We start from the raw sequence: 461373 nt of genomic DNA, 5'->3' as shown, positions 1-461373 counted from the left end.
TATGTTAAAGCCAACCAGTTTTTTAAAGCCGCTGAAAAGAAAGTTGAAACTGTACCGGTAGAAGAGAAACAGGTACAGCGGGCGCTGCTAACAGCCGGAACGACTTACGATATGTACTTCGATAAGGTTCCGTTTGAGGCTATCATGCATCAGTTCGCTTCAAAATTTGATATGGAGTTTGAGGGTTACACCGGCGAATACAAAGCCTGCAATATAACTGCCGATTTAACCGGGCTGCCGATGGAAAAAGCCCTTAAAATTCTTTGTTTATCAATTAATGCAACTTATAAAATAACCGGAAATAAAATCAAATTAACAGGAGGAGGCTGTTTTTAATGAATTGATTTTTCCTCATTAAATAAAAAAAAGCGAAGATGCTCGCAACACCTTCGCCCAATTGGTTTTCAATTTCTTTTTACTCAAAAATTAAACCTATCAAATGTATAAAAAATATTTGACTTGCATGTTTTATGTCCTACTCGGACGTTCACACCAAATTTTAGCAAACGCGTTAAAATCAGCGCCTATGTTCCGGTATCCAGCCTCAACAAGGCTTTTGCAAATTTGTTTTGCCTTGTTTATTTTGCTTGCACAACGTGATGCCCAAGCTCAGTCTGTTGCCGCAAAAGAAATTTCTGTTTCGTTTAACAACATTGGTATTGAAGATGCGATAAAGCTTGTTGAACAACGCGCCAAGCTAAGGTTTGTTTATAACGACAATCTTATCAATAAGAAAACTATCGTTAATCAACGTTACCAAAATCAGCCGCTGTCAGTTGTTTTAAATGGCTTGTGTACACAGGCTAAACTTACGTATCAGATAGTTGACGATCAATACATCATACTCAGACCAAGTAACCTGCCTGATGCCATTGAGACAGAAAACACTAAGGATATGGCTGCCGGGTATGTACAAAGCGGAAAAGTTATTGATGAAACCGGTGCGCCGCTGCCGGGCGTCTCTATCCGTTTAAGTAATGCAAGCAATACCGCGCAAACAGATGTAAACGGTTCTTTTAACATTGGTATACCAAGCGGTAACCAAGTACTGATCTTAACTTACATCGGCTACAAAAAAGCAGAAAAAGCGCCTGCCCGGGACCAGGAGCTTACTATTGCCATGGAGCCCGATCCGGGTAAGCTGGATGAAGTGAAGATTATTGGCTACGGCACCGCAACCCGCAGAACCAGCACCGGCTCTCAGGTAGAAATTGGCGCGAAGGAATTGATGAATACACCCGCTACAAATCCGGCTTCTGCTTTGCAGGGCCGTGTGCCGGGCGTTTATATTACGCAGGGCAATGGCTTGCCCGGCAGCCCCATGACTTTTACTATCAGGGGTACCAACTCTGTTGACGGCCGCAACAACCCACTATTTATTGTTGATGGGGTACCCTACCTGGCCGACGCGATAAACGCGCAGGCAGGCACGCCGCTCGACGCGGCTAACGGCTCAACCAGCCCCCTAAACAGTATTAATCCGGCCGATATAGAGAACATATCGATATTAAAAGATGCCGACGCTACCGCTATTTATGGTTCAAGAGGAGCAAACGGCGTGATATTGATCACCACCAAAAAAGGAAAGGCTGGTAAAACACAGGTTGATGGTTTAGTAAAACACGGCGTATCAGAAGTAACGCATTTTGTTAAAACACTTAGTACGCCTGAATACCTCGCTTTAAGGCGCCGCGGCTATCAAAACACCGGTATTGACCCGGCAGATGACCAGGCTTTTGACCTTACCCAATGGGATCAAAACGCGTATACTGATTTTCAAAAATTATTGATCGGTAATAAAGCACAGATGACAGACGCGACGCTTGCGCTGAGCGGAGGCGATGCTTCAACCAATTTCAGGTTTAGCGGTACGCACCACCGCGAGGGCAACGTATTTATAGGCGACCAGGGTTTTGTAAGAAGCGCTGCTAATTTTAACCTGGGGCACAAAAGCCTGGATGATAAATTTGAATTTACACTATCAACCATCTACAGTACAGATAAAAACAATGTTACGATATTAGATCAAACCAATGCCGCTTACAACCTGCCGCCTAATTATCCGCTGTACAATCCTGATGGATCATTGTATTGGAGCGGTGTGAGTTTTGGTGTACCGGCCAACCCATTAGGGCAGTTAAATGAGTTGCAGGATAACCGTTCAAGCAACCTGATCAGCAACATCACATTAAGCTACCATTTCCCAAAAAACATCACGTTCAAAACATCATTGGGTTACAGCCGCTCAGATATGGATCAGAAAAGGTTAACCCCTATGTCGTCAATGGATCCGGGTATTCCGTGGAATGTTTCCAGAAGCTTAACTGCTTACAATCTCACCAATAATTACATTATTGAGCCACAGTTAACTTATAATACAGCCATCAGTAAGGGTCAGTTGAACGTATTATTAGGTGCTACCTGGCAATTTCAAAATTCAAGGCAGCCATTTTATACACTGGCCAGCGATTTTCCGTCTGACGCTTTCCTCGAAGACCTGAGATCTGCTGCTGATGTAAGTACCAGCAGTGGTTCAAGCCAGTATAAATACGCTTCAATATTCGGCCGCATTAATTATGATTGGGAAAAGAAATACATCATCAACCTGAATTTCAGGCGCGACGGATCTTCACGTTTCGGCCTCAACAACCGTTATGGAAACTTCGGATCAGTAGGCGCGGCATGGGTATTTACTGAAGAGAACTTTGTAAAAAACTTTTCGTTACTGAGCTTCGGTAAATTGCGTGGCAGCTACGGTATTGTGGGTAGTGATCAGATAGGTGATTACCAATACCTGGATTCATATTCTTCTGTTCCGTATATATACAATGGCGTACCCGGACTCACTCCTACCCGTATCGCTAATAACGATTACCGCTGGGAGCAAACACGTAAATTTGAGGCAGCAATTGACTTGGGCTTCCTGAAAGACAGGATATCAGTGAGCGCTGCTTATTACCGCAACGAAACCGGCAATCAATTGGTAGCTTTCCCGCTATCTATACAAGCCGGTTTCCCAAGCTACCAAGCCAATATGCCGGCCAAAGTAGAGAACAAAGGCTGGGAGTTTACGTTATCAACGCAAAATTTTAAAACAAAAGCCTTCCAATGGAACACCGGTTTCAACCTTTCTATCAACCGCAACAAATTATCGTCATTCCCTGATATTGAGAAAACTTCTTATGCTTCACGGTACGTTGTCGGACGGCCGCTCAATAGCTTCTACGTATACCGCTACACGGGCTTTAATGCGCAAACCGGCCTGCCTAGTTTTGAAGACGTTAACGGTAATGGTAGTATAAACTTTGGCCTGGCTACTGGCGATCGATATTACGCAGGTACATCACAACCTAATTATTACGGAGGATTAACCAATACAGTTTCTTATAAAGGTTTAACGCTGGACTTTTTGGTGCAGTTTGTAAAGCAAAAAGGCCGCTCCATACTATCACAATCATTCAACCCTCCTGGTTTTATGAACAACTCGGCAGCAGGGCCTATGTTAGCCTATGTAAATGCCGGACTTCCGACACAACTGCAGGTAACCAGTACTTATGATGATGCTTATGACGCTTACTCTGATTACACAAGCTCAGACGCTATTTTAAAGGATGCTTCCTTTATTCGCTTTAAAAACGTGAGCCTGGCTTATGATTTTAAAGGCGATTGGGTAAAGCGTGCCAAGCTTCAAAACCTGAGGTTACAGGTGCAGGCGCAAAACCTGTTTACCATAACCAATTATGTTGGGTTTGATCCCGAGTCTCAAGGATTAAGCGTACCCCCTTTACGCACTATTGTCGGTGTCATTCAGTTCACATTTTAATCCCGGTAATTATGAAATTTACGAACAACATCAAAATATCAATTATAGTTGCTTTGCTGTCATTAACATCCTGCCAAAAAGTACTGGATATTGACCCGCCTGTAAACGAACGGCCTTCAAACGTAGTATTCGCCAGTGACGAGAATGCGAAAGCGGCACTTTCCGGTGCATACAGCCGTTTAGCCGGATCAGAAACTTATGGTTCAAATTTAACTGTAATTACCGGCCTGGCCGCCGATGAGCTCAGAACTACATCGCCCTCTGTTAGGTATGTACAATTACAGAATAATACCTATGACGCGATTAACAATAGCTTGATCAGAGACATTTGGGAAGATTCGTACTCAAGCTTATATCGTTTTAACGCCATAATTTCAGGCCTCAATGGAGCTAACGGAGTAACTCCTGCTGTAGCTCAACAGATGCTGGGTGAGGCAAAAGCCATGCGTGCCTATATATTGATGTACCTGGTGCAGCTATATGGCGATGTGCCGCTGGTTCTTACAACTACCGTACAGGAAACGGCCCTCTTGTCCAGAACTCCTGCTACAGAGGTTTGGCAACAGATTATCACTGACCTGACCGAAGCCAAAGCGGCATTGGCCGATGATTATGTAAGTAATAACGGCACGGCACAGCGTATTCAAATAAACAAAAGCGGCGCGGCAGCCTTGCTGGCAAAAGCTTACCTGGCTACCGGGCAATATGCACTGGCCGTTAGCAATGCAAGCGAAGTAATTAACAATACTACCCTTTACAGCTTGTTACCGGGTACACAATTGGGCGATATATTCCTTGCCAACTCACATGAGGCTGTCCTGCAATTTGGATCGGCTTTTTCAGAAGATACGGGTTACGCTGGTGAAGGCGGGCTTTTTATACCCAGTGCTTTTACTTTTGCCCTGAATTTTTCAATTACGGATGGCCTGCTAAATGCCTTTGAAACTAATGACAGGCGCAGAACTGAATGGGTAAGATCATATACACTAAATAACGTAACCACCAATCAGCCATTCAAATATCAAAACGTTGACAGAGATGCATCAACTGCCTCGGGCAGGGTTGAATCAGTAATGGCTATCAGGCTGGCTGAGGTTTACCTGGTACGCGCCGAGGCCAATGCCCGCTTATCAAACGCCGGGCAAACGGTAGCTGATCTGAACGCGTTGCGTACCCGCGCGGGGTTAGACGAGTTGCCAACAACTGTTAATTTATTGAATGCTGTTGCACAGGAGCGGCGGGTGGAACTATTTTGCGAGCGTGGCGACCGCTGGTTAACCCTTAAACGCATCGGCAACGTAGGCCAGGTTATTGGCGCGCTAAAACCTACCTGGACTAATACCGCGCAGGTTTATCCGCTCCCGCAAACGGCAATTGACGCGAACCCTAATCTTGTTCAAAACCCGGGTTACAGATAAACCCATATCCAAGTAGAAAAACTACCGAAATAATGACAGAAAATATTGTGAAAATTACCGGGCTCTCGCACCGGTACGGGGCCTCATGGGCTATTCGCGACATCAATTTTGAGATCAGCCAGCATGGCGTTCTGGGATTGCTTGGCTCAAACGGGGCCGGCAAATCAACCACCATGAACATTATGTGCGGCGTGCTGAACCAAACGGAAGGCGTTGTTGAAGTTGGCGGGCACTCCATGCAAACCGACGCTATAGCCGCCAAAAAGCTGATTGGCTTTTTGCCGCAGAATGCCCCGCTGTACCTTGACCTGACCGTTAAAGAATACCTGACGCACTGCGCACACCTGCGCCTGATACCCCCACGCCAGGTAACATCCGCAGTTTACAAAGCAATGAGTAAATGCGGTGTTACCCATTTTGCCAACCGCCTGATAGCTAATCTATCAGGCGGTTATCGGCAGCGGGTGGGTATTGCGCAAGCTATCATCCACGAGCCGCGGCTGGTGGTTTTGGATGAACCAACCAACGGCCTTGACCCTAACCAGATCTTGGAAGTGCGTAAATTGATAAAGGAAATTGGTGAAGAAAAGGCCGTGATCTTTTCATCGCATATACTGCCCGAGATACAAGCCACCTGCAGCCACATTAAAATGATTGAGAACGGCCGTATGGTTTTTGCCGACAGTATGGACGCTTTCAACAATTACATTGTGCCCGACAGCTTGATTGTAAACCTGAAAAACGCGCCCGGTATTGAACTGCTTGAACGTGTTGAAGGAGTTACCAAAGTAGAGGCATTGAGCGATGACCGGTTCCGCATCCATTTTTCAAACGGACAGGAGCTTGCTGAAAGATTGATCGCCATGAGTGTTGCCCACAACTGGCGTATGCAAGAGATCAGCTTTGAAAAAAGCTCGCTCGACCAAATTTTCGCACAATTATCTCAAAAACCTACAAGCGCTACCGCATGAAAAATATTTTAAGAATTGCCCGTATCGAATTAAGCCAGCTATTTCTTTCGCCCGTGGCATGGATCGTTCTGCTGGTATTTATGGTACAATCAGGCTGGCAATATATGTCTATGCTCGAGCGGCTGGAGCAGGGCCAGCAAATGGGCCAGCAAATGGGAGAAATTACCAACCGCATCTTCGCCGGTTTCCGGAGCCTGTATCCAAACATGAAGGATTACCTGTACCTTTACATTCCCTTGCTTACCATGGGCCTCATCAGCCGCGAAACGCATAGCGGCTCCATCAAACTGCTCTACTCCTCGCCCATACGTGTGCTTGATATTGTACTGGGCAAGTATATGGCCATAGCCGTTTACTGCCTGCTGTTAATGAGTGTATTACTTGGCCTGGGTGTAGTATCGTTATTCACCATTCAAAATGTTGATTTTACATTTATCATTTCGGGCATCATTGGCTTATACCTGCTGGTGTGCGCGTATGCCGCAATAGGGCTCTTTATGTCGAGCCTTACTTCTTACCAGGTAGTAGCGGCAATCAGCACGCTGGTAGTATTGGCTATACTTAACTTTATAGGCGGCTTATGGCAGGATGTGAACTTTGTAAGAGATATTACTTACTTCCTGTCGATCTCCGGCCGTACTGAAGAAGCGATAAACGGCTTGCTGGCCTCAAACGATATTCTTTATTTTATCATTGTTATCTCGCTTTTCCTCGGGCTTACCTTGCTGAAACTTCAGTTTGAAAGGCGTACCATAACCTTGTCTACAAAGGTAGTGCGTTATACAGGTTTTATCGCTATAATGCTGCTGCTAGGCTACCTGAGTTCGCTGCCACAGTTTACCCTTTTTAAGGATATGACAGTTAATAAAACGCGTACGTTGACTGCTCCAAGCAAAAAAGTTATCGACGCGTTTAAGGAACCGGTAGAGATTATCACGTACGTGAATCTGCTGGATGAAAACAACTATTTCGGGATGCCGATGTATCAGAATCAAGATAAAAAAGTATTTGAGCTTTATTCGAGGTTTATGCCTTACATGCGCCTGAAATATGTTTTATTTTGGGCTGATGCCGGAAACGAGCGTTTGTATAAAGAAAACCCGGGGCTGAGCCACGAGCAGATTGCCCGCAAGCTGGCCAAGATAAATGAGCTTGATTTTAATACCTTTTTAAGGCCGGAGCAAATAGACAAAATTATTGACCTGAAGCCGGAAAGATACCGTTCGGTGAGAGTGATTAAGTATTTGAACAAAACCTCAACACTCAGGATTTATGAAGATCTGTTTCGCCAACCATCAGAGAAAGAGATCACCGCTGCATTGAAACGCCTTATAGTAAAACCGCCGGTGGTAGGGTTTGTGCAGGCGCATAAAGAACGCAGTATTATTAGATCCGGAGACAGGGATTACAAAGTATCAACCAATGAAATAACTTTCCGCTATTCGCTGATCAATCAGGGCTTTGATGTTAAACCGGTTTCGCTTACCGAGTCTGCCTTGAATACTAAAGCAGATATATTGGTTATTGCCGATCCGGTTTCGGCGTACAGTGCTAACGAACTGTCAAACCTGAAAGCGTTTATTAATGCTGGCGGCAATTTGATGATAGCCGCGGAACCCGGATCAGGCGCGAGCACTAATCCTATTCTGAATTTAGTGAATATTAAGTTAGAGGATGGGTCACTTGTTCAGGAAAGCAGCAATTTTGAACCATCATTTGTGCTAAGCGGGGTAGCCTTAAAAAACTGGACGGGTTTGGTTGGCAGCAGCAGCTTTACAAAGCTGGATAGTCCGTTTGTTACCACACCGGGTGCGGCAGCATTAAGCCTTATTCCCGGAAGCGGCTTTACTACCAAGCCGGTGCTGGTAACCCAGGCATCCAATACCTGGCAAATTACACAGATAACACCGGATAAAACCACCGAAATAAAGGATACCAGAAACGACGACCAGAAAAGGTCGTTCCCGGTGGCTTATGCTTTAAAACGGCAACAAAACGGCCGAGAGCAACGCATCCTGGTAACAGGCGATGCCGACTTTATGAGCAATGCCGAACTCATGCGCCAGTCGCCGCGCTCGGTTAACTTTTCGTTTGTAACTGAGCTTTTCGGCTGGTTTAGCAACGGACTGTTCCCTATAAATACATCGCGTCCGGAATCAACCGATACGTTTATTATGATGGACAGCAAACAGCTTACCATTTTGCGGTGGTGCTGGATAGGGCTTCTGCCTGCCTTGATCATCATATCAGTTTCAAGCTTGCTAATTATCAGAAAAAGGAGATAGTGATGAAAAGATTTTTTAAAGCCTTCTTGGTGGGCATCACTATGCTTTCATCAGCACATTTGTTTGCTCAGGATAAGCTGATCCCTAATGACCCGGGCGTTGTTCAGGGGACGCTAAGCAATGGGTTTCGTTATTACATCAAACGTAATCAGCAGCCTGCAGGCCGCGCTACCTTGTACCTGGTAACCAAAGCCGGCTCCATCCTGGAAAAAGAAAATGAGCGCGGTATTGCTCACTTTATTGAGCACATGAATTTTAACGGAACAAAACACTTCCCCAAAAATGAGCTCATCAGCTACCTGGAACGCGCCGGTGTGCGTTTTGGCGCCGACCTGAATGCGTATACCGCTTATAACGAAACCGTTTATCAGCTACCGATACCTACGGATGATAAACAGCTTTGGAAAAATGGTTTGCTGATTATGCACGATTGGGCCAATGGTGCCACTATTAGTGAGCAGGATTTTAATAGTGAGCGAGGCATTATACTGGAAGAAAAGAGAATGCGGAACAGCATTAACCAAAGGCTTCAGGATAAATATAACAGTCAGCTATTTAATCATTCGCGCTATGCAGACCGCGCCCCTATCGGTACAGAAAATGTGATCCGTAATGCCAACGTAACCATCGCCCGCGCTTTTTACAAACGCTGGTATCGGCCCGATTTGCAAGCGCTGGTTATAGCGGGCGACATTGACCCTAAACAAGTTGAACAGGAGATAAAAGCTTTGTTTGCTGATCTGCGTAACCCCAAGCCAATGGTAACCCGCGGCAACTATGCAATCAAGCTACAGGACTCATCGACATTTATAAAACTTAGCGACCCGGAATACGGGCGTTACACTATTGCGTGGTATTACAAATTTTTGCGCAGGCCTGTAAAAACTGAAATACAGTTCAAGCATAGGCTGATACAAAGCCTTGCAAGCAGGCTTATATCAGCCCGTTTCCGGGAGATTGCCGATCGCGAGAAACCGGCTTACCTGAGTGGTACCGGGGGCATTGGTGGCGTAGTTGAGAATTTGAACGCACTGCAACTACAACTGGTGCTTAACCCTGAGAAAATTGATGCCGGGATAAGATCATTTTTGCTGGAGGTTGAACGCATTCGCCGCTTTGGCTTTACAAATGAAGAACTTGAACGCATAAAAGACCAGGTGATGCTGGCTGCCAATAACCGCTTAACCGAGCAGGACAAAATAAGTTCGACAGAGTTGGCTGAGGATTATCTCGACCATTTTACCAAAGGCGACAATTTTCCATCCCTTAAGTTGCAACATGCCCTAACGGTAAGTACGCTAAAGACTATTACCGAGCGGGATATTAATGAACAGCTCAAAGGTTTGTTCGCTGCCAAAGATCGCTCGGTTGTTGTATTAGGGCCGGCATCAGGCTTAAATAAACTACCCGGCGAGCAGCAGTTGCACGCATGGGAAAAAGAGGCAACGGCGGCAGATATTAAACCTTATCAAGCCACGGCCATTGCAAAAAGCCTGATGACGGAACAGCCATCGCCTGGCAAAATTATGGCGGAAAGCGGGCCGGATAGTGCCGGAGTAACCAAATGGACTCTCGCAAACGGGGCGGTTGTATACTTTAAGCCAACCAATTTTAAAAATGACGAAGTATTGTTCTCGGCATTCCGGAGCGGCGGCTCCGCAACGTTTAGTCTTGAATACAGCTATTCGGTTAAGAACGCTACGGCTTTTATTACAAGCAGCGGTGTTGACCGGTTTAGCGCAAGCCAGTTGGCACAATTGCTTAATGGTAAGGATATGCAGGTAAGGCCTTATATCAATGATCGGTATGAAGGCTTTAGGGGCATAAGCTCCAAAAAAGATCTATCGGTCGCACTATCACTTACCCATCTCTACATGACAAGGCCCAGGTTGGATACGGCCACCTTTTCTCGGATCATGGAGCAATCAAGGGCAGCCTTCCGCAACAGGGTGGCTGATCCTTCGCGCGATTTAACGGACACGATAACGTATGTATTATCCGGCTATCACCCGCGCCGTAAACCTATGGCACTTGCTGATTTTGATAAGATTGATTCAGCCAAGATACTTGCGTCATTTAGGGAGCGCTTTTTAAACCCTGCCGATTTCAAATTTATTTTTACCGGCAATTTAAATGTGGACACGCTCAGGAAAATAGTTACTACCTATATCGGCAGCCTGCCCGCGAATAAACCACCGGCACCAGCATCCGATCTGAATATTAGGGTACCTGAAGGGCATATACGTAAAGACCTGAAAGGCGGAAACGATAAAAAAGCCTCGGTACAATTGGTTATTAGCAACAAGTTTACCTACAATGCCAAAAATGTGCTTTACCTCGATTTGCTGCGTGCGGCTTTGGAGTTCCGCTTGTTAGGTAGGTTACGTGAAAAAGAAGGTGGAATTTATTCGCCATCGGTTACCGTAAGCCCGGTAAAAAACCCGGTAAATTTCTATGCTTTTACCATTGCGTTTGAGTGTGACCCGGAACGTATGGAAAACCTGATACAAGCCACCCGTGAGGAAATCGACAATCTTGCCAAATCGGGCTTAACGGCAGACGAGTTGCAAAAATTCATTGCCGAAGAAACCCGTTCGTACGAGTTAAATATAAAAAACAATGCCTATTGGCAACAGTACATACAGCAGCAGCTAATGGATGGCGAGCCTGTTACTGATATTTTAAATTATAAAAAAGACTTGGGTAAGCTAAATATAAATGATAGCCGGTCTGTCGCGGCTGAACTACTTTCACGTAAAAATGAGATCCTGTTCACCCAAAGCCCTAAATAACTTCATTCGTTCTGGTTAGTTAATAGTAGTAGACCGGCAGTGTGAAGGCTGCCGGTTTTTTATGAAATACAACACCTAACCTCTTAACTGTTCATCTTATAAATTTACTCATTCGGCTTCATTCATCATGCCGTACACCTATCGCAAATGTAATTGTTACTACTCACTAAAGCTTATTTGCCTTAGATGCTTCTGTTTTTAAAAATTAAAAGAAGAGTCCGATTTTGAACCCCTCTTTTAATCAACTTCATCACAGGATGAAATTATATACCATAATGAAGCATCATGTATTCACCTATTATTTCAGCGCATAGTTAAGGTATCCACCATCCGCAACAATTTCCGTTCCTGTTATAAAGCTCGCAGCATCAGAAGCCAGAAACAATACGGTTTTTGCAATTTCGTCAGGATCACCTAACCGTTGAAGCGCTGTAGCACCGGCTAAGAACGCTTGTGCATCAGCAGGCACGACAGTGTCAAGACCAGGTGTAGCTATCGGTCCGGGACTTACGATATTGACGCGAATTTTTCTTCCTGCCAGTTCATTCGCAGCAATTTGGGCTATTTTATTCAACGCACCTTTTGTGGCAGAATAAACAATTGACCCCGCATTGGCAGCGGTGGCTGCAGTTGAAGAGGTAAATAGTACTGATGCCCCGTTTGCCAGGTAAGGAATTAATTTTTGCAACGTAAAGAAATGCCCCTTAACATTAGTATTAAATTGCGCGTCAAAGTTTTCTTCTGTTACCTTTTCCATTGGCTCAAATACCCCGATCCCCGCGTTAAGGAACAACACATCTAATTGTTGCCCACTTTCCGAAACTGCTTTTTCAAGAATTGAGATGCCGTGAAGTTTTGAAGTATCTGAAACCACGGTAAACAATCTCGGATTATTTATTTGTGAAGCTGCTTTTTGTAAATTCTCTTCACTTCTTCCTGTGATCCAAACATTTGCTCCTTCGGAGATAAATGCTTTTGCTGTTGCCAGGCCTATGCCGGTAGTTCCGCCGGTTATAACGACGTTTTTATTTGTAAAGTCCATAATTAAATTTTTTAGTTAATTTTGCAATCTGTTTTTCGAACTACAAATATACCTAAAAGTAGTTTTAAAAATAAACCGCTTTTTATTTTGACAATATGGAAACAATTGAAAGAAGATCATCATGTCCGATCAATTATTCGGTGGAAATCTTTGGTGATAAATGGATGCTATTACTTTTAAGGGATTTGATGTTTAACGGCAAAAATTCCTTCCTGGAGTTTCGGGCATCTGATGAAAAGATATCTTCTGCTGTACTTACGGAAAAGCTGGGTTTGCTTTTAAACGAAGGTATTGTAACCAAAATTACGTCCCCAAAAAATGCGTCCAAGTTTATTTACCTGTTAACTGATAAGGGTATCGAATTGGTACCCTTTATGGTAGAAATTCTTAACTGGGGCTCCAGGTACAATCCACACGGCGGCCCGAAAACGTTATTGGAAGGAATTAAAAAAAATAAAAAGAAGGCAATTATTGAGATACAGGATAGATTGAGGAGTCAACGGGAATATCTTATAGAATAATGAGCCGCTCGTATATTATTGAAGAATTAAAAGATTATGTGACCATTTATTAGCGAATCAAAAAAGCGATCAAGCTAACAATTACTTACAGGTAGCTGAATTGATGCTCTGAAGCATGCATTCAAAAGGAGCGAAAAAGATCAGAATAAAATAAAAAACCCTATAAATCGATGACTTACAGGGTTCATGATTAAAAAAACATTTGGGTGCGCCCACCTGGGTTGGTAGGCTATCTCTATATGCCGTTGATAATTTATATCTTACAAAGTATATAACAACTTCGTTTAGGCGTTTTACTCTTTCCCCCTTTCGCGCACTCAAAAAAATATGTATAAATACTGGTTATCCAACAGGAATTAAAGTGAGTCTCTCACGTTCGAGCCTGACCAAGCGCCTGATCTATGAGTAAATCCTATTGCCGGATCAACCAGGGCGTTACACCTTTGGGTCCATACCATTCGAAGGTACTCAGCGAAGTGGTTATCCTGGCACCCCCAAATTCGTAAGCATCTACGTATAATATTTTGCCATCGCTGGAGAGTACGCCATAATACGGGATATGCGTTATTAGCGGCGCGGCTACATCCGGGTTAACGCCAGAAAATATGATCCGGGAGCCATCCTGTTTGTAATTTTGGGCATAGTTCGTAGGCGGATCAAACGCTCCAAGTATAAATTTTCCGTTCTGAAAGTAATTGGTCGTACCTATCGGCAAAAAACGGATGACATTAACATCCGGGAACCAATCGGGGTGCCCCGGCTGTGCCCAATTACCAACTATGCTGGGCGCATCTTTGGGAAACAATTTCATATCTACCATGGCGATAATGGGCGATGAACCACCGGTGATGGTACGCTTGTCAGCTGAGATTGTGTAGACTTGCGGTGAATTGAATTGTTCATCTCCGGGCAGATCAAAGAGTATGGTGACCGTTGTTTGCCCCTGAGCGTTCTCTTCTACTTTGGTGATCTTTCCATGAACGTCGCCTCTTCTCCAAACACTAAGCGTCAGGTGCGACCAGGCAGTCACATCGTCGCCTTCTCCAAATCTTAGTGAAAGTGGGCGGGTAAAGTAATGGTTACCCACTCTGGCCAGGCCGGTATATTCTGTGTTTGAAAAGCTGTAGGTGCCTTTAGTATCCTTATCAGGGTCTTTTTGAGTATTATCTTTTTTACATCCCGCAGTAATCAGCAACGTACTCAGCAGGATACTTGTAAAAAAAACTTGAATAGCTTTTTTCATGGTAATATGGTTAAGATTTACATTTTTGTGTTAACAGGGAATAAGGCCTCATCTACTTGTGTACCCTGGCCAGCCACGCGGCACCAGTTACCTGAAGTTTTGTGATAAACCTCTAAACGGCGGACCTTGATATTCAGATCGCGGCCATCGACAGCGATATTTACATTGATCAGCAGGTTGACCACAGCAGTGGTGCCGTCATAAATGCGAATGAACTCGTTACCAGGTACCGGTTTGACTGACTTAAATATTAACTTTTCTTTCTTTTGCGCCTCGATCCATTGCTGACGGTTGAAAGAGATGTCTCCTTTTGGCCCAACAGCGATCATGTCCGCGCAATCCAAGTTTGTGCCGGGGCCTTGGCTACGCAAAAGTAATCTGATCTCCTGACGTTCTTTAGCGTAACTGGTGGTATCGATCTGCGCCGAAACGCTCAGCGAAATGATCAATAAAAAAATGAGTGTGAAGAGAGCTTTCATGATGATGTTTTTTCCAAATCTATCGGCATTGACGATACGAAATGAGAAAAGTAGCCCGATGCTGCCATGCCGAACACGGATAAAGGTTTCCCGCCTACCAGATCATTTCGTCGTCGACCAAATGATCTGATAGACAGGATGCCATAGTTAGTCGAATAAGTGTCAGTTCATACTCCTCAGCGCAAATTGATATGTATCTTAGCTGGTCATCAATGACAGCATGAAGGAATTACCATTCATATATTCTAACCAATCAGGGTGGCGACTCTCACGACACCTCACGTTTTGGTTGCTTTGGTTTGTTTTTCAACTGCTGATTTATTCTTTTTCGCCTTCGCCTATTCTGCAAAGACAATCATTTTTGCATCGCCTGATGATCACTTTGCCGGAAACGCTGGTTTACATGATCCCAAGCATATTTTTAGCTTACACGCTCATGTATCTGGTGATTCCAAAACAAGTGATTCCGGGTCATTATATATTAGCGGCATTTTGCTCGGTCTTGCTCATCCTTTTAACGGCTATGCTATCCGCTGCTTTGTCCATGACACTTGTTGATCATTTACGGCATCTCAATGCCGATAAGTTTTCAACAAGGGTTGCAAGTGAGCCGCATCCTGCTTTTTATATCCAGTTCGGCACGGCAATGCTGGCCGGTTTGCGCGGAAGCATCACGGTGGGCGGAGTAGCAGCAGCCATTAAACTGATGAAATGTTTTTATGAGAAGCAGGAAGCTGCACTGCTATTGGAAAAAGAAAAGGCCAATGCAGAATTGCAAATGCTGAAAGCCCAACTGCACCCGCATTTTCTGTTCAATACCCTCAACAACATTTATTCTTTCACCCAGGAGGTTTCAGAAAAAGCTTCAGGGATGATCATGGGCTTATCTCAATTGCTCCGCTATATTTTGTACGATTGCAGCAAGCCCCTGGTACCGCTTGATAAAGAGTTTAAAATGATAAGGGATTATATTGAACTCGAATCAACCCGTTACGACGACAGCTTAGATATATCGTTGCAACTACCAAAATCAGGCGGTCATTTGATCGCTCCGCTGATGCTGTTACCTTTTATTGAAAATGCATTTAAGCATGGGGCGAGCCAAATGACGGAGCATCCCTGGATAAGCCTCAGTGTAACTATAAATTCTAACTCACTATCAATGAAATTGATCAATGGCAAACCGGGAACTGTTAAGGCAAATACCCCGGGTATCGGGATAGAGAACGTTCGCAAACGCCTCCAGTTGCTTTATCCCGATCAGCATACGCTGGCGATCAACAATGAAGAGGAAATGTATATTGTCAACCTGGAACTTGATCTTGTAGAAAATGGAGACTCACAAAACCTATAATTGCCTTATTGTTGATGATGAACCTCCGGCGAGGGAGGTATTGAGGCGATATATTGCCCAGGTACCTATGCTGAACCTGGCGGGTGAGTGCGGTAATGCTTTACAGGCCATTACGGCGCTCAGGCAGCAGCACATTGATATCCTGTTTTTGGATATCCAGATGCCACAGATCAGCGGATTAGATCTGATCGGCACCTTAATTAATCCACCTAAGATAGTTTTGACCACCGCTTTTGAGCAGTATGCCGTCAAAGCATTCGATTTGGATGTCACAGATTACCTGCTAAAGCCAATTCATTTCGACCGGTTTTTAAAAGCCGTAATAAAAGCCTTGCCGGAACACCCCCCCCGGCAGAAAAACCTTCCTGATGCCCGTTCAAACAACATCGCAGATCATGGCTTCCTGTACTTCCGAGCTGACCGCAAAATGGTCAAAGTAATGCTAAACGATATTCTATATATCGAGAGCTTAAAAGACTACGTCAAAATAAATACACACAAAGGTTTGGTCATCACTAAATATGCGATAACTTCCCTGGAGGCGATGCTTCCCAATCACTTTATAAGAGTGCATCGATCTTACCTTGTAGCGCTCGATAAGATCGACTCCTACACTCAGGAAGAGATCAATATAGCCAGTAACCTGATACCCATCGGTAAGCTTTACAGGATGCGGGTTCTGGAAGTCCTGACAGTAGCAAACGGCTGAAATAGCCTGGTCTAAATAACTTATGTTTCGATCACGATCAGAAATATTATCGGCTTACTCTATTTCAACCTCGAAAAAGGCCCCCAGGTTCTCATGGTATCAATAACCAGTCTAAAAGCTTTGCCTTTGGTAATCAGTTCATATTCTACTCTGGGTGGCACGACCGGATGATATTAGTCCATCAGTTTCTAATCCTTTAAGATGCTGATTCAGCATCTTAAAGGATACATAGCGGATCACTTTTTAAGCTCACCAAAACGAAGCAGCTCGAATACCAGTAGCTGGTTGATTATCAATAGTTTTTATTTTCCATTGATTACATTGCTGGCAAGGGCCACGGGGCACGAGAAATCTTTATCACCTAATTTAAATACCTGATCGATAGCTTTTATCAAGCCTCAGGAAAATTAATTCAACGGGCAGAATTCATCTTGTTGATCAATTAAATGTTGCTCTGAATTGGACAGGAGAAAGTTTTGTTTTCAACTTAAAAAGCCTGCTGAAAGATTGTGAATGTTCAAACCCTAATTGATAGGCAACCTCACTGATACTCATGGTCGTGGTGGTCAGCAATCCCTTTGATCGCTCAATGAGTTTTTCATGGATATGCTGCTGAGCATTTAGCCCGGTAAGCGAACGCAGCATATCACTTAAATAATTCGGCGTATAATTCAACTGCTCAGCCAGGTATTGTACGGTAGGGATGCCATTAACGACCGTTTGCTTTTCGTTGAAATAAGTATCGAGCAGATTTTCCAGTTGGTCAAGCAGTGCGCTGCCCGCAACGTGGCGGGTGATAAATTGACGCTTATAGAAGCGTTTGGCGTAGCTTAAAAGCAGCTCTATCTGCGCAATAACCACTTCGTGGCTGTAATCATCAATCCGGCCATTCAATTCTTCCTGGATGATATTAAAGATCGCTGATACGGTTGTCCGTTCCTGCTCTGAAAGATGCAATGCCTCGTTCGAAGTATACGAAAAGAACCCGTATTGCCTGATTTTTGCCGCCAGCGGATACCCCTGAAGAAAATCCTGATGAAAAACGAGAGAGTAACCCTCGTTGCCTCTATAAATAGCCGTACTTCCAACAACCTGATTAGGTGCCGTAAATAACATACTACCTTCATCAAAGTCATAATAACCCTGTCCATATCTGAATTTGCCGCCCAACTTATTTATGAAGGAGATCTTGTATAAAGTGGTCACATAACTTACCGGTAACCTGCTCAGGTTGATCTTATCTTCCCGGGTATCAAGCAAAGTGATCAATGGATGAACCGGGCCCGGAATTTCCAGCATGCGGTGGATCTCGGTAACAGAACTCAGTTTGGCGATCTTTGGCTTTTCTTCTTTCATACTATATAACAATAGCTATGACCGGAAACTGTTCAGTCTCCTGTCATAATAGTTCCAAATATCAGGATATTTTAGTGGTAACCTTAAAGGTTTACCAAGGCAATGGACCTTCAGGGCCAGTAAAACTGCCGGTCGGCCCATCAGTTTCCAGAGCCACCCTTACCGGTTCACGCGAACCTACTTCCAGGCTATCTGTACCCTGAAAATTATTCAGGGCCGTAGCGGTATAGCCCGGGCTGGTCGCATTCACTTTGATGCCCTCTTTTTCCAATTCCAAAGCAAACGCGACCGTTACCGCGTTGAGCGCAGTTTTAGAAGCCGCATATACGATGCCGAAATGTTCTCTTGCCCAGCATTGGGGATCAGAGATCCAGGTCAGTGATCCCAGGCCACTTGAAACATTAACGATGCGTGCGGCTGAGGACTTGCGTAACAATGGCAAAGCGGCCTGCGTCATCGCGATCACACCAAATACATTGGTCTCCCAAACCGTGCGTACTTCCTCCAGTGATACATTGACAGCCCTACCGGATGCCATCAGTTCCTCGGGGTTTTTCGGTACTGCTCCATCGTGTGAAATACCTGCGTTATTAACGAGCAGGTCCAAACGACCATTTTCGTTCATTATGCGTTGGATGGCAGCGTCAATAGAGAGTTGCTTAGTCACGTCCAGTTGGATCGCCTTTGCATTTTCTCCGATCTGTTCGGCCGCTTTTTCACCATTTTCGAGTTTTCGGGAGCCTATGTATACGATATAACCATTTTTAGCTAAAGCTTGCGCGATCTCCTTGCCGACCCCTTGGTTAGCACCGGTCACCAATGCGATCGACCTGTGCGCTGTTGAAGTTTGATCATTCATAAGAATTAAAATTTGATATATAGTACAAAGGTGATCAGCGTGCACCGGGCTGTTATAACCAAACCAAGGAGAGTTGTAACCAAAATAAGAATTGTTACCATATTGGCTACATATTTTACCATATCGGCTACTGGAATATCATCAGGGTCAAGGACCTTTGTATTCAAATAATGATCAATATGGAAAATGGAATAACAGGAAAAGTAATCATCATTACCGGTGCCAGCAGTGGTATCGGCAAATCGACCGCGGAATTGCTTGCGGCGCAGGGTGCGAAAGTTGTTTTAGGTGCGCGCCGCGCGGAGAACTTAAAGATCATTGCAGATGCGATCAAAAAGAATGGAGGGCAGGCCACTTACGCAGAAACAGATGTGACCAAGCGTGAAGACATGAATTCCCTCGTAAAGCTCGCTGTTAAACATTTCGGCCGCCTGGACGTCATTGTCAATAATGCCGGTATCGCTCAATTATACCTTATGGAAGAAAATGATGTGGAAGGTTGGGAACAAATGATCGATGTGAATATCAAAGGTACATTATACGGTATCGCTGCGGCAATGCCCGAATTTTTAAAGAACGGATCGGGACATTTTGTAAATATCATCTCCACGGCCGGTATCGCCATTGTGCCAACCATGGGTGTCTATGCCGGAACCAAGAATGCGGTACGTACGATCAGTGAAGCGCTCCGTCAGGAATCTGGGGGCCGTTGGCGGGTAACAGGTATTTCACCGGGTTATGTAGCGACTGAATTCGTTAGCAATATCAGGAACGAGGCGATCCGCTCGGTCAGCCAGGAAACAGCAGACAGGATATCTATACCTCCTGATGCTATTGCGCAAGCTGTCGCCTATGCAATCAGTCAGCCATCGAATGTGGACATTGGCGACATTGTTGTCCGGCCATCTGTTCAGGGTTAAAGCAGTATCTTTACAAAGTAACAAATGAAAGTCAACGCAGGTGAACACACTAAAATTTCAAACGATAAGCGATCTGACGCACCGACTTCGGCTTAAACCCCCAACTCATCCGCTGATCACTCTGGTCAACTATGATGAAGTAAAGGTCGATCTGCGGGATGCCGGTAGTTGGGTCGTGCTGGATTTTTACAAGGTCACTTTCAAGAGAGATTTTAGCGGCAGCGTCAAGTACGGGCCAGGCACTTATGATTTTAAGGAAGGCGGTATGGCTTTCCTGGCACCGGGTCAGGTTGTGCAGATGACCACCGATCGTGGTGATTACCAGGGATACGCTTTATATTTTCATCCTGATCTGCTAACGCGACATCCCCTGGAACAGGGGATTCATCAGTTAGGCTTTTTTGATTATACCGTAGCGGAGGCATTGTTCCTCTCTATAAAGGAGAAGCAGACGATGGAAGCTATATTTCAGGCAATTGATACTGAATTGAACAACCCGATTGATCAGTTTAGCGATAACGTACTTGTTTCTCAACTGGAATTGCTGCTTAACCATAGCAATCGCTTTTATAACCGGCAATTTCAGAGCAGGAAGAACGTGCATCATGAATTGATCAACAAAATGGAGGTATGGCTGAACGAACGCTTCAACGATACGGCAGTTAAAGGATTGCCTTCACCACAGGAGATCGCTGCCCATCTGAATGTATCTCAACGTTATCTTTCTGACATGCTCAGATCGCTTACCGGGAAAACCACACAACAGCATATCCATTTAACCTTGATCGCGAAAGCGAAAGAACTATTGAACCAAACCGGTCTGACCACTGCTGAGATCGCGTACCGCCTTGGTTTTGAACACCCGCAATCGTTCAACAAACTATTCAAGCAGCGTACCACGGTATCACCGGTTCAATACAGACGCGATCAATTACGTTAAAATTAATATGGTCTGATCTCATAAACATCTACCTCTGTTTCGGGGAAGTTGATCTTTTCCATGCCTTTCAATTAAAAGATGCCCGGAAATCCAGCGGCGATAGTTTGGTTTGCTTTTGAACAATTTGCTGAAAGATTGGGAGTGCTGGAATCCTAAACTATAGGCGATCTCACTGACAGATAGTGACGTGGTCGATAATTTTTCCTTGGCTTTTTCGATCACCTTTCTCGTGTATGATCTGCCCGGTCAGTTGCTCCTGCCTTGGAAGCGCTGTAAACCGGGGCAACATAGAAAGAGCATAAAGTCAATTCCGGAAGAAACGTTGACGATACCTGCTGAACGCTGTTTATCAAATGCGGCAGTAACTGGTGAACCATCTGTATCGTTCTTAAAAATATGAACATTGGGGAACTTTCTTTGTGTCTCTTTAACTTTATTCAGGTCGCGGCCGGTAATAATAATCTTCGCTCCAATTGGATTAAGCTGTCTGACCCGCTCTAATCCTATCCCGCTGGTACCGCCGGTAATTAGTACCGTACTATTTTTTAAATACATGTTGCTTTTTTTTGATAAAGCAAAGTGGCCGGATGACGAGTCTTATCATGTATTCAAAAGTCGCAATTTCGTAGCTAAAAGTCAGTTAGTTTGGTAATAAGCTAATGTTATATGTAGTTTGATCTCAAAACAAATGAGAAAAAAATTATGTTTTAAGTATTACTTAATATATCGTGGTCGAGCATTTATTGTCGTTTAAAGTGGAAATCCATAAATTCCCCTTTTATAGTCTACATTTGTTTTTATCCTTTTTTACAAATGAGATCTAATTTTGAAGCGCTTTTTAATTACGTTGAAGAACTTTCCGGTATGGAGCTTTCTGAAGAAGAAAAGCACGTTTTCAAAACGCATTTCAAACCTAAGAAACTTCGAAAGCGGCAATACTTTTTACAGGAAGGCGATGTATGTAGGTATACCGGCTTTATTGTTAAGGGTGCTGCTAAGACATTTACGGTAGATGAAAAGGGGCATGAAAATATTCTGAAGCTGAGTGTTGAGAACTGGTGGCTGGCTGATTTTGAGAGTTATTACAAGTTAACGCCAAGCCGGTTCAATATCGAAGCGCTTGAATATATGGAGATCTTACAGATTACCTATGCTGTTGTTGAGGAGTTTATCAAACCTATACCAGCATTTTCCGCCATGCAAAATGTGCTTAGTCAAAACAACACCATATCAGCTCAAAAAAGGATGCAATCCGCGATCAGCCTGTCCGGTGAAGAGAGGTTACAGGAATTGGTACAGGATTATCCTCGTTTCTTACAGCGATTCCCGCAGAACCTGATTGCCTCCTACCTCGGCTTAACTCCCGAAAGCCTGAGCCGGATCAGGAAGAACACCTTAAAATAGTCTTGATCTTTGGTAAGTGTATTTAATGATGTATGGTAAGATTCAGGTCACTACAGGGCCGCATCTTTGGGTCAACATTAAATATCATAGATCATGAATAAATTAAAAAACAAAGTGGCCGTGATCACCGGCGGTAATAGCGGTATTGGTTTTGGCATCGCAGAGGCGTTCAGGAACGAAAGCGCTATAGGTTCAATTATCGGCAGAAATCAGCAAACATTAGCAGATGCTATTGCTCAGTTAGGAGACGGCTTTATAGCGATCAAAGCAGACGTAACCAACTTGTCCGATCTGGAAAAAACATTCCAGGAAACAACTGAAAAATTCGGGAAGATCGACATAATTGTAGCTAATGCGGGTGCAGGCACTACAGGTACTGTCACGGATATGAGTGAAGCTAATTACGACAAGACGATGGACCTGAACCTGAAAAGCGTTTATTTCACGGTACAAAAAGCCTTGCCTTATATGAATGACAGAGGTTCCATCATTTTGATCGGTTCAAATGCTGCGCACCGGGCATACCCGTCATTCGGCCTTTATGGCGCAGCCAAAGCTGCAGTGATCTTTTTGGCCAAAAGCTTCTCAAACGATCTGTTAGCAAGAAAGATCAGGGTAAATGTGATCACACCCGGTACTACCGACACACCGGCTTTTGAGAAGTTTGTTCCTGCCGAGCAGATCGAATCAGTAAAAACACACTTTGCAGAGGGCATGCCAATTGGCAGGATCGGACAACCATCAGACATTGGTAAAACCGCTGTATTCCTGGCTTCTGAAGATTCTTCGTTCTTGCTTGGTGCCGAATTGCTGGTTGATGGCGGCATGACGTATTTGGCTAAGTAAAGTTAAGCGACTAATGGCACATATTAGGGCTCGTGCCATTAGTCGTTTTCAATATCCATTTTTAACAGCAGGTCATTTTCCAACTGATAAATGTGTTTTACATTTCCATCAAATAATAATTTACCATTCAGGTCTTTTACTAACTGATGAACCAAAACCTCCACACTACCATCCGGCCGGATCATAATTGTTTGCGGTATCACGATAGTATCTATCTCACTCCATTGTCTTGTCCAATACGTTCTGATCTCTTCACGGCCGATCACATAGCCTCCTTCAAAAGCTTTTGGCCAATGGATTTCATGATGCATTAGTAACAGGACGCTGTCAATGTCCCTGTTATTGAAGCCTTTGTAGGCTGCCTCAATCAAGGGTTCGATCTTTGACAATTGCTCTTGGTTCATATATTATGTTTAAATGATAGACCTGTTTATTATTAAGTGCAATATTTATAGCAAATATCACCATCAATTTAATGATTATTCATGTTTAAAGTCTTTTACAGTTTTTTAAATGAATAAAACGACGTTTGGGTGTCAGGAATGGTGTATTTGTAAGTACCGAGAAGGATTACTAAAAATAAAACCACTTTAAGTCAAATACTTAGAAGGTTTAAGAAGCAGTTAAAATTAATCCGGTGTGCCAACCTGGGCTATATACCTATCCCTGTTGTCTGTTGAATAACAATCACCTACGCGATGTAAAAAACGCCTGGTAGCCGTTTTGGGATCACCTCCCGGACAATACAAAATAGCTAAAAATAAGCTGCGCGGAAACTCCAATCGTATGTTTCTTAAAAGTTCATCTGTTTATAAATTTTAAAAAAGATTGAAATAGCATGTAAGGAAGCAATCTCCTATGCGATTAAGGGAGTAATAGCTATTAATGCTGCCTAATAATAGATTATACATGGCTTTGTTTGTGATGACACGGGCACCTGGATTCTAAAATCCACGATAAAATTTTAAACAATAATTAATTTATTCAGACATGAAACCAATCAAACCGTGGGTGCTGGCCATCCTGACCTTTTTTACATGGCAATATGCAAGTGCCCAGGAACAATTATCACAGGCCGGATATTATCGTGCCGATTTCGGCAAGTTCCAAATTGTGGCACTTTCTGATGGTACAGTTCCGGTTGAGGCTAAGACCCTTTTAGTTCCTAAAGCCCCGGGTGTCTTGGAGCAACAACTAAAAAAAGCTGGTTTGGGCAGTACCGTTGAGATATCTATAAATGCATATCTTATTAAAAATGGACCAAGTCTTGTATTGGTGGATGCAGGATCGGGAGATCTTTTCAAGCCCTTTGGAGGACGACTGATAAAAAGCATAATTGCAGCCGGATACCGGCCGGAAGATATCAGTGATATACTGATCACACATGTCCATGTTGATCATAGCGGTGGCTTAAGTCAATACGGAAAATTAGTTTTTCCAAATGCGACCATACATTTAAATCAAAAAGAACTCGATTTTTGGAAAGTACATGAAACTGTTCAAACTGGCGAACCTCAGGGAATCACGCTCAACAGACCCGCCTACTTAATGCTTAAACCATATCTGGCAGCTAATAAGGTTAAAGCATTTAACAAAGCATCAGAAATCCTTCCTGGAATATCCGCCATTGAGAAACCTGGACATACATTAGGTCATACAGTTTATGCTATAGCGTCCGGTAAACAAAAAATGATTTTCTTCGGAGATCTGGTCCATATAGAGCAGGTGCAGTTTTACGATTCACTGATCCCCGATGAATATGACTTTGATAAGCAAAAGGCGGCGGCGCAGCGAAAAGTGAGCTATGCTGAATTCGCGGGCAAAGGATATATTATCGCTGCGGCTCATATATCTTTTCCAGGAATAGGAAAAATAATCGCTGAGGGTAATCAATATAAATGGCTACCGGTTCCTTACAGCGTCCTGGGAAAACTTGAATAATTTTCGAAGCAGGGATGATATTATAACACTTTTGGTACAAGTACCATAAGCGTTATTAATTAGTGGTTTGCTAAAATTGCATAGCGTCTTAATTTATTTTGCTTGAAAATTCGTTTATCGGTAAACGAACCTTCGGCAAAGGTGTAAAATGATCCTTAGATGGAAATGCCCATCATTGCCTGTTTATGCTATAAACCCATGCATGCGCTATTCTGAATTATTAAAAAAAGTAAAGGTATTTCCGGCAAGGTGCTCAGCCGCATTGAAGTATTTAGAAATCAATGAATTAATTGTTCGTCATGTATTAAACACTGCACTTGTTACGGTCGAATATGGTATAAACAGATTACGGTAAATCTCTTAAGCAATTAACGGGTACTATAGCTAACTGGGGATTAAAGGCTTAATAACGGTTTGCTCTTTAGTGCTTGTATCAGACAGAACAGCGCCAAAGCCCCATAAATAACCCCTAAAACGATAACCGCTCTAATATCTCGAAGTAAATAATAAGCGATTAGCGGTAATACCTGCAAAGCATGCATTCCCACAAAATGCGCGATGCGCAGATCGCCGTATTTCCGACTCCAATTAAGCAACGGTAAACCATTGGCATCTCCTGAACCGCCAACACTATGCGAACCGTTGCCGCCCATGATCGCGCCTTCAAATGCAAAAATGACGAATAAAAATATACCTATACGAATAGCCCAGAGGTAATAGCCGGGCAGCCCGGAAAATTCTCCTTTACAAAATAAAATGCCAATATAGCCGGTATATAAAGTGGCGGCAATAGCCGCAAAAGCCATGGCCGCAGTGAGCGAAGTATAAAGGGTCGAACTGACATTATAATGCGACAACTGCCCACGGGCCGCTTGAAAAGTGATGTAAAATAACTCGAAGCCTAACAGTATGATAGTGGTCCAACTGTAGGTACTGACCTGATCAGGCAATTCAAGATATCCGGTGTACCAGCCCATCGTCCAACTGAATATGCCAATGGACAAAGCGAATTTGAAAGGCTTATACCAGGCACTAACCCCATTTATCTGAGTAGTGTTGAATTTTGCGATTATTAATAGTAAAGTAGTGCTTAAAAGGCAGATCAGTCCAAAGTAGAATAAAGGTTCATTTCTGGATCTTAAAACAGCAAAAAAATCGATCATATAAAATGGATGTGTCTGTTACTTAAATGAAGCCCGAAACTCCAGCGGCGAAAGATTGGTATCATTCTTAAATAATTAGCTAAAGGAGGCGGATGTTCAAAACGTGATGCATAAGCAATATCGCTAATCGACAGCTCTGTGAAAAAGAGTTTCTCTTTCGGCCGGTTATTATTGATACAGTTCCCGCAATACTTTAATTCTTAAGTTATTGCCTATCTCAAACTTACACCATCTTGTCTATATAAAATTTAACCTATGGTAAAAACTAATAAATAATTGAAGAGTGTTCTTGACCTTGACCGAAGATCCGTAATTATGCATCTTTCGTCCGACAGTTTAAGGAAGGACATAGATCAGTTGAATTTGGCCCTAAAGGCTAAAGGTGAAAGGCTGGTTTTTGCTTTAAATAACTTGCTGAAAGATTGTGAATGCTCGAAGCCCAGTTGATAAGCAATTTCGCTGACAGATAAGTTTGTGGCAGAAAGCTGTTGTTTGGCCTTTTCAATAAGCTTCTCATGTATATGCTGCTGCGCAGTCATCCCGGTGAGCGTTTTAAGCAGTCCGCTTAAATAATCAGGCGATACATGAAGATGTTCCGCAAGATAAGCAACAGTGGGCAATCCACTATTCATAGCGTTCGAATCATTGAAATACCCTACCAGTTTTTCATTTACGCGATCCAATAGTTCATGACTGGTTTTCCTCCTGGTCATGAATTGGCGCTGATAAAAGCGGTCCGAATAGTTTAGCAACGATTCCATCTGGGTGATGATAATATCATGGCTGAACTTATCCATATTGTTGTGATACTCCTGCCTGATATTAGCAACGATCTGCATAAGTGTCGCTTCTTCTTTATCTGAAAGAAACAAAGCTTCGTTAACTGCATAATCAAAAAAGCCGTACTGCGCGATCTTTTTAGCTAAAGGCGTATTCCAAAGGAAATCGGGATGAAAAAGCAACAACCAGCCTGATTGCTCGGGACTTGCGTATTTCTGCGGATCGAAAACACTAATCTGGCCGGGTGACATAAAGCTGAGTACACCCTCGTCGAAATCATAGGACTGCTGCCCGTATTTGATCTTCACAGGCGATTGGAACCCTCTTTTAAGAGAAATGTTATAGAACCCATTGATCACACTACCCTGTATACCTGCTGGAATACGCTCAAACGGTTTAATATCAATAACGCTGATCAAGGGATGCTCGGGTGCAGGTGTTCCCAGTATCTTATGAAAATCACTGATCGTTTTGATGTGGTATGGCTGGCTTTTTTCCATGATGCAAGTTGACTATTTATTTTGACTTATTTTCGACCGCGTTAGCTACGGCTTGCTTATAGGATAGCGGTTTGCGCGGTAATAGTTTCCTTATTGCTGATGGATCACCGATCATGTCTGCGCCTAATCCGCCCAAGGCTCCTTTGATAGCTCCTTTCGGTGACTTGGCTATCCGCTCGATCAACGGCGCAGCGAAACGTAACAAGCCTAATGGAATATGCACTTTTCTGGGATGAGCATGCCCCACAACGTCCGCCGCTTCATCGATCAACTGATCGCCCGTTAAAATATCATCACTGCCCACTTCATAGCATTGTCCATTAGCTTTCGGTTCATTTAAAACACCTATCAGGTTGTAAACGAGGTCGTCAATGGCGATGCACCTAAACTTGTTCCGGCCGTTTCCTATTACAAAAGCGGTGCTTTTTTGTGCATTGGCCAGCACCATATTAAATCCCTGCCCGCCGATACCTACGATCATGCCAGGCTGGATCACGGTCACATCTAAACCAGTGTTTAAAAGATACTGCTGTGTTTTCCAGCGTCCATCGGTCCAGGCATCTTTAGCATCAGCAGAAATGCCAAGTGAAGTTACATAGATCAGGCGGCGTACACCATGTATTTTGCAGCCTTCTACAATATTGATAAGAGCGTTCATTTCAATGTCCATAAATTCTTGCTTCGCAGTGTCTTTATGCTGAGGTGCCAAAGTATGGATGGAAACGTATACGGCATCCATAGACGCAAGTGCTTGCTGCACAGATACAGGGTCTGTAAAATCACCTTTAACAATCTCGCAGCCAATATCTGCTAATTCCTTTGCCTTATCCAGGTTACGTACCATACAACGTACTGCAAATCCGTCTGCCTGTAATTGGCGTGTTAAATAACCGCCGATAAACCCTGATGCACCGATAACTAATATCCTTTTCATAATTAATCTATTTAATAATGTAAAGGTCCTTACAAATCCACCACATATTGTGACCGTTTCCGGTCTTTTTGTAGCGGTAACTGGTACGGTAACCAGGAATGTTGCTTTGTATAAGATATAACATAAATTATTAAGCAGCCTCTTAAGGTCACAAATGATAAATTAATTCGGCAGATTTGTAATGCGTCAACTATACTTGAGATCGAGTGCATGCTTTTAAGGGAAAAAAATGCTTTAATACAATTTCTTAAATTAGATGGCCAGTTCATCATTACAACTATGCTGCAACCAAAAACCATAAGAAGTATCAAGCGTGTTATTCCTTTCGGCATATTATGGTTTGTTTTCAGCCTGATCTATGTGATGCTGGAGAAAGGTATTATCGGAAACTTAGATCATTATCCCTCCACCGGCGTTAACTATAATTTTGCAAGAAATATTTTTTTAGTCCCATTGTCGGGACTGATGATGGGACTATTGACTGGAATTCTGGAAATTGGTTATTTCAATAAATGGTTTATAAAAAACAGTTTCACTAAAAAAATCATCTTCAAATCCATTATTTACCTGTTCATCGTCATCTTATTTCTTCTCCTAATTACCTTCATCAATACCCTATATACGCACAACGTACATTCTATTAAGAATTTAACATCGCCGGTTTGGGCATTCTTCACTGACTATGCAGTGGTAGGCATTATGGTATACATCGCTTCTATAATTGTTATTACGCAGTTATTCGCTGAATTCAGCCAAAGCATCGGAGCGGGTACATTAAATAATTTTTTCCTGGGGAAGTACCATCACCCGGTGGAAGAAGAAAGAATTTTCATGTTTCTGGATATGAGATCTTCCACTACCATCGCGGAAAATTTAGGCCATGTCAAATATTTCCAAATGTTAAAAGAGTATTTTTTCGATCTCTCGGTCGCTGTTATTGACTATGCAGGCACCATCTATCAATACGCGGGCGATGAGATGATCATCACCTGGAAATTAAAAGACGGATTAAAAAGTAATAACTGTATCGAGTGTTTTTTTGCTATGAAAGGCGCTCTGAATATACAGGCTGTTAAATATGACAGCCTGTTTGGATTATTACCGGAATTTAAAGCGGGTTTACATTACGGTTTGGTAACCGCCGGAGAGATCGGTTCCCTGAAAAAAGAAATTATTTTTACAGGGGACGTGCTTAATACGTCAGCAAGGATTCAAGGGCTTTGTAATCATTACGCTGCTGATTTACTGGTATCAGACGACCTGGCGCAACTATTACAACTTCCCACCCAATACAAGATAAGGTCAGTTGGAGAAAATCTATTAAAAGGCCGGGTGCGAACAATGGAAATATTTACCGTTTCAAGAGATCGCTCTTAATTTTTTCTGAAAAGCAGTGTAAAAGTAAAAAGCTACAGCATTCTCTCGAATACCATAGCTTTTTTAAAAGCTTTATTTAGATGCCGCGTAGGTACTGTAGTTAGCGGGTACCCAAACGTAGCTATTACCTTCCGCACGAATACGGCCAATGCCCGGATAGGAAAGGTGATCGCCGGCTACTAAATAACCTTTTTGGGCTGCTTCCTGAAAAGCTTTTTTCCGTTGCGCTGCTGCAGCAGATGGATTTACATCGTAAACGATAGTAACGGCCGGGTCAGCAAACTGTACTGCTGCCGCGTGCATAATATCGCCCCAGAATAACAGCTTTGTGCCCTTGCTTTCCAGGGAGAAAAACGTGTGCCCGGGAGTATGACCGGGGCTGGCCAGTGGCAAAATACCTGGCAATACCTCCGCACCATATTTAAATGTTTTCACCTTGCCGGCTTTCAGGTAAGGCCCGACAGTTGCTTCAGCTTGCGCATAATAGTTCTTTAAACTTTCCGGAGCCTTACGCTTACTTTCTGCTGTCAACCAAAAATCTACTTCAGGCTTACTGATGTAAATAGTAGCATTAGGAAAAGCCAATTTCCCTTGATCCATTAATCCACCGGTATGATCGATGTGAATATGGGTGATCAGTACCGCGCTGATCTGCTCAGGCTCATAGCCGGCGCGGCGAAGGCTTTCTGTTAAATGTCCAAGCGTAGGTCCGTACGCTTCCGCTGTTCCCGCATCAACGAGTATAAGGTTGTTGCCTTTTTTGATTAGGTAACCGTTAACAGAAAGTTCTACAGGATCAGACTGGTAGTTCAATTTCAGCAAACGGTCGATCTCCCCAGGTTTAACGTTAGTAAGCAGTTGATGAAAGTTTTGGGGTATAGTACCATCAGAAAGGGCGATCACCTCGAAATCTCCAACCTGCATCCGGTAATAACCAGGTTGAGAAGCCTGTGCCTGATTTGCCGTCTGGGCAAATGCGGTAGAAGTATTCATCAGGATGCCGATCGAAAAGATACCGGCAGCGGTAAGTTTTAATAGTGCTTTAGCAGCAAACAATGTATGTTTCATATTTAATTATTTAATGAAACAAAATTCCGCGATGTTTGCAGCAGCCCACAGGATAAACGTCACTTTGTTTTTGTGACAAATGTCACCTTAACGGCGGTATAAACGGCTTAAGGTTTCACGTGTTACACCAAGGTAGGAAGCAATATAGGTCTTTGGAATACGGCTGTATAGCTGAGGATATTGATGGATGAAATTTTCATAGCGGTCCTTCGCACTTCCCATGATCATCGTCTGCAAGCGTTTCTGTAATGAAATATATCCCAAATTTGCCTTTACCTGCAGAAAATGCTCATACTTCCAAAGATCTGCACCTAACTTGTTCCGGTCCTCCAATGTGATACCAATCACTTCACAGTCTTCCAGGCAATCGATGTTAATAGTGGCTTTGGTTTCCTTAAAAAAAGCTTCACGATCGGTCATCCACCAGTCCTCTGCGCCAAACTGAAAAATAAACTCATTACCGGTTTCAGAATCAGCTATAAAGGCTTTTAAACAGCCTTTTAGAACAAAATACTCCTGCCTAACATATTCGCCTTCCTGCACCAGAAAAGCATGCTTTTTCAGCTTTCTTAACTTGAAATGTGATAAGACATGGGCAAACTCTTCATCACTCAGCGGGCAAACCGCTTCTATATGTGTTCGGAGTAACTGGGACATAGGATGATTTTAGCCGGTAAAATAGATTATAAAATTAACCTTTTATAGATAATACCAAGCTACAATAATATTTCTTATCTGTTCGCCTCCCTGGCCAGATCAAATAATTCCGGCCCTATATGGCAGTACCCGCCGGGATTAACTTCAAGATAGTTTTGGTGATAAGTTTCTGCGGTGTAAAAGTTTAATAGTGGTGCAACCTCTACCGCTAAAGGGTTATCATACTGACCGGCAATGTCTTTTATGACTTCAGCTATAACCGGAACCTGATGCTCGTTTGTATAATAGATTCCAGAACGATACTGGGTTCCGATGTCGTTTCCTTGCCTGTTTACACTGGTAGGGTCGATGGCTTTGAAAAAAAGATCCAGCAACTGGCTTAGCTGCACTTTGTCCGCGTCATACGTTACCTTAACCGTTTCCGCGAAACCGGTATCACCCTTGACAACGTCTTTATAGTTCGGGGCATCAGTCCTGCCGTTAGCATAACCCACTTCTGTGTCGGTTACCCCGTTGATCAATTTAAAAAAATGCTCGGTGCCCCAAAAGCATCCGCCCGCAAAGTAGATCACTTGTTCTAATAAGCCGCTTTCGGCAATTTTACTTTCGATCATCATCTTATTTGTTTTAAATTCAAAATTTCCCTCACTGGCGATGTCACTGTTCACGCTGCTTACATCAGCCGGATCAAGTTGGCTGACCAGTTTTTTGTAAACTGACTTCGTAAAGCGCACAAAAGTCCCTTCAGCTTTATCGTAACCTACCCACTCCTTTACATTTCCATAGGTGCAAGTAGGCGCTCCTTCTGTACTACCATCAACCAGTGTATAACGCTGGGGATCATTCTGATACATTTCTGCTGTTACTTTATCCATGATCTTTAAGCAAGTAATTGTTTTAACTTTAATTCTAGCGCTTTTTTAGCCTGAATCCCTCTTGCCTGATCTATGATTTTTCCATTTTTCAGAAAGAAGATCGCGGGGATTCCCCTTACATTATACTTCTTTGCAATATCCTGATGCTTTTCTACATCGATCTTAGCAAACTCAATTTTTTCTTCATAATTATTAGACAGGTCTTCAAGTAAAGGCTCAACCGCTTTACAATCGCTGCACCAGTCTGCATAAAACTTCAAAAGCAGTGGCTTGTCACCTGCAATGAGCAGTTCTAATTCCGTGTTGTCATTAATATTTTTCATGGTTTCAAAACTTATAATTAATTACTGTAAATATTGATGGGGATACATATTTCCTTCTTTGATGTGTCCTTAATTGGAAGGCATGACGCAGTGGTGATCCGTCTTGGACTGGCAGTCTTGTTCCTTTTGACTTGCATTTTAGGAGAACTGGCACGATGGCGGCTATCGCCCCAAATGCGGAGTGACAAAGCCAGGTTTGGAAGGTCTCTTACAATAAATAATACAGTTTGTGAAAAACCAGCACCAAGCATCCATGCACCTGGATAAGTGATCAGGAAAAAGAGTGAACTTCCAAAAATGACAATTCCACTTATGCCCGCGACTTTTCCCATTGCAGGTATTCTGAGGGAAGCAACCATTAATAAGCCAAGCGCCATTTGTGGGATACCAAGAAGTATCGATACTGTTCTGGCCGTAAGAAATGTGTAGAGTCCTGAAAAGACAAAATGTCCTTCCGTCATAGACTTAATTCCAGCGGCCCCCGATAAAGTAAATTTTTGGATTCCAAAGAGCATGATAAGGGAAGCGGCCCCGATCACGCTAAGGTTAAAGCCTAATTTTTCGATTTTATTCTTCTCCATCATAACCTTATTTAGATCAATAAATAAATTCAAATGAACGTGGCAGGATATGCATCTTGCTACGTGCTATCTTGCCTCTACCACTTAATCGCAAAAAAACCTTTAGCCTTACAGCTTTTACTTCTTCTATTATTTTAAATTCAAAATTTTAACCGGGAGATCCCTAAGATTAAAAGCCAATGGTAAGCCACAACATCGCTACAATGGCTCCCTTAGTGAGTGACATTTAATACTGAGAAACAATCATAATATGCATGCTTGCAAGAGCTTTTTCTTTTCCAGGTGCTCAACTAAACAACGCGTAGGTTTATTTGCTGTACCAATGATTTAATAATATATGGAAAACATATTTATCCAAATCTGTACGCAGGAATGTATTCTAAAGTTGGAAAGGCAAAATGGTAATAAGCTAATTTTCAACAATTCATTCGAACTTGAAAGTATGGTACCGATCAGGATTTTTAATGATTTACATGGCAGAATTTTCCGGCTGTAGAAGATTCTTAAGAAATTGCTCAATCTAAAGAAAAAATAAAATAATTGTAAGGAAGCAAGGATGGTTTCGATTAAGGGTTATTAAGTATAACATTATATATCAACTTAAAACAAGTGAAAATGGAAAAACGCATCATCAATCCCTATAATTACCAGAACAGCTTCGTGTATGGCAAGCGGAAGAAGTTAATAATGAATAGACAGGTAACGTATTTGGCAAACGTAACTTATTAATTACGTTTGTATCTCATGAAAGCTGATACCAAATTTTCTACTGCGATACATATCTGCCTTTACCTTCAATACCGGGGGGAAAAGCTGCTTTCTTCCCATGAGATCGCTATAAGCGTTGCTACAAACCCGGTTGTGATCAGGCGGGTGCTTGCTGAACTTAAGAAAAAGAAGATCGTCGGAAGTGCAGCGGGCAATCAAGGCGGATTTTACCTGATGAGACCTGCGGACGAGATCAGTTTGTGGGATATCTATCAGGCCGTAAACGACAGGGAACTTTTTCAAAGACCCAAGGTAAATGAGGAATGCCCGGTGAGCAGTAATCTGGCACAATTGGTCAAGTCGCCATTTCAGGAGGCAGAAAATGCGATGCAGCCAGGTCTGGAAAAAATAAAGGTTTCTACGCTTTACGGACAGTTAGAAGATATATTAAAAACATCACCAAAATTCTGTTAAAGGAACCGGAGAAGTAAAATGAGTAGTTCTATTTCGCTCAATTGTAACAAATAAAGTTTTATTTAATTAATAAATAGTCAACATCATGAAAGATCAATCAATTACGCTGACTAACAGTAGCCAGTCGCCGTTAAATAATGCTCAACAGCAAACCACCGCATTTGACCTTGACACCACGAAGATCCACAAGTTGAATATACTGGGTATGGGTGTATCCCGCTATGGTTTAGCATTTCTTCTACTCATCTTTGGCGTTCTTAAATTCACAAATTTTGAGGCCAAAGGCATCCAGCCTCTGGTAGAGAATAGCCCATTAATGTCATGGCTTTACCGGTTTGCTGATCTCAGAGGCGTCTCAGCGATCATCGGTATGGTGGAAATAACTTTAGCGGTTATGATCTCCTTAAGGGTGTTGTTTCCAAAAATATCTGCATTAGGAAGTTTTGGATGCATTCTGATGTTCTTAACCAGCCTGAGCTTTTTAATAACTACCCCAGGAATGTGGACCATCATGGAAGGAATACCGGTCCCTACTGATGGTGGTTTTATTATGAAAGACCTGATCTTTCTTGGCGTTTCCATATGGACGGCCGGTGAGGCACTTAACGCCAGCGCGGAACGTAACCGACGGTAAATATTTAAAGAATCAGCTTTTTATTAGATCTAAACATTAAACAATAAGTAATTATGAAAGATTTCATAGATCAATTTCATGAGTTTTCACCGCTTGACGATGCTGCCAGGCGTGATTTGAGTTTGGCTGCAAGGTCGCAACAGTTTAAAAAAGGCGAAGTTGTCTTCCCTGCCGGTAATATCTGCCGCCATCTTTATTTTGTAGAGAAAGGTTTGATGAAAATATTTTCCGTTAAAAGCGGGAAGGAGTTGATTATGTGCTTTTTTGCCGAATCGCGAATCTTCTCGATATTCGATAGCTTGTTAACGAAAACGCCTACAAACTCTACTATCATGGCCCTGGAAGATTCGTCGGTGACCATAATCAGTCTTACCGAAATGGAAGCACTTAGTAAAAAGCACAAGACAGTAGAAGTCTTCTTTAGAAAAATCATCTCACACAATACTGTGCTTAAAGCTAAAAGGATAGATGAAATGCTCGGAGAAAGTTCAAGCTGGCGCTACCAAAACTTCATGGAGGAAAATAAGCATTTTGCTCATCGCATATCTCTTGGTGATATTGCGAAATTCCTGGGCATTACGCAGCAGTCGCTGAGCAGAATAAGATCTCAGAAATGATCGATGTTACTTTTTACCATATGGTAAAAATAATCAGGAGCTGTTACTTTACTTTTGATTGAACAATTATAGTTTTTTAGGACGATCATTTGTTATAAAAAACACTAACGTTTCTTATAACAAAACCATAATAAAGTGTCATTTATCAAGTGATGACAGCTATAAAATATACTGGATACGAAGCAAACTATAAACATAGCGTTTATCAGACTTATGAAATTATAACTTTATGATAAACAAAATTGCTGATATCAAAGAAAATGGATTCGAGTGGCTGGATCTAACTGAACCAACCGAAAGCGAATTTACAGAGGTAGCGAATAAGTATAACCTTCACCCTGCATTGGTCAATGATTGCCTGCAGCCTGACCACTTGCCGAAATTTGAAAGGATGCAACACTATTCCTTTATTATTTTCAGGATACACATAGAAACTGATCTGCCTGAGGCTAATCATGTTCAAGACCTGACCAGTACCATTGCTATATTTTTTTGCGAAGAATTTATCCTGACCATACATCAAAAAAAGCAATCGCTATTTGAACAGGTTATCGAGTCCATGGAAGAAAAGATGTCTTCAAGTAGCAGGGAATTGCTTAATATTTTAATCGTCTCTTGTCTCAATACTTATGATGCACCAATAAAAATGCTATCAAAGTCAGTAGATTATTATGAGGAGATGGTCTTTCTCCGGCAAAAAAATGAGCCTATTTTGAAAGGTATATATTACCTGAGAAGAAAAATTGACTTACTTAAACAAATGCTCCTTCTTTCCTATGACATTATCGACAAATTGGATTCGCAAGATGAAGGGAATGTCGAGTCACGGGATACGAGAGATCTGTTTATCAAACTTCAAAGCATGCTGATTTCGAGATCCGAGAATCTAAATCAATTACTGGATATTTACTTTTCGGCATCGTCCCAAAGAACGAATGATACTATACGGGTATTGACCATATTTTCAGTTTTCTTTATGCCTATGACTTTTATAGTAGGCTTATACGGAATGAATTTTGAATTTATGCCGGAACTAAAATGGAAGCTGGGTTATCCGGGTGTGCTATTGCTGATCACTTTAATTAATGTAATTATCTATATATGGTTTAAGAGAAAAAAGTGGTTAGGTTAAATGAACTTACATTTCTAATATTTAACATAACAAAACAGTGACAGCGCACTATATAAAATCTTCATATTTATCATAAAATCAATGGAATGGACTTTCGTACTAGCTTCAAAATTCTTTTTGTAATACTGTTTTCCTTTGTCCTATTTCTTAATTCCTTCGGACAAAATTATGGTCTGGCAATTGCGACAACTGACGAGGCCAAAGAAAACAATACAGCGCTCAATTTGTCACCCAGCAGTGCTGTATGTTTAAATGGAAATTTTGAAATCTCTTTTGAGGCGTCGTCACTGTACACCGGACTTCTTTATGGATATATTGTTAGAATAATTGAAGATGACGAACGTAATTTTGACTTGCTGTACAATTCAGAAAATCCAGAAAATCTGTTCAGTTTAGTTGTGGGGGATTATCAGACCAAGCTCAAATTAAACATTTCACCGGATCACTTTCTTAAAAATTGGAACAAGATAAGCATCAAGTTCGATGCAGATAGTGACAGGCTAATTGTTTCTGATGGACGCAAAGCATACGTCGAGAGAGGTTTGCACTTAAAAAAAAACGCTTGTTACAAACTACTTTTCGGTGCAAATAGCGACAAAAACTTCAAAACGACTGAAGCGCTCTCCGTGAAATTGCGTAATATCCGTATCCTGGAAAAAAATAATATCAAGTATTACTGGCCTTTAAATGAACACGAGGGCAACTTTGCGCATGAGTTGATCAACGGTAATGACGGCAAGATTAAAAATCCATTCTGGATGGCCTCCACCCACCAAAAATGGAAAAAAGTTGGCGAATTCATTGTAAATGGGGTCGCCAGCACAGCTTTCGACTCTAAGAAAGAGTCCTTATTTATATTAGCAAAAGATTCGGTATATACTTTTTCTCTGCGTGATTTGGTTTATAGCTCCAAGTCAAATGAAGGCAAATTTAGAGTTAACAGCGGGAGTCAATCCATCTATAGCCCCGTCAACAAACATATTTACCACTTTCTTCCTGACCTGAAAACAGCCGCAAGTTATAGTCTGAGCAATCAAACCTGGAGTAAAGAATTACCCGTAGCGCGTCCACCTGATTATTGGCACGCAAATAAAGTAATTTCTCCTGTTGACAGTTCCATGTATGTTTTTGCGGGATATGGTTATTGGAAATATAAAAATGCCGTTCAGCGCCTTTCGTTAAAAACAGGGCAATGGGAAGATATAAAAACCAAAGGGGATTATTTTACTCCCAGATATCTGGCAGGCCTGGGAACCAATCCGCGAGGTGATACGCTTTATGTGCTGGGCGGTTACGGGAGTACAAGCGGTTCACAAATGGTCAACCCCAATAATATTTACAGCATGATGCGTTTTACAATCAAAGATAAGACGTTTAAAAAGCTTTTCGACTTGAAAAAACCGTCTGAAGATTTTGCATTTGCCAGTTCCCTGGTGATCGATAACAGTTCAAAGACCTATTACGGACTGACCTTCCCTCAACGTAAGTATAATTCCAGCCTTCGTCTGATTGTCGGGTCATTAAAGAATAACAATTATAAATATGTGGCAAGTATTATTCCGTACAATTTCCACGATATTCATTCCTACGCTGATCTCTTTTATGCTGAGGAAAGTAAGAGGTTCATCGCTGTGACATTATTCACGTCTAAAAACGACCAAACAAAGGTAGATGTATACACTTTGGAGGGACCGCCGTTGAATTTAGTGAAAAGCAGTCCGTCAACCAAACATTCCATTTTGCCAATATTAATCGGGTTAATCATATTGGTCGCTTTGGCAACCGGTGGTATAGTATTCTATTTACGCCGTAGAAAACGTCACCCGCTGGCAACAGATCAGATTAAGACTTTAGAACCATACCCAAAAACAAAAGTTTGTTCTAAAAACGCTATTTTTCTATTTGGGGACCTTCAAATTTTCGATAGGAATGGTGCAGATATTACCAATCTGTTCACCCCGCTTCTTAAAGAATTGTTCCTGCTCTTGCTTGTAAATTCGATTAAAAACGGAAGAGGCCTGCACGCCGAGAAACTTGATGAGACCCTTTGGTTTGGAAAATCCGACAGGAGTCTTAGGAATAACCGCTCTGTAAATATTGCTAAATTAAAAGCGATACTGGAGAAGATCGAACATTGTAATCTTTCAAAGGATGCCGGGTACTGGAAAATCGAATTTGATTATGCATTTTGGTATATTGATTATCATCATTATCTGAACCTGATCGAAGATAAAAAGAAACTTAATGAGGAACAGATCAGATCGCTATTTGAACTCGTACGGCGAGGCAACTTCCTATCCAATCACCAGTACGAATGGCTTGACAATTTTAAAGCTGATATCTCAAATGAAGTTATCGATGTATTCCTGCTTTATGCAAATTCAAATAAACCCTACAATCCTGAGTTTTTAATTCAAATCGCCTGCTATATTTTCTATTTCGACCCGGTCAGTGAAGAAGCAATGATGATCAAATGTAAAGCCTTAGCAAGTTTAGGTAAACATTCCCTGGCTAAGAACGCTTATGACGTTTTCGTTAAAGAATACCGAGCGATTTACAATCAAGATTTTGAAAAAAAATTCACTCAAATATTGTAATATAAGCTTCTCATTATAAATTGTTTACAAATTATTTTCCTGAATAAAGCGATATCGTAAGCCGATATTAATTGGCCGTTAATCTCTCATTAATAGATTTTTCTTAATTCGTAAATGATGACAGATATGACAGCATAGTGACCTGTTGTGCCCTGTTGCGAACGTAATTAATATCAACCTGATCATGAAAATAAATCTACGAAAAAGATATCCGCTGTTGTTGTTGGCGACCTTACTGACAGTCAACACCGGTGAAAAAACCTATGCACAGGTTGCTAAGTTGCCGACTAAATGGACAAAAATTTCAATGGAGTCCAGTTTACCATTACCAGAGTATCCAAGGCCTCAACTGCAACGTAATGACTGGTTATGCCTGAACGGAAAATGGGATTATGTTAGCGGCCCGTCTGTAGCCAATGCTCTTAACCCATCTAAACCCATCAACTTCGACGGTAGCGTAGAAAAGATCCTCGTTCCCTATTGTCCGGAGTCTGTGCTTTCCGGCATCGAACGAAAGCAAGAGATCAACATGTGGTACAGAAGGAGTTTTGAGATCCCCCATGACTGGAAAGGCAGGCAGGTCATCATCCATTTTGATGCTGTTGATCATGATGCAAGTATTTTTATTAACGGGAAGAACGCGGGAACCCATGCAGGTGGTTATGACGGATTTAGCTTTGACATCACATCGTATCTTAAACCCGGAGCTAATATTCTGATCGTAGCGGCCCATGATTCGAACGACGGACGTACGCCTTCCGGAAAGAACGGCCCACGTGGAGATTATACCTATACATCAGGAATCTGGCAGACCGTATGGCTTGAACCGGTAAATAAAAACCATATCAAAGCTATTAAGCTGTTGCCTGATTTGGCCAACAGCCGCTTAAAGGTATTGGTTAATGCCGAGTCCGGTCAGGTTTCCGCTGTCGCCCTCGATGGTAAAAAGGTTGTTTCTGAAATTACGGCAGAGCCCGGCACCTCATTTTATATTCCGATTCCCAATGTCAAAACATGGTCGCCCGACGCACCGTTCTTGTATGATCTGAAACTCACCTTACGAGACAAAAACGGTAATATCACTGACCAGGCTATGAGTTATTTCGGCATTCGGGACGTCAAACTCGGGAAAGTAGGCGGCGTTGTCAGGCCTTTATTAAACAACCAGTTTGTGATGCAGGTGGGTTTGCTGGATCAGGGATACTGGCCGGATGGAATTTTAACGGCACCATCAGATGAAGCCTTAAAATACGATATCGAGTTTACTAAAAGAGCCGGATTTAACCTGATCAGAAAACATATGAAGACCGAACCCAAGCGGTTTTACTATTGGGCGGACAAATTAGGTCTGCTTATATGGCAGGATATGCCTGCGATTTGGTATCAGAACGAGGACACGGTTGCCACAAGGTCCACCTTTCGCAAAGAGCTTAAGGCAAGTATCGATGACAATTACAATTCCCCTTCTATAATCACCTGGGTACCTTTTAACGAAAACTGGGGCGCATTTGATGTTAAGCAAATTACAAATTGGGTTAAAAAATATGACCCCTCGCGCCTGGTCAATGGCAATTCGGGATTTAATAATAATCCGGATTATCAAAAGGCCGCCGGAGATCCCGGAAACGGGGACTTCGTGGACACGCATATCTACATAGGGCCAAACGATGCTTCCCGTCCGGATGGAAAGCGGGCTGCTTCATTAGGAGAATATGGTGGGATAGGCCTCTTTGTAAGGGGACATATGTGGCCTGTAGAAAACAATGCTTACGGATATGAGCCAACGAGGGCAGCATTAACTGATCGTTATATTCTTTTGATGGATCAGGTGGAGCAACTAATGAAATACAAAGGATTGAGCGTAGCGGTGTATACACAAACTACTGATGTTGAGCATGAAGTTAACGGTTTACTCACGTATGATCGTGCCTATGAAAAAATGGAAGTGGAAAGGATCAGAGAAGTGAATCAGGCGGTGATCAGAGAAAGTAAAAAACTGAAATAACAACTGAAAAAGAGTTATTTACAAAAAAGCAATAACCTGATTTGGCTACAATTTTACCAGTTTAGGTCACATTTCGAAATATCATTATAAAGAAATTTGGTTTAAAAGTGCTTGCAGAAATGCATAATTCTATGCTCGGAAAGCTTCATCGACCGCTAAGCGAGAATTTAATGAAAAGACACTGACCATTTGCAACATGAAACCTGTTTTGCGACACGATTAAATGCTGAATATGAAACATTAACACCTACCATAAATAAAACATCAATGAGGACAAAAGAAAACGTTCAAACGTCGGCAACGAACGATGTGGCGCCGCACCTTTGGGTCGAAAAGTATGCGGATTACCTTTTTGCTTATGCCTGCTTAAGGATAGACGACAAAGAGCTGGCGAAGGATCTGGTACAGGATACTTTCTTAGGGGCGCTGGAACGCGTGGATAAATTTGACGGACAACACCTTGAAAAAACCTGGCTTACTGCTATACTGAAGAACAAGATATTTGACGTTTACCGGAAAAGGTCATCCAAACCAAAGAGCCAATCCCTCTCGAATGCAACAGATCCGGAGAACGAAGAATTCTTTGAAACTGAGAATGGCCACTGGAAAGAACAGCATAATCCTGCCGCGTTTTCGATAGAACAGCCGGACGCGCTACATAATAAAGAGTTCCAAGGAGTTTTGCAGTCATGTGTAAAAAAACTTCCACCGTTATGGGCATCGGTTTTCGTGATGAAGCACATGGATGAGGAATCCAGTGAAACGATCTGTAAAGAACTTAGGCTAACATCTTCCAATTATTGGGTGATCATTCACCGGTCAAAGGTGCAGTTGAGGTCCTGTTTACAAAAGAACTGGATCTGATGCGGATACAAATGATATTATCCTTTGAAAACATGCTACTGACGAAGAACTACCAAATATTATTTATCCTCATTGGTTTGTCAGTCCAAACGTGGGGTCAAACAGCCGCCAAACCAATTGCAGCAGATAGTGTAAAAAGTTCAAAAAAGTCACAAGAAATAATCGTCAATGAACAAACATGGAAATTAAAAAATGACCCCCCATTCTTAACCTTAAAGCTGGGTGAACCTATAGTAAGCACTCCGCAAAACATAAAAAGGAGATCATCCACCAATGCGGGGCAATTAAAAGATAGCGTTGTGGTGAAAGTACATCCATCCTATAACAAGGGCGGCAGCCTGCACCGCTGGTTCTTTGGTAAAAACTACCGCCGGGAATGGGCTATTCCGGTTAAGTTGCCACTGATCAGAATTTCTGAGATCTATGGTGGCCTTATTCCCACGGAAGAAGGTGGCGGGCTGCAAACCAAATCATTACGTTTAAAAGATAAGAGCGGACGCGAATACCAATTGCGCAGCGTTGAAAAAACACCGGATAAGATACTGCCATCCAATTTACAAAATACTTTTGCGGTAGATTGGATCAACGACGCACTGAGCGGACAGCACCCCTTTTCGGCTCTGGTAGTGCCACCTTTGGCCAAAGCGGCCGGTGTCCCCCATGCCAATCCGATCATTGGTGTAGTTTCAGGCGATAATTTGTTAGGCAAATACAAAAAAGATTTTGACGGTGTAGTTTGCCTGCTGGAAGAGCGCGAGCCGCTTGGCGAAAATGATAATACGGTTAAAGCCCTGAGGAATGTGCAGGCAGATCATGATGACCATTTTGATGGTGAAGCTTTTCTTCGTGCCCGGATCCTGGATGTGCTGATCGGCGACTGGGACCGCCACGAAGATCAATGGCGCTGGGCCGAAATGAAAACCAAGGACGGCAAAATGTACACTGCCGTACCCCGGGACCGCGACCAGGTTTTTCACGTAGAGGAAGGTTTACTGCCTGATATTGCAGCACTACCATACATCAACCCCTTGTTGGGCGATTTCAGGACTGATATTAAACATCCTGAATATTGGCTGGCTAAGACCAAGTTCATCAATCCTTACCCGGATGCGCAGATGAGCCATGAGCGCTGGATGCAAATTACAAACGAGTTTGTAGCTGCTGAAACCGATGAGATATTTGAAACTGCGCTTCACCGTTTACCTAAAGAGGTTTATGGTATGCGCCACGACGAGTTGCTTGCTAAATTAAAAGCCCGCCGTGCGGCCTTGCCAGCGGCAATGGACAAATACTACCGCTTTGCCTACAGGATAGTTGATATCCGCAGCCCGGATAATGATGAGCAGATCACGATAACAGATGCACCAAACGGCGGGTTAAAAGTACTGATCCAAAAAATAAAAAAAGGCGAAGCGAAAGATACTATCCTATCGATGGTTTACACGCCGGATATCACTAAAGAGATCAGGCTGTACACTTCTGCCGGGGATGACCGTGTAATCATTAACAACGCCCAATCGCCAATTGATGTGCGGGTTGTGGGCGGTAAGGGCGATAAGCAATATGACATTATCCGGTCCCGCACCCGTGTTCGCATATATGATACACCTGACGCTAAATTTGTAAGCAATACGGATATGGTAAGCAAGCATTTAAGTAAAGATACGCTGAACACCCAATTTGTACCAACCAACCCTTACAACCTGTGGATGCCGCTTGCCACCGCAGCTATTAATGCCGACGACGGTTTTTTACTTGGTCTTGGCGTTAAGTATACCAAGCGTGATGGTTTCAGAAAATTGCCTTACACCAGTTCGCAGCAATTCATGCTTACCCACTCCTTTGGCACGGATGCGTTCAGAATTCGTTACCGGGGTGAATGGATGGATGCCATTGGCAAAGCCGATTTGCTGTTGCAAGCGTTTATACAAGCACCCGATAATGTGCTTAACTTTTTTGGCGTAGGAAACGAAACTGTTTTAAACAAAAACCAGCCTAATTTCCGCAGGTTTTACCGCACGCGTTACAATACGGTAGAAATTAACCCCGCCCTGCGCTGGAACACAGGTGCAACAAGTACTATTACTGCAGGGCCTTCATTCCAGTACTATCATCTTAACCTGGCAGATAACGCCGGCCGCTTTATCAATAACACATCCCTGATAGGCTCTTATGACAGCTTGATTGTAGATAAAGACAAAGCCCATTTAGGTTTTGAAGTGAACTACAACAGCAACCAGCGCAATAAAGGCATTTTGCCAACAAAGGGATATTTTATTAATATAAACCTGCAGGGTTATACAGGGCTAAATAATTATTCCAGATCATTTATCCAGCTACGCCCCGAATTTACTTTTTATCAAAAATTAAATTCATCGGGTACCATTGTATTGTCTGACCGTATTGGTGGTGGCGTAACTATTGGCAAACCGGCATTTTACCAGTCAATGCTGTTAGGTGGCCAGGGCAATTTACTTGGTTATTTGCAAAACCGTTTCGCCGGCCAGCACATGATATTTAACAACTTACAGGCAAGGGTAAAACTGTTTAACATCGGCAGTTATATTTTGCCAGGGCAATTGGGTGTAAGCGGGTTTTATGATACCGGTCGCGTATGGGTGGACGACGACAGATCTGACAAATGGCATCATGGCACGGGCGGCGGATTTTACTTTGCACCTGCCGAGCTTACCATTATACAGGTACTTGCCGGCCACTCCCAGGAAGGATGGTATCCATACTTGTCACTCAACTTCCGCATCTAAAAAAGAATACGTGTGACGGCGGTGTTTAAAAAGAGACGTTTTTCAATGTGCAAAACAGCAAAAAAACAGTTCGTAAGGAATCCATCACATATTATTTGACCATTTACCTTCAAAAAATGAAAAAAATACAATTGGATATAAAGAATAAAAATGGTGAATCGTTAGCCGCCCATTTACTAACACCAATGAATGGCCGGATTGACAGCATCGCCATTTTCGCACATTGTTTTACTTGTTCATCCAGTTTGGCTGTCGTTAGAAACATTTCATCAGAATTAACAAGCCATGGAATAAGTGTGTTAAACTTTGATTTCACGGGACTCGGGTTTAGCGATGGAGATTTTAGCGAAACTACATTCTCTCACAACATTTCTGATATCCAGTCGGTCAATGCATTTCTAACTGAAAATTATATCGCGCCAACTTTATTGATAGGGCATTCCCTGGGTGGAGCAGCAGCGATCATTGCTGCAAACCTGTTATCAAACATTCAGGCAGTGGTATCCATTGCTGCTCCATCAGAAGTAAAACATATAACCAAACATTTTGAAGGTTCAAGAGAAGAAATTAATACAGATGGTGAAGCTGTTTTATCCATTGGAGGACGGCCTTTTAGAATAAAAAAACAGTTCATTGATGACCTGCAAGCCCATCATTTAGAAGATGAGGTTAAGTTGTTGCGCCGGCCGATATTGCTATTGCATTCCCCACAGGATCTGATCGTCAATATTGAAAACGCTGCATCTATATATAATAAGGCAAATCATCCGAAAAGTTTCATCAGTATTGACGGTGCCGACCATTTGATCAGCAATAAAAAAGATGCTTTTTATGTGGCCGAAATTATTGCAAGTTGGGTAAAACGATATGTCGAAATAAACAAAGAGGACATTGCGGTAAAAGACACGGAAGGCGAACAGGTTTTGGTATATCACGAGACGGCCATACCGTTTACCAACCATATTTATACTAAAACGCATCACATTTATGGTGATGAGCCTGTCGATTTTGGTGGACATGGTTTGGGATTATCACCTTATGAATTGCTCAATGCGGCAATCGGCTCCTGCACCGTATTAACTTTAAAATTGTATGCCCAAAGAAAGCAATGGGATCTAAAAGAAGTTTTCGTGTACTTAAGTTATTCTAAAAAACATGCAGCCGAGTTTAATTTAGAAATTGACGAGATGGGACAATTGGATCACATTTCGAAGAAGATCAAACTTGTCGGCAACCTGACGGATGAGCAAAGAGATGCCTTAAAAGAAATTGCTTCAAAATGCCCCGTACATAAAACGGTAACCAAAAAAGTGTATTTTGACACACAATTAATTCAATAATATAGTAAAAGAAATTATCGCCATTTGATATGGCGTCGTAATTTTTACGACAGCGATGGACGCGTTCTAATCGACCCCATGGATGCCGTTTTATTTGGTTGTATAACGCCTCGAAAGTATCGGGCTATTCGTGTCTTCTCAACAGATTTCTTCCATTCGGAATGATCTGAAAGCCTACCAGCCGGGAGAGTTGTTTCTACACCTTTTCCTTTCCAGTCCAATTTATCTGTCAGACAATAGTCAGGTACATTACGTCAGCTAACGGACGAGGTAAGACCGTTAATAAATTATAATAGGCAACGGTAGCTGAGTGTGTACAAATATTGATCGTCCCCCCCCAAAAAAATCCCAATTCTTTTACAGCGAAATAAAAATCATAAAAGTTGTAAGGATATAAAGATGTATCCGATTAAACTATAAATGAATCAATAATTTGAATAATCGATCACAGCATTAATTCGCTACGATCTGTAAAGAATTCTGGTTGACATCGCCAGATTACGGGGTGGTTGATCAGGCCTCAAGGTAGCTGAGGATTTGCCTGCTAAAGAAACGGATCTAATTAAAGATTATGAAGAAGCTAAGCGAGAAAGAGATAACGAAGATAGCATACAACTGTAAAAAAGCCACTTTCCTGATTGAAAAACAGCAATCAGGAACGATCAATCACGTCGAAAGGTTTCAGTTGGAATTACATCTTAAAGGCTGCGAGGTATGCAGGATCTTTCAGAAACAAAGTGCCCTGATCAACCAGTTGGTCAGGGGTCTGATCCAGCCTGAGCACCATGAAATTAAGTTAGAGGACACTTTTAAAAAAGCGCTTCAAAAACAGATCAACCAGAAACTCGAAAAAAAGTAAACCGTCCGGAGCAGGTTTTCCTGGTTGGGACGACAAGGAAAGAACTACATACTACTAAACACAAATATGAAAAATTCGATCTACCTATTAACCATCTCTTCATCCGTGAAGAACGAACAGGGAAGCTTGTACTGTTCCGGCCTGGCTGCATTGAATGCAGAGGGGAAGCCCGGCTCGGCCAATGTCGAGCCAACTGGCCCCGATTTCAGCACCAGTTAGAGAGCAACTTTTAATACACTTTTAACCGAGAAACAATTAAATAACATACATATGAAAAACTCAATCTATCTATTAGCCATTTCTGCGACCATAGCCTTGCAGTCATGCGGAAACAATTCCGGAAGTTCAAAAAGCACATCAGATTCTACCGCAACCATGGCCGGTCCGGCGGACACAACCGCAACCGCTTCCGCTGCAGAGAGTGCTGATGACACTGCCGCTGCAGACAAAGCCGCGCCTATGCAGGCCAGCAGTACTGATATTAAAGGCATTGTTTGGAAAGAACTTCAAAAGTTGCCGCTTGCATCTGAACCCTCGAAGGAGGAAAGCATCGGCGTAGCCATCATACAGCCAAGCGCGCCCGCTGAGCGGCATAGTCATGCAGAAAATGAAATCGGTTACGTTCTCGCAGGTGAGTCGCTACTCGAGGTCGAGGGAGAGCCATCGCGTACGATCAAGACAGGCGACAGTTTTGCGATCCCAGCAGGGAAGATCCACCGTGCCAAGCCAAGCGGGAGCGTACCGTTCAAAGCACTCGTTACCTACATCGTAGTTAAAGGGCAGCCATTGGCGCGGCCTGCCAAATAGTTGAATCAATTTAATACGTGGGTAGTCCAGCGAACCCTTAAACTAACCTGATCTTAAAGTATATGCTATCATTGATCTTTTCATTTACTGCCAGTTTAAGTTATGGTTCAGGTGACTTCATCGCTGGCCGTACCGCACGTACATTGCCCTCTGCACTGATCGTATTACTTACGCAGGGTACACAAGCTATCCTTATACTGACCATTGCACTGGTAAGCGGGCAACCATTACTGCTGGCTGCACTGACCTGGGGGGTAATCGGCGGCGTTGCCAACGGTACTGCCTATATGTTGTACTACCGGGCATTGACCATGGGCAAGGCAGGCGTAGTAGCGCCTTTGGTGGCCTCTGCCTCAGCGATACCGGTAATGATCTCGATCGCGACCGGAACGATTCCTAATCTATTTGTATTGGCGGGACTGATTGTTATACTCCTGGGTATTATTGGTACCACCTATGCTCCGCGATCTGAAAGTGAGGAAACGATCCCCATGTGCCGCGGTGTGGTCATGCTGGTACTTTGGAACCATCCAAAGTTGGTGTTCAAACCAGCGACCTGCCTGCTGCTCGCTACGGGTGCGGCAATATCCTTTGGTGCGGCATTTACCATCGCTGACCACGGAGTAATAGTTGCGGGGAAAAGTATCAATTGGATGATCTGGGGATTTCAGCTCGGTACACTACCGATCACGATACTATCCACACTCACTACCGAAGTTCCCTGGAAAAAGTCTTTGCGCAATATGTCTATCATTAAGGCATTGCTGGTGATCATGTTGCTCAACATGGCCGGAGACATCTTGGTAGCTTATGCCTTTCGCGGGGGTGTGCTTGGTATCGTCAGTGTACTTGGTTCACTCGCACCGGTGGTAACAACCGTGCTCGCGGCGGTATTGCTGTCGGAAAAACTAAATATTCGTCAGAAAATAAGTGCATTTCTGATCGTCTTCGGCGCACTGATCATTACCTATTATCAAGGATAAAACTTTTAAAAAACTATCTATTAACCATTAAAATCACATGAAAGCAATTAAAGTACTATTAGCAATTACACTGGTCGGTGCAGTTATCGTATCCTGCTCGGACGAAAACAAGAAGAAAGAATCCGCCAGTATAGAATCTACGGATGAAAAACAATATGCGGTTTTCGACGACAAGGGCAATCTCATTCGTCCCAAAGACTACAGATCGTGGATCTTTATGGGCACTTCCACCACACCAAAGTCGGAAGATCCTAATGTGATCTTCCCTGACTTTCAAAATGTATATATAGATCCCGTTAGCTTTGCTTATTGGAAAAAACACGGTGAGTGGCGGGAAGGGACCATTATCGTCAAGGAATTGCTTCGTGCGGGTGATACCAATTCATCTGTTGGCCATGGTCATTTCCAGGGTGCACATTTCGAGGTAGCTGCGCAGGTAAAGGACAGTAAGCGTTTCCCTAAAATGCATAACGGCTGGAATTATTTTGGGTATGCGGACTTCAAAAAGAATATTCTTAATGAAACTTGCATGCCTTTGGGAACTAAATGTGCCGGTTGCCATAATAAAACCGCTGTTGACGGTGATGTATTCTATCAATACTATCCGGTAATACAGGCAGCAAAAGGATATGGTGACGGAAACCCGGAAAATGAAAGCACCCGTCCGGGACTGGTAGCAGATTATAAATACCAGGCCGCTGTAGTTGACTTCGTCAAAAAACAGAAGTAACCGGGTCACAAACACTGCTTCAGATCATGGATCACCAATTTTATAAAGCTTTACCCGTTCGTCAGGGAGCAATTGGCACGATCATCAATCAGGACGATCTCTTCAGTACAGTTCCTGAGGGCTGGGAGATCGTCCTTACCGATATACGCAACTCATCTGCTGCGGTCGCTTACGGCATGCACAGGACCGTAAATGTGGTCGCCACAGGCAGTATTGTCTGTGTGTTAAATATCGCGCATGAACATCGGATTATGATCCCTTTCTTTTTTGGTGGTGATGGAGCGACCTTCCTGATCCCCCATATGCTGATTGAAGAGGTTGTAGAAACGTTGGGGATCTACAGTGATCAGATCTCAGATAATTTTGGATTGACCTTAAGGGTAGGCAGCATGTCCGTCGCAGATGTGTATGCAGCCGGCCAAAAACTGAAGATCGCTAAATACAGCAGTTCACCCAAATTCATCATACCGGTCATTCTCGGAAACGGGCTTACTTATGCAGAACAACATATCAAGGGTGCCAACACACCGCCAACTATTAAGAACGCCAGTCGATTTGAAGTAGATCTCAGCGGCTTACAGTGCCGTTGGGACCAGATCGACCCGCCTTGTAATGACCATGAGGTCGTGACGCTGCTTGTTTCCGCTATTCAAATCAATAATCAGGGAAGGGCTTTCAACAAGGTCCTGACCGGACTGGATAATATATATGGAATTCCTCAAAAACGGCAACCTATCTCTGAATCAAAATTGCGAATCAATTCTACCATTCACGACGTAGGACAGGCAATTCTTGTCCGGGCCGGTACCAAAAGATGGTATAAATTATTTAGAGAATGGCTTTCCGTTATATATGGTTATATCTATTTCCGGACGCGAAGCGGGAGAGCTTATCTCAATACGCTGGTCGAAATGGCCGATACGCTTGTGCTGGACGGACGGATAAACACGGTCATCACCGGAACCAGCAAACAACGTGAACAACTAACTGCTGCTTTAACAAATCTGGAGAAAAGTGGCGAAATCCTTTACGGTATCCATGTAAGCCGAACCTCGGTGATGTCCTGTTATGTGCCGGATCAAATGGACGGTCATATCCATTTTGTGGATGGCTCCGGCGGCGGGTATACGCAAGCGTCCAGAATGCTGAAGGAAAAGGTCAATCATAGATCAATGCTACCTGAAGATGAAAAATAAAGAGGAAACGATAGCTACATTATACAGTATATCTACGGCAATGCCCGGATTTTAAAGAACGGATCGGGACACTTTTTAAATATCATCTCCACCGCCGGTATCGCTATCGTGCCTACCATGATTGATTATTCCGGAACTAAAAATGCTGTGCGTACGGTCGGCGAAGCGCTGCGCCATGAATCCTCAAACCTAAAAATTAAAAATGGGGTAGCGTTTTGGTGCCAGAAATGGTGCACCCATAAAGACTGAAAAAGATTCAATAAAATAAAAAACTATATAAATCAAAGATCTATATGGTTTTTTAAATAACAAAAATGCCATTTTGTGCTCGCAAATGGGTGCTTCCCGAACCACTTCGTGACTGATTTGAAAAGAATTACATCTTTGAGATTACAAGCCTAACTGTATATCAAGATGGCTCGAGTCGTGTTTCGCTACCTCTAATTGGTAATGAAATAATGTTGAATATGTTTAATGATTTGATTAATAACCTAACGTCAAATAGATATCAACAGAACGCGATTGTCTACTGTAGATCTATGTTCTTAGATATGACAGTTGCGCGTGTATAATAATATTAGGGTTATTTATTGGCTTTATCGAAAAGAATATCCTCTCTCAAGTTTACAAATTCTTTACCCAACTGCGTTATTAAAACATATTTTGACAACTGTTCGCCAGCGTCGGGAAGGTCAGTTATAGATGGAACTTTAATATACCCTATGTCTCTTAAATAGTATAGCTCTCTAACCAAGCCTTTTGATTTTTGAAATTGGCCAAAATCAGCAGAGCCTATTTTTTTCAAATTTTGATACATATCACTACCCATTGTCGTGATAAACAATCTCGAAATCTTATCATTTGTAATTGACAATTGATCCTTAACAGCATTTACTTCCTGACGAATTTCCCCAAGCTCCAACGCTCCAAATTTGACGGCTGTTCCATCTTTCAGACGTGTCGATATAGCTGTCCGTAATTCGGTAACTTCCTTCCTAAAGAAATACACACAAAATAGTATAAACAGTATCCAGGACAGTGTCTGCATAAGTGGAATTAAATTGCTGAGGAACTCTATAGCAGTTTCGTTAGAGCTTATTTTTTGCGGCGACCGATCCAAGATGTAAACGGTATCGATTAATGAGCTGTTCATTGATTGGATGTGGGTTTAAGTAGTTAAAAGATTACTACAAATAAGATAAGCACATTATATAAAAAACCCACTAAGTTAATGATTTTATGTAGATATAGGCTGTACGCAACAACTTGTTCGAGCTTGCAGGCACTGAACATGAGGCATAGCAAAGTTGCTATGCCAATTTTGGGATTGGTTATTCTTCATACAGCTATTATTGATTGGTTAGTTCGCTGTTACTCGCTTGTAGTGCTGATACCGGAAATTTTTAACTTCTTTATATTGATGAGTTGACCGGCTTCAATAGATACATGGTCAAGTGGCGTGTTCGGGAAAAATATATTGGTTTGAACAGTTGGGCCATTGTCTGCAAATATTTCCAAAGAAGCGGCGTCTACAAATATCTTTAATGAAAGCTGCTTAGAGGAACTTATCCGTGGCGCGAGGGTTTTCCTTGCAAAGCTTTTTTCGAAATCGACCTTTCCCGATTTGCGCCTGTCGACATAAATGGTATTAGTCTTTTTGTCATAACCGGCAATCACTTCATCGCCTCCTTTATTATACAACCTGACAGAAAAACTCGTCGTGTTGGAAGTGCTCAAATCAAGGACATACCTGGAATTGAACCGCTTGATAGTTGACGACAGATCATATTTCCGTTTGCCTTGCAGATTATTGAAGACCACAGGGGTTTGTATAATAGCATTGAGTTCTTTTACCGGTGCAGAAATTAAGGAAAGTTGACTGCCTGTCTGAACCAGTTTAAGTTCACGTGGTAAAGTATTGGCACCACGCCAGCTTTGCGTTGGCACTTGGTTAGCATATTGCCAGTTGTTCATCCAACCCATAAATATTCTACGATCCCCTGTGCCTGCAAAGGTTACACCGGCATAATTATCAGCGCCGTAATCGATCCATCGCGTTGCTGTATTCTCGGGCTTAAAATTTTTGCCATCAAAATCTCCGATAAAATATTGCGTTGCCGAACCACCATTAGGACCGCCCGGGTTAATGCTTACTAACAAAACCCATTTTTTAACGCCCTTATATTCCAGGCTAAACAGATCGGGACATTCCCATACGCCGCCATGTGCACCTATGTTGTTACCAAACTCGCTTAACTGTACCCAGCTTTTTAAATCTTTGGAGCCGTAAAAAGTAACCGATTGCTTGGTGGCCAAGGTCATCACCCATTGTTTGGATTCTTCATTCCAGTTTACTTTCGGATCACGAAAATCCCATATACCAGGATTAGGCAGAACGGGGTTGCCTTCGTACTTTTTCCAGGTTTTGCCTTCGTCATTACTGTAGGCAATACCCTGGTATTGATGCAGGCCGGTTTTAGCGTTCTCGATCTTTTGATTATGATAAGTGTAAATGGCCACCAGGGTGTTTTTACCGAAGCCAGCCGTATTATTCACGTCCACAACCGCGCTACCCGAAAAGATCATCCCTAAGGAGTCGGGGTATAATGCAATCGGCTGCTCTTTCCAGTGAAGCAGGTCGGTACTGATGGCATGGCCCCAGTGCATAGGCCCCCAGGTTGTACCACCGGGGTTATACTGGAAAAACAGGTGGTACTTTCCGTTTAGGAATACCATGCCATTTGGATCGTTCATCCAGTGGGCCCTTGGCGAAAAATGATACTGTGGGCGGTAGGTTTCTGCTACGGAAGAATTTTGAGCAATGGCTGGCCTGTTGGAGAGTATTATTCCTGCGATAACCAGTATTACGCCAAAACACATTGTTTTTATTTTTTTTAATTGAAGCATATTCTTTGATTATAAAGTTAATTATTCGGGGTCCGGATCGTCTTGAGCGGCCAGGCCTTCAGCCTGGGTACGTTGATTAACCCTCCGTCAGAAAACAGTTCAATGCCCATTTGGCCTGTGGATGGAAAATTAGTTGCACTCAGTACGAGGCTGCCGTCGTTGCAAAACACTTCTACTGAGGATTGATCAACAAAGATCCGCAGCTCAAGCAATTCCTTTTCCAGTGTAAGCGGCGCATTATACTTCTTTGCAAACAGCCTGGTAAATGATGTATCGCTTGTATGATCCGTTGCGTTTGATCGGTCAATAACCAGTTGTGATAAAACCGGGTCATAACGAAATATCATATTGCGCCCTTCACCTACAAACAGGTTAAAGCCGAAAGGAAGCTTATCGGTGGGTTTAAATGCGATTTCCAATTCATAACTGTTTTTCTCTGGCTGAAAAGCGATCTTTTTGGTGCCTTTGATCTTTAAATTTTTCCTGCTGAATGGCACCCCGCGGAGTTTGCTCAAAGCAGGAACGGGCTGTTGAATGATTTGATACCCGGCCGGGCCATGTTTAAGCGACATGACCCTTGGCAAAGATTGAAAGCCTTTGCCCCAGCTTGTCGGGACTTTATTTGCATAGTCCCAATTCCCCATCCACCCGATGGCAAATACAGTATCACCAAAGGAACGTTTGCGATCATAGTTTCGCCATGTGCGGGTTGCATAATAATCCGGACCATAATCAAGCCAGTTGGCGTGTTCAAGCTGCGTATCCATCAGTACATCAGAAAAAACAATGTGGTCAACAGCAATATTTCCCATTTTTTTTGCAAGATGACGGTCGAGTATTTCAAGCAAAACGGTTTTTCCTTTCAGGTCATGTACATCCCAGCCATTCCATTTTAGAACGTTGGTATTATCTCCGGTAGTACTCCGGACAACCTTGCCGTTATATAATAAGTTAATACAGGTACTGTCCGGATGCTTTCCACCAGCCAGCAGGAAATTGATGGCATTGCTGCTTACCTTAAACGGGGTTGATGTCAGTCTGCCCATTGTTCCTTGCTTTCCTGAAGAAGCCGCAAGCGCCTTGCCTATGAAATCAACAGATGATACCGTGTCAGAAAACGCTGATCCTTCTTGTTTCCATCTGATCAGCCCATTTTCGAAATCTTCAAAAACGTTTCCGCGTATGCCAACACCATTTTTCAAATAATCACGGCTTTCCTGGTCAGCAGTAAAGGCCTTGCCATCAAAACTACCTACAAAATATTGCACTCTGTTAGGCCCTCTGCCAATGAGCATGACCCACTTTTTCATTCCGGTGCCTGCAACGGGCAGTTCAAATAGGTCTGGGCATTCCCAAAATGAGTTTTTGGCACCCAAGCCCTGAAAACTGCTGCAATATTTCCAAACCTTTAGATCTTTCGACTCATAGATCTGGATTTCCTGCACATTGGGTAAGCTGACGACCATCTTCCAAAGCTGATCCTGTGGGTGCCAAAACACCTGTGGATCACGGAAAAATATCTTTTGCAAATCCAGTACCGGGTTATGTTGATAATAGTTGAAAGTTTGGCCTTCGTTTGTACTTACAGAAAGTGCTTGTGCTTCCGGTAAGGTATCCCCGGGATAATGACGGGTGAAAAAAGCGATCATGCTTTGTTTACCGAATCCACTTGTGTTTGCCGTATCTACCACAACCGAGCCGCTGAAGTAAGAGAAAGACCGGTCACTTCCTTTCATCGGGTAAGGCTGCTCTTTCCAGTAAATTAAATCTTTTGAAGTAGCATGCCCCCACCAGAATAAATGATACGTGTTATTGGTAAATACCAGGCCGTCAGGATCACCGATCCATCCGCTTTGTGGCCGGAAATGGTATTGCGGATAATATTTTTGATTGGCTGCCGGTTTTGTTAAGGTTTGTCCGCTGGCATGCCCGGCCGTCAAGAAGCTGAACGACAACAAGCATGCCTTTATAAAAAATCGGACTTTCATCTTAGTGTTTAATAACTTTTAAATTATTCACACTAACTTCCATTCCCTCCGCTCCCAGGCTCCACATATTGCCGTTCATGCTATAAATCCGGTTAGTTAAAGCGACTTCATCATTTACATACAGAACAGCAACCGAGCCATCTGCAACCACGCTGAATTCATAATTTTTGCCACTTTGAAAATTAAAGGGTACACGGGTAACTTCAACACCGTTATTGTAAGCAGCAATACGTTTGGCGGCAGGCTCAAATTTGATAACATAGCTGCTGGTGTTATCTGTTTTGGTGTTAAATCCAAGCGAAGCTGTACCGGTCAGGTTACTAAAGGTCAATCCTCCCTGTATCCTGGACGTACCATCCATACTGGCGAACTTGTAAAAAGCCAATGCCGCACCACCGCTTAAAGTATATTGGGTTCCGGTTTGCTTCACTGTTCCTGTCTGCCCTTTAATTTCAGGCACAGTTTCCTTTGTGAAATAACCCTTTACTGCGGCAGGGCTTTTCACGCCCAGCTTATCATTGCTCAGTTTCACCAGCTCATGCGAAATGAGGTTACCTCCCCAGACGCGGGTTCCATTGTCATTCTCCGGATTACGGCGGTGCGCCCAACCGAAGCTATAGTTCGTTGTGCCGTTTGAAGCCATGCGCCCTGCATAGAACTGGTGCCCGTCAAACATATCATTACCATCGGCCGGCTTCATCCAGGGGCCGGCAGTTGAACCGGCCACACGGTAATGTGTACCGGGGGCATCGCTCCAGTCTTCAGCAAAAAAGAGGTAATATTTATCACTGATCTTAACGATATCAGCGCACTCGAGCATCAAATAACTCCCGTCAACCGTTAGCGGTCCACGTATCTGCCAGTTATCGGTAGCAGGATCATCTGATCTGTAAACCAGGATCACTCCTTTGCCAGCCTGCTGGGTACTTACCAGCATCCAGTACTCTTTAAATTCGTCATTATAAAAAACGTAGGGATCACGAAAATCGCTGGAACTGTATCCATCTGAAGCACGAAGCAAGAAGTTTGTTTTTTTCGTCCAGTTCTTCATGTCTTTACTCGTGGCATACATCACGGCTTCGCGGGTGTTGCTGCCTGTCCAGGCTGGGTTGTTATTTTGCAGCCAACTGCTTGTATTGTTATAGCCGGTATAGTAAAAGTAATAGGTATCTCCTACTTTGACCATGGATCCAGTACCAACCAACTGGTCCTGGGTGGCGGCTGTTCCATAAGAAATAACTTGTCCGTCATAACTAAAATTCAGCAGATCCTTACTGCTAAACTTATGAATATCATGCTGCCCGGTACTGCTTTGTTTGGCTCTGTCAGTTGCATCATGCAGAAAAAACAGTTCAAACTGGTTATTAACATAATAGGGCATCACATCACCTACCCAGCCTGTACGGTTAGTACTGCCCGGACTGGTAGCCACGGTGGGTTTTGGGTAGATGTTAAATTTCTCGTCGGTATAGGGCAGCGTTGTGGTAGTAGAGCTTTCTTTTTTACAGGCAAACAAGGTCAGTAGCAAGCTGCCCGCCAATATTAACTTTTTATGAACCATAATCATCAGATTTTTTCGGTGAATACTGACCGGCGGGGGGAACCAGCCGGTCAGTATATTATTTTACTTTTAAATAATCAATTGCGTTCTTGGTGATTTTTTTGATGTTGGTTAGGTAACGGTTGGTGGTATTGCCGCCATTCAAAGGCTCAGAATACCAGTCATAGGCTCCAAAAGCGACGATAATCACTTTACCACTGTTACTCACCGAAGGCCATTCTGCAATGCCGGCTCTGCCATTAAGTTCATTATCCCATGCCTCTGATGCAAGGTTAGTACCACCGGTTTGGTCATGCCATACGGCCGCAGTGCCGTAACCGCCCCAATCATTAATATACCACCATGCGGTGTGATTCAATCGGAAAGTACCCTTTTCTAAAAGGTATGCTTTTCCCGGCTCAAAAGTCTCCAAGCCCTGGAATACCGGATGGCTTTCTTTGCCCTTGAACGATATACCCCAATCACTGCCGGTCTCCACAAATCCATTCGGCGGAAAGTCACCGAATACATTATTTGGACCGCGTCCTGCCGGTACGATGCCCAGGGTCTCCACGTATTTGGTGGCAAAGGTTGTCAGCAATAAACTTCCGCCACCTGTACGATACGCTTTAAGGGCATTGACCACAGTAGCCGATGTTGCTGCTGCGGGCAAGTCCTGCGCGGAGTCAAAATGCCACCACATCACTTTGTAGTTCGATAGCTTTTTCCCGGTCTCAATGCTTTGAAACGAAACATAATCGGCAGTAGGATAAGTGGCGAAGAACCAGTCTGCTGCTGCTTTTTCATCCGGGTTAGTGATTGCTGACCTTGAGGCTGAAGTGCCCAGGAAAGCATATTCGCTCACCGAATTACTGATCACATTCACCGAATAAGTCACCGTTGAACTTCCGACAGTTACTGTATAGTTGATTGGTTGCGTAAAGTTTTGCGCTACACCCGATGTTGGCGAAACGGATGCACCTGGTTGTAAAGCAATTTCCGGTGACAAGGCCGACACGTTGGTGCCGTCAGGCAAAATCAGCGTAATATTCTTGTCCTCATGGTTGATCGTTGCATTCACGCCATTGATCTTGAAAGCAGATAGAGGCGGAATGATCTTAACAATAGCCTTATAGTCTTTAAACACATTTCCGTTGGTGATGCGGTATTTTACCGTTCCCGTGAAATTCATTGCTTGATTTGACGCGGGGGTAGATACGGCATCCGATGGCATTTGCATAACGGGGGTTAAAGCCGTTAAGTTGGACCCAAAGGGCATGTTTAACACGATATCTCCGGTATTTTGATTGATCTCGCCTTTGACATTGTTAACTGCAAAAGAGGTCAACTGAACTTCGGAGTTGACATTAAATCCAGAATCCTTATCCTTTTTACATCCGGCCAACGCCGCAACAGTCAGAATAACTAAGCTGACTAACTTCATTTTTTTACTTATATAATTTCTCATGTTACAATTGGTTAGTGGTTAGTACCCTGGGTTTTGAACGTAACGGTTCTCGCTCCAGAAGATCTGATTTTGTGGAATAGGCAAGTATTCATCACGGCCTTTAGTAAACCTGGCATTCTGATAAATACTTCTGGATGGCCTTTCTACGTTAAAAAAGTCATTCATAACCTTATCCGCAATGCCCCATCTCACCAAGTCAAAGAAGCGCTCACCCTCAAGTGCCATTTCGAGTCGGCGTTCAAACCGCAACGCTTTACGTGCATTGTCCAGGCTCCAGTCAATATTCACCCCAGGCGTGTAGGGCTGTACATAATATTTTGAGGTAGGCTGCCCATTGGCTTTAACCAAACGCGAGGTACTGTTAGATGCCCGCGTACGAATCTCGTTAATGATTGGTAAAGCATCCATTGGTCGCCCGAGTTCAATCAGTGCCTCAGCTTTGAAAAGCATTACATCAGCCAGCCTGATCATGATGCGTGCCTTGGTGTTTCCGAAGAAGGGCGCAACGTTGATAAAGCAGTCACAGTCCGGTGAAACGTTTTCTTTCATAGAATTATAAGTGCCATATATAGGAACGTTACGACTCCAGGCCTCGGTTACAACCCGCATAGGATCATATTTCCATGGTGCACCAGGTCGGGATATAGTATGATCCAAACGTGGATCAACCGTATTATTTACAAAATCCACATTTTGCTGACTGTAAGTATCTAACAGAGGCACCCCGTTAGCACCGGTTTTATAGGCATTGGCTAAATTTTGAGAGGGTTTTTGAAAGTCACAGCAACCAATGCCTTGCGGAACGGTAAGCATGTCGCCGTAATTTACACGGCCACGACCGGCACCGTCATTGGTAGAGAACTGTACGGACATGATAGCTTCTGAACCATTTTCAAAGCTTCCGGATACAAAGTTGTTTCCGAAATCCGGTTGAAGTTTATACCCCGATGCCAAAACCGCATTAGCGGCATCTACCACCTGCTGTAATCTTTGAGGATCGATACCGGTAACATTATGCTTCTCATCCTGCTTATAAGCCTGGAATAAACGCGTTTTTGCCAGGAAAGCATAGGCGGCATATTTGTTAGCACGTCCAATCTGGCTTTGTGTTGCCGGAAGGGTATTTGCCGCAAATTCAAAATCAGCGGCAATCTTATCGAGTATCTGGTCCCGTGTATATTTGTTATTAGGCTCCAGCTTATAATCATCAGAGGGCAGATTTTCGTCGATGTAGGGGATGTTCTTAAACAAATTCTCTATCATCAGGTACCAATAGCCTCTTAAGAATCGCAGTTCGGCTTTTCTTGTATTTAACAACGGCATTTGTGCCTCTGTAAATTTGTTTAAAACACGTAATCCTTCGTTTGCCCTACGTATACCTACGTAAATATTAAACCAAATCCCATCATAATTCCACTGGTCTGGGCGCGAAGTTGTAAATATTTCCATGGCATGAAATACATCACCGTCGCTGATGCCGCCCCCGCCTTTATAAGCATCATCGGCACGCACATTCCCATACTGGTACATACTGAAGGCCCGGTTAATTTCATCATTACCCAACTGCGAGTAAGCAGCTATTACAAAGCCTTCGGCTTGCTCGGGAGTTGCTACCTGATCTTCATTCAGGGTGCCTTTCGGGTTTACTTCCAGAGCTTTATTACATGAAGTGAATAGCAGTGTTAATAAAGCCATTCTGTATAAATATTTTTTCATTACGTGTTGATTCTAATGGTTAAAATTTCAGATTAAGACCAGCAGTTACGACCAGTGGATTAGGGTAACCAAAAGCGGGTGTTTCAGGATCTAAACCGGTGAACGACTTAGATTTATACAGTATAGCAAGGTTATCACCACCGGCGTACACCCTTAATGATTTTACTTTGATTTTTGAGAGCAGTGAACTTCCAAAGGTATAGCCAACCTGCAGATTACGCAATTTGAGGTAAGCGCCATTTTCTATAAAGTAAGTTGATGGCCTAGCTTCAAAATTATCGTCGGTAAGTGATACTGCGGGAATGGTAGAGCCGGTATTAGTTGGCGACCATGCATTTAATAAACGGGCTCCTTTATTAGATGAAGATTCTGTCGCACTCCAAAAATCTGTAAACAATTTTGCTTCGTTACGTACATCTACAGAACCCACTCCCTGCAATAGAAAAGACAGATCAAAGTTTTTGTAATTAATTGCGGCATTAAACCCATAAGTAAACTTAGGTAGTGGATTGCCGATCCAGGTACGGTCATAATCGTTGATCACGCCGTCATTATTCAGATCGCGGTAGCGGATCCGGCCCAAACCTTTTCCCGGCTGAGCCGCCGATGTGTTGACTTCTTGTTGTGTTTGATACAATCCATCTGCCACATAACCGAAGAAGGAACCAAACGTACGTCCGAGAATATTTTGTCCTCTGCCATCGCCTCCGTATGCGTTTACCACTTCACTTGGCAGCTTGGTTACTTTGTTACGAACAACATCAAAGTTTCCGTTAAGATCTATGCTCAGATCTTTTCCAATTTTGCTGCGGTGGCCTAAGCTCAATTCAAAGCCGCTATTTTGCATAGATGCTCCATTAACCCAGGTATTGCCGCCCTCGCCTAAAACCCCGATATATGGTGGCAGCAACAAGATATCAGAGGTTTTTTTAATGTAGTACTCTACCGTACCATATATTTTTTGATTCAAGATGGAGAAGTCCAATCCGAAGTTTGACATCGTAGTTGCTTCCCATTTAAGGTTTGGATTAGCATTTTGTGAAAGATAATAACCGGAGGGTAATACACCACTTTTTACGCCATTGATATCATAGGCTGTAATGTTATAGTTGGAGAGATAGATATTATATATGGCATTATTGTTGATTTCTTGGTTTCCGGTCTTACCCCAATCGGCACGCAGCTTTAACTCATCAAAAATATTCGTTTGCTTTTTAAAAAAGGGTTCCTCACTGATCCTCCAACCGGCTGAAACCGCAGGAAAAGTACCAAACTTATTATTTTGTCCGAATCTGGACGAACCGTCAAAACGGATCGTAGCTGATAACAAATACCTGTCCAGGTAAGAATAGTTAGCTTTACTGAAGTAAGAGAACAAGGTGTTTTTCGCGCCATAACCGCTGTTATCTTTAATCCCGGTACCGGCGTCAAGGTACATGTAATCAGGATCTTCTAGCACAAATCCCTCCCTTGATGCCATGAAAGAAGTGGTTTTATCACTATAAAACTCGGTACCCGCCACTGCATTCAGCCGGTGATTATTTTTAACCAGGTCATAGTTTACTGTATTGGTCCAGGTAAGCTTAACATTATGTGTTTGGGTATTAATTACCTTGTTTACATCGTTCACCAGGTAACCGCTTTGATATTTCTTTTGCCAGTTGCGGGCAGTATAATCGCCATAATCGATACCAACATTAGACCGTAAAGTCAGGCCTTTAGCCAGTTTTGCTTCTGCAAAGAAATTACCGAAAATTCGCAGGTAATCATAGTTATTCTGCTGATTGTCATTCAACACCCTTACCGGATTCTGGCGGTCATTCATTCCATCTACCGGCCCTCCCCAGCCTATGCCATCGACCGTATGCACAGGAATAATAGGCAGCGCCTGAATAGCAGAGTTTATGATATCGGCAGCCACTTCACGGGTCTTGGTCAAACTCAGGTTCTGCCCGATAGTGAGTACTCCACCAAACATTTTATAATCTGAGTTCAGCCTTGCTGAAATGCGGTTAAAATTAGTGGTCTTCACGATGCCTTGGTTATCAAAATAACCCAGGGACAACAAATAATTGCCATTCGGGGTTCCGTTGGATACCTGGGCGTCGTAGTTTTGAGTTACACCAACATGCGAAATCTCTTTGAACCAATCCGTATTTGCTGATTTGAGTGTATGGGCATTATCCAGATATTCTGCTACCATAATGTTATTTAACACCGGCTGATTGCTGACAGGGTCTACATTCCAGTTAAACTGGTAACGGAGCCCATTCGTATTTGGATCATAACCACTGTTAATATAGGCTTGCCAAAGTGTACGCCCGTAGCCTTGCGCATCCAGCATATCTATGCGCCTGTTATAGGTGGACAATGCGGTATAGGCATTTACATTAGCCTGCATAACACCGTTTTTACCATGTTTAGTAGTTACGATGATCACTCCATTGGCAGCCCTTGAACCGTAGATGCTGGCGGCGGCGGCACTTTTTAAAACTTGAATAGACTCAATATCAGCCGAATTAAGCTCATGCATACCAGCCTTGGTAGGCACACCGTCAATAATATACAAAGGGTCGTTATTATTCAAAGTTCCGATACCCCTGATCCGTACGGTAGTTGGCGAACTTGGAGCACCGTTACCGGTGATCAGCATACCTGCAACCTGTCCCTGGAGCGCCTTGATGGGATTGGCCACCACCTGCTTCTTCATTTCACCAACATTAGCTATAGCTACTGAACCGGTGAGATCTTTCTTACGCTCTGTCTGGTAGCCGGTCACCACTACTTCATTTAGTGATTTGGCAGAGGCTTCCAGAATCACGTCAAGTTGAGTCCGGCCTCCTATGTTGATCTCCTGGCTGTTAAAACCAATGTAACTGAATACAAGTACCGGGTTAGTTTCAGTTGTTGTTAATGAATACTTGCCGTTTACATCACTCGAGGTACCCGATGTTGTGCCTTTGACCGTGATATTTACACCCACCAAGAGTTCTCCTTTAGCATCGGTAACTTTTCCGGTCACCTTAAACGGATTTTGAGCACTTGCTTTTAGGAAAAAGCAAGGCAATAGTAGGATTAGTAGAAGATTTTTCAATTTCATCTCATGTTAATGGTTAATAATTAGGTTATTAGGGAAGGTGGTTAGCCTTACTTATTGGATAATGATCTTTACGGGCAAGTCTCACGTCATCGTAAAGTATATAATATAATTATTGGTTAGTTATTCAACTTTATAGTCTATGTATAAAAATGATGATCAAGATGCCGAGGCAAATTCCTGGTACTTCTTCCTCCAGATGAATCTTTCCAGATCAAATTTTGAGTAGTCGGGGCATGCACCTGATTGAGATGTAATGAAAGCCCCCATAGCCACCGCATAATCCAAAATCACTTCCAATGGTTCATTAGCTAATTTTATCGCTAAAAACGCAGCTAAAAAAGCATCTCCGGAACCAATAGTATCAGCCACCTCAATGGCATAGGTAGGGTAATCGTACCGTATTTGCCGGGAGTAATAAGTTGCTCCTTTGCCTCCCTTGGTTATTAACACCTCTTGGATTTGGAAACGGCTGAATAAAAGCTCTACTGCCTGTACTTCATTATTAATGGGTGCAGGAGATAACCATCGAACGATTAGCAAAAGTTCTGACAAGTTTAATTTAACCATGTCAGCCCTTTTCAAAAGATCGATGATAACGTCGTCCGAGTAATGTGGCGCACGAAGGTTTACATCGAAAACCCGGTAACGGGCAGACTCAATAAGAGTATATAAGGTGTCTCGGGTTACTGGTTCACGGGCACTTAAACTACCGAATACAATGCCATCGGCTTCCGATACAGCCTGCCCCATTTCGGTAGTGTATATGATCTGATCCCAGGCTACTGGTTTTACAATATCATAGGTTACTTCATGGTTTTCGGTAATTCGTGCTGATACTTCACTCGTTTTGTAAACCGAACTCCGTTGTACGAGATCTGCCGATAATCCGCTCATTTGCAGGAAAGCGATTAAATCATTACCAGCCTGGTCACGCCCAACGCTGCTTAGCAAATCAACCGTTATGCCTAACTTGTTCAGATGATACGCTACATTCATGGGCGCTCCGCCCGGATTGCGCGCTTCAGGTAAAACATCCCAAAGAATTTCCCCGAAACAAACCACCTTAGGTTTATAACTTTTTTTCATCATCTCCATTTTAATGCATAATTAAGTTGTCACCAATTGATTCTAATGAACGGCCCTTGGTTTCCGGCATCATTCGCCAAACAAAAATCAACTGCAATACCATCATAATAGCAAAGAAAAAGAAGGTTGTAGCACCACCTAATTTTTCGGCCAGGTAAGGAAAGCTGAACGCTATTAGTGCAGCCATAATCCAGTGTGTAGAGCTTCCCAGCGTTTGCCCTTTCGCACGTACCTCGTTAGGAAATATTTCTGATATGAACACCCAAATTACTGCGCCCTGCGAAAAGGCGAAAAAAGCGATGAAAACCATCACGTAAACCGGGATGGCGAAACCGCTGAATTGCCCCGAATAGAATGTTAATCCTACTAAAAATAGTGACGCGATCAATCCTACAGACCCAATCAGCATCAGCAAACGCCGCCCCACCTTATCAATCACGTTTATAGCGACCAAGGTAAATATGAAATTGATTAAACCAATGCCTACAGTAGACAACAAGGAGGAATGCGCTCCTAAACCGGCCATTTCGAATATACGGGGTGCGTAGTAAATTATGGCGTTAATACCCGACACCTGGTTAAAGAATGCAAATAAGACAGCTAAAATGACCGGTGCTTTATACTGCCCCGAAAAAAGACTGGTAGTTTTGCTATCAGCCGAAGTGAGGTTTGACTGTTGAATGGCAGCCAATTCCTGATCGCAGTTGAGTGGGTTGATAACACGCAATATTTCCAGAGCGCGTACAATGTTCCCTTTTTTTAAGATAAGCCAACGCGGACTTTCGGGAATAAAACGAATCAGTATAATAAATAACAAAGATGGAAAGGCCTGTACACCGAGCATCCAACGCCACGATGTTTCACCGCCTTGGCCAATAAGATAATTGGAAAGATAAGATATCAAGATGCCCAATACCACATTGAACTGAAACAACCCTACCAAACGGCCACGACGATCTGCAGGCGATACTTCGGATATATAGATAGGTGCGGTTACGGACGAAGTACCTACACCAAGCCCTCCTAAAAACCGGAAGGCTAAAAATACATACCAATTATCTGCCAGCGCTGTACCTATAGAAGATAATAGGTAAGCCAAGGCAACAAAGTATAAAGTATTTTTACGGCCAAATCTGTCAGACGGCTTAGAACCAAGCAATGAACCTATAACTGTTCCTATTAACGCAATAGATATAGTTAAGCCGTGCTCAAATACCGATAAGTTCCAAAACTGCTGGATAGACTTTTCGGCCCCCGAAATAACGGCAGTATCAAAACCAAACAAAAAGCCACCAAGGGCCACGACCATGGACCAGGCCAGAACGGAATGTTTCCTCATAAATTAAATAATAACTGGTTTACATTTCGAATATCGTAAGGAATATATTGGAGATGCTTCGATTTTGTATCAAATTTCTCTGTTACAGGCACACATCAACAACTAATTGACAATCAGTTAAATAAAATAATATCAGAGAATTTTACCCAGTAAAATCTTTGATTAGGTTACATCAATCTATAAATATGTATCATTTAAGGCCAGGTTGTGACAATCTTGGTATAACGGTTAATTTGAATTTGGAATCGCTTTGATTAAATTTGATCTGCTACCCTCGTACATCGATTATAAACTAACAGCAGCAAATATTTTTTTCTATGCTTTTACATACCATAAATTGGGTGAATTACTATCGCACGATGGTATTTCTTATCCTACTGTTTATTGTTGCCGGATGCAACAACGGCAAAAGGAAAGCGAATTTTACTATTGGATTTTCCCAATGTGTCGGGTCAGACTTATGGCGTAAGACTATGTTGCAGGAAATGAAAATGGAGCTGTCTTTACATCCCGGGGCAGACTTTATTTATAAGGATGCCGGTGGAAACAGCGATAAACAAATTCATCAGGTTAGGGAAATGCTTAACCAGGGCATCGATATTTTAATTATCTCACCGAACGAGGCGCAACCGTTAACACCTATTGTGGAAGAGGTTTACAATAAAGGAATACCCGTTGTTGTATTGGATCGAAAAACCACATCTAAACAGTACACGGCCTATGTGGGTGCCGATAATTACCAGGTGGGAAGAATGGCTGGTGAGTATATTGCCACCTTATCAAAGGATTCGGTTAATGTTGTTGAGATCATGGGGCTACCCGGATCATCTCCTGCAATTGAGCGCGAACGTGGCTTTAAAGATGGCATATCACGATACGCTCACGTAAAAATTGAGGCGAAAGTTTATGGGAACTGGTTAAAAAACAACGCAATTAAACAACTGTCCAAAATTAAACCACAGTTAGCCAGAGTTGACTATGTGTTTGCGCACAACGATGTCATGGCATCAGGTGCGCGCCTCTATCTGAATCAGTTTAGCAAAGCTAAAGATATTAAAGTAATAGGTGTTGATGCCTTGCCTGGACAAGGTGGTGGTTTGCAGATGGTAGCGGACGGGGTACTTAATGCCAGCCTGCTTTATCCTACCGGGGGAAAAGAAGCGATTGCTACAGCTTTTCAGATACTTCGCAAATCGCCTTTCAGCAAGGAGAATATCATGCAGTCACTGGTAATTGATTCCTCCAACGTCCAACTCATGAAAATGCAATGGAGCCGTATAAACAGTCAGCAACGCGATATAGATAAGCAACAAAGTCTGCTACAAGAACAGCGGGTTATTTATAATGATCAAAAGATTATCTTAAATATCATAGTGATCACGCTTGTGCTGGCCATCATTTTTGGAGGGCTTGCTTTCTTCTCACTCGTAGAAAACCGTAAGGCGAACAAGAATTTGGAAGCCAAAAACGAGGAAATATTAGCCCAGCGTAACCAATTGGTTGAAATGTCGGCCAAAGCGGAAGTTGCGAATGAGGCTAAATTTAATTTCTTCACTAATATTTCACATGAATTTCGCACTCCTCTTACCTTAATATTATCTCCAATTGATGAGATGCTCAAGGACGAGAAATTGGTTAAGGCAAGTGGTAAATCCCTTAAAATTGTTCATCAAAATGCCTTCAGGTTATTAAGCCTGGTAAATGAGCTTTTGGATTACCGTAAGTTAGAATATGATAAACAACAGATTCGATTGTCAGAAAACGATATTGTTTCTTATGTCATAGAGATAGCCGAATACTTCAGACACCAGGCGCAGCAGCTTAAAATAAATCTCATAATAACCTCTGAAAGCAAGCAGTTAAAGCTATGGTTTGATCCCAGAATGCTCGATAAGGTATTTTTCAATCTGATCGCAAATGCACTGAAGTTCAGTAACGAAAAAGGAACGGTAAGAATCTCAATTAAACAATGTAAAAACGAAGAAGTATCAGTAGAAGTTGAAGATAACGGGATAGGCATGACTAAAGATGAGACCGAGCGGGTTTTTGATCAATTTTATCAGGCTGATCATGCGCCAACATTAGGATCTGGCGTCGGACTGGCATTGTCAAAGGAAATTATAGCACTTCACCATGGCCGAATCGATATAGTAAGTGAAAAGTGGAAGGGCACAACATTTACCGTAGTGCTCCCGACCGGGAATAAGCACTTTGGAGCTGCCGAAACCAGTAGCGTGGAAGTATCAATTCCTAATTTAAATGAACGGTCATTACCTTACACTGTTGATTTAGAAAAAATATCTTCGAAAGCACCTTCAGATGGATTTAGTAAACCTAAAGAACATTCAGTTTTGGTGGTAGAAGACAATCCTGATTTACTAAATTATTTGGAAGAAAAGCTAAGTGAACACTATGATATTTATAAAGCAGTAAATGGGTTAGCAGCGCTCAATGAAGCAATTGAGCGGGTTCCCGATCTGATCATTTCAGATATTGTCCTTCCTGAATTATCAGGCAAGGGACTTTGTGAAAAGCTCAAATCGGATTTTAGAACTTCACATATTCCACTCATTCTACTTACCGCCCAAAATAGTGTTGAACAGCAAATTTCGGGAATTAATGCCATGGCCGACGCTTATATTACGAAGCCTTTCAATCTTGACTACTTAATTGCCAGCATACAGGGCCTGATCAAAAATCGTGTTAAACTAAAGGAGCATTTTACGGCTGAAACAGACCAAGCAGAAAAGTTGCCTTTGCCCAAAACGCTGGATAAGAAGTTTGTGAATGATTTTGTAGGCATTGTAGAGCAAAACTTGTCCAACGAAAAATTTGGCGTGGATGAAATTTGTACTTTATTAGGCATTTCGCGTGTGCAGGTCTATCGCAAAGTAAAAGCGTTATTAGGTTGTAGCGTGGCGGATTATATTGTGAACAGAAGGCTTAAAAAAGCCAAGAACCTGTTGATTAACGGTGATCTTACTATCGCAGAAATTACATATGAGATAGGATTTTCAAACCCAAATTATTTCTCAACTGTTTTTAAAGCAAAGTACGGCTGCTCACCATCAGAATTCAGGAAGCATCAATGCTTGTAATCAGTAAAACCCTCAAGCGGATATGGGCTTTCAGGTTTTCCATTTACGGAGAATATCCGATGTATTAAGACGGGTTTAAAATATCCAGTTAGGGTAAATAAAATGAAGATTTATATCATTTTGTGCTCCCACCGGAGCTAGAGCCTTATCTTGTAGTAAATTGAAATCAATTATTTATTTATCTCAAAACAACCAAGGTTAGGGATAGGTTTCGTAACCAGTAATATCCAAATTTTGGATTATTAAACTGAGTTTAAAAAGCTAATATAAATCTCTTAATAGTTCGAACCGTTATTTGCCATCGTTACTACCTTTCATTATCTAATCCAAGAAATTGGTTGGTAATGAATCCATCCCTTAACAATGGTCACTTTAAATTCAAACTTATTGTTTTAACAGGATTGCCCCGCTCCAAGGTATTATGCTTTTGCCATTGATGTTGCTGTTGAGCTATCAGTTGTTCTGTTTGCCAAACGAGCATTTTAGCCTCCAACCGGGTCAGGCATAATTTCTTATTCTCCAATTGAGACCGGGTATCCATCGCCATAACTTGCAAGCCGGATGGTAAATGGGTTCCCCGAACGGCAGTTTCTACCTTATTTACGTTTTACCCACCCGGGCCGGATGAGCGGCACGTTTCCAGCTTTACATCTTTAGGGTTCCATTGCATCAATTCCTTCACATCAAAAGCAGCTACGCCAACAAACCAGTTTTTACGCTTGTGGTATTTACGATATGGGCTTTGAGCTATCCATTGTACGGTGCCTGTCCATTCCTTTACAAATGTATCCAGGTTATCACCTGTGGCCATCATCGTTGCAGAGAGTAAAGTACCGTTTAATTCACCTACTTTATTTTCCAGCACGTCAATTTGAATGCTTTGTTGTTTGGCCTGCTTCATCAACAGGCTTTGCACGCAGGCTACAACCCGGCAGTATTCTGCCGGGCCTTTGCCTGAAGTGATCTGTTCGACGCCATTATCATTGGACGGTGTCACGCTAAATGAGCCTGAAGATCAGGGCGCTTATTTTTCAAACTATCCGGACATTATGAATTCGGTAAGCAAGATTTAGATTCAACGCGGCATCGGTACCAGCAAAAACGGCGTGGGGAGTTATGGCGGACGTGTACAGTTGTTTTCTCCATAATCTGGATATCTTGACGCGCCGGGGAATCACCATTACCGGCTGTGGCTGGTGGAATCAGGTATCGTCCGAAGCTATTACTTTGACAGCCAGGGCAAAGAAATCACACAGGCCTTTTACCTGGGTACTGATCTGATCTTCTTTTGGGAAGCCGGTACTATCGCTTTCTGAAAAAAAATAAGAAAAGTTGTAAGGTTGAAAGGGCGTGTCCGATTAAACCATAAAACGAAAAAATTATTAACCACTAATCCAAAAAATCATGTCGAACAAACTAAGATTTATTACGCTGACCATCTTGACGTCAGTTATTGCGCTGGGCTCCTATGGACAAAGCGTTAAAAAGGCTCCTAACATCGATCAGATCGTTCGAAAGTTCCATGTTAATTACTCCAACAACAACGTCGTAAAGAACGGTGAGCTTGTTGACGAAAACATCGTGGTACTTGTCAACGGCGGAGCTGAAAATAAGGTCAACGGTGCTACCTACAATGGCCGGGAACAATTTGTGAACTGGCTGAAAGGAGATAAGACCAAATTTCCTGATGGAAAGATCACGGATCAGGAAGTGATCGTTTCGGGCAACAAAGCTGCGATCCGGTTTATACTGGAGGGCACGCAAAAAGGTCCGATCCCTACGCCGAATGGACCAATTCCGGCCAGCGGCAGGCGCGTGGTAATACAGGCGACGGAATTTTTTACTTTCAACAGCCAGGGCAAACTGATCCATCTGGAAACTTTCACCAATGACCTTGGCCTGCTTACGCAGGTGACATCCAAATAAACCGGATCAGCTTTTAATCATTTCATAAAATCAATAAAAAATCATGAAATTACTATAAAAAATCATTGCGCTGGTACTTCTAGTGTCATCGTTTTCCCCAAGCGTCTTTGCGCAGGCCGGTAGCAAGCCGGATATCGACGCCATTGTTCGCCAGTTTCATGTGAACTACTCCAATAACGATGTATAAAAGAATAGAACACTGGTAGCCGACGATCTGGTTGTTCAACTTAACGGAGGCGCAGACAACAAACGTAATTCCTCGAATGTCTGGTCAACAATGAATCTGTCCAATTCGTGTACCCTTTCCAACAGGGTTTGTAAGGCAACTTTTGATGCGACCTACGATCCCAATACGGCCAGCAGCTATAACGATGCCATCAGCCATGCAGTCTCTATCGACGTCAGCAACGGTTTTAGCAATTAAGTTTAAAGGCCATCTTAAATAAAAGATGGCCTTTTTTATATTTAAGAAATGATCTGTTTGCCCGGGCTTGTTACTAACTTATCGCAGGTAGAGAGGCTTGTTGTGGTTCAGCCTTCGTTATTCTTTGGGCACAGGAATCCAGCCTTTCAGAAAATTAGAAATATTCTCCGCGTTAATGGTCATGAATCCTGCGAATTGAACCGCTTTTATACCCTTGGGTTTGCTTCCTTAATAGTGACCTTTGCCGTTACCCAGCACTTGTCATACGGTACTGTTTTTAATGATTTCCGCATGGCTTCCGTAATATGGATTGGGAACCATCTGGAACCAACCGCTGTACAACTCAGGATCGGTTTTTCCCGCGTAAGATATGGTATCTCCAACTTTAACGTTATGCAAGGCAATGGTGTAGTGGTAGTACATCAGTTTACTAAGGGAATAAGTTTCTTCTGTTTCTTCACCGAGGAACATGGCTTTGAGCAAAGCCGGAGTAGCCTCTTTGCCTGCGATCTGTAATTGCTGATAGTAAGTGGTGATCGTGAATTTGACTTGTTCCAGATAGGCATTGGTTTCTTTTGCCTCCGGTACTTTAGCTTTAAGGCCGCTATGACCGGCGTCCCAGTTTTCAACTTTCACATAATGTTTTAAGGCAAATCGTATCCGTTCCTTGTTGATGGTTACAGCTACGTAAACATTAGTTACGCCATCCTTTGCTTTTTCCTTTTTGATGGTGAAATGCACACCAAATGACTGCGATGTTCTCATCTTTTAACAGTTTTTAAATGAATAAATGATTAATTACATCCCGAAATCGTCATTTTCAGGGGGTCAGGAAAGGGGGCAAAATGTTTGTATTTCCAGTCTTTTTGAGTGTTTTATAATCCTTATTTAAAGGTATAACTATTTCTAATACAAATACTTAACCCTTTCTTGACCCCCAAAAGTAATAACTAATTCTGGGGGGCCGGATTGGTGTTCTGAATGCTGTATTCGTAAGGATTGAAAAGGGTTGGAATAAAACAAAAAACCCTCTAAATCAGCAATTTAGAGGGTTTTAATATCCGGGAAAACCGGAGTTTGTGCGCCCACCTGGGCTCGAACCTATTTCTTAAACCAACTGATTTTCAGTTAATTATAAAGCATTTCTCGTTTAAGGTAGTTACATAGGTAACACGCCCTATTGACTATAATAAAGGTAGGGAAAAAGTTTCTAAAATGCCTAAAAGATTTAAGTGTTATACTTTATTCGAAAAGTTACAACACTCCAAACATCTCTAACCACGAATTTATTTCTTTAAGATTCTTTCCATAAACATCTCCATCCGCGTAAGTTGTCACGTTCCCAGAAAGGTCCTTTCTATCTTTCGTAGATAACACGACCCTTCCTGTTCGATCGGTGACAGTTCTTATTTCATTCTCAAATATATCTTTGGACAATTTAATAGTGGCAATGGTCTGACCAGTACCATCGGTCAATGTTTGGTATTTATTACCAAGAATATCTGTGGAATTCTTGAGTGTTGCGATCACCATGCCATCATTACCGGTTGCCGTCCTGCTTTCATTTCCAAAAATATCAGTTGAGTTTTTAACGGTAGTGGTGCGGTGGTCTTGGGTGATCGCAATTGACCTGTTCCCAAAAATATCTGTAGATCTTTTTACGGAGCCAAGTTCTTCGCCGTTCTTTCCGTAGATTGACTTGCTTTTGTTACCAAAAATATCCGTTGAGTTCCTTACAGTAAAAGCGGATTCACCATTCACACTAATATCGGAACGATGATTTCCAAATATATCAGTCGATCTTTTTATCGACTTGACCTCCCGGCCGTCCTGATCAACTATCTTGGTATTTCTGTTACCAAAAATATCTTTAGAATTTGTGATCTTATAAATGACCTTCCCATAGTCGTCTTTGAAAATTTTAGTGGTATCTCCAAAGATATTCACCTCTTTATAAATGTTAAAATTTTGGGCGTGTGCGTGTAGCGAGATCGACAACACGATGTATATGGCGAAAATTTTCGCAGATAAGTGGATCATAAGGTAACGGTCTTTATTTTCTGAGCGGAAAATATAAAAATGGTTTAAATGTAATTGTGATTTTTTTATCGTGTTGACATAAGAATCTTGAGTCCAACTTGATTGAATTTAAGAGAAAAAAGATATTCTTATCTTTGCAGCGAAGATCTTCTGATCTATCAGACGATATAGGTCTCACTTGAACGTGAGTTAAAAGGGAACCATGGGAAGTTCATGGACTGTCGCGCAACTGTAAGTAACTATAGGCTTTGTCATTAATGTTCATTATCCAACTTTTAAATGGATGAGAAGGATGGCAAAAATGTTATAAGTCAGGATACCTGCCTGTTTCGGATGACAATGCTTTCGCGTCAAAGGCAAAAGTCTGTACTGGTATAACACTGCTCATTTTATCAGTTAAGTGGTGGTTGTGCATGTACATAATATTTTCTTTAAACGCATTTTAAGCATATAGATCAGGTTGCCTGCCGCTTTGTAGTAAAATACTCTGGCTGGTCATCTTGTTATACAAACTGCTGTTATGATGTTATGAGAGAAAATTTAATATTACCAAACGCAGGTAAAAAACTATTGCTGCATTCCTGCTGTGCGCCCTGCTCGGGCGAAGTGATGGAAGCCATAATGGCCTCAGGTATCGAGTTCAGCGTTTTCTTCTACAACCCCAATATCCACCCCAAAAAGGAATACGAACTGCGTAAGGAAGAAAATATCCGCTTTGCAGAGAAGCATGGCATCCCTTTTATCGATGCCGATTATGATGTGGACAATTGGTTCGAACGGGCTAAAGGAATGGAACTGGAACCGGAACGCGGCGTCCGTTGCACGATGTGTTTTGATATGCGCTTTGAACGGACAGCGTTATACGCCCATGAGCATGGCTTTGACACCATTTCGAGCGCTTTAGGTATCTCCCGCTGGAAAAACATGGAACAGATCAATGATAGCGGTCTAAGAGCGGCCAGCCATTATAACGGCCTGACCTACTGGACCTATAACTGGCGCAAAAAGGGCGGTTCATCACGTATGTTAGAGATCAGCAAAGACGAGGGCTTTTATATGCAGGAATATTGCGGCTGCGCTTATTCACTGCGCGATACCAATAAGTGGCGTATGGAGAATGGCCGGGAGAAGATCAGCCTCGGTGAGAATTATTATGGCAGTTGATCAGGATTGCTCAGTTAGAGTGCCTTATGTTGAAAGGCGGCTGGCTGAGTTTCATCGCTTATGGCGCCCTTTGTCAGGCCTTTCAAATCGTGGTGGCCTGCAAAAATTTGTTGATCTGTTAGCGGATGCGGCAGAAGCTTCACAGCGTATAGGAGAACTTACTGATGATCCTATACTGGCTGAAATTTTAAATTACCAGCAGCGATCAGCAACGGATGAAGCTTGCTGGCTGTTATTTCTTTATTGTTATATCGGCCGGTCTGGTTTATTGGACGCTATTCATCGATCCTGGAGTTGGGAAAAAGCCAGCGCTGATGCCGATGCTTTTGGAAGATGGCTTACAGTTAACCAGCGAGAATTGAAAAACGCAGGTAGCTTAAGCGCGGTACATAAATACCGGGCTTTTGATCAGCATCGTGCCAAAGCAATGGGTGAAGATGCCAAAGGGCATATTAGCTGGATCAAAGCCGCAGGAAGCCATGAAAAATTGTTTCAGAGTACTGCAGTTCAGAGTCAGGGCCAGCCGACCAAGGCTTTTGATAAGCTATATATATCCATGAATGAGCATACCGGCTTCAAAAGACAGATCCAGTTTGAATATCTATGCCTGATCGGTGATTTAAAGATCGCCGGCATTGAACCCGGGCAATTTTACTTTAGTGATATACTTCCGCTAAAAAAAGCCGCCAGGCAATTATTCGGCGGTAATCAGTCGGCAAAGATACCTGTATTTCAATTAAACGAATTAACGGTCGCCTTAGTAGGCTGTCTGGGTAATCCGTTCAGCATAACCGTTTTGTACCGGGCGTTGATGGATTGGGGCGAAGAAAAAATTGTTGCCGTCAACCCTAATTTCCGGCGATATTAAAAACTGATATTGTGCGTGTTTTTGATCTCGGCCATCACGAAAGTACTGTGCGTGCTGCCAATGCTTTCTACCGAACCTAATTTATTGAACACAAAATCCTGGTAGTGCTTCATGTCCCGGGCGAACACTTTCAGAAAGAAATCGTAATCACCGGAGATATTATAACATTCCACAACTTCGTCAATCTTTAAAATATCTTGTACAAAGCTATGGCCGACCTTGCGGTCATGTTGCTTCAACCTGATATTGCAGAAAACGATAAAACCCTGGTTGAACTTTTCGGGGTCCAGCAGGGCGATGTATTTTTTGATATACCCGCTGGATTCAAGACGTTTTACACGTTGCACTACGGGCGATGGCGTTAGATTTACCTTTGTTGCTAACTCCTTGATCGTATGACTAGAGTCATTCGCCAGTATTTTTAATAACCTCAGATCGATCTCATCCAATTGCTCCATAGCATAATTTACTTTTTGAAGAAGTAAAAGTAGCGCGAAACAGCATAATTATTCAATAATATTTTATTTTAAAGTAATTTCGGTTGAATTTACAAAGACTTTGCAGCTTTAATTGCTGTTTAATTAACTTTGAACGGAGTTTATACTCCGGTTCTTTACATATTTCAACGATCGGGAAAGGTTTTACTTAGCGGTAAATTAATAGGGAATCGTGTGCAAATCACGAGCTGTCGCGCAACTGTAAGTAACACAAAAGCTTTACCAAGAATGGTCACTGCGCAAGCGGGAAGGCCGGTAAAAGCCGTTACAAGTCAGGATACCTGCCTTTGCTGAATTGATCGATACTTTCGCGAAAGAGGTTATCGGACAGATCAACGTACGTTTCAAGGTGCCAAACCTTACCGGTATAGGTGTGCCTTATGCTGCCGTACGCCTTTCTCTCCTCTTTTTCGAAAGCATCCTGAACTATCGAGGAACTTTTTAATGATCATCAACCATTTAAAAAGTTAAAAACATGCTCACGCAAAATCTGGGTTACCCGCGCATTGGTGGCCAAAGACAACTGAAAAAAGCCAGTGAGAACTATTGGGCAGGCAAGATCGGTCAGGAAGAACTGACCGAAGTAGCCCGCAAGATCCGCGAAGAGAACTGGAAAACACAACTGGATGCCGGCATCGACCTGATCCCCTGCAACGATTTCAGCTTTTACGACCAGGTACTGGACACCAGTTCATTATTCGGTGTGATCCCGGAACGTTATGCTTCGGTCTCATCCGTAGCCGGGAATACGCAACTGGACCTTTATTTCGCTATGGCCCGTGGTTATCAGAAAGACGGCTTGGATATTACCGCTATGGAAATGACCAAATGGCTGGATACCAACTACCATTATATCGTACCTGAATTTACGGCGAAGCAGCAATTCAAATTATCATCGGAAAAAGTTTTTAACGAGTATAATGCCGCTAAAGCTGCTTTAGGTGAAAAAGCCAAGCCGGTGCTGATCGGCGCCGTAAGTTACCTGCTGTTAGGCAAGGAAAAAGAAAAAGGGTTTGAGCGTATCGACCTGATCAAAGCACTGGTGCCGGTTTATGTAGAGATCGTCAATAAATTAAAAAAACAAGGCGCTGTCTGGATACAAATGGACGAGCCTTGCCTGGCACTTGACCTTTCGAAAAAAGAAAAAGAAGCTTTTGAGTATGCGTATCGTGCCATCGCGAACCGTGTTAGCGGTGTAAAATTATTAGTAGCAACTTATTTTGATGCGTTACTGGACAATACCCAACTGGCGGTAAATCTTCCCGTAGCTGCTTTGCATATCGACCTTGTTCGTGCGCCCGAGCAACTGGATGAAGTATTAGCTTTGATCCCCGCTAATCTTAAACTATCCTTAGGTGTGATCGATGGCCGTAACGTTTGGAAGAACGATTACCAGAAGTCGCTGGCACAAGTTAACAAGGCTGTGGAGAAGCTGGGGGCTGACCGTGTGATCATTGCGCCGTCATGCTCTTTATTGCACAGCCCGATCGACCTGGATGGCGAGACAGCTATTGATTCGGAGATCAGGAACTGGATGGCTTTTGCTAAACAAAAATTAAATGAAGTTTCAGAACTGAAACAGATTGTTGAAGGCAACACGGCTTTATTAGAAGCGAACAAAGCAGCTATTGAAAGCCGTCGTACTTCAGGAAAAGTGCACTTGCAGGCGGTTAAAGACCGTGTCGCTGCGATCACCGAAGCGGACGCCACCCGTAAAAGCGCGTTCCCGGTTCGGCAGCAATTGCACCGCGAGCGTTTTGGTCTACCGGCATTCCCGACCACAACTATCGGCTCTTTCCCGCAAACCGACGATATCCGCCAGCTGCGCGCTAAATTCAAAAAGGGTGACCTGACGCTGGAGCAATACGAAAAAACCATCGAGGATGCTACCGTAGAAGTGATCCGCTGGCAGGAAGAGATAGGCCTGGATGTGTTGGTACACGGCGAGTTCGAGCGTAATGACATGGTGGAATATTTCGGTGAGCAACTGGATGGTTTTCTGTTCACCAAGAACGGTTGGGTACAAAGCTATGGCAGTCGCTGCGTGAAACCACCGGTGATCTTTGGTGACGTGAGCCGCCCGGCAGATATGACCGTGCGCTGGATCACCTTTGCTGCACAGCAAACCAACAAGCCGATGAAAGGCATGCTGACCGGCCCGGTAACCATCTTGCAATGGTCATTCGTGCGCGATGATCAGCCAAGGGATGTGACCACAAACCAAATTGCTTTGGCCATCCGCGATGAGGTAGTTGCTTTGGAAAAAGCCGGTATAGGTATCATCCAGATCGACGAGGCCGCCATCCGCGAAGGTTTGCCCTTGCGTAAAGCCAAACACCCGCATTACCTGGACTGGGCGGTAAAAGCTTTCCGCGTAACCGCCAGTGGCGTTGAAGACAAAACACAGATCCATACGCACATGTGCTATAGCGAGTTTAACAACATCATCGAGCATATAGCCGCGATGGATGCCGATGCTATTACCATCGAGACGTCACGTTCGCAAATGGAGTTGCTGCACGCTTTCGCGCATTTCGAATATCCTAACGAAATCGGCCCGGGCGTGTATGACATTCACTCGCCGCGCGTGCCAAGCACCGAAGAAATGGTGTCTTTATTGGCCAAAGCCGCAGACATGTTACCGGCGCAAAACCTTTGGGTGAACCCGGACTGCGGTCTGAAAACCCGTAAATGGCCGGAAACCAAAGCCGCTTTGATCAACATGGTGGCCGCTGCTAAAGAAGTACGGGAAAAGATCAGCGTAAAAGACACTCTTTAAATAATAGTCAAAGAATAACAAAAAAATACATGGAAAATATCCAGGATACCAACACAAGTGATTTTGTTTTCACGCTGAAGAGCACTTGTTTAGATGAAAATTATCACCCCTCCAATAAAACGCGCCTGACAACCAATTTTGCAAATTTGGCCAGAGGAGCTAATCGCCAACAAAACTTACGTAATGCCTTGAATATGATCAACAATCGATTCAATGCACTGGCTCATTGGGATAATCCAAAAGCGGATCGTTACCTGGTGGAACTGGAGATCATCACCGTAACTATGCATATTGATGATACAAGTGGAGTTAACGATCTGCCGATGATCGAAGTTTTAAAAACGAATATTGTTGACCGTAAAACCAGCCAGCGCATCGAAGGTATCGCCGGAAATAATTATTCATCTTACGTGCGTGATTATGATTTCAGTATTCTACTGGTCGAGCACAATAAAGATCGATCTGGTTTTTCTGTTCCTGAAAATTTTGGTGATCTGCACGGCAAACTTTATAAGTGCTTTGTCAATTCAGCCACTTATAAGGAGCATTTTAAGATGTCACCGGTCATTTGTCTGAGTGTGTCGAGCAATAAAACTTATATGCGTACGGAGTATCAGCATCCGGTTCTGGGTTCTGAGTACCTACAGGATCAATATTCGCTCACTGATGAATATTTTTCTAAAATGGGCCTAAAAGTCCGTTTTTTCATGCCTCCTAACAGTGTAGCACCAATGGCCTTTTATCATTCCGGAGATTTGCTTGCTGACTATACTGATCTTGGATTGATCAGCTCGATCAGCACGATGGAGACTTTCCAAAAGATCTATCGACCGGAAATTTACAACGCAAATTCAGTGGCTGCGAAGATCTATCAACCGAGTCTTAAACACGAAGATTATTCACTGACCCGCGTCGTTTATGACCGCGAAGAGCGTAGCAGGCTGGCTGTTGAACAGGGTAAATATGCAGAGGAGCATTTCATCAAGCCTTACCAAAATGTATTGGAAGATTGGTCTGCCAGTTTCGCGCTTTAATTATATAACACCTTAATATATTTTATGATAAAGAGATTATTGCCCACCTCGATCGTGGGAAGTTTGCCCAAACCTGCCTGGCTGGCACCACCCGAAAAATTATGGTCACCCTGGAAATTAGAAGGCGATCAGTTACTGGAAGGAAAACAAGATGCTTTGCGTATCTCGTTGCAGGAACAGCAATTGGCAGGAGTAGATATTATCAGCGATGGTGAGCAAACACGCCAGCATTTCGTAACCACTTTTATCGAGCATTTGAGCGGGGTTGATTTTGAAAATCGTAAGACCGTAAGAATCCGTGACCGCTATGATGCCAGCGTGCCGATGGTTGTAGGTGAGGTTAACCGTCAAAAAGCGGTTTTTGTGGAAGATGCCAAGTTTTTACGTAAACAGACCGCTCAACCTATCAAATGGGCATTGCCAGGCCCGATGACCATGGTCGATACTTTGTACGATGCCCATTACAAAAGCAGGGAAAAACTGGCCTGGGAGTTTGCGAAAGCACTCAACGAAGAAGCCAAAGCATTGCAAGATGTCGGTGTAGATATCATCCAATTTGATGAACCAGCATTTAATGTATTTTTTGATGAAGTAAACGATTGGGGAATGGCCGCATTAGAAAGAGCCATAGAAGGTTTACACTGCGAAACCGCGATACATGTTTGCTATGGCTACGGCATACAAGCGAATACTGATTGGAAAAAGACACTGGGATCAGAATGGCGTCAATACGAAGAAATTTTTCCTAAAATTCAATCTTCTAATATTGATATCGTATCGTTAGAATGCCACAACTCCAACGTGCCGTTAAATCTTATTGAACTGGTTCGCGGGAAGAAAGTAATGGTTGGTGCTATTGATGTGGCAACTAATACGATCGAAACACCCGAAGAAGTTGCTGATACACTACGTAAAACGCTGGAGTTTGTTGATATCAAAGATCTTTACCCAAGTACAAATTGTGGTATGGCTCCCTTAGCCCGAGACGTAGCAAGAGGCAAGTTAAATGCTTTGAGTGCTGGCGCAGACATCATACGGAAAGAATTTGGGATGTAGACCTATCGTAAACTCATATTGAAAAAGTTATTAGCAATTTTAAATAAAGCAGGTTTCGACGGTTTCCTGTTGATGATAGGCACAATGATCCTGCTTGCCTATTTTCTGCCTCAGCCTGGATTGATTAAAGAACCTGTTTCGTTGGAAGAGATCGCTAACGCAGGTGTGTCGTTGATTTTCTTATTTTATGGCATGCGACTGAGTTTGGAGAAACTCAAAGCAGGGCTTGCCAACTGGAAAATGCACATCATTGTCCAGCTGACCACCTTTTTGTTTTTTCCGCTTATCGTTTTGGCAGCTCGCCCCTTGTTCGTTAACAATGGCTTCGAGTTGCTTTGGTTGGGCGTGTTTTTTCTGGCAGCTTTACCGTCCACCGTTTCTTCTTCCGTGGTGATGGTTTCCATAGCCAAGGGCAACATTCCCGCCGCCATTTTCAATGCGAGTATTTCCAGCTTGATCGGCGTGGTGGTTACGCCGCTATGGGTCGGACTGTTCATCGCTTCGGCAACAGGCGGTTTTGATGTTTCTGCTATCGTCATCAAGTTAATCCTTCAGGTCTTGTTACCCGTCATTATCGGCATCAGCCTTAACTCTCGTTTAGGTGCCTTTGCCGAAAAGCATAAAAAACAACTTAAATATTTTGATCAGGCAATTATACTGACCATTATTTACACCTCGTTTTGTAAGTCATTTTCCGAACATCTTTTCGCGGGCTTCACCACCCTTGAACTTGCCGGCCTTGCAGTTGGAATGATAGCCCTATTCTTTATTGTATTCTTTTGTGTCGGACTGCTCAGCCGCTTGTTTGGCTTTTCAGCCGAAGATCGGATCACGGTCTTATTTTGTGGATCTAAAAAGTCGTTGGTACACGGCACGGTAATGTCAAAAGTGCTTTTTCAGCACAGCACCATCACTGGCATCGTGTTGTTACCACTCATGCTTTACCATGCCTTGCAATTGATCGCCGCCAGCATTATCGCCCAGGGCATGGCCCGAAGAAAAGACCAAAATCCGGAACTAAAAGCAGCAGTATGAAACTTTTAGAAAAAACACAGTTAGGTGGCATCAGCTTAAAAAATAGTATGGCCATGGCAGCGATGACCAGGGGACGTACCGATAGCAATGGCCTGGTGGGCGATATGACCGTAGTCTACTATGCCCAAAGGGCAAGCGCAGGTTTGCTCTTTACTGAGTCCATCAGGATCAGTGAAGACGCTACCGGCAGCCCGCTTACCCCGGGTATTTTCACAAGTGAGCAAATAGAAGCCTGGAAAAAGGTTACAACGGCGGTGCATGACAAAGACGGTGTTATCATCGCACAGCTTTGGCACACCGGTCGCATGGGGCATTCTGTAGACAGGAACGGCAAGCTCCCTGTTGGGCCATCAGCTTTGCCTATACGTAATATGCAGCATTTTACCTCTCAGGGACGGATGGATTACGAGGTACCGCAGGAAATGTCCATCGTAGAGATCGAGCAGACGATAAAGGATTTCGGGCAGGCTGCAAAAAACGCCATCGCGGCAGGGTTTGACGGGGTTCAGCTTCACGCTGCTAATGGCTATCTGCCCAACCAGTTCTTAGCTGAAAGTGCCAATAAACGAACGGATGATTATGGCGGCAGCATTCCTAACAAAGTCCGCTTTGTGGTGGAGGTGATGAAGGAATTGATCAGTGCGGTGGGTAGTGAAAAAGTAGGCATTAAAATATCGCCTTTTCATCCCTATGGTGATATGGTACTGGCCGACACTGCCGCTACTTATACCCACCTGATCGAAAAACTGAACGAAATGGACTTTGCTTATGTGGAGATCATGAGAGGCGGCTCCGCTGATAACGAGATCGAATTGTTTGGCAGCAAGATCCGCCAGACAGTTATTGCTAACGCTGGATATGACAAGGCTTCTGCTGAAGCAGAGCTTGAAAAAGGCATTGCAAAGCTTATTTCTTTTGGCAAGCTATACATCGCAAATCCCGACTTGTCTGAACGATTTGAAAAAAATGCCACTCTTAGTGAGCCGGACAGGGCAACAATTTATGGGGGCGGGAAACAGGGATATATTGATTATCCGCTTTGGAACGAGTAAATCCCACAAAATAAAAGAGAACGTATCAATCCGTAAGGACGATATCGAAGCATTGATTTCAATCGGCTTAGCTGATAAGTTATTTAAATAAAAGCCCCTTAACACTCGCTGCAAGGGACTTTCAACCTAAACTTTATCACAATTAGCCGTAAGTCAGGCTAAGAATCCGCAAGCTCACAAAATTTTGATTTTAGCGTAAACACAATCCATGGCCGCCAAGACATACTCTGTCTTTTATCATTCAACCGACGGTTTCTTCGTCTGCCGCACGGATTTTGATAACCTTGAAGAAGCGGAAAACTTCCTGTAATCCCAAATATTTTTTTTTGATGGAGCGACGTTTCACTTCATCCTGAAGGATAGAAGAACCTTAATTAAGGGAGAGCCCAGGGAGCGTACGGAAAAATTCTGTGCGGAGTCGATGCGATGTGCAGTGGAGATAACCGCGTCGGAGTTCAACAGATCATCATAAATGTACCGCCCCCTGTTTTCACCCAATATCATCAGCAATACGGAAACAGGGGGCGTCCTAAATGGGGCTGCGATAGCAGCCCGTCCGGCATTTTTTGAAGCAAGGGGGATTGCTCCCCCTTGTTGGCTTTAGTTGTAAATCAAAACTTCACTGCCTTGCGTTGCAAAATCACGGCAGAGGTTAAAGGCGGTTTGTGCCCGTTGTTTAGCCGTGCCGTCCATGATCGACTTAAATTTTGCTTCCTGGGATTTAAAACTGCGCACATTCTGAAAATAACCTGTTACCGCATTATAAGCACCAAACACCGTTCCTGCAGTCGTATCGATCTGCTGAGTTGGGCTTGCTAAAGCGTATTCATAAACGCTGTCTACGATATTCGTGTAATGGGTAGAAAGCTCGTCTAACTTGCCTTTAGCTAAATGGTCTAAAACCTCTTTATTAGGCGCCATTGCGATTTGTATCAGCTTTTTCACTTCGCTGTCTGTAATGCGGACCTTTGCCCATTGGTTAAATAAGCCTTCCATTTCGTGGCTCAACTCACGGCTAATGCCCATAAGGGTATGTGCTTGTTTTAACCGCTCGGCAGCAGATGCGGTATGCCGTATCTTAATTGCTCCTGAATGATTACGCATAGCAGCGTTAAGCGTATTATTACATACGATACGGATAGGTGTGAAAGCTGCGGTTATACTGCCTAAACCATCGTGTGACGTAGTTAAAAACAGATATTGCTCAATCCAGTCCTTAAAACCAACACGGATATAATCGGGCAGCTTGGCGGTAATAAACACCCGTTCGCCGTTGCCTAATGCGCCGGCGGTCTCATATAGGATACCATCGCCACCGCCAACGATCGCGTCAAAAAATGAAAATGCATCACGATTTTGCACTACTTCATAGTCATTGCCAACTACCCCTAAAACCTGTTCGGTGTCGGCCCGTACGGTGGCAAAAAAATTAGGTACTGTTATTTCAGGTATCAAAATATCATCGCTGCCCTCGCCTAAATGGCTAGCTGTGTCATACGTAAACAAAGGGCGTTTTTCTACGATATAGTCCAAACCTGCGTGCTGTATCGCTTCGCTGCTAGTGGGGTAACGGTCAATGATCTGCCCTAAACCGTGCCAGGCTTTTTCCTTTACGCTCATAAAGCTGTGTTTGCCTGTATTGCTGTTGAAATTGATCTGATGTGCCATGATATTAGTTTTTAGAGGTTCTTGTGTTTAATGGGATAATCTCGGTACGCAGCACCTTGACGTTTTCGGTGCCGGTAACTACTACGTCGCTGATTTGCAGTTCTGCAATTGCGTCGTGTATATTGGGGTGCGTGGTCTTAATGGTCACTTTCACCAGTAAAAAAATCTTGTCTTCCATAACCTTAATTTTGATAGGTATTCAAAAAATCACGGAATTCCATTTGAAATTGTGCGGGGTTTTCCTGCGCCAGCTGTTCGGCGTAACCTTCCCAAAAAATCTGGTCGGTCAGTTCTATAAATTGCTCGTACATGGGTTTGCTGTTTTAATAAAGTTTGAAAATGCCCCCGGTTAAACACCGGGAGCAATACTTGTTCAGGCGTTCGGAAAAACAATGTTAGCCTCAATGTCGGCTAGTTTTTCATGGCAGGCGTCAAAAATGAATTGTGCCACCATGCGTATCAGATTGGGGGTATTGGTCACGAACTCACGGCGTTTATCATCCTGAATAATAAGTTTGCAGCCTTGGTACGGGTTGCTTTCCAGTTCGTCGTTCTCCTCCTGTAGTTGCACCTCAAAATCTTCTAAGGTCTTAATACGGGCGATCAAGGCTAAACGCTGGATAGACAAGCGGTGCAGATCATTCACCGATTTCAGGGTTTGTTCTAAGTTGAGCGCAAACTTTTTAGGCTCAAATTTTACCTCTTCGGTTTTGGCGGTTTCGGGTTGTTGTTCTCCGTCCAATCCTTGTCCAGTTGTATAGGGCACAACGTTAGCGGGTTGGTTATCCACTGTAGCGGTGCCACTGGTCGCAGCCTGGGCAGGCGCAGCTTCCGCAGCTTGCGAATTTTCGGCGGGCTTTTCATCGGTAGTGTTTCCATGCTCTTTGGCTTCTTTGCTTGTTAGACTTGGGCGGTTTTGAGTTTTGTTAGTTTCGTTCGCTTTTGCTGCTGCACCTTGTACACCATTTGCATTTTTTTCTGCTGTTTTCATCTTAAAAGATTTTAAAGGGTTAAAAAATTTGTTTTCGCTTCCCTCCTTTCCCGAAGACTTCCCTTAAAAAGCTATTTTTCAAAAGAAAAAACGGTAAAAAAGAAAGTCAAAAAAGCGGTCGTAAGCCAGAGCGGGAGAACTATAAGTCCCGAAGGGTGGCCGCAGCAAAGCGGAGGACATTATGCGTTCGTACGTGAAGGCTGACCGAGATTGACGCCGCTTTTGTCCGTTTTCGTTGGAAAATAGCAGCTAAAAGAAGTCTCCTAAGACAATCAGCAAGGGCAGGAATGCAGGCAAGCGAAGCTTTTCCCGGCGTAGCGTAACGGAGCGGGTAAACGAGTGAAGTCCGGAATGATGCGCTTGCAGGACGTAGCCTGTCAAAATTGTTCAGCGAATGCTTTTGCAGCGCAGCAAAAATGCAGAAGCGGAACTTTAAGCAAATAGCTTTTAGAAGTCCCCCTGTCAAGGATTGCAACGGCATCCTTTTCATGGAAAAGATATAGTGAAAAGCCTGGCCAAAGGGACAGCCAAAGAGTAGCCCTTTATTTTTATCAAACTATACGTCTAACGTATACCATTAATCATTTAACTCGAAAATGACACCAAAAAAATCCCCTCACAACACTGTAAGGGGATCTTGATTTAAAGTTAGCTACTTCGAATGTTAATCAATTCCAAATTTTAAGCGATAGTCCGGATCGGTCGTATGCCCATAATAAAAAATGGGGTTAACTTCCTGTTTTGTGAAGCCTATGAAACCGGCGACCCTGGGTAGCGTGATCTCAACTTTAGAGTACCTTTGAGGCTTTGCGGAGTTAGTTGGGTAATCAAATACAACGCTTATCGCTGCACCGGTATCCGTTGTTCTGATATCAATGTCGGATATCCAATCCATTTCGCCGATATTGTTGCCAAACATCTTAAATTCCGCTGCACGTTCTTCTACCAATGACCTTGCCGCCTCATGAAATCCGGGCCATATCTTACCAGAAAATAGTTCATCGTTTACAATAGGCGCGTAAATTCATTCAGCTAGGATGTGGCCGGGCGGAAGTCCTGGTGGCAGATCTGCTAATTCTTTAAGGCGTTGATCAATTAATAGGATCGACGGGTTAAGGACAAGAATATCCGCATTGTTCAGGTTACTGACCGGACATTGTTGATCTGCAAGTAACGCTGCGTGGGAACGATAGCCGAAATAAGCTGCTACCAGTTCGTGAGCATGCGTTGGTTTAAGCTTAACACCGTAATTGTTTTGGGTAAATGCGCAAAGCGTCTGCGCAAATCTTAGTGATCTCAAGTTTCATAGCAACTTTTGTTAATAGCAGCTTGACTTTTAAGTTGTCGGGAGTGTTTAAAGACAACCCTGCCAGCGGTTTAACAAAAATTTGCAGTTGATTAGTCTTGTTTATTGTATCTATTGCCTTGCCTTTCAGTCACTCACAACTGAGGAGCTTGCTTCCGACGATGAAGGTAATGACCATATATAAAAAAACAAAATACAAGCGTTGCAGAACAGATTTAGATGAGAAAATAAGCTTTTGATCAGCTATTACTTGCCAGCTTAACCAGCTGTTCAGCAACAGCTTGTAATAAGGCAACATCAGTGGACGTGTTGGCTGAAAGCTGATCTGCTAATGCCCTATAACCACCTTCTTCGTCCGGTTCAAAGACGAAAGTATCCTCACCGATAAGCACGACGATGCGATGGGTATAACCCCACCGCTCAAAACGTGCTTTCAATTCATATTCCGTACCGAGATAATTTACTAAAATGTTAAATGGCTCGTTCATTTTAAAACTTGATCTTAGCAGGATCAGTGATGATGATCTCCGGTTTACCTTTGTAATCGATCACTTCGCCTTCGACGGTGATGACCTTACCTTCGATCTGGCTGCTCAGATCCTTTGCCTTTCCCTTTAAAGCGATGGTCAGTAACTGGTTGGGATAAGCAGCGCCGAGATTGACCAGCGTCATACTGCCAATATCACGGCTACTTAACACTTTTCCGCTGACTACAATGTTCTTACCGGTATAGGTCTTGATCTCTTCCAATTTTACCGTGACGGGCGATGTAACTGATGATGGAGCTGCCACCTGAGCCACGGTTGTTTTCACCTTTTGACCTGCTAACAGACGGTTCAGTTCTCCGGCCAGGCGGATCCCGGCCTGATCGATCCGCTTGCGTACCACTGGTATGTATTTCTGGTAATAAACATCATCGATATTTTGTCCCGGTTTGGCATTGGCATATAATTCGGTAGTGATCTGATAACTTTCCCAAAGCCATTCAATGGGACCGTCACTTTGCCACTTTTTAATTTCAGCAGGTGTTGCTGCGTCATAAGTTCTGACGATATCCTCCTGGCTTAATCCTTCCTTATCGATCAGCTTGCTATCCCAAAGGCTATGCAGGTTGGTGCCTTTGTTGTCGAAACGCAGCTGGATAGTATTACCTCCTTTATCCTCTTTACGGCTGACATGCATTGGCTGATGCGCATCGCCTACCAGGTGGATCAGGTATTTCATCGCCTCGTTCTTGGCTTCAGCGGATGCATTCGCATCTTTCAGCGTTGCTTCGGTTTTCAGAATGGCTGTATAGACATTGTTATCGCTTTCCTGAACCGCTTTAACGAAAGCATCCCTTGTAAGCCCTAAAGGCAGATTGATATAGTGCCAGGGTGCGGTCTTCGGGTCACGGTTCTCATCCGCCCAAGTGCTCACATCTTCCATTTGCTCTCCTTTGAGATAGGCGGACGCCACATAGGCGACGCTTGCGTTCAAATGCTTTTGGGCGATAGTGGCAACAGCGCGATGCCCTTTAAATCCCCAGGATATCAACCCGAATGCGGCCAAAGCCATTCCCACGCTTAAAATAGTTCGTTTTTTCATATAAGTTATTCCGGTTGCAAGATCGCGATCCCTGATGGGTCTATCCAAAAGTTTGCGTTAAGCGCTTGCCACCCTTTTGTTAATATTATTATTATAAATAAAGTGCTAATTGTTCCACTTTGGAAAACGATCGCAGCCGCCTGACAGCGTTCGCCTCCTGGTCGTAATAAACCTCGACATAAAAAGTGCCGAGGCTGTAGCATTGTATCCTGCACCCATTGTCCAGCCGGTCACCCAAAAAAGTACCTGTCCAGACCGCTTCGTATTGCTCGGCCTCGCTCATGCGCATAAAGTCATATAACGTGATCACCATGACAAAAATAAGGATTAGGAACCTATGGTTGGATGCAGTTCTCTGCGTTTCAGTCGTTCCGCAGCGCCTTTGACCGCAAAGTGTTCAAAGCCTCGCATCATACTGAGCGCGTCCAGATCGTCTCCATAACCGGATCGCCGAAGTTTAGCGATCACAGCATGGTCGTCCAGCTGAAGGTCGAGGCGTTCCAGTGTTCCATCAGTGATCGCCTTTTTCAGGATCTCTGCCATATGCTGGTTAGCAAAAAGATACTCAGGTTTTTTAAAATACTCGTCATTCAGCTTTTTAAACTGCCTGCTGATCCAGCGTGCAGCAGTCTCACTGGACAGGACCATACGCCCGCCCTCAACGGTCAGTTCTGTCAAAAAGTGATTAATGTCCGCCTGGCTGATCATCTCTGCGTGAAACAGATCGCGCAGCGTATAATCCACGCGGTCCGCGCAAAGGTCCGGCAAAGGCTGTTCGAGCAAGGTGTATCTTTTAAAGTCTGTTAATGCCTGATCGTAACCGTGTTTGGCAAGGATCAGTGGTATATCTGAAGTACTGATCACTTCAGCAAATATTTGCTCATGGTAATCCTCGCCGGAGTATCCAAAGACCTGATCACCAACGTGTGAGAACGCGGTATGAGAAACATCGTGTAACAAAGCCGCGATCTGCTCTTCGATGCTGCCGCCAAAATGACGAACCAACCAGTATACGCCCAGTGAATGCTCGTAACGGGTGTGCCGTTGAGCGGGATCGACCAAAAAGATCGCGCCGCCCTGATGGACAGCCTTTAAGCGCTGCATAGGTGCTGATACAATCAGCTCCTCCAGTACGCCGTCTACCTCCCAGCTTCCGTAAATTATGTCTTCGAGTATCATAGTCCTTTATTTTACGACCCGCAAGGTCAGGTTAATTCTTGGCCCCATCGGCCTCGTAGATTTAGCGATCCGGTGCTCCCAGTACTCCTGCAGTCCCGCTTTCATTAGTAAAAACGAACCGTGCTCCAGTTTGACTGAATACTGTTCTTTATGATCTGCCTTGTTACGAATATCAAAACTCCGTACCTGACCGAAAGAAACTGATGCAATGATCGGATTCTTGCCCAAAATATCTTCTTTATCACTATGCCAGGCTACTGAATCATTCCCATCGCGATAGTAGTTCAACAGCACGCTGTTGAACTGAACTCCTGCGAGCGGCTCAACCAAACTTTTGATCATCAGCAGATCCGGTGTCCAGGTTAACGGGACGGTCTTTTTTAGCAATTGGTAGTCATAAGCCTTAGGATCACCGTACCATGCGGTCAGCCGTGGCGGGACCACTTCCCTGGTGTACATTATCCGGACCTGCTGTTTCCAGGGTGTCTCTTTGATAAATTTTTCCAACAACTGCTGTCCGGTGAACGGATCGATCAATTTTGGAAAATACTCCAGGTATTCTACAGGTAACCCTTTACTTTGCCCGGCTTCGGCAAACAATGCCAGTTGTTCCATATCATTTCCTTTCTGCAAGACCCATGATCAGTTTAGCAACCTGTTCCTGCTGGTCTATCGTTAGTTCGCTCCCGTCATAGATCCAATAACCTTCCACGTCAAACAAAATCCTGCCCAGATCCGATGGATAGACCTCGAAAGCGGTAAAAAGCAAATAACACTGCGCTGCCGGACCATCCGGATCCGGCAGTATGCGGATCACATCGCTGCTTCCGTCCTGATGTTTAAGCCAGGCCTTCATTTCTATGGTCAGTAACTGTAACATATGCATTGATTGGCTAAAATCCTGTCTTTAGCTGATCTGCATACCAACTTACAGGAGTATTAAATTACTAATAATATTAGCAAATATAAGAAACCTTTCTATAATTTTGAGGCTCTTAAATCAAAAATATATTATGTTAAGGTTAAGGAAGCACCGTGCGAAGCGGGATGTGCTGGGTTTCAGGCTGCCCATGCTCACGCATGAAGAACCCGAACTGGATGTATCGGAAATTATCGTCATGGATCCCGATAACACCTTTTACATGCGGATGGGAAGCGAGGCAATGAGCAGCTACCATGTCTTACCCAACCATGTCCTGGTCATCGATCGTACCCTGAAACCTGTACCAGGCAGCATCGTGGTCTTCTTCCATGAAGGTGATTTCTACACCCGTGAGTACGCACCGAAAGAAAACCAACTGGTGCTCAAAGCAGATCGACCTGAAAACGACATCATCATTGATCGTTCAGAACGCTGGCAATGCTGGGGCGTGGTTATGCTTACCCTTAACCCGGTGCTTCAGCCGCAACATCGTATAGGGAGGTATGTTCGTGTTTGCGCATGTTGACATCAACAACTGCTATGTCAGTTGCGAGCGGCTTTTCCGGCCCGAACTGAAAGGCTGCGTGGTCGTTGTACTAAGCAATAACGATGGTTGTGTGATTGCCCGGAGCAACGAAGCCAAGGCGCTGGGCATCAAGATGGCGGACGCTGAATTCATGGTTCGTAGGGTTTTGGAACAACACAACGCGGTGATCTTTAGCAGCAATTATCCGCTTTATGCTGATATGAGTGCCCGGCTGATGAATAACCTTGCACGATACACTTATACCTTAATGGTGTACAGCATAGACGAAGCCTTTATGGCGCTGGGAGATATTGTAGGAATTGACCTGGAGCAGCACACGGCAGCGATCAGCGCTAATGTCGTTACGCACACGGGCCTACCGATTACCATAGGCGTCGGGCCGACCTTATCCCTGGCCAAACTGGCGAACAAAGCGGCCAAAAAACAGAAAAAAGCATATCTCGTACTGGATACAGAAGCAAAGATCAGCCGGGTGGTAAAAGACTTTCCGATAGAAGATGTATGGGGAGTGGGCCTGCAGTATTACAACAAACTTACGGAATTAGGTATCCGGACGGCGCATGATTTCCGTGAACTTAAAGCTGATCTAGTCCGCCAGCAAATGACCGTTCAGGGCTGGCGGTTGCACCAGGAACTATGGGGCATTCCCTGCAATGTGATCAAAGATGTAGCTGAGCGCTCCAAAGTCATTGAAAGCAGCCAGAGTTTCAATACCTACCAAACTGAACTCGCAGCGATCGAGGAAGCCGCCGCCATGCATGCGGCAACCGTGGCTTTGAAACTGCGCCAGCAAAAGAGCATGGCCCTGACGCTTACCGTTTACCTGCGTACGAACAAACATAACCCCAAACATGACCAGCATTCCCCCAGCATCACGGTGAAAGTACCGTTTGCTGCGAACAGCACCCACCAGCTAACGCCGATTGCCGTGCAGGCCATCCGTGCGATCTGGCAACCCGGTTATAATTATTTAAAAACGGGGATACGTGCCACCGGTATTATACCAGAAGGCGAAGTGCAGTATAACCTCTTCGCGGGTTACGAACATAGCCGAGAGCAAAAACTTTCCGGCCTGCTGGATGAACTCAATGCCCGGTACGGCCGTGGAACCGTGCGCTTAGCGGCTGATAGCTTTGAGCGGAAATGGGCCATGAAACAGGAGTTTTTAAGCAAGCAGTATACAACCAATTGGCAAGATATTGTTGTTACTAAGTAGAAACAGCTATTCAATCTATTCCGCTTAAATAATAATAATTCAATCACTTGGTTACTAAACAAAATTGGCTTTGACATTATTTAGAATCTATGGCAAAGATATTCATAACAGGATCAGCCGATGGACTCGGAGAATTGGCGGCTAAACAACTGGTAAAAGATGGACATGACGTTGTGCTTCATGCCCGTGATGCGCACCGTGCAAAACAGGCGCTCGCTGCTGTACGCGGCGCTAAAAAGGTATTAACCGGTGATCTTTCTGTTATAGCAGAGGTCAAAGCTTTGGCAGAACAGGCCAATGCCCTGGGTCATTTTGACGCTGTAATCCATAACGCAGGCGTTTACCAGACTGATGCGCAAAAGCTACTGGCTGTTAATACGCTGGCGCCATTTATTTTAACCTGCCTGATGCATCGACCCAAGCGCCTGATCTACCTAAGTTCCGGGATGCACTTGTCAGGAGATCCGCACTGGACCGATCGTCCTTCTTATTCAGACACAAAACTCCATGTACTGATGCTGGCCAAAGCGATCGCACGCCACTGGCCGGACGTTTATGCGAACGTTGTGGACCCGGGTTGGGTACCCACTAAAATGGGTGGCTCCGGTGCACCGGATAATCTGACAAAAGGCTTTGAGACGCAGGTTTGGCTTGCGGTCAGTAACGATGCACGGGCATTGGTAAGTGGAGCCTATTTCCATCATCAAAAAGAATCACGCTCCCATCAATCCGCGGATGTGCGAAACTTACAGGAGCAACTGATCGCCGAATGTGAAAGAGTGACAGGAGTTGACTTTACCTAATTCACAATTAGTTTGTGAATTACTAAAATAATTAGTATTTTGTTCGTTTAAAGGGTATGTGCGGACACGTAGAAATAGGCGAACAAAAAGACATTGAAATCATCACCCGTGATGGCGGTTCATATAAGCCCAAAAATGATAGTACCGGGAATCCCGGCTCGATGCTGCCCGTAGTTACCGACGCGATGCCGGGGAAGGTGCAGCAGTTCCGCTGGGGGTTGATGTCATTGGATGATGACCGTTTGCACAGCAAGAATAAACATGCACGGGTGGAGTCGCTTTTCCTGGTCCCCTTGTGGAAAGAACTTATCGGACGCCATCATTGCGTTGTTCGTATTCAGGCTTTTTTTGAATACAATCCGGAGCATCAAAAAACATACAAGATAGAGCGCACAGATGGTCAGCCGTTTTATATTGCCGGGCTATGGGATATCTGGATGGATGTGAAAACTAATATACTGATCCCTAATTTTGTAATGATCACTCTGCCGCCGGTAGAGGCGATTGCGGCTGTGCACGACCGGATGCCTGCTATTTTGAAGCGCAGCGACGTAAAGACCTGGATCAACAGCAACCTCAGCGGCACAGACAGAGTGAATTTTCTGAGAAATAACCCTTGCCCTTCCGGAAATTTAAAGATCACGATACACAAGGATCACAAGTAATATTTCCGTGCACCGATTACGATCGCGGCAGTAAAAATGAAAAATCCGGGACTTAGTTCAGAACCTGGCATTGCTGATTATCATTATTCCAACGCCTAAATGTCCTAAAATTCTTTGCTATGATCCTTTCTCAATACAAGCATAATTTAAAAGGGTCATCAACTTATAACTTCGTTTTCAGCTATCCATTTTCTGTTTCTATCCCGAATCAAAATACAGGAACAGTGAACGATTGTCCCATTTGTTTTCGCAACAGCAAAAAGGTCATAAGCATTTCACAAATCCCAACATTACATGGCCGACCGCAATTTTGGTATGAAAGGAGAAAAAGTGCTGAATTGGGACTGATGCTAACCTGGGAGTTGATAAAAGCAAACAATGGAAGTCTCGGGTTTGACTGCGTGGATGGTACCGAAAAGTCTTTCTAAATTTGTCCTGTCGCTTGCACTTTAACTATTCCTAACAAAATACTATCTTAACAGACAATGAGTATTTTACAACCTTTCAATGCTTTATCATGAAAAAATTCAGTCTGATACTGATTTCCGTATACCTCATCGCCGGATTCCTATGGCTGGTTACCGGATCATGGATGATCAATGAATTAAAGCTTAATGCAACGGCTAACCTGCAATATCTTTATGATCTTAAGAACCTGTTTTTTCTGGTCGTCAGCATTATTAGCATCGTATTGATCATCAATAACCGCTATAGCCGGTTGCTGTTAAAAGAACAGGTGCTGAACAGGCAGCTTGCGACCCGAGAGCAGGAACTTGAAAAGGGGATGATGGATTATGAGCTCGTCAACAAAGCTACTAACGATGTGATCTGGGATTATGATATTGCAAAAGATGAACTAAAGTGGCTGCACGGATACCGGGAACTCTTCGGTTACGAGGACGGGATTACTATAAAGGCCAAGTTTTGGAATATGCAAAAGATCCACCCCGATGACCGCGATGAGGTCATTACAATGTTCGAGAAATTATTGACAGGAAAGCATTTAAAATGGTCAATGGAATACCGTTATCGGTGCAAGGATGGGCATTATAAGTATGTCTCAGACCGTGGCTATCTGATAATGAATGGACAACAGAAACCGGTCAGGATGTTAGGTGCTATGCAAGATATTGATAAGGCAAAAACCTACAGCCTGTTACTTGAGACTCAAAACAGCAAACTGAAAGAAATAGCCTGGCTGAACTCACACGAAATCAGGCGTCCACTGTGTAATATAAACGGCCTTATACCATTGGTCAAAGCCAGTAAAGATGAACCGGAAGAACTCGTTACATTGATCGAACTCTTGGAAACATCGGCTACTGAACTGGATGAAACAGTCAATAGAATTAACGATTTCGCTCAATGATACCTACAAATGTATATAACACTGCTAAAAATTATTTCACAGGAGGCCTGCTTGCGGTCCCAAACACCTTGCTCACAAGGTAATAACAGATGCTGGTTATCAGATTGATATAAAGCTGCCTTTTTTACCTTCATTGTTGATTTAGTTCAGTACCTACGGAAAGGTCGTATGATTGAGCGCCGCTGTCCTTTTGATGTAATAACGCGTTTGGTAACCGGTCGATATTAGGATATTTTTAGGATGATCAAATGATATTGGCTTTAGCTCTACCTCAAATTCAACCATCAGCATACAACTTATTTCCCAATATCCTTGAAACCCTTTACAGCGCATATGAAGGAAGAATGCACAAACGTTTGTGGAAAGTTTCCAAGCATAATCCCGTTTTGTAAATCAAACTCTTCGCTGAAATATCCCACATCATTGGCGCATCCTTGTACAGCCTTTAGTATGGATCCAGCTTTGTCGTAATTTCCAGCCAGCGCATAATGGTGCGCCATCCAGCAGCTAGCCGCAAGAAAAACGCCCTCATTCGCTGAGTTAAACTCCAGCAGGTGACGGCGATAGAGGTCGCCTTCACTGTAACGTTGCTCGATATTGGCTATTGTTCTTTGCAGACAAGGATTATCCGGCTGATCAAAACCAAAGGGTGCAAAAAGGGCGCAGGCGATATCCACATCCTCCGAACCTGCATGGACAGCATATGCACCATCACTGGTCAGGCAGTTTTCTTGAATGAAATTCCTGATGAGTACCGCGTTATACAGCCAGCGTTCAGCCGTTTCCTGATCTGTCTGGTATGGCGCCATCACTTCGAGTGCGCGGGCAGCCAATGCCTTGCTGGAGGTATAATGCTGCAGTTGTTCTTCTTCCCATATCCCGTTGTCTTTCCGCTCCCAGTTCCTGCAAATGTAATCTGCTATGGCTTCCACCGTTTCCCACTCCGGGCGCTCTTCTAATTTGTTATATATAGCACCACAGGCCAGCAGGATACTCGCTTCGGCATCCAACTGAAATTGATCAGCGGCTGTGTTTCCTTCCATCAGCGGATGACTGTCTTTGTACCCGGCTAATGGCAATTCCCTTACATCTTTTCTGATGGATCCATCAATGCCATAAAAACAGGAAACATGTGACTGTCTGTTCTTCCGCATAGCCCCTGAAACAAAGGACATAAAGGCGCGCTCCACCTGTCCGTCCGTTTGAAGTCCTACCAGCGAAGAGGTGATCAGCGCTGCATCGCGCATCCAAACAAAACGATAATCATAATTGCGCTTACCCCCTATTACCTCAGGCAAGCCGGTAGTCGGCGCAGCAACTATCCCGCCCGTAGGCTCGTAGACCAATTGCTGCAAGGCACGTAAAGAGTTTCGCACTTCACTTTCAAATGGACCGTTATAATCAATATGTTTCTCCATTTCTTTCCAACTCATGAAGGTTGAATGCCACGCGTCGTTTAAAAGGTTTTCATCAAATTTTTCAGTGTCGATCAAGGCGATCCACGAGGTGTCACCACTCAGGATCTGATAGCAGACCCTGTCACCTGAAAGCCGCAGCGGATGTGAACTATGCAGCCAAAGGCCCTCCTTTGGAAAATGGATCACATGATCAGATAAACAGACCGGCTTTGACGTTTCCAATCCATAATCTCCTGCCAGTCTGATTTCACCGGTCAAACTTTCCGGTGCTTCGGAAACTTTTCGGCATATACCCCGGACAGACGCACCGGTTGGCATAAAGTCAGTTAGTTCAAGTTGTTTACCCCGAATATCGAAACGGGTATGCAAAATACTGCTACGACCGGCGAATGACCGTTCGGTAAATTTCATTTCCGGGCATTCCAGGCGCCAGTATCCACCGAGATCGCTATCGATGAGTGCGGAAAAGACTGCCGCCCGATCAAACGCGCCGGGACAATACCAGCCGATGGTACCATCTTTGTCCAGGAGGGCACAAGTGTGGCGGTCACTGATGACAGCCAATGAGGATATATCGGGTTGCTTCAAGTTACTAATGGCTAGAATAAAAAACGGGCAGCAGCTGCTGCCCGTCAAAATTTAAGATAAACAGCTTTTTACGGATGACCGTTACCACCTGCGGCACCATACACCTGACCGGTCGCATAGCTTGCGTCGGCATCAGCTAACTGTACAAAGATCGATGCCAGTTCTGCCGGTTGACCCGGACGGCCTAACGGTGTAACCGAACCAAACTTCTCGATAGCGTCCTGGGGCTGTCCGCCACTCACTTGTAAGGGCGTCCATACCGGTCCAGGGGCCACGCCATTCACCCGGATGCCTTTTGCACCCAATTGCTTGGCCAATGATTTCACATAAGCAACATTAGCCGCCTTGGTCTGGGCGTAATCAAAGAGGTTTTCGGATGGATCATAAGCCTGTACAGAAGTCGTCGCTATAATAGCTGATCCTTCTGGCAAATGCGGCAGGGCAGCTTTGGTGATCCAGAACGGCGCATATATATTGGTCTTGATGGTCGCATCGAAACCGTCTTCGGTGATATCCAAAATGGAGTCGATTGCCTGCTGACGTCCTGCATTGTTCACCAAAATATCCAGTCCCCCCAATTGCGCTACGGCTGATGCCACCAGGGTCTTGCAAAATTCCGGATCCGTGATATCACCCGGAATAGCGTAACCTTTTTGACCTGCCGCCTCGATCAGGGCAATGACCTCATCTGCATCGGCCTGCTCTTCTGGGAGGTAATTGATGGCCACGTCAGCACCTTCACGTGCATAGGCAATAGCCGCCGCGCGACCGATACCCGAATCACCTCCGGTGATCAATGCTTTGCGGCCTTGTAACCTGCCCGAGCCTTTATAGCTTTTTTCACCGTGATCCGGTAGCGGGTTCATTTTTGAGGCCAGGCCGGGAGCCTCCTGTGGTTGTCGTTCAAACGGAGGGGCCGGGTATTTACCTGCCGGGTTCTCCAGTTTTTTTTGCGTTGTTTCTGACATGTTTTTCTTTATAGATAATTGTTGATGTTTTATGGCAACAGGTTTTATCGGCAATTGTTGGATGGGTATTTTCAAAATCCATCTTCTCCCCTAACCCAAGTGCTTTAATAAGGAAGCTAACCATACGGGATCTTCCAGTTGAAAAAGATGACCTATACCGGATGTCCAGGTCACGTTCGTACCAACCGGCAGGTTGGGGATCGTATCTTCCCTTGTCATTTTCTCGTTGATCGCAGGATCGTCCGATGATACGATCAGTTCAATAGGTATACCGATCAGTTTTGTATGATCTGCTATTGATTCGTTCATGCCTTGTTCGATCCACCATTTCCAAGTAGATCCGTCTGCTGCGAGTTGCGTCTCAACAGCTGTTTGTAAGCGGTCGCCGGAAAGTTGCCTGACGGTGCCGTTATGCACGGTGTTCATCGCCTCCTTGCGATCCGGATGGTTGAGCATGCGTTGCTTTTCCTGATCAGGCATTCGCTCTAGCGTAGGTGGAGAGGGGGCCAACAGTACCAACCGCTTCACCTGACCTGTCTTACCCTGCTCATAGGCTACTTCCATGGCTATTTTTCCGCCCATGGAATGACCGATCAACAGGCAATCTCTGCCGCTAAGCTCCCGCCGCAGATAGCCGGTTACACGATCTGCCATTGACCGGATCGAAAGGTCGCTTAAAGGTGCAGACGCGCCGAAACCAGGAAGATCGATCGCATGGCATTCATACTCATCTTCCAGTTCTTTGATCAGCCATCTCCAGCTTACTGCAGCTCCACCGAAATAATGCAGAAAGACAAGGACCGGCTTGGCCGGTCCTTGCGGAACGTTTTCAGTTGCGATCATACTGCTATCAGAATGCCGATTCTACTGCACCGCCGTCCACCCGGTAATTGCTTCCGTTAACATAGCTGCACAGGTCTGAAGAAAGGAATGCAATGACGGCAGCGACCTCCTCCGGCTTACCCCGACGGCCAACTGCAATGTGCGGACGCTTGTTAGCCAGGAACCATTTTACCGCTTCATCACGATCGGTACCCCTTTCTTTGGCAAGTTCATCCATCATCGCATTGGTCATCGGTGACTCTACATAAGCTGGCGATACGCAATTGAACAGCAAGCCATCGTTGGAATAAGCACGGGACAAACACTTACTTAAGTTTATGATGCCAGCCTTGCATGCGTTGTAAGGACTTTCTTCTTCGTAAGGCTGGTAGGCATTTTCTGAAGCGACTAAAACCACTCTTCCCCAGCCATTGGCCTCTAGTTGCGGAATGAACGCCCTGCATAAGCGCACTGCACCCATCAGGTCGGTATTGATGGTCTTCATCCAGTCCTCATCGGTCAACGTTAAAAAGTCGCCGGCAGCTCCTCTGGCCCCGGCGCAGTTGATCAGGATGTGCGCACCACCAAATTTGCTCTTCACCTGATCGGCAAGTCCGATCACGCTTTCGTTCCTGTCCTGATCGCATGCCAACGCCAGCACATCGATCTCGGGAAATTGTTGTTTGAGTTTTTCAGCAGCTTCGTTCACACTGGCTTGTTCTTTATCGGCTAAAACGATAATGGCTCCCTCAGCCGCCAGTAATTGGGCCGTGGCAAAGCCAATACCCGAATCGCCGCCGGTAATGACAGCGACCTTTTTTTGAATGTTGAATTTCATAAGTAAAAATTAGATAGCAACTCAACTGTAGCTACAGCACCATTGTTTGACCGTTTTCAGCCGGATATCCTTCCGCAAGCTAGGTCTGCTATAAATTACAACCTTTGGCTATGAAATTTTGGATCAGGTGTAGCGAAGCGGTGGATTTTAACTGCAATATGCTATCTATAAAACAAAACTTTAAATTCTTTCTTAGTAATAAACCGGATTAGATGTCATAACAGCTATAAGCTAAAGGGCGGTGAAGGTTTAATTAGAAAAAAGTGGACAAAGAAGAGATCAAGATTCTGGACTTTCATCGGATTCTATTCGGACAGGAGCCTGCGCTTTTCCTGATCGAAGTCCTCGTTCGCACTTTGTTGACCTACGTCATCCTGCTTTTAGTAGTAAGATGGTTAGGGAAGCGCATGAGCGGTCAGCTATCGATACTGGAAATGGCCGTCATGCTTACCTTAGGAGCAATTGTTTCGGTCGGCATGCAGATCCCTGATCGCGGGGTGGCCCTAAGTGCCGCGGTACTTACGTTCATCTTAGTTTTCCAGCGTGGGTTGGCCTGGCTTGGCTTTAAGAACCGGAAAGTTGAAAATCTCACACATGGAACACTGGACATTCTGGTCGTTGACGGCATCATGCAGTTAGAGGCCATGCAGCGATGCAGCATTTCCAGGCAGCAGTTGTTCGCTTACCTGCGGAGCAAGAATGTAACCAACCTGGGTGCCGTACGGCGGGTGTACCTTGAAGCAAGCGGGCTATTCAGCATCTATGAATTAACTGAACCCAAAGCAGGGCTACCGCTGTTCCCCCCCATCGACAAGAAAGTTTTGAAAAGACGATTAGACGTTAAATTAGTTTCCTGCACGCATTGCGGACTGACCTGTGATAGACAGCCTGAACAGCCGCATTGCGCGGACTGCGAATCAACGGAATGGACCACTGCAATTACCGAACGATGAAAAGCGAAATCAATTTAAACGAATGGCAGCGTATCCTGATCGGCGAGGTTCCGTCCGGATTCTTCTTAGAACTATTTATCCGCGCCGTGATCTGCTACCTGATCCTGGTCTGCTCCATGCGGGTGATGGGCAAGCGGATGTCCTCCCAGCTTAGCCGTAACGAACTGGCAGCGCTGGTCTCCCTGGCGGCCACGATAGGTGTTCCGCTCATGGCGCCTGACCGTGGCGTGCTGCCGGCCCTTATCATCGCGCTTACCGTTGTTTCTACTCAGCGCGTCATAGCCAGATGGGCCTTCGGCAACCAGAATTTTGAGCGCATCTCCCAGGGCAATGTCAGTATACTGGTATGTGACGGCGTAATTGACGTCAAAGAAATGGAGCGGACCGGGTTATCGCAGGAAAGGTTGTTCGCAGAACTCCGCTGTAACGCGATCCTGCACCTGGGCGAAGTGGAAAGACTTTACATTGAAGCCAATGGCGCATTCACACTGGTCAAAGCGAAAGATATCGTGAATGGGTTATCGGTTATCCCTATCCAGGACGAGCGGTTCCTGGACGCGTGTGAATTCAACGGGCAGCATCAGGTCTGCGCTTTCTGCGGAGAAAAGCCAGCACAGGAAAGCGCAGCAGGTGCCTGCAGCAATTGTGGCCGGGAGGAATGGAAACCCGCTATGGCCGGATGACCTGTGAGGTGAAATTACCGATTGGTTGATATCTAATACCAAGATCCCATACCCTACCCAGGTCAATGTATCCATGAGTTGATGTGGACTTGTTAGTTTATTGGGCGAAGAAAAAAGTTAGATTTCAACTTTAATATATCTTTTCCGATTGTGATATATTTGTGCTAAACCATTACCGGTCAGGTCAATGATAATAAGAGTAAACCGGCTAAATAGTGTAAAGTAGTAAGTAAATAGAATCCTCAGTGGGTAATAAAGTTATTCGAATGTACCAAATCTTTTGAATACTGCACTTTCAAAATCAATAGATGGGTTAATAACATCGAAAGTATATTGTACATAAGAATTGATCACAAAATTGTTTAGTTTAATTACTTTAAAAATTCCTCCTCCGTCATTTGGTTATTCGATATTACTCCTGTTATAGTTCCTGACGATATAGCATAGCTAACAGCACGTAGTGAATTGCTGTTATCGCCACAAGCGAAAATATTAGCGACTGTCGTGTTCTGAAAGGAATCTATTTTGATCAATCCTTGGTCTGTTAACTCGCAGCCCAATGATTCAGGGATCTTACAATGTTGTTCAAAAGGGGGTCTTGAATAGATAGCTTTTAATGGAAACGTAGAATTGTCTGAAAAAACTATTTCTTCAACTACGCCGTTTTTGTGTTGCAACGAGGTAATTGCCTTTTCAACTATCGAAATATCGTGTCTTTTAATTTCATCGGTTTGTTCTGGTGTCAATTCCGATTTCCCATTGGTAAAGATGGTTAGATCGTTTGTCCAGTTACGAATAAGCCGGGCCAGATGAAATGCACCATAACCATTTGCAAAAATCCCTGTTTTTTGATTCTTTACTTCATATCCATGGCAATAAGGACAATGAAGTACTGTAATTCCCCAACACTCAGAAAAACCCTTGATGTTTGGCATGTTGTCCTTCAAGCCTGTTGCAAAAACTAATTGTTTAGCTGAAAATGATTCTCCTGATCGCGTTGAAATCTCAAAGCCTTTAGCAGTTCTCGCTCCTTTAACGGCGAGGTCAGTTACGAATTTTACCGTATCGTATTTCAATACCTGTCCTTTTGCCTTTTCCGCAATAACGCCTGGTCTTTCACCGTCTTGGGTAATAAAGTTATGTGAATGAGGCGTTTGTCGGTTACAAGGCAAACCGCTGTCGATAATTAATACATTTCTTAATGCACGTCCTAAAGTCATTGCTGCTGATAGTCCAGCATAGCTTCCGCCAACTATAATTACGTCAAAGTTTTTGTGATCTGTCATTTCGTTAAATTTAAAAATGTGTAATGAAAAGGGTAGCATTGAAAATGATAATGCAATGCCCCTTGTTGAATAAGTGCTGGTATTGATACTCTTTCAGGTATTTGTTTTAAGGTGTGTCGCTTTACAAAATAGCTCAATGTGATGATGGCAGGGTCAAGCATCCCTGAACTTGCCCTGGAATAAATCAAAGTGGCCAGCCCAATCCGGCATTGTTAAAGATTTAAGATACCTGGTAATTGGCGCTTTTGATCTAATCGAACAATTGAGCCGCTTGCCTGGGTTTGCTTAAGTCTTTGGGTATGAAATGTACACGGTAATTAAAATGTATTGTTTCATATACCTTAATTTTCTGAGTGATCATTAGTTTCCATGGCAGGCGGGATCAGCTTATACATCACCGGCGTTACGATCCGAGAAAGGATTGTCGAACTGATCAAACCACCGATCAATACAATCGCCAGTGGCGCGATCATAGGATTGGGGTTTAATGCGATTGGCAACAATCCGCAGATTGCAGTGATCGATGTCAAAACGACCGGCAGAAAACGCGTCTCCCCGGCAATATGAATTGCCTCATCGATGCTTTTTCCTTGGGCGCGTAACTGATTGGTAAAGTCAACCAGCAACAAGGAATTTTTAACTTGTATACCCGATAGTCCTATAAAACCGATTATGGCGGTCAATGACATCGGGTTACCGGTGATAAGCAGTAAGGCTACACCGCCAACAATACCCAGCGGAATTATGGACAACACGATAATGATCCCTTTAAAGGTTTTGAACTGGAGCAGCAGTACACCAATGAACAGAAAAGTACTCAGCAGGATCACGGAGAGGAAATTGCCACCTAGCGCATCGCCTTCAGATTCCGCCTCACCGGACAATTTGTAGTAGTAGCCAGCCGGCATTTTAAGCTGATCGAGCTGCGGTACCACATCCTTTAGAATGTCGTTGGCCAGGACATGATCCTTGGTTAAGGAGGTCACCTTGGCAAATCGCGACTTATTGAAGTGGTTGATGGCCGTCGGTGAGGTTTCAAAACCAATGGTCGCTACCTGGTCCAGTAATACGGGCGTGCCACGAAGATTGTTCACGTAAAGATTTTTAAAGGCATCCAGGTTCGAATACTTATCCCGCGGCAGCGTAATGACTACATTGCGCGCATCGCCACGGTCATCAATATAATCGCCCACATTCAACCCGGCGACCGACAGGCGAATCACCTTGTCGATGTCACTGGTCAGTACGCCTAATGTGCGGGCCTTTTCTTTGTTGATGCGGATCTTGATATCGGACTTATAGGCGTTCAGTTCATTGTTCACAAAAAAGGTTCCCGGATGCTTCCTGAGTATTTGTTCCACCTTAAAGGATAATGCCCGCAGCGTGTCCTGATTGTCGCCGAACACCCGGACCACTACATTGGCCTCGATCGGTGTACCTTGCTCAAAGTCCTTGACCTCGATACGCGCATAAGGAAAGTTGTTAAAACGTTCGCGAAGCCTTTTGATCAGCGCTGTCTTCTGCGTAGGTTCCGCTTCCTCATCCATCTGCACAAATACCTGTGCAAAATCGGGTTTCACATCCTGCTGGTGCACATTGTAATAGATCTGCGGGTTACCCTTGCCTACGTTGGAGGTATAATACTCGATCTCCGGGTGTTTTTTGAGTTCCGCTTCTACCATTTTGGCCGCGCGATCGCTTTCCGGGATGTTGGCCTGCAGCGGCATTTTGATATTGATAAGGAACATCGGCTTTTCTGATGTCGGGAACAGCCTGAACCCGGCCTGGCCGAACATCCCGAATGCGAACGCACTTAGTGCAAGCGACAGCGCAATGGTAACCTTGGGCCATTTCAATGCCAAAGGCATGATACGGCTGTAAGAGCCGGTCAACCCTTTTTGCAGGTATTTTAAAAAGATGTTGCCTTCGTCATGGGTATGGGTCTTCAGGATACGGTTTCCCAGGAAGGGCACCAGTGTCAATGCCACGATCATCGATGCCAATACGCTGGTCATGACCGCTACCGGCAGGCTGCGGATAAATTCGCCTGCGGTGTCAGGCAGGAAGGCAAGCGGCAAAAAGGCGATCACCAGGGTAGCGGTACACCCAACCACGGCAGCACCGATCTGCTGGGTGCCTTTTAGGATCGCCTCTTTCTTGGAGTGGCCTTCCCTCAACCAGCGTTCAATATTTTCCACGACCACGATGCTATCGTCCACTAACAGCCCGAGTGCAACTACCAAGCCTACGATACTCAACTGGTTGAGAGAATACCCCAGCATATTCATGGCGATCAGCCCGAGCGCCAGTGATAAGGGTATCGAGATCATTACGATGAGCGAGGCACGGAAGCCTAAAGGTAACAGCGTAATGATCACCAGAACGATTGCCAGGCCAAAGTCGAAGCCCAGGTGGCCTAAACGCTTGGACACCATATTTGCCTGGTCAAAGTTCTTTACCATTTGGATATTTTGAGGCAGGGTCTTGTTGAACGCCTCCAACACAGGCAGGTACTTCTTTTGCACACTGGCGATGTTCACATTGTCTTTCATGGCAGCAGTGACCAGCACGCAGCGGTGACCATTAACGCGCGTAATATGGTCCACGATCGCATCGCGGTAGCTGACCTCGGCCACATCCTTTAGGTAAACGATCTTACCGTTCGCGTTGTAGATCACGGTATTGGCCACATCATCCACATTTTTAAACTTGCCGCTGGTCTTTACGTTGAAGATTTTGGTATCGATATTAACGCTGCCACCCGGAATATCAGCCGCCTCACTCTGCAAACTACCGATCACCACGTTAAGCGGGATCTTCATCTGCGCCAGTTTATCCAATTGCATATTTATGCGGATCTCCTGCTCGGGCATACCAAAGTATTTTACCTCTTTCAGATCGGTGATCTTCTCCAGTTTGGTCTTCAGTATATCGGCCTCATCGCGCATCTGCTTGGCCGGGGCATTATCGGATACTAAGGCGACCTGGATCACCTTAACGTCCGAAGAAGAGACCTTTTCGACTTTGATCAGATAGATGTCCTTAGGCAATTCGCCGTTCTTAAGGGCGTTGACCTCGGTAGAGATCTCCTGGTATTTATTATCCACGTCTACACCGTATTTGAACTTGGGTTGGATGACGGCCACACCGTCTTCCACCGTGGTCAGGATCTTCTCTATGTTTTCCAGTCCGTATATTTTATTTTCGATAGGTTTAACCACCTGCTCCTCCATATCCTTGGGACTGGTCCCAGGATAAATAACAGTAATAATATATTGCGGCGGATGGTTGGTCGGGTCCTCTGAGCGCGGCATGGTAAACAGGGTAAGTACCCCGACAACGGCGACGAGCAGGAAGATGATCAGCGTGAACTGATAATTCTTAACGGCAAAAGTTGTGATCTTCATGATGCTGGATTACCTGGTAATTTTAACAATAGACTGCTCGTTGAGGTAGGGGCTGTTCGATACGACGATCTGATCCACGCCCTTCAGCTTTTCTTTTAAATAAACACGGTCGTTATCAAAGCGCTGAATGCTTACAGGAATACGTTTGACATGGTCTTTACCAACAGGGGTAAATACGTAACCCTTGTCGCCATCCGCTTCCACCAGCGCAGCATAAGGGATTACCATGAGATCATTATCCCGGTTGGTAGCGATCTCAGCCTTACCGAACATGCCCACCGCCGGTCTTACATCGTCCAGGTTCAGTTGCAATTCGACCTGGAATGAACCAAGCTGCGGATCTGCCGCCTGGGACTTGCGGAAAACCACCGCGTCAAACTTGCGACCAGTATATCCATCAAGTGTAACAGAAGCTTTCTGCCCGGTTTTGATCAATGCCCACTCCCGGTCAGTAACGCCTACCTTAAGCTCGTAACCGCTCTTCCGGTCGGTTGAATTTACCTCCAATACCGGCATACCTTCACCTACCACCTCGCCGGGGTTTGCCAGTTTTTTGGCCACAAACCCGTCGGCAGCAGCATAAATGCGCGAGTAATGTTCATTGAAGGCCGTAGCTTCTCTTGTTTTGCGCGCTACATCCAGCGCGGTCTTGGTATTCTGTAATTGTTCCAGCGTGAATACACTGTCTTTGTAAAGGCTGACAGCACGGGCATAATCACGTTCCGCTTTTTCCACCCCCAGGCTGTTCTGAGCAAGCCCAGCCGCGATCTCCGTAGCATTTAGCGTAGCTAATAATTGTCCTTTTTTAAAAAACTGCCCTTCTTCGACCAGGATACGGTTAATAACGCCGCCGATCTTGAATGCGTATTTGGCGTCATCTTCCGTGCTCACCAGCCCGGTTGCGTAGATCTTATCCGGCATTTGTAAAGTTCCCAACGATGCAACTTTTACCGGGATAATATCAGGTTCTCCCAGGGCGTTCTTCTCTTTTTGCTCGTGCTTGCATGACGTCCAAAGCACTGCGGCGGTCAGCAGGCCGGTCAGTAAGTATTTCGTTTTCATCTTTTTGAATGTGATCATTGAATGTTAAAACTGGCGTTGGCTCTTTCGATCGCGGCGTAGGCGATCCAGGTGTCAAATAGCGCAATATTGGTATTGAGTTGCGCATCGATCCACTGGTTCTGCGCATCCAGCAGCTCGATGTAGATCGCCATGCCCTCTTTGTACAGCTTGTTCATATCGCCGTAATAGGTCTGGCTCGTTTTTAACTGAGTCTGGGCTGCGCTGTAACGTGCGACGGCGCTTTGCAAACTGTTCTGCCTTATTTTTAACTCCGTCAGGAGTTGTTGCGTTACGTAATCGGTTTGCGCTGAGATGGCTTCCCGGTCTGCAATGGTCTGCCTGATCCGGTTGGTATGCCTGCCGGAACTGAACAGGTTCCACTCCAGGGATACACCCCACAGATAATAGCGGCTCTGGCTGTTGAAGCGCCAATCGAACGCTTGTGAACCCAGGTCGAGGAAGGTCCCCACTTTAGGAACCAGGTAGGACTTAGCAAGCCCGGTCAGGTTTTGGTTGATATCACCTGATAGTTTAAGTTTAGACAACTCCTCGCGTCCGTTGATATCGGTCGCGGTCAAAAGGTTCATCGGAGGTAAGGTGCCGATCTCATCAGTTTGAATACTGTCCGTAAGCGGCCGGTTCAGTAAAAAATTGAAGTAGTACCGGGCAGATTCCGCATTTTTTCGCGCATCGGTTAGTGAGGCACCGATACGGGACACTTCATTCTGACTGCGCAGCACCGAAGTTCGGTTAACCTTACTATTGGTGTATAGCTTGCTGTTGATCCGCCGACCTTCCTCAACTAACTTTAACGAAGACTCATAGATATTCACTGCACTTCTGGCTTTAAGATAATTGTAATAGGCGGTCTTGATCTCTTTGACCAGTTCCCGCTTATAAAGCAACACCTCTGAGCGTTGCAGGTCAACCTGCTGCTGCTTGATCTTTTTATTGTAGATCAGTTCTGCATTTAAGATGGGTAAAGTCGTGCGGAATTTGGCATCGTAGAAATTGTCCGGGTTGAGCAGGATCTGCTGATTTTGCAGTTGCGGAAAGGCATTGCTTGCTGTCAGGCGATTCAAAGTCGCATAAACGCCGTTGAAGAGGTCACCGGTTGGGAAATCGATCGTCCGTCCGCCATCAGCCTTGGTGTAAGTGGTAGAAAAAGTGACATCCGGCAAGAACAGGCTTTTAGCTTCCTTAAGGGCATAAATGCTTTTCTCCAGAACAAATGCCTGTTGCTTAATACTTTGATTGGAGACGATCCCATCCTTAATGTATTGATCCAGTTTAGGCTGTGCGCTGAGTGGCATAACAGTCGGGCAGACCATCGCCACTAGCAATAAGCCATATAATTTCGCGCATTTAGTCTTCATTTTTATACATAGTTTTAATTTTAAACACTGTTCAATACTGGTTCAAAAAAAAGGGTTACCCTTTTTCCAATAATGTCACAAAGCATTCATAGCCACTTTGCATCAACTCTTCATTGGTCCTGTTCACAAAGTTTGCCGTGCGGTCCTTACAGAATAGTGCACAGATCCCATGCATAGCAGATAGGATCATGAATGTAAGATCTTCGACATTCATCGATTTAAACTTTCCCTTTTTCTGGCAATCTCTGATCACCGCGGAAAGCCTGTCGACCGCTTCCTGTGCTATTCCAAAACCGCCGTCATCCGCTCTTTTTACCGGTTCTTCAACAATAAACATCAGGTTATAATAGTCTTTGTTCTCCTGTGCAAATTGAATATATATCCGGCCCATCGCCTTCAACCGCTCGAAAGGATCTTCCACTTTGTCCAGCACCTTGAACTGATTCAGCAGCAATTGGAATCCTTCCTTGTGCAACTCGTGAAAGATCTCGCTTTTATCCTTGAAGTAAAAATAGATCGAACCGGGACTGTAATTGATCTCGTGAGCAATATTGCGCATGCTGGTCTGCTCGTAACCTTTCTCGAGGAAGATTTTACGTGCACCATTCAGTATGCGTTTATGCATTTCCTGTTTCTCTTCCAGTTTTCTTTCCGCTATGCTCATTTCAGGTTGTTTGTCGCAAATATACTGGCGTTCGCCTGCGCGCAAAAGGTCTTATGCAATTAAGGCCTTTAATTTTTCATACCAGGGCTTACCCCGCCCATAATATTAACTGCAATTTTCCGGCTTAAAAACCTAAATCCAAATAACATCAGCCGGTTCTTCCAGCCCTGAACTACCCGTGGTTTGTTTGCATTCTCCAAGGCATTCACCAATTCTTCAGCAACATCCGCTACGGAAGACATCACGAAATCCGGGAAATCACTGGTCTGCCCACCGGCATTGGTATGGAAGTCTGAACTGGCTGCACCAGGGTGAAATCCGAAGACGCGGACCCCTTTCTCTTTAAATTCATACCATAGAGATTCCGAAAAATTAGCGACAAAACTTTTGGTTGCCGCATACACGCTACTTCCTGGTAGCGAGGAATGCGCAATCTGGGATCCGATATTGATCAGGGTGTCTCCTGGTTTCGCGTTTTGCAGATAGGCATACGAAAGGGTAACCAAAGTATCCATATTCAGATGCATTCTATCCAGCTGATCCTGAAGCTGTATCTCGACAAATCTGCCATAAATACCTCCACCCGCATTATTGATCAGTACGTCGTACTTTTCGGTCCGTAGATGAGCTGCCAATTTCTGAAGGTCAGCATCATTTGTCAGATCAGCCACGAAGATGGCGTGCTGGTTTCCTTTGAGAGTCTTTAATGCCTTATTTAATTTTTCCTCATTTCTGGCGACCAGCGTTACCTGATAGTATTTATCCGCAAGCATCCGGGCGGTTTCCAAACCTATTCCCCCACTTGCTCCGGTGATTATTATTTTTTTCATTCCAATCAACTTATTGAACGATGCAAAGATATTGAACAGTGTTCAATAATTAATATAATAGTTCTTATGCTTGAACAACTTGACGTTAACATGATACTTTGTTGATTGTAATGATTTCTAAAATCCAGATAACGATTAGCTGATTTCTTCATATCAGACATAATTTGGGCTGGCCTTCAATTTTATAGCAAGGCTGCGCCTATATATAATATTCGAATATTGATAAAATAATTGTTGCCAGTATGTCCCGCCAATTATAAAGGCAGCAATTCGGTAAAAGCGCTTAAATCTAAACACGCTTTTGAGTTGCTGCCTGTAAAATGATATCAAACTTGTGTGTACATGTTTTTAAATTCCTCAGCAAACTGCTCCAGCTTAACTATTCCTATCACATTGCCGTCTGTGCCGAAAAAATCTTTCATGATAATGCTATTTTGCACCCCCTGCCCCATTTCTACGATCAGGCCAACCAACTCGGCCGACATACCGGCGGATAGCATGCCTTGCTTTAACTGTTCGTCTGGAACCGCTGTCCAGGTCAGTTCCGGTTTGCCTATAGCTTTGCCGAACAACGCGGCAAGCTGATCGCCGGTTGCCAAGTCGCTCACTACGTATTTTACTTCAAAACCATCACCCTCAGCCTGCAGCGCTTCAGCTATTGCCAAAGCCAGATCATCAGGATGCGTTAACGCCAGGCTGATATCTCCGCTGTAATTATTACCGAAGATGTTCCGGCTTTTGATCTGCGGAATATCCCTCAGAAAATTAACATAGAAAAATCCGGAGCGAATGGCGGTTGCGTTAACACCAATAAGCTGGCGGAAGATATTTTCAACCCGGTGAACGCCTTGAATTGGACCGTTTCCTGACTCGGCATCTGCACCCACGCTGCTTAACAATACTACCCGGCCTACGCCTGCGGCTTTAATGGCATCAGCACAAGCCTGACCAGCATCCGCTATGTTTTGTATAAAGTTGCTGGTACCGATGGAGGGCGGCATCATAATGTACACAGCATCAGCACCGCTGAATGCACGGGTAAGAAAAGCTGCGTCGCTGATAGATCCCACGGCAGCTTTAGCGCCTAATTCTTCTATCTCGCTTACTTTCTCCTCTTTAGTAGTGATCACAGTAACTTCGTGTCCGGCTGCGATCAGTTGTTTGACTAATGGTTTGGCCACATTTCCCAATGAGCCTGTTGTGGTAATTTTCATGGTTCTGTATGTTTTAAAAAGTGAGATGATCAGTTCAATTCCGGGTAATCGGTGTAGCCCTGTTCGCCGGGCGTATATAAAGTCCTATAGTCCGGGTCGTTTAAGGGTTCGTTTTTTTCTATCTTCCTCATAAAATCGGGGTTGGCCAAAAAACTTCTGCCAAAGGCCACCAGGTCGGCCGGTCCGTCCTGCAACATCGCCTCCGCTGTTTCTGCGGTAAAGCCGTTACAATAAATAATGGTGTTCGCAAAAGCTTCGCGAATAGCGTGGTGTGTCTTTTGCGGAATACCTGGGTTGTTAGAGATGTGCAGGTAAGCAATACCAAGTCGGTTCAGTTCCTGGGCCAAATAAACATAAGTGTCGTGCACTTCGCTTTCTTCATAGGCGAGCATGCCGTTAGTTGTCAGGTATGGCGACAAGCGAATAGCAACCTTATCGGCACCGATAATTTGTGAGGTTTTTTGCGCTATCTCCAGTATTAAACGGCTGCGGTTTTCTATAGTCCCTCCATAGTTGTCTGTCCGGTTATTTGTGTGCGGGTTCAGCGACTGCTCAAGCAGGTAACCATGTGCACCGTGCAGCTCTACGCCGTCAAAACCGGCGGCAATGGCATTTTCTGCAGCGCGAACATGTTCGTCAATGATACGTTGTACACCCTCAGCATCCAACGCCCTGGGAGCCGAATATGCATACATACCCGTCTCCGTGTAGATCTCACCGGCACCTTGGATGTCCGACATACCAACTACCTCGCAGCCTTCAGGCAAGTTGCTGCTGTGTGCTACGCGGCCCGTGTGCATCAATTGCACAAATATTTTGGAACCACCTTCATGCACGGCTTCGGTCACCAGTTTCCAACCTTCTACCTGTGCATCAGAGAAAATACCGGGAATACGCGGGTAGCCTAAACCTTCCGGACTTGGCGAGGTACCTTCGGTCACAATAAGCCCGGCGCCGGAACGCTGCTTATAGTAAGCGGCCATTAATGCATTGGGAATATTATCGATAGCGCGACTACGGGTCATGGGTGCCATCACCACATGATTCTTTAACTGTAAGGTGCCTTTGTTATACGGCTGAAATAATTTTTTCATTTGCAGTGTTTTTGTTTACACTACAAAAGTGCCGCTAACTGTCGCCTGATAATAGCAGCAAAAGACGGAAAAACAGTCCTATCCGGCAGAGCTATATTTTTTGGGCTTCAAGCCGTAATACCTTTCGAACAAGCGGCTAAAATGACTAAGGTTGGTGAAGCCTAATTCATAGCCAACCTCGGCAACAGAGCGCTTGCCTTGTTTGAGCATAAAGGCAGCTTCCTCCATACGCGCCTGTTGAAAGTAATTATAAATGGTATCACCAAAGGCTTGTTTAAAAAGTTGTTTCAATTTGGTTTCGCTCATGGCGGCGATCCCGGCTAACTCAGACAGTACCGGTGGCGTACTCAGATCGCTCAACACTTCGTTACGGATATGCAACAACCTGGCAGCATCGGCACTGTTGATGTTTTGATGTGGTATGCTTTCGCGTTTTGATAATTTTTCAAACAGCAGGTAGAGCAGTTCCTGCACCTTAACGTGCATAAAAAAATGACTTAGGCCATTATTCATATCGACTGCGCCTAAATTCTTTTGCAGCAGGCGTATCTCTGCCGTCATCTTTTCCAGAAAAAGAAACGAATTACCACTGCCGGTGATGGTTTCAATTACGGTGTTCTGTTCAGCTAACGCAAGCAAACTTTTTAGGTATGATGGAGAGATTGCAACGACCATGTAATGGATCATATAGCCTGCCGGAAAGCGTATAGTAGAATTCAGATCATTGGAGGTAACCTGAATCGCCGATTCGTCCCGCTCGGAGAACTGGATATGCGGGTCGGTACCGTAAGTAATGCCCAGAGGTTGTTCGTTGCTGTAAAAAAAAATAGTGATCAGTTCATTTCCTTGTCCGGAAGCACTGCGTTTGATGATCAGGTCTTCTTTCAGCAGATAATGGTGCAGGGTTACCTTAAAGTCTGGCCCAAAAGAAAGTTTGCGGATATATCCATCCCCCAGTTGCTGGGGAATAAGCAGCAAATCATTCTCTACTGTTGCACCAATGTACCGTGCGAAGTAGGTCATGAAGTCGAAATCCGGTGTGGCGTTGAAGCTGAAGATCAATTCGGGTATTGTTTGTCCTAAAAATACAAATAATAATAGCTATTGTACATCACTGTTAACCTGGCTGCGCTGTCAAGTGTCATCATTGCCGATAAAGCGTACAATTATTTATTGGATGAGCGTCGGGCAGCCCTGTTCGGTGCACCGGAGCAACCATTGCCGATCGCTGCATTCGGCGTGATCATAGACCGTAAAAACTTTGCCGGTTTGGCAATTGGCGGTATCAAGGAAACGCAGAAAATGCTGGATTTCTGCGCACGCACAACATTGCCGCAGATATATAAATGATCGAGATGCAAAACATCAACGATGCTTACGAACGTCTGCTGAAGGGCGATGTTAAATATCGTTTTCTAATCGACATGAAATCCTTTAACAATTGAAAGATCACCAAAACAGGAACAAAGCCTTCAGTGAAAAGACCATATGATTGTTTACCGGCACAATAGTTATCGACCAGCTCTTTGATCTTAATGAATCGCGGCGCGGGGCGGCGGCCACCGAGACCTTTGAACCTGGTGCAAGAACGGCCTGGCACATGCATCCGTTTGGGCAAACTACCATTATCTTAAGCGGACTGGGCTGGGTGCAACGCGAAGGCGAACCTGTTTATGAAGTCCGGCCAGGTGATTTGGTTTGGTTTGAGGCCGGCAAAAAACATTGGCATGGCGCCAAATCAACTCATGTGATGAGCCATATCGCCATACAGGAAAAATTAGGACGGTGAGGTTGTCGACAGGCTGGAACAGGTGACGGTTGACCAGTACTTGACAGAAGAATAACTGTATGAGCTCGGGGCAATTGAATCAGCACTGATTTGCCAGTACTTTATCAGCATGGCGTGCACCCATTATTGGATGATAAATTACAGGTTAAAATAAAGGTACCGGCTTCCGGTACCTTTATTCCATAGATTAGAAGTTTAGATTATTGGACAACGACTGGAGTGATCGTAGCCATAATAGCAGCCCGTTGCTTATCGAGATCAGCTAGTTTCTCCTTCTTCTTTTCAATTTTTTTGTTCAGTTCCTTCATGTCTTCAACATTATCTTTCTGATGATTCATCGCGTCTTTAGCATCATTAGCCTGGTTGTTCGCCTTTTTTGCTTGCTTCATCGCTTTTTTTGAATCGCTGACACTGCCATTGGTTGCCGTGGCAGACATATCTTTACTACCCTGGGCGGAGGTTACCGCGTCCTGAGCCGTTGATTTGCTTGTTGATTGCAAACCGGCGGTTTTGTTTTGCTGCGCGATCAGTTTTGAGTTGAGTTTGGCGATATCTAAAGTAATCTCCCCGTACTCTTTATTTAACTTAACGGTGTCTGCAACTGTCTTGTATTTCTGGGCTAGAGCGCAAGTTGTAAAGCCTAAAGTGGCTGATGCGAAGACACAAAGCATCACTAGATTTTTCTGAAATTTGATCATTATTTTTGATTTAACTGGTCGTTATGGACATTAACATAAGGCAATAATCAATCCAGGATTGAAATGCCCTTCAAATCTTAAATATTTGTCCTACAGCGGGATATTCTGTAGCTTAATCGGGATTATATGTAGTCCAGGGCTTAATAAATAGCCCTTAAACTGTGGCAGCATCTTAACATGGCCTGTGTTGCCCGTATTTTCCTGTTCGTATGCTTTATTACTTAATAATTAATTTAAAGTGGCGCCAGCCACTCATTTAAATTGCTACATTTGCTATCACAATTAGCAAAACTTCATGGTTGATAAAGTCTCAACAGACCATACGCTTAACGTTTCCCAGGAGCATCTGAACATAGCCCTTGATCAGGTTAAATTAGGATTTTGGGAATTGGAAATTGAAAGTATGGCTCTGCTATGCACCACAAGGTGTAAAATGAACTTCGGGGCCGGAGACCGGTCGACATTTAGTTACCAGGAATTGTTGAGTAGCATTATTCCGGAAGACAGGGTTAGGATGCAGCAGGATGTTGCGGCGGCGCTTGATCCAACGAACGGTGTTTATCATTCACAATACCGGGTAAGACATCCTGACGGCAGTTTGCACTGGATAGAAGCCAATGGCACAGTGCTTTTTAGTGGCGCTCAACCTCAAAGGATGATAGGCACAACTGTCAATATCACGGAAAAAAAAGACCTGGAATTGTTGAAGGATGAATTGCTCAGTGTAGCCACACATGAACTCAAGACGCCGGTATCCGCTGTAAAAGGTTATTTGCAGATCCTGCACAGATTTGTAGAGAGCACACAAAACCAAAAATTTATCCAGATATCTAATCGTGCGTTAGGTTCTACTGAACGTATCGCCAGATTAATATCAGAGATTGCCGACCCCGCACACCGCCACCTGAATTATATCAGGCTGATTAACGAAGAATTCGACCTTCGCACACTGGTCGATGAGATCGCTTCTAATGCCATGCTGATCAACCCGGATTATTGCATTGATGTGCATTGCCCTGACGAAACGTTTATGATTAAAGCTGACCGGTTTAGAATAGGTCAGGTCCTGACCAATCTGATTACGAATGCTGTCAAATATTCTCCTGACCAAAAGCAGATCGATGTTAGTTTAAAAATGGATGGTTTTAACGCCAGGGTAGCGGTTATTGACCAGGGAATCGGGTTACCGGAAGAGGAATATGAGAAAGTGTTTCAAAAATTCTACCGTTCTGCTAACGGCTCAAAGACCGCGGGTGGCTTCGGCATTGGTTTGTATCTTTCTGCTGAAATAGTTACCAGGCATGGTGGTCAAATTGGAATAGACAAAAGAGCAGCTGAATCTGGTACCTGCTTTTATTTCACGGTACCTGTCAATGAATTGACAATTTGATCAAATTCATTATCAATTACGTTTTACCTATCAAAAAAAATGAGGGGACAACTGTCTAAACAGCACATCCCCTCTATCAGTATCGGCAAGTATGATTTCTCGTTATCTAAAAATGTGCCAATCGTTAATTGACGTTCATTTGATCTGAAAAGGTTCAGTAGTTAAATTCTTCTTCTGACTAGTTGGAGCAAACTTTCAATATCATACGGCTTCTCCAAAAAATCATCTGCTCCCGCAGCAAAGGCTACCTGTCTTCCGTCCTGGCTCGCTGAAATCACGATCACCGGCAAATGCTGATAAGCATCATTTTCTCGTAGTTTATTTACGACCTGACTGCCTGATAAGCCAGGCATCCAAAGATCAATAAGCAGTAATTTAGGCTGTTCTTTCTGAATGACCTCTTCGACCTTCGTACTGTCTATAACAGGGATAACATCATATCCCTCATCCTCAAGGATCATCTGCGTGACGTCCAGGATGTCCTGCTCATCATCGCAGATCACGATCTTACTGCTCATGTTTTTAGGGCTTTAAGGGCAGGGTGAAATTAAATACAGAACCACGGCCTTCTTCACTTTCTACCCAAAGTGTACCCTTGTGCTCTTTGATGATTTGCCGGCAAACATACAGGCCGATACCCACGCCGGGAAACTTCTCGACGATCTGGTCTGCCCGGTAAAACCGTTCAAATATCTTCTTATGATCGCGTTGATGGATACCCACGCCTGTATCCGCAATAGCTACCTTAACGTAACCTGGAAGCAGACTGGTGTGGATAGAGACGGAATCAGATCCCGGGGAATACTTGATCGCATTGGTCAGCAGGTTGAGGACGACTTGTTCCACGCGACCGTAATCAGCGAAGACCTCAGTCCGCACACCACCTGTCGATTTGATCTCATGCGTTTTTGAAGTAGCTTGTACGGCAGACACCGCATCGCTGACCAACTGGTCGAAATCAAAAGCAGTGTAGTTAAACTCTATTTTACCAGCCTGTATCTTTGAAACATCCAGCAGGTCATATACCAATCGTTCCATGCGGGTAACGGACCTGGCGGTGGTCTCAAAGCCTCCGAAGTACTCTGTATGGTTATTCCGCTGTGCCCGCTTTTGCAGTAGCTGCAGGTTTCCCTTGATGCTGGTCAGGGGCGTTTTCATTTCATGACTGGCTATACTGATGAAATCTTCCTTGCGCTGTTCCGTTGCACGGCGCTCCGTGATGTCTTCAATGGCCAGCAGAATGCGGTCCTGGTACTTTCCCTTGGAAACGATCTGACGTGCATTCAGTACCAGTAATTTACGGCCAATTGCCGGAAACTCGTTTTCTAGTTCGAAATTTTCAAAAGGGTTGTTATGAGGAAGGATGTTTGTCAGCAAGTCCTGTAATTCCGGTAGATTCCACTGGCCATTGCCCAGGTCGAATAGTGTTTTGCCAACGGCTTCTTTTTCATTTAGTTTAAAGAACCGGCAGAAATGATCATTGACGCTCAGTATCTTCATATCTTCATTCAGCACGACCAGGCTCTCCCGAATGGTCTCTACGATGCTGGAAAGATAAGCTTCACTGTCCTGCAGGTCTTGTGTGCGTTCCTGCACCCTTTCCTCTAGGTGTTCCTTTTCGTCAGCCAAAGCCATTTCTGCTTCTTTACGGCGCGTGATGTCGTTCTGGATACCAATGTAGTGCGTGATCTTAGCGTCAGCACCGCTCACCGGAGAGATCATGAGCTCGTTCCAGATCATCCGCCCATCCTTCTTATAGTTGCGTATCTCGACCTGGCAGTGCTGCCCATTTTTGATGGCCTCCCTGATCTTGAAGCGGACCTCCTGGTTACGGTCACTGTCCTGTAAGAAGCGGCAATTATGCCCGATGATCTCATCCTTATTATATCCGGTCAACTGTTCGAAAGCCCGGTTACAGTAAATGATCGGTTCATCCGGTTGGGTGTGATCCGTGATGACCACGCCGTTGCTTGAAGCGTTCATTGCGGCGGCAAAGAGCCGGATGTCCAGTTGTTCTATATGAGGTAATTGTTGTAAAAAATCATCCATTGTCTACCGATAGTTGTGGTTGATCTTTAACACAATAAATAAGCCATTGATTAAATTATTTTCAATTTTAATAAATTTAGGTGTTCCAAAGCTATTAATTGGAACTGACCTGCTCCTGCCGGTTTCTCAAACTAAACAAGGTGCTTTAATGACGCTATAAAAATTGATCAAGCGGATAAAACTCCGGTTAACAATCGATAACAGACTTTTAATCTAAGAATAGCCAGTGATGTGGCGAGCAAAATGAATTGTTTATCAGCAAAATGGGAAGAAATTAGCCTAGCTCATACAAACGAGAAATGAAAGGCTTATTAGGAAATCATAATTGGTATTAGATGATTTTCCGGGCAAGCCTGACAATTGTTTAAAATAAAAAGAAGCTAAAAAGGGTTTCAGTAGTTGTTCGTAAACTCATAGCGGAGGCGGGCTCGCCTGCATTTACGTGTAATAGTCCCTATGATGGATTAGTAGTCTGCATCCGGCTTAGTGCTGACTTAAATACATGCAAGTCGCAAACAATTCCGCAAACGTCTCTAATAATTTATACATTTCCCGTCTTTTCTGTAAGGTCTCTTATTAAAAAAGCTTCGAATTCTTGATCGAGGTGTTTACAACTCTGCGTTAATCTGTCAGCAATCTCTTTAACCTGGTCGTTATCATCCCCTATCTGCTTAAGCACTTCAACCAAACCAAGCACATTGGCAAGGGGCCGCCGAAGATCGTGTGATTGCTGACTGGCCAGGTTGTTAAGCGTCTCCGTAAGAAAACGAAGATGTTCTTTACGCGACTCGAAGGCAGCGACGTCATGTCCTATCCCAATAACGCCGCTGATCATTCCATTACCATCAGCGTCTGCCTTATATTCCCAATACGTTATAATATATCCTCCCTTGCCATCCAACTTTCTTAAGGTGGTAGCAAAACTACTTTCAGGATAGTTTACACAACGCTGGTAGGTTTAGTAGCTTGTTGCATAATCATCCGGGTGTAGCGCTAATGCAGCCGAGCGAATATCAGAGTTATTGTAAAACGAACTGCGTCGTTCAATAAACAGGTCATTCATATATATATAATTCCCCTGCGTATCGATCTTTACTAAGTAAAAGTTTCTAGATTCAGCAAGTAACTGAACCGATTTTTCAAAAGAGAAGCTTGTGGACATCATAGGCACGGATTGAATCTGCGTGATTAACGCAGATCAAGGTAAAATAAACGTTAATTTATAATTTATCGTTCAAAGTAAATAAAAAATACCGAAGATGTGTAGATGATAAATTGTTAGGACATTACTGGCCGATTTATTGCAACCATCGATATAAAAACATAATTCCGATGGAAAAGATCCAAACATCTTCTTTGAAAAATAAAAGTGAGGTTATCAGTGACCTGAAAGAAATACTGGAATTGATTAATGATGGCAAAGAAGGTTATCACTCTGCTGCAGAAGCTACCGACAATGCCGATCTAAAAGCATTGTTCTCCAAGATATCAGGGGAACGTATCGTTTATGCTTCGGAATTAAAAGACCATATCGAATTGCACGGCGCAAATGCAGAGAACACGAAAGGTGGAATTTTAGGTGGATTACACCGGGCCTGGTTGACCATCAAACAAAGTTTAAGCAGCAACGACGATAAGGCTATTCTTACTTCGATCGCAACCGGGGAAAAAGCAGTAATAGAAGCTTATGACAAATGTATCGCTGATTATGCTGATCACGCCGATCACATCAAATTGCTGACGGAGCAACGTGACGGTATAAAAAATGCACTGGCAGAAATTGAAAAACAAATTGTACAACCATAGTTAAAAAAGGGCTGCAGCGATGCAGCCTATTTATAAATTTTTGGCACTCCAACTGTGAGGTTTGACTGGAGGGAAATTTTATAGGGAACCGTCTTTTTAGCTTTACATTGAAGATCGCCTTGAGGTCATTCCTGATGTTTATAATGGCCCTCCCAATCCTGAGACTTTCCTAAAAAAGGTATTCGTCAGCATTCCCATTTTGTAGTAGTTATCATGGTTTCTTGCATTATGCGATAATATCTAATATACTGCTATAAAAGCTTGGATATTAAAGAAACCGGCCATCACGCTTGCCATCCACTGTGCCCAAACAAAACTGCTGAGGCTGGAGGTATTAGACACCAATTGTGAGCGGTCCATTGAAAAGAACGGGTTACCGCTATCAAAGATGAATCCATAAATTTCGCACTTAAAATTCCGTATTATAGCGATATCCTTATGCGGAAAGCGGAACCGGATCATTATGCCTGTAGCGCTGCATGACCTTTTCTATAATTACGCTTAATTTAGTTTTATAATCCTCTTTCAGCCAATCGGTGTAATTTTTTGTCACCTTACCTAGACATTTACCATATTGCTTTACCCGCCATTCAATCTCTTTGTCTAATTCTTCTGCCAGGAGCATGGCTTCTGAAATTGAGGTACTGTTTTCCATGCACATAACGGCATGTTGACGAATTGCGTCGCGCAGTACTATCTTACCTTTTTGATTGTTGGCAATCGCCTGCTGGTATGCCCCCTGTACATCAAAATGCATGGAGAGGCTATTAGGGAATTTCGCTTTCAGATCTGCAGATATGGCATGTTGCTCGCCAGCCGATTGTGCATGAAGGCTTTCGGCAAATGCTTCGGGACGGTCAAATATTAACTGCCAGTCCAGCGGCTTGTTCCATTCGCCGAAGCGGTCGGTATTATTGCCAAGATCAATGATGGTGAACGTTTTTTTATTAGGTAGGCGCCTCGATCCACGACCAATCATTTGATGGTACAATGTGATAGAGGTAGTAGCTCTGTTCAAGATCACGGTACGGACAGATGGTTCATCAAATCCTGTGGTGAGTATGGATACAGACGAAAGAATGGCTTTACTTGTTTTCTTAAACCACTTCAATATCGCTGTCCTTTCTGCCGGTGAGGCATGATTGTCAAGATGTTTCACCGCATAACCGGCATCACTCAACATCTGACAAACGTTTTTAGATGTAAATATACCGTTATTAAATATAAGCGTTTTCTTGTTTTTGGAATGTGCTTCATAGGCGTGCAATAGTAAGTCCAGCATTGCCGGTGAAGAATAAAGTGCATCAGAGGTGCTGATGGTGAAATCGCCGTTCAACCCGGTTTTAAGCGAGTTGAGTTCGACATCATATCGCCAATTGGCGGGCCGGGCAAGGTAGCCTTGCTTGATCAGGTTATCTATACTTTCGCCGACCAATAACTCGTGGTAATTTTTATACATAGGCGTATCAGCGTTTGAGCTGAACGGCGTTGCCGTAACGCCAATAATGTAGGCGTTGGGAAACTTGCTTAAAAGTTTATGAAACGAGTTATGATGCGCTTCGTCTATGATAACCAAACCAACCTTAGCGGTATCAATTAACCCATCTTTGATACGGTTGCGTAATGTTTCCACCATCGCCACAAAGCAGGTGCAACTGTCCTTTATTTTTAATTGTTTTACTTTGCTATTGATGGTCTTGTTGGCTACTCCAAGCTTTTTTAATGTTGCTGAGGTTTGTGTACAGAGTTCTATGCGGTGTGTAAGTACCACCACGCCGCTGTTGTAATGGTTGAGGAAACGTTTAGCGATCTCTGAGAATATGCGGGTTTTTCCACCGCCGGTAGGTAATTGATAAAGTATACGTCGATCAGTGCTTACTTGCGATAATTTATTAAATAGTGCATCCAAATCGCGTTGCTGATAGGGGTATAACCCGCTTGTGGGTTTTTTTATTTCCGGTCCCTGCGTAAATTCAATATTCTCCATTTGAAAATCTCTGTTTATAGTTTATTCTTAAAACTTACTGTTCTGATCTGCCTTGTGCAGTTCTGATAATTTTGTTTAAAATCTTCAGCGTTATTATAGGTGAGCTGGGTGAGTAAACAATATTCATAATAAAACTCAACATGTTGTTCCTCAAATGGCCACGGCTCAACAGTTAAATGCTGTTGATTTAGTGCTTTAAGTTGATGCGATTTATTATCAGGGCCGACACTAATCTCTACTGAACGGCCTTCGGGTGGGCATTGACGCTTGCAAAGCAGTAAAGACAAAGCATCGCACCACTCAAGCAGCCGGTAATCATGGTCCAATTCTTCAACAGTAAGCCCGATCGTTTTAAGCCAATTAGTGCGTTGTACTTTTTGTGCCTTAATGAACTTAACAATTCCCTCATCGTCCACTGCGCTACCTCCACATAAAAACTGAAGATGCATGGACGATAGCAGGGCAATGTAAGTACTCTTGTTATAAGCCCTGGTCATGGTGTCCAGGCAATGGGCATATTCCATTTTTTTCATGGCAAAGTCCACTGGTCCCCCCTGATCGGTAAGCAAATCAGTACGCTCGAGTTCTATCTGCGCATCATCATGCTCTGCAATGGCGATCATGGTCTCTACCCAACGCCTGGTACGTACCTTATGCTGCCACGCGTTGGCGATGGCAGCAGCCAGCAGGCCATGCGCTCGCTGTGATATGATTTCCCATCCTGAAGATGTGTAGTTAACAATCATGCATACTCCATAAAAATTAAGGATTAAATAAGGGGATGCTTTTTCGCTTAAGGCATCCCCGCACTGGTATCGGCTAGAATAATCAGAAAATAGCGATTGTAATGCCAGAATAAGCGGATCTGTGGCGCCGCGATCAAAATATTTCCGTTGTAAGATGATCTCGATTGTAAAAACTTTCCGCAATAGCCTGGCTGACTTTTCTTAGCTATACAAGATGATCATTAACGCCCTAAATTCAGATCAGCTGCTCCTGTTTTCTATAAGACAATAGCCCATGGTGAACAAACAACTGGTTATTTAAAACAGAATATCCGAAATATGTATTCTTAGGAGCGAATACACTTATATGGAATCTATATCATTACTGACGATTATACACGGCAGAACACCCGCACTGCTCAATTTGCTACATGGACTTGAGCTGTCTACGCGCATTCCTGATGAGATGATCATCATCTTTATGAATGAGGTTATTGCCGAATTACCGGTCACAAAGTTTCCGATCAGGACGGCACGCATCGATCGTGACGGTTATCTGCCGCTTGCTGAAGCGCGGAACCTGGCGGCTGAGCAAGCCAGGTTTGAGCACCTGATATTTTTAGATGTAGATTGTATACCGGCAACCGACATGATTGCACAGTACATGCAAATCGGATCTTTACCCGATACTTTATGGACAGGGCCTGTACGATATTTGAAAAAGGGCGCGACAGAGCATCCTGCTTTATTTGCTAGCCTGAATAAGCTTAGTGATGCTGATCCCATCAGGCATATAGATGAGGAGATTACTTATGAACTTTTTTGGTCGCTCAACTTCGGCTGTACGAGAACTACTTTCAAGCGCATTGGTGGTTTTGATGCCGCGTTTACGGGATATGGCGGTGAGGATACTGATTTCGCCTTTTCGGCCCGTAAAAAAGGAGTTCCCATCCGTTGGGTGAATGCTATTGCCTATCACCAACACCACGCCAGTTATAGTCCACCAATAAACCACCTTACAGACATTGTCAAAAATGCAAAAACTTTCAAGTCGAAATGGGGCGTATGGCCGATGACCGGCTGGCTAAAAAAGTTTGAGGCTAGCGGTTATATTGATTGGAAGGAAGACTGTGTAGAAATAAAATGGCTGCCCACAGCAACGGAAATTGAATCGACACTAAAAAGCTGACAGATCAATCAAAGATTGATTGGTATACCGCAAGGATGCCTTTCGCTGCCAGATTTGTAGCTTCAGGCACAACGATTACCGTCCAATCCGGTAAAGATTGAGCGGTGTCGGATAGCAACGCCTGCCAGTCAGTTTGATAAAATGCCTGAGGTTTAATTACTGTAGCTAAGCCAAGTTCCTGCAATATCTCAGCCTTTTGCATTTGTTCACCGAAAGGCCTGTCTTCCGGAATAGCAATAAAGCGCTTGTTTAAGGATGCCATCTCCATTACTGTATTGTGCCCGGCATTACCGATGACAACGCTTGCACTTATCAGTAATTCGAGGGGATCCTGCAAGTGGCCGTGAAAGATTATATTCTCCGGCAGATTTTTTGTTTCTGGCTTCGGCAAACCGATCACGTAAAAATTCCAATCGCTGCAATGCCTGGCAAGATAGCAGATAAATTGCAGATCGATGCTCGTTCCCCCGCTGCCGGTCAACACAGCAACCGATAGATTTTCGGCCGGATTTTTATACTCATCCTTAATATCGTAACGGCTGAACCCGCCGGTATAAATGGTCTTATCCGTGAGCCACTTTGCTTCCTGCCGCTGCATAGTTTCGGGATATGGAGCGAGCAAAGCACTTGCACTTTGATAGGCAGCCAGGTGTGCAGGATCGTGTCGACTGCCGTGTTGCCTTACCACTATAGTGGGTATGCCGCAAAGCCGTGCCAGAAGGGTGATCTCGACGGATACATCTACAATAAGCAGAAGCGGATATTGCTCAGCAAAAAGCGCTGTCATAATCCTGTTCCGTTCTCGCAGTCCGGCTACATTGAGGGGGGCATAATGGAAAGATTCGACGGGATTGTAGTGAATATGGTTTGCATCCGTTTCGTTTGCCGTATCCATTGGCAAATGGATACATCTCACATTCGGAGGCATCAGCGGCATGTAGCCTGTAAGGCTGCTGCCCAGGAAGGTTATGTTACAATCCGGCAGCGCACGGCTAATGGCTATAGCGCGCATCACATGACCCGACCCATGATGATGTATATAGTACGCAATATTAACTGGCATCAGCCAAATTTGTGGTTGTTACCAGTTCTTCAAAAAGCGTTTCATACGCCTCAACCATATGATCTGCATCCAATGTCATCTCGGCCCTTTCCCGGCATTTTCGGCGATCCAGCGAAGCTGCTTTGTTGATGCAGTCTGCAAGTTCATCGGTTCGGTTGCTGGTGGTCAGACAACCGGTCTCTTCGCACAAGATAAAAGGTAGCGCGCCGCGTGATATACCTGCTACGGGCGTTCCACAGGCCAGGCTTTCTGCAACTACTAATCCGAAAGGTTCATCCCAGCAAGGTGTGATTACACTAACATCCGCATTTCCAATCAGCTCGTTCAGTTGATCATGGTTACAGGCGCCAAGGACTTCTACATTTTCATCAAGTAACGGTGCCACATAAGTATCGTAATAGTTGCGATCAGCTATCGTCCCGGCAATCTTAATCCTGCGACCAGCTTCCCTGGCAGCCTGGATAGCTAAATGGGTGCCCTTATCCGGGTGAATGCGGCCAAACCAGATCACATAACCACCGCTCGGGTTGGCATGGAATGTCCAGGTATTGGTATCCACACCGTTATGGATGACCTGGCAATCTTTTAAGAAGGGCTTCCAGGCATCTGCATTTGGCTTTGAAACACTTACATATTTGATCTGTCCTAACTTCTGCTCATGCGCCATCGCTCTTTTCAGCTCAAATATGGGCGGTGTATGCAATACGGTGACCATAGGGGTACGAATAAGCGAAGCCATGGTGATCGGTACGTAATTCAGACTGTTGTTAAAAATAATATCATGACCTTGACCATCGATGTCCTGCATGGTCTCCAAATACGCGTGATGCGTCGATATGAAGTCTTCACTCAGTTCGTGTGAACGGAACCGGCTAAAGGTTTCACGGTCATAGTCAGTATCACTCAGAATAACTTTTACATTGAGATCCGGATCGGAGAGCTCGCTGGCGTACAAGGTAATCTGATGCCCCCGGGCTTTTAGCCGGTGACAGATATCATGTGTGAAAGCCTCGAGACCTCCCATGTAGGGTTTACGGATCGGATGTTTAAGATGAGCGATAATGCCTATGTTCATGTAGCGACGTTTGATCTCTACAACTATGGTATCCTACATATGTTTTACTTATAACGCTCAAAGTTGTAGAATAATCGTTTTTTGAAGATAATTATAAGATAAGATTTTTAATAATAAGAAAATCAAACGGTCAAATATTTAACCTCCGAGCCGATCAGGCGCATTACAGAACCGCTTATTGCAGCACGCCTTGTTGAGCTGATCCAGCGCTTGATATTTTTCTGTACTCTCTTGGTTATTCATCTATGCTGACATGCTTAAAAGGAGTAATATGATCCAGTGCTAAAAGGAACAATTGACTTGCATGGCTGTTCTCTTAAAAAATTTATCCATGAAATTCATCACCAATACCAGTTCCGACGGAACTGAAACTAAGATTTTTTATGAAGACCTTGGAAAAGGACGACCCGTTATCCTGATACACGGGTGGCCTTTGGACCATACCATGTGGGATTACCAGATAGCCGCATTGACCGATGCCGGTTTTCGCTGCATTGCTTACGACCGGCGGGGATTCGGCAAATCGAACAAACCACTAACCGGCTACGATTACGACACATTGACCAGCGATCTAAAAGCATTGATCGATGAGTTACAACTTGAAGACGCCGTGCTGGTGGGTTTTTCTATGGGAGGCGGCGAGGTGGTCAAATACTTTAGTAATTATGGCGGTCAGGGCGTATCCAAAGCGGTGTTGATCAGTTCTATTGCGCCGTTTATGCTGCAAACAGCCGATAATCCTGATGGTGTGCCACAAGAACAGATCGACGAAATCGCCGCTAATATTCAGAAAGACCGTCCTGGTTTCCTGGGTGATTTTGGAAAACAGTTCTACGGTGTTGGATTATTGAGCAGCCCGGTAAGCGAACAACGCCTGACCTTTGACCTGATCTGCGCGATGCAGGCCACCCTAAAATCTACACTAGGTTGTGCAGAATCGTTTTCCAGCACGGATCTTCGTCCAGATATGGCATCCGTGAATGTACCTACGTTGGTCATCCATGGTGATAATGACCAGACCGTGCCGATCAAACCAACTGGTGAGCAAGCTGCCCGGATGATCAGCGGCGCTGAGTATATCGTTTACGAAGGGGAACCGCATGGATTATTTATTACGGCTAAAGACCAATTAAATGCTGATCTGATTGATTTCATCAGCAGATAGCAAACGCTGGCGGCTGATAATCAAAAGATGCGGAGGGTCCCATATAGAGATTTGTAAACGCTGCATAAACAAAGAGCCGCTTGATGCGGCTCTTTGTTTATGCAGCCAATTATTAGATTAATGTTTGTCAGCATGAATAAAGTCAAGGCAGGCTGACGCCAAGCATCAATGGGAGTACCTCAAAAGCAATATCTATGATGAATACAAGTCCACTTGGGCTACACTAACATATTTATTTTGTACTGGTTTTCTCAATTGCCTACAAGGAATGCAACAGACCCTGGTGACCGTTTCGGTGTATCACCTTTCCAACGTTAGAAAAATACTACTGGTCGTTTCCATTTTCGACCTTCAACACCCAGACACTGACAGATCCACCGTTCACTTTAAAATCTGCCCAGCCATCACCGTTGACGATGACTTCCCCTGCAACTTTACCCAGCCTGTCCACGAAGCTTTTACCTGCAAATACTTTTCCAACCTCCATAAACTTGTTTCCAGCTTCACCATTGGAAATAACGACAGCACAGCCAGATCCGGGCCTGTTATCATCTCCGCTTCGCGTCCAGCCAATACAGTTGGGATGGTCGAAATAATCCCGCTGATCGCCATAGGCCATACTCTTCCTAACCGCGAGCAGTGCTTCCAATTCATCAACCTTATTGAGTGTTACTTTGTAATCCTCGCCGTCACCGCCGGCATCCTGATAATGCGAACCGTACAGATCAGAATAGAACAGGCAAGGATACCCGTCAGCGCGCAAAAGGATCAGCGCGTATGCCAGTGGCCTGAACCAGGCCTCAACGGGTTGCTCCAGTGACTGCAAAGGTTGAGTATCATGATTTTCCACGAGGGTTACGGCAAGCATAGGGTTGGCTTGTACCAGTGTGCCGTCAAAAATGGTACATAGGTTATAATCACTACCAGATTTGGATGCCTGGTGAAAATTAGCTTGTAGTGGTGCATCGAATAAGGACATTCGTCCTTCGGTTGCATCAATATAGCTGACCATAGACTGCAGATCATAAGGTGCCCAGTATTCACCTACGGTAAAAAACTCTTTGCCATATTCCGCTCGCATAAAGTCCAGCCATTCGTTATAGAATTTCGGATCCATGTGCTTGATCGCATCCAGCCGGAAACCATCCATTTGCACAGTATCGTAAAACCATTTGCCCCAACGCTTAAACTCTTCCCTTACATTCGGGTTACGGAAGTCGATATCACACAGCATCAGGAAATCATAGTTTCCATTTTCGTTATCCATCACTTCCTGCCAGCCTTCACCATACTGGTTTTGGATACTGAAAATGGCACTTTCTTCATTACCGGCATCCCAATCCACACCCGCGAAACATTGATGGTCCCAAACAAATTGCGAATATTGGCCCTGGCGCCCAGGAAAAGTGAATTTAGTAAATGCTTCGATCTGGTAGGGCTCGCTGATAAATTCATTACGGCTTGCCGGATCTACCTTCCTTACAGTAATAGTTTCTTTTTCATCGGCACCACCCATGTGGTTTAACACCAAATCACAATAGACACGCAAACCCGCCTGCCTACCTGCCGCAACCGCATCGATCAATTCCTGCTTAGTGCCGTATTTGGTCGCAACCGAGCCTTTCTGTTCGAACTCTCCGAGATCGTAAAGGTCGTAAGAGTCGTAGCCGTTGGACTGGTTACCTTCCATACCTTTATGTGCAGGGGGCAACCACACGGATTCGACACCCATATCTTTTAACCGCTGCGCTTCGGTCGCGAAGTGTTTCCATAAACTGCCGTCTGCGGGATAATACCATTCAAAGAACTGCAGCATTGTAAAGTTTTCCATTTTGAGGTACCTGTTAGTTTAGGTACGCGAGGTTAACCAAGATCTTTATTCAATGTTTGACCAATTGTTTTTAATAAGCTTAGAGTCAGCTACAACCGTAAAACCATAATGCAAGTTCATAGTTCTTTATAAGTCTTATTTAAATATTACTGCATGAATATTGATTGGAATGAAATTTTTATCAATGAACTGGACTGGACTTACGCGCTGGAAATCCTTATGCGAACATTAATTATGTTCACAATGGTGCTGATTTTTTTACGGTTGTCAGGAAAAAAGGGAGTTCGACAACTCAGCATTTTCGAAGTAGCAATCATTATTGCTCTCGGCTCGGCAGCCGGGGATCCAATGTTCACTAAAGATGTTGCTATCTTTCCGTCTTTACTGGTCTTTGCTGTAATATTAATAGTATATCGGGCAATCACTTATTTCGCTTCGAAATCGGAAAAAGTGGAGATGATCCTGGAAGGTAAGCCAATGTATATTATCGAAGATGGAATGTTCACTTTGCAGGAGGAAAGTGACAATACCTTTGCAAAGGATGAATTCTTTTCGGAGATGCGTTGCCAGAGCATAGAGCATGTAGGACAAGTCAGAACTGCCCTGCTTGAAACCAATGGTCAAGTGAGTTTCTACTTCTTTGACGATGATGAGGTCAAACCGGGCCTTCCTATTTTACCAAAGGCATACGAGAAAAAGAATACGAAGGTTGACACTGAAGGTGATTATGCTTGTACTTATTGTGCTAAAGTTTCCAGCATGTCATTTTTGGCTAACTGCGACAGATGCGGACACAATGAATGGGTTATCGCAATAGCTACACTAAGAAAGACCTGACATGCCTTCAATATTAATGATCGGGTTAAGGATATGTAGTATTAAACTATAGATGATTTAATGACAATTTCTGCGTAATCTCAAGATAAGGCCATCGCCATTTCAGTCAACTTTTTCAACAATTTTGCGAATAATCTGTTCGGGCGTCAGGATATGATCCGGGTGATCATTAGCGATCAGGTTTTGTGGCATCAGCGGGAAATCTGCAGTTATAGGATCTTGGACAATTACCAAGCCTCCTTTCTCTTCAATAGCTTTGGCACCGTCGAGGCCATCATAACCTGCACCCGATAGGATCACACCGATGCATTTAAAATCAACGTCTTGAGCCAAACTTTCGAAACAGCGATCGATGGTCCTATTCATTTATCATTTGCCGACCTGTCTTCAATTGTTAGAAATCGGTTATTTAATCTGATCTGTCTCCCGGCAGCCATTACATAGATGTTTCCTGGTTCTATATATTCAATGGTTTTCACCGAAATTAGTTGTAAAGATGTTAACCGTTGTAATATTTGATCCAACTTGCTGCTGTGATCGATCGGAATATGTTGCACGACCACGATCGCCGCGTTTATACTGGGCGGTAAACCAGCGATAATCGTTTTGAGTGGATCAATACCGCCGGCTGATGAACCGATACCGATCACATGAAAATCATAACTGCTCATAACTTATCCAATCTGTAGTAACCCAAATGGATCTGATCCTGGTAAACTTCAGAAGATGCAAGCAGAACAATATTATATTTCGACCTGACCTCGTCTGGCAGTACATCTTCTATACGATATATATCATCCACATCAATACCATATTTCTCGTCAATGTGCGCGCTGGCGCTTTTGACTGACGCAATGCTCGATCCTTTGAAAAAGTCAGTCATGGTAGAAGTTTTGATCGCACCTTTTCTATCATCCTGTACGGTAAGGAGTGTATAGTGCTGCTCTTCCAGTTTACCACTTTGATAACCGCCCAAATTGACAAAGAAAAGTCGCTTGCCACTTCCGGCTTCTTGTGAGTTGGCTTTTGGAATTACGCTTACTGCGTAATTTTCGACACGCGTGACCTCCCGCCAGCCATCGATATGCAAGCTGCTGCCCGCTTCCGGCCAGAACGCTATCATTTGTGGAACAAGTTCCTGAAGTGATCCAGCTATTCCGAAGAAATAATCATGCTGCTCAACCATTCTATTTGCAGGTTTCGATCCTAATAGCACCATGAAAAGTTTAAGTGGCTCTTCCATATAAAAAAAGCTGCGTTTTACCGCAGCTTTCTGGTTAGTTATAAATATGATTATTTAGAGGCATCTCTTAGCGCTTTGATGGAATCGTGCGCAGCGTTAATATCCTGTGATTGGGTGGTAACCGTTTGCAATGCTTCGCCGGAGAGCTGACCTTCAGTTAAAGCGGTCTGATAGGCTTTTTTGATAGCGTCTTCGCCACGTTCAGCTTCTGAAAGAATGCTTGCACGGTCGCTTCCACCAAATAAAGATTTTACATCGATCCAAGCGCGGTGTAAAGTACCGCTTACGCTGTTACCGGTTTCTGCTTCGCCCCCGCGTGCGGCCGCTAACGCAGTCAGTTCCTGACTGAACTTACGGCTTTGTGCAGAGTATTCCTGGAAGACTGCTTTTAAGTCAATGTTCTCATCATTAATATCTGCGATAGCTTTTTCGAAACCGGCTACACGGTCATTGTTAATTTCAATCAGGTCCTGCAGGACATCGATTGTCTTTTCTGTTGATTCCATAGGTGTTTTTTTGTTAATAACAGCGTTTAAGCCAGTAGTGTTTTCACAATCGCACCGGATGCGGCCTCACCAAAATCCAGACCCGAATAATCAGGGTTGTAACCGCCAATAAATGGCACCGCCATGATGTATACGCGCTCATTAAGCGCATTATATTCGTCAACAGCCTGAAAGCTATCATTAATGGTAACACCGGGAACGGTAAGGTAATAGCGGCCATCCCTATCCTGGCCAATCTGGTCACCTTGTTTCTGCTGTTCTTTTTTTCCTTGCTGCTGATCTCTAAAGTAAAGTTTTGCTTTGCTAACTGTTTTGCCATCCACCAGTCCTTTAAATGGCAATTCATCAAATGACAAATGGGGCTGACCTATACAGTCAACAAATGTTTGATAGTGTTCATGATGCTCACCCTGTTCATCCATGTAGTGATAGATGATGCCACCTGTGCCTAAAGCTTCCACCTTACTGTCATCACCAACGGATGCTATGTTAAGGTGCCCGGCCTGGTGCATGGCAAGCATTTCTGCAGCTGAGCTTTGAGGTACGTAAGCAATTACAACAGATATTAAAGGCATTAATTCGCGTTTTAAGCGAAGCATATCTTCGGCCGAGAAATATTTGGCCGGATAGTTCATTGCAAAGCTTAAAACGCCGAGCATTTCTTTCCAGTAAATAGATTCGCGACGCTTAATCGATCTGTCTGCTTCGGTGTATTCGGCTGCCAGCAACTTAAAGGCATCAACCCGTTCACGAAGCTCCATAACCTTGGCTACAAACCCTTCAATAGACAAGTCTTTAATTTCTTCATAATAAGCCGGGTCATTTTGTTGTACGCCGGCCTTAAAGTTTTTGTCAAAAACATAATCTAACGGCAGGAAACCCTCGTTTTCAGCTCTTACAACCGCAATTTCATCTGCAGTAAGTATGGTGCCTTTACCTAAGTGAGAATCTTCCAGGTGAAAGCGTAAAGCAGGTAACAAACCGTTGCGCGAGTGCATTTGAATTTTAAAGTCGGGCGAATCGGCTTTAACCTTATACACCACTTTGCCACGCTCATCTTTATCAAAGGTTCCGTTATATCGGCCCAATGTGCGTATGGCATCAATTGCAGTTAATGATGACCCGCGAACCGCTACCGGATGATTAGCCTTAAAAGTCAATTTTGATGGTGGATACGGCGAATCGTAATAGCCCTCAATTTTACCTTCATGTTTTTTAGGCCACAAATGCCCGGTGCAAATAATCACTCTATCAAACTCAGCACCGCTATCCCCATTCAAGGTTACTGTTACTTTCTCGTTTGCAGTGTTATCCGCCACGTCGGTTACGGTGCAGTTAAAGTGAACATTGGTTACTATGCCGGCTTCTTTAGCTTGTTGTTGCAGCAGCTTAAACTGATCGACCAGATACTGCCCGAATAATAGGCGTGGTAAGGTTTTGTACTCGTTAAACTGCTTAGGGTCAATACGGAACTTGTCGAGCGTGTCTTTAGGTACGGAGCATATCCATTCGGCAACGGGTGTAACAATATCCGGTATTTCATTGCCTGATACGTTTGTTATATGTTCGTCATTGGCTCCATCGGTACTGTAAGGCATGCCCGCACCTAGCCGGCCGCCTTTTTCAAAAATGTCAATTTCAGTATTGCTTCTGCCAGATTCGACAAGTCGCTTGTAAATGAAGAGAGCACTGGGGCCGCCGCCAAGTATCGCTATTTTTAAATGAGGTGTATTATGTTTCAATTGGTCGTTGAATTGCTTCTTTAATTAGTAACAAGATCTTAACCATTATTAATGCTGATTGTGTTGATCGAATGATCATAATTCTCCTACAAGGTGCAAGCTTGGGTGATGTCATATCTACCAATTATGCTCCGTTTCGCAGTCGTTCTTATTGCAATGATCCATCCGACAATAGTTCCATTACTTCCAGTGCAAAGAGTATATTGTTAAAAGCAAACGCGGCTCACGGCGGAACGGCGCTGGATAATATCAAGACAGCCAAAGTCACAGCCAACATTCAGGGCCTCCAAGCCACCGGAATGATCGATATCATCACTAAACGCAGCCGGATCGAAGTAAGGCAAAACGGCCAATTGATACAAATTGAGCAAGTTGAGGGAGAAAATGGCTGGCAATGGCAAGCGGGCAAGGCGAGCACCTTGCCCGCAGCGCGGTTGGCGGAAATAAGGGGTGGATTTTACTCCGGTATCTTAGGGCTGCGAAAAGCCGCGATCAATTCGGCCGACTACGTGAGCGTTAACACAACTTCTAACTGCACAGTGGTCGTATACGAGCAGGATGCACAGCGACACGTATTCATGATCGATAACAGCGGTCGGCTAAGTGCCGGCGCAGATCAGACGGGCAGTGAAGCTAACACATCGGCCTATTCGAACTTCAAAGTGGTCAGCGGTGTGCTTTTAGCGTTTAGCGAACTCAATATAATTGAAGGTCAGCGGGTAGCCGTACAATATCAACAGTTTGGTGTCAACCCCAGTTTTGCTGGGAGTGAATGGGCCAAACCTTAAAGTTTTATCAATGCTGTAAATCAGTTTGCTGTTAATATAATATGCACACCTGATATATGGGTAATTCGAATCAAAATCTGGCCCCTTATCAGGATCGCTTTGAATCTATCGAGGCCTCTACTGTGTAACACTGAATCACCGCTTCATAATCTTTAAGCTGCCTATGTACTTCAGATATGCATATCCTCGAACGCTGGTATATCATACTTTGAGTGAATAGCAATCCTAAACAAGAGAAATTAACCGGCACAAATGCTTAGCAATGCAATTCCATTAATCTGATCCTGTGCTGATATACCATAGTCAATTAGCGGCTAAATCAATCTATAAAAATGAACGCAACCGATTTTGCGCCACTTAAACATTTATCAAACGGCGTAGAATCAGCATCTGGGCTTAACAGAGGCCATTCTCCGGCTCGTCAACACAAACTTTAGACAAATGCTTTTGTTAATTTCATGCGCTTTCAGATAAACTCCAGCGTTTTAAAATCTAATCAATGGAAACACCAGTACCGGGATTTTTTTTATATCATGACCTGATTGATGAAACGCATGAGAAGGAATTACTCCTGGAAATCGACAGCCAAACCTGGATCGTCGATTACCTAAGAAGATTGCAATATTACGGCTACCGCAACGAATTGGAAAAGCCTTATCATTTAGTGCCATTCCCGGTAGAAATGCCGCCGCAGATGCGTAAACTGGCTGAAGAATTGGTCAGCAAAGAAATTATCCAACTTTTGCCGGACCAGGTGATCATCAACGAATATCAACCCGGCGAAGGAATCAAACCACACAAGGACCGGGCTTATTACGAGAACCAGATATGTGGTATAAATTTAGGAAGCAGTTGTGTCATCCGTTTCATTAAGGGTAAAAACGAAGAGGTGATCGATATCGAGGTGCCAAGACGCTCGGTATACGTTATGCAGGATGATGCCAGAAAAAAATGGAAGCACGCTATCCCTCCACGGAAAAAAGATAATTTGGCCGGTACCATTACGCATCGTGAACGTCGCGTATCTATTACTTACCGCAAAATAAAACCCAAGCAGGTGCATCCTTTAGACCCATCAGGTAAGGTCGCTAAGATGCTTAAAGACTATTTTAATATCGGCTTGTCTTAAATTTGGACTTTTCCAGGACTGGATCATCATTTAATTCTTACGCACATGGAAATCAGTGAGCCAAGAATCATGGTCGGCAATGCAATAGTGAAAGACCATGGAACACTGCAATTACAACAAACTGCGGAGAACAGCTTCGTATTTGAATTGCCATTGAGACATACAGCTCATGCTTTGTTAACGGGCAAGGGATTAGCAGGGAAAAACATCTGTGTATGGATCACAGCTAATGACGGTCAGAAGATTTTCCTGGTCGGTACTGTGCATCAAGCAACTAAAATACAAAGTTCATATGAGGAAGGCCAGGTAATTTTAAGTGGTGTCCTGAAAAAGCGAATCTATGCATTGTCCCTGCTGACCAATTACCGGTTAAGTTTGGCATTAGCCATTGTCATACCGGTTGCATTTATTTCCGTGCTTACCTATCTGTTCATCGAGCAAAAACAGCACCTGGTCAGACAGACGGGTACGGTAACCGCATTTACCAGACGGAGCCGTGGTGCTCGCTCGCCTGTGATCTATAAATTTCAAGTAGAGGAATTTAAGGCAGGTTTTGAGCGCTCCTATGAAGGTTTTAGCCGCCTGGCAGCCGAAAACCTAAGCTACAAGATATATGTCAGCTCTTCACAATCATTTCCATATAGTGAGAGGAAACTAAAACACGGTGCTCAACGTCAGTACTCCTGGTATATGGACACTGCAGATCAGAACCGGTTAAACACTGCGGGGGACTTTTTACCTTATATATACCTGCACCCAGCCAACGGTGAGAGTAACGCCCTGTTCTCGTATGACATTTACACTTATATTTTTGATAAGCATCATTTGCTAACCTACTTGTTTCTGTCGTTCCTTTCAACCCTGGTTTTTTTCGCCTTAGGTGCGGCGTTACAGATTGACACCAGTATTTACTGGAAGATATATGGCGGTGTCGTACTGATTATCTATCTAGTACTATTCATATTTTAATGACGCAATTAAAGTCTTAAGCGTATGGTGTGGACAAAGTACTCACCAAAGGCGCCACCAAGGTTTTTTCTCAGCCCCGAAACGCTCCATCAGATCTTGGCTCCGTTGGGTATATACCAATTATAACCGCTTCCATTATAGTCAAGACCGTACCTCTCATTTATCATGATACCCTCTTTCGGTATAGCAGTTGGAGCACAGCCATTGTAACCGTTCATCTATAGTTGTGGGTATCATGGAATTATTACAACCATCAGAAAGATCAAATATGGTCATTCTAAGTGGATAAATCCAGTCACCTAAACGGTTATGCTATTAGGTAAACATTTACGTTCACTGAAAATGATCTTATCCAAGCTGGTATACGGGAAACTTTTCGCGGTGAAGCTTGTCGGCAGGCTCCCGGCTGATATTGTTGAAAATAAACAGAGCCATACGGCAACTTACCTGGCTAAAAATATAATAGTAAATAGTTGTCCGCTATCCCTGCGACCCTCCCAGACAGTTAATTTCAAAAATGGTAAAAAAAGAAAGCCAGCAGCGCGGTCGTAAAGACGGAGCGGGAGAACTATATGTCCCGGAGGGTGACCGGAACAACGTGGAGGGCATTATGCGTTCGTACGATGTGGCTGACCGAGATTGACGCCGCTTTTGTCCGTTTTCTTTCGAAAATAGCGTAAGGGGCTACTTACTCCAAGCGGTCCTGTACGTGTTTTGCAAATCCGGTAAACCCGGTTTTTGCGCCCGGCAGCCGGAAGCTTTTGAGGAACCCGAAAATGCTGAGCGGCATTTAGAAAGCGGTCAAAATTCAAAGCATTTTCTCCGCGGAAATTCGCTAACGGGCAGTTTACGCTCCGCATCTGAACCGGGCAGTGAGAACAAAACGAACTGAACGAAACTTCGATCCCGTTTCCTTGTTCCATATCCATGGCGAAGAACGATACGGACCTATCCGGCTTTGTACGGGTGCGCGGTGCCCGCGAACATAACTTGAAGAATGTAAACCTGGATATTCCCCGCGATGCACTGGTCGTATTTACGGGGATCTCCGGCTCCGGTAAATCCTCTTTAGCTTTCGGTACGCTCTACGCAGAAGCGCAGCGACGCTACCTGGAATCGGTATCGCCTTACGCCCGCCGGTTGTTCAATCAAATGGCTATTCCGGAAGTGGATGAGATCGAAGGCCTGCCGCCTGCGGTCGCCTTGCAGCAGCAACGGGGAACTGCAAGTACACGATCCTCGGTAGGTAGCGTTACGACCCTTTCTAACTTATTGCGCATGCTGTATTCCCGCGCGGGCGATTACCCGGCGGGACAAGCTATTATTTACGCAGAATCCTTTTCACCCAATACACCGGAAGGTGCCTGCACGGAATGCCATGGCCTGGGCCGGGTTTACGAGATCACCGAAAAAACGATGGTGCCGGACGACACCCTGACCATCCGGGAAAAGGCGATCGCCGCCTGGCCATCGGCCTGGCAGGGACAAAATCAGCGGGATATCCTGACCACTATGGGGTATGATCTAGACATCCCCTGGAAAGACCTGCCAAAAAAAGACCGGGACTGGATCCTGTTCACCGAAGAGCAGCCTGTTGTGCCGGTTTACTCCGGTCATACCCACGAAGAAATTCAGCGCTTTATCCGAAACAAGCGCCAGCCAGACTATATGGGCACCTTTACCGGCGCGCGCCGGTATGTCAGGCATACGTTCGCCAATACACAAAGCGCGCTGATGAAAAAAAAAGTAGCGCAATACATGATCAGCAGCGAATGTCCGCTGTGCCATGGAAAGCGCCTGCGCCAGGAATCCTTGGCCGTCAAGTTCGCCGGCTATGATATTGCGGAACTGTCCCGGCTTGCCCTGGATAAACTGGCCACCATATTTACGCCCTATGCGAGCGGCGAGGCCAAAGCCCTCAAACAACTGGAAGAAAAACACCCGGAAAAGGTCGTTGTCGCTAAACGTATCGCCGAAGACTTCCTGGCCCGCGTACAGGTTATGCTGGACCTGGGCTTGGGTTACCTGACCATAGAAAGAAGCACGCCTACCCTATCGCCGGGCGAATTGCAACGACTGCGCTTAGCCACGCAGGTTCGCTCTAATCTTTTCGGTGTGGTCTATGTGCTGGATGAACCGTCAGCAGGCCTGCACCCGGCCGATACCGAGGCCCTGCTGCGGGCGTTGGATAAACTCAAAGCATCCGGTAATTCTTTATTTGTCGTAGAGCACGAGATCGATGTGATCCGGCATGCCGACTGGATCGTGGATGTCGGCCCGGCAGCAGGCGAAAAAGGTGGCCATATTTTATACAGCGGCGTACCTGAAGGTCTGCGCGACGTAAAGGAATCGCTTACACGGCGCTATATTTATGACGATACGACAAAAACGATCAGCGATCCCAGGAAACCTAAAGATCTCTTAAAACTGGAGGGCGTCACCAGGAACAACTTAAAGAACCTCGATGTCGCTTTTCCTTTAGGCGTATTAACCAGTGTAACCGGTGTTTCCGGCTCCGGAAAAAGCAGTCTGGTCAGTCAGGTTCTGGTAGAACTGGTGGCTGAGCACTTGGGCCTGCAGGTGGACATTACCGGCGATACTGAAGCGGATCCGCTGGAAGACACGCAAGCACAAACTTTGGGCGGTCGGATCACCAGCGGAATGGAGCATGTCAAACGACTGGTCGTGGTTGATCAGAAACCTATCGGACGTACACCGCGTTCTAACCTGGCCACTTATACCGGCCTGTTCGATCATGTCCGTAAACTATTCGCTGCTACGCCCATGGCCAAGGCGCACAAGTTCGATGCCGGCCGCTTTTCATTCAATGTTGTCAAAGGGCGCTGTCCGCATTGTGAGGGTGAAGGCATGGTCATGGTCGAATTGCTATTCCTGCCGAGTGTCTATACGCCTTGCCCGACCTGCGGCGGAACCCGCTATAATCCCAAAACTCTGGAGATACTTTATAAAGACAAAAATATCGCGGAGGTGCTCGGCCTGACCGTAGACGAGGCGGCCAACTTCTTTGATGAAGAACCGGCGATCAGCCGCGCACTGGAGGTCGTACGGGAAGTTGGCCTGGGCTACCTGCGGCTCGGACAGCCTGCGACCGAACTTTCAGGCGGTGAAGCCCAGCGGATCAAACTGGCGACAGAACTGCAACGCGCACAACACGGTCAAACCCTGTACATACTGGACGAACCGACTACGGGACTGCATCCTTCAGATGTGGAGCGCTTATTACTCCAGCTGAACCGCCTGGTCGATGCCGGTAATACCGTGATCCTGGTAGAGCATGATATGGAAGTGATCGCGGCCAGCGACTGGGTGATCGATATCGGGCCGGGCGCGGGTGAATCAGGCGGCCTGATCGTGGCCGAAGGCGAGCCGGCAGCGATCGTCAAAAACAAAGCGAGCCGTACTGCGCCTTACCTGGCCAAACACCTATGAAAGCAGATACCCCATCTTATTTAAATTTTGATACCGGCAAATATGCCTGGAAGCCGGACATCGATTATAAAAAACATCCCGAACTTTATCGTGTGGGTAAAGGCGAACAAGGCGTATTGATCTGCGAACCGTATAAAAGCGAGATCGGACCGAACTGGCGCTTCAAGACCGAGGAGATCGCTAAAGAAAGCAGCGCGAAAATCTACGCACAGTTCCAAAAGTATCTTAAACAGGGTGATTTCGTCGGGGCCGATATGGCGCGTAAATACTTACAGATGGGTTATACCCGCGCAAGACGTTACGCGAATTACAAGGGTGGCAAAAAATATGATGCTGAAGATAATTATGCCCTCTTAGCGCGCGGTACCGGTGAAGAAGAAAAAGCGAAAGCTGCCGCCGTGTTTTATGCCTGCTGGAAGGCCGCGGAAGCCAATGAACAATATCATACAGAAAAGCTGAACTGGAAAAAAAACAGGGGCTGAATAATCCGTCCGTAAAAAACTACATCACGCTGCCCCCCGAACGATCTTCAAAGCGACTTCGTCTCTGGCATCATATTTATAAGGATATACACATGAAAGCATCATCAACTAAAACAAGTGACCTGGTTAAATCGATCGACAAACAATTAAAGGCGATCCTTGCAAAAGATATCCGGAAGATCGACGATGTAAACGTTCGATCTGCCGCATTCCTGCAACTCATAGCAGCTTAAGGGTTGTTGTATAAACGACCAATAAGCTTTAATATATACCATCTACCAAAGAAAAAAGCGTTCGAAATTTGAACGCTTTTTTCTTTGTATTGATTGTAAGCTAAAAAGTGCTCTCTGGAAACCAGTATCCCGGAGTAAACTATATTAATATAATAACATCATAAATGCAGTTAAGATCATTTACTGAGTAACGACTGGCCTGGTGGCAGCCGGAATGCTCTTTTCCTTCTTCAATTTTTTTTTCAACCGGCCATCAGGAATTGATACGCGGATATCGGATTTCTGACTGGTACGCCAGGAAATAGGAATAGCCAGATTGCTGGGCGCGACCGCACTGATCTTACTTATAGTTTCGGAACATGTTAAGGGATGGGCCTACTTCGGCTTTTGGATCAAGCGTTCGTGCAAGGGATAATCGACCAGTTGTTCAGACAACCTCCGTTACCACTAACCACTTTCACGTATTTAGGTAAAGAACCTTTTTTCCACTGGGAATTGATCATGAACCTTGTCATTAATTTTCCCACATGCGGGATAATTTTTAAATTGTCCACAAACAACAAATTATGAAAGGCCTGACCGCCAGGGAATGTGTATTGCTAACGATCATCTATCTGATCATAGCCACTAACTGTTACGGCCAGTCCGAACGGTTCCAGATCAGCGCGGGCACCGGCTTCGAGGCGAACCATTTCAATTGGTCGATCGCAGGAAACGCAGATGGACAGCATCCTAATATCTTATCTGAATTAAAATTTGACAGGATAAATTCGTATGGCCTGTTTGGCAACGGCAGTTATCAGGTCAATACCGCTTTGAAGATCAACGTTCACTATCAGCGTTATAAAGTAACGAGTGGTACAGGCACTGATGTCGATTACGCCGGAGACAACAGAACAGCACCGATCTTTCAGGAAGCATTTGAGAGTGATCGGGGCAGATCACAAATGTTCATCGTAGGGGGACAATATACCCTGATCAGGTCGGGCAGTTTTCGGCTTGCCGGTGGAATTCACTACATGGACAGGTCTGCCATGTATTATCTGCTCAGTGACCGGTTAAGTGCGTTAGAAAGTTCTTATGAGGCAAGTTATAAAGGCGGGATAGCCTCGCTATCTTCGGAATATCAGGTCCTTCCGGCGATCTGCATCGGTGCTGATCTTGGTTTTAGCCTGAGTTCTTACAAGGGTATAGCGGATTGGAACCTGATCGATATTTTCCAACATCCGGTAAGTTTTGCCCAATCCGCTCATGCGAAGGGCGTAACGCTTAAGTTGAAAGCTCTTTACTTATTTACACCGCGTTTAGGAATCAACGTGAATGGCATCTTTGATCATCTATCTATCCATAAAGGCACCGACATCTCGTATCTAAAAAACGGAACATCTATAGCCACACGTTTCAATGGAGGAAGCTCAAGGAGCTATGTGGCCAACATCGGCATGTTCTATCGATTTTGATGCACAATAGCCAGTCGGATAACAGAACAGGCAACCATAAAGGTCGCCTGTTCTATTTTGTGTTCGGTGATACCGATCTAAGCAATCGGCTATCATTATTTTTTCAGTTTATAGATAATGCTGATCGTCGGGCTAACCCCGGTATTATAAAGTACAAGCGAGGTGTCGGTTCTATAGAAAAGTTTGCCTTTGAGATCGGTTCGCCTTGCCTTAGCCGCATTGGTGAAATACAGGCTGTCAGAAGCGATCTGAAACCCGATGACCTGATCATTTTTGATAACGTAATCAAAGTTTGTTTTGATATTATCTGCTTTGGGATAAATGGCAAATGAATTCTGTTCAAAAGGCTGTCCGTTAGATAGCCAGGAAAATGTATTCCCATTGGTGATTTTTGTCCAGATACCCTCGCCGGTACGAATAGAATCTTCCACAAAATTTATTCTTTTACCATAGGTAAAGGGGTCGATAATGACTTCGCCTTCTGTATTTTCCTTGGTGCAGGACTGCATAACGGCAAGAAACAGAAAAGCTATCAGGATTTGAAATTTGTTCATGTCTGTTGTGAATTAAAGGGTTTGATAATTGCCTAATGCTATTACGTTTGCAAAGACTCTTTTGCTACAGCAAATCAATTATCAAACCCTTAGAAAAATTAAGCTAAACAGTAAAATCAGTTATGGGCAGGTCAGTTTATTAAGGTCATTGTTGATTAAGCAACAGTTGGGCGGATTAGGATTACCATTGTTTAATTGTGCTTGCAGATCTGACCTTTCCTGAGCGGTCATAATGGTGTTATCCGATTTATAAACAACAGGTGCCAGTTCCGCATAAACATCGGTTCTCGCTACATAAGGTAAATAGAAATAATTCAACCAGGCGCGGTCAAGATCAGATTGGGTCGAACCCTGATAGATCTCGGTTCCATCTTTTTTGGCGTACATCACCTCATTTGTGTTATATACGACTGAAGTGCTTAGCGTCTTAGAACTGTAACCCATTACAGAGTTAAAATCGTAAGGACCCGATTGGTAATAGTCCGTGGACGGTTTATTAAAATTGGCTATACCGGGTGCCTTCAGATTGGGCGTATTGATGTTCACATAATCATCCCGGTCTATCCGTGTATGCTCATGTCGCATTCCCAAGGCATGACAGATCTCGTGAATGATCACATTATTCAGCCAAGGGTAATCAAATGCAAAATCGCCCAAGTTAATGCGCTGTACGCCGCCTTGCCTTCCTAGCGGGGAGTTACTGGTGTCGGAATCACCGATCGACCAGAATTCAATGTTCGGGTATTGAAAACCGTAGGTCGGGTCAGTAAGCGGTTCGCAAGTAGCATTATAAAACCGGACATTTGTGTTGGCCTCGATCTCATGGAGCGCAGAAGCGATCTGCTGTCTCTGTGCGGTCGATAAATTGGAGCCGTAGATGATCCTGACCATCGCCCAAAGGTTATAAGGTGTCGGGTAAATACTGAAGGCACGCGGTATCACGCGTCCATTTGCAGAATTTTCAAACGGTATATTGTACGCCGGGTGCACATTTTTTGCGAAGCCGATATAATCAGGCTTTTTATCCAGCAGGTTACCGTACTTGTCGAGATTCTCCAATTGTACTTTACTTAGTCTGATGTCGCCCTCCCAAAAGAAGTCATCACCTTTCTTTTCTACGACGACGCCCGATCTTAGGGTCACGAGGCCGTCTTTTGCGTTGGTGAAAGCATCCGTTCCATCGGTGCTTACAGCGTCATTTTTTTTACAAGACGGAACGAACGCTATCAGTGCGATCATTACCGCCAATTGGTACACTTTTTTCATAAAATTTTGATTAATGGTCCTTAAATTTTAGCAAAAGATTTTTCGTCATAGGCAATTGATTTATCGTGAATTAAAAAAACACAAGTTACTTAATCATAAATTAATTTTCCCGCATACGGGAAAATTAATTTATGTAACAATTTAGTTGCAAATTGGGTAAATCTATTGGCCAAAGTGGTGACATGATCGATTAATTTTCCCACATGCGGGAAAAAAGATAAATTAGGGTATTACCTTATTCAGACACGTTATGGAACAACCTTCTTCACACCCGCACAACATCGATTTCCACAAAGCAAGCTTTAAAGATTTTGAGGACATTCCAGGACTGGACTCCTTTCAAACCGCAGAGGTATTCAAGGATTTTACCAATTACATGGAAGCTCATCAGCAGATGAATTACCGGTTTGTCACAGATGGCGGCTGCGGCCCGGAGATCTGGGTCAAGTCACCGTTCAGCACGGAGGCCCAACTATGTGTAAGCCTGGTATCGAATGATTACCTCAACTTTACACAGCACCCCAAAGTCAAAGCGGCCGCCATCGCAGCGATCGAGCAGTACGGAACGGGTGCAGGTGCTTCACCTTTGATCGGGGGACACCATGCCTACCATGTTCAACTGGAGAAAAAGCTTTGTGCATTTTTCGGAAGGCCGGACAACTCTTCCATCATTTATACGACCGGATATACCGCTAACAGCTCTACACTGTTGGCCCTGTTAAAGCAGCATGACTGTGCCATTGTCGACATGGCCGTTCATGCAAGCGTATATGAAGGTTTAAATGAAACTACTGTCAAAAGATTTCCGCATAATAGCATGGTCCATTTGGAACGGGCACTGAATGATGCAAAAGATAAGTTCACCACCCGCATCGTGATCATTGATGGTGTTTATTCACAGGATGGAGACCTTGCGCGGATGGATGAGATCTACCGTTTGACCAAACAATATGGTGCCTTTTTAATGGTGGATGACGCGCACGGAATCGGTGTGTTGGGTGAGCGCGGTCGCGGCGCTATCGAGATCTTCGGTCTGCTTGACAAAGTGGATGTCATTGCCGGGACGTTAAGCAAAGCGTTCGGTCATATCGGCGGCTTTATCATCGCTAAACCGGAAATAGCGAACTATTTAAAATTTCAGTCAAGGCAACAGGTCTTTTCATCCACGTCAACACCAGCGAGTGCCTGCCTGTTAAAAGCCATTGATCTGATCGATGAAGAACCGCACTGGCGGAGACAATTGGCCGAGAATGTGGCCTACTACAAAAAAGGCTTGCAGGATATGAAACTGAATATCGGCACAACCGAATCCCCGATCATCCCCGTCAAGATCGGTGATGCGCACAAAACAGGCGATGCTGCCAGGTTATTGTTGCAGGCAGGTATTTACACGAACGCTATCGTTTACCCTGGCGTTTCCAGAAAAGATGCAAGAATCAGGACCAGTTTGATGGCTACTCACACGAAGGAACACCTGGATAAGGCACTGAATGCTTTTGATCATGTGAACCAGCGTTTAAAAATTGCGAAGATGGAATAGGCTTTTATATTTACACCTTGAAATGTTTGACGCATGAATAGAAAACGTTACCAGGGTGCACAGAATGATAAGGAGCGTTCGATGAAAAGCTTGATCGACGCGGTTGGTGTGGTCATAGCGACAAAAGGATATACAGGCCTGACGCCCACCACAATTGCCAAGACCGCAGGTCTGAACAGGCGTTTGATCACCTTGTATTTCAATTCCGTTGAAGAACTGATCGAAACGTACGTCCGGGGAAAGGATTATTGGGTAGCAGCTTCGGGCGATGCGGCACGAATGATCAGCCGCGACCATGACAGTAATGCGCCGGATACCAAGCCGATCCTGGAATGTCTGCTGACCAGCCAGCTTGACTACTTCTACAACAATCAGGAGATGCAAAAGACCATTCTTTGGCAAATCAGCGAAAGTTCCAAGATCATGAAGGAGATCTGTGACGAAAGAGAGCTGTTGAGTAAGCTCTTTTTCGCACTATCCGATAAAGAGTTCGCCAACAAGGAGGTAGACCTCAGAGCGATCTCATCCTTGCTCGTTGCGGGTATCTATTACCTGGTGTTACATGCCAAGTCAACTGATTCCCTATTCTGCGAGATCGACCTGAACCAGCCGGAGGGTATGGACAGGATCAAAAAAGCGATCAGCTTTATTTTGGATAAAACCTATGAATGAACCTGACCGCGCTGATAGAAATCAGCGGTCAGATAAAAGATCGTATCGATAAAGAACAGTATGCCCTGGTAGGATAACACGTTCTCATCGTGAAGGTCTTCGAAGATCAAGCCAAGTTCATTGTTGACATAATCGTTATTCCGCTTCCACACGAAGCCGTTATAGCTTAAGAATTGCCTGACCATACCAAGGTCTGTGGGTTCTGAGGCTACCACAAAATCCTGCATGACGACGGCATGCAGTTGTCCTGAGACCATTTTGAAGCCTAAAAAAGTGTAAGCGGTAGCGGGAAAAAAATAGTTGTGCAAAAGCAGGCTGTTGAAATAATCCAGCCAGTATTCGTAAAAGACCGCACCGTTGGTCTTAATGACCTGGAGGTCGTTCAGACGGTAAACACGCTGCTCAGCTCCTTCACTGATAAAGTCACCCTCACTGACGGGAATGGTATAAAGAAGGTCTTCCTGATCTGCAAAAGCTAAGACTGCTTCAGCCTCTTGATCTTTGAGGTACTGCTGCTTTTCAGTGTGGAGGCTTGTTTTCGCATATCCTCTAAGGAAAGTTTGGGTCTTTTTGAGTTTGCCTCCCTGGCCAGTCGGTTCATCTCCGAGAATGATATGTTGTAATTCATCTTTGATGCTTTTCATTAATTTATAAGTAAAGGTACTTCTTTAATATTTGGTTTCAAAGATCCAAAAGGATCCCCTACCCGATCTGGACAGTAACACTTCATTCAGACAAGGTTCGCCAAACGTTCTCTTCCGGTTCGGGTATGTGCGGCAATTTTTCTGGGTCCCAAAGCTTAAGTTCCTGGTCAATGAAATGGTACATTTTTTTGATACCGACCTCCTGGCAGGCAAATACGTGCGTGATGCCGTTCTTTTGCAAATAGTCCGGCCAGAAACCGTCCTCACATAATGGTTCTATATACACATCATCATCAATATCCTGATCGAGCGCAAATTGAAATCCTGAGACCTGCGGAGACAGCGCTCCATTCACAGGGTCGATAAGCTCCGTGGTTAACCTGAAAAGCATCGCCGGATAATGGCCCACACTGTACATGATCTCGATCCTTTTCAGGCAGCGTGCATTCAGTTCCAGTACTCCATAGGTTAAGAGTTCCACTAAGGCAAGCCACTTCCGATCAGTGACGTTCAATAAGGTATTTTTTGATTCTTCTAACGTTCTCATATTTTGACTATTTGCTATAAAAAGCAACAGGCTTTAGGCCTGTTGCTTGATGGTGTTATACACTCATTTTGGATTTACGCGACTGCTTTTTTTGCGGCAGTTCCTCCTGGGACTGCGAAGTTTTTTGCAGGCTTTTTGAAACGCTCTGACCCTGGCCCAACAGCTCTTCCCGTTTGATCTTTTTCATCTGATGATCGTAGAGATCGACGGTCTTAAATTGTGGGTTGGCTGAAATGAAGTACTTCTTTTCGCCATCACCATTGCCTACGGTGATCTGTTGCGCATTACCCTTTTTAAGTGAACGGCACAACTCTTCCTTAGCTTTTGGATCTTCCATTTCCTTGATGCCCTTACCCGTGATCACCTTATCCAGATCAAAGCCGTAATTCTCATGATAATGCTTGATCTTTTTGTTACCGTTTTCGGTAAGGTTCTTATCATCCAACGTGAGCCAAGCCTGATATTTTTGATTTTCCAGGTTGGTCAATTGCTTGTGAACGGCCCTTCCTTCCATGAGATTAAAAGCCTCTTTAGCGGTGACCCCATGTCCTTTATTGATATAAAAGGTCTGCTTATTGTCCTTAGCAGGGTCATCTGCATTGCGGATGCTGGCATCAAACTTATTGAAAAAGTACATGTCCTGCTCGTTACCAGCTTTAAAATGAAGCGTATAATCTACATTCTTTTGATTGAACTCATGCGCAGCACTTAACTTAAACTCGGGTGTTTTGGCTTCAATGGCCTTGTCCAACTCGGCGTTTACTTTTTCGCCAAAGCCTAAATTCAAAAGGCTTTTCTTTAAAAATTCTGCATTTTGCGTGTTCATAACTGAATTATTTATAAATAAAAAAATTGGTGAGTTACTAATTAGTGGCCAGTGCAAGTGCCTGTTGTTGTGGTACAGGAATAATGCTGACTTCATCCAGGGCGCTCTGACGGACCTGTAAATAAAGATGGCGGTTACCCGAACGTTCATAAACCTCCACGAAAAGTGCCTGGTCATCAGCAAGTGAGAAGCGTTTGAAAGCAAAGACCTTTACCACCTCTTTGCCTTTGACCACCATTGGCTGTTCGGGGAGCGTGGCATAGCGCGGAACGATCTCCTGCTCATGGGTTGCCATGCGGTCTACCGTTTTTCTGTCGCGGATATAGAACCGGACAAAATCAATGCTATAAGGCAGGTTCGAACGATTACGAAGATCTAATCGCAGATACAGCCGGTCACCGGCGAGCGACAGGTTATTGATCCAGCCCTTTATTCCCCCGGATCGTTCTTTCGTAGCGACGTTCTTTCGTTCGCCTGCAGCCAACTGCCTGGCGATCAACTGCTCAGTCTTGCCGTTACGGTTGATATTCAAAGCGCCTTGCGGGCTATTGCTGATGGTGATCCGTCGTCCCGCTCTACCATAAGAGTAAGCAACTGGGATACGGTGTTTTGTACCCGTATTCGTTTCCTCCACCTCAATAGATCGTTTACCCAATTCTGAGGTAGTTGCTTTAACGGTCAGTACACCGTTGCCTTTGTACTTTATGGCGATAGCATTACTGTTGCTGCTGATCAGCCTGACCGCTGAGGGGAAGAACAAGGCTGTTGTTCTATCTTTGCTGATGTAAGCAGTATCTTGTGCGTGTGATAACTTTCCTGCCCAGGCAAGAAAGATCATGATAATGAAAGTTCTCATATAATACTCTTTTAATTTTCACGGTCATTAGCATCTTTCAATAGCACTTCATAGCCTGCTTTGACCTTTACTTTGATCTGTTTGACCTTTTTACCGAATAAACCTTTTGCCGCTTCGATCCCAGCACCGGCAGCCTGTGCACCCAGGGACTGATCCATACTCATGACCTGCATTGAACTAACAGCATTGCTCACGCCACTTTTGGCGGCATCCCTGCTGATGGAACCGGGTACGTACAAACCCTGCAAGCCATCGAGATCATAGACTATGAGTGATACCGGCATAATATTATTGAGATAACGGATGCTGGCGATCCGAATGTCAAGGCGTTCATTGTTCAGGGTGCAGGTGCCATAAATAAAGCTGCCTTTAGGGATCATTTTGCCTTTGACGTAAATGCCATCGACCAGTCGCAGCTTGGCCACTGCACCGCTGACCAGTGTTTGATCCTCATGAACCACCGCCTGTATCGCATTTCCCTCGCCGCTTTCCTGATCAGTAGCTTGGTTAGCGGTAAATCTTACTGGAACATCTTCGTCGTCCTCATCATCGTCCATCATGCGGGTCACCGCAAAGACACGTCCTTTATTTTTTAATGATCTGGCCCTTGCTGTATGATCTGCGTTGTCCGGGTTTTGAATGTCGTTGATCTGTTGCAACATATGACTGAGCTGCTCCATTTCCGGATCTTCACTACCGCCGCTATTCATGGCAGACATCATCATTTGCAGTCGTTTCACCTCAGCACCTGAACCAGAACTATAACCGGCTGCTGAAGCAGAGACAGGCGCAGATGATCGTTCCAGTTGTGTGTTGATCTGGGCCAGTTTGGCCTGTATCCTTGCTTCATCGCTGGTGACAGCATCAGTTTGCCCGGACAAGGAATGCTGGGGCACCGCGTTCTCGGTAGCAGGATGCCCACCAAATCCCATGGAACTGATAAACCCGTTGCTGACGTTATCGGGTCCTGCCGTATCTGGTCCCTTGGGTGAGGCTTGGTAAACACCCATTTTATCCTGTTCAGCTGCTTTGTTGAATTTCGCTTGTGGCAGTTCGGTGTTCAACCCTTTGACAGTGGCCTGTTCAGTTCCGGAATTATGGTCGTTCCTGCCTCCGCCCAAAGCCCAGAAAGCCATGGTCAGAAAAGGCAGGATCAATACCGGTATCATCATTAAAAATTTTCGCTCTTTCAGAAACTCCGGAGCGTGTGCAGGCGTAACGCCATGTTTGATAGTTGCTTCCATGATCTAATGATTATTTGTTAATGAATCTGTTAATGCGGCGTGTCCGTCCGATCTGATGTCCGAGGCTCTGCCAATGTGCGTCGCAGGTTTGTAGCCCTGCTTTAACGAGGGTATGGTGTACAGGTCGGTGAATATTCCTGTGACCAAGGCTACTGCTGCGAACGACAGGAGCATGATGAACAGGACCTTCTTCTTGCGCACGCTGTAGTTATTGAACTTTTTGGCGCAGAGATCAGATAGCTTTACCTGATACCTGATGATACGTTGGGCGATGTGTCCTGCCAGACGGTCACGGAGGGCAGTTCGATCATCGTGTTGGTTGACTGCTTTCATGATCATTGATGTTGAATGAGGGTATCCTGGTTAGCGATCGTTTCCCAGTGCTGGATAAGAAATCCATGCGGATTATTATCAGATCTTGTGACATTACGCAGATAACCCTGGGTGACCAGACTGCGGTTGAGGGTTGAGGTCGCGCGGATCAGTTTCTGCGTAGCGAAGCATTTGAAGTAATAGGGATACTGATCGATGTCCAGTTTAATACTGTCGATCACCACCTCCTGACTGATATTGCCCGAAATAATGTTGTTATAATAGCTTTTTTCCTTCAGGTCATTATATTGATTTTTCGCACTTTCATCAGCCAGATACAGTGCCTTGCCGATGTTCGCATTGATCACCTTTTCATCCGGGTCAAGGGTGAAAAAATAATGATGGAACATTTGAATATGATCACGGGCCTCGACCGGTATATTGTCCTTGCGGTCAGCAGCAAATGCCTCCAGTGCTTTGCCATTCGCCAGAATGTAGATATGCCTGGAAGCGGTATCTGACGCCTGATAACTTTTGTAAAGTGCAAAGCAGGATATGATCGTACAGGCTCCAATGAGCAGGAATGTAAACAACCTGACGTGCCTGAAGGCGGTCTCTATATTTTTGAGTTGTGTGAACATGGCGTTAATTTTTTAGTGAATGATTATCAGTTCCCGCTGATGCGTGCTGCCTGTTGATCCGATGATGAGGAAGGTTTATCCTTCCCCACGCTGTTCCAGCCGCTCATAAAATCTGCGGGTGCATGGCTCAGGTTGACCGCACCGTTCATTACCCGTTCACCGGTCTGTGAGCCCGCTGAAACCACCGTATTGGAGCTGCTGATGACCATGGCGTTTACTTTTTGCAAAAGACCGTTACCACCGCCTGCATTAACGATGTAATTGGCTACACTGGGCACGGTAAAATAGCCGATGATCCCAATGATGAGGAAGATAAGGTATGCGGTGTCGGTCGAGCTGAAGAATGTATCACCGGCATTGTGCACCTGGGAAATATCAAGCTTCAGCATATTCTCCTGCACCTTGCCGATGATGGCACCAAAAATATTGGCCACCGGCAGCCAGAGAAACACGTTGATGTATTTGGCCAGCCATACGGTAAGCGTGCTTTGAAAGCCATCAAATACCGCCAGCCCAAAAACGATGGGTCCTAAAATGGCCAGTATAATCAGGTAGAAAGTGCGTATGGTATTAATGCACAATGCCGCTGCCTGATACAGTACCTGCAAGACCTCACTCATCCATTGCTTCACCGTATTACGGAAATTATAGGATGCTTTGGCCATTGCGAACTTCATGTCGTTACCGACGCTTGCAAACACGCCTTCACCACTTCCGTCAATATCTTCAGGATGCGTGTATTTGTACCATTTATCCCGGTCACCGTCACCGTCAGGGCCGACGTACATCTGCCAGGTATCTGTTTTTTCTATGGCTTCCTGTTTTGCTTTGAGTAAAGCTGCGATCGCTGCATCGGAGTTCTGCACCATACCGCCAGTAGCATTGACGGTCGGCTGCATGATCCCATTGACCACGGCGATGACCGTCGGAAACAACAGGATGGCCAGCCCAAGTCCGAATGGACGCATCAGCGGATAAAAATCGATAGGTTCTGCTGCGGCGATCTGCCGCCAGACCCGGCTTCCAATATACCATAAGGCTCCAAAACCTGCGATAGCCCGACCAACGCCAATCAGGCTGCTGCACATCGGAAGCATATCATTATACACGTTGTTGAGTGTACCTTGCAGCCCTTCGATGTTGTCTGCCAAGCCTGCTGCACGGGAAAATAAGGGCAATAGCATTCCCGATACCGCAAATACTGCGGTCAATAAAGCTGTCTTTTTCATAATACTTGTGTTAATGGGTTATCCCGTAAAGTTTTTTCAAGGTTATCGCATCACCTTTTTCCTTTGAGCGTTGCAGACTGAGCATGATGCCATTCCGATTAAAATAGCGCAGAAATTGAAGTTTGTCTGTTGAACTCAGATATATTCTACCAATGGCTTTGATCCGCTCATCATCGGACATGCGAAGTTTGGATGCGGTTAGCACGGTGGTCAATTCATTGACGTTATCCAGGCTTTGTTTCACCAACTGCCCGTAAACCTTGCCCATGTAATCCAGTTCCGCACCGGAGAAAGAACCGCTTTGTTTAAACCGGGCAAATGATCTCTTATACTCACCGAGTAAACTCGCTTGTTGTGAAATGATCTCGGCGACCCTTCCATAATTTCTTACTGCCGGACTGACCTGAAGGAGGCCATTGAGGTAAACATCATGCAAACTGAAGTTACCCTGTGACAACGAAGAAATGGTGTTATAGCCTTTTTGATAGATCTGATAGCCGGTCTTCATATCTGATAGAATGCTTTTAAGCTGGGTAAGCTTTTCAATATTCAGTAATAATTGCTGCAATTCCTGACTCTGCGCACAGGCAGCTCGGGGGCCTACGGCAGCCCATATTACCATGAGCATCATTCCGATCACTTTAATACTTGTTTTCATAACCATTTAATTATCGTATGCCAAACAGCGATCTGCCGTTACGCACACTATTGGTCTCCTGTTTTTTGTGTACACCGTAGATCTGAACTTTTCCGGTAAAATCGGCAGCGAACCGGTAATTGCTTTGCATAGCCAGATGGATCATATTTAATCTGCTTATCCTTTCCTGATCATTCATCTGTAGCTTGCCATTGCTTAACAATATCTGCAAAGCGGTTATCTGTTCATCACAATCAGCCATAAGCGCGGACTTAACTTTTCCTACATAATTTTCTTCATCAGCAGAAAGGAAATCCGCTTTATCCAACCTATGCAGTTGTTTCAATATATCTTCCTGCCAGACCAGGATCTCCTTGACCTTTGGATCACTTTTAACCACCGTATTGACATGCTTCAGTTGATCGTAGAATGACCTATGCAAACTGAACTCATTTTGTAATGATTCGCCGATATAGCCGAGGCCACCGTTCGCGATCTTATATCCCTGCCTGAGATACCCGGAATAGACCTGCAAGGCTGCAATTTGTTGAAGCAGGTATTTTTTCTGCGTTTTCTTTTGGGAGAACCACTCTGCAAAAGTTTGTGCCTGAACTTGTATAAACAGCATCGATGACACCGCGGTCAGAAACGCGTAGGCCAATAGCACCTTACTTCGCCTGCCGATATCATCAGCACGGCGTTTGATCTGATCATTTAATTCCATAAAGCAATTTGATTGAGCGGGTGTCAGCCAGGTCCTTACTGCGCTGCAGGCTGATCCTTATATTTTGATCGTTGAACTGCTGCAAGTCATTATAATTAGTATCGAGCTGATCGCTGGCATGATTGATCAGTTCCAATCGTTCCGCATCCGTCATTTGAGTTTTGAAGCTGTTGATGACAAGCAAGATCTGATCAAGGTTTCTGACGCTCGCATCAAGAATACCGCTGTAAACCCTTTGCATATATTTGATCTCTTCCGGTTTGAAATGAGTGTCTTTGCGAAAAAGTCCCCAAGCCCGCTTGTACTGGCCTACCAGCGCCGCTTGTCTCAGCGTTACATCTTTGATGCGCTGGTAATAGGCAATAGTAGACTTGATCTTCCATAGTTCTGTGTAGTAGCCACTATAGAGCTGTTTCTGTTCCTCCGTCCACCCGGATATCTCTGTCAGCTTGAACTTAGACAATTCATTTTCTAACACTTTCTGGGCGTTCTGCAACCAAATGGTCTTGTTTTGCATCCGCTGCACTTTGAGGTCAATGGCCTTGATCACCTTTTTGACGGTCAACTTGATCACCTCAGCGATCGCAAACTGTGCATGAGTCTTTGGCACCGATGATAACAACAAAAGTAGTGTCATCGTAATGGCATGAATCAACTTAAATTTTTTCATAGCAAGCCCCTTTCGGATTAAAATCGAACTCAAAATGATATTGAAAATTGATTTATTTTACCTTATGGTATGCAGAATTTCCAATTTTCAGAATGTTGTTTGGAGCAATAAAAATCTGCTTTCCAAACTCTGTTTCTTTTAGTGATTTATTGGCAATGTCCAAAGTCGCATTCCATAAGGCAACTTTGTATTCTCTAGGATTCGTTTCGCCGTTTCTAATCTTGTTAAACCCGGTTCTTCTTTCAATCTTATAGGTTTTACCGCCGGAATTGATCTTCTTGACTATCAAAGTATCGTCAGTAACCGAATATTCGTTTTTAAATTGGGTCACGTAAACGCCAGAAGGATCAATGTCTTTTTCAGATTGAGAGCAACCATATAAAATGGTGATTACAAAAATAACAATGGTCGATGCTTTCATATTGTTAGTTTTTATTATGCCGCTTTTTCAATTTCTTCCTGAACTATTGCAGCAATACCGCGCTGGATGCTGCCATATTTTTTTGCATATTCCTGAACCTTTGCTTTTTCAGCAGATTCAGTTGTATAGGTCCAATACTCTTCACGGCTAACCTCCGTCCGGTAGACTTTCGATAGCTGGCCATTCAAACTGATGAAGACCTCTTTGTACTTATACCGCTCATCATTATTCCTGTTCATACTCATGATAAGTGCCGTTTCTTTATCCGTGATGCCCAACAGTTGCTGTATCTTGGGAAAGTCATTCTGATACTTGCGCTGGTCCAACAATATCTTACAGTCGCTATTATTAATGATCGCCTGCTTGACCACAGGAGAACTGATAATATCTTCAATGTCCTGGGTCACCACCAAAGCCTCGCCAAAGTATTTACGGACAGTCTTAAATAAATACTTAATGTATTCAGCCATTCCCTCACGGGCAATTGCTTTCCAGGCTTCCTCGATCAATATCATTTTCCTGGTTGCTTTGCTAAGCTTGCGCATTTTCGAAACAAAGGTTTCCATGATGATGAGTGTAACTACCGGAAAAAGAATAGGATGATGTAGGGCTAAGCACCGGGCGCCTTTTGATATTACTATCTTAGGTTTCCCAGCACTCGCCTCCGAACCGTACGTACACCTCTCAGCGTATACGGCTCTCCACTAATATCCGCAGTCTATTTACCGTGATGTATCTTCATGTGGCAAGTATGGCATACAGCCATCGTTTTCCTTTTCCTTGCAATCATGTGGACTTCCCAAGGGTCTTTGCCCTTTGCGATGTCTTTCAGTTTTCTGACATGGTGCATTTCCAATTCATTCGTCTCCCCGCATAATTCGCAATTGCGAGCTTTGAGCCTGTCAATCAGGCTTGTTCTCATTTTTGCGTGATAATAGTTGGGAAGCTTGTCAAAGAAGGCATCTTTGGCTTCGATTTTCCGCTTAAAGCCGTCATTGTAGAATGTGCGAAAACGTTGTTGCCGTTTAGTATTTGTATAACTTACGGTGAACACACCATCTTTCTTGTACTTTCTACAGATGTTGGGTACAGTCGTCCGGTACTTACCTGCAAAGGTTTTGTACATACTGTATTCCATAATGTAACTGAAGTTATTAACAGTTCCGGCGTTGAGTGCAATTGAATAGTAGTTATAGAACCCAATCAGTTCCGCATTGTACTTGCTAAGGATTTCCAGGTCATCGTTGAATATCAATCCTTTCCGATGTTTTGGTTTCCATTGTTCTTTCCCGTTGTGCAGTTTTATTTCTAACACTTCGTAGTCGAGCAACTTCTGTTTAATCGTATCAGGCGGTATTTTGAGAACCACTTTTTTGTGGTATGCTCGTCTTATTTTGCCTTCAACATTCCTTTTTGACAAGTTGGATTTGCGTACAGTAATATCAAATGAAAGGAACCTTGCAGGCTTCTCACTATGGGTAATCAGTGTTTTTTCGTCTGATAAAGTAAGCTGTAACTTCTCATTCAGGAAGTTTGAAATATCCTGTTTGATTTGCTTACAATCGTCCAAACTACCGATTATTCCAATTAAAAAGTCATCTGCGTACCTCACATATTTGAGCCTTCTGTAGTCGCTATCCATCTCGTCGCAACTTGGTATCAATGCTCTTTTTCTATCAATTTCCTTAATGCGCCTACCTATCACTTTCCTATCGTTAGCATCATCTTCGGCTTTAAGCATTTGCGTAGCAATTCGCTTATCGTATTCCAATTGACTGCGTTCCCTGTTCGGGGTACGCCCTTCACCCAAATCGAAGTGTTTGATGTATTCTTTAACGTACTTGTCCAACCTGTCAAGGTAAATGTTAGCCAGTAATGGACTAACGATACCACCTTGAGGCGTTCCGCTGTACGTCTTGTGATACACCCAATCTTCAATATAACCAGCATTCAGAAACTTCCTGATGAGCCTGATAAAACGTTCATCGGAGATGCGTTCTTGCAGAATTCCTATTAGAACATCATGGTTGATGTTGTCAAAGAAACCTTTAATGTCGCCCTCAATGAACCATTTGGCTCCGTTGAAAGATTTGGTGATTTGCATTAACGCAGTGTGGCAACTTCTTTGAGGCCTGAAACCATGAGAAGAATGCTCAAAGCTTCCCTCATAAATAGCTTCAAGTATCATCCTGATTACCTCCTGCACCAACTTATCATCGAATGCTGGTATTCCTAAAGGGCGCTTTTTACCGTTTTTCTTCGGTATATAAGTCCTCCTTGAGGGACGGGGTTGATAGCTTTCATTTCTGATAGCGTCAATTAGCTTTTCGATTCGGTCAAGGCTCATTTCGTCGATAGTCTGACTATCTGTGCCTTTAGTCATATTACCTGGCTTGGCATTAATATTTTGATAAGCCACATAATACATCTCCTCATTGAAAAGGATACGGTAGAGCCTTTCAAACTTATAATCTGAAAGTTTGCTATGCTCTGTTAGACTGATTAATACTTTTTCTGGATTTCTCATAATGTCTCTCACATTTTCCTAAATAGGTATTAATAAATATTAGCTGCTTCCCTTCGCCATGTACAAGGCTTTCCCTTGCTCGGACTACTACGGAAGCTCCGTTACCATATCGAATATTCAAAAGCCTGCGCTTTATAGCCACGCCAGTGGCATTTCGACTTAGGTAATCCACGTTTAGTTGCGTAATAACTATGGCGCAACAGATTGTCGGATATGATGTCCACCCTTTATTGCATATTGCAATTGCGCTGTGATTTGTTCTTGCTCTCCCTCCTCAAGGAATGGAAAGAGAGTATCACAGTATGACGAGTTTAGTTATCTTACGTCACAGATACAGCCGGGAGCCGCTTGGGTTATCATTCAATCAGTATGGATTTTATCCTTATATCTGTTTTCTCATCCGCTATTCAGTCGCAACCTGATAACTGGTTGACTTATAGATGTTGTCGGCATGCTACACTCCCCGATATTTGGTTTCCCTCACGGATAAGCCGACGGATGATAGGCCTCTTGAACACTGGCCTAATACCCTGCCATGGGTATATTTATTACGCAGCCATTACGTGCGCACCCTTGATATTGTCCAGTTCGAAGACAATGAAGCGGCGTTGCAAAAGGTCAAGATTTTCCTTTGCATTCAATAGGTAAGCATACTCACCGCCTTTGTAATATGGCTTTAATACAAACAACATATTATCAATATCAAAACGCTCATCCTTTACTTTAGATTGCCTCATCGTTTCATAGAAGTCTCCGGCAAGGAATTCATAGAAGCTGTCGAAGCATGGAAAGACATCTGGGTGGGCTTTAAGCTTCTCGTAATAATTAAATAAAGCGTCCGAGATGGCGATATATTCCGACCGCTGAACACCTTCATCTTCCTTCTTCCAAAGCGCCAGGATCATTGCTTTTATACTTTCCTTTTTCTCTGTATCCAGATAGTCGCCCTGGGCTATATAAAATGGATTAAAACTGATCGGGTTCTCTTCTGAGTAGGTAAAATAATAACCGCCCACGAATTCGCATAAACCCTGGTAACTGTGACCAACATCCACTAATACAACGTGTGCCCCCTGTTCAAAGTAGCTTCTTAACAAATGGTTGGTAAAGAACGATTTGCCGCTGCCGGACGGCCCTAATATAAATTTGTTCCGGTTGGTAGTGATCCCTTTTTCCATCGGTTCATCACTGATGTCCACATGAACCGGCTTGCCGGACAAGCGATCACCTAACCGAACGCCGCAGGCGCTGATGCTGGAACGGTAATTAGTTTCCAGGTTTAGAAAGCAGGTCGCCTGTTCCACAAAGGTATCGAAGGAATCATTCATGGGAAAGGTCGCCTCATTGCCCGGCAGGCCGGACCACCAGATCTGTGCCGCCCCGTCAGTTTCCTGTTTGGGTTGAGCATCCATCTGCGCTAAAGCTGAACTTACCCTGTTTTTGATCTCCTTCAGTTTGGCCGGATCATCCGCCCAGGCCATTACGTTAAAATGTGCTTTGACGGGAAGGCGCTGCTGGCTGATCGCTTCATTCAAAAAATCGTGGGTAGCATCCCTTCCGATGGCATTTTCCCGTGAGTAAGCGGATAAAGATTGTAAGCGCAGCTTTTTGGCTTCGAGTTTTTTTAACGTTTGTACACTATCCTCAATGAAGATGTACTGGTTATAGACGTGGTCACATCTTAAGAGGGTGCCGATCGGTGAAGCAAAGCCTGTACTGAATTTGGTTTTGTCCGTGCTATACCGATCATAGGTGATCCTCGGACCGCATAGCGGTGGCAGGTCTTCGGCATCACTCAAGGTGAACAACTGGCAATGATCATCACCGATCCTGATCTCTTTCTCGATATGAATATCTTTCAGTGTGGTTCTGCTCTTCTTGTTGAGCAGGAAGCAATATTGCTCCAGTACACCGGCTGTCTTTGAAGTACCGGCAAGGTCGTCATCAGTCAAGCGTCGCAACTTGATCAGACCGCTATCTTCCAATACCTTCACAAATTGCCCGCAATGATCTGAAAAATCAATAAAAAGTTCCTCAGATGTGGTTTGTACAGGCACTATGCGCTTACGCATCAACGTGCTGACTGCGCTGGAATACACTTTAAATCTTTCCGGCTTCTTGGTCAGGAAGACATGGCAATGATGGTGCAAATATGGTCGCTCATGAAAATGCTTTTCGCTGGAATGGGACAAAAATGTTTTGACCGAAGAAGCGCCCTCCGCATTAAAGTCTGCACTGTACCGGTCACCGATGAACCAATCCTGTTTGTGAAAGACGGAATTTTTCGGCAGCAATTTCAACGCTTTGATCCAGGCCTCATGAAAGCTATGATATTCGTCATTGGAAAGACTGAATATTTCCGGCAGCGTGACCTCGAACCCGATTGTGAGATCGCCCTGTGCTGAAAGCATACAGTTATGCTCGACCTGATAGATCGGAAATACCTGTTCCGCTTTTGTGTATGTTCTCATGTCGCTCGTTTTAAGTTTAAGAAAATCTTTCTGGAATTGAACTTCAAATACCGGGGCAGGTAACGCCTGGCCGAACGCTTCATGAGTCCATGCTCGCCATATTTATGACTTAGCCTGAAGACCTGATAAAAAAGTAAACTGCCAAGCGCCCCGGTTATGACCAGGCATAAGGTAACGGGTACACTTAGAAGGTACATTACCGCAAATGCGATCAGTAGTATGACGAGACCTGCGGCAAGATACCCGATATACTGCGCCTTTAGCCCTTTAAATTCAATGGGTTTATTTATACCCTTATTGATCTGATAGAGTGCCATGATCTGATCCTTTAAACCCCAAAGAATGATTTAAGCACCGTAGCTACAACGACCAGAAAGATGCAGCTGCCAAACCAACTGGAAGCTACTTTGCCGGTATCATGTTCACCGTCGTTCCATTTTTTATAGACCTTGATAGCACCAACCAGTCCAACTAGTGCGCCTATGGCATACATTAATGTCGTACCGGTAGAAAAGTAACTTTTGACCTGCGTTGTCGCCTCCTGTATCCCTGCATTACCATCTTGCGCATACAGCGTATAGCTGACCAGCGTCATGATGAAAACCGCAATGATACTTTTCCACCAGCGTTCAATTTTAGCGTTACGCTTTACTTTTAAATTTTTCATGATGTTTGATATTATGGATTAATAAATAGGATGATTTAAAAAGGCAGGTCATCAGCAGCGAGCTGAAAAGGCAGCGACCGGGATCTTTCGATCATCTGAACTTTTAACAAATTCAAGTCGATCTCCCGGTCATGCGCACCATAGCCACTTACCAATATCTTCAGCAAGGAGATAAACTCCGCTTTGTCATCGACGGTCGAGAAAGCCGTGATCAACTGGGCTGTTTCTTCAATAAGGCGCTGTTGTGGTGACGGGCTGTCTGTAACCGGATCTGTTGAAGGTTCCCCAACCATGTTTTCGGAGTCCGGTTCTTCATCGGCGAATTGCAGATCCTGTTCATCACTTATCGTAATATTGGGGTCTTGCCGTGCAAGTCCCATTACCTGGAATGGTGTAACAGGAACATTTGGCAAATTTCCTATAGTTGTTCTTTTGGTGGTAAACAACTGAGTGATCTCGCGTTGATAGTAGCGAAGGAGCACATAGCTGTAATAGATGATGCCGGTCAGGGCGATGGCTGCAAAATATTGCTGCCAGGAAATGGATGACAACATAACGCTTTGATTTAAAGATCATCCGCACCATGCAGCGATCTCTGAAACAAAGGTTGGGCTATCTGAAAATCTTTTTTCACACCTCATGTACGAGGTAGGTATTATTTATTTATAACTAACTAATAATTAGTGAATTATAAATCACCCGAATTTCAAGGATTGCTGAATATCTCCGTCCTCATCCAACTTCATATCGATCTTTCTCAGCAAAGCCAGCCTGAGTTTATCCAAAAACGCAGTGCGATCCTTCTTTCTACGGGTGATATCCGTGTATTTATGATAGTAATGGCGCAGGTCGGCATGGAACACCGTTTCGAAAACCCTAACCACCGTTTTGATCTCGGCGCTTCCATGGTTGAATACCCCTAAGGCGACCAGCGCGTAGATCAGCTCGATCAGGTCTGTTTTGGTGAACGTCCAGGTTAGTTCTGTATCAGCAGCAATTTCCGGCTGTATGTTTCCTCCATTGTCCAACCTGAGTAATTCCAAGTTCAGATAATCCTGAAATTTTTCATTGGCCATGATCTTGGAAAGTTTATAGTCATGTGAAGTTGAATACAGTTCATCTTCCTCGAAATCTTCAAGTTCAACATACACGTCAAAGCCACCGCGCGTAAAATAGCGCTCATCCATGCTGTCGTCACCGGCGCGATAGTATTGAAAGAAAGAATGGTTGTGATCAAAAAAACGTTTGAGATCGGCCAATTGCTGTTGAATATATTCTCTAACCACCGTATCACCACCAAGCGGCAGATGGGTCAGAAAATTATATACGTTGATGAAGTAAATGTACTTGCTGTAGAACCGTGGCTTGATCTCTTTGAAGAATTCTATCTCCTCTTCCCTGCTTTCAAAAGCATACGATGAAATGTAGCTCTTTAACTTGGCCATGGCCTTTTTGCATATCTTGATCGATTCCTTCAGTTGGTCCGTTTGGGAGCCGCCATTCAAGATGACCTCATTGAGTTGATTATCCATTGCGGCATAGATCCGTTCAGCAAATATTTTCATGTTCAGGTGAAGTAAGTAAGTAATAAGCAAAAATTTATCATTAAGGTATTGCTCAAAAATCATCGAAGTGGTGACATCAGGAAATAATTTAATTTTTAGTAAATATTAAATTCATAAACGGTGTCACCAGTTGCTAAAAAACATATGCATTTCTTTGCAAAAGCAGCACCTGACCTGTAAATGACAGCCGCCACACTCATCGACCTCCTGGACGGATATACGGAACTTAGTCCCGCATTCCGCACGGCTGTGCTGGCTTGTGCAACCTCAGAGCGTTACCTGACCCACCAGGTTATACAGGCCGCAGGGCAGATCGAACAGCGTGTCTGGTTTGTTTCGGAAGGTTTACTCCGGCGCTATTATTTTGATGATAATGGTCGTGAGCATACGACAGGATTCTATCGGGAAGGAGACGTCGTTTTTTCCTATGAAGGATTCCAAAAACTACCGGTGCATCATTATACGGAAACCCTTGAAGCATCCGTGTTATTTGCATTGACGTACCAGCAAATCACTGATGACTTAAACAGCTTCAGGGAGACGCAAGTTTTGAAGGAGGTCTTCATGTATCAAAGAGAACGTGCCGAGCGTGCCCGTATGCAGGCACTTACACGACCCGCAGAAGTACGCTACCAGATGCTTAGGCGGGAACAGGCATGGCTTTTCGGACGGATCCCCTTAAGACTGATCGCCAACTACCTCAACATGACGCGGGAGAACCTGAGCAGGCTGATCTCCAAAGATCATTGATCTATTTCATTGAAACTGGTGATCGCCGCCGGTTGAACTCGTGATCGAGATCACCTTCAGCAGGGCACCACCTGACTTAACTTCGATCTACCCGAAAGTTATAAGAAAGGAGGTCCACAAAGAGGAGAAGCAACAGCGCCGAAAGATCAAGGATCTGCACGCGCACAGGTGATCGCCGAACACCTGCGTAAAAAGAGGCAGTTCAATTCATTTACTTAAAGTTTTATGCATTTTGATCTAAAATGCACCTATACCATGAAAAAGTTCATTTTCCCTGTAGTTCTCGCTGTAATGGTCTTTGTGGCCAGTGCTTTTACCCTGCAAAAAAAAGCTGCCATCAAACCAACCGCCAAAGCCAATACCGTATGGTATTTCACAGGTGACAACATTAATGAAGCAGACCAGTCCGCTCACTGGTCACAAACTGATCCGCAATTGGGTTGCGGTTCCGGCGTTGATCTGCCATGTCAGATGACCGTTGCTGATGCCCCTGATCAAGCGACCTTGCAAACCTTTTTAAACGGAAAAAGCGACGCCGCTATCCGTGACACGTATGCCGATTCAAAACGTGCCGAATAATCATAGGATTCCCCTGGCCGGTTGGTCAGGGGAATTTTACCAAAAAGCTTTAAGATGAGCCTAATAGATCGGCCACATTATTAACCGTCAATCGTTTAAGATTACTGCGTAACATGCTTCGTTTTCGCTGAAGAATTAAATTTTTTCCCCGTTCCAATAAATTGCGGAGCACAGCCAAACATTTTTTTAAATGCATATGAGAAATGAGACAAGTTCTCGAAGCCGGCCTCCCGGTAAACGGCTGCTGGTTTCTGATTACCGTCAGTCAGCAGGTAGTAAGCAAATTTTAGTCGTTTTTCTGTGAGCCACCGTTGTGGAGTGACGCCATAAATATTCCTGAAATCCCGCTTAAAAGTGGTCAGGCTTCGTCCTGTGAGAAAGCTGAATCTTTCCAGAGACATGTTGAACTTAAAATTGCGTTCCATAAAATCAGCCAGATCGATCTTGCCAGGTTCAGAAAAATCCGCTAAATAGGTATCGATATTACTATCTATCGTCCTTAGAATGGTGAGCGCCTCATCAATCTTAAGCGCTATAAGCGCGTCCGTGATTGAATTCTGTGCATCGAAATAAGGATGCAGCGACGTAAAGTAACTATCCAGCAATGGATGTTCTTTGTAAGCATTGATCCCAGATCGATGTTTGGTGTTTTTGATAACAGGATTGCGGGAGTAATAATCTTTTAATCGATCAGTTTTTAATATGACCAGGACGCACTTATAAGGCTGGCCATGCTTAGGGTATTGAATGACAGTTGACAGTTCGCGCCTGGGGAAAAGGATGGTATCTCCGGGGCCATAAACCTCACTTCTATCCGCTAACACGATTTTAACTTCCCCGGAAAGTATCCGAACGAAACAATGGTGTTGGAGCATGACCTCGTTCTTTAGATACTTTTCTTCCAGGCAGGTCATCACCACTTCAGCCGCAGGATCTAAAAGCTTCTTCTCCATGAATTAAAAGTACTAACAGAAAATGTAAAATGGCGGGCGAATACCGGCTTAATGCCCTGTTAACTTTTCACTTTCGTTAAATGGGTCATTTGAAATGCCTGGTACAATTTTTCATTTGCCGCATCCAATTGTCGGTTCAACGGGCCAACCAGCTCTCCCATGAACATGGCATCGACCTCGGTGCGGACAGGACGGGAACCGTGCGGCAGCCTTAGTAATTTGATTAAAGCATTCGAGACCATCTTTGGATTTTGGTCAGGGTTTGAAGCAAATACCTCATCAATGGATGCCAACATAGCCGCAGGGAGATCTTTGATGGGGCCATAGTCCAGCGTACGATCCGGATCACTCGGTTGAAGTAAAGAACCGATGAATTGCGTAGGAAAAGCCCCCGGTTCAATGATACAACTTTCGATTCCGAGATTCGACACTTCTGTGCGATAGCTTTCTGCCAATGCCTCGGCCGCCCACTTTGACGGACAATAAGGGCCCGGAAATGGTACGGCAAGCCTAGCGCTCAGACTTGAAATCAAAAGTAATAAACCTTGCTGCTGTTTCTTCATAAAGGGAAGAACGGCACGGGTCATGCGCTGTACACCGAACACATTGACATCAAATACTTTTTTCCAGTCGTCAGCAGTAAACGATTCCTGGATGCCGACAGTTCCGATCCCGGCATTATTGATCAGAATATCAATGCTGCCCATCTCTGCTGCGGCCCTGCCGACTCCTTCTATCACGCTGTCGTCATCTGTAACATCGATCTCCACGACGAATACACCATCCTGCTTCAACTTGTCCGCAACTTGCTTATTCCTGCCCGCTGCGTCACGTAATGTACCGGTCACGGTATAACCTTCTTCAAGTAAAGCCTCAATCATCACTGTTCCAAAACCACCGGCCGCGCCGGTGATCAATACATTTTTTAGTTCGTCCATTGCTGTTGGATTTAAATCAGAACACAAAAGTAATTGCCCTTCGCTTATCAAACTTTGTTCAAACGTCCTATTTTACTTTGTTTAAAAGGCTTTCACAGGTCATCTATTCTGGCAGCCGATGCTCCATTGGAGTTATTGATAAACATCAATGAGTTCTGGTAACCGGCAAGATAGTTTTGTTGCAGTCCAATAAGGATGACAACAAGCAACATCACAACACATGAAACTCAGCATTCAAAACCTCACATCTACATGCCTGCATATCAGGCAAATTTATTATTCAGCAATAACCGTAGCGTTTATACTCCTGGCGCCGGCGTTAAGCTTTGGCCAGGGTTATGTAGAAGGCGTTACCATCAGTTACGAGCACATGCCCATGAAAATTGAAACGCCGAACGGTGACCAGAAGTTTACGGGTAACAACCTCAAGATCGGCACATCGATACCCATATTCCTGGCGGCTAATAAGTCTAAGTACTTGATTGTAGGCGGTAATCTGGAAGCCTTCAATTTTTCGGGAATTCACCCCGACTTCGATGTGAAACGCGTGTACAGTATCTCGCCCACTTTCGGCTACAGCACTATGGTCAGCAAGGCCTTTAATCTCACCGCCCTGCTTACACCAACCATGAACAGCGACTATAAAGATGTAAAAAGCTCCGACATCAAGTTCGGCGCGATCGTTCGCGGAAGCTGGAAAGCAAATGACAATATCAGTTGGAGGGCGGTGTTAGGTTACCGCAGGCAGTTCTACGGCCCGCAATACGTGGTCCTGGTGGGTATGGACTGGAGGGTAAACGAAAAATGGCAGATATTCGGCGACGTACCGCACAGCCTTACAGCAAGCTATGGGGTAAATGAAAAAGTGAATGCCGGCTTCAACCTTTTTGTGCAAAACGCAACTTACCTGTTAAATAACCAGGATCGTTATTTTGAATACAATACAGTCAATCCGGGCCTTTTCATTGAACGCTATATTTCACCTAAATGGGCCGTGAGGGCCACGGCTGCCTACACGCTGATCCGCAACATGGAGATCTACAATAAAACAGATAAGGCCAAAGGATTTATAGATTTTTACGAGCTGGGCGACCGAAAAGACCCGATCAACCCGGAAGTGTCTACCGGATTAGCATTTAAGATCGGCCTGAGTTATCGCATATTCCCGGGTAAAAAGTAACCAACCATATCATTATGATCATGACCAGAATAACTATTGGCCTGGTGGCTGGATGCTTCCTGACTATATTAAATATTTATCCCATCTACGCAGTTGTCTTATCTCCCTGGAATATCTTGAACTTCGGCAAACTGCCTATTAGCAGTAATAACCGTATGAAGTTACTTGCAGATAGCAGCGAAAAAAAAACACCAACACTTAAAAGGCCTGAAGACGCCCTTACGTTAAGCAGGTTTAGTAAAGACGGGCAGATACACACCCTCGCTGTATTAAGCGACAATGGAGAACAGGTTTCAGGTATTGACCTAAGCATAGCGTTAAAGCGATACGACCAAAATGTTTTTGAAGTGATCAGCGGTCTGGCATTTGACGATGTGGTAAAGATCGTTCGTTCAGGTTCAGCAACCACGGTCGTTAAATATCATGATCTGTTGCCCAGCGTTGCCGGTGAGACGCATTTGGCTATTGGTATCAATTATGCGGAGCATGGTAAAGAAACCGGGCAGGTCAGGCCTTTCATGTTCCCAAAGATCGTAGAGACCGATCCGGCTATCCATCAACTAAAGTATACAAAGGGCTGGCTGCTGGACCACGAGGTGGAACTGGGCATAGTTTTTCCTTCAGCTGTATGCGCTGCAACTGATCTTAACCACAGCAGAATCGGCTTCGTGGTGGTGAATGATTTTACCGACCGGGCGACACTCATGCGCAAAATGGATAGTAAGAATGTAACGGGCGGTAAGGGCTTTCCGGATGCGAAAAGCAAAAAAGGATTTCTGCCAACCGGCCCTTATATGGTTATACCCAGAAACTGGCGGACGTTTGTAAAGGAACTACATCTGACGCTTTCAGTCAATGGCCATATTCGCCAGAGCGGGTATGCGAAAGACATGGTGTGGAACATCAACAAGATCATTGAGCGATCTCTGTCAGTTAAAGGTGAGCGAAAAAGCTATTATCAGGATAAAATGGTAAAACTATTTAATGGTGACTGCATTCCAGCCAACAGTATCATCATCACCGGCACACCCTCGGGTGTGGTATTTAATGCGCCAACCACTGGGTTCATTATTGGTGCCGTCACCAAATACATTTTTACCGGTGGCTTTTTTAGTAATAAAATGCACCCTTATATTTTGCAGCAGTATTTAAAAAAGGAACTATCCAATCCACGCTATCTTAAACCCGGCGATCACATCGAAACGTCCATCAACTTTTTAGGAACGATCAAAACAAGTATAAGAAATTAGTTCAGAACATACTAATTAAGCAACCGGTATCTGAATAGACGGGGCGGTCAGCAATTGTTGCTACCGGCCCGTTTTGATGTTTTAACGACTTGCTTCATTCAATTTGTATATTGCAGCGATGTTGAATGGAACAAATTTTACCGTTCAACAAAAAGACCATCATCTCACATGAACGATCCTCAACATCTGAAAAAAATAGAAGCCTTTATCAAACAGATCGTTCACCCAAATGCGGAAGAATGGGCCGCTTTCGCGGATATCGTAAAAGCCAAAAAACTAAAAAAGAAAGAGCTGCTCTTGGAAGAAGCTCAAACCTGCAACTTTATCGCCTTTATCAATTCCGGCGTTATCAGGGAATATTCGTTTCAAAACGGCAAGGAAACTACCGTTGATTTCGTTTCAGAGAACCAGTTTATAACCGATTACCAAAGCTTCATTATGCAAACGCCTACTATGCAATACCTGGAGGCGCTAACCGACGTCGACTTGCTGATCCTGAAAAAAGACGGTATCAATTCACTCTTCGACAGGTATAAAGTTTGGGAGCGCTTCGGCAGGTTGATCATAGAACGCGTGTTTTGCGGCGTGGAAGCCAAACGCAAGAAGATCATTGCCACTACACATGAAGAACAGTATCGTGATTTTGCTGCCGCGTATCCGCAAATCGTTCAGCAAGTGCCACAGTATTACATTGCCTCTTATTTAGGCGTAACACCGGAGCATTTAAGCAGGATCAGGAAGAAAGTATAACGAAATTAAGTATGTACGAGGTAATTACACAATCATTACGCAAACTGGTTGACTTCGCCGATGAGGAGCTTTTTTTGTTTATGCAAAAACTTAAACCTATGCACCTAAAAAAGCATGAATTGTATTTAAAAGAAGGCCAGGTATGTAAAAAGATGGTACTGGTACACAAAGGCGGCCTCCGGTATTTTTCAAGAGGTGCAAAAAGCGATCATACCATTGGATTTGCCTTCGAAGGCGAATGGCTGGGCGATTATGAAAGTTTCTTACTGCAAACCCCTTCGGGCTGCCTGATTGAAGCACTTGAAGATTGCGAGCTTTATACGCTAAGCTATCCGGACATGCAGGCCTTGTACCAGCATAGCCAGCGGTTTGAAAGATTTGGTCGTATTATGGCCGAACAGCTTTTCTTAGCTACGGCTAAAAGCAAAAGTAACCTCATGCTTCAAACCGCTAAAGAGCGGTATATGGCGCTGCTAACCAGCCAGCCGCAAATCTTTGAAAGATTGCCTCAACACCTGATCGCATCCTACCTGGGCATACAACCCCAAAGCCTGAGCCGTATACGCGCCGATGTAGCTAAGACCAGGTTAACATAGGTTAACAAAATTCAGATTTTTTTTAACCCAGCCACATTTTTTCATAGCCTTGATACGTGCAGTTTTGTAGTGCGCATTTTAACGCGCCCTCAAGATATCTATATGGGCACATCACAACTCTTTTCGCTGGCAAGTACAATAGCTGCATTGCAATGGGTTATATTGATCATTCTTCCTAAATGGAGGTTAACACAATGGTTGATCAGGTATCCTGTAGTGCCTATATTGTTGTCGGTTATCTACTGCATTTACATCGTTGGCTTTTTTAACACGCCAGGCGGCGGGTATAACTCTTTACAGCAAGTGCGTACCCTCTTTGCCGATGACCGCCTGTTGCTGGCCGGTTGGATACATTACCTGGCATTTGATCTGCTCATCGGCTTTGCTATAGTCAAATCCTCACAGGAAAAAAACATTGCACACTGGCTGATCATTCCCTGCCTGATATTAACATTCATGTTCGGGCCATGCGGCTTTCTGATCTATCAGATTATCAAAAAAATTAAATAACAATTATGAGAACATTATTTAACCGCATAAAGGTCAGTAGCCCTGTTTTATATTATTGTGGCGTGGCGCACCTCCTGCTGTTTATTGTGCTGATCATCATTTCACAAATAGATCAGCGGCAGTTGCTGGGCGTGAACGTATGGGTAAAGCCGGTCAAATTTGCCATATCTATAGCCATCTATTGTTTAAGCTGGCCTTTGCTTTTACAATATTTTCCATTTGAACGGTTAAAAAAGCGCTTTGTCCGATTTACGGCGTTTGCCATGACCTTTGAGATGTTGGCAATCGCTACACAAGCCGCCAGGGGGCAGTTGTCACATTACAATCACTCCAGTGCGTATAACCTTCTTTTGTTTAATTTGATGGGTGTCGTTATCGTTTCACAAACCCTCTTTGCGCTATATATCGGAATCAAATTCTTTAAGGTAAAGGCTCTACAGGTTACCTCGGCAATGTTATGGGCAATAAGGTTAGGCATTATCATGTCGTGCTTTTTTGCGCTGGAGGGCGGCATAATGGCAGCAAAAATGGCGCACACCGTAGGCGCTGCCGATGGCAGCCGCGGGCTTCCCCTACTGAATTGGAGCCGCATTGCCGGCGATTTGCGTATAGCCCATTTTGTGGGATTGCATGCCCTTCAAATTTTACCGCTGTTTGTTTTATTAACGCGGTTTAAAAGTGCACGGCCAGCGATAATCTTTTCGTCGGGTTATTTCATCGTTGTTATGCTGCTGCTGGTTAATGCTTTTTTAGGACGGCCGTTAATATAGCGGGTTTTAGAGAAACTTCCATGATGTTCCATTAAGCCTTAATTATTCCCGAGAATTACTTCTGTGAGTCTCTTAACCGGTTTCACGTTCTGAATACATCTGTCTATAGGCCTGGCAAGTAGTTTTTGATACCTGCGGCGTTTTTGGGTCCTGAGCTATTACTGTTTCTAAAAAACCGCGATTTGCGTCACCCCATTGGTTCATAGCATCAATGATAGGCATTATCGACCAACCGATCTCGGTAAGCGTATATTCTACCTTTGGCGGTAATTGTGGATAGATGGTTTTTTCTACCATACCATGTTCCTCTAACTCTTTCAACTGTACGTTCAATACCCGGCGTGTGGCAACCGGCAATAAACGAAGCATTTCACTGGGGCGCTTCACTCCCATTGATATAGCATTAAGCAGCGCAGGCTTCCATTTTCCGTTCAGCACTTCTTTGGTCAGGTGTAAACCACAATCAATGGTCAGGGGGATTTTTCTTTCGTACATATCTCGTTCTCCTAATTCAAAAATAGGCATTGTGCATCATTTATACATAGGGGATAATTTTGTCCCTATGCCATTAAACTCTCCCATATTGTTATGCAGCCACGTATATCCGAGGTTTGCTTAAAAAAAGCAATGGATAAATCAACACAGCCTCTGTTAGAGGGATATCAGTTAGGTGATCTTAAATTGAAGAACCGGGTAGTGATGGCGTCAATGACCCGTGGACGTGCCACCAACAGCGGCTTAATACCTACGCCTTTAATGGCACAATATTATGCGCAACGTGCATCAGCAGGATTAATTTTAAGCGAAGGCACTTGGGTGAGCCCCAAAGCTATCGGGTTTATAAATGTGCCCGGCATTTACACAGCAGAACAGGTTGAGGGGTGGAAAATGGTTACTAAAGCGGTGCATGAAAATAACGGTTTAATTTTTTTACAACTTGGCCATATCGGTTCGGCATCTCACCCCGATCATTTGAATGGCGAGTTACCCGCTGGTCCGTCCGCCATTAACCCGCTAACGCAATCGTTCACTCCCGAAGGATTTAAAGCTTCACTTACTCCGCGGGAATTGACCATTACCGAAATCAAACAAACCATACAGGATTACAAGCAAGCCGCTCAAAATGCAAAGGACGCGGGATTTGATGGTGTTGAAGTTCATGCACAGGCAGGCATGTTGATCCCGCAGTTCTTAAGCCTGGCTACCAATCAACGTACCGATGAATACGGCGGTAGTATAGAGAACCGGTCTCGTATAATTTTTGACATTCTAAATGCAATTATGGAAGTTTGGGACAGCACCCGTGTATCTATCCGTTTTACACCGGTAATGTACTCGCATGTAGGTATTGTAACTCCTGATGAAGAGACCATCCCGTTATTTCAGTACATCTTAAAAGAACTAAATGATTACAACCTGGCTTTTTTACATATTGTAGGCCCTGCGGAGGATTTGACGGGCACACCGGTGGAGGTACTTCAAAATGACTATTTCAACCACTTCAGGCATCACTACAAAGGTGTATTAATGGCAAACCTGGGCTTTACACAGCAATCTGCCAATGCTATAGTGAATGAAGGAAAAGCCGATTTGGTGTCGTTTGGTAAGTTATTTATTGCCAATCCTGATCTGGTAGAACGCTTTTCAAATCTGCTGCCTTTGGCTGAGGTTGATCCGGATACTTTTTACAGCGGAGAAGAAAAAGGTTATACCGATTATCCAAAAGTTCTTAATGAAGAGTCTCGAACATATTAGTAAAACAGGGGTACCCCGACCAATCGGCCGGGGTATTTTTTTACCTTGGATTTTGAGTCATGTTTGATAGTGCGATCACATCTTCCGGTATCGGTAAAGCGTAACGAAGGTCATTGGGTGGCAAGGTGTAGGTCACACCGAGAACGGTTCGGGTCAGTGTGATTCCGGCACCTTCCTTGTTCAGTCTCTTAATATCCATCCATCGCAAACCCCTGTTCAATAATTCTTTCCTTCGTTCCAGGAGGACGCGTTGTAATGCAACTGTTGCGGACGTCTCGTTATATGGCACATAGGTACCTGTTTTCCAGCGCTTACCGAGTAAAGTGTTTAAATCGCGCATCCCTTCGGCGATCTTACCATTCCTCAATGAACATTCTGCACGGATCAGCAACATTTCGTTAGTGGATATTCCGCCGAAAGGCGCTAACTGGCCTGTATAGTTTCCCTTGAAGGCATAAGTTCCATCTGTATTTCGCCGGAAAAATACGGTCTTGCGCAGATCATTGTCTTCATACAAAGCGTACAAATGAGGGTCTGTTTTTGCCCGGCTTGGATTGATGGGTGCCGGAGTCGCAATGGTGCTAAAATAAACGGTCTCTGCATTGAACTGGGCAAGCGGATACGCCGCAGCGGTATTTAGCGTGTTATAATCTATGAGCTTGTCATACTGCCGCAAACAGGAATCGGCATATAAGCCAGCTTCAGTATAACTGCGCATGTACAAAAAAGCACGGGCCAGCATCCCATACGCAGCGGCCTTTGAAGGCCTTAATGGACTTATGGTTGATACCGGCAATAGCGTGACAGCACTTTTGAGATCACTGATGATTTGCTGATAGGTCTGCTCATTGGTTGATCTTACTGACGTTTCATTGAAATTAGTATTCAGCCGGAGCGGTAAACCAAGATCGGTGGCTGCTGTTGACGGATCGTAGGCCAAGGTCCATATTGCAGCCATGTTGAAGAGATTCTTTGCTCGGAAAAAATAGGCCTGTCCCTTGATGTCGTCATAAGTGACCTGATTGGCAACACTTCGTTCGATGTGGTCGATATTTTCCAATACTGAATTTGCCGCGTAAATCGCCGTATAGCCATTGTTCCAGGAATTGGATTGCGCTTCGAATAAGTTATCCTTTTGCCAGGTATACTGACGTCGATAACCCTCCTGGCTTAAGGCACTATAATTTGCATCTAACAAATAGTAATCTGTACTGCTGACCTCACCTTCACCCGGATCGCTGAAGGACATCTTGCTATAAGCGTCCAATATAGATTGCAGGTCAGCCAAAGTCTTAGGAACGACCAATTTTTTGTCTGATTTCTCATCGAGGTATTTTTCACAACCGGTTAGGGTGATCAGCATCATACCGGCCACCATCGCAATTAAGTTTATTCTTTTCATGATGATCTAATTGATATTCGCTCTAATGCCAATAGCGTAGACCGCCGGATTAATGAGCGTCGTAGAGTAATAATTATAATCAGGGTCAAGGCGGTGGTTATTCGCTCGCCAGATGATCCCTAAATTACTGGTGTTGAAATAGACCTGTAAGGTGCGAAATGGCAGTCTACGCCAGCGCTGTCTTGTAAATTCGTAGGCCAGGTTGATGTATTGTAGCCGGACATGATCTCCTTTTTCCACTAATGCCGCTGAGCCAAGGTAAAACGCGTCACGGCTAGACACGGCCGGGTATGAAGCAGACGGCACAGTAGTATGCAGTTCGTCTCCGGGTTTTTGCCAGCGCAAAGCGTAATCGGCATGGCCATTCCAGTTGTTATAAAGATCCGTATAAGAGATCGACGACCGCCTGAAATAATAACCAAATTTATAAACCAGACTAACGTTTAGGGAGAGCTGCCCGTAACTGAACGAATGGTTAAATGAACCGAACCAGGTTGGTAAAGCGGAAGCGAAATACTCCAGGTCATTGACCGTAGTGTTAGCGCCGGTCAGCTTGATATAATCTTTGCTTACATTAACTCCATCAAAACCTTGCGGATCACCATTACTAGGATCAAGACCAGCCCAACGATAGGCGAAAATGCTATATACGGGCTTGCCGGTCACACCCGAGATCGTGGGATTAGGACCAAGGAAACTGCTGCCTTGTGTATTGGCTAAATAATAGTCGGTCACCTGATCACGGAAATAACTGAGATTAATGGAGGGCGACCATTTAAACCGGCCATTGAATACTTTGGCTTGTAATTCCATATCAATACCGTTCCCGCTGATCGACGCCACGTTCTTGGTGACGGCATTACCGATCCCTGTGGTGTAGTCAATAAGTGCTGTACCAAACAAATCCCGGCTATTTTTATGATAATACTCTATAGAACCGGAGATGCGTTGATCGAATAATTGAAAATCTGCACCTAAGTTCAGCATCCGGGAAGACTCCCAGCGCAGGTCAGGGTTGGCGTAGTTGATGAACCTCGAAAACGGCTGACCGGTATAGGGCGAATTGGTCGCATATTGAATGGTTGTCACCGCGCTCATGGCCGGGTCGATATTACCGCTGATACCGTAGGTTCCCCGGAACTTCAGATAATTGAGCCACTTGGCTTGCAAGAATGTTTCATCGCTGGCCAGCCAGCTGAGTCCAACGGAGTAAAATGGATTCCATTGATCGTTGGTGCTCAGTCCGAACAAATTGGATGCGTCCCGCCGTGCACTGAAAGAAAGGGCATATTTGCGGTCATAGGTATAGGCAGCATTAATAAATGTCGAGACAAAATTAGTTTTGATCTCGCTGATCGAGTTTCCGTCCGGTACGAAATTTTGTGTGCCTGTGACGTAATGAGGATAAGCTGTGCGGTAATCGGTCATCCCAAAGGTCAGGATATCATCGTCATAGCCGTATAGCCTGCTGCTGTTGCCAGCTCTTGTGGTACGGCGCAGTTCACTACCTGCAAGCGCATTCACCTCGTGCTTACCCCAACTACGATCAAAATTCAACTGCCCACGGAAATTATTGACGGTCAACCGTTCTGTGCTGTTGTCCAAGACACCTCCGGCAGGTATTATCCGGTTCAGGGTGTTGCCATTGACCTGGGTAAAACTATTCACCAGGTCTCTTGCAAAGAAGCTTTGACTGCCTCTTAAATTATGTGTGTCATTGGACTGCCGCTCATACAAGTATTTGAAATCAATGGCGAAGCCCAAGGGCAGCTTGTAATTCAGGCCTGTATTGAGTACCACGTCCTGCTGACCCGACCGCTGGCGATCATTTTCGCTATCTGAAAGTGGAAAGTAACGCCAGTCCAATAAGCCTTTGCCATTCAAAGAAGTGAGATAAGAACTGCTATAGGTCTTAGGTAAGGCTACAGGGTTTCCTTGTGCATCTGCTAATCTTGCATACGGCAAAATCGAATTCGCATATTGGGTAATACCGCCCAAGCCCTGACGGCCTGAACGCGTGTCTGCACGCGTATAGAGTATTCCACCTTGCAGGGTCAAGGCCTCTACCGGACGGTAGACCTGTTGAAACCGTGCGTTGACCCGATCATATAAAGCGTCCAAATTGCTGAGATCACGATCATAACCGGTCGAACCCGTCCAGTTGCTTTTTGCAGCACCTCCACGAACCGACAGCGCGTACTGCTGATTGAATTGCCACTGATATACATAATTTGTAAGGTCATCACGAATATCATGCTGACGTAAGGCGCTTAACTGCGTGTTGACCGCTTCTGCGGTCATCTTGCCCTGATCTTTGGCCAGTAACAGTTCCACCACATCCGAAAGCACCCGGCGATTGGTGCTGTTGATCCAATCGTTGTAGAACCCTTTGCTGTACAGCTGCTGCTCCACATTCACAAAGTCAGAAGAACTCATTTGCCTGACATAGCCCAGGTCTGGTTTAGCAGCCGTAGCTACAAAAGCATTAAAATCAACCGTAACAGGCTGGTTGAACTTTGCTTTTTTGGTCGAAATCACGATAACACCGTTTCCAGCACGAGCGCCCCATATCGAGGCGGCTGCCGCATCTTTCAGGACGGTAACACTTTCAATATCATTCGGGTTAATATTATTAATATCCCCTTCATAGGGAAAGTTGTCCACCACGATCAGTGGTGATCTTGGCCCTTGTATGGTGCTCAAACCACGGATCACCAATTGCCCGGACGTGCCCGTACTACGGTCGACGGTCAAGCCGTTCGCTGTCGCTTCCAAGCGGCTTAGTACATCTGTACTGGCTTGTAATTCGAGTGCTTTGCGGTCAACGAGGGAAAAGGAACCTGTTGACCGTTCCTTGGGCAGGTTTTGGTATCCGGTAGATACCTGTACCTCCTGTAGCTCGTTCGCCTTTGGCGTCAGCATCACCTGAACAAAGGTATCTTTGCTGGCCGTGATGCGCATTGATACGGTTTGGTAGCCGATATGGGATATGTTCAGTTGTGCGTCCTTGCCACGAAAGGCGATACTGAAACGTCCGGTCTCGTTGGAGGTTGTCGCTAAGCGGGTGCCGTTTACCTGCACGGTCACACCGCCAATAGGCGCGTTATTTTCAGAAGAACGGATCAGTCCATTAATAATGGTTTGTCCCTGCGCGGTGACCGCAAAGAACAAAAGATAGATAATAATCAAAAAGTGTTTCATGGTCAATCTGGTTTAAGTTGATTAGGGGTATTCAAGGGGTTCTTAGAGCGGATAACAAGCATCCTTAATTTTCTATCAGCAGAACGCAATTGCAGCCCATAGCCTTGTAACATGCGGTTAAGATCTTCAAGGTTTGCGGGGCGGTGGTCAAAGCGGATATCGATATTTTCTGTTATGCCCGTCTCATCCAATACCGGTAATTTAATTATTGGAAGCGCGTCAATACGTGTTCTTAAATAGGCCACGGGTGCGTTAATTAACTCTGCCTGTTCAGCATCGAATAAGGTATTCTTTTGAGGTGCACCGGTGGTGACCGGAACGGAGGTTCTCTTCAGTCTTTGCAGGACCAGGCATGGCTGGGACCGGATCAGTAAGCGGCCGTCATAATCGGTGATCCGACTTAATTCAGCCAGCATGTCTGACCATAGTGAATCAGCCCGACCAATCGGAATAGTGTATTCAAAATTCCAGATCGTTGAGGTAAGCGCACGAATGGCTGATGTGTCATCGATCTCCAGCAGGGTGAGCTTCTTGCTAAATTGTTCTTTGCGCTGGTCGTATAAGAAAACAGCTGCATCCTCAAACAAACGCAAAAGGGTCGCATTGGTTAGGGCACGTCCATAGATAACCTGTCCACTTCGCCGAATCTTTCCACCGGAAGGTAAACCACTATAACGGCCTTTCGAAAGGACGGTGTAAGCCATGATCGGATTGTCACCAGGATAGTCCTCAGATAAAAATAATGGCCGATCAGCGTTGAGGTCTTTCTTAACCTGCATGGCGGGGGCTTGTTTGCCATTGACGGCTTTGCGCACATTGTCGAGATTAAAATCCTCACCACCGGTCAGGGCAAAGATCTTACCCTGCGGATCGATCCAGACATAATGCGGCACCGTACGATGCGGAAACAATTTAGATAAGAGGGTATCAGCGGTGACCGACGGAAAGTTGAACCTGCTACCTGCGGGTGAGCGGAAGAACTTCTGTATTTTCTCGGTGGGTTCATAAGCCACACCCAAAATTTGGAGACGGTCGCCAAACTGTTGTTCAAAAGACTGGGCATCCGGAAACTTAGCGATACAGGATGTACACCAAGTAGCCCAAAAATCCAGGATAAGATACTTGCCTTTGAATTCAGCTATTTTTATGGTAGAACCGGAATGGTTGACCAGGTTAGTAAGGGTCAACTCAGGCAATGTGTCACCGATCTTAAGCGGCTCAATGGATGCTGCGGAAACACGAAAGTTCAGGCATAGCAATCCCAGGACACTGTAGCGTATCAATTTTTTCATGGAGCGTTAATTAATGATGGGAAGAGTGGAAAGAAAAGATAATGGCGGCGCCAAACTATACTATTAACTGAAATGCGCCGCCGTTACCACCGGATCATTCAGGCGGACAAATGACCAGGAACCAGATAGTTTGCTTATTTGTCGTTAGGGTCATCGGTAATAGATTGATCATTCAACAATTGGCGCACCTCTGCCTCATGGTAGATAGCACTTACGAGATTAGGTAAGTCGGATAATCCAGCTTCCTGTAATTGTTGAACATCAATCCCTTTTTCCGATAGCGAATTTTGAAACCACTCCTGCAATTCCTGCTGGAACTGCTCATAAGGAACCTGGGCAAAGCGCTGCATGATCTCAGTAAGACTACCGAAAGCAGGTTTTTGGTTCGCATGTGGTTTCATTTCATCCATGATAAACAATATTGTTATATCAGTACGGAGTCGCGGAAGGGTATGTCTATTAATATACTACAGGCATGGGTCCCAACTTATTGTTCACGGAGGGTTGACACGCCCTAGAGCACAAATAAGAAGGGATACCCATACTTGTAGCATGGGCATTCCAGCTTCTCATCTAGCGCTCTGTTTGAAAGTGTCAATTTCCGTGAGCAAGACTCAAAGCGAATGCTTCAATATTTTCGAAGTATCCGCAAAAATAACATATGTGCTTTTAACGCACAGATTTATTTAGCATAATCTTATTATCAAATATACCATAATAAATAAATTATGGCAAGTGTGACGTAATATTTTATAAGCGAAGATGGTTGATTTACGCCTGAATGGGAATACAATATCGGAATCAACAATTCATAGATCAAATCACAAAAAGAATTGAAGAGATTCGATTACAAAAAGGTATCGTTCAAGAAGATATAGCGGATCGTACAGGATTTACCTTAAAACAAGTGTGGAGATTATTGAATGGACAGCATAATTTTGCTATCTCCAATATAGAAGCCATAGCTAATGCATTGCAAGTCCATCCAAAGGAACTTTTTGATTTTGAATTTGATTTCGCTAAGCACCCGCCAACTAGAAAAGAGAGAAAAGCTAAATAACATTAAGGGACTAAGCATAATTTAGCTACTTGAAAAAGCCCAGCCAACAATTTCCTCAATCGCGGCTTTGATCTCCTCCTGCCCTTTCTCCTTGCTGATGTCAATATCACAGAACATGCCACCGTTAAACTGCATATGCAGAATGGTATAATAGATCCCGCCAACCAACAACGCAGCGATCCCTCTAAAATGAACGTTTCTATTTTTGAAATGCTCGTCAGTCATTCCTAATAGAACCTGGCCGGCATTCTCCCGTGCATTATGAATACTTTTCATCATTGGACTGTTAGCCGATATTTCCCAAAGTATCAAACGCTGCATTTCCTGCTCTGATAGGAAGTAAGTGAATTGGTTCTTGAACATTTCGGTGAAAAGATCTTTCAAAGAGGTACAACCAGACTTATCCACACATTCCTGAACCTTCTGATTGAACTTTAACCAGTAATCGTTTTCTACCACATAGGATTCGATGAGAAAATCGACACTTCCAAAGTACCGGTAGATCAATTTTTTATTGACACCAGCCTGTTTAGCGATCTTGTTCACGCCTAAACCATCATATCCAGTACTTTGCAGGATCTCACCGACCGCCTGTATCAATCTCCGCTTGGTATTTTCTTTATTTTTAATATGCTCTCTCATACTTCACAACCATTAGGAATAAATTTACAATTAATTATTATACGCTGCCGTTACCCTAATATCGACCGGATGTCATTTTTGATCTGCTGGTAATTTTCTAAAATTTCTTCCTGATCAATATCCCGGACAGCAGGTATGTCTTTATAGAGAGCTTCCTCAGCTTTAATTGCTTCATGATCGTTCTGTATCTCATTATGAAATACCTTCAGTTCTATCTTGTTGGTCGGGTCGTCAGCTACCATGCCTACAAATTCACCAGAAGAAAGCCCTGAGATCTTAGATGCGGGTATCGCAAAGTCCAATTGCGTTGACCGACTCACCGACGTATCCTGGCTATTGATCGAAACACTTTCTTTGAGTTGATTGATTTTGCCAAATCGTTCAGAAAGTTGCTTTGCGGTATCACCAGTTACCTGGCCACAAATAATATTTCCTACGATATTCATGATCACTTCAGCCTGATCCCGTCCGTAGTCTTTTTTTAACTGGCTGTAATCCTGCACAGCTAAGGTCACTGCAACCTTGTTGGATCTCGCGGTAGCGATCAGGTTGTCAATGCCATTAAAATAAATGGTTGGAAACTCATCGAAGATCATGCTGCATTTAAGTCTGTTCTTTTGATTGACCAGCTTATTAATGCGGTTAATGTAAAGGGACAATACTGCGCCATTGACCTGCGACTTTTGCGGGTTATTGGCCAGACATACGATTTTGGGTTCCTCGGGTGAATTGATGTCCAGGGAAAAATCATTACCGCTCAGAACATAGTAAAGTTGTGGTGAAGACAATCTGGCCAGGCTGATCTTAGCACTGGCGATCTGTCCTTCCAATTGCTCATAAGCTTCGTTCTGCCAGGCAGAAATAAACGGGTTGATCAATACCTCGATCTCCGGTTCCTGTAGCAATACCTCAAATAATAGCTTGTAATCAGCCTGCGCTAATTCGATCACATGAGGCAACGTACAAAAACGACCGCCCTGATATTTTCTTAGGAACCACATGATGGCCGTGACGAAGTTGATCGGAGATTCGACAAAGAAGTCGCCCTGCTTTTTGATCCATTCGCGGTTCAGTCCCAGCATGATCGTTCTGCTCGCATCAATGGCATCTGTGATGTCAAGCATGGTTTCCGGCTCTAAAGGGTTAGCACGGTGCATGATCTGTTCCAGGTTGATCACGTACTGAATGGGTTTGACCTTGTAGAGATGTCCATATTTTAAAAGCGCATTATAAGCGATCTTAGTCAGGTCATCATACTTAAAATCGTACAGCAACATCGAAAAGCCTTTTTGAATGTGCTGTGTGATCATGTGGCGGATAACAAAATAAGATTTACCAGAACCCGGACTACCACCGATCAATGTCCCCCGAAAAGGATTAATGATGTTGATCCAGCTCTTATGTGTTTTACCACGGAATTGATATACCGTAGGCAGGTTGATCGAATATTCATTTTGCAAATACCGTTCCTCCTGAGGAAACGATTCATTGTCCTTATTAAAGATGTCGCTCCCCATCCTGAGCTTTAATATCCTGAACATTGCACCTACTCCGGAGAGTATTAGCAAATATCCTAAAGAAGTTACACCGATATACAGTGATGCTCTTAATGCCAATGATAGGCTGGTTTGCAGAAAGGCTGCGCTGATAAAGTATAAAGTCAGCCCGACAAGTATATAAGTAGTGATGGTATTCCATCTTATCTGCTCATCCTTCTTTCCTTTACTGCCTAGTAATGAAATAAACAAAGCGACAAGCGACGCCAGTTTAGCAAAGATCAGGTCATTAAAAACTACCATTTTCGAAATGGAAGTAAGGACACGATCTACAACCGGCTTTGTCAGGCCCCAATACTGAAAGGCCAAATAACATGTCAAATAAAAATGAATGATCAATACTGCAAGGCTTATGAACCTGGTAAAGTCAATGACCTTACGTAGTGCTTGCTCGTTTTCACCTGTTTGCATACTGTAAAATTTAAAGTGAATGTCCTCTGCGTTTTCTCTTGCGCTTTCTTTGCTGTAGCCTGCCGATGGCTGCCATATCTTGTTTATCTTCCTGGTACAAGGCGTCTATGATTGTACCACTATTGTTCAAAAAGTTATCACCTGTTATTCCTGTATTATCAGGTACATTGTTACTGCCGGATAGTTTAGTACTATGGCCAGGATCAATGCTTCCTTCTGATCGAGCGAAACTTAGTGAAAGGCTGTTTGCACTATAGCTTTTGCCTAGGTCACTACCGTTGAATACGGCTTTAATATTATGATCGACAAAGGTGACCCCATACAACCGGCCATCTTCACTGTGACGGAAAATGGCTTCAATATTCTGTTCCTTGAGCTTTAACAGAAACTCGGTTTTACCAATCGGCTTGATCAGCAGATCATCAATCGTCTGCTTTACCTGCTCTCTTAATGATTTGCGTAACACCCCGTTCAAGGCAAAACGTCCTTCCAGTGCCTTCAATGTTGGTTTGCCGTAAATACTACTGGCCTTAATGGGAACGCCGATCTTGCCGCCTTTACCATCCAGTGCCCAGTATACCAACCCGTTTTGCTCATACATCCTGGATTCTTTTGAACCCCGGTCAGCCGTCACGTTAAAACCGTTCAGCACCGCGTTAAATTCCGGGATACTGGTGAACTTGTAGGTTCGCAATACCTCACTTACGACATTAGTGATTGCCCGCTTGGTTTCGGATTTTCCATAAGCTACTTGTTCCAGGGAAAGAGATTTTATGTTATGTTGAACTTTGCCTTGATCTTCTGCCTTGACTAATCCATAATTCAGCTCTACTTGCTTCCGGGATTGCTCGGACGCTTTATTGGCCAACAAATGGAAGCTGATCCTTTCGCCATCCGGTTTGATGTTGGTAGATACCAAATGCAGGTGTGGATGGCCGGCATCGTAATGCTGGTAGACAAGGTACGGTTGCTTACCAAATCCTAAGCCTTCCATATACTCATCGGCAACTTGCTGAAGTGTCCATTTATCCAAATTTTCACCAACTGCAAAATTCAAGGACACGTGCAAGGCGTTGACCTGTGTGCGCTCGTTCCGTTTTGTCAGATCAGTCAACCGGTTTACCTTGTCACTGAAAGACAGGTCATACGGCTCCTTCAAATAACCCTGTGCCAGGATCAATTCAGCCTTGCCCAAACGCACCTTATGCTCGTTGTAATTTATTGCCCCGAGGATGCTCCGTCCGGTTTTAATTTTTGCGACCATACTTCTGAAAAGTTTTGCATGCGGTCCTTGATCTGCGCGATAGCCGGGTCAATCTTGTTGCCGATAATGGACATAAGTGACAACCACAAACGGTTGTCTGCCGAACCATGTGCAGCGTTGATCTGACGGACAGCTTGGTTCAAATTATTACCAATGGCATTGAGTTCCCGACGAAGCAATGCCAACTCTTCGAGCATCTCATCCATGGACTTGTCCCGGTAGTTAACGGTGATCGGTTTTTCCAATAAAACGCAACGGATGTACTGGCTCATCTTCCTGAAACGCGTCTTTTTAAACCGCTTGTTAATTAGTAAAAATTCACCGGGTTTAAACCTCGTGGTGATCTTTCGTAACCGGTTTTCTTCTTCATTTTCCATAACTCACATCATCTAGAAATCCGACTTCGGAGGATTTTTGAAGTGCCCCCGGACTGACTTTGGAAGGGACGGCAAGATTCCGTTGTCCGACAACGGTTTATCTTGCTGATTGCTTCAAAATGCAATCTCGTCCTTTTCAACTCCTCGATTCGGATCTGTTAAACATCAATTACTTAATTACGATTCACTGTAAAACGGGGACTGCCTGAACTGACGTTTTACTTCCTGTCGGTAGTTATAGATCCATTCAGCAGCACATACTTTCCAGTTGCGAACAGTGCCGCCAGTCGGCGTCTTCCACTCACGAATATCATATTCATGAAAGAATTCGTCAGCCAAATCGGTCACGCCTTTTTGGTCAAAATAGATGTGCAAAACTTCCAAGTTGGGTGGCATGCTTGTGCCCATACCATCATGATTTCTGATTGGAAAATTACTATGGCTATTTGCCTCATTAGGCTGATTGGCTATTATACGTTTGGCCTTGCGTTTCATGCCAATTTAATGTGATCGTTCAACTTGCCTGAGGTCATCAGCTTTTCAATTTCTTCTGAATTGTAGTAAGTGATACCCCCTAATTTTTTAAAAGGAATCAAGCCCTTATCCCGCAGATATTGCAGTTTGCTTTCGGACAGCCGGAGCATTTTTTTGATCTCGAAAGCTTTCAGCCAATGGTGGCCGGACTGGCCAGATTGTTCTTTGAGCAGCTTCTTAATGTCAACGATAAGCTGTTGCTTGAAGTCGAGCAAGTCCTGAACCGTTATCAGGTGATCGCGGTTAACTTTAGGAAAGTCATGTTGGATTTCATTATGATTTGCCATAGCTTAAAATTTAGCTTAGCAAAAGTGGGGATGAGAAAAAGAAGTTTATCACACCTCATGTACGAGGTAGGAGTTTTTTTTACTTTTTGAAGATTAGGGTATTTAGTATTTTAATCTTTATTATTTTTAAAAAATAAAGATTAAACCTTATACAATATGACTAATGATAATCCCAAAGGATCGGTATGGCACCGTTGGGAACCCCACATACACGTACCTGGTACTGTACTTAATGACCAATTTCCTAAAAGCGATGATCGTTTCGAACTTTATTGTGACCAAATTGAAAACTCGTCACCTAAAATACGTGCACTTGGTGTTACCGATTATTATACACTATCATCCTATGAGCAAATTATTCAACTTAAAAAACAGGGGCGTTTAAATGATGTAGAATTAATTTTCCCCAATGTTGAAGTAAGGCTAAAATTGGGAACATCTAATGATAAGTTTGTCAATGGGCATCTACTTTTTTCACCAGAAGACCCAGACCATGTATTGGAGATAAAAAGGTTTTTAAGTAAATTGACCTTTAAAACACGGAAAGATGTTTATGCATGTACAGATGCAGATCTAAAGAAGCTTGGCAAAGATCATGATCCTAATATTATTGCAGACCATAAATTAATGGAGGCTGGTGCTAACCAATTTAAAGTTGATTTTGAACAACTAATAACAAATATAAATGGAAGTACCTGGGCACAAGAAAATCTGCTTATTGCAGTTGCAGCTGGTGAAGATGGCACCTCGGGATTGCAATCGTCCGACAGTTCTTACGACGAAATCCGAAAAAAAATTGAGCACGATGCACATATAATATTTTCAAGTTCTGAAAAAGACCGTTCGTTTTGGATCGGTAAAGGAGGGAAATTATCAAAGGAGGACATTGTAAAAGTTTATCGATGCTGCAAGCCTTGCATACATGGTTCCGACGCCCATGACCTTTCGAAAGTCGGTAAACCAAAAAATGAAAAATTTACATGGGTCAAGGGTGATTTGACTTTTGAATCAATTAGGCAAGTTTGTATAGAACCGGAAGATAGGGTAATCGTTTCCAGTCAACCAATGACATCTGTCACGGAAGCCTATGTTATTGACCAAATTGAGATTACGAATGCTGATTGGATGAACCCTCAAAATCTGCCATTAAATTCGGGATTAGTAACAATAATTGGAGCCAGGGGGTCAGGGAAAACAGCTTTAGCAGATTTGATCGCTACAGGAGGTTATGCTATATCACAACAAATGGGTGATACATCTTTTATCCGAAGAGCATTTTATCATCTTCAAGATACATCAGTCAAGCTGGAATGGCTTTCAGGCAATCATACAGAACAACAAATTATTGACACTGAAAACGAAGATTTAATATCCAATCCGAGAGTTCAATATTTATCCCAAAAATTTGTTGATCAATTATGTTCTGCGGAAGGTGTAACTGATAAACTTCTAAAAGAAATCGAAAGGGTGATATTTAATTCCCATCAACCAGAGGAGAAGTTAGGATTGAGTGGCTTCAAGGATTTGCTCGATAAAAAAGCAGAATCTGCGAGAGCTGATAGAGCGGAGCATGAAACAATGATTGCTCAAACATCTGAACTTATCACAAGGGAGAGATTTAAAAAAAATAATATTGCAATACTAAACACTAAAAAACAAGAACTCGAAGGCAATATTAACCGAGACAAAGGTGCTCGGGCGAAATTATTATCAAAAGATAAGGATTCCCGATTACAATCACTCGCAGATGCGACCGCAGCATTAGATAGTGTTAGTGTAAAGCTGGATGCCGTTCAAACTAAATTAAGGTCGATAAATGCATTACAACAAGCTGTGTCAACTGCTCGTAGCACTACATTTCCACCGTTTTATAACAGGCTTAAAGATGCAAATGAAAGTGCAGGTCTTTCTGAACTCGAATGGTCAGCTTTTCAAGTTGATTTCAAGGGAAATGTTATTGATATTTTGTCAGCTCATACTATTTCATTAAATGTCGAAATCGGAAAGATAAAGGGGACAAAAGCTGAGATCAGCAACCCACAAAACCTAAATATATCTTTTATTACTCCAGGCAACCCATTGGTTAATCACACATTTGAAATACTAAGCCAAGAAGTTGATAGATTACAAAAGCTCATTGGAATAGACACCCAAAATGCAACATTATACACTAAAATTTCCGAAAGGATACTTAAAACGGAGGGTGAGCTTGAGAAACTAAAAGTCGAAATAATTGATGCTAACGGCGCACAGCAACGTATTGAGAATCATATTTTAGTTAGAAAAAATGCTTACCGTGAAGTATTCAATGCATTGTTATTAGAGGAACAGGAATTGCGTGACCTGTACAAACCCTTGGTAGAAAATTTAAAAACACAAAGTGGGAGCCTTGGAAAATTATCCTTTACAGTGAAAAGAACTGCCGATATTGAAGTTTGGGCTGATAGAGGCGAATCATTACTTGACCTTCGAAAAATGGGTGCTTTTAGAGGAAAGGGGGCACTATTAGACTTTGTAAAAAAAGAATTGAAACCTATTTGGGAAAGTGGAAATGCAGATGAAATTTCAAATGCTTTAGCAAAATTTCGAGATGACCATGAGGCTCACCTAATTGAGCATGCTCAAGCAGAAAGAACTGACAAAGCCGGATTTTCAAAATGGGCAAATCAAATTGCAGAATGGCTCTACAGCACTGACCATATTTCCATAAACTATGGTGTAATTTACGATGATGTTGATATTTCACAATTGTCGCCGGGTACGAGAGGAATAGTATTGTTATTACTTTACTTGGCAATTGATAAAGAGGATGACCGTCCATTAATCATTGACCAGCCTGAAGAAAATTTAGACCCCAAATCTATATTTGATGAACTGGTTCCTTTATTTAAAACTGCCAAAAATAGGCGTCAAATAATTATTGTCACGCATAATGCAAATCTTGTTGTAAATACAGACGCTGACCAAGTAATCATCGCGAAAGCTGGGGCTCATTCGATTGGTCAATTACCAAAAATGTATTACAGTATGGGTGGCTTAGAAAATCAATTAATTAGAAAAGGTGTTTGTGAAATTCTTGAAGGCGGTGAACAAGCGTTTAAGGAACGTGCCAAGCGTTTAAGGGTAGCTATTTAAATATGGAACATAAGGAAAAGATAGAAGCATTACAAACATTGAAGGAAGATGCTCTAAGAGAAAATGTATTAATACCGCTTTTTTCAAAAATGGGATTTATAGACCCAATATCTCACCACCATAACAATGAAAAAGGTAAGGATATTATTGTTAAAGATTACGATTCAAAATTTAAGAAAACAAGCTATTTAGCAGTTGTTGTTAAGGCGGGAGATGTTAATGGCTCCGCCTCAGGAAATTCAAACTATTTTACATTATTAAACCAAGTTAGACAATCCCTTAATGAACCATATAAACATATTTATGAACTTAGGGAGGTTCAAATTGACCAAGTAATAATTGTTATTAGTGGCAAGTTTTTGCCAACGTCACTTGAAAGTATTTATGGTACGTTGAAACAAGAACGTTTGGATAAAGCTATAAAGGATACAATTGATATTAATAAGCTTGTCGATTTGATAAATGATCATTTTGTCGAATATTGGTCCGAGATTAAAGATTCTAAAGATTCAATTAAACAACAAAGAGATCAATTACTCAATAATGTAAGTAAGCTTTGCAAGGTGCTTTTTAATGATTCGAAAAGTGAACAGGCAGTTTTACAGCAGGCTTCGTCAAAAGATTTAAAAATTGAATTATTTCCATTCCAGTCAACAATTAAATATTCGGCAAATATTGGTTACTATAAGATTGAAATAGATGAGATTGACAAATACTATGTAGATGTACCGCTCCACAATGAATATGCTGAGGTTAAAAAGTACACTTTTGATTTAAAAAAGCGTGCTCAGAGAATACTTTATGACTTAGAAGAACCGATAAGTCTATTAAAGAAAATTCTTGACGAGAAAAATCCTGAAACCTTATGTGAGTTAATAGAAGATGTTGAAGGATTTATTAATCGTTCAGGAAGCCTAAGTGTAAATTCTCATGATTTGGAAGGGCAAGATGAATTTAGTAATAGTATAAAAGACTATAGACAAAAAAAAGAATTTTTAGATTTAAAAGGGCTTACCCCGTTTTTTAAGGAAGTTTTTAATTCAATAGAAGAATCAGCTGCTAAGTTTTTAATCAATACCTATTCATCTTACAATGGTTCAGATTCGAGAAGTTGGATAAAGCTCGATCTTAAAATTTCCCTTGAAAAGAAAATAATTTATAACATAGAGTTCTCCGAATACAAACAGGAAGCTCGATATAAGATGGATGAAAGGCAAAGTAAATATCTAATTTCTCAAGAAAAGCAAGTTGATCTGAACGGTGAAAGTTATACAATAGCGCATTTATTACCCAACTTTAAGAATTTAAATAGCGATTTTAATATAGAGCAGAAAGCTAAAAGTAAAACTTGGCTTTTTACTAAAGACTTCGAAGAATTGCTCTTTGAGTATTTGAATTATGATAATAGCTAAACTTTTCGAATGTGCTTAATAAACCTTTCAATGATATTTGGTTTATGACAAAACCCTTAACACAAACCATGGAGGGACATTAAATGCTACTTGAGAGAATTATACGGGTCATAAGGTCAACTGCATCAAAACCGGTTTTTCTTTTAGGTGGAAATTCGGGAAACTCTTTTCCTGGTGCTAATCCGTTAAATGTCAGTTGTCCAAATGAAGTTGAAACGCCAATTTCATATAAAGGATGACTAAATTCACTATTATTATTTAGTCGAGAATAAGCAGTGCCAAACCCAGCTAATATATCACATAGCTGTATGGCGAAGTCATTAGCTGAATCTACAGATGTTGTTGTTATAACACGAAGTGGGTACTCTAAATATGTGCCGTCTCCAAGTTGATGTATCTGTCGAGGAACTTCTTGATTTGTTACAGCCTGCCAAGTTTCTCTTTGCCTTAAAAAATGAGAAGAAGCATCGTGATAGACAAAAAAGTCATCCGTATAACGTTGACGCCAGTGACCGATTATCGCAATCATAGTTGTCAAATGAATATCGTTGGTCGAGCGAAAATCTTCCAGATCGGAAAATCGTGTAAGATTGTGAGCTCCATCTGCCATTTGTGAAAGAAACGGCTTTACATCCAAATCCTCAACTCGATCTTCTAATTTTCTTATATCAGAGCTTAGAAGATTAAGCCCTTCTTGTGACGGTGCACGACTAAAGTGCATATAAGCTTGAAGCAAATCATCATACACATCTACTTTGGAAATGACTGTCAATCCAAAATGAATGTAATTTGTAATTTTTCTACAGAAACCGTCTGCATAAAAGTCATAACCGCTTTCAGTGATGGATGGCTCTAATAAAAAATCAACCATTTTGGCAAATACAGCGAATCGTTTGTCTACACAATAAAGGAATATGTTATCAAGATAGCCTGATAACATATTCCCAAAAGTGGTTAACCCTGCTTGATTACGACTGTTGATGATCTTGTTAAATTTATATTCAGTGCCCAGGTAATTTGGGAAAGAAGTTCGCAATAAGTCTTCGGCCACTTCCGAAGATATAGTTGAACTTGCAATTACAAAGTAGGGTTGTTGTGGATCAAGTAGATTATAACCAGTGAAACCTGATTCGTCAAAGTAAAGATTCATAATTTCAATGAAAAGGCTTCTAAATATAAATATTAAACCTTACAATACAAAGAACCTATACTTCAGATGACTCAGCAAATATTTTTTGTTCAACTGAACAATTTATTCACAATACTCTTATTCAACTTGTTTTCTAAAGCCTACACATCTTCTTTCAATTTCCGTTCAATAACATACGCGTAAATTTGAGTTGGTGTAACTTTGTATAGTCTAATATCTTCCCCCACAGATTAGATAGAAACACCATTCGATAAGATTACTTTAGTGGCAAATTTATTCCATACAATATGGAAAGTTACATTTTTAGTAATCCCATAAAATCGCTTAAGTCTTTTAATAGCTGTTCACTTTTAGTTCAACGATTATTTTAAACACGGTTTCATCAGATAAGGCGCGGATATCGTGACCCCCTAATTTTTTACAAGTTGTTAAGCCTTCGTCGCGAACGTTTTGTAGCATACTTTTGGAAAGCCGAAGCATTTTGCTAATCTCAAATGCCTTCAGCCATTTTTTTCTCGAATTTCCCGATTACTCATAGAGCAGCCTCTTTATTTTGCCAATCGGTTGCTGTTCATAGTCGATCAGATCTTGAACGTAATCAATTGAGCTTGGTTTACTTTCGCTAACTCAGATTGATTTTCATTATGATTGCCATAGCTTAAATTTACCATAGCAAATGTGGAGATGGAAAAATAGTATGTATCACACATCATTCATGAGGTACGTGTTTTTATATGAAGGTATAGCAATGGTCTCGTCTAAGAACAGGAGAGGCAATTAAAATATGACAATATTATTTTTTTATAAAAGAATTACTAATTTTATTAGCATATTAGTGTGGAATTAATTTTATATATTTAAGCTTTTATGGGAAAACCTTTCGCAAATGAAATTAAATTGTTGCTTGAAACGAGTTGTTGGGCTAGTAGTTTAAATATCAGTTACCTTTCTGAATTAATAAGTAAATATCGCCATCCTGTGTATATCGTGGGTTCTGGCGGGTCATTTAGTGCATGTATCTACGCTGCCGATTTACTGGCCAGCAACGGTATTATTGCAAAAGCAATTACTCCACTGGAATTATTTTATGCTAAAAATACAGTTAAGAAAAGCAATTTAATTTTCATTAGCGCAAGTGGAAGAAATAACGATATAATTTTTGCATTTAAAAAGGCTATAGAAAGCGAACCGATATCAATCATTAATATATGCATGCGGGAGAATACAAAACTTACCGAATTGGCAAGTCGTTATTCATCTTGTAGTAGTTTTGAATTCAGTCCTCCTGCCGGGAAGGATGGTTTTCTGGCTACAAATACTTTAATCGCATATTTTGTTATCTTAAATAAAGCAATTAAGAATGAATTCACAGGCAAAAGGTTAACTGATCCTCCAGAAGCAATCTTTAAGGATTTTATTGCAAAAAGCACAAAGAACACATGTTTCACTATCTTATATGGTTCATACAATCATGCAGTGGCAGTTGATTTAGAATCAAAATTCTCAGAGGCCGGATTAGCACCATCGTTGATTAGCGATTATCGGCATTTTGCACACGGCCGTCACCAATGGTTTGACAAAAAGATAGATTCAGCAATTATCGCATTAACTTGTGAATCAGACGAAAAATTATGCACTAGAACGTTGGCTTTAATGCCAGATGCTATCCCTAAAATTATTTTAAAAAGCTCATCAGATGATTTTGAAGGAACGATTGATTTGTTAAGGCAGTCAATGGAATTAATCCGACTATATGGTGAAAAACAAGGTTTTGATCCCGGAAGACCTGGAGTGCCCGATTACGGCTCAGAAATCTATCATTTGAGATACGAGCGTCTTGTTACAAACAAACCACTTACAAAGGAAAATATTGCTATCATCCGTAAGGCGAAAGCGAACTCACTGTCAGATATAAATAAAGAAGATTATACAATTTGGAAATCATATCACAAAAAATTTATAAGAAGCATTGAAAATGCACAGTTTGGAAGCTTAATTTTTGACTATGACGGCACACTTTGTTCTGCTGCAAATCGATTTACTGGAATGGCGGATCAAATTGGTTCTTTATTAGTTGATTTCGTAAAAGCTGGATTTGTAATTGGCATTATTTCTGGCAGAGGTAAATCTTTAAGAACAGATATAGAAAGAGTTTTTGAGCAACATGAAGAGTTGAAGAAACGTGTTGTACTCGGTTATTATAATGGAAGTGACATTGCACCTCTGTCTGACACCAACCACCCCGACAAATCGTTACCAATGCATTCTTCGTTAAAGATTGTTTTGAATCGCATGGAATCAATTGGTGTAAAACCAGATGTCAGTCCGAATCAATTGACGTTTGGCTCAAAAACAACAACCGAATGGGAGTCCTTGAAAGAAACCTTGCTCAATGAATTGATGTTATTGAACTTATCAGATATAACGATTGTAGAATCCTCTCACTCGATCGATATGATTCCGCGAAATTTAGCATCTAAGAATAACATGCTCATTCATTGTCAAAGGTTATGTACTTCCCTCGGCTTAATTGAGAACGCTCTATGTATTGGAGATAAAGGACAATGGCCGGGAAATGATTTTGAACTGCTGGCTAATCAGCACGCGTTAAGTGTTGGGGAAGTTTCGTCTAATCCAAATGTAGGTTGGAATGTTTGTCCAGTAGGTATTAGAGATGAAAAAGGAGTAAGTTATTTGTTTACAAAAATTAAAATGGAAAAGACTTATTTTAGACTGGCCAATATATGAGAACCACTCTGGCCGAAACCTTATTAACAAAAATCATGGAATGGACTCCGGGCGAAATTGACAAAGAGCGCCCATTACTTCAAGCTATGGCTAATCTTAAATGGAACGAATATCAGCAGTATTCTCCAGGTACTCGATTCCTTGAGAGTTTAGTGAAGTGGTTACAACAATTCGAGACATTAGCTGATAAGAAGACAGCTTATAGACTTGTTCGAGAACACTTGATATTTATTTCAAGTGAGCAAGTAGCACATTTGGTAGATATATTGTTTTCAGAAAAAGTAAACCCTATTCTAATCAAAAAAACGGCTGGTGAAATCGATCTGCCAACATATTTAGTCAACAAAATATTGAATGATGTTGCATATTCAAAAAATTTGAGAACGTCCTTATTTGTTGGTTTAAGTGACGGGTCAAAAATCGATCAATTCAGGAGAAATGCTTATCTAAACAATGAACAAGTTATAGCAACTTACGACATTTCAGATAACAAAGTAATCGACCTCTTAACTAATTTACAAAAGGAAATCCCTGACTCGAAATTTAAAACAATATTTCTAATCGACGATTTTACTGCCAGCGGAAAAAGCTATTGCCGTCCGGGAGGAAAAGGGAAGTTAGGTAAAATATTCACATCAATATTTGAAAAAGGCGTAGAAGGTGATGAAGGTTATAATGCGGCGGTTGACTTAGATAATGTAGAAATACATATACTATTCTATATAGCTACTATTGAGGCAATTCAAAATATCAATGATGGGATCGCGGAATGGAAATCGGAGCATAACATTGATTTTAAGTGCACTGTTGACTGCTTACTTCCTATAGATGAAACAATAAAGAAGAAAATCACAGATGATGCCGAAATATTAGACTTTCTCTCAAGACATTTTGATCCGGAGGTTGTTGATGAGCATTATCAAAAAGGTAAACATGATTTACCTTATTTGGGATTTAATGAATGCGGATTACCTCTCATTCTAAATCACAATTCTCCCAATAATTCGTTAGCCATACTTTGGCTCCCAACTGATAAAAAATACAAAGGTCTATTTCCGCGAATTTCCAGGCATAGAGAAAAATGAGCATAAAGATAAGAAACCCATTTTTGTTGAGGGCATCCGAAAGAATTGAATCGGATGCAGGTTTTTTACGCTTATATAGTCCGCTTGTATTAGATTACTTTATTGATGTCCAAGCCGCTGGCAAATTGTGGGATACAGTGTTTTTCATTAGAAGCTCACCAGGTGCGGGCAAAAGTTCCTTGCTCCGTCTTTTTGAACCAAGTTCCCTGTTGACATTGCAAAATCGGAAGTCGGGCGAAGAGTTTAAGGAGGTTTTTAAAAAATTAAAGAAAATAGAAGCTGTTTCAGATGAAACGATTAACGTTCTCGGTGTAAATTTAACATTTACCAGAAATTATGAACTCCTCGAAAATTTTTCGGGAATTGACATAGGTAATCGCGAACGATTATTTTATTCCTTACTTAACAGTAGAATCATCACTGCTACACTTCGTTCTATCCTTTCGTTAAAAAGGTTGCAATTTCCAGAAGATCTTTCCAAAATTGAATTTACCTATCCTAACACGAAGCTGTTCTTTAAACGTATTGAAGTGCCATGCAATGGACAGTTGCTTTATGACTGGGCTGCTGGTATAGAGCGCTCGATTTATGAGCTATTAGATAGCTTTCTACCAATGACACAAACCTCCATTGAAGGCCATAATGAGCTTTTTTCAATTGAGGCATTGAAACCGGAGTATATCAGAATAGATGGTAAACCAGCATTTAAGAGAATTCTTTTCATGTTTGATGACCTTCATAAACTATCTTCCAGGCAGCGCGACGTTCTTATTGCTCACTTGTTAGAAAAGCGAAGTAATTCAAGCCTGTGGCTTTCAGAACGTCTCGAAGCTTTGAATAACCTACGAACAAACAGTGGTAGGGATTATGAGGTCCTTAATTTAGAAAATTATTGGAAAGACCGCGAGGTCAAATTTGAGAAACTACTCACAAGTATTGCAGTAAAGCGTGCGGCTGAATCGCGGGATGGTGTTGAGTTTTCTCTTGAACCACAATTGAATGAATATGATTTATTGGATGTTTATAGTGAGGCTAAGAAAACCCTTATCAATAATATTGACGAATTGACTCTAGGTACTCAAAAATTTGATTTGTGGAAGAATTATTTGCTCAGATTTGATGGGACGCTTCAAGAGTTTTGTTTGCTTGCTAAACAGATTGAGATTTTAATTTACAGAAACATAGCTAAATCTGAACTTGCTTTAGGCTTTTTATTAAGCGTGGAGGAATTACATGAAAAAACAGATGAAAAAATCTTAACAGCTGCGCGCCTGTTTTTAAGTAAGCAGTTTAATATTCCATACTATTTTGGTATGACAATGCTGGCTAAAATATCTACCAACAATATTGAGCAGTTCCTCAGCTTCAGTTCGCCTTTATACGAAAGAATGTTATCAATGAACCTTAACATGACCAATGTATCAATTTCAGCTAAGGATCAAGATAAGGAAATTAGACGTATAGCTAACGAGAAATGGCGCGAACTACAACAAATGGTTCCAGAAAGTAATTTAGTGATTAAGTTCTTAGAGAACCTTTGTAAATTCTGCAACAGTGAAACTTACCGCCCCGCTGCAAGTTATGCGCCCGGTGTAAATGGCTTCTATATTGATGCAGCTAAGACTATAAAGCTCATCAATGAAGAGGATTGGTTATCAAATGAGATTTTTGAAGATCTCCGAATTGTAATAAACACTTGTCTTGCATTTAACCTACTGCATATAAAAGAAACTATGCAAGGTAAGAAAGGGCAAAAAAAGAATATATACTATTTAAATCGTTGGATTTGTGTAAAATTCAACTTGCCTCTTAGTTATGGAGGATGGAGATCAAAAAAACCTGATGACCTATTGCGATGGACGAGAAGATAGAAAAATCCTTTAAGTGGGATCCGTATGTGCTATTACGAAATGACGACATTTCATCTTTCTTAAAAGATTATTATCCAAATAATAGCGATAAAAAGCTCTTGTACATTATGGGTGAAGGCTTTGATATGCGTATGAATCGGGGAATCCAGTGCCTAAAAGATAACTCACCCAGTCTTAACGTCACCTGTCTATTGATACAATATGACGAAGGAAGGAGTTCATCTTCAAAGCGTTATAAGCCACTCGTTAAAAAGAATATTGAAGAACTTGCGACCTTAATCCCTGAAGAAAAGATTTTAAGTCGAAAAATTGAACTATGGAGTGCAGAAGGTAAAAAAAGGAAGCGTGTTGGCGACCAAAATGTTGCTGACGTTTTTAACAATGCTGAAATTTTTGCTGATTACACAGATGTGATTGTAGACGTAAGCGCGTTGCCAAGAGGGATTTATTTTTCTTTAATTGGTAAAATACAGGCAATGCTTGATCAGTTCTACCCGGACAGTTTAAAGAACTTTTTTGTTGTCACCGCTGAAAACGCAAGCCTTGATTCAAACATAAGAGAGTTTAAACCGGATTCTGAATTATCCTATGTTTATGGATTTCGTGGCGGCTCAGAATTGACATCCGATAAAAAGCAAATTATCTGGTTGCCAATCCTTGGAGAGGGTACTGCTCATCAAATTGGCGCGGCTTACGAAAAAATTAAGCCAAATGAAATTTGCCCTGTATTACCTTTTCCGTCTAAAGACCCAAGGCGGTCTGATGCCTTATTGATTGAGTATCATCAATTGTTATTTGATGAGTTAAACATAGAGGGCCAAAATATAATATATGTCCCTGAACAAAATCCATTTGAAGTTTACCGGACTCTTAGCCAGACTATACGAGATTATAATGAAACGTTGGCAGTAGTAAAAGGGTGCGATATTGTAATCTCCACTTTTTCAAGTAAATTATTATCAATTGGTGCTCTTCTTTGTGCTTATGAGTTTAAGGAAAAAAATTCTATAAAAGTTGGTATATTGAATGTTGATTCATCAGGTTATGAGATTGAAGAAGGGGGATTTGAAGATAATATCGCTAATCGTTCAGAACTTTTCCTAATTTGGCTGGCGGGAGAACCCTATAAAAAATAGACACATGAAAAAGATGCCCATATGTATTGGTGCCGGACTGGTGGCCTTAGATGTAATATTAAATGGGAGTCCATTGACTTTGCCTAAACTGTCCGCTGGAGGCTCATGTGGCAACGTGTTAAGCATTTTAGGCTATTTGGGATGGAGTAGTTATCCCGTGGCGCGGTTAGCGAATGATCAAGCCAGCTATGAATTAATCAATGACTTAAATAGATGGCATATTAATACTGACCATCTTTCTGTCAGCGATACAGGGAGTACACCTATCATTATACATAGGATTTTAAAAGATAAGGACGGCATGCCAATTCACCGTTTTGAATTCAGAGATCCAGAAACAAAATCTTGGCTGCCACAATTTAAAGCTATTACAAAACATGTCGCTTCAGAAGTAATTCAAAAAAATTTAGTCCCACAGCTATTTTATTTTGACCGGATGAATCCTGGAACTTTGGAATTAGCAACTTATTTGAAAGCAAAGGGAACGATAATCTTTTTTGAGCCATCGTCAATAAAAGACGAAAAGCAATTTGATAAATTTTTAGCTATTTCGGATATAGTTAAATTTTCACAAGACAGATTACCGGAATATAAAAGTCAATTCCCTGAGCCAAAATGTTTTTTAGAAATTGAAACCTTAGGTAAGGATGGATTAAATTTCAGAACTATAAGCGATATTACATCAAACGGGTGGCAGAATATTCCTGGATTTAGCCTTGATAAAGTTCAGGATGCAGCCGGTGCTGGAGATTGGTGTTCGTCAGGTATAATTAATTTACTCTGTTCAGGTGGCTATAGCAGCTTATTGAAGAAAACGAATACCGACATAAAGGGCGCACTTCTATATGGTCAAGCGCTTGGCGCACTTAATTGTCTATATGACGGCGCAAGAGGTTTGATGTATCATTATGGCCCTGATGAATTATTTGAGATAGTCTCTAAGTTCATTAATTGTAAGTCTGTTAGCCGACTTCATTTATCTACTTCACCTAGAATTGACATATCATCAATGTTAAAGTTCTCAGACTTATATAAAACTGTCTAATATACTTTTAGAAGGAACATTGTAAAATTCATAAGGGACGCACTGCAATAAAGTAGGTTTGCTTTTTAATAAACTCATTGCAATCACTGCCTGTTTCAAAGCATAAGCTTATTCGTCAAAACAAGCTTATGCTTTCCTCTTGAATTCAAGACACCAGATGTCAAAAAAAAATTTTAGTCAGAGTTACCCGAATTTTTAATTGCGCCGTTTTCCAGTCTATCTTTCAAATTTTTCATATCTTCTTTCAATTTTCTTTCAACGACTTTCGCATAAATTTGCGTGGTAGTGATCTTAGTATGCCCTAAAATTTTACTAACTGTTTCAATTGGAACCCCATTTGATAATGTAACTGTCGTAGCAAACGTATGGCGAGCAATGTGAAAGGTTACATTTTTTGTAATTCCACAAATATCGGCCAGCTCTTTTAAATAGCTGTTTACTTTTTGGTTCGATATGATTGGGAACACAGTACCATCGCACATCGCGCGAATATTCGTTTTGTATTTATCTAATATTTTTAAAGCCTGCGGCAATAGTGGCACATTAACGGGTATTAACGTTTTCTCCCGGCATGTTCTAATCCAGCGTTCTCCGTCACTACTGGCCACGATGTGAGATGGAGTTAAACTCATTACATCTACGTATGAAAGGCCTGTATAACAGCAGAAAACAAATATATCCCGTACCATGGCCAAGCGCTCGATAGTGATATGTTTTTCTTCTAGATTGGCTAAGTCCTTATCAGACAATTGCTCCCGGTTTACTTTTTGCATTTTCAATTTATAGTTAGCAAATGGGTCATTATCTATCCAACGAAGATTTTGCGCAAGGTTGACCATCTTTTTAAGCCTGATGATGTGTTTCATCACTCCGTTGTTATTCATAGGTTTTTGGTGATCTTTAGGTTTGTGATTACGAAGGAAGACCTCAAAATCTTTGACGAATTTGTAATCCAGTTGATGCAAGTAGATATCTGTGGCATTAAACTGCGCCTCCAGGAACTTCATTAAATAGCGCTGGGTGACATAATAATGTTTCAGCGTACTCCATTTCAGATCTTCAGTGGAAGTCTTGTTATGATAGGTTATAAGGCGGCTCAGGGAATATACTTCGGCTTCCTCTCCTAGATAATGGTCTTTAACGGCTTTGGCCGATAACATTTTCCTTTTGATCTGAAGTTCCTTGTAGCTATTGCCGATTGCAAGCCTAACTTCTTCCAAATAGTTGTTAATGGATTTAATTTCATCCTTATTACCCTTTGCAGCACCTTTACCGCTATCCCAATTTTTAGGATCAACATTTTGTTTTAATGCGATGTATGCCCGCTGGCGGTTTACGGTCACGCAGGCATAAATGGGTTCTTTTCCATCTTTCGCTTTGTCAGGACGGGTGGTAAAATGAATACCGAACGACTGTGATGTTTGCATAAAATTTGATTTTTAAGTTTAAATGTTTCATACTTCATCCCGTTTTTGGTAACACAGCAGGTAACTCAAACGCATGAAAAGTTGACTTTAAAAATAACTTTTAACGCTGCAATGGACTGTATTCCAATCTATTGAAGCGATTTGTGTTACCTAAGGTAAAAACAAAAAACAGGTAGTCGGATAGGTAACAAGAACGTTGGCTTTACAAAGGGTTGGTAAGGGGATAATTAATGAAAAAACCCCTTAAATCGTTGATTTAAGGGGTTTCGAGGGGTAGATCAGGTCTACTTTGTGCGCCCACCTGGGCTCGAACCAGGGACCAAAAGATTATGAGTCTTCTACTCTAACCAACTGAGCTATAGGCGCTGAAAATTTTGTTGATTTTCGAGGCGCAATATTACATATTTGCACTGAATTAGTAAAGCAAATAATGAAAAATATTAAAAATATCATCTTTGATTATGGCAACGTTATCTTCAACATCAGCTTCGAGAAAGCACAACAGGCTTGGAGTGAGCTGGGTATCAATAACTCCGGCGATTTCTTCGGCCATTTAAAACAGGATGAAATTTTTGACGCGTTTGACCGGGGTGAGATTACCGCGGCCGCTTTCAGAGACCGTATCAGGCACTTAACCGGTAATTCTGCTCTTACTGATGCGCAAATTGACAACGCATGGAACAGTATGCTGATCGGCGTAGCCGAAGGTACGCATGACTTATTGCTGCAACTAAAGAAAAAATACCGCACGTTTTTGCTCAGCAATATCAATGCTATTCATTACGATTTTATTATGAACTACCTGGAAAAAGAGTTCGGCTTTATGGGTAACGATCATTTATTTGAGAGAACCTACTACTCGCACCTTACCGGCAAACGCAAACCCGAAGCGGCTATTTTTGAAATGGTATTGAACGAGAATAATTTAAAGGCCGAAGAAACACTTTTTATTGATGATAGTCCGCAGCACCTGAAAGGGGCCGAAAAACTGGGCATCAACACTTTTTTAATGACAGTGCCCGACACTTTGCAGGCTTATTTTAATCGAAACGGATTATTGTAACGGCTGGCTAAACGGCACCTTGATCATAAAATAAGTGTGCTGCTTTAGCTTGCTTTGCACATAAATTTCGCCGCCTAATGATTTTACCAACCTGCGTACCACGTACAAGCCCAGCCCGCTACCGGTTGAGGCGGAGTGGCCGCGGTAATACATATCGTATATTTTACTGATAATACGCGGAGCTATACCCTGTCCGTTATCACTGAATTTTAGCACAAGGTTATCTTTATATTTAAACAAATACACTTGTATCAGTAAGCCTCCTTTGTGGAATGTGATTGAATTCTCAATCAAATTATCAAATATGCTGATGTAATCATGCGCGTTACCGATATGCTTTTCAGACAGGTTTACGTCAAACACCATCTTACCTCCTATTTCGGTTAAGCGCTGCTGGTACTTCGACCTTAAATTATTCAACAGCTTTTTAAAGTCAACCTCGCCTATTTGTGTTTTATATGAATAAGTGCTCAAAACATTCAGTTTTGAAAGCATGCCATCAAGCCGGTGTACCACCTGCTCACATTTGGCAAACAAGTCAAGCGCGTCCTCATCCGTTGTTACCAGTTTGGCCAGGTTGGCTAATCCCATAATATTGGCAAGCGGTGCCCTAAAATCGTGCGAGGTGCGGTAAAACAGGGTAAGCAACTCCTGGTTGGCAGCGGTTAGCTCAGCCGTACGTACAGCAACCGTTTGTTCAAGATTACGGTTAAGTTTGGTTATCTGCTGATTCTTCTTTTTCAGCTCGCGGTTGTTCTGTTCTATCTCATTTAACAACTCGATCTGCAATAATTTATTGGCGGCCAAATCAGCAATGCTGCGTATAAACTTAAAATCGAGTTCCGCATGTACTACGTGTGTTTTTGCCATCGTAGTAACCACTACGGACTGATCCTCAAAGTAAAATACCGGTAAAGCCCTTACATATTTTATTTTCGGATCAATAAATATCGTTTTGGCTAAAGGAGATATAGCCGGATCATCATCAGTGTAGCTCACCGGCAAACCATTAGCCAGCACCTCCAGTTCAAACCGGTGTATAGCGTTTTTTTTAGGGCGGGATATCTTGCATTCGCCCCTTGACACCTCAAAGCACCACACCTCACCCTTATGCCGGTGACAAACGCGCAGCACATAGGTATCAATGATGTATTTAGCATGAGCCGTAAGCGCTGCGCCTATATCATCAAATGACGCAGCCTTGTTAAGGTCAGTAGCAAAATTTGATAGCGCCTCATAGCGCAGCCGTTGCGAATTTTGAAGTATTCCTGCCGTGGAATCCATATTTACCTGGGCTCCATCAATTGGTTATCAATATGAATGCCCGATATATCGGCAATGGTATTTACCATATTGGTCAGGTCAGCCAGGGCCATCAGTTCCTGCACTTCTTCCAGGCTAAAACCCTCATCGCGCAGTTCTTCAAAATCGTCATCGGTAGTATTACGGGGCGCTAAAGCGCAGCGGGTAATTACTTCGATGGCCTTGCGGTATGATGACGGTATGTAGGCGCTCTGCAAATTATCCGTAAGTTTCAGGTCATCCTTGCCGGTAAGTGCCTTGCCCAGGCTATCGGCAATACTGCCATGTGCCTGCGCACAGTAATCACAGCCCTTTAAGTTGGATATATTGTATATTATAAGCTGCTTCAGCACAAAGGGCACCGTTCCGCGCAACATGGTGTTGCGTAACTTCTCCCAATTACCACGTAATACGGTGGCATTGTTGCCCTGGCATTTAAACCAGTTTAATACAAACGGAATACCCATTTCTTTCATGGTCTCCTCGTATATTAATTTCACCTCCGGACGTGCGTCCTCGTATTCAACTAACTTAAAACGTAACGACATATTTTTATAGGGGATTATATATCAAATCACCCCTTATCAGAAGTTAAAAAAGATCTGCTTTCCTATTAAATAGTAAATGGTAGATGTGCAGGCAACGCTGCTTAATTTGCAGATGGTCTGTCTCAGATACCCCTGCGCTTTTTTTCTTTTACAATGAGGCTAAGTTCACGCCCCATTTGTCCGGCTATGGCTGTATTCTCCTGCGCACGGCGAAAAAGGTAAGGCAAAACCGCCTTTATAGGGCCGTAAGGTACGTATTTTACTACATTATATCCCGCATTTGCCAAATTAAAGCTCAGGTTATCGCTCATACCCAGTAATTGCGAAAAGTAAACATGCGGATGCTTGTGTTCAATATCATGCTGATCCATCAGCTCGGCCAGCAGGCGGCAACTGCTTTCATTATGGGTACCGGCAACTACGGCAAGTGTATCAATGTTTTTTACCGCGTAACGTACGGCTTCATCATAATCCTTATCTGCCGATTGTTTGTCCGGCTGTATAGGCGATTGGTAGCCCATCTCCGCAGCACGCTTGCGCTCCTTTTCCATGTAGGCACCCCGCACTAATTTGGCACCCAATACAAAGCCTTCATTGGCCGCTATGGCATGGTCGGCTTTTAGCGAGGCAAGTTTATCGTGGCGGTATAATTGGTAAGTATTATAGATGATGATTTTCTCTTTATTAAAACGGCGCATCATGTCCATGGCCAGGGCATCAATGGTTAGCTGTATCCAGCTTTCCTCGGCATCAATCATTACTGGCACTTGTGCATCATACGCTTTTTGGCAAATATCAAGCACACGCTGTTGCACCTTGGCCCACTCGGCCATCTCATCAGCGGTAAGTGGGGCACCTGCATCCAGCTTTTCTAACAATGAAAAACGACCGACTCCGGTAACCTTAAATACGGTGATGGGAATAGCAGGATCGCCGGTAGCGCGTTTGATGGTGCGGATGATCTCGTCGCGGGTTTCATCAAATACAGCTTCTTCGTCCTCTCCTTCAACCGAATAATCAAGGATAGTACCCACCCCACCATCGTGCAGGTTTTTGATGGTAGCATCGCACTCAGCAATGGTTTCGCCGCCGCAAAACTGCTTAAATATGGTGCCCTTGATAAGCCCTTTAATCGGCAGACCGATATTAACGGCAAAGTTGGTAATGGGCGGCCCTATCTTAACCAAAAAGTTAACATTAATAATACGGAACAGCCAGTAAGCTCGTTTTAGCTCACCGTTGGTTGAATGCCTGAAAGCCACTTCCGTATTATCAAAAGATAGTCCTTCGGCGGGTTTAGCACTGCCGTTTGTAGAGTACGAGGTCATATGGTGCAAAAATATAAAATGCGTTAATTAAATCGCTCATTTATGCCGCAATAGTTTAATTTTGCCGCATACATGATCAATTTTGAACTACAGGGCGAGTACATCCCACTAATTCAGCTACTTAAAGCCACCAATTTGGTACAAACCGGCGGCGAAGCGCAAATTGTTGTTACCGAGGGCGAAGTAAAGTATAACGGCCAGGTTGACTACCGCAAACGCCTGAAAGTAAAAAAGGGCGACGTTGTTGAGTTCAGAAAACAAACCATCAGGATCATTTAAATTATGCAAACCATCCAGAGCGATAACTACCCTATTTTTTTTGAAAACAGTATTGATGAACTTATAGCGTTTATTGAGCGTGGTAAATACAGCCGTTTTTTTGTTTTAACCGACGAAAATACCAGCGTACACTGCCTGCCCAAATTAACCGATAAGCTTAACACCCTGGGTAATTACGACCTGATCGAAATAAACGCCGGCGAGGAAAGCAAGAACATTGACTTTTGCATTGGCGTATGGAAAATGCTGATTGATTTTGAGGCTGACCGAAAAAGCCTGCTGGTAAACCTGGGCGGCGGTGTAATTACCGATATGGGCGGTTTCGCGGCATCAACCTATAAACGGGGGATCGATTTTGTGCACATGCCTACTACCCTGCTTTCGCAGGTTGACGCGTCGGTTGGTGGTAAAACGGGGATTGATGTGGATGGTATTAAAAACATCATCGGCACATTTACCCAGCCCAAGGCGGTTTTTATTGATACCGATTTTTTGGATACCCTGCCTCCACGACAGATACTATCGGGCCTGGCCGAAATGCTGAAACATGGCCTGATACTGGATGCCGCTTACTGGAATGAGCTTAAACAAAGCGACCTTACCAAGCCTTCAACCGGGCTGGTACACCGTTCGGTAGTGTTGAAAAATGAGGTGGTGATGGAAGATCCTACGGAAAAAAACATCCGCAAGAGCCTGAACTTTGGCCACACCATTGGCCACGCCATTGAAACGTGGGCATTGAATGATAAACCCGACTCGCTTACCCACGGAGAAGCCATTGCCATAGGCATGATTTGCGAAAGCTACCTGGCCCACAAAAAAACAGGGTTAAAGGCTGAGGAACTGAATGAGATCACCGCTACTTTCAATAAGCTATACCCACGCTTTAGCTTTAGCCCTGATATTTATGAGGAGCTTTATGGCATAATGCTAAAGGACAAAAAGAACATGGACGGTAAAGTAAACTGCACCCTCCTATCCGCTATCGGGAAGTTCAACATTGATAACATTTGCACCAAAGAGGAACTTTTTGAAGCGCTGGATTATTATCGTAACCTGCAATAGCTATGAAGGGCAAGGTACCCGGCATTATTGTAACCGTAATCGGTGTAGCCATGTTCTTTATGGGGATTGACGGATTTGCACACCGAGGACCGATATCAGAGGTTTACAGTAAAATTACCATGTATAGTTTTATGCTCTGGCTTCCGGTAGTAATTATCGGCATTATATTAATTACCCTAAGAAAACCTAAAGTCAAAAACAACTAACTACAAATTCTCCCCGGCCGGGCCTTGCTCTTTGTTTGAGCTTGTGGATTCCTCCTGCTCAACGGCATCGGTTTTAACGCTTTTGTTTAGTTGCGTATCGGTACCGGTGTTCTCGCCAATCTCATCACGGTGCAGGTTGCTGTCGTCGTTGGTTTGTTTTATATCTTTTGGATCGTTATTCATGATGTAATGTTTTATTCAATAACGCTGCGGATATGTTTTAGTTTAATAAAACCGCTTTAAAGTATATATTAGCTGCTAATTACTATGCCTGAATTTATCTCAAAAGTACAGCACAAAAACTACGAAACCGGCGAGTTTTCTGCCGAGAAACCTCGTGACCTGGAAGAAACCATAGCGCTGATTAAAGCATTCCCCTGGGAGGATGAACGCCACTTGACGGACATTCAACTAACAGGGCCGTCGATAACGATATGTAATGAAGCAGGCGAGTATTTGAAAATCGGTTTGTATTTTAACGGCAAGTTTGCTCAATATTACTTTGACCGAAAAGAAAAGCTATATGAGTTTTATACGGCGGACATTGAAGAAATAATTTTAACTGTTCATAGTTTCTTTCAGGACACTCTTCCTAAAAAGCTATTTGACAGAAAACACTTTACTTTCAACAGTAAAAACCATTTTCTAACCCATGATTTCACTTATGAATTTAATATTTATTTATGGTGTTTAAAGGTTCTTTTCGGCGGTTTATTTACTTTTTTCTTTTTATGGACAGGCTTGGTAATCATGCACGGTTACGCGTCAATATTTGCAGTATTCTGTATAATTCCGGCGTTAATTTTATTTAGGAATATCAACCACTATTTATATTCTAAAGGTCTCAAGATAGTTATTTCGAAAGGTAAAGATCATTTTTACTTGTATACCGATACCACAAAAAACAAGTTGTACAAAAAAGATGTAGAAAAAATTATTGTATCAGAAATACCTTTTTCAAGACGTCCTGCAAGATTGTGCGCAGAGATTATCTTTAAAGATGGCCGGAGTATTAAGTTGTCATCATTAGTAATACAACCATTAACACTTGTTTCAAAGCTCAAAAATATAAAAGTTGAACATACATATAATCACTTGCCGCTTTTAAATAAGAAATCAATAGATGCTTTTTTAAAAACATTTTAAATTTTATTTGGAACAAATTATCCAAACGCTTACATTAGCGGCATCAAACAAAACGATGATTAATAACAACGCATATTTTTACGGTTTTTACTTTTACTTTAACAGGTAAGAGCCGGGACTGATATGCACTAACTAACATACAGAAGAAACTGAAAAGTCCCGGCCCGATAAAGGCCGGGACTTTTTGCTTTAACAGGGTTATGATAAACGGAACACCACGGGTTGCAATACAGGGTATACGCGCCTCCTTTCACGAAGAGGCCGCCTTCAGGTACTTTGGCGAGGACATTCAGACTATTGAATGCAACTCTTTTAAACAAACTTTTGAAGCCCTGAAAAACGGCGAGGCTGACTATGTGGTAATGGCTATAGAGAATAGTATTGCCGGCAGCCTGCTGCCTAACTACTCGCTGCTGCTAAACTACAACTTCCCGGTGGTGGGCGAGGTTTACCTGCCTATACAACTGCACCTGATGGCGCTGCCGGGCGTGGCGTTTGAGGATGTTAAAACGGCTATGTCGCACCCGATTGCTATACGCCAGTGTGTTGATTTTTTTGAGGACTATCCGCAGATCAAGATCGTGGAGAGTAATGATACCGCCGCCTGCGCCAAACGCATTCGTGAGGAACAGCTTACCGATACCGTAGCTATTGCCAACACGCTGGCCGCCAAACTATACGGCCTTGAAATTTTAGAGCGCCGCATCGAATCGAACAAAAAGAACTTTACCCGTTTTTTAATACTCACCACGCATGACAATGCAGTTAAGGTGGAGGCCAACAAAGCATCGTTATGCTTCCAAGTGAGTAATGAGGTAGGCTCGCTGGCCAAGGTGCTTAATATTTTAGCCGAGAACAACATCAACATGAGCAAGATACAGAGCATGCCGGTACTGGGTAAACGTAACGAATATAACTTTTACCTGGACGTGGAATGGGCTGAGCAGCCCAATTATGATACCGCACTGCGCCAAATATTAAAGTACACACACAACTTTAATATACTGGGCGAATATAAGCGGTATGAGGAGGGGCTTTCATAGCTTTGGTAGTCCGGAAGTCGGTAGGACCGAAAGTCCGGAGATAGGAAAAACAAAAACTTCCGGACTTTCCGACTTTTCGGACTTCCGGACTCAAAACAAAACAATTAATTAACACAATATAAAATTTACTTCCGGACTTTCGGTCTTACCGACTTCCGGACTCAAAAAACAAACAACGATCATGAAACTGAATTTAAACATAGAACCATTAAATACCTGGATAACATCGGGTAAAGAGCCCTTGGTAATTGCAGGCCCTTGCAGTGCCGAAACTGAGGATCAATTAGTAGCCACCGCTAAACTACTGGCCAACACCGGAAAAATTACCGCACTGCGTGCAGGTATCTGGAAACCACGTACCCGTCCGGGTGAGTTCGAGGGTATCGGCAGCATTGGCCTGGAGTGGTTAAAACGCGCTAAAGAAGAAACCGGCCTGCCAACTGCAGTTGAGGTTGCTACTGCTAAACACGTTGAAGAAGCCTTGGCTGCCGGAGTTGACATTCTTTGGGTAGGTGCACGTTCAACCGCTAACCCTTTCACTGTACAGGAAATTGCTGATGCCCTTAAAGGTGTTGATGTACCGGTAATGGTAAAAAACCCGGTTAACCCTGATCTTTCATTATGGATTGGTGCTTTAGAGCGTATCAACAACGCGGGCATTACTAAGCTGGCGGCTATTCACCGTGGTTTTTCATCACATGGTAATACTACCTTCCGTAACGACCCGATGTGGGATTTGGCCATCAGCCTGAAAACACAGGTGCCTGATCTGCCGATCATCAATGACCCAAGCCACATTACCGGTAACCGCGACCTGATCGGCTACATCGCTCAAAAGGCGTTCGATTTGGATATGCAAGGCGTGATGATCGAATCGCACATTGACCCTTCAGTTGCCTGGACAGATGCTAAACAACAGGTTACCCCTGCTGCCCTGTCAGACATTATTGACCACCTTACCTTGCGTAAACCTGAAGTTAAAAGCGCTGCTGTAAGTGATAAATTAACCGAGCTACGCAACAAGATAGACAAAATTGATGACCTGATCATCCAGAAAGTTGCTGAGCGTATGACCATTGCCGAGCAAATTGGCAAATACAAAAAAGAGAATAACATCACCATTTTACAGGTAAACCGTTGGGAAGAGATCCTGAAAAAAACCACCGATTATGGTAAGGCCTTGAAACTCGACGCTGAGTTTACCGAGAAACTGTTAGAACTGGTTCACACAGAGTCTATCCGTCGCCAGGGTATCATCCTGAACGAAGGCCAGGAGCAAGTGGAAGAAAAATTAACCCAAGCGTAACCAGGGATAATGAGTAGTAGTAACATCATCCTTACTAAAACAGATAAAACCGCCAACGGCACCATACAACTTACAGGCTCAAAAAGCGAGTGCAACCGTGCGCTCGTTATTGAGGCCCTGAGTGGCGGCCGCGTAAAGGTTAAAAACCTGTCGGACGCGGCGGATACTGTTACGCTGGCAGGGATATTGAAAGACCATAGTCCATCGACCATAGTCCATGAACAAAGCGTTGACCATGGACTATCGACTATCTACAATGGGCCAAAAACGGTAAACATCGGCCCGGCGGGGACGGCTATGCGTTTTTTGACGGCTTATTTCGCACTGCAACCGGGTGAGGTAATACTTACCGGTACCGAGCGTATGAAACAGCGCCCTATCGGTATTTTGGTTGATGCCTTGCGTAAACTGGGCGCTAACATTACCTATGCTGAAAAGGATGGCTTTCCGCCGTTGCAAATAAGCGGCGGCTTTGAGCAGCAAACCAACCAAATCAGCATTAAGGGTGACATTAGCAGTCAGTATATTACCGCTTTGTTACTGATAGCCGCTAAGTTGCCGCAAGGTTTAGAGCTGCATATTGAGGGGGAGCTTACCTCCCGCCCTTATGTGGAGATGACCTTGGCTATGCTGAAGCAAGCAGGCATTCAGCATAGCTGGGAAGGCAACGTGATCAGCATAGCTAACCAGGAGTTCAGCGAGACATCGCTACCTGTGGAGCCTGACTGGAGCGCGGCATCTTACTGGTACGCCATTGCTGCATTGGCTGATGAAGCCGAACTGTTTTTACCCGGACTAACCTCATACAGCTTGCAGGGCGATAGCGTGATCACCGAGATCATGGCGAACTTTGGCATCACCTCACAGTTTAAAGATGGTGGTGTTCATTTGAAAAAGGAGCCGAAACCTATCCAACGCAAAATATTCGACATGAAGGAATGCCCTGATTTGGCGCAAACCGTTATTGTGGTATGCGCGGCATTAGGGCACGAAGCTACCTTTACAGGCTTGGAAACCCTGAAAATAAAGGAAACCGACCGTGTTGCAGCCTTACAGAACGAATTGGGCAAAATGGGCGTTAAGCTGATTGAAAAGGGTTTAGTTTACAAACTGGATTGCAGCGAAAAGTTTATTCCCGAAAGTATTTTCATCAATACTTATGAAGATCACCGTATGGCCATGGCCTTTGCGCCGCTGGCACTGGTAATTCCGCAAGTGGAGGTTGAAGATGCTATGGTTGTCGAAAAATCATACCCGGCATTCTGGCAGGATCTGGAAAAAGTCAATTTTGAGCTGAAAGCGTAAAGGTTAAAGCTAAAAGCTAAGAACAATTACAAACCGTCAGTGCGAGGTACAAACCCACCCAACCCTCCCAAAGGGAGGGCTAAAATCAAGTCCTCCCCTTGGGGGAGGATTTAGGAGGGGTTAAACCTGGCAAGACGTAAATAAAATAATATCTCAATACTCATATCTAACTTCTCATATCTATCACCATGGCAGGCAATACCTTCGGGCAAATATTCAGGATAACAACATTTGGCGAATCGCATGGCGAGGCTATCGGTGTGATTGTAGACGGTTGCCCGGCGCAGTTACCGGTTGACCTGGATTATATTCAGGCTGAGCTGGATAAGCGTAAACCCGGGCAGTCAAAGATTACCACACAGCGTAAGGAGAGCGATACGGTGCAGATACTTTCGGGCACGTTCGAGGGCAAAACTACGGGTACGCCTATCGCCATGATCATCCCGAATGAAGATCAGCGCTCCAAGGATTATGGCCATAATGTGGATGTATTCCGTCCGTCACATGCCGACTTTACCTACTTTACCAAGTACGGCATCCGCGATCATCGTGGTGGCGGCCGTTCATCAGCCCGCGAAACCGCGGCGCGTGTAGCGGCTGGCGCACTGGCCAAGCTATTCCTGAAAACGCAGGGTATTGAGGTGTTCGCGCATGTAAGCAGCGTAGGCAAAATAAACGCACCTAACGTGGATATTAATAATGCTTCGGCTTTTATTGAAGCCCGTGAGCAAAACATCGTGCGCTGTGTAGACCCTGCTGCTGCCGAAGAAATGATCGAATTTATCGACGGCATCCGAAAGCAAGGCGACACTGTTGGCGGTAAAGTTACCTGCTTTGCTACCAATGTACCCGTTGGCTTAGGCGAGCCGGTATTTGATAAACTACACGCCGATTTAGGCAAGGCCATGCTGAGCATTAACGCTGTACATGGTTTTGAATTCGGTTCCGGTTTTGAGGGCAGCGAGATGCGAGGCTCCGAGCATAATGACATATTCCGCAATAATGAGGGTAAGGTGGAAACCATCACCAACTTTTCGGGCGGTATACAGGGCGGTATCAGCAATGGTATGCCTGTCGAGTTCAGGGTAGCGTTCAAGCCTGTAGCGACCATTATGCACAATCAGCAAACCGTTAACAGCGCCGGCGAAGCATCAGAGATCAGCGGCAAAGGCCGCCACGACCCTTGTGTGGTACCACGCGCCGTGCCTATTGTTGAGGCCATGGCGGCGCTGGTTTTAGCCGACCATGTGCTGCGCAACAGGACCGCTAAAGTATAATCGTTACAAACATCCCCATAAAAAGCACGTTATGTTTACATGATACGTGCTTTAATATACGACCTTGATAACACCGTTTACCCGGCAAAGTCCATAGCTGGCGAGCTGTTTACCGACCTTTTTAAACTGATTGAAGAGCAGGCAGACGGCCTGAGTTCATCGGACATTGAAACCGCTAAGGAAGAAATGACCAAAAGGCCGTTCCAAAAAATAGCCGACGAACTTGGCTTTAGCGACAGCCTGATAGAACAGGCGACCGAATTACTGAGGAACCTTACCTACAACAAGCCTATGGAGGCTTATGATGATTACCGTTACGTTAAAACCCTGCCTGTAGATAAATTTTTGGTAACCACCGGTTTTGTAAAGCTGCAAAACAGCAAGGTAAAAATGCTGGGCATCGCCGGAGATTTTAAGCAGATCTACGTGGTTGACCCGGACAGTACCGAAAAGACCAAGCGTCACATGTTTACGCAGATCCTGGAAAAGTATAACTACTCGGCAGACGAAGTACTCATCATTGGCGACGATCCGGAATCAGAGATCAAGGAAGCTAAAGCAGTGGGTATAAAAACCGTGTTATACGATCGTGAAAAAATATATACTGACGCTGAGGCCGATTACCGAATCACCAATCACCACGATATAAGCGAGCTGGTATTATAATCCGGCTTGTAATATTTTCACTGTAACCAAGAGCTGCCCAGTATGCCGCATGGTATGCTCGGCGGCATGTACCAGCAGGCCAATAACCGTTGAAGGTATTTGCGCCCTGCCCACGCCTCTGAAATCAGTAAGGGTGGCCTCATCGGTGTTGCGTAGTTGCGCTAAGGCTTTATCTACCTGCGTACTAAATGCCGAAGCTAAATCGGCCGCAGTGTATGGTATTTGAGCCAACTTCCCTTCCTGTGATAAGTAAGTTAACTGCTCAGCATTCAACATTTCGCCACGGGCATAAGTAAAAAGCCTGTCGAGCACACCGGTTAAGTGCTGCAAATGAAAAGCTGGCGATGCCTGTCCGGCAGGGTTTTTATATAGCAGATCATCCGGAAAACCTTTCATTAACGCATTAATCTCCTCATTTGCCTGCAATAGCGCATGTGCTACGGGTTGCAACAATGCCGGGACACCAGCAACAGGGCCACGCTGCCAAACTTCCGGGAGCTTTTTACTTTCCATAACGCTAATCTATGTAAAAAGCTATTTGCCAAAGTAAGCCGTGTGTAAATACTGTGGTACGGCTATTGCATTAAACGGTTCGACACATTTATCATCTATATATGATTACTAAAACAACCCATAAAAAAACCTTATTATTTGTAGCTGCCATTGCCCTGGCGTTTATTGCCGTAATACCGGGATGTAAAAAAAGCAAATCGGACCTGGCAAAAGAAATGGCCAGCGCTACCGGCAACAAAGCATTTAAGGACATGACCAACGAAGGTTTTGCCGAGGCCTTTAAAAAAGCGATTGCCGACAATAAAGCCAATCTTACCTATCCTGATGTTATTGCATCGTACTATAGCCAGAATGACTATGAGCCCGTGCTGGTGCTTAACAACCTGAAAAAGGATGGTTTGAAAACTTTAACTACTTACCTTAGCAATGCCTCGCAGCATGGTATCAACCCGCAGATCTTTCGTACCGATACGATTAAAGCTTTGCTTGCCCGAATTCAGGATAAAAAAGCCATTAAAAATGTTGATGCTGCCTACAGCACTCTGGCTAAACTGGAGCTGCTTACCGCAAACTCATTAATGCGTTATTCAAACGCCATGCAGTTTGGATTGGTTAGTCCGCGTAAAATATACCAGCGTTACTATACCACTACCTTGCGCCCCGACAGTGCATCCAATAAAAAGATCTTCGCTGTTACAGATTTGAAAACATACCTGGACAGCATCCAGCCAAAAAGCTCGCAATACAAAGCCTTGCAAAAGGCATTAGCTGATAAGGTGCAGGCCCCCGGCATGACACCTGAAGAAAGTGAACGTTACCTTGCCGTAAACCTGGAGCGCCTGCGCTGGAAGAATAAACCGGATGCCAAGAAATATGTGATCGTAAATATTCCTGATTACCGCCTGGATGTGATGGAGGATGGAAAATCAGCATTAAACATGAAGGTTTGTGTGGGCGAAGGCCGTAATATGGATAAAGAAGTAAGTTTGGTAGAGTATGATGAAAGCGATAAGGTTGACCGCCCTTTCTCACGCGAAACACCTCAGTTAAACAGCCAGATCTATACCGTACAGGTTAACCCGGTCTGGAATATTCCAACCAGCATCGCTTCTAAAGAAATTATGGTTGAAGCCGCTCAAGACCCTTATTATCTGGATAACAAAGGCATCGATGTATACCAAAACGGCAAAAAGGTTGATGACCCTGAAACTATTGACTGGGGCAGCGCGTCAAAAACTGAATACTCCTTTAAACAACGCCCGGGTGACGGAAATGCATTGGGTAAGATCAAATTTTTGTTTAAGAACGGCAGCAGTGTTTACCTGCATGATACGCCTGCTAAAAACGCCTTTAACCAAAACATGCGCGCGGTTAGCCACGGTTGTGTACGTGTTGAGCAGCCTCAAAAACTGGCTGAAGCGCTGTTTGGTAATGGCGATAAGTATAAAACCATTGTAGAGAAAATGGAAAACCCAAGCGATAAGCCAACCGATATATCCTTACCAAGCAAGGTGCCTGTTTACTTAACCTACGTTACCTGTTGGGTTGATGAAGGCGGAAAATTGCAATTCAGGCCGGACGTTTATGGGCTTGACGTTGTGCTTTACGGTTATATGAAAAAGATGCTGACCGTATAATCAGCAAAAATGATTACAAAAAAAAACGGTGCAGGTTTAAAATCTGCACCGTTTTCTTTTTTATATAGAAGGAAATTATTAAAGTACTTTAGCCACATGCTGACCATCGGCAGCGGTTAATAAAAATTGTTCGGCTATATTTTCGTCCAGATATTTTGAAGCGAAACGAGTGTCATTACCAGCTATATACAGCATGTTTCTACCTTTAATGGTATTAATAACGGTTTCACAAACCTCAGGAGACACTGCCGGACAACCGTGGCTGCGGCCTAAACGGCCTAATTGGTTAATTGAAGCCTGGCTCACATAATCAGCCGCGTGTACCACAATGGCACGCTGGCGGGCATTACTGTTAAAACCGGCATCCATACCATTCAACCTTAAGGAACGACCATGTTTACCTACATAAACATCGTCAGTGACGTAAAAACCAAGGCTGCTTTGATGCGAGTGTTCGGTGTTTGAAAAGGCTGCCGCCATATCGTCACCACTACCCTGCCCGTGCGATACCCAGGTATTCAGCAACAGCTTTTTAGCTGCCAGGTCAATGATCCACATGCGTTTTTCACGGCTTGATCTATTAAAATCAACCACGGTAATTACGTTGCTGTTTTCAGGCAGTTTATGCGCCATTTTAAGGTTAATATAACCTGTAATCGCTTTTTGAAAAACAAGTGCATCCATACCGGTAAGCTGTAGCTGCGCGGTGTTGTAAATGTCGGTAACATACTGCCCGTATAATTCGCTAAGCGTAGCGGTATGTTTTGTGGTGGAGGTAACTTTATGTGCACTTTTATTATTTGAAGCCGGGCTCCAACTAATAAAACCTATTGAAAAAACGATCAAAAGTGTGCAAGCCACCCATAAAAAATATTTTCTCATATTCATTTAAAATTAGCTACTGTTAATAATTTTAAAAGCGTTGAGATTTAGGTATTAAAGAATGTATCTCGTGAATTGGAAAACAAATATACGCATTAAGCAGAGATTTATTGTCACCCAAATAACACAATAGCTTTAAAAGAAATTAAATTTCCTTTAAAGCTATTGAAGATCATTGAATTAACTATTTTGATTATTTCACCCACCTAACCTTTTGCTCAAGCGGTGTGGTACGCCTGCCTTCGGGTTGGGCATCGGTATAACCTAAATACAGCAGGCCAAGTACGGCATCCTCTTCGCTAAGCTCTAAAAAGTTTTTCATGGCCGGTTTCAGCGTCATGCCACCTGTACTCCAAAATGAGGCTATATTTAGTGCCGTAGCCGCAATTAAGGTGTTTTGTATAGCCGCCGAAGCTGCCGCCACCTCTTCTATAGCCGGTATGTTAGGGTTGCTTCCACGTTTCATGATAGCGATAACCACGTGCGAAGCATTGTTGCCTATATTTTGCAGGTTGGTATATGTCGCCTCTTTAAAATTTTCGGCCGGAGTATGGGTTTTGTACAACTCAGCATGTTGCTTGCAAAAAACCGTCGGATCTTCATAGATCACAAAACGCCATGGCTCGGTAAAAGCGTGGGTTGGTGCCCAGTCGGCCAGCTCCAATAGAGCGGCAATGTGGCCATTAGGTATTTTTTGCCCGTTCATTACGGCCGGTTTAATGGTACGGCGGTTTTTTATAACGGTTGATATGGTTGAAAATGTGTTGTTATCCATAAAATATAATCTTGTTTAACGAGCGCAAATTAAGTAAATTTTATGGCGTGATGGAATTGACACCCTTAATTAGTTGATATACTCAATAATCGTGGCGTTTTTACCGAGAACTTCCTCATCTGGCTGCGGGTAAAATGATTGGTTATTTTGTAGTTATCACGATAAAGAAATTGAACCATTATGGGATAATTGTTTGCCGCACTAACGTTAATAATTTTACCCTCTCTAAAGTTGAACAGATCGAAAACCCAATAAGCGTGGTTATTAAATTCATATTGCTTATAATGCTGCGTAATTATTTCATAACGACCATCACCATTCAGATCATACTCATCATTATCGAAAAAATCCATATAATATACAGCCGAGAATTTACTGCCACCCCTATTAAATAAGAACAGCTTATGCATGAGCGAGCCAGCCAGGCCACTACCATTATTGTACGTTTTTAATTTAAAGTCGACTAATCCGTTACCATCAATATCAGCAGCGTAAAGGGCAGAGTCAGATGGCAAAGTATTCCATAGCGGCCCTAAATCAGCTAAAATTTTTTTGATACATGTGTTATTGTAATATACAGATACTTTAACGTCACCTCTACCCTCTTCAAGTTTAATTGAATAACCTTTATAAGTACTTGATTTTGCAACGAATTGTGAATCATTTTGTATAAGCACTTTCAAAGAGAGAGCCTTGTACTTAGGTTTCGGATATTTTTCAAAAGGATATTGGGCGTAACTATTAAGCCCGGAGATCAGCAGGATGATAAGGATGAGGTATTTCATATAAACAACAATGCCTTCCCAAATATAACCAGGAAGGCATCATAATAAAGTTTTTTATATATACCGCTTTAAAATATCGGCGGAAATTTATTTGGATTACTTTCACTCACCATATTATAAACTGCTTCTATCACATCATCAACGCTTGGTTTGGTAAAGTAATCACCATCCGAACCGTAAGGCGGGCGGTGTTCCTTGGCCGTAAGCGTTTTAGGCTGTCCGTCAAGATAGTAATAACCGTTTTGATTCTCTATTATTTTTTGCAGGATGTAAGCTGATGCTGCTCCGGGCAGGTCTTCATCAACCACCAGCAGCTTATTGGTTTTTTGCAGGGATGCGCCACAGGCATTATCCAGATCAAAAGGATAAAGGGTTTGCGGGTCGATCACCTCAACACTCACACCCATCTTTTCCAGTTCGGGCAGGGCTTCCTGCACCACACGCAGCGTTGAGCCGTAGGATACTACAGTAATATCAGTACCTTCATGTAAAACCTCGGCCTTACCCAGCGGCACAGTAAATTCGCCTACGTTCTCGGGTAATTTCTCTTTAAGGCGATAGCCGTTAAGGCATTCAACCACTAATGCAGGCTCATCGCCACGCAGCAGGGTATTGTACATGCCGGCAGCCTGTGTCATGTTACGGGGTACGCAAATATGCAGGCCACGCATGGAGTTCAATATCAAACCCATGGGCGAACCTGAATGCCAGATCCCTTCTAAGCGGTGCCCGCGGGTACGCACAATAAGCGGTGCCTGCTGCCCGCCCGCGGTACGGTAGCTCAGGCTGGCCAGGTCATCACTCAATACGTTGATGGAGTACAGCAGGTAATCCATATACTGTATCTCCGCAATAGGCCGTAAACCACGCATGGCCAAGCCTACCCCCTGCCCAATAATAGTTGATTCGCGTATGCCGGTATCGGTAATCCGCAGGTCGCCATATTTGTTTTGAAGCCCGGCAAACCCTTGGTTTACATCGCCAATGGCACCTACGTCTTCACCAAAGGCAACAATGCGTGGATCGCGTTCAAAATTGGCATCAAAGCAGGCATTAAGCACTTCGCGCCCGTCAAGCATCTTTGCATGCTCATCATACTCGGCCGCTACAACAGGTACATTAAGCGGTGAGTATGGCGTATTTGAAAATAATTTCGAGTTGTATCTTTTACTGTTTTTTTCTACTTCGTCAGCAAGCCAGTCCAGCAAGGCCTTGCGTTCAATAAGCTGCTCGTGGGTAGTAAGGCGCAGCGCTTTACGTACGGCGCCTACCATATCCTTACGGCCCGGGTCAACACCGGCACGCAAATGGGCAATAATATTAGTAAGCTCTGCCTTGGCTGATGAATATTGTGCCAACTGATCTATCAGTTGCACCGTTTCATTCATTTCGGCATCTATCTCAGTGGTCAGCTCGTTCCAGGCTTCGCGCTGGCAATCGCGCACGTGTTTTTTGGCGGCTGCCTCAAGCACATCAATTTCTTCCGGACTTGCGATGGCCGACTCGATCATCCATTTACGCATTTGGCGCAGGCAATCATATTCATCCTCCCAGGCCAGGCGCTCCTTTGATTTATAACGCTCGTGCGAACCTGATGTGGAATGCCCCTGTGGCTGTGTCATCTCCATAACGTGGATCAATACCGGCACATGCTGTTCGCGGCAAAGGCGTATGGCGTACTGGTAAGTTTCGCAAAGGGCTACATAATCCCATCCGCGCACTTTAAAAATCTCGTAACCATTGGTGCCCTTTTCCCGCTGGAAACCTTGCAATGCTTCGGAGATATCTTCCTTGGTGGTTTGCAGGCTTGCAGGTACGGAGATAGCATAGGCATCATCCCAAACGGAAATAGCCATAGGCACCTGCAATACCCCACCGGCGTTAAAGGTTTCAAAAAACAGCCCTTCGGATGTGGAGCCGTTACCTATGGTTCCAAAGGCTACCTCATTACCGGTTACCGAAAAATTATTAAACTGATGCAGATCCGGGTTTTGGCGGTATAACTTTGAGGCGTAAGCCAAACCCAGCAAACGCGGCATGTGCCCCCCGGTGGTTGACATATCTGAAGAGCAGTTCATACGCTCAGCCTGGTTTATCCAGGTACCATCCGGGTTAACATAACGGGTGGCATAGTGGCAATTCATCTGCCTGCCGCCCGAGGCCGGTTCTTTTTCCGTATCGGGGTGCGCGTATAACTGCGCGAAAAACTCTTTAAGATTGCTCATGCCCGTAGCGAACATGAAGGTTTGATCACGATAATAGCCCGCGCGCCAGTCGCCGTTACGGAAGGCCTTGGCCATGGCTATCTGCGCCACCTCCTTACCATCACCAAATATGCCGAACTTCGCTTTACCCGTAAGCACCTCGCGCCTGCCAAGCAAACTTGCCTGGCGGCTTTCAAAGCCTACGCGGTAATCATTAATGACGATCTGCTTAAAATCATCAAAACTGATCTCGGCAGCATCATCTTTTCCGGCGGTATAGAGGGCAGTTTTTGACATAGAAAATTCCGTTTGAGCGGTAAAATTATAAAATTCTATTTTGTAAATTTATATTTTACAATCAAACAACCGTCAATTAACGTTGGTTTATATTTAAAAAGGTATATTTGTTACAACAACTATGATGAATATGAAAAAGTTACTACTAATATGCGCAGTCGTTTTCGGCTTTGCTTTAACAGCTTCCGCGCAAGACACCAAACCCGAATTTAAGTTTGTTGAAGAAAAACACGACTTTGGTAAAATACCACAAGGCACACCGGTATCAACCGTTTTTGTGTTTACCAATGTGGGCCAGGAGCCCCTTATACTTGCTGATGTAAGGCCAACATGTGGCTGTACTATTGCTGACTTTACTAAAACTCCGGTTAAAAAAGGCGAAAAAGGCAATATCAAGGTTACTTACAATGCGGCAGCCGTATCACCGTTCAGCAAAACTATTGTGGTAACATCAAACGCTAAAACCCCGCAAAAAAACCTGATCATTGTTGGTGAGGTTACCGCTAAGGATGCCAAAACAACAACCAAATAATTTTTTTTGTTATTCTATTGAAGAGGCAAATTCTCTTCCCATAAAAAAATCCCTTACCAAAACGGTAAGGGATTTTTTTATATTTAACTATTTAAATTAGCGGGTATAATTAGGTGCTTCTTTAGTAATAGTGATATCGTGCGGATGCGATTCGCGGATACCTGAGGCGGTGATCCTTACAAAGCGTGCCTGCTGTAGGGTAGGAATATCCTTAGCACCGCAGTAACCCATACTGGCACGTAAACCACCTACATACTGGTATACTACCTCGGCAAGAGTACCTTTGTACGGTACACGGCCTACAATACCTTCGGGTACCAGCTTTTTAATATCATCCTCAACATCCTGAAAATAGCGGTCTTTTGAGCCTTGCTCCATCGCCTCTATTGAACCCATACCACGGTATGATTTAAAGCGGCGGCCTTCGTAAATAATGCTCTCGCCCGGCGACTCCTCAACACCGGCAAACAGCGAACCTGCCATAATAGAACTTGCACCGGCTGCAATGGCCTTGGCAATATCGCCTGTGTGTTTTATACCACCATCGGCAATTACCGGTACGCCTGTGCCCTCAAGGGCTTTAGCACACTCATAAACAGCGTATAATTGCGGTACACCTACACCGGCTATAATACGGGTTGTACAAATAGAACCCGGGCCAATACCAACTTTAACAGCATCGGCACCGGCATCGGCAAGGGCTTTGGCAGCATCGCCTGTGGCAATGTTACCGGCTATAACCTGCAAATCGGGATATTTGGCTTTTACTTCTCTCAGCTTATCAATAACTCCTTTTGAGTGGCCGTGCGCCGTATCAATAGCGATAACGTCAACACCTGCTTTAACCAGCGCGTCTACACGGTCCATGGTATCAGGGGTAACACCTACGGCTGCACCTACACGCAGGCGGCCATGCTCGTCCTTACACGCGTTAGGGAAGTTTTTAAATTTTTGTATATCCTTAAAGGTGATCAAACCGATCAATACGTTTTGCTCATCAACCACAGGAAGTTTTTCAATTTTGTGGTTTTGCAATATCTCTTCGGCTTGTATTAACGTGGTGCCTTTAGGGGCGGTGATCAGGTTGCTTTTGGTCATCACATCCTCAACACGCTTGGTACCGTCTTTCTCAAAACGCAGATCGCGGTTGGTAATGATGCCTTTTAGCTGGCCTTCATCATTTACAACGGGGATGCCGCCAATGCGGTATTCCTTCATTATTTTAAAAGCATCAGCCAGTAAAGCGTGCACATTAAGTGTAACCGGATCCTGAATCATCCCGCTCTCTGAGCGTTTTACCTTACGTACCTCATCAGCCTGGCGTTGTATGCTCATGTTTTTATGAAGCATACCCATACCGCCTGCCTGTGCCATTGCAATAGCAAGCTGCGCTTCGGTAACGGTATCCATAGCGGCCGAAACCAATGGTACGTTCAGCTTAATTTTTTTGGTAATGTAAGATGATGTGTCTACTTCGCGGGGTAGTATTTCTGAGTATGCCGGTAACAGCAATACATCATCATACGTTAAACCTTCGGCGACAAATTTTGAGGACTCTGACTGCATAGCAAATAATTTTAGGAGTTATTATTTGCCGGGCAAAGGTATGATTTTATTTTGATTTTTAGCATACCGGGTAACTAATTCGTACCGGGTAGCTTTAATATTGCTTTAGAGTGATAATGATACAGGAGGTTGTATTTAGTATGACACAACCTCCTATATCTATTGCTATTTAATACTTACCTACGATAACTTTGTAAAAGCTATCAAAATTCAAGTAATGATTAGCCAGGTGCTGTAATTCAGCGGAGGTTACGGCTTTTACCTTCTCGGTATATTGCCTGTAATAATCGAGCCCGATACCGGCGAAATACACATTCTTGAATTTATCGGCATGAGAGAAAACATTCTCCAGGCTGCCCAGCAGTGATCCAAGCATATAGTTTTTTACCAAGGCCAATTCATCATCGGCTATCAGTTCGGTTCTTAACAGGTTAAGCTCCTTTTCAATTTCGGCAACGGCGGCTTTGCATACATCGGCCCCTACTTCGGAGGCGATGAACCATAGCGCGTTGTGTTTTAACGAACTGATACCTGAGCCTATACCATAAGTATAACCTTTATCTTCACGAATATTAGCCATCAGCCTTGAACCGAAGTAACCACCCAAAACGGTATTTAATACCTGCAAAGCCGGAAAATCCGGGTGTGTGCGGTTAACCGCAGGCACGCCTAAACGTATGGCTGATTGCAGGGCATCAGGCTTTTCGGTATAATAAAAACGTTCAGTACTTCGCACTACTTCGGGCTGGGTGGTATCTGCAGGTTCGCCTTTGTTTTCCCAGCTACTGGCAAATAATTCGTTAATCATATTCAGGGCCTGCTCCTCTATCTTACCGGCCACGATCAGCGTACAGTTATCCGGGCGGAACATGTGTTTATAATGTTCCAGCAAGTCGGCACGGTCAAGCGCCTGGTAGTCGGCAGCCTCGCCTGCAAAGCCATAAATGGTATCGCCGTTTAAAGCCTTGTTAAAAACCCGGCGTGCAACCACATCATTTTTTTGCAGGCTAACCTGTAGCTTTTGCTGCTGGTTACGCACGTAAGTTTCAACTTCTTTTTGAGGGAAGATGGCGTTGGTTAAAACTTCCTTCACCATAGGCAGCGTTTCGCGCAAATGTTTGTTAAGGCTAAACAGCGTAACCTGCGATTGATCAAACCCATACTCGGCCTGTAAAAAAGCACCGTAAAAATCAACTTTATCAGCAATCTGCGCCGAGGTGAAGTTTTGCGTTCCTTCGGTAAGTAAAGCCATTACGGCCTGGTTTAGCAATGGTTTTTCCGCGTTAAAACGCAGATTGCCAAATATCCATTCCATGCGTAATAACTCCTGATCGCCATTGTTAAAGCAAAAAACATTGCAGCCATTGGCCAGCTTAATATGCTGCGGCTCAATCAAGTTAATATCGTTTATAGCCCTAAATTCAGGCGCTGTACTTCTGTCTATATTAGTCATTGGGTCATTGGTCATTAGGCAATCGTTATTGGTGATTAATAACTGTTGTTATTAACTGCAAACTATTCACTGTCAACAGCAAACTGCTCACTGTCAACTGACCGCTCGGCCAGGTAAATTAATGTTGATGAGTTATCTTTCCTGAAAATAGCATTGGCCTGTTCCCTGATCTGTGCTGCGTCAACAGCTAAATACTTTTGGGTTTCCCGGTTCAGCATATCGGCATCACCCAGTAATTCAAACCAGGCAAGGTTCATGGCCTTTTCAAGCAGCGCCATCTCTGAGAATACCATGGTCGATTCCGTTTTGTTCTGCACCTTAGTCAGTTCATCGGCGGGTACATCTTCATTTTTAAGCCGGTCGAGTTCCTGCCAAATAGCAGCCTCGGCAGCCTCTATGGTAATGTTCTCCAAAGGCTTACCCTCTAACACAAACATGCCCTTATCTAAACTGCCGGTTATGTAAGCATGTACTTCGCTAAACAACTGTTTCTCTTTAACCAGGCTGCGGTATAAGCGCGATGAGTTACCACGTGATAGGATGTCAGACATTAGTTCGGCCGCGTAATATCCTTCATCCAGCCTGCCACACATCTGGAATGCGATGTACACATCATTAAGCGGCACCTTTGCGGTAACCGTATCGCGGCGCTCTTCGTGCTGCTCCGGCTCAACAGGCAAATTGCGGTTGTATTTTTCGCCGGCAGGTATCGCCCCAAACCATTTTTCGGCCAGTTGTTTTACCTGTTCGGTATCTACATCGCCACCAACTACCATAATGGCGTTTTGCGGGGTGTAATGTTTTTTAAAGAAAGCCTTAACGTCCTCGATCTTCGCATCGGCAATATGGGCTATTTCCTGCCCTATGGTTGCCCAACGGTAAGGGTGCTGTTTATATACCAGCGGACGCAACTTTAACCATACATCGCCATAAGGCTGGTTCAGGTAGCGCTGTTTAAACTCTTCAATAACCACATTGCGCTGTACTTCCAGGCTTTTTTCGCTAAAGGCGAGGCTCAGCATCCGGTCGCTTTCCAGCCAGAAGGCCGTTTCAAGGTTGGCCGATGGCAGGGTGATATAATAATTGGTTATATCATTGCTGGTAAAGGCATTGTTTTCGCCACCTACGCGCTGTAAAGGTTCGTCATAAGTTGGAATGTTAACGGAGCCGCCAAACATCAGGTGCTCAAACAAATGGGCAAAACCTGTTTGGCCGGGGTTTTCATCGCGTGCGCCAACATCATAAAGTATATTAACCACCGCCATGGGTGTCGTGTTATCTTCGTGAACAATTACCCGCAGGCCGTTGCTCAGTGTAAAACGGTTGAATTTAACCATGTATCAGTATCTATCAGTTTTTCAGAATGCGGTAAAGGTATAATTTTTAGGTATTGCAGCACTGTTTACTTGTTTTGATTTTGTAAAAAAACAACCAACCATTTAACAGCGGCTTTAACTGTAGTTTATATTAAGAAAAACCATAAGCCTTTAAACAAGTTTTATAAATAAATTACAACTATACCACCGTAATGATCATAAAAAAAGCAAGCCAAACTATACCATATACCGTTTTCAATCACCATTGGCTTATACTGATAGCCAGTGTTTTAGTTTTATTGGGCTATAGTGAAACTATCAAAGCGCAGGTTGCCCCTGCCGATACGGTTAATACCATACCTGATACTTTACTTTTTAAGATACAACAGGCACAGGCCGCCATTACGGATATTAATTCGGCCAATAAAAAAGGGTACCGTATTGATGGCATAAGCAGCGGATTGGAGGATGTTAACAAAAGTATCGCGCCGGTAAAAAGCGACCTCGCCGTTACTAAAAAAGTAATTGATACCAAAAGCCTGCTGAGCTATAACTTGATACTAAAGGATGCGCAATCAAAACTAACCGACTGGCAGGCCCGGTTAACCAAACTAAACAGCGACCTGCAAAAACGCGCCGATAAGGTGGTAGAACTTAGCAACGATTCGCTGCTGAATGTTGACAACCGGGATACCACACAGAAGAAACTTTACGAAGCCCAGCTACGCGATATAAAACTCAGGCTGCAAGGGGCAGGCAAGGTAACATCGGCCGGGTTAGATACCGTTAGCCAGTTACTGGCTGATGTATCGGCAGTGTACCTTACGGTGAATGATATGCAGAGCACTATTGACGAGCGCCTGCAACAATCCGGACGAAGCGCGCTGGGGCGTGAGGCACCTTACATTTGGTCGGCACCGGTAAAAAGCCAGAATAATGACCTGCTTAAACTGATCAGATCATCCTTTGAGGGACAGAATAAAATATTAGGTTACTTTTTTGATTCCTCGTGGGATAACCGGGTGCTATTGCTGCTTACCGGCATTGCATTTTACCTCTGGGTGTTCAGAAACTTTAAAAAAACAAAGCAAGCCGCCCTGCATGATAAGGTAGGTGAGCTGAGTTTTAAATACATCAGGCCCTACCCTGTTTTAGCTACCCTGATACTTGTATTGAACATAGCGCCGCTTTTTGAGCCTGATTCGCCATCCTTATATATCGAGCTAACACAATTTCTGTCATTGGCGGCGTTAACCGTTATGTTCTGGAAACATCTCGATCCTAAGGACTTAAAATACTGGTTGTTTGTGGTGGGCCTTTACGTGGTGATCGTGCTTTCTACCTCTGTAGTGCAGGATGCTATATGGATGCGCCTTTGGTTAATGGGGCTAAATGTTTTCGCTATTTACACCGGCATTTATTTTATCAGGAGGTTAAGTAAAGAGGGTGTGGCCCCAAAACTTACCAAGCCGGTGCTGATCATATTTATATTTCTTAACGGGCTGGCCGTATTGCTGAATATTTTTGGCCGCATAAGCCTGGCAAAGGTTTACAGCACCACGGCTATAATAGGCTTGACCCAGGTTATTGGACTGGCTGTTTTTATACAGATATTGAGTGACGCGCTCGAACTGCAAATAAAAGTTAGCGCCTGTTCCGATGGTTTGTTTTCACGCATTAGTGTAAGCCGGTCGCGCGCTTCATTTAAAAAAGCACTTACCGTGGTTGCCGTAGTGCTTTGGTTGCTGGTGTTTATGATAAACCTGAGCATTGCCGGTGGTGTGTATGCCTTGGTGCAGCAAATACTGATAAAAGAACGCGCCTTTGGCAGCGTAAAGTTCACGCTGAGCAATGTGTTGTTCTTCGCGGTAATTGTTTACCTGGCCAATATGCTGCAAAAGCATGTGGGCGTGCTGTTTGGCGAAGGTAGTAGCAGCAGTAATCTGGCCGACAAGGTTGAACACAAAGGTTCAAAGCTCGCGCTGATCAGGCTGGTTATTATTATAATAGGTGTATTGCTGGCTATAACGGCATCAGGAATACCTATTGATAAGCTAACTGTAGTTTTGGGTGCGTTATCGGTAGGTATTGGTTTAGGGATGCAGAACATTGTAAACAATTTTGTATCAGGCATCATATTGATATTTGAAAAACCTTTTCGTATCGGCGATTATATTGAGCTGGCTGATAAAAAAGGCAAGGTGCAGGATATTGGTATACGCTCCAGCAAAATGCTTACCCCTCAAGGCAGCGAAGTGATCATTCCAAATGGCGATCTGCTCTCCGGCCGCCTGGTGAACTGGACGCTAAGCAATGATTACCTAAAAACCGAGATCATTTTTAAAGTAGGCATTGATACCGATATTGAAGCCATTAAAAAGATAATTGAAGAGGAAGTAGAGAAAGTAGACGACAGAGTAAAAAACCTGCCGCCCGAGCTGCTTATCAACTCATTTGGTGCTGATAGTATTGAACTTAAAGTATTGGTTTGGATCAATAATATTTATGCCGAGGCAGGCTTTAAAAGCCGTTTATTGCAGCAACTGCTTAGCCGCTTTAAAGCTATCGAGGTAAAAACCATGTAGCTATTTTTTTGCCGGTTGAGATGAACCACGAACTACCAGGTCGGTATGTAAAATAACCGATTGGTTTTTGGTGCCTGCGCCATTATTGTTCAGCTTATCCAGCAAAATGGTAATGATGTGCTCGGCCATATCTTCAATAGGCTGGGCTACCGTAGTTATTTGCGGGGTATGTAGCTCAAAAGCGTCCGAATCATCAAACGAAATGATGGCTATATCCTCAGGAATGCGGATGCCCAGGCTATGCATAATTTTTATACCATAAGTAGCATCGCGGTTGGTACCAAACAGTATGGCATCAATACCCTTGCGCGATTTAAGGAACGCGGTGATGGATTCTGTAAGATCATCAGCGAAAGGTAATTCCTTGATCAGTTGTTTTAAACCATGCTCCTTTAGCGCCATTTGATAGCCTTTTATGCGGTCAACCATTTGGGTTTGATCGTTAGCGAAGGTAATAAGCGCGATATTTTTATAACCCTGCCCTACCAGGTATTGCGTGGCATTATAAGCGCTAAACTGGTTGTTTACCACCACATAATCCGTATCAATGGTCGGCAGGTAACGGTCAAACAATACTACGGGCATTGATTCATTTAACAGCGAAGTAATATCATCCTCAACACCCTCGGGCGGAGCAATAATGTAACCATCAACATGCCTGTCGCGAAACATGCTGATCATGTCCTTCGTTTTTTGTGTATCGTTATAAGTACTGCAATAAATTATTTTATAACCATTTTTATAGGCCTTATCCTCAATTAAGCGGGCAATAGTGCCAAAAAACGGGTTTGATATATCCTCAACGATCAGGCCTATGGTATTTGATTTACCGGTACGTAAACTTTTGGCCAGCGAATTAGGTTTATAGCCAACTTCCTTAACGTATTTAAGCACTTTCTCAACCATGTCGGCACTAATGCGCTTCTCTTTGGCTCGCCCGTTAAGTATAAATGATACTGTGGTTTTTGATATATTAAGGTTATTAGCAATATCAACAATAGACAGCCTTTTCTTCGACATTGAATTGGAATTAGATCTTATAATAATTAATCAGGTTGAATGGCTATCAAGATTTTATAGGAGCAAAGTGATTGATATTTGCCGCATTGAAAACCATGAATAAAGCCACTTGTTCAAAAATGCAAATAATTAAATAATATTAATTAACATCTGCCACTTTTCAAATCGATTGCAAAATATACACTTTAAAGCAAACTTTAATAATTATTTAAAAAGCATCAGGTTACTATAATTTAACTCACGTACATAAGCGGATACCAACATTAAAAATGCAGGCCCAATGAGATGTAAGGTATGGCACCCTCGCGCGAAAATCCCATCATGGCCTCGATAAGTACCAGTCGCGCGGGTATCACGTATAAGCCACCGCCATAGCCCACATGGATCTTGTTTGAATCCTCTCCCGGCGACCATACCCGCCCTGCATCAGTAAAGCCTATTAAGCCAACTGAGCCCGGCAACAGGTACGAGTTAAAATCAAACAATTTAACGCGGGTTTCCAAATCGTTGTACAGCATGGTTTCGCCGGTAAAGCGGTTGGTGTGGAAGCCGCGCAGGTTTGCCAAACCACCCAGCTTCACTTTTTGAAAGTATTCGGCATCACCAAATATTCGCCCCCCGCCGGTGCGGTTAATAATTACCCATACCGAGTCACGATCCGGATTGATAACAAACCCAAACTCCGATTGTAACTGCAAATACTTGTTATGCCCGCCGCTTACCCCGGCATAGCCGGAAAAGGTGGTATTCCAAAACATACCTTGTGTTGGTATTAATGCCTTGTTACGGGTGTCCAATTGGGCATTAGTTATAAAACCTGCATAAGCCCTGTCTGCAAATACTTTTTGATCTGGATTTTGCTGGTTGTACAGGTTTAAAAACTTACGCTCGTTATTATCCTGCGACGCGGTATAAAATTGCCCGGCAAGCCCGGCGCTGAAACGCCAGTTATTTATATTCTGGTAGAGTGACACATCACCGGTTATCAGATCGTACCGGTTACGGTAGTAACCAATTTCGCGTCGGCCTCGGTTTATAAAAACACTCTCATTGCCCAGGCCAAAAAAGTTGCTTACGTTGTTTGGCCCGCGTGCCTTAAAGTTTACCATCAGGTTAGTGTTGCCAAAAACCTTTATAAAATTGCCGGTATAAGTAAACACAAATGATTTACGGGCCAGCGAATATTCTGTTAAAAATTCGTGCCGGTAAGCATACGGCTCCTTACGGAAACCATGCTTCTCGTACGAAAAGCCTCCGATCAGTGAAATGCCCTTATCAACCCCGTAATTGGCCAGGGTAACAATAGCAAACCTGTCATACTTAAAACTTTCCCTATCGTACCGGTTTACCGAACTATCCGAAGAAAGTCGCAGCTTGGCTTGCGAACGCGGTGGCAATACGTTGCTCTCCTGTTTCAGATCGTAAACATAGATATTGCCTTTGTTGTGCAGGCTATCGGCAATGCGCACGGTATCATTACCGGTACCGGCCACAATGCGCAGCTTTATTTTTGAAGGATTTGATCCGGTTATATCAAACCGGTCGCTGTTATCAAAACCGTAAAGCCTTACCTCATGGGTTACATCAGGATAAAAGGTGCGTTTGTAAGTAGAGTGGTCAACACGGCCATCCTTTTTTATTTTGTTAACAGCCACTTTCAGGCTGCCATCAGCATAGTTGGTTATGGTAAAGCCATCGTGCTTATCGGTGGCGGGTATCTCTATGTATTTTGATATAAAGCGATAATATTCCAGCCCCTGCGCCATCAGTTTATTACGGCGCGATATAAAATTGGCTACTATCCTGCTGCCGGATATTTTGTAAACCGTATCGGGCATTCGTTTAACCGCGGATGTGATCAGTTCATCGGTCAACGTTTTTTGCACGTAGATTATCTCTTTCTTCCAATCTTCTTCATCAAGCTGATTCAGAAAATAGCGGTCGAAGTAGCGGGCCTGCACGTTCCACCCCTTAATATCCCTAATATGATCGCCATAGCCCTGAAACTTGGAGGATAACCATTGGTGCGATACGATCCACGGAAACAAACCATCGGTATAATAAAATACCTGGTCGCGGTCGCGAGGCACGGGTTTATAAATATCTCCCTTTTTGCCCTCGGTTTTTTCCCAGCGCCATTGGTCTTCGTGGCGGTCCCAGTCGCCAATCAGCATATCCAGCAGGCGGGCGCGTAACACCAGTTTTTCGTCAACCTTATTATCGTTATCGTCACGTATCTTTTCCTGTACCTTATCGGTATTATAGGTTTTCTCCGCATCAAGCGGTTCGCGCTCTTCCAGTAAAAAAATCTGGTTGGCAAAATCCTTCCGGTATTCACCCAAGCCTGCATCATCGGCTACATAAACAATCTCCGGGTTAGCATGAGGAATACCCAAAGCCGATGCCAGCGGCGGTACTGTTAGCGCGCTAAACGGGTGCGCTGATGATACCTGATCCTGTAGAATATCCTTGGCTACGGTTTTTTTGAGATTTTCGGGCAGTTTGCGGTCAGGGTATTTTTGCAGTGTTCGCAGTACCCATTGCTGGCCGGTACTATCCTGCAAGCGTAACGAGCGGGTTTGCATACCGCCGCCTAACTGTAGTATTTTTAAACCACCCTTTTCGGTAGACAGATGGATGATACGCAACTTAACAGGTGCCGCCCATATTGCCCGGTTGTGGTTCCCTAAAAAAAAGCGGTGCAGTTTGCTTACTTGGTTATACTCAGGCGCGATAGCTATGGTAATGCTGTCGGTACCTGTGCTTTGCTGCGCCCGCAACTGCATCGGCACAAAAAACAAAAGCGCAATGAATAAAAGGATATGATAAAGTTTATTCATTGCGCTTACTTGCCTGTTTCTAATGCAATTCTAATAAATTTATTCGGTATCAATATACTTAACCGCTGCGCGGATGGCTTTCAGGCCTGACACGCCTTGTAATTCTTCCAGTTCCAGTTGCTCTACCTCGCCGGTTAAAAAGCCTTGCTCCTGTAAATACTGTATGTATTCCAGGTATTCTGCCGCTTCCTGCTGGTTAAAATATACCAGCGCCACTTTGCCGGGCTGGGTAAGGCGCTCGGTGGTGCCTTTTACCAGTACCTTATCAATGCGTTTCTTTACTACCTCGTAGCGAATGTTGTATGCTCCCTCCACATCAAAACGGCGTTCATCATTCCTAAAACTGATATTGATCGGGTTAGAATGGATAAATATCATGTGCGTGGTATGCAGCGGCTTAATCATTTTTTTTGCCAAGCCAGCGGTTAAGCGTGCAATTTCAACCATAGAGCGTACCTGCCACAAACGCAGGTTTTTAAGATACACCTGGTTAAAAGGCCTTTCGGGAGCTATGGATTGGCCGATGTAAATATCATACTCAACCCCGTCTGTACGGAATTTGCTGAAATAGCACGGGTACGACTTCTGTAGCATGGCCTGCGCCTTTTCCAGGTAATGGCTTACCGATGTGTTGATCAGTTGCATGGAGGCTTCTAATTCCCGGCGCTTTTGGTAAGCCACACCGCTCTCTTCACGTACCGAATTAAAATACTCATTAATTACATGCGCCGTATCGGGGTGCCCCGTGCGGATGTGTTTAAGCAGCGGGTCAACCTCATTATCTAAAAACGCGCGCAGCATCACCTCGTCATTGGTATTGGTGTACTCGCTGATGCGTGATTCCCACTCCTCCACATTGTAGATCAGCTTGTCGATAATACTCATCTCCACCTGGCCTTTTACGCTTTTGAGTGTTCCGCATAGCACGCTTAGCAGTTGCTTCAGGTCTTCCTGTAAAGCAACGTTGCGTTCAATGGTAGAGTTGCGTATGTCAATAGCACCAAATAACGGGTACATATCCTCAAACACTACGGTATCAATTACCGGTATGCGGTCGCTGTTCTTAAGGCCCTTTAAATAGTTAAGGGCAACTTCGTTAAACTTCCATTGTACAGAAGGTTGCAGGGCGGTAAACTTGTCTTTTAATATGGAGTCGATAGCGGTATTGAAACGGTCAATACTATATTGAAATAACTGTGCCAGCAAGGGTATAGCACGCTGTAACTTTGATAGCAGTACCTCATCAATAATCAGCTCCTTTTTAGAGTGCAGTTCCATGGTACCGGCAAGTTTCTGGTTGTAATAGATAGGGATGAGCGTGTAAGCGCATATACCTGCTTTTTTAACAATGCGCAGCAACACGTTATCCATGGCCTTTTCATCCGTAATTTTAGTGTAGATGATGGGGCGTGGATTTTCGCGATACTCCTCAACCAGCGCATACATTACCTCTTCAGCAATGCCCGCATTTAAAGCGGCTTCAAATAATATGCTGTCCTTACATTCCTCACTGTCAAATACCAGCTTATCATTTATGGTTAAAAAAGGCATTACGCCAAACTCAATATCACTGTTACCGGCAAGGGTTTTAAGCGATTGTATTACCTGTGGATAGGCTGTGCGTTCATCGGTATGTTCAACCAATATGGAGCGCAGGTTATCAATGGCCCGCGTCATGGTTATATCCGTAACCGTGAGTATGGTAAAACCCTCCAGCCTGAACAGGTTTAAGGGCAGCAGTTCAATCAGTAACTCCAGTTCCTTACCCTCATGCATCTGCTCACCAATGGCTTCAAAATCAAGCACAGGCAGCTCACCTTCCACAAAAACATCAATAAAGCTGGTATCGGCATGTATGCTGAAATACTTATTAATGTTAGTTGCCGGATCGGTATAGGTCAGTACCTTTTCATCCTTAAATATGGATGTGAAATTGTAAAACCGTTTTAATATAAGCTGGTAAATAAACTGCAGTTGCTTTTTACGGATATGGTCTTCCTCATCCTCAAACCCTTCTACATGGGCTACATGTGAGTTACTGGTGTAAAACTCAAAAAAGGCATCGGTACTAAAAAATATCTTATCGGGCACGGGCGTGCTCATGGCCCAATAAAATTCCTTCTCGCTGGCAACAAGCGGCGTAAGTATGGTATAAACCAGCACCAGCGTTTCCTGATGCTTATTCAGATCAGCAACTTTTATAATATAGTCGTCGGCCTCCAGCGCGCCGAGCTTTTCCAGCAAAAATCTATAAAACTGCGCCTTAATAGGGTGCTCGGTTCTTAACCGCTCGTTAAGGTGGTTTACCAGCGGTTTAAAGGATAGCCTTGTTTCAACCTGGCAAACAACGCATTGGTCCTGGTTTATTTCAAGTATTTCGGTGTGCATTTTTTTGGTGTGTTATCTTTAATATCTAAATTTCATAGATATGTAGGGGTACCAGCCTTCGTCAGAATGCCCGGCAACTAACTGTACCACAGCCATACGTGCCGGTGCAAAATATATGCCGCCGCCGTTACCTATGTGCCATTTATCGCTTTGCTCGCCTTTTTCCCAAACGCGGCCAACATCAAAAAAGCCGGTTATGCCAAATTGCCCGGGCAAAATGTAACTGGCAAAATCGCCCAGTTTAATGCGCAGCTCCAGGTTGTTATAAGCACTGTGCTGACCGGCAAACCTGTACTGGCGAAACCCTTGCAGGTTTTGAACACCACCCAGAAAGAGCGATTGGTAGAAAGCCGTTTTACCGATGGTAACACCGCCGCCTATCCTATCGGCAAGTACTATTGAGCCGCTGGCGTTCAGGCTTTTATAAAAGGCCACTTCGGGCAGTATTTGTATGTACGATTTTGAATAGCTGTTTAACCCTGCATATCCCTCTACTTTTATATTTACTACATTGCCCCATGTTGGCAGTATAGCATTGTTGCGCTTATCACTTATAAAATTAAATACCACCCCGGCATGCACCTTATCCTTATCAACGGTAGCACTATCATACGAGCCGATCAGTGAAGTGTTGCTTATAAAGCGGCCTGCATTGTCGTCACGGTCAAGGCGATAGTATTGTAATGACGGGCCTATACTTACTGATGTACCCGGCGAGGTGCGCCACCTCAGTGCCGGATCGATCTCCATTGTATTATACCTGGTACGGTAAAAGCGTTTCCAGTTGCCAACCCGGTCAAAATCAGTTTCGTTGCCACGGCCAAAAAAGTTGGCTGTATTATCGGGGGCTTGTATTAATGCCTGCAAAGTTATGTCGGCTTTGCCAATTGCTTCCATCCACTCGCCGTTATATTTTATGCGGAAAGCTTTTGTTGCAAATGAATGACTGACCATAAGCTGATGCGAATCATTATAAGGCGCTTTACGGAAACCTTCCTGATGTATATACTTGAAGCCCAGGCCAAAAATCAACCCGTCATCAGCATTTAAAGCACCTGTTGCCAGCGGTATCAGCCGGTTATATAAATCAACAGCTACAAAGGACGTATTAGCGCTATCAGCCCGCAGGTGTTTTTTAAAGCGGGAACTATCGCCTTTAAAGGTAATGTTGTTGCCTTTGTTATATAGCGGGATGCTTTTGGTGGTATTGGCTATTTCATAAACCTTATCGCCCTTTTTGCCGATAACCCGCAGCTTTATAGGCGATGTTTTGTTGTCGATAATAACATGGTCATCACCATCCTCCACATATAACCTGATCTCTTTAGTGATTTTACGATCATAGGTGTTGCTCATCAGCACGTCCTCGGTTTTGCCATCCTTATTTATTTTTTTGATGATTACTTTAAGCGAACGGGCGGTATCGCCGGTTATTTCAACCAATTCATTTTTATCGGTGGTGCGTATGTCAACTATCTTATAGGCGAATTTGTAATATTTAGCCATGGCGGCCGGTATATTATTTCTGCGCTGTTTTAGCTTAGCCAACAATTCGTTGTGGCGAATGGCATATATTTCGGCGGGTAACCTTTTCAGGCTCGCTTCCAGCACCTCATCACTTTGGGCAGCTACAAACTCCGTAGCCATATTCATCCATTCCTGGTAAGTGAAGTGTGCCTGCGGATACATATTCAGGAAGCGTGATTTAAATATCGACCATTTAACATAAGGGATATCATCATCAAAACCTTGTAAGGTAGGTACTACCCATGGCAAACCTGCTATGCCCGGAAACAGACCTTCGTTTACGTACAAAGCCTGGTCACGGTCGCGCGGAACGGCGGTATAAACAGTATTATCGCCTTGTTTCTTTTCGGCCCAGCGCCATTGGTCTTCGTGGCGGTCCCAGTCGCCTACCAGCAGATCAAGCATACGGGCACGCACAAATTCACGGCTATCAAACCTGTTGTCGTTATCCTTATTAAGCGCTTTAATAGTTTTTACCGTGTTTTTTGATTCACCTATCGGCTCGCGCTCCTCAAGTAAACACACCATATTGTTAAATATACTGCCGTATTTACCCAGGTTTTGGTCGGGCGATACCACGCCTATGATCGGGTTGGCATGAGGTACTTTCGCGGCATCGGCCATGGGCGGTATAATTAATGCCGAATACGGATGCTGCGCACTCATGGCATCGTTCACCCAGTCCTTGGCAAAAGTTTCCTGCAATTCGCCGGGAAGCACCTTTTCAGGGCTTTTTTCAACGCTGCGGAGCACCCATTCCTTGCCATCCTTATCAACCAGGCGTAATGACTTTGACTGGTAGCCACCACCCAGTTGCGTTGGCTTTAAGCCACCATGTATTTGCGACAGGCGGATAACAGGTAACCTGGTAGGCTGTGCCCATTCCTTACGGTAGTTTTCACCAAAAAAGAAACGGTGCGCGCTGCCGCCTTTATTATACTCCGGCCTAACGGCAACTGCCATGCTATCGGCAGCTATCGGCTTAGGTATGGAGTCGCGGTAATTTACGGGTAAATAAGGCTGTGTGTAGGTAAAAGCCTGCTTTACTACACCATCAGTAAAAATATAATAGGTGAATACCATGCTTTTATCCTGCATCATATCAGCCGTAACATAGCCTTGCGTAGCATCGGCAAAAAGGGCATGTTTGCCTTTTTTAGCGTAAGTACGCTTGGCTCCTGCTCCGCTTACTACCTGCGTAAGTTTTTTACTCTTGATGAATTGTAAGCCATGCTCATGCCCTGCTACATGGATCAGATCAGGGTAGCCGTTAAATACCTTGTCAACCTGCTGTATCATGTTTTTGTACAGCGGATGCCCCGTATCTTCAGGATTGGTGAACAGCGTACGCAGCGCAGGGTACAATGAGCCGATTACCGGCAGCGGTATATAGAGGTTTTTTTTAACGGCCGTAAGCGGAAATATATGATCCTTTAACGAGTAATATCCGCCGTGCGTGCCATAAGTTTTAAAGGGATGATGCGATGCCAGCAATATGGTTTTGCCTTTGTTTTTATCAAACAACTGTTGCATACGGGCAATAATATCCTGGCGGTTATTACAGTCGCATTCGGCATCAGGGTTGTCCTTGCTGTACGGAAACAGCCACCACTCACTATCAAAAGCAATAATGGTTAAATTATCGGTCAGGTTTATCTCTACTGGGTCAGGACAGCCATCGCGCGGAACCAGTTTAAGCAGGCTATCCTGCTGAGCATCTAAAAAAGCCCACTGCTGTTTTATTTTGGCCAGTCCCTGCGGCCCCATCCTGTCCCAATCGTGGTTACCGGGCACAAAGTATACCGGCACGCCTTTATCCCGAAAGGGTTTGTACTGCGACCGCAGTATTTCTTCGGTTTGCTTTTGCTCCGGGCTGCCGGGCAGGCCCATACCATGCGGATAGATATTATCGCCCAGGTACATAACCATGCTTTTACCGGGCAGGGTTTGCGCGGTAGCATGGGCAAGCACCGCGCCCTGCTGTGTATCCATTTCGCCGGCATCACCAATAAAAATGACCCGGTAACTTACCGGGCCTTTTTGTGCAATGGCGTTATGTATGCTAAAAATTAATATTGATAGTATAGTGAGTTTTAATATCGTAGTAAAGTTATTGCGCATAGGGCTTTGGTGTAGCATAGTAGCGTTTAAATAATTTTCGGTTAAGCCAATGGCTTGCATAACCCGCTCCTATCCCTAACGCCGCTCCACCTAATACATCTGAGGGGTAATGTTTACCTAAGTACATGCGTGAATACCCTACTGATGCCGCCCAAGCATAGGCAGGCACCGTTACGTACCACTTTTTATATTGTAATGACATGGTTGTTGCCGTTGCAAAAGCCAGGCTGGTATGGCCTGATGGCATTGACATATCACTTGTTGGCGATACCGGATAGATCATATTCGGATATTTATCACCAGGGCGCGTGCGGTTAAATGACCGTTTCATCAAATCAGTAACCAGCATATTGGCACCCAAACTCATAAACAGATCCAATGAACTGTGCTTCGCCTTTTCATCACCGCTTATCAACCCGTAAATGAGCGAGCCCGCCGGTACAGCGGCACCTGCCCAGTAAACCGAATTACTGGTATTTATCCAGTATTGTGATGTCGGCCTGTCCGGATTGATCTTGTTCAGCAGGTTAGCATCCCAACCCTGGGCACAAACCGGCTTACAAAATGTTATTACAGCAGCAAAAATAAACAGCAAAAAACATTTAAGCATTACACGATATTTTTAATTTACTTTAAATATACAAATTACCTGGTATATACAAATTTAAGCAGCATACCACTGCCCTTACCACCTTCGTTAGAAATGTAAAGGTTGCCCTGCCTGTCAAAAGCCATACCTTCAGGCTGCGGGAATAGTGAACGGTTAAGCGGATAAACAGCCTTAACTTTCCAGTTACCATCAGTTACCACCACCATTTTATTGATGGATGACAGCACATACCACTCATTGGTAAGCGGGTTTTTAGCAAGGGCCGAAGGCATGAATTTTTCCTTCTTCTTTTTCTTTTTATCGCCGGTTATAGCCGCTATCTCCTCGGTTGATATGCTGAACTCACCTGCCTGTTTTACGTTAGCACCGGCCGAAAGGTTGAACTTATAGCCGTTAGTAACGTTCATTTTTTTGTCAGCTTTGCTGCTTTTGGTAATGATGTATAGGGTACCTGTTTTTTCGTCGGCATACATGCCTTCATATTCGCCTTTTGGCAATATATTATCTATCGTTTTTACCGTGGTAACTTTACCTGCTTTTAACTGCGTGAAGGGAAAGATAAACAACACGCCATCACTACGCAGCATAATTACCTGCTCGCGGCAAATGGCTATATCTTCATAATCTCCGGGGCCGCCAAATTTAGTTGCGGTTACGTTTTTGTCGCCGGGTTTAAAATGATATACGTTACCGCTTTCATCCTCCTGCGCATACACCATTGACGGATCGCCTTTGTAAAAGGCATGGCCTGATATTTCGGTAAGGCTGGCCGGCATAGCAAATTTTTGAGGTTTTGACAGATCGTAGCCCGGCGGGTTTATCGCGGCCTCCTTTTTTTGCATGCACGAAAAGCTGATGAATACCAGCGACAATACCAATAGAAATACGGTTTGAAATTTAAACTCTTTATACAACTGCTTCATTCTTTAAATAATTATAAATGGCTAACTGCGATTGCACCGCGTCGCCATGCCTTTCAACCAGCCTGTTGTTCATATCCTGATCGATGTAAACCGCCTGTACATTGTCCTGCAATTGCAGGTGGATGAGATACAATATCTGCGCCTTGATACCGGCATCATACACCGGGAAACACACCTCTATACGGCGATAAATGTTACGGTTCATCCAATCGGCTGAGCCCATGTAGATCTCCTGCCGGCCACCATTCTCAAAAATAAAAATCCGTCCGTGCTCCAGGTAGCGGTCAACAATGCGGCGCACTTCAATATTTTCACTCATTCCGGCAACACCCGGCACTATACAGCATATTCCCCGAACGATCAATTGTATCTTTACTCCGGCGAGTGAGGCATCATACAATTTATTAATGAGCACCTTTTCTTCCAGGTTATTTATCTTGATGATAATGGATGCCGGCAATCCTTGCTCCGCATTCGCTATCTCCCGGTCAATCAATTCCAAAAACCGCCGTTGCAGGTTAAACTGTGACACCAGTAATTCACCGAACGGGATCAGATCCGCTGAGGACGGTTTTTGCCTTTTGGTAAGGAACAATAGCAGCAACTCCATCTCGCGCGTTAAGGCCGGGTTGCTCGTCATCAAAATATGATCGGTATAAAATGATGCCGTGCTCTCGTTAAAGTTACCTGTAGCTAACAGGCCTGTATATTTTATCCTGTCGCCTTGCCTGCGTTTTACCAGCGCCACCTTGGCATGTACCTTGAGTGCCGTTATGCTGTAAATAATCCGCACACCGGCATCCCTCATCTTCCGGGCCCATTTAATGTTGTTAGCTTCATCAAACCGGGCCTTCAACTCAATCATTACGGTTACCTTTTTACCGTTTTTAGCCGCGCTGATGAGCGCGTTTACAATTTTGGATTCCCTGGCTACGCGGTACAACGTAATGTATACCTCCTCCACATCTGGATGGGTAGCGGCTTCGTTAAAAAAACGTAAAATGCTATGGTATGATTGATACGGAACGTTTAATAGAACGTCCTGCCCGTCCAGATATTGCAGCAAGGTAGTATCACCCGGAACATCCGGATAAGCAGCAGACGGCCAGCGCTTATAACTAAGCCCGGCATTTTTAACCGGAAAATCGGCAAAGTCCTTTAAGTTATGATATCTGCCCCCTTCAACACTTACGGCATTGGCCAGGCCAAGCTGTTCAGTAGTCAGGTTTAAGCTATGTAAAGGTATACCCGGCTCAAATAAAAATCGGGTAGCCAAACCCTGATCGCGCTTGTTCAATTGCTTCTCTACCTGCTCGGCAATATCGCTGGTGTATTCATCTTTCAGGTCGAGTTCCGCATCGCGGGTTATCTTAAAGCTATAGCAACCTTTAATAGTTTTACCCGGAAAAAGCAGGTTAAGGTTAAGCCGCATAATATCATCCAGAAAGAAAACCGCGGTTTCGCCATCCCTATTGGTGGTGTAAAAGCGCGGCACTTTGTCTGACGGGATATTAACAATGGCAGTTTCAAGTTTGCTGCCTGCCTCAAAGGTCACCAAAAAATAAAGCTGGTTGTTTTGAGGGAAAAAGTTAATATCGTTAACGCCGGCATAAACCGGCTGCAAAAAGCCCAGCACATCACTATAAAAATAAGCGGTAAGCAGCGGCTTATACTTATCAGGTATATCCTCGTTATAAAACAGGTGTATGTTATTCTGCTTTAGTGCGGGTATAATTTGCGATAGCAGTGTTTTGCCAAAAAGCTGTTGCTGCGCCAGTATGGTATTACGGGCTTGCTGCAGGTTGGCGGTGTTAGCGCCGTCGCCATCGCTGGTAATTTTTTGCAAAGCAGCCAGCACGGGCATGCGTACGCGGTAAAATTCATCCAGGTTTGATGAAAAGATGGACAGGAACTTGATGCGTTCCAGCAGCGGCACTTCTGCTTTGGTAGCCTCGGCCAATACGCGCCCGTTAAATGAGAGCCAGCTCAGGTCACGGTCGTTAAATAAATTGTTATTTGCCATTAACTATCGAGGCGATAATGTAAGCTAAAACCGACACGATCAATCCGAACATAAAGATGTTGTATGAAATGCGCAGCAGGCGGTACTTTTTACCCAGCACCACACCCTGCGAAAAATTGTCGCGTATCAGGTTGCCATACAAAAACTCTTTGTCCTCCATTAGCTGGAACATACCGGCACTGTATTCATCCAGCGACATGCGGTAAAAATTACCGAAGAAAAGCAGGTTTACATCCTTGTTTTTCAAATTTTCCAATGTAAAGCGCCCATCAGGTATGGATGGGCGCGTTGCCAGTATGGAAAAGGTGATGGTAAGCAAGCTTATAGAGATCAGCATAACAGTAGGTATCAGAAAGGTACTGTCCTGATCCAGCTTGCGAAGCACCAAACTGATAATTGCCGATAGGATTATCGAATTTACCGTAATCATGATATGCGCCTTATTATCAGCCATATCGCTCAGGCGCTGGTGATTAGTTGAACTGATTCTGAACATGGTTTCAATACCACGCTCGGGCCTATCCTTTTTCTTTTTCTCCGGCTCGTCATCCCCTTTCTTGGGTTCAGGTTGCTTATCAAACACTACCATATCCTGCCCTTTGCTGTCACTTTTTGATTGGCGTTCTTTGAGCTCGGCGAGATTTTTACTTTTCTGATCATCAAGTAGCAACCTGGCGTAATCAGTAAAGTAATGGTGGCTTTCCATCAGTTCGATGGTTTTTTTGCGCCAGTCGGTCTTGTTTATATCCTTATGGCAAAACAACAGCATTTCCTCACGCAACTGCCTGCTGGTTTTACGCTGATCGGCCGTACCCAGGTGAAACAGGTCCGCATCGCACATAATTTGCTCCAGCAACCCGTTGGGGTTTTGCGGCATTTTGGTGGCCATTATCACGCCCTGAATTTTAGCGATTATTGCCTGGTCAACACCTTTATGTTTCAGATGTTCAGTAGCGGCCTCGGCGCTGCTTTGCTCATGCTTTGAAGCATCGATCATATAACCCATATCATGAAACCAGGCGGCGGCTATCACTATAAAATAGTCCTCATCATTAAGCTGGTAATGGTTGGAGATCTGCATGGCGGCAGCAACCACATTTTTGGTATGGTTAAGGTTATGGTATACCAGATCGGGATTTTTATGAGCATGAAAATAATTGGTTACATGCTCTTTTACCTCGTCCAGCAATTGTTTGTAGTTCATGTGTGTTTGGTCAATAGTATTATAAATATCGCTTATTACTGTGTTTATACAAAATAAGGACGGCGTATTAACGCCTATAAAGATATTTTATTCTATTGATATTATTTTTCAGACTTAACCCTGACATGGTTTTATGGCCGGCAATAGTTTGTTTAGCAAAGCTGAGCCGCATGAGATGCGGTCGCGCTATATCTGCCAAATAAAACATTTTGCTGTTTCTGCTGCTTTATGAATATACATAAACCATAGAACCATGAACAAAGTTACCGGAATTATACTCATCGTTATTGGCGCTGCCATGCTGATATGGACAGGCTTTACCTATACAAAAAAGGAAAAAGTGATAGATGCCGGGCCGATACAGGTATCGGCAGATAAGGAAAAAACAGTAAGCTGGCCGCCTTACCTGGGTGGTGTGTTGCTGATAGGCGGCATAGTTATAGTAGCCACATCAAAAAAATAAAGCACGTTTATAACAGAAAGGCACTTGGTAAAGGTGCCTTTCTGTTATACTGAAAAAACATATTAATCTAAACCACCTTTACGGGTTGGTGATGTTTGTTCAGGCCATTTTGTTTGTTCGCCGGTGCGTGGGTTAATCGGCATTACACTCTTTTCGTTTGATGTTTTAGCCGGATCTTCGCTGGCCATGTAAGCCAGTATAGCGGCTAACATCGCGTTTTTACGCAGGTCGTCAAAAACTATTTTATCATACGTATCGCGGTTAGTGTGCCAGGTGTAGGTACCGTATGACCAACTGTTTGAGCTCAATGAAAATGCCGGGGCACCTGCCGCTACAAATGAAGCAAAATCAGACCCGCCACGACCCGGCGCGCCAGGGAATGAGGTTTCAATTTGGGTACGGATACTGTCAGGCACTTTACTCAGCCAGCGGCCCAGGTAATCATAAGCATTTAAAAAACCCTGGCCACTCAGGTTAATTACCCGGCCGGTACCGTTATCCTGGTTAAATACCGCCTGTATATTTTTCACGATCTCGGGATGATCCTCAACAAAAGCGCGAGAGCCGTTAAGGCCTTGCTCCTCGCTACCCCAATGCCCTACCAGTATGGTACGTTTCGGGTTGGGATATATTTTTTTCAGGATGCGCATAGCCTCCATCATGGTAAGAGTACCGGTACCGTTATCGGTCGCGCCGGTGCCGCCGTCCCATGAGTCGAAATGGGCTGAAAGGATCACGTATTCATTTGGCTTTTCACTTCCTTTAATTTCGGCAATGGTGTTAAAGGTTGGTACTACGCCATGTTCTTTTGATTCGGTTTGTACGCGGATCTTAGGTTTGTGGCCTGATTCTATCAAGCGGAACAACAGGCCGTAATCCTCAAGCGCCACATCAATGGTTGGCACTTTTTTAGTGTAAGCGCCAAATATTTTATCCACGCCGAAACCAGCCGACCAATTATTGATCACCACACCGGCGGCACCGGCATTTTCAAGCGCTACAGGCAGCGTACGGCCTGTATAACCTGTTTTGCGTATACGTGCGGCCCAGGCTTCGGTTTGCGCGGTACGTTCCTTTTTCATTTTTTCAAATGATTCGGGCGTGGCAAACTCCTTCCAGTTATAATCAGGCCTGCCGGTTGGCTGCGCCATGGATATTAAAACAAATTTACCTTTAACCGTGGGCAGCCATTTTTTAAACGCTACTGAATCGGCTAAATCAGGAATGATCACCAGTTCGGCAGTCACACTCTTTTTCATACCGGGGCTCCAGGCCAATTGGGTAGCCTCAAGGGTATGCACACGTGGCGAAACCATATCAATGTGCGATATTCCACGTTCCCATCCGCGCCACTCTCCCCATTTTTCGTTACGGGCGGCTATGCCCCAGGTTTTATATTTTTCAACTGCCCAGTTATTGGCCTGCTGCATTTGCGGCGTGCCTACCAAGCGTGGACCTACCACATCAAGCAACTCGTGGGCAAGATTTTTTAGCTGCGAATTTTCGTTAGCTTCTTTTACTATGTTATCTACAACGGCGTCCCTGGTTTGGGCATAGGCGGTGTAATTGCACAACGTGCCTGTAATAAGCAATGCGGACGCAAGGGCTTTGGCCGGTTTAAAGTTGAGGTCAGTTAGTTTCATGGTGTAATTTATGAAGTTTTAAAATTACACCCCGTATGCAACAGGTATTTTACTAAAAAAGCTCCCCGTTTCCGGAGAGCATCACATTTAAACCGCTATAAAGAACGGGTACCTAAATTATGAAGATGGTTTACCTGTAATCAATATTATGCCGATTTGTAAAACTTTTTAAAGCATTTGCTGCACTTGTAATGGCGCATATTACCCGAAAACAGCAACTTTACTATTTTACTCCGGGGTATGCGGTCGCAATGCTCAGTGTTACAACGCGGGCAGGTAACAGGTGATTTGGTTTTAAGGGGGCTGACCTTACCTGTTAAATTTTGCTCGTCATTTAATAAATTCATTTATCAATAGTTTATTAGTACCCAAATGTGGGTAATTACCATTTAACAAAACAGACATTTAGCTTAACAAAACAGACAAAAAGAAAAAAACGAAACCGCCGTTTCAATATTAACTCACACTAAATCAACAGGAAACAAAACGGACACACCAAAATTTAAAGTAACTCATTAACATCACGGCCGTAATGTGCTTTAAAAAGTTTAGAGAAATAAGCAGGAGTATCAAACCCTGCGGCATAAGAGATTTCGGCCACGGTACGGTACTTTCCGCTATCAATTGCTTCGCGCGCTATTTGAAAACGGATAGCCCTGATGTATTTATTTGGCGTAAGGCCGGTAATTGCTTTTATACGCCGGTTTAACTGCCGCTCGCTGATGGCCAGTTCATCACTCAGCATAGCTATGTTGAGCCCGGTTTTACCCACATGCTTTCGTACCAGTACTTCCAGTTCAGCCAGCAAGGCCAAATCAGCGGGCGATGAGGTAAATTCTTCAGTTAGCTCTTCATCTGCTTCACCGGCTTGTACCATTACATTTTCAACCGTACGGTTTAATACATTATGGAGCAAGTTAGCTACCCGGGCCAGTAATTCGCTGCTTAAAAAAGGCTTGGTGATATAATCGTCAACCCCAATGGTTAATGCCTTTAGTTTATTCGGTGCGTCGGCAAGCGCGGTAAGCATTACTACCGGTATACGGTAATAAGTTTCATGTTTTTTAAGATGCTCAAGCAAGGCGAAACCATCCATCAAAGGCATCATCAGGTCAGATACGATCAGGTCCGGACGCTTCGGCATAGCTTCTAATTTATCGAGCGCTTCTTTACCGTTATTAACAGTAACCACGCGATACAGGGGCTTTAGTACGGAGGCGATGTAATGCGCCATCTCCGTATGATCTTCCACAACCATAATGGTAAAAGTGCCCGGTGTGTGGGCTACCATTTGTTCATCACCGTCAAATATGCTTTTCTCCTGTGTATCCGGCACTTCATCCAGCATAGTTAAAGGCAGGTTAACCTTAAACACTACGCCACGTCCCCAATCATTTTCAATTTCGATGGTACCGCCAAGCAACTCGGTAAACTCGCGCGAGATGGCTAAACCAATACCCGTGCCACCCTCTGCGGTAATTTTTGCCCCTTGGTAATAGCGGTCAAATATGCGTTTCAGGTCGTCGGGATGAATACCTGTACCTGTGTTGGCTACAGTAAACTCAAAATTACCGCCTTTGGCTTTCGCGTTAATGTATATACCCCCAAACTCCGGCGTAAACTTTACAGCGTTTGATATCAGGTTATTAATGATCTTTTCCAGTTTTTCGCGGTCAATCTCCACAATCAGGTTATCATCAATATTACAGATGATGGAATACCTGATCTGCCGGTGTTCGGCAGCGGAAGCGAATCCCTGATAAAGCATTCTTACAAAAGGTAATAAATGCACCTTTTGCAGGCGAACAGGCAAACTACCGGCTTCTATCTTACCTAAATCAAGCAACTCGTTTACCATGCCCAGCAATTTTTTGCTGTTACGCCATACGGTCTCCAAATGAACGGCCCGCTTTTCTTCACTCAGAATTTTTTGATTCACCAAAACATCCAAAGGCCCCATAATCAAGGTAAGGGGTGTACGCAGTTCATGGCTGATGTTGGCAAAAAAGCTGGTTTTCATAGCATCTAACCGCGCCAGTTGCTGATGTTCTTTATTAAGCAGTTTAGCCTGGCGCTGTCGTTTTAAATAATACCAGCGGTAGGCGATTACAAAACCAACAATAACAAGTATTACTATAATAATACTAAAATTACGCTGCTGTGTAGCCAGTTTTGCTTTAGCCTCCTCAACCAGCAGCCGCTTATCCAGCTTGTACTTTTCATTGAGTTCGGTAGCGGCGTTGGTAAGCCCCAGGCTGGCAATGGTATCGCTCAGGTCACGGTAAAGCTTAAAGTATTTTAAGGCCTGTTTGTAATCCTGTAAGCCCTCGTACGAATCACTTAACCGGTTATAAATATTCCGCTGCATCATACGGCTGGTTTGCGCGTCGGACTGTAAAGACAAAGCTTTTTCAGAAAAAGCGATACTTTCCGTAAATCGCCCCTGATCATTACGCAGTGTAGCCAACTCATTCAGGGCATGTTTTTCAATAGAAGGGTAATTTTCACGATGGCAGATCTCAACCGCTTCAAGTAATGCTTTGCTGGCCCTATCATACCGTTTTTGCATTTCGTAAAGGCGGCCAAGATTACTTAAATAACGGGCGCGCTCAAAGCTGGTAAGCCGGTGCACGTAGGGTTCCTTTAAAATCAACTCCATATACTCCACAGCCTTGGCTATGTTGTAGGTGGTTTGAAATGTGCGTTGCGAATAAACATTTGAAAGTGTACTAAGCGCGGATATATACATCGCGGTGTCTCTGGCGGCTTTCATATCGGCAGCGGCCTGCTGCGCATGGTTAAGCGCTTGTGCCGGGCGGTTCATTGAACGGTAAATATCGGCTATACAGATGTGGCAGTCGGCCCCTAAACGTTTCCATTTATGCTTTTCAGCATCTTTTAATGCTTTAAAAGCTATCTGTAACGCTTCCAGTTCCTTACTATGCCTGCCCAGCATATAGGCAACCATAGTTGCGGAGCGGATATACACAAATGAATCTTTAGGCATTACCAGGCGGTTTGCTTTGCGGGCCAGGTCAAGCGCCTGCAACTCATCGCCATTCATATATAAACAGTATGACTTGGCGTAGAGCGCCCTGCCTTCGTATGAGTGATCCTTACGTTGCCTGCCTAAGGCTATCTGTTGATCGGCGTAAGCCATAGCCGAGTCCGGGTCTTTAATGCTTTTGATCTTTTTTACCAGCGTATCAGCAGATATCTGGGCAATAGCTCCTACGCATGCAAATACCATCAGGGTAATTACAGCAACAATTAAAAAAAAGGGATAGGGGTAATTGCGCACAACTATAAGTGGTACTAAAGTACAAATTAAACACGCATATTATTATAAAACTTATCAATAAAAGAAAGTTAATTTTCAATATTGATAATTATAAATGAACGACCTATAATGCTTAAATCATATGATGCCCTGAAATGTTTAGTAGCTTTGCGGCAGATGAACGAACAATCAACAATAAGTGTTTTAGGTTGCGGCTGGTATGGATTGCCCCTGGCCAAATCATTAATTAAGCTTGGTTACGTAGTAAAAGGCTCTACTACCACTGCTGATAAACTGGCTGTTTTGCAGCAGCATGGCATTAAACCCTATCTTATTGATCTAAGCGATACGGCTTCAAACCAAGATACCGAATTTTTTGAGTGTGATATTTTATGGATAGCCATTCCGCCCAAAGTGCGAAGCGGTGGCGGTGGTGATGATTATATTAAAAAGATACAGCAGGCAGTTAGCTTGGTTAACAATAGCCCCGTAAAGCATGTAATATACATCAGTTCAACAGGTGTGTATGCTGACAATAACAGCATCGTTACTGAACTCGACCAGCCCGATGCTACAACAGATTCGGGCAAAGCGGTGTTAGCTGTTGAAAATTTACTAAAGCAAGAAAAAGGGTTTGATACCACCATCATCCGTTTTGGCGGTTTATTTGGGCCGGGGCGCGAAGCAGGCCGTTTTTTTGGTGGCAAAAAGGAGATACCCAATGGCCGGGCTCCGGTGAACATGATCCACCTGGATGATTGCCTGGGCATTAGCCATGCCCTGCTGCAGCAACAAGCTTTTGGCCATACCTTTAATGCTTGCTCGCCGCAGCACCCACAAAAGGCAACCTTTTACCCCCTTGCCGCCGAAAAGGCAAACCTGCCCAAGCCTGAGTTTTTAGATGAACTGAAAGAATGGAAACAGGTAGACAGCGTTAATGTACCTGAAATATTAAAGTACTCCTTTAAACACAACCTGCTATAAAACAGAAAGCGGGCTTTCGCCCGCTCTCCTCTCACTAAACATAATCAATCTACCACATCAAATCAACCTTGCACTTTACCGGCCTGTTCGGCTCTTTTCTTTTGCATCTTATAAATCTTGTCAGCTTTTAGCTGTTCGTATTTCTTAACCTGGTCAGCAGTTAACACCGAGGTAATTTGCTTATCGGTATTCTGCATAATTTCTTTTACCGCCTTACGGTTTGCGCGTTTTTTACCACTATCGTTATTAGCCTTTAAGCTATCAACCCGGGTAGCCTGTGTTAGCAAAATGGTATGTACCTTGGTATACTGATCCTGGCTAAGGCTCAATTCGGCCTGCATTTTTTTGCTCATCATCTCCGCTTTTTGATGCGCTGTTTTATGCGGTTTAACCTGGGTTTGCGCGTTTGCCGCAATGCCTATCCCGGCAACAAAGGCTATCATTAACATTAATCTTTTCATCTCAATTATCGTTGTTTGTATAGGTATGACTGTAGGCGGCATGAATAGTTTAATATAGCCCTACGCTTATATTTGAGTATGACAAATTGCAGACAAAACAAAAAGAGCCGGTTATTAAACCAGCTCTTTTCTTCATCATCTATCAATAATTAGATACCTTCAGTACCCGGCTCATGGCCGATCATTCTGCCTGTGGTACGGCCATGCGGACGTGCCTCAAAATCAGCTTTTGCAGGCCCTTCGGATGGAAATTCTTTGTGGTTGGGAGGCGTTACGTCGGTTTGTTCACTGAACGACGTATCGTTACCTTCCTGCGGCTGGCTGTATTCGCGGCTTGGCGTATAACCTGAACCCTCATTATTTGATTCTCCTTCTTCCGGTATTTCATTCGGATCCGGGTCAACCGATTCAGGAGCCAGGTGAGCTTCAAAATCCTTGTCCTCATTTAAACCGTTACCTTCTTCGGCATCATATTCACGATCAAACGCGGCATCATCACTCAGGGTATTGGTGTAACCCGCGGTGATATCCTCATCATCCTCTTCTTCCTCTAAAGCCGGGTCTAACTCATCATTCTCAAGGTCGGTGTCCAGTTCGTCCTCATCATCATAAGCAAGTTCATCCTGCTCATCCAAATCGTCCTCATCCGGATCAACATTGTTCACTGAAGTTGAATAGTCCTGGTTTTGATTAGTATTGGTGTTTTCCTGACTTAACTGATCATCCCGATCATTCCAAGCCATCTCATTTATTGTTGTCATAGGTTATTATTTTTAATTGCTAATTAAATTAATAAACCTGCAAAAACGGTCAATTGTTTTCTTTTATTCAGAAAACAATTGACCGTTGTAAAATTATTTTATTAAGGTTTGTTAATAAAAACCCCGGTTGTATCAGGCTTTTACCAGGCAAACATCTTTTAGTTTGGCCACCGTAAAATCAACCTCTTCCTTAGTGCTATATTTGGAGAAAGAAAACCTTACCGACGCGCGCGAAGGGTTTGCGCCAATAGCGTTAAGCACATGCGAACCAATATCGGTACCTGAACTGCACGCGCTGCCGCCTGAGGCGGAGATACCCGCTATATCCAGGTTGAATAACAACATATCAGCCATATCCATTTCCGGGAAGGAAACGTTGAGTACGGTATACAAACTTTTTTCGGGTGCTATCTCACCATTAAATTCAACACCCGGTATTTCAGCTTTAAGCTGATCTATCATATAGCTTTTAAGTTCTTGAATATGTGTATGGTGTTGCTCCATTTCGGCATAGGCCATTTCAAGCGCTTTGGCCAAACCGGCTATACCATATACATTTTCGGTACCGCCGCGCATATTACGCTCCTGCGAACCGCCGTGTATCATCGGTTTTATTTTTATACGGTGATTGATGTGCAAAAAGCCTACACCTTTAGGGCCATGCAGTTTGTGCGCGGCGCAAACTAAAAAATGCACTTTAAGCTTACTCAAATCATGCGGAAAGTGGCCCATAGTCTGCACCGTATCGCTATGAAAAAGGGCATTGTATTGCTCACAAAGTTCACCAACACGTTCAATATCGGTAAGGGTACCAATCTCGTTATTGGCATGCATTAAGGATACAAAGCTGCGCTCGTTCTCCTGCAACAGTTTTTCAAGATGGGCGTAATCCACATTGCCTTTAGGGTCGGTATCCACAAGGCTCAGTTTAATAACGCCTGCTTTTTCCATCGCCTCAAGGGTATGCAGCACGGCATGGTGTTCCAGGCGACTGGTAATAGCGTGTTTTAACCCGTGGTCAACAATACCGCATTTAATGGCCATGTTATCGGCCTCGGTACCGCCGCTGGTGAAAAATATTTCGGCCGGTGAGGTGTGCAGCAAATTGGCAACGGTTTTACGCGCCCGCTCAATTAATGTGCGCGCCTCGCGGCCATGCGCATGTATTGACGATGGATTGCCAAACTGGCTTTCCATCACCTTGTACATTTCTTTTAATACCTCAGGGTCAAGCGGCGTAGTGGCCGCGTTATCAAAATAAACACGCATTATATTGATCAGTTAAGTTTGGGCAGATTGCTCCGCTCATTTAATTTTTATTATTTGTTGATGCTTAAATCAACTGCCGGGCGTTATATACCCAGTATCGCCTTCATATCAGCAATGAGCTTTTCGGCCAAAGCAGTTGCTGCTGCCTCGCTGGTTGACTCCGAATAGATGCGGATGATCGGCTCGGTGTTCGACCGACGCAAATGTACCCATTCTTTACCGAATTCTATCTTCAAGCCGTCTATTGTGCTGTAAGGTTGATCCTTGTGTTTTTCTTCAACCTGCTTGAGCAGGTTATCTATATCCATACCCGCCTGCAACTCTATCTTGTTTTTAGAGATGTAATATTCCGGGTAGGTTTTTCTAAGTTGGGAGATGGTTTTATTTTCTTTTGCCAGATGCGTCAGGAACAGGGCGATGCCTACCAGCGCGTCCCTGCCGTAGTGCAGTTCGGGGTAAATAACACCGCCGTTACCTTCCCCGCCGATAATGGCATTCGTTTCCTTCATCTTGTTCACTACGTTTACCTCTCCTACCGCGGCTGCGGTATAGGTTGAGCCTGATTGTTCGGTTACATCCCGTAAGGCCCTGGTTGATGACAGGTTGGATACCGTATTGCCCGGGGTGTGTTTCAGTATATAGTCGGCTACCGCTACCAGGGTGTATTCTTCACCGAACATGCTGCCATCCTCATTCACAAAGCAAAGCCTGTCCACATCCGGGTCGACCACAATACCCAGGTCGGCTTTGTTTTCCTTTACCGCTTCAGCAATAGCCGTCAGGTTCTCGGGCAATGGCTCCGGGTTATGGGGGAAGTGGCCGTTGGGTTCCGTATACAATTCATAAATGGTTTCTACACCTAAGGCTTTTAACAGGGCCGGTACGTAAATGCCTCCGGTGGAATTTACACAGTCTATGGCTATTTTGAAGCTCGCTTGTTTGATCGCTTCTTTATCTACCAATGGCAAATTCAATATCAGGTCGATATGTTTTTGCAGGTAGCTATCGTCCTGTGTTACTTTACCCAGGCTGTCTACATCGGCATAAGTAAAATCGCTTTGTTCGGCTATCTCCAGTACTTCTTTGCCATCGGCATCACTGATGAACTCGCCTTTCTCGTTCAGCAGTTTCAGGGCATTCCATTGTTTGGGGTTATGGCTTGCCGTCAGGATGATGCCGCCCGCGGCTTTTTCCAGTGGTACGGCTACTTCTACCGTTGGGGTGGTGCTCAGGCCAAGGTCTATTACATCGATACCCAGGCCTTGCAGGGTGCCGGTTACCAGGCTGCTTACCATTTCGCCGGAGATGCGGGCATCACGGCCGATCACGATCTTGTTGATGCCTGCTTTTTTTACCGCCCAGCTACCATAGGCTGAAGTGAATTTTACGATATCAAGCGGTGTTAAGCCATCGCCGGCTGCGCCGCCGATAGTGCCTCTGATTCCGCTTATTGATTTGATTAGTGTCAATGCAAATAAAGTTTGGCACAAAAGTAATTATATTTACCTGACACAATGTAATGCCCACGTTGTTTTAAGCGACAATATATTGGCTATATTTGCACTCGCAAAAAAATTGGCGCTAACACTATCCTGATGCCCGAACAACTTTTACAACTCGACCGGCATTTATTCTACTTTATTAATCACGACCTCTCGAACCCGTTTTTCGACTGGCTGATGCCACTTTTGCGCAATCCCCGCTTCTGGATACCGCTATACATATTCATTATCGGTTTTTGTATTTACAAATATCGCAAGGTGGGTATTGTCATCGTGCTGATGCTGGCCGCGAGTGCCGGTATTGCCGATTTTGTGAGCGCAAGCATCATCAAGCCCGTCATTCATAGGGTACGTCCCTGCCGCGACCCTGTTACCGCCGAAAAAGATATCCCTCGTGTTCGTTGTGGTTCGGGCTATAGCTTTCCGTCCACCCATGCCAGTGATCATTTTGCCATGGCAGCCTTTATGAGCCTGGTGTTTGGCCGGAGATGGAAATGGATATGGTACATTAGTATGTTTTGGGCAGCCAGTATTTGCTTCGCGCAGGTATATGTTAGCGTGCACTTTCCTATTGATGTAATGGGCGGGGCATTGTTTGGCCTTATTGTGGGCTTTGGCTTAGCACAACTTTTTAAAAAATTTCAACCCGGCTTCTAACATAAAAAATGAGCTACCTTCAACTATTACTCCTGTTTTTCAGCGCCTTTTTAGGCGGCACTGCTGTTTTTTTATTTAAAGGAGGCAATCACAAATTATTAAAAATTGTGCTCGCATTTAGCGGGGCATATTTATTTGGTATTACTGTGTTACACCTTATACCTGATGCTTATCATGGTGATGATAACCTGGTAGGCGTTTTCATTCTGATCGGTTTTATATTCCAGATCGTACTCGAACAATTTTCGGATGGTATTGAACACGGGCACATCCATAAGCATGGGCATGACCATGCCGCTTTTCCGTTCGGGATTATGGTAAGCCTTTGCCTGCACGCGTTTTTAGAGGGGATGCCTATTGCCGAAGGGCATCAGCACGAGTTGGTTTTCGGTATCGCGTTGCATCATATCCCGGCATCGTTCGCATTAGGCAGCGTATTATTGGCCCATAACCAAAGCAAGGGGCGTATCGTATTCTTTATTATTCTTTTCGCGTTGATGGCACCGGCAGGTTACCTGTTGAGCAACTCATTAAGCAATGGCGGTATCGGCAACCTGCAACAATATTTTAACCGGATAATGGGTGTGGTAATTGGGATATTTTTACATATATCAACCACGATATTATTTGAATCAAGCGCCGATCATAAATTTAACCTGCGCAAAATGATAGCTGTTTTACTGGGTATAGGTATCGCTTTAGGTGGATTTTTATTATAAGGCTATCCCCTCATCTTATCCAGCAGGTTGCTGAGTTGAGCGGCTTCCTCCTCGGTAAGATGATCCTTTAAAAGATCTTTGGATTTAAATTCCACATCCATTTTAGCCAGTATGTCCAACCCTTGCTGACTGATCTGGATATCAACCGCGCGCCTGTCCTTTGAGTTGGTACAGCGGGACACCAAACCCTTTTGCACCAAACGGTCAACAATGCGAGACGCGTCAGACATTTTGTCTATCATACGGTCTTTAAGCAAATTAATGGTAGCCGGTTTAGGGTACTGCCCGCGTAATATGCGGAGTATATTAAACTGTTGCGAGGTGAGGTTATATTTTTCAAAATGCGGGCGTGAATAGTTACTCAGCCAGCTTTGCGTGTATGCTACATTTATAATTACCTTATGGTAATTATCCTCAAACTTAGTACTTTGTATCTCGTCCTCTATTCGCATAGTGTATATAAATGCCTAAAAAGCAAATATGTTTATTATTTTTTAATTTGTATGTATTGTTTTTTCTCCTTATAGTTCCAGGGACAATGCAAACATTGGTTTTTGCAGCAGTAACCGCGTTTAAGGTGATATTCTTTGGTGAATACCATCAATCCTTCTGTATTAAAATAATAATCAATATTTTCCTTCAGCATTAATTTAGCAGCTTTACAAACAGGCTGTTATTAAAATGTTCCTGCAGGTGTTTACCGTCGCCGTGCAGCGTCCAAACCTGGGTAGGCTGCACCTGCTTTATCATCTCCAATATATCGTTCCAATCGGCATGGTCTGATATATACAGCGTATCCTGGCTATTCACCTGTAAGTTTTTCCAGCCCGAGGCGAATAACCGCTTTACCCCTGTAGCCCTGATGTAGCTATCAAATGTAAAGGGCGGCACTATGTACACATACTCCTGCTGGGTTTTCATCAGCTTACGGTTATATAACTGATGCTTGCCCAAGCTAAAGCCCGCTTTTTCATAAATGGCGTTTAAAGGCATTATGCGGTGATGAACCAATACCGTTTTCTGCGGAGTGTGGTCATTAATCAGGCGGATGAGCCGCTGGCTTTTACCCAGTCCGTAAGCGCCGAGGAGTATATTCAGCTTGATGTCATTCAGCTTGCTGATCTCCGCTACCGGGTCAGGGTGCTGGGTAGCAGGGTTGGCAAAGGTACTTTCCGTGATCAGCACATCAGCCTTAACCCACTCTAAAGGCTCGCAGGTGGTATCGGGTTGTAACTTAAAATCGCCGGTGTACAGGTAAGTAGTGCCCTGGTACGCCATCAAAACCTGGGCAGAACCAAGTATATGCCCGGCAGGTATAAAAGTAATATCAACCCCGCCCACATTAAATTGCTGCCTGTAAGCTATTGTGTTAAATACGCGGCCTGCATTTTTCGCATAACGAAACTGCATAAAGGCTTGCGTGGCACCGGTGCACCAAACCGCGTGGTTACCGGCAACGGCATGGTCGGCATGGGCGTGCGATATAACGGCTTTTTCAACCGGCTGTATCGGATCAATATAAAAATTACCGTATTTGCAGTAAAGGCCATTGGCATCAAACTGCACAAAATCATCCAGTATCATCAGGCATTAACAGCTATAAATTGTTGATGCAACTCAAGCACCTGCGGTATAACTAACCGGCTGCCATCGTTTATAATAACATGATCGGCCAGTTTTATTTTTTCTTCCTCTTTCATCTGCCGGGCATCGCGTGCCGAAGCTTCTTCTATGCTGATGCCATCGCGCTGCATTACCCGTTCCAAGCGCTGCTCCAATGGTGCCGAAACCAGTATGGTTTGGTCGCACATTTTGTATGATCCGCTTTCAAATAATATCGCGGCCTCTTTAATAACATAAGGCGCTGCTTTTTGCTGCGATGCCCATACATCAAACGCCCTGAAAACGGCGGGATGTACCAAAGCATTCAGCTTACCCAGCTCATCAGCATTATTAAAAACAATACCGGCAATGTGTTTGCGGTTAAGCGTGGCATCAGCAAAATAGGCATCGCTGCCAAAGGCCTGCTTTACGCCTTCGATCAATTCCGCATCGGCAACCATTACTTTTTTAGCGGCATCATCGGCATAAAATACCGGTATGCCCAACACCTCAAATACCCTGGCAACGGTGGTTTTGCCGCTGCCTATATTACCTGTTAATCCTATTTTTAACATTATTTTTTGATGATAAAATCAACCACCGCGGGTTCAATTTTTACGATGCGGCAGTATGGCGGTATCCGCTTTAGCTTGATGGGGAGCGTACTATACCCTTTTTGTTCCCATAAGCTCAGGTCGGCGGTGGCTTCAAAAAACGCGTCGTCCATGTCCGGATAATCGCTTAACGAGGTCATGAAGGTTACCTTAACTTTTTGCGGCAGTACCTTAACGTTGTAATAGTTGCGGTTGTTGATCACCTTTACAGGTACTTCCAGTGTTTTTTCGGTAAACTCATCTACTGGAATTTTCACTTGTACCACCTTAGGGTAAACCGTCATGTTCACTTCCTTGACCGATAGCATTTTTACCTGCTTGTTCACCGGTTCGCTCACATTGTCCAGTTGCAGGGTATCGGTATTCCAGGCGGTTATACGGCTTATCAGTTCGGCCGGGCCGCTGATGGTTACATAATCGGGCTTTAAAGTAATATCACCCGATTGCGCGAATTGCTTTTTATAGTCAATAGAGGTAATCAGCTCAACAGGCACCTTCTTCACCCTGCGGCTCGAAAAATCGAAATACAAGGTATCCGGATCAAAACCGATGATCTGCCTGTTAACGGGTTGATTGGTATTGATGCGCCTTAATTGCGACCCCAACACCACGTAATCGCGCTGCTCGAGTGTATGCAGGTCAACCGTTACCGTATTATTTTCATCATTAATGCGCGAGAACAGCATTTGCCAGCCGTTACCTTGTACGGTAGCGTTGATGGTATCAGACTGTAGCGAATGGAAAGCCCTGCGTTGCGGCGCGTTCTTAAAAACGATCACTTTAGGCACCGTAAAATTATGCGGATTAGATAATACCGCGAAAACCCAGGCAATTACAGCCAGTATAATACAGGTTGTAAATGCCGTAAGCCGTCTTCTTTCTGCCGGTGATAATTTGATGATGGGCATTGCTATAAATTAAAATGCCGTTCAATTTACAAAACTGAACGGCACCATAAATTTAACAACTTATTTTTTATGATTTTGTTGCTACCGGTGCATTAAGCGCCTTTGAGGCATCAAGCGAGATAGCTGATTTATCAAAACGGATCTTGGTACCGCCTTCAACCTCAATAAGCATGGTAGTTTCAGCAAGCTCAATTATACGGCCATGTATGCCGGCGGTAGTAACTACCTTATCGCCTTTTTTAAGTTCTTCAACAAATTTTTTCTGATCCTTTTGTTTTTTGATCTGCGGACGTATCATAAAGAAGTAGAACACCAGTATGATGAGGCCCATCATAATTAATGATTGCGGTTGCGCACCCATAGTTTTTCGTATTTAATTAGCGTTTATTTATAAATTATTTTGTGGTTACCTCACCTACCAAATGCACAACGGTTTGTGCCGGTATAGTGTTAGCGGTAACGGTGATCAGCTTATCCTGCAAGCCTGATTTATTGGCACTATCAAAAGTAACCTTAATAGCTGCGCTTTCGCCGGGCTTAACCGGGGTTTTAGGCCACTCAGGTACGGTGCAGCCGCAGCTTGCCGTAGCGTTTGATATAACCAGCGGAGATTTACCGGTGTTGGTGAATTTGTATTCAAAGTTCACTTTATCGCCTTGCTTTACCTTGCCGAAATCGTGCGTTTCAACCTCAAACTTAACTACCGGCGCACTGGCCGAATCAACTTCGGTGGCCGCGGTGCTGTTTGAATCAATACCCGTTGCATTGCCAGAGTTACGCTGATTGCAGGCAGCCAGTACAATTACAGCGGCAGCCAGGCTTAATAATACTTTCTTCATTTATATAATATTGTTTAAATGGCAGTTCAATATTACAATTATTCAATTAAACCACGACCGGTTTTTTTGATCTTGTTCTCGGCCTTTAATTCGGCTAATATCTTATCTAAAATACCGTTGATGAAGGAGTTACTTTTTGGTGTACTGAATTCCTTTGAGATTTCAAGATACTCGTTAATAGTAACCTTAACCGGTACCGATGAAAAATTCATGAACTCGGTTAACGCCATCTTCATCAGCAGGGTATCCATCATGGCAATGCGCTCCGGCTCCCAGTTTTGGGTTTTAATAGCGATTAACGCCTGGTATTCCTCATCATGGCGAATGCATTCATCAAAAAGGTTGATGATGAACTCCCTGTCCTCTTCCCAGTTAACGGTAACCTCGGCAAGCTTGTTAAGCTCATAGTTATCGTTCGAGAAGTTTTTGAACGTTTTAGCGATCAATGCCTGCAAAACATCCTTATCAACCGGCCAGTTAATGAATTTATCCTCAAAAACCTGTTCGGCCAATGATGATTTCAGGATCACCTTTTTAAAGATAAACTTGATGATATCCTTATCGCTATGCAGGCTATCCTCGGTTTTATCCAGATATTCCTGGTATTCAGGAGCCGCTTTAAGTGTATTGAATAATGCTTTAAAAAGCTCCGGATCAAAAGTCCAGTCAATCCTGTATTTCTTAACCGCGGCAACATATTCCTTATTAACGGCTAACGACGCTATAAAGCGGTTGTTAAGAATTTTAAGATTGGGATTAAGATCATCGGCTGTAGGGAGATGCTTGTTGGCGCGCTCGTCGGCATCATTAGCCGCGTAGCCTACTACTTCCTGGATCAGGGACAGCATCCAGATGTACATTTCGTACACCGAATCTACGCTGTTTAGAAGATTTTTTTGATGAGATTTAATGTCGCGGTTGCTCGACTGGTGATAGCCGTATAACGACTGTAATACCTTTACGCGTAAGTGCCTTCTGTTTAACATTGTGTAAGAACGATCTGTTGAATGAGCTTGTTGTATACTTGCGTACTTATTTATTTGCTAAATTTTGTACGCCGCAAAAGTAGGTGTTTTTTTTGTAGCAGCCAAGTACCTTTACTGTATAAAAAGTAATGTCATCAAAAAATCCTGATAGTTAATTGCTGCTCATGCCAATACAAATTAATTATCTTTGCCACCCGGCTTATGAAACACCTGGCTTACCTTAATAAGTTTTTTTTTAAGTACCGCTGGCGGTTGTTGCCCGGTATTCTTTTCGTGATCGCGTCAAACATATTCGGAGTGCTGCCCGCGCAGGTTATCCGCGTGGCGTTTGACCTTGTTGCCGAAAACATTGATCTGTACCGCCTCTACAACGGCTTTAGCCGCCAGCAGCTCATTTATGATATTTTTGGTTCCAGCCTAATGCTTTTTGGCATACTGGTATTGGTGCTGGCCCTGATAAGGGGTATGTTTTTGTTTTTTATGCGGCAAACCATCATCCTTATGTCGCGCCATATTGAGTACGATCTTAAAAACGAACTATATAACCATTACCAGGCCTTGTCCATGGCTTTTTACCGCCGCCACAACACCGGCGACCTGATGAACCGTGTTACCGAGGATGTGAGCCGCGTGCGCATGTACCTTGGGCCGGGCATAATGTATACAGTAAACACCATTGTATTATTTATACTGGTGATATATGCCATGCTCACCGTAAATGTAAGGCTGGCTATTTACTCTGTGCTGCCCATGCCTATACTGGCCGGCATTATTTATTATGTAAACAATATCATTAACTCGCGCAGCGAATTGATACAGCAGCGCCTGTCATCCCTGTCCGGCTTTGTGCAGGAAACCTTTTCGGGTATCCGCGTAGTAAAATCATATGTGCGCGAGGCTTTTATACGCAAAACCTTCGCCGCCGAAAGCGAGCAGTATAAAACCCACTCTATGGAACTGGCCCGCGTGCAGGCTATGTTTTACCCGCTGATGTTGCTGCTGGTTGGGTTAAGCAACGTTATTGTATTATACATTGGCGGCATTGAGGTAATGAAGGGCAACATCACACCCGGTAATATTGCCGAGTTTATTGTGTACCTGAGCCAGCTCATGTTTCCGGTTATGGCGCTGGGCTGGGTAACGTCGCTTATACAAAGGGCGGCCGCTTCTCAAAAACGCATTAACGAATTTTTGCACGAGCAGCCCGAGATCATCTCCGTAAACGGCATCAAAACCACCGTTAAAGGGCATATCGAGTTTAACAAAGTATCCTTCACTTATCCCGAAACGGGCATTAAGGCGCTAAATGAGGTATCGTTCAGTATACAGCCAGGGCAAATGCTGGCTATAATTGGCCGTACGGGTTCGGGTAAATCAACCATTGCAAACCTGCTGATGCGCATGTATGACAGCACGGGCGGCGAGGTACTGATTGACGGTACACCGATCAACCAGCTTGACCTGGACACCTACCGCTCGCAAACGGGATTTGTACCGCAATCTATCTTCCTGTTTTCAGATACGATTGCACGTAACATTGCCTTTGCTATTGATGTAATGGATATGCCCCGTGTTGAACAGGCCGCCAGGGATGCCGCGGTTTACAACAATATTATTGAGCTTGAAAAAGGCTTTGATACCATGATAGGCGAGCGCGGCATCACCCTGTCTGGCGGTCAAAAACAACGTGTATCCATCGCCAGGGCTATATTGAAACATCCGCAGATCATGGTGTTTGATGATTGCCTGTCTGCCGTTGATACCCGTACCGAAGAAGAGATACTTAACAATCTGGGTAAGGTGATGCAGGGCAAAACCAGCGTTATAATAGCCCACCGTATATCAACCATAAAAAATGCCGACCATATATTGGTGCTTGACCAGGGAAACATTATTGAACAGGGCAACCATAACCAACTTATGGAGCAAAAGGGCGCCTATTTTGCTTTGTACGAAAAACAGCTATTAGAAGAAGAAAACGTTTAACCAGGCACACCGATACAATAGTTTATTATAAAAGTTTGAAAAAATCAACATAATTACTATCAAAATAGTTGCTAATTGAATTTTTCTTTATATTTATGCCAGTCAATTCTAAAACACAACATTTTGTTAACATGGGAGATTTTGAAAACAGAGAGCGTGAGGAGGTTTTTTCAAAGAAGGTAAGAGCAGGGAAAAGAACTTATTTTTTTGATGTTAAGGCAACCCGGTCAAACGACTATTACATTACCATTACTGAAAGTAAGAAACGACTTGAAGACGGCGCATTTATAAAACACAAGATATTTTTGTACAAAGAAGATTTTGAAAAATTTGCCGAAGGCCTGAAAGATACCGTTGATTACATTAAAGCCAACCAGGAAGTTAACGAAAAGCGTTACGAATTTAACGAAACCGCCAAAGCCGACGAAGACTTTTCTTTCGAGATTTAAACAACCCTTGTTAAAATAAACTTATACCAAGCCCCGCAACAGCGGGGCTTTTTTATTTCAAGAACTATCTGCACTGACTCTTCATAAATTCTAAAACCGATACAAAGTAGCTTTCCAAGCTTTCATAACGTTGCTCTCCGGGTATCCAGTTGGCAAACTTCCAGTATTGCCATGTAGCATAAGCACCATTCGGCGGTATCAACAAAAAATAATGCTCATCGTTTAACCCGCCCACCACAACTGCTATGTTTAGTTGCCTGCCTACGTCAATAAGTACGCCCTCATTCCAAAGTTCTAATAAAAAAGGATCGACATCTTTTAAATGAACTATATTTTCAACTGTCTCAAAAGTTGGCTCAAGGGCATCATCAGGAGTAAAGAAACCGTTTGTGAGCAAAAGAAATTCTTTGTAATCATCAGGTAATTCAATGCCTAATCTAAGCTCCGCTTTTATAACATCTTCTGGAGTTGCAGGGCTATTGCCTAACCAACCCGATTGCTTATGCGTATCTGTAAAATCAGCTCCGCCCATTTTTACACACAGTGCGGATATTTCTTTAAGCAGGTTTTTCATTAATGAATCTTAATCGGCTTTACATTTATATTTTATATGTGCCACAAAATAATACTATTAATGATTATCGAAAAAATGATACTTCTAAATCTGTAATAAATAAAGCTCCACAACCTTATGCGGAGCTTCATACAAATCAATTTAATATCCAAATTACGCAACAGCTACCTTTGCCGTTTTGTTCAACCTGAACGCTGCAAGCAGGTAATAAAAAGCACCAAAGGCGGCATAACCTGCCAGGCTGGTAATGCCTTTGGTTGGATCGTGCGCCAACAGGATGAACGAGGTTCCGGCCAGGGTTGACTGTGCCCCGCTGATGATCATAGGCCATTGACCGGTTAAATATCTTTTGCGGCGGATACCTAATACAAGCTGGATCAATCCCGTACCTATTGCCCAGGTACCAAAAACGATCAACGTTTCGGGCACCCCTTTTTGCAGGGCGAATATTACAGCAATGGTAGTTATGGTGCTAATTGCTGCATTTACATATTGTGTTGTTTTTGGCGAACTGCCGTGGTTGGCACGCATATCTAAAAAAGTACCCACAACGTCCCAGGCGGGGTAAATTATGAGTAGAATTTCGGCTATGTCCGTTCGGGCTTTGCCAACTACGGTCATCAAAATAACCCACACTATTGAGAATGCGGCACGTATAAAATAAAGGTTGCGCAATGATGTGGAAGTTGCAACAGCGCTTCCTGCTACTGTTGTGTTAGGTTGTGTACTTGCTGTCATGATTTTTTAATGTTTATGTTGATCCAAAAATCCGACTTATCACATTATACCATTTTCACTTAGGTTAAAATACCATATAAAGCTGACATTGGTATTGCATTACCCTACTCATTTAAAATCAGTTATGTTATTTTTTCATCATATTAACCTAAGTTAAATTCATAAATAATGATAATTACGAGATTTGCGAATTAACTGTCTAACACAAAAGATCAACATGACCGAAAAGAATGATATCGTAATCCAGCATCTTAAAAAATTCGCGCCGCTGAATGATAAGGATATCAGCGATAGCACGCCTTTTTGGAAAGCGAAGAAGATCAGCAAAGGCGATTACTTTAACATGCAAAGCATGGTATGTAAGGATCTGGGACTGGTGGTAAAAGGCATCTTCCGGATATATTACCGTAACCCGGAAACCAATGAGGACAAGAACATCTTTTTCTTTTCTGAAAATCAGTTCGTGGTTTCATTCCGGAGCTTTATTTCACAAACCGCCTGCTGGTATTTTATCGAGGCGATGGAAGATTCGGAGATCTTCTTTATTTCGTATAATGACCTGAACGGACTTTATGACACCCACCCTAACTGGGCTAAATTCGGCAGGATACTGGCCGAATCATTCTTCTCGATAGCGCAAACCCGTACCGAAGAATTTATCTTCTTTTCGCATGAGCAGCGCTACCTCCGGCTGCTGGAAGAGCATCCGCAGATAATTGAACGTATACCGGCTTATCACATCTCATCATACCTGGGCATAACCAACCCATCGCTAAGCCGCATGCGTAAACGTATCGAGAAAAAGAAAGTAGAGTAAATTCTTTAAAGCATAATACCCCGCAGCAACATTACCGCTATGGAAAAATAGATCACCAAACCGGTAACATCAACCAGCGTTGCTACAAACGGAGCCGATGATGTGGCAGGGTCGGCACCTAAACGCTTGAGCAGGATAGGAAGCATAGAGCCGCTTAATGATCCCCATAACACCACCCCTATCAGCGTAATGCCTACGGTTAAGCCCACTAAAAACCAGTGCGGGCCATACATATCCGAAAATAACGACCATACGTAGATCCTAAAAAAACCGATACAGCCCAACACAAAGCCAAGCATCAGGCCGGCCATAATTTCACGGCGCATAACCCGCCACCAATCGCTCAGCGTAACCTCACCCAATGCCATAGCCTGGATGATCAGCGTTGATGCCTGCGACCCGCTGTTGCCCCCACTGGAAATAATCAGCGGAATAAACAGGGCCAGCACAACCGCTTTTTCTATCTCCTTTTCAAAAAAGCCCATCGCGGTAGCGGTAAGCATCTCCCCCAAAAACAATATCACCAGCCAGCCCACACGCTTTTTTACCAGGGTAAACAGCGATACATCCAGGTAAGGCTCATCCAGCGCCTCGGTACCACCAATTTTTTGAATATCCTCGGTATATTCTTCGTTGGCTATCCACAAAATATCATCTACCGTAACAATACCCAGCAATACGTTATCATTATCAACCACGGGCAGTGCCACACGGTTATTCATCCTGAAAGTATTGATGGCTTCCTCCTGCGGGTCGGCAGCACGCAAGGCAATTAACCGGCCGTCCATCAGGTCGCTCACCTTAGTTTCCGGTTTTACCAGTAATATCTCCCTTATACGTATATCATCCAGCAATACGCGGTTATCATCAACCACATAAATTACATCAATAGTTTCGGAGTTTTTGCCAAAGCGGCGTATGTGCGAAAGCACCCGGTTTACATCCCAGGTTTTTTTTACGGCAATGTAGTCGGGAGTCATTAAACGGCCAACGCTATCCTCTTCATATCCTAATAAGGATAATGCCTCGCGCCGGTCGGCAGGTGATAAATGCAATATCAGTTTCGCAACGGCATCGCCATGCAGTTCACTAAATAACGCGGTACGGTCGTCAGGCGGCAAGCCGTTTATGATCTCGGCTACCTTTTCTCCTGAAATTTTTTTGATGATCCGCTCCTGCTTCTTAAAGTCCAGTATCCTAAAAACGTTTACCGCGCGGTTTGCGGAGAGTATCTCGATAAATTTGGGGCCATGTTCCGGAAGCTCGTCTATCAGTTGTTCAACATCTGATATATTCATGTTGTTCAGGTATTCCTGCAGCGCCGCATCGTCCCCTTGCTCCAGTATGAGTTCTACCTGTTCAACCATTTCTTCCATAAGCCCCTCTTTTTACATTGTTATAACCTGATTTTCCGCTGGCAAAAGTCGTTTATTTTTTCAAAATACAGGAATTTATTTGTGTTATCTTTGCGGCGTTTTGCTGATTGGGCAATAGTCATCAGGCATTGGCTGCAACAGCAAACATCAGCCATTGGCTTTCAATAAATTAGAATTTAGTATTTAGATATTTCTCATGGGTTTACAATGTGGTATAGTAGGTTTGCCGAATGTGGGCAAGTCAACACTTTTTAATTGCTTATCAAACGCGAAGGCACAGGCTGCCAACTTTCCGTTTTGTACTATTGAGCCCAATGTGGGTGTAATTACCGTTCCGGATGAGCGTCTTACCAAGCTTACCGAACTGGTAAATCCTAAAAACGTAGTACCTAACGTTATCGAGATCGTTGACATTGCCGGCCTGGTAAAAGGCGCCAGCAAGGGCGAAGGTTTGGGCAACCAGTTTTTAGCAAACATCCGCGCTACCAATGCCATTATCCATGTATTGCGTTGCTTTGATAACGATAACGTGATTCACGTTGACGGCTCGGTTGACCCCATCCGCGATAAAGAAATTATTGATACCGAATTACAATTAAAAGACCTTGACTCGATAGAGAAAAAGATCCAGAAGATAGAAAAGGCCGCCAAAGTAGGTAACGATAAAGAAGCCAAAAAAGCTTTTGAAGTATTAACTACCTACAAAAACCACCTGCTATCGGGTAAATCGGCACGTACCGCGCCGGTTGAGGAAGAGGACAAAGAACATATTGCTGATATATGGCTGCTTACCGCCAAACCGGTGATGTATGTTTGTAACGTTGGCGAAGCCGAGGTTAACACCGGCAATGCCTATGTGGAAGCCGTACGCGAAGCGGTTAAGGAAGAGAACGCCGAAGTGCTGATCATATCAGCGCAGATAGAATCAGAAATTGCGCAACTGGAAACTTATGAAGAGCGGGAGATGTTTCTGGAAGACCTGGGCCTTGCCGAATCAGGCGTTAACAAGCTGATAAAAGCCGCTTACAAACTGCTTAACCTGGCTACCTACTTTACCGCCGGTGTGCAGGAAGTTCGTGCATGGACCATTACCCAGGGCTTTACCGCCCCGCAAGCCGCAGGTGTTATCCACACTGATTTTGAAAAAGGCTTTATCCGTGCCGAGGTAATTAAATACAAGGATTTTGTACACTACGGCTCAGAAGCCGCCTGCAAAGAAGCCGGCAAGCTATCCGTTGAGGGCAAAACTTATATAGTTGAGGACGGTGATATTATGCACTTTAGGTTTAATGTGTAAAGTAAAGAAAATGGGCAGTCTTTTGAACTGTCCATTTTCTTTACTATTCTTCAATTATAGGCTGGCTGGGTTTCTTGAAATGGTCCGAAAGCAATTTATAATCTTCATATTCTTTTGTTTCTCGCATTTCTCTAAAAATTGGAAATTCTTCTAATCGTTGTGTATTTAGCTGTTGAGTATCCATAACAAAAGGAAGCAAATTGAAAAATTCAGTTATATCTTCTTTTAAAGCAAACAATGCTAATTGATAAACCTCCTTTTTATCTGAAAAATCATTAGCTTCTATTTCTTTTAATACTGCTTCTTTTTCACCTAATCGCTTTCTTGATAACCAATAATTTAATTGTCCAACAACTTTATGAGCAGAAGACATTTTATTATCCTTTATCGTAAAATAACTTAAGCCATTAGCGATATCCCATCTATCACTTAGCATATTTTCATAAATGATATCGCCTATTATTTCCGCTCGATTTTCATCTAATGGATCTAGTTTTTTCCAAATCTCGGCAGCAATTAATATGAATGTTAATTGTAGTTTACTAATAGATTGATCCAGATAGTCTTTATCTACATCTAAAGATTTGCCTATTTGCACTTTTTCGGTAAGTTCTTTTGAAACCTTGAATAGATAAATAGAATTAACCACTCCACCATTGTGTACAAATAAATTTCTTCGCTGAGATATTTCTATCAAATTTTTCAAATGAGAATCCACATAACTTAACCCCAATCCCCAATCCTTCTTTAAAAACTCAAACCAACTCTCTATGCTACCACGTAGTATACTTTCTATTTTCTCTTCTATTAAATGCTTTTCTGCATCTGCTACTGTATTATATGTTTTAAGCTCTGCAAATGTTATTGTCTTGCTGTCTATACCAAAAGCGTTTGGAAATCTTTCATAATAATAATGCATAATCTGTGCAAAGAACCATTCAACAGAACTCATTAATGAAATCAAGGCATTTTTATACAGCAAATTAATATGCGCAGTCGCTGATGTAGTTTTTTTTAAGTTGTTTATAAAATTAGCTGTCTCTGTACTTCTTATAGCAACCTCAACTGCTCCTTGTGAGTTATTGCTTAGTTCAATGGATATACCATCACTGTATAAGTCTTTAATCTCTTCTTCAAGCTTCTCTTTTGTTTTTAGCAACTTCTCTTTCTTTTCTTCGTCAGCGTGATCACCCATTAAAAGCTTATCAATTATGCTTAGTTGGAAAACCGGACGGACAAATCGATCGTGTTCACTTCTTTTTTCAATAAGAATTGGCTCAATCAAAGCCACGAAATCACGAAGACTTAATAAATTTTCATTGAATTCTTTGATTTGTTTGTCGAACATGATAATATTAGGTTGAATATATTAATTACTAAATATAATGAAGCTACATCAAAAGTAACATCACTTAACAAAACTTATAATCAATAACTATGATATTATTTAAACGAGTCAATCTATTACTCACGTTTGTATTATTTAAAACCGCTGCCCTGTCTCAATCCCAGCCTAACCGCAACTGGGTTAAAACATCCGATAAGTACACGCAGATGCTGATCGAGCTGGACAAAAAGTATTCGCCGGAGTATGGCTCGTCGCAGGGGTTGACGCAGTATGATACGCTGGTTGCCATACCCACCCTGGCTAATGACCTTGCTGAGCGTAAAGAAGAGGAAGCGCTGGTAAATACCTACACCAAAGCCCTACAAACCGAAAAAGAAATACACGTGCAGCAGGATCTGCAAATCTTGATAGATCACCTTAAACTGGGCTTCCGTCAGCAGGATTTTAGTCGCGGCCGCAAGGTGCCTTTTTATAACGCTACGACTTCGGTTTATGGTGGATTGGAAGCACTGCTTGATGAGCAGACCGAGGCCTCTCGCCATGCCGCCGCCGTGGCAAGGTTGCGCAAATATTCCGGTATGGATAAAGGCTACCGCCCGCTGGTTGATATTATGAAAGAGCGTGCCCAACAGCAAATGGCCAAGCTAAACATGATCTACCCATCAAAACAACGTATGGAAACTGATCTGTCGCGCAACGCGAGTGTGGTTGAGGGCATTGCCGAGTTGTGCAAAAAGTATGAGCTAAAGGGCTGGGAAGAACCTTACAATCTGCTCAAAAAACAACTATTAGCTTTTGACGAATGGACCAAGGCCACCATACTGCCTAAAGCCCGTACCGATTTTCGCTTACCTGCGGAGGAGTATGCCATGGAACTGGAGGGTTATGGTATTGACATCCCACCGGTCGAGGTTGCCAAACTGGCGCACACCGCCTTTATGGATATACAAAACCAGATGAAGGATATCGCCGTGCAGATCGCCAAAAAACGTAACCTGCCTTCAACAGATTACCGCGATGTAATGCTCGAACTTAAAAAGGCGCAGGTACACGGCGATTCGATAATGCCCTTATACAAACGCACGCTTGCGGGTGTGGAAGATATCATCCGCAAGGAGCAACTGGTTACGCTACCTAATCGCCCGGCTATCATCCGCCTGGCTACCGAGGCGGAAACGGCTCAACGCCCTGCCCCCTACATGCAGCCGCCGCCATTTTTAAATAATACCGGCCAGCGTGGCGTGTTTGTGTTACCGCTAAACATGCCACCTAAACCGGGAGAGAAAGCCGACAAATACGATGACTTTACCTTCGATGCCGCATCATGGACTTTAGTAGCTCACGAGGCGCGCCCCGGCCATGAATTGCAGTTTGATAAAATGGTAGAAGAAGGCGTTTCAACGGCGCGTTCGCTATATGCCTTTAACTCTACCAATGCCGAAGGCTGGGGCTTGTATGCCGAGTATATTACCAAACCCTATATGCCGCTGGAAGGTCAACTGGTATCGTTAGATTACCGATTGCTGCGCGCCGCCCGTGCTTTTCTTGACCCGGAACTACAAGCCGGAAAAATCACCCAGGAGCAGGCACTGAATGTATTGATGAAAGATGTTGTACAATCGCACGCTTTTGCACAGCAGGAAGTAGAGCGTTATACCAACCGCGCGCCCGGCCAGGCTAACAGCTATTTTTACGGTTTTACCAAGATGATACAACTACGTAAGGATACCGAGAAAGCCTTGGGTAATAAATTTAAGGCATTGCGTTTCCACGATTTTATTTTGTCGCAGGGATTGTTGCCGCCTAAGCTGATACGTCAGGCGGTGACGGATGAATTTATCCCGATGGAAAATAAGAGTAAATAAGCCTTCTATTAGTTCCACAAAAAAGGCCTGAGTTTTATCAACTCAGGCCTTTTACTTTTATATCACCCGGCAGGTATTATTTACTGCCGAAGTTTATCCAATCCACACTGATGAGGTGCTGGTTTGGTTTGTCTTTTTTAACAAATACAAAGTACAGGTCATGGCGGCCTCCCGGATCAGTAACCGGGGTGCTTTGCTCAGTAAACTTATTCCACTCACCTGTTGGGGTAAAGTTAAGCGTACTAATTAACTGCCCTTTAACTGAGCCTACGTGCACCTCAATAGCCCCGGCGCGGTTAAGCGACGAATAGCGGTAAGTTAGCTCGCTGATGCCTTTCAGGTCAACATCTTTCAGGATAAAGAACCCTTTGTTATGCACCTCGCCAATCCTTTTACCCTGAATGCTCATGTTGTAATGTGCATCGGCTTCACCGGCATATACTTTTGCTGGCCTGAATATCAAGCTTGTACCTCCGGTTAATTTAGGCGCATTCACCGCTCCCTTGTCCGTATAAGCGGCTGATAAAATGTAACGGCCTTCATCCGGATTTTTAAGGTGATCGTTAAATGATATGCTGCCTTGCGACGGTAAAATCACATCCTCTTTCTGGTTATTCAGTGTCAGGATGTATTTTACGATCTCCTGCGCGTTAGGTTTTGATAACTGCGGGTGAGCCGCCATAGAGTGCTCGCCCCAATTGCCACCGCCACCTTTGATGATCTTATCGGCCAGCTTATCAACCGCGCCTTTATCATTGGCATAGCGTTTAGCTACTTCAACGAACGACGGGCCTACTGACTTGGCGTTAACCTGGTGGCAGGCTTTACAGTCGCTGTTAGCGATCAGTTCTTTACCGTAGTTATAGGTTGGCGTAAGTGCCTGGTGCCCTATCAATGCTTTATTGCTTTGTACCTTGGCAATGTAATTCAGCACTACACGCACTTGTTTTGTGTCAACAGTTTTATCTTCAGCGTCCTTAACATCAACCTTGTATTTTAAGGTTTGCGTTTTAGGGGTAAAGAAGGTGCTGTTCTTATCAGTAGTAATAGCCACCTGCGGCATGGTGTTACCTACTATTACTTTTACAGTATCAGTACTGCTTTTACCTGCACCATCAGTTACTTTTAGGGTAACATTGTAGGTACCGTTTTTAGTAAAGGTATAAGTTGGCGCAAGCTCGGTTGAACCAACCTGGTCGCCATCAAAGCGCCATTCGTAAGATAGCTTGTCCTCATCATCATAATCAAAGCTTTTTTGGCTAAAGGCTACTTTGTAAGGTGCTATGCCAACCGTATCTTTAACTTCGATCTTGGCGAATGGCGCACGGTTGCCGCCATTATAATCAATACGTACCAGGCGGGCATCCACATTGTCAATACCGTAAACCGAACCATACTCCAGCATGTAGATTGATCCATCCGGACCGATTTCCATATCAACCGGGCGACGGAAATCGCCGTTGCCTTCCATGAAGCGCTCCATGCGTTTAAAGTTGTGGTTTTCATCCATGCGGATAACAAACACCCAGTTACGCATCCAATCGTATACAAACCAGCCTTTATCAAAATACTCAGGCATTTTATTGGCTGATTGAATTTTAGGATCGAAGTGATAGATCGGGCCGCCCATGGCGCAACGTCCACCCTGTCCCAGCATCGGGAACTCATCATAAGCAGCGTAAGGGTACCATACCATTGCGCCTGTAGTTGGTGGCAGGTCCTTTAAGCCGGTGTTGTAGGGCGAGTTATTTTTTGGCGATTTAGGATCAAAGTTATTACCAACTACTTTGGTAGCGAAATCATAATCCTTATAAGGTTTGCTGTCGCCTACAAAGTATGGCCAGCCATAGTTGCCCGGTTTGCGGGCCTGGTTAAACTCATCATAACCACGCGGGCCTTGCTTGCCATCGGTACCGGCATCCGGACCAACCTCACCCCAGTAAACAAAAGATGTCGCCGTATCAACCGACATGCGGTAGGGGTTACGGCAACCCATTACATAAATTTCGGGACGGGTATTTGGTGTGCCTTTTTTAAACAGGTTTCCTTCCGGAACAGTATAGGTTCCGTCAGCTTCGGGGTGTATGCGTAGTATTTTACCACGCAGATCATTGGTGTTACCTGCCGAACGCTCCGCATTAAATGTAATACGGTTAGGGCGCTTGTCAATCGGCGCGTAGCCTTCGGACTCAAACGGTACCGTGTTATCACCTGTTGAGATGAACAGGTTTTTGTTTCTGTCCCAGGCTAATGAACCACCGGTATGCGCGCTCACCTCAAGTTCGATAGGTATTTCTATCAGTACTTTTTCTGATTTCAGATCAAGCACATTATCCTTACTGATGCTAAAACGGGAGATATGCTGTTTGGTTTTACCATCCGCCTGCGCGGTGTTAAAGAAATACAGGAAGTTATTGGTTGCAAAGTCAGGGTCAATGGTCATACCCAGCAAACCGTTCAGGTATTCATCCACAGCCTTAACCGGGAATTTATAAACCAATGTAGTTTTACCGTCTGATGGGGTATACACATAAAAATTACCGGCACGTTCAATAAAAAACACACGGCCATCAGGCGCTACGGCCAGTTCCATCGGCTCATTCAAATCGTTTGAAAGGACTGTTTTGGTAAAGCGGTTATCTTCCGGTTTTTTCTCTGAGTAGGCTTTAGCGTAATCAAGCGGGGTATTGCTGCCAACGGCATATTTAATACCGCCTAACAAGTGCTGTAAAAACAGCGGTTCGCTATAGCTTTCGTCTGTATGGCCACCACCGGTGTAAAACGCGCGACCGCCATCAAACTCATGGTACCAGGCAATCGGGTGGTCTGAACCATTGGTGCCGCCTTCATAAGTGTCTTCATCCAAAGTGGCTAACACTTTTAAATCAGGCTGAATGTTTTTGTAGTTGTACCATTCGTCGGTACGTTCCCAGCGTTTTGGCAGGCCTTTGGTTGATACATGCGTAGTATCTATCACATCAATAGTAGCCGTACGTACATTCGGGTTGCCGGGGTGACTGCTGAAATAAGCACCTACCAGTTTGTTGTACCATGGCCAATCGTACTCGGTATCAGCCGCGGCATGTATACCTACGTAGCCGCCGCCGGCCTCAATATAACGCTCAAATGCTACCTGCTGATCGGCATTGAGCACATTCATGGTAGTACTTAAAAATACAACCGCGCTGTAGTTCTTGAGGCTATCCTCAACAAAATAATCGGCATTTTTTGTGGTATCCACTATCATTCCGTTGGCTTTGCCAAGCTGTTGCAAGGCGGCAATGCCTTTTGGAATGGAAGTATGATACCAGCCCTTGGTTTTGCTGAACACCAAGATACGCGGGGTTTTATTGGAGCCTGACTTTTGCGGAGATACCGTTTTACAGGCATAAAAAACGGCCGATATACAGCCGGTTATCAATACTAATGATAATACTTTGTGGTAAACAGATTTAAACATATATCTTGTTTATTAGGAATGGCACTTTGGCCTTTTGAATTTAAACATCGCAAATTTGAACACCCTGCTTTAACGAGGCCAGTTTATCCGCCCGTTTAGGGATGAACTCCTGCGCTACATAGCCTTTAAAGCCGGTATCAACAATGGCTTTCATAATGGCCGGATAGTATAACTCCTGGGTTTCGTCAATCTCGTTACGGCCGGGTACGCCACCGGTATGGTAGTGCGAAAAGTATTTATTGTATTTACGGATAGTAGCGATCACGTCTCCATCCATAATTTGCATGTGATAGATATCGTACAACAGCTTGAAATATTCTGATCCGACGGCATCGCACAGTGCTGCGCCCCATTTGGTATGGTCGCACATGTAATCGTGGTGATCAACCTTGCTGTTAAGCAGCTCCATCACCATTACTACTTTGTGTTTTTCAGCAATCGGCATCAGGCGTTTAAGGCCAACGGCACAGTTTTTAAGTCCTTCGGCATCATCCATACCATTACGGTTTCCCGAAAAACAGATGATCTGCTTGAAACCGGCGGCGGCTACCTTAGGTATTACCTCTTCGTAACTTTTAACCAGTTCATCGTGCAGTTTAGGGTTGTTAAAGCCCTCGCCGATACCCTTGCCCGCTCCTTGTGTAAGCGCGCAAACCAAGCCATATTTTTTTAGTGTAGGCCACTCATCCGGGCCGGTTAAATCAATTGATTTGATGCCCATCGCCTTCGCGCCTTTGCAAAGATCATCTAACGAGATATCGCCATAGCACCAACGGCAAACCGAATGGTTGATACGGCCTTTCAAATCGTCGCTCAGTAAAGCCTCAGCGGCTGATACACGGTTAAACAAGCTCTGGCCAACAAAAGCCGCCGCGGATGTAGCCGCCACTTTTTTGATCATATCTCTGCGTGATGATGAGGGTTTATTTTCACTTTTCATTTTATAGTTAAGGGTTATAATACCAGGTTTAAATGGATGGTGTTAAATGTACAACAAAAGGCATAATTATCAAATCTAATACTTTTGTACAGATATTGAAATACTCTTGATAAACAGGTTAATTTTATGCGATAAACAGCTAATTTCAGTATCAAAAACCGTTAAACATACTTTTTTTGTAACAGCAAAAATACTTAGTTATGTACCTCAGGCCAGCCGTTACGCCAAGTTAGTTTGAGTATGCGCAACTTTGGCTTACCGTTATCATGCGCGTCATAACCATGAAACACCAGGTAATCAGTTCCGTTAAAATCAGCTACCGCGTTATGGCCTGCGCCATACCAGTTACTATCTGCCGGTAATACCAGGCTGCCGCCGCCATTCAGCAAAGCAATGCCCTGCGCATCAACATACGGCCCCTTTATGTTTTTTGACCGGCCTACAACCATTTTGTAATTACTCGCCGGGCCTTTACAGCAATAATCTATCGAGGCAAAAAGGTAGTAATAGGGGGCTTTTTTAAAAATGAATGGTGCTTCAATCGCGTTAGCACTTGTTACAGCATCTTGTTTTCTGCTGGCTATAGCTAATAGTTGTGTCGTGTCGCCGTCAATACTTAACCTGTCGGCTTTTAGTTTAACCATTTTTAAACCACCCCAAAAGGAGCCGAATACAAGATAAGGCTTACCCCTATCATCGGTTACCAGGTTCGGGTCGATGGCGTTCCAGTTGGTTTTACCGGGATATGATTGTATAACCCGGCCATGATCTACCCATTTAAAATCAGGGCTGCCCGGATGCAGTGTGGTATTGGTAGCAACACCAATGGCCGATGTATTTTTACCGAATGCCGAAACTGAGTAATAAAGATAATATTGGCCATTATGGTATGATATATCGGGAGCCCATATATACCCTTTAAAACCGGGTATAGCATCAGTCGCCCATTTTGGCGGGTTGTTAAAAACCCGCTTTTCACGCTTCCAGTTTTGCATATCAACAGATGACCAAACCGCAATGCCGTTACCGGTGCAAAATATATAATATACGCTATCCTGCTTAATGATAACCGGATCGTGCACAGAGATATCCGGCTTCAACTCCTGCCCCATTCCCGGCAGGGAAAGCAAGAACAAAATTGCTGTAACAACCGGCTTTACATAGCTTTTCATTCTGTTATTTTATCAGCCTTATTTCAAAAACATCGGCCGTTGCCGAGCCTTTTTCAGCCTCAAACTTTAGTTCGATAGATTGCTTTTTTCTTACCCCGGCAGGAATAGAATATTCGGCAATATAAAATCCTTTACCATCCGACTCATTAATTTTAGCTGCCGTTATTTTTATGTTATTCAGGTAAACATTAAAAGCACGGTCATTCGTTTTGGTGTAGGTTACCAACAGTGTTTTGGCTTCGGCATTTTTGTTTTTCAGCATGTAGCTAAACCAGCCTTGCGCGTTACGAAAATGCCTGTCCTTATAAGTGCCTGTCCAGGTACGTTCAGATTTAATCGTGTGGTCGTTTTCGGGCTGCTGTTCACCGGCGGTTAACCTGTCAACGGTAATGGCATCCAATTTTAGTTTTTCAGCTTCGGCCTTGCTGATACTGTCTTTCATAGCGGCCAATCCGCTTTTGGTGGTATATGGCCAGTACAGCATGTAACGGGTATTATAGAGGGTATAAAATGGCACCAGCTTCAGGTTTTTATATTGAAGCTGATCTATACCGTTAACTTTAAATTCCAGCTTAGCTTCATTAACCGGTTGCACAGCAGCGGCAATACTATCTTTTTCAGATACAATAAGCGGCGCTTCGTCTAACGGGTAAAGCGGACCGCCTGCCACGTGGCCCATGCGGCTGTCGTCAGCAAAAAGTCCGGTTTGTTTGGCGGTGTCCGTAGCGGCGGCCAATACTACCGGGCCATGCACAAATGATACCCAGTTAGCACCATCGGGCAAAGCTTCCGCCCTGGTTTGCATGGGCAATTTTACCTTGACCACATCGCCGGTTTTCCATTTTCGGTTTAGGGCGATGTATGAGTTAGCATCACGCATAACCTTTACCGGCTTATTGTTTACCCAAACATGCATAGCACCATCCTGCACCCAGGCAGGGTAGCGTACATGCAGCGCGAAGGTTTGAGGTTGCTTTATGGTAATGCTGATGGTTGACTCATCACTGTAGGGTAAGCTGGTGTTTTGCTCCAGCTTCAATCCCTTTTCGGCCCAGTTAAGGGTAGATGGCATAAACAGGTTCACAAAAACATCCTTTGCTGAGTGCGCGTAAATGTATTCGCCGTAACGGCCATGGTTTTCCAACCCGCTGCCTACGCAGCACCAAAAACTTTGCTGCGGGCTTGAGTATACCCTGTAATGCTGAGGCCTTATCGGCGTAAAGTAAACAAAGCCCCCTTCCGGGTTTTGTGTAGATAGAATATGGTTGTAAAGCGTACGCTCATAATAATCCATATAATTAGCCACCGGCTTTGCCAGAAATAAATGACCGGTAAGCTTTAGCATATTGTAGGAGTTACAGGTTTCAGGCCCTTCCCTGCTCTCTATCATCCCCGAAAAATCATTTACAGGGTTAAAGTGTTCGCTTACACTGTTACCGCCAATTGATATTGTTCGATGCTCTACCACATTGTGCCAAAAGTAATCGGCGGCATTTGCCCAGGCGGTATCATGCGCCAGCTCGGCCACACGCATATAGCCAATCACTTTAGGTATTTGCGTATTGGCATGCATCCCGGTAAGCGAATCACGGCGGTGCAGCAATGGGTTCAGTATTTTTTTGTGTGAGAAGCGCCTGGCTAACTGTAGATACTTTTGATCGCCGCTAATGGCGGCTACATCCGCAAAAACCTCGTTCATGCCGCCATGTTCGCTGGTGAGCATGAGTTGTATCTGTGCGTCGCTTAATTTGGCGGTGAGTTTGTATGCCCAATCGGTGTAGTTCAGTAATACGGTTTTAGCCTGCTGATTGCCGCCTACACGGTAAGCATCAACCAAACCCGCAAATGTTTTGTGGATGTTGTAGAGCGGCACCCAATGATTATTAAACGAAAAATTATCAGCCTGAATGTTACCGGCACCAATTTGTGCCCATAAAGCCATGCCGCCCGGTACGCCGCCTATGTAACCATTACCCGCATTTTGCTGGCATAGGGCTAATTGCGCTATCATGTAATTCAGCCTGTCCTGCAAACGCTTATCTCCGGTTGAGGCATACATATAAGCCAATGCCGACAGGTAGTGCCCGCCAATATGCCCGTCAAGCCCGGTATCTTCCCAGTTACCATAGCTTTTGGCTTTAGGTTTTAAACCGGCTTCACGAAGATATGGTGCCAGCAAACGATCAGCGTCAAGCTCCAAAATATATTTCAGATCCGTTTGCTGTGCCGATTTGAACGGCCCCGGCAGCAAGCGTACCTGCGACACCGGAAAAGCCTGTAACGATTGCGCCTTAACATTACCATAGCCCGTTAATAAACACCCGGCTATAGCCAACAACTGGCTTAAACACTTCCTCATAAAAACTTACTTAGCGGGTTTAATACCCTGCGTAGTCATGATAACTTTTTTGATGGTACCATCGGTATTGTAATACAAGTAATCAATGCAAACTGATCGCCTGAAACTACCGCCATTTGTAGGTAACGCACCGTTGTGGTATATAAAATACGACTGCCCCTTAAAATCAATTATAGCCTGATGATTGGTGTTTGAATTACCCGCAACCTCATTAATAATCCCTTTAAATACCCATGGGCCATTGATGCTTTTACTCATGGCATAGGCAATTTTCTCCGGAAACTGGTAAGCGTACGACAGGTAATACCAACCCTTACGTTTATGTATCCATGGGGCTTCGGTAAAGTTAGGCAAACCGGAAATGGCTTGTATGGGGCCGTCAAGCTCGGTCATGTTTTCTTTTAGTTTGGCATAATAGCAAACCGTATTGCCCCAAAACAGGTAAGCTTGCCCGTCATCATCAATAATTACCGATGGATCTATATCATCCCAGGTGATGCTGGCCTGCTTGGTCATGTCATTAGTAATCAGCGCGGAGCCGCGGGCATCCTTAAAAGGGCCGGTCGGCTTATCGGCAACGGCAACACCTATAGCTTTGCCGCCAATTGTACCATGTTCAACAGCTACATACCAATAAAACTTGCCTTTGCGTTCTATAACCTGCGATGCCCAGGCATCGGCCTTAGCCCATTTAAACTCCTTTACGTTTAATGGCGATGGATGCTCTTTCCAGTTCAGCATATCCGCCGACGAATAGCAAAGCCATTCGTTCATGTAATAATAATTTTTATCGGGCGGCGGCACATCATGCCCCGTGTACAGGTAAACGCTGTCCTTATAAACAAAAGCGGCAGGATCGGCCGTATATTTGTTTTTAATGATAGGATTGCGGGCAAGCGTATCAGGCATCTCAGCACCTTTATCTGTCTTAGCCGACTGGCCAAATGCCGATATTGTTGCACCTATCAGTACAATACAAAATGTATTTATATATCTCGTGTTCAGCAGCATTTATTTAAGCTTTAATTTGATCACTTTAAACGAATACGGCTCGGCATCAACAGACAGGCTATTGCCGGCAACGTTAATACTGCTTTCGGCAGGCACTATCATTTGCGGGTGCTCAAGGGAGTTTACCACATCCGGTTTATCGCTTTTCAGGGTTGTTACCACTCCTTTATTCTGATAGGCAGATAGCCCTTTAATGTCCAGGCTGGCCTTATGGCTTTTGCCCGAAACATTTACCAGCTTTATCAGCAATTCCTTAGTATTTTTATTGATGGTTGCGTTAGCGTAAATACCGTCCTGCCCTGCTATCGGTTGCCCGCCAAGCAGCATCGGCACCACGTTAGTACCCTTGTTTAACGAGTACAGTTTTTGCACGTAGTAATTGGGCGTACCATAATATTTCAGGTTATCAAACCAGATCAGATCCGGTGCCCATTGCCAGGCATCAACATGGGCGAATAATGGCGCGTATGATGCCATGTTCACCACATCGGCATTACGCTCCAAGCCTGTCATGAAGGCGGCTTCGGCAAGTGCTGCTTCCAGGTTGTTCTTTTTCAGTGCATCCTCAACCCCCGGAACATGTGCCGCGTACTCACCGGCAAATATTTTAGGCCCGTTACGGTCATAACTATCATAACGTTTGGCGTTATCCCTGAACCATTGCGGCGGGCGGTAGTAATGCTCATCCAGTATATCGGCCTTTAAACCACGGAAGGCGGTATTCAAGGTATCAAACCTTGCTCCATCAGGGTCGGTACCAGTACTGGTCACAATTTTTATCTGCGGATATTTCTTTTTGATCGAGTCGCGGAACAGTGTCCAGCGTTCAACATAATTAGGGCCCCAGTTTTCGTTGCCCACGCCCAGCATCTTCAGGTTAAATTTAGCCGGATGCCCCAGGCTGATACGCAGCTTACCCCACTTGGTGCTGGCATCGCCATTGGCAAACTCGATCAGGTCGAGCGCGTCCTGCACGTAAGGGTCAATCTGATCTACCGGCACCAACTCGCCGCTGTTAAACTGGCAGGCCATGCCGCAATTAAGTATGGGCAGCGGTTCAGCGCCAATATCTTCAGCCAACATAAAATACTCCATAAAGCCCAGACCGAACGACTGATAGTAATCAGGCGTTGCGCGGTGCTTAAATTCGGTATTCCAGCGGTTAATAATGGTTTCGCGCTTATCTACATCGCCAATAGTTTTTTTCCACTGGTAGCGGTTAACCAGGTAACGGCCCTCAACAATACACCCGCCCGGAAAACGGATAAAGCCCGGTTTCATATCGGCCAGCATTTGCACCAGGTCGGCACGGAGGCCATTAGGGCGACTTTTCCAGGTATGCTGCGGAAACAGCGAGATCATATCCAGATCGATATTACCCTTGCCCTTCAGCGTAATATTTAAGCTGGCCTTTGCCGCTTGCGCGGTGGCGGTAAAACTCACCTTAAATTTTTTCCATTGATCCGAATTTGGCTGAACGGCAGCACTGCCTATCACCTTGCCATCCTCGTCTCGCAGTTCAAGCTGTATAGTTACCTTGCTGCTTACCGGCTGCCTGGCTATAATGGAGAAATTGTATGCCTCTCCTTTGCGGATACCCATACCCCTGAAACCCTCATTTGCCAGGGCGATGCTTTGCGCGGATGGCAGGCTAACTTTAATGTAATGCGGGTTATCCGGGCGTTCGGCCTTGCGGTCGATCACTTTTACCGCGGCGCTATCGCCGGTTATTTTCCATCCTAATAAGGGCTTATCAAACTCAAACGACCGGTTTTTAACCAACTCGGCATACAGGCCGCCATCGGCACCCATATTAATATCCTCAAAAAACACACCGTACATGGTTGGCTGCACGGTGGCCTTTAATTCCTTAGGATCAATTGTATAAACAGCGCTGGTTTGGGCGAAGGCGCTTACGGATAAGCAAACCGCGCCAAATATCATCGCTATTTTACCTGATGTTAAATTCATGCTTAACTATTTATATAAACGTATTTTTTTTTTGCTGATGATTACTTTTTAAGCTCAAGCACTACTACCGATACCGGCGGCAGTTTCACCTTCAGTTTACCGGCTTTTAATGATGCACCTTTAAACACTGCCGGTTTCAATTTATCCGGCACTTCAAACGTGTTATGATCCTGTAATGATTTTGAGGTAAGTATGCGGCCGCTTACATTTTTAAATGCCGATGCATCAAGCGTCAGATCAATATCCTGCGCGTTTTTAGGGTCAATGTTAGTCAGGGTGATATGCGCCACTCCTGCCTTATCTACCGATGCGGAAACAGAAACCGCAGGCAGCTTTTCGTTACCAAAAGTATAATCTTTAGTGGTAAGCTCAACCGGCAATAAGGTAGCATCCTGATGCACATTGTACATTTCCATTACGTGGTAGGTTGGCGTAAGTATCATTTTTTCCTTATCGGTTAAAATAACGGCCTGCAATACATTAATGGCTTGCGCCAGGTTGGCCATGCGCACCCTATCGGCATGGTTGTTAAATATATTCAGCGTAACACCGGCTATCAGCGCATCGCGCATGGTATTTTGCTGGTACAAAAACCCGGGATTAGTGCCATCTTCTACATCATACCAGCCGCCCCACTCGTCAACCACCAGGGCTATCTTTTTCTGGGGATCATACTTATCCATAATAGCCGAGTGCTTGCTTACCAGTTCTTCCATAAAAAGGGCGCTTTTCATGGTACGGAAGTATTGCTCCTCGGTAAATTTTACCGCCGGGCCTTTTTTATTCCACTCAATTACCGCGTAATGGTGCAGGGCTACACCTTCAACCAGGTGGCCGGGTATGGTTTTCATCAGGGTTTCAGTCCAATGGTAATCAGCAGAGTTAGCACCCGATGCTATGCGGAACAGCTTATCGCCGGTCATGAAGGTTGCGTATTTTTTAAACTCGTTGGCATAGTACTCCGGGGTCATGTTGCCGCCGCAGCCCCAGGCCTCGTTACCCACGCCCCAAAAGCGCACGTCCCAGGGTTTATCGCGCCCGTTCTCACGGCGCAGGTCAGCCATCGGGTTTTTATTGGCCGAACCTACGTATTGTACCCAGTCGGCCAGTTCCTGCACGGTACCGCTGCCAATGTTACCTGCCAGATATGGGTCGGTATTGAGCAGTTCGCACATGTTTAAAAAGTCGTGCGTACCAAAGCTGTTATCCTCAGTAACGCCGCCCCACCATTTGTTTACCATTGTAGGCCGTTTATCTTTAGGGCCAATGCCATCTTTCCAATGGTAAGTATCGGCAAAACAGCCGCCCGGCCAGCGTAATGACGGGATCTTCATTTTTTTGAGCGCGTCTACAATGTCATTACGCACGCCATTGGTGTTGGGTATCTTTGAGGTATCGCCTACATAAAAGCCACCGTATATACAACGGCCTAAATGTTCGGCAAAATGACTGTAAATGTATTTGCTGATAGTGCTTTTTCCCTGTCCGGTGTGTACAACACCCGTATTTTGCTGCTGCGCGTAACTGCTGCCCGTTATCAGCAATAGTAATAACACCTTTACAGGCTTACCAAATAAGTTCATAATCAGGTTCATTTTTATGGTTAGTGGTTGGTTGGATTTTTGGATATTACTTCACTGTTGTGAATTTATACGTAGTGGTTGTTTTGTACTCCTGCCCCGGTTTAAGCCCGGTTGAAGGGAACGCTGGCTGATTAGGCGAATCCGGGTAATGCTGGGTTTCCAGGCATAACGCCGAACGAAGTTTATAGGCAACGCCGCCTTTTCCATCCTTATCGGCACCGTTTAAAAAATTACCGCTGTAAAACTGTATACCCGGCTCGGTAGTATAAACTTCCATGCTGATGCCTGTTTCCGGGCTTGATACAATGGTTACAGGTTTATCAGACGCGGTTTTGTTAAGCACAAAATTATGGTCATACCCTTTACCGAATTTAAGTTGCTGATCATTCGCCTCAATATCTTTGCCGATGGCTTTAGCTGTTGTAAAATCAAACGGAGTACCTTTTACCGGCTCTAATTTTCCGGTTGGTATCAAGGTATTATCTACCGGTGTAAATTTATCGGCATTAATATAAAGCTCGTGGTTGGTAATAGCGGCACCATTATGGCCGTTCAGGTTAAAATAAGCATGGTTGGTAAGGTTTATAACCGTAGCTTTATCTGTAGTAGCCTTATAATCTATTTTTAAAGCGTTATCATCTGTAAGCGTGTAAACCACATCTACGGTAAGCGTACCCGGGTAACCGCCCTCGCCATCCTTTGAAACATAGCTCAGCTCCAGTGTTTTATCATCCGATTTTTTGACATCCCAAACCTGGCAAAAAAATCCTTTAAAGCCACCGTGCAGGGTGTTAACTCCATCATTAATATCTAATTGATAAGCTTTACCATCAAGCGTGAATTTGCCTTTGGCAATACGGTTGCCATAACGCCCGATAAGCGCGCCAAAGTAAGGTTCGCCCTTTTTTTGATAGCTTTTTAAGGAGTCGTAACCTAAAACAACATCTGTTAGTTTACCGACACGGTCAGGTACCGACAGGCTAACCACACGGCCACCGTAATTGGTGATGCCTACCGTAACGCCGTTACTGTTTTTAAGGGTGTACAACTCAACAGATTTACCATCAACAGTACCTTTAATACCCACGGCTGCGGTGTCGGTTGTTGTAGAATCGGCTGTGCCATTTTGCTTTTTTGATGGATCGCCGCATGAGGTTATGGCTGTTGCAATTACCGCAGTCATAACTATCAGTAAAGATTTGTTTCTCATAAAATTTATAAATAACAGGTTTAATTGGATTACCGATGTGGTTACCGGCAATTGGCTGCCGCAATGCACCGAAATTATAAATAATAATTTAATTGTAATAAAAACACTTAAAAAAATTATAAATTTATGGTAACGCATTTTATATGCGGGCGATGTGGCAATGTTGCTAAAACGTGACTACAGGTTGAAAGTGGGCATAAACATTTTTAACATTTTTTGGTTCGAATAATTACATTTGCAGTTCGCTTAATACCTTCTATTACAAATAAAAGATGCAGAAATACTCAAAACAGACCCGTATACTACTTGCAGTTGATTGTATTGTTTTTGGTTTTGACGGTGAAGCTTTGAAAATACTGTTGATTAAAAGAGGCTTTCAGCCCGAGAAGGGTAACTGGAGCTTGATGGGTGGTTTTGTACAGCCCGATGAAAGCTTGGACCAGGCATCAAACCGTATATTAAAGGAGCTTACAGGGCTTGAGGGCGTTTACCTGGAGCAACTGCATACTTATGGTGATCCGCAGCGCGACCCGATTGAACGCACAGTATCAGTAGCTTACTTTGCACTGATTGATATTAATAAATATAAAAAGCAGATCAGTGATGATTACCATGCCGAGTGGTTCACCCTGAAACGTACGCCTAAGGTGATATTCGATCAGCAGGAAATGGTTGAGCAGGCCAAAAAGCGAATCAGGTACAAAGCGGCGATGCACCCGATATTATTTGAATTGCTGCCCTCAAAATTCACCATTCCGCAATTACAAAACCTGTACGAAAACGTATTTAATACGGCCATTGATAAACGCAATTTTAGTAAGCGCGTACTGGCTACCGGCCTGTTAATTAAGCTGAACGAGAAAGATAAGGCCGGCTCAAAACGCGGCGCATATTACTATCAACTGAATATGCATAATTATTACTCTCAATTTCAGTCATTTATGAATTTTATCCCTAATCCCGATAGCATATCTGCTTCGTGATACAATTCCTTGGCTAACCTGCCGTTTTAAGTTTTAAGATATTGTTTGCAGTTGTTGAAAAAAAAGTTCTGCAAAATTTTTATTTATCGTAATTTAAGTGTTAATTCGACACTCATTATAAATCTAAACATGAGTAATAAAGCATACGTGATCGGGGTCGACTATGGGTCAGACTCCGTACGCTCGGTTATTGTTGATGCTGCCAACGGGCAGGAAATAGCCTCTTCAGTATATAATTACCCGCGCTGGCAAAAAGGCTTGTATTGCAATGCCGCCGAAAACCAGTTTCGTCAGCACCCCCTGGATTATATTGAGGGATTGGAAAATACCATTAAAGATTGCCTTGCGCAAGCCGGTGCCGATGTCGCCGCTAATGTTAAAGGGATCTCGGTTGATACCACCGGCTCAACCCCGGTAGCGGTTGACGCGACCGGCCATCCGCTGGCTTTACGCCCTGAGTTCAAGGAAAACCCTAACGCCATGTTTGTTTTATGGAAAGACCATACCGCGGTTGACGAGGCCGCAGAGGTAAACGAACATGCTACAAAATTTGAAACTAACTACCTTAAATATGTAGGCGGCATCTATTCATCCGAATGGTTTTGGGCGAAATTGTTGCATGTGATCCGTGTGGATGAAGAAATAAACAGCGCACTGCACTCGTGGGTGGAGCATTGCGACTGGATACCTTTTCTGCTTACCGGTGGTACCGATGTTAAACAGATTAAACGAAGCCGTTGCGCTGCCGGCCATAAAGCCCTTTGGGCCGAGGAATTTGACGGCCTGCCGCCGGATGAATTCTTTTCATCATTAGATCCGTTGCTGACCGGCATTACCGGGAAACTTTTTAAAGATACCTATACCTCCGACGTTGCCGCCGGAACATTAAATACGGAATGGGCCCAAAAACTGGGCTTGCCGGAAGATGTGGTAGTTGGTGTTGGCGCTTTTGACGCACACATGGGTGCCGTGGGCGGCCAAATTGAGCCTTATTACCTGAGCAAGGTAATGGGAACCTCAACCTGCGATATGATGGTAGTACCTACCGCTGATATTGAAGGTAAAACCGTGCGCGGCATTTGCGGGCAGGTTAACGGCTCGGTAATACCGGGCATGATCGGTTTGGAAGCCGGGCAATCCGCCTTTGGTGATACTTATGCCTGGTTTAAAAACCTGGTAAACTGGCCAATTAACAATTTGCTAAGCCAATCAAAACTGATTGATGAAGCTACTGCCGAAAAACTGAAGGAAGAAATAGCCGATCAGATCATCCCTGAACTGAGCAGGCAGGCAGCATTGCTACCTATTGAAAGCGATAACGAACTGGCTATCGACTGGTTTAACGGCCGCCGTACACCGGATGCCAACCAATTGCTTACCGGCACCATAGCCGGGTTGAGCCTGGGTAGTGATGCGCCGCGCGTTTTTCGTGCGCTGGCCGAGGCTACCTGCTTTGGCGCCAAAAGTATTGTTGATCGTTTTATTGAAGAAGGTATCCCCGTTAAGGGCATCATCGGTATTGGCGGTGTAGCCAAAAAATCGCCGTTTGTGATGCAGATGATGGCTGATATTTTAGGTATGCCTATTCGCATCCATCAGTTTAAACATACCTGTGCCCTGGGCGCGGCCATGTTTGCCACGGTGGCTGCCGGTGTTTACTCTTCAACCGAAGAAGCTATGGAAGCCATGGGTCGTGGTTTTGATGTGGAGTATACTCCGAACCCTGATAACTACGCTGTTTATGCCGACCGCTATCAGCAATACAAAACCCTGGGTGCCGACATTGCCAAACAAATAACCGATAAAGAAAAAAATACCGTTACAGCATGAGCAAAAAATATCATGATATAAGGGAGAGCGCTTACGAGGCCAACATGCAGCTACCTAAATTAGGGCTGGTGCTGTTTACTTTCGGTAACGTTAGCGCTGCCGACCGTGAGCAACGTGTTTTCGCTATTAAACCCAGTGGCGTACCTTACGAAAAGCTATCGCCCAAGAAAATGGTGATCGTTGATTTTGATGGTAATATTGTTGACGGCGATTTACGCCCCTCGTCAGACACCAAGACACATGCCGTACTTTACAAGCATTGGGAAAATATAAACGGCATTGTGCATACGCACTCTACATACGCCACAGCCTGGGCACAAACACAGCGCGATATACCCATTTTTGGTACTACCCATGCCGATCATCTTACGGTTGATGTGCCCTGCGCCCCGCCAATGGATGACGAAATGATAAAAGGCGATTATGAGTATGAAACTGGCTTCCAGATCATGAACTGCTTTAAGGAAAAGAGCCTGAGCTATGAGGATGTGGAAATGGTACTGGTAGGTAACCACGCCCCCTTTACCTGGGGTAAAACTGCCGACAAGGCCGTATATAACAGCGCGGTGCTGGAAAGCGTTGCCCAAATGGCTTACCTTACCGAGCAGATCAACCCGCAATCACCACGATTAAAGGATGCCCTGATCAAAAAACATTTTGAGCGTAAACATGGCCCTAACTCTTATTACGGCCAATAAATAAAGCCCCCTATATGTACAAATATATATTTTTAGTGTGTATCAGTATGCTGACGGTTTGTGCGCAAGCGCAAACTGTTAGCAGTCCTGATAAAAACATTACGGTAAATTTTAGCCTGAAAGCCGGGAAACCGGTTTACACCGTGGCCAGTAAAGGCACGCCGGTAATTGCACAATCAGCCTTGGGCATTGCACGAAGCGATGGTAATTTTTTTAGTGGTTTAAAGCTAAAAAGCGCGTCGAAAATAAGTATGGGCGGCCAACTTTATACGATGGTGAACGCCAAAAAGCATCACATTAATTACCAATTCACCAAGCGCACCTACAGCCTTGTTAATGCCGCGGGCAAGCAAATGGATGTAATATTCCAGGTATCAAACGATGGGGTGGCTTTCCGTTATTACTTTCCGGATGGCGGCAAAAACAGTGCGGTTATCAATAAGGAATATACCGAATATCACTTCGCGTCATCAACTAAAACCTGGCTGCAGCCAAAAGCCGAAGCTAAAAGCGGCTGGGAACATACCAATCCATCGTACGAGGAATATTACGAGCAGGATGTTACAGCGGGCAAATACGCTAAAAACGGCTGGATCTATCCTGCCCTGTTTAAAACCGGCAACAACTGGGCTTTAATAACCGAAGCAGGCATGGATGGCAGCTATTGCGGTACCACGCTGAAAAACGATTCGCTGAGCAGTAATTATAAAATCAGCTTTCCGGATAAACGGGAAATTTTTACCGGCAGAGACCTGCTGCCTAAAAATGTGACTTATACACCATGGCGGGTAATTACCATAGGCGGTTTGAAAACCATTGTGGAATCAACCCTGGGTACCGATGTTGCGGCACCGGCTATTTCACTTAAAGATACAGCCATAATAAAACCGGGCAAAGCCGCCTGGAGCTGGATCATGAGCAAGGATGACTCTATTACTTATACCGAGCAGGTACGCTATGTTGACCTCGCCGCAAAAATGAAATGGCAGTACTGCCTGGTAGATGCCGACTGGGATAGAAAGATAGGTTACGACAAAATTAAGCAGCTTGCCGATTATGCTAAAACCAAGAATGTAGGTGTACTATTGTGGTATAATTCCGCCGGGCCATGGAATACGGTAAAATACACCCCAAAAGATAAGCTACTAACCCACGAAAGTCGCGAAAAGGAATTTTCCCGCCTCAACGAAATGGGTATAAAGGGCGTTAAGATAGATTTCTTTGGCGGCGACGGCCGTTCCATGATCGAATATTATACTGATATTTTAAAGGATGCCGCGGCACATGGTTTACTGGTCAACTTTCATGGTGCTACCCTGCCAAGGGGTTGGGCACGTACTTATCCACACCTGATGACCACGGAAGCTGTACGGGGTTATGAAATGATAACCTTTGAACAGGTAGGTGCCGATAATGAAGCCAACCACTGCGCTATGCTGCCCTTTACCCGTAACGCGTTCGACCCGATGGACTTTACGCCCATGAACCTGTACAAAATACCGACGCATGTAAAACGCAAAACCACCAGCGGCTTTGAGCTGGCAACCAGTGTTTTATTGCTCTCCGGTATACAGCATTATGCGGAGTCACCCGAAGGAATGTCTCATCAGCCGGATTACGTGGTATCGTTTTTACAAACACTGCCAAACTATTGGGATGACGTGCGCTTTGTGGATGGCTATCCGGGCAAGTACGTGGTAATTGCACGCCGCAGTGGCAACAAATGGTACATAGCCGGTATAAACGGCGGCAACACAGGCAAAGAAGTAAGCATCAACCTGAAAGATTTTAAAGCCACCAAAGCCAAACTGATAACAGATGGCGCGGAGCCGCTAACCTTTACGCAAAGCGATATACCTGCAAACCAGCCCGCAAAAATCACCATGAAAGGTGATGGCGGTTTTGTAATTGTACTTGAATAATAACCCTGAACAACTGATTAATTACTAAATACTAATATGATCGATTTAAAAACATTTGAAGTTTGGTTTATAACCGGCAGCCAGAACTTATATGGCGAAGAAACCTTGAACCAGGTAGCCGAACATTCTAAACAATTAGCCGCGGCGCTTGATGGCGCTTCGCAAATTCCGGTACGGGTGATGTTTAAGCCTACCGTAAAATCTACTGAGGAGATTTATGCTACCATACAGGAAGCTAATATTGCCGAAAACGTGATCGGTATCATTACCTGGATGCACACCTTTTCGCCTGCCAAAATGTGGATCCGCGGATTAAGCATCCTTAAAAAACCAATGCTGCACCTGCACACGCAATTTAACCGCGATATTCCTTGGAGTTCGATAGATATGGATTTCATGAACCTGAACCAAAGCGCGCACGGCGACAGGGAGTTCGGCTTTATGGTATCGCGTATGCGTAAAAACCGTAAGGTAGTTGTAGGCCACTGGCAGGATGAAGAAGTGCTTACACAAATTGGCTCATGGACCCGCGCCGCCGCAGGCTGGCACGACTGGCAAGGCGCTAAATTCGCCCGCTTTGGCGATAACATGCGCTATGTTGCCGTTACCGATGGCGACAAGGTTGAGGCTGAACTGAAATTCGGTTTCGCGGTTAACAGCTATGGTATTGGTGATCTGGTGGCACTGATTGACAGCATTACGCCGGAAGCGGTTGACCAATTGCTTAACGAGTACGAAAGCACTTATACTTTGTCTGATGATTTGAAACGCGGCGGAGCACGCCATGCATCGGTATATGAGGCAGCTAAGATTGAGCTTGGCCTGCGCAAGTTTTTAGAGGATGGAAACTTTAAAGGTTTTACCGATACGTTTGAGGATTTGCATGGCATGGTACAATTGCCCGGCCTTGCCGTACAACGCTTGTTAGCCGATGGGTATGGCTTTGCCGGTGAAGGCGATTGGAAAACTGTTGCCTTGGTACGTGCCTTTAAGGTAATGGGTAGCGGCCTGCCGGGTGGCAATGCCTTTATGGAAGATTACACTTACCATTTCGACCCGAACAACGCGCTGGTATTGGGCTCGCACATGCTGGAGGTTGATGCCTCATTAGCCAACGGCAAAGCAAGCTTAGAGGTACATCCGCTGGGTATTGGCGGCAAAGCCGATCCGGCAAGGTTGGTATTCAACGTAGCCGGTGGCGCAGCGTTAAATGCATCGTTGATTGATATGGGCAACCGTTTCCGTTTATTAGTTAACGAGGTTGAGGCCGTTGAACCGCAGAATGACCTGCCTAACCTGCCGGTAGCACGCGTATTGTGGAAACCACTGCCTGATATGAAAACAGGTTGTGCCGCGTGGATCTACGCTGGTGGCGCTCACCATACCGCATACAGCCAAAACCTTAATGCCGAAATGATACAGGATTTTGCCGACATGGCCGATATTGAGTTTTTACGCATTGGCAAAGGCACTACTATTGAAAGTTTCCGCAACGAGTTGCGTTGGAACGAAGTAGCCTACAAATAATTATATTAGCAGGCCGGCAATCAAGATGGGCTTTTTAATTGCCGGCCTTTAAACCAAATTAACCCTGATTTTTTATGAGTAAATTCTCAACTGTTGACATCGTTGTGTTCGTTGTCTACTTTATTTTAGTAACGGGCTACGGTATATGGGTATACCGCCTTAAACGAAACAAAGGCGTATCCGATTCAAAAGACTTTTTCCTGGCCGAGGGATCGCTCACCTGGTGGGCCATCGGCGCATCGCTCATCGCCTCCAACATTTCGGCCGAGCAATTTATCGGCATGAGTGGTAACGGCTTTGTGGTAGGTATTGCTGTTGCAGCATATGAATGGGTTGCAGCCATCGCCCTGATTATTGTGGCAGTATGGTTTATCCCGGTATACCTTAAAAACAAGATCTTCACCATGCCGCAGTTTCTCGAAACGCGGTACAACGAAACGGTGAGTTTGATTATGGCCGTATTCTGGCTGTTTTTATATGTATTTGTTAACCTTACCTCTATCCTATACCTGGGTGCACTGGCTATCGATAATATTGCGGGCGGCGGTTATTTCCACCTGATAATCATTGTAATGGCCATATTCGCCCTTGTTATTACCCTTGGTGGTATGAAGGTGATTGGCTTTACCGATGTGATACAAGTATTGGTATTGATCATAGGCGGCTTAGCTACAACCTACATCGCACTTACCTTAGTAAGCGAGCAATTTGGTTTAGGTAAAGATGTTTGGGGCGGTGTAACGGCCATGATGAAGGATGCCCCCGACCACTTCAAAATGATCATCGAGAAACCAAAACCGGGCGCAACGCAGGGCGAGATTAACAAATACCTGATGCTGCCGGGCATTGCCATGTATTTTGCCGGCCAATGGATAGTGAACCTGAACTACTGGGGTTGTAACCAATACATTACCCAAAGAGCGCTGGGTGCCGATCTAAAAACGGCACGTACCGGTATTTTATTCGCGGGCTTTTTAAAACTAGGTATGCCGGTTATTGTAATGCTACCGGGTATAGCCGCTTATGTATTGTATAAAAATGGCGGTATACAATCCGAAATGGCACCGGGCGGCCACTTCAATGCCGATAACGCTTATTCGGCCATTTTAGGTTTTTTACCTACCGGATTAAAAGGTCTTTCGTTGGCTGCATTAACCGCGGCCATTGTGGCCTCATTAGCGGGTAAGGCAAACAGTATTTCAACCATATTTACGTTAGACATCTACAAGAAATATATTAACCGCGAAGCGGGTGAAAAGAAACTGGTTATAGTTGGCCGTATCACCATTTTTGCGGCGATGGTATTGTCTATCCTTTTAACCTGGAAAGATTTACTTGGCATTGGCGGCGAGGGTGGCTTTACCTTTATCCAAAAATATACAGGCTTTATCAGTCCGGGTATATTCGCTATGTTTTTGCTGGGTATGTTCTGGAAACGTACCACCGGTACAGCGGCTATCGCGGGTATACTTACCGGCTTTGGTATGTCGGTATTGTTTAATAACTATGCCCCCCGCCTGTTTGGTAACGAAACACTGCTTTACACAGCCTATCCAAATGGCAAGGGTGGTTATGAGATCCCATTCCTGATCTGTATGGGCTTATCCTTCCTGTTCACCATGATCGTAATGATACTGATCAGTTTACGCGGACCAAAAGTGAACCCGAAAGCCTTTGTGCTTGATACCGCGATGTTCAAAGTAGCGCCATCAACCATGGTACTTATTGTGGTTACTTTATTGGTGATAGCGGCATTGTACGTACGTTTTTGGTAAACTAATAGCACTTAATTAATAATACATAAGGCAGCCTCTGATAATACTCAGGGCTGCTTTTTTTAGTTTGATACAAATAGTTTTAAATATTTGTATCAGTTTCTAAATTTCTGTCAGTTTATTTCTAAATTAACTGACAGAAATTTAAACCTTATGGCACCGGTACAAGTAATTACAAAAATCTTATTTTATTCTATCGATTCTGATTTGAATATAATAAAACATGACACCTTAGATCAAGCAAAATTAATATTCAATTTAAAGTTTATTTTACGACATATTATTGGTTATAATTCATTTTCAACTAACTCAGGCGCAGTAATTAATAATTATGCAACTAAAATTGAGTTGTTAGATATAAATGGAAACGATATTGATTATATCACAGATAATGATTGGAAGTTTCGTCTCGATAGTTTTGGCATGAGGCATGGCTACAGCTATAATACCATGTGGGTAGAATATACAGATACATTCGGTATAAAGGCGCGAGAAGAGTTCGGAATATCAGCCGAAGAAGTTATTAAAGCTTATAATAGATTTCAAATACTGAATAAATTTGATGGTTATCGTTTTGCCGTAGTTAATATTGAAAAAGATAAATTGATTCTCGAAAATTTAAAGCTTAAGTCAGAACTTGAGCGGATAAATGCAGAACTTTCGCAACTGAAATCTCGCTTATCATCTTTATCGTAGCTTAATATTTTTTCAAGTGCATTGCTTTTTTAGTTTGCGACGGGTTTATTCCAGGTTTGCGGCGGTATCACCGGGTTGATACGGAAATTTGAATACTGTGTTGATAACTGCTGCTTGCCTGCCGTATTTAGTTCGCTATAAGGCATCAAAATCCCATCGATCTGCCTGAAGTCTGAATAAACGGTTGTCAAAGGCACCCGTGTTGCCAAGTCACCCGAGGCCGACATTTGTCCTTTATCATTGATGATGAACGCGTACCGTTTGCCATTCTGCATGCAAACTATCGCGGTACCTGCCTTGCCCGATTTAACGCTCTCTATGGTTAAAGCCTCAATCTCTGATTTGCGCAGACCTAAAATGCCAGTGTAAAATGAGGTACGCATTTCGTTTACACGCGTGGTGTTTAGCGGAGCTGTTCGTCCGCCCTGCCACTCCCAACCACTGTTACCCTCCAGTTGCTGTACCTGCAATAGTTTACCGCTCTTGCTCATCTCCAAACGCAAGCGTTCACCGGCAACGTCAACATAGCCTGTAACCGATATACCTTGTACGCTTGCCTCAAAGGTAACCGTCCTGATGTTATCCAGCTTCGCGCCGCCATGCGTAGAGTTGGCTTTGAGCAGCAAAGCTTTTGCATCGGCTGTATTAGTGGATGCATCATTTGAATTGCTTTTTGTACCGGATGTATTGCGCTTGCGCGAAGCAGATGAAGATTCGACGCGCTCTGCCGCTACTTCCTTTTCATCCTTCATAAAATAAATGTCACCATCAATTACAGCCATTATTGGTTTTTCGGCAGGGCGACAGTAAAAGGAATGCACCTGAGTTTTGCCGTCGTCAAAAGTAAGGGTAAGCACGCCCTGGTTTATTTTGTATGTACCAACGCCACTTTTTTTATTGGTACCGCCACCGCCTATACCATCACCGGCAATCATGGATGTGTTTTCGCTGTTGGTGCTGAAACGGCCTTTGCCATCAAAGTACAATCCGCGGGTGGATGATGTGCCGACAAAGGTGGTACCTGTACCCATGCCCCCCATGCTGGTCAGCTTTTTAAACTCAAAGAAGCCCTTAGGCACACTATTATCCATAGGCTGCCTGAGCAGGAAATAGCTTCCGGCATCTATCCTGTCGGTGCTTTCCATATCATAATCTGATGTGTTACCATCGTCGGTATATTTCAAAATCAGTTTCTTGCCGGAAACCTTGTAACGGCCTGTTGTGCGTTTAGTCCAGTTGGGTTTATCCAATTCATGATTAAAAGTACCGTCGGGCCTGAAGAGGATCACCTCATCAAAACGGTCCATCGCGCCGCCGGGCGTTACCGAGGGCATTAGTTTTACACCGGCATAAACGCCGCTTACTGTTTTGTTTTGGCCATTTACAACATTGGCAAAAAGCAGGGTGCACCATACCATCATGGCAAACCGGAGTATCCGCAAATAGGTCATACCCGTTTAACAATAACTTTTATACCCTTGTTTAGGCAAATAAATTAATTAACACAGCAAGCGTATTCCCTCATAACCTATTAAATTCGCAATGTTTTTATGAGAAGGATAATTAAACATCATGCCAAAAGAGCCAAATACATCATTTACAAAGAAACCCTTATTGATTTCAGGGAGCATTTATGGACATTCATCGGCTCGTTTCTGGGTATAGGCATTATCGGCTTTTTAAACAGCAAATACTTTACCGCTTATGACAATCTTTTCCTGATCGGCTCGTTCGGTGCATCGTCGGTATTGATTTATGGGGCGATAAATAGTCCGCTGGCGCAACCGCGTAATTTAATAGGCGGGCATGTGGTGTGTGCAATTATCGGGGTAACTGTTCATAAACTTATCCCTACGGAATTGTGGTTGAGTTCGGCATTATCGGTATCATTATCCATTGTTGCCATGCAGATCACCAAAACTTTACATCCGCCGGGCGGGGCTACGGCGCTGATAGCCAATATCGGTTCTGAAAAAATAAAAGCATTGGGTTATTTATATGTTTTGTGCCCTGTGTTTATAGGTGTATTGATACTGTTTATTGTAGCCGTTATTTGCAACAACGCTACCTCGCACCGCAGCTATCCTAAAAACAAGGGTTGGTATAAATTCTGGCTCCGCAGGTATAATTAAATTTGTGAGCTTTTTAACAAAGCAAACTTGAGCCACCCAACAAAGCGCGGGGCTTAAAACTGCTATACTTTTGTGTTGTACTTAAATAAAACAGACAATGACAAAAATATGGTTTATAACAGGCAGCTCCCGCGGATTGGGGCGCAGCCTTACAGAAGCAGTTTTAAAAAGCGGCGATAAGGTTGCCGCCACAGCTCGTAACATTAGTCAGCTTGATGATCTTGTAAAACAATATGGCGAACAGATACTACCTGTAAAGTTAGATGTTACCGATTACGAACAGGTTTACCAGGCCGTAGCCGATACTGTTAAACACTTTGGCCGCATTGACGTGCTGGTAAATAACGCCGGTTTCGGCATTATTGGCGCTGCCGAGGCTTATACTGATGAACAGGTACGCAGCCAGTTGGAAACCAACCTGTATGCCCCTATCGAGATCACCCGTGCGGTACTGCCTTACATGCGCAAGCAAGGCAGCGGCCGTATATTGCAGATCAGTTCTATCGGTGGGCGTGTAGGTAACCCGGGGCTGACCATTTACCAGGCTGCTAAATTTGGCTTGGGTGGTTTTACCGAAGCGTTAGCCAAAGAGGTTGCTCCGCTTGGCATCTATGTAAGCAGTGTTGAGCCGGGTGGTTTCCGTACCGACTGGGCTGGGGCATCCATGAGTTACGCGCCCGAAATTGAGGGTTATAATACCGTTAAACAACGTACCGACTTTTTTAAGAGCGGCAACTTTATCCCGGTTGGAGACCCGGATAAGGCGGCAAAGGCAATGGTTGACCTGGCCGTACACCCGGCTCCGCCCGTACATTTGGTATTGGGCAGCGAAGCCATCGGTATCCTGAAAAATGCCAATGAAACCCGCGATGCCGAAATGGAGGCCTGGCTGCCGGTAAGCCTCTCAACCGACCATGATGATGCCGCTAACTTTTTAGATACCCCACAAGGCCAGTGGTATACTAAAAGCAATAAAAAATAATGATGATGTATCAAACAGTCAGCACGCGGTACTAACCCGGTGCTGGCTGCTTTTTTGTAAATTTGATAAATGGTCGATACACAATCACCCATAACCTACTCCTGTTATTACAGCCGCAACCGCTCGGGCGAGCAGTTTGTGGCCGAGCATGTGCTGAGCTACCAGGTATCGGGCACACTTACGGTAAGTAACGGCGACAAGGATTTCATCTTCAACGAGGGTGATTTCCGCTTGGTGCGGCGCAACCAGTTACTCAAGTTTACAAAGCAACCACCACTTGATGGGGTGTTTAAATCCGTATCCATATACCTTGACCAGACCGCGCTTCAAAACTTTAGCCGGGAGTACGGGCAGGATGCCGGGCATAGCAAAACCACGTTGAACGACCCGGTGATACAATTGAAAGGCGACCCATTTTTAAAGGCCTTTATGAATTCGCTGATGCCATACATTGAGGCCCGTCAGCCTGCTGACCCACAACTGGAAACACTTAAACAGCGCGAAGCGATCATGCTGCTCCTGCGCTCGCACCCGGAATTAAGGAATATTTTATTTGATTTTAGCGAGCCGGGCAAAATAGACCTGGAAGCATTCATGAACAAGAACTTCCATTTTAATGTGCACCTTAACCAATTTGCCTACTTAACCGGGCGTAGCCTGGCTACCTTTAAGCGCGATTTTGAGCACATATTTCATAATTCGCCCAGCCGCTGGCTGCAGCAGCGCAGGTTGCAGGAGGCTTATTATTTGCTGAAAGAACAAGGTAAAGCCGCATCAGACGTGTACCTTGAAGTAGGTTTTGAGGATCTGTCTCACTTTTCTTTCGCTTTCAAGAAAGCTTATGGCCTCCCGCCTTCTAAAATCGCAGGATAAAAGGCGATCAAGCGTTTTTATTATCGCAACCGAAAGGAAATAAATTTATATTTGCGCCATTGTTCCCGTAGTTCAATGGATAGAATGTCAGATTCCGGTTCTGATGATATGAGTTCGAATCTCGTCGGGAACACATGGTAAAAGCCTCTTCTTTTTATAAGGAGAGGCTTTTTTAAAAACAGTAAGCTATAATTTTGCCGTATCCTGATTTGCTTTTACAGGGTGATATTCAAACGGCAATTGATCGGCAACCCTTCGTAAGGCCATATTGCCCTGTATTGTAAAGTTATGCTCACCGGAGGCATCGCCTTTCTGATCTATCATGGCGCCATCGTTAAGCAAATACATCAGGGTACAATTACTTGTAACGGGTACCTGCTTTTTACGGGCATCAACAAACAACAGGCGTTGTTTAGCGGCTTGTTTAGGAGCGTAGGTAATAAACAATTTGGTAAACTGTAACCGCATTAAACTATCAACACCGAGTTTTGAGATGGTATTCAGATCAATCTCATTAGGATCAATGTTTACATATTCCCGGTTATCGTTGCTGCTAACTATGGGTACCCTTTCATAAGCCTGATGTATTAAAAAACCTTCCTCGCGGGCGTTGTTATGGTATAAGCTCCTGAAAAACTGCATTAACGAGCCATAATAGGCTTTTGATCTCGCATTAGTCCAAAAGCTTTTTTGCTGATCGTTACCAGGCAACTCCTCAAAACTACTGTTGCCCGAAAAGCTGGCATGATCCTGACTGACATGATAACTAAAATTGTTGAGCATATAGCGTATTTTATAACCCAATGCTTCATTCTCCACAATGATCAGATCATCAGCATAAGCCGTGAGTATGCCGGTTTTTTTATCTAACTTTAAATGCAACGTTTCCGGGTTTATTATCCGGCATTTTTTGGCATTAGCCGAACTGCCCAGAAATACGCTCTGGAACATTTTGTAGTTCTTCTCCCTATCTTTGCCGACACCGGAGTTTATAACCACTTCAGCCAATAAAATATCCGTGGAGTGCAGGGTTATTTTCAAATCTGCAATAGGTTCAGTTAAATTAACCGTTTCGGTATGCTTGGCAAAACCTATAATGGATATGGATAACTGATATGTGCCCGCCTGTAATCCATCAAAACGGAAAGTGCCGTCTTTATTCGTACTGGTTATCTTGGTCATGCCAACAATAAATACCGTTGCTGATGGAACAGGACTGTTCAGGCTATCGGTAACTTTACCGGTTAACAAATGGGTTGACTGCGCCCTTGATGATGCAGTATACCCAGATACAAAGACAAGAAAAAACAGAAGCGCTTTGATAGACCTACTTATTGCTGTGCATACTGATAAGAGAGATTGACTGGCCGGCATTGTAAAGTTTTGGATTAGGTTTTTGTAAAGCAATAATACAAAATGAAAGCTATTTTATCGTAATGGTTAAATGATATTTTCAGGCACTTGCAGCTCGGCTATATCAATCATCTATATTAATTATCACCGGGTTAAACCAAAAGCATAATCAATACTCCTACCTGTACATAACAACCTAACCATGAACAATAAATTCAAACACAAACTCCTGTTAGTATTATCAATAATTTTAATTACCTACGGGTACAGTAAAGCGCAGGATAATATTAAAATAGATGCCGACTTATCACGCGGCGCCGTCCGCATCAATTCGGTTTACCTAACGGATGCCGTTGTGACTGTTTACATTGACAACCTTGGCCGCTTGCGCGATGTTTATGCAGATAATACCGACAGTTATTACGACCCCATACATACCGAAGATACCTTCAGCTTCGGCGAGGTTGAATATTACCCACATGACTATATTTTTGATGAATTAAGCGACCGCCTGAAGCGAATAGGAAATTTAAACATTACTTATTACGACCGTTTCAGTTGGGATGAGCTGCGTGGTAAAATCAAATCAATAGACAACGTAAACTTTACTTATTACGATCGCTTTGGATGGGATGAAACAAAGGGGTTAGTTAAATCAATTGGAAACGTAACTATCACCTATTACGATCGTTTTGGCCGTGATGAGGATAAAGGAAAAATAAAAAGCATTGGCAACACATCGTTTACTTATGCAGGCCAAAAGGTTAGTGTGAGCGGAGGTGATAATAATGGTGTCCTCAATCTTCACAGAGGAGTAATTAATTAAAGGTGATTAATTAGGTATTATACTTTCTTATAAGTTTGCCGCCATGAATGATGTTCTAAAAAACCCTGCCTGGCACGCGCTGTTAACAGGCAATGCAGCACTTGCGCAGGGTAATAACCGGGTTAAGTTTTTTGATAAAAATGTGTCGCCTTTTGTAGGGCTTGAAGAAAATACCGCCGGGCATCTTACCGAACTTGCTGGTATGGTACCAGATACCGGGATCAGTATTTTTATCAGCGAAAATGAAGTTGATATTCCGCCGGTATGGCAGGCACTGGCTTGCGTTAATTGCTACCAATTGATTTGGAACGGCTCCGAAATACCGTTTGATACTCCTGAAACCGTTATAGAACTTACTGAAAGCCACATCCCCGAAATGCTGGCCTTAACCGAGTTAACCAACCCGGGCCCATTTGCTGCGGAAACCATCAAGTTTGGCCATTACCGAGGTATTTATGCTGATGGCAAACTGGTGGCTATGGCCGGGCAGCGGCTTAACCCAACGCCTTATGCCGAGATCAGCGCGGTATGCACCCATCCTGATCATTTAGGCAAGGGTTACGCCAAAATCTTGCTTAACCACCATATACAACGCGTTATAGCCGCATCGGGCATTCCGTATCTGCATGTAAAGCATGATAATGAGCGGGCTATTAACGTGTACAAAAGCTTAAGATTTGAAATAAGCCGGGAGCTTTTGTTTAACGTGATACAAAAAGCCGCGAAATAATTTCACTCGCGCTGCATTTTGATTTACGGTTTTTACCGGTCACAAAAAACTTAACACTACATGGTTTTGTTAAGGCTTTTAAAAGCTGAAATTTGTAAGCATATTAGCAGTATAGCAGCGCCTTATTGCTTAAAAATGCTTATCATTGAATAATCAAAATACATCACCATATGCAGGAAATCGATCCTATCATCCTTCAAAAAGTTAATACCTGGCTTGAAGGCAATTACGATGAGCAGGTAAAACAGGAAATTCAGAAATTACTTGACGATAAGGCTTACACCGAGCTTACCGATTCATTTTACAGAGACCTTGAATTTGGCACCGGCGGTTTACGCGGTGTTATGGGTCCGGGTTCAAACCGTATCAATAAATACACTATAGGCTCGGCCACGCAAGGTTTGGCTAATTACTTAAAGAAAACCTATCCTAACGAACAGGTTAAGGTGGCCATAGCGCACGATAGCCGCAACAACTCCGATCTGTTCGCGCGTATAACTGCCGAAGTATTTTCGGCCAATGGCATCTATGTTTACTTTTTTGAGGCGCTGCGCCCTACGCCTGAACTATCGTTTGCTATACGTACTTTGGGCTGCAAAAGCGGCGTAATGTTAACCGCATCGCACAACCCTAAAGAATACAACGGCTACAAGGCTTATGGCGAAGATGGCGGCCAGTTTGTATCTCCTGCCGATAAAGCCGTAATGGACGAGGTTGCCGCTATCAAAAGCATCGACGATGTTAAATTTGAACGCGTTGAGAACAACATCGAACTGATCAGCACGGCTATTGATGAGCAATACCTGCAAAAAATAGTTACCCTTTCGGTATCGCCGGAAGCCATTAAACGTCAAAAGGATCTGAAGATAGTTTTCTCACCGATACATGGCACAGGTATTACCCTGGTGCCAAAAGCGTTGGAACTGTTCGGTTTTGAAAATGTGGTTTTGGTTGAGGAGCAATCAACACCTGACGGCAACTTCCCTACCGTGGTTTACCCTAACCCGGAAGAGAAAGAGGCCCTTACCCTCGCCCTTAAAAAAGCACAGGAAGTAGATGCCGACCTGGTTTTGGCAACCGACCCTGATGCCGACCGTGTAGGTATCGCTGTAAAAAATACGGATAACGAATTCATCCTGCTAAATGGTAACCAAACCGGCAGCATGCTGATCAATTACCTGCTAACTGCCTGGCAGGAAAGCGGAAAGCTAACCGGTAACGAGTACATTGTTAAAACCATTGTTACCTCAAACCTGATAGAGGCTATTGCCAAAGCCAAAGGCGTAACTTATTACAACACCCTTACCGGCTTTAAATACATTGGCGAATTAATGACCAAATTTGAAGGTAAACAAACCTTTATTGGCGGTGGTGAGGAAAGCTACGGTTACCTGGTTGGTGAATTTGTACGCGATAAGGATGCCGTTGTTTCGGCAGCGTTTATTGCGGAGATGACCGCTTTTTATAAAGATAAAGGCAGCAGTTTGTTCGAGGCGTTAGTAGATACTTATATTGAGTATGGTTTCTATAAAGAAAAACTGATCTCGATCACCAAAAAAGGTAAGACCGGAGCTGAGGAGATCAAGGCGCTGATGGAAAAATTCCGCAACAACCCGCCTGCTACACTGGGCGGCTCAAAGGTTACTACCCTGAAGGATTATGAACTGCGCGTTGAAACCGATCTGAGCGATAACACCACTCAGCCTATCGAGTTACCAAAGTCGGACGTATTGCAATTTATTACCGAGGATGGCAGCATTATATCGGCCCGCCCATCGGGCACTGAGCCTAAAATAAAATTTTATTGCAGTGTGAACGGCAAGCTGGAAAGCAAAGAAGCTTACAAGCAAACCGATGCCCAACTGGAAGAAAAAATAGATGCTATTATAAAAGATCTGGGTGTTTAGTCCTTTTCTTTTTTAACAAAACACAAAGGCACTCACTTAAAAAATGGGTGCCTTGTTTTTTTATTTTACCATAAAATATATATTTACAGTCAACCTGAATAATGAGTATACCGGCAGGAATATAATGGAGAAGAAGGAAACAGTTGGCAATGCAAGCCCTGTATCGGCACTGATAGACAGCCTGCCTGTAGCCGTGTACCTGTGCGATAGCAATGGCTATATTACAGCTTATAACAAACCTGCTGAAAACCTATGGCATAACGCGCCCGTTATAGGTGAAGCCCGCTGGTGCGGTGCTTTAAAAACCTATACGCTCGATGGTACCCTGATCTCTCCTGATGATAATCCGGCCGCGCGCAGCTTATTCACCGGCGCTGATGCACCCAGTCAGGAATTTATCATTGAGCGCGGGGATGGCAGCCGCAGATACATTGTTCACCATGCAGCGCTGATGCATGATGCCGCCGGAACAATTAGCGGCGTTACCAATACACTGATTGATATTACCGCGCAAAAAGAGGATGAAGGTAAGCAGGCCATACTTGCCGCTATAGTTACCTCGTCTGACGATGCGATCATCAGTAAAACACTCAACGGCATAATTACCAGTTGGAACCGGGCTGCTGAAAGGCTGTTTGGCTATACCGAACAGGAAGCTATTGGCCGATCAATCACCATGCTGATACCTGCTGACCGGTTAAGTGAGGAAGAACATATTATTAATAAAGTGCGTAACAGTGAGGTAGTTGACCACTTTGAAACGCTAAGGCAACATAAATCAGGTTACCTGATACCCCTCTCGTTAACCGTATCGCCGGTAAAGGATACAAAAGGCAACATCATTGGTGCCTCTAAAATAGCGCGGGATGTTAGCCGGCAAAAACAAGCCGAAGACCAGCTTCAGCATTATGCCCGTAACCTGGAGATATTGAACTCCTTCGGCAAAACAATTTCAGAGAACCTGGATGTGCAAAGCATCCTGCAAAAAGTTACTGATGCTACCACGCAGCTTACCGGGGCAAAATTCGGCGCGTTTTTTTATAACAAACTAAATGAGAATGGCGAGGCGTACATGCTGTACACCCTTTCGGGTGCACCTAAAGAAGCCTTTGAAAAGCTTGGAATGCCGCGTAATACCGATGTTTTTAAAACTACCTTTAAAGGCGAGGGAATTATAAGGGTTGACGATATTACCCAAGACCCGCGTTACGGAAATAATTCGCCGCACCATGGTATGCCTAAGGGGCATTTACCGGTGGTGAGCTATATGGCAATGCCGGTAATTTCAAAAAGCGGCCATGTAATAGGCGGCCTGCTGTACGGGCATCCGGATGCGGGCAAGTTTACCTATGAGCATGAGCAACTGGTCTCAGGCGTGGCATCGCAGGCCGCTATCGCCCTGGATAATGCCCAATTGTACGAAGAGATCAGGATGCTGAATGCCCGTAAGGATGAATTTATCGGCCTGGCCAGTCATGAACTTAAAACACCGGTTACCAGTATAAATGGCTACCTGCAAATTATAGAACGGTCCTTACCCGGTAATGACCGCAACACGGCATTCATTGCCAAGGCAAGGCTCCAGGTAGGCAAACTCAGCAGCCTGATAGCCGACCTGTTGGATGTATCCAAGATCATCACCGGCAAACTCCCGCTTTCGCATTCGGTATTTAACCTGCAGGATTTATTGGTAGAATCGGTAGAAGTATTGCAGCAAACACACATCAGCCATACCATACATATTGACCTGGCCGCGGCTCCGCTGATGGTCAATGCCGATCAGCAGCGTATTGAGCAGGTAATTATTAATCTGCTATCCAATGCCGTAAAATATTCGCCCGACGCGGATAAGGTATTGATCAAATTATTTGAGCGTAACGGAAACGCGGTGGTAACCATACAGGATTTTGGCATTGGCATAAATCAAAACGACCAGAAACACATATTTTCCCGTTTTTACCGGGTTGATGATATTGCCGCCCATATATCGGGCCTGGGTATAGGCCTGTACATCTGCAACGAGATTATTAACCGGCACAACGGCCGCCTTTTGGTATGCAGCGAACCGGGGCTGGGCTCCACCTTTTCGTTTGAGCTTCCGCTAAGCGCATAAAAAAACTCCCGGCTTATAACCGGGAGTTTTTTTTATGTCTGATATACTGTTACTTCGTTATATCTTTAAACAATTGCGGCACCGTGCCATAGGTAGGTAATTGCCCGTTCCACTTCTCTATCATACGGGTTTGCACCAGCAGTGGGGTTAAACTTTGCTGCCTCAATTTATTCGCTTCTGATTCCGCACGTGCCTTGATAAGTAACGCCGCGGCCTCACCCTCTGCTTTAGCCTTACTAACTGTAGCTTCGGCAATGGCCTGTTTGGCTTCGTTCTCGGCTTTTAAACGGGCTTGGATCGATGCGTTCTTTTCATCTATCATCCGCCTTAATGATGTAGGCGGCGTTATGGCCGATGTAAGCTGATCGTACACAAAGCCATCCTTAGCCAGGTTTTTGGTAAGCAGCGTTTGTATCTTATCTTCAAAACGCTCCCGGTTACTCATCACGCTGTCTGATGTAAAGCTGTTGGCCACAATGCGGTAGGCATCATAAATGGTGTTGCGCATAAATTGCTGCTCAATTTCGCCCAGCGGCTTGCGGTACTGGCGGTATATATTAGGCACCATATTGGCGTTAACGTGATAGTTCAATTTAGGATCTACCTGGAACTCGGCGGCATCCCTAGTGGTGATCACAAACGGCTCATAATCTACATTTTGTGTATAGGTTGGAAACTCCACGATCTTGGTTGTCCAGGTGTTGTACCACACACGGCCGGTTACAATGGTAATATTATCTACCCCCCTGTCGCTACCGTACAGGTTTATTTTGATCCCTACGTTACCGGCATCAATATTTTCATAAGTAAAAGGTTGAATAGCCAAAGCTACAGCGAGTACAATTACTACCCCGCCAATGCGAAGTATGCGTTTAAGGTTATTAGGTTCCATTTAAAAAATTAGTTGTTTAATTAAATCTGCGATATATGTAACGTACGATGTGAAAAACGAATAATGATCCCAACAGAATTTGAAATACGCCGATGCCAACGTACAAATTGCTCGGTTTTGACAGATTATTTGCCGCCATTGAGAACAGCCAAACAGCGAACACAATATCTAATATTAATATCAAAATGTGCTTCATATATGTAAAATTACTGATTAGTAACTAAATAAAACGGTTAATCCGTATCTTTGCCTTGTGTTTTTTCTGTTTTCATAAAAGCACATCATACCGAGCCGGGTCCCGCCTGACCCGGCTTATTTTTACATCTTAGCCGCTGCCATACTGTTTCCGTTCTTAAAATATGTGCAGGTTAGATAAGCGCTTACCCTAATTGTTACAATGCTATATTTTATGTGCTTAATTGCTTACTTTGCCCTTAAAAACCACAAAGTATTTTACGCATGACTTATTGCTTAGGTATAAAAGTTAAAGAAGGCCTGGTGGCCATTGCCGATACCCGCATAACATCAGGTACCGAAACTACCAACAAAAAAAAGGTAACTATTGAACAGAAGGATAAATTTTCGCTTTTTATTATGACCAGCGGACTACGCTCGGTACGTGACAAGGCGCTGGTATATTTTTATGAATTGATGGAGAACCAGGAGTTCAACAAGCTTTATAAAGCGGTGAATGCCTTTGGCGGACAGGTAAAACGCGCGGCCCTTGAGGATGGCGCGGCCCTTGAAAAAGCAGGCTTAAAGTTTGACCTGCACACCATCATAGGTGGCCAGTTAAAAGATGATGCCGAGCATAAGCTATACCTGCTCTATCCCGAAGGCAACTGGGTTGAACTGGGGCAGGGCGCGCCTTACGTTGTTATCGGCAATTCCGGGCATGGAAAAGCCATACTTAACCGGGTTTTAAGTGAAGATACCAACATGCGGCTGGCGTTGAAAGCTGGCTTCCTCTCGTTTGATTCAACCAGGGTGAGCTCTAATAACGTTGACTACCCGATTGATGTGATCCTTTATAAAAAGGATACTTATGAGATGATTGAACAGCGTTACGAATCGCGCGATCTGGCTGCCATATCATCACAATGGGATGATGAGCTGAAGAATGCCCTGTCAAACGTGTCAGAAGAATGGATGGAGGTAGCCTTTGATAAATTGCCCGCTACAGACAATAAAGAAAGTTAACAATAGATATGAAATTCAACGTACAGGCAGATATGACTTACACGGCAAACTCAGCCGGAACGATTATACTGAACATACATGCTTTACGCACGCCTAACCAAACTGTTGTAGCCGAAAGCTTTAACATACAACCTTACATAAAAGCCGAAGAACTGGTCAACGTAAACGGCGAAAACCGCCTGATCCGTTTACAGATTGAAGAGCCCTGCAACATGGCGATAAGCTATAACGCTACCATTGATAATGCCTGGAAACTGGTTAATATGGATGGTATGATCGAAACGCCGGTTTACCAGCTACCTGCCGAAGTGCTGCAATACCTTAACCCGAGCAGGTATTGCCAGTCTGACAAGTTATTCCGTTTGGCGCATAACATGTTTGGTAATATCGATAACCCGTTCTTAACCGTATTATCGATGGTTGAATGGATACATACTAATGTGCAGTACCTCAGCGGCTCTACCAACGCGCAAACCTCGGCGTTTGATACGGTTACTGAACAATCCGGCGTATGCCGTGATTTCGCACATCTGGGGATCGCCCTATGCCGTGCACTCACCATACCTGCCCGCTATTTTACGGGGTATGCCTATAAGTTGCAGCCGGCAGATTTCCATGCCTGCTTTGAGGCTTACATAGGCGGCGAGTGGATATTATTTGATGCCACCAAACTGGTGCCGCTTAACGGCCTGATCAAGATTGCCACCGGCGGCGACGCGGCCTACGCGGCTATTGCCAACATATTTGGCGATATTAGTTTTGATACCATGCTGGTTAGCTGTACGCTTAATGATGAAGGATTCATCCCCCATTATTATACCGAAAACCACCTGCAAGGGCTGAGCTACCTTTAATAATTACCTGTTGAAGCAACCTTTTGCCCGCGCTTGTAATAAATAAAGTTGATAAGTAATACCGCCCAACAGATCAGCAGGCCAAAAAATTCGCGTGCTTCCTCAATCCAGGGTTTGGTAGCTTTCATGGTTTGTACAAGGCTTTCCTCATCATGCAGGGTTACCCATTCAATTACGCCATTACTATCAAACACCTTGTAAACCGCATAGCCCAGGTAACCAATAAGACCGATGTAGTACATAGCCGGGTAGTATTTGCCCCTTACAGCTAAAAAGCAAACCACGGCAGCATACAGGTAAAGCGGCACCCACAAATACGGGTCAAGGTCGTTATACTGCAAGCCTGCCGAGATAACAAATAGTATGATGAACAGGATATTAAATATTTTCATCCGTAAGGTATGTTGATGGGTTAAGCCTCATCGGGTATAAAGTTGATCTCGTCGTCTTTATCGAATGCCGCATAGGCCCGCTTCCAGGGTTGGTCGTCTATCATTTTCCAGCGGTGTGCCGTGCCGGTGGTGTCAAGCGCTATCAGCACTTCGCCGGGGCTAAGTATAAATTTTTCGCCCAAACGGGTTTCAAACTCCACCATGCCTGTAAGGCATATCACGTATTGCTCTGTAGGCGCGTTATGCCAATCGTATGATGAACCTGCCGGTGATTCTTTAAAGCGTATGCTGCCTGCCCGGTGCAACTCATTTTCAACCAATGTACCGGTTATAAAATGCGAATGCCCGTCGTCGCCGGTATATATTTTAATAGCTTTTATCATCCCTTTTATAGTTGCCGCTAAAGTACAATATTACCGCAAACTTATCAGCAGTTGCAGTTGTTGCTTTAGCTTATCATGAATACTGTAATACAACCCAAGCGAGGCCCGAATGCAGGCGCGCTTATCATCAGCATACTCATTACGCTCATCATCGGCTTTACGGCCTCCTACTTTACCCGCCCCGAAATTCCAGGTTGGTACGCGGGTTTGCAAAAACCATCGTTCAGTCCGCCCAACTGGCTTTTTGCCCCGGTATGGACAAGTTTGTACATCCTTATCGGCATAGCCGCTTACCTGGTTTGGCAAAAACGCGATGACAGCAAAGCCTACGCTAATACACGCAACTTGTATATTATACAACTGGTATTAAACTTTATGTGGTCTATTGTGTTTTTTGGAATGCACCAGATGCTGGGGGGCTTTGTAATTATTGTACTGCTATGGCTAAGTATAATTGGCTGCATCGCAGGCTTTTCACGGTTCAGCAAAACAGCATCGTGGTTAATGGTGCCGTATTTATTATGGGTAAGTTTCGCATCGGTATTAAATTTTAGTGTTTATTTGCTTAACAAATAATGCAAAACCTTATTTTTAGTTGCCAAAACCAACCGGCCCTCTACATGAAAAAACTGATACTCATCTGCATAGCCCTATTATTTTTTGCACCCGCTTTTGCTGATACCATAGCTATTGATCATTTTGCTGTAGTTGAAAACCCATTCGCGCAGGATGAAGTAGCCATACAGGCAACCGACTCACTGGGCAAGGTGCGTGAAGATATTAACGGCACCTTTAATTTTTCGATGAATGGCTTTAACGAGACCCTACAGTTTGATAAAGGCACCGCGTTTTACAGGCATAAAATAGAAAAATCAACCTTTTTGTATGCCAAGCATGTTAATGATAACGGCACCCACTCCATTTTGTATTACGTTTATAAAAATGGCAGTAAGTTAGCCCCATGGCATATCAGTTGGGTGCTGCTGCTTGCCATCCCCTGCGCGTTAATATTGTTGGCTTATATGTTTAAGCGCTTTATTATTATCGCGGTAATTATATTCATCATCTTTTTTTACTTTAACCACCACAACGGTTTAAGCGTAGGCCGCTTTTTTGAAAGTATTGTTGATGGCCTGAAAGGGATGTTTTAGTACCTGATTTGTTAGAAAGGCAAGCCTACCCCGAAGTTTAACTGCATAAAGCTGTAGCCATCGCCCAGGATATTACCATCTTTATCTACGCCGGTTCTGTTGGCTTCTTTATAAGCACGCTTAAAATCACCGGTTCTAAACAATTCGTCGCCGTGCCTGAATAGTACCCATTGGTCGGCACCTGTAAACTGCGGATCTTTAAATTTAAAGCCGATATCAAACCGGAATACAAAGAACTGCAGGTCAAACCTCAAGCCGGTGCCAATACCTATGGCGGTTGAATTCCATAAGTTACCTAGCCTGAATTCACCGTTCGGGCTGTCCTCCTGACTTTTGAGTCGCCAAACGTTACCAAAATCCATAAAAAAGGCACCTTTAAGCTTTGAGCCGAAAAAGTTGTTGGCCAGCAAGTAGCGGTATTCGGCATTGCCTACAATTTTAACCTCGCCTACCTGGTCAATATAACGTAGCTGGCTCCTCAGCGTATCAGCAAGGGCGCTGCTGCCATAGCTTGCACGGTTAAACTGGCCGGGGCCAAGGGTACGCGGCAGCCATGCCCTGATATCATTAGCACCACCGGCATAAAAATTCTTCTCAAATATTAGTTCATCGCTGTTTCCGTAAGGGATACCAACACCAGGATTAATGCGGAAGATAAACTGGCGCTCGTGCGAAAAGGTGCGGTAAAAACGCAGATCAACCTCGGTTTTGGCATATTGCGCATAGGTATAGCCAAACAACGTACGGCGGCCGGTACTATCCGGCTTGGTATTAAAAGCATGACTTAATAAACTAAAGGCATTGCCACCAACATCAACACTACCTCTGAAATACAGGAAATTGGTTAGCCAGTTCAGCTTATTAGCATTAAGCTGATAGGTATACTGGCTGCCTGATGTTAATATGGTACGCCCGATGAGGTAGATGTATGAAAACCTGTTTTGGTTCAGCAATAAACGGTACGCGTTCTGATCGATAGTACCGCGAGAGAACTCTACGAACAACGGCGTGATGGTATGGCGTTTATCAGGTGTCTCAAAAAAATCGTAGGTTATTGAATTTACAAAGCTTTGGCGCTTAACCAGCCCTTTTTGGTAAAATAACTGGTAGTTACTGGCAAAGGTGGTGTGCGGCACGCCGTACTTGCCCAGCACGGGCGCGTTAAATGGCAATATTAACCGCGGATAACTCAGGCTTAAACCCACCTTAAAATCCTGGTTTTCTATGCTTCCGCGCGATGCCGAGTTGCTGCCGTTATCAAACAACACGCTCCAGTTTATTTTTAATTGCAATATGGCAGCCTGTTTAAACATGTTACGGTTGGTAAAGGTATTACCAACATTGTAACCGTAACGCCCGCTGCTGAACAGAAACTCACCCTCCACACGGTCATTCATCCGTTTAAGCGGGATGATATCGATACGGGTATCCAGCCTGTTACTGCTATCCGCCAGTTTGGTATAGGTTGGGTTTGGTACGTTACGAAAAACGTTCAACTCCGACAGGCGTGAGGTAGTGAGCTGCTGACGTTCTATATTGTAGATCTCGCCTTTTTTCTGAAAGATATAATCTGTTACTGTACGTGGTTTAAACCTGCCCGAATAATCGATAAACCGGAACTGTGAGTCAACCTGCAAAGTATCGGCCTTGCCTGTAGTGCGCCCCGTACTGCGCGCGATGGTGATCAGGGTATTATTGATCTTGTACACCGGGTGTTCCTTTTTTCCCGGAGGATTATCAATAATCACTTTCAGATCAACCACACTGCTGTTGTAGGTAGAATCGTAATCGTAGCTGATGTACTGGCGGTAAAAATCATAATAACCGTTACGCTTCATCACCGTATAAAGTTCATCACGGTCATACGCCAGGCTATCCCTGTCAAACCTGCTGCCGGGTTTCACATGCGCCCTGCCCTTGTAACCCTCGTATAACGACCGCACTTTCCCGTCGCCAACACTATCAGTATAGTTGCGTACCTTAAACATGGGGCCTTGCTGGGCAGTAAAGATCAGTTCGGCTTTTTTATTTTTGATGTGGATGCTATCGGCAACCTTAGCTTTCAGGTAACCCTTGTTCTGCAAAAACTTCTCTATTTGCAGGCGCGAATACTCCACCAAGCTACTATCTAATATAGCCGGCGGCTCACCGATGTTTTTTTTGCCGTTTTTACTGAACAGGTAATAAAACTGCAGGTTTAGCCAGTTATTGGGCTGCTGCTCCTTATCTACATAATTTTGCGCCAGATCCTCAAATTCCTTATCAACACCTACAATTTTTACCTTACGCACAAGTGCCTGATCATCTTTAAGTTTACGGGTTAAACTACAGCCCGACGAAATTATCAGCAAAAGAATGGTTAATATTGTAAGGTGATATTTAGCAGGGTGAATGTATGCTTTCAAAATCTCAGATCAATTTATTAAAGTCCTTACAACATAAAAAGTTTCGTACCGAGCATGGCTTATTCCTTGTTGAAGGCCATAAATCAGTAAATGAGTTTGCCAATTCGGCTTACCAGGTTGATACCGTTTTCCAAACGTATACATCCGACCCAAAATTGCTGAATTTATCGCAAAAAATAAACATCCAGCAAATTTCATTAAACGACCTGGAAAAGATCAGCGCGTTAAAAACTCCGCAAGATGTAATTGCGCTGGTAAAGATACCCGATTGGCCCGCACTTAGTAACCAAACGCTAAGTAAAAAGTTTTCAATTGTTTTGGATGGCATACAAGACCCCGGCAACTTGGGCACCATAATCCGCACGGCCGACTGGTTTGGTATAACCGATGTAATTTGCTCTGCCGATACTGTTGATGCGTATAACCCTAAAGTAGTACAGGCAAGCATGGGGTCATTATCGCGCGTGCATTTGCATTACATTGATATTGAACCCTTTTTACAACGCACCCAACTGCCGGTTTTTGGTGCTTTGTTTAACGGTAAAAACATTTATGAAACCCAGTTTGGCGGCGAAGGGCTGATTGTTATGGGCAACGAGGGCAACGGCATAAGGCCATCGGTTGAGAAGTTGATACAAAAAGCCGTAACCATACCAAGGGCCGGGCAAGCTGAATCACTGAACGTTGGCATAGCTACCGCTATATTTTGTTCAGAAATAAAAAGAAATACATTGAAATAAAGTTGGTAGTCAACAAAAATATTTGCTACTTTTGCGTTCCTTAAAAAATGGTCGGGTGGCCGAGTGGCTAGGCAGAGGTCTGCAAAACCTTTTACAGCGGTTCGAATCCGCTCCCGACCTCACAGGATTATTAAAGTATTAAAAAAATAAGCATCATGGGCGTTACTCGTTTAAAAAGAAAAGATAGAAGAAATAAAACTTTCTCACGTTTAGAAGTTCAATTCCTGAAACTGGCTACTAACCTGCAACCAGGCAGCCGTTCAGCACAGTCAACTAAAGATCAGCTTGCTATAAACAATGAAGTTTTAGCTAACCTTAGCAAATAAGTTAAGATATCTTATTGAAATAAAAAATCCTGTTGGTTTATACCGACAGGATTTTTTTGTTGATACGCTTGATAAGCCCTGGCCCCTCGTATATAAAGCCGGTATATAATTGCACCAGCGAAGCACCGGCGTTCAGTTTTTCCACCGCGTCATCAGCCGAGTGGATACCGCCAACCCCGATGATCGGGAATGCGCCGTTTGATTTTTGGTGCAGATAAGCGATCACCTCTGTTGACCGTTGAGTTAATGGCTTACCGCTCAACCCGCCGGTTTCGCCTTTATATTTTCCTGTCAACCCTTCACGGCTGATGGTGGTGTTGGTGGCAATTACGCCTGCTATTTTGGTTTCGGTAACTATCTCAACAATATCATTTAGCTGATCATCGGTCAGGTCAGGTGCTATTTTTAATAATATCGGCTTGCTGATATTATTTTTTGAGTTGCGCTGCTGTAATGTATTCAGGATGTGCATTAACGGCTCTTTCTCCTGCAAGGCACGTAAACCTGGCGTATTGGGTGAGCTTACATTCACCACAAAGTAATCAACCACATCAAACAGCCTGTCAAAGCATTTAATATAATCGCTTACGGCATCCTCATTAGGGGTAACTTTATTTTTACCGATGTTACCACCGATGATTACACCCTCCTGGCCCTTCGGGCGGTTTTTACGGTAGGCGGCTAAACGCGCGGCAACTACGTCAACCCCCAGGTTATTAAAACCCATACGGTTTATCAGCGCGCTATCTGGCGGCAGGCGAAACATACGCGGCTTAGGGTTACCCGGCTGCGGCAATGGCGTAACCGTACCTACTTCAATAAAGCCAAAGCCCAGGTTTGCCATTTCGCTTATCACCTCGCCGTTTTTATCAAAACCGGCGGCAAGGCCTACCGGGTTAATAAACTTTAAGCCAAAAACTTCTTTCTCCAGGCGCTGATCCTTCATATCCCAGGCAGCGCGGCTAAGCGCTGCTCCACCCGGAAATTTGTTCACCCTGCGCAGGTTGCGGGTAACAAAGTAATGCACCTTTTCCGGGTCGAACTGAAACAACAATGGCTTTAGTAAACTATACATGCCGCAAAGGTATGTATTATAGTGAAAGGTGATTGGTGAATAGTGATTTTAGTAGCCAATTACACCACACGTTAAAAAGTCCTCCCCATTGGGGAGGATTTAGGTGGGGTTTCGTATCTTTGCGCGCAAATGATCGCGATAAATAATCTTACGTTTGAGATAGGTGCAAGGAAATTGTATGACGAGGCTAACTGGCACATTAAACCCGGTGAAAAAATTGGCCTGATTGGTGCTAACGGTACCGGTAAAACTACGCTACTAAAAATGATTGTGGGTGAATATAAGCCTACAACCGGTAGTATCTCAATGGCTAAGGACCTTACCCTGGGTTACCTCAACCAGGATCTGCTCTCCTACGCGTCAGACAAAAATATATTGCATGTGGCCATGGAGGCTTTTGAGCGCCAAAACCAACTGCATACCGAAATTGAGAACCTCCTCAAAAAACTGGAAACAGATTACAGCGAAGACCTTTTACACAAACTAAGCGACAAGCAAACTGAATTTGAAGCGCTTGACGGTTATAATATTGAATACAAAGCTCACGAAATTTTAGCGGGTTTAGGTTTTACCGAGGCAGACACACACCGTAAACTCAGCACCTTTTCGGGCGGATGGCGTATGCGTGTTATGCTGGCTAAAATACTATTGCAGGCACCGGATATATTACTGCTGGATGAGCCTACCAACCACTTGGATTTACCTTCCATACAGTGGCTGGAGCAGTATCTGAAAGATTTTGATGGCGCTGTGATCATCGTATCGCACGATAGGTGGTTTTTGGATAAAGTAATTAACCGCACCGTTGAATCGCGCAAAGGTAAACTGACCGTTTACGCCGGCAACTATTCCTTTTATTTAGAGGAAAAAGGCTTGCGTGAAGAGATACAACGTGGCGAGTTTAAAAACCAGCAATCAAAAATACGCCAGGAAGAGCGCCTGATCGAGCGTTTCCGTGCCAAGGCATCCAAAGCTAAAATGGCGCAGTCGCGCATTAAGATGCTCGATAAAATGGAGCGCGTGGATGATGTGGATGATGATAACCCAACGGTTAACTTCACCTTCCGCTTTTCAAAGCAATCAGGCAGGCACGTGGTTACGCTTGAGCACATCACCAAAAAATATCCGAACATTGATATCCTGGATCATGCCGAAGCAGTGATTGAAAAGGGCGACAAGATAGCCCTGATTGGTGCCAACGGCCGTGGTAAATCAACCCTGTTGCGCATTATTGCCAATGCTGATAAGGATTATACCGGAACCGCAACCACCGGCCACAACGTGAGTACAACCTTCTTCGCGCAGCACCAGTTAGAATCGCTGCACCTGGAGAATGAGATACTGGCCGAGCTGCAATCATTCGCGCCAAAGCATACCGATACCGAGTTGCGCACTATCCTGGGCTCGTTTCTGTTTACGGGTGATGATGTGTTTAAAAAGATCAAGGTGCTTTCTGGTGGTGAAAAATCGCGTGTGGCTTTGGCCAAGGCGCTTACCGCCGATGCCAACTTTTTGGTACTGGATGAGCCCACCAATCACCTTGATATACAATCGGTTAATATATTAATACAGGCCATACAACAGTACGAAGGTACGGTGGTCGTAGTATCGCACGACAGGTATTTCCTGGATAACGTAGCCAACCGGATCTGGTATATTGAGGATCAGAAGATCAAGATCTATCCGGGTACTTATGCCGAGTACGAGGAATGGAACTCCAAACGCAAGTTTGAAAAGGCACCTGCCGCCCCTCAGCCTAAAAAGGAAGAGAAAAAACCTGAACCGGTTAAACAACAGGGTGACGACAAAAACCAGCAATTAAAAAAGCTGAACCAGGATCTGGGCAAAATGGAAAAGCAAATAGCTGACCTGGAAAGCGAAGTAAAGAAATTAGAGAACGACCTTGCCGACGATAAAATTTATTCGGATCAAAACCGTTTAAAGCAAACCAATACAGCGTATCAGCAAAAAAAGAATGAGCTGGGCACTGTAAAAGAAAAATGGGAAGCTTTGGCCGAGCAGATACTAGAGTTGGAGTAAAAGCTCAAACCCAACATCCCCCTAAAGATTACCCCTCCAAACCTCCCCAAGGGGGAGGCTTTTATTTTTTTGCAGTTATGAAAGGATTAGTAACTTTTTTATCTATTTTTCTTTTTCACTTAACTGCTTATGCTCAACACTATACCGATAGCGTATATCGATCTAACATAAAAAGCATTGAGCTTTACAACCAGGGCAAGGCTGGTTCATTGCCGGTTATTAACCTTAACTCGGCTGATAAACTGGTGCTTGGTTTTGACGACCTGAAGGGCCAAACCAGTAATTTTTATTATACCCTGGAGCATTGCGACGCGCTATGGAACTCCTCGCGCCTCTCTCCTGCCGAATACCTGCAAAGCTTTACGGAAGACCAGATCATTAACTATAAATACTCTTCAGGCACCTACCAGAAATATGTGCATTACGAGATCATCTTCCCTAACAACAACATCATCCCCAAATACGCGGGCAATTACATTTTAAAGGTGTATGAGGATGGCGATCAGCAAAAGCTGGTGTTTACCCGCAAATTATATGTACTTAACTCAAGGGTATCGGTAAGCGCTAATGTGGTACCATCAAACAATGTACAATACCGGCAAACCAACCAAAAGCTGAATTTTACGGTTGATTATGGCCAGCTACGCATACAAAATCCGGCAACGGATATGCGGGTACTGGTGATGCAGAATTACCGGAGCGATGCCACTGTTTTAAACCGCGAACCTAACACTATTCGCGGCACGCAATTAGTTTACAATAACGTTAACACGAATGATTTTGCAGGCCGTAATGAGTTCAGGTATTTTGATATGCGCTCGCTTAAAGCCGGCGCGTATGGCATTAACCGCATTTACCAAGACACCGGCTTTTCGGTTCAATTGAATACTGATGCTAACCGCAATGGGCAACCTTACGAGTTTCAGTTTGATAACAATGGCAATTTTTACATCCTGAACCAGGATGGTACTGACCCGCGGGTTGATGCTGATTACGCCCGTGTTTACTTTAATCTTGATGCGCGTAGGGATGCTAACCAAGGTACGCCTTACATCATCGGCAGATTTAACAATTTTAAGCCGGATGCCAATAGCAAATTAACCTTTGATGCAGCCAGCGGCAAATTTACCACCATGCTGCTTTTAAAACAGGGCGTGTATGATTACGAATATATTTGGTTGGATAACAACACAAAAAAGGCGGATGATACCGTTATTGAAGGCAGCCATTACGAAACAGGTAATGATTACCAGCTTTTTATTTACTACCGCCCGCCCGGGGCACGTTGGGAAGAGCTTGCCGGCCTACAGCAAATAAGCACAACTAAAAACCAAAACTGGTAGCTTGTGTTAATTGCTATATTTGCTACTTACATCCCTCTGATATTATGAACCTCAAAACACCGCAGGACTCGCTTACGATAATGAACGAACTGGTATTACCCAATGATACCAATTATATGCACAACCTTATGGGCGGTCGCCTGTTACACTGGATGGATATCGCGGCAGCCATATCGGCGCAAAAGCATTGTAACCGTATTGTGGTTACCGCCTCGGTTGATAATGTATCGTTTCAGCAGCCGGTTAAGTTGGGAGATGTAATTAATATCGAGGCCAAAGTTACCCGCGCGTTCACTACCTCTATGGAAGTTAAGCTGGATGTTTGGGCGCAAAATATGCCATCGGGCACTAATATTAAGTGTAACGAGGCATACTATACCTTTGTTGCGCTTGATGAAAATGGCCACACCATACCTGTGCCCGAAATTGAGCCAATAACCGAAAAAGAGATCGAACTTTATGCAGGGGCACTTCGCCGCAGGCAATTACGCCTGATACTTGGCGGCCGTATGCACCCGGATGATGCTACTGAATTGAAAGCCTTGTTTACTGCTGCCAAAACAGAAATTTAGTAAATTAAACCCCTTGCTTTAACGCATTAATTTCTGACAGGATTCCATCCCATAAATTAATGCGGTCTTGCAGCGCTTGTTTAACGGCTTGGGTAGCAGCCTGCCATTTATTATCATCATCGCCGCAAAGTTCAGCGGTCATTTCATAAGCCAGGTGCGAGTGGTGGTCGCCGTCAACCTCAATATGGCGTTCCAGGTAATAAACAAAGGTGTCTATTTTACCCGGTGCGCTGTTGCTGATCTGTTTTACCATGCTGATGAACATACCGGGTATCAGGTCCTCACGCCCGAAAGTAAAAACTGCGGCTATCAGGTGTTCGTGCGCGGTGGCTATTACATCAAAGGTGTGTTTTACAAATAGCGCGGCGGCGGCTGGTATATCATCGGCATTTAATGCCTCACTAACACTTTTACCTTGCGCTAACTGCTGCAACAGGTTATTTACCGGCTGTGTATTAAAACCGGCCTGCTCCATGGCTTTTAAGTAAAGTTCAAAATGGCTTGAGCGGTTGCCATGCTGGTCAATATCGCTTTCCTCACCGGTAACAATTTCATTAATTAAGTACCGGGTGTTGGCACTGCCAACCGGCACCCAGGGCACATTGGTACATGTCAATTTTTGTTGCAGCGCTTTTAAAAGCGACATAAAATCCCACACGGCAAAAATATGATGCTCCATAAAAACCTGCAGATCATCAGCACTTTGCATTTGCGTATAGAGTTCATGATCTATTAATTGCTGTCGCAAAGGTGTTATGGCCTGCTTTAAAGCTTCTATTTTTTCATGGTGCTTCATGACGCGAAGTTAGTACCTGAAATATTAATTGTTTGTCATTATTCCGAACGGCTATAAATTAGGTTTTGGGCACAACATTTTTAAAAACCGTGTGTTGAAATACAAAACTGCCCTTACATGCTGACAGATATTTTACCAGCCGATGGTTCAGCGCTGTACACTGAAACCAACATGCACAACCTGTTTCCCGAGCCGTGGAACATGGTCTCGTCTGCTTTGTTTTTAATACCCGGAATATACTGGCTTGTAAAGCTAAAAGGCTTTAACAAACAGCATGCGTTTTTAAGCATAGCCACCATGCTGATGCTTACCGGCTGCATTGGCAGCACGGTTTATCATGGCTTTAGGCAATGGCGCTTTTTTATGTACCTGGATTGGGTGCCTATCGCGCTGCTTTGTATGCTGGCCAGCGTGTTTTTTATTATCAAGGTAACCGGTAAATGGCAAGCGGCGGCTTTAGCAGTAGTTGCTTTTGGATTAGTTGAAATTGGCCTGCGCCAATTGTATATGATATACGATAAGCATATTATGTTCAGCATCAACTATGGCGTTATGGTGATGATGATCGTACTGCCATTACTGATGCTCTTGATCAAAACCCGTTGGCGAAACGGGTTGCTGGTTGCCGCGGCCTTTGTAAGTTTTGGTTTTGCCCTGTTTTTTAGGATTGTTGATACCCAGGCTTTACTGCCTATGGGCACACACTTTTTATGGCATACCTTCGGTGCTATAGCTACTTCATTTATGTTCCTGTTCATCTATCGCCTTAATGGTTTTACTTACCGCAAGAAACGGGTAAGAGACTTACGGGAAGATGCCCGCGTATTGCCTATGTATAGCGATACCGAGGTTGAAGGACGCACAGGATCGTAAATAAACTTAGTGGAATTATTTAGCAAAGCGATGGTATTAATACTATCGCTTTTTTACTTTTATTGTATGAAACCATTATCACTTATTTTCATTGCATGTATAGTTACAGCGCTATTGTCTTGTTCGTCAAATGGCAACAATGATAAACAGGCTGTTAAACCGGTTGTTGCCGAGGAATACGCCTCACGCCTTTCAGATAGCAGGGAATATTCCGATCCGATTGATAAAATTTATAACGATCTGCTAAAAAAGGATTCAGACCTGTTTAAACTTAATAAAGCAGTAATAGATTTTAAAGAAATTAAATATGATAGCCTGAAAAGCTACAACATGTTCAATGGCGAATCAATCAAATATTACGCTGCCGAAAAAGCGGCTGCAAAAGGCATTACTGACAGCGCGTTAAAGAAAAGAGTATTACAATTACTTTCAATAAGCGAACAACAATACAATAATAAAACCAGCGCGTTAAACCAAACCATTTTGAGCATTGCTAAACACGACACCAGCATACAGAATTATAATATGGCTTTGAAAATAGCGGCAACCATGGCTGTATTAGAGAAATATCAAAACAAAAATCTATCTAAATTCCAAAACATTAAACGGCTTGACAGTGCTGCCGCGGCTTTAGATGCCAAAACAAAAGCGATGGCTGAAAGCCATATCAAAAAACTCAAAAAATAAACCGAGAAACTACAGCCTCACCCCTCTTAAAAACTCCTCGATACCCATACGCTTTTTACCTTCCAGTTGTACATCTGTAAGGCTGATAAAACCATCAGGGGCGGCAAATTTAAAGCTGGTTTTGTTATCGGTTAAAAAGCCGCCGGGCTGTATGCCGGGTTCGGTTTCGGTGTATTCGGCATTAAATATTTTAAGCACCTTACCATTAAGTGTGGTGTAGGCTGTTGGTACCGGGCTAAGGCCCCTTATCAGGTTGTATATTTTAAGTGCTGGCTGGGTCCAGTCTATCCCGCCCAACTCTTTGGTCAGCTTTGGGGCATGCTGCAGTTCTTCGCCGGTGGCTAACTGGTGTTGCGGATGTTCATGATACCTGCCGCTTTCAATAGCCTTAACTGTTTTAACCAGCAGGCCTGCGCCCTTGTTCATCAGGCGGTCGTGCAGTTCTCCGGCAGTTTCCTGCCCGGTAAGGGTTATTTTTTCGGTAAATAATACATCACCCGTATCTATCTCATGCTTCAGGAAAAAGGTAGTAACCCCGGTTTCCTTTTCGCCGTTGATCAGCACCCAGTTGATAGGTGCCGCGCCACGGTATTGCGGCAACAGCGAGGCATGCAGGTTAATAGTGCCTTTTGCAGGCATACTCCACACCACCTCCGGCAACATCCGGAAGGCCACTACTACCTGTAAATCAGCATTAAGGGCGGCAAGCTGCTCTAAAAACTCCGGGTTTTTAAGCTTTTCGGGTTGTAGTACCTTGATGCCATTGGCCACGGCATATTGCTTTACGGCACTCTCGCTAATTTTTTGACCGCGGCCGGCAGGCTTATCAGGCGCGGTAACTACGGCTACTATATCGCAGCCTGCGGTTATCAAAGCGTCTAACGATGCTACGGCAAATTGCGGCGTGCCCATAAATACAATTTTCATGGCAGATATTATTTTAGATGTATCGCATAAAAATAAGCAAAGCGCACAAATGTTTTACTTATCAATATTCAGTTTTATGCCATTTTAAGGGTACAGCAAATACTTTTTGCGCATCTGTTTAAAGTTGCTTAGTCCCGGCTCCCAGCTCGCCCGTATTTGCGCCTCGGTTTTACCGGCTACAATTTGCTGCTGTAGGTTTTTAGTACCCGTCAGTTTTAAGAAATACGCGTTAAAGAACTTCGTTTTATCCGGAAATACCTTGTACATATCCATCACCCAGCTTAAATTCAGCTTGCCTGTTTTTTTAAATACAGATACATCATAATCCTGCAGGTTGATGCCATAACAGGTATTGCCCTTTTGCGGCGGATTATCACTCACACCCGGAATGCTTACCGGCGTAAACGAGAAATCAAACTTGCCTTTAAGCAACGGATGCCCCGCTACCTGGAAAGGGAATGGCGTACCCCTGCCTAAGCTGAACGTGGTACCCTCGAACAAACAGGTGCTTGGGTATAGCAGGATGGATTGCTGCGTGTTGAGGTTAGGTGAAGGATGCACGGGCAATGTATAATCCGACTGATGGGTGTAGCCCTCCATCTTAACAATTTTCAGCTCGCATTGTACCCCTTTGTTCAACCATTTTTCGCCGTTTATCATTTGGGCATATTCACCCATCGTCATGCCGTGGCTAATGGGTATGGGGTGCATACCTATAAATGATTTATAGGCGGGCTCCATAATAGGCCCGTCAATAATGAAACCGTTAGGGTTAGGCCTGTCCAACACCATCAGCGGAATATTATTTTCGGCACACGCCTCCATCAGGTAATGCAGGGTTGATATATAGGTATAAAAGCGCGTACCTACATCCTGAATATCAAACACCATCAAGTCGATGCCTTTCAAATCTTCGGGCGTAGGCTTATAGTGCTTGCCATACAATGATGTTACGGGCAGTCCGGTAGATGGATCAACCTCGTCGCCAATTTTGGCACCATTGGCCGCGTTACCCCTGAAACCATGCTCAGGGCCAAATATTTTTTTAATGCTGATGCCACGTTTAAGCAAGCTGTCAACCGTTAACTTACCCGATGTACCTATAATAGAGGTCTGGTTGATCAGCATCCCTACGTTTTTACCTTTAAGCTGATCCACATAGGCCTCGGTGCGGTCTGCCGCGGTAATTAGCTTAGCCGGAGCATCAGTTTTTACAACAACGGTATCCGCTTTAGCAACGGTGGGCGTACCTTCTGTTGAGGGCTGGCCGCAGGTGGTAGCGCCAAACAGCATACCTGTTGTTGCTATGCGTAATATAAAGGTGGCATGTATCATGATGTCTATTTTTGTTATGGCAATTTAAGTAAACGTTTTTTAGCGGTAAAACCGCATATTTGCGAAGTTACAAAAATCATACTGCTTTGAATTTTTCGTCGTTTGTTGCCGGCCGTATTACCTTCAAGTCCAAGCGCACTTTCTCTAAACTGATCGTGCGCATTGCCGTGGTGGGTATTATGCTCGGCCTTGGGGTGATGATACTTTCATTAGCCATTGTAAAAGGCTTTAAGCAGGAGATCCGCGAAAAGATACGCGGCTTTGCCGGCGACATGCAGGTGGTAAAGTTCGATCTTAACAACTCTTACGAAAACTCCCCTTTTGTTAAGGACGACCAGTTTGTTAAACAAGTATTGAAAGATAAGCAGATCGTCAGCATTAAACCTTTTGCTACAAAACCGGCCATTATAAAGGCCAATGATGAGATTGAGGGCATCGTACTAAAAGGTGTTGATAAAAGCTATAACTGGCAGGTATTCCAAAAAACGCTGGTTGAGGGCAAAGTGATCGACTTTACTGATTCGGTAAAGGCTAATGAGCAGATCATTGTATCACGTCATACCGCCGACAGGCTTAAATTGAAAGTGGGTGATGATATACTGATGTACTTTGTGCAGGAACCACTGCGCAAGCGCAAATTAACCATTAGCGGTATTTATAGTTCAGGTGTTGATGAGGTTGATAAAACCTTTGTTATTGGCAGCCTGGCACTTATACAACGCTTAAATAATTGGGAAAGCAACGAGATTGGCGGCTATGAGGTGCGGGTAGCTAATTTTGACCAGTTGGCTAAAGCCGATGAATTTATTGATACGGTAATACCTGTCCGCCTTAAATCATACACCATACAGCAAAATTACCCTACTATATTTGAGTGGCTTAAATTGCTGGATGTAAACGCCCGTGTGATGCTGATACTCATGCTTATTGTCGCGGTGATCAACATGATATCTGCCTTGCTGATCATGATACTGGAGCGTACCTCCATGATTGGTATGTTTAAGGCATTGGGTGCCAGCAACTGGAAAATTCAGAAAGTTTTTTTGTTTAATGCCTTTTACCTGATAGGGTTAGGGCTGATACTGGGTAACCTGTTTGGTTTGGGGCTAAGTCTTTTTCAATTTAAAACCCATTTTTTCAAGCTCGACCCGGCATCGTACTATATGTCATTCGTACCGGTACAACTCAACGCCATGGATGTGATATTGCTTAACATCGGCACACTGGTTATCTGCCTGCTGGTTATGCTGATACCATCAGCACTGGTAAGTAAGATAGAGCCGGTTAAGGCTATCCGCTTTAAATAATTTACAGTTTGTTCAATTCGTCAAGCAAACCCTTGCTCAGGCGGTTAAAGTAGCGCTTTACACCAAAACCCATTACGGATTGTATACCCCGCGCCGCGTTGGTCAGGAATACCTCGTCGGCTTCATACAATATTTCGGGATTTATCTGCGCCTCGGTAACTTCAATTTTATTCGCCTTAGCCACGTTTATAATCACCTGGCGCATTACGCCCTCAACACAACCCTCGCTTAACGCGGGTGTATACAGGTGATTGTTATACCATATAAAAATATTTGAGCTGCTGGCCTCGCACAAATAACCGTTCTGATTCAGCAGGAATACATCATCCAGCCGGTTTTGATCCTTATATATTCCCGCCATTATATAAATAAGCGAGTTGCAGGTTTTGATGTTCGACAGGTAGTTGGACGGCTTGGGTAGATCGGTAAATACATCCATAATCAAGCCTTTCTCGTTCAAAAAATAACGGGGTTCATCAAGCGGCTGCAACTCCAGGCAGTAACCCATCTTGTTTTGCGATGGTGTATACAAACCCCCAGCATCCCGGTAAACTGTAAGGCGCAGGCGCGCGTGTTTTACCTTGTTGCGGGTAGCCAGCTCTTCGGCCTTATTTTTCAGGAACCAGGCATCCATTTGCGAGTAGCCATCAATTTTAAGCGCCCTCATACCCCGTTGCAGGCGGTCGGCATGCATATCGGCAAATTTAAGCTTGCCCTTCATCAGACGCATACTTTCAAACAAGCCGTCGCCATATTTAAAACCACGGTTGCCCGAGGTAAACAACTTACTGTCTGCCGGTAAAATTTCCCCGTTAAAATTCAGAAACAAAGGCATGCCCTATATGATAGCGTTTTTTGATATTCAATATGTGTTTTTTAGACAACGTTAACAGCCGATTGTTTCGTACGCTTACAAGTTATCGTGGTTGGCCGTGGCCACATATTTACGCCATTTTTGTAAAACCGACTCAAAATCAGCAGGCAAGGGTGCCTCAAAATCAATATATTTTTTTTGTGTGGGATGCTTAAAACCCAACGTTTTGGCATGGAGTGCCTGGCGCGGCATCATGGCGAAACAATTATCAACAAACTGCTTGTATTTGGTAAAAACGGTGCCCTTTATAATTTTATCGCCGCCGTAGGTAGCATCGCTGAATAAGGGGTGCCCTATGTGTTTCATGTGCGCGCGTATCTGGTGGGTACGTCCGGTTTCCAACTGGCATTCAATCAGCGTAACATAACCCAAACGCTCTAAAACGCGGTAATGCGTAACAGACCATTTGCCTTTTTCTTCATCATCATACACACTCATCACACGCCTGTCGCTATGGCTGCGGCCAATGTAACCGGTAACCGTTCCGTCCTCTGCAATATCTCCCCACACCAGGGCAATATATTTACGGGTGATGGTATGGTCAAAAAACTGCTTGGCCAGGTAGTTCATGGAGCGCTCGTTCTTGCTGATCACCAGCAAGCCCGAAGTGTCCTTATCAATACGGTGTATCAGCCCTGGGCGGCCATCATTGCCTGGCATGGTAGGCAATTGCTGAAAGTGATGTACCAGCGCGTTAACCAGCGTACCGGTGTAATTATTATAACCCGGATGCACCACCATCCCCGGCTCCTTGTTTACGATCAGTACATCATCATCCTCATAAGCGATATTGATGGGCAGATCTTCGGGATAAACTTCGGTATCGCGCGGCGGATGTGGCAGCACAACGGATATAACATCCAAGGGTTTAACCTTATAGCTTGATTTTACAGGGTTGTCATTAACCAGTACATTACCCAGGTCAATAGCGTTCTGGATGCGGTTACGAGAGGCATTCTCCACCCGGTGCATCAAAAATTTATCAATCCGCAATAACGACTGGCCCTTATCAACCACTATGCGCAGGTGTTCATAAAGGTCTTGCTCGTCCTGCTCTATCAGTTCTATATCTTCTGCCATTTGCGCAAAAGTAAGCCTTTTTTGTGGTTGCATATAAGTAATATTGCAATACGGTTAAAGCCGTGTTAAATAATAATGATCGACCTTGAAATTTTCAGCCCTTTGCAGCAATTGCATAATGCTTTGTTTAACGCGCATGGTGTTGAAGTATTTATTAAGCGTGACGACTTGATCCATCCCCTTATTTCGGGTAATAAATGGCGTAAATTAAAGTACACTTTAAAGCGGGCACAGGCCGAAAACAAAACCCACCTGGTTACTTTCGGTGGTGCTTACTCTAACCACCTGCTGGCTACAGCGGCGGCGGCGGCAAAATTCGGGTTTAAGGCTACAGGCTTTGTACGCGGTGAAGAGGTGCAGAACGACACCTTGTTTTTATGCCGTTTACATGGCATGCAGCTCTTGTTTACCGACCGTGAAAAATATCGCCACAAGCAGGATTTATTTAACGATTACTTTGGCGCTGATGACAAGGCTTTTTTTATAGATGAAGGCGGAGCATCGCCCGAGGCAGCCCTGGGTTGCAGCGAACTGGTGGATGAACTGCCTTTTGCTTTCGATCATATTTTTTGCGCTTGCGGCACCGGCACTACGGCTGCGGGTATTATAAACGGCTTGCAAATGCATGGCCACCATACCGAATTTCATGCCATAACGGCACTGAAGGGTGGCGAGTTTTTACGGGAGGAGATTGCTCAGTTTCTGGATGCGCCTTTCCCTTATCAGTTACATACCCAATACCATTTTGGCGGCTACGCCAAAACTACGCCCGAACTGATCGAGTTTGTAAAAACTTTTACCACATCAACCGGTATACTAATAGAACCGGTGTATACCGGTAAAATGCTCTATGCTTTATTTGATATGATAAAGCAGGGTCATTTTACACCAGGCAGCCGCATATTGGCGGTACACACGGGCGGTTTAATGGGCATACTGGGGATGAAGAATAAGTTTTAAGCTCCTATACCATATCATCATCCGGTACAAAATAAAGGTTTAAACATTTTAAACTTACTTTTTAGGCGATCGGTTCAAAAACAGCTTAAATTTAATTATTTAGCCGTTTTTAGTATGTTTGTTTATAAACCTGTTATGTTATGTACCATTTAGATATCGCGCCTGAAAACGTGCACAACGTTTTGGCGAAACACATTTTAGCCGACGGATTTGACCTTACTTTTGATATGGAAAAAAGTAAGGGCGTTTACATTTACGATTCAAAACACAAACGTACCCTGCTTGATTTTTTTTCATGCTTCGCATCAGTTCCTTTAGGATATAACCACCCTAAAATGCTGAACGATGAGGAGTTTAAAAAGAATTTGCTGCTGGCCGCGTTAACCAACCCATCCAACTCTGATATTTATACCGAGCAATACGCCCAGTTTGTAAATACCTTCGCAAGGGTAGGTATTCCCGACTACCTGCCGCATGCCTTTTTTATATCGGGCGGTGCGCTGGCCATTGAAAACGCCTTAAAAGCCGCTATGGACTGGAAGGTACAAAAAAACTTCGCCCGCGGTTACATACAGGAAAAAGGACACAAAGTACTACACTTTGAAAACGCTTTTCACGGCCGTTCGGGCTATACCCTGAGCCTTACCAATACGCAGGCCGTTAAAACCAAATGGTTTGCCAAATTTGATTGGCCGCGGGTATCATTCCCATACGTTACCTACCCGCTTGACGAGGCCCGTATGGCAGCGGTTATAGAACGCGAAGCTACCTCAGTAGCACAGATACGTAAGGCATTTGAGGGTAACAAAGATGATATATGCGCCATAATAGTTGAGCCCGTACAGGCCGAAGGCGGCGACAACCACATGCGCAGAGAATTTGCCGAACAGCTACGCCAATTGGCTGATGAGTATGAAGCCTTACTGATTTTTGACGAGGTGCAAACCGGTGTAGGCCTTTCCGGAAAATTTTGGCTGCATGAGCATTTCGGAGAAAATGCAAGGCCGGATATTATCGCCTTTGGTAAAAAAATGCAGGTTTGCGGTATTTTAGCAGGCCGGCGTATTGACGAGGTTGAGCATAACACGTTCAATACCTCATCGCGCCTTAATTCAACCTGGGGAGGCAGCCTTACCGATATGGTGCGTGCCTCAAAGGTGTTAGAAATTATTGAAGAAGATAACCTATGCGAACATGCCGAAGCAATGGGTAATTACCTGCAAAGTGAACTGATACGCATCGCCGGAAAAATGCCTGTGATAAGCAACATTCGGGGTATGGGTTTGCTTATCGCGTTTGATTTCCCCGACCAGCAAAAAAGGGATGAATTTTTACAGCAGGGGCTTGATCACGGTGTGATGTTTTTAGGTTGCGGCGAACGTACCATCCGCTTCAGGCCGTCACTCATTATACAGCAGGCTGACATTGATAAAGGCTTGCAAGTGCTCGAAAAAATATGCGCCGACTTATAATTAAAGTGTAATAATATTGCTACAAGCGCCTTTTTGACATCAAAAAGGCGTTTTTTTTGCTTTTAAAATACTATAATCGTTACAACACGTTATTTAAGGATGTATTATTATCGCCTATTAAGTTGAATATAATAATAAGTGTGTGCGATATAGATGATACACAATAATTGCTGACTAAAAGATCTATCCTGTCATGAATAAACAAATGGAGAAACTCAAAAAGCAACTGGCCGAAATATCGGAAGTTGTGAATACCTTTAAATCAGAAGCCGTACAGGTAAAAATTGCCGAAAAGCTATTTGATGTTTTGATTGACGCAGACAGGTTTGAGGATGGAGATTACAGCAAACGCACACAACGCTTCCGGGCGGATGGTGAAGCCGTTAACGGCGTACTCACCCGCAAAAAACCCGGTGCTACACGTGTATTGAACCAGCTATTGGCCACTGATTTTTTTAACGTTCCCCGCTCTATATCGTCAATCGCTATATATTGTAAGGAGAATTACGATTCGGATTTTAAAACGTCAGAATTATCCGGCATCCTGCTAAAACTCATTAACGAAAATAAACTTCGCCGTGAAAAAAGCAGGGATAATAACCGCTTTGACTACGTTAAGGTTAACGTAGATTAAACAGGTTATCAACCCCTAATATTTTTGTTGAAGTAAAACCCTCGGCATATTTAACACCTATGTTTTTGCCAAACTCCAGGGCACGAGCCTCAACTACCTTAATAAAATCAGGCGATGAAATATAAGTTTGCGGCTCGTTAGGGTCCCAATCCGGGTTATGGAACTGCGAGCCAAAAGCCATTACGCTTTCAACCTTTTTGTTCCAGTGTTCGGTAATATCAATAACTATATCGGGCTGTATATACCTGTCCTGTATAAAATGCAGCAGCAGGTTCGGTCGCCAAACATCCTGCAATTCTCCCTCACTAAAAGTTTCAATACGGCGTAATCCTGAAAGGAAAACAGATGTTTCAACCAGTTGGTTAGCCCTGCCATGATCCGGGTGACGGTCATGATAAGCATTAGTGATAATGATCTCGGGCTGATATTTGCGTATGGCCGCGATAACCTTTAGCTGATATTCTTTTGTATTCTGAAAAAACCCATCGGGAATCTCCAGGTTCTCACGAACGCTCAATCCTAAAATTTCGGCTGATGCCGCGGCCTCAGCGGCACGTATTTCGGCGGTACCTCGTGTACCCAGTTCGCCCAAGGTCAAATCAACAATACCTGCTTTTTTACCTAAAGCGATGTGCTTTAGCAAAACACCGGCACAACCTAATTCTGCATCATCCGGGTGTACAGATAATACCAGTATATCTAATTTCAACATATATATCTAAACTTTTCCGGCACCTAATAACCGGGTAATTTTTTTACGGATCTTGGATGATGTAGGGCTGGTGAACGGGTAAAAAAAGTCGACAACCTTACCGGTACGGTCAACCAGGTATTTATGAAAGTTCCATTTAGGGGTGGAGCTTACAGCACCGTTCTGCTTTTTATCAGCCAAAAATTTAAATAATGGATGCGCGTAGGGTCCGCGTACCCGCAGCTTATCGAAAACCATGTAGTTAGGTATGTTTACCTCACAAAAATCAACCAGTTCTTTACCCTCTAACGGCTCCTGCTTACCAAAATCATTTGAGGGGAAGGCCAGTATTTCAAAATCCTGTTCCGCAAAATCCTCTTTAAGCGCAGCCAGATCTTTAAGCTGGGGCGTAAAGCCACACTGCGACGCGGTATTAACGATAAGTAAAACCTTGTTTTTAAAAGCTGACAGATTTAAAAATTCGCCGTTAAGCTTTTGAATATCGTATTGGTAGATGGTGTTCTCGGTCATTTTAATAATAAGCCCTGTCATACCCGGATGTGCGGATAACCTCTTCAATATCCCTTTCAACTTCAGGATCGTATTCTTGTTTTAAATTATGCCCGAAAATACGTGCAACCGACTGCATCATGAACGCATTAAGGCCGCCTTTAAGTTCTTTAAGCATGGCGTAGCTGCTGTTACCGGTTTCACGATCGATCAGTTTTATCAGCACCTCACCCTGGCTTATGGTCATGTTTTTTATCTCGCGGTTAAACAAATCCTTGATCTGCTTTTCGCAAGCCTTTACCAATTCCTTCTGCTTCTTTTTATCACCTGTAAGTGCCAGGTCACGCTGTAACTGGCGGTACCTTTCGCCGGCATAGCGGGCATAAGGCATTACCTTCATTACATTGTAGCGTAAGCGTTTGTATTTAAGCCTGTCCTCTTCGCTGGCAAATATGCGGGTATCCACTATTTTGATGTCAGCAAGCACTATCCAGGGCATCAGCTCGCCGTTATTTTCGGTAAGGTAGGTTTTGATGGTATCATTTTTGCCAACCACCATTTGCGGTTTAGCGCTATCCGTTTGGGCCGCTGCCAGCATAGGCAAACAACAACAAAACGATGACAGTATAAAACCGATAAATTTCATATATTTACTTATATGCAAAACTAATGCAAATTTTTAGGTAATTGGTTATTACCCGCAATTTACAATTTTTGTTACAAAATAATTATAAATAATTACACTGCAAGGCTATACATGAAAGATTTGGTGATTGACCTGGAAGCTGAGAAAAAAGAGATACTTAAACGTTACCGGGCGTTGCTGCGTGCCAGCAAATCAACCCTGCAAAAGGGTGATAAGCGCATGATACGCAAGGCCTTTGATATGGCTTTGGAAAGCCATAAAGATATGCGCCGCAAATCCGGCGAGCCTTATATATACCACCCTATCGCGGTAGCGCAAATAGCTGCTGAAGAGATAGGCCTGGGCACCACATCCATAGTATGCGCACTGCTGCATGATGTGGTGGAAGATACCGACATGCAGTTGGACGATATTGAACGCGAATTTGGCAAAAAGGTAGCCAAGATAATTGACGGGCTGACCAAAATATCGGGCGTTTTTGATACCAACAGTTCACTACAGGCCGAGAACTTCCGCAAAATGCTGCTTACCCTGGCCGATGATGTGCGGGTGATACTCATTAAACTGGCCGACAGGTTGCATAACATGCGTACCATGGAGTTTATGCCGCGCGATAAGCAGCTTAAACTATCCTCAGAAACGGTTTACCTGTACGCGCCACTTGCCCACCGTTTGGGTTTATACGCCATTAAGTCAGAGTTAGAGGATCTTTCCATGAAATACATGGAGCGTGATACCTACCAGCTTATCAAGCGCAAGCTGAATGAAAAAAAGGCGGAGAGGGAGAAGTTTATACGTGATTTTATTGATCCCGTTAAAAAAACGCTTGAAAGCCAGGGCTTGCATGCCGATATATTTGGAAGGCCGAAATCCATCCACTCCATCTGGAATAAGATGAAGAAAAAGGCCATCCCATTTGAGGAAGTCTATGATCTGTTTGCGATACGCATTATACTGGATAGTACGCCCGAAAATGAAAAGTCCGACTCATGGAAGGCCTATTCTATCATTACCGACCTGTACCGCCCGAATCCTGACCGCCTGCGCGACTGGATCTCCTCACCCAAGGCTAACGGTTACGAATCATTACACACCACAGTAATGGGTCCGCGCGGCCAATGGGTAGAAGTACAGATCCGCACTACCCGCATGAATGAGATCGCCGAAAAGGGTTTTGCCGCGCACTGGAAATACAAGGAATCAAGCAGCGACAGCGGACTTGACCAATGGGTAACAAAAGTTAGGGAGCTGTTAAAGAACCCCGACTCGAACGCGCTTGACTTTATTGACGATTTTAAAATGAACTTGTTTTCGGACGAGATATTCATCTTTACCCCGAAAGGCGCGTTAATACAATTGCCGCTTAACGCTACCGCGCTCGATTTTGCCTTTGAAATACATACCGATGTTGGTGCAAGCTGTATTGGTGCCAAGGTAAACCATAAACTGGTGCCGCTTAACTACAAGCTGCAAAATGGCGACCAGGTGGAGATCATTACCTCAAGTAAGCAAATACCTAAGGAAGACTGGCTTAACTTTGTAGTAACCGCCAAAGCCAAGGCCAAAATAAAATCAGCCTTAAAAGAGGAAAAACGCAAGATAGCCGAGGATGGCAAGGAGATCCTGGAGCGAAAGCTGAAATCGCTCAAGATCACTTACAATTCGGATAACCTGCACAAGCTGAGCTATTACTTTAAGCTGCCATCAACCCAGGACTTGTTTTACAATGTGGCCAAGGGGCTGATTGATATGAAAGACCTGAAGGAGTATCAGGCATCCGAAAAAATAATTGAGAACAAACCGCAGGATAAGATAGAAGCCGACCAGGTTCAAAGCCTGATCAAAAGCATTAAAGCTAAGGACAGCGATATGCTGCTGATTGGCGAGGATATGCAGAAGATTGACTACAAACTGGCCAACTGCTGCAATCCTATCCCCGGTGATGATGTGTTTGGGTTTATCACCGTGAGCGAGGGCATCAAGATACATCGTACCAACTGCCCTAACGCGGCCAAACTGATGGCCAACTATGGCTACCGCATTGTAAAGGCCCGCTGGACCAACCAGCAGGAACTGGCATTTTTAACCGGCCTGCGTATTCGTGGTATTGATGATGTAGGTTTGATCAATAAGCTGACCACCGTAATATCTAACGATTTTAAGGTAAATATGCGTTCTATCACGGTTGATAGTGATAACGGTATTTTTGAGGGCTCGATAATGGTTTATGTGAACGATACCCAGCACCTGGAAGACCTGGTTAAAAAGCTAAAACAGGTACGCGGCGTAACCTCGGTTGACCGTTTTGATTCCGCCGTTGAGAAAGCGGTGAGTTAGTGAGCGGTGAGTGATGATTTTATGCTAATTTTTTAAAAAACACTCTAATTATAAGTTTATATTTTGATAAATTTTTATCATATATTTTTTCTAACTCAATTCGACTATCAGATTTTTGTTCCCCATCGAAGACTAACTCTGGATAAAATTGTTTAATGCTCACATTGATAGTAAATTCGTTAGGAATGTTTTTTACAAAGTTATATTTAGTAATTAACATCTGTTGATGCTTCAATTGACTTAACAACCTACTTTTGGTACGTGTGAATAAATAAAATAATTGTAAATTAGATGTATCTGTTTTCAATCCCCAAGCACGACCTAAATCAGATAAACTATTGAAGAATAATAATGATTGTTCGTACGTAGAAAGTTGAGCTCGAAGTATCTTTATATAATCATATTTTTCCTTGTAAGATAATCCCGGAAATTTATCAACATACATCACAGCTTGGTACAGGTGCCTAAATATGTGTCCGATTCTGTATTGATGTCCGCCGTAATATTTACCAAACTTACCAAACGCGTCCTCCCACTCCGCTCTCTTTTTTTCTAAATGATTAAGGATTTCTCTCAGAACATTCTTTTTATATTTTGAGTATAATTTATTTTTGAGTTCCTTTAAACCGTCTTTAGAAGCTCCGTAAAACACACATAAATATGCAATATTAACGTAATTTAAATCTAAAAGATTCTTTTCTGATACATTGAGATATTCCAAATCTTTTGCTTTTACTTCCTGATTTAGGTACAAATCATCAACATTTGAACCCAAAAGGCTTTTTTTCACTACATCGACCATTTCCGCTACTTGCTTATGAATTTCACGAGCAACTTTATAACCATCAAAGTGAACCTCGCTCTTTGATTTTGGATCACGCATTTTTAATGCTGAAATATTATCCCGATGATATCTAATTAGTTCAAAATACTTATTTTCAAACTGAGTTTTTACAAATGCCCTTGATTGCTGTTGCAACGTAAGGTACACAAACAGAACACTTAAAAATGAAAAAACCCCTGCTAATGCCGATCCATAGTTACCTAGATTACTAAACCATGATTTAATGATACTATTATTATCAATAAAAAACAAACCAGTAGAGAGACCTAAAAAAATTGAGAATGAAAACAATAATATAATATTGATAAGTGTTTTAGAGTACATAAGGCTGTGGCTTAAAAATTCTAAAATATTATATTATTAACGAACTTTAATAACAATTTTTAAATTTATCACAAACTCCATCTAATAATTCTTGCATCTTAATTCTTGCCTCTTATTTATCCCACATATAATTAATACCTTTACTTTTTATTTTACTGCACTACTAAATTATGCCCCAACAGGAAACTATAGCACTGGTAAAAAAGATATTCGAGGCTTATCTTGAAAATAAAAGCCTGCGCAAAACACCTGAGCGTTTCGCCATTTTAGAAGAGATCTACTCGCGCAATGACCATTTTGATGTGGAATCACTATACATCCACATGAAAAACAAAAAGTACCGCGTTAGCCGCGCCACGGTATATAATACTCTTGAACTGCTGGTATCGTGCGATTTGGTGACCAAGCACCAGTTTGGTAAAAATATGGCCCAGTTTGAGAAATCGTACGGCTTTAAGCAGCATGACCATATCATCTGTATTGACTGCGGCAAGGTGGTTGAGTTTTGCGACCCACGCATACAGCAGATACAAAGCATGATGGGCGATATCCTGAAATTTGAGATAAAACACCACTCGCTAAACCTGTATGGAAATTGTGTTAAATTAAAAGAAGGTGTTTGTGACAGAAAAGTTTAACTTTGCCGCCTTTCACACAATATTGCAATTTAAATAATGGCTGTTGATGTTTTATTAGGCCTCCAATGGGGCGACGAAGGTAAAGGTAAGATAGTTGACGTGTTAAGCGCCGATTATGACCTTATAGCACGTTTTCAGGGCGGCCCAAATGCCGGCCATACGCTTGAATTTGATGGTAAGAAATTTGTACTGAACACTATCCCTTCAGGCATTTTTTTCGATAACACCCTTAACCTGATTGGCAATGGTGTGGTTATTGACCCCATTACCCTTAAAAAAGAACTTGATAAGTTAAAAGATGCCGGGCATGACCTGCTGGCAAAAAAGAACCTGGTGATCGCTAAAAAAGCACACCTGATATTACCTACCCACCAACTGCTTGATGCCGCGTCTGAAAAGAAAATGGGCGAAGGTAAAATTGGTTCAACCTTAAAAGGTATCGGTCCTACTTATATGGACAAAACCGGTCGTAACGGCCTGCGTATCGGCGACATTACCCTGCCCGATTTTAAAGAGCGTTACAACAAACTGGTTGAAAAACACAAATCAATGCTGCAATCGCTTTACGGCGAGGTTGCTGATTTCAGCGAGCGCGAGCAGGCATTTTTTGAGGCCATTGACCTGATCAAGCAGTTTGAACTGGTTGACTCAGAGCACTTGGTTAACAACTACATTAAACAAGGTAAAAAAGTATTGGCCGAAGGTGCACAAGGCGCTATGCTGGATATTGATTTTGGCTCGTACCCATTTGTTACCTCATCAAACACTACCGCCGCCGGTGCCTGTACTGGTTTAGGCATCGCTCCTAAGGAGATTGGTGATGTGATAGGCATTTTTAAGGCTTATTGTACCCGTGTTGGTGGTGGCCCCTTCCCTACTGAACTGAACGACGAAACCGGCGAAGAACTGCGTAAGATAGGCCATGAATTTGGTGCTACTACCGGCAGGCCGCGCCGTACCGGCTGGATTGACCTGCCTGCTTTAAAATACGCCATTATGCTTAACGGCGTTACCCAACTAGTAATGACCAAGGCCGACGTATTAAGCGGTTTCGAGAAGATATACGCCTGCACGCATTACGATTACGCCGGCGAAATTATCGACTACATGCCGTATGATATTTGTACCATTGAGCCAAAACCTGTTTTAAAGGAAATTGATGGCTGGCACGAGGATATTACGGGCATTACCGAGCTTGACCAGATCCCTGCTAAACTGGCCTCATACATTGATTTTCTGGAAGCTGAGTTAGGCGTTCCGGTTAAATATCTTTCTGTAGGTCCGGACAGGGTACAGACCTTGATCTTACACTAAGATTAAAACTAACAATACTGATATTTTGAGAGGCCGGTTAAATCCGGCCTTTTGTTTTTACTATTTTTGCATAGTGATCATCACACTCAACAATCCGGAAGAATTTAAACAGAAAGCACTTGCCTGGGCCAACGGTTTTGAATTGGCCTGCTGCTTAAACTCAAACCATTTTGCGGATAAATACGGCAAGTTTGAAGTGCTGATAGCTGCAGGTGTAAAAGATGAGTTGACCGCCGATGCTGGCAATGCCTTTGAACAACTGGAACACTTCAGGCAAAAGCATCAGGGTTGGATAACCGGTTTTTTTGGCTACGATCTGAAAAATGAACTTGAAAACCTATCCTCTGCGAATGCTGATGGCCTGGGCTTCCCGGATATGTACTTTTTCGCTCCTAAACATATTATTTTTATAAAGGGGAATGAGGCAGAGGTAATCAGCGACGATGCTGATGGTGTATTAAAAAGTATTGAGCAGGCCTCAATACACCCAACATATCATCCGGTATTAGCCCATGTAAAAGCCCGATTTAGTAAAGAAGAATACCTGCAAACGGCCAATAGAATAAAACAGCACATTGCCCGCGGGGATATTTATGTAACCAACTTTTGCCAGGAGTTTCACGCTGAAGATGCGGTGATCGATCCGCTGAGCGTATATAGCAAACTGAACCACATCTCCCCTAACCCTTTCTCGTCCTACTTTAAATTGAATGATAAATATATGATATGTGCGTCGCCGGAGCGCTTTATAGCTAAGCGTGGTGATAAGCTAATATCGCAACCCATCAAGGGCACCGCTAAACGCAGCGACAACCCTGCAGAAGATGAAGCGAACAAAGCATCATTAAAAGAGCAAACTAAAGAGTTGCAGGAAAATGTGATGATCGTCGACCTGGTACGTAATGACATGACCCGTTCTGCAAAACCCGGCACGGTTAAAACGGAAGAACTTTTCGGATTGTACAGCTTTAAACAGGTGCATCAAATGATCTCGACGGTGGTATGCCAAAAGGATGAAGCCATCAGCGACGTACAGGCCATAAAAAACACCTTCCCGATGGGGAGCATGACGGGCGCACCCAAGATAAGTGCCATGCAACTGATGGAACAGTACGAACGCAGCAAGCGGGGCATCTATTCCGGCGCGATAGGCTATTTTAGCGCGGATGGTGATTTTGATTTTAACGTAGTGATACGCACGCTGCTGTATAATTCATCTAACCAATATCTATCCTTCCAAACCGGCAGTGCTATCACGTTTAATGCAGATGCAGCGCAGGAATATGAGGAATGTTTATTAAAGGCGAAGGCTATTTTGGAAGTTTTGAATTCATCGGCTGTTTCTTAACGCAGGTATTATGTATTTGCCCAGCAGTTCAAACGCCTGCTTGGCTTTCCACGAACTGTAGTTTCCCTGTGTAAATACAACTACGGCGTTTAATCGCTTAATAACAAAAATGTATTGGCCACCGTTGCCTGATGCAAATAATAACTCCTCGTGTAAATCGGGTGTTTTTAAAACCTCGCGGTACCAGTAATTACCATACAATGTTTGCTGCGGAACCAGTAAAGAGCTTCGGCTCGATTTGGCGAAGGAAAATTCAGGGATAGGTATTTTAATTTTGTTTAACGCCTTTATCCATTTCTTTGATACGATTTGCCTGCCTTTCCATTTACCTTCATCCCTTACCAGGCGGCCTATCTTTAACATGTCCACAGGTTTTATATAGAATGAGCCACCGGTCATGCCGTTACCACTTTTGTCTATAGTCCATTTATAATCAGTGATACCCATCGGATCAAAAAGATATTGCCTGGCAAAGCTCATAATGGACATATTAGTTACTTTGGCGATGATACCACCAATTATGACCGGATCGCAGGAAGTATAAGCGAATATTTTGCCGGGTGTATCCTTCATCGGTCGCTCCAGCGAGAATTTAACCCAGTTATTACTTCCGGCCATCTCATCTTCACAATCTTTGGTACCGTTAAACTCCTCGCAATCGAAACCCGATTGCATATCCAGCAAATGCTGTACGGTTAATTGTTTCCTTAGCGGATCATTGGTTAGTAAGGAAGAATATTCAGGAAAAAAATCATACACCTTTTGATCGGTACTTTTTATAAATCCCTTATCAATGGCTGTGCCCAGTAATAAGGCTGTTATAGCCTTGAATGAAGAACGTGAATCATGCAATGAATCCGGATTGAATTTATTAAAATATCGCTCATAGATTAGGTTATCATTAACCAAAACGGAGATGCTATGTATTCCCGGATATTCGCTTCCTGATATAGCAGCTGACATATTTTGCAACAGCAAACCAGCATCCGCAGGCTGTTTTTGAGCAGTTAACTGCAAACAGTTGCTTATCAAAATTGCGATAATGAGTAACCTTTTCATCTCAAATCAAATTGTGTTGCACTTATAAGACAGCAACCTAATTAAACACTTACACTGTTTACCAGCAACCGCCTGGCTGCCCGAACGCTAACTTCTGATCCTTCAGCAAAAAATACCGAATAAGGCTTAACCGTCAGGAACGGCTCGAATGCTTCGCCATATAACTTCTTAACGTCAGCATCAAATACAAAGTCTGTAACCTCGCCTATACGCCAGGGTACATGCTCAACCTGGTATTCCATTGAATCGGTTTCGCTGCGGAGGTTGTAACCCCAGTAATGTTCTAAAATGAACTCCTCGGCACTACCCGGAATCATGGGCGTAAAATTATTATTTACTGTTGCACCGAGTTTATTCCAGCGGCCTTTAAGTTGCCATTCATATAGATATGACTTATGGTTGGCATTAACTGTAGTAATTTGATGCCGCATTGGCAGGCACCGATAATGCTCCTTGTATAGCGTATTGGCTATGAGCGGTATCATAGCCTTAGGTACTATCTCACTTACAAAAACAGTTCCCCGCTTCCATTCTTTACCATCATAATGCCGTACGTAAAAGCGCAGGTTAATTTCTTCAAAGTTCACATGCCCCGGCCACTTTATCCCAAGCACACGGGTATCTAAAAACAGGAAGCCAACCATGCTCACCAGGCATTTGCCCTGCCATAGGTCGAGCTCGGTAGCGGCAGGCAAATAGGGTTTCAATATTGCCGGATCTACCTCATAATTGATCATCACCAGGTTTTTCCAGGCTGCGGTAAGAAATTTATTTTTAGCCATAAACAAAAAATCCCGCCCTTATAAGGGGCGGGATGCAAAATAGATTATTTCTTGTAATACTTCATCGCTTCAGGTATGCGATTTTGGATATTACGGATACGGGTAGCATCTGAAGGGTGCGTGCTTAAAAACTCAGGTGGCGCACCGCCGGCTTGTTTTGATGCAGCCATACGCTGCCAGAAGGCCACAGCCTCGTTCGGATTATATCCGGCCATCGACATAAAGATCAACCCCAGCCTATCGGCTTCTGATTCGTTATCACGTGAATATTTAAGCATGGCTAACTGGCCGCCTACACCGTATAACTGCCCAACTATAGCCTGGGTTGCCTGCGACTGGCCTCCTGTTGCCGCGCCCACTACGGCGCCACCTGCCTGTGCTGCCATTTGTTTTGACATTTGCTCCGCCGAGTGGCGTGCTATGGCGTGGGCAATCTCATGGCCCATTACAACCGCTAAACCGGCATCAGTTTTTGTTACAGGCAATATGCCGCTGTACACGGCCACTTTACCGCCGGGCATACACCATGCGTTAATCTCCGGGCTTTGTATCAGGTTAAACTCCCATTTAAAATTGTACTGATCGGCATAACCATTATCTTTTAAATATTTTTCAATAGCTACGGCAAGCCTGCCGCCTATGGTTTTTATACGCTGGGCATCGCTGGTGCCTGATATCACTTTTGTTTTCGGATCGGAAAGTAGTTGCTGGTAACTTTGTGCTGCTGCCTGGTTGATCTGGTCGTCGCTTACCAGGCTAAGCTGCCTGCGGCCGGTAAGTGGCACAGTTGAGCAAGAATAAACAACAACACTCGCTACTAAGGCAAGCATTGCAAGTGGTTTAAATGGTTTCATAGAGTTTAAGTGACTTTTTTTTTAAATAAATTAACTTTCGACTCCTTGCCTTTTAATAAACGCTCGATATTTTTTTGATGGGTTACCAGTACGAGCAAACAAATGCACATGCCATAAATAATGACCGATTTTATATACACCGGGAATATAAACGCTACACCGATGGGATAAGTAAATCCAGCCATTATCGAGCTTAATGACACATATTTGGTAATAAGCAACACAACAATAAATACCACAACGCAAAGCAGGGCCGCGTGCAGGTTTATAGCCAATATCATTCCAAATAATGTAGCCACACCTTTGCCGCCCCTAAAACCTGCAAATACCGGGAACAAGTGGCCCATTACCGCGGCTATGCCCAAGGCCAGCGCGTAGTTGGTAAACGCTACCGAGTTATGCGGCCCGGTGGTTGATACACCAATAATGTAAGCGAGGTTAGTGGCTGTCCACCCTTTAAGTATATCAATAAGCATTACCGGTATGCCCGCCTGCTTGCCCAATACCCTGAAGGTGTTGGTGGCACCGGCGTTGCCGCTGCCATATTCGCGCACATCAATACCATAAAATGATAAACCTATCCAAACAGCCGTTGGTATAGACCCGCAAAGGTAAGCCAGTATAAGTGCTGTAATTGAATAAATGGATATCATATACCCCTTGTGTGTATAAAGTAAAGCGTAAAGTTTATTATCATTTAATTAACTGCTTTTAAGCTTAAATCGAGGCTTTTTACCGAATGGGTTAATGCCCCCATTGATATGTAATCAACCCCGCAGGCGGCATATTCACGCACGTTATCAATAGTGATACCGCCGGATGCCTCAGTAATAAACCTTCCATTGATTACGGCCACAGCCTTCTTCAGGTCATCAAACCCAAAATTGTCAAGCAATATACGGTCAACACCGCCGGTTTGCAATACCTGCTGCAATTCGTCAAGGTTGCGCACCTCAATTTCAATAGCCAGTTTTTTATGTGCAGCGGTGTACTTCAGCGCGTTTCCAATAGCCGGCTTTATACCACCTGAATAATCAACATGGTTATCCTTGATCAATATCATATCATACAACCCGAAACGGTGGTTTACACCGCCGCCAATACGTACCGCCCATTTTTCGAGATAACGTAAGCCGGGAGTAGTTTTCCGGGTGTCAAGCACTTTAGTATTGGTTCCGGCAAGCATATCAACTATACGGCGGGTAATTGTGGCAATACCGCTCATGCGCTGCATGCAGTTAAGCACCAGGCGCTCGGCAACAAGTATGCTGTGTACGCTGCCTTCAACCTCAAGGGCAACATCTTTTACTTTAATGGCATCGCCATCCTTTAAAAAGGTAGTTACTTTAAGTTCAGGGTCAACTATGTTAAATATCTCCAGTGCCAGTTCAACACCAGCTAAAATACCATCATCCTTAACCAGCAAACGCGCCTTACCGGCGGTACCGGCCGGAATTGTAGCCAGCGAGGTATGGTCACCATCGCCTACATCTTCCTGTAATGAGTTGATAATAAAGTTTTTGATCAGTTCCTTGTCCAAATCTGCTTGTTTAATGCCCTCAAAAATAAGAACAATTGACAATTATTAAGCTTTTTCGGCTTCAATCCGCAAATCAATGATCTGGAGTTCACCTTTAACACTGTTTAAAGTGAATGATACCCGGAAAGTGCCTTTATCGGTTACAAGCAACAAAACACCAAAACGGTAGGTATTACTTGTATTTACCCGATGCAGTACTTTAACACTTTTAGGTTTATTTTGTGTGAAGAATTTACTTAAAATGATACCTGCCTGCGTGTTGGAGTAAGTTTCTTCCTTTTTAAGTAAGGTAACATCAAGCGTTGGTGCCAGTTTTTTGGTAAGTTCGGTAGCATTGCCTTGTTTAAATAACTCCGCTATGCTGTCTATCGGATCGGCCAGGGCCAACGCCGGTAACAAGTAACAAATAACTAATACCGGCAAAAATTGCAGCTTTCTCATAATCCTCGTCACAATTTACACTAAATAATTACAATTAAACAAGCATATAACTACTTATAATTTATTAAAGTTTACACGATGCCTTTATATTTGCGCTGTGGAAACTAATAAAAAACTTGTACTGATGATACTTGACGGCTGGGGATATGGCCGCCAGGATCAGTCGAACGCTATATATACAGCTAATACGCCATTTTTTGACGCGCTGTTACAACAATATCCAAATTCCAGGCTCGAAGCATCGGGCACGGCTGTTGGTTTGCCCGCCGGGCAGATGGGCAACTCCGAAGTTGGGCACATGAACCTTGGTGCCGGGCGTGTTGTTTACCAGGAACTTGGCCGAATTAACAAAGCGGTTGACGAAAAAGAACTGGCCGGCAACCCGGTAATAAAAGAGGCATTTGATTATGCTAAACAAAACGGGAAAGATGTACACTTTATCGGCCTCGTGTCTGACGGGGGGGTACATTCGCACATTTACCACCTAAAAGGTTTGGTTGATGTAACCCAGCAATACGGTTTGGGTAAAGTGTACATTCATGCCTTTTTAGATGGCCGCGATACCGATCCGCAATCGGGCCTGGGTTTTGTTACCGAGGTTGAAGAATACATTGCCCCTACCCCGGTTAAACTGGCATCAGCCATTGGCCGTTATTATGCCATGGACCGCGACAACCGCTGGGAACGTGTAAAACAAGCTTACGACCTGCTAGTGAACGGCACCGGCAAGCCGGTACAAAGCATTACAGATGCCATTAAAGAATCGTACGCGCAGGAAGTTACCGATGAGTTTATTTTACCGGTAGTAAAAACTGATGCCGATGGCGCGCCTATCGCTGTAATAAAAGAAGGTGATGTGGTGATCTGCTTTAACTTCCGTACCGACCGTGGCCGCGAGATCAGCCTGGCATTAACACAGAAGCCTTTCCCTGAATACAACCTGCATCCGCTGAAAATCAAATACGTCACCATGACATCGTATGACGATACATTCAAGGATGTTGATGTGATCTTCCGCAAGGATGACCTGACCAAAACCATTGGCGAGGTATTGCAGGATGCCGGTAAAACGCAGATACGTATTGCCGAAACAGAAAAATATCCGCACGTTACCTTTTTCTTTTCAGGCGGCCGCGAAAAAGAGTTTGAAGGCGAGAAACGCTTATTAATTCCATCGCCAAAAGTAGCTACTTATGATCTACAGCCGGAGATGAGCGCGTTAGGAATTCGTGATGCCATCATTCCCGAACTGCAAAACAGGTGGCCTGATTTTGTATGCCTCAACTTTGCCAATACCGATATGGTTGGCCATACCGGCGTATTTGAGGCTGTAATTAAAGCTGCCGAAACCGTTGATGCCTGCACACAGGCTGTTGTTGAAACCGGCTTGCAGCATGGCTATTCATTCATCATTATTGCCGACCATGGTAATGCTGATTTTATGATAAATGAGGATGGATCACCTAACACGGCCCATACCACCAACCTGGTGCCTTGTATAATTATTGACAGCGATGTTAAAACCGTAAATGACGGTAAGCTTGGTGATATTGCCCCAACCGTACTTAAAATTCTGGGCGTTAATATCCCGGCGGAAATGACGGGCGATGTACTGGTATAAACATTTAAAAACAGTTATATTTTCTGTAGCGATCACATCAGGCTTTAGCGCATGCAAGCCTGATGTGGCCGTTAATAACGCTGAGTACTTTGACGTTAAAGGTTATTTTAACAACGAAACAAAACGGCTGACGCAGATGCATCCCCGCGTAAAAAAAACGGTTAAACATAACTTGGACAGTGAAAGCCATGACATAACCATCGCGAGCTGGAAGGAAGAATTGGGATTATTCGCCGGATCGGACATTAATAAACCGGCATGGCGCAGCAGTTATGCGGTTATTAAACGTGGTAATACTACCATTTACAAAGCCAAACAACCTGATCTGAAAACCCGGTCAATCACCATTACAAACAACGGCAATAACATTCGCTCCATACTCATTGTTAACCATACCAGCAACCTGCTATATTCAAGTACCGAAAAGCTCAATTACTACCCGGACTCGGCATACCATATCACTAAAATACAGAACGTGCGCCTGCTTGGCGAAAACAGTTACGATATAGACAGTAAGTTTTAGTTGCGTTTGCCGGTAGCAGTAGCCAGCTTTTCTTTTGAGAGATCGATCAGTGCAGATATATCGCTGCGGCTTGGGTTGCTTTCTATCACCTTTTCCAGATCACCTATAGAAGCCCTGAGTGAGTTGATACCACGGTTTCTGTCGGCACCAGTGGCGGCATGCTCCAATTTAAATAATCCATAATCGCGGTAAGCGATACCACGATTTTGAAACAGCTTCATATCATTCGGATCGGCACTTACGGCAATAGCCTTGGTGAGATCCTGTATCGCCCCGAGCAGGTGCTTTTCCTTTTCTGTTACAGGCAAGGTGGCATCACGGCCTAAAAAACTTTTTGAACGGGCCCGGTAATAATAAGCCGAAGCATCAACCGGTTTTATAGCGATCACCTTGGTATAGGCAACTATAGATTTTTTGTAGTTTTCGCTATGATAATACGAGTAACCCAGCATCCAAAGGGCGTTAGCATTGCTTGAATCCACAAGGCATGCCTTCTCCAACTGCTTTACAGCGGCTTTAAAATTCCCATCCATCAAAGCCTGCTGGCCCAGCTTTACATAAGCGCTTTGGGCCATTGATGTTTCAATGGATGAAATCAGTAATAATGATATAATAGCCGATAATCTCACAATAGCCGTACGGGTTGAACAAAATTAGTATAACATTAACTAACTTTGCAACAAAATATTATGTGGTTTAGCACTAATTGTGAAATTTATACCCGGTATAAATAACCCCAACGGGGTGACTTTTTTTCAGCACTTTGGGGGTAAATATTTTTCAGCATTCAATAACCTAACTTTATCTTGACGACTTATTTACAGCACATTAGCATATTGAAGCTATAATGCTGTAGCAAAAACGATTATTGGCACAGGTGTTGAACCATATAAAGCAACTATTTAAAAGCACTGTTAATGGAGCCCTGTTATACCCCGGGCTGCCAATATGGCGCTAAAAATTTAATTGAATGAGTTACGATCCGTTTGACTTTAAAAATACTTTACCGATAATAAATGATGAGTCAGAGTTTTTCCCGCTGATGTCTACCGAAGACGAAGCGGAGATGAACAATGAGGAACTTCCTGAACTGTTGCCTATACTGCCCCTGCGAAACACTGTATTGTTTCCGGGTGTGGTTATCCCTATTACCGTTGGCCGCGATAAATCTATCAAACTAATTCGGGATGCCAACAAAGGCGACCGCATGATAGGTGTTGTTGCCCAGCAGGATGTATCCATTGAGGACCCGGTATTCGCGCAATTACACAACGTGGGTACGGTTGCTGTTATTATTAAGGTACTACAAATGCCCGATGGTAATACTACCGTAATTATACAAGGCAAAAAACGCTTTTTACTGAAGGAAGAGGTACAAAGCGAGCCGTATCTGAAAGCTACCATTGAGCCTTACCGCGACCTGCCCGGCAAAGAGGATAAGGAATTTAAGGCCATGATATCATCCGTAAAGGATATGGCCATGAGCATTATCCAGCTATCGCCCAATATACCAAGCGAGGCAGGCATAGCCATAAAGAACATTGAGAGCACGGCATTCCTCATCAACTTTATCGCATCAAACATGAATGCCGATATGGAGGCCAAACAACGCCTGCTTGAGGTTTCGAGCCTGCGCGAACGGGCTAATATGGTGCTTGAGCATTTAACGCTCGACCTGCAGATGCTGGAGTTAAAAAACCAGATACAAACCAAAGTACGTGTTGACCTGGACAAGCAGCAGCGCGATTACTTTTTGAACCAGCAGCTTAAAACCATACAGGAAGAACTGGGCGGCAGCAGCCCCGACCTGGAAATAGAGAACCTGCGCCAACGCTCATTAAAAAAGAAATGGGCCAAAGAGGTAGGCGACCATTTTAGTAAAGAACTTGAAAAACTTGCCCGCACCAACCCTGCCGCTGCTGATTATTCGGTGCAGATGAATTACCTGGAGTTGTTGCTTGATTTGCCTTGGAGCGAGTTCACTAAAGATAACTTTGACCTTAAACGCGCTCAAAAAGTGCTGGATAAGGATCACTTTGGCTTAGATAAGGTTAAGCGCCGCATAATTGAATACCTGGCCGTGCTCAAGTTAAAGCACAACATGAAGGCGCCTATCCTTTGCCTGGTAGGCCCTCCGGGTGTGGGTAAAACCAGTTTAGGTAAATCCATAGCTAAAGCGCTTGGACGCAAATATGTACGCATGGCGCTTGGCGGCGTGCGTGACGAAGCCGAAATCCGCGGCCACCGCAAAACCTATATCGGCGCTATGCCGGGCCGCATTATTCAATCGGTAAAAAAAGCAGGCGCCGCTAACCCGGTATTTATTTTGGATGAGATAGATAAGGTAGGTAACGATTTCAGGGGTGATCCATCATCGGCACTGCTGGAGGTGCTTGATCCCGAACAAAACAGTACTTTTTATGACCATTATGTGGAGCTGGATTTCGATCTGTCTAACGTGATGTTCATCGCTACCGCCAACTCGCTAAGTACCATACAACCGGCATTGCTTGACCGTATGGAAATCATCGAAGTGAACGGCTATACCATTGAAGAGAAAATAGAGATCGCTAAACAGCACCTGCTACCTAAACAGCGCGAAGCGCATGGCTTAAAAACCAAGGATATAACGCTGAAGCCTGATGTTTTGGAAAAGGTGATCGAGGATTATACCCGCGAATCGGGCGTACGGTCATTAGAGAAAAAGATAGGCTCGGTTGTTCGTGGTATCGCCAAAAGCATCGCGCTTGAGGAGCCTTACAACAGCAACGTTAACAAAAAGGACATTGAAACCATACTGGGTGCACCCATATTTGATAAGGACCTATATGAAGGCAATGATGTTGCCGGCGTAGTTACCGGCCTGGCCTGGACATCCGTTGGCGGCGATATATTGTTTATTGAAGCCAGCCTGAGCCCCGGTAAAGGCAAGCTTACCCTTACCGGCAGCCTGGGTGATGTAATGAAGGAATCGGCAGTGATTGCGCTGGCTTACCTGCGTGCCCATGCATCCTACTTTAATATTGATGGCCGTTTGTTTGACCAATGGGATGTACACGTTCACGTACCGGCGGGTGCCACCCCTAAGGATGGCCCGTCAGCAGGTATTACGATGCTGACCGCGCTTACATCAGCCTTTACCCAGCGCAAAGTTAAACAAAACCTGGCCATGACGGGCGAGATTACGCTACGCGGCCGGGTATTGCCTGTGGGTGGTATCAAGGAGAAAATATTAGCTGCCAAACGCGCCAATATCAAGGAAATCATCCTGTGCAAATCAAACCAAAAGGATATAATGGAGATCAAAGAGAATTACATTAAAGACCTGAATTTCCATTACGTTACGGATATGCGCGAGGTTATCAACCTGGCGCTGCTTAACGAAAAGGTGAAGGAGCCCATTGATCTGACCATCAAAGAAAAAGAAGCGAATCAGACTAATTAATTATACTCGCTTACCATAATATAACACTAATAAAAGCAGGAACTATTTTCCTGCTTTTTTATTTAACAGACGGTTGGTATTTAATTAATTTAAAATCAATATCTTCATGGCATTTACGCAAACCATGATAAAACCTTTTCCACTCCTGTTGCTGATTGCCCTATGTATTAGCAGCCTTACTGTACATGCCCAGAAATTATCCCCGGCCGATTCCGTTGAAAAAGCATACGCTAATAAAAGAGCTAAAACCTTCTTCTTTGAACTGCTTGGCCCTGGTGCCGCCTACTCCGTTAATTACGATATCCGCTTTAGCAAACAGCAGGATGGCTGGGGAGGCCGCGCAGGTATAAGCTATTACGCTAATGCGGGTGAACACCTTTTTACAGTGCCTTTGGTACTTAATTACCTGGCAGGTAAACACGGAAAATATTTTGAGGTAGGCGCGGGCATCACCTACTACAATGTAAACTCAAACGACTTATTTTTTGACAATTCAAACTACGGCAGTAGCCCGGATGATATCAACAGCGGCATTTTAGGTACGCTTAACTTCGGCTACCGTTACCAGCCGGTTGACGGCGGCTTTTCATTCAGAGGCGGTGTTAGCCCGGTAATTAATTCCGAGCGATTTTTACCTTTTTGGCCTTACATAAGCTTTGGCTACGCTTTTTAACATATATGATAATTAAAAGATTATCATTAGCGTTTATGCTTGCTACAGCACTTTCAACAGGCAAAGCTCAGCAATTATCTCCCGCTGCCGATACTGTTTCAATAAACAGGGCGCAAAGTATTTATGTAGAATTAGGAGGACTCGGCCTTACCATATCAGGAAATTATGATACGCGGTTTGCAAAAAAACGCGATGGTTGGGGCGGGCGCATAGGTGCAGGCGGCAGTGCCGACTATGATTATTCATCCTTTACCATCCCTATGCAGGTTAATTATCTGCTTGGCAAATCAAACAGGTTTTTTGAGATAGGCGCAGGCGTTACTTACATATCTTATAACAATAAAGAAGGTAACGGCGGCGGTTACATGCCTTTTGCCGATGGAACTACCATAGCCGGAACCACTACATTTGGCTACCGCAGACAACCATTACATCATGGCCTTAATTTTGGTGCGAGCATTAACTTACTGTTTACTGATAATTTGTTTATGCCATTTGCTGGTATAAGTTTAGGATATACTTTTAAATAACCAGGCATCTCCTTTTTATACTCTAATAAAAAATATACCTTTAAAGCCGGATGCCATCATCCGGCTTTAAATTTACACTCCCCCTGTAATATTAATGAAGTTTAAACAAACACTGCTATTGTTGTGCCTGCTTTGCGGATTACGCTCATTTGCTCAAACACACCGTAACGAGTTCGGCTTTCAAAGCGATAACGATTCCTTTTTGGCACAAGGGTCTGACCGGTATTATACCAACGGCCTGTTTATTTTCTTCAGGCGGGGGTTAACTGTTAATGATACATCGCGATTGCAAAACAAAGTTTTGGGTATTGAGTTAGGCCAAAAAATATTCAACCCCGCAAGCGGCCAGGTACCCGATCGCGGCTTGGTTGACCGGCCTTTTGCAGGCTACCTGTACGCCGGTGCCAACCTCAACTTTTTATATAATAACGAAAGTAACCTGAAATTAGGCGTACAGATCGGCATGGTAGGCCCTGCCGCGCTCGGCCGCCAGGCGCAGGAAGTGATACACAATACCTTTGGCTTTTATGAACTACAGGGTTGGGAATACCAGATCCGTAATAACTTTCAGTTTAACCTGCAGGGAGAGTATAACCGGCTACTTGGTCGTGCGGGTAAGGATGCCGATGTATCTTTAAACACCTATGCAAACCTGGGTACCGGCTTTACCGGCGCAGGCGCGGGTTTTTTAATTAGACTGGGCAACTTTAACCAGCTATTTAACTCGGTAAGCACACAAAGTACCGCCATTAAACAACGCGGGTTTGAGCCACTAAACAAGACCGAATTGTTTTTTTACCTGCGCCCGATGTTACGCTACGCAGCCTACGATGCCACCATTGAGGGCAGCTTATTTAACAACGATGCTGATGGCGTTGAGGTAAGGCTAACCCGAAAACCTATTGTATTTAGTCAGCAAGTAGGTATTACTTATGGCGGTGAGCGTTGGATATTCGACTTATCGGCTACCTTTCAAACCAAGGATACCAAGGAGATGATGAAAGCCCACCAATGGGGATCGGCTACTGTTTTGTACCGCTTTAATTAATAATCGTAATCCCTTTTACGTCCGTCCTTTTTGGCAGATTGCAGGCGCTTGCTTACGGCACGTGCAGCTTTTACGGCACGGCTAACTTTTGTTGGCTTACGTGGTTTATCAACCTGCATAGCTTTTGTTAACAAGGCAATGAGTTTCTCGATGGCTTTTTCTTTATTAAGATACTGGCTGCGTTCTTCATCACAAACTACCTGAACTAAACCATCCTTATTTAAGCGGGCATGCAGCTTGCTTTTGATGAGCTGTTTTTCATCTTCATTAAACAATAATGAATCATCTACCGAAAAAAGCAGTTCTACCTTGGTTGATACCTTGTTAACGTTTTGCCCGCCCTTACCGCCACTGCGCGAGGTTTTGTAGGTCACTTCCTTTTGCAGCTCAGCCTTGTTTGTATTCATGCGGCAAATATAATTTGTTTTCGGGGCAACGCTTTTATTTTGTATCTTGGAGGCTCTATGAATAACAATATCGTTGTAGCTATTGACGGTTTCTCGTCGTGCGGTAAAAGTACCATTGCCAAAGCCTTAGCCAAAAAACTCAATTTTGTTTATATTGATACCGGTGCCATGTACAGGGCCGTTACCCTATACTTTTTGCGCAATGAGATTGATGTAACCGATGATACACAAATTGAAGCCGCGCTCAATAATCTTAACATCACTTTTAAAACTGTTGACGGGCAGGTTCATATCTACCTGAATGATGAAGATGTATCAGAAGAGATCAGGCAGATGCATGTGGCCTCAAACGTAAGTAAGATAGCCGCCATACCCGCTGTACGCCACGCCCTGGTTAAGCAGCAGCAGTTAATGGGTAAATCCATCAATATTATAATGGATGGCCGTGATATTGGCACCACCGTTTTCCCGGATGCACAGGTGAAACTGTTTATGACCGCCGACCCTAAAATACGCGCCGAACGCCGTTATAAGGAACTGGTAGCTAAAGAGCCCAATATTACCATGGAAGAGGTTTTTGATAACCTGGCCCTGCGCGATCATGATGATACCACCCGCCAGGAAAGCCCGCTGGTGCAAGCCGATGACGCTATTGTTTTAGACAATAGCTACCTTACACCTGATGAGCAACTGGAGTTTGCTTTAAGCAAGATACAGCCTTTTATTAAGGAATAATTTCGGCATCAAAACGCTCGGCGGTTACGCCGAAGCGGTTTAAAAAATCCACACCCTCATCGCTGGGCAAGCCTTTGTATGCCGCGTATGATTTGTTGTACAATACATGCTTTATGCCTGCCGAAAATATCAGCCTGGCACAAGGCAGGCATGGCGACAGCGTAGTATACAAGGTAGCGCCGTGCAGGTTAGCCCCATTTTTAACCGCGTATAATATGGCGTTCTCTTCGGCATGCAGGGCCAAAGAGCAGCTCCCGCGTGCGTCACGTGGGCAGCCGGTTTCAGGCCATTCCTCATCGCAGTTATGGGTGCCCGAAGGCGGCCCGTTATAGCCTATAGAAATTATGCGGGTATCTTTTACCAACACCGCACCTACATGCGCCTTAACGCAATGCGACCGACGGGCTAAGTCGGTCGCGAGGTTCATAAATATGTTATCGAAACTGGGTTTCATTTTTTCAATGGTTACTGGTCAGTTATCATTAAGCAATGGTCATTGAACTACTTTTTATAAAAGGATTGGTCAGTTATCATCAGCCTACATAAATTTATGGCTAATGACAACTGACCAATGACCAATGCCTGTTCAACTGAATTAATGTCCGCCTTTTACTTCAAGGGCGTCAAAATCAATACCCTGGGATTTAAGTATGCTTTTTGCTTTTAACGCATAGAATGCCAGGTATGCAAAACAACCTACACCTACCAGGTATGACCATTGAATACCTAATAAGTTATCGCCTGCTAACACACCTTGCAGTAAGCTGATGATACCACCACCCATAATCATCATGATCAGGAAGCCTGATCCCTGATTGGTATGTTTACCCAATCCGGATACGGCAAGCGTGTATATACATGGCCAAAGTGTAGAGCAGAATAAACCAACGCTAATAAACGCAAAGGCGCTGACCATACCGCTTGTTAGCATACCGATAAATAAAGCGGTGATGCCCATTGCCGAAAAAATGAATAATAAACGGGCGGGACTGCCTTTACTCAACATATCACCAATAATCATGGCGATAATAACAAATCCATAAACATAGAAAGGTGTTACGTCATGCTGAGCCATTTTGTTAACAGCTAAAAATACGCCAAAGGCAAGATACGGAACTACAACGTTCAATACCTTACGCAATCCACCGCTAACGTTAAACGCGCCTACCGAAGCAGTCCAACGCCCTATCATCAAACTTGCCCAATACAACGACACGAAAGGCGCGATATTAGCCGTAGCTAAACCAAGCTCTTTACCCATATATTCAGGCAGGTTACTCGCTGTTGATACTTCTACACCCACGTAAACAAATATGGCGATCATACCCATCCAAAGCTGAGGATAATTTAAAGCGCCTTTCTTTTGGCCGCTTGCATGAACGTGCGATACATCGGTAGGTGTACTTAGATCGATTGTATCTGATTCGGTTTCAATTTTGTTAGGAATTGATGAAAATTTAAATACTACAGCTACTACTATAAAAAGAGCTCCTAAAATTAGATATGGAAATTTCACAGCGCTGATACTTGCATCAGATGAATTGGCACTAACAGATCCGAATATGGCAAGGCTCACCAACAGGGGGCCTATAGTTGTACCGAAATTATTTACACCACCTGTTAAGCTAAGGCGCTGTGCACCGGTTTTAGGGTCGCCAAGGGCTACAGCCAAAGCATTAGCCGCGATTTGTTGTAATGAAAAACCAAGGCCAACTATAAATAAACCGGTGATCATGATCAGGAACGAAGCGGTTTCGGCAGCAGGATAAAACAATAAGGTACCTAAAGCCGAAATAACCAGGCCTATGGCGATGCCGTTTTTATAGCCAATACGATTTAGCAAATCACCACCTAAACTATTAGAAATTACTGTATAAATAATAGATCCTACGGTGTAAGCCACATAAAAAGCAAAAGATATCATTTGCGACTGCCATTGCTCAAGGTTAAGTTTTTCCTTAAATACGGGAATCAGGATGTCATTACTGGCTGCTACAAATCCCCAAAAAAAGAATACAGTAACGAGCGTCGCAAGCGCCGATCCATAGCTTTTAGTTTTGTTTTGTTCCATTTCTGTTAGTTGCTTGTACAAAATTTTATTAAGGCACTAACATAAATCAATTTTTATAATTTACTGTTATAAGATTACATTTATTACAACGGCCCTTATATTTTTATTTGGTTTATGAGATAAAATCGCATATTCGCATGATCAAAATTTGCCGTCTAAGATATAGTTAATGATAGCAGCCATAATTTCAGGAATCGGTATAGGTTTGATATTAACATTTATTACCGGGCCGGTTTTTTTCTCGCTCATCAAAGTCAGTATTGAAAAAGGTTTTCAAGCGGGCGTTGCATTCGCGCTTGGTGTGGTATCTACCGATGTTGTGTTTGTAGGCGCTATACTTTTCGGCTCGCAACTGGTTGATATTACCGCGCAAACTAAAATTTACGCGGGCGTAGTAGGCAGTGTTATACTGCTGGGTATCGGCATTTATTACATCTTTAAAAAGGCGGATGTAAACTACAACAACTCCACCCCATCAAAACTTAAACGCACCGGGTATTTTTTAAAGGGCTTTATCATGTGCATATTCAACCCTACCATCCTTTTCCATTGGATGATGGTTATAGGTACGGCCAGTACTACCTACCATGAAGGCGTCCCCCATCGGCAGCTAAAATTAGCCATCATGTTTTTAACGGTACTTTTGGTACAATTCGGGTTAGATACTTTAAAAGCATTTTATGCTAATAAACTGCGCGACCGAATATCAGTTAAGCTGGTACATAAACTCAACCAGGTAGCAGGTATAGCGCTCATTATCGCCTCATTCATCCTGTTCGACAGGTTGGTTACCCACATCGTTTTCGCGCCGGATAAGGTTTCTTAATTCTCTGCAAAAAGTTTCATAAACTAAAAACGCCCCGTTTCCGGAGCGTTTTTAAATATTATATGCTTTGGTGAAATCCGGCTTACATATAAGCACGTTGGTTTTTGCCTTCCATCCAGTTAACAAAAGCACGGTTAACCACCTTGTTGCCACCCGGAGTTGGATAGTTGCCTGAGAAATACCAGTCGCCGGTATGGTCAGGGCAGGCAATGTGCAGGTTATCCAGGGTTTGATAAATCACCTGAACTTCGGCATTTGTATTTTTTGGTGTGATGATCTGCGCTATACGGTCAGATATCTCCTGATCGGTAAACGGCTCGTAAATGGCCTTAACATAGTTCACCACTTCTTCTTTAGGCAGCTTGGCGCTGTCTTTACATTGCTGGTAAACCTTTAAAAGCACGTCTTCTTTGCCGGCATCTTTAAGCAGGCTAACCGCGGCCTCAAAAGCCACAAACTCACCCATGCGAGACATATCGATACCATAGCAATCCGGGTAACGGATCTGCGGGGCTGATGATACCACCACGATTTTTTTAGGTCCTAAACGGTCCAGTATTTTCAGGATGCTTTGTTTAAGCGTAGTACCGCGTACAATGGAATCATCCAGTACAACCAGCTTATCGGTACCGCGTTTTATTAAACCATAGGTGGTATCATAAACGTGGGCTACCATTTCGCTGCGGTCGGCATCCTGGGTAATAAAGGTACGCAGCTTAACATCCTTAATCGCTATCTTTTCAACGCGCGGAGCCAGTTGCAGCACTTCGGTCAATTCCTCATCGCTGATCTTGTCGTCGCGGTTAAGCAGCCTGTCGCGCTGATATTTTTTAATGTATTTGTGCACCCCTTCAACCATACCGTAAAAGGCAACTTCGGCGGTATTGGGTATGTAAGAGAATACGGTATTTTTGATGTCGTTATCAACAAAATCCAATATCTGCGGGCAAAGCAGCCTGCCTAATTGCTTACGCTCACGGTAGATAGATGAATCGCTGCCCCTTGAAAAATAGATCCGCTCAAACGAGCATGATTTTTTTTCCTGCGGCTCGCTAAACATATCTTCAGATACATCACCGTTCTTTTTAACAATGAGTGCATGGCCGGGCTTGATCTCATTGATCTCCTCAACCGGAATGTTAAAGGCCGTTTGTATGGCCGGGCGCTCTGATGCCGCAACTACTATCTCATCATTGTAATAGTAAAACGCCGGGCGAATACCCACCGGGTCACGCATTACAAAAGCATCGCCATGGCCCATTATACCGGCTATGGTATAACCACCATCCCAGTTTTTTGCTGATTTACGGAGTATTTTGGCAACATCAAGGTCATTGGCTATCAAATTGCTGATCTCCATATTGTCGTCATGTCCCTCGCGTTTGTACTGGTCAAACAAGCCCTGGTTTTCGGTATCTAAAAAATGGCCTATCTTTTCCAGAACGGTTACTGTATCAGCCTTTTCCTTTGGATGTTGGCCAAGGTCATAAAGCTGCTGTAACAATTCGTCAACATTGGTCATGTTAAAGTTACCGGCAATTACCAGGTTACGGGTTTTCCAGTTATTTTGACGAAGAAAGGGGTGGCAGTTTTCGATACTATTTTTGCCATGCGTACCATAACGCAGGTGGCCTAACAGTACCTCACCGGTAAAACTCACATGTTCTTTAAGCCATTCGGCATCAGCAAGTTTTTCCGGAAATTCCTTTTGAATGTCGGCAAATTTTTTCTGGATGTACTCAAAAATATCAGCAACCGCGTTGGAGGCCATTGAACGGTGTCGGCTAATGTAGCGCTTGCCCGGTTCAATATCCAGCTTAATGGTAGCAACACCTGCGCCATCCTGGCCGCGGTTGTGTTGTTTTTCCATTAAAAGGTACAGTTTGTTTAAGCCGTACAGCGCAGTGCCATACTTTTGCTGATAATAAGAGAGTGGCTTTCTTAGGCGGATAAATGCCACACCGCATTCATGTTTAATCTGATCGCTCATGATTTGGAATGAGGTTGCAAAGGTAAACTTTTGCCGGAGATAATCTCCTATCCTATTGTCATTAAAAAAGCATTAATATTGATATTAATTTAACACCAATTTAACCACCCTACAAAGCACGAGCGGGTACCATCTTTTTTCGCAGCCATTTGCGCACCGGTTCATCATACCATTTTAAAGCCGCCAGCGCCAGTAATATAAAAAACACAAACAAACCGATAGCAACAGGCAGGTTCTGTTCAACAGTTGGCTTTTTTACGCTGATCCAATAACCGTAAATGTAGATGAATGGGTAATGGATCAGATATAACGGGTAGGATATATCACCCGCGAATTTACAGATACCGGCCAATCTGCCGCTTACCTGCCCTCCTGCCCCGGCAACTACCAGCAACGGGAAGAGCAGGATGATACAGCTTACATCATATAACCCGTTGAGGTGAAACCTCGGCATAAAGAATACCACAATCAGTATCAACGAAAGAAGCGGATAGGCCATCGGCATACGAATCAGCTTACCGGTACGGAACAACAGCAAACCGGCAAAAAACGGAAACATCATGCGTATAGGTGCTGCCCAAAAGTTACCGTAACCCCAGCCAACGCCTAAATAGTTTTGGTTAAGCCCCATTACAACCAAGGCTATGCCTGATAATATGACGACCGCTATTAAAGCAGGCTTATTTAATTTGCGGCCGATAAGCGCGTAAAGTATATTGGCGATGTATTCCTGCAAAAGCGACCAGCACGGCCCGTTCAGCGAATGGGTTTCTCCCCAGGCCCGAACATCAGGGTATGGTAAAATGGTGTAACCAACAAGCACGATACCCACCATTTTAAGCAGGCTCATGTTAAAAGAGCTGTCGTGATACGGATCGAACCAGAAAGCTATAGCGCCGAGGGTAACGCTGAATATGACCATGGGATGCAGGCGTGCGAACCTTATTTTAAGGAACTTCCCCACGCTCATGCTGCCCCAGCGGTCATCATAAGCATAGCCCACCACAAAGCCCGACAGCAGGTAGAAAAAATCGACTGCCAAATACCCATGGTTCATCGGGTGCGTTTCGGGCGGAAAGTTAACTTCGAGGATGTGAAAGATAACAACCAGGATGGCGGCAGTACCGCGCAATCCATCGAGTATAGGGTAATGAGGTTTCATCAAATAAAAAAATGCTTATGATGCCGTAAAGTAATCATAAGCATTTTAAAATAGGGTATGTAGATGGTTTGTTACAATTTTTCGCCGTGCTGGCTGATGTCCAAACCTACTATCTCTTCTTCCATCGATACACGCAGCGGCGATATCATATCGGTGATCTTTAACAACAATAGCGAGCCAAAAAATGCGAATATTGAAGTGCCGACCAATGCTACCAACTGTATTAAAAACAACTTGGTTTCGCCAAAAAACAGACCGTTACCATTAGCCATGCTGCTGTTTACATTATGGTGCGCAAATACGCCGGTAAGCAGCATGCCCACCATACCACCTACGCCATGGCAAGGGAAAACATCCAAAGTATCATCAATTGAAGTACGGGTGCGCCATTCAACCACCAGGTTGCTTATAATGGCTGATATAATTCCGATAGCCAGGGAATGCGGTACCGATACAAAGCCCGCGGCCGGTGTAATGGCCACTAAACCCACTACGGCACCTATACAAGTACCCATGGCGGATGGCTTACGCCCGCGCAGCATATCAAAAAATATCCAGGTGATACCTGCCGCGGCTGACGCGGTTGTACTTGTCGCAAGGGCGGTAACTGCCAATGGATTAGCACCAAGCGCCGAACCTGCATTAAAACCGAACCAGCCAAACCACAATAAACCGGTGCCGATAATTACGTAAGTGATACGTGCCGGTGAATGCGTAGCCTCGTTACGGCGTTTTAGATAGATAGCTGATGCCAAAGCTGCCCAGCCTGCCGACATGTGCACAACCGTACCACCGGCAAAGTCAAGCACGCCCATTTTAGCCAAAATACCGTCAGGATGCCAGGTACTGTGCGCCAGCGGCGAAAATATGCAGATTGAAAACAGGATCAGGAAAATAATGTAGGAATTGAAACGGATACGCTCGGCAAAGGCACCGGTGATCAGCGCGGGGGTTATGATAGCAAATTTGAGCTGGTACATGGCAAACAATAGTAACGGAATGGTGGGCGCTGCCGGCCAGGTTGCCGTACCCAGCATACCTTTCATCATAAAAAACGTTGCCGGGTTACCTATTACACCGCCTACACTGTCGCCAAAAGCTAAACTGAAACCAAATATCCCCCAGATAACGGTGATGATAACCATACACACCACGCTTTGCAGCATGGTGGAGATCACATTTTTTTTATTGACCATACCGCCATAAAAAAAAGCAAGCCCGGGTGTCATGATCAGTACCAGCGCTGTCGACATCAGCATCCAGGCAATATCCGCCCCGTTGAACTGTGATTTTTCAGTTGTATTTAATTCAACTGAAGGAAAAACGAACGTTAATACTAAAGCGATCAGAATCAGCAGGAAGGGGAAGTACCGTTTCATCAAATGTCATCTAATAAATTCAAAACGGCGTGAAAATATGATTTTTATTATAAAATAACTATCAAATTTGAGTTTTTAAATAAATATCGAAGGAAATATAGAAATTACAGCACGCTATACAACCAATTCGGGAAAATACCTAACAAAATTATCAACAATGATAACACAACTGCTAAAACAATTACCTTTTTATCTGAATAGTCGGGTTCGCTAACCGTAGTTGTCTTACGTAAAAATAAGTTAAGCGGAATTTTGATGTAATAAAATAACGATACTACAGTAACAACGGCTCCGGTTATCATCAAAATTAATAACCAAATATCATGGCTTTGCTGATAAACGGTGTAAACTGATGAAAATACGAATAACTTACCGGTAAAACCAGCCGAAACAGGCAAACCCGTTAATGAAATTAGCACAATTACAAAACATACAGATGCAATAGGGTACTTAAAGCCTAAGCCTTTGTACTCGCTCATTTTTTCGGCACCGGTTTGGTTGGTAAAATAGGTGGCGAGTAACAGCGCTGCGATGTTGGCAACAGCATATACCACCAAATAATAAATTAGTGAGGTTAAACTTTGTGGCGTAAAGCAAACCACTGCCATCAGCGCGAAACCGGTATGGCCAATACTTGAGTAAGCCAGCATACGCTTTACGTTCTGCTGCGCTACCGCCGCGAAATTACCGGCAACCATGGTAATTACGCCTATTGCCGATAATACCAGCCTGAAATCAAAATCGGGATGCGGAACCACGGCTACAAAGGCATTTACAAAGTTGATCAGCAGGGCAAAAGCGGCAATTTTAGGTACGGTTGACAGATAGGCCGTAACCGGCGTGGCTGCTCCTTCATAAACATCGGGCACCCAAAAGTGTACAGGTACGAATGACAGCTTGAAACCAATGCCTACCAGCACCAGGCTCAGCGCCAAACCGACACCGGCACTACCCGCGCCTGAAAGATTTACCATAAACTTAGGGTCCCAGATATCAAGCGTACCGGCAAAACCATAGAGTAATGATATACCATACAACAGTACAGCCGACGAAGCGGCACCAAACAGTACGTATTTTAAACCCGCCTCGGCACTGAAACCATTTTCGGACCGGTAGGCTACCATGAGGTAGGACGCGATAGACACCATCTCGATAGCCAGGTAGATTGACAGCAGGCTGGTCGCCATCGCCATTAAGTGCATACCTAAAACCGAACCTATGGTGATAGTATACAGATCAGACAGTCCTTTTTTATGGGAGCTGAGCTTATTATCCCATGCAAAATACAACAGCAACAAACAGGTTAGCAAATCAATTATCGCCTTAAAGGATACCGCTTTGCCATAAAGCAGCAGCATGCCGTTAAACAGCGAAATAGTGCCACCAGCCTGCTCAATTAAAAAATACTGATCGTAATCTTTAAAAAAAACAATTACCAAACCCGCCATGGCAATGGCCCGGCAATACTTTACGGAATTTTTGCCAATGAACAGATCAGCAAGCAACACCAAAACAAACAACGCGCTCAGGTATAATTCCGGCACAAAGTACTTGATATCATTCAGTATCCTGCTTAACTGCTCGGATATGGTAGGTAACAGATCGTGCATTTATTGAATGTTATTTTTCAAAAATTCTACCAATGCCAACACGCTATCATTCGCTACATCCAGCACCAATGATGGTAAAATACCCAATGCCAGTGCCATTACAGCCAGTGGTACAAGTGTCGCCGTTTCGCGAAAGTTGATATCTGTAAGTGCTGTGCGCCATACTTCGCCACCTTTTAAAAGGGGTTGGCCGAAGAACATGCGTTGCAGCGTCCATAAAAAATAGGCAGCGCTTAATAATATCCCGATCGTGCCGCCAATGGCCATCCAGTATGGCAGCAATCCGTTAGTAGTTGACGATTTAAAGGTTCCGGCCAGGGTAAAGGCTTCGGCCACAAAGGCTGAAAAACCGGGCAGACCCAACGAGGCAAAAAAGGCGATCATCACAAAGGCGGTATATTTTGGCATGATACTGCCCAGGCCTCGGAAATTGTAAATATCCCTGTCGTGCACGCGGTTATACACCACCCCTACCAGGTAAAACAGCATGGATGATAAAAAGCCGTGACTAATCATTTGCAGCACTGCGCCGCTGATACCCTCGGCGGTTTGCGAGGCGATACCCAGCAGCACAAAACCCATGTGCGATACGGACGAGTAGGCGATCATGCGTTTCAGGTCGCGCTGGGCAAGGGCATTCAACGCACCATATAATATGGATATTACACCCAGCAAGCCCAGCCAGAACGCGCCGGATGCCGCGACTTCGGGAAAGATGCCCAAACAGATGCGAATAATTCCATAACCACCGATCTTTAACAATACACCAGCCAATATGATAGATACCGGAGTTGGCGCTTCCACGTGGGCTACAGGCAACCAGGTATGCAGCGGTACCACCGGTACCTTAATGGCAAAGGCTATGAACAGCACGATGAAGCCTACCACGCGCGCAGGCACGCCTAATATGGTTTGCTGCGCCAATGCCGAAAATACAGAACCTTCGCTGTAATTGGCCGGGTTCATCATTTGTACAATATTGAAGGTATGATTGCCTGTTGCCGGATCAGTAACCGACAAGTATAAACCTACCATCACCAACAACATGAATACCGAACCAAAGAGGGTGTATAAAAAAAATTTTATAGCCGCATACTCCCGCCGAACTCCGCCCCACATACCAATTAAAAAATACAATGGCAGCAGCATCAACTCATAAAACAGGTAAAACAAAAAGAAATCCAACGCGCAGAACACACCGATTACGGCCATATCCAATAACAGGAATAAAGCGAAAAAGCCTTTCAGGTTACTGCTTATCTCCCATGAGGCAACGGTAGCGATCACCATGACCAGCGTAGTCATTACCAGTAAGGGGAGTGAAATACCATCAATACCTACAAAATAATCTATCTGCATAGCCCCGGCAGCACCAAGATCGAGGTGGATCCAGGGCAGCTTTTGTACAAACTGAAACTGATCTTCATGGTTGATCCCGCCAAAACCGGCACCTGTTTTAAAGTCGAGGTAGATCCATATACTCAGCGCGAACTGAATGAGTGTGGCCAGCAGGGTAATATATTTAAAGCTCGCCCGTAATGATGACGGCAGCAGCAATATAATTGCGCCGAACACTATGGGGATGAATATCAGTATCGTTAAAAGGTTCATCAGTTTCTCAGATGAGTAATTTAAAAATAAACACTAAAAGCACTACCGCCAGCATACTGTACAGGTAGTATTGCACCTTACCACCCTGAAACAGGCGGGCCAGATTGCCAATACGCTTTACCAAAACAGTTATAAGGTATATAACGCCGTTCACAATATAACGGTCGACCCACTCGGCCAGCGAGGAGAGTAAGCCAACTATGTTACGCAGCAGTTTTACCAGTCCGTCAATAACCGTACGGTCAAACCAGTAAAGCAGGCGGCTTAATGCCAGCACACCATTTACAATAACTTTATGGTAAAATGCATCAATATACCACTGGTTGTATGATAGTTTAAACAGCCATCCCGCTTGCGGGGCAACATAGTTACGTTTTACGTACAGCGCGTAAGCCAGGTAGATAACCATCACACTAAAAATATTTACCCCGATGGGGATGAGTGAGTGGTAAATGTTTTCGCGTGCCAGGTGGTTTGACGGGACAAAGCCTTCGTACAGCCAGGCATGTTCATACAACCACGGATGCATCGAGAATAGCGGGAACAAACTGCACAGTGCCAGCAAGATTAGCGGCAGTTTATAATTCCAGCCACCATCGCTGATATGCAGTTTAATACCGGGATGAACATCCAACAATCGGAACTTACCAAAAAATACCTTTACTATTAAACGGCTCACATAAAAGGCGGTTAGCAAACTGGTTACTAATGCACCGGCGGGCACCAGTTGATAGTACCATGCCTTGCCCTCTGCCCATTCAAAGGCTTGTATCAATATGCCATCTTTTGACAAATAGCCTGAGGTAAACAATAAACCGATTAGTGCCAGGCTACCCACAACGGCGGCAATAAACGTAAGCGGCAGCTTTTTACGCAGGCCGCCCATGTACAATATATTTTGCGGGTCGATATCGAGATGGTTTTCGTGCTTGATATGCTGCATCTCGTGGATCACGATACCGGCTACCAAAAACAGCAGGCATTTAAAAAAAGCGTGCGTTGCCAAATGAAATAGTGACGAAGCATAAGCCCCAACCCCCATAGCCAGCACCATAAAGCCCAGTTGCGATATGGTGGAATAAGCCAATATACGTTTCAGATCGTTCTGTGTGAGGGCGATGCTTGCCGCCATAAACGCGGTAAAGCAGCCGATAACGGCAAACACGCTTAACTCTCCGGGCGTAAACAACGGGTATGCCCTGCCCAGCAGGAAAACGCCCGCCGCCACCATTGTAGCGGCATGGATCAGTGCTGACACCGAGGTTGGCCCCTCCATAGCATCGGGCAGCCAGGTATGTAACGGGAACTGTGCCGACTTAGCTGCCATGCCCAAAAATATTCCCGCAAAAGCTACGTATTGCCATACGGCAGGTAATCGCCCGGCGGGGGCTATCCATATTCCGTTTTCGATAACAGACCGTGATACTAAGCCGTTATCACCAAATAACAGAACCAAATCAAACGTGCCGTATTGCGCGAACAGGATGATGATGGCCGAGAGCAGGCCTATATCGCCTATCCGGTTCATGATAAAGGCTTTTTTATTGGCCTTCACTGCCTTATCGCGTGTAAACCAAAACCCAATGAGCAGGTATGACGAAAAGCCCACCAACTCCCAGCAAGCATAAAGCAGTATGGTACTATCAACCACCACTAACGCCAGCATACTGAAACAAAAGAAGCTGAGGTAAGTAAAGTAGCGGTTAAAGCGTTCATCTTCCTTCATGTACGCCATGGAGTAGATGTGCACCGGCAGCGCGATGACCGGCACCAATGCCAGCATCATAACCGATAAATTATTGAGCCATACACCGGCATAAACCTTGGTAGCGCCAATGGTAAACCATAGCTGCTGTGTATGTATGGTGGTAGTATTCCAAACCGCGGCAAAAACACTGATGGCAAAGGCAGCACTCAATAATATAGCAATGGTTGATATCCACCCGGTGACCTTTACCTTGTTGGGGATAAAATTATTTATAATAGCGGCAAGCAACGGCAATACCACCGCTACCACCGTGTGGAACGTTTGTATATGAGCTATATGTGCCTGATCGGGTATCAATGTTTAGTTCTTTATTTTCTTGTTGTTTTTTGTTGTGACGAGGATAACGCCATGAGCGCCTTTTATACCGTATATAGCGGTTGCTCCAACATCTTTAAGTACCTGTATTTTCTCTATACTTTCAGGCTTGATGTTTTCCAGTTCTTTGATATCCTTTTCAACGCCATCAACCAGCAATAATGGATTATTTGGCCCCACAGTAGCAAAAGACACCAACCGTACAGGCTTTTTACTGGTGACCAATACTAATCCTTTAGCGGCTTTAATTCCATAACGGTCAGTAGCTTGCTTATCTTTAAAAACCTGTACATTATCTATATTAGCAGGTGGCAGCTTTTTCATAGAATCGGCATCTATCTCAACGCTGTCAAGCAATATCAGGGACTGTGTGTTAGCCGCAGTATCTGCTGCAGATAGTTCGGTATGCTGTGTGCTGATAAATACCACTCCGTTACGTCCGGCCTCACCATACTTAGCCTGAAAATTATTGTCCTTAATTACCCACATGCCTTTAATGGCTGATAACCCTAATTGCTTAACCTTTGCCGGAGTAGTGATTTTGCCATCAAGTACAGGCAATGGATCCTGACTATTTTTAGCGGACATTGAGTCGCTTTGGGCTATTGCCTCAACCGCAAAAAATACCATCAGCATAATGATGTAAATAACTTTCCGCATACTCAATCTCCCAGGTTATTAATTTTAGACGGATCGATAGTTTTATACTGACGGTATACATTGAGTATGATAGCCAGCGCTACAGCAGTAACTGCCGCGGCAAGCACAATGGCAAACAGGGCGAACACCTGTCCGCTGTTATTGAGCTTATCATACTTACCAAAGGCCACCAGGTTTAATATAGCGGCATTCAGCATCAGCTCGATACCTATCAGTATTTGTATGGCGTTGCGCTTGGCTACTACCATGTACAGGCCAATGCAAAACAGTGCTGCGCTCAACAACAGGAAATCACTTAAAGCGATCATGCTTCCTGCTCCTTCCGTGATAAGTGGGCGGCACCCACCAGCGCCACCATCAGCAATATGGATATTACCTCAAATGGCAGCAAATAGCTGGTCATCAGGTTTACGCCGATGTTTTCAATCTGAATACCATCGGGCTTAATTACGTTGCCCTCGGCTATACTTGTTCTTACCCAGTCTAATTCATCAATCCCGGCTTGCCTTAACACGATAAACATGACCACAAAAAACAGTGCGGCAAGTAATACAGCGGGCAGTTTACTTAGGCTGATGAATTTGCCTTTCTGCTTTTGGACAGCATCCAGTGTTTCACGACCGGATAGCATAAAGGCGAAAAGGATCAACACCAAAATGCCGCCTACATAGATCACGATCTGGGTAATGGCCACAAAATCCGCCAGAGCCAGCACATATAAACCCGCTAGTGCAAACAGGGTAACAAAAAACATAAATACCGAGCGTACCAGGTTTTTTGAAGCGGCCACATATAAGGCAGATCCTAAAGCGATTGCAGCTAATACGTAAAACATCACCTTCACCAGCATCATTGCCCTTCCTCCTTCTTCTTCATGGCGGCAAGCTTGGCGGCTTGTTTTTCGGCATTTTGCTTTTCGAGCAGCGCACGTTTTTCGTCGGCCTCTTCCTTGGTCATGTCCGAAAATTCGTAGATCAGGTCATTCAGTTCAAATACGGTACGGTCGTACGTATTCGTCATGGTGATGCACTCGGTAGGACAAACCACGGTACACAGCCCGCAGTACATGCACTTGGCCATGTCAATATCAAACTTGGCGGCGTACAGGCGCTTGGTGGTACCGTCGGACGTTTGACCGATAGCTTCCGTAGCTTTAATAGCTTCTATATCGATACAATCCACCGGACAAATCTTGGCGCACAGATCGCACACAATGCAATCATCCATCTCCACATCCAACTGGTAGCGCCCAACCTCGGGCACGGGCAGTTGCTGTTTCGGATATTGTATGGTATTTGTTCCCTCGAGCTTTTTAAAGTAATTATCATCACTTACCCGGGTAACCTCACGCGCTTTTTTCGACGCAAACAAGTGGCCTATGGTCAGGGTCATCCCCTTCCATGCAGTAGTTAAGCCATTTATCGCGCTTTTAAACATGCTGTTTATATAATTCTAAAATCTAAATACTAAACTCTAATCTCTGATTACTAATCTCTAATCACATCAACCATAATCGCCATACGCCCGATATCAGTATACAGGCGAAGGCCAGCGGGGTTAATACTTTCCAGCAAAGGTTCATCAGTTGGTCAACACGCAGGCGGGGTAATGTCCACCTGATCCACATTTGTACGCCAACCAGGGCCAGGCTTTTAATCGCCACCCAAAATATCCCCCACCAAATATTGGTTGTCCAGTCAGCTAATTTTAACCACCCCATGTTTGGCAATGGTGTATTCCAGGCACCCAAAAAAAGCACAACGCCTATCATTGATACCAGGAACATCATCGAATACTCAGCCAGAAACACAAAGGCAAAACCCAACCCTGAATACTCGGTATGGAAACCGGCCACCAGTTCTGATTCCGCTTCGGGTATATCAAACGGCGCGCGGTTAGCTTCAGCTAATGATGATATAAAGTAAATAACAAATGCTATAATTAAATGCGGTGCCCTGAATATATTCCAGCTCAGCAATCCGCCAATGCTGGTCACGTCCCAAAAACCAAAAAACTTAATGGTTTCTGGTGATGCTACGCCTTGCTGTGTGGAGATCACCTGCAAATCCAACGACTGCGCGATCATTACTGCGGATATGATAGCGAAACCTGCCGGTATCTCGTACGAAATGATCTGCGCGGCCGAACGCATAGCGCCTAAAATAGAGTATTTATTGTTGGAGCCCCAGCCCGCCATGAGTATGCCCAATGTTTCTATAGAAATTATGGCGAACACATAATACAGGCCAATATTTATTTTTGACGGCACCAGGCCCGGCCCCCAGGGCAAAGCGGCAAAACCCATATAAACCGCAACAAATATGATTACAGGTGCCAGTATAAAAAGCCATTTATCCGCCTTTGCCGGAATGATCAATTCCTTTTGAATCATTTTCAAAATATCGGCAAAGGTTTGCAGCGAGCCATATTTTCCGGTCTCGGTTGGGCCAAGCCTGTCCTGAATATATGCCGATATTTTACGTTCAGCATATACCCCGAAAAGCGCAAATAACGCAGCAAACGCGAACAGCCCGGCAGCAACAAGAAAATATATCAGGTAATTACTCAATGCACAAAATTACTTTGGCTGCAAACTTAGCAAATGCCCGCTAAATATTCTATGTGTTTGGTAGATTATGGCAGGTTTTTGATTTATGAAATCGGGAGACGACTTTTAATTTTCAAATTAAATTCAAATTTGATAACGTTACGCATTTCTATTACTTGTCCTAAACTTCTTTTGTGCAGACAAAAGAAGCAAAAGCTGCCGGCTACGTCCTGCCCGGTGAAAGGTTGTGCTTTGGCAGGGCTTGTACTACTCCGGGCATTACTGATGCCGGAAGGCAAGTATATTTATGGTTGTGCTTTAAAGTGTATCCACATGAGAAAGCGAGAAATATCTGTATTAGTAAAACATCAGATGTTCTCTTGTACTTTGCTTAAATGAACTGTAATTAAACCTGATAATTAATTTCCGGCGCGTTCGCTTCGCTCGCTAAGTTGTTTGAGCACTTCGTCGTTAAATTCCTTTTCGCTTTTGTAAAGCTCGCTTACCTTTTCGGCAGGTAATATTTTCAGGAATTCATCTTTGTAGCGTTTATGAATGTTTACCAACTCGGTTTCGTAGTACAGCTCTTTGTTGATCTGCTCGGTACCGTTTGGCTGGGCACTTGAGTTATTAAGGCGTTTTAGCCTGCGAATGTTTACCAGTTGTTGCTGGTACTGGCGGTACAAGGGCCAAAACTTTTTTGATTCGGCAGCGGTAAGGTTTAACTGGCGTTCAAAATAATCCTTTTTAGCGTTAGCCAGTTTGGCAAAGCGTGATGTTGTATTGGTTTTATTTTGCTGATAACGTAAACCACGGGCATTGTCAGGTACCTGCGCTTTAGCATTTAAGCACGCTCCCAGCACAAACAATATGATAATATATACTCTTCCGGCCAGATTGCTCATTATTAAAGTTCAGTATCAATATAATCTAACAACTCCTCATCGCTAACTTTTTCGCTGATGTACGATTGTGTTTCGCCGGCATCAAGGTTTTGCTCAGCATAACCACGAATTTCATTCAGCGGAATGTTTGATAAACGGCTGTGTAAAAACGATTCTCCCTGCGGATTTTGCTCCGGCGTAGCCTGGGTACCTTTGTTTAAAAAGAAGGTTACACCAATAGCAATAGTAACACAGGCGGCAGCCGCGTAACGGTAAATGCCTGATGTAAAAAACTTGCGCACTACACCGCGTTGCTGCGTAGCGGCAGGTTGCAGCTCAACCGGCTGCTCATCGGCCTCTACGGTTTTGCTTAAAATAGCAGCGTTCAGCTTATCAAAATACCCGGCAGGTACAGCAAAAGGTTCGTCGGCAGTTACGGCCTCTTCAATTGCTAATCGCGCGGTAATGTTTTGCTGCAGGTTGTCAAAGTAACCTTCGGGCACATCAAACCCTATGTTTTCGCTGTTAACAGCTTCTTCAATACTAATGCGGCTTTGAATGTTGCTGCTCAATTCATCAAAGTAGTTATCAGGTAAAATAAAACCTGTATTATCAACATTTAACGCGGCGGCTACAGTAATACGGCTGTTAATGTTACCGTTCAGCTCGTCAAAATAATTTTCGGGAACGGTAAACCCGGCAGCGCGTGCCGTAATATCATCTAAATTTTTAAGGGAAAGCGTGCGTTCGCGAAGGTCATCGAAATAGCCTGCAGGCACTGTGAACGGGTTATTTGAGCTAACCTTCTTTAGTGCTGTAAATTCATTTAGCCAATCTCTTGTTTCCATATCGCTCTTCATACCCTCATTAGATTAATACTTTCGCAAAAGGTTTAAAGTGATTTATAAAAAATTATAATTCTGATGATAGCAAATAGGCCTCGATCTTTTTAACCGCCAAATGGAACGATGCCTTTAGCGCGCCTACACTGGTACCCAGTACTTCTGATATCTCTTCGTACTTCATATCATCAAAATACTTCATGTTAAACACCAGTTTTTGTTTTTCGGGTAAGGTGAGCAAGGCCTGCTGTAGTTTAAGCTGGGCCTTGTCACCATTAAAATATGTCGAATCGGCCAATGTCTCGGCCAGTTCATAGGCTACATCATCCAGCGGTACATTATTTTTCATTTTCTTTCTGTTCAAAAATGTAATGCACTCGTTGGTAGCAATGCGGTACATCCAGGTGTACAACTGCGCATCGTTACGAAAACCGGGCAGGTTCTTCCATATCTTTACAAAAACATCCTGCGAAAGGTCGTCGGCATCGTCGTGGTCAATAACCATACGGCGAATATGCCAATAGATCTTTTGCTGATACTTCTTAAGTAACAGATTAAAAGCCTCATTCCTGGTACGTTCGTCCCGAAACTTGCTTAATATTTCTTCGTCTTCAGCCTGTGCGGCCATATTAAATCTTTATACCCTAAATAAAGAACTTAGCTGTTTTGTTTTTTGCGCGCTATTACTTTTTTAGCAGCGGCGATGATGTGCTCAGCATCCAAACCATATTTGGTCATTAACTGTGCAGGTGTACCGCTTTCGCCAAAGCTATCATTTACAGCCACATACTCTTGCGGAGTTGGGTTGTTAACAGCCAGTAATTGTGCAATGCTATCGCCTAAGCCACCTAAACGGTTATGCTCTTCGGCAGTTACCACGCAACCTGTTTTTGCTACTGATTTTAAGACAGCCTCAGCATCCAATGGTTTAATGGTGTGTATGTTAATGATCTCGGCATCGATACCCTCCTCAGCCAGTTTTTCGCCTGCCTGTATAGCTTCCCATACCAGGTGGCCGGTAGCGAAGATAGATACATCAGCACCCTCGTTAACCATCCATGCTTTACCGATCTCGAATTTCTGATCAGCATCAGTAAAGATTGGTACTACCGGGCGACCGAAACGCAGGTATACCGGGCCATGATGCTCGGCAATAGCGATAGTAGCCGCTTTGGTTTGGTTGTAATCGCAAGGGTTTATCACCGTCATGCCGGGTAACATCTTCATCAGGCCGATGTCTTCCAGTATCTGGTGTGTCGCACCGTCCTCGCCCAGGGTTAAGCCCGCGTGCGACGCGCAAATTTTTACGTTCTTGTCAGAATAAGCTACCGACTGGCGGATCTGATCGTAAACACGGCCGGTTGAAAAGTTAGCGAAGGTACCTGTGAACGGAATTTTACCGCCAATGGTTAAACCTGCTGCCATACCAATCATGTTTGCCTCGGCAATACCGGTCTGGAAAAAGCGCTCAGGGAATGCTTTGATAAAGTCGGCCATTTTTAATGAGCCCACCAGGTCAGCACAAAGTGCAACCACTTCGGGGTTACGTTTACCGGCTTCAAGCAGGCCATCGCCAAAACCCGAGCGGGTATCTTTTTTATCTGTGTAAGTATATTTTTTCATAACCTCACCTAAATCCTCTCCGGGGGAGAGGACTTTTTATTTTTTTATTGTGATATGTATTATTTAGATCAAACTATCTGCAATTGTGACTGCTATTGCAACCGCAACTGCCACCCCCTTCAGGGGGCCTGGCTTAATAATCGCCCAGTGTTTCCTCAAGCTGAGCTAAAGCTGCTGCCAGTTGCTCATCATTAGGTGCTACACCATGCCATTTGTGGCTGCCCATCATAAAGTCAACACCGTAGCCCATGCCTGTTTTTAGCAGGATAGCGATAGGTTTGCCTTTACCGGTTAAGCTTTTGGCTTTTTCAAGCACGGCAACAACGCTGGCCATATCATTACCATTTGGCTCCTCAAGCACTTCCCAGCCAAAGGCCTCGAATTTTGCTTTCAGGTTACCTAATGACAGTACCATTTCGGTAGGGCCATCAATTTGCTGGCCGTTATAGTCAACAGTAGCAATTAATCTGTCTAATTTGTTGTGCGGAGCAAACATAGCTGCTTCCCATATCTGTCCTTCCTGCAGCTCGCCATCACCATGCAGGGTGTAAACAATGCTGTCGTCACCATTAAGGCGTTTAGCCAAAGCAGCGCCAATAGCCACTGAAAGGCCCTGGCCTAATGAACCCGAAGCGATACGCACACCCGGTAAACCCTCGTGGGTAGTTGGGTGGCCCTGCAACCTTGAATTCAGTTTACGAAAGGTAGCTAATTCTGATTTATCAAAGTAACCGGCATGTGCCAACACACTGTAAAATACCGGTGAAATGTGTCCGTTTGAAAGGAAGAACAGGTCTTCGCCCTTGGCATCCATGTTGAAAGATGGATCGTTATTTAACACGTTAAAATAAAGGGCTACCAAAAAGTCGGTACAACCTAATGAACCACCCGGGTGGCCTGACTGACAGCCATGTACCATCCTGACAATGTCACGACGTACCTGGGATGCGGTTTGTTTTAATTGCTCTATGTCTTGTTTCATTAAATGATAGGTTTTATTGCAATAAATTTAAATTTCGGCTAAAATAAATATTAATCTGATATATAGGTGTTATTTCAACACATCTAATATCTGCTGCGATGAGTTTTTGGTATCTACCTTATCAATAATTTTATCGATAATACCATCTCCGTTAATTAAAAACGTTTTACGCGCGGTACCCATATATTTTTTGCCGTACATGTTTTTTTCAACCCAAACGCCGTAGGCCTCTACAATTTCTTTGCTCTCATCAGCAATCAACGTAAAGGGCAAGCTATATTTGGTTTCAAACTTTTTGTGCGATTTCTCATCATCTGTACTCACCCCTATCACCTCAAAGCCCTGGCTTATTAATGATTGATAGTTATCCCTAAAACTGCAAGCTTCGGCAGTACAGCCAGGGGTATCATCCTTCGGATAAAAATAGAGTATCACATTTTTGCCTTTAAAATCGCCCAGTGATACGGCTTTGCCGTTTTGGTCTTTCGCGTCAAAATCGGGGGCTTTATCGCCAACTGCTAATGTTGCCATATTCTTCTATCGGTAAAAGGTAGCTTTAAATTGCGATGCATTGTCTTTAGCATCGGTTACTGTCAGTTCAAATGTATGTTTTCCGTTTTTAATATTATCATCAAAATAATATCTTAACAATTTAGTCTTGTAGTCGTGCTCAACCAATACCCATTTGCCGTCTATCTTACCGGTATAGCTTTTTACACCCGACAGGTTATCACTCATGCGCAGGTTAATACTTTTGGCTGCTGATAGGTTGCTGCCGTCATGAATATTCACCGGCGTAATTACCGGCGGCACGGTATCAACCTTAATGTAATAATCGCCAAAAAAGCGGCACTGGCCTTTTACATAACCATCCTCAAACTTGCCAATAGCCAGATTACCGGCGGTGTTAATCAGCACCGCTTTATCGGCATTGTGGCCAATGCTGCTGTCGGGTTTTATCCAAAGGCTAAAACTTTCGTGCAGCGGTGTAAAGCGGTTATGTATACGGTGGGTTTCTGAGTATGCCCCGGGCTTGCGCGGCAGGCGGGCGTAGTTAAAGTCGAGATTATCGTACAAATTACCGGGTGCGATAATTATCTTAATCTTGTCATTATTAAACTCGTTGGTTTTATCGTACTGAAATAAAGGGCCTTTGGATATAAAGGGCTTCACCTCGTTTTTTGATGATTTAACGTTAATGGTAAGCGTTGAGGTATTCCCTGCAACATCGCGCACCACGTATTGTACCTCGTGCATGGCATCATCATCAAAATTAATAATACCCCGGTTTACCGATTGCGGGTATAACGATACATTGCTGCCCGGCGGCACAAAGCACTTCTGCATCCAGCGGCGGGAGGTTAAGAAGGCAGGGTAATCCAGATAAGCATTGATGGCCCTGGTTTGATCGAACCCAAAGCGCTCTACCGCGAAAGTGTAAACCGTAGTGCCATCCAGTTTTAACTCTACAGAGTAGATACCGTTATGATTAGGCGATACACTATTCATATCATAAGCGGTTAAGCCAAATCCCGTGTTGCCGCTTAAGTGTACTGGCTGATTGTTTTTCAGGTGATACTGACCGTTCGCACCGGTAACCGCCAAAAACATGTGCGGCGTTTTTTCGCTGAAGGGCGCGCCATCGGCAAAATTGTAGGTGGCAATGGCCTGGAGTGTTGGCGGTATCTTATCGGGGATAGTAAGGCCGAATAACTGCGGGTTAATGGTTTCTTCTGTTTTACTGTCGCGCAGCTCAAAGTGCAGGTGCGGCCCGGCTGATGCGCCGGCGTTGCCCGTCCAGGCAAAAACTTCGCCTTTTTTGAGGGGGAGTTGTAAGGGCAGCAACCTGAAATCAACCTCATAGCTTTGCTGCTGGATCTGGTAATCGCGTATCAGTGCTTCTATCTCCGGACTAAATTTTTCCAAATGCCCGTACACGGAGGTAAAACCATTAGGATGCGTAATATATACCGCCCGGCCAAAGCCGCCGTACTGTATGCGCAGGCGAGATACAAAGCCATCTAAAATAGAATAGATAGGATAGCCGGTACGCTGGTTGGTCTTAAAATCGAGCCCGGAGTGAAAGTGATTGGGCCTTAGTTCGCCAAATGAGCCCGCCGTACTTGGCGGCAGATCAAGCGGATAACGAAAAACATCTTTAGGGTAAAAACTGGTTTGTATAACATCCTGCGCGGTGGCGGCAGTGCATAGTAATAGAAAGGCAGCAAGCGCCCTAAGCTTTTTTAGCATCATCCGGTATTATTTCACGTAAAAATCAAGCATTTTGTCACCCTCAATAAACCCTTCCAGGTGGTCACCTATGGCTACCGGGCCTACCCCTTCGGGTGTGCCGGTAAAAATAAGGTCGCCCTTTTTCAGGGTGATGTATTGAGATACGAACGCGATGATACGTTCAAACGAAAAAAGCAGTGCCTTTGTGTTGCCTGCCTGACGATTTTCGCCATTAATATTCAGGCTGAAATTGATGTTGTACAGATCAGCGAACTTATCCTTCGGTAAAAAATTACTAATGGGTGCCGAGCCGTCAAAGCTCTTGGCCAGTTCCCAGGGTAAACCCTTTTCTTTATGTTTTGATTGTATATCACGAGCGGTAAAGTCAATCCCCAACCCTATTTCATCATAATAATTGGCAGCGAATTTCTCGCTGATATGCTTGCCTTCCTTACAGATCTTCAGCACCAGCTCTGCCTCGTAGTGTACATCCTCACTAAATTCGGGATAGTAAAACGGCTTATTTTCTTTTAACAGCGCGGTATCCGGCTTCATAAAAATAACCGGGGTAGTTGGTACCGGGTTATTCAGCTCTTTGGCATGCTCAGCATAGTTACGCCCGATGGCAATTATTTTCATAAATAGCAGTATGGTAAAACGTCAAAGCTAATTAATTTGAGTGAGAGATTGGTGGTTGGTGAGTAGAGATTAGTGGATGGACATTATTGGTGAGTCAGTTTGGTTAATAGTGAGTAGCGAATACTACAATCATATCCAACCAAATGACTAATGCCTAATGATCAATTACTAAAAAGACTAATCACTGACCTCTAACCACTAATGACTACAATACCGAAAGCCTTTTAATAGTAGATTCGGTACCGGCTATAATGCGGAGGAAATAAAAGCCGCGGCTTAATTTGTTGTTGATGATGTAGGTAAATTTCTGGTCGCCGGATTCAACACGTTGCGAGAAGATGGTGGCCACATCGTTACCCAGCATATCTACTATCTTAATGGTAACGTTGGTGTTGCGCGAAAGGTCATAACGCAGGTTGATCTGATCGGTAACCGGGTTCGGGTAAATCTGCACGTTGCTTAACAACTTATCATCCTGACGGTTAACACTAAGTTTGGTGGTTGATACGGTACCCGGTTTTAAAGGCGGCAAGGTAAAAGGCAAGCCACTTTTCAGGTACGATGTTTTGCCTTTCTTTTTCAGGATCAGGCTATCCTGCGAAGCTGATGTACCCGCGAAAGCAAAATTCATGGTCACCGCTATCGCGATCACTATTGTCCATAAATTGAATTGAGTAAATTTTTGCTTCATACAGTTACACTGCTACAAATGTATAAATTACACCAAGCCTATTCAAAAAGTTAGCCTTTATATTTAAAATTTAACAATTTTTAACAAAATGGGTGTAATATTGTAAAGTTATAGGTACTGACTTATACGAAGTTGATAAGTTTAAGTTTGTTCTGTAAATTTTATAATTTTGCATCTTTTATAAAATATAGTGTCAAGTCATAAAGACCTTCAGAAACTGACAGTCCCCGGACTGCTCATTAGTTTAGGGATCATCTACGGCGACATCGGAACATCACCGCTGTACGTATTTAAAGCAATTGTTGGTGCACAAGCTATAAACGAAACCATTGTATTAGGCGGCGTTTCATGCATCTTCTGGACGCTTACCCTCCAAACTACCATTAAATACGTTTTAATAACTTTATTGGCCGATAACAAGGGCGAAGGCGGGATATTCTCCCTCTTTTCACTGGTACGCCGTAAAGCCAGGTGGCTTATTGTGCCCGCCGTTGTAGGCGGCTGTGCGCTGCTGGCCGATGGTATTATTACGCCACCTATTACTATATCATCAGCCATTGAGGGCTTGCATACGCGCTTTCCGCAGATGACGCTGCCTACTTATCAAATCGTGCTGATCATTATAGCGTTGCTGTTCATCATACAGCAATTTGGTACTTCGCTGGTAGGTAAGGCCTTCGGCCCTATCATGTTCATCTGGTTTTCGATGATGGGCATACTGGGTATCATGATGGTTGTACAAATGCCATGGGTGCTCAAAGCATTAAACCCTTACTATGCTTACAACCTGTTAAGCAATAACCCGAATGCCTTTGTAATATTAGGCGCGGTTTTCCTGTGTACAACGGGTGCCGAAGCTCTATACTCTGATTTAGGGCATTGCGGCCGCTCAAACATCCGCGTAAGCTGGATCTATGTTAAAACCTGTTTGGTGTTAAATTACCTTGGCCAGGCGGTATGGCTTATAAACCATAACGGCGAATACCTGGGTAATAAAAACCCGTTCTACCTTATTATGCCTGAGGGCTTTTTGATATTTGGTATCGGTATCGCGACAATAGCGGCTATTATTGCCAGCCAGGCATTGATCTCCGGCTCGTTCACGTTGATAGCCGAAGCGGTAAGGCTTAATCTTTGGCCTAAAGTGCGCATCAACTACCCTACCGATCAAAAGGGACAATTATATGTACCCAGCATCAACTGGATACTATGCGCGGGCTGTATTTTGGTAGTTTTATTGTTTGAAAAATCCGAAAAAATGGAGGCTGCTTACGGTTTAAGTATTACCGTAGCCATGCTGATGACCACCATATTGGTATCCAAATTTTTGCAGCGCCGCAAGGTACCTACTTATCTGATCGCATTATTTTTTGTGGTTTATTTACTGATTGAAGGCACCTTTTTATTGGGCAACCTGGTTAAGTTTGTACATGGCGGCTGGTTCACCCTGTCCATCGGCTTTATGCTGTTTGTAGTGATGTGGACATGGCATACCGCCCGCAAGATCAAGAACCGCTACGTTAAGTTTATTGAGATTGAAGATTATTTCCAGATCATTAATGAGTTGAGCGACGATGAAACGGTACCCAAATATTCATCGCAACTGGTATACTTAACCAGCGCCAACTTTAACTCGGAGGTGGAATCAAAGATCATTTATTCCATCCTGCAAAAGCAGCCCAAACGTGCCGATGTTTACTGGCTGGTGCACGTTGATGTGGTGGATGAACCTTACACCCGCGAGTATGAGGTTGACTTCCTGGTACCGGGCAAGCTGATCCGTATCGATTTTAAGTTAGGTTTCCGCGTGGAGCAGCAGATCAACGTATTGTTCCGCAGGGTGGTTGAGGATCTGGTGAAGAATGGCGAGGTAAACATCACCAGCCAGTACAAATCACTCAGCAAGCATAATATTGTGGGTGATTTCCGTTTCGTGGTGATCGAAAAAACGCTGTCGCGCTCCCATAACCTGTCGTTTTACGAGCAGTTAATAATGGATATTTATGTGCAGCTTAAAAAAGCCAGCTTATCCGAAGAGCGCGGCTTTGGCCTCGACCTGAGCTTTGTAACGGTTGAAAAAGTACCGCTGATGCTCACCACGCCTGATAACGTGGATATGCGAAGGATAATATAGAAAAAGCGGGAACCCTAACCAGGTTCCCGCTTTTCTGTTCAGATTAAACCGGCATTAATTAATCGGCAGTTCCATGATCTTAATATTTCTGAATGCTACTTTACCGCCATGTGCCTGCAAGGCAATGCGGCCTTTTTTAGCCATCCCGTAATCTGGGTCATCCTTCCATTTACCGGTAGTTTTCTTTTCCGTCCACTCCGGCGACCAAGCCTCAAATTCCAATATTTTAGCCCCGTTAAGCCAATGCTCTACATGGCCTTTGTTAAATACAATTTTGCTGGTGTTCCACTCGCCAACCGGGTTCAGTTTCTTTTTTTCGTTAGGCAGATGCATGGCATAATCGCATCCCGCTTTTTGCCAGTCTTCCAGCTTGCCATCCCAACCTACCTCATCAATCAACTGGTACTCCGGCCCGGTAGTAAAGGTGTACGGGTATTTGGCATCCTCAACCACATGGTACATTACGCCGCTATTGCTGCCTTTGCCTATCTGCCAGTCCCAGGTAAGCTCAAAGTTGCCGTATTCCTTATCGGTAACAATATCGCCGTTGGTGGCTTCATGTTCGCTGCCAACACAAGTTAGTACGCCATCTTTTGCTGCCCAATTCTCCACCTTAGCGGTTTTATTATAAGCATGCCAGCCGGTCAGGGTTTTACCATCAAACAAACTCACCCAACCTTTTTTTACAGGATACTCCGCTTTAGGTTTTCCATCACCGCTGTGAGCAATGGCCGCTGTGCCAAGCAGGCCGGCGGTTAATAATACAGTAACTGATCTTAATTTCATGTTCATGGTAGTTATTGTTTTTTAGTGATCTGCATTTTTTCAGGGTCCCAAAGTATAGATCGGTCCTGGTGGTAGCTATCATTACACAACAGCGCAGGGGCTGCCGCGCGATAGCCGAATATGGCATCCTCAACCACCTTTTTATTATCGCGTATAGCGGTAAAAAAGTTAACCATGTGGTCATAAGGTCCCCCTTTATAGCCCTTTTCGGCGGCATAAGTCATTTGCTCGGGCGGCAATATCATTTTACGGCCGGCATTGCCATTGCCTGATTTTCTTAGCTGCTCCAAATAAAACGGATCGTCAGAGGCGAAGGACTTATTGCGTTTAAGCGTTACATCATCCCAGGTAACATCCATTGAGCCCTCGCTACCCACAAGGCGCAGGTAGGTGGTGCCGCTGGTGCCATCCACAAAGTTGCAGCGTAAGGATAGGTTAAAGGCCGGATGCACTTCCGCCTTAGGATAATCAAAGGTGCCTAACAGTACATCGGGTACTTCGCGACCATCATTCCAGTAACGTAAGCCGCCCGAAGCGTAAATTTTATTTGGCCCGTGCGAGCCGGTTACAAAGTGCAGGCTGCTGAACAGGTGCACAAACAAGTCGCCCGCCATGCCGGTACCATAATCGGTATAGTTTCTCCAGCGGAAAAAGCGTTTCTCATCAAACGGCCGTTTTTTGGTATTGCTTACATAAGTGTCCCAGTCAAGCGTTTGGGTTGAGGCATCAGCAGGTAAAGGGTATTGCCAGGCTTCGATAGGATTGCGGCGTGCCCAAAAACCCTCGGCATAATTAAGCTGGCCAATAGCACCGGATGCCAGCAGTTCCTTAGCTTTTTCATTCCCTAATGATGATACGCCCTGACTGCCTACCATAAATACCTTACCGGTTTCTTTTTGCGCTTTGATAACCGCGGGCCCTTCATCAACAGAATGTACCATGGGCTTTTCGCAATACACGTGCTTGCCTGCGTGCATGGCATCAATTGATATTTGCTGATGCCAGTGGTCGGTAGTACCGATAATTACGGCATCAATATCCTTACGGGCTAATATTTCTTTATAACTGCGGGTAGTAAAAATATCGGCACCCCAGCGTGCTTTGGCATCTTTAAGGCGGGTATCATACAAATCGCATACGGCAACCAGTTTTACGCCGGGCACCTGCAAGGCAACAATAGCATCCTGCGTGCCCATACCGCCGGCGCCAATCAGCGCGATGTTAATATTATCGTTAGCGCTAAAAAACGGCTGGCGTTTTAAATAAAAAAACGACTGATTTTTGTCGGCAGCCATAGCAACCGTTCCGGCGGCTACAGCGGCCGCGGCAGTACTTAGCTTTTTGATGAATCCCCGGCGGGAGGCATTCTTTTTTTCTTCCATACGGTTTAATTTGATAGGTGAGTATGGCGTAAAATTAGCAGATAAATCGATTCAAAAAAGATGGTTAACTATCCATTTGATGCAGCTAATGAGTGGTTTAATGGTAAAATAATCCCATTCCCCGCTACTAATTAACGATCAAGCATACGCCGGTAATGATCATTCATCAAGACAATACCATCCCCTTTACTTAATTTTTGTAATCGGGTAGGTTATGTATATTTGGCCTTTAGCCTACAGCAATCACTTAAACCAAACAAAATGACCCAACAGGAATTAGCCCGGTTATCAAACGAGGAACTATTACAGAAAGCAAAAAAGCTCAAATCCGTTTATGTTTTTGATGCACTGATCTTCGGCATATTAATAGGCATCGCGGTTTTCAGCTCGGTAAAAAATGGCTTTGGCTTATTAAGTTTTCTCCCGCTGATTTATATACCCGTAGCCGCCAATAACAAGAAAAAGCATAAGCCACTTGAAGATCTTTTAAAAGAAAGAAACCTGAAATAACCATTCTATCAGGCTTTTGTAAAACTGCCCGCAGATAGTGTAGATTGCTACAACCTGTATCATCGCGGCGGTACATTTAATTTACTAATGCCTATCTTTACCGCCCATATAGCATGAGCAAAGTAGTTACCCCATACCAGAATGAACAGGTTACCAAAAAAGAGCAGGTGGCCGATATGTTCAACAATATATCAAAAACATACGATTTCCTGAACCATTTTATGTCGCTGGGTATAGATATCATCTGGCGAAAAAAGGCTATTAACGAGTTAAAGCACGATAAACCAAAGCATATACTGGATGTAGCTACCGGCACAGGCGATTTCGCTTTTGAGGCGCTCACTATATTAAAACCCGAAAAAATTACCGGTGTTGATATTTCAAGGGGGATGCTTGACATTGCCGATCAAAAAATAGCCAAGCGCAACCTTGGCCATAAATTCTCTGTAAAACTTGGCGACTCCGAAAAACTGCCCTTTACCGAAAATGAGTTTGATGCCGTTACCGTGGCGTACGGCGTACGTAACTTTGAGAACCTGGAAGCAGGCATGGCCGATATTTTCCGGGTATTAAAACCCGGTGGTAAGGTTGTGGTGCTGGAGTTTTCAAAACCCCGTGCCTTCCCGGTAAAACAGTTGTATAATTTTTACTTTAAATACATTACGCCAGGCATAGGCAAACTATTCTCTAAAGATGCCAGGGCTTACTCCTATCTACCGGAGTCAGTCGCGGCCTTTCCGGACGGTAAGGGCTTTACCGCGGTAATGGACAAAGTAGGTTTTAAAAATACCAAAAACCGTGCTTTAACGTTTGGTATCTGTTCAATCTACACAGGTATTAAATGATAAAAAGCTTTTACGCGGCGTTAATTTTTATTTTTTGCTTTACCGGGTTGGCCTTTGGCCAGCACCCGCCTGCATGGGGCGGCGGCGCCGATCTGAACGATTTTAGCTTCGGATTTTCTTTCAGCTATATCAGCAGTTATCTTAAAATCAACAAACAACCGGATTGGACAACCCCTTTTGCCGACCCTGAAACCGGTGCGCCATTAACCGGTAATGCTACCAGCATTAGTTCGCCCAATTCACCGGGTTTCGCCGTGGGTTTTTTAGCAAGATACAGGCTCACTGATCACCTTGAAGCCCGCGTAACACCTTCGTTAGTTTTTGCTGACCGTAAGCTGATCTATACCTATGATTCGCCTGATCCGGAAACGCAGGTAATTACCAAGCAAATAAACACCACCGGTTTTGATGTGCCGCTACAGCTTAAATTAAAGTCAGACCGTATTGGCGATCTGCGCGGTTATTTGCTTGGCGGTGTAAAGTTGAGCCAGTCGCTTGGCCGTAAAAACCCCGATGCTGATAAGGGCCTGCTTGAAAAAACAGTTAAGATAGACCGCACCTTCGCCTCGTACGAAGTTGGTTTGGGCTGCGATATTTATTTTGAGTTCTTTAAATTATCGCCCGAAATAAAAATATCCAATTCATTCGGCAACATACTGGTGCCTGAAAATCACCCTGCCTCCTACCCGCTTAGCGGCCTGCGCCTGCATACCCTGCAGTTCAGCCTTTACTTTGAGTAATACCGCATCCTTACCCTAAAGCGACATATTGATACTTTAGAAAACATAATTTTGCTAACGATAGTTATATAAACTTATGGCAAAAATTGCATTAATAACAGGGGCAACCGCCGGTATTGGCGAGGCTTGCGCCCATATATTCGCCCGCGAAGGGTATAACCTGATACTTACCGGCCGCCGCCGCGACAGGCTTGATAACCTGGCATCGGCAATAAACAGCCAATACAATGTAGAGGTTGCCGTTGCTTCGTTTGATATACGCAACCGCCAGGCGGTAATAGATAACCTGGAGAATTTACCTGCCGAGTGGAAAAAGGTAGATGTGTTAATTAATAACGCCGGACTAAGCCAGGGTCTTGACCCCATACAAAACGGCGACCCAAGCGATTGGGATACCATGATCGATACCAATATTAAAGGCTTGTTGTATGCCAGCAAAGTGGTATCAAACTGGATGACAGCGAATGGTTTTGGCCACATCATCAACATTGGTTCTATCGCCGGTAAAGAGGTTTACCCTAACGGGAATGTGTACTGCGCTACCAAGCACGCTGTTGACGCGCTGAACAAAGGCATGCGCCTTGATTTGTTACAGCACGGTATCAGGGTAACGGCAGTACACCCGGGCGCGGTTGAAACGGAATTTTCTGAAGTGCGTTTTAAGGGTGATAAGGATCGGGCTAAAAAAGTGTACGAAGGCTTTGAGCCACTGGTAGCGCAGGATATTGCCGAAACTATTTGGTTCGCGGCATCGCGCCCCGCGCATGTAAATATTAATGAACTTACCGTAATGCCCACCGCCCAGGCAGGCGCTACGAGTATTTTCAGAAAAAATTTATAGAATAGTTGATGTGCAGATATGATGAATTAAAATAATAAATTCAATACCTCCATAATTCATTAACTCAATAATTAGATAAATCATTAACTCAATAAATCAATAATTGTAGCTTTGCAGCTTAAATCCGAAATTGAAAATTCGAAATCCGAAACAAAATGTCATTATCAACCCAAATAGATCAGGATATTAAACAAGCCATGCTGGCCAAGGATGCCGACAAGCTGCGTGGCTTGCGTGCTATAAAATCAGCCTTATTATTAGCTAAAACCGAAAAGGGCGCTGCCGAAGAAATAACCGGGGAGGCTGAAATTAAAGTACTGCAAAAACTGATCAAACAGCGCAAGGAGTCGGCCGATATATACAAGGCCCAAAACCGTGAAGACCTTTACGAAATAGAAGCGGCAGAAATGCAGGTAATTGAAGCCTATTTGCCAAAACAGATGGACAGGGCCGAACTGGAAGCGTATTTAAAAGAGGTTATTGCGCGTGTGGGTGCTACTTCTGTAAAGGATATGGGCAAGGTAATGGGTACAGCCAATAAAGAACTGGCCGGAAAAGCCGATGGCAAAACCATATCCGAAGTTATAAAGCAGATTTTGGGATAATTGCCGCCTGCTATTGTAACTAAACCGCAATAAACTATTTTTACAGCATAATAACCGCAAGATTAACTAAACTTGCAACTATAATAATTGACTTAGGCAGTATATATGAAGTTCGCACTTAAACACGAAAAAGATTTTAATTATATTGAAGAGGGCGAAGGCGAAGTACTGCTACTTTTACATGGTTTAATGGGTTCGCTCAGTAACTGGGAAGCGGTTATTGAAGAATTTAAATCACAATACCGTGTTATAATACCTGTTTTACCAATTTATGATTTGCCTTTGCTTACTACCGGCGTTAAAACCATGAGTAAGTATGTACATAAGTTTGTTAAACACAAAGGCCTCACGCGGTTTACTATATTGGGTAATTCGCTTGGTGGGCATGTGGGGTTAATATATGTATTATCACACCCTGAATATGTAAAGGCGCTGGTACTTGCGGGTAGTTCGGGTTTGTACGAAAATGCTTTTGGCGGTTCGTTTCCGCGCCGCGAGAGTTATGATTTTGTGAAGGAAAAAGTAGAGTTTACTTTTTACGACCCGAAAACGGCCACAAAAGAATTGGTTGATGAGGTTTTTCAAACCATAAACGACCGCACCCGCGTTATCAGGATATTAGCTATGGCAAAATCAGCTATCAGGCATAACATGGCAAAGGATTTGCATAAGATAACCATACCGGTAGGCTTACTGTGGGGTAAAAACGATAAGATAACGCCGCCCGAGGTTGCCGAAGAATTTAACCAGTTGCTGCCACATTCGGAGTTGCACTGGATAGACGAATGCGGCCATGCGCCCATGATGGAGCAGCCCGAAAGATTTAATGTACTGCTGAGGCAGTTTTTGGATAAACTAAAAAATTAAAACATGTTTGCGATTGACCTGATCGGGAATGCTATACCACCATTACACACTTCTGACACGGTGCAGAAAGTGATGGAAAGGATGGCCGAATTCAAGGTCAGTCACTTACCTGTAGTTAACGAGGAGCAATTTTTAGGCCTGATAGCAGAGGCCGACCTTATTGAGGAGCCTGACTACACATCACCTATCGGCTCACTCGCCCTCTCATTGGTAAACCCTTACGTTTTCAGCGATCAGCATATTTATGATGTGATCAAAGTATTCCAGGAGCTGAAGCTGAGCGTGGTACCTGTGCTTGATAAAAAGAACAATTACCTGGGCATGGTATCCATCAACAGCATGAATGAGTACTTTGCCGAGCTTACATCCGTATCGGTACCCGGTGGCATCATCGTGTTAGAGATCAGCAACCGTAATAACTCACTAGCCCACATGGCGCAGATCATCGAATCGGACAACGCGCAGGTGCTGAGCTCTTACCTGCGTACCTTTCCGGACTCTACCCGCATGGAAGTTACCCTCAAGATCAACAAGCTGGATATATCAAACATAGCGGCCACTTTTTTACGGTACGACTATGATATTAAAGCCACCTTTAACCACTACAACGAAAAAGATAATTCAATGGAGCGATATGATTCGCTGATGAATTACCTCAATCTATAATATCCCCCCGCAAATGAAGATAGCAGTATACGGCAGGCCGTTTAGCGATAACGAGGTGTTGCCATACATACAGCAGGTATTTGATAACCTGCAACAACACGGGGTTGAAATTTATGTACACAGCCGCCTGCACGCTTACCTGCAGGATAAGATCACTAACGTTAGCTATGCCGTACTTGCCGAAGGCCAGCCGTTTAAAGGCCTTATCGACCTGTTTTTGAGCCTTGGCGGCGATGGCACCATGCTGGATACCGTTACCCTGATACGCGACAGCCACATCCCGGTAATAGGTATTAATTTTGGCAGGCTGGGCTTTTTAGCCAGTATCAATAAAAGCGATATTGCCGCCGCTATATATGCCGTGGTTAATAAACAATACACGCTTGATAAACGGGCCATGCTACGGATAGATTCTGAAGCCAAATTATTTGGCGAGGATAATTTCGCGCTGAATGAGATCACCATACACAAGCGCGATGATTCGGCCATGATCACCATCAATACTTTTTTGGATGGTAACTTTTTAAACTCCTACTGGAGCGATGGCATCATTGTATCAACCGCTACCGGGTCAACCGCTTACTCGCTGAGCTGCGGCGGCCCTATCATCTTTCCTGAATCAAATACCGTAGTATTAACGCCTATCTCTCCGCATAATTTAAATGTGAGGCCGGCCGTATTGCCTGATTGCTGCACCCTGTCATTTGATGTGGAAACCCGCAGCGCTAATTATTTGATCTCGTGCGATTCGCGTACTGCCGTGCTTGACCAGCCTGTGCGCATCAATGTAAGCAAGGCTGATTTTCAGCTTAATTTGATCAGGCTGAATAATGAAAATTATTTATCAACGTTAAGACATAAGCTGTTGTGGGGGCTTGATACCCGTAACTATTAGCGTTACCGGATGCAGAAATTTGTACTTACATTCTTAATACTATTTACAACCATAACCCTCAAAGCCCAAACCTGGGAAGTTGGCGGCGGTATTGGCGGCGCCGGTTACATGGGCGATTTAAACCAGCACAACCCGCTGCAAATAAGCGGCCTGGCCGGTAATCTTTTTTTAAAGCGTAATTTCAATGGTTACCTGTCGGCCAAATTTCAGTTTACTTATGGTAAAATTGGCGCTGCCGATAGCACCTCAAACAACCAGCAGCAGCGCGATCGTAACCTGAGCTTTACCAACAGGCTGATGGAAACCAACCTGACAGGCGAGTTTAACTTTATGCATTACATACCCGATGCCGGTAAAAATGTGTTTACCCCCTTTGTTTTCGCCGGGATAGGTTTGGTTGCGCACGCGCCGCGGGCAACATATAATGGTAACGAGATAGGTTTACGCAGGCTACGTACCGAGGGGCAGGAAAAGCAATACGCGGGTACGGTATTATCAGTGCCTTACGGGGCCGGTGTTAAATATAACATAGGCGGCAAGTGGACCTTGATTGCCGACTTAGGGTACCGCTGGACAAATACGGATTACCTTGACGATGTAAGCGGCCTATATGCCGATAAAAACACGTTGCCCACACGCTCGTCCGTACTATTATCTGACCGTACAGGCGAAAAAACCGGGGTGTATACCGGTACGGCAGGTACACAGCGCGGCGATCTGCGTAAGCGGGATACTTACCTGTTTCTAAACCTTTCCATATCGTTTACTTTTGTAACCGAAAAATGCTACTTTGAAAATTGACCATAAAGAATAATATTTTTTAATTTATATATAATAAAGAATTTAATTTGGCGTAATAGATATATTACATATCTAAACTATTATTTATATGGCCGAATTAAATAATGCTGCCTCCGGATCAGGCAGAAAACCAAACCCCAAACGTGCCTCAACCCGCGTAGATCTGACAGCTATGGTTGACCTTGCATTTCTTTTGATCACCTTTTTTATGCTAACCACCACGTTGAGCAAGCCCAAAATGATGCCTATGGTTATGCCTGATGATGAAGGAATTGATGATCCGGTATCAGAAAACCGTACGCTTACCGTATGCCTTGGCAAGGATAATAAAGCCTTATGGTACTTAGGCAGGGCGGAGCAACCCATACTTAAACCTACAGTGGCTGGTTACGGTAAAAACGGTGTTCGTAAAGCATTGCTGGATGCCAGGGCTTATGTGAAAAAAAATTACGGCAAAACACTGATGGTAATTGTTAAACCGGCAGATAGCTCAAAGTACGAGAACCTGGTAAATACTATTGATGAACTAGACATAACCCAGGTGCCAGCCTATGCCATTGCCGATATTGCCCCGCAGGATATAACGCTGTTAAAGCAAAACGGCATCTATTAACAGGCTAATAACATTTTTACAGCCGGGCTTTGCAGCCCGGCTTTTTTGTGGAAAAAAGCTTATTTTTTCTTTTCGGCTGTCATACTAAAAAAATACAAAGTAAGTTTTACCTTTGTAGCCTGAAAAAACAGGCTTATTTTAAATAATTTAAATAGCTGAGCGCTTTATTATTACAATTGCAGCGCCATAATTTATCGCTATTTAACACGGCAGGAATGAAAGACCAGATTGATTTGTTGAAGCTACCAGCGCATATTGCCATTATAATGGATGGTAATGGCCGTTGGGCAAAAACCAAAGGTAAACTCCGGGTATTTGGCCATCATAATGGTGTGCTTGCCGTAAGGGATGTTGTTGAAGGATCATGCGATCTGGGTTTAAAATACTTAACCCTGTATGCTTTCTCTGCCGAAAACTGGAACCGCCCCAAGCTTGAGGTAATGGCCCTGATGGAGCTTATGGTAAGCACCATTAATAAGGAGATCAGCACTTTTATGAACAATAATGTGCGCCTTAACGCCATTGGCGACCTTAGCATGCTGCCGGCCCGTAACCACCGCGAACTAACAAAGGCTATTGATAAAACCTCAGGTAACACCGGCCTGGTGCTTACACTGGCATTGAGCTACAGCTCACGAAATGAGATTGTACACGCCACAAAAAGCATTGCCGAAAAAGTACTGAGCGGTGAGCTGAAACCCGAAGATATTAACGAAGACCTATTTGCCGCGAATTTGTACACACACAATATGCCCGATCCCGAACTGCTTATCAGAAGCAGCGGCGAACACCGCATAAGTAACTATCTGCTTTGGCAAATAGCATATACCGAGCTGTATTTTACTCAAAAATTATGGCCCGATTTCAGGCGTGAAGATTTGTTTGAGGCCATACTTGATTACCAGCAGCGCGAACGCCGTTTTGGTATGACAAGCGAGCAGCTTAACTAAATTTTTGCTTTTAACACTATTTAACAACTGTTTAAATTATTTTTAGCCCACTAAAATATCCGAATGTATAAATATATAGTTGCTGTATTTTCTCTGCTGATAAGCTCGGTCACCGCGATGGCGCAAGTTCCGGCCGCTTCAGCAGATAGCTTGAATTATCTTAACCCTAAAGAGTATATTGTTGGTGGTGTTACCATTACCGGTGCTAAAAATCTGGATAAGGAAGCACTCCTCACCATCTCAAAACTCAACAAAGGCGACAGGCTGATCTTACCGGGCGAAGCAAACGCCCGTGTAGTTAAAGACATGTTTTCGCAGGGATTGTTTGATGATGTGCAACTTAATATCCTGAGAGTAAACCTGGATACCGTATACCTGGAGATAGCCGTGGTTGAAAGGCCGCGTTTATCAAGGCTAAAAATTACCGGCATCAAAAAAGGCGAAATTGAGGATGTTACTAAAAAACTGAATGATAAGACCGGTAAAATAGTAAACCAAAACCTGATCAATACCACTACAGGTATCATCAAACGCCATTTTAACGAAAAGGGCTACCTGTTTACCGAGGTAAAAATGAGCCCGCAGCCTGATCCGGGCGACTCAAGCTCCGTGATATTGAATGTGCAGGTTGATAAAAAAACCAAGATTAAGATAAACAGCATCGAGTTTGATGGCAACCAGGCATTTACTGATAAAAAACTACGTAAGTTTTTAAAGAACACCCGTACCAAAAAATGGTATAACATCTTCGGTTCAAAAAAATTCAAGGAAGATAAATTCCTGGAAGACAAGCAAACCCTTGTTGAAAAAATGCAGGCCGAAGGTTACCGCGACGCGCAGGTAGTAAGCGACAGCGTTAGCCGCCATGACGACCGTACGGTTGATGTAAAGCTGAAAGTTTACGAAGGCCCTAAATATTACTTTGGGAACATCAAATGGTCTGGCAATGCCAAATACACTGCCGAATTTTTAGACAGGATACTGCGTATTAAAAAAGGCGATATATTTAGTGAGGAAGAATTAACCAAAAGGCTTTCAGGTCCAACGCCAAGCAATGATGACGTATCCACCCTGTACCTTGACGACGGATACCTTACTTACAACTCTGACCCGGTACAAACCCGTATCTATAACGATACTATTGACCTAGATATCCGTATATACGAAGGCCCGCAATACACCATTAACCGTGTAACCGTAAAGGGTAATGATGTCACCAACGATAAAGTGGTAATGCGCGAGATCCGTACAAAACCGGGCCAAAAATTCAACAAAACACTGTTGATACGCAGTACACGTGAACTATCACAACTGGGTAGCTTTGATGAGCAAAAAACCGAGCCGCGCCCAACTAACTACAACCCGGCAGAGGGTACAGTAGATATCGTTTACAACGTAGTTGAAAAACCTTCAGACCAGATCGAGCTTTCGGGTGGTTTTGGTGGTGGCCAGTTGGTAGGTACATTGGGCCTATCATTCAATAACTTCTCGCTGCGTAACCTGTTCAATTTAAAAGCCTACAGGCCGCTGCCAAAAGGCGACGGACAAAAGCTGAGCATACGTGGACAATCAAGCGGTCGTACTTATCAAAACTTCTCGTTCACGTTCTCTGAGCCATGGCTGGGTGGTAAAAAGCCGATCTTCTTTAGCTTATCGGCCTATACACAAGGCAGCTCAACAGGGCAGTACTTTGCGAAGTCTGATTCGCGATACAATAAATTACGTATTAATGGTATAGGTATAACGCTGGGTAAACGTTTAAACTGGCCTGATAACTATTTCCAGTTAAACTACTCGCTTAACTTTGACCATTATTTCCTGGATAACTACTCAGCTTACCTGTTCCGTAACGGTACATCGTACAACATTAAGTTAACGCAGGAGTTAAGTCGTAACTCATTGGATGTCCCTATTTACCCTACATCAGGTTCAAACATCAGGTTCACCATACAGGCTACGCCGCCATACTCTTTGTTTAACAATACCAACTACGCTATCGCTACCCCTGAGGAGCGTTATAAATTTGTGGAGTACCACAAGTGGAAGTTTGACGCGCAATGGTTTCAGCGTATTACCGGTAAGCTGGTATTAATGTCGCAGGCGCGTTTTGGCTTCCTGGGTTCATACAACTCAAAAGTAGGCCCTTCTCCGTTTGAGCGCTTTAAGTTAGGTGGTGACGGTATGCAAACTTACCAATTCCTGCAAGGCAGCGAGATCATCGGTATGCGTGGTTACCAAAACTTCTCGATAGTACCAAGCGGATCAACTTATACTGCTGGTGATAACCCTGGTAGTGCTATCTATAACAAATTCACTTTAGAATTACGCCACCCGGTAATAGCCAGCCAATCGGCAACTATATTCCTGCTTGCATTTGCCGAAGGTGGTAACGCATGGGATAATTTTAGCCGCTATAATCCGTTTAATGTAAGACGTTCTGTAGGTATGGGTGCCAGAATATTTTTACCTATATTTGGCTTGCTTGGTTTGGATTATGGCTATGGCTTTGATCAGATACCAGGGCAGCCCGATGCTGGTAAAGGTCAATTCCACTTCTCTATATCACAGAGCTTGCAAGGTGGATTTAATTAATCGGACAATTATTTTATGAAAAGGATAATTTTAACAACAATATTAGCGTTTACAGCTTGTTTGGGTGCATTTGCACAAAGGTTTGCTTATGTTGACTCGGAATATATACTGAAACATATACCGGATTATACATCGGCACAAAAACAGTTGAGCGCGCAATCACAACAATGGCAAAAAGAGGCCGATGCTAAATTTCAGGAGATTGACCGTTTATACAAGGCTTACCAGGCCGACCAGGTATTGATGACTCCTGAAATGAAGAAACGCCGCGAGGCCGAAATTGTAGGAAAAGAAAAAGCGGCGAAGGATTTTCAACGCCTGAAATTTGGTCCTGACGGTGAGCTGACACAAAAAAGCAATACCCTGATTAAACCAATTCAGGATCGCGTGTCAAAAGCTGTACAGGCAGTGGCCGAGAGTGAAAACCTCGACATGATATTTGACAAGAACAGCGAGGTGATGATGTTATACGCTAATCCGCGTTATGATAAGAGCGCCGCGGTAATAACCCGTTTAGGATTAAAACCAGGAACATTTGCCCAATAAGTTTTTATTTTATAAAATAGCGAACTATTATATTAAACACAGACAGAACAAAAATGAAAAGATTATTTAAGGTTGCTTTGGTTGCAGTATGTATGTTATTTGTGGGAACGTATGCAAAAGCACAAAAGATCGCGCACATTAATTTTAACCAGTTAATTGAGCAGATGCCTGAAACCAAAACTATCAGGACTCAAATGGAAGCTTACCAAAAAACTTTTGTTGATACTTACACTACTATGGGTAACGAGTTTCAAACAAAAGCACAGGCTTACGAAAAAGATAAAGCTACAATGAATGATGCAACCCGTACATCAAAAGAAACCGAGTTACAGGATCTGCAAAAACGCATTCAGGATTTTCAAAAAGATGCTCAAGGCAAAGTAGAGGCAAAAAGCAATGAGCTAACCAGGCCGTTATTTACTAAAGCCCGTGCTTCAATAGCTAAAGTTGCTAAAGCTAAAGGTTATACTTACGTGCTTGATTCATCACAAACCGAGCTTTTAGTATCTCCGGAAGCTGATGACCTGATCACTTCAGTAAAAACCGACTTAGGTTTAAAATAAGAATTTACAAGATATTGAAACTGAAAGCGCCCGCATACCGGGCGCTTTTTTTATTTTTGCACCGTGGCAGCAACAAAACCTATAGGCATATTTGATTCGGGCTATGGCGGGCTTACCGTATTTCGCGCCATTGCCGATAAGTTGCCCGGGTACGATTACATCTATCTGGGTGATAACGGGCGCTCGCCTTATGGCAACCGCTCGTTTAAAACCATACATGAGTATACCTGGGAGTGTGTGCAGTGGCTGTTTAAGCAGGATTGCCCTTTGATAATACTGGCCTGTAACACCGCGTCGGCAAAAGCCCTGCGTACCATACAGCAGCAGGATATGCCCAGTAGGTTTGATGATAAACGCGTACTGGGTGTGATCCGCCCTACCGCGGAGGTGATAGGCAACTATACCCAAACCGGCGAAATAGGTGTATTAGGCACAAAGGGTACCGTACAATCACAATCGTACCTGCTGGAGATCGAAAAATTTTCGCCCGAGTTGAAGGTATACCAGCAGGCCTGCCCTATGTGGGTACCACTGATTGAAACCGGCGAATATGATAAACCTGGTGCGGATTATTTTGTAAAACAATATCTGGATGCCATACAGCAGCAATCGGCTCATATAGATACGCTGTTGCTGGCTTGTACACATTACCCCCTGTTGCAGGATAAGATCAAAGCTCATCTGCCTAAAAATATAAATGTAGTAGCCCAGGGCGATATTGTTGCCGCCAGCCTTACTGATTACCTGCAACGCCATCTGGAAATTGAAGGCCAGGTAACCCAGGGCAACAATAAGAAGTTCTTCACCACATCAGATGATACGACCGATTTCGATCACCACGCGTCCGCCTTTTTTGGCGAGCCGGTTGTAGCGGAGTATGTTTCGGTGAAGTAAAAACTCATACCTCGTATCTGTATTTTATATTTTTTAAACACAAACCAATACACCAAGACTTAAAAATTCAGTTATCCGATAAATTCAATAACTCAATAATTCGTTAATCCACAAACAGCCTCCCCCATGCCAACACTTCGTCAGCTATTTCTATCGCACAATGCGCAAACTACTGATTTTCCGCTGCTGCTTGAGTTTGAGCGTGCCGAAGGCTTGTATATGTATGATGCCGAAGGTAAGGCTTATATGGATCTGATATCAGGTATCGGGGTGAGCAGCATCGGCCACCGACATCCCCGTGTTGTGCAAGCCATAAAAGACCAGGTTGATAAATACATGCACCTGATGGTTTATGGCGAGTATGTACAAACGCCACAGGTAAGCTTTGCCGAAAAGCTGGCATCGGTATTACCCGAGCAGTTGCAATCGGTATACTTTGTGAACTCCGGAGCCGAAGCCGCTGAGGGTGCCTTAAAACTGGCCAAGCGCTATACTAACCGCTCACAGATCATCGCCTGCCACAACTCTTACCACGGCAGTACTCATGGCGCGTTAAGCGTTATGGGGAGCGATGAATTTAAAAAAGGTTATGGCCCGCTGTTACCTGATGTTGACTTTATTCAGTTTGATAAACTTGCCGACCTGCAAAGGATCACCAATAAAACAGCCTGCGTAATTGTTGAAACCATACAGGGCGAAGCCGGCATACGTGTGCCCGAAATTCAATATATGCAGGCCCTGCGCCATAAGTGCGACCAAACCGGAACGCTACTTATTTTGGATGAGATACAAGCCGGCATGGGCCGCACCGGCAGGCTGTTCGCGTTTGAGCATTACGGCATTGAGCCCGACATTTTGCTGCTGGCCAAAGCATTGGGCGGCGGCATGCCTATCGGCGCTTTTATTTCATCCAACAAAATTATGGGTGCTTTAAAAAGTGATCCTATCCTGGGGCATATCACCACCTTTGGCGGGCACCCCGTGAGCTGCGCGGCAGGCCTGGCGGCGCTTGAAGCACTGCTTGAGGAAAAACTGGCCGATCAGGTTACAGAAAAGGAACACCTGTTTAAGCAATTATTAGTTCATCCGGCTATAAAACAGGTACGCGGTAAAGGCCTTATGCTGGCCGCCGAATTTGAAAGCTTTGAACTGAACAAAAAAATAATCGACCGCTGTATAGAAAATGGTATAATTACCGACTGGTTTTTACACTGCTCCAACTCCATGCGCATTGCCCCTCCCCTTATTATCAGCAACGCCGAAATTACAAAAGCATGCGAAATTATTATTGAAGCTGTTGATTATCAAACACGAAGCCTGTAACTAAGCTCAACGTTTTTATTAGTGTAATTACACCCCTCACTTTTAATTAAGTTCTAATTAAAAGATGCAGTTTTTTGGTACGCTTTGTGCAAAGTAATGTGTGCTGATATAGAATTGTGCCTTTAAAGCATTTCAGCCTACATTTTGATCATTCCGTGTCCTTTAAAATGACCGCTCCGGCAGACACATTGTATCAAAACCACTTAACTAAAAATAAAAAGTAATTATACCAATGAAAATCGCCTACATATCAACTTATCCTCCAAGAGAATGCGGGATAGCTACATTTAACCAGAATTTGATGCGGGCAATTAATGCCAATTTTCCGGAGAGGAAAGTACCGTCAGACGGTGGTTATATCGTAGCCCTGAACGATTCGGCAGACATGGAAGAATATGAATATCCTGAGGAAGTAAAATATGTAGTGCGCCAAAATAATCAAAAGGATTATATACGTGCCGCCAATTACATCAACACCAGTACAGTTGATGCCTGCATATTGGAGCATGAATTTGGTATTTATGGCGGCGAGAGCGGTATCTATATTTTGCCGTTAATCAACAGGCTTGAAAAACCGCTGATCTCCATATTACATACCGTATTAAAGGAGCCAAGCTACGTGCAGCGCATCATTATCCGCGAAATTGCCGAGCAATCATCAAAGGTGGTGGTAATGAGCCAGCGTGCCGTTGAGTTTCTGACCTCTATTTATGATATCCCGGAGGAAAAAATACAAATTATTGAACATGGTGTGCCTGACCTGGAAGCACCGGTTGATAACCCGGTTAAAGGCCTTTCATCATTCAAAAACCACCGTGTATTGCTTACTTTTGGCTTATTAAGCCGCAACAAAGGCCTCGAAACCGTAATAAAAGCATTACCTAAAATAGTTGAAAATCATCCTGACGTGATGTATGTGATACTGGGTAATACGCATCCGGGTGTACTAAAAAATTCAGGTGAGGAATATCGTGAATCATTAAAAAGCCTCGCCGCCCAGTTGGGTGTTTCTAAAAACCTCGCGTTTATCAACAAATTTGTTTCTGAGGAAGAACTGATCAATTACCTTACCGCTTGTGAGGTATATGTAACACCGTATTTAAATGAGGCGCAAATTACAAGCGGTACCTTATCGTATGCGGTAGGCTCCGGCGCAGCGGTAGTGTCAACTCCGTACTGGCACGCACAAGAGTTGCTTGACCATAATCGTGGCCGTTTGTTCGACTTTAAAAACTCAGAAGCCCTTGGCGAGATCGTGAATGAGTTGCTGGATAATCAGGACACCTTAAATAGCCTTAAAACCAATGCTTACCAATATGGATTGCACCTGCGTTACCCGGCAATTGGTGCGGAATTTATTAAAGTAGCGCAGGAATCATGCATTAGCCATGACTTTAGCGACAAGATATTAAAGAACAGCATTGTTGACCCGGAGATATTACCGAAATTCAGCCTGACGCACGTTTTGCGTTTAACTGATGATACCGGTATTGTTCAGCATGCAAAATATGGCATTCCGAACCTTAAAGAAGGTTATTGTTTGGATGATAACGCCCGCGCGCTTATTATGGCGCTAATGGCCTATCAGCGTAATAAAAGCGAAGAGGCATTTGAGCTACTGCCTATCTACCTGAGTTACATTCACTACATGCAAACAGATGATGGTAACTTCCGTAACTTTTTAAGTTTTGACAGGCGTTACCTGGATGAGGTAGGATCAGAAGATTCATTTGGCCGTACTGTTTGGGCTTTAGGTCATTTAATTGGCTGCGCGGCAAGCAACTCATACCGCGAATTCGCTTTAGAGATATTCCAGAAATCATTCCCGCACTTCCGTAACCTGAAATACCTGCGTGGCATGGCTAATACCATCATAGGCATCAGCCTTTACCTGCAGGCCGTACCTGCCGACGAAGGCATGATGCAGGAATTAGTAAGGCTTACACAACCACTGATTGACGCGTTCAACAATACTGCCAGCGATGACTGGCAATGGTTTGAAGAAAGCATGACCTATGATAATGCCATATTGCCGCTTGCATTATTACACTCATGCGAGATAACCGGTAACGAGGAAGCCCGCCAGGTTGCCTTAAAGTCAATGGCGTTTTTAGATCAGCTTACACTGTCAAACGGTTATTTGAGCCCGGTTGGTAATGATGGATGGTATTACCGCGGTGGTACCTTCCCTACTTTTGACCAGCAGGCTATTGAAACCATGGCCATGGTGCTGATGCACTTCCAGGCATATAAAATATTCCGCACGCCTGAGTATATTGAAAAAATGTTCCTGAGCTATAAATGGTTCCTAGGAGAAAATACACTGCGTGCGCCACTGTACGATCATGAAACGAAGGGATGTTGCGATGGCTTGCTGCCAACAGGTATTAACCGTAACCAGGGTGCGGAGAGTACTTTAGCTTACCTGATAGCGCACCTTACCGTATTAAAGGCTTTCGAGCTGGAATACGAGTATAACAAATTTGGCCATAACGTACAGATCTGCTAAATGAAGGTAGCCGTATTAGCCCCCGTTGCCTGGCGTACACCGCCGAGGCATTACGGGCCGTGGGAACAGGTAGCATCAAACATTGCCGAAGGACTGATAAAGTTAGGTGTTGATGTTGCCCTTTTTGCCACAGGTGATTCAATAACCGCCGGAAAGCTGGAAGCGATATGCGAGCAGGGCTACGAGGAAGACCGCAGTCAGGATGCCAAGGTACTGGAGTGCCTGCACATCAGTAACCTGATGGAAAAAGCCGGAGAGTTTGACCTTATCCATAATAATTTCGACTTTCTGCCCCTCACCTACTCCGGTTTGATTAACACACCGCTGATCACGACCATACATGGCTTCTCATCTGATAAGATCATCCCGGTATATAAAAAATACAACTCCAAAGGGCATTATGTATCCATCAGTAATTCGGACAGAAGCCCTGAGTTGGAATACATCGCGACTGTTTACAATGGCCTCGATATAAAGGATTTTGAATTTAATGCCGAGCCGGAAGATTACCTGCTTTATTTTGGTCGCATTCATCACCATAAAGGCACCGCGGAGTCCATCGAGATCGCTAAACGAAGTGGTAAAAAGCTATTGATAGCCGGTATTATTCAGGATGAGGGTTATTACCGCGAAAAAGTTGAGCCGCATTTGGGTGATCAGATACAATATGTAGGCCATGCCGGTCCTGAAAAACGTAAAGAGTTATTGGGTAAGGCATCAGCATTGCTGCACCCCATCAACTTTAACGAGCCCTTTGGCATGAGCGTAGCTGAGGCCATGCTTTGCGGCACCCCGGTAATCGCCTTTAACCGTGGCTCGATGCCTGAATTAATTAAGCATGAGGAAACCGGCTTTTTAGTAAATACAGTTGATGAAGCTATACATGCGGTAAGCCTGTTACCCAACATCAACCGCAGCCAATGCCATCAATGGGCAGCCTCACAATTCTCCTGCGATAAAATGGCGAATGATTACTTTAAATTATACCAGCAGATATTAGGCGCTTAAAGCGTTTTATTATCCGGCAGATCACCGGTACTTTTGCCTAAAGCACTGTTTTTATAGCCGTAAGTGAAATAAATTACCAGGCCAATTATTAGCCAGGCCAAAAAGCGCAGCCAGTTAATGTAGCCCAATTCTGTCATTAAATACAAACAGCTTAACAGACCTAATACCGGTATAAGCGACAGGTTTTTAATGAATGATACCACAGCGATACCCGCGCTTACAATGATGAACAATATCAGCGGGAAACGTTCATGAACATTCTCTCCGGAAAGTAATTCAATAACCGGTTTATGAAAACCGATAACCGCCCCAACAAATAATGCCGGTACAATAAATTTACCGTTGATGTAAGGCAGCTTAAAACGGCCTTGTACAGCGGCTTCTTTCGGTAACAACAATACACCGCTACATACCAGCACAAAAGCGAACAGCGTGCCTATACTGGTTAAGTCAGTAACCTCGGTAAGGTTCATGAATAAGGCCGGGATGGCCACCACAAAACCGGTTACTATAGTAGCGAACGATGGTGTTTTAAATTTGGGGTGAATGCGCGAAAACGCTTTTGGCAGCAATCCGTCTCGGCTCATGCTCATCCATATACGGGGTTGCCCTAACTGGAATATCAGCAATACACTCGCCGTAGCTATAACCGCGCTAACCGAAATTACGTAGCTTATTTTTGTTAAACCTACTTTAGCGAATACGAAAGCCAGCGGATCGCCCACTTGTAAATCCTTATAGCTTACCATACCCGTTAACACCAGGGCAATAAGCACGTATAAAATGGTACAAACAATAAGCGAATAGATCATGCCGCGTGGCAGGTCGCGTTGTGGGTTCTCACATTCTTCGGCCGTGGTTGATATAGCATCAAACCCGATATAAGCAAAGAAAACACCCGAAACGCCCTTCATTACACCACTAAAGCCATTAGGCATAAACGGATTCCAGTTGGCAGGTGTAATGTAAAAAAAGCCTAATAATATTACCCCGATAACCACGGCTATTTTAAGCATCACCATGGCATTAGTAACTTTTTTGGTTTCGCGTATACCGATATATACCAGGTAAGTAATAGCCACAACAATAAGCAACGCGGGTATATTGGCAATCAGCTTAAAATTACCGGCACCGGGGGCATCAGCGAAAGCCGCGGCAGCATGGCGCATTTTATCGGTAATTTCGGCCAGTTTGCCGCCTGCTGTAAGCTGCTGAATATCTTCATGCGCTTTAAGGGCGCTGTAATAATCCATTGTTAAGTACGATGGAATGTGAATATTGAAGCCTTCCAGCAGGTTTACGAAATAGGTACTCCATGATATGGCTACGGCAATATTGCCAATAGCGTATTCCATCAGCAGATCCCAACCGATGATCCAGGCGACTAACTCACCAAAAGATGCATAGGCATAGGTGTAAGCACTGCCGGCAACAGGAATGCGGGAAGCGAATTCGGCATAACACAAGGCGGAAAAGCCACAGGTTACAGCGGTTATGATGAATAATATACTTACTCCCGGCCCGCCATGAAAGGAAGCCTCGCCAATGGTACTGAATATACCCGCGCCAATAACTGCGGCTATACCCATCAGGGTAAGGTCTTTTACTTTAAGTGCTTTGGTTAGGTGCGTTGCGCCGCCGGAATGTTCGCTGTCACTAAAACCGCTTTCAACATCGGCTAAAATTTTGGAAACTGATTTTCTACGAAATATACTTTTCGACATTTATCAATGCTTTATGAGGGCCAATCAACCCCAAACATAACCATTTTTTTGCATTGCACCTGTATTAGGTTTAATTTGCACCCATGAATATAGGAATAAAAGATGTACTGCGCCGTATTGATATTTTTTTTATCCTGTATCTGTTATTTTTAATTATTTGCCTTACTATCAAGCTGATTTATACCCGCGAGGAAATCTATTTCTCGGTTAACAGCAAGTATAATGCGGCTGCCGACCTGTTTTTCCGGTTCTATACCAATATTGGCGATGGGTTGTTCACTATCGCCATAGCCATTGTGCTGGTATTATTTTTCAGTTACCGGAAAGCATTTTTATTGGCGACAAGTTATGCTGTTTCATCATTAACAGCCCAGGTGCTGAAATTCGCGTTTGATGCGCCACGCCCCAACCTTTATTTTTCGACGCGTTTGAAAGAGATCCACTTTGTGGAGGGTGTGCATATCTATTCCCTGCACAGTTTTCCATCAGGGCATTCGGTTACAGCATTTTCAACAGCGGTGGTGCTTACCTATTTTTCACGACAGAAAGCCTGGGGGGTAGTGCTTTTTTTGCTTGCGGTATTTGCAGGCTATTCGCGCATGTACCTGAGCGAACATTTTTTTGAAGATGTAGTAGCCGGTTCGGTAACCGGAGTTATCGTAACCGTATTCTGGTTAAGCTTTATAGATAGCAGGCAATTTTTACACACGCCCAAATGGCAAAATGCGTTGCTTAAAAAACGCGCTGCTTAAATATCATCGCCATCGCGTGTCAACGGGGTTTCGCCTTGCAGAAAAATGGTGCCTTTATGCTGATCTATCTTATAATCCCAACTGATGGTGTTATTCTCCCCGCTCTCGATACCCGAACAGGTAAAGCTGTAATTTACCCTGAACCTGCACCTGAATGATCCGGACAACCCATCGGCGGCTGGTTTAACTAATTCGATACTAAAATCCTTCACCTCCGGACTAGTACCCATACCCCAGTGATAACGCTCCAGCCGGTTACACATCAATGCATGGTTTTCACTGATCGATAAAAGATCATGCAGGAATTGCTCAGCGTTACTATTGCCTTCAGGCAAATCGATGGTTAACGGATATTCTAACGTTTCGGGCATGGCGTTAAAGGTATACTTTTGATTAATTTCTGTATTAAAAAAACTTGTCGTTTCGACGAGGTACGAGGAGAAATCTGTCGCTTGAAAAACACTCAGGCAGATTTCTCGTTATCGCTCGAAATGACACGATTGAAGGAGGTATTAGCAATAATAATATGTTATATTAACCTTCTGCCAAGGCCAGCAGTCCTTTTATATCCAAAGCCCTGGTGTACATGGTCAGTTTGCCGTGCTCGTCAAACGGCCACTGGTCGCGGGGGCGGTCCCAGTAAAGCTCAACGCCGTTTTGATCCGGGTCGTCGAGGTATATCGCTTCGGACACGCCATGGTCTGAGGCGCCGCTGATCGGGTAACCGGCATCAAGTAGTCGTTTTAAAATTATGGCCAGGTCTTTACGTTCCGGATACAAAATAGCCGTATGAAACAAGCCTGCGGTATGCTGAGGTGCCGGGCCGCCATCTTTACTATACCAGGTATTTAAGCCTATATGATGATGGTACCCGCCTGCTGAAACAAAGGCGGCCTGATCGCCATACATGGTAACCAGCTCAAAACCTAACAGGCCAACATAAAAATCCATGGCACGCTGCAAATTGCTCACCTTGAGATGCACATGGCCTATACGTGTTTGGGCCGGAATGGTGTAGTTATCCATAATTACATGTTTAAACTTCAAATTTACAAATATGGGCAAACTGTATTGGTAATCAGTTTGTAAATATAGCTATGACGGCATCAACATTGTGCTAAATGCCTAAGGTATCGCCCATGTTTGCACACTAATATCTATCTTTGTGGTTATGATCGTTAAATCAGCCGAATTTATTTGCAGCAATACCCAGATCTCTAAACTACCGCCACCGGTAAAGCCTGAGTATGCATTTATAGGTCGGTCAAACGTGGGCAAGTCATCCCTTATTAATATGCTTACCGGCAAAAAAGGATTGGCAAAAACCTCGCAAACACCCGGTAAAACGCAATTGATCAACCATTTTTTAATTAATGATAACTGGTACCTGGTTGATTTACCCGGTTATGGTTACGCCCGTATATCAAAAAGCAAAAAGGAGGACTGGAACAAATTTTTGCGCACCTATCTTGATAAGCGCGAGAGCCTGCAATGCGTAATGGTTTTGGTTGATAGCCGCTTGGACCCGCAAAAGATTGATCTTGAATTTTGCAACTGGCTGGGCGAACATGGTTTACCTTTTGTACTGATTTTTACTAAAGCTGATAAGCAATCTAACATCAAAACCGATCAGAACGTGGCTAAGTTTCGCCAGGCATTAGCAGCTTCGTTTGAAGAGGTACCGCCCCACTTTATTACCTCTGCTGAAAACCAGATCGGCAAAGAAGAGGTTTTGGGCTTTGTTGACGATATTAACAAAAACTTTGAAATTCCGGAATACAAGCAGTTTTAACAGTACACCGCTCCATGAAAAAATATTTATCCCTCGTTACGTTTACGCATACCATATTCGCGATGCCGTTCGCCTTTATCGGCTTTTTTTTGGCGGTTACTACCACTAATCATACGTTTGAATGGCCAAAACTGCTCATGATGGTGCTATGCATGGTATTCGCTCGTAACTCGGCCATGGCCTTTAACCGCTACCTGGACAGGGATATTGACGCTAAAAACCCACGTACCGTACAGCGGGATATCCCCGCAGGCCGTATCAGCGCCCGCAATGCCTTGATCTTTACATTGGTTAATTGCGCTTTGTTTATCGGCGTAACCTGGTTCATTAATCCGCTTTGCTTTTACCTATCGCCGGTTGCTTTATTAGTGGTTTTGGGGTATAGTGCCACCAAGCGCTTTACAGCTTTATGCCACATGGTGTTGGGTTTAGGCTTGTCGCTTGCCCCTATCGGTTCTTACCTGGTGGTTACCGGTGAATTCGCCTTAACGCCTATTTTTTTCTCCCTATCCGTATTATGCTGGGTAAGCGGCTTTGATATTATTTATGCCTTGCAGGATGAAGATTTTGACCGCAGCCAAAGCCTCCATTCCATCCCGGCCTATTTGGGTAAGGTAAGGGCGCTAAACCTGTCAACGCTGCTGCATGTATTTTCTGCCCTATTTATTGTGATGCCTGCTTTTGTTACACATGTTGGATTTTTGTACTATATCGGTATCGCTTTCTTTTGCGCTATGCTGATCTACCAGCACCTGCTGGTAAAACCAACAGATTTAAGCCGGGTTAACTTCGCCTTTATGACCACCAACGGTATAGCCAGCGTGGTATTTGCCATTTTATTTTTGCTGGATAGGGTATGGATCAGGTAAATCAACTCAAAGCCTTTAAACAGCATATAGAAACTTATGTGGTTTTTAGTGCGGATGAATGGCTCGAACTGGAGAAATACCTCACTTTTATCCACCTGAAAAAGAAAGACTACTTTGTTGAGAAGGGCAAGGTATGCCAGTATTTTGGCTTTATTGCTGCCGGTTCGGTACGCTATTTCAACATCCGGAATGATGGCGAGGAGATCACCAACTTTTTCAGCTTCGCCAATGAACTGGTAAGTTCCTACAAAAGTTTTGTGCAGCAGCAACCCAGCCTGATTTATGTACAGGCGCTTGAGGACACCTCGCTGGTTTGCATCAGCCACAGCAATATTCAAAAACTGACCGAGCACCCGTTTTTAGCCCATAAAATGGAGCGCTTTGGGCGTTTGGTAGCCGAGTATTATCTCTGCTGCTATGAAGATCGCGTACAGGCTTTTATCACCCAATCACCGGAAGAAAGATATGTGGAGTTGCTTAAAGACGGACAAGACGTATTGCAGCGTATCCCTCAGCACTATGTAGCCAACTATTTAGGTGTAACACCCGTTTCGCTGTCGCGCATCCGTAAGCGCATTTTTATTCCGGCCAAATAAATTTCTTATCTTTTGTTAACGTTTAAGGCCTGTTGAGCAGGTTAGCTTTGTATCATACAAAAACACAAAGCTATGCACACTATATTAGGAGCGGGCGGTCCGGTTGCCAATGCACTCACCCGCCAACTGATCGATCATAATCAAATCGTTAAACTGGTTAGCCGCCGACCCTCAACCTTTAGCGGTAATAACATTACCTGGCAAAAAGCCGATTTGCTGAACCGTACCGAAGTACTTAACGCCGCCAAAGGCTCAACCGTAATTTACCTTTGCGCCGGTTTGGTGTATGATAAAGATATCTGGCGTGAGCAATGGCCCATCATTATGCAAAACGTAATTGACGCTGCTAAAGAAACCCAAGCCCGCTTGATATTTTTTGATAATGTGTACATGTATGGCCCGGTAAATGGTGCCATGACCGAAGACACACCCTACAACCCGACAAGCGTTAAAGGCGAAGTACGTGCTAAAGTGGCGACTACGTTAATGGATGAAGCCAAAGTAGGTAACATCAAGGCCTCCATATTGCGTGGTGCCGATTTTTACGGTGCTGAAAGCATGAACAGCTTTTATGACATGATGGTGCTGGATAAATTCTCGAAAGGCCAAAAAGCCCAATGGATAGGTAAGTCGGAAGCCAAACACACCTTTACTTATGTGCCCGATGCTGGCAGGGCTATATACCTGTTAGGCCAAACTCCCGAAAGTGATAACCTGATATGGCATGCCACATCAGCACCGGCAATAACCGGCAAGCAGTTTATTGAGCTGGCGGCTGATGTTTTTAACGTAGCCCCTAAGTTCACAAGTATCAACAAAGCAATGTTATGGATGGTTGGCTTATTCAATAAAACCGTAATGGGAACGGTGGAGATGTACTACCAATACGATCATGATTATATTTTCGATTCATCGAAATTTGAAAAGGCATTTGGCATAAAACCAACCACTTACCGGGATGGCATTATGCATTTAGCACAAACACAATTTAAACGCTGAACCTTTTACGTGTACATGATGTTCAATTGTATAACTTAGCATTTTAAAACGTTTACGTTATACCATGATACATAAAAAAACACGGAAATATATCCCCGCTGATCTTGAAATTAAATGGGAAAACCTGGAACCGGTTTATAACGAATTGGTTGATCGCCCTATAAATTCGGTTGAAGAATTGGAGCAATGGCTGCATGACCGTAGTGAACTGGAAGCTGCCTTAGAGGAAGATTTTGCCTGGCGCTACATCCGCATGACGTGTGATACCACCAGTGAAGAACTGCTGCAAAACTTTCAATATTTTGCAACGGAGATAGAGCCCAAAACGGCGCCATTCAACAATCAGCTAAACGAAAAACTGGTAAACAGCGAGTTTGTAGACAAGCTGGATAATGATAAATACTTTGTTTACCTGCGCGGCATTCGCAAGGCGCTTGAGCTATTCAGAGATGAGAACATTCCGCTGCAAACCGAACTGCAAATTGAGCAGCAGAAATACCAGGGCATAACCGGCTCCATGAGCGTACATATTGGCGATAAGGAGTTTACCCTGGAGCAGGCATCGGCTTTGTTAAAAGATACCGACCGCAGCAAAAGGCAGGAGGCCTGGGAGAAAATAACCGCCCGACGCTTGCAGGACAGGGAAAAACTTGATGAATTGTTTGACCACCTGCGCTCATTAAGGCATAAAGTAGCATTGAATGCCGGTTTTGAGAATTACAGGGATTACATGTTCCAGGCTTTGGGCCGGTTTGATTATACCGCGCAGGATTGCTACGAGTTTCATGCCGCTATTGAAACCGAGATAGTGCCAATATTGCGGGAGCAGGCCGAAAAACGTAAGGAAGCACTTGGCCTTAATACACTGAAACCATGGGATGTAGATGTTGACACCAGTGGCAAAGCCCCCCTTAAACCGTTTAAGGATGGCGATGATCTGATAGAAAAATCTATACAGTGCTTCAGCAATATTAACCGCTACCTGGGCGAGCGGCTGGAAATTATGAAAGATAACGGCCTGTTTGATGTGGAGAGCCGTAAGGGCAAAGCACCGGGCGGGTATAATTATCCACTATCAGAAACAGGGGCACCATTTATTTTCATGAACTCGGCCAATACCTTTAGAGACCTGACCACCATGGTACATGAGGGCGGCCACGCGGTACATACCTTTTTAACGGCCGACCTGGAGCTGAATGATTTTAAACATTGCCCGTCTGAAGTGGCTGAGCTTGCTTCCATGTCAATGGAGCTGATCTCTATGGATAACTGGAATGTTTATTTTGATAACGAGGAAGACCTGAAACGTGCGCGAAAAGATCAATTAATTGATGTGTTAAAAACCCTGCCCTGGGTAGCCGTGGTAGACCAGTTTCAGCATTGGATATATACCAACCCTGACCATACCGCCGAAGAACGCCGGGAAGCATGGATCAAAATTTATGAGCCTTTTGGCGCAGGCTTTGCCGACTGGAGCGAACACCCGGAAGCGGAAACTAACTTATGGCAAAAGCAACTCCATATTTTTGAGGTGCCGTTTTATTATATTGAGTATGGCATGGCACAGTTAGGCGCTATTGCGGTATGGAAAAACTACAAGGAAAACCCGGAGAAAGGTTTACAGCAATATCTGGACGCATTAAAACTGGGTTATACCAAAACCATCCGCGAGATATATGAAACCGCTGGTATTCAGTTTGATTTTAGCGCGGGCTACGTTAAAGAACTTGCGGAGTTTGTACGCAGCGAAATGGAAAAACTGTAGCAAATAGCAACATACTTTAAAAGCCTGTCAGTGTACTGAACAGGCTTTTTTTGTGTAACCATAATGCAGGTTTCACCAATCTGCTAAAACCCATCACAATAAATACTAAATATTATATTAAAATTCTCATTATCAATTATTTATATTTAATTATTATTGATAAGTAGTTATATTTAAATCATCTTAAAACGTGTTTTATACACTTGTATTCTACACCAATTCGCTCTGATTGGCATAGTTATAGATATAGATAGTGTATGAAAAAGATATCATCATTTATACTCGGCATAATGGCTTTTAGCTTTGCAGCAAGTGCGCAGGAGTTAAAGCCGATAAAAATAGATAGTGTTGTATCTGTTAATTTACCTGTTGAACATGAAGTAAAAGATACATTAGGTCAAAAGATATATTCAGGCAGCGGTTCATTAGGTTATATGATCGTGATACGCTCTAAAAACGCCAACAGCAAACCGCTTGAAAAAGAAAAGGACCTGAACAACGTATTTAAAGAATACATCAAAAAAGTACAGGGCCAGTCATCAGGCAGTGTGATGAACGCCCGTGATACCACCATCGGTAACTTAAAAGCCAAAGTTTTTGCTTTAGAGGCGGATAATGGCAGCGGTGTTGAGTTAAGGGATTTCGCGGTGATCTACACTAAAGATGCTACTTATACATTTGAGTATATGTACCCGGAAAGCCGTAAGGATCTGGTTAAAGCTGAAAATAAAGCCTTTTTTAATTCAATTAAAGCATCTGAGGCGTTACAACGTACCGACCAATATGTTAACACCGAACCAAGTGGTGTATCGCAAACCGGTAAAATAGCTATTTATGGTGGTGGTGCCTTAGCATTGGGTTTAATAGCATTCTTTGTATTCCGTAAAAAGGAAGAAACTGCGCTATCCTAATCAGGGCGATATAACCAACTCTTAATAAAGAAGGCGGGTATTCAAAAGAATATCCGCCTTTCTTATGTATAACCTAACTATATTATATACCGTCAGATTTCAGCTTATTGATCAGGTCATTCATATCAACCTCAACAAATGATGTTGAATAGTCAGACAGACCATAAGGAATAATTAACTTATTGTTGTTTACAATAGACCCGCAGGAGTAAATAACGTTGGGAACATAACCCTCACGCTCTTCACTGTTAGGGATGATCAGTGGTTCTTTTAAACGGCCTATTTCTACCGATGGATCATCCAGTTTTAACAAACTCGCGCCCAGTACATACCGGCGCATAGGGCCAACACCGTGGGTGATCATGATCCAGCCATGTTCCGTTTCAATAGGCGAACCGCAGTTACCTATCTGTATAAATTCCCAGTTAAAGCGTGGCTCCTGCAGTAATACCGGCTTTTCCCATATATTGATCTTGTCCGAATACATGATGTAGTTGTTACAACCATCAATACGGGAGATCATGGCATACTTACCATTTATTTTACGCGGGAAAAGTGCCAGGTTTTTATTTTGTGCGCCTTCGCCATAAAGCGGCATGATCCGGAAGCTGTAAAAATCGGTAGTTTGTAACAGCTTAGGCATAATCAGCGCGCCATCGTAAGCGGTATAAGTGGCATAATAGGTAGTACTGCCGTCATCATCAGTAAACTTTACAAAACGGGCATCCTCAATACCTTTACGCTCATATTCAGATATCGGGAAAATTACCCGGTCTGATATATCCGTGTCCAGCGAAAATACGATCTCGTAATATGAATCAGCCAGCCAAAGTATTTTATCAAATTCTAGCTTATAAATGTCGTTTTCCTGCAGCTTTTGCGAATCAAGAATAATACGACGCAAATTAGAATATTCAAAGTGATGGTCGAGCTTGGCCTCAAGCTCCTTCAAAACATCAATATTTATTTGCGTGGCGATGGCCTTTTCAAAAAACAGCTTTTTATTATAAACCGCATTGCGTACTATCTCGGCCTCATCAATATAATTGCCCGCGGGTAATACGGTAATGTTGTTATGTTTATCAAACAATGCCCTGCGGAAGGTGATGGATGATATGTGCCCCTCACCTACTGCGCGGAAACTCATGATTACGCGGCGCTCGCCTTCTTCCAATTCAGATTGATCAGGATCATCAACTATTGATGGGTTAAAAAACGCTGCCGACTCGATAGAATATTCATGTGTAAAATACGAGCCTATCAGCAGTTTACGGTAAACGGTAAGCGAGTCAAAATCAATACCTAACTCCTCAAACAGCGGTTTTAATTTACTGCAATGGCGGTTAAGTACACGGGTAATATTACGGTGACGTTTGGAATACTCCTGCAATATAGGCGACACGATACCAAAGGCGGCATCCTCACTTATCACCATCACTTTTTGTATTACCTGCTTGGCACGATCGTTACCGTTGAAAAAAAATCTGGCTATTACGCGCCTCGAATCCGGGTTAACCCGTATTGGCTTGCGTAGAATAGGAAGTCTCATATATAATAAATAAGTTTTACCACTAACAGCTATAAAGGCATTTTGATTGCCCTGTTTTTATTGTTTTTTACTCCAAAAAGCAAATAAGGTTACATTTAACACTAAACACAATCAGCAAAACAATTGGTTTAAAGTTTTTTGAAATAGTGAATTGAGGTAGCGATTAGTAAATGGAGATTAGTGATTTGTTATCAACAACCAATCACGGATTACTAAACACTAATTACTTACTCAAACCATCCTGTTGCGCTTAATAAGGTAAGCTCTGAGCACCTGGTTATAGCCGGCGCTGATGTCGGCATCGATCAGGTCGATATTGTATTGGGCGCATTTTAATTCAAGCTGATAGCGGTATTGCTGTAATGCTACGCGATAAGCATCGCGGATACGGTTAGGATGCACCCTGATCTCATCGCCGCTCTCCATGTCAATAAACTGATGCGGCCGGTTGTCAAACTCAAAATCAACCTCGTGTTTTTTATCGGTAACATTAAAAATCACTACTTCGTGCTTGCTGAATTTGAGGTGCTGTATAGCCGCGAAAAGCGCCTGTTGCTTTTCATCATCCATACTGTTTTCAAGCATATCGCTAAAAATGATTATCAGCGAACGTTGGTGTACCTCAGCGGCAATGTGGTGCAGTACCCCCGTAATATGGGTTGCGGTATTTAACCGGGTATTGATATAGGCTTTTTCCAACTCGGCATACAGGTAAAATAAATGGGTACTTGTAGAGCGTGCCGCACTTAAAAAGTTGATCTGATCTGAAAAAGCACATAACCCAAAGGCATCCCGCTGTTTTTTGAGCAGATACATTAATGACGCTATAGCGTACACAGAAAATTGCAGCTTGCTTATCCCCTTTTCCGGATAGTTCATGGATGACGAGGTATCGAGCAGTAAATAGCAGCGCAGGTTGGTTTCCTCTTCAAACTGTTTTACAAACAACTTATCGGTACGGGCCAATAGTTTCCAGTCGATGTTTTTTACCGACTCGCCGCTGTTGTACAACCTGTGCTCGGCAAACTCTACCGAAAAACCATGAAACGGGCTTTGATGCAAGCCGGTTATAAAACCCTCAACCACCTGCCGTGCCAGCAGTTCAAGGTTAGCCAGTTGCCTTACGGATGCATCATCGTTAAGTTTTGCCATTATACAATAATAGTAATTGCCCTGATGAAACCATAACGCATAAAAAAAGCGGCACCATATAGCACCGCTTAATTTATATTAAAAAAACGACAGGAGGATTATACCTGAGCGCTTAGTTTATTTGCTAATACTGATTTTGGCACCGCGCCGATCTGTTTGTCAACGATCTCGCCATTTTTAAAGAACAGCAGCGCAGGTATATTACGGATGCCGAACTTCATGGAGATGCCGGGGTTGTTATCAACATTCACTTTACCTACAACGGCCTTGCCATCGTATTCTTTAGCCAACTCTTCAACTACAGGGCCTACCATGCGACAAGGGCCGCACCATTCTGCCCAAAAATCAACCAACACCGGTTTATCTGATTTTAATACAAGTTCCTCGAAGTTTGCATCAGTTATTTCTAAAGCCATCTTTGTTCCTTTTTTATTTTGTTATACAAATATATACTAATCAAATTGCTTGCCACAAGTACCGGGCTGACATTGTGACAATGAGATTATCTACACCTGCCAGAGTAACTTTCGGGTGACGCTAAAGGTAATATTTTACGCCAAAAGGGCACAAAGTATTTATTAACAACCTCTCATGGTCTGGTTTCCCTGCAAGCTATCTCTATTTTATAAATTGCGAGGTACGAAGCAATCTCTTCAGGATACCCGGAGTAGCACAAGCCCTGCTAAAGCAGAGCCTTTAACCGGGTAGGACGTAGCCGGCGATTTTTGTTTCTTTTGATCGCTCAAAAGAATTTCAGGACAAGTAATAAACTGTTCTTTGACAAGTTGGAATATCCTAAATAGATTGCTTCACTATCGCTCGCAATGACGATAAAGGTAAATATGTTTATCATTACGAACGAGGTACGAGGAGAAATCTATTGCTTTATTATGAAAGTGCACAGATTACTCGCTATCCCTACTTAGTATGCAACACCGGCTGCACCCTGGTAAGGGCGAATATCTCCTCCATCAGGTCATCGCTGGGGTTTACCTTGAATACTTTTGAGGTACCGGCCGTGGTAAGGTCATCCTCTAAATCCTTTATAGTGATACGCAGGCCGCAATTCTTAACCGGGTACTTTTCATTGTTTTGCTGGATGATACCCAGCAGCGCGTTGATCATTTGTCCGTTAATATCATGCAGGCTTAGCGGCACTTCGATGGATTTGCTGCGGTTGTCACGCAGTTCAGAGAGCAGGCTCATTACCGCAATTCGCAGATCCCAGTTATCCTTTTGCCTGAATTTTTCTTCGATATTACCTTTGATGTGAATAAAAAAGCCATCAACCAGCAGGTTACGAAACTTAATGTAATCCTCACCAAACAAGGCAAACTCGTACGAATCATTATAATCCTCCAGCACAAAAGTGCCAAAGGGCTTACCGGTCTTGGTGGTTTTATGCTGTACATTGCTCATCAATCCGCCAACACAAATTTCGCCACGCTTGCGTAGTTGGGCAAAGGCCGCGGCAACATCGTCCCCCCCCTCGCCCGAGCGGGCTTTTTGCATCAGCTTGAGATCAGAAACGTTGGTATTACAAAACTTTGCCAGTTCCAGCTTATAATTATCTAAAGGGTGGCCGGTAAGGTAAATACCGATCACGTCCTTCTCGTATTTTAATTTTTCAATCAGCGGCCATTCGTCCGCGTCAGGCATTGGCGGCTCCGGGATATAAGATGCTACCGACCCGCCGAAAAGCGAGGCTTGTGAACTGTTTTGTGTGTTTTGATAATCGTTAGCGTATTTAATTAAACGCTCCACACCTGATAGCAGGCCATTTTCTGTTTTGGCAAAAAACTGAGCACGGTTATACCCAAAGGCATCAAAGCCGCCGCCGTAAACCAGGTTTTCGTACGATTTACGGTTAACGCTGCGCACGTTTGAACGGCGCGCGAAATCATAAACCGATTCATATTGCCCGTTTGCCTCACGCTCCTCTATTATACTTTCAACCGCCTTTTCGCCTACGCCCTTAACACCGGCAAGCCCAAAACGAATTTCACCTTTGCGGTTAGCCGCGAATGAAACTTCGGATTCATTGATATCCGGCCCCAAAACAACCACACCCATGCGACGGCATTCCTCCATAAAAAAGGAGATCTTGTCGATACTGTTCTGGTTGTTCAATACCGCGGCCATGTATTCTGACGGGTAATGCGCTTTAAGGTAAGCCGTTTGGTAAGCCACAAAGGCGTAGCAGGTGGAGTGCGATTTATTAAACGCGTATTGCGCAAAGGCTTTCCAGTCGTTCCATATTTTGGTCAGTTTATCTTTAGGGTGGCCTTTAGCTGTAGCCCCATCCATAAACTGTGCTTCCATTTTGTTGAGTACCTCAATCTGCTTTTTACCCATGGCTTTACGCAAAACGTCGGCATCACCTTTAGTAAAGCCGCCCAGCTTTTGCGACAGCAGCATCACCTGCTCCTGGTAAACGGTAATACCATAGGTTTCGGCCAGGTATTCCTCCATTTCGGGCAAATCGTAAGTTATGGGTTCCTGCCCGTGCTTACGTTTAATAAAATTGGGTATATACTCTATCGGCCCCGGGCGGTAAAGGGCGTTCATGGCTATCAAATCCTCAAACTTATCGGGTTTCAGGTCGCGCAGGTACATTTGCATACCATCACTTTCAAACTGGAAAGTACCGTTGGTATCGCCGCGCTGGTATAGCTCAAAAGTTATTTGATCGGTAAGCGGTATATAGTCAATATCTATTTCAACGCCATGATTTTGCTTGATAAGGCGCAGGGCATCCTTAATAATGGTGAGGGTTTTGAGGCCCAGGAAGTCCATCTTGATTACCCCTGCATCTTCAATCACCCGGCCATCAAACTGGGTAACCAGCAGGTCAGAGTCCTTAGCGGTAGCTACGGGGACTATATTGGTCAGGTCATCCGGCGCTATGATAATACCGGCGGCATGCACACCCGTATTACGTACCGAGCCTTCCAGCTTTTCAGCCTCGCGCAGTACGGTACCTTTCAGGTCATTCGCTTTATAAATCAGTTGCAGCTCAGGTACCTGCTCAATAGCCTGTTTCAGGGTGATACCCAAGGTTTCGGGCACCAGTTTTTTCAGCGCCGTTACCTCGGCCAAGGGCATATCCAGTACCCGGCCAACGTCCTGTATACTGGTACGCGCGGCCATGGAACCGTAAGTAATGATCTGTGCTACCTGGTTTTTGCCGTATTTATCAACCACATAATCAATAACCTTTTGCCGGCCGGCATCATCAAAATCCGTATCAATATCGGGCATTGACTTACGGTCGGGGTTCAAGAACCTCTCAAACAGCAAATTATATTTGATCGGGTCGATATTGGTGATACCTGTACAGTAAGCCACTACTGAGCCTGCCGCCGAGCCACGGCCCGGACCAATAAATACACCTATCTCGCGCCCGTGTTTAATAAAATCAGACACGATGAGGAAATAGCCCGCGAAACCCATAGTACGTATGGTGAACAGCTCAAAGTCTATCCTCTCCTGCACCTCTGGTAAAATATCTATATAGCGTTCCTTAGCCCCGGTGTAAGTTAGATGTTTAAGGTACTCCCACTGGTTTAGCGTATCAGCATCAGGGGTATTGTGTATCTTAAATTCTTGGGGGATAACGAAGTTGGGCAACATGATATCGCGCTTTAGTTTCAGCGTTTCTACCTTGTCTACAATTTCGTTGGTGTTATCAAGCGATTCGGGCAGATCATGAAACAGCTTGCCCATTTCAGTTTGTGTTTTGAAATAGAACTGGTCATTGGGGAAACCGAAACGGTAACCCTTACCACCCTCTTCGTCCGTAGCGATGGGCGTGCTCTGCATATCGCCGGTATTTACGCAAAGTAAAATATCATGCGCGTTCGAGTCCTGCTGATCCACATAGTGCGAATCATTAGAACAGATCACCTTAACATTATGCTTTTTAGCGAATTTAAGCAGGGCATTATTTACAATTTCCTGCTCGGGTATGTTGTGGCGCTGCAGTTCAATGTAATAATCCTCGCCAAACAGGTCAAGCCACCACTTAAGCTCGCGCTCACCGGCTTCTTCGCCGTTCTTCAATATCTCCTGCGGTACCGATGCACCGATGCAGCAACTGGTAGCGATAAGGCCTTTATGATATTTCAGGATCAGTTCCTTATCAATACGCGGCCATTTGCTGTACAAGCCTTCCATATAACCCAGCGAACAAAGCTTAACCAGGTTACGGTAACCTTCGGCATTTTTGGCCAGCAGCAACTGGTGCCGCCTTACGTCCTTCTTTTCTTTGGTAAATTGCTTAATGTGCCTGTCATTAACCACGTAAAATTCGCAGCCAACTATGGGCTTTACGTTATGCTTGCTTGCCTCGGCTACAAACTTAAACACGCCGAACATATTGCCATGATCGGTAATGGCAAGAGCTTTCATACCATCGGCAGCGGCTTTTTTGTAAAGCTTGCCTATATCGGCAGCGCCATCAAGTAATGAAAACTGGGTATGTACGTGTAAATGGGAAAAATCAGGCATAACAACAACTCTAAATCAAATTAAACACAGAAATACAAAGTTATCAAAAAACAACTTTAACCTGTTATGTGTTGAAAAACTAAGTACCGGATTTAGCTAACAAAATTTGTTTTTTGTGCCGTATTCCCCGTTTTGATTAATCATTTTAGCAACTGTTGGCTACCGGTAAAATCACATTGCACGTTATTTGATGTTAAACACCTTGTTGCTTCTTCACCCTAAAATATATTACAATTTTGAAAAAATTTGGACGCATCGCCCTTAAAACTATACTTTGGATAATTGCAAGTGTTATATTTTTAATACTACTTGTAGTTATTTTAATACAGGTACCGGCTGTACAAAACTTCGCTAAAAATAAAGCAGTAACATTTTTACAAAACAAGATAGGCACTAAGGTGGAGATTGGCCACCTGTCGTTAGGTTTACCCAAACTGATTGTTTTAGAAGATGTTTATTTTGAAGATCAGAAACGCGATACGCTGATAGCCGGTGATAAGCTAAAGGTTGACATCAGCCTGTTTAAATTGCTTGACAATACCGTTGAAGTAAACGAGATCAACCTGCAGGGTATAACCGCCAACATCAGCAGGGGGCCCGACAGCCTTTTTAATTTTGATTATATATTAAAGGCCTTCGCGGGTGAGCAAAAAAAAGAGGTAAAACCTGAAGATACCACCTCAACCATGAAATTCGCCATGGGCGATATTATCCTTGACCGGATCAACATTAAATATAAGGACGAAACCACAGGGAACGACATTAAATTCCTGTTAGGGCACTTTGATACCCGAATTAAGGAGTTTGACCTGGATAAGATGAAATTCGGCATTCCGAAGATCAACCTGTCAGGTGTTAATGCTACCATTATACAAACCCCTAAGGGATCATCAATAGCGCAAACCGCTACTACAGATACCGCCGCTACCGAGCCTTTGAACATGGAGCTCGACCTGGATGAGGTAAACATATCCAAAGTAAAGGTTGATTACCGCAGCAGCGAAATGGCCGCCAAGGTTGACCTGGGTAAGCTGTTAGTAGCCCTGGATAAGATAGACCTGAAGAAACAGCAGGTAGGCATAGCTAATATTACCCTCGACCAAACCAATGCAAGCGTTACCTTCGCCAAACCACAAACCGTAGTAAAGGCTGCCGAAAAAGCGGTTAAAACGGTGGATACATTAGTATCATCTCCAACTAAATCGGCATGGGCGGTAACGCTTAAAAAATTCACCATCAATAATAATAACATCAGGTTTGATAATAATGCCCAAAAGCCGCTTAAAGCAGGCCTTGACCCGGGGCACATGTACATTAAAAACCTGAATGTTGATATTGAGAATGTATCCTACAACCCGGATAGTTCATCAGGCCGGATCAATGCCGTAACCTTTAATGAAAAAAGCGGCTTCGCCCTTAAAAAATTCAACACCGACTTCTTTTACGGGCCAAAGAGCGCTTACCTGAAAGACCTGCTGGTTGAAACACCAAACACCGTACTGCAAAAATCAGTTGAAGTAAGCTACCCATCTATTGATGCCATCAGCAAAAACATTGGCTCGCTGGGGGTAAATGCCAACCTTGATGGCAGCCGCCTGGGTATGAAGGATGTTACCCTGCTGATGCCGGCCATGGCTAACATGCCGCAGATGCGTAACCTGCGTAATGCCGTGTTCCGCATTAACGGTAAGGTAAACGGTACGGTGAATGATCTGCACATACGCGATCTGGAACTGCTTGGCTTTGGCAGTACCCGTATCAAGGCATCCGCAGATATGCGCGGCCTGCCGGATATGAACAAGGCTTACTTTAACGTAAACCTGAAAGAGTTTAATACTACCCGTACCGATATTTATAAACTGGCCTCAGCGGGCATGATACCGCCTACGGTAAGCATTCCAGCCAACATCAACCTTAAAGGTACTTTTAAGGGCAGCATGAAGGATTTTGATACTAAAATGGCACTGCGCTCAAGCTATGGCGCGGTTGATCTTACTGCCGGTATGCGCAGCGGCCGCCGCAAAGGCAGCGAAAAATATTCGGCTAATATAAGGGCGGTTAACCTGAATGTGGGCGCGCTTACCAAACAACCGCAAATGGTGGGCATGGTAACCTTATCAGCCAACGTTAAAGGTACAGGCCTCGATCCTAAATACGCCAGCCTTAACTTTAATGGCAACGTCACCAAGGCTTATGTAAAAGGCTATAACTACCGTAACCTGGTATTGCGTGGCAGCGCCAGCAACGGCAGCTACGTAGCTAAAGCGTTTATGAAGGACCCGAACATCAACTTTAACCTGGATGCCAAGGCCAACATGAATAAAAAATACCCATCTGTAACGGCTACCCTTCTGGTTGACAGCATCAATATGCAAAACCTGAAGCTAACAAAGGATCCGATGCGTTTTCATGGCAAACTGGTGGCTGATGTACCCACCGCCGATCCGGATTACCTGAATGCCGACATTATGCTGACCGATATGGTGCTAATACAAAAAGCACAGCGCATACAGTTAGATACCATCAGCCTTAAATCAACCGCCAATGCGGATAGCAGCGCGCTATGGCTTAAAACCCCGATGCTTACCGCGCACCTGGGCGGCAAGTATACGCTTACCGGCATTGCCCCTGCCATGCAGGATATGATTGCTAAATACTTTAACACCGCCCTGGCCAGCGGCACAAAACCGGCACCAAAGGTTAAATACCCGCCGCAGCAATTCGCATTTGATATACGTTTTGTAAAAACTCCGCTGATAGAACAATTCGCGCCGGAACTGAAAACGCTTGACCCGGTACTGATCAATGTCCGCTTTAACAGCACCACCGGCGAGTTGATAGTAAAAGGCGCTGTACCTAAAGTTGTATATGGCGAGCAAGTGGTTAATAATATGGCGTTAGATGTTAATACAACCGATAGCGCGCTTAACTATAAACTCTCGGTTGATGAGGTGAAGGTATCTCCGTCTATCGATATATTATACACCTCCATATCAGGCAACCTGCAAAACGATAAATTGTTTACCAGCCTGCAGGTACGTGATAAGGAACGCAAAGAACGCTACCGCATTGCAGGTACGCTAAGCGTGTTACCACAGCAATACCAGTTCAGCTTTGTGCAGGATGGCTTGCTGCTTGATTATATGCCATGGGCCGTTAATGCAGATAATGCCCTGCAATTTGGCAACAAAGGCATACTGGCCCGTAACTTTACCATTACCAACGCTAACCAGGTATTAAGCGTTAACAGCAACCCGCAGCAGGCTAATTCACCTATTGATGTACAATTCCGCAACTTTAAGATAGAAACGTTGACCAAAATGGCCCAGCAGGACTCGCTGCAGGTTGGCGGTACCATTAACGGCGATGCCAACGTGAGCAACCTGCAAGCTGCCCCGGTATTTACCGCGGCCATCAACGTAGGCGATTTTAACTTTAAAGGTGATACGGTTGGTAACATCGCTATTAAGGTTGATAACCAAACCGCCAATGCCTATGCCGCTAACGTAAGCATCACCGGAAAAGGCAACCAGGTTGATCTGAATGGTTTATATTACACCGCGCCTGAAAGCCGTATGGATATGAACCTGAACATTGTAAAGCTGGACATGAAGAGTATACAAGGCTTTAGCTTTGGTGCCATACGCAATGCCAGCGGTGATATTACCGGTGCCTTAAAAATTACCGGCACACCGGCAGCACCGGCAGTACGCGGCGATATCAACTTTAACAAGGTTGGTTTTAATGTATCGATGCTGAACTCCTACTTCCGTATGCCGCAGGAGAGCATAACCTTTAATGATGAGGGCATCCGTTTTAATGATTTTACCCTGGTGGATTCAACCGGGAACAAGGCCGTTATCTCGGGCAGTGTGTATACCAAAACCTATACAGACTTTGCCTTCGGGATGAATATTAAGGCTGATAACTTCAGGGTGATCAATTCTACCCAGGCAGATAATAAGCTGTTTTGGGGTAAGCTTTATATCAATACCGATATTAAGGTTCGCGGTGATATGAAATCTCCGGTAGTGGATGCCAACCTTACCGTGAATGAAAAAACAGACATGACCTTTGTACTGCCAACATCTGATCCAAGCGTTGAAGACCGTGAGGGTGTGGTAGAATTTATTGATAAGGACGCGCCAAAGCTGGATTCGATCTTCTTGGCCCGTCAGTTAGATTCACTGCGTAAATCGGATGTTACCGGCATGGATGTTTCAGCAAATATCAACGTAAATAAAAATGCTAACTTCAATATCGTGGTTGATGAGCGCAGCGGCGATATGGTGAAAGACCTGCGCGGTGAGGCCAGTTTGAACGGTGGTATTGACCCAAGTGGTAAGATAAACCTGACCGGTACTTACACTGTGAACCAGGGATCATACAACCTGTCATTCGCTACGGTTAAACGCCGTTTCGATTTCAAGAAAGGCAGCACGATACAATGGACTGGCGACCCTACCAGCGCCAATATTGACCTGACGGCTATTTACGTAGCCAACGTGCCGCCTATTGACCTGATCGCCAGCCAAACCGACCAGCAAACCAGCGTAATGGCTAAACAGAAGCTTCCATTTAACGTGAACCTGAATATGCGCCAGGAATTGTTGAAACCGCAACTTAGTTTCGACATCATTTTGCCTGACAGCAATTACTCGATGCCGCAAAATGTGCTTACCATTGTTGAAAACAAGCTGGCACAAGTAAGGCAGGATCCTAACGAACTGAACAAACAAGTATTGGGTGTATTGATACTGGGCCATTTTATTGGCGACAACCCGTTGCAGAGCCAGGGCGGAAGTGCCGGTGTTGAAGGTGCCATCCGCAACAGCGTAAGCGGCTTGCTTACCGATCAGTTAAACAACCTTGCCGGAGGCCTGGTAACAGGTGTTGACCTCGATTTTGGTTTAACATCCGGCGAAGACTATTCATCCGGCACGGCAACAAACCGTACCGACCTGAACGTGGGTGTTTCCAAACGTTTCCTGAACGACAGGCTAACGGTATCAGTAGGCAATAACTTTAACCTGGAGGGTGCGCAGTCGGGGCAAAAGGCTACCAACATTGCCGGTAACGTATCTGTAAATTACAAATTGAGCCGTGATGGTCGATATACCTTACGTGCTTACCGCCGTGATGAGTTTGTGGTGATACAAGGCCAGATCGTTGAAACCGGTTTGGGCTTTACTCTAACTATGGATTATAACCGTTTCAGCGAGATATTCCGCAAACGTACCGCCGAAGAAAAAGCCTTGCGCCGTAAATACAGGCAGGAAGAGAAACGCAAAAAAGAAGAAGAAGATAAGCGCAACGAGGCACTTGAACGCAAGGATGAGCAACAACAGCAGCAAGAAGAGCAACAGAAGAAAGAGCAACCTACAAACTAAACTCATGATAAAAAATATAAAATACGTTTTAATACTCACCCTGTTTTTAAGTGCCTGCAGTAATACCAAATACCTGCAGCCGGGGCAAAAGCTGTATACCGGCGGCAAGGTTAAAATTATTGATACCGACAGTTTAAAAAATAGCGACCGCAAAGCGCTTGAATCTGACCTGACACCGCTTTTAAGGCCTAAGCCAAATTCATCAATTTTAGGGTTGAGGGTAAAGCTTTACATCTATAATAAAACCCGCACTAATAAAACCAAGGGCTTTAAGCATTGGCTTAACACCAAGTTTGGCGAACCGCCTGTGTTGGCCAGCCAGGTTAACCTTGAAAAGAATAGTGAAATACTGCAAAACCGCCTGCAAAACAAAAGCTATTTCCAGGCTATGGTAAGCGGTGATACCATCGGCAAGAAAAAAACGGCAAGGGCTGAATACACCGTTTCCACCGGCCCAGCTTACAAAATACGCAGCGTAACCTTCCCGAAGGGCAATGAAAACCTGGACACCGCGATCGCGGGTACCGCAAAGGAGACCTTATTAAAGCCGGGCGAAAATTATGACCTGGACGTTATTAAAACTGAGCGTTTGCGGATTGATGCTAAACTGAAAGAAAAAGGCTTTTTCTATTTCGCGCCTGAAGATATTATTATGCGGATAGACAGCACTGTAAATAACCATCAGGTAGATATTTTTGTAGCGGTAAAACCGGCGGTTAATGACCGCGACCGCCGTATTTATACCATCAACAAGTTGTTCGTTTATCCAAACTATTCTCTGCGCGATACGGCATTGCACCTGGATCAGGCTGTACCTTACCGTTGGTATAACGTGGTTGACAGGAGAAAGACCATCCGTCCGTTCGCTTTTAAAAATACAGTGTTGATGCAGCCCGGCGATGTTTACAACCGTACAAATCATAATAACTCGCTTAACCGGTTCATCAATTTAGGCCCATACAAATTCGTTAAAAACAGGTTTGAGCCAGTAGCAACGGATTCATCAAAACTGGATGTATTTTACTTTTTAACCCCCTACCCTAAAAAATCTATCTCGGTTGATATACTGGGGCGTACTAACTCTGCCAACTACACCGGCTCACAAATTAACCTTAACTGGCGCAACCGTAACGCCTTTAAGGGAGCCGAACTTTTGAGTGTAAGGTTATTTGGAAGCACTGATGTGCAGATCTCAGGACAAGGCGGCGGCTTTAACGTGTATCAGGTGGGTGGTGAAATGAAGCTGACCTGGCCACGGTTTATCGCGCCTATCAACATCCGGTCAGACAACGCGTACATTCCGCACACTAACCTTACCCTGGGTTATACCTTAATTAACCGTACCAAATTATACACGCTTAATTCCTTCAACGGATCGTTCGGGTATGATTGGAAAGAGAATGTACACCGCAGCCATGAGCTTAATTTACTTAACATTACATTTGTTAACCCGGCAAATGTTACTCAACTGTATCGCGACAGCATAAAGAATAGTAATAACCCGGCATTACAACATGTTATTGACAGGCAATTTACCTTTGGCCCGAGCTATGGGTATACCTATACCAACACGACAGAGGAATACCGTACAAACACTATATTTTACAACGGCCGTATCAGCTCTTCAGCCGTTTTAACGGGTTTGGTAACAGGTGCAGACACACCCGCTCATGTTAAAACTTTATTAGGCACACCATTCAATCAGTTTGTAAAACTGGAGAACGACTTTCGCTTTTATCATAAAACCGGTCAAAACAGCTCAATAGCAACCCGCCTGCAGGTAGGTGTTGGTGTACCATTTGGTAACTCTACCGTAATGCCTTATAGCCAGCAATTCTTTATCGGTGGTTCAAACAGTTTGCGTGGTTTTAGGGCCCGCTCTATTGGTCCGGGTACATTTTATGCCGGCACCGTAAACGAGGGCGGTTTTTTGGCTGACCAGGCAGGCGATATTAAAATTGAAGGCAACGTGGAGTGGAGGCCAAAGCTGTTCAGCATTGTTAGAGGAGCCGTATTTGTTGATGCCGGTAATATCTGGCTGATGCGTAACAATGGCTTACAACCGGGTGCCACTTTTGGAAAGGACTTTTATAAGGAATTCGCGGTTGATGCCGGTGTTGGTTTACGTTTTGATATTACCGTATTGGTACTGCGTACCGATTTGGGTTTCCCTATACGCAAGCCATGGCTACCCGAAGGACAGCGCTGGGTAGTTGATAAAATTGATTTTGGCAGCAGCGCTTGGAGGCATGATAACCTGGTATTTAACCTTGCTATCGGTTATCCGTTCTAAAGAAGTTTGCGGTTTGCAGTGGGCAGTTCTCAGTAACGAATATAATTGCCTGCTGCAAACTGCCCACTGCAAACTGAAAATACTACCTTTATCACCAATGCAATACATTATACCGCTACAAATTATTGACCTGCATGGCGACGGTTTCCATCCGCTGATAGATATATCCCTTTTTGGCAAAACCCATAAACTGGTGTTAGATACAGGTGCCTCACGCACCGCGCTTGATAAAAACCTGCTTGCCGAAGCCAATGGTGATGATTTTATTTTAGCAAGCGATAAACTATCGACAGGCCTGGGCACCAACTCCATGGTATCATTTACCGCTACCTTGAGTGATATGTATTTAGGCGGCCTTAAACTGGAAACATTTGATGTAGCCGTGCTCGATCTTTCAACTATCAATATCGCCTACGAACAGCTTAATCACCCTAAAGTATTAGGTGTGTTGGGTGGTGATGTCCTGATAAAATATAAGGCACTGATAGATTACGGCAAGCAGCAAATAACGCTGAAAACCCGTAGCAAAAAATCATAAAAAAAGCCTCCCGGATAAATCCGGGAGGCTTTTAATTTCTATATCGATCAAACTGCTTTACGCGTCGATCTTGGCATATTTCGCGTTCTTTTCAATAAACTCACGGCGCGGGGCAACTTCATCACCCATCAGCATGCTGAAAGTATGGTCGCACTCCGCGGCGTTTTCAATAGTGGCCTTTTTAAGTGTACGAGTGGCAGGGTTCATGGTAGTTTCCCAAAGCTGCTCGGCGTTCATCTCACCCAAACCTTTGTAACGTTGTACGTGTACGCTATCCTCTTTACCGGCACCTTTAAGGCGTTGTATGGCAACATCACGTTGTTCATCAGTCCAGCAATACTCCTGCTCCTTGCCTTTTTTTACCTGGTAAAGCGGCGGCGATGCAATGTATACATATCCAAACTCAACCAGTTCCTTCATATAACGGAAGAAGAACGTAAGGATCAGCGTGGTAATGTGCGATCCATCCACGTCAGCATCAGTCATGATCACAATTTTGTGGTAACGCAGCTTGGCGATATTAAGCGCCTTAGCATCCTCAGGGGTACCTATGCTTACGCCCAGCGCGGTGAACATGTTCTTGATCTCCTCATTCTCGTAGATCTTGTGCTCCATGGCTTTCTCTACGTTCAATATCTTACCACGTAAAGGTAATATGGCCTGTGTATCGCGGTTACGGCCCTGTTTGGCTGTACCACCTGCCGAGTCACCTTCGACCAGGTAGATCTCGCACAATGCCGGATCGCTGTTGGCGCAATCGGCCAGTTTACCCGGCAAGCCTGAGCCACCCATTACGTTTTTACGCTGCACCATCTCGCGTGCTTTACGCGCGGCGGCACGGGCAGTAGCAGCCAGAATCACCTTTTGGACGATCAGGCGGGCCTCTTTCGGATTTTCCTCCAGATAGTTGCTTAATATTTCACCAACGGCAACGTTTACCGCGCCGCTTACCTCGCTGTTACCCAACTTGGTTTTGGTTTGGCCTTCAAACTGAGGCTCGGCAACCTTTACCGAAATAACGGCGGTTAAACCCTCACGAAAGTCATCACCTGTAATTTCAACCTTAACATTTTTAAGCAATCCCGATTTATCGGCATAAGCCTTTAACGTACGGGTTAAACCCATACGGAAACCGGCAACGTGCGTACCGCCTTCGATGGTGTTAATGTTGTTTACGTACGAGTGTACGTTCTCTGAGTAGCTATCATTATACTGTAAAGCCAGCTCAACCGGTACGCCCTGCTTGGTACCCTCTACATAAATAGGCTCGGGAATGATGGAGTTACGCGTACCATCTAAAAACTTCACAAACTCCTTTAAGCCGCCTTCTGAAAAGAAGTCCTCAGTAAGAAAGCTGCCATCAGGCTGTGGTTCGCGCTCGTCTGTTAACGACAGGCGGATACCTTTATTTAAGAATGCCAGCTCGCGTAAACGGGCGGCAAGGGTATCATATTTATACTCGGTTGTGGTGGTAAAAATCTCCGCATCAGGCTGAAAGGTTTGTATGGTACCGGTACGTTCGCTTACGCCAATCTCCTTTACCGCAAACAATGGCTTTCCGCGCTCATACTCCTGGGTAAATATTTTACCCTCACGGTGTACTACCGTTTTAACATGTATTGATAGGGCGTTAACACAACTTACACCCACACCGTGCAAACCGCCGGATACTTTGTAGGTATCCTTATCAAATTTACCCCCGGCGTGTAAAACGGTCATTACAATTTCTAATGCAGACCTGCCCTCTTTGGTGTTGATGCCGGTAGGAATACCACGGCCATTATCCTCAACCGTAATTGAATTACCTTTATGGATAGTAACCTTTATATCATCACAATAACCGGCAAGTGCTTCATCTATCGAGTTATCAACCACCTCATATACCAGGTGGTGCAAGCCCTTAACGCCGGTATCGCCAATGTACATGGAAGGGCGCTTGCGCACAGCTTCCAAACCCTCTAAAACCTGTATATTATCTGCTGAATAATTTGATTTATCCTGATTTTGTTCGCTCATAAATATTTGAAAGAATAACCTTCAAAAATACGAAAAATATGTGAGACTACCGTTATGTTGATAAATACGGGGGTGTGGAAACTTGCCCGTTAAATGATTAGGATAGTAATTGCTAAAAGTTATATTTGTGAAATTTTTTTACTGAAGGATGATGATACATAAAGCCTCTTACTTTTCAAAACTGACTTTAGGAGCTGCCGCGGCAGCACTATTAATAGCCGGAACTTTTGCGGCTTGCAACAACCAGGAAAAACCTGCCGATAAACCGGCTACCACAACCACTGCCGCGCCAGCCAATGTGGCCGATGCCAAGGAGACTATAGTTTACATAAACCAGGATACACTGCTATCAAAATACGAGTATGTAAAGGACATGACCGCCCGCCTGCAAAAGAAAGGCAAATCAGCCCAGGGTGATGTGGATTCGCGCAAGCAAGCCGTACAACGTGAGTTTGTTGAATACCAAAAAAACGCCGCTACTATGAGCGCCGACCAGCGTGCCGCTACCGAGCAGCGTTTACAGAAAAAAGCGCAGGAAATTCAAAGCTATGAGCAAAATGCTACCGCCGCTTTTCAAAACTCACAAGGTGATGAAAACGATAAATTGTTTAACAAGGTAAGCGAGTTCACTAAAAAATACGCCAAAGAAAAAGGCTACAAAATGGTATTAAGCTACTCACGCATGAACCCTACTGTACTTTATGGTGATGAAAGCCTTGACGTTACCGCCGATGTAGTTAAACGCCTTAACGACGAGTATAATAAGAAATAATAATTCCAACCCTCTCCTAAACGAGAGAGCAAAAAAAAGCCGCAGTTTCATTATTGAACTGCGGCTTTTTTTTGAGCTATGCTTTTACAGCGGTCTATTCATCGTCTTTTTCCTTATTGTTTTCAAAAAAGCCTTCCTGCAGATCATCAATTTCGCGGCGGTCGCGCTTGGTAGGGCGGCCCGCGCCACGGTCGCGCCGCAGGGTGGGTGCATGAAACATGGATTGAAAAGAATGCGTATCCTGCACCGGGGTCAGGTCCTCATAAAAGTCGATGGCTTTTTTGGCATCCACCCGGTTTTCCAGCAGACCGGTAACTTTTACTATTTTACGCTCCAATCCTTTTGATACATGGTAGGTGTCCCCCAACTTCACTTCGTAGGATGCTTTTAAATTTTGCCCTTCCTTTTTTACGCGGCCGGCCTTACAGGCTTCGGTAGCCAGCGTACGTGTTTTAAACAGGCGGATGGCCCAAAGATATTTATCTATACGGAGTTTTTCTTTTTCAGGCATGAGGGCAAAGATACTATCATTCAATCAAAAGTGTTGCTATCCTGCCCGGAACGGCATTTTTGTTACTGAAACGATTGTAACAGCTACCTGTTGTCATGATAAACTTGGTACGATTAACGGCATCCTGTACTAAATCGCCCCACTCCTCATTAAAAACATTAATATGAACTACACCGTACTGACATATATTAACTATCACATTAAATCCATCATTTGTAGCATATAAATAAGGTAATAAGGCATTTGTTCTCGTAAGCCAAAATAAGTGCGGCACAAATTCACTCATTTCCTCAACAGGAACTATTAATGCTCCATTAAAATCATTTCGCAATTTATTTCTTTTCAAATATTCAATACCCGCAATTGCTGGTTTATAGTGATGACTTTGGTAAAACAATCTGGCGTTATTTAAACCCATAAATTAAGCTGTTTAAAACCCAGTAAGTTCAGTAATTTATAAAACTCTTTACCCAGCATCTTGGCGTGCCCTTTTGCAGAACGGGTAGGAAGATCGAGCATAAAGCCTGAAAAAGATTCAGGAAATACCAATTTTGTTTCCCAATAATTTTCATGGGGAAATTCAGGATAACGCCTAAGTAATTCGGAGCGTTTTAGCTTCTGTATCATAAATATCAATTCTATCAAAATTAAAAAACATCTTAATTAAAAAACACATTATACTTTTGCGTTATTACATAATTAAATATGGCTACAGAGAACGATAGATACGAAGAGGAATTTGACGACGAAAACAACGAGAATTACCAGCAAGAGGAACAGGGAGAGTACATAGAGCTTTACTCCAAATGGAGCATATGGGGTTTCAGCATATTTTTTTCGAGCTTTTTTGGGGCAGTGCTGTTGGTTCGCAACCTGTTTGTTTCGGGTTATAAAAAAGCCGCGTTTGGCATTTTAGCTTTTGCCGTGGCTTATTCATGCGCATCTTACGCGGCTATAATGCTGTTGAAAGCCACCTCGTTGGTAATAGTCGCTAACTTATTAGGCGGGTTTTTATATGGCGAATTGTTTTTTAAACGCTATTTTCCGGAAGATGATTACTACCCGAAAAGTATTTGGGGAGCGCTGGGTGTGGCCGTACTTATTTCTTTAGCGTTTGTGCTGCTTACCTTTTACCTTGACCCGGAGGCGATGAAACAGTTATCTGCCCAATAACATCCCACATTTTTGCTTAAAATTCCTTTTATTTGCCGAAAGTTTAAATTATATCATGCAAGATCTGAAAACACTTATTGAAGAAGCCTGGGAAGACCGCGCCCTGTTGCAATATAACGAATACAAAGATGCCATTGAAACCGTTATTGAACGGTTAGATAAAGGCGAATACCGCGTTGCCGAAGTTATCGGTGGCCGCTGGCATACTAACGACTGGATCAAGAAAGCCGTGATCCTGTACTTCCCTATCCGCAATATGGAAGAAATTAAAACCGGCCCGTTTGTTTTTCATGATAAAATGGCGCTTAAAACCGATTACAAGCAAACCGGTGTACGCGTTGTGCCTCATGCTATTGCCCGTTATGGCGCGCATTTGGCCAAAGGTGTAATCATGATGCCATCGTACGTAAACATAGGCGCTTTTGTTGACGAGGGCACCATGGTTGATACATGGGCTACGGTAGGCTCGTGCGCGCAAATTGGCAAGCACGTACACTTGAGCGGCGGTGTGGGTATTGGCGGGGTGTTAGAACCGGTTCAGGCCGCTCCGGTTATTATTGAAGATAACTGCTTTATTGGCTCACGTGCGATAGTAGTTGAAGGTGTACACGTAGAAAGCGAAGCCGTGCTTGGCGCTAACGTGGTACTAACCGCATCAACCAAAATTATTGATGTTACCGGCGAAGAGCCTATTGAATATAAAGGCCGCGTACCGGCACGTTCGGTAGTTATACCTGGCTCATACACCAAAAAATTCCCTGCGGGTGAGTACCAGGTGCCTTGCGCCCTGATCATCGGCAAACGTAAGGAATCAACCGATAAAAAGACATCTCTTAACGATGCCCTGCGCGAAAACAACGTAGCGGTGTAGTTTAGATTTGAGATATAAGATGTGAGATTTAAGATAGTGTATTAACACTAACGGCTTATCTCACATCTCACATCTCACTACTCACATCTAAAAAATGAAGATACTGATAAGGCTACCTAACTGGCTTGGCGATGTGGTGATGAGCACCTCATTTGTTACGGCGGTAAGGCAGCTCTATCCCGATGCACAGGTTGATGTAATTATCAAGCAGGAATTAAAAGGCATTGCTGCCCTGATTCCTGGGATCACCAATATTTACCCTTTTGCCAAACAGGAGTTCAAGGGATTGAGCGGTGTTTACCGTTTTGGCAAAGTACTTCGCGATCAGCGGTACGATATTTATTTTAACCTGCCGCCATCATTATCATCAGCCGTAATGGCTTTTGCAACAGGTGCGAAAAAACGGGTCGGTTTTGGTAATGAGGGCGGTTTCCTTTTCCTCACCAAAGCTTGCAAACGCCCCAAAGGCGTGCACCGCGTACGTGAATATATCGCCTTGCTGGAGCAGTTCACCGGGAAGCCCATCCCCTCCGAACCGGTAAAGATCATTGCCTATGCCCTGGTGAATGAGCCGAAGCAATTACTGGTAAACTTTAATTCAGAGGCCGAATCGCGCCGTATGCCTGTCGACAAGGGCATAGCCCTGCTTAACCTGTTGTTAAGTACCTTTGCTGATATTAGTATCGGCATGATAGGTGGCCCCAGAGATGTTGAGCATGTAAATGCTATTGTTGCCGGTGTAGATAACCAGGACAGGATAGTAAACCATGCAGGCCAAACCAGCCTCAACAACCTGGCATCACTAATGGCGGGTACCGCTGCCTTGCTTACGGTTGATTCAGGTCCGGCGCATTTGGCAAACAGCATTGGCTTGCCGGTTGTAGTATTATTTGGTGCAGGCAACGAGCATAATACCGAGCCCTTTAACCTGGATGATATGACGGTGATCCGCGCTAATCAGCTTAGCTGTGAGCCCTGTGTACGCAATACCTGCAAGATCTACGGCATACCCAAGTGTATGCAGTTGCTTAACGAAACAAAAATTATTGAAGCTCTGAGTAAATATTTGAATCATGCTTAAAGACGAAGTAGCAAAAGCCCTAAAAGTTATACAGGATGGCGGCATCATCCTCTACCCTACCGATACCATTTGGGGTATAGGCTGCGATGCCACTAACACCGAGGCCGTCAAAAAAATATTCGCCCTTAAACAGCGCGAGGAAGCCAAAAGCATGATCATTTTGCTGGATACTGATAACAAGCTGCAAAGCTACGTGCGCGAGGTACCCGACCTGGCGTATGACCTGATTGAATTTGCCGAAAACCCTTTAACCCTGGTGATGCCCGGTGCCAAAAATATCTCCGAAGCGTTGATAGCCGCTGATGGCAGCGTGGGCATCAGGGTTGCCAAACATCCGTTTTGTGAGCAGTTGATACAACGGCTGCGTAAGCCACTGGTATCAACATCGGCCAATATTAGCGGGCAGCCATCTCCAGAAAACTTTAACCAGATAGCACCGGAAATTATAGAAGGTGTTGATTACGTGGTGGATGTAGACCAGCACGATACCTCGTTAAAAAAACCATCAACCATTATGCGCCTCTCGCCTGATGGGCGGTTTGAGTTTATACGCCGTTGATAGGTATATTATAGCCTATTTTTCTAAATTTGCACCTTTCAACAGTGCCTACCCGGCATACGCAGGCATGAAAGAGCATCTTCAACACCATATATTTAAAGTAATAGCGCAACTGGCAAGTCAGCAAAACGCGCGGGTATATGCTATTGGCGGTTTCGTGCGCGATTTGTTCCTGAAACGCCCCTCAAAAGATATCGATATCGTGGTGATAGGCAACGGCATTGCTTTTGCCGAGGCTGTGGCCAAAAAGCTGAACGTGCAGGTATCGGTATTTAAAAATTTTGGTACCGCCATGCTTAAATACCACGACCTAGAAGTGGAATTTGTTGGCGCTCGACGGGAATCATACCGCCGCGACTCACGCAAGCCTATTGTGGAGGATGGCACTTTGGAGGACGACCAGAACCGCCGCGATTTTACCATCAACGCGCTGGCACTATCCTTACATCCGGATAATTTTGGTGAATTGCTCGATCCGTTTGGCGGCATATCGCACCTGGAACAAAAGCTGATTAAAACGCCGCTTAACCCGGTCGAAACATTCAGCGATGATCCGCTGCGGATGATGCGGGCCATACGTTTTGCCACACAGCTCAATTTTAAGATTGACGATGCGGCGGTTCAGGCTATTAAAACCAATACCGACCGGATCAAAATTATATCGCAAGAGCGGATTACGGATGAGTTGAACAAGATCATCCTCTCGCCGAAACCATCCATAGGTTTTGAATACTTGTTTGATACCGGCCTGCTGCACAAAATATTCCCGCAGATGGTGGCACTTTACGGTGTAGAATACCGCGACGGCAAAGGCCATAAGGATAACTTTTACCATACCCTGCAGGTATTGGATAATATTTGCGAAACCAATACCGACCTGTGGCTGCGCTGGGCCGCTATATTGCACGATATTGCCAAGCCGCCCACCAAACGCTTTGAACCCGGCCACGGCTGGACTTTTCATGGCCATGAGGATAAAGGCGCGCGCATGGTGCCCAAAATATTCGCGCAGCTAAAACTTCCGCTTAATGAGAAGATGAAGCTGGTACAAAAGTTGGTACAATTGCACCTACGCCCTATTGTGTTATCACAATCCATTGTTACCGATTCGGCAGTCCGCCGTTTACTTTTTGAGGCAGGTGACGATATTGAGGGGCTGATGCTGTTGTGTAAAGCGGACGTTACCACCAAAAACGAATATAAGGTTAAAAAATACCGCCAGAATTTTGAGCTGGTTCAGCAAAAATTAAAAGATGTTGAGGAGCGCGATAATATTCGCAACTGGCAGCCGCCCATAAACGGTAATGATATTATGGCGTTATTCGGCTTAAAAGAGGGCCGCGAGGTGGGTATAATTAAAAACCAGATACGCGAAGCCATCCTCGAAGGCGAAATACCCAACACCCGTGAGGCTGCCCTTGAGTTTACTATTGAAAAAGGCACACAAATTGGCTTAAAAGTTGTTGCTCAAACCAAATAAAACAAAACATTATTAATTTTGATAAAAATATAACAAATGGCAGTATACAGGTTCAGGGTTACCTTTGAGGATTATGATGATATTGTAAGGGAGATTGATGTAAAATCAAACCAAACTTTTCAGGATCTTCATCATGCGATACATAAATCTACCGGATATAACCCCGACTATCCTTCATCATTTTATATCAGTAACGACCAATGGACTAAGGGTGAAGAAATTACCTTTATGCCCAATCAGCGTAAAATAGATCGCGGCGTTGCCCTGATGGACAAGGTAAAACTGAGCGGTTTTATTGACGATCCGCACCAAAAGTTTTATTACACTTTTAATTTTGACCGTCCGTTTGATTTTCATGTGGAGTTGATGAAGATCATTCTGGATGAATCACCAAAGGCTGAGTACCCGCAGGTAGTGCGCTCTGTAGGCGAAGCGCCTAAGCAGTTCGGCAATGTATTTAACCCGACCATATTGCCGCCAACCAGCGAAGAGTTTGACTTTTTGAACGAGATGGAATACAATCCGGAAGATACCGAAGACTTTACTGAAGTTGACGAGACCGGCGAAGCCGTTGCCAAAGAAGAGGAAGAAGAAAGCGAGGAGAATGAATTTGGCGATGAATTTTCGGACAACGAAGGCTTTGAGGAAGAAGACCGCAGCGGCCGTGGCAGCAGGGATGATTATTAATTAGTCCTTAGTTTATGGTCGATAGACCATAGTCAGCATACAAAAATAGCGATGGCTTTATCACCCCATCGCTATTTTAATTTAAACACCATTTTATAATTTTGATGGCTATTCAGCAGAAAACACTTATTGTAGTAGCAGGCCCAACGGCGGTTGGTAAAACCGCGGCTGCCATACAACTGGCCCGGCATTACAATACGGTAGTGGTATCGGCTGATTCGCGGCAATTTTTCAGGGAAATGACTATCGGCACCGCCAAACCTGATGCGGATGAACTGGCAGCAGTAAAACATCACTTTATCAATTCGCACTCCATTAACCAGGATTTTAACGTAGGCGATTACGAAAAGCAGGCCTTGCAACTACTGGATGAACTGTTCAGGATACATGATGTGGTTATTTTAGCCGGTGGATCAGGATTATACATTAAAGCTATATGCGAAGGCTTTGATGACCTGCCGGTAGCTGCCGAAGGTTTACGCGAAAAGTTAAATACCGAATTGCAACAACACGGTATTACCTATCTGCAAGAAAAATTAAAAAACGCCGACCCAGAATATTATAACCAGGTTGACCTGAACAACCCGCAGCGTGTTATACGGGCGTTGGAAGTTTATGAAACTACAGGCCGGCCCTTTTCATCCTATCGCCAGGGAAATTCAGATAAACGCCCGTTCAAAACCATTAAACTGGCATTAACCATGCAACGCGAACAGCTTTATAACCGTATAAACCACCGGGTTGATTTGATGGTAGCGCAAGGCTTGGTTAATGAAGTAAAGTCGTTATTGCCATACAGGCATTTAAATGCATTAAATACGGTAGGTTACTCAGAGCTATTTGATTACTTCGATGGAAAAACGGATCTGGAAACTGCCATATCGCTTATCAAACAAAACACACGCCGCTTTGCCAAAAGGCAGCTTACCTGGTTCAGGCGGGATAGTGATGTAAAATGGATCGATGTATTGACCCAGGAAACTTTGCCGGCCATGCTGAAAGTCATTAACACAAAACTATAAACCAGCAATCAGTGCTTATTTGCAGTTGCTGATTAAGTTTTTACATTTACGTACCCGATTATAAACAGCGAGCATTAGTATTTATATAGTTATTAAATATAAAAATAAGATAAACTCTCTATTACATTTAATAAAAAAATTATAAACTCCTAGTTCCATTACAATTTTATCATTATTTTCGGCAAATAATAATTAGAATTATATTTCAACACACTTTATGAAAACTATAATAATTACCGGGGGTGCTGGTTTTATCGGGTCGCACGTAGTAAGGCGATTTGTAACAAATTATCCGGATTACAAAATAATCAATGTTGATGCCCTGACCTATGCCGGTAATTTAGAGAATCTGAAAGATATAGAAGATCTGCCTAATTATAATTTTGAACGTGCTGATATTACCGATGCTGCTGCCATTAACGCCGTATTTGAAAAATATGGTGTTACCGATGTGGTACATTTAGCTGCCGAATCGCACGTTGACCGCTCCATAACCAACCCGCTTGACTTTGTACAAACCAATGTAATTGGTACGGTTATCCTGCTTGAAGCCGCAAAAAAATACTGGAAAGATGATTACTCGAAACACCTTTTCTACCATATCTCAACGGATGAGGTTTACGGTTCATTAGGTACTGAGGGTTTCTTTACCGAAACAACCAAGTACGATCCGCATTCTCCATACAGCGCCAGCAAGGCATCAAGCGATCACTTTGTGCGCGCTTACCATGATACCTATGGCATACAGGCCATCGTATCAAACTGCTCAAACAACTACGGCCCTAATCACTTCCCTGAGAAGCTGATACCGCTACTCATCAACAATATATTAAACAGCAAGCAACTGCCTGTTTATGGCGATGGTAAAAACGTACGTGATTGGTTATATGTAATTGACCATGCCCGCGCTATCGACCTGATATTCCATAAAGGCAATAACGGCGATACCTACAACATTGGCGGCTTTAACGAGTGGACCAATATTGAACTGGTACGTGTACTTTGCCGCCAGATGGACGAAAAACTTGGCCGTGAGCCGGGAACAAATGAAAAGCTGATCACTTTTGTGAAAGATCGCCCGGGCCATGATGCCCGTTACGCTATTGATGCCACCAAACTGAACAAAGAGTTAGGCTGGGAGCCATCAGTAACATTTGAACAAGGCCTGTCAGAAACTATTGACTGGTACCTGAACAATAAAGCCTGGATAGAGCGCATAACGAGCGGTGCTTATGCTGATTATTACGAAACTCAATACGACAAACGCTAACCACCAACACATGACTATTGAACTTACTCCGCTTGAGGGTTGCGTACTATTAAAACCACGCGTATTTAATGATGACCGCGGTTACTTTTTTGAGAGCTATAACCAGCAAACATTTAACGAACTGACCGGCACCAACACTACTTTTGTTCAGGATAATCAATCCTACTCATCAAAGGGAACCTTGCGTGGCCTGCACCTGCAAAAAGGCGAACATGCCCAAGCCAAACTGGTACGTGTGGTAAAAGGTGAAGTGCTTGATGTCGCGGTTGACCTTCGTCCCGGTTCTGCAACTTATGGCCAGTATGTTGGCGCACGTTTAAGCGAAGAGAACCAGCACCAGTTGTTTGTTCCGCGTGGGTTCGCGCATGGCTTTGTGGTATTAAGTGATACCGCCATTTTTGCTTACAAGTGCGATAATTTTTATAACAAAGCATCAGAGGGTGGTTTGCATTATGCCGATCCTTCATTGAATATAGACTGGATACTGCCTGCGGATATACTGCAAACATCAGAGAAGGACAGGATCCTCCCTTACCTTGCCGACGTTCAGGAACCATTCTTTTAACATCCTACTTATACAACATGAAAAACATTGTGATATTCGGTGCATCCGGCCAGTTGGGCAACTGCTTTAAGCAGGTAGCCGAAAACGAGGGCATCACCGAGATCTATTTTCCGGGCGAGGCAGAGGCTAATATACTCGACCTTGACGCGCTGAAATGTACATTTGAAACACAGCGCCCCGCATACGCTATTAACTGCGCCGCCTATACTGCGGTTGACAAGGCCGAGGATGATTATGAAACAGCCGACAAAGTAAATAAAATTGGCGCCGCTAACCTGGCCAAATTTTGCGGCGAGTATGGCACCACGCTTATCCACGTATCAACTGATTTTGTGTTTGCTGGCAACGAGCCAACCCCACGTGTAGAGGACGACATAGCAGCACCTATTAATGCTTACGGCCAAACCAAGTTGGATGGCGAACTGGCGATCAGCGGCGCGATGGAAAAATATTTTATTTTGCGTACCAGTTGGCTATACTCCGAGTATGGTAACAACTTTGTTAAAACCATGCTTAAACTGGGTGCTGAGCGCGAACAATTAACCATTATTGCCGACCAGATAGGCACGCCAACTTACGGTATCGACCTGGCTTATGCTATTTTAGAGATCATCAAAACGGAAAGCACCGCCTACGGCCTGTATCATTACAGCAACGAGGGCGTAGCTTCATGGTATGATTTCGCGAAGGCTATTTTTGACCTGTCGGAAACGCATGTAAAAACCCTGCCGATACCAACCAGCGCATACAAAACAAGAGCCATACGCCCCGCTTATTCAGTAATGGATAAAAGCAAGATCAAAAATGCATTGAGCATTGAGATACCTTACTGGCGCGATAGTCTGGAGATTTGCATCAACAGGCTTAAAACAACTAATTAACAACAAAGACCCTTAACCAACACTAACCATCTACATAATGAAAGGTATTATTTTAGCAGGCGGATCAGGCACCAGGCTATATCCTATAACCAAGGCCATCAGTAAACAGCTTATGCCAATTTATGATAAGCCGATGATCTACTATCCGCTTTCTGTTTTAATGCTGGCTGATATCAAGGAGATACTGATCATCACCACGCCCGAAGATAACGAAGGCTTTAAACGCCTGCTTGGCGATGGCAGTGAACTGGGTTGCCGCTTTGAGTACGCCATTCAGGAAAAACCGAACGGCCTGGCACAAGCCTTTGTAATTGGTAAGGATTTTATTGGCGATGATAAAGCCGCCCTGATCCTGGGTGATAACATATTTTACGGATCCGGCTTTAGCAAACTGATACAAAGCTTTAATGATGTAGTGGGCGCGGCCGTGTTTGCCTACCCCGTAGCCGACCCTGAGCGTTATGGCGTGGTTGAATTTGACAAGGATTTCAAAGCGCTATCTATCGAAGAAAAACCGGAACAACCAAAATCAAACTACGCGGTACCGGGCTTATATTTTTATGATAACAGCGTAATCCAGATAGCGGCTGACCTCGAACCATCACCACGTGGTGAATACGAGATAACCGACGTAAATAAAGTTTATCTAGAACAAGGCACACTACAGGTAGGTGTAATGGACCGCGGCACCGCATGGCTTGATACCGGTACATTCGACTCATTAAGCGATGCCACCGAGTTTGTGCGTGTAATTGAAAAACGCCAGGACACCAAAATTGGTTGTATTGAAGAGGTGGCTTACCGCATGGGCTTTATAGATGCCGAGCAGTTAAGCAACCTGGCACAACGATATATTAAGAGCGGTTACGGTAAGTATTTACAAAAGCTGCTTAGCTAACCTTTAGTAGGTTGAGCCATTAGGCTAATTGTTAAAGTATGTTAATACAATGGAGCCGGCATTTATCTGCCGGCTCTTTTTGTTTACCTTGCTTGCAATTAAATTCCTTTTCACTTATGCTGCGTACCTATTTTACTCTTGCCTGGCGCAACCTGGTTAAAAACAAACTATTTTCTATCATCAATATTGTAGGTTTATCTATAGGCCTTTGTTTTGTATTTATTGTAGGGATATTTGTTTGGGGAGAATTGCAGGTAAACGCCCATGTGCCACAAAACGTTTACATACTACAAAGCAAGTGGAAAAAACCCGGCATGGGCATGGACCTTACAACCCTCGCCCCTATTGGCAAAGCGCTTAAAGACAATTATCCTGATCTGGTAAAAGATTACTATCGTCACGATGGCTTGTCGACCATTATATCAAAAGGCGATAAACACTTTACCGAAGCCATACAACCAGGCGACTCAACGCTGCTTACCATGTTCGGTCTTAAACTGTTGTATGGTAATGCAACCACCGCATTTTCAGATCCAAATTCGGTTGTGATAACCGAAGAAGTGGCTGTTAAGTATTTTGGCCGCGCTAATGTAACCGGAGAAACATTAACTGTAAACTCTTTTAACAACAGCAAACAGGATTTTGAAATAACCGGCGTACTTAAAAGCCTGCCGTTTAACACGGTTACCAATTACGCGGGTGCCAGTAACCAGGTATTTTTCCCGATTGCAAGCATGAAGTTCTTCGGGCGGGATGCCGGGCTTATTGCCTGGAATAACCCGTATATGGTAAATTACATCGAACTTAAAGAGGGCGTGAACCCTGCTGCGCTTGATAGGCCTATCAAACAACTATTAAGCTCAAATACGGATAAGGAAATACAGCAAAATTTGCAAGTATATCCCGTAAAAGTAGCCGAATACTATTTGGGAAGCAGCGTGGGCAGTGCCCGTACAATGATTTATAGTTTGGGCGCGATAGGTGCATTTATACTGCTTATGGCTATCATCAATTTTGTGAATATCACGGTTGGCAATGCTATCCCGCGCCTTAAAGAGGTTGGTGTGCGCAAAGTGATGGGCAGCAGCAGGTGGCAACTGATATTACAATTCCTGGCAGAGTCTGTGTTAATGGCTTACCTGGCTTTTATTGTTGCTTTTGCAGGTTACCTCGCTATTAAACCCTTTTTTGGTGAGATACTGGGTAAGAATTTACCGGCACTTAGCTCCCTCCCGATTTACTTTATATTTGTGGCAGCATTGGTTGTGCTGCTTATCGGCCTAATTGCGGGCATCTATCCGGCGGTAGTACTTTCGGCACAAGCTTCGGTAAATGCATTAAAAGGCAAACTTAAAACCGTTAAACAGGGCGTGGCTTTTAGATATGGATTAATCACTTTGCAGTTCACTACGGCTATTGTGGTTTTTATATCGGCCATTGCCATCAATAAGCAGGTCGGCTTTTTTTTCAATACTGATTTAGGGTACGATAAAGAGCAGATAATAACCGCAAAAGTACCTCGTGACTGGACTCCCGAAGGCGTACAGCATATAGAAACCATCCGGGATGAATTTGCGCGCATACCCCAGGTAGCAGATGCCAGTATTTCTTTTGAAATTCCGAACGGACAAAGCAGCTCGGCCGGGCTTACCCTGAGCAGAACTACAGAAAATGGCACGCAGCGCATAACAGCTACCGGCCTGCTTACCGATCACCATTACTTGAATACTTACAAGATACCCTTACTGGCGGGGCAGTTCTTTGCATCACAAGGCCAGGGTGCAGATCAATCGAATATAGTGATCAACCAATCAGCAGCGAAAGCCCTTGGCTGGCCTAAACCAGCCGATGCCATTGGTCAACAGGTGGAGCTACAAGGAAACAATGCTCCATCTACTATTACTGGTGTAATAAAGGATTTTCATTTCGCATCCATGCAGCAAGCTATATCGCCTATGCTATTTACCCATATCGCAGCATCTCCTTTTTACAGGTATATCTCTTTTAAAGTAAAACCGGGTAATATGGCGTGTACTGTAGAGGCGCTGCAAAGTAAATGGACTTCCTTCTTCCCGGATGCGCCGTTTGAGTACAGCTTTATGGATACTACCTTGCAAGCGCTTTACCAGCGTGAAATGCAGATAAAAAAAGCGGCAGAAGCAGCTACCATAACTGCCCTGATGATAGTATTACTGGGCGTGTTCAGTATTGCTACTTTGAGCATTGCCCGCCGTGTTAAAGAGGTAGGCATCCGCAAAGTATTGGGCGCTTCGGCAATGCAGGTAATATGGTTGTTTATAAAAGAATTTGCCTGGTTAACGCTTTTTGCCAACCTGATTGGCTGGCCGATGGCATGGTTTGGGCTAAACCGGTGGTTGCAAAATTACGCCTACCGTATTCGGCTTGATGCCATGCCGTTTTTAACGGTTGCCATTATACTTGCTTTGCTTGTAGTACTAGTTATTAGCATAAAAACTTTAAGAACAGCGCTACGTAGTCCGGTGCGGGCTATTAGTACTCAATAAATTAACGGGACTTCACCAACAGGAGTTCCATTTTGGTAAGCTCGCTGCCGCGCGTCGCTTTATTCAAAAAAGCAGGACTCAGCCGTGTTATGGCGTATCGTTTAAAGCTTTTTAATACTATCACCTTCCGGGCAGGCGGCACCAACGAGTAAATCTGGTCGGCGGGGCCATAAAGTAAAAAATCGCTTTGAGGGAGATTGTCCAGATCATCTGGCTTTACCGTATTCATCGGCCTGTCAAGGTAAAACTCCATGGCAAAATTCACATCGTCGCCGCTTTGCAGCACAGGTATGTTTACCGGGATGTTACTTTGACTGATGTACATCCCTGCCTCGCTCCCGGCCTGGTACTTTAATAAATCCGGGTAAAAGGCAAGGTTAAGGTACAGGTTTACCATTACACAAATTATAATGCTGCGAAAACCGATCCGCTCATACCAACTATTACCAAACATATTGGGTAATACAAAAAGCGTAAGCATTAACGTAAGTACTAACGTAACCAGTAACGCACTATTTATTTCAGGCTGATAATATACCTGTAAGGCTACTAAAACCATTAATAGCAACAAGATTACTACCCATTGTGTAATGTTGATCGCTTTTATACTTTTCGCGGATTGAACGCTAAAGATATACTGCGCAGTAATAATCGCGAAAAACGGGAACACGATATTGATATAATGCGGCAACTGGAATTTAGAAGCCGAGAACATCAGAAAGGTGAGCATGGCCCCACAGATATTGAACCACTCGTATGCCCTTACATTTTTAACGCCCCTTTTAATGAACTGATAAATAGCAGCGAATAACAGTAACGACCAGGGCAAAAACGCCCATAATGTTGTATGCACAAAAAAGAACGGATCGCCGCTGCCTTTAATAGGGCCGGTATTGAAAAACCTGCCGAACTGGCTATCCCAAAAAAAGAATTTGATACCCGATACATTATGCTGACCGAACACCAGCTTTTCGGGATGCGCATCAAATTGAACATACAGGCAATACACCTCGGGCAACATAAAAACGAATATCAGTACGGCAGCTAATAACCAGCGCGGGTTAAACAACTGTTTCCATTGTTTGGTGATGATCAGATGGCCTGCAATAGCGCCGCCAATGGTGATCAACACAAATATTCCCTTGGTCATTACCGCGCAACCGGCAAATCCACAGGCGATCAATAAATGCCAAAACGAAGGTTTGGTGTACGACCGGTAAAAATGATACACTGAGGCAATGATCAAACCGGTGAGGTAAGGCTCGGCACGTACGTCATTGTCTGATAGTACAATATGCTGTGCGGTCAATAATATCAGTACCGCCCAAAAAGCTACCTGTTTATTGTATAAACTTTTGGCAAACAGCCAGGTATACACCGCTCCCATCAGCATAAACACAATGCCCGATAGTTTATAGGCCCAAGTATTAATGCCGAATACTTTGAAGAACAAGGCCGCCATCCAGAATGGAAAATGGGGCTTATCCAGCCAGTCGGTATCGCGAACGTAGATGTTCACATAATCATTACGTAGTACCATGGTTTTGGCAATGGTGGCGTAAAGGGTTGCATCAGGATTCATCAGCGGAACAAACAAACCGCTGAAATTTATAGCTACCGCTAAACCTAAAAATAAATAAAGCCACTTGTTAAGTGCAGGTGTTTGGGGCATAGTATAAACGCTTGCGGGTAAAGATAAACAGATTTTTCACGTTACACCGTTTACACAATGGTTGATTTACCCACGGCATTTACATAACTTGACCACCTGATATATGAATAAACTTTTTAAGATCCTGGCCTGGCTTGCAGGTATTGCCGCGGCACTTTACATTGCGGTTTGCTGTTATTTTTATTTTGAGCAGGATAAGCTGATCTTCCACGAAGCAAAACTGCCGCGTGATCACCAATTCAGTTTTACTTATCGGTTTAAGGAGTATAGCATCAAAAATGGCCGTGATACATTGAGCGGTGTATTATTCAAGGCTGATACCGCTAAAGGACTCATCTTTTTTTTGCACGGCAATGCCGGTAATGCTGACGATTGGGGCGATATCACACCCGAACATACCGCCGAAAATTATGATATGTTTGTTTTAGACTACCCCGGTTTTGGCAAAAGCAGCGGGCACATCAGCAGTGAGACCCAATTATTAACCGCTGTACAAACCGCTTATGATACGCTAAAGAATGAATATCGTGGCCGCCGGATCATCATTATGGGTTTCTCCATAGGCACGGGGCCCGCGGCATGGCTGGCAGCTCATAACAAACCGGATAAACTGATACTGCTTGCCCCCTATTACAGTTTTACTGATCTGGCGAAGCACTTGTACCCCTACCTGCCATCGTTCATCTCAAAATACGATCTGGATACTTATAGCAATATTGAAAAAGTTAAAGCGCCCGTAATAATTTTTCATGGTGATGCCGACGAACGGATATATTATCAGTCATCATTAAAATTAAAGCAGCATTTTAAAACTGGAGATCAGCTCATCATCCTGAAAGGACAAAAGCATAACGGCATTGATAAAAATCCGGAATATATAAAGCGCCTACCCGCTATTTTAAATTAAGCGCTAATAAACCCCCGAAAACTCCTTTTGCTTAACACTTACCGAACCGGTACCCTTTGCCCTGCCCACATTGATGATAATATGATACAGGTCATCATCAAACATAAAAATGTTGTTGCCGGCATCCATACCCGTAAAGCTTAGTTTAAAGTTTGATTGTTTGGCCTGGGTAATCAGGTTAAGTAAAAACTTGCGGTTATTGGTGGCGTAATAAACGTTGCGCAGTAAAAGCCCGTTATTCAGCTTTTGCCCATCTCCTATAATTACGGTTTCGCGCTTGGTGGTATCGTTTAGCCCTTTGTAGTTTTCTACCTGTTTGCCATTAATGTTCTGGATGTAATCACGCTTAAACTTGCGCGATATAACCAGGTAGTCGTGAGCTTCGCCGTTGCTTAGCTGGGCAAGATTGGTCAGGTCATTAAGGGTTAGGCTTTGTGCCTGCACGTAACCGCAGGTAAAAAGTAAAAGGATAAGGACTAAGCTTTTCATTTCAATATTAAACTCCTCAAATATAGCTAATTATTGCGTCATCTATACAGCAGGATCAACGCCCATTTGTTGGCTGCTTTTTATACCAGGCCATGGCCAGGTTTATCATTTGGTTGTAGGTAAGCAGGCCTTGAGGCTGATTATTCACCTTTAAAAACTTATCATAAAATATACTGCTTACGGCATCAAGCCTGCCCTCGTAATATTCCCAATATTCGCGTTCGGCCTTCAGGTCGGCCAGTACATTTTTACTGATGCGCTTTTTAAACAGCTTGAATGAGGTGGTATCGGCTGAGCGAAGGGCATACATAAACTCCGTCATGCTGGTATAGTAGGCAGAATAGCGCAGCAACCTGTCCTTTGATTTAATGCCCGCTAAAAAGCCCGCGAAATTAGCTTCGTCCTCCGGCCCGAAACCTACCTGGTGCGAAAGCTCGTGGCAGGCCACAAACGGGCGTACGTAAACCGGCATCTGGTAATTGATCTGCGCTTCGCCGGTAAACGGGTTATAATAGCCCGAAGTACCCAGGTAATTAATTACAAAGGTGAGCATGGCCGGTTTAACGGCGGGGTAATAAACTTTAAACTGTGCTGATGAATCCGCCACATTCTTTACAGCCTGAACCGCCGACTTGTATATACTGTCATTAGGCCTGGCCCTATCCGCGGCAGAAAGCTTTTGCCGGGTTTGGTTGGCACTATCTATCAGTACCAGTGTAACCGCTTTTAAATCGGTAAGGGTGTAAGTGGTATCGGTAAGGCCAAGGCGTTCACCGGCAGTTGGGCGAAAGTAATTCAATCCCCAAAAAAGATAAAAAACAATAACACCGATTTGTATACCGATAACCAAACGCAGCGCACTGTAAAGCGCGCCTTTAAACCGCTTTTTAAATAGTTGCTTCAGTATATTAAAAACCACGTAAACCAGCCATAGCGATACGGCCACGTAAACCACATCGCCAAAACTAAAGGGCAGCCAGTTAAAAAGGGTGTGCAGCACCAGGCAAACACCACGGTATAGGCCCTGCGAGTAGTACTGCTCAACCGCCTGCGGATGAGCGGCAAACTGCATGAGCAAAAACAGGGCAAGCCCCAGCGTAAAAACAATAAGCAGTAACTTAATCAGGGGTGATTTGGGCTTAAACATTGCCTGTAAATATACATAACGGCGGCAATGCTGCAATAAAAAAGCCCCTGCAAAACAGGGGCTCCGTGTTATTTTTTTGGTTTGATTACTTTACAGAAACCGGGATGGTTGCTTCGTCCCAGCTTAAAGTAAAACCTTTAGGGTTGATGGCGTAAACCAGGCGCTCGTGCTTTGAAGCGGCTTTTACAGGCTTTACGGTTACACGCAAAGCATCCTGAGCTTGCTCATATTTGTAAGCACCCCATTGTTTAGCAACTTTGTTAAATATCACAGTCCACTCACCTTCAGTTGGGATAGTAAAAAAACTGTAAGTACCGGCCGGCAAAGTTTTGCCTTCAACTTTAATAGCTTTATCTGTAGTAAATACGGTAGCCTCGTTAGCACCTGCACGCCATACCTGGCCATAAGGCACTAATGAACCCCATATTTTACGGTCTTTAACCGCAGGGCTGCCATAATTAATGGTAATGTTGGCTTTACCTGCTTTACCGCTAACACTATCGCGGGGGCTGGCAACAGGTTTGACATCCTGGGCTTTAGTAGCAATTGAAAAGAACATAGCGATCAGCATAACTGACATCACTTTTAATTTTAATACTTTGTTCATGGTGGTATTTTAGATTAGTTACTGCAAAGGTAATTAACGGTTTGATTTGGCAAATTGTATAAGCAATTAAATAAACAAATTGAAGCAACAGTTTGTATATAGCTTTACATCACTTTGCAATTAGGAATTGACCGCAAGGTTAAACAGTTGTTGTGATTTGCCCTTGCCTTTAAACGTGGCAGGGGTTTTTATTTTAAGCAGATCATTTATCGCTTTTATCTTCTTCCCAGTAAACTGTATTGAGCTGTAAATGATTATTAGAGGCAACCTGGGCCTTAACCTTTTCCAGTTCAATTTTTGTTTGCTCGGGAGACAGATCGCTGCTTAGCGAATAATGGAAGATGCAGTAGCCGGTACTGCTGTTAATAAATTTATAATGCTTGTCGGTTTTCATAACCCGCTGTATTTATAATATTTACAACATCGTAAGTAAAAAATGGTTTTACAACCTATATTCTGCGCTGCCTGAAAGTGCCCACGGCAGCAGTGAGCTGCTCTACCCCTATCTGTTCGGGGGCGTTAAACTGCTGCATTACCAGGTCGGTTGTAATGCTCACGGTACCGGTAGTGGTTTTTACGTTAACAACACCATTGCGAATGGTATGCCCTTTATAATCTCCTATTTGTTTGTTGATCCCGGATAAACGCATTAGTAGTTCAACAATGGCATAGGCAGGAAGCGTGGCTTTGAGCATGATGCAAATGTAACATGAATGTTAAGCCCGCATCAATTAACATTACATTACCACCTAACGCTTTGTTAATATTAAAATAACCTACAAACGCCTTTTGAACATAAATTAATAGGTTATAAAATATTTTAACAAAAAGAATAATTAATTTCGTAAGTACTTATTGGCATATATATAACGTTATACCTATCTTTACAAGTGCATGACTAAAAAAACTGACTTCGTTTATTCAGAGTATTCGGAACCACACCGTATACGTACCAAGAAGATTTTAAAGGAACACCCTGAGGTGCGCAGCCTTATTGGCAGAAACCCGAATACGATTTTCGCCATATTGGGTCTGGTACTTTTCCAGGTAGTAATGGCGTGGCTCGTGCGCGACCAGGCTTGGTGGGTAATTGTAGGCGCGGCTTACTTATTAGGCGCCTTTGCCGATCACTCACTGTTTGTGATGATCCACGAATGCGCGCATCATCTGCTGTTTAAAAACAAAAAGCTTAACCGCTGGGCCGGTATGCTGGCTAATATGCCGCAAATATTTCCAAGCTCGGTATCGTTTGAGCGTTATCATATTAAACACCACTCTTTTCAGGGTATACATGAGCTGGATGCCGACTTGCCTAACCGTTGGGAAGCAAAGCTTATCAATAATTCATTTTTGGGTAAAGCCGTTTGGCTGCTCTTTTTCCCGCTGTTCCAGGTATTCCGTATATCAAGGTTAAAAGAGATACAGAACTTTGACGCGTGGATCGTTGCTAACGTATTGGTACAAGTTGTATTTACCGCAGCTATCTGGTACTTTTTTGGCGGTGCCGCTGTTGGCTACCTGTTTTTAAGCTTTATGTTCTCGGTAGGTTTACACCCGCTTGGCGCACGCTGGATACAGGAGCATTACTTAACTCATAACGAAGAGCAGGAAACTTACAGCTATTATGGCCGTTTAAATACTGTATCATTCAACGTAGGCTTCCATAATGAGCATCATGATTTTCCATCGATACCATGGAACCGTTTGCCAAGAATAAAACAGACCGCGCCGGTTTATTACGATACACTGATATCGCACAAATCATGGACGGTACTTTTCTTCCGCTTTTTGTTTGATAAAGAGATTTCATTATTTAGCCGCATTGTTCGTAAGGACAGAGGCAAAGTGCCTTTAAAAGATCAATCCCGCCCGGATGCGGAAATCCAGATAGAAAAACCCGCTACGGTTTAACAGCATACAGCCTCTCCTTAAAGGAGAGGCTTTTTTATTCAATATACTTTTGCACCCTACTATTTAAAATCGCATATTTGCTAATATAATTAGCAAATATGATAACTTTAAGCGTTAATGACAGGGTGATAGTATACAGCCGTTATATAGGCCAATTAGTGGTAATAAACAGCTTGTTGAGTAATGAGCGTAATGTAACCGGCAGTTTGCAGGGGGTGCGCAACAATGCTTTGCTAATCGAAATTAAGGGTATTAACCGTTGGGTTCCCCTGTCTGATGATATTTTGCTCAATGATATCAAGCTGCTGCTAAAGCCACTCAAAAAACTAACGCCCGAGATAATCGATACAGCTAACGGCTTACCTGTGCAAGCGTTTATAATACCCTATTACCAGCAATTGGGTTTTGATATGCCGGTGTTTATCGCCCCGGGCAGCAGCCATAATTGCAAGTACGTACAGGAGCTTGGCCTGGCTGACTACCGTACCGTTAGCGAGATAGAGCAGGAAGCACGACAGGAAACTTTAGTTAACCATTAATTGCAATAATACAATCTAATTATTAAAAACTTAATAATAAATAGTTACTTTGCCTGTTAAATATTGAAATGAGAAGGCAAAAAAAGGTATGGATATTGTTGGCTATAGTAATGGTCGTATTTTTTTCGGCTTATGGCTGGCACCGTTATCTGGGCAAAAAGTACAGCATCTCCGGCCGTTTGCAAAGTAAAGAGGCTGATGAAATATCAGGCATCGCGGCATCAGCATTGAATAAAGACACTTATTATGTACATAATGATAGCGGCGATACCAGCCGCTTTTTTGCTATAGATCCGGAAGGTAAAACACAATCAACCATATACTATAACTGGCAGCACACCACCCAACCGGGCGGGCACGATTGTGAAGATATAGCTACCGGCCCCGGCCCTGTTAAGGGCGCATCCTACATATACATTGCCGATATTGGCGATAACTTTTTAGCAAGGCCATTTGTTACCGTTTACCGGGTAAAGGATGCGCCATCCTTAATAAAAAAAGAGGTAGTACATACCAAAGCTGTAGCCGTAAACCTGATCTATCCAGACGGGCCAAAGGACGCGGAAGCTTTGATGGTTGATCCGCTTGACAAGTTGTTTTACATCATCACCAAGCGCGGCGACAGCGTTGGCGTTTATACCGCCCCTATAACATACAGCGCTAATGATACTTTGAAATTAACTAAGCGTTGCCGGCTGTTTTTTGCAGGGCTGAAACCTTTAAAATGGATAACCGCCGCCGATATCTCCGGCAACGGCAAGCATGTGCTGGTTAAAAATTATCAAAAAGTATTTTACTGGAAACGTGAACCGGGCGAACCTGTATGGAAAACCCTGCAACGTAAACCCCTTGAACTGCCTTACCAGCAGGAAAAATTAGGTGAAGCCATTGGTTTTACACCCGGCGGCAGTGGTTATTACACTACCAGCGAGGGTGCATACGCCCCCATTTATTATTACAAAACGCCGGGATACCTTAATTAAAATCTTTGCCTTTACGCTTCGTTAGGGTTAAGTACGTAATCAAAGGTTTCGTACCCATTATGAAAAACAAACTTCAGGCGCTCCTTTGGCACATCAATATCAAGGGTTAATGCCGCTATAGTGCCGGGTATATTATCGCGAATCAGTTTGAGGTCGGTAACGTTGGGCATGTTGATCTGTATGGCATCATCGGTTTCTTCAATTGTCCATCCCTGCAGGTTAGCCCTTTGTAATATCTGCAGCCACTTTTGTTTATATGCGCCCATCTGTTTAATTGTATTTTTTCGTACATAAAGCAATAATTAAACGGAAAGTTTTATCGCCGTTAATATATTAATTGCCATTAATGTTAAACAGAATGTCAGTAAAGTTTAATATTAACGGTTATAAACAATACTGGTACTTAATTTGTAAGGTTTGCAACAAATATTATAAAGCATAAATAATACCTTTGCGCGCATTAATGGATACAGATAGCACAACACCTTCGCAACCCACACCCGGCTCAAAGTTAAGGAAGCGCGTTGCCGATTTTTTTGTTGACCTGTACCGCATAGGTGGGTTTACAGTACGCTTTTTTAAAGAGGCCTTTGTGGCACCCTTTGAATTTCAGGAGCTTATACGCCAGTGTTACCAGGTAGGTGTACGTTCATTACCGCTTATATCATTAACCGGTTTTATTATAGGTATTATATTCACCAAACAATCAAGGCCTTCGCTTTTGGAGTTCGGGGCAACATCATGGCTGCCATCGCTGGTGTCTATAGCCATATTAAAGGCTTTGGCGCCTATGGTTACGGCTATCATCGCTTCAGGCAAGGTTGGGTCAGGTATCGGGGCCGAGCTTGGCTCCATGCGCGTTACCGAGCAGATCGACGCTATGGAAGTATCGGGCACAAACCCATTCAAATACCTGGTTTGCACCCGTGTACTGGCTACTACGCTTACCATTCCGTTATTAGCAACTTATACCGCTTTAATAGCCTTATTGGGCGCATACCTCAACATCAGCGCTAATGAGGGAATTAGCTACAGCGCTTTTATAGGCGAGGTATTTGACCCGATCGATTTTATAGATATCAACCAATCTTTGGTTAAAGCCATTGTGTTTGGTTTCACCATAGGTTTAGTGGGCTGCTACCAGGGTTATCACTCTAACAAAGGTACCGAGGGTGTAGGCAAGGCAGCCAATAACGCGGTAGTTATCGCTATGTTCCTGGTGTTTATTGAGGAGATATTGATTGTTCAAATAACCGGCTGGTTCAGGTAAATATGGAAGAGGCAAAATCACCTATTGACTATAACAACGCGGTTATCAGCATCCGTAACCTCCAAAAATCATTTGGTGATTACCATGTGCTGCGCGGTATTGACCTGGATATATTTCAGGGCGAAAACCTGGTGGTGCTTGGTCGTTCAGGTACCGGTAAATCGGTACTGATCAAATTAATATCCGGTTTGTTAAGGCCCGAGGAAGGCAGCATTAATGTATTAGGCAATAACGTACTAACCCTGAGTAATAAGGAATTACAGCAATTGCGTGTACGCATAGGGTTCTCTTTTCAAAACAGCGCCTTGTATGATAGTATGACGGTGCGTAAAAACCTGGAGTTTCCGCTGGTACGTAACCGCAAGGGCATTACCCGTAAGGAGATCAATGCAGCCGTTGAGGAAGTGCTTGAGGGTGTAGGCCTCTCGCAGACCATTAACCAGATGCCGGCTGAACTTTCGGGCGGGCAGCGTAAACGTATAGGCATTGCCCGTACGCTTATACTAAACCCGGAAATAATGATGTATGATGAGCCTACAGCAGGGCTCGACCCGATAACCTGTATCGAGATCAATGACCTGATCAACGAAGTACAGCAGCGTTACCATACCTCATCAATTATTATTACACACGATTTAACCTGTGCCAAAACCACAGGCGATCGTATAGCCATGCTGCTTGATGGCCAGTTTCAGCGCGTAGGCTCATTTGATGAAATATTTGAAACAGATGATGCCCGTGTGAAACCTTTTTATGATTATAATTTTATTCAATAAAACATACCATAACAATGGATGCTTCGGAAAGAAAAAACGCGATAATAGTAGGCATATTTGTTGCCTTGGGCACTATTATATTTGTAGTAGGTGTACTCACGCTGGGTAGCTCATCAAAATCATTTGTAAAAAGTATCAGCATCCGCTCAACTTTTGGCGATGTGGCCGGCCTTAAAAAAGGCAGCAACGTTTGGTTTTCGGGTGTTAAGATAGGCACCGTTAAAGAAATAGCCTTTAGCAACAACTCACAGGTAGAGGTTGTAATGTCTATTGATGCAGCGGTAAAGCCTTACATACACCGTAATACCCAGGCCAAGATAGGATCAGACGGCTTGATAGGCAATAAGATTATCGTGCTTGACGGCGGCAGCCCGCAGGCACCGGTTATTGAGGATGGCGACCGGATACAATCCGAAAAAATGCTTTCAACCGATGAAATGATGAGCACTTTTCAGGAAAACAACCGCAACCTGCTCTCGATCACCAAAGACTTTAAACAACTGAGCAGCCAGATTTTACAAGGCAAAGGCACCGTTGGCGCGCTGCTTGCCGATAGCAGCATGGCCGTACAACTGCGCAATTCCATGAAGAATCTGCAGTCGACCACGGAGAGTGCTGCCCGCCTTGCCGTTCAGTTAGATAACTTTAGCAAAAAGATGAATACTAAAGGCGGCCTCGCTGATAAGATGCTTACCGATACCGCTACATTCGCACAAATACAACAGTCGGTTGCGCAATTACAGCAAACAGCGGCAAATGCCAGCATGCTTACTGATAATTTGAACAAGGCATCATCAAAACTAAATACTACTGATAATGCCCTGGGTATTTTACTTAACGACCGTAACACGGCCGCCAAAATGCAAAACACACTCAATTACCTTGAGCAAAGCTCCATAAAACTGAATGACGACCTTGAGGCCGCGCAGCATAACTTTTTGTTAAGAGGATTCTTCAAAAAGCGTGAAAAGGCAAAAGCTGATAGCCTGAAAGGCAAATAATACAGACCTTTATACCACATAAAAAAATCCCGCCTTTAATAAAAGGCGGGATTTTTTTATGACCGGTACCTAAATTTTCAGGCTATTTTTAATTTAAGCGTGGTATCATAAACATGCTGTGAGGTACGCAGCATCACTTCCATTTTGTTGACCAATTTACTGGCATAAGCCAAATTGGTTTCCAGGCCTTCAATTTCTTTGCTGATAACTTTCAGGAAGTATTCACTGTTAAATACCTCTAACAGTAAATCATAATTAGTATTTAAAAAGTAAAGCACTTTTAAAAAGAACGACTCATTATTCTCCATCAAGATCTCGCACTCGTCGATAATGTCAGTAATACTCGGTTCAGAAAAATCATTCTGTTTACGTAGCTTAACAAAGGCGATCAACTTGGCATAAGCAATGCCTACCTTACGTAATATGGCCTCCATCTCCTCATCAGCAGAGCGTATAGAATAACAGTTATTATATTTATGGTAGTAATTAAACGTCCAGTTGGCATTATGGATACAAGCTTTGTACCTGTTAAAAATGAAATTTGTTTTCATAGCCATGTATTTAGCCTACATAGCCAAACATGTTGCCACAAATGCTAAATGTTAATAATTATTTGATAATTTTTCTGAGGATATTCTGCAAAGTTTTGCGAGCCTTTTATTGTTACAAGTTTGTTACTTTTAACCTTTCCTTTAAAGAAATTTATTCTCAATATAACATACTTTGAATGATTAAAGCAATTATTAAGTGTTTGATTTTCCAGACATACTTTCCTTATCCTTCAATTCACAATTACCAAGTGAAATAATATATCGATAAAATTAATGTCGCTTAACTAAAACCCTTGCAATTTTCATACGTTGTGTATTAAATACACTACAGATGGCAAACAACATTAAACAAACCATTGGCATAGGCATTATTGCAGGTATGCGTGCCATGATGGCCCCGGCCGCTACAGGCAGTTATCTATCAAAAGTTTAAAATACTAACGATCAGAATACGGCTATCAAATTTTTGAGGTCACCCATAGGTGTAAAGGTTTTGCAAACCCTTGCCGCGGGTGAGTTAGTGGGCGATAAGTTACCGGCTGCACCTAACCGTACGGCTTTAGCCGGCGTAATTGGCCGGGTGGTTAACGGAGCGCTATCAGCAGCGGTAATCAGCAAGGTAAACAAAAAGAATGTGCTTACCGGCGCTTTGATAGGCGGTGGTGCTGCGCTGTTATCAACCTACGCCTGTTTTTATTTACGCCGGTATATTAGCAGTCGCCCCCATATAAAAGATTTTGCTGTCGGCGGCGCTGAAGATGCCATCGCTATTGGCCTGGCCAGGCTGATATTTAAATAAGTGGTATATTCACTTCGCCCTGCTAAAGCCGGGCTGCATGCATGAAAAAATTTGAGGCTACTACCCTTTTGCTGGTCATCGCTTTTTGGGCATCAGCCCAAAAGCTAAAGCCTGCCCTTAATTTGGTTAAAGGGAGTACCTATAGCCTGCTTATAAAGCAGCGTATTACTACCAACCAAACCATCAAACAACTGCCGCTTGAAACGCGGATGATACTTGCGGCAAAGATGAGTTTTAAGGTTAGCGATATCCAGAACGATCATTACAGCATATCAGCAAATTACGATACTATAAACCTGCGCATGGAACTGCCAAATGGCAATTTACAATACAGCTCCGAACGTTCGGACTCAGCAAACGTATACTCACAATTACTTGCCGCATTTAAAGGCAAGCCCTTCCTGATCAGCTTATCAAAATCAGGAAAAACATTGACTACCAATGAAGCGGACAGTTGCTTATCCGCATTGAGCAAACAACTTTTAACTGTAAATACAGCGCAGCGCGAACAAGCGTTTAGACAACTGCAACAATCCATCGGCAATAACGCCGTTATCAACATCCTTGATAACTTGTTGTACATATTCCCTGCATCCACGGTAAATAAAACCGATAAGTGGATCATTGAAAATAAAGCCCCCGGTGAGCCTTCCCTAACCGTACGCAACTTTTACTTTATTACGAACAGCTCCGCTACGGGCATCACCATACAGGGCAATGGCACCGTTCAATCAGAATCGGCGACGGATACCTCGCGCTTAAACGGCATGCCGGTTAAGCGTAGCCTGGCTGGTACTACTACCTCATTGATCACCATAAACAAAAAAACAGGCTGGCCTGTAAATGCCGAAGTAACTCAAAGCCTGAAGGGCAACCTTATTATTCAGGACAACCCTAAACTGCCCGGCGGCATTGCCATACCTGTTATCATAACCAGCAGTTTAACTGCTACGGCACTTTAAAAGAATAATCAAGCCGCTGTGTTTATTTTAAATTAAAAAAGCTGATATTTGAGTGCTCTATACATTCCATAAACTATTGACTACGCGTTTACAAATTTCAGCAGATACATCGCTGCAAGCTAAAGTACATGACGTACAACTTGTGTATAACCGTTATGCAGGTATGCTTTTAGGTTATATATACGATGTAGTAAAAGACCATGCACTGGCCGAAAAGTATTTGGCAGAAACCTTTATTAAAGTAGCTGCTACAACAGACGACCTGAACAAACCGGGCGAAAACATTTATTGCAAACTACAACAGGTAGCACGCAGCAAAATGGCTAACTATTTTAATACGGTAAAACAGCATGATGTTAAAGAAACGGCAACTAACAGGCCTAACAGTTTTTTGAGCAGGATGAATGCCGGGCAATTAGCCGTTTTTTGCGGCATACACTACCATGGTAAAAACATAGGCACCATTGCAGCCGAATTGAATGAAGGGGAAGATACAGTGAGGAGATTATTAAAAGAAGCATTTGTAATTATCAGACAAAGTAATGATGCAGGAGTATATTAACAGTGGCATACTTGAAGCCTACGTACTGGGCAGTGCTTCGGAGCAGGAAGTGCAGGAAGTGCTCGGCATGAAGGAAAAATACCCTGAAGTGAAACAAGCACTATTTACCCTTGAAGAGGATATGGAAAAGCTTGCCGCATCAATGGCTATTGAACCACCTGCCCACCTTTGGCCTAAAATAGCTGATGAAATAAATGAGATCGTGTTACGTGAGCCCACCAAACCTCAGATCTACCGCGAACAAACTCATAAAAAGCAAAATACCGAAGCTGATAACAAGAACCAGTATATCGATATAGAATCAGAAGCTACACACATGCGTATACATAAAGTGTGGCGCTGGGTGTTTGCGGCTGTATTTGTGTTAGGTAAGATATTTTTAGGTTTCGCCATTTATTATTACCTGGAAAACAGGCAGATGAGTGAGCAGATGAACGAGCTTAAAACTGAGCTTAAACAATTAAAAACAGTAAAATAAAAAGCGCCCTTTCGGGCGCTTTTTGCTTGATGTGATAAGGGTTTCAGGTAAGGTATCGTTATAAATTAAGCGGCAGGCGCAGCATTATCCTTTTGTAGTTTTTTTAGCATTTCGCTGCCTATCAGCGCGTCTATCATTCCGCCGGAACCACCATCTTTGCCGCTAACCAGTATTTCCGGCACCAACTTGATGTTGTTGCTGGCCAGCGCTTCGGCTACGCGTACTACAGCATATTGCTCGGTACCCATGGCTTCTGTTTTTTGCTTGGTAACTTCGGCCTCGGCCAAACCGATGGCTTTGATCTTACCGGCCTCGGCACCACCATTTACCTCGGTAGCGTTTGCATCAGCCTTTGCGTTAACCGTTTTTACTTCGGCATCAGCCTTGGCATTAATGGTCTTCACCTCGGCATCGGCACGGGCATTAATGGTTTTTGATTCGGCTTCACCTTTGGCGACAGCTACCTTTGATGCCGCCATTTGGGTATTGATTTCTACCTGCCGGGTTGATTTTACTACTTCGGGCTGCATATCGGCACCAGCCTTGGCGCTTTCAAATTCCTTACGCTCAATTTGCGCGTGGCGCTGTATCTCATAAGTCACCTTTTCCTGCTCGGCTATTTTACGGTCGGTCAGGGTTTTCATCAATGCGGCGGGTGGTACTATATCGCCGATCAGGGTATCCACCCCTACTACGTTGTAGCCTGCCAGTACGGTACTAATGTGATCCTTTGCATCATTTTGCCTTTGGATACGGTTCGCCAAAAAGCCGATCACATCACTCCGCTGCGCCGAGTTACGGAAATAATTGGCGATTGTAGGCTCCAGCACCTGCGATACCAGGTTCTTCATCTTACCAAAACGGGCTATTACCTTTGGTGCCTCGTTACGCGGTACGTGGATGATCTGTGATACATCCAGGTTGAACGTAAACCCGTCAGACGAGCGGACGGTTATGGTACACAGGTTTTTATCCAGCTCATGCGCCTCGGTACGGCTATCGGCCCAGTTAAGCACAATGTTGGTGGTGGGCACTACCTCAACGGCGTGGGTATAAATATTCACCGGGTGCTTGCCCGGGTCAAGCGGTTCATCCCACACACCTTTTTCGTTACACTTCACAATGTTGCCGTGCTTAAAGCTGTCGCCACTGGTATCTTTACCTTCAGGGCCGACAAAGGAGTTAACTACTCCCACATAACCTATGGGTATATAAACCATATCCACCTGCTCAACAGTAACAAACCAGGGGTTTAGGTAATAAGTACCCGACAGGATCACATCTTCCTGCAAACCCTTGCGACCGCCGGCATTGATAAAGGCTATCGGGTCTTGGTAGTTTTTATGGCCATGTACAGATTCGCCTGCTATCTCGCCTTTATCCAGCGGTTCACCATCAAGCGTGGTAATGATACCAACCTTGTTATCATTAATATGGGTAATGGGTACAGTTTGTATCTCAAACAAAAAGGTATTGATACGATAACTACCCGGCGTTAGGAAAGCCGCCTGCGGGCCTTTTTGCCCGTTATTATCCAAAAAAGCGATGGCATCCTGAAACTTATCGCAATTAACAGGTTTACCCAGTACGCGGCCGGTATCTAACGAGGCACCGTCCTTCGCCTTAACCAAACCGAGCTTATCCTGCTCGATGATGGTAAAAGGTGCCATAATCACCTCGTACTGCCATGGCCAGAGCCGCCAGTACAGGCCCGGTGCCAAGGTTTTGGCCTGCATACCAGCCTCGCCGTGCGTAGCAATAATACGCCCATCGGGCATACGGATACTGTTTAACGTAAATTTTTTAATTACCATGCCGATACGGTCATCAGGCACGATAACCATTCCGAAGAAAACCCTGAGTACAAATTTGTACATAATCAGGAGCACCACAACGGGCATAACCCACCATAGGTTAATAAATAAACCAGACATTTTTTTATGAATTTTTAGAATGATAAGCCCATAAGGCTGGGGCCTTTTTGAAAAGCTTACAGCTTTATTTTCAAAACCTTAGCTGTATAGCTGTTTAGGATTTGAGTAGATTTACGGTCGCATTTGTATAAATATTACTGACCAAATATTGCACAGTTTTAAACCTCCGTCAAGGGTTTTTAAATATTTAATTAAGTTGTAATAAAGTGATATTTTTACAATTCACTTATTAATTATAAGCCCGTCGAGATGGCAAAAAATATCATTCTGTTAATAAATATCACCTTGCTTTTTTTGATCACGGGATGCCGGGGTAATCTAAAACCCGAAAATCTGCGCGGAAAATGGAAGTATGTAAAAGTTTTTAATCCGGAAGCCAACCCGCCCGACAGTGTTTCGACCATGGAACTGGAAGAACTAAAGCCTTACATTGAGTTTACGGGCGATAATACATTGCAGATAATATGGAACGGCAAGGTGCTATCAAAAGGCACTTATCATATCGAGGCCGATAACATCCGCTTTAAAGAAGACCTTGGCAACGGGCAAAGCCGTGAGTTCCCCTTCTATGTATCAAAGCTTACCGATAAAGAGATCGTTTTTGAAACCGTTGGTGCAGACGGATCAAAAGTAACGGCGGTGAAATTTAGTGAGTAGAGAGCGATGAATAGTGATTAGTCATTTGTCATCAGGAGTTTCATCCACATATTACTTTAAACTCCGCAAACCAAGAAACTTTCAAAGCCTGATAACTAATGACCACTCACTAATGACTATTCACCAAATCAATGCCCAACCACCACAGCATCCCCGGTTACGCCGGTAAATTTGCCGCGGTTAAGGCGGAGGCTGGTAAAAAATATCACAAAGGCTATTAAACCCGTGGCGCACATTACGGCTGCCAGCGGAACTACCGAAAGGCTATCGAACAAACTTACACTGGTTGACACCAATGCGCCGATACCCAATTGCAATGCCCCAAACAGCGATGACGCGGTGCCCGCGTTTTTTGAGAATGGCGCAAGGGTTAAAGCGGCTGCGTTCGGGTTAGTCATCCCCAAGCAGCAAAGGAACAGGAAGATCATGACGATAGTACCCCAAAAACCAAGCACACCTAATACCGAACCGACCAAGAACAGGACACCCACAAAAGCTTGTGCCGGTAAGGATACCTTTACAATCTGCTCGCTGGTAAACCGGCGCAGCAGCAGGCTGTTTACCTGGCTGGAGCCGATAAAGCCGACCGATAGCCCGGCGAAGATCCAGCCGTAAACTTTATCTGTAACGCCAAACACTTCCATAAATACCAGCGGCGAGCCCGCCACGTAAGCAAACAATCCCGAAAAGGCGAATGAGCCCGTAAGCGTATAGGTATAAAACTGCGGCACCTTCAGTACATTTAAAAATGAGTTGATAATAGGGCCGGGTTGTAATGATATGGTAGGGTCGGGCTTATAACTGTCTGGCAATACAAATATCACCGCTAACAATATCAATACCGCCATACCTGCCAGTACAATAAACACCCATTGCCAGCCCGGCCCGGCAGTAACATAACCACCGATAGTTGGCGCTACCATAGGCGATGCACCTACCACCAGCATCAGCAAAGCGAACACTTTGGCATTATCTTTCACAGGGAACAGATCGCGCACCATGGCCATGGAGGCAACCGCGGCCGCGCAACTGCCAATAGCCTGAACAACGCGTAATATAATAAGCGCGTTTAATGAGGTAGCCATAGCGCAGCCAACAGAGGCTACAATATAAAAGCTTAAACCAAACAACAAAGGTTTACGGCGGCCAAACTTATCTAACAGCGGGCCATATAATAACTGCCCTGCGGATAAGCCGATAAAAAAACTGGAGAGCGATAAAGCCACACCGGCAACATCAGTATCCATGTATTTAGCTATAGCCGGAAAGCCGGGCAAATACATATCAATTGAAAATGGACCTAATGCTGTAAGGGTGCCTAATATCAGTATTAAAAAAAAGTAACGTTTTCTGGTCATGCAATAAGCCGGTTTTTTTATTTGCGACAGATATGCGCGGCCGGACTACAAAGATGCTGCAAGCCTTTTAAAAAATAATAAGCGAAATGTAAATTCAATAATTTAAAAGCGCGATGCTATTCATTATCGTAATAAGTAGCGTCTTTTATTATTTTACCCTCATTATTAAAAGTAAGTACAGCACATATAGGTAAATGCCATTTTTCGCCACCAGCTGGTGTACCGCTTGAGGTAAATTGCACGGTTACCACACTGCCCGAAGCATGTATGGCATCAATATCATCCTTAATATCGGCAAACATTTTCTGCATTTCGGTATACTTGGCTATGGTTTCTTCATGGTTCTTTTTAACATAAGCCGGGCCAAAGGCGGGATCTAAAAAACTGGCGGTATCGGCGTAATGTTCGGCCATGCCTCTCCAGTTATGCTGATTAAAAGCGGCAAACATGCTTTTGGCCGCTTCGGTATTCGCGTGGCTGCGATCGTCAGTTTTAATACAGGCGCTAAATACTGCCGCTAAAATGATAATGATTAAGGTATTTACTTTCATGACATGGATTATTGATGCACTAATTTACAACACGATATATAAATAAAGCAGTAATAAAATGTAAAACTAAGGGGTATATCGGACATATTATTTATAAATTAGCCAATACAATCGCCAATTATTAAACATGATACCATTAACCGTAATGTATACCCGCCAGTGCCGTCCGCTAAGCATAGCCGCCATTTTGGATGTATTTGAAAGCGTGAACTCCGCCTTGGTTCGCCGGGGCGAAAATGCCGCCTTTGATATACAACTGGTAAGCCATGATACCGAATATGGGATATATAACAACTACCAAACCCTGCGTGTTAAAGATGCCGCTGATGCCAAACTGATCCTGATACCGGCATTTAAGTCAGACGAGGGAGATATTAAAGGCAACATCAATGCAAACCTGGAGTTGATCCCATGGATCATGAAGCAGTACCAGCAGGGTGCCGAGGTAGCCAGCTTTTGTACCGGGGCGTTTTTGTTAGCCGCGACAGGTTTACTAAACGGCAAAAAAGCCACCACGCATGTATTAGCTACGTATGACCTTGCACGCAATTTTCCGCAGGTTGATGTACAGCCCGAAGAAGTGGTAACGCATGACAGTGGCATATATACCAGCGGCGGCGCTACCAATACCTTCCATTTGCTGCTGTACCTGGTTGAAAAATATTGCAGCCGCGAGGTGGCCGTTCAAATTGCCAAACTGTTCGCCATTGATATGGACAGGGACAGGCAAAGCTATTTCGCCACCTTTTTGCCCAGTAAAGACCATACAGACAGCATGGTGGCCGATGCTCAGCAACGAATGGAGCAGCGTTATAACAAAGCGGCCACTATTGAGGAGATCATAGGCGATATACCATCAAGCCGCCGCAATTTTGTACGCCGTTTTAAACATGCAACCGGTATTACCCCTATTGAATATTTACAACGTACCCGGTTAGAGGGAGCCAAAAAGCTGCTCGAAAAAACTAACCAAAGCATATCCGAAGTAATGTACAATTCCGGCTACAATGATGTAAAATCATTCAGGCAATTATTTAAAAAAGGCGTTGGCCTTACCCCAAAGGAGTACCGGGATAAGTTTAATATCATAAGGGCGAACTAAGTTTTATTGGTTGTAAACCAACTTGGCTTATTATTTGCTTTACCTATGCTAACTTATAGAAAGATACTTATGAAAAAGTTAGCAATATGTTTAAGCCTGACGATGGCTACTCTTCTATCAGCAGGCTCTGCCGCCCATGCGCAGCAGGACACAACTAAAAAGAAAGAAATGAGTTCGCAAGGTAAAGGCGCTATAATTGGTGGCGCAGGTGGTGCGGTAGCGGGCGGCCTTATAGGCGGCAATGTAAAAGGCGCGCTTATTGGCGGCGCATTAGGTGCAGGCGGCGGTTACATCATCGGTAACGAAAAGCAAAAAAACAAAGAGAAAAAAGCACAAGACAAAAAAAGCAGCGCTAAAAACAAGTAATTATCTGATCATACTACAAAAAAGCTCCGCTATTTACTATCGCGGAGCTTTTTTGTGTAAAATCCATCCTTGATTAGTTACGTTTTTTAGTATATTTCCGTTCAGCATATTAAATGACCAAATTATTAGCCGCGCTTTTTGTTTTGCTTGTGCCATGCCTCGTGCTGGCTCAGCCACGCATGTACAAGGATACGGCCACGATAATTAATACCGAAGGACAAAAAGACCTGATAGACATCGGCAAAGACCTATTTAACATTAAGCCGAAAAAGGTTGAGGCCGAAAAAGATAAGGAAGTCTATTTTTCATTTCTGCCGGTATCAACCGCTGTACCCGGCGGCGGCAAAACCCTTTTTACATCAACTACAGCAGGCTTTTATATGGGCGACAGAAGTACCACCTATATATCAAGCGTAACTTTTACACCTTACTTTAACTTTAAAGGCCGGTATGGTATTCCTATACGCTCAAACGTGTGGCTAAAAAACAACTCGTGGAATATTATGGGCGATACCCGGGCGTTAAAATATCCGCAGTACACCTGGGGTATCGGTGGCGGCCACAATAACAACAATAAACTACTGCTGGATTACCGGTACTTCCGCTTTTATCAAAGCGCCCTTAAACAGATCAAGCCTTATTTTTTTGCAGGCATTGGCTATAATCTTGATTACTACATCAACATTGAAACCACTAAAAATAACGCGCTAAAAAACTTTACCGGTTATGAATACGGTACGGAGGATAGCCAGAATTCATTTTCATCAGGCCCGAGCATAAACCTGTTGTATGATACGCGAAACAATTCCATTAACCCCCTGCCCGGCTGTTACGCCAATTTAATTTACAGGTTTAGCAGTCCTGTTTTTGGCAGCAACAACCACTGGCAATCCCTTTATTTTGATGTACGCAAGTATGTGTCGCTTTCACCACGATCACGCAAAAAAAATGTACTCGCCTTGTGGACTTATTACTGGACAACCCTGACACCCGGCACACCTTACCTTAACCTGCCAAGCATTGGCTGGGACCCTTACAACCGCTCGGGCCGCGGCATTGAACAAAACCGTTACCGTGGCGATGCCTTGTTTTACATGGAGAGTGAATACCGCCGCGATATTACCCGGAACGGGCTATTAGGCTATGTGCTTTTTGCCAGTGTAAACTCAGCTTCACAACAGGGTTCGCGCAGTTTTAAATACTGGCACCCTGCGGCAGGCGGCGGCTTGCGTGTAAAATTCAATAAAAATTCGGGCACCAACATTGGTGTTGATTACGGCTTCAGCAAAGGATTTTCAAGCATTATGCTGAACCTTGGCGAAGCATTTTAACTATTGCAGGTTATTAGAGATGGATGTGTTATACTTAATAAGTTAATTAACTAATAATTACTAAAAACACCTTTCAGAAAATAAATATTGTATTATAATATGAACTTCATTTTATAAAGTAAAATACTTTCTAAAAATCGGTTAAATTAATTTTATTACTTTTGCATTTGTAAATACTGCTAATATTTCGTTACTGATTATCAAATATCATCTTCCTGAAATTTTCGGTATCAAGCAATCAAAAAAAGAAATTTGAAACGTATTTTAGTTTTAGACGATAATGAAGATATTCTGGAAATAGTTCAGGAAACATTATCGTATGAGAATTTTGAAGTTAAAAGCACTGCCGAAGGTGAACATGTTTTACCATTGATCCAGGAGTTTAAACCAGACTTAGTTATATTGGATTACCGTGTATCTGGCATGAATGGCGGCGAGATCTGCAAGCAGATAAAAAGCCACCCCGACTACGGCAATATCCCCGTTATTATATTCTCAGCCTACATTAACAGCAATGGCGAACTTAATGGCTATGGTTGCGATGCCATCATCAACAAACCTTTTGACCTGGGCGAACTGGTTGACAAGGTAAATGCCCTTCTTTAATAATTATTGATAATTTGCTCATTTCATCGATTTGCAAAAGTCATAATTGGCGAATAGATATCTTTACAACAATTGAGACTATCAAAATAAATTTATATTTAAATTACGATATTTTCAATTTATACCCCATTGCACTAATTAACAATTTAGTTACTTGCGGTTATAATTAATACAATTACAATTTTGTATATTTGGTTAATTACAAAATACAAAATCACCCCCAATTGTATTTGTTATGGAAAAACAAGTAAACGAGGTTTTAAATCAACAGACCTCTCATAAAAAAACATTATTATGCCCGCATTGCCATAATGAGCTATCAGGCGGCAGGGTACATCGCGGCTTTTTTGTACGGAACTTTTTATTCTGGCTGCCCATTAAAAGGTACATGTGCTACCGTTGCAGCAAAAAAAGCTATGCATGGGTTTAACTCTGATTAAATATCTTAAACCTTTAATATTTATATTAAATTAATATTAATATTAAATGCAATTTATATGATTTATTCAATGAGATTTAGCATTTTGCATCTAACTAAATCTAAATTTTGGATAAATCGATTAAACCTAAAAAGGAATATCGCTGTAATACCTGCGGCCATATTTTTCATTTTCAGCAGCCCAGGAATGTTTTTGAAAGGATGTTATCTATGATCAAGCCTTTTAAGAAATATTTTTGCGCGCGCTGCCAGCGTTCATCCTACGTGTTTGAATCTCGCGACAAAGTTTCTATGATCATTTACGGCCTTCCACTTATAAACATTTGGTTATAAGTAATTACTGGTACAAGTTTTGTGTATGCTATAATATAGCAGGATACAAACGGATTGCAGAATAGATATGAGACGGATACTGGCTGTTGATGACAACAGAGATATATTAGAAATAATTGAGCTGATACTTGAAGACTGTGGTTACGAAGTTGAAACCTTAACCAACGGGCACGACCTTTTTGATAAGATAAAAGAAATCAACCCCGATTTGATCTTACTGGACATCATGCTTGGCGACCTGGATGGCCGTGAACTTTGCCAGTTAGTAAAAACAGGTGCCGATACTAAAAATATACCAGTAGTACTTATATCAGCAAGCCATAATATGGCTGATAGCATTGCCGAACATAAAGTTGGCTCAGCCAATGCTTTTATTGCCAAGCCATTTGACATTAGCGACCTGGTTGATACCGTACAGTCGCACATAGCCGCTTAATTACCTTTTTTGAGGCTTATTTTTCAACATTAATAACAATACGGGCATAGTTGCGTTAAAAAAATGTTTTCCACACTTGTTAAATACTAAGGTGGATTGCATCTTTGCCGTTTAGCTATTTTAGCGCAACCGTAAGTACGCACCGTATGACAACACTCAAATATATAGTACTGCCCGCAGCAGTATTTTTAGTATCACAAGCAGAGGCCCAGCAAAATCCGTCGTTCCATATTTATAAGACCTATCACACCGCTCTTGACCTATTAGATAAGGGAAAATATGTTTCGGCGGCTGAGCAATTCAAGCTTGTGGAAGCCTCTAAGATCCGCACCGGCAACCAGCCTGGTTTCGAGTCGGAGATATCACTCATCAAAGAAAATTCACATTACTACGAAGCGCTTTGCGCCCTTGAATCGGGCAGTGATGATGCTGAAAGCATGTTTCAGCGCTTTATAAAGGAGCATCCTGAAAACCCGCTTTCAAAACTGGCTTATTTCCAGGTAGGTAAATCATACTTTAAGCAAGGAAAATATAAAGAGGCGCTTGAGTGGTTCAACAAAGTTGAATCAGGCGAACTGACCGGCCGTGAAAACACCGAATATAAATTCCGTAAAGGCTACGCCTACTTCGCTACCGGCGATAACGTAAACGCGCAAAAACTATTTAGCGATGTTAAAAACAAACGTTCGCCCTATACTGAGGATGCTACGTACTATTTTGCCTACATCGCTTACCTTAATAAGGATTATCACCTGGCGCTATCTAATTTTGAAAAATTAAAAAATTCAAAAAAATATGAGTCAAGCTATCCGTACTATATTACAGCGGTATACTTTTTAGATAAACGCTATGATGATGTATTGAGCTATGCCGTACCTATTGTAAATAACACCAAGCAGCAAAATGAAACGGAAATGCTGCGCATTATAGCGGCATCGTATTTCGCAAAGGCCAACTATCCGCAGGCGGTAAGTTACTACACCCGTTTCCAGGATCGCGACCAGAACAAAACCCAAAACACGCAGGATAGCTACCAGATAGGTTACGCCCATTACAAAACAGGCAACCTTAATAAAGCGGCTATCGAGCTTAAAAAACTGGTTGGCCAAAATGATATTTACAGCCAAAGCGGTAACTATACCCTGGGCGATATCTTTTTAAAACAAAACAACAAGCAAGGTGCCCGCACGGCTTATCAAACCGCGTCAAAACTTGATTTTGACAAGCAGATACAGGAAGATGCCTTGTTCAGCTACGCCAAGCTCTCATACGAACTTGATTTTAACGCCGCCGCGCTTGAGGCGACACGTACCTACCTGAAAAATTATCCACGCTCCGCACGTACCGAAGAAGTGAAGATTTTATTAGGTGAGGCCTTACTAAACGCCCGCAACTATCGCGAAGCGGTAGAAATACTGGAGCCTATCCCTAACAAATCAGTAAGCGCGCGCACGGCTTATCAAAAGGTAACCTATTACCGTGGTTTGGAATTTTATAACGAGCGCGCGTTCGAGAATGCTATCGGCATATTTTTGCGCTCACTAAGCGCGCCGGTTGACCCGCAAATTGAAGCGCTTACTACCTACTGGATGGCCGAAGCCATGTATGAGGTGCGCAAGTACAGCGAATCGGTTGATAACTTTGAAAAGTTTTTGGCCATGCCGGAATCTAAACAAACCAACCTGAGTAATTACGCTAATTATGCTTTGGCCTACGCCGCGTTTTATGACGACCAGTATGGTAAGGCCGCCAAGTACTTTGAACGCTTTTTACAAGGAGCCGAAAAAGACCCGAATACGGTAAATGACGCGGTAACCCGCATAGGCGATAGCTATTTTGTGATGAAGAGCTATGGCAAGGCACTGGAGT

The 461373-nt window shown here is 44.0% G+C and carries 422 protein-coding genes, 3 tRNA genes, 3 pseudogenes and 2 riboswitches (2 of these 430 cut by a window edge); of the genes and pseudogenes, 205 read left to right on the top strand and 223 right to left on the bottom strand.

Annotated elements, in window-relative coordinates:
- The 6 genes from AC3WJC_RS04995 to AC3WJC_RS04970 form a co-directional block, all read left to right on the top strand.
- Positions 1-336: the 3' end of a FecR family protein gene (locus AC3WJC_RS04995; RefSeq protein WP_492397971.1), read on the top strand. It extends 645 nt beyond the left edge of the window; the window shows 336 of its 981 coding nt (coding positions 646-981); its start codon lies off the left edge, out of view; it ends in the stop codon at positions 334-336.
- A 247-nt stretch (positions 337-583) separates the two neighbouring features.
- On the top strand, positions 584-3823 hold the full coding sequence (locus AC3WJC_RS04990) for a SusC/RagA family TonB-linked outer membrane protein (RefSeq protein ID WP_492397970.1): 3240 nt from the start codon (positions 584-586) through the stop codon (positions 3821-3823).
- A gap of 11 nt (positions 3824-3834) precedes the next feature.
- The gene (locus tag AC3WJC_RS04985; RefSeq protein WP_492397969.1) at positions 3835-5241 is read left to right on the top strand and encodes a RagB/SusD family nutrient uptake outer membrane protein; all 1407 of its coding nucleotides are present in this window, start codon (positions 3835-3837) and stop codon (positions 5239-5241) included.
- Between the two features lie 32 nt (positions 5242-5273).
- Entirely contained in the window at positions 5274-6212 is a 939-nt protein-coding gene (locus tag AC3WJC_RS04980) for an ABC transporter ATP-binding protein (protein ID WP_492397968.1), read from the top strand.
- Positions 6209-8497 carry a Gldg family protein gene (locus AC3WJC_RS04975; protein WP_492397967.1) on the top strand — a complete coding sequence of 763 codons (2289 nt, stop codon included), beginning with the start codon at positions 6209-6211 and terminating at the stop codon, positions 8495-8497. Before AC3WJC_RS04980 ends, AC3WJC_RS04975 begins: the two co-directional genes overlap by 4 nt.
- A 2-nt stretch (positions 8498-8499) precedes the next feature.
- Positions 8500-11289 carry a M16 family metallopeptidase gene (locus AC3WJC_RS04970; RefSeq protein WP_492397966.1) on the top strand — a complete coding sequence of 930 codons (2790 nt, stop codon included), beginning with the start codon at positions 8500-8502 and terminating at the stop codon, positions 11287-11289.
- A gap of 298 nt (positions 11290-11587) precedes the next feature.
- On the opposite strand, the gene AC3WJC_RS04965 is transcribed toward AC3WJC_RS04970, so the two are convergent.
- Positions 11588-12331 (bottom strand): SDR family oxidoreductase, encoded by a 744-nt coding sequence (locus AC3WJC_RS04965; RefSeq protein ID WP_492397965.1) that lies wholly within the window; start codon positions 12329-12331, stop codon positions 11588-11590.
- A 95-nt stretch (positions 12332-12426) separates the two neighbouring features.
- Here AC3WJC_RS04965 and AC3WJC_RS04960 point away from each other — a divergent pair, with 95 nt between their 5' ends.
- Entirely contained in the window at positions 12427-12852 is a 426-nt protein-coding gene (locus tag AC3WJC_RS04960) for a winged helix-turn-helix transcriptional regulator (RefSeq protein ID WP_492397964.1), read from the top strand.
- A gap of 412 nt (positions 12853-13264) precedes the next feature.
- Here AC3WJC_RS04960 and AC3WJC_RS04955 read toward each other — a convergent pair whose 3' ends face one another.
- Together AC3WJC_RS04955 and AC3WJC_RS04950 are read right to left on the bottom strand one after the other, a co-directional pair.
- Complete coding sequence (locus tag AC3WJC_RS04955; protein WP_492397963.1) at positions 13265-14095, bottom strand: hypothetical protein; 831 nt, start codon at positions 14093-14095, stop codon at positions 13265-13267.
- A 17-nt stretch (positions 14096-14112) separates the two neighbouring features.
- A complete protein-coding gene (locus AC3WJC_RS04950) occupies positions 14113-14574 on the bottom strand; it encodes a DUF4440 domain-containing protein (protein ID WP_492397962.1) in 462 nt (153 codons plus the stop codon).
- A 220-nt stretch (positions 14575-14794) separates the two neighbouring features.
- On the opposite strand from AC3WJC_RS04950, the gene AC3WJC_RS04945 reads away from it, so the two are divergent.
- Positions 14795-15928 (top strand): sensor histidine kinase, encoded by a 1134-nt coding sequence (locus AC3WJC_RS04945; RefSeq protein WP_492397961.1) that lies wholly within the window; start codon positions 14795-14797, stop codon positions 15926-15928.
- Complete coding sequence (locus AC3WJC_RS04940; protein ID WP_492397960.1) at positions 15906-16637, top strand: LytR/AlgR family response regulator transcription factor; 732 nt, start codon at positions 15906-15908, stop codon at positions 16635-16637. Before AC3WJC_RS04945 ends, AC3WJC_RS04940 begins: the two co-directional genes overlap by 23 nt.
- 59 nt (positions 16638-16696) lie before the next feature.
- Here the strand turns inward: AC3WJC_RS04940 and AC3WJC_RS04935 are convergent, their stop codons facing one another.
- The 3 genes from AC3WJC_RS04935 to AC3WJC_RS04925 all read right to left on the bottom strand — a co-directional run bounded on the left by AC3WJC_RS04935 (position 16697) and on the right by AC3WJC_RS04925 (position 18852).
- Positions 16697-16798 (bottom strand): winged helix-turn-helix transcriptional regulator, encoded by a 102-nt coding sequence (locus AC3WJC_RS04935; protein ID WP_492397959.1) that lies wholly within the window; start codon positions 16796-16798, stop codon positions 16697-16699.
- A 277-nt stretch (positions 16799-17075) separates the two neighbouring features.
- On the bottom strand, positions 17076-17993 hold the full coding sequence (locus tag AC3WJC_RS04930; RefSeq protein WP_492397958.1) for a helix-turn-helix domain-containing protein: 918 nt from the start codon (positions 17991-17993) through the stop codon (positions 17076-17078).
- A 91-nt stretch (positions 17994-18084) separates the two neighbouring features.
- Complete coding sequence (locus tag AC3WJC_RS04925) at positions 18085-18852, bottom strand: SDR family NAD(P)-dependent oxidoreductase (RefSeq protein ID WP_492397957.1); 768 nt, start codon at positions 18850-18852, stop codon at positions 18085-18087.
- Between the two features lie 179 nt (positions 18853-19031).
- Here AC3WJC_RS04925 and AC3WJC_RS04920 point away from each other — a divergent pair, with 179 nt between their 5' ends.
- Both AC3WJC_RS04920 and AC3WJC_RS04915 read left to right on the top strand, forming a co-directional pair.
- The gene (locus AC3WJC_RS04920; protein ID WP_492397956.1) at positions 19032-19772 is read left to right on the top strand and encodes an SDR family oxidoreductase; all 741 of its coding nucleotides are present in this window, start codon (positions 19032-19034) and stop codon (positions 19770-19772) included.
- Between the two features lie 40 nt (positions 19773-19812).
- The gene (locus tag AC3WJC_RS04915; protein WP_492397955.1) at positions 19813-20712 is read left to right on the top strand and encodes a helix-turn-helix domain-containing protein; all 900 of its coding nucleotides are present in this window, start codon (positions 19813-19815) and stop codon (positions 20710-20712) included.
- Between the two features lie 67 nt (positions 20713-20779).
- On the opposite strand, the pseudogene AC3WJC_RS04910 reads toward AC3WJC_RS04915, so the two are convergent.
- Positions 20780-20937: pseudogene (locus AC3WJC_RS04910) on the bottom strand (helix-turn-helix domain-containing protein); the annotation flags it as partial.
- A gap of 21 nt (positions 20938-20958) precedes the next feature.
- Entirely contained in the window at positions 20959-21267 is a 309-nt protein-coding gene (locus tag AC3WJC_RS04905; protein ID WP_492397954.1) for an SDR family NAD(P)-dependent oxidoreductase, read from the bottom strand.
- A gap of 258 nt (positions 21268-21525) precedes the next feature.
- On the opposite strand from AC3WJC_RS04905, the gene AC3WJC_RS04900 reads away from it, so the two are divergent.
- Both AC3WJC_RS04900 and AC3WJC_RS04895 read left to right on the top strand, forming a co-directional pair.
- On the top strand, positions 21526-22116 hold the full coding sequence (locus AC3WJC_RS04900) for a Crp/Fnr family transcriptional regulator (protein WP_492397953.1): 591 nt from the start codon (positions 21526-21528) through the stop codon (positions 22114-22116).
- Between the two features lie 93 nt (positions 22117-22209).
- The gene (locus AC3WJC_RS04895; RefSeq protein WP_492397952.1) at positions 22210-22962 is read left to right on the top strand and encodes an SDR family NAD(P)-dependent oxidoreductase; all 753 of its coding nucleotides are present in this window, start codon (positions 22210-22212) and stop codon (positions 22960-22962) included.
- A gap of 38 nt (positions 22963-23000) precedes the next feature.
- On the opposite strand, the gene AC3WJC_RS04890 is transcribed toward AC3WJC_RS04895, so the two are convergent.
- Positions 23001-23366: a nuclear transport factor 2 family protein gene (locus AC3WJC_RS04890; RefSeq protein ID WP_492397951.1), complete on the bottom strand. Its 366-nt coding sequence runs from the start codon at positions 23364-23366 to the stop codon at positions 23001-23003.
- Between the two features lie 586 nt (positions 23367-23952).
- Here AC3WJC_RS04890 and AC3WJC_RS04885 point away from each other — a divergent pair.
- Positions 23953-24903 (top strand): MBL fold metallo-hydrolase, encoded by a 951-nt coding sequence (locus AC3WJC_RS04885; protein WP_492397950.1) that lies wholly within the window; start codon positions 23953-23955, stop codon positions 24901-24903.
- Between the two features lie 395 nt (positions 24904-25298).
- On the opposite strand, the gene AC3WJC_RS04880 is transcribed toward AC3WJC_RS04885, so the two are convergent.
- The 3 genes from AC3WJC_RS04880 to AC3WJC_RS04870 all read right to left on the bottom strand — a co-directional run bounded on the left by AC3WJC_RS04880 (position 25299) and on the right by AC3WJC_RS04870 (position 28280).
- Entirely contained in the window at positions 25299-26066 is a 768-nt protein-coding gene (locus AC3WJC_RS04880) for a hypothetical protein (protein ID WP_492397949.1), read from the bottom strand.
- Positions 26067-26419: 353 nt separating this feature from the next.
- Positions 26420-27346, bottom strand: coding sequence for a helix-turn-helix domain-containing protein (locus AC3WJC_RS04875; protein WP_492397948.1), 927 nt, complete (start codon positions 27344-27346; stop codon positions 26420-26422).
- A gap of 16 nt (positions 27347-27362) precedes the next feature.
- Positions 27363-28280: an SDR family oxidoreductase gene (locus AC3WJC_RS04870; RefSeq protein WP_492397947.1), complete on the bottom strand. Its 918-nt coding sequence runs from the start codon at positions 28278-28280 to the stop codon at positions 27363-27365.
- Between the two features lie 210 nt (positions 28281-28490).
- Between AC3WJC_RS04870 and AC3WJC_RS04865 the strand changes: the two genes are divergently transcribed.
- Positions 28491-29657 carry an adenylate/guanylate cyclase domain-containing protein gene (locus AC3WJC_RS04865; RefSeq protein WP_492397946.1) on the top strand — a complete coding sequence of 389 codons (1167 nt, stop codon included), beginning with the start codon at positions 28491-28493 and terminating at the stop codon, positions 29655-29657.
- A gap of 72 nt (positions 29658-29729) precedes the next feature.
- Here the strand turns inward: AC3WJC_RS04865 and AC3WJC_RS04860 are convergent, their stop codons facing one another.
- From AC3WJC_RS04860 to AC3WJC_RS04840, 5 genes are all read right to left on the bottom strand, one after another.
- Complete coding sequence (locus AC3WJC_RS04860; RefSeq protein ID WP_492397945.1) at positions 29730-30725, bottom strand: MBL fold metallo-hydrolase; 996 nt, start codon at positions 30723-30725, stop codon at positions 29730-29732.
- An 87-nt stretch (positions 30726-30812) separates the two neighbouring features.
- Positions 30813-31382 (bottom strand): Crp/Fnr family transcriptional regulator, encoded by a 570-nt coding sequence (locus AC3WJC_RS04855; protein WP_492397944.1) that lies wholly within the window; start codon positions 31380-31382, stop codon positions 30813-30815.
- A 74-nt stretch (positions 31383-31456) separates the two neighbouring features.
- Positions 31457-32257, bottom strand: a complete 801-nt coding sequence (gene msrA / locus AC3WJC_RS04850) for a peptide-methionine (S)-S-oxide reductase MsrA (RefSeq protein ID WP_492397943.1) — start codon at positions 32255-32257, stop codon at positions 31457-31459.
- Between the two features lie 5 nt (positions 32258-32262).
- Entirely contained in the window at positions 32263-32580 is a 318-nt protein-coding gene (locus AC3WJC_RS04845; RefSeq protein WP_492397942.1) for a thioredoxin family protein, read from the bottom strand.
- Between the two features lie 17 nt (positions 32581-32597).
- Positions 32598-33164, bottom strand: coding sequence for a DUF417 family protein (locus AC3WJC_RS04840; protein ID WP_492397941.1), 567 nt, complete (start codon positions 33162-33164; stop codon positions 32598-32600).
- Positions 33165-33905: 741 nt separating this feature from the next.
- On the opposite strand from AC3WJC_RS04840, the gene AC3WJC_RS04835 reads away from it, so the two are divergent.
- The 15 genes from AC3WJC_RS04835 to AC3WJC_RS04765 all read left to right on the top strand — a co-directional run bounded on the left by AC3WJC_RS04835 (position 33906) and on the right by AC3WJC_RS04765 (position 50872).
- Complete coding sequence (locus AC3WJC_RS04835; RefSeq protein ID WP_492397940.1) at positions 33906-34343, top strand: Rrf2 family transcriptional regulator; 438 nt, start codon at positions 33906-33908, stop codon at positions 34341-34343.
- A gap of 85 nt (positions 34344-34428) precedes the next feature.
- Positions 34429-34977, top strand: a complete 549-nt coding sequence (locus tag AC3WJC_RS04830; RefSeq protein WP_492397939.1) for a YkgB family protein — start codon at positions 34429-34431, stop codon at positions 34975-34977.
- A 53-nt stretch (positions 34978-35030) separates the two neighbouring features.
- On the top strand, positions 35031-35594 hold the full coding sequence (locus tag AC3WJC_RS04825) for a Crp/Fnr family transcriptional regulator (protein ID WP_492397938.1): 564 nt from the start codon (positions 35031-35033) through the stop codon (positions 35592-35594).
- A gap of 229 nt (positions 35595-35823) precedes the next feature.
- Entirely contained in the window at positions 35824-36726 is a 903-nt protein-coding gene (locus tag AC3WJC_RS04820) for a CorA family divalent cation transporter (RefSeq protein WP_492397937.1), read from the top strand.
- An 86-nt stretch (positions 36727-36812) separates the two neighbouring features.
- Positions 36813-39323, top strand: coding sequence for a galactose oxidase (locus tag AC3WJC_RS04815; RefSeq protein ID WP_492397936.1), 2511 nt, complete (start codon positions 36813-36815; stop codon positions 39321-39323).
- 184 nt (positions 39324-39507) lie between these two features.
- The gene (locus tag AC3WJC_RS04810) at positions 39508-41328 is read left to right on the top strand and encodes a glycoside hydrolase family 2 protein (protein WP_492397935.1); all 1821 of its coding nucleotides are present in this window, start codon (positions 39508-39510) and stop codon (positions 41326-41328) included.
- Between the two features lie 267 nt (positions 41329-41595).
- Complete coding sequence (locus AC3WJC_RS04805) at positions 41596-42192, top strand: sigma-70 family RNA polymerase sigma factor (RefSeq protein WP_492397934.1); 597 nt, start codon at positions 41596-41598, stop codon at positions 42190-42192.
- A gap of 32 nt (positions 42193-42224) precedes the next feature.
- Positions 42225-44957, top strand: coding sequence for a BamA/TamA family outer membrane protein (locus AC3WJC_RS04800; protein WP_492397933.1), 2733 nt, complete (start codon positions 42225-42227; stop codon positions 44955-44957).
- 116 nt (positions 44958-45073) lie between these two features.
- Positions 45074-46297 (top strand): bifunctional alpha/beta hydrolase/OsmC family protein, encoded by a 1224-nt coding sequence (locus AC3WJC_RS04795; protein WP_492397932.1) that lies wholly within the window; start codon positions 45074-45076, stop codon positions 46295-46297.
- 571 nt (positions 46298-46868) lie between these two features.
- Complete coding sequence (locus AC3WJC_RS04790; RefSeq protein WP_492397931.1) at positions 46869-47156, top strand: hypothetical protein; 288 nt, start codon at positions 46869-46871, stop codon at positions 47154-47156.
- A gap of 66 nt (positions 47157-47222) precedes the next feature.
- Positions 47223-47375, top strand: a complete 153-nt coding sequence (locus AC3WJC_RS04785) for a hypothetical protein (RefSeq protein WP_492397930.1) — start codon at positions 47223-47225, stop codon at positions 47373-47375.
- A gap of 51 nt (positions 47376-47426) precedes the next feature.
- Positions 47427-47963, top strand: coding sequence for a cupin domain-containing protein (locus AC3WJC_RS04780; protein WP_492397929.1), 537 nt, complete (start codon positions 47427-47429; stop codon positions 47961-47963).
- A gap of 62 nt (positions 47964-48025) precedes the next feature.
- The gene (locus AC3WJC_RS04775) at positions 48026-48946 is read left to right on the top strand and encodes a DMT family transporter (protein WP_492397928.1); all 921 of its coding nucleotides are present in this window, start codon (positions 48026-48028) and stop codon (positions 48944-48946) included.
- 37 nt (positions 48947-48983) lie between these two features.
- Positions 48984-49676, top strand: coding sequence for a cytochrome P460 family protein (locus tag AC3WJC_RS04770; protein WP_492397927.1), 693 nt, complete (start codon positions 48984-48986; stop codon positions 49674-49676).
- Between the two features lie 26 nt (positions 49677-49702).
- On the top strand, positions 49703-50872 hold the full coding sequence (locus AC3WJC_RS04765; RefSeq protein ID WP_492397926.1) for a DUF3095 family protein: 1170 nt from the start codon (positions 49703-49705) through the stop codon (positions 50870-50872).
- 583 nt (positions 50873-51455) lie between these two features.
- On the opposite strand, the gene AC3WJC_RS04760 is transcribed toward AC3WJC_RS04765, so the two are convergent.
- The 9 genes from AC3WJC_RS04760 to AC3WJC_RS04720 form a co-directional block, all read right to left on the bottom strand.
- Positions 51456-52025, bottom strand: a complete 570-nt coding sequence (locus AC3WJC_RS04760; protein ID WP_492397925.1) for a hypothetical protein — start codon at positions 52023-52025, stop codon at positions 51456-51458.
- A gap of 218 nt (positions 52026-52243) precedes the next feature.
- On the bottom strand, positions 52244-53779 hold the full coding sequence (locus tag AC3WJC_RS04755; RefSeq protein ID WP_492397924.1) for a glycoside hydrolase family 32 protein: 1536 nt from the start codon (positions 53777-53779) through the stop codon (positions 52244-52246).
- Between the two features lie 17 nt (positions 53780-53796).
- Entirely contained in the window at positions 53797-55767 is a 1971-nt protein-coding gene (locus AC3WJC_RS04750; RefSeq protein WP_492397923.1) for a glycoside hydrolase family 32 protein, read from the bottom strand.
- Position 55768: 1 nt separating this feature from the next.
- Positions 55769-57328: a glycoside hydrolase domain-containing protein gene (locus AC3WJC_RS04745; RefSeq protein ID WP_492397922.1), complete on the bottom strand. Its 1560-nt coding sequence runs from the start codon at positions 57326-57328 to the stop codon at positions 55769-55771.
- 58 nt (positions 57329-57386) lie between these two features.
- Positions 57387-58775: a DUF4960 domain-containing protein gene (locus tag AC3WJC_RS04740; protein ID WP_492397921.1), complete on the bottom strand. Its 1389-nt coding sequence runs from the start codon at positions 58773-58775 to the stop codon at positions 57387-57389.
- Between the two features lie 18 nt (positions 58776-58793).
- Complete coding sequence (locus AC3WJC_RS04735; protein ID WP_492397920.1) at positions 58794-60491, bottom strand: RagB/SusD family nutrient uptake outer membrane protein; 1698 nt, start codon at positions 60489-60491, stop codon at positions 58794-58796.
- A 19-nt stretch (positions 60492-60510) separates the two neighbouring features.
- Entirely contained in the window at positions 60511-63513 is a 3003-nt protein-coding gene (locus tag AC3WJC_RS04730) for a SusC/RagA family TonB-linked outer membrane protein (RefSeq protein WP_492397919.1), read from the bottom strand.
- A gap of 234 nt (positions 63514-63747) precedes the next feature.
- Positions 63748-64680, bottom strand: a complete 933-nt coding sequence (locus AC3WJC_RS04725) for a carbohydrate kinase family protein (protein WP_492397918.1) — start codon at positions 64678-64680, stop codon at positions 63748-63750.
- Positions 64681-64687: 7 nt separating this feature from the next.
- Positions 64688-66016 carry a sugar porter family MFS transporter gene (locus tag AC3WJC_RS04720; protein WP_492397917.1) on the bottom strand — a complete coding sequence of 443 codons (1329 nt, stop codon included), beginning with the start codon at positions 66014-66016 and terminating at the stop codon, positions 64688-64690.
- A gap of 317 nt (positions 66017-66333) precedes the next feature.
- Here AC3WJC_RS04720 and AC3WJC_RS04715 point away from each other — a divergent pair, with 317 nt between their 5' ends.
- Positions 66334-69114 (top strand): hybrid sensor histidine kinase/response regulator transcription factor, encoded by a 2781-nt coding sequence (locus tag AC3WJC_RS04715; RefSeq protein WP_492397916.1) that lies wholly within the window; start codon positions 66334-66336, stop codon positions 69112-69114.
- A 367-nt stretch (positions 69115-69481) separates the two neighbouring features.
- Here AC3WJC_RS04715 and AC3WJC_RS04710 read toward each other — a convergent pair.
- Positions 69482-69709: pseudogene (locus AC3WJC_RS04710) on the bottom strand (peptide chain release factor family protein); the annotation flags it as partial.
- A gap of 12 nt (positions 69710-69721) precedes the next feature.
- Positions 69722-70111, bottom strand: coding sequence for a hypothetical protein (locus tag AC3WJC_RS04705; RefSeq protein WP_492397915.1), 390 nt, complete (start codon positions 70109-70111; stop codon positions 69722-69724).
- Between the two features lie 407 nt (positions 70112-70518).
- Between AC3WJC_RS04705 and AC3WJC_RS04700 the strand changes: the two genes are divergently transcribed.
- On the top strand, positions 70519-71040 hold the full coding sequence (locus tag AC3WJC_RS04700; RefSeq protein ID WP_492397914.1) for an ester cyclase: 522 nt from the start codon (positions 70519-70521) through the stop codon (positions 71038-71040).
- Positions 71041-71725: 685 nt separating this feature from the next.
- Here the strand turns inward: AC3WJC_RS04700 and AC3WJC_RS04695 are convergent.
- Complete coding sequence (locus AC3WJC_RS04695) at positions 71726-72229, bottom strand: Arm DNA-binding domain-containing protein (protein WP_492397913.1); 504 nt, start codon at positions 72227-72229, stop codon at positions 71726-71728.
- A 489-nt stretch (positions 72230-72718) separates the two neighbouring features.
- Positions 72719-73504, bottom strand: coding sequence for a hypothetical protein (locus tag AC3WJC_RS04690; protein ID WP_492397912.1), 786 nt, complete (start codon positions 73502-73504; stop codon positions 72719-72721).
- A 152-nt stretch (positions 73505-73656) separates the two neighbouring features.
- Positions 73657-73846: riboswitch (cobalamin riboswitch) on the top strand.
- A gap of 186 nt (positions 73847-74032) precedes the next feature.
- Here AC3WJC_RS04690 and AC3WJC_RS04685 point away from each other — a divergent pair.
- Complete coding sequence (locus tag AC3WJC_RS04685) at positions 74033-74668, top strand: epoxyqueuosine reductase QueH (protein WP_492397911.1); 636 nt, start codon at positions 74033-74035, stop codon at positions 74666-74668.
- Positions 74658-75536, top strand: coding sequence for an alpha-glutamyl/putrescinyl thymine pyrophosphorylase clade 3 protein (locus AC3WJC_RS04680; protein WP_492397910.1), 879 nt, complete (start codon positions 74658-74660; stop codon positions 75534-75536). Before AC3WJC_RS04685 ends, AC3WJC_RS04680 begins: the two co-directional genes overlap by 11 nt.
- Here AC3WJC_RS04680 and AC3WJC_RS04675 read toward each other — a convergent pair.
- Positions 75533-75994, bottom strand: a complete 462-nt coding sequence (locus tag AC3WJC_RS04675) for an Lrp/AsnC family transcriptional regulator (RefSeq protein WP_492397909.1) — start codon at positions 75992-75994, stop codon at positions 75533-75535. The genes AC3WJC_RS04680 and AC3WJC_RS04675 overlap by 4 nt on opposite strands.
- Positions 75995-76155: 161 nt before the next feature.
- Positions 76156-76336, top strand: a riboswitch (cobalamin riboswitch).
- On the opposite strand from AC3WJC_RS04675, the gene AC3WJC_RS04670 reads away from it, so the two are divergent.
- From AC3WJC_RS04670 to AC3WJC_RS04645, 6 genes are all read left to right on the top strand, one after another.
- Positions 76329-76478 (top strand): hypothetical protein, encoded by a 150-nt coding sequence (locus AC3WJC_RS04670; RefSeq protein WP_492397908.1) that lies wholly within the window; start codon positions 76329-76331, stop codon positions 76476-76478. (Overlaps the previous riboswitch by 8 nt.)
- Before the next feature lie 30 nt (positions 76479-76508).
- The gene (metE, locus tag AC3WJC_RS04665; protein WP_492397907.1) at positions 76509-78812 is read left to right on the top strand and encodes a 5-methyltetrahydropteroyltriglutamate--homocysteine S-methyltransferase; all 2304 of its coding nucleotides are present in this window, start codon (positions 76509-76511) and stop codon (positions 78810-78812) included.
- A gap of 29 nt (positions 78813-78841) precedes the next feature.
- Positions 78842-79846, top strand: coding sequence for a DUF1852 domain-containing protein (locus AC3WJC_RS04660; protein ID WP_492397906.1), 1005 nt, complete (start codon positions 78842-78844; stop codon positions 79844-79846).
- A gap of 24 nt (positions 79847-79870) precedes the next feature.
- Positions 79871-80902 carry a methionine synthase gene (locus AC3WJC_RS04655; protein ID WP_492397905.1) on the top strand — a complete coding sequence of 344 codons (1032 nt, stop codon included), beginning with the start codon at positions 79871-79873 and terminating at the stop codon, positions 80900-80902.
- Between the two features lie 18 nt (positions 80903-80920).
- Positions 80921-81937 (top strand): bile acid:sodium symporter family protein, encoded by a 1017-nt coding sequence (locus AC3WJC_RS04650; protein ID WP_492397904.1) that lies wholly within the window; start codon positions 80921-80923, stop codon positions 81935-81937.
- Positions 81934-82989, top strand: a complete 1056-nt coding sequence (locus AC3WJC_RS04645; protein ID WP_492397903.1) for an alkene reductase — start codon at positions 81934-81936, stop codon at positions 82987-82989. Before AC3WJC_RS04650 ends, AC3WJC_RS04645 begins: the two co-directional genes overlap by 4 nt.
- 600 nt (positions 82990-83589) lie before the next feature.
- On the opposite strand, the gene AC3WJC_RS04640 is transcribed toward AC3WJC_RS04645, so the two are convergent.
- The 12 genes from AC3WJC_RS04640 to AC3WJC_RS04585 all read right to left on the bottom strand — a co-directional run bounded on the left by AC3WJC_RS04640 (position 83590) and on the right by AC3WJC_RS04585 (position 90600).
- A complete protein-coding gene (locus AC3WJC_RS04640; protein WP_492397902.1) occupies positions 83590-84657 on the bottom strand; it encodes a DUF932 domain-containing protein in 1068 nt (355 codons plus the stop codon).
- A 4-nt stretch (positions 84658-84661) separates the two neighbouring features.
- Entirely contained in the window at positions 84662-84835 is a 174-nt protein-coding gene (locus AC3WJC_RS04635) for a hypothetical protein (RefSeq protein WP_492397901.1), read from the bottom strand.
- A gap of 4 nt (positions 84836-84839) precedes the next feature.
- Positions 84840-84968, bottom strand: a complete 129-nt coding sequence (locus AC3WJC_RS04630; protein WP_492397900.1) for a hypothetical protein — start codon at positions 84966-84968, stop codon at positions 84840-84842.
- A 62-nt stretch (positions 84969-85030) separates the two neighbouring features.
- Positions 85031-85648 carry a hypothetical protein gene (locus AC3WJC_RS04625; RefSeq protein ID WP_492397899.1) on the bottom strand — a complete coding sequence of 206 codons (618 nt, stop codon included), beginning with the start codon at positions 85646-85648 and terminating at the stop codon, positions 85031-85033.
- Between the two features lie 664 nt (positions 85649-86312).
- On the bottom strand, positions 86313-86597 hold the full coding sequence (locus AC3WJC_RS04620) for a hypothetical protein (protein WP_492397898.1): 285 nt from the start codon (positions 86595-86597) through the stop codon (positions 86313-86315).
- Positions 86598-86672: 75 nt separating this feature from the next.
- Positions 86673-86948: a hypothetical protein gene (locus AC3WJC_RS04615; protein WP_492397897.1), complete on the bottom strand. Its 276-nt coding sequence runs from the start codon at positions 86946-86948 to the stop codon at positions 86673-86675.
- A gap of 245 nt (positions 86949-87193) precedes the next feature.
- Positions 87194-87442, bottom strand: coding sequence for a hypothetical protein (locus AC3WJC_RS04610; protein WP_492397896.1), 249 nt, complete (start codon positions 87440-87442; stop codon positions 87194-87196).
- Between the two features lies 1 nt (position 87443).
- Complete coding sequence (locus tag AC3WJC_RS04605; protein ID WP_492397895.1) at positions 87444-88541, bottom strand: S1/P1 nuclease; 1098 nt, start codon at positions 88539-88541, stop codon at positions 87444-87446.
- Between the two features lie 91 nt (positions 88542-88632).
- Positions 88633-88854 (bottom strand): hypothetical protein, encoded by a 222-nt coding sequence (locus AC3WJC_RS04600; RefSeq protein WP_492397894.1) that lies wholly within the window; start codon positions 88852-88854, stop codon positions 88633-88635.
- 14 nt (positions 88855-88868) lie between these two features.
- The gene (locus AC3WJC_RS04595) at positions 88869-89720 is read right to left on the bottom strand and encodes an HD domain-containing protein (protein WP_492397893.1); all 852 of its coding nucleotides are present in this window, start codon (positions 89718-89720) and stop codon (positions 88869-88871) included.
- 6 nt (positions 89721-89726) lie between these two features.
- Entirely contained in the window at positions 89727-90335 is a 609-nt protein-coding gene (locus tag AC3WJC_RS04590) for an alpha-ketoglutarate-dependent dioxygenase AlkB family protein (protein WP_492397892.1), read from the bottom strand.
- Position 90336: 1 nt separating this feature from the next.
- Positions 90337-90600, bottom strand: coding sequence for a hypothetical protein (locus tag AC3WJC_RS04585; protein WP_492397891.1), 264 nt, complete (start codon positions 90598-90600; stop codon positions 90337-90339).
- Between the two features lie 190 nt (positions 90601-90790).
- Between AC3WJC_RS04585 and AC3WJC_RS04580 the strand changes: the two genes are divergently transcribed.
- The 5 genes from AC3WJC_RS04580 (at position 90791) to AC3WJC_RS04560 (ending at position 95242) form a co-directional block, all read left to right on the top strand.
- A complete protein-coding gene (locus AC3WJC_RS04580) occupies positions 90791-91168 on the top strand; it encodes a LexA family protein (RefSeq protein WP_492397890.1) in 378 nt (125 codons plus the stop codon).
- Positions 91146-92405 carry a Y-family DNA polymerase gene (locus tag AC3WJC_RS04575; protein WP_492397889.1) on the top strand — a complete coding sequence of 420 codons (1260 nt, stop codon included), beginning with the start codon at positions 91146-91148 and terminating at the stop codon, positions 92403-92405. Before AC3WJC_RS04580 ends, AC3WJC_RS04575 begins: the two co-directional genes overlap by 23 nt.
- Positions 92406-92494: 89 nt before the next feature.
- A complete protein-coding gene (locus tag AC3WJC_RS04570; protein WP_492397888.1) occupies positions 92495-93208 on the top strand; it encodes an SDR family NAD(P)-dependent oxidoreductase in 714 nt (237 codons plus the stop codon).
- A gap of 56 nt (positions 93209-93264) precedes the next feature.
- Positions 93265-93873 (top strand): SOS response-associated peptidase family protein, encoded by a 609-nt coding sequence (locus AC3WJC_RS04565; RefSeq protein ID WP_492397887.1) that lies wholly within the window; start codon positions 93265-93267, stop codon positions 93871-93873.
- A gap of 517 nt (positions 93874-94390) precedes the next feature.
- On the top strand, positions 94391-95242 hold the full coding sequence (locus AC3WJC_RS04560; RefSeq protein ID WP_492397886.1) for a PAS domain-containing protein: 852 nt from the start codon (positions 94391-94393) through the stop codon (positions 95240-95242).
- A 296-nt stretch (positions 95243-95538) separates the two neighbouring features.
- On the opposite strand, the gene AC3WJC_RS04555 is transcribed toward AC3WJC_RS04560, so the two are convergent.
- The 4 genes from AC3WJC_RS04555 to AC3WJC_RS04540 all read right to left on the bottom strand — a co-directional run bounded on the left by AC3WJC_RS04555 (position 95539) and on the right by AC3WJC_RS04540 (position 99876).
- Positions 95539-97248, bottom strand: coding sequence for a glycoside hydrolase family 15 protein (locus AC3WJC_RS04555; RefSeq protein ID WP_492397885.1), 1710 nt, complete (start codon positions 97246-97248; stop codon positions 95539-95541).
- Between the two features lie 68 nt (positions 97249-97316).
- Positions 97317-98216, bottom strand: a complete 900-nt coding sequence (locus AC3WJC_RS04550) for an SDR family oxidoreductase (protein WP_492397884.1) — start codon at positions 98214-98216, stop codon at positions 97317-97319.
- 90 nt (positions 98217-98306) lie between these two features.
- Positions 98307-99059 (bottom strand): alpha/beta fold hydrolase, encoded by a 753-nt coding sequence (locus AC3WJC_RS04545; protein ID WP_492397883.1) that lies wholly within the window; start codon positions 99057-99059, stop codon positions 98307-98309.
- A gap of 7 nt (positions 99060-99066) precedes the next feature.
- Positions 99067-99876, bottom strand: a complete 810-nt coding sequence (locus AC3WJC_RS04540; protein WP_492397882.1) for an SDR family NAD(P)-dependent oxidoreductase — start codon at positions 99874-99876, stop codon at positions 99067-99069.
- A 263-nt stretch (positions 99877-100139) separates the two neighbouring features.
- On the opposite strand from AC3WJC_RS04540, the gene AC3WJC_RS04535 reads away from it, so the two are divergent.
- A complete protein-coding gene (locus AC3WJC_RS04535; protein WP_492397881.1) occupies positions 100140-100829 on the top strand; it encodes a DUF421 domain-containing protein in 690 nt (229 codons plus the stop codon).
- Entirely contained in the window at positions 100826-101512 is a 687-nt protein-coding gene (locus tag AC3WJC_RS04530; RefSeq protein WP_492397880.1) for a DUF421 domain-containing protein, read from the top strand. The genes AC3WJC_RS04535 and AC3WJC_RS04530 overlap by 4 nt, the downstream gene beginning before the upstream one ends.
- Before the next feature lie 371 nt (positions 101513-101883).
- Here AC3WJC_RS04530 and AC3WJC_RS04525 read toward each other — a convergent pair whose 3' ends face one another.
- The 9 genes from AC3WJC_RS04525 to AC3WJC_RS04485 form a co-directional block, all read right to left on the bottom strand.
- Positions 101884-102798, bottom strand: coding sequence for an NAD(P)/FAD-dependent oxidoreductase (locus AC3WJC_RS04525; protein WP_492397879.1), 915 nt, complete (start codon positions 102796-102798; stop codon positions 101884-101886).
- Positions 102799-103139: 341 nt separating this feature from the next.
- Positions 103140-106205 (bottom strand): efflux RND transporter permease subunit, encoded by a 3066-nt coding sequence (locus AC3WJC_RS04520; RefSeq protein WP_492397878.1) that lies wholly within the window; start codon positions 106203-106205, stop codon positions 103140-103142.
- Between the two features lie 9 nt (positions 106206-106214).
- Positions 106215-107267, bottom strand: a complete 1053-nt coding sequence (locus tag AC3WJC_RS04515; RefSeq protein WP_492397877.1) for an efflux RND transporter periplasmic adaptor subunit — start codon at positions 107265-107267, stop codon at positions 106215-106217.
- Positions 107268-107281: 14 nt separating this feature from the next.
- On the bottom strand, positions 107282-108643 hold the full coding sequence (locus AC3WJC_RS04510; RefSeq protein ID WP_492397876.1) for a TolC family protein: 1362 nt from the start codon (positions 108641-108643) through the stop codon (positions 107282-107284).
- Positions 108644-108698: 55 nt separating this feature from the next.
- Positions 108699-109352, bottom strand: coding sequence for a TetR/AcrR family transcriptional regulator (locus AC3WJC_RS04505; protein WP_492397875.1), 654 nt, complete (start codon positions 109350-109352; stop codon positions 108699-108701).
- Between the two features lie 23 nt (positions 109353-109375).
- Complete coding sequence (locus tag AC3WJC_RS04500) at positions 109376-110137, bottom strand: SDR family NAD(P)-dependent oxidoreductase (RefSeq protein WP_492397874.1); 762 nt, start codon at positions 110135-110137, stop codon at positions 109376-109378.
- Between the two features lie 326 nt (positions 110138-110463).
- The gene (locus AC3WJC_RS04495) at positions 110464-111351 is read right to left on the bottom strand and encodes an NmrA family NAD(P)-binding protein (protein ID WP_492397873.1); all 888 of its coding nucleotides are present in this window, start codon (positions 111349-111351) and stop codon (positions 110464-110466) included.
- Between the two features lie 29 nt (positions 111352-111380).
- Entirely contained in the window at positions 111381-112445 is a 1065-nt protein-coding gene (locus AC3WJC_RS04490) for an alkene reductase (RefSeq protein ID WP_492397872.1), read from the bottom strand.
- A 78-nt stretch (positions 112446-112523) separates the two neighbouring features.
- Positions 112524-113507, bottom strand: coding sequence for a helix-turn-helix transcriptional regulator (locus AC3WJC_RS04485; protein ID WP_492397871.1), 984 nt, complete (start codon positions 113505-113507; stop codon positions 112524-112526).
- Between the two features lie 42 nt (positions 113508-113549).
- Here AC3WJC_RS04485 and AC3WJC_RS04480 point away from each other — a divergent pair, with 42 nt between their 5' ends.
- A complete protein-coding gene (locus tag AC3WJC_RS04480; RefSeq protein WP_492397870.1) occupies positions 113550-113795 on the top strand; it encodes a hypothetical protein in 246 nt (81 codons plus the stop codon).
- 142 nt (positions 113796-113937) lie between these two features.
- Positions 113938-114234 carry a cupin domain-containing protein gene (locus tag AC3WJC_RS04475; protein ID WP_492397869.1) on the top strand — a complete coding sequence of 99 codons (297 nt, stop codon included), beginning with the start codon at positions 113938-113940 and terminating at the stop codon, positions 114232-114234.
- Between the two features lie 200 nt (positions 114235-114434).
- On the opposite strand, the gene AC3WJC_RS04470 is transcribed toward AC3WJC_RS04475, so the two are convergent.
- Positions 114435-114932, bottom strand: coding sequence for a hypothetical protein (locus tag AC3WJC_RS04470; protein WP_492397868.1), 498 nt, complete (start codon positions 114930-114932; stop codon positions 114435-114437).
- Between the two features lie 295 nt (positions 114933-115227).
- Here AC3WJC_RS04470 and AC3WJC_RS04465 point away from each other — a divergent pair, with 295 nt between their 5' ends.
- On the top strand, positions 115228-116322 hold the full coding sequence (locus tag AC3WJC_RS04465; RefSeq protein WP_492397867.1) for a PAS domain-containing sensor histidine kinase: 1095 nt from the start codon (positions 115228-115230) through the stop codon (positions 116320-116322).
- 161 nt (positions 116323-116483) lie between these two features.
- On the opposite strand, the gene AC3WJC_RS04460 is transcribed toward AC3WJC_RS04465, so the two are convergent.
- The 3 genes from AC3WJC_RS04460 to AC3WJC_RS04450 form a co-directional block, all read right to left on the bottom strand.
- A complete protein-coding gene (locus tag AC3WJC_RS04460) occupies positions 116484-116840 on the bottom strand; it encodes a response regulator (protein ID WP_492397866.1) in 357 nt (118 codons plus the stop codon).
- A gap of 4 nt (positions 116841-116844) precedes the next feature.
- Positions 116845-118371 (bottom strand): PAS domain-containing sensor histidine kinase, encoded by a 1527-nt coding sequence (locus AC3WJC_RS04455; RefSeq protein ID WP_492397865.1) that lies wholly within the window; start codon positions 118369-118371, stop codon positions 116845-116847.
- A gap of 541 nt (positions 118372-118912) precedes the next feature.
- On the bottom strand, positions 118913-119272 hold the full coding sequence (locus tag AC3WJC_RS04450) for a histidine kinase dimerization/phospho-acceptor domain-containing protein (protein WP_492397864.1): 360 nt from the start codon (positions 119270-119272) through the stop codon (positions 118913-118915).
- Between the two features lie 431 nt (positions 119273-119703).
- Here AC3WJC_RS04450 and AC3WJC_RS04445 point away from each other — a divergent pair, with 431 nt between their 5' ends.
- On the top strand, positions 119704-120177 hold the full coding sequence (locus AC3WJC_RS04445) for a ferritin-like domain-containing protein (RefSeq protein WP_492397863.1): 474 nt from the start codon (positions 119704-119706) through the stop codon (positions 120175-120177).
- Positions 120178-120613: 436 nt separating this feature from the next.
- Here AC3WJC_RS04445 and AC3WJC_RS04440 read toward each other — a convergent pair whose 3' ends face one another.
- Both AC3WJC_RS04440 and AC3WJC_RS04435 read right to left on the bottom strand, forming a co-directional pair.
- The gene (locus AC3WJC_RS04440) at positions 120614-122164 is read right to left on the bottom strand and encodes a DEAD/DEAH box helicase (RefSeq protein WP_492397862.1); all 1551 of its coding nucleotides are present in this window, start codon (positions 122162-122164) and stop codon (positions 120614-120616) included.
- 14 nt (positions 122165-122178) lie between these two features.
- Positions 122179-122910 (bottom strand): DUF3891 family protein, encoded by a 732-nt coding sequence (locus tag AC3WJC_RS04435; protein WP_492397861.1) that lies wholly within the window; start codon positions 122908-122910, stop codon positions 122179-122181.
- A 346-nt stretch (positions 122911-123256) separates the two neighbouring features.
- On the opposite strand from AC3WJC_RS04435, the gene AC3WJC_RS04430 reads away from it, so the two are divergent.
- The gene (locus AC3WJC_RS04430) at positions 123257-124078 is read left to right on the top strand and encodes a glycosyltransferase family 2 protein (RefSeq protein ID WP_492397860.1); all 822 of its coding nucleotides are present in this window, start codon (positions 123257-123259) and stop codon (positions 124076-124078) included.
- 4 nt (positions 124079-124082) lie between these two features.
- Here AC3WJC_RS04430 and AC3WJC_RS04425 read toward each other — a convergent pair whose 3' ends face one another.
- Together AC3WJC_RS04425 and AC3WJC_RS04420 are read right to left on the bottom strand one after the other, a co-directional pair.
- Positions 124083-125090, bottom strand: a complete 1008-nt coding sequence (locus tag AC3WJC_RS04425) for a glycosyltransferase (RefSeq protein WP_492398987.1) — start codon at positions 125088-125090, stop codon at positions 124083-124085.
- Between the two features lie 40 nt (positions 125091-125130).
- On the bottom strand, positions 125131-126216 hold the full coding sequence (locus AC3WJC_RS04420) for a glycosyltransferase family 4 protein (RefSeq protein ID WP_492397859.1): 1086 nt from the start codon (positions 126214-126216) through the stop codon (positions 125131-125133).
- A 331-nt stretch (positions 126217-126547) separates the two neighbouring features.
- Between AC3WJC_RS04420 and AC3WJC_RS04415 the strand changes: the two genes are divergently transcribed.
- Positions 126548-127381, top strand: a complete 834-nt coding sequence (locus AC3WJC_RS04415) for an alpha/beta fold hydrolase (protein ID WP_492397858.1) — start codon at positions 126548-126550, stop codon at positions 127379-127381.
- Between the two features lie 325 nt (positions 127382-127706).
- Here AC3WJC_RS04415 and AC3WJC_RS04410 read toward each other — a convergent pair whose 3' ends face one another.
- Entirely contained in the window at positions 127707-129212 is a 1506-nt protein-coding gene (locus AC3WJC_RS04410; protein WP_492397857.1) for an alpha-amylase, read from the bottom strand.
- A gap of 153 nt (positions 129213-129365) precedes the next feature.
- Between AC3WJC_RS04410 and AC3WJC_RS04405 the strand changes: the two genes are divergently transcribed.
- Positions 129366-130049, top strand: a complete 684-nt coding sequence (locus AC3WJC_RS04405) for a DUF421 domain-containing protein (RefSeq protein ID WP_492397856.1) — start codon at positions 129366-129368, stop codon at positions 130047-130049.
- A 102-nt stretch (positions 130050-130151) separates the two neighbouring features.
- Here AC3WJC_RS04405 and AC3WJC_RS04400 read toward each other — a convergent pair whose 3' ends face one another.
- Genes AC3WJC_RS04400 through AC3WJC_RS04380 form a run of 5 tightly spaced genes read right to left on the bottom strand, consistent with a single transcriptional unit; the run spans position 130152 to position 133540 of the window.
- Complete coding sequence (locus tag AC3WJC_RS04400) at positions 130152-130415, bottom strand: chemotaxis protein CheB (RefSeq protein WP_492397855.1); 264 nt, start codon at positions 130413-130415, stop codon at positions 130152-130154.
- Positions 130412-130720 carry a chemotaxis protein CheB gene (locus AC3WJC_RS04395; RefSeq protein ID WP_492397854.1) on the bottom strand — a complete coding sequence of 103 codons (309 nt, stop codon included), beginning with the start codon at positions 130718-130720 and terminating at the stop codon, positions 130412-130414. Before AC3WJC_RS04395 ends, AC3WJC_RS04400 begins: the two co-directional genes overlap by 4 nt.
- Positions 130717-131292 (bottom strand): DUF1543 domain-containing protein, encoded by a 576-nt coding sequence (locus AC3WJC_RS04390; RefSeq protein ID WP_492397853.1) that lies wholly within the window; start codon positions 131290-131292, stop codon positions 130717-130719. Before AC3WJC_RS04390 ends, AC3WJC_RS04395 begins: the two co-directional genes overlap by 4 nt.
- Before the next feature lie 50 nt (positions 131293-131342).
- Positions 131343-131798, bottom strand: coding sequence for a ferritin-like domain-containing protein (locus AC3WJC_RS04385; protein WP_492397852.1), 456 nt, complete (start codon positions 131796-131798; stop codon positions 131343-131345).
- Between the two features lie 26 nt (positions 131799-131824).
- Positions 131825-133540, bottom strand: a complete 1716-nt coding sequence (locus tag AC3WJC_RS04380) for an FAD/NAD(P)-binding protein (protein WP_492397851.1) — start codon at positions 133538-133540, stop codon at positions 131825-131827.
- A 71-nt stretch (positions 133541-133611) separates the two neighbouring features.
- Here AC3WJC_RS04380 and AC3WJC_RS04375 point away from each other — a divergent pair, with 71 nt between their 5' ends.
- From AC3WJC_RS04375 to AC3WJC_RS04345, 7 genes are all read left to right on the top strand, one after another.
- On the top strand, positions 133612-134328 hold the full coding sequence (locus AC3WJC_RS04375) for a hypothetical protein (protein WP_492397850.1): 717 nt from the start codon (positions 133612-133614) through the stop codon (positions 134326-134328).
- A gap of 499 nt (positions 134329-134827) precedes the next feature.
- Entirely contained in the window at positions 134828-135457 is a 630-nt protein-coding gene (locus AC3WJC_RS04370) for an alpha-ketoglutarate-dependent dioxygenase AlkB (RefSeq protein WP_492397849.1), read from the top strand.
- A gap of 45 nt (positions 135458-135502) precedes the next feature.
- Positions 135503-136426 (top strand): hypothetical protein, encoded by a 924-nt coding sequence (locus AC3WJC_RS04365; protein WP_492397848.1) that lies wholly within the window; start codon positions 135503-135505, stop codon positions 136424-136426.
- Between the two features lie 927 nt (positions 136427-137353).
- Positions 137354-139876 carry an excinuclease ABC subunit UvrA gene (uvrA, locus tag AC3WJC_RS04360; protein ID WP_492397847.1) on the top strand — a complete coding sequence of 841 codons (2523 nt, stop codon included), beginning with the start codon at positions 137354-137356 and terminating at the stop codon, positions 139874-139876.
- On the top strand, positions 139873-140358 hold the full coding sequence (locus tag AC3WJC_RS04355) for a DUF4385 domain-containing protein (RefSeq protein WP_492397846.1): 486 nt from the start codon (positions 139873-139875) through the stop codon (positions 140356-140358). The genes uvrA and AC3WJC_RS04355 overlap by 4 nt, the downstream gene beginning before the upstream one ends.
- Positions 140359-140450: 92 nt before the next feature.
- Entirely contained in the window at positions 140451-140591 is a 141-nt protein-coding gene (locus tag AC3WJC_RS04350; RefSeq protein ID WP_492397845.1) for a hypothetical protein, read from the top strand.
- 566 nt (positions 140592-141157) lie between these two features.
- Complete coding sequence (locus tag AC3WJC_RS04345; RefSeq protein WP_492397844.1) at positions 141158-142051, top strand: hypothetical protein; 894 nt, start codon at positions 141158-141160, stop codon at positions 142049-142051.
- 95 nt (positions 142052-142146) lie between these two features.
- Here the strand turns inward: AC3WJC_RS04345 and AC3WJC_RS04340 are convergent, their stop codons facing one another.
- Together AC3WJC_RS04340 and AC3WJC_RS04335 are read right to left on the bottom strand one after the other, a co-directional pair.
- Positions 142147-142605, bottom strand: a complete 459-nt coding sequence (locus AC3WJC_RS04340) for a hypothetical protein (RefSeq protein ID WP_492397843.1) — start codon at positions 142603-142605, stop codon at positions 142147-142149.
- A 120-nt stretch (positions 142606-142725) separates the two neighbouring features.
- Complete coding sequence (locus AC3WJC_RS04335) at positions 142726-143871, bottom strand: M12 family metallopeptidase (protein WP_492397842.1); 1146 nt, start codon at positions 143869-143871, stop codon at positions 142726-142728.
- Between the two features lie 250 nt (positions 143872-144121).
- On the opposite strand from AC3WJC_RS04335, the gene AC3WJC_RS04330 reads away from it, so the two are divergent.
- Positions 144122-145411: an aminotransferase class I/II-fold pyridoxal phosphate-dependent enzyme gene (locus AC3WJC_RS04330; RefSeq protein ID WP_492397841.1), complete on the top strand. Its 1290-nt coding sequence runs from the start codon at positions 144122-144124 to the stop codon at positions 145409-145411.
- Positions 145412-145444: 33 nt separating this feature from the next.
- Positions 145445-146083, top strand: a complete 639-nt coding sequence (locus tag AC3WJC_RS04325) for a TetR/AcrR family transcriptional regulator (RefSeq protein WP_492397840.1) — start codon at positions 145445-145447, stop codon at positions 146081-146083.
- Here the strand turns inward: AC3WJC_RS04325 and AC3WJC_RS04320 are convergent.
- The 19 genes and pseudogenes from AC3WJC_RS04320 to AC3WJC_RS04230 form a co-directional block, all read right to left on the bottom strand.
- The gene (locus AC3WJC_RS04320) at positions 146074-146727 is read right to left on the bottom strand and encodes a putative polyvalent protein kinase domain-containing protein (RefSeq protein ID WP_492397839.1); all 654 of its coding nucleotides are present in this window, start codon (positions 146725-146727) and stop codon (positions 146074-146076) included. The two genes, AC3WJC_RS04325 and AC3WJC_RS04320, sit on opposite strands and share 10 nt — an antisense overlap.
- Positions 146728-146809: 82 nt before the next feature.
- Entirely contained in the window at positions 146810-147274 is a 465-nt protein-coding gene (locus AC3WJC_RS04315; protein ID WP_492397838.1) for a hypothetical protein, read from the bottom strand.
- A 55-nt stretch (positions 147275-147329) separates the two neighbouring features.
- A complete protein-coding gene (locus tag AC3WJC_RS04310) occupies positions 147330-148100 on the bottom strand; it encodes a hypothetical protein (protein WP_492397837.1) in 771 nt (256 codons plus the stop codon).
- 37 nt (positions 148101-148137) lie between these two features.
- On the bottom strand, positions 148138-148956 hold the full coding sequence (locus AC3WJC_RS04305; protein WP_492397836.1) for a DUF4138 domain-containing protein: 819 nt from the start codon (positions 148954-148956) through the stop codon (positions 148138-148140).
- A gap of 11 nt (positions 148957-148967) precedes the next feature.
- On the bottom strand, positions 148968-150200 hold the full coding sequence (traM, locus tag AC3WJC_RS04300; protein ID WP_492397835.1) for a conjugative transposon protein TraM: 1233 nt from the start codon (positions 150198-150200) through the stop codon (positions 148968-148970).
- 3 nt (positions 150201-150203) lie between these two features.
- Complete coding sequence (locus tag AC3WJC_RS04295) at positions 150204-150533, bottom strand: hypothetical protein (protein WP_492397834.1); 330 nt, start codon at positions 150531-150533, stop codon at positions 150204-150206.
- 2 nt (positions 150534-150535) lie between these two features.
- Positions 150536-151153 carry a conjugative transposon protein TraK gene (traK, locus tag AC3WJC_RS04290; RefSeq protein ID WP_492397833.1) on the bottom strand — a complete coding sequence of 206 codons (618 nt, stop codon included), beginning with the start codon at positions 151151-151153 and terminating at the stop codon, positions 150536-150538.
- A 26-nt stretch (positions 151154-151179) separates the two neighbouring features.
- Positions 151180-152382: a conjugative transposon protein TraJ gene (gene traJ, locus AC3WJC_RS04285; RefSeq protein WP_492397832.1), complete on the bottom strand. Its 1203-nt coding sequence runs from the start codon at positions 152380-152382 to the stop codon at positions 151180-151182.
- A gap of 10 nt (positions 152383-152392) precedes the next feature.
- Positions 152393-153013: a TerB family tellurite resistance protein gene (locus tag AC3WJC_RS04280; RefSeq protein ID WP_492398986.1), complete on the bottom strand. Its 621-nt coding sequence runs from the start codon at positions 153011-153013 to the stop codon at positions 152393-152395.
- Between the two features lie 37 nt (positions 153014-153050).
- Positions 153051-153743, bottom strand: a complete 693-nt coding sequence (locus tag AC3WJC_RS04275) for a hypothetical protein (protein ID WP_492397831.1) — start codon at positions 153741-153743, stop codon at positions 153051-153053.
- Positions 153730-154413, bottom strand: a complete 684-nt coding sequence (locus AC3WJC_RS04270) for a conjugal transfer protein TraI (RefSeq protein ID WP_492397830.1) — start codon at positions 154411-154413, stop codon at positions 153730-153732. The genes AC3WJC_RS04275 and AC3WJC_RS04270 overlap by 14 nt, the downstream gene beginning before the upstream one ends.
- A 52-nt stretch (positions 154414-154465) precedes the next feature.
- Positions 154466-154834 (bottom strand): hypothetical protein, encoded by a 369-nt coding sequence (locus tag AC3WJC_RS04265; protein ID WP_492397829.1) that lies wholly within the window; start codon positions 154832-154834, stop codon positions 154466-154468.
- A 14-nt stretch (positions 154835-154848) separates the two neighbouring features.
- Positions 154849-155436: pseudogene (locus tag AC3WJC_RS04260) on the bottom strand (TraG family conjugative transposon ATPase); the annotation flags it as partial.
- Positions 155437-155552: 116 nt separating this feature from the next.
- Positions 155553-157361, bottom strand: a complete 1809-nt coding sequence (locus AC3WJC_RS04255; protein WP_492397828.1) for a reverse transcriptase/maturase family protein — start codon at positions 157359-157361, stop codon at positions 155553-155555.
- 548 nt (positions 157362-157909) lie between these two features.
- Positions 157910-159832 carry a TraG family conjugative transposon ATPase gene (locus tag AC3WJC_RS04250; RefSeq protein ID WP_492397827.1) on the bottom strand — a complete coding sequence of 641 codons (1923 nt, stop codon included), beginning with the start codon at positions 159830-159832 and terminating at the stop codon, positions 157910-157912.
- Entirely contained in the window at positions 159829-160149 is a 321-nt protein-coding gene (locus AC3WJC_RS04245; protein WP_492397826.1) for a DUF4133 domain-containing protein, read from the bottom strand. Before AC3WJC_RS04245 ends, AC3WJC_RS04250 begins: the two co-directional genes overlap by 4 nt.
- An 11-nt stretch (positions 160150-160160) precedes the next feature.
- Positions 160161-160499: a DUF4134 domain-containing protein gene (locus AC3WJC_RS04240; protein ID WP_492397825.1), complete on the bottom strand. Its 339-nt coding sequence runs from the start codon at positions 160497-160499 to the stop codon at positions 160161-160163.
- Between the two features lie 35 nt (positions 160500-160534).
- Positions 160535-161053 carry a hypothetical protein gene (locus tag AC3WJC_RS04235; RefSeq protein WP_492397824.1) on the bottom strand — a complete coding sequence of 173 codons (519 nt, stop codon included), beginning with the start codon at positions 161051-161053 and terminating at the stop codon, positions 160535-160537.
- Between the two features lie 141 nt (positions 161054-161194).
- The gene (locus AC3WJC_RS04230; protein ID WP_492397823.1) at positions 161195-162064 is read right to left on the bottom strand and encodes an RteC domain-containing protein; all 870 of its coding nucleotides are present in this window, start codon (positions 162062-162064) and stop codon (positions 161195-161197) included.
- A gap of 180 nt (positions 162065-162244) precedes the next feature.
- On the opposite strand from AC3WJC_RS04230, the gene AC3WJC_RS04225 reads away from it, so the two are divergent.
- Both AC3WJC_RS04225 and AC3WJC_RS04220 read left to right on the top strand, forming a co-directional pair.
- Complete coding sequence (locus tag AC3WJC_RS04225) at positions 162245-162814, top strand: Crp/Fnr family transcriptional regulator (protein ID WP_492397822.1); 570 nt, start codon at positions 162245-162247, stop codon at positions 162812-162814.
- Positions 162815-163069: 255 nt separating this feature from the next.
- On the top strand, positions 163070-163393 hold the full coding sequence (locus AC3WJC_RS04220; RefSeq protein ID WP_492397821.1) for a hypothetical protein: 324 nt from the start codon (positions 163070-163072) through the stop codon (positions 163391-163393).
- Positions 163394-163494: 101 nt separating this feature from the next.
- Here the strand turns inward: AC3WJC_RS04220 and AC3WJC_RS04215 are convergent, their stop codons facing one another.
- Both AC3WJC_RS04215 and AC3WJC_RS04210 read right to left on the bottom strand, forming a co-directional pair.
- Positions 163495-164346, bottom strand: coding sequence for a helix-turn-helix domain-containing protein (locus AC3WJC_RS04215; protein WP_492397820.1), 852 nt, complete (start codon positions 164344-164346; stop codon positions 163495-163497).
- 59 nt (positions 164347-164405) lie between these two features.
- Positions 164406-165284, bottom strand: a complete 879-nt coding sequence (locus tag AC3WJC_RS04210; RefSeq protein ID WP_492397819.1) for an SDR family NAD(P)-dependent oxidoreductase — start codon at positions 165282-165284, stop codon at positions 164406-164408.
- A 220-nt stretch (positions 165285-165504) separates the two neighbouring features.
- Here AC3WJC_RS04210 and AC3WJC_RS04205 point away from each other — a divergent pair, with 220 nt between their 5' ends.
- The 6 genes from AC3WJC_RS04205 to AC3WJC_RS04180 all read left to right on the top strand — a co-directional run bounded on the left by AC3WJC_RS04205 (position 165505) and on the right by AC3WJC_RS04180 (position 170340).
- Positions 165505-166464: a DUF6268 family outer membrane beta-barrel protein gene (locus AC3WJC_RS04205; protein ID WP_492397818.1), complete on the top strand. Its 960-nt coding sequence runs from the start codon at positions 165505-165507 to the stop codon at positions 166462-166464.
- A gap of 20 nt (positions 166465-166484) precedes the next feature.
- The gene (locus AC3WJC_RS04200; protein WP_492397817.1) at positions 166485-167714 is read left to right on the top strand and encodes a fumarylacetoacetate hydrolase family protein; all 1230 of its coding nucleotides are present in this window, start codon (positions 166485-166487) and stop codon (positions 167712-167714) included.
- A 168-nt stretch (positions 167715-167882) separates the two neighbouring features.
- Positions 167883-168464: a Crp/Fnr family transcriptional regulator gene (locus AC3WJC_RS04195; RefSeq protein WP_492397816.1), complete on the top strand. Its 582-nt coding sequence runs from the start codon at positions 167883-167885 to the stop codon at positions 168462-168464.
- A gap of 11 nt (positions 168465-168475) precedes the next feature.
- On the top strand, positions 168476-169060 hold the full coding sequence (locus tag AC3WJC_RS04190; protein ID WP_492397815.1) for a Crp/Fnr family transcriptional regulator: 585 nt from the start codon (positions 168476-168478) through the stop codon (positions 169058-169060).
- A gap of 102 nt (positions 169061-169162) precedes the next feature.
- Positions 169163-169570, top strand: coding sequence for an ABA4-like family protein (locus AC3WJC_RS04185; RefSeq protein ID WP_492397814.1), 408 nt, complete (start codon positions 169163-169165; stop codon positions 169568-169570).
- A gap of 5 nt (positions 169571-169575) precedes the next feature.
- Positions 169576-170340 carry a hypothetical protein gene (locus tag AC3WJC_RS04180; RefSeq protein ID WP_492397813.1) on the top strand — a complete coding sequence of 255 codons (765 nt, stop codon included), beginning with the start codon at positions 169576-169578 and terminating at the stop codon, positions 170338-170340.
- A gap of 72 nt (positions 170341-170412) precedes the next feature.
- Here AC3WJC_RS04180 and AC3WJC_RS04175 read toward each other — a convergent pair whose 3' ends face one another.
- The gene (locus tag AC3WJC_RS04175; protein ID WP_492397812.1) at positions 170413-170835 is read right to left on the bottom strand and encodes a winged helix-turn-helix transcriptional regulator; all 423 of its coding nucleotides are present in this window, start codon (positions 170833-170835) and stop codon (positions 170413-170415) included.
- A 132-nt stretch (positions 170836-170967) separates the two neighbouring features.
- On the opposite strand from AC3WJC_RS04175, the gene AC3WJC_RS04170 reads away from it, so the two are divergent.
- Entirely contained in the window at positions 170968-172095 is a 1128-nt protein-coding gene (locus AC3WJC_RS04170) for an alkene reductase (RefSeq protein ID WP_492397811.1), read from the top strand.
- 40 nt (positions 172096-172135) lie between these two features.
- Here AC3WJC_RS04170 and AC3WJC_RS04165 read toward each other — a convergent pair whose 3' ends face one another.
- The 4 genes from AC3WJC_RS04165 to AC3WJC_RS04150 form a co-directional block, all read right to left on the bottom strand.
- Positions 172136-173497: a RagB/SusD family nutrient uptake outer membrane protein gene (locus tag AC3WJC_RS04165; RefSeq protein ID WP_492397810.1), complete on the bottom strand. Its 1362-nt coding sequence runs from the start codon at positions 173495-173497 to the stop codon at positions 172136-172138.
- Between the two features lie 6 nt (positions 173498-173503).
- The gene (locus AC3WJC_RS04160; protein WP_492397809.1) at positions 173504-176698 is read right to left on the bottom strand and encodes a SusC/RagA family TonB-linked outer membrane protein; all 3195 of its coding nucleotides are present in this window, start codon (positions 176696-176698) and stop codon (positions 173504-173506) included.
- Between the two features lie 2 nt (positions 176699-176700).
- Positions 176701-177990 (bottom strand): TlpA family protein disulfide reductase, encoded by a 1290-nt coding sequence (locus AC3WJC_RS04155; RefSeq protein WP_492397808.1) that lies wholly within the window; start codon positions 177988-177990, stop codon positions 176701-176703.
- Between the two features lie 134 nt (positions 177991-178124).
- Positions 178125-178400: a hypothetical protein gene (locus AC3WJC_RS04150; RefSeq protein WP_492397807.1), complete on the bottom strand. Its 276-nt coding sequence runs from the start codon at positions 178398-178400 to the stop codon at positions 178125-178127.
- A gap of 371 nt (positions 178401-178771) precedes the next feature.
- Here AC3WJC_RS04150 and AC3WJC_RS04145 point away from each other — a divergent pair, with 371 nt between their 5' ends.
- On the top strand, positions 178772-179050 hold the full coding sequence (locus tag AC3WJC_RS04145; protein ID WP_492397806.1) for a helix-turn-helix domain-containing protein: 279 nt from the start codon (positions 178772-178774) through the stop codon (positions 179048-179050).
- A 21-nt stretch (positions 179051-179071) separates the two neighbouring features.
- Here the strand turns inward: AC3WJC_RS04145 and AC3WJC_RS04140 are convergent, their stop codons facing one another.
- The 6 genes from AC3WJC_RS04140 to AC3WJC_RS04115 all read right to left on the bottom strand — a co-directional run bounded on the left by AC3WJC_RS04140 (position 179072) and on the right by AC3WJC_RS04115 (position 184121).
- Positions 179072-179692: a TetR/AcrR family transcriptional regulator gene (locus tag AC3WJC_RS04140; RefSeq protein WP_492397805.1), complete on the bottom strand. Its 621-nt coding sequence runs from the start codon at positions 179690-179692 to the stop codon at positions 179072-179074.
- A 50-nt stretch (positions 179693-179742) separates the two neighbouring features.
- Positions 179743-181659: a conjugal transfer protein MobC gene (gene mobC, locus AC3WJC_RS04135; protein WP_492397804.1), complete on the bottom strand. Its 1917-nt coding sequence runs from the start codon at positions 181657-181659 to the stop codon at positions 179743-179745.
- A 10-nt stretch (positions 181660-181669) separates the two neighbouring features.
- Positions 181670-182923 carry a relaxase/mobilization nuclease domain-containing protein gene (locus tag AC3WJC_RS04130; RefSeq protein ID WP_492397803.1) on the bottom strand — a complete coding sequence of 418 codons (1254 nt, stop codon included), beginning with the start codon at positions 182921-182923 and terminating at the stop codon, positions 181670-181672.
- Positions 182878-183300, bottom strand: a complete 423-nt coding sequence (locus AC3WJC_RS04125; protein WP_492397802.1) for a plasmid mobilization protein — start codon at positions 183298-183300, stop codon at positions 182878-182880. The genes AC3WJC_RS04130 and AC3WJC_RS04125 overlap by 46 nt, the downstream gene beginning before the upstream one ends.
- 177 nt (positions 183301-183477) lie before the next feature.
- Positions 183478-183795 carry a hypothetical protein gene (locus AC3WJC_RS04120; RefSeq protein WP_492397801.1) on the bottom strand — a complete coding sequence of 106 codons (318 nt, stop codon included), beginning with the start codon at positions 183793-183795 and terminating at the stop codon, positions 183478-183480.
- On the bottom strand, positions 183792-184121 hold the full coding sequence (locus AC3WJC_RS04115) for a helix-turn-helix domain-containing protein (protein WP_492397800.1): 330 nt from the start codon (positions 184119-184121) through the stop codon (positions 183792-183794). The genes AC3WJC_RS04120 and AC3WJC_RS04115 overlap by 4 nt, the downstream gene beginning before the upstream one ends.
- 156 nt (positions 184122-184277) lie before the next feature.
- On the opposite strand from AC3WJC_RS04115, the gene AC3WJC_RS04110 reads away from it, so the two are divergent.
- Entirely contained in the window at positions 184278-187256 is a 2979-nt protein-coding gene (locus tag AC3WJC_RS04110; RefSeq protein ID WP_492397799.1) for a TrlF family AAA-like ATPase, read from the top strand.
- A 2-nt stretch (positions 187257-187258) separates the two neighbouring features.
- A complete protein-coding gene (locus AC3WJC_RS04105; protein ID WP_492397798.1) occupies positions 187259-188668 on the top strand; it encodes a hypothetical protein in 1410 nt (469 codons plus the stop codon).
- Positions 188669-188747: 79 nt separating this feature from the next.
- Here the strand turns inward: AC3WJC_RS04105 and AC3WJC_RS04100 are convergent, their stop codons facing one another.
- Complete coding sequence (locus tag AC3WJC_RS04100; protein WP_492397797.1) at positions 188748-189818, bottom strand: DUF3800 domain-containing protein; 1071 nt, start codon at positions 189816-189818, stop codon at positions 188748-188750.
- Positions 189819-190685: 867 nt separating this feature from the next.
- On the opposite strand from AC3WJC_RS04100, the gene AC3WJC_RS04095 reads away from it, so the two are divergent.
- The 5 genes from AC3WJC_RS04095 to AC3WJC_RS04075 are packed head-to-tail and all read left to right on the top strand — an operon-like array spanning position 190686 to position 197703.
- A complete protein-coding gene (locus AC3WJC_RS04095) occupies positions 190686-192566 on the top strand; it encodes a hypothetical protein (protein WP_492397796.1) in 1881 nt (626 codons plus the stop codon).
- Positions 192563-193651, top strand: a complete 1089-nt coding sequence (locus AC3WJC_RS04090) for a phosphoribosyltransferase-like protein (RefSeq protein ID WP_492397795.1) — start codon at positions 192563-192565, stop codon at positions 193649-193651. Before AC3WJC_RS04095 ends, AC3WJC_RS04090 begins: the two co-directional genes overlap by 4 nt.
- Positions 193648-195522: an ORC-CDC6 family AAA ATPase gene (locus AC3WJC_RS04085; RefSeq protein ID WP_492397794.1), complete on the top strand. Its 1875-nt coding sequence runs from the start codon at positions 193648-193650 to the stop codon at positions 195520-195522. Before AC3WJC_RS04090 ends, AC3WJC_RS04085 begins: the two co-directional genes overlap by 4 nt.
- Positions 195507-196658, top strand: a complete 1152-nt coding sequence (locus AC3WJC_RS04080; protein ID WP_492397793.1) for a hypothetical protein — start codon at positions 195507-195509, stop codon at positions 196656-196658. Before AC3WJC_RS04085 ends, AC3WJC_RS04080 begins: the two co-directional genes overlap by 16 nt.
- A gap of 4 nt (positions 196659-196662) precedes the next feature.
- Complete coding sequence (locus tag AC3WJC_RS04075; protein ID WP_492397792.1) at positions 196663-197703, top strand: PfkB family carbohydrate kinase; 1041 nt, start codon at positions 196663-196665, stop codon at positions 197701-197703.
- A gap of 173 nt (positions 197704-197876) precedes the next feature.
- Here AC3WJC_RS04075 and AC3WJC_RS04070 read toward each other — a convergent pair whose 3' ends face one another.
- Both AC3WJC_RS04070 and AC3WJC_RS04065 read right to left on the bottom strand, forming a co-directional pair.
- On the bottom strand, positions 197877-199130 hold the full coding sequence (locus AC3WJC_RS04070) for a site-specific integrase (RefSeq protein WP_492397791.1): 1254 nt from the start codon (positions 199128-199130) through the stop codon (positions 197877-197879).
- A 292-nt stretch (positions 199131-199422) separates the two neighbouring features.
- Positions 199423-199496, bottom strand: a tRNA-Ile gene (locus AC3WJC_RS04065).
- A 64-nt stretch (positions 199497-199560) separates the two neighbouring features.
- On the opposite strand from AC3WJC_RS04065, the gene AC3WJC_RS04060 reads away from it, so the two are divergent.
- Entirely contained in the window at positions 199561-200193 is a 633-nt protein-coding gene (locus AC3WJC_RS04060) for an HAD family hydrolase (RefSeq protein WP_492397790.1), read from the top strand.
- On the opposite strand, the gene AC3WJC_RS04055 is transcribed toward AC3WJC_RS04060, so the two are convergent.
- From AC3WJC_RS04055 to AC3WJC_RS04045, 3 genes are all read right to left on the bottom strand, one after another.
- Positions 200185-201477, bottom strand: coding sequence for a sensor histidine kinase (locus tag AC3WJC_RS04055; RefSeq protein WP_492397789.1), 1293 nt, complete (start codon positions 201475-201477; stop codon positions 200185-200187). The genes AC3WJC_RS04060 and AC3WJC_RS04055 overlap by 9 nt on opposite strands.
- Before the next feature lie 2 nt (positions 201478-201479).
- Positions 201480-202043: a carboxymuconolactone decarboxylase family protein gene (locus AC3WJC_RS04050; protein WP_492397788.1), complete on the bottom strand. Its 564-nt coding sequence runs from the start codon at positions 202041-202043 to the stop codon at positions 201480-201482.
- 122 nt (positions 202044-202165) lie between these two features.
- On the bottom strand, positions 202166-203371 hold the full coding sequence (locus tag AC3WJC_RS04045) for a proline dehydrogenase family protein (protein WP_492397787.1): 1206 nt from the start codon (positions 203369-203371) through the stop codon (positions 202166-202168).
- Positions 203372-203443: 72 nt separating this feature from the next.
- On the opposite strand from AC3WJC_RS04045, the gene AC3WJC_RS04040 reads away from it, so the two are divergent.
- Genes AC3WJC_RS04040 through AC3WJC_RS04030 form a run of 3 tightly spaced genes read left to right on the top strand, consistent with a single transcriptional unit; the run spans position 203444 to position 204921 of the window.
- Complete coding sequence (locus tag AC3WJC_RS04040) at positions 203444-203650, top strand: RNA-binding S4 domain-containing protein (RefSeq protein ID WP_345331565.1); 207 nt, start codon at positions 203444-203446, stop codon at positions 203648-203650.
- A 3-nt stretch (positions 203651-203653) separates the two neighbouring features.
- A complete protein-coding gene (gene aroB, locus AC3WJC_RS04035) occupies positions 203654-204715 on the top strand; it encodes a 3-dehydroquinate synthase (RefSeq protein WP_492397786.1) in 1062 nt (353 codons plus the stop codon).
- A 2-nt stretch (positions 204716-204717) separates the two neighbouring features.
- Positions 204718-204921, top strand: a complete 204-nt coding sequence (locus AC3WJC_RS04030; RefSeq protein WP_492397785.1) for a hypothetical protein — start codon at positions 204718-204720, stop codon at positions 204919-204921.
- On the opposite strand, the gene AC3WJC_RS04025 is transcribed toward AC3WJC_RS04030, so the two are convergent.
- A complete protein-coding gene (locus AC3WJC_RS04025; RefSeq protein WP_492397784.1) occupies positions 204922-205104 on the bottom strand; it encodes a hypothetical protein in 183 nt (60 codons plus the stop codon).
- 84 nt (positions 205105-205188) lie between these two features.
- On the opposite strand from AC3WJC_RS04025, the gene AC3WJC_RS04020 reads away from it, so the two are divergent.
- The 6 genes from AC3WJC_RS04020 (at position 205189) to AC3WJC_RS03995 (ending at position 211664) form a co-directional block, all read left to right on the top strand.
- Complete coding sequence (locus AC3WJC_RS04020; protein ID WP_492397783.1) at positions 205189-206067, top strand: PH domain-containing protein; 879 nt, start codon at positions 205189-205191, stop codon at positions 206065-206067.
- Between the two features lie 200 nt (positions 206068-206267).
- The gene (locus AC3WJC_RS04015; protein ID WP_492397782.1) at positions 206268-207110 is read left to right on the top strand and encodes a prephenate dehydratase; all 843 of its coding nucleotides are present in this window, start codon (positions 206268-206270) and stop codon (positions 207108-207110) included.
- A gap of 181 nt (positions 207111-207291) precedes the next feature.
- On the top strand, positions 207292-208416 hold the full coding sequence (locus AC3WJC_RS04010) for a chorismate mutase (protein WP_492397781.1): 1125 nt from the start codon (positions 207292-207294) through the stop codon (positions 208414-208416).
- 9 nt (positions 208417-208425) lie between these two features.
- On the top strand, positions 208426-209721 hold the full coding sequence (gene aroA / locus AC3WJC_RS04005; RefSeq protein WP_492397780.1) for a 3-phosphoshikimate 1-carboxyvinyltransferase: 1296 nt from the start codon (positions 208426-208428) through the stop codon (positions 209719-209721).
- A gap of 188 nt (positions 209722-209909) precedes the next feature.
- The gene (aroC, locus tag AC3WJC_RS04000) at positions 209910-210998 is read left to right on the top strand and encodes a chorismate synthase (protein WP_492397779.1); all 1089 of its coding nucleotides are present in this window, start codon (positions 209910-209912) and stop codon (positions 210996-210998) included.
- Positions 210999-211037: 39 nt separating this feature from the next.
- Positions 211038-211664 carry an HAD family hydrolase gene (locus AC3WJC_RS03995; protein ID WP_492397778.1) on the top strand — a complete coding sequence of 209 codons (627 nt, stop codon included), beginning with the start codon at positions 211038-211040 and terminating at the stop codon, positions 211662-211664.
- On the opposite strand, the gene AC3WJC_RS03990 is transcribed toward AC3WJC_RS03995, so the two are convergent.
- Positions 211659-212177 (bottom strand): DinB family protein, encoded by a 519-nt coding sequence (locus tag AC3WJC_RS03990; protein WP_492397777.1) that lies wholly within the window; start codon positions 212175-212177, stop codon positions 211659-211661. The two genes, AC3WJC_RS03995 and AC3WJC_RS03990, sit on opposite strands and share 6 nt — an antisense overlap.
- Before the next feature lie 101 nt (positions 212178-212278).
- Between AC3WJC_RS03990 and AC3WJC_RS03985 the strand changes: the two genes are divergently transcribed.
- Entirely contained in the window at positions 212279-213814 is a 1536-nt protein-coding gene (locus AC3WJC_RS03985; RefSeq protein WP_492397776.1) for a L,D-transpeptidase family protein, read from the top strand.
- A 78-nt stretch (positions 213815-213892) separates the two neighbouring features.
- Here AC3WJC_RS03985 and AC3WJC_RS03980 read toward each other — a convergent pair whose 3' ends face one another.
- The 4 genes from AC3WJC_RS03980 to AC3WJC_RS03965 all read right to left on the bottom strand — a co-directional run bounded on the left by AC3WJC_RS03980 (position 213893) and on the right by AC3WJC_RS03965 (position 218757).
- Entirely contained in the window at positions 213893-214696 is an 804-nt protein-coding gene (locus AC3WJC_RS03980) for a murein L,D-transpeptidase catalytic domain family protein (protein WP_492397775.1), read from the bottom strand.
- 193 nt (positions 214697-214889) lie between these two features.
- Positions 214890-215471: a nitroreductase family protein gene (locus AC3WJC_RS03975; RefSeq protein WP_492397774.1), complete on the bottom strand. Its 582-nt coding sequence runs from the start codon at positions 215469-215471 to the stop codon at positions 214890-214892.
- 65 nt (positions 215472-215536) lie between these two features.
- Complete coding sequence (locus AC3WJC_RS03970; RefSeq protein ID WP_492397773.1) at positions 215537-216256, bottom strand: hypothetical protein; 720 nt, start codon at positions 216254-216256, stop codon at positions 215537-215539.
- A 68-nt stretch (positions 216257-216324) separates the two neighbouring features.
- Complete coding sequence (locus AC3WJC_RS03965) at positions 216325-218757, bottom strand: alpha-ketoacid dehydrogenase subunit alpha/beta (RefSeq protein WP_492397772.1); 2433 nt, start codon at positions 218755-218757, stop codon at positions 216325-216327.
- Positions 218758-218887: 130 nt separating this feature from the next.
- Between AC3WJC_RS03965 and AC3WJC_RS03960 the strand changes: the two genes are divergently transcribed.
- Positions 218888-219289, top strand: a complete 402-nt coding sequence (locus tag AC3WJC_RS03960; RefSeq protein ID WP_492397771.1) for a DUF1573 domain-containing protein — start codon at positions 218888-218890, stop codon at positions 219287-219289.
- A 96-nt stretch (positions 219290-219385) separates the two neighbouring features.
- On the opposite strand, the gene guaB is transcribed toward AC3WJC_RS03960, so the two are convergent.
- The 3 genes from guaB to AC3WJC_RS03945 form a co-directional block, all read right to left on the bottom strand.
- Positions 219386-220855: an IMP dehydrogenase gene (guaB, locus tag AC3WJC_RS03955; RefSeq protein ID WP_492397770.1), complete on the bottom strand. Its 1470-nt coding sequence runs from the start codon at positions 220853-220855 to the stop codon at positions 219386-219388.
- 169 nt (positions 220856-221024) lie between these two features.
- Positions 221025-222323, bottom strand: a complete 1299-nt coding sequence (locus AC3WJC_RS03950; protein ID WP_492397769.1) for a M16 family metallopeptidase — start codon at positions 222321-222323, stop codon at positions 221025-221027.
- Between the two features lie 47 nt (positions 222324-222370).
- Positions 222371-223645, bottom strand: coding sequence for a M16 family metallopeptidase (locus AC3WJC_RS03945; protein WP_492397768.1), 1275 nt, complete (start codon positions 223643-223645; stop codon positions 222371-222373).
- A gap of 191 nt (positions 223646-223836) precedes the next feature.
- Here AC3WJC_RS03945 and AC3WJC_RS03940 point away from each other — a divergent pair, with 191 nt between their 5' ends.
- Positions 223837-226209, top strand: coding sequence for a mechanosensitive ion channel domain-containing protein (locus AC3WJC_RS03940; RefSeq protein ID WP_492397767.1), 2373 nt, complete (start codon positions 223837-223839; stop codon positions 226207-226209).
- On the opposite strand, the gene AC3WJC_RS03935 is transcribed toward AC3WJC_RS03940, so the two are convergent.
- The 8 genes from AC3WJC_RS03935 to AC3WJC_RS03900 form a co-directional block, all read right to left on the bottom strand.
- Positions 226210-227229, bottom strand: coding sequence for a LacI family DNA-binding transcriptional regulator (locus AC3WJC_RS03935; RefSeq protein WP_492397766.1), 1020 nt, complete (start codon positions 227227-227229; stop codon positions 226210-226212).
- 263 nt (positions 227230-227492) lie between these two features.
- Positions 227493-230069, bottom strand: coding sequence for a BamA/TamA family outer membrane protein (locus tag AC3WJC_RS03930; protein ID WP_492397765.1), 2577 nt, complete (start codon positions 230067-230069; stop codon positions 227493-227495).
- A 39-nt stretch (positions 230070-230108) separates the two neighbouring features.
- Positions 230109-232457 carry a hypothetical protein gene (locus AC3WJC_RS03925; RefSeq protein WP_492397764.1) on the bottom strand — a complete coding sequence of 783 codons (2349 nt, stop codon included), beginning with the start codon at positions 232455-232457 and terminating at the stop codon, positions 230109-230111.
- Between the two features lie 18 nt (positions 232458-232475).
- Entirely contained in the window at positions 232476-236123 is a 3648-nt protein-coding gene (locus AC3WJC_RS03920) for a BamA/TamA family outer membrane protein (protein WP_492397763.1), read from the bottom strand.
- On the bottom strand, positions 236095-236715 hold the full coding sequence (locus AC3WJC_RS03915) for a phosphatase PAP2 family protein (protein WP_492397762.1): 621 nt from the start codon (positions 236713-236715) through the stop codon (positions 236095-236097). The genes AC3WJC_RS03920 and AC3WJC_RS03915 overlap by 29 nt, the downstream gene beginning before the upstream one ends.
- Before the next feature lie 35 nt (positions 236716-236750).
- On the bottom strand, positions 236751-237638 hold the full coding sequence (locus AC3WJC_RS03910; protein ID WP_492397761.1) for an SdiA-regulated domain-containing protein: 888 nt from the start codon (positions 237636-237638) through the stop codon (positions 236751-236753).
- Complete coding sequence (gene ppk1 / locus AC3WJC_RS03905) at positions 237622-239661, bottom strand: polyphosphate kinase 1 (RefSeq protein WP_492397760.1); 2040 nt, start codon at positions 239659-239661, stop codon at positions 237622-237624. The genes AC3WJC_RS03910 and ppk1 overlap by 17 nt, the downstream gene beginning before the upstream one ends.
- The gene (locus AC3WJC_RS03900; protein WP_492397759.1) at positions 239651-240865 is read right to left on the bottom strand and encodes a Pycsar system effector family protein; all 1215 of its coding nucleotides are present in this window, start codon (positions 240863-240865) and stop codon (positions 239651-239653) included. Before AC3WJC_RS03900 ends, ppk1 begins: the two co-directional genes overlap by 11 nt.
- Positions 240866-241118: 253 nt before the next feature.
- Between AC3WJC_RS03900 and AC3WJC_RS03895 the strand changes: the two genes are divergently transcribed.
- On the top strand, positions 241119-241328 hold the full coding sequence (locus AC3WJC_RS03895; RefSeq protein ID WP_492397758.1) for a hypothetical protein: 210 nt from the start codon (positions 241119-241121) through the stop codon (positions 241326-241328).
- Between the two features lie 62 nt (positions 241329-241390).
- On the opposite strand, the gene AC3WJC_RS03890 is transcribed toward AC3WJC_RS03895, so the two are convergent.
- Both AC3WJC_RS03890 and AC3WJC_RS03885 read right to left on the bottom strand, forming a co-directional pair.
- A complete protein-coding gene (locus AC3WJC_RS03890) occupies positions 241391-242971 on the bottom strand; it encodes a M20/M25/M40 family metallo-hydrolase (RefSeq protein WP_492397757.1) in 1581 nt (526 codons plus the stop codon).
- Between the two features lie 502 nt (positions 242972-243473).
- Complete coding sequence (locus tag AC3WJC_RS03885; RefSeq protein WP_492397756.1) at positions 243474-246221, bottom strand: ATP-binding protein; 2748 nt, start codon at positions 246219-246221, stop codon at positions 243474-243476.
- 159 nt (positions 246222-246380) lie between these two features.
- On the opposite strand from AC3WJC_RS03885, the gene AC3WJC_RS03880 reads away from it, so the two are divergent.
- Positions 246381-247235 carry an SDR family oxidoreductase gene (locus AC3WJC_RS03880; protein ID WP_492397755.1) on the top strand — a complete coding sequence of 285 codons (855 nt, stop codon included), beginning with the start codon at positions 246381-246383 and terminating at the stop codon, positions 247233-247235.
- A 62-nt stretch (positions 247236-247297) separates the two neighbouring features.
- On the opposite strand, the gene AC3WJC_RS03875 is transcribed toward AC3WJC_RS03880, so the two are convergent.
- The 4 genes from AC3WJC_RS03875 to glmM all read right to left on the bottom strand — a co-directional run bounded on the left by AC3WJC_RS03875 (position 247298) and on the right by glmM (position 251195).
- Complete coding sequence (locus AC3WJC_RS03875; RefSeq protein WP_492397754.1) at positions 247298-247696, bottom strand: DUF4890 domain-containing protein; 399 nt, start codon at positions 247694-247696, stop codon at positions 247298-247300.
- Between the two features lie 149 nt (positions 247697-247845).
- Positions 247846-248457 (bottom strand): hypothetical protein, encoded by a 612-nt coding sequence (locus tag AC3WJC_RS03870; protein WP_492397753.1) that lies wholly within the window; start codon positions 248455-248457, stop codon positions 247846-247848.
- Between the two features lie 132 nt (positions 248458-248589).
- Positions 248590-249726, bottom strand: coding sequence for a cysteine desulfurase family protein (locus tag AC3WJC_RS03865; protein ID WP_492397752.1), 1137 nt, complete (start codon positions 249724-249726; stop codon positions 248590-248592).
- An 83-nt stretch (positions 249727-249809) separates the two neighbouring features.
- Positions 249810-251195, bottom strand: coding sequence for a phosphoglucosamine mutase (glmM, locus tag AC3WJC_RS03860; protein WP_492397751.1), 1386 nt, complete (start codon positions 251193-251195; stop codon positions 249810-249812).
- A 126-nt stretch (positions 251196-251321) separates the two neighbouring features.
- Here glmM and AC3WJC_RS03855 point away from each other — a divergent pair, with 126 nt between their 5' ends.
- The gene (locus AC3WJC_RS03855; RefSeq protein ID WP_492397750.1) at positions 251322-251885 is read left to right on the top strand and encodes a phosphatase PAP2 family protein; all 564 of its coding nucleotides are present in this window, start codon (positions 251322-251324) and stop codon (positions 251883-251885) included.
- An 8-nt stretch (positions 251886-251893) separates the two neighbouring features.
- Positions 251894-252604: a ZIP family metal transporter gene (locus tag AC3WJC_RS03850; RefSeq protein ID WP_492397749.1), complete on the top strand. Its 711-nt coding sequence runs from the start codon at positions 251894-251896 to the stop codon at positions 252602-252604.
- Positions 252605-252606: 2 nt separating this feature from the next.
- Here AC3WJC_RS03850 and AC3WJC_RS03845 read toward each other — a convergent pair whose 3' ends face one another.
- The 8 genes from AC3WJC_RS03845 to nusB all read right to left on the bottom strand — a co-directional run bounded on the left by AC3WJC_RS03845 (position 252607) and on the right by nusB (position 257553).
- Positions 252607-253056, bottom strand: a complete 450-nt coding sequence (locus tag AC3WJC_RS03845; protein ID WP_492397748.1) for a MarR family winged helix-turn-helix transcriptional regulator — start codon at positions 253054-253056, stop codon at positions 252607-252609.
- Positions 253057-253091: 35 nt separating this feature from the next.
- Positions 253092-253205 (bottom strand): DUF5522 domain-containing protein, encoded by a 114-nt coding sequence (locus tag AC3WJC_RS03840; protein ID WP_492398985.1) that lies wholly within the window; start codon positions 253203-253205, stop codon positions 253092-253094.
- A 44-nt stretch (positions 253206-253249) separates the two neighbouring features.
- A complete protein-coding gene (locus tag AC3WJC_RS03835; protein ID WP_492397747.1) occupies positions 253250-254188 on the bottom strand; it encodes an MBL fold metallo-hydrolase in 939 nt (312 codons plus the stop codon).
- Positions 254188-254781: a dephospho-CoA kinase gene (coaE, locus tag AC3WJC_RS03830; RefSeq protein WP_492397746.1), complete on the bottom strand. Its 594-nt coding sequence runs from the start codon at positions 254779-254781 to the stop codon at positions 254188-254190. Before coaE ends, AC3WJC_RS03835 begins: the two co-directional genes overlap by 1 nt.
- Positions 254781-255728: a CdaR family protein gene (locus tag AC3WJC_RS03825; protein ID WP_492397745.1), complete on the bottom strand. Its 948-nt coding sequence runs from the start codon at positions 255726-255728 to the stop codon at positions 254781-254783. Before AC3WJC_RS03825 ends, coaE begins: the two co-directional genes overlap by 1 nt.
- Before the next feature lie 67 nt (positions 255729-255795).
- A complete protein-coding gene (gene yajC / locus AC3WJC_RS03820) occupies positions 255796-256062 on the bottom strand; it encodes a preprotein translocase subunit YajC (protein ID WP_492397744.1) in 267 nt (88 codons plus the stop codon).
- A gap of 61 nt (positions 256063-256123) precedes the next feature.
- Positions 256124-256567 (bottom strand): DUF1573 domain-containing protein, encoded by a 444-nt coding sequence (locus AC3WJC_RS03815; RefSeq protein ID WP_492397743.1) that lies wholly within the window; start codon positions 256565-256567, stop codon positions 256124-256126.
- A gap of 38 nt (positions 256568-256605) precedes the next feature.
- Positions 256606-257553, bottom strand: coding sequence for a transcription antitermination factor NusB (gene nusB, locus AC3WJC_RS03810; protein ID WP_492397742.1), 948 nt, complete (start codon positions 257551-257553; stop codon positions 256606-256608).
- Between the two features lie 201 nt (positions 257554-257754).
- Between nusB and AC3WJC_RS03805 the strand changes: the two genes are divergently transcribed.
- Both AC3WJC_RS03805 and AC3WJC_RS03800 read left to right on the top strand, forming a co-directional pair.
- Positions 257755-259539, top strand: a complete 1785-nt coding sequence (locus AC3WJC_RS03805) for an ABC transporter ATP-binding protein (RefSeq protein WP_492397741.1) — start codon at positions 257755-257757, stop codon at positions 259537-259539.
- Positions 259540-259670: 131 nt separating this feature from the next.
- Complete coding sequence (locus AC3WJC_RS03800) at positions 259671-259988, top strand: DUF3276 family protein (protein ID WP_345331615.1); 318 nt, start codon at positions 259671-259673, stop codon at positions 259986-259988.
- Positions 259989-260052: 64 nt separating this feature from the next.
- Here the strand turns inward: AC3WJC_RS03800 and AC3WJC_RS03795 are convergent, their stop codons facing one another.
- Together AC3WJC_RS03795 and AC3WJC_RS03790 are read right to left on the bottom strand one after the other, a co-directional pair.
- Complete coding sequence (locus AC3WJC_RS03795) at positions 260053-260562, bottom strand: SMI1/KNR4 family protein (RefSeq protein ID WP_492397740.1); 510 nt, start codon at positions 260560-260562, stop codon at positions 260053-260055.
- 153 nt (positions 260563-260715) lie between these two features.
- Entirely contained in the window at positions 260716-261300 is a 585-nt protein-coding gene (locus tag AC3WJC_RS03790; protein WP_492397739.1) for a hypothetical protein, read from the bottom strand.
- 217 nt (positions 261301-261517) lie between these two features.
- Between AC3WJC_RS03790 and AC3WJC_RS03785 the strand changes: the two genes are divergently transcribed.
- Positions 261518-262117 carry a Crp/Fnr family transcriptional regulator gene (locus tag AC3WJC_RS03785; RefSeq protein WP_492397738.1) on the top strand — a complete coding sequence of 200 codons (600 nt, stop codon included), beginning with the start codon at positions 261518-261520 and terminating at the stop codon, positions 262115-262117.
- A gap of 5 nt (positions 262118-262122) precedes the next feature.
- Here the strand turns inward: AC3WJC_RS03785 and mgtE are convergent, their stop codons facing one another.
- Entirely contained in the window at positions 262123-263493 is a 1371-nt protein-coding gene (gene mgtE / locus AC3WJC_RS03780) for a magnesium transporter (protein WP_492397737.1), read from the bottom strand.
- 196 nt (positions 263494-263689) lie between these two features.
- Between mgtE and ychF the strand changes: the two genes are divergently transcribed.
- Positions 263690-264790, top strand: coding sequence for a redox-regulated ATPase YchF (gene ychF / locus AC3WJC_RS03775; protein WP_492397736.1), 1101 nt, complete (start codon positions 263690-263692; stop codon positions 264788-264790).
- Between the two features lie 43 nt (positions 264791-264833).
- Here ychF and AC3WJC_RS03770 read toward each other — a convergent pair whose 3' ends face one another.
- The gene (locus AC3WJC_RS03770; protein ID WP_492397735.1) at positions 264834-266138 is read right to left on the bottom strand and encodes a hypothetical protein; all 1305 of its coding nucleotides are present in this window, start codon (positions 266136-266138) and stop codon (positions 264834-264836) included.
- 89 nt (positions 266139-266227) lie between these two features.
- Between AC3WJC_RS03770 and AC3WJC_RS03765 the strand changes: the two genes are divergently transcribed.
- The gene (locus AC3WJC_RS03765) at positions 266228-268003 is read left to right on the top strand and encodes a DUF885 domain-containing protein (RefSeq protein WP_492397734.1); all 1776 of its coding nucleotides are present in this window, start codon (positions 266228-266230) and stop codon (positions 268001-268003) included.
- Between the two features lie 76 nt (positions 268004-268079).
- Here the strand turns inward: AC3WJC_RS03765 and AC3WJC_RS03760 are convergent, their stop codons facing one another.
- From AC3WJC_RS03760 to AC3WJC_RS03725, 8 genes are all read right to left on the bottom strand, one after another.
- Positions 268080-271463, bottom strand: a complete 3384-nt coding sequence (locus tag AC3WJC_RS03760) for a ThuA domain-containing protein (RefSeq protein ID WP_492397733.1) — start codon at positions 271461-271463, stop codon at positions 268080-268082.
- A 40-nt stretch (positions 271464-271503) separates the two neighbouring features.
- Positions 271504-272403 (bottom strand): hydroxypyruvate isomerase family protein, encoded by a 900-nt coding sequence (locus AC3WJC_RS03755; RefSeq protein ID WP_492397732.1) that lies wholly within the window; start codon positions 272401-272403, stop codon positions 271504-271506.
- Between the two features lie 194 nt (positions 272404-272597).
- Positions 272598-273575: a family 43 glycosylhydrolase gene (locus AC3WJC_RS03750; RefSeq protein WP_492397731.1), complete on the bottom strand. Its 978-nt coding sequence runs from the start codon at positions 273573-273575 to the stop codon at positions 272598-272600.
- 4 nt (positions 273576-273579) lie between these two features.
- Complete coding sequence (locus AC3WJC_RS03745; protein WP_492397730.1) at positions 273580-275934, bottom strand: beta-L-arabinofuranosidase domain-containing protein; 2355 nt, start codon at positions 275932-275934, stop codon at positions 273580-273582.
- Positions 275935-275940: 6 nt separating this feature from the next.
- A complete protein-coding gene (locus AC3WJC_RS03740) occupies positions 275941-276945 on the bottom strand; it encodes a glycoside hydrolase family 43 protein (RefSeq protein WP_492397729.1) in 1005 nt (334 codons plus the stop codon).
- Entirely contained in the window at positions 276946-278916 is a 1971-nt protein-coding gene (locus tag AC3WJC_RS03735) for an alpha-L-arabinofuranosidase family protein (RefSeq protein WP_492397728.1), read from the bottom strand.
- A gap of 41 nt (positions 278917-278957) precedes the next feature.
- Positions 278958-280511: an alpha-N-arabinofuranosidase gene (locus AC3WJC_RS03730; RefSeq protein ID WP_492397727.1), complete on the bottom strand. Its 1554-nt coding sequence runs from the start codon at positions 280509-280511 to the stop codon at positions 278958-278960.
- 34 nt (positions 280512-280545) lie between these two features.
- Positions 280546-281709 carry an aldose epimerase family protein gene (locus AC3WJC_RS03725; protein WP_492397726.1) on the bottom strand — a complete coding sequence of 388 codons (1164 nt, stop codon included), beginning with the start codon at positions 281707-281709 and terminating at the stop codon, positions 280546-280548.
- A 272-nt stretch (positions 281710-281981) separates the two neighbouring features.
- Between AC3WJC_RS03725 and AC3WJC_RS03720 the strand changes: the two genes are divergently transcribed.
- The 7 genes from AC3WJC_RS03720 to AC3WJC_RS03690 all read left to right on the top strand — a co-directional run bounded on the left by AC3WJC_RS03720 (position 281982) and on the right by AC3WJC_RS03690 (position 291140).
- Positions 281982-282692, top strand: coding sequence for an NUDIX hydrolase (locus tag AC3WJC_RS03720; protein WP_492397725.1), 711 nt, complete (start codon positions 281982-281984; stop codon positions 282690-282692).
- Positions 282693-282821: 129 nt separating this feature from the next.
- Entirely contained in the window at positions 282822-284522 is a 1701-nt protein-coding gene (locus tag AC3WJC_RS03715; RefSeq protein WP_492397724.1) for a ribulokinase, read from the top strand.
- Positions 284519-285220, top strand: coding sequence for an L-ribulose-5-phosphate 4-epimerase (locus tag AC3WJC_RS03710; RefSeq protein WP_492397723.1), 702 nt, complete (start codon positions 284519-284521; stop codon positions 285218-285220). Before AC3WJC_RS03715 ends, AC3WJC_RS03710 begins: the two co-directional genes overlap by 4 nt.
- A 14-nt stretch (positions 285221-285234) precedes the next feature.
- Positions 285235-287142, top strand: a complete 1908-nt coding sequence (locus tag AC3WJC_RS03705; protein WP_492397722.1) for a glycoside hydrolase family 97 protein — start codon at positions 285235-285237, stop codon at positions 287140-287142.
- A gap of 36 nt (positions 287143-287178) precedes the next feature.
- Positions 287179-288669, top strand: coding sequence for an L-arabinose isomerase (gene araA / locus AC3WJC_RS03700; RefSeq protein ID WP_492397721.1), 1491 nt, complete (start codon positions 287179-287181; stop codon positions 288667-288669).
- A gap of 74 nt (positions 288670-288743) precedes the next feature.
- Entirely contained in the window at positions 288744-290444 is a 1701-nt protein-coding gene (locus AC3WJC_RS03695; protein WP_492397720.1) for a sodium/sugar symporter, read from the top strand.
- Positions 290445-290597: 153 nt separating this feature from the next.
- Positions 290598-291140, top strand: a complete 543-nt coding sequence (locus tag AC3WJC_RS03690; RefSeq protein WP_492397719.1) for a hypothetical protein — start codon at positions 290598-290600, stop codon at positions 291138-291140.
- Between the two features lie 29 nt (positions 291141-291169).
- On the opposite strand, the gene AC3WJC_RS03685 is transcribed toward AC3WJC_RS03690, so the two are convergent.
- A complete protein-coding gene (locus AC3WJC_RS03685; protein WP_492397718.1) occupies positions 291170-292591 on the bottom strand; it encodes a hypothetical protein in 1422 nt (473 codons plus the stop codon).
- Positions 292592-292690: 99 nt separating this feature from the next.
- Here AC3WJC_RS03685 and AC3WJC_RS03680 point away from each other — a divergent pair, with 99 nt between their 5' ends.
- The 4 genes from AC3WJC_RS03680 to AC3WJC_RS03665 all read left to right on the top strand — a co-directional run bounded on the left by AC3WJC_RS03680 (position 292691) and on the right by AC3WJC_RS03665 (position 295260).
- A complete protein-coding gene (locus AC3WJC_RS03680; RefSeq protein WP_492397717.1) occupies positions 292691-293272 on the top strand; it encodes an HPP family protein in 582 nt (193 codons plus the stop codon).
- A gap of 97 nt (positions 293273-293369) precedes the next feature.
- Entirely contained in the window at positions 293370-294254 is an 885-nt protein-coding gene (locus AC3WJC_RS03675) for an oxidoreductase (RefSeq protein ID WP_492397716.1), read from the top strand.
- 69 nt (positions 294255-294323) lie between these two features.
- A complete protein-coding gene (locus AC3WJC_RS03670; protein WP_492397715.1) occupies positions 294324-295127 on the top strand; it encodes a helix-turn-helix domain-containing protein in 804 nt (267 codons plus the stop codon).
- A 61-nt stretch (positions 295128-295188) separates the two neighbouring features.
- A tRNA-Arg gene (locus tag AC3WJC_RS03665) sits at positions 295189-295260 on the top strand.
- A 53-nt stretch (positions 295261-295313) separates the two neighbouring features.
- On the opposite strand, the gene AC3WJC_RS03660 is transcribed toward AC3WJC_RS03665, so the two are convergent.
- Positions 295314-296378 carry a carboxypeptidase-like regulatory domain-containing protein gene (locus tag AC3WJC_RS03660; protein WP_492397714.1) on the bottom strand — a complete coding sequence of 355 codons (1065 nt, stop codon included), beginning with the start codon at positions 296376-296378 and terminating at the stop codon, positions 295314-295316.
- 304 nt (positions 296379-296682) lie between these two features.
- Here AC3WJC_RS03660 and AC3WJC_RS03655 point away from each other — a divergent pair, with 304 nt between their 5' ends.
- The 4 genes from AC3WJC_RS03655 (at position 296683) to AC3WJC_RS03640 (ending at position 302056) form a co-directional block, all read left to right on the top strand.
- A complete protein-coding gene (locus AC3WJC_RS03655) occupies positions 296683-297306 on the top strand; it encodes a hypothetical protein (RefSeq protein WP_492397713.1) in 624 nt (207 codons plus the stop codon).
- A 43-nt stretch (positions 297307-297349) separates the two neighbouring features.
- Complete coding sequence (locus tag AC3WJC_RS03650) at positions 297350-298036, top strand: GNAT family N-acetyltransferase (RefSeq protein ID WP_492397712.1); 687 nt, start codon at positions 297350-297352, stop codon at positions 298034-298036.
- Positions 298037-298206: 170 nt separating this feature from the next.
- On the top strand, positions 298207-299943 hold the full coding sequence (locus tag AC3WJC_RS03645; protein WP_492397711.1) for a phospho-sugar mutase: 1737 nt from the start codon (positions 298207-298209) through the stop codon (positions 299941-299943).
- Positions 299944-300067: 124 nt separating this feature from the next.
- Complete coding sequence (locus AC3WJC_RS03640; protein ID WP_492397710.1) at positions 300068-302056, top strand: sensor histidine kinase; 1989 nt, start codon at positions 300068-300070, stop codon at positions 302054-302056.
- A 49-nt stretch (positions 302057-302105) separates the two neighbouring features.
- Here the strand turns inward: AC3WJC_RS03640 and AC3WJC_RS03635 are convergent, their stop codons facing one another.
- The gene (locus AC3WJC_RS03635) at positions 302106-302948 is read right to left on the bottom strand and encodes an SPFH domain-containing protein (protein WP_492397709.1); all 843 of its coding nucleotides are present in this window, start codon (positions 302946-302948) and stop codon (positions 302106-302108) included.
- Between the two features lie 459 nt (positions 302949-303407).
- Here AC3WJC_RS03635 and AC3WJC_RS03630 point away from each other — a divergent pair, with 459 nt between their 5' ends.
- Together AC3WJC_RS03630 and AC3WJC_RS03625 are read left to right on the top strand one after the other, a co-directional pair.
- Entirely contained in the window at positions 303408-304148 is a 741-nt protein-coding gene (locus tag AC3WJC_RS03630) for a proteasome-type protease (protein ID WP_492397708.1), read from the top strand.
- 8 nt (positions 304149-304156) lie between these two features.
- Entirely contained in the window at positions 304157-305002 is an 846-nt protein-coding gene (locus tag AC3WJC_RS03625) for a transglutaminase-like domain-containing protein (RefSeq protein ID WP_492397707.1), read from the top strand.
- Here the strand turns inward: AC3WJC_RS03625 and AC3WJC_RS03620 are convergent.
- Both AC3WJC_RS03620 and AC3WJC_RS03615 read right to left on the bottom strand, forming a co-directional pair.
- Entirely contained in the window at positions 304999-305394 is a 396-nt protein-coding gene (locus AC3WJC_RS03620) for a transmembrane 220 family protein (RefSeq protein ID WP_492397706.1), read from the bottom strand. The genes AC3WJC_RS03625 and AC3WJC_RS03620 overlap by 4 nt on opposite strands.
- 20 nt (positions 305395-305414) lie before the next feature.
- Positions 305415-305777: a hypothetical protein gene (locus AC3WJC_RS03615; protein WP_492397705.1), complete on the bottom strand. Its 363-nt coding sequence runs from the start codon at positions 305775-305777 to the stop codon at positions 305415-305417.
- A gap of 75 nt (positions 305778-305852) precedes the next feature.
- Here AC3WJC_RS03615 and AC3WJC_RS03610 point away from each other — a divergent pair, with 75 nt between their 5' ends.
- Both AC3WJC_RS03610 and AC3WJC_RS03605 read left to right on the top strand, forming a co-directional pair.
- Positions 305853-306353, top strand: coding sequence for a TspO/MBR family protein (locus tag AC3WJC_RS03610; RefSeq protein ID WP_492397704.1), 501 nt, complete (start codon positions 305853-305855; stop codon positions 306351-306353).
- A 44-nt stretch (positions 306354-306397) separates the two neighbouring features.
- Positions 306398-306928: a hypothetical protein gene (locus AC3WJC_RS03605; protein ID WP_492397703.1), complete on the top strand. Its 531-nt coding sequence runs from the start codon at positions 306398-306400 to the stop codon at positions 306926-306928.
- An 11-nt stretch (positions 306929-306939) separates the two neighbouring features.
- On the opposite strand, the gene tamL (AC3WJC_RS03600) is transcribed toward AC3WJC_RS03605, so the two are convergent.
- A complete protein-coding gene (gene tamL / locus AC3WJC_RS03600) occupies positions 306940-309279 on the bottom strand; it encodes a translocation and assembly module lipoprotein TamL (protein ID WP_492397702.1) in 2340 nt (779 codons plus the stop codon).
- A 44-nt stretch (positions 309280-309323) separates the two neighbouring features.
- Between tamL (AC3WJC_RS03600) and AC3WJC_RS03595 the strand changes: the two genes are divergently transcribed.
- From AC3WJC_RS03595 to AC3WJC_RS03585, 3 genes are all read left to right on the top strand, one after another.
- Positions 309324-310073 (top strand): TrmH family RNA methyltransferase, encoded by a 750-nt coding sequence (locus tag AC3WJC_RS03595; protein WP_492397701.1) that lies wholly within the window; start codon positions 309324-309326, stop codon positions 310071-310073.
- Positions 310074-310122: 49 nt separating this feature from the next.
- A tRNA-Cys gene (locus tag AC3WJC_RS03590) sits at positions 310123-310193 on the top strand.
- Between the two features lie 35 nt (positions 310194-310228).
- Positions 310229-310399, top strand: coding sequence for a spore protein (locus AC3WJC_RS03585; protein WP_492397700.1), 171 nt, complete (start codon positions 310229-310231; stop codon positions 310397-310399).
- Between the two features lie 37 nt (positions 310400-310436).
- Here the strand turns inward: AC3WJC_RS03585 and AC3WJC_RS03580 are convergent, their stop codons facing one another.
- Positions 310437-311474, bottom strand: coding sequence for a quinone-dependent dihydroorotate dehydrogenase (locus AC3WJC_RS03580; protein WP_492397699.1), 1038 nt, complete (start codon positions 311472-311474; stop codon positions 310437-310439).
- Positions 311475-311603: 129 nt separating this feature from the next.
- Here AC3WJC_RS03580 and AC3WJC_RS03575 point away from each other — a divergent pair, with 129 nt between their 5' ends.
- The 3 genes from AC3WJC_RS03575 to AC3WJC_RS03565 all read left to right on the top strand — a co-directional run bounded on the left by AC3WJC_RS03575 (position 311604) and on the right by AC3WJC_RS03565 (position 315429).
- The gene (locus AC3WJC_RS03575; RefSeq protein WP_492397698.1) at positions 311604-313514 is read left to right on the top strand and encodes an ABC-F family ATP-binding cassette domain-containing protein; all 1911 of its coding nucleotides are present in this window, start codon (positions 311604-311606) and stop codon (positions 313512-313514) included.
- Between the two features lie 77 nt (positions 313515-313591).
- Positions 313592-314857, top strand: a complete 1266-nt coding sequence (locus tag AC3WJC_RS03570; protein WP_492397697.1) for a type IX secretion system plug protein — start codon at positions 313592-313594, stop codon at positions 314855-314857.
- A 44-nt stretch (positions 314858-314901) separates the two neighbouring features.
- A complete protein-coding gene (locus tag AC3WJC_RS03565) occupies positions 314902-315429 on the top strand; it encodes an acyl-CoA thioesterase (RefSeq protein ID WP_492397696.1) in 528 nt (175 codons plus the stop codon).
- Between the two features lie 4 nt (positions 315430-315433).
- Here the strand turns inward: AC3WJC_RS03565 and AC3WJC_RS03560 are convergent, their stop codons facing one another.
- Positions 315434-316225 (bottom strand): DUF3050 domain-containing protein, encoded by a 792-nt coding sequence (locus AC3WJC_RS03560; protein ID WP_492397695.1) that lies wholly within the window; start codon positions 316223-316225, stop codon positions 315434-315436.
- 117 nt (positions 316226-316342) lie between these two features.
- Between AC3WJC_RS03560 and AC3WJC_RS03555 the strand changes: the two genes are divergently transcribed.
- A complete protein-coding gene (locus tag AC3WJC_RS03555; RefSeq protein ID WP_492397694.1) occupies positions 316343-317098 on the top strand; it encodes a hypothetical protein in 756 nt (251 codons plus the stop codon).
- Positions 317099-317164: 66 nt separating this feature from the next.
- Positions 317165-317785 carry a hypothetical protein gene (locus AC3WJC_RS03550; protein ID WP_492397693.1) on the top strand — a complete coding sequence of 207 codons (621 nt, stop codon included), beginning with the start codon at positions 317165-317167 and terminating at the stop codon, positions 317783-317785.
- Between the two features lie 9 nt (positions 317786-317794).
- Here AC3WJC_RS03550 and fmt read toward each other — a convergent pair whose 3' ends face one another.
- Together fmt and AC3WJC_RS03540 are read right to left on the bottom strand one after the other, a co-directional pair.
- Entirely contained in the window at positions 317795-318712 is a 918-nt protein-coding gene (fmt, locus tag AC3WJC_RS03545) for a methionyl-tRNA formyltransferase (RefSeq protein ID WP_492397692.1), read from the bottom strand.
- A gap of 84 nt (positions 318713-318796) precedes the next feature.
- Positions 318797-320047 (bottom strand): exo-beta-N-acetylmuramidase NamZ family protein, encoded by a 1251-nt coding sequence (locus tag AC3WJC_RS03540; protein ID WP_492397691.1) that lies wholly within the window; start codon positions 320045-320047, stop codon positions 318797-318799.
- Positions 320048-320133: 86 nt separating this feature from the next.
- On the opposite strand from AC3WJC_RS03540, the gene AC3WJC_RS03535 reads away from it, so the two are divergent.
- Positions 320134-321354, top strand: coding sequence for an ABC transporter permease (locus AC3WJC_RS03535; RefSeq protein ID WP_492397690.1), 1221 nt, complete (start codon positions 320134-320136; stop codon positions 321352-321354).
- Position 321355: 1 nt separating this feature from the next.
- Here the strand turns inward: AC3WJC_RS03535 and AC3WJC_RS03530 are convergent, their stop codons facing one another.
- Both AC3WJC_RS03530 and AC3WJC_RS03525 read right to left on the bottom strand, forming a co-directional pair.
- Positions 321356-322189, bottom strand: a complete 834-nt coding sequence (locus tag AC3WJC_RS03530) for an aminotransferase class IV (protein ID WP_492397689.1) — start codon at positions 322187-322189, stop codon at positions 321356-321358.
- A 75-nt stretch (positions 322190-322264) separates the two neighbouring features.
- The gene (locus AC3WJC_RS03525; RefSeq protein WP_492397688.1) at positions 322265-323308 is read right to left on the bottom strand and encodes an RluA family pseudouridine synthase; all 1044 of its coding nucleotides are present in this window, start codon (positions 323306-323308) and stop codon (positions 322265-322267) included.
- A gap of 75 nt (positions 323309-323383) precedes the next feature.
- Between AC3WJC_RS03525 and AC3WJC_RS03520 the strand changes: the two genes are divergently transcribed.
- The 3 genes from AC3WJC_RS03520 to AC3WJC_RS03510 all read left to right on the top strand — a co-directional run bounded on the left by AC3WJC_RS03520 (position 323384) and on the right by AC3WJC_RS03510 (position 326374).
- The gene (locus AC3WJC_RS03520) at positions 323384-324268 is read left to right on the top strand and encodes a 1-aminocyclopropane-1-carboxylate deaminase/D-cysteine desulfhydrase (RefSeq protein WP_492397687.1); all 885 of its coding nucleotides are present in this window, start codon (positions 323384-323386) and stop codon (positions 324266-324268) included.
- Positions 324269-324408: 140 nt separating this feature from the next.
- Complete coding sequence (lat, locus tag AC3WJC_RS03515; RefSeq protein WP_492397686.1) at positions 324409-325740, top strand: L-lysine 6-transaminase; 1332 nt, start codon at positions 324409-324411, stop codon at positions 325738-325740.
- A gap of 193 nt (positions 325741-325933) precedes the next feature.
- Positions 325934-326374 (top strand): hypothetical protein, encoded by a 441-nt coding sequence (locus tag AC3WJC_RS03510; RefSeq protein WP_492397685.1) that lies wholly within the window; start codon positions 325934-325936, stop codon positions 326372-326374.
- Here the strand turns inward: AC3WJC_RS03510 and bshB1 are convergent.
- The 3 genes from bshB1 to AC3WJC_RS03495 are packed head-to-tail and all read right to left on the bottom strand — an operon-like array spanning position 326361 to position 328173.
- Positions 326361-327083: a bacillithiol biosynthesis deacetylase BshB1 gene (gene bshB1, locus AC3WJC_RS03505; protein ID WP_492398984.1), complete on the bottom strand. Its 723-nt coding sequence runs from the start codon at positions 327081-327083 to the stop codon at positions 326361-326363. The two genes, AC3WJC_RS03510 and bshB1, sit on opposite strands and share 14 nt — an antisense overlap.
- 9 nt (positions 327084-327092) lie before the next feature.
- Positions 327093-327596: a glutathione peroxidase gene (locus tag AC3WJC_RS03500; protein ID WP_492397684.1), complete on the bottom strand. Its 504-nt coding sequence runs from the start codon at positions 327594-327596 to the stop codon at positions 327093-327095.
- Position 327597: 1 nt separating this feature from the next.
- Complete coding sequence (locus AC3WJC_RS03495) at positions 327598-328173, bottom strand: DUF4294 domain-containing protein (protein WP_492397683.1); 576 nt, start codon at positions 328171-328173, stop codon at positions 327598-327600.
- 159 nt (positions 328174-328332) lie between these two features.
- Here AC3WJC_RS03495 and AC3WJC_RS03490 point away from each other — a divergent pair, with 159 nt between their 5' ends.
- Complete coding sequence (locus tag AC3WJC_RS03490; RefSeq protein ID WP_492397682.1) at positions 328333-330558, top strand: RelA/SpoT family protein; 2226 nt, start codon at positions 328333-328335, stop codon at positions 330556-330558.
- 19 nt (positions 330559-330577) lie between these two features.
- On the opposite strand, the gene AC3WJC_RS03485 is transcribed toward AC3WJC_RS03490, so the two are convergent.
- Entirely contained in the window at positions 330578-331726 is a 1149-nt protein-coding gene (locus AC3WJC_RS03485; RefSeq protein WP_492397681.1) for a putative phage abortive infection protein, read from the bottom strand.
- A 170-nt stretch (positions 331727-331896) separates the two neighbouring features.
- Between AC3WJC_RS03485 and AC3WJC_RS03480 the strand changes: the two genes are divergently transcribed.
- From AC3WJC_RS03480 to AC3WJC_RS03470, 3 genes are all read left to right on the top strand, one after another.
- The gene (locus AC3WJC_RS03480) at positions 331897-332364 is read left to right on the top strand and encodes a Fur family transcriptional regulator (protein WP_194101335.1); all 468 of its coding nucleotides are present in this window, start codon (positions 331897-331899) and stop codon (positions 332362-332364) included.
- 36 nt (positions 332365-332400) lie between these two features.
- Entirely contained in the window at positions 332401-333678 is a 1278-nt protein-coding gene (locus tag AC3WJC_RS03475; RefSeq protein ID WP_492397680.1) for an adenylosuccinate synthase, read from the top strand.
- A gap of 73 nt (positions 333679-333751) precedes the next feature.
- Positions 333752-335026 carry an anthranilate synthase component I family protein gene (locus tag AC3WJC_RS03470; RefSeq protein ID WP_492397679.1) on the top strand — a complete coding sequence of 425 codons (1275 nt, stop codon included), beginning with the start codon at positions 333752-333754 and terminating at the stop codon, positions 335024-335026.
- On the opposite strand, the gene AC3WJC_RS03465 is transcribed toward AC3WJC_RS03470, so the two are convergent.
- The 6 genes from AC3WJC_RS03465 to AC3WJC_RS03440 all read right to left on the bottom strand — a co-directional run bounded on the left by AC3WJC_RS03465 (position 335009) and on the right by AC3WJC_RS03440 (position 339702).
- Positions 335009-335989 (bottom strand): serine hydrolase domain-containing protein, encoded by a 981-nt coding sequence (locus AC3WJC_RS03465; RefSeq protein WP_492397678.1) that lies wholly within the window; start codon positions 335987-335989, stop codon positions 335009-335011. The two genes, AC3WJC_RS03470 and AC3WJC_RS03465, sit on opposite strands and share 18 nt — an antisense overlap.
- Positions 335990-336126: 137 nt before the next feature.
- Entirely contained in the window at positions 336127-336867 is a 741-nt protein-coding gene (locus AC3WJC_RS03460) for a YqjF family protein (RefSeq protein ID WP_492397677.1), read from the bottom strand.
- 44 nt (positions 336868-336911) lie between these two features.
- Positions 336912-337721, bottom strand: coding sequence for a M48 family metallopeptidase (locus tag AC3WJC_RS03455; protein WP_492397676.1), 810 nt, complete (start codon positions 337719-337721; stop codon positions 336912-336914).
- A gap of 5 nt (positions 337722-337726) precedes the next feature.
- Positions 337727-338374: a glycerol-3-phosphate 1-O-acyltransferase PlsY gene (gene plsY, locus AC3WJC_RS03450; protein ID WP_492397675.1), complete on the bottom strand. Its 648-nt coding sequence runs from the start codon at positions 338372-338374 to the stop codon at positions 337727-337729.
- A gap of 44 nt (positions 338375-338418) precedes the next feature.
- A complete protein-coding gene (gene nadC, locus AC3WJC_RS03445; RefSeq protein ID WP_492397674.1) occupies positions 338419-339261 on the bottom strand; it encodes a carboxylating nicotinate-nucleotide diphosphorylase in 843 nt (280 codons plus the stop codon).
- A gap of 45 nt (positions 339262-339306) precedes the next feature.
- Positions 339307-339702, bottom strand: coding sequence for a DUF4783 domain-containing protein (locus tag AC3WJC_RS03440; protein WP_492397673.1), 396 nt, complete (start codon positions 339700-339702; stop codon positions 339307-339309).
- Positions 339703-339799: 97 nt separating this feature from the next.
- On the opposite strand from AC3WJC_RS03440, the gene gpmI reads away from it, so the two are divergent.
- Complete coding sequence (gene gpmI / locus AC3WJC_RS03435; RefSeq protein ID WP_492397672.1) at positions 339800-341323, top strand: 2,3-bisphosphoglycerate-independent phosphoglycerate mutase; 1524 nt, start codon at positions 339800-339802, stop codon at positions 341321-341323.
- Positions 341310-341846: a hypothetical protein gene (locus tag AC3WJC_RS03430; protein ID WP_492397671.1), complete on the top strand. Its 537-nt coding sequence runs from the start codon at positions 341310-341312 to the stop codon at positions 341844-341846. Before gpmI ends, AC3WJC_RS03430 begins: the two co-directional genes overlap by 14 nt.
- Here AC3WJC_RS03430 and AC3WJC_RS03425 read toward each other — a convergent pair.
- Entirely contained in the window at positions 341843-342475 is a 633-nt protein-coding gene (locus AC3WJC_RS03425; protein WP_492397670.1) for a tetratricopeptide repeat protein, read from the bottom strand. The genes AC3WJC_RS03430 and AC3WJC_RS03425 overlap by 4 nt on opposite strands.
- A gap of 341 nt (positions 342476-342816) precedes the next feature.
- Here AC3WJC_RS03425 and lon point away from each other — a divergent pair, with 341 nt between their 5' ends.
- From lon to AC3WJC_RS03405, 4 genes are all read left to right on the top strand, one after another.
- Positions 342817-345291 carry an endopeptidase La gene (gene lon / locus AC3WJC_RS03420; protein WP_492397669.1) on the top strand — a complete coding sequence of 825 codons (2475 nt, stop codon included), beginning with the start codon at positions 342817-342819 and terminating at the stop codon, positions 345289-345291.
- Positions 345292-345397: 106 nt separating this feature from the next.
- The gene (locus AC3WJC_RS03415; protein ID WP_492397668.1) at positions 345398-345964 is read left to right on the top strand and encodes a hypothetical protein; all 567 of its coding nucleotides are present in this window, start codon (positions 345398-345400) and stop codon (positions 345962-345964) included.
- Positions 345965-345969: 5 nt separating this feature from the next.
- Positions 345970-346494 carry a hypothetical protein gene (locus AC3WJC_RS03410; protein ID WP_492397667.1) on the top strand — a complete coding sequence of 175 codons (525 nt, stop codon included), beginning with the start codon at positions 345970-345972 and terminating at the stop codon, positions 346492-346494.
- A 94-nt stretch (positions 346495-346588) separates the two neighbouring features.
- Positions 346589-347542 carry a lipid A deacylase LpxR family protein gene (locus tag AC3WJC_RS03405; protein ID WP_492397666.1) on the top strand — a complete coding sequence of 318 codons (954 nt, stop codon included), beginning with the start codon at positions 346589-346591 and terminating at the stop codon, positions 347540-347542.
- Here the strand turns inward: AC3WJC_RS03405 and arfB are convergent.
- Positions 347539-347949, bottom strand: a complete 411-nt coding sequence (arfB, locus tag AC3WJC_RS03400; RefSeq protein ID WP_492397665.1) for an alternative ribosome rescue aminoacyl-tRNA hydrolase ArfB — start codon at positions 347947-347949, stop codon at positions 347539-347541. The two genes, AC3WJC_RS03405 and arfB, sit on opposite strands and share 4 nt — an antisense overlap.
- 57 nt (positions 347950-348006) lie before the next feature.
- Between arfB and cmk the strand changes: the two genes are divergently transcribed.
- Complete coding sequence (cmk, locus tag AC3WJC_RS03395) at positions 348007-348684, top strand: (d)CMP kinase (RefSeq protein ID WP_492397664.1); 678 nt, start codon at positions 348007-348009, stop codon at positions 348682-348684.
- Here cmk and AC3WJC_RS03390 read toward each other — a convergent pair.
- Both AC3WJC_RS03390 and AC3WJC_RS03385 read right to left on the bottom strand, forming a co-directional pair.
- Positions 348674-349138, bottom strand: a complete 465-nt coding sequence (locus tag AC3WJC_RS03390; protein ID WP_492397663.1) for a deoxycytidylate deaminase — start codon at positions 349136-349138, stop codon at positions 348674-348676. The two genes, cmk and AC3WJC_RS03390, sit on opposite strands and share 11 nt — an antisense overlap.
- Positions 349139-349279: 141 nt before the next feature.
- The gene (locus AC3WJC_RS03385; protein ID WP_492397662.1) at positions 349280-350755 is read right to left on the bottom strand and encodes an MFS transporter; all 1476 of its coding nucleotides are present in this window, start codon (positions 350753-350755) and stop codon (positions 349280-349282) included.
- Positions 350756-350924: 169 nt separating this feature from the next.
- On the opposite strand from AC3WJC_RS03385, the gene AC3WJC_RS03380 reads away from it, so the two are divergent.
- Positions 350925-351581: a LysE family translocator gene (locus AC3WJC_RS03380; protein ID WP_492397661.1), complete on the top strand. Its 657-nt coding sequence runs from the start codon at positions 350925-350927 to the stop codon at positions 351579-351581.
- Between the two features lie 82 nt (positions 351582-351663).
- On the opposite strand, the gene AC3WJC_RS03375 is transcribed toward AC3WJC_RS03380, so the two are convergent.
- The 20 genes from AC3WJC_RS03375 to AC3WJC_RS03280 all read right to left on the bottom strand — a co-directional run bounded on the left by AC3WJC_RS03375 (position 351664) and on the right by AC3WJC_RS03280 (position 372517).
- A complete protein-coding gene (locus AC3WJC_RS03375) occupies positions 351664-353571 on the bottom strand; it encodes an amidophosphoribosyltransferase (protein WP_492397660.1) in 1908 nt (635 codons plus the stop codon).
- 109 nt (positions 353572-353680) lie between these two features.
- Entirely contained in the window at positions 353681-354733 is a 1053-nt protein-coding gene (locus tag AC3WJC_RS03370; protein WP_492397659.1) for an acyltransferase family protein, read from the bottom strand.
- 71 nt (positions 354734-354804) lie between these two features.
- Entirely contained in the window at positions 354805-356112 is a 1308-nt protein-coding gene (locus AC3WJC_RS03365; protein ID WP_492397658.1) for an ammonium transporter, read from the bottom strand.
- 104 nt (positions 356113-356216) lie between these two features.
- The gene (locus AC3WJC_RS03360; RefSeq protein WP_492397657.1) at positions 356217-357722 is read right to left on the bottom strand and encodes an NADH-quinone oxidoreductase subunit N; all 1506 of its coding nucleotides are present in this window, start codon (positions 357720-357722) and stop codon (positions 356217-356219) included.
- The gene (locus AC3WJC_RS03355; RefSeq protein WP_492397656.1) at positions 357723-359333 is read right to left on the bottom strand and encodes a complex I subunit 4 family protein; all 1611 of its coding nucleotides are present in this window, start codon (positions 359331-359333) and stop codon (positions 357723-357725) included. It lies immediately after the preceding gene.
- A gap of 7 nt (positions 359334-359340) precedes the next feature.
- Complete coding sequence (locus AC3WJC_RS03350) at positions 359341-361398, bottom strand: NADH-quinone oxidoreductase subunit 5 family protein (RefSeq protein ID WP_492397655.1); 2058 nt, start codon at positions 361396-361398, stop codon at positions 359341-359343.
- A gap of 3 nt (positions 361399-361401) precedes the next feature.
- Positions 361402-362076 (bottom strand): TonB-dependent receptor plug domain-containing protein, encoded by a 675-nt coding sequence (locus tag AC3WJC_RS03345; RefSeq protein ID WP_492397654.1) that lies wholly within the window; start codon positions 362074-362076, stop codon positions 361402-361404.
- A gap of 2 nt (positions 362077-362078) precedes the next feature.
- Entirely contained in the window at positions 362079-362384 is a 306-nt protein-coding gene (gene nuoK, locus AC3WJC_RS03340; protein WP_492397653.1) for an NADH-quinone oxidoreductase subunit NuoK, read from the bottom strand.
- The gene (locus AC3WJC_RS03335) at positions 362381-362929 is read right to left on the bottom strand and encodes an NADH-quinone oxidoreductase subunit J family protein (RefSeq protein ID WP_492397652.1); all 549 of its coding nucleotides are present in this window, start codon (positions 362927-362929) and stop codon (positions 362381-362383) included. The genes nuoK and AC3WJC_RS03335 overlap by 4 nt, the downstream gene beginning before the upstream one ends.
- Positions 362926-363513: a 4Fe-4S binding protein gene (locus AC3WJC_RS03330; protein ID WP_492397651.1), complete on the bottom strand. Its 588-nt coding sequence runs from the start codon at positions 363511-363513 to the stop codon at positions 362926-362928. Before AC3WJC_RS03330 ends, AC3WJC_RS03335 begins: the two co-directional genes overlap by 4 nt.
- A 61-nt stretch (positions 363514-363574) precedes the next feature.
- Positions 363575-364645, bottom strand: a complete 1071-nt coding sequence (gene nuoH, locus AC3WJC_RS03325; RefSeq protein ID WP_492397650.1) for an NADH-quinone oxidoreductase subunit NuoH — start codon at positions 364643-364645, stop codon at positions 363575-363577.
- A 398-nt stretch (positions 364646-365043) separates the two neighbouring features.
- Positions 365044-365529: a hypothetical protein gene (locus AC3WJC_RS03320; RefSeq protein ID WP_492397649.1), complete on the bottom strand. Its 486-nt coding sequence runs from the start codon at positions 365527-365529 to the stop codon at positions 365044-365046.
- A gap of 2 nt (positions 365530-365531) precedes the next feature.
- Positions 365532-366368, bottom strand: a complete 837-nt coding sequence (locus tag AC3WJC_RS03315) for a hypothetical protein (protein ID WP_492397648.1) — start codon at positions 366366-366368, stop codon at positions 365532-365534.
- Positions 366369-366420: 52 nt separating this feature from the next.
- Complete coding sequence (locus tag AC3WJC_RS03310; RefSeq protein ID WP_492397647.1) at positions 366421-366978, bottom strand: RNA polymerase sigma factor; 558 nt, start codon at positions 366976-366978, stop codon at positions 366421-366423.
- Positions 366979-367007: 29 nt separating this feature from the next.
- Positions 367008-367973: a transketolase family protein gene (locus tag AC3WJC_RS03305; protein WP_194101127.1), complete on the bottom strand. Its 966-nt coding sequence runs from the start codon at positions 367971-367973 to the stop codon at positions 367008-367010.
- A 133-nt stretch (positions 367974-368106) separates the two neighbouring features.
- Positions 368107-368982, bottom strand: a complete 876-nt coding sequence (locus AC3WJC_RS03300) for a transketolase (protein ID WP_492398983.1) — start codon at positions 368980-368982, stop codon at positions 368107-368109.
- Positions 368983-369024: 42 nt separating this feature from the next.
- Entirely contained in the window at positions 369025-369486 is a 462-nt protein-coding gene (gene bcp / locus AC3WJC_RS03295) for a thioredoxin-dependent thiol peroxidase (RefSeq protein WP_492397646.1), read from the bottom strand.
- 6 nt (positions 369487-369492) lie between these two features.
- Complete coding sequence (locus AC3WJC_RS03290) at positions 369493-371208, bottom strand: M23 family metallopeptidase (RefSeq protein WP_492397645.1); 1716 nt, start codon at positions 371206-371208, stop codon at positions 369493-369495.
- 6 nt (positions 371209-371214) lie between these two features.
- Positions 371215-371826 (bottom strand): fumarylacetoacetate hydrolase family protein, encoded by a 612-nt coding sequence (locus AC3WJC_RS03285; protein WP_492397644.1) that lies wholly within the window; start codon positions 371824-371826, stop codon positions 371215-371217.
- Positions 371827-372031: 205 nt separating this feature from the next.
- Positions 372032-372517 (bottom strand): T9SS type A sorting domain-containing protein, encoded by a 486-nt coding sequence (locus tag AC3WJC_RS03280; protein ID WP_492397643.1) that lies wholly within the window; start codon positions 372515-372517, stop codon positions 372032-372034.
- 190 nt (positions 372518-372707) lie between these two features.
- Between AC3WJC_RS03280 and AC3WJC_RS03275 the strand changes: the two genes are divergently transcribed.
- Positions 372708-374651, top strand: coding sequence for a KUP/HAK/KT family potassium transporter (locus tag AC3WJC_RS03275; protein WP_492397642.1), 1944 nt, complete (start codon positions 372708-372710; stop codon positions 374649-374651).
- A 54-nt stretch (positions 374652-374705) separates the two neighbouring features.
- On the opposite strand, the gene AC3WJC_RS03270 is transcribed toward AC3WJC_RS03275, so the two are convergent.
- Together AC3WJC_RS03270 and AC3WJC_RS03265 are read right to left on the bottom strand one after the other, a co-directional pair.
- Complete coding sequence (locus AC3WJC_RS03270) at positions 374706-375437, bottom strand: 3-keto-disaccharide hydrolase (protein ID WP_492397641.1); 732 nt, start codon at positions 375435-375437, stop codon at positions 374706-374708.
- Positions 375438-375448: 11 nt separating this feature from the next.
- The gene (locus AC3WJC_RS03265; RefSeq protein WP_492397640.1) at positions 375449-376819 is read right to left on the bottom strand and encodes a Gfo/Idh/MocA family protein; all 1371 of its coding nucleotides are present in this window, start codon (positions 376817-376819) and stop codon (positions 375449-375451) included.
- A gap of 261 nt (positions 376820-377080) precedes the next feature.
- Here AC3WJC_RS03265 and AC3WJC_RS03260 point away from each other — a divergent pair, with 261 nt between their 5' ends.
- The 18 genes from AC3WJC_RS03260 to AC3WJC_RS03175 all read left to right on the top strand — a co-directional run bounded on the left by AC3WJC_RS03260 (position 377081) and on the right by AC3WJC_RS03175 (position 394587).
- On the top strand, positions 377081-377329 hold the full coding sequence (locus AC3WJC_RS03260; RefSeq protein ID WP_492397639.1) for a hypothetical protein: 249 nt from the start codon (positions 377081-377083) through the stop codon (positions 377327-377329).
- Positions 377330-377442: 113 nt separating this feature from the next.
- Positions 377443-378174 carry a bifunctional demethylmenaquinone methyltransferase/2-methoxy-6-polyprenyl-1,4-benzoquinol methylase UbiE gene (ubiE, locus tag AC3WJC_RS03255; RefSeq protein WP_492397638.1) on the top strand — a complete coding sequence of 244 codons (732 nt, stop codon included), beginning with the start codon at positions 377443-377445 and terminating at the stop codon, positions 378172-378174.
- Positions 378171-378914: a type IX secretion/gliding motility protein PorT/SprT gene (gene porT / locus AC3WJC_RS03250; RefSeq protein WP_492397637.1), complete on the top strand. Its 744-nt coding sequence runs from the start codon at positions 378171-378173 to the stop codon at positions 378912-378914. Before ubiE ends, porT begins: the two co-directional genes overlap by 4 nt.
- A gap of 76 nt (positions 378915-378990) precedes the next feature.
- The gene (locus tag AC3WJC_RS03245) at positions 378991-379755 is read left to right on the top strand and encodes an SDR family NAD(P)-dependent oxidoreductase (RefSeq protein WP_492397636.1); all 765 of its coding nucleotides are present in this window, start codon (positions 378991-378993) and stop codon (positions 379753-379755) included.
- 155 nt (positions 379756-379910) lie between these two features.
- A complete protein-coding gene (locus AC3WJC_RS03240; protein ID WP_492397635.1) occupies positions 379911-380360 on the top strand; it encodes a GatB/YqeY domain-containing protein in 450 nt (149 codons plus the stop codon).
- A gap of 105 nt (positions 380361-380465) precedes the next feature.
- The gene (locus AC3WJC_RS03235; RefSeq protein WP_492397634.1) at positions 380466-381227 is read left to right on the top strand and encodes an alpha/beta fold hydrolase; all 762 of its coding nucleotides are present in this window, start codon (positions 380466-380468) and stop codon (positions 381225-381227) included.
- A 3-nt stretch (positions 381228-381230) separates the two neighbouring features.
- Positions 381231-381893: a CBS domain-containing protein gene (locus tag AC3WJC_RS03230; RefSeq protein ID WP_492397633.1), complete on the top strand. Its 663-nt coding sequence runs from the start codon at positions 381231-381233 to the stop codon at positions 381891-381893.
- 13 nt (positions 381894-381906) lie between these two features.
- On the top strand, positions 381907-382788 hold the full coding sequence (locus AC3WJC_RS03225) for an NAD kinase (protein WP_492397632.1): 882 nt from the start codon (positions 381907-381909) through the stop codon (positions 382786-382788).
- A gap of 9 nt (positions 382789-382797) precedes the next feature.
- Complete coding sequence (gene porG, locus AC3WJC_RS03220) at positions 382798-383589, top strand: type IX secretion system protein PorG (RefSeq protein WP_492397631.1); 792 nt, start codon at positions 382798-382800, stop codon at positions 383587-383589.
- Positions 383590-383677: 88 nt separating this feature from the next.
- Entirely contained in the window at positions 383678-384202 is a 525-nt protein-coding gene (locus tag AC3WJC_RS03215; protein ID WP_492397630.1) for an ExbD/TolR family protein, read from the top strand.
- A gap of 215 nt (positions 384203-384417) precedes the next feature.
- On the top strand, positions 384418-385152 hold the full coding sequence (uppS, locus tag AC3WJC_RS03210; protein WP_492397629.1) for an undecaprenyl pyrophosphate synthase: 735 nt from the start codon (positions 384418-384420) through the stop codon (positions 385150-385152).
- A 63-nt stretch (positions 385153-385215) separates the two neighbouring features.
- Positions 385216-387744, top strand: coding sequence for an outer membrane protein assembly factor BamA (gene bamA, locus AC3WJC_RS03205; protein WP_492397628.1), 2529 nt, complete (start codon positions 385216-385218; stop codon positions 387742-387744).
- Between the two features lie 15 nt (positions 387745-387759).
- Positions 387760-388290: an OmpH/Skp family outer membrane protein gene (locus tag AC3WJC_RS03200; protein WP_492397627.1), complete on the top strand. Its 531-nt coding sequence runs from the start codon at positions 387760-387762 to the stop codon at positions 388288-388290.
- Positions 388291-388343: 53 nt separating this feature from the next.
- Positions 388344-388853, top strand: a complete 510-nt coding sequence (locus AC3WJC_RS03195; RefSeq protein ID WP_492397626.1) for an OmpH/Skp family outer membrane protein — start codon at positions 388344-388346, stop codon at positions 388851-388853.
- A gap of 63 nt (positions 388854-388916) precedes the next feature.
- Complete coding sequence (murI, locus tag AC3WJC_RS03190; protein WP_492397625.1) at positions 388917-389747, top strand: glutamate racemase; 831 nt, start codon at positions 388917-388919, stop codon at positions 389745-389747.
- A gap of 126 nt (positions 389748-389873) precedes the next feature.
- Positions 389874-391070: an aspartate aminotransferase family protein gene (locus tag AC3WJC_RS03185; protein WP_492397624.1), complete on the top strand. Its 1197-nt coding sequence runs from the start codon at positions 389874-389876 to the stop codon at positions 391068-391070.
- Positions 391071-391302: 232 nt separating this feature from the next.
- Entirely contained in the window at positions 391303-393579 is a 2277-nt protein-coding gene (locus tag AC3WJC_RS03180) for a glycosyltransferase family 4 protein (RefSeq protein WP_492397623.1), read from the top strand.
- A complete protein-coding gene (locus AC3WJC_RS03175) occupies positions 393580-394587 on the top strand; it encodes a glycosyltransferase family 4 protein (RefSeq protein ID WP_492397622.1) in 1008 nt (335 codons plus the stop codon). It begins immediately after the preceding gene.
- Here the strand turns inward: AC3WJC_RS03175 and AC3WJC_RS03170 are convergent.
- The gene (locus AC3WJC_RS03170) at positions 394584-396311 is read right to left on the bottom strand and encodes an amino acid permease (protein ID WP_492397621.1); all 1728 of its coding nucleotides are present in this window, start codon (positions 396309-396311) and stop codon (positions 394584-394586) included. The two genes, AC3WJC_RS03175 and AC3WJC_RS03170, sit on opposite strands and share 4 nt — an antisense overlap.
- Before the next feature lie 83 nt (positions 396312-396394).
- Here AC3WJC_RS03170 and AC3WJC_RS03165 point away from each other — a divergent pair, with 83 nt between their 5' ends.
- Positions 396395-397063, top strand: coding sequence for a phosphatase PAP2 family protein (locus AC3WJC_RS03165; protein ID WP_492397620.1), 669 nt, complete (start codon positions 396395-396397; stop codon positions 397061-397063).
- Here AC3WJC_RS03165 and AC3WJC_RS03160 read toward each other — a convergent pair.
- Positions 397060-397434, bottom strand: coding sequence for a hypothetical protein (locus tag AC3WJC_RS03160; protein ID WP_492397619.1), 375 nt, complete (start codon positions 397432-397434; stop codon positions 397060-397062). The two genes, AC3WJC_RS03165 and AC3WJC_RS03160, sit on opposite strands and share 4 nt — an antisense overlap.
- Before the next feature lie 163 nt (positions 397435-397597).
- Positions 397598-398089, bottom strand: a complete 492-nt coding sequence (locus AC3WJC_RS03155; protein ID WP_492397618.1) for a VOC family protein — start codon at positions 398087-398089, stop codon at positions 397598-397600.
- Between the two features lie 145 nt (positions 398090-398234).
- Between AC3WJC_RS03155 and yihA the strand changes: the two genes are divergently transcribed.
- The 6 genes from yihA to AC3WJC_RS03125 all read left to right on the top strand — a co-directional run bounded on the left by yihA (position 398235) and on the right by AC3WJC_RS03125 (position 403995).
- Positions 398235-398855, top strand: a complete 621-nt coding sequence (yihA, locus tag AC3WJC_RS03150; RefSeq protein WP_492397617.1) for a ribosome biogenesis GTP-binding protein YihA/YsxC — start codon at positions 398235-398237, stop codon at positions 398853-398855.
- Between the two features lie 14 nt (positions 398856-398869).
- A complete protein-coding gene (locus tag AC3WJC_RS03145) occupies positions 398870-399724 on the top strand; it encodes a UbiA-like polyprenyltransferase (RefSeq protein WP_492397616.1) in 855 nt (284 codons plus the stop codon).
- The gene (locus AC3WJC_RS03140) at positions 399712-400320 is read left to right on the top strand and encodes a Crp/Fnr family transcriptional regulator (protein WP_492397615.1); all 609 of its coding nucleotides are present in this window, start codon (positions 399712-399714) and stop codon (positions 400318-400320) included. Before AC3WJC_RS03145 ends, AC3WJC_RS03140 begins: the two co-directional genes overlap by 13 nt.
- Before the next feature lie 72 nt (positions 400321-400392).
- Complete coding sequence (locus AC3WJC_RS03135) at positions 400393-401319, top strand: NAD-dependent epimerase/dehydratase family protein (protein ID WP_492397614.1); 927 nt, start codon at positions 400393-400395, stop codon at positions 401317-401319.
- A gap of 64 nt (positions 401320-401383) precedes the next feature.
- A complete protein-coding gene (locus tag AC3WJC_RS03130; protein WP_492397613.1) occupies positions 401384-403084 on the top strand; it encodes a M3 family oligoendopeptidase in 1701 nt (566 codons plus the stop codon).
- Between the two features lie 257 nt (positions 403085-403341).
- Positions 403342-403995 (top strand): hypothetical protein, encoded by a 654-nt coding sequence (locus tag AC3WJC_RS03125; RefSeq protein WP_492397612.1) that lies wholly within the window; start codon positions 403342-403344, stop codon positions 403993-403995.
- Positions 403996-404077: 82 nt separating this feature from the next.
- Here the strand turns inward: AC3WJC_RS03125 and AC3WJC_RS03120 are convergent, their stop codons facing one another.
- The 4 genes from AC3WJC_RS03120 to dnaE all read right to left on the bottom strand — a co-directional run bounded on the left by AC3WJC_RS03120 (position 404078) and on the right by dnaE (position 411205).
- Complete coding sequence (locus tag AC3WJC_RS03120; protein ID WP_492397611.1) at positions 404078-405544, bottom strand: glycoside hydrolase family 130 protein; 1467 nt, start codon at positions 405542-405544, stop codon at positions 404078-404080.
- Between the two features lie 231 nt (positions 405545-405775).
- Positions 405776-406696, bottom strand: coding sequence for a DUF58 domain-containing protein (locus AC3WJC_RS03115; RefSeq protein WP_492397610.1), 921 nt, complete (start codon positions 406694-406696; stop codon positions 405776-405778).
- A 98-nt stretch (positions 406697-406794) separates the two neighbouring features.
- Complete coding sequence (trxA, locus tag AC3WJC_RS03110; RefSeq protein ID WP_345213546.1) at positions 406795-407112, bottom strand: thioredoxin; 318 nt, start codon at positions 407110-407112, stop codon at positions 406795-406797.
- A 502-nt stretch (positions 407113-407614) separates the two neighbouring features.
- The gene (gene dnaE, locus AC3WJC_RS03105) at positions 407615-411205 is read right to left on the bottom strand and encodes a DNA polymerase III subunit alpha (protein ID WP_492397609.1); all 3591 of its coding nucleotides are present in this window, start codon (positions 411203-411205) and stop codon (positions 407615-407617) included.
- A 236-nt stretch (positions 411206-411441) separates the two neighbouring features.
- On the opposite strand from dnaE, the gene AC3WJC_RS03100 reads away from it, so the two are divergent.
- From AC3WJC_RS03100 to AC3WJC_RS03090, 3 genes are all read left to right on the top strand, one after another.
- Positions 411442-416595 carry a translocation/assembly module TamB domain-containing protein gene (locus tag AC3WJC_RS03100; protein ID WP_492397608.1) on the top strand — a complete coding sequence of 1718 codons (5154 nt, stop codon included), beginning with the start codon at positions 411442-411444 and terminating at the stop codon, positions 416593-416595.
- Positions 416596-416599: 4 nt separating this feature from the next.
- Complete coding sequence (gene tamL / locus AC3WJC_RS03095) at positions 416600-418888, top strand: translocation and assembly module lipoprotein TamL (RefSeq protein ID WP_492397607.1); 2289 nt, start codon at positions 416600-416602, stop codon at positions 418886-418888.
- Positions 418889-418985: 97 nt separating this feature from the next.
- Complete coding sequence (locus AC3WJC_RS03090; RefSeq protein WP_492397606.1) at positions 418986-419426, top strand: retropepsin-like aspartic protease; 441 nt, start codon at positions 418986-418988, stop codon at positions 419424-419426.
- A 57-nt stretch (positions 419427-419483) separates the two neighbouring features.
- Here the strand turns inward: AC3WJC_RS03090 and gyrB are convergent, their stop codons facing one another.
- Positions 419484-421442 carry a DNA topoisomerase (ATP-hydrolyzing) subunit B gene (gyrB, locus tag AC3WJC_RS03085; RefSeq protein ID WP_492397605.1) on the bottom strand — a complete coding sequence of 653 codons (1959 nt, stop codon included), beginning with the start codon at positions 421440-421442 and terminating at the stop codon, positions 419484-419486.
- A 148-nt stretch (positions 421443-421590) separates the two neighbouring features.
- Between gyrB and AC3WJC_RS03080 the strand changes: the two genes are divergently transcribed.
- A complete protein-coding gene (locus AC3WJC_RS03080) occupies positions 421591-422214 on the top strand; it encodes an OmpH/Skp family outer membrane protein (RefSeq protein WP_492397604.1) in 624 nt (207 codons plus the stop codon).
- Positions 422215-422308: 94 nt separating this feature from the next.
- Here the strand turns inward: AC3WJC_RS03080 and AC3WJC_RS03075 are convergent, their stop codons facing one another.
- From AC3WJC_RS03075 to AC3WJC_RS03065, 3 genes are read right to left on the bottom strand one after another with little or no spacing between them, the layout of a single operon-like run.
- The gene (locus AC3WJC_RS03075) at positions 422309-422725 is read right to left on the bottom strand and encodes an RNA-binding S4 domain-containing protein (RefSeq protein ID WP_492397603.1); all 417 of its coding nucleotides are present in this window, start codon (positions 422723-422725) and stop codon (positions 422309-422311) included.
- Between the two features lie 16 nt (positions 422726-422741).
- Entirely contained in the window at positions 422742-423143 is a 402-nt protein-coding gene (locus tag AC3WJC_RS03070; protein ID WP_492397602.1) for a hypothetical protein, read from the bottom strand.
- On the bottom strand, positions 423134-423352 hold the full coding sequence (locus tag AC3WJC_RS03065; protein WP_492397601.1) for a hypothetical protein: 219 nt from the start codon (positions 423350-423352) through the stop codon (positions 423134-423136). Before AC3WJC_RS03065 ends, AC3WJC_RS03070 begins: the two co-directional genes overlap by 10 nt.
- 78 nt (positions 423353-423430) lie before the next feature.
- On the opposite strand from AC3WJC_RS03065, the gene AC3WJC_RS03060 reads away from it, so the two are divergent.
- The 12 genes from AC3WJC_RS03060 (at position 423431) to AC3WJC_RS03005 (ending at position 435737) form a co-directional block, all read left to right on the top strand.
- Positions 423431-423898 (top strand): hypothetical protein, encoded by a 468-nt coding sequence (locus AC3WJC_RS03060; protein ID WP_492397600.1) that lies wholly within the window; start codon positions 423431-423433, stop codon positions 423896-423898.
- A 55-nt stretch (positions 423899-423953) separates the two neighbouring features.
- Positions 423954-424769 (top strand): 2,3,4,5-tetrahydropyridine-2,6-dicarboxylate N-succinyltransferase, encoded by an 816-nt coding sequence (locus AC3WJC_RS03055; RefSeq protein WP_492397599.1) that lies wholly within the window; start codon positions 423954-423956, stop codon positions 424767-424769.
- Positions 424770-424863: 94 nt separating this feature from the next.
- Positions 424864-425850, top strand: a complete 987-nt coding sequence (locus AC3WJC_RS03050; RefSeq protein WP_492397598.1) for a glycosyltransferase family 9 protein — start codon at positions 424864-424866, stop codon at positions 425848-425850.
- Positions 425843-426409, top strand: coding sequence for an L-threonylcarbamoyladenylate synthase (locus AC3WJC_RS03045; RefSeq protein WP_492397597.1), 567 nt, complete (start codon positions 425843-425845; stop codon positions 426407-426409). The genes AC3WJC_RS03050 and AC3WJC_RS03045 overlap by 8 nt, the downstream gene beginning before the upstream one ends.
- A 67-nt stretch (positions 426410-426476) precedes the next feature.
- Positions 426477-427889, top strand: coding sequence for a CCA tRNA nucleotidyltransferase (locus tag AC3WJC_RS03040; RefSeq protein WP_492397596.1), 1413 nt, complete (start codon positions 426477-426479; stop codon positions 427887-427889).
- Positions 427890-427925: 36 nt separating this feature from the next.
- Positions 427926-428576, top strand: coding sequence for an IS1096 element passenger TnpR family protein (locus tag AC3WJC_RS03035; protein WP_492397595.1), 651 nt, complete (start codon positions 427926-427928; stop codon positions 428574-428576).
- A 104-nt stretch (positions 428577-428680) separates the two neighbouring features.
- Positions 428681-429598 carry a tRNA (adenosine(37)-N6)-dimethylallyltransferase MiaA gene (gene miaA / locus AC3WJC_RS03030; protein ID WP_492397594.1) on the top strand — a complete coding sequence of 306 codons (918 nt, stop codon included), beginning with the start codon at positions 428681-428683 and terminating at the stop codon, positions 429596-429598.
- Between the two features lie 217 nt (positions 429599-429815).
- Complete coding sequence (gene rfbB / locus AC3WJC_RS03025; protein WP_492397593.1) at positions 429816-430868, top strand: dTDP-glucose 4,6-dehydratase; 1053 nt, start codon at positions 429816-429818, stop codon at positions 430866-430868.
- Between the two features lie 10 nt (positions 430869-430878).
- Positions 430879-431433 (top strand): dTDP-4-dehydrorhamnose 3,5-epimerase, encoded by a 555-nt coding sequence (gene rfbC, locus AC3WJC_RS03020; protein ID WP_492397592.1) that lies wholly within the window; start codon positions 430879-430881, stop codon positions 431431-431433.
- A 17-nt stretch (positions 431434-431450) separates the two neighbouring features.
- Complete coding sequence (rfbD, locus tag AC3WJC_RS03015; RefSeq protein WP_492397591.1) at positions 431451-432314, top strand: dTDP-4-dehydrorhamnose reductase; 864 nt, start codon at positions 431451-431453, stop codon at positions 432312-432314.
- Positions 432315-432351: 37 nt separating this feature from the next.
- Entirely contained in the window at positions 432352-433212 is an 861-nt protein-coding gene (gene rfbA / locus AC3WJC_RS03010) for a glucose-1-phosphate thymidylyltransferase RfbA (RefSeq protein WP_492397590.1), read from the top strand.
- Positions 433213-433328: 116 nt separating this feature from the next.
- Positions 433329-435737: an ABC transporter permease gene (locus AC3WJC_RS03005; RefSeq protein ID WP_492397589.1), complete on the top strand. Its 2409-nt coding sequence runs from the start codon at positions 433329-433331 to the stop codon at positions 435735-435737.
- Between the two features lies 1 nt (position 435738).
- Here AC3WJC_RS03005 and AC3WJC_RS03000 read toward each other — a convergent pair whose 3' ends face one another.
- Complete coding sequence (locus tag AC3WJC_RS03000; protein ID WP_492397588.1) at positions 435739-437409, bottom strand: ArnT family glycosyltransferase; 1671 nt, start codon at positions 437407-437409, stop codon at positions 435739-435741.
- A 103-nt stretch (positions 437410-437512) separates the two neighbouring features.
- Here AC3WJC_RS03000 and AC3WJC_RS02995 point away from each other — a divergent pair, with 103 nt between their 5' ends.
- On the top strand, positions 437513-438316 hold the full coding sequence (locus AC3WJC_RS02995) for an alpha/beta hydrolase (protein ID WP_492397587.1): 804 nt from the start codon (positions 437513-437515) through the stop codon (positions 438314-438316).
- 3 nt (positions 438317-438319) lie between these two features.
- Here AC3WJC_RS02995 and AC3WJC_RS02990 read toward each other — a convergent pair whose 3' ends face one another.
- The 5 genes from AC3WJC_RS02990 to AC3WJC_RS02970 form a co-directional block, all read right to left on the bottom strand.
- Positions 438320-438805 carry a hypothetical protein gene (locus AC3WJC_RS02990; RefSeq protein WP_492397586.1) on the bottom strand — a complete coding sequence of 162 codons (486 nt, stop codon included), beginning with the start codon at positions 438803-438805 and terminating at the stop codon, positions 438320-438322.
- 55 nt (positions 438806-438860) lie between these two features.
- Positions 438861-439952, bottom strand: coding sequence for a DUF3810 domain-containing protein (locus tag AC3WJC_RS02985; RefSeq protein WP_492397585.1), 1092 nt, complete (start codon positions 439950-439952; stop codon positions 438861-438863).
- A gap of 85 nt (positions 439953-440037) precedes the next feature.
- The gene (locus AC3WJC_RS02980; RefSeq protein WP_492397584.1) at positions 440038-440559 is read right to left on the bottom strand and encodes a DUF2911 domain-containing protein; all 522 of its coding nucleotides are present in this window, start codon (positions 440557-440559) and stop codon (positions 440038-440040) included.
- 202 nt (positions 440560-440761) lie between these two features.
- The gene (locus AC3WJC_RS02975; protein ID WP_492397583.1) at positions 440762-440953 is read right to left on the bottom strand and encodes a hypothetical protein; all 192 of its coding nucleotides are present in this window, start codon (positions 440951-440953) and stop codon (positions 440762-440764) included.
- Positions 440954-441008: 55 nt separating this feature from the next.
- Positions 441009-441254 (bottom strand): hypothetical protein, encoded by a 246-nt coding sequence (locus tag AC3WJC_RS02970; protein ID WP_492397582.1) that lies wholly within the window; start codon positions 441252-441254, stop codon positions 441009-441011.
- A gap of 199 nt (positions 441255-441453) precedes the next feature.
- Here AC3WJC_RS02970 and AC3WJC_RS02965 point away from each other — a divergent pair, with 199 nt between their 5' ends.
- The 3 genes from AC3WJC_RS02965 to AC3WJC_RS02955 all read left to right on the top strand — a co-directional run bounded on the left by AC3WJC_RS02965 (position 441454) and on the right by AC3WJC_RS02955 (position 443992).
- Positions 441454-442470 carry a fatty acid desaturase gene (locus tag AC3WJC_RS02965; RefSeq protein WP_492397581.1) on the top strand — a complete coding sequence of 339 codons (1017 nt, stop codon included), beginning with the start codon at positions 441454-441456 and terminating at the stop codon, positions 442468-442470.
- A 98-nt stretch (positions 442471-442568) separates the two neighbouring features.
- On the top strand, positions 442569-443009 hold the full coding sequence (locus AC3WJC_RS02960; protein WP_492397580.1) for an LSm family protein: 441 nt from the start codon (positions 442569-442571) through the stop codon (positions 443007-443009).
- A 68-nt stretch (positions 443010-443077) separates the two neighbouring features.
- A complete protein-coding gene (locus AC3WJC_RS02955) occupies positions 443078-443992 on the top strand; it encodes a hypothetical protein (RefSeq protein WP_492397579.1) in 915 nt (304 codons plus the stop codon).
- A gap of 11 nt (positions 443993-444003) precedes the next feature.
- Here the strand turns inward: AC3WJC_RS02955 and AC3WJC_RS02950 are convergent, their stop codons facing one another.
- Positions 444004-444258 (bottom strand): hypothetical protein, encoded by a 255-nt coding sequence (locus AC3WJC_RS02950; RefSeq protein ID WP_492397578.1) that lies wholly within the window; start codon positions 444256-444258, stop codon positions 444004-444006.
- 197 nt (positions 444259-444455) lie between these two features.
- On the opposite strand from AC3WJC_RS02950, the gene AC3WJC_RS02945 reads away from it, so the two are divergent.
- The 3 genes from AC3WJC_RS02945 to AC3WJC_RS02935 are packed head-to-tail and all read left to right on the top strand — an operon-like array spanning position 444456 to position 447039.
- Positions 444456-445262 carry an MlaE family ABC transporter permease gene (locus AC3WJC_RS02945; protein WP_492397577.1) on the top strand — a complete coding sequence of 269 codons (807 nt, stop codon included), beginning with the start codon at positions 444456-444458 and terminating at the stop codon, positions 445260-445262.
- A gap of 2 nt (positions 445263-445264) precedes the next feature.
- Positions 445265-446038: an ABC transporter ATP-binding protein gene (locus AC3WJC_RS02940; protein WP_492397576.1), complete on the top strand. Its 774-nt coding sequence runs from the start codon at positions 445265-445267 to the stop codon at positions 446036-446038.
- Between the two features lie 14 nt (positions 446039-446052).
- Positions 446053-447039, top strand: coding sequence for an MlaD family protein (locus AC3WJC_RS02935; protein WP_492397575.1), 987 nt, complete (start codon positions 446053-446055; stop codon positions 447037-447039).
- Between the two features lie 77 nt (positions 447040-447116).
- On the opposite strand, the gene AC3WJC_RS02930 is transcribed toward AC3WJC_RS02935, so the two are convergent.
- Positions 447117-447590 (bottom strand): hypothetical protein, encoded by a 474-nt coding sequence (locus AC3WJC_RS02930; protein WP_492397574.1) that lies wholly within the window; start codon positions 447588-447590, stop codon positions 447117-447119.
- Positions 447591-448056: 466 nt separating this feature from the next.
- Between AC3WJC_RS02930 and AC3WJC_RS02925 the strand changes: the two genes are divergently transcribed.
- The 4 genes from AC3WJC_RS02925 (at position 448057) to AC3WJC_RS02910 (ending at position 450391) form a co-directional block, all read left to right on the top strand.
- Entirely contained in the window at positions 448057-448389 is a 333-nt protein-coding gene (locus AC3WJC_RS02925) for a DUF4126 family protein (RefSeq protein ID WP_492397573.1), read from the top strand.
- Positions 448390-448430: 41 nt separating this feature from the next.
- Complete coding sequence (locus AC3WJC_RS02920; RefSeq protein WP_492397572.1) at positions 448431-449351, top strand: DUF6263 family protein; 921 nt, start codon at positions 448431-448433, stop codon at positions 449349-449351.
- A 76-nt stretch (positions 449352-449427) separates the two neighbouring features.
- Positions 449428-449913, top strand: a complete 486-nt coding sequence (locus tag AC3WJC_RS02915) for an RNA polymerase sigma factor (protein WP_492397571.1) — start codon at positions 449428-449430, stop codon at positions 449911-449913.
- Positions 449894-450391 (top strand): hypothetical protein, encoded by a 498-nt coding sequence (locus AC3WJC_RS02910; protein ID WP_492397570.1) that lies wholly within the window; start codon positions 449894-449896, stop codon positions 450389-450391. Before AC3WJC_RS02915 ends, AC3WJC_RS02910 begins: the two co-directional genes overlap by 20 nt.
- A 65-nt stretch (positions 450392-450456) precedes the next feature.
- Here AC3WJC_RS02910 and AC3WJC_RS02905 read toward each other — a convergent pair whose 3' ends face one another.
- Positions 450457-452325, bottom strand: coding sequence for an SPFH domain-containing protein (locus AC3WJC_RS02905; RefSeq protein WP_492397569.1), 1869 nt, complete (start codon positions 452323-452325; stop codon positions 450457-450459).
- Positions 452326-452574: 249 nt separating this feature from the next.
- Here AC3WJC_RS02905 and AC3WJC_RS02900 point away from each other — a divergent pair, with 249 nt between their 5' ends.
- Positions 452575-452982 (top strand): hypothetical protein, encoded by a 408-nt coding sequence (locus AC3WJC_RS02900; protein ID WP_492397568.1) that lies wholly within the window; start codon positions 452575-452577, stop codon positions 452980-452982.
- A gap of 128 nt (positions 452983-453110) precedes the next feature.
- On the opposite strand, the gene AC3WJC_RS02895 is transcribed toward AC3WJC_RS02900, so the two are convergent.
- Together AC3WJC_RS02895 and AC3WJC_RS02890 are read right to left on the bottom strand one after the other, a co-directional pair.
- Positions 453111-454340, bottom strand: a complete 1230-nt coding sequence (locus AC3WJC_RS02895; RefSeq protein WP_492397567.1) for a multidrug effflux MFS transporter — start codon at positions 454338-454340, stop codon at positions 453111-453113.
- Between the two features lie 116 nt (positions 454341-454456).
- Positions 454457-454891 (bottom strand): nuclear transport factor 2 family protein, encoded by a 435-nt coding sequence (locus AC3WJC_RS02890; RefSeq protein WP_492397566.1) that lies wholly within the window; start codon positions 454889-454891, stop codon positions 454457-454459.
- A 127-nt stretch (positions 454892-455018) separates the two neighbouring features.
- Between AC3WJC_RS02890 and AC3WJC_RS02885 the strand changes: the two genes are divergently transcribed.
- From AC3WJC_RS02885 to AC3WJC_RS02860, 6 genes are all read left to right on the top strand, one after another.
- Positions 455019-455993: a GlxA family transcriptional regulator gene (locus tag AC3WJC_RS02885; protein WP_492397565.1), complete on the top strand. Its 975-nt coding sequence runs from the start codon at positions 455019-455021 to the stop codon at positions 455991-455993.
- Between the two features lie 69 nt (positions 455994-456062).
- On the top strand, positions 456063-456359 hold the full coding sequence (locus tag AC3WJC_RS02880; RefSeq protein ID WP_492397564.1) for a YMGG-like glycine zipper-containing protein: 297 nt from the start codon (positions 456063-456065) through the stop codon (positions 456357-456359).
- A gap of 113 nt (positions 456360-456472) precedes the next feature.
- Positions 456473-457690 carry a BamA/TamA family outer membrane protein gene (locus AC3WJC_RS02875; protein ID WP_492397563.1) on the top strand — a complete coding sequence of 406 codons (1218 nt, stop codon included), beginning with the start codon at positions 456473-456475 and terminating at the stop codon, positions 457688-457690.
- Positions 457691-457942: 252 nt separating this feature from the next.
- Positions 457943-458296 (top strand): response regulator transcription factor, encoded by a 354-nt coding sequence (locus AC3WJC_RS02870; protein WP_492397562.1) that lies wholly within the window; start codon positions 457943-457945, stop codon positions 458294-458296.
- 839 nt (positions 458297-459135) lie between these two features.
- Positions 459136-459504, top strand: a complete 369-nt coding sequence (locus AC3WJC_RS02865) for a response regulator (RefSeq protein WP_492397561.1) — start codon at positions 459136-459138, stop codon at positions 459502-459504.
- Between the two features lie 146 nt (positions 459505-459650).
- Positions 459651-461373: the 5' portion of a tetratricopeptide repeat protein gene (locus tag AC3WJC_RS02860; RefSeq protein WP_492397560.1), read on the top strand. Its footprint extends 1373 nt past the window's final position; only the first 1723 of its 3096 coding nucleotides appear in the window; it begins with the start codon at positions 459651-459653; the stop codon falls past the right edge of the window.

This window comes from Mucilaginibacter sp. FW306-07-L, assembly GCF_058782065.1.
This window is presented reverse-complemented; position numbering and strand designations above follow the sequence as displayed.

Coding starts and splice junctions, on each gene's coding strand:
- AC3WJC_RS04110 (WP_492397799.1), top strand. CDS start 184,278: ATGACTAATGATAATCCCAAAGGATCGGTATGGCACCGTTGGGAACCC.
- AC3WJC_RS04405 (WP_492397856.1), top strand. CDS start 129,366: ATGAATATTGATTGGAATGAAATTTTTATCAATGAACTGGACTGGACT.
- AC3WJC_RS03525 (WP_492397688.1), bottom strand. CDS start 323,308: ATGGCAGAAGATATAGAACTGATAGAGCAGGACGAGCAAGACCTTTAT.
- AC3WJC_RS03035 (WP_492397595.1), top strand. CDS start 427,926: ATGGCAGTATACAGGTTCAGGGTTACCTTTGAGGATTATGATGATATT.
- AC3WJC_RS03380 (WP_492397661.1), top strand. CDS start 350,925: ATGATAGCAGCCATAATTTCAGGAATCGGTATAGGTTTGATATTAACA.
- AC3WJC_RS03130 (WP_492397613.1), top strand. CDS start 401,384: ATGATACATAAAAAAACACGGAAATATATCCCCGCTGATCTTGAAATT.
- msrA (WP_492397943.1), bottom strand. CDS start 32,257: ATGGATAAAGTAACAGCAGAAATGTATCAGAATGATCCCCAGCGTTAT.
- AC3WJC_RS02900 (WP_492397568.1), top strand. CDS start 452,575: ATGGCAAAAAATATCATTCTGTTAATAAATATCACCTTGCTTTTTTTG.
- AC3WJC_RS03430 (WP_492397671.1), top strand. CDS start 341,310: ATGTACTGGTATAAACATTTAAAAACAGTTATATTTTCTGTAGCGATC.
- AC3WJC_RS04275 (WP_492397831.1), bottom strand. CDS start 153,743: ATGGAATTAAATGATCAGATCAAACGCCGTGCTGATGATATCGGCAGG.
- AC3WJC_RS04410 (WP_492397857.1), bottom strand. CDS start 129,212: ATGGAAAACTTTACAATGCTGCAGTTCTTTGAATGGTATTATCCCGCA.
- AC3WJC_RS03550 (WP_492397693.1), top strand. CDS start 317,165: ATGAAACCATTATCACTTATTTTCATTGCATGTATAGTTACAGCGCTA.
- porT (WP_492397637.1), top strand. CDS start 378,171: ATGATAAAAAGCTTTTACGCGGCGTTAATTTTTATTTTTTGCTTTACC.
- AC3WJC_RS03945 (WP_492397768.1), bottom strand. CDS start 223,645: ATGGTTAAATTCAACCGTTTTACACTGAGCAACGGCCTGCGGGTAATT.
- AC3WJC_RS04440 (WP_492397862.1), bottom strand. CDS start 122,164: ATGGAGAATATTGAATTTACGCAGGGACCGGAAATAAAAAAACCCACA.
- AC3WJC_RS04375 (WP_492397850.1), top strand. CDS start 133,612: ATGATCATAATTCTCCTACAAGGTGCAAGCTTGGGTGATGTCATATCT.
- AC3WJC_RS03765 (WP_492397734.1), top strand. CDS start 266,228: ATGATATTATTTAAACGAGTCAATCTATTACTCACGTTTGTATTATTT.
- guaB (WP_492397770.1), bottom strand. CDS start 220,855: ATGCAGTCAGAGTCCTCAAAATTTGTCGCCGAAGGTTTAACGTATGAT.
- AC3WJC_RS04745 (WP_492397922.1), bottom strand. CDS start 57,328: ATGGTTCATAAAAAGTTAATATTGGCGGGCAGCTTGCTACTGACCTTG.
- AC3WJC_RS04735 (WP_492397920.1), bottom strand. CDS start 60,491: ATGAAAAAATATTTATACAGAATGGCTTTATTAACACTGCTATTCACT.
- AC3WJC_RS03230 (WP_492397633.1), top strand. CDS start 381,231: ATGTTTGCGATTGACCTGATCGGGAATGCTATACCACCATTACACACT.
- AC3WJC_RS03045 (WP_492397597.1), top strand. CDS start 425,843: ATGCTTAAAGACGAAGTAGCAAAAGCCCTAAAAGTTATACAGGATGGC.
- AC3WJC_RS03115 (WP_492397610.1), bottom strand. CDS start 406,696: ATGGCAAAACTTAACGATGATGCATCCGTAAGGCAACTGGCTAACCTT.
- AC3WJC_RS03170 (WP_492397621.1), bottom strand. CDS start 396,311: ATGTCGAAAAGTATATTTCGTAGAAAATCAGTTTCCAAAATTTTAGCC.
- AC3WJC_RS04895 (WP_492397952.1), top strand. CDS start 22,210: ATGAATAAATTAAAAAACAAAGTGGCCGTGATCACCGGCGGTAATAGC.
- AC3WJC_RS03870 (WP_492397753.1), bottom strand. CDS start 248,457: ATGACAACAATAAATGAGATGGCTTGGAATGATCGGGATGATCAGTTA.
- AC3WJC_RS04830 (WP_492397939.1), top strand. CDS start 34,429: ATGAAAGATCAATCAATTACGCTGACTAACAGTAGCCAGTCGCCGTTA.
- AC3WJC_RS04640 (WP_492397902.1), bottom strand. CDS start 84,657: ATGGCACATCAGATCAATTTCAACAGCAATACAGGCAAACACAGCTTT.
- AC3WJC_RS03750 (WP_492397731.1), bottom strand. CDS start 273,575: ATGAAAAGCTATGTAAAGCCGGTTGTTACAGCAATTTTGTTCTTGCTT.
- AC3WJC_RS04080 (WP_492397793.1), top strand. CDS start 195,507: ATGGACGAGAAGATAGAAAAATCCTTTAAGTGGGATCCGTATGTGCTA.
- AC3WJC_RS04545 (WP_492397883.1), bottom strand. CDS start 99,059: ATGATCGCAACTGAAAACGTTCCGCAAGGACCGGCCAAGCCGGTCCTT.
- AC3WJC_RS04215 (WP_492397820.1), bottom strand. CDS start 164,346: ATGGAGAAGAAGCTTTTAGATCCTGCGGCTGAAGTGGTGATGACCTGC.
- AC3WJC_RS03735 (WP_492397728.1), bottom strand. CDS start 278,916: ATGAATTTAACATCAGGTAAAATAGCGATGATATTTGGCGCGGTTTGC.
- AC3WJC_RS03090 (WP_492397606.1), top strand. CDS start 418,986: ATGCAATACATTATACCGCTACAAATTATTGACCTGCATGGCGACGGT.
- nuoK (WP_492397653.1), bottom strand. CDS start 362,384: ATGATCGCTTTAAGTGATTTCCTGTTGTTGAGCGCAGCACTGTTTTGC.
- lon (WP_492397669.1), top strand. CDS start 342,817: ATGAGTTACGATCCGTTTGACTTTAAAAATACTTTACCGATAATAAAT.
- AC3WJC_RS04245 (WP_492397826.1), bottom strand. CDS start 160,149: ATGGCACTCTATCAGATCAATAAGGGTATAAATAAACCCATTGAATTT.
- AC3WJC_RS03120 (WP_492397611.1), bottom strand. CDS start 405,544: ATGAGACTTCCTATTCTACGCAAGCCAATACGGGTTAACCCGGATTCG.
- AC3WJC_RS03925 (WP_492397764.1), bottom strand. CDS start 232,457: ATGCACACCGAAATACTTGAAATAAACCAGGACCAATGCGTTGTTTGC.
- AC3WJC_RS04565 (WP_492397887.1), top strand. CDS start 93,265: ATGTGCGGACACGTAGAAATAGGCGAACAAAAAGACATTGAAATCATC.
- AC3WJC_RS04575 (WP_492397889.1), top strand. CDS start 91,146: ATGTTCGTGTTTGCGCATGTTGACATCAACAACTGCTATGTCAGTTGC.
- AC3WJC_RS04785 (WP_492397930.1), top strand. CDS start 47,223: ATGAAAAATTCGATCTACCTATTAACCATCTCTTCATCCGTGAAGAAC.
- AC3WJC_RS03900 (WP_492397759.1), bottom strand. CDS start 240,865: ATGAACTACAAACAATTGCTGGACGAGGTAAAAGAGCATGTAACCAAT.
- AC3WJC_RS04595 (WP_492397893.1), bottom strand. CDS start 89,720: ATGATACTCGAAGACATAATTTACGGAAGCTGGGAGGTAGACGGCGTA.
- AC3WJC_RS04645 (WP_492397903.1), top strand. CDS start 81,934: ATGAAACTTTTAGAAAAAACACAGTTAGGTGGCATCAGCTTAAAAAAT.
- AC3WJC_RS03825 (WP_492397745.1), bottom strand. CDS start 255,728: ATGCCCATCATCAAATTATCACCGGCAGAAAGAAGACGGCTTACGGCA.
- AC3WJC_RS03625 (WP_492397707.1), top strand. CDS start 304,157: ATGAAATTCAACGTACAGGCAGATATGACTTACACGGCAAACTCAGCC.
- AC3WJC_RS04385 (WP_492397852.1), bottom strand. CDS start 131,798: ATGGAATCAACAGAAAAGACAATCGATGTCCTGCAGGACCTGATTGAA.
- AC3WJC_RS03310 (WP_492397647.1), bottom strand. CDS start 366,978: ATGGCCGCACAGGCTGAAGACGAAGAAATATTAAGCAAGTTTCGGGAC.
- AC3WJC_RS03335 (WP_492397652.1), bottom strand. CDS start 362,929: ATGATGCTGGTGAAGGTGATGTTTTACGTATTAGCTGCAATCGCTTTA.
- AC3WJC_RS03850 (WP_492397749.1), top strand. CDS start 251,894: ATGAGCTACCTTCAACTATTACTCCTGTTTTTCAGCGCCTTTTTAGGC.
- plsY (WP_492397675.1), bottom strand. CDS start 338,374: ATGATATCCATTTATTCAATTACAGCACTTATACTGGCTTACCTTTGC.
- AC3WJC_RS04115 (WP_492397800.1), bottom strand. CDS start 184,121: ATGGCAAATCATAATGAAATCCAACATGACTTTCCTAAAGTTAACCGC.
- araA (WP_492397721.1), top strand. CDS start 287,179: ATGATCGATTTAAAAACATTTGAAGTTTGGTTTATAACCGGCAGCCAG.
- AC3WJC_RS02910 (WP_492397570.1), top strand. CDS start 449,894: ATGATGCAGGAGTATATTAACAGTGGCATACTTGAAGCCTACGTACTG.
- rfbC (WP_492397592.1), top strand. CDS start 430,879: ATGACTATTGAACTTACTCCGCTTGAGGGTTGCGTACTATTAAAACCA.
- AC3WJC_RS03895 (WP_492397758.1), top strand. CDS start 241,119: ATGAACAAAGTTACCGGAATTATACTCATCGTTATTGGCGCTGCCATG.
- AC3WJC_RS04510 (WP_492397876.1), bottom strand. CDS start 108,643: ATGAAGACTAAATGCGCGAAATTATATGGCTTATTGCTAGTGGCGATG.
- AC3WJC_RS04240 (WP_492397825.1), bottom strand. CDS start 160,499: ATGAAAAATTTAAAAGTAAAGCGTAACGCTAAAATTGAACGCTGGTGG.
- AC3WJC_RS03355 (WP_492397656.1), bottom strand. CDS start 359,333: ATGAACCTTTTAACGATACTGATATTCATCCCCATAGTGTTCGGCGCA.
- AC3WJC_RS03720 (WP_492397725.1), top strand. CDS start 281,982: ATGCAGAAATACTCAAAACAGACCCGTATACTACTTGCAGTTGATTGT.
- AC3WJC_RS04795 (WP_492397932.1), top strand. CDS start 45,074: ATGAAAAAAATACAATTGGATATAAAGAATAAAAATGGTGAATCGTTA.
- arfB (WP_492397665.1), bottom strand. CDS start 347,949: ATGAATACAAACAAGGCTGAGCTGCAAAAGGAAGTGACCTACAAAACC.
- AC3WJC_RS04690 (WP_492397912.1), bottom strand. CDS start 73,504: ATGATCCACTTATCTGCGAAAATTTTCGCCATATACATCGTGTTGTCG.
- AC3WJC_RS04960 (WP_492397964.1), top strand. CDS start 12,427: ATGGAAACAATTGAAAGAAGATCATCATGTCCGATCAATTATTCGGTG.
- AC3WJC_RS04465 (WP_492397867.1), top strand. CDS start 115,228: ATGGTTGATAAAGTCTCAACAGACCATACGCTTAACGTTTCCCAGGAG.
- AC3WJC_RS04075 (WP_492397792.1), top strand. CDS start 196,663: ATGAAAAAGATGCCCATATGTATTGGTGCCGGACTGGTGGCCTTAGAT.
- AC3WJC_RS02995 (WP_492397587.1), top strand. CDS start 437,513: ATGAATAAACTTTTTAAGATCCTGGCCTGGCTTGCAGGTATTGCCGCG.
- AC3WJC_RS03745 (WP_492397730.1), bottom strand. CDS start 275,934: ATGAGGAAGTGTTTAAGCCAGTTGTTGGCTATAGCCGGGTGTTTATTA.
- AC3WJC_RS04145 (WP_492397806.1), top strand. CDS start 178,772: ATGGGAATACAATATCGGAATCAACAATTCATAGATCAAATCACAAAA.
- AC3WJC_RS03875 (WP_492397754.1), bottom strand. CDS start 247,696: ATGAAAAGATTAATGTTAATGATAGCCTTTGTTGCCGGGATAGGCATT.
- AC3WJC_RS04055 (WP_492397789.1), bottom strand. CDS start 201,477: ATGGATTCCACGGCAGGAATACTTCAAAATTCGCAACGGCTGCGCTAT.
- AC3WJC_RS02965 (WP_492397581.1), top strand. CDS start 441,454: ATGACTAAAAAAACTGACTTCGTTTATTCAGAGTATTCGGAACCACAC.
- cmk (WP_492397664.1), top strand. CDS start 348,007: ATGAATAACAATATCGTTGTAGCTATTGACGGTTTCTCGTCGTGCGGT.
- AC3WJC_RS04950 (WP_492397962.1), bottom strand. CDS start 14,574: ATGAAAGCTCTCTTCACACTCATTTTTTTATTGATCATTTCGCTGAGC.
- AC3WJC_RS04045 (WP_492397787.1), bottom strand. CDS start 203,371: ATGACCTCGTACTCTACAAACGGCAGTGCTAAACCCGCCGAAGGACTA.
- AC3WJC_RS03485 (WP_492397681.1), bottom strand. CDS start 331,726: ATGTACTCTAAAACACTTATCAATATTATATTATTGTTTTCATTCTCA.
- AC3WJC_RS04820 (WP_492397937.1), top strand. CDS start 35,824: ATGATAAACAAAATTGCTGATATCAAAGAAAATGGATTCGAGTGGCTG.
- AC3WJC_RS04395 (WP_492397854.1), bottom strand. CDS start 130,720: ATGAGCAGTTATGATTTTCATGTGATCGGTATCGGTTCATCAGCCGGC.
- AC3WJC_RS03460 (WP_492397677.1), bottom strand. CDS start 336,867: ATGGCTAAAAATAAATTTCTTACCGCAGCCTGGAAAAACCTGGTGATG.
- AC3WJC_RS04330 (WP_492397841.1), top strand. CDS start 144,122: ATGGAACAACCTTCTTCACACCCGCACAACATCGATTTCCACAAAGCA.
- AC3WJC_RS04695 (WP_492397913.1), bottom strand. CDS start 72,229: ATGAGAACATCGCAGTCATTTGGTGTGCATTTCACCATCAAAAAGGAA.
- AC3WJC_RS02955 (WP_492397579.1), top strand. CDS start 443,078: ATGAGAAGGCAAAAAAAGGTATGGATATTGTTGGCTATAGTAATGGTC.
- AC3WJC_RS04165 (WP_492397810.1), bottom strand. CDS start 173,497: ATGAAAAGAATAAACTTAATTGCGATGGTGGCCGGTATGATGCTGATC.
- AC3WJC_RS04725 (WP_492397918.1), bottom strand. CDS start 64,680: ATGATGAAAAAAAGTTATAAACCTAAGGTGGTTTGTTTCGGGGAAATT.
- AC3WJC_RS02880 (WP_492397564.1), top strand. CDS start 456,063: ATGAAAAAGTTAGCAATATGTTTAAGCCTGACGATGGCTACTCTTCTA.
- AC3WJC_RS03540 (WP_492397691.1), bottom strand. CDS start 320,047: ATGATACATGCCACCTTTATATTACGCATAGCAACAACAGGTATGCTG.
- uppS (WP_492397629.1), top strand. CDS start 384,418: ATGAAAGACCAGATTGATTTGTTGAAGCTACCAGCGCATATTGCCATT.
- AC3WJC_RS03195 (WP_492397626.1), top strand. CDS start 388,344: ATGAAAAGATTATTTAAGGTTGCTTTGGTTGCAGTATGTATGTTATTT.
- AC3WJC_RS04090 (WP_492397795.1), top strand. CDS start 192,563: ATGAGAACCACTCTGGCCGAAACCTTATTAACAAAAATCATGGAATGG.
- AC3WJC_RS04320 (WP_492397839.1), bottom strand. CDS start 146,727: ATGAAAAGCATCAAAGATGAATTACAACATATCATTCTCGGAGATGAA.
- AC3WJC_RS04855 (WP_492397944.1), bottom strand. CDS start 31,382: ATGTCCCAGTTACTCCGAACACATATAGAAGCGGTTTGCCCGCTGAGT.
- AC3WJC_RS04445 (WP_492397863.1), top strand. CDS start 119,704: ATGGAAAAGATCCAAACATCTTCTTTGAAAAATAAAAGTGAGGTTATC.
- AC3WJC_RS04630 (WP_492397900.1), bottom strand. CDS start 84,968: ATGTACGAGCAATTTATAGAACTGACCGACCAGATTTTTTGGGAAGGT.
- AC3WJC_RS03365 (WP_492397658.1), bottom strand. CDS start 356,112: ATGAAACGGTACTTCCCCTTCCTGCTGATTCTGATCGCTTTAGTATTA.
- AC3WJC_RS04770 (WP_492397927.1), top strand. CDS start 48,984: ATGAAAGCAATTAAAGTACTATTAGCAATTACACTGGTCGGTGCAGTT.
- AC3WJC_RS03345 (WP_492397654.1), bottom strand. CDS start 362,076: ATGCGGAAAGTTATTTACATCATTATGCTGATGGTATTTTTTGCGGTT.
- miaA (WP_492397594.1), top strand. CDS start 428,681: ATGGCTATTCAGCAGAAAACACTTATTGTAGTAGCAGGCCCAACGGCG.
- AC3WJC_RS03315 (WP_492397648.1), bottom strand. CDS start 366,368: ATGAAGAGCGATATGGAAACAAGAGATTGGCTAAATGAATTTACAGCA.
- AC3WJC_RS04840 (WP_492397941.1), bottom strand. CDS start 33,164: ATGATGGAGAAGAATAAAATCGAAAAATTAGGCTTTAACCTTAGCGTG.
- AC3WJC_RS02945 (WP_492397577.1), top strand. CDS start 444,456: ATGGATACAGATAGCACAACACCTTCGCAACCCACACCCGGCTCAAAG.
- AC3WJC_RS03980 (WP_492397775.1), bottom strand. CDS start 214,696: ATGAGAAAATATTTTTTATGGGTGGCTTGCACACTTTTGATCGTTTTT.
- AC3WJC_RS03560 (WP_492397695.1), bottom strand. CDS start 316,225: ATGAAGCACCATGAAAAAATAGAAGCTTTAAAGCAGGCCATAACACCT.
- AC3WJC_RS03770 (WP_492397735.1), bottom strand. CDS start 266,138: ATGTTCGACAAACAAATCAAAGAATTCAATGAAAATTTATTAAGTCTT.
- AC3WJC_RS04940 (WP_492397960.1), top strand. CDS start 15,906: ATGGAGACTCACAAAACCTATAATTGCCTTATTGTTGATGATGAACCT.
- AC3WJC_RS04340 (WP_492397843.1), bottom strand. CDS start 142,605: ATGAACAAATTTCAAATCCTGATAGCTTTTCTGTTTCTTGCCGTTATG.
- AC3WJC_RS04930 (WP_492397958.1), bottom strand. CDS start 17,993: ATGAAAGAAGAAAAGCCAAAGATCGCCAAACTGAGTTCTGTTACCGAG.
- AC3WJC_RS03305 (WP_194101127.1), bottom strand. CDS start 367,973: ATGAAAAAATATACTTACACAGATAAAAAAGATACCCGCTCGGGTTTT.
- AC3WJC_RS03495 (WP_492397683.1), bottom strand. CDS start 328,173: ATGCTGGCAGCGGCCCAAACGGATAGCGCTAAACCGCAAATGGTGGTT.
- AC3WJC_RS02930 (WP_492397574.1), bottom strand. CDS start 447,590: ATGAAAACAAATTTCATTTTTAACAGGTACAAAGCTTGTATCCATAAT.
- AC3WJC_RS03885 (WP_492397756.1), bottom strand. CDS start 246,221: ATGGTATTTGCATGCGTAGGAGCTATTGCCCAGATATCTGCTGATACG.
- AC3WJC_RS03285 (WP_492397644.1), bottom strand. CDS start 371,826: ATGAAAATAATTGCCATCGGGCGTAACTATGCTGAGCATGCCAAAGAG.
- bamA (WP_492397628.1), top strand. CDS start 385,216: ATGTATAAATATATAGTTGCTGTATTTTCTCTGCTGATAAGCTCGGTC.
- AC3WJC_RS03200 (WP_492397627.1), top strand. CDS start 387,760: ATGAAAAGGATAATTTTAACAACAATATTAGCGTTTACAGCTTGTTTG.
- AC3WJC_RS04130 (WP_492397803.1), bottom strand. CDS start 182,923: ATGGTCGCAAAAATTAAAACCGGACGGAGCATCCTCGGGGCAATAAAT.
- AC3WJC_RS03180 (WP_492397623.1), top strand. CDS start 391,303: ATGAAAATCGCCTACATATCAACTTATCCTCCAAGAGAATGCGGGATA.
- AC3WJC_RS02865 (WP_492397561.1), top strand. CDS start 459,136: ATGAGACGGATACTGGCTGTTGATGACAACAGAGATATATTAGAAATA.
- AC3WJC_RS03605 (WP_492397703.1), top strand. CDS start 306,398: ATGAAAAAACTGATACTCATCTGCATAGCCCTATTATTTTTTGCACCC.
- AC3WJC_RS04610 (WP_492397896.1), bottom strand. CDS start 87,442: ATGAACGAGCCATTTAACATTTTAGTAAATTATCTCGGTACGGAATAT.
- AC3WJC_RS04495 (WP_492397873.1), bottom strand. CDS start 111,351: ATGAAAATTACCACAACAGGCTCATTGGGAAATGTGGCCAAACCATTA.
- AC3WJC_RS04040 (WP_345331565.1), top strand. CDS start 203,444: ATGATCAATTTTGAACTACAGGGCGAGTACATCCCACTAATTCAGCTA.
- AC3WJC_RS03670 (WP_492397715.1), top strand. CDS start 294,324: ATGGTCGATACACAATCACCCATAACCTACTCCTGTTATTACAGCCGC.
- AC3WJC_RS03960 (WP_492397771.1), top strand. CDS start 218,888: ATGAAAAAGTTACTACTAATATGCGCAGTCGTTTTCGGCTTTGCTTTA.
- nusB (WP_492397742.1), bottom strand. CDS start 257,553: ATGTTAAACAGAAGGCACTTACGCGTAAAGGTATTACAGTCGTTATAC.
- AC3WJC_RS03710 (WP_492397723.1), top strand. CDS start 284,519: ATGAGCAAAAAATATCATGATATAAGGGAGAGCGCTTACGAGGCCAAC.
- AC3WJC_RS04980 (WP_492397968.1), top strand. CDS start 5,274: ATGACAGAAAATATTGTGAAAATTACCGGGCTCTCGCACCGGTACGGG.
- AC3WJC_RS03125 (WP_492397612.1), top strand. CDS start 403,342: ATGAAAAAGATATCATCATTTATACTCGGCATAATGGCTTTTAGCTTT.
- ubiE (WP_492397638.1), top strand. CDS start 377,443: ATGAGCAAAGTAGTTACCCCATACCAGAATGAACAGGTTACCAAAAAA.
- AC3WJC_RS04085 (WP_492397794.1), top strand. CDS start 193,648: ATGAGCATAAAGATAAGAAACCCATTTTTGTTGAGGGCATCCGAAAGA.
- AC3WJC_RS04515 (WP_492397877.1), bottom strand. CDS start 107,267: ATGAAAACGAAATACTTACTGACCGGCCTGCTGACCGCCGCAGTGCTT.
- AC3WJC_RS04540 (WP_492397882.1), bottom strand. CDS start 99,876: ATGAAATTCAACATTCAAAAAAAGGTCGCTGTCATTACCGGCGGCGAT.
- AC3WJC_RS03815 (WP_492397743.1), bottom strand. CDS start 256,567: ATGAAGAAAGTATTATTAAGCCTGGCTGCCGCTGTAATTGTACTGGCT.
- AC3WJC_RS04805 (WP_492397934.1), top strand. CDS start 41,596: ATGAGGACAAAAGAAAACGTTCAAACGTCGGCAACGAACGATGTGGCG.
- AC3WJC_RS02975 (WP_492397583.1), bottom strand. CDS start 440,953: ATGAAAACCGACAAGCATTATAAATTTATTAACAGCAGTACCGGCTAC.
- AC3WJC_RS04220 (WP_492397821.1), top strand. CDS start 163,070: ATGAAAAAGTTCATTTTCCCTGTAGTTCTCGCTGTAATGGTCTTTGTG.
- AC3WJC_RS03785 (WP_492397738.1), top strand. CDS start 261,518: ATGACCGAAAAGAATGATATCGTAATCCAGCATCTTAAAAAATTCGCG.
- AC3WJC_RS04500 (WP_492397874.1), bottom strand. CDS start 110,137: ATGAAAAAAATAATAATCACCGGAGCAAGTGGGGGAATAGGTTTGGAA.
- dnaE (WP_492397609.1), bottom strand. CDS start 411,205: ATGCCTGATTTTTCCCATTTACACGTACATACCCAGTTTTCATTACTT.
- AC3WJC_RS03140 (WP_492397615.1), top strand. CDS start 399,712: ATGGATCAGGTAAATCAACTCAAAGCCTTTAAACAGCATATAGAAACT.
- AC3WJC_RS03225 (WP_492397632.1), top strand. CDS start 381,907: ATGAAGATAGCAGTATACGGCAGGCCGTTTAGCGATAACGAGGTGTTG.
- AC3WJC_RS02940 (WP_492397576.1), top strand. CDS start 445,265: ATGGAAGAGGCAAAATCACCTATTGACTATAACAACGCGGTTATCAGC.
- AC3WJC_RS03185 (WP_492397624.1), top strand. CDS start 389,874: ATGCCAACACTTCGTCAGCTATTTCTATCGCACAATGCGCAAACTACT.
- AC3WJC_RS04010 (WP_492397781.1), top strand. CDS start 207,292: ATGAAACTGAATTTAAACATAGAACCATTAAATACCTGGATAACATCG.
- AC3WJC_RS04030 (WP_492397785.1), top strand. CDS start 204,718: ATGAAGGGCAAGGTACCCGGCATTATTGTAACCGTAATCGGTGTAGCC.
- AC3WJC_RS03990 (WP_492397777.1), bottom strand. CDS start 212,177: ATGGAAAGTAAAAAGCTCCCGGAAGTTTGGCAGCGTGGCCCTGTTGCT.
- AC3WJC_RS03705 (WP_492397722.1), top strand. CDS start 285,235: ATGTACAAATATATATTTTTAGTGTGTATCAGTATGCTGACGGTTTGT.
- AC3WJC_RS04890 (WP_492397951.1), bottom strand. CDS start 23,366: ATGAACCAAGAGCAATTGTCAAAGATCGAACCCTTGATTGAGGCAGCC.
- AC3WJC_RS03910 (WP_492397761.1), bottom strand. CDS start 237,638: ATGAAGCAGTTGTATAAAGAGTTTAAATTTCAAACCGTATTTCTATTG.
- AC3WJC_RS04520 (WP_492397878.1), bottom strand. CDS start 106,205: ATGAAGATCACAACTTTTGCCGTTAAGAATTATCAGTTCACGCTGATC.
- AC3WJC_RS04815 (WP_492397936.1), top strand. CDS start 36,813: ATGGACTTTCGTACTAGCTTCAAAATTCTTTTTGTAATACTGTTTTCC.
- AC3WJC_RS04345 (WP_492397844.1), top strand. CDS start 141,158: ATGAAAGGCCTGACCGCCAGGGAATGTGTATTGCTAACGATCATCTAT.
- AC3WJC_RS04170 (WP_492397811.1), top strand. CDS start 170,968: ATGGATAAATCAACACAGCCTCTGTTAGAGGGATATCAGTTAGGTGAT.
- AC3WJC_RS04390 (WP_492397853.1), bottom strand. CDS start 131,292: ATGGAAGAGCCACTTAAACTTTTCATGGTGCTATTAGGATCGAAACCT.
- AC3WJC_RS04845 (WP_492397942.1), bottom strand. CDS start 32,580: ATGAAAAATATTAATGACAACACGGAATTAGAACTGCTCATTGCAGGT.
- bcp (WP_492397646.1), bottom strand. CDS start 369,486: ATGGCAACATTAGCAGTTGGCGATAAAGCCCCCGATTTTGACGCGAAA.
- AC3WJC_RS04560 (WP_492397886.1), top strand. CDS start 94,391: ATGAAAAAATTCAGTCTGATACTGATTTCCGTATACCTCATCGCCGGA.
- AC3WJC_RS03290 (WP_492397645.1), bottom strand. CDS start 371,208: ATGATGCTAAAAAAGCTTAGGGCGCTTGCTGCCTTTCTATTACTATGC.
- AC3WJC_RS04865 (WP_492397946.1), top strand. CDS start 28,491: ATGCTTTTAAGGGAAAAAAATGCTTTAATACAATTTCTTAAATTAGAT.
- AC3WJC_RS04455 (WP_492397865.1), bottom strand. CDS start 118,371: ATGGATGATTTTTTACAACAATTACCTCATATAGAACAACTGGACATC.
- AC3WJC_RS04870 (WP_492397947.1), bottom strand. CDS start 28,280: ATGAAAAGGATATTAGTTATCGGTGCATCAGGGTTTATCGGCGGTTAT.
- AC3WJC_RS04800 (WP_492397933.1), top strand. CDS start 42,225: ATGCTACTGACGAAGAACTACCAAATATTATTTATCCTCATTGGTTTG.
- AC3WJC_RS04945 (WP_492397961.1), top strand. CDS start 14,795: ATGAAGGAATTACCATTCATATATTCTAACCAATCAGGGTGGCGACTC.
- AC3WJC_RS03690 (WP_492397719.1), top strand. CDS start 290,598: ATGGCACCGGTACAAGTAATTACAAAAATCTTATTTTATTCTATCGAT.
- AC3WJC_RS04590 (WP_492397892.1), bottom strand. CDS start 90,335: ATGGAACAACTGGCATTGTTTGCCGAAGCCGGGCAAAGTAAAGGGTTA.
- AC3WJC_RS03520 (WP_492397687.1), top strand. CDS start 323,384: ATGATCGACCTTGAAATTTTCAGCCCTTTGCAGCAATTGCATAATGCT.
- AC3WJC_RS03155 (WP_492397618.1), bottom strand. CDS start 398,089: ATGGATAACTACACCATTCCGGCCCAAACACGTATAGGCCATGTGCAT.
- AC3WJC_RS04715 (WP_492397916.1), top strand. CDS start 66,334: ATGCTTTTACATACCATAAATTGGGTGAATTACTATCGCACGATGGTA.
- AC3WJC_RS04765 (WP_492397926.1), top strand. CDS start 49,703: ATGGATCACCAATTTTATAAAGCTTTACCCGTTCGTCAGGGAGCAATT.
- AC3WJC_RS02905 (WP_492397569.1), bottom strand. CDS start 452,325: ATGTCTGGTTTATTTATTAACCTATGGTGGGTTATGCCCGTTGTGGTG.
- AC3WJC_RS04180 (WP_492397813.1), top strand. CDS start 169,576: ATGAGAACATTATTTAACCGCATAAAGGTCAGTAGCCCTGTTTTATAT.
- AC3WJC_RS02885 (WP_492397565.1), top strand. CDS start 455,019: ATGATACCATTAACCGTAATGTATACCCGCCAGTGCCGTCCGCTAAGC.
- AC3WJC_RS03890 (WP_492397757.1), bottom strand. CDS start 242,971: ATGAAACTAACTGACCTCAACTTTAAACCGGCCAAAGCCCTTGCGTCC.
- aroB (WP_492397786.1), top strand. CDS start 203,654: ATGCAAACCATCCAGAGCGATAACTACCCTATTTTTTTTGAAAACAGT.
- coaE (WP_492397746.1), bottom strand. CDS start 254,781: ATGTTAAAAATAGGATTAACAGGTAATATAGGCAGCGGCAAAACCACC.
- AC3WJC_RS04310 (WP_492397837.1), bottom strand. CDS start 148,100: ATGAACACGCAAAATGCAGAATTTTTAAAGAAAAGCCTTTTGAATTTA.
- AC3WJC_RS03685 (WP_492397718.1), bottom strand. CDS start 292,591: ATGACCTATTTGCGGATACTCCGGTTTGCCATGATGGTATGGTGCACC.
- AC3WJC_RS03965 (WP_492397772.1), bottom strand. CDS start 218,757: ATGTCAAAAACTGCCCTCTATACCGCCGGAAAAGATGATGCTGCCGAG.
- AC3WJC_RS03465 (WP_492397678.1), bottom strand. CDS start 335,989: ATGTCAGCTGCTATATCAGGAAGCGAATATCCGGGAATACATAGCATC.
- AC3WJC_RS03575 (WP_492397698.1), top strand. CDS start 311,604: ATGATCGCGATAAATAATCTTACGTTTGAGATAGGTGCAAGGAAATTG.
- rfbD (WP_492397591.1), top strand. CDS start 431,451: ATGAAAAACATTGTGATATTCGGTGCATCCGGCCAGTTGGGCAACTGC.
- AC3WJC_RS03270 (WP_492397641.1), bottom strand. CDS start 375,437: ATGAAATTAAGATCAGTTACTGTATTATTAACCGCCGGCCTGCTTGGC.
- AC3WJC_RS03265 (WP_492397640.1), bottom strand. CDS start 376,819: ATGGAAGAAAAAAAGAATGCCTCCCGCCGGGGATTCATCAAAAAGCTA.
- AC3WJC_RS03145 (WP_492397616.1), top strand. CDS start 398,870: ATGAAAAAATATTTATCCCTCGTTACGTTTACGCATACCATATTCGCG.
- AC3WJC_RS03930 (WP_492397765.1), bottom strand. CDS start 230,069: ATGAATAAACTTTATCATATCCTTTTATTCATTGCGCTTTTGTTTTTT.
- yihA (WP_492397617.1), top strand. CDS start 398,235: ATGATCGTTAAATCAGCCGAATTTATTTGCAGCAATACCCAGATCTCT.
- traK (WP_492397833.1), bottom strand. CDS start 151,153: ATGTTCACACAACTCAAAAATATAGAGACCGCCTTCAGGCACGTCAGG.
- AC3WJC_RS03135 (WP_492397614.1), top strand. CDS start 400,393: ATGCACACTATATTAGGAGCGGGCGGTCCGGTTGCCAATGCACTCACC.
- AC3WJC_RS04965 (WP_492397965.1), bottom strand. CDS start 12,331: ATGGACTTTACAAATAAAAACGTCGTTATAACCGGCGGAACTACCGGC.
- AC3WJC_RS03580 (WP_492397699.1), bottom strand. CDS start 311,474: ATGTATAGTTTACTAAAGCCATTGTTGTTTCAGTTCGACCCGGAAAAG.
- AC3WJC_RS03970 (WP_492397773.1), bottom strand. CDS start 216,256: ATGAAATACCTCATCCTTATCATCCTGCTGATCTCCGGGCTTAATAGT.
- AC3WJC_RS02890 (WP_492397566.1), bottom strand. CDS start 454,891: ATGAAAGTAAATACCTTAATCATTATCATTTTAGCGGCAGTATTTAGC.
- AC3WJC_RS03645 (WP_492397711.1), top strand. CDS start 298,207: ATGCAGGAAATCGATCCTATCATCCTTCAAAAAGTTAATACCTGGCTT.
- AC3WJC_RS04100 (WP_492397797.1), bottom strand. CDS start 189,818: ATGAATCTTTACTTTGACGAATCAGGTTTCACTGGTTATAATCTACTT.
- AC3WJC_RS03475 (WP_492397680.1), top strand. CDS start 332,401: ATGGCTGTTGATGTTTTATTAGGCCTCCAATGGGGCGACGAAGGTAAA.
- AC3WJC_RS04605 (WP_492397895.1), bottom strand. CDS start 88,541: ATGAAAAAACGAACTATTTTAAGCGTGGGAATGGCTTTGGCCGCATTC.
- AC3WJC_RS03740 (WP_492397729.1), bottom strand. CDS start 276,945: ATGCTGCTGAACACGAGATATATAAATACATTTTGTATTGTACTGATA.
- AC3WJC_RS04195 (WP_492397816.1), top strand. CDS start 167,883: ATGAACGATCCTCAACATCTGAAAAAAATAGAAGCCTTTATCAAACAG.
- AC3WJC_RS03800 (WP_345331615.1), top strand. CDS start 259,671: ATGGGAGATTTTGAAAACAGAGAGCGTGAGGAGGTTTTTTCAAAGAAG.
- AC3WJC_RS04365 (WP_492397848.1), top strand. CDS start 135,503: ATGGAAATCAGTGAGCCAAGAATCATGGTCGGCAATGCAATAGTGAAA.
- AC3WJC_RS04625 (WP_492397899.1), bottom strand. CDS start 85,648: ATGAAAACAGCAGAAAAAAATGCAAATGGTGTACAAGGTGCAGCAGCA.
- AC3WJC_RS03080 (WP_492397604.1), top strand. CDS start 421,591: ATGATGATACATAAAGCCTCTTACTTTTCAAAACTGACTTTAGGAGCT.
- mobC (WP_492397804.1), bottom strand. CDS start 181,659: ATGCAAACAGGTGAAAACGAGCAAGCACTACGTAAGGTCATTGACTTT.
- AC3WJC_RS03070 (WP_492397602.1), bottom strand. CDS start 423,143: ATGGGTTTAAATAACGCCAGATTGTTTTACCAAAGTCATCACTATAAA.
- AC3WJC_RS02935 (WP_492397575.1), top strand. CDS start 446,053: ATGGATGCTTCGGAAAGAAAAAACGCGATAATAGTAGGCATATTTGTT.
- AC3WJC_RS03390 (WP_492397663.1), bottom strand. CDS start 349,138: ATGAAACCCAGTTTCGATAACATATTTATGAACCTCGCGACCGACTTA.
- AC3WJC_RS03845 (WP_492397748.1), bottom strand. CDS start 253,056: ATGCGAATAGAGGACGAGATACAAAGTACTAAGTTTGAGGATAATTAC.
- AC3WJC_RS04190 (WP_492397815.1), top strand. CDS start 168,476: ATGTACGAGGTAATTACACAATCATTACGCAAACTGGTTGACTTCGCC.
- aroC (WP_492397779.1), top strand. CDS start 209,910: ATGGCAGGCAATACCTTCGGGCAAATATTCAGGATAACAACATTTGGC.
- AC3WJC_RS04585 (WP_492397891.1), bottom strand. CDS start 90,600: ATGTTACAGTTACTGACCATAGAAATGAAGGCCTGGCTTAAACATCAG.
- AC3WJC_RS04905 (WP_492397954.1), bottom strand. CDS start 21,267: ATGTATTTAAAAAATAGTACGGTACTAATTACCGGCGGTACCAGCGGG.
- AC3WJC_RS04060 (WP_492397790.1), top strand. CDS start 199,561: ATGAAAAATATTAAAAATATCATCTTTGATTATGGCAACGTTATCTTC.
- AC3WJC_RS04335 (WP_492397842.1), bottom strand. CDS start 143,871: ATGAAAAAAGTGTACCAATTGGCGGTAATGATCGCACTGATAGCGTTC.
- AC3WJC_RS04050 (WP_492397788.1), bottom strand. CDS start 202,043: ATGTCGTTACGTTTTAAGTTAGTTGAATACGAGGACGCACGTCCGGAG.
- AC3WJC_RS03245 (WP_492397636.1), top strand. CDS start 378,991: ATGGCAAAAATTGCATTAATAACAGGGGCAACCGCCGGTATTGGCGAG.
- AC3WJC_RS04580 (WP_492397890.1), top strand. CDS start 90,791: ATGCTCACGCATGAAGAACCCGAACTGGATGTATCGGAAATTATCGTC.
- AC3WJC_RS04120 (WP_492397801.1), bottom strand. CDS start 183,795: ATGAAACGCAAGGCCAAACGTATAATAGCCAATCAGCCTAATGAGGCA.
- AC3WJC_RS03805 (WP_492397741.1), top strand. CDS start 257,755: ATGAAACACCTGGCTTACCTTAATAAGTTTTTTTTTAAGTACCGCTGG.
- AC3WJC_RS03630 (WP_492397708.1), top strand. CDS start 303,408: ATGACTTATTGCTTAGGTATAAAAGTTAAAGAAGGCCTGGTGGCCATT.
- AC3WJC_RS03160 (WP_492397619.1), bottom strand. CDS start 397,434: ATGCCCGAAACGTTAGAATATCCGTTAACCATCGATTTGCCTGAAGGC.
- AC3WJC_RS04205 (WP_492397818.1), top strand. CDS start 165,505: ATGAAACTCAGCATTCAAAACCTCACATCTACATGCCTGCATATCAGG.
- AC3WJC_RS03855 (WP_492397750.1), top strand. CDS start 251,322: ATGCCCGAACAACTTTTACAACTCGACCGGCATTTATTCTACTTTATT.
- AC3WJC_RS03490 (WP_492397682.1), top strand. CDS start 328,333: ATGAAAGATTTGGTGATTGACCTGGAAGCTGAGAAAAAAGAGATACTT.
- ppk1 (WP_492397760.1), bottom strand. CDS start 239,661: ATGGCAAATAACAATTTATTTAACGACCGTGACCTGAGCTGGCTCTCA.
- AC3WJC_RS04150 (WP_492397807.1), bottom strand. CDS start 178,400: ATGGATGAAATGAAACCACATGCGAACCAAAAACCTGCTTTCGGTAGT.
- AC3WJC_RS03595 (WP_492397701.1), top strand. CDS start 309,324: ATGCTTTCAAAATCTCAGATCAATTTATTAAAGTCCTTACAACATAAA.
- AC3WJC_RS04680 (WP_492397910.1), top strand. CDS start 74,658: ATGGCAGTTGATCAGGATTGCTCAGTTAGAGTGCCTTATGTTGAAAGG.
- AC3WJC_RS03375 (WP_492397660.1), bottom strand. CDS start 353,571: ATGAGCGATCAGATTAAACATGAATGCGGTGTGGCATTTATCCGCCTA.
- AC3WJC_RS04420 (WP_492397859.1), bottom strand. CDS start 126,216: ATGAACATAGGCATTATCGCTCATCTTAAACATCCGATCCGTAAACCC.
- AC3WJC_RS04225 (WP_492397822.1), top strand. CDS start 162,245: ATGACAGCCGCCACACTCATCGACCTCCTGGACGGATATACGGAACTT.
- AC3WJC_RS03000 (WP_492397588.1), bottom strand. CDS start 437,409: ATGCCCCAAACACCTGCACTTAACAAGTGGCTTTATTTATTTTTAGGT.
- AC3WJC_RS03995 (WP_492397778.1), top strand. CDS start 211,038: ATGATACGTGCTTTAATATACGACCTTGATAACACCGTTTACCCGGCA.
- ychF (WP_492397736.1), top strand. CDS start 263,690: ATGGGTTTACAATGTGGTATAGTAGGTTTGCCGAATGTGGGCAAGTCA.
- AC3WJC_RS04250 (WP_492397827.1), bottom strand. CDS start 159,832: ATGAGAACATACACAAAAGCGGAACAGGTATTTCCGATCTATCAGGTC.
- AC3WJC_RS03585 (WP_492397700.1), top strand. CDS start 310,229: ATGGGCGTTACTCGTTTAAAAAGAAAAGATAGAAGAAATAAAACTTTC.
- AC3WJC_RS04880 (WP_492397949.1), bottom strand. CDS start 26,066: ATGATCGATTTTTTTGCTGTTTTAAGATCCAGAAATGAACCTTTATTC.
- AC3WJC_RS04265 (WP_492397829.1), bottom strand. CDS start 154,834: ATGAAAGCATCGACCATTGTTATTTTTGTAATCACCATTTTATATGGT.
- AC3WJC_RS04775 (WP_492397928.1), top strand. CDS start 48,026: ATGCTATCATTGATCTTTTCATTTACTGCCAGTTTAAGTTATGGTTCA.
- AC3WJC_RS04490 (WP_492397872.1), bottom strand. CDS start 112,445: ATGAAAAAATTATTTCAGCCGTATAACAAAGGCACCTTACAGTTAAAG.
- AC3WJC_RS03385 (WP_492397662.1), bottom strand. CDS start 350,755: ATGGAACAAAACAAAACTAAAAGCTATGGATCGGCGCTTGCGACGCTC.
- AC3WJC_RS03760 (WP_492397733.1), bottom strand. CDS start 271,463: ATGTTTAAATCTGTTTACCACAAAGTATTATCATTAGTATTGATAACC.
- AC3WJC_RS03005 (WP_492397589.1), top strand. CDS start 433,329: ATGCTGCGTACCTATTTTACTCTTGCCTGGCGCAACCTGGTTAAAAAC.
- AC3WJC_RS04105 (WP_492397798.1), top strand. CDS start 187,259: ATGGAACATAAGGAAAAGATAGAAGCATTACAAACATTGAAGGAAGAT.
- AC3WJC_RS04700 (WP_492397914.1), top strand. CDS start 70,519: ATGTCGAACAAACTAAGATTTATTACGCTGACCATCTTGACGTCAGTT.
- AC3WJC_RS04435 (WP_492397861.1), bottom strand. CDS start 122,910: ATGATTGTTAACTACACATCTTCAGGATGGGAAATCATATCACAGCGA.
- AC3WJC_RS04355 (WP_492397846.1), top strand. CDS start 139,873: ATGAAAGCAGATACCCCATCTTATTTAAATTTTGATACCGGCAAATAT.
- uvrA (WP_492397847.1), top strand. CDS start 137,354: ATGGCGAAGAACGATACGGACCTATCCGGCTTTGTACGGGTGCGCGGT.
- AC3WJC_RS03615 (WP_492397705.1), bottom strand. CDS start 305,777: ATGATAAAAGCTATTAAAATATATACCGGCGACGACGGGCATTCGCAT.
- AC3WJC_RS03555 (WP_492397694.1), top strand. CDS start 316,343: ATGCTGACAGATATTTTACCAGCCGATGGTTCAGCGCTGTACACTGAA.
- AC3WJC_RS02920 (WP_492397572.1), top strand. CDS start 448,431: ATGAAAAAATTTGAGGCTACTACCCTTTTGCTGGTCATCGCTTTTTGG.
- AC3WJC_RS03835 (WP_492397747.1), bottom strand. CDS start 254,188: ATGATACTGGATGATTTTGTGCAGTTTGATGCCAATGGCCTTTACTGC.
- AC3WJC_RS03985 (WP_492397776.1), top strand. CDS start 212,279: ATGATTACTAAAACAACCCATAAAAAAACCTTATTATTTGTAGCTGCC.
- AC3WJC_RS02990 (WP_492397586.1), bottom strand. CDS start 438,805: ATGAAAAGCTTAGTCCTTATCCTTTTACTTTTTACCTGCGGTTACGTG.
- AC3WJC_RS04370 (WP_492397849.1), top strand. CDS start 134,828: ATGGAAACACCAGTACCGGGATTTTTTTTATATCATGACCTGATTGAT.
- AC3WJC_RS03920 (WP_492397763.1), bottom strand. CDS start 236,123: ATGCTACACCAAAGCCCTATGCGCAATAACTTTACTACGATATTAAAA.
- AC3WJC_RS03075 (WP_492397603.1), bottom strand. CDS start 422,725: ATGCCTGAAAAAGAAAAACTCCGTATAGATAAATATCTTTGGGCCATC.
- AC3WJC_RS03975 (WP_492397774.1), bottom strand. CDS start 215,471: ATGGATAACAACACATTTTCAACCATATCAACCGTTATAAAAAACCGC.
- AC3WJC_RS04175 (WP_492397812.1), bottom strand. CDS start 170,835: ATGTACGAAAGAAAAATCCCCCTGACCATTGATTGTGGTTTACACCTG.
- AC3WJC_RS02960 (WP_492397580.1), top strand. CDS start 442,569: ATGATAACTTTAAGCGTTAATGACAGGGTGATAGTATACAGCCGTTAT.
- AC3WJC_RS04155 (WP_492397808.1), bottom strand. CDS start 177,990: ATGAAAAAATTGATACGCTACAGTGTCCTGGGATTGCTATGCCTGAAC.
- traM (WP_492397835.1), bottom strand. CDS start 150,200: ATGGAAGCAACTATCAAACATGGCGTTACGCCTGCACACGCTCCGGAG.
- mgtE (WP_492397737.1), bottom strand. CDS start 263,493: ATGGAAGAAATGGTTGAACAGGTAGAACTCATACTGGAGCAAGGGGAC.
- AC3WJC_RS04825 (WP_492397938.1), top strand. CDS start 35,031: ATGAAAGATTTCATAGATCAATTTCATGAGTTTTCACCGCTTGACGAT.
- AC3WJC_RS04015 (WP_492397782.1), top strand. CDS start 206,268: ATGATAAACGGAACACCACGGGTTGCAATACAGGGTATACGCGCCTCC.
- AC3WJC_RS03320 (WP_492397649.1), bottom strand. CDS start 365,529: ATGAGCAATCTGGCCGGAAGAGTATATATTATCATATTGTTTGTGCTG.
- AC3WJC_RS03680 (WP_492397717.1), top strand. CDS start 292,691: ATGAGAAGGATAATTAAACATCATGCCAAAAGAGCCAAATACATCATT.
- AC3WJC_RS02985 (WP_492397585.1), bottom strand. CDS start 439,952: ATGTTTAAGCCCAAATCACCCCTGATTAAGTTACTGCTTATTGTTTTT.
- AC3WJC_RS04280 (WP_492398986.1), bottom strand. CDS start 153,013: ATGATGCTCATGGTAATATGGGCTGCCGTAGGCCCCCGAGCTGCCTGT.
- AC3WJC_RS04720 (WP_492397917.1), bottom strand. CDS start 66,016: ATGAGGAAACATTCCGTTCTGGCCTGGTCCATGGTCGTGGCCCTTGGT.
- AC3WJC_RS04415 (WP_492397858.1), top strand. CDS start 126,548: ATGAAATTCATCACCAATACCAGTTCCGACGGAACTGAAACTAAGATT.
- AC3WJC_RS03215 (WP_492397630.1), top strand. CDS start 383,678: ATGGCCGAATTAAATAATGCTGCCTCCGGATCAGGCAGAAAACCAAAC.
- AC3WJC_RS04550 (WP_492397884.1), bottom strand. CDS start 98,216: ATGTCAGAAACAACGCAAAAAAAACTGGAGAACCCGGCAGGTAAATAC.
- fmt (WP_492397692.1), bottom strand. CDS start 318,712: ATGAAAATTGTATTTATGGGCACGCCGCAATTTGCCGTAGCATCGTTA.
- AC3WJC_RS04750 (WP_492397923.1), bottom strand. CDS start 55,767: ATGAAAGTCCGATTTTTTATAAAGGCATGCTTGTTGTCGTTCAGCTTC.
- AC3WJC_RS03640 (WP_492397710.1), top strand. CDS start 300,068: ATGGAGAAGAAGGAAACAGTTGGCAATGCAAGCCCTGTATCGGCACTG.
- AC3WJC_RS03235 (WP_492397634.1), top strand. CDS start 380,466: ATGAAGTTCGCACTTAAACACGAAAAAGATTTTAATTATATTGAAGAG.
- AC3WJC_RS03410 (WP_492397667.1), top strand. CDS start 345,970: ATGATAATTAAAAGATTATCATTAGCGTTTATGCTTGCTACAGCACTT.
- AC3WJC_RS04920 (WP_492397956.1), top strand. CDS start 19,032: ATGGAAAATGGAATAACAGGAAAAGTAATCATCATTACCGGTGCCAGC.
- AC3WJC_RS03240 (WP_492397635.1), top strand. CDS start 379,911: ATGTCATTATCAACCCAAATAGATCAGGATATTAAACAAGCCATGCTG.
- AC3WJC_RS03370 (WP_492397659.1), bottom strand. CDS start 354,733: ATGAAACCTCATTACCCTATACTCGATGGATTGCGCGGTACTGCCGCC.
- AC3WJC_RS04095 (WP_492397796.1), top strand. CDS start 190,686: ATGGGAAAACCTTTCGCAAATGAAATTAAATTGTTGCTTGAAACGAGT.
- AC3WJC_RS03065 (WP_492397601.1), bottom strand. CDS start 423,352: ATGATACAGAAGCTAAAACGCTCCGAATTACTTAGGCGTTATCCTGAA.
- AC3WJC_RS03695 (WP_492397720.1), top strand. CDS start 288,744: ATGAGTAAATTCTCAACTGTTGACATCGTTGTGTTCGTTGTCTACTTT.
- AC3WJC_RS04025 (WP_492397784.1), bottom strand. CDS start 205,104: ATGAATAACGATCCAAAAGATATAAAACAAACCAACGACGACAGCAAC.
- AC3WJC_RS03730 (WP_492397727.1), bottom strand. CDS start 280,511: ATGAACCTGATTATGAACTTATTTGGTAAGCCTGTAAAGGTGTTATTA.
- AC3WJC_RS04780 (WP_492397929.1), top strand. CDS start 47,427: ATGAAAAACTCAATCTATCTATTAGCCATTTCTGCGACCATAGCCTTG.
- yajC (WP_492397744.1), bottom strand. CDS start 256,062: ATGATGGGCCTCATCATACTGGTGTTCTACTTCTTTATGATACGTCCG.
- AC3WJC_RS02895 (WP_492397567.1), bottom strand. CDS start 454,340: ATGACCAGAAAACGTTACTTTTTTTTAATACTGATATTAGGCACCCTT.
- rfbB (WP_492397593.1), top strand. CDS start 429,816: ATGAAAACTATAATAATTACCGGGGGTGCTGGTTTTATCGGGTCGCAC.
- AC3WJC_RS03260 (WP_492397639.1), top strand. CDS start 377,081: ATGACCCAACAGGAATTAGCCCGGTTATCAAACGAGGAACTATTACAG.
- AC3WJC_RS04755 (WP_492397924.1), bottom strand. CDS start 53,779: ATGCTTCAATTAAAAAAAATAAAAACAATGTGTTTTGGCGTAATACTG.
- AC3WJC_RS03530 (WP_492397689.1), bottom strand. CDS start 322,189: ATGCCTTTGTTTCTGAATTTTAACGGGGAAATTTTACCGGCAGACAGT.
- gyrB (WP_492397605.1), bottom strand. CDS start 421,442: ATGAGCGAACAAAATCAGGATAAATCAAATTATTCAGCAGATAATATA.
- lat (WP_492397686.1), top strand. CDS start 324,409: ATGTACCATTTAGATATCGCGCCTGAAAACGTGCACAACGTTTTGGCG.
- AC3WJC_RS03480 (WP_194101335.1), top strand. CDS start 331,897: ATGCCCCAACAGGAAACTATAGCACTGGTAAAAAAGATATTCGAGGCT.
- AC3WJC_RS04210 (WP_492397819.1), bottom strand. CDS start 165,284: ATGGACGAACTAAAAAATGTATTGATCACCGGCGCGGCCGGTGGTTTT.
- AC3WJC_RS04925 (WP_492397957.1), bottom strand. CDS start 18,852: ATGAATGATCAAACTTCAACAGCGCACAGGTCGATCGCATTGGTGACC.
- AC3WJC_RS04655 (WP_492397905.1), top strand. CDS start 79,871: ATGATAAAGAGATTATTGCCCACCTCGATCGTGGGAAGTTTGCCCAAA.
- AC3WJC_RS03795 (WP_492397740.1), bottom strand. CDS start 260,562: ATGAAAAACCTGCTTAAAGAAATATCCGCACTGTGTGTAAAAATGGGC.
- AC3WJC_RS03935 (WP_492397766.1), bottom strand. CDS start 227,229: ATGTCGAAGAAAAGGCTGTCTATTGTTGATATTGCTAATAACCTTAAT.
- AC3WJC_RS03055 (WP_492397599.1), top strand. CDS start 423,954: ATGCAAGATCTGAAAACACTTATTGAAGAAGCCTGGGAAGACCGCGCC.
- AC3WJC_RS03675 (WP_492397716.1), top strand. CDS start 293,370: ATGACAAAAATATGGTTTATAACAGGCAGCTCCCGCGGATTGGGGCGC.
- AC3WJC_RS03650 (WP_492397712.1), top strand. CDS start 297,350: ATGAATGATGTTCTAAAAAACCCTGCCTGGCACGCGCTGTTAACAGGC.
- AC3WJC_RS04790 (WP_492397931.1), top strand. CDS start 46,869: ATGAAGAAGCTAAGCGAGAAAGAGATAACGAAGATAGCATACAACTGT.
- AC3WJC_RS04230 (WP_492397823.1), bottom strand. CDS start 162,064: ATGAAAATATTTGCTGAACGGATCTATGCCGCAATGGATAATCAACTC.
- AC3WJC_RS04835 (WP_492397940.1), top strand. CDS start 33,906: ATGAAAGCTGATACCAAATTTTCTACTGCGATACATATCTGCCTTTAC.
- AC3WJC_RS04600 (WP_492397894.1), bottom strand. CDS start 88,854: ATGGTGATCACGTTATATGACTTTATGCGCATGAGCGAGGCCGAGCAA.
- AC3WJC_RS04295 (WP_492397834.1), bottom strand. CDS start 150,533: ATGAAAGCAGTCAACCAACACGATGATCGAACTGCCCTCCGTGACCGT.
- AC3WJC_RS04525 (WP_492397879.1), bottom strand. CDS start 102,798: ATGACAGATCACAAAAACTTTGACGTAATTATAGTTGGCGGAAGCTAT.
- traJ (WP_492397832.1), bottom strand. CDS start 152,382: ATGAAAAAGACAGCTTTATTGACCGCAGTATTTGCGGTATCGGGAATG.
- AC3WJC_RS04160 (WP_492397809.1), bottom strand. CDS start 176,698: ATGAAACACTTTTTGATTATTATCTATCTTTTGTTCTTTGCGGTCACC.
- AC3WJC_RS04675 (WP_492397909.1), bottom strand. CDS start 75,994: ATGGAGCAATTGGATGAGATCGATCTGAGGTTATTAAAAATACTGGCG.
- AC3WJC_RS04460 (WP_492397866.1), bottom strand. CDS start 116,840: ATGAGCAGTAAGATCGTGATCTGCGATGATGAGCAGGACATCCTGGAC.
- AC3WJC_RS03840 (WP_492398985.1), bottom strand. CDS start 253,205: ATGGTATTCACCAAAGAATATCACCTTAAACGCGGTTACTGCTGCAAA.
- AC3WJC_RS04685 (WP_492397911.1), top strand. CDS start 74,033: ATGAGAGAAAATTTAATATTACCAAACGCAGGTAAAAAACTATTGCTG.
- AC3WJC_RS02980 (WP_492397584.1), bottom strand. CDS start 440,559: ATGAACAAAGTATTAAAATTAAAAGTGATGTCAGTTATGCTGATCGCT.
- porG (WP_492397631.1), top strand. CDS start 382,798: ATGCAGAAATTTGTACTTACATTCTTAATACTATTTACAACCATAACC.
- AC3WJC_RS04400 (WP_492397855.1), bottom strand. CDS start 130,415: ATGAATAGGACCATCGATCGCTGTTTCGAAAGTTTGGCTCAAGACGTT.
- AC3WJC_RS03655 (WP_492397713.1), top strand. CDS start 296,683: ATGAACAATAAATTCAAACACAAACTCCTGTTAGTATTATCAATAATT.
- AC3WJC_RS04140 (WP_492397805.1), bottom strand. CDS start 179,692: ATGAGAGAGCATATTAAAAATAAAGAAAATACCAAGCGGAGATTGATA.
- AC3WJC_RS04270 (WP_492397830.1), bottom strand. CDS start 154,413: ATGAAAAAATTTAAGTTGATTCATGCCATTACGATGACACTACTTTTG.
- AC3WJC_RS03865 (WP_492397752.1), bottom strand. CDS start 249,726: ATGCGTGTTTATTTTGATAACGCGGCCACTACGCCGCTTGACCCTGAG.
- aroA (WP_492397780.1), top strand. CDS start 208,426: ATGAGTAGTAGTAACATCATCCTTACTAAAACAGATAAAACCGCCAAC.
- AC3WJC_RS03940 (WP_492397767.1), top strand. CDS start 223,837: ATGATCATAAAAAAAGCAAGCCAAACTATACCATATACCGTTTTCAAT.
- AC3WJC_RS03635 (WP_492397709.1), bottom strand. CDS start 302,948: ATGGAACCTAATAACCTTAAACGCATACTTCGCATTGGCGGGGTAGTA.
- AC3WJC_RS04325 (WP_492397840.1), top strand. CDS start 145,445: ATGAATAGAAAACGTTACCAGGGTGCACAGAATGATAAGGAGCGTTCG.
- AC3WJC_RS04570 (WP_492397888.1), top strand. CDS start 92,495: ATGGCAAAGATATTCATAACAGGATCAGCCGATGGACTCGGAGAATTG.
- AC3WJC_RS03050 (WP_492397598.1), top strand. CDS start 424,864: ATGAAGATACTGATAAGGCTACCTAACTGGCTTGGCGATGTGGTGATG.
- AC3WJC_RS03360 (WP_492397657.1), bottom strand. CDS start 357,722: ATGCACGATCTGTTACCTACCATATCCGAGCAGTTAAGCAGGATACTG.
- AC3WJC_RS04425 (WP_492398987.1), bottom strand. CDS start 125,090: ATGCGCGCTATAGCCATTAGCCGTGCGCTGCCGGATTGTAACATAACC.
- tamL (WP_492397607.1), top strand. CDS start 416,600: ATGATAAAAAATATAAAATACGTTTTAATACTCACCCTGTTTTTAAGT.
- AC3WJC_RS02950 (WP_492397578.1), bottom strand. CDS start 444,258: ATGGGCGCATATAAACAAAAGTGGCTGCAGATATTACAAAGGGCTAAC.
- AC3WJC_RS03280 (WP_492397643.1), bottom strand. CDS start 372,517: ATGAAGCAAAAATTTACTCAATTCAATTTATGGACAATAGTGATCGCG.
- AC3WJC_RS03330 (WP_492397651.1), bottom strand. CDS start 363,513: ATGTTTAAAAGCGCGATAAATGGCTTAACTACTGCATGGAAGGGGATG.
- AC3WJC_RS03415 (WP_492397668.1), top strand. CDS start 345,398: ATGGCATTTACGCAAACCATGATAAAACCTTTTCCACTCCTGTTGCTG.
- AC3WJC_RS04315 (WP_492397838.1), bottom strand. CDS start 147,274: ATGAGAACGTTAGAAGAATCAAAAAATACCTTATTGAACGTCACTGAT.
- AC3WJC_RS04635 (WP_492397901.1), bottom strand. CDS start 84,835: ATGGAAGACAAGATTTTTTTACTGGTGAAAGTGACCATTAAGACCACG.
- AC3WJC_RS04975 (WP_492397967.1), top strand. CDS start 6,209: ATGAAAAATATTTTAAGAATTGCCCGTATCGAATTAAGCCAGCTATTT.
- AC3WJC_RS04255 (WP_492397828.1), bottom strand. CDS start 157,361: ATGAGAAATCCAGAAAAAGTATTAATCAGTCTAACAGAGCATAGCAAA.
- AC3WJC_RS04305 (WP_492397836.1), bottom strand. CDS start 148,956: ATGAGAACTTTCATTATCATGATCTTTCTTGCCTGGGCAGGAAAGTTA.
- trxA (WP_345213546.1), bottom strand. CDS start 407,112: ATGGCTTTAGAAATAACTGATGCAAACTTCGAGGAACTTGTATTAAAA.
- AC3WJC_RS04185 (WP_492397814.1), top strand. CDS start 169,163: ATGGGCACATCACAACTCTTTTCGCTGGCAAGTACAATAGCTGCATTG.
- AC3WJC_RS04430 (WP_492397860.1), top strand. CDS start 123,257: ATGGAATCTATATCATTACTGACGATTATACACGGCAGAACACCCGCA.
- AC3WJC_RS03570 (WP_492397697.1), top strand. CDS start 313,592: ATGAAAGGATTAGTAACTTTTTTATCTATTTTTCTTTTTCACTTAACT.
- AC3WJC_RS03950 (WP_492397769.1), bottom strand. CDS start 222,323: ATGACCAATGACCCAATGACTAATATAGACAGAAGTACAGCGCCTGAA.
- AC3WJC_RS03915 (WP_492397762.1), bottom strand. CDS start 236,715: ATGCTTAAATGTTTTTTGCTGTTTATTTTTGCTGCTGTAATAACATTT.
- AC3WJC_RS04530 (WP_492397880.1), top strand. CDS start 100,826: ATGAAAAGCGAAATCAATTTAAACGAATGGCAGCGTATCCTGATCGGC.
- AC3WJC_RS03715 (WP_492397724.1), top strand. CDS start 282,822: ATGAGTAATAAAGCATACGTGATCGGGGTCGACTATGGGTCAGACTCC.
- AC3WJC_RS04125 (WP_492397802.1), bottom strand. CDS start 183,300: ATGGAAAATGAAGAAGAAAACCGGTTACGAAAGATCACCACGAGGTTT.
- AC3WJC_RS04860 (WP_492397945.1), bottom strand. CDS start 30,725: ATGAAACATACATTGTTTGCTGCTAAAGCACTATTAAAACTTACCGCT.
- AC3WJC_RS04020 (WP_492397783.1), top strand. CDS start 205,189: ATGCCTGAATTTATCTCAAAAGTACAGCACAAAAACTACGAAACCGGC.
- rfbA (WP_492397590.1), top strand. CDS start 432,352: ATGAAAGGTATTATTTTAGCAGGCGGATCAGGCACCAGGCTATATCCT.
- AC3WJC_RS03455 (WP_492397676.1), bottom strand. CDS start 337,721: ATGAAACCATTTAAACCACTTGCAATGCTTGCCTTAGTAGCGAGTGTT.
- AC3WJC_RS04070 (WP_492397791.1), bottom strand. CDS start 199,130: ATGCAAACATCACAGTCGTTCGGTATTCATTTTACCACCCGTCCTGAC.
- AC3WJC_RS04760 (WP_492397925.1), bottom strand. CDS start 52,025: ATGAACAGCTCATTAATCGATACCGTTTACATCTTGGATCGGTCGCCG.
- AC3WJC_RS02970 (WP_492397582.1), bottom strand. CDS start 441,254: ATGCTCAAAGCCACGCTTCCTGCCTATGCCATTGTTGAACTACTAATG.
- AC3WJC_RS04900 (WP_492397953.1), top strand. CDS start 21,526: ATGAGATCTAATTTTGAAGCGCTTTTTAATTACGTTGAAGAACTTTCC.
- AC3WJC_RS02875 (WP_492397563.1), top strand. CDS start 456,473: ATGACCAAATTATTAGCCGCGCTTTTTGTTTTGCTTGTGCCATGCCTC.
- AC3WJC_RS03165 (WP_492397620.1), top strand. CDS start 396,395: ATGAATATAGGAATAAAAGATGTACTGCGCCGTATTGATATTTTTTTT.
- AC3WJC_RS04955 (WP_492397963.1), bottom strand. CDS start 14,095: ATGAAAAAAGCTATTCAAGTTTTTTTTACAAGTATCCTGCTGAGTACG.
- AC3WJC_RS04660 (WP_492397906.1), top strand. CDS start 78,842: ATGGAAAATATCCAGGATACCAACACAAGTGATTTTGTTTTCACGCTG.
- AC3WJC_RS03405 (WP_492397666.1), top strand. CDS start 346,589: ATGAAGTTTAAACAAACACTGCTATTGTTGTGCCTGCTTTGCGGATTA.
- AC3WJC_RS04875 (WP_492397948.1), bottom strand. CDS start 27,346: ATGGAAAAAAGCCAGCCATACCACATCAAAACGATCAGTGATTTTCAT.
- AC3WJC_RS04235 (WP_492397824.1), bottom strand. CDS start 161,053: ATGTTGTCATCCATTTCCTGGCAGCAATATTTTGCAGCCATCGCCCTG.
- AC3WJC_RS04810 (WP_492397935.1), top strand. CDS start 39,508: ATGAAAATAAATCTACGAAAAAGATATCCGCTGTTGTTGTTGGCGACC.
- AC3WJC_RS03040 (WP_492397596.1), top strand. CDS start 426,477: ATGAAAGAGCATCTTCAACACCATATATTTAAAGTAATAGCGCAACTG.
- AC3WJC_RS04470 (WP_492397868.1), bottom strand. CDS start 114,932: ATGATCAAATTTCAGAAAAATCTAGTGATGCTTTGTGTCTTCGCATCA.
- AC3WJC_RS04200 (WP_492397817.1), top strand. CDS start 166,485: ATGACCAGAATAACTATTGGCCTGGTGGCTGGATGCTTCCTGACTATA.
- AC3WJC_RS03790 (WP_492397739.1), bottom strand. CDS start 261,300: ATGACAGCAAGTACACAACCTAACACAACAGTAGCAGGAAGCGCTGTT.
- AC3WJC_RS03500 (WP_492397684.1), bottom strand. CDS start 327,596: ATGACCGAGAACACCATCTACCAATACGATATTCAAAAGCTTAACGGC.
- AC3WJC_RS03610 (WP_492397704.1), top strand. CDS start 305,853: ATGAATACTGTAATACAACCCAAGCGAGGCCCGAATGCAGGCGCGCTT.
- AC3WJC_RS03725 (WP_492397726.1), bottom strand. CDS start 281,709: ATGAGAAACAAATCTTTACTGATAGTTATGACTGCGGTAATTGCAACA.
- AC3WJC_RS04740 (WP_492397921.1), bottom strand. CDS start 58,775: ATGAGAAATTATATAAGTAAAAAAATGAAGTTAGTCAGCTTAGTTATT.
- AC3WJC_RS03440 (WP_492397673.1), bottom strand. CDS start 339,702: ATGAGAAAGCTGCAATTTTTGCCGGTATTAGTTATTTGTTACTTGTTA.
- AC3WJC_RS03175 (WP_492397622.1), top strand. CDS start 393,580: ATGAAGGTAGCCGTATTAGCCCCCGTTGCCTGGCGTACACCGCCGAGG.
- AC3WJC_RS03755 (WP_492397732.1), bottom strand. CDS start 272,403: ATGAAAAGTGAAAATAAACCCTCATCATCACGCAGAGATATGATCAAA.
- AC3WJC_RS03620 (WP_492397706.1), bottom strand. CDS start 305,394: ATGAAAATATTTAATATCCTGTTCATCATACTATTTGTTATCTCGGCA.
- AC3WJC_RS03060 (WP_492397600.1), top strand. CDS start 423,431: ATGGCTACAGAGAACGATAGATACGAAGAGGAATTTGACGACGAAAAC.
- AC3WJC_RS03565 (WP_492397696.1), top strand. CDS start 314,902: ATGAACCTCAAAACACCGCAGGACTCGCTTACGATAATGAACGAACTG.
- metE (WP_492397907.1), top strand. CDS start 76,509: ATGCTCACGCAAAATCTGGGTTACCCGCGCATTGGTGGCCAAAGACAA.
- AC3WJC_RS04970 (WP_492397966.1), top strand. CDS start 8,500: ATGAAAAGATTTTTTAAAGCCTTCTTGGTGGGCATCACTATGCTTTCA.
- AC3WJC_RS04985 (WP_492397969.1), top strand. CDS start 3,835: ATGAAATTTACGAACAACATCAAAATATCAATTATAGTTGCTTTGCTG.
- AC3WJC_RS03510 (WP_492397685.1), top strand. CDS start 325,934: ATGAATAAACAAATGGAGAAACTCAAAAAGCAACTGGCCGAAATATCG.
- AC3WJC_RS03880 (WP_492397755.1), top strand. CDS start 246,381: ATGCTTAAATCATATGATGCCCTGAAATGTTTAGTAGCTTTGCGGCAG.
- AC3WJC_RS04350 (WP_492397845.1), top strand. CDS start 140,451: ATGAAAGCATCATCAACTAAAACAAGTGACCTGGTTAAATCGATCGAC.
- AC3WJC_RS04885 (WP_492397950.1), top strand. CDS start 23,953: ATGAAACCAATCAAACCGTGGGTGCTGGCCATCCTGACCTTTTTTACA.